341 protein-coding genes, 2 tRNA genes, 9 pseudogenes and 1 riboswitch (2 of these 353 only partly in view) are annotated in these 461373 nt (G+C 40.1%); of the genes and pseudogenes, 68 read left to right on the top strand and 284 right to left on the bottom strand.

The annotated features are described in order from the left end of the window. The 5 genes from SSAL8618_RS05890 to glmS form a co-directional block, all read right to left on the bottom strand. Positions 1-78 carry the 5' end (the start) of an amino acid ABC transporter substrate-binding protein gene (locus SSAL8618_RS05890; RefSeq protein ID WP_004182025.1) on the bottom strand. The gene continues 774 nt to the left of window position 1, outside the view, so the window shows 78 of its 852 coding nt (coding positions 1-78); it begins with the start codon at positions 76-78; the stop codon falls past the left edge of the window. 12 nt (positions 79-90) lie between these two features. Beyond that, a complete protein-coding gene (locus tag SSAL8618_RS05895; RefSeq protein ID WP_004182073.1) occupies positions 91-720 on the bottom strand; it encodes an amino acid ABC transporter ATP-binding protein in 630 nt (209 codons plus the stop codon). An 8-nt stretch (positions 721-728) separates the two neighbouring features. After that, positions 729-1370: an amino acid ABC transporter permease gene (locus tag SSAL8618_RS05900; protein WP_002891087.1), complete on the bottom strand. Its 642-nt coding sequence runs from the start codon at positions 1368-1370 to the stop codon at positions 729-731. Positions 1371-1571: 201 nt separating this feature from the next. Continuing rightward, positions 1572-1904 (bottom strand): zinc ribbon domain-containing protein YjdM, encoded by a 333-nt coding sequence (locus SSAL8618_RS05905; protein WP_004182104.1) that lies wholly within the window; start codon positions 1902-1904, stop codon positions 1572-1574. Between the two features lie 117 nt (positions 1905-2021). Then, complete coding sequence (gene glmS, locus SSAL8618_RS05910) at positions 2022-3830, bottom strand: glutamine--fructose-6-phosphate transaminase (isomerizing) (protein WP_002891089.1); 1809 nt, start codon at positions 3828-3830, stop codon at positions 2022-2024. A gap of 207 nt (positions 3831-4037) precedes the next feature. Here glmS and SSAL8618_RS05915 point away from each other — a divergent pair, with 207 nt between their 5' ends. Then, positions 4038-4946, top strand: a complete 909-nt coding sequence (locus tag SSAL8618_RS05915; RefSeq protein WP_038676149.1) for a LysR family transcriptional regulator — start codon at positions 4038-4040, stop codon at positions 4944-4946. Between the two features lie 95 nt (positions 4947-5041). On the opposite strand, the gene SSAL8618_RS05920 is transcribed toward SSAL8618_RS05915, so the two are convergent. Next, positions 5042-5755: a glycoside hydrolase family 73 protein gene (locus SSAL8618_RS05920; protein ID WP_022496673.1), complete on the bottom strand. Its 714-nt coding sequence runs from the start codon at positions 5753-5755 to the stop codon at positions 5042-5044. 172 nt (positions 5756-5927) lie between these two features. Between SSAL8618_RS05920 and SSAL8618_RS05925 the strand changes: the two genes are divergently transcribed. After that, positions 5928-6935: a YeiH family protein gene (locus SSAL8618_RS05925; protein ID WP_022496674.1), complete on the top strand. Its 1008-nt coding sequence runs from the start codon at positions 5928-5930 to the stop codon at positions 6933-6935. 55 nt (positions 6936-6990) lie between these two features. Here SSAL8618_RS05925 and SSAL8618_RS05930 read toward each other — a convergent pair whose 3' ends face one another. The 3 genes from SSAL8618_RS05930 to SSAL8618_RS05940 all read right to left on the bottom strand — a co-directional run bounded on the left by SSAL8618_RS05930 (position 6991) and on the right by SSAL8618_RS05940 (position 9609). Further along, positions 6991-7302: a hypothetical protein gene (locus tag SSAL8618_RS05930; protein ID WP_022496675.1), complete on the bottom strand. Its 312-nt coding sequence runs from the start codon at positions 7300-7302 to the stop codon at positions 6991-6993. A 145-nt stretch (positions 7303-7447) separates the two neighbouring features. Then, the gene (locus tag SSAL8618_RS05935) at positions 7448-7846 is read right to left on the bottom strand and encodes a hypothetical protein (RefSeq protein ID WP_004182057.1); all 399 of its coding nucleotides are present in this window, start codon (positions 7844-7846) and stop codon (positions 7448-7450) included. Positions 7847-8064: 218 nt separating this feature from the next. Further along, positions 8065-9609 carry a metal ABC transporter solute-binding protein, Zn/Mn family gene (locus tag SSAL8618_RS05940; RefSeq protein WP_038676152.1) on the bottom strand — a complete coding sequence of 515 codons (1545 nt, stop codon included), beginning with the start codon at positions 9607-9609 and terminating at the stop codon, positions 8065-8067. Between the two features lie 157 nt (positions 9610-9766). Between SSAL8618_RS05940 and SSAL8618_RS05945 the strand changes: the two genes are divergently transcribed. Then, positions 9767-10588, top strand: a complete 822-nt coding sequence (locus tag SSAL8618_RS05945) for a PrsW family glutamic-type intramembrane protease (RefSeq protein ID WP_038676154.1) — start codon at positions 9767-9769, stop codon at positions 10586-10588. Positions 10589-10642: 54 nt separating this feature from the next. On the opposite strand, the gene SSAL8618_RS05950 is transcribed toward SSAL8618_RS05945, so the two are convergent. The 16 genes from SSAL8618_RS05950 to SSAL8618_RS06025 all read right to left on the bottom strand — a co-directional run bounded on the left by SSAL8618_RS05950 (position 10643) and on the right by SSAL8618_RS06025 (position 27243). Further along, positions 10643-12040, bottom strand: coding sequence for a C69 family dipeptidase (locus tag SSAL8618_RS05950; protein ID WP_038676155.1), 1398 nt, complete (start codon positions 12038-12040; stop codon positions 10643-10645). 17 nt (positions 12041-12057) lie between these two features. Beyond that, positions 12058-12969 (bottom strand): DNA-binding protein WhiA, encoded by a 912-nt coding sequence (gene whiA / locus SSAL8618_RS05955; protein WP_038676157.1) that lies wholly within the window; start codon positions 12967-12969, stop codon positions 12058-12060. Further along, positions 12966-13940, bottom strand: coding sequence for a YvcK family protein (locus SSAL8618_RS05960; RefSeq protein WP_002891102.1), 975 nt, complete (start codon positions 13938-13940; stop codon positions 12966-12968). Before SSAL8618_RS05960 ends, whiA begins: the two co-directional genes overlap by 4 nt. After that, the gene (gene rapZ / locus SSAL8618_RS05965) at positions 13937-14827 is read right to left on the bottom strand and encodes an RNase adapter RapZ (RefSeq protein WP_037611380.1); all 891 of its coding nucleotides are present in this window, start codon (positions 14825-14827) and stop codon (positions 13937-13939) included. The genes SSAL8618_RS05960 and rapZ overlap by 4 nt, the downstream gene beginning before the upstream one ends. Beyond that, complete coding sequence (locus SSAL8618_RS05970; protein ID WP_022496681.1) at positions 14808-15578, bottom strand: DUF1003 domain-containing protein; 771 nt, start codon at positions 15576-15578, stop codon at positions 14808-14810. Before SSAL8618_RS05970 ends, rapZ begins: the two co-directional genes overlap by 20 nt. A 126-nt stretch (positions 15579-15704) precedes the next feature. After that, positions 15705-17774 carry a CAP domain-containing protein gene (locus tag SSAL8618_RS05975; RefSeq protein WP_038676159.1) on the bottom strand — a complete coding sequence of 690 codons (2070 nt, stop codon included), beginning with the start codon at positions 17772-17774 and terminating at the stop codon, positions 15705-15707. 256 nt (positions 17775-18030) lie between these two features. Then, positions 18031-18522 carry a preQ(1) synthase gene (queF, locus tag SSAL8618_RS05980; protein ID WP_037611386.1) on the bottom strand — a complete coding sequence of 164 codons (492 nt, stop codon included), beginning with the start codon at positions 18520-18522 and terminating at the stop codon, positions 18031-18033. Positions 18523-18644: 122 nt separating this feature from the next. Next, positions 18645-19361, bottom strand: a complete 717-nt coding sequence (gene queE, locus SSAL8618_RS05985) for a 7-carboxy-7-deazaguanine synthase QueE (protein WP_004182409.1) — start codon at positions 19359-19361, stop codon at positions 18645-18647. After that, entirely contained in the window at positions 19354-19797 is a 444-nt protein-coding gene (gene queD, locus SSAL8618_RS05990) for a 6-carboxytetrahydropterin synthase QueD (RefSeq protein ID WP_037611387.1), read from the bottom strand. The genes queE and queD overlap by 8 nt, the downstream gene beginning before the upstream one ends. After that, a complete protein-coding gene (gene queC, locus SSAL8618_RS05995; protein WP_037611388.1) occupies positions 19797-20450 on the bottom strand; it encodes a 7-cyano-7-deazaguanine synthase QueC in 654 nt (217 codons plus the stop codon). Before queC ends, queD begins: the two co-directional genes overlap by 1 nt. A 173-nt stretch (positions 20451-20623) precedes the next feature. Beyond that, positions 20624-21004: a RidA family protein gene (locus SSAL8618_RS06000; RefSeq protein WP_038676162.1), complete on the bottom strand. Its 381-nt coding sequence runs from the start codon at positions 21002-21004 to the stop codon at positions 20624-20626. A 108-nt stretch (positions 21005-21112) separates the two neighbouring features. Beyond that, a complete protein-coding gene (locus tag SSAL8618_RS06005) occupies positions 21113-21520 on the bottom strand; it encodes a hypothetical protein (RefSeq protein WP_022496685.1) in 408 nt (135 codons plus the stop codon). A 26-nt stretch (positions 21521-21546) separates the two neighbouring features. Continuing rightward, positions 21547-22893 carry an asparagine--tRNA ligase gene (gene asnS / locus SSAL8618_RS06010; RefSeq protein WP_038676164.1) on the bottom strand — a complete coding sequence of 449 codons (1347 nt, stop codon included), beginning with the start codon at positions 22891-22893 and terminating at the stop codon, positions 21547-21549. 36 nt (positions 22894-22929) lie between these two features. Continuing rightward, positions 22930-24111 carry a pyridoxal phosphate-dependent aminotransferase gene (locus SSAL8618_RS06015; protein WP_013990479.1) on the bottom strand — a complete coding sequence of 394 codons (1182 nt, stop codon included), beginning with the start codon at positions 24109-24111 and terminating at the stop codon, positions 22930-22932. 4 nt (positions 24112-24115) lie between these two features. Continuing rightward, the gene (locus tag SSAL8618_RS06020) at positions 24116-24598 is read right to left on the bottom strand and encodes a cell wall elongation regulator TseB-like domain-containing protein (RefSeq protein ID WP_004182029.1); all 483 of its coding nucleotides are present in this window, start codon (positions 24596-24598) and stop codon (positions 24116-24118) included. Between the two features lie 158 nt (positions 24599-24756). Continuing rightward, on the bottom strand, positions 24757-27243 hold the full coding sequence (locus SSAL8618_RS06025; protein WP_038676166.1) for a bifunctional DnaQ family exonuclease/ATP-dependent helicase: 2487 nt from the start codon (positions 27241-27243) through the stop codon (positions 24757-24759). A 95-nt stretch (positions 27244-27338) separates the two neighbouring features. Between SSAL8618_RS06025 and SSAL8618_RS06030 the strand changes: the two genes are divergently transcribed. Further along, positions 27339-27974, top strand: a complete 636-nt coding sequence (locus SSAL8618_RS06030) for an MBL fold metallo-hydrolase (protein ID WP_022496688.1) — start codon at positions 27339-27341, stop codon at positions 27972-27974. A gap of 92 nt (positions 27975-28066) precedes the next feature. Here the strand turns inward: SSAL8618_RS06030 and SSAL8618_RS06035 are convergent, their stop codons facing one another. The 8 genes from SSAL8618_RS06035 to SSAL8618_RS06070 form a co-directional block, all read right to left on the bottom strand. Beyond that, positions 28067-29023 (bottom strand): ABC transporter permease, encoded by a 957-nt coding sequence (locus SSAL8618_RS06035; RefSeq protein ID WP_037600844.1) that lies wholly within the window; start codon positions 29021-29023, stop codon positions 28067-28069. 1 nt (position 29024) lies between these two features. Continuing rightward, a complete protein-coding gene (locus SSAL8618_RS06040) occupies positions 29025-30092 on the bottom strand; it encodes an ABC transporter permease (protein WP_004182077.1) in 1068 nt (355 codons plus the stop codon). Further along, positions 30085-31623: an ABC transporter ATP-binding protein gene (locus SSAL8618_RS06045; RefSeq protein ID WP_004182049.1), complete on the bottom strand. Its 1539-nt coding sequence runs from the start codon at positions 31621-31623 to the stop codon at positions 30085-30087. Before SSAL8618_RS06045 ends, SSAL8618_RS06040 begins: the two co-directional genes overlap by 8 nt. Before the next feature lie 98 nt (positions 31624-31721). Continuing rightward, positions 31722-32786, bottom strand: a complete 1065-nt coding sequence (locus SSAL8618_RS06050) for a BMP family lipoprotein (protein ID WP_277619134.1) — start codon at positions 32784-32786, stop codon at positions 31722-31724. A gap of 67 nt (positions 32787-32853) precedes the next feature. Beyond that, a complete protein-coding gene (locus tag SSAL8618_RS06055) occupies positions 32854-33252 on the bottom strand; it encodes a cytidine deaminase (RefSeq protein ID WP_021144038.1) in 399 nt (132 codons plus the stop codon). Between the two features lie 4 nt (positions 33253-33256). After that, entirely contained in the window at positions 33257-33901 is a 645-nt protein-coding gene (deoC, locus tag SSAL8618_RS06060) for a deoxyribose-phosphate aldolase (protein WP_014634599.1), read from the bottom strand. A gap of 33 nt (positions 33902-33934) precedes the next feature. Continuing rightward, on the bottom strand, positions 33935-35212 hold the full coding sequence (locus tag SSAL8618_RS06065) for a pyrimidine-nucleoside phosphorylase (RefSeq protein ID WP_014634600.1): 1278 nt from the start codon (positions 35210-35212) through the stop codon (positions 33935-33937). Continuing rightward, positions 35209-35799: a class I SAM-dependent methyltransferase gene (locus SSAL8618_RS06070; protein ID WP_014633038.1), complete on the bottom strand. Its 591-nt coding sequence runs from the start codon at positions 35797-35799 to the stop codon at positions 35209-35211. Before SSAL8618_RS06070 ends, SSAL8618_RS06065 begins: the two co-directional genes overlap by 4 nt. 113 nt (positions 35800-35912) lie before the next feature. On the opposite strand from SSAL8618_RS06070, the gene coaA reads away from it, so the two are divergent. Together coaA and rpsT are read left to right on the top strand one after the other, a co-directional pair. After that, on the top strand, positions 35913-36833 hold the full coding sequence (coaA, locus tag SSAL8618_RS06075; protein ID WP_038676170.1) for a type I pantothenate kinase: 921 nt from the start codon (positions 35913-35915) through the stop codon (positions 36831-36833). A gap of 69 nt (positions 36834-36902) precedes the next feature. After that, positions 36903-37139 carry a 30S ribosomal protein S20 gene (rpsT, locus tag SSAL8618_RS06080; protein WP_004182129.1) on the top strand — a complete coding sequence of 79 codons (237 nt, stop codon included), beginning with the start codon at positions 36903-36905 and terminating at the stop codon, positions 37137-37139. Positions 37140-37216: 77 nt separating this feature from the next. Here the strand turns inward: rpsT and SSAL8618_RS06085 are convergent, their stop codons facing one another. The 3 genes from SSAL8618_RS06085 to SSAL8618_RS06095 form a co-directional block, all read right to left on the bottom strand. Further along, positions 37217-38632 (bottom strand): sensor histidine kinase, encoded by a 1416-nt coding sequence (locus SSAL8618_RS06085; protein WP_004182392.1) that lies wholly within the window; start codon positions 38630-38632, stop codon positions 37217-37219. Further along, complete coding sequence (locus SSAL8618_RS06090) at positions 38622-39296, bottom strand: response regulator transcription factor (RefSeq protein WP_002891134.1); 675 nt, start codon at positions 39294-39296, stop codon at positions 38622-38624. Before SSAL8618_RS06090 ends, SSAL8618_RS06085 begins: the two co-directional genes overlap by 11 nt. A gap of 197 nt (positions 39297-39493) precedes the next feature. Further along, positions 39494-41164 (bottom strand): formate--tetrahydrofolate ligase, encoded by a 1671-nt coding sequence (locus tag SSAL8618_RS06095; RefSeq protein ID WP_004182072.1) that lies wholly within the window; start codon positions 41162-41164, stop codon positions 39494-39496. A gap of 194 nt (positions 41165-41358) precedes the next feature. Between SSAL8618_RS06095 and SSAL8618_RS06100 the strand changes: the two genes are divergently transcribed. From SSAL8618_RS06100 to SSAL8618_RS06115, 4 genes are all read left to right on the top strand, one after another. After that, positions 41359-42042 (top strand): phosphopantothenate--cysteine ligase, encoded by a 684-nt coding sequence (locus SSAL8618_RS06100; RefSeq protein WP_022496696.1) that lies wholly within the window; start codon positions 41359-41361, stop codon positions 42040-42042. Further along, positions 42035-42580: a phosphopantothenoylcysteine decarboxylase gene (coaC, locus tag SSAL8618_RS06105; RefSeq protein WP_022496697.1), complete on the top strand. Its 546-nt coding sequence runs from the start codon at positions 42035-42037 to the stop codon at positions 42578-42580. Before SSAL8618_RS06100 ends, coaC begins: the two co-directional genes overlap by 8 nt. A gap of 28 nt (positions 42581-42608) precedes the next feature. Further along, positions 42609-43181 (top strand): ECF transporter S component, encoded by a 573-nt coding sequence (locus SSAL8618_RS06110; RefSeq protein WP_022496698.1) that lies wholly within the window; start codon positions 42609-42611, stop codon positions 43179-43181. Positions 43182-43262: 81 nt separating this feature from the next. After that, positions 43263-44981, top strand: coding sequence for a phospho-sugar mutase (locus tag SSAL8618_RS06115; RefSeq protein WP_037611391.1), 1719 nt, complete (start codon positions 43263-43265; stop codon positions 44979-44981). A 138-nt stretch (positions 44982-45119) separates the two neighbouring features. Here the strand turns inward: SSAL8618_RS06115 and metF are convergent, their stop codons facing one another. From metF to SSAL8618_RS06130, 3 genes are all read right to left on the bottom strand, one after another. Further along, complete coding sequence (metF, locus tag SSAL8618_RS06120; RefSeq protein ID WP_022496700.1) at positions 45120-45995, bottom strand: methylenetetrahydrofolate reductase [NAD(P)H]; 876 nt, start codon at positions 45993-45995, stop codon at positions 45120-45122. Between the two features lie 183 nt (positions 45996-46178). Then, the gene (gene metE / locus SSAL8618_RS06125; protein WP_038676172.1) at positions 46179-48428 is read right to left on the bottom strand and encodes a 5-methyltetrahydropteroyltriglutamate--homocysteine S-methyltransferase; all 2250 of its coding nucleotides are present in this window, start codon (positions 48426-48428) and stop codon (positions 46179-46181) included. Positions 48429-48680: 252 nt separating this feature from the next. After that, positions 48681-48977: a hypothetical protein gene (locus SSAL8618_RS06130; protein ID WP_052124402.1), complete on the bottom strand. Its 297-nt coding sequence runs from the start codon at positions 48975-48977 to the stop codon at positions 48681-48683. Between the two features lie 201 nt (positions 48978-49178). Between SSAL8618_RS06130 and pabB the strand changes: the two genes are divergently transcribed. Both pabB and SSAL8618_RS06140 read left to right on the top strand, forming a co-directional pair. Continuing rightward, complete coding sequence (pabB, locus tag SSAL8618_RS06135) at positions 49179-50897, top strand: aminodeoxychorismate synthase component I (protein WP_002885160.1); 1719 nt, start codon at positions 49179-49181, stop codon at positions 50895-50897. Between the two features lie 227 nt (positions 50898-51124). Continuing rightward, complete coding sequence (locus tag SSAL8618_RS06140; RefSeq protein ID WP_038676176.1) at positions 51125-53761, top strand: calcium-translocating P-type ATPase, PMCA-type; 2637 nt, start codon at positions 51125-51127, stop codon at positions 53759-53761. A gap of 148 nt (positions 53762-53909) precedes the next feature. On the opposite strand, the gene dltD is transcribed toward SSAL8618_RS06140, so the two are convergent. The 15 genes from dltD to add form a co-directional block, all read right to left on the bottom strand. Continuing rightward, positions 53910-55178, bottom strand: a complete 1269-nt coding sequence (gene dltD / locus SSAL8618_RS06145) for a D-alanyl-lipoteichoic acid biosynthesis protein DltD (protein WP_038676178.1) — start codon at positions 55176-55178, stop codon at positions 53910-53912. Next, on the bottom strand, positions 55171-55410 hold the full coding sequence (gene dltC / locus SSAL8618_RS06150; RefSeq protein ID WP_002891149.1) for a D-alanine--poly(phosphoribitol) ligase subunit DltC: 240 nt from the start codon (positions 55408-55410) through the stop codon (positions 55171-55173). The genes dltD and dltC overlap by 8 nt, the downstream gene beginning before the upstream one ends. Positions 55411-55427: 17 nt before the next feature. After that, positions 55428-56675, bottom strand: coding sequence for a D-alanyl-lipoteichoic acid biosynthesis protein DltB (dltB, locus tag SSAL8618_RS06155; RefSeq protein WP_022496705.1), 1248 nt, complete (start codon positions 56673-56675; stop codon positions 55428-55430). After that, positions 56672-58222, bottom strand: a complete 1551-nt coding sequence (gene dltA, locus SSAL8618_RS06160; protein ID WP_038676180.1) for a D-alanine--poly(phosphoribitol) ligase subunit DltA — start codon at positions 58220-58222, stop codon at positions 56672-56674. Before dltA ends, dltB begins: the two co-directional genes overlap by 4 nt. An 8-nt stretch (positions 58223-58230) precedes the next feature. Then, positions 58231-58362, bottom strand: coding sequence for a teichoic acid D-Ala incorporation-associated protein DltX (locus SSAL8618_RS06165; RefSeq protein ID WP_002885174.1), 132 nt, complete (start codon positions 58360-58362; stop codon positions 58231-58233). A gap of 179 nt (positions 58363-58541) precedes the next feature. Next, positions 58542-60290 carry an ABC transporter ATP-binding protein gene (locus SSAL8618_RS06170; protein WP_038676182.1) on the bottom strand — a complete coding sequence of 583 codons (1749 nt, stop codon included), beginning with the start codon at positions 60288-60290 and terminating at the stop codon, positions 58542-58544. Then, a complete protein-coding gene (locus tag SSAL8618_RS06175; RefSeq protein WP_038676183.1) occupies positions 60280-62019 on the bottom strand; it encodes an ABC transporter ATP-binding protein in 1740 nt (579 codons plus the stop codon). Before SSAL8618_RS06175 ends, SSAL8618_RS06170 begins: the two co-directional genes overlap by 11 nt. 30 nt (positions 62020-62049) lie before the next feature. Continuing rightward, positions 62050-62661 (bottom strand): lysozyme family protein, encoded by a 612-nt coding sequence (locus tag SSAL8618_RS06180; RefSeq protein ID WP_022496709.1) that lies wholly within the window; start codon positions 62659-62661, stop codon positions 62050-62052. 1 nt (position 62662) lies between these two features. After that, the gene (locus SSAL8618_RS06185; RefSeq protein ID WP_004182031.1) at positions 62663-63640 is read right to left on the bottom strand and encodes a nucleoid-associated protein; all 978 of its coding nucleotides are present in this window, start codon (positions 63638-63640) and stop codon (positions 62663-62665) included. A gap of 5 nt (positions 63641-63645) precedes the next feature. After that, the gene (glyA, locus tag SSAL8618_RS06190) at positions 63646-64896 is read right to left on the bottom strand and encodes a serine hydroxymethyltransferase (RefSeq protein ID WP_038676185.1); all 1251 of its coding nucleotides are present in this window, start codon (positions 64894-64896) and stop codon (positions 63646-63648) included. A 92-nt stretch (positions 64897-64988) separates the two neighbouring features. Next, positions 64989-65594, bottom strand: a complete 606-nt coding sequence (locus tag SSAL8618_RS06195) for an L-threonylcarbamoyladenylate synthase (RefSeq protein WP_004182037.1) — start codon at positions 65592-65594, stop codon at positions 64989-64991. Continuing rightward, a complete protein-coding gene (prmC, locus tag SSAL8618_RS06200; RefSeq protein ID WP_004182055.1) occupies positions 65581-66414 on the bottom strand; it encodes a peptide chain release factor N(5)-glutamine methyltransferase in 834 nt (277 codons plus the stop codon). Before prmC ends, SSAL8618_RS06195 begins: the two co-directional genes overlap by 14 nt. Beyond that, the gene (gene prfA, locus SSAL8618_RS06205) at positions 66411-67490 is read right to left on the bottom strand and encodes a peptide chain release factor 1 (RefSeq protein ID WP_002891161.1); all 1080 of its coding nucleotides are present in this window, start codon (positions 67488-67490) and stop codon (positions 66411-66413) included. Before prfA ends, prmC begins: the two co-directional genes overlap by 4 nt. Before the next feature lie 24 nt (positions 67491-67514). Next, positions 67515-68123 (bottom strand): thymidine kinase, encoded by a 609-nt coding sequence (locus tag SSAL8618_RS06210; protein WP_004182098.1) that lies wholly within the window; start codon positions 68121-68123, stop codon positions 67515-67517. 185 nt (positions 68124-68308) lie between these two features. Beyond that, on the bottom strand, positions 68309-69319 hold the full coding sequence (gene add, locus SSAL8618_RS06215; protein WP_004182124.1) for an adenosine deaminase: 1011 nt from the start codon (positions 69317-69319) through the stop codon (positions 68309-68311). A 175-nt stretch (positions 69320-69494) separates the two neighbouring features. Between add and yghU the strand changes: the two genes are divergently transcribed. The 4 genes from yghU (at position 69495) to SSAL8618_RS06235 (ending at position 72576) form a co-directional block, all read left to right on the top strand. Continuing rightward, positions 69495-70283 (top strand): glutathione-dependent disulfide-bond oxidoreductase, encoded by a 789-nt coding sequence (gene yghU / locus SSAL8618_RS06220; protein ID WP_004182115.1) that lies wholly within the window; start codon positions 69495-69497, stop codon positions 70281-70283. Positions 70284-70363: 80 nt separating this feature from the next. Beyond that, the gene (locus tag SSAL8618_RS06225; RefSeq protein ID WP_004182107.1) at positions 70364-71308 is read left to right on the top strand and encodes a DHH family phosphoesterase; all 945 of its coding nucleotides are present in this window, start codon (positions 70364-70366) and stop codon (positions 71306-71308) included. After that, positions 71295-72227, top strand: coding sequence for an FAD:protein FMN transferase (locus SSAL8618_RS06230; protein ID WP_037611409.1), 933 nt, complete (start codon positions 71295-71297; stop codon positions 72225-72227). Before SSAL8618_RS06225 ends, SSAL8618_RS06230 begins: the two co-directional genes overlap by 14 nt. 106 nt (positions 72228-72333) lie before the next feature. Beyond that, positions 72334-72576, top strand: a complete 243-nt coding sequence (locus SSAL8618_RS06235; protein WP_003093591.1) for a type B 50S ribosomal protein L31 — start codon at positions 72334-72336, stop codon at positions 72574-72576. Positions 72577-72702: 126 nt separating this feature from the next. Here SSAL8618_RS06235 and SSAL8618_RS06240 read toward each other — a convergent pair whose 3' ends face one another. From SSAL8618_RS06240 to gyrA, 5 genes are all read right to left on the bottom strand, one after another. Continuing rightward, positions 72703-73965 carry an NRAMP family divalent metal transporter gene (locus SSAL8618_RS06240; RefSeq protein ID WP_038676189.1) on the bottom strand — a complete coding sequence of 421 codons (1263 nt, stop codon included), beginning with the start codon at positions 73963-73965 and terminating at the stop codon, positions 72703-72705. Between the two features lie 139 nt (positions 73966-74104). After that, the gene (locus tag SSAL8618_RS06245) at positions 74105-75073 is read right to left on the bottom strand and encodes a DUF1002 domain-containing protein (protein WP_038676191.1); all 969 of its coding nucleotides are present in this window, start codon (positions 75071-75073) and stop codon (positions 74105-74107) included. Between the two features lie 114 nt (positions 75074-75187). Beyond that, positions 75188-75589, bottom strand: coding sequence for an SMU1112c/YaeR family gloxylase I-like metalloprotein (gloA2, locus tag SSAL8618_RS06250; RefSeq protein WP_038676193.1), 402 nt, complete (start codon positions 75587-75589; stop codon positions 75188-75190). Between the two features lie 37 nt (positions 75590-75626). Continuing rightward, positions 75627-76388 (bottom strand): class A sortase, encoded by a 762-nt coding sequence (locus SSAL8618_RS06255; RefSeq protein WP_038676197.1) that lies wholly within the window; start codon positions 76386-76388, stop codon positions 75627-75629. Further along, positions 76388-78856: a DNA gyrase subunit A gene (gene gyrA, locus SSAL8618_RS06260; RefSeq protein ID WP_038676199.1), complete on the bottom strand. Its 2469-nt coding sequence runs from the start codon at positions 78854-78856 to the stop codon at positions 76388-76390. Before gyrA ends, SSAL8618_RS06255 begins: the two co-directional genes overlap by 1 nt. 221 nt (positions 78857-79077) lie before the next feature. On the opposite strand from gyrA, the gene SSAL8618_RS06265 reads away from it, so the two are divergent. Then, entirely contained in the window at positions 79078-80064 is a 987-nt protein-coding gene (locus SSAL8618_RS06265) for an L-lactate dehydrogenase (RefSeq protein WP_038676201.1), read from the top strand. A gap of 92 nt (positions 80065-80156) precedes the next feature. Here SSAL8618_RS06265 and nox read toward each other — a convergent pair whose 3' ends face one another. The 6 genes from nox to SSAL8618_RS06295 form a co-directional block, all read right to left on the bottom strand. Then, on the bottom strand, positions 80157-81530 hold the full coding sequence (nox, locus tag SSAL8618_RS06270) for a H2O-forming NADH oxidase (RefSeq protein ID WP_038676203.1): 1374 nt from the start codon (positions 81528-81530) through the stop codon (positions 80157-80159). 288 nt (positions 81531-81818) lie between these two features. After that, entirely contained in the window at positions 81819-83357 is a 1539-nt protein-coding gene (locus tag SSAL8618_RS06275; protein WP_004182134.1) for an ABC-F family ATP-binding cassette domain-containing protein, read from the bottom strand. Between the two features lie 138 nt (positions 83358-83495). Continuing rightward, positions 83496-84026 carry an ECF transporter S component gene (locus tag SSAL8618_RS06280; protein ID WP_004182018.1) on the bottom strand — a complete coding sequence of 177 codons (531 nt, stop codon included), beginning with the start codon at positions 84024-84026 and terminating at the stop codon, positions 83496-83498. Next, complete coding sequence (locus tag SSAL8618_RS06285; RefSeq protein WP_004182033.1) at positions 84016-84873, bottom strand: pyridoxamine kinase; 858 nt, start codon at positions 84871-84873, stop codon at positions 84016-84018. Before SSAL8618_RS06285 ends, SSAL8618_RS06280 begins: the two co-directional genes overlap by 11 nt. Continuing rightward, positions 84874-85383 carry an ECF transporter S component gene (locus tag SSAL8618_RS06290; RefSeq protein ID WP_004182063.1) on the bottom strand — a complete coding sequence of 170 codons (510 nt, stop codon included), beginning with the start codon at positions 85381-85383 and terminating at the stop codon, positions 84874-84876. It lies immediately after the preceding gene. Between the two features lie 137 nt (positions 85384-85520). After that, positions 85521-86051 (bottom strand): DUF5067 domain-containing protein, encoded by a 531-nt coding sequence (locus SSAL8618_RS06295; protein ID WP_022496466.1) that lies wholly within the window; start codon positions 86049-86051, stop codon positions 85521-85523. Positions 86052-86210: 159 nt separating this feature from the next. On the opposite strand from SSAL8618_RS06295, the gene SSAL8618_RS06300 reads away from it, so the two are divergent. Then, a complete protein-coding gene (locus tag SSAL8618_RS06300; protein ID WP_038676205.1) occupies positions 86211-87476 on the top strand; it encodes an aminotransferase-like domain-containing protein in 1266 nt (421 codons plus the stop codon). 41 nt (positions 87477-87517) lie between these two features. Here the strand turns inward: SSAL8618_RS06300 and SSAL8618_RS06305 are convergent, their stop codons facing one another. The 5 genes from SSAL8618_RS06305 to pheS all read right to left on the bottom strand — a co-directional run bounded on the left by SSAL8618_RS06305 (position 87518) and on the right by pheS (position 92800). Next, positions 87518-87856 carry an ATP cone domain-containing protein gene (locus tag SSAL8618_RS06305; protein ID WP_002891184.1) on the bottom strand — a complete coding sequence of 113 codons (339 nt, stop codon included), beginning with the start codon at positions 87854-87856 and terminating at the stop codon, positions 87518-87520. A gap of 91 nt (positions 87857-87947) precedes the next feature. Then, positions 87948-88529 (bottom strand): hypothetical protein, encoded by a 582-nt coding sequence (locus tag SSAL8618_RS06310; RefSeq protein ID WP_022496467.1) that lies wholly within the window; start codon positions 88527-88529, stop codon positions 87948-87950. Between the two features lie 67 nt (positions 88530-88596). Next, complete coding sequence (pheT, locus tag SSAL8618_RS06315) at positions 88597-91005, bottom strand: phenylalanine--tRNA ligase subunit beta (protein WP_038676207.1); 2409 nt, start codon at positions 91003-91005, stop codon at positions 88597-88599. Positions 91006-91221: 216 nt separating this feature from the next. Continuing rightward, on the bottom strand, positions 91222-91740 hold the full coding sequence (locus SSAL8618_RS06320; protein WP_038676209.1) for a GNAT family N-acetyltransferase: 519 nt from the start codon (positions 91738-91740) through the stop codon (positions 91222-91224). A gap of 16 nt (positions 91741-91756) precedes the next feature. After that, positions 91757-92800 carry a phenylalanine--tRNA ligase subunit alpha gene (pheS, locus tag SSAL8618_RS06325; RefSeq protein ID WP_004182138.1) on the bottom strand — a complete coding sequence of 348 codons (1044 nt, stop codon included), beginning with the start codon at positions 92798-92800 and terminating at the stop codon, positions 91757-91759. Positions 92801-93239: 439 nt separating this feature from the next. Between pheS and SSAL8618_RS06330 the strand changes: the two genes are divergently transcribed. Next, positions 93240-93437, top strand: coding sequence for a helix-turn-helix transcriptional regulator (locus tag SSAL8618_RS06330; protein WP_037611417.1), 198 nt, complete (start codon positions 93240-93242; stop codon positions 93435-93437). Between the two features lie 26 nt (positions 93438-93463). Next, positions 93464-94009 carry a DUF3278 domain-containing protein gene (locus tag SSAL8618_RS06335; protein ID WP_038676212.1) on the top strand — a complete coding sequence of 182 codons (546 nt, stop codon included), beginning with the start codon at positions 93464-93466 and terminating at the stop codon, positions 94007-94009. Between the two features lie 391 nt (positions 94010-94400). Here SSAL8618_RS06335 and smc read toward each other — a convergent pair whose 3' ends face one another. From smc to cls (SSAL8618_RS06375), 8 genes are all read right to left on the bottom strand, one after another. Beyond that, a complete protein-coding gene (gene smc, locus SSAL8618_RS06340; RefSeq protein ID WP_038676214.1) occupies positions 94401-97934 on the bottom strand; it encodes a chromosome segregation protein SMC in 3534 nt (1177 codons plus the stop codon). A gap of 2 nt (positions 97935-97936) precedes the next feature. Continuing rightward, positions 97937-98626, bottom strand: a complete 690-nt coding sequence (gene rnc / locus SSAL8618_RS06345) for a ribonuclease III (RefSeq protein WP_038676215.1) — start codon at positions 98624-98626, stop codon at positions 97937-97939. Positions 98627-98783: 157 nt separating this feature from the next. After that, entirely contained in the window at positions 98784-99719 is a 936-nt protein-coding gene (gene dapA / locus SSAL8618_RS06350) for a 4-hydroxy-tetrahydrodipicolinate synthase (RefSeq protein ID WP_038676217.1), read from the bottom strand. A gap of 219 nt (positions 99720-99938) precedes the next feature. Then, a complete protein-coding gene (locus SSAL8618_RS06355) occupies positions 99939-101015 on the bottom strand; it encodes an aspartate-semialdehyde dehydrogenase (RefSeq protein WP_003093217.1) in 1077 nt (358 codons plus the stop codon). A gap of 294 nt (positions 101016-101309) precedes the next feature. After that, entirely contained in the window at positions 101310-101963 is a 654-nt protein-coding gene (locus SSAL8618_RS06360) for a DNA alkylation repair protein (RefSeq protein WP_038676220.1), read from the bottom strand. A 15-nt stretch (positions 101964-101978) separates the two neighbouring features. After that, positions 101979-103553, bottom strand: a complete 1575-nt coding sequence (cls, locus tag SSAL8618_RS06365) for a cardiolipin synthase (protein ID WP_038676223.1) — start codon at positions 103551-103553, stop codon at positions 101979-101981. A 129-nt stretch (positions 103554-103682) separates the two neighbouring features. Then, positions 103683-104195 (bottom strand): GNAT family N-acetyltransferase, encoded by a 513-nt coding sequence (locus SSAL8618_RS06370; protein WP_002885332.1) that lies wholly within the window; start codon positions 104193-104195, stop codon positions 103683-103685. Between the two features lie 80 nt (positions 104196-104275). Further along, positions 104276-105826: a cardiolipin synthase gene (gene cls / locus SSAL8618_RS06375; protein ID WP_171963658.1), complete on the bottom strand. Its 1551-nt coding sequence runs from the start codon at positions 105824-105826 to the stop codon at positions 104276-104278. Positions 105827-105975: 149 nt separating this feature from the next. Between cls (SSAL8618_RS06375) and SSAL8618_RS10990 the strand changes: the two are divergent. From SSAL8618_RS10990 to SSAL8618_RS10995, 4 genes and pseudogenes are all read left to right on the top strand, one after another. Further along, a pseudogene (locus SSAL8618_RS10990) lies at positions 105976-106284 on the top strand (hypothetical protein); the annotation flags it as partial. A gap of 134 nt (positions 106285-106418) precedes the next feature. After that, the gene (locus tag SSAL8618_RS06380) at positions 106419-107969 is read left to right on the top strand and encodes a BCCT family transporter (RefSeq protein ID WP_002885312.1); all 1551 of its coding nucleotides are present in this window, start codon (positions 106419-106421) and stop codon (positions 107967-107969) included. 173 nt (positions 107970-108142) lie between these two features. After that, a pseudogene (locus SSAL8618_RS10730) lies at positions 108143-108541 on the top strand (transposase family protein); the annotation flags it as partial. Next, a pseudogene (locus SSAL8618_RS10995) lies at positions 108539-108637 on the top strand (IS30 family transposase); the annotation flags it as partial. The pseudogenes SSAL8618_RS10730 and SSAL8618_RS10995, both read left to right, overlap by 3 nt. Positions 108638-108684: 47 nt before the next feature. Here the strand turns inward: SSAL8618_RS10995 and uvrC are convergent. Together uvrC and SSAL8618_RS06395 are read right to left on the bottom strand one after the other, a co-directional pair. Next, positions 108685-110469, bottom strand: a complete 1785-nt coding sequence (uvrC, locus tag SSAL8618_RS06390) for an excinuclease ABC subunit UvrC (RefSeq protein ID WP_038676225.1) — start codon at positions 110467-110469, stop codon at positions 108685-108687. Positions 110470-110541: 72 nt separating this feature from the next. Beyond that, positions 110542-111237 (bottom strand): YjjG family noncanonical pyrimidine nucleotidase, encoded by a 696-nt coding sequence (locus tag SSAL8618_RS06395; RefSeq protein WP_037600698.1) that lies wholly within the window; start codon positions 111235-111237, stop codon positions 110542-110544. Positions 111238-111514: 277 nt separating this feature from the next. Here SSAL8618_RS06395 and sdaAB point away from each other — a divergent pair, with 277 nt between their 5' ends. Then, a complete protein-coding gene (gene sdaAB, locus SSAL8618_RS06400; RefSeq protein WP_002885347.1) occupies positions 111515-112186 on the top strand; it encodes an L-serine ammonia-lyase, iron-sulfur-dependent subunit beta in 672 nt (223 codons plus the stop codon). A 12-nt stretch (positions 112187-112198) separates the two neighbouring features. Next, complete coding sequence (sdaAA, locus tag SSAL8618_RS06405; protein ID WP_014634647.1) at positions 112199-113068, top strand: L-serine ammonia-lyase, iron-sulfur-dependent, subunit alpha; 870 nt, start codon at positions 112199-112201, stop codon at positions 113066-113068. An 83-nt stretch (positions 113069-113151) separates the two neighbouring features. Here sdaAA and SSAL8618_RS06410 read toward each other — a convergent pair whose 3' ends face one another. From SSAL8618_RS06410 to SSAL8618_RS06590, 36 genes and pseudogenes are all read right to left on the bottom strand, one after another. Next, complete coding sequence (locus SSAL8618_RS06410; protein WP_038676228.1) at positions 113152-117051, bottom strand: GH32 C-terminal domain-containing protein; 3900 nt, start codon at positions 117049-117051, stop codon at positions 113152-113154. A gap of 254 nt (positions 117052-117305) precedes the next feature. Next, positions 117306-118226, bottom strand: a complete 921-nt coding sequence (locus tag SSAL8618_RS06415) for a DMT family transporter (RefSeq protein WP_038676230.1) — start codon at positions 118224-118226, stop codon at positions 117306-117308. 123 nt (positions 118227-118349) lie between these two features. Then, a complete protein-coding gene (locus SSAL8618_RS06420) occupies positions 118350-118871 on the bottom strand; it encodes an RDD family protein (protein ID WP_223896436.1) in 522 nt (173 codons plus the stop codon). Between the two features lie 195 nt (positions 118872-119066). Further along, positions 119067-119964 (bottom strand): annotated as a pseudogene (locus SSAL8618_RS11000) (hypothetical protein). Then, the gene (locus SSAL8618_RS06430; protein WP_038676233.1) at positions 119942-120847 is read right to left on the bottom strand and encodes a hypothetical protein; all 906 of its coding nucleotides are present in this window, start codon (positions 120845-120847) and stop codon (positions 119942-119944) included. Before SSAL8618_RS06430 ends, SSAL8618_RS11000 begins: the two are co-directional and overlap by 23 nt. A gap of 67 nt (positions 120848-120914) precedes the next feature. After that, positions 120915-122159 (bottom strand): hypothetical protein, encoded by a 1245-nt coding sequence (locus SSAL8618_RS06435; RefSeq protein WP_038676235.1) that lies wholly within the window; start codon positions 122157-122159, stop codon positions 120915-120917. A gap of 684 nt (positions 122160-122843) precedes the next feature. Further along, positions 122844-123305 carry a GNAT family N-acetyltransferase gene (locus SSAL8618_RS06440; RefSeq protein WP_038676237.1) on the bottom strand — a complete coding sequence of 154 codons (462 nt, stop codon included), beginning with the start codon at positions 123303-123305 and terminating at the stop codon, positions 122844-122846. A 38-nt stretch (positions 123306-123343) separates the two neighbouring features. Continuing rightward, a complete protein-coding gene (locus SSAL8618_RS06445; RefSeq protein WP_038676239.1) occupies positions 123344-124129 on the bottom strand; it encodes an ABC transporter permease in 786 nt (261 codons plus the stop codon). 1 nt (position 124130) lies between these two features. Continuing rightward, positions 124131-124949, bottom strand: a complete 819-nt coding sequence (locus tag SSAL8618_RS06450; RefSeq protein ID WP_038676241.1) for an ABC transporter permease — start codon at positions 124947-124949, stop codon at positions 124131-124133. Between the two features lies 1 nt (position 124950). Continuing rightward, entirely contained in the window at positions 124951-125943 is a 993-nt protein-coding gene (locus SSAL8618_RS06455; protein ID WP_038676243.1) for an ABC transporter ATP-binding protein, read from the bottom strand. Between the two features lie 239 nt (positions 125944-126182). Then, the gene (locus SSAL8618_RS06460) at positions 126183-126701 is read right to left on the bottom strand and encodes a DUF3592 domain-containing protein (protein WP_038676245.1); all 519 of its coding nucleotides are present in this window, start codon (positions 126699-126701) and stop codon (positions 126183-126185) included. A 355-nt stretch (positions 126702-127056) separates the two neighbouring features. Continuing rightward, positions 127057-127296, bottom strand: coding sequence for a hypothetical protein (locus SSAL8618_RS06465; protein WP_038676247.1), 240 nt, complete (start codon positions 127294-127296; stop codon positions 127057-127059). A gap of 117 nt (positions 127297-127413) precedes the next feature. Continuing rightward, entirely contained in the window at positions 127414-127683 is a 270-nt protein-coding gene (locus SSAL8618_RS06470) for a hypothetical protein (RefSeq protein ID WP_038676249.1), read from the bottom strand. Positions 127684-127895: 212 nt separating this feature from the next. Beyond that, positions 127896-128903: a helix-turn-helix transcriptional regulator gene (locus SSAL8618_RS06475; protein ID WP_038676251.1), complete on the bottom strand. Its 1008-nt coding sequence runs from the start codon at positions 128901-128903 to the stop codon at positions 127896-127898. A gap of 154 nt (positions 128904-129057) precedes the next feature. Continuing rightward, the gene (locus tag SSAL8618_RS06480; protein ID WP_038676253.1) at positions 129058-131145 is read right to left on the bottom strand and encodes a DUF262 domain-containing protein; all 2088 of its coding nucleotides are present in this window, start codon (positions 131143-131145) and stop codon (positions 129058-129060) included. A 2-nt stretch (positions 131146-131147) separates the two neighbouring features. Then, a complete protein-coding gene (locus tag SSAL8618_RS06485) occupies positions 131148-132686 on the bottom strand; it encodes a DUF262 domain-containing protein (protein ID WP_038676256.1) in 1539 nt (512 codons plus the stop codon). A gap of 183 nt (positions 132687-132869) precedes the next feature. Further along, positions 132870-133472: a response regulator transcription factor gene (locus SSAL8618_RS06490; RefSeq protein WP_038676257.1), complete on the bottom strand. Its 603-nt coding sequence runs from the start codon at positions 133470-133472 to the stop codon at positions 132870-132872. After that, positions 133469-134563: a sensor histidine kinase gene (locus SSAL8618_RS06495; protein ID WP_038676259.1), complete on the bottom strand. Its 1095-nt coding sequence runs from the start codon at positions 134561-134563 to the stop codon at positions 133469-133471. Before SSAL8618_RS06495 ends, SSAL8618_RS06490 begins: the two co-directional genes overlap by 4 nt. Then, entirely contained in the window at positions 134556-135293 is a 738-nt protein-coding gene (locus tag SSAL8618_RS06500; protein ID WP_014621744.1) for an ABC transporter permease, read from the bottom strand. Before SSAL8618_RS06500 ends, SSAL8618_RS06495 begins: the two co-directional genes overlap by 8 nt. Next, positions 135290-136090, bottom strand: coding sequence for an ABC transporter ATP-binding protein (locus tag SSAL8618_RS06505; protein ID WP_371212468.1), 801 nt, complete (start codon positions 136088-136090; stop codon positions 135290-135292). The genes SSAL8618_RS06500 and SSAL8618_RS06505 overlap by 4 nt, the downstream gene beginning before the upstream one ends. A 74-nt stretch (positions 136091-136164) precedes the next feature. Next, the gene (locus SSAL8618_RS06510; RefSeq protein ID WP_004182318.1) at positions 136165-136344 is read right to left on the bottom strand and encodes a hypothetical protein; all 180 of its coding nucleotides are present in this window, start codon (positions 136342-136344) and stop codon (positions 136165-136167) included. A 10-nt stretch (positions 136345-136354) separates the two neighbouring features. After that, entirely contained in the window at positions 136355-136564 is a 210-nt protein-coding gene (locus SSAL8618_RS06515) for a hypothetical protein (protein ID WP_004182317.1), read from the bottom strand. A 149-nt stretch (positions 136565-136713) separates the two neighbouring features. Further along, complete coding sequence (locus SSAL8618_RS06520) at positions 136714-137199, bottom strand: hypothetical protein (protein WP_038676262.1); 486 nt, start codon at positions 137197-137199, stop codon at positions 136714-136716. Between the two features lie 4 nt (positions 137200-137203). Then, positions 137204-138559 carry a J domain-containing protein gene (locus SSAL8618_RS06525; RefSeq protein WP_038676264.1) on the bottom strand — a complete coding sequence of 452 codons (1356 nt, stop codon included), beginning with the start codon at positions 138557-138559 and terminating at the stop codon, positions 137204-137206. 10 nt (positions 138560-138569) lie between these two features. Next, positions 138570-140339: an Hsp70 family protein gene (locus SSAL8618_RS06530; RefSeq protein WP_038676266.1), complete on the bottom strand. Its 1770-nt coding sequence runs from the start codon at positions 140337-140339 to the stop codon at positions 138570-138572. A gap of 347 nt (positions 140340-140686) precedes the next feature. Then, a complete protein-coding gene (locus SSAL8618_RS06540) occupies positions 140687-141622 on the bottom strand; it encodes a bile acid:sodium symporter family protein (RefSeq protein ID WP_038676270.1) in 936 nt (311 codons plus the stop codon). A gap of 140 nt (positions 141623-141762) precedes the next feature. Beyond that, a complete protein-coding gene (locus tag SSAL8618_RS06545) occupies positions 141763-142212 on the bottom strand; it encodes a cytidine deaminase family protein (protein ID WP_004182315.1) in 450 nt (149 codons plus the stop codon). A 10-nt stretch (positions 142213-142222) separates the two neighbouring features. Then, positions 142223-142960 (bottom strand): ABC transporter permease, encoded by a 738-nt coding sequence (locus tag SSAL8618_RS06550; protein WP_038676273.1) that lies wholly within the window; start codon positions 142958-142960, stop codon positions 142223-142225. Then, the gene (locus SSAL8618_RS06555) at positions 142957-143838 is read right to left on the bottom strand and encodes an ABC transporter ATP-binding protein (protein ID WP_038676274.1); all 882 of its coding nucleotides are present in this window, start codon (positions 143836-143838) and stop codon (positions 142957-142959) included. The genes SSAL8618_RS06550 and SSAL8618_RS06555 overlap by 4 nt, the downstream gene beginning before the upstream one ends. 66 nt (positions 143839-143904) lie before the next feature. Continuing rightward, a complete protein-coding gene (locus SSAL8618_RS06560; RefSeq protein WP_038676276.1) occupies positions 143905-144582 on the bottom strand; it encodes a hypothetical protein in 678 nt (225 codons plus the stop codon). A gap of 137 nt (positions 144583-144719) precedes the next feature. Next, a complete protein-coding gene (locus SSAL8618_RS06565) occupies positions 144720-145385 on the bottom strand; it encodes a hypothetical protein (RefSeq protein WP_038676278.1) in 666 nt (221 codons plus the stop codon). A gap of 12 nt (positions 145386-145397) precedes the next feature. Continuing rightward, the gene (locus SSAL8618_RS06570; protein WP_004182309.1) at positions 145398-145892 is read right to left on the bottom strand and encodes a YkgJ family cysteine cluster protein; all 495 of its coding nucleotides are present in this window, start codon (positions 145890-145892) and stop codon (positions 145398-145400) included. 84 nt (positions 145893-145976) lie between these two features. Next, positions 145977-147977: an ABC transporter permease gene (locus SSAL8618_RS06575; RefSeq protein WP_038676280.1), complete on the bottom strand. Its 2001-nt coding sequence runs from the start codon at positions 147975-147977 to the stop codon at positions 145977-145979. 1 nt (position 147978) lies between these two features. Beyond that, positions 147979-148737: an ABC transporter ATP-binding protein gene (locus SSAL8618_RS06580; RefSeq protein WP_038676282.1), complete on the bottom strand. Its 759-nt coding sequence runs from the start codon at positions 148735-148737 to the stop codon at positions 147979-147981. Between the two features lie 144 nt (positions 148738-148881). Further along, on the bottom strand, positions 148882-149856 hold the full coding sequence (locus tag SSAL8618_RS06585) for a sensor histidine kinase (RefSeq protein ID WP_038676285.1): 975 nt from the start codon (positions 149854-149856) through the stop codon (positions 148882-148884). Then, positions 149846-150526, bottom strand: coding sequence for a response regulator transcription factor (locus SSAL8618_RS06590; protein WP_004182305.1), 681 nt, complete (start codon positions 150524-150526; stop codon positions 149846-149848). The genes SSAL8618_RS06585 and SSAL8618_RS06590 overlap by 11 nt, the downstream gene beginning before the upstream one ends. Before the next feature lie 205 nt (positions 150527-150731). Continuing rightward, positions 150732-150827, top strand: a riboswitch (purine riboswitch). Between the two features lie 148 nt (positions 150828-150975). Between SSAL8618_RS06590 and SSAL8618_RS06595 the strand changes: the two genes are divergently transcribed. Then, positions 150976-151557: a xanthine phosphoribosyltransferase gene (locus SSAL8618_RS06595; RefSeq protein ID WP_014634692.1), complete on the top strand. Its 582-nt coding sequence runs from the start codon at positions 150976-150978 to the stop codon at positions 151555-151557. Then, on the top strand, positions 151557-152825 hold the full coding sequence (locus SSAL8618_RS06600; protein ID WP_038676287.1) for a nucleobase:cation symporter-2 family protein: 1269 nt from the start codon (positions 151557-151559) through the stop codon (positions 152823-152825). The genes SSAL8618_RS06595 and SSAL8618_RS06600 overlap by 1 nt, the downstream gene beginning before the upstream one ends. A gap of 122 nt (positions 152826-152947) precedes the next feature. Here SSAL8618_RS06600 and SSAL8618_RS06605 read toward each other — a convergent pair whose 3' ends face one another. Beyond that, on the bottom strand, positions 152948-154516 hold the full coding sequence (locus tag SSAL8618_RS06605) for an ATP-binding cassette domain-containing protein (RefSeq protein WP_052124403.1): 1569 nt from the start codon (positions 154514-154516) through the stop codon (positions 152948-152950). Positions 154517-154647: 131 nt separating this feature from the next. Here SSAL8618_RS06605 and SSAL8618_RS06610 point away from each other — a divergent pair, with 131 nt between their 5' ends. Both SSAL8618_RS06610 and SSAL8618_RS06615 read left to right on the top strand, forming a co-directional pair. Then, a complete protein-coding gene (locus SSAL8618_RS06610; RefSeq protein ID WP_038676289.1) occupies positions 154648-155481 on the top strand; it encodes a helix-turn-helix domain-containing protein in 834 nt (277 codons plus the stop codon). 63 nt (positions 155482-155544) lie between these two features. Beyond that, complete coding sequence (locus SSAL8618_RS06615) at positions 155545-156894, top strand: MATE family efflux transporter (RefSeq protein ID WP_038676291.1); 1350 nt, start codon at positions 155545-155547, stop codon at positions 156892-156894. Between the two features lie 888 nt (positions 156895-157782). On the opposite strand, the gene msrB is transcribed toward SSAL8618_RS06615, so the two are convergent. From msrB to SSAL8618_RS06690, 16 genes and pseudogenes are all read right to left on the bottom strand, one after another. Continuing rightward, positions 157783-158733: a peptide-methionine (R)-S-oxide reductase MsrB gene (gene msrB, locus SSAL8618_RS06625; RefSeq protein WP_038676293.1), complete on the bottom strand. Its 951-nt coding sequence runs from the start codon at positions 158731-158733 to the stop codon at positions 157783-157785. 153 nt (positions 158734-158886) lie between these two features. After that, positions 158887-159264 (bottom strand): DUF6985 domain-containing protein, encoded by a 378-nt coding sequence (locus tag SSAL8618_RS06630; RefSeq protein ID WP_038676295.1) that lies wholly within the window; start codon positions 159262-159264, stop codon positions 158887-158889. Further along, on the bottom strand, positions 159261-159854 hold the full coding sequence (locus tag SSAL8618_RS10225; RefSeq protein WP_052124404.1) for an HNH endonuclease: 594 nt from the start codon (positions 159852-159854) through the stop codon (positions 159261-159263). Before SSAL8618_RS10225 ends, SSAL8618_RS06630 begins: the two co-directional genes overlap by 4 nt. Further along, on the bottom strand, positions 159854-163270 hold the full coding sequence (locus SSAL8618_RS06640; RefSeq protein WP_038676297.1) for an ATP-binding protein: 3417 nt from the start codon (positions 163268-163270) through the stop codon (positions 159854-159856). Before SSAL8618_RS06640 ends, SSAL8618_RS10225 begins: the two co-directional genes overlap by 1 nt. Positions 163271-163290: 20 nt before the next feature. Continuing rightward, positions 163291-165765 carry a dynamin family protein gene (locus SSAL8618_RS06645; RefSeq protein WP_038676299.1) on the bottom strand — a complete coding sequence of 825 codons (2475 nt, stop codon included), beginning with the start codon at positions 165763-165765 and terminating at the stop codon, positions 163291-163293. 166 nt (positions 165766-165931) lie between these two features. Then, on the bottom strand, positions 165932-167260 hold the full coding sequence (gene brnQ, locus SSAL8618_RS06650; RefSeq protein WP_038676301.1) for a branched-chain amino acid transport system II carrier protein: 1329 nt from the start codon (positions 167258-167260) through the stop codon (positions 165932-165934). A 215-nt stretch (positions 167261-167475) separates the two neighbouring features. After that, positions 167476-168417 (bottom strand): mannose-6-phosphate isomerase, class I, encoded by a 942-nt coding sequence (manA, locus tag SSAL8618_RS06655; protein WP_038676303.1) that lies wholly within the window; start codon positions 168415-168417, stop codon positions 167476-167478. A 399-nt stretch (positions 168418-168816) separates the two neighbouring features. Next, positions 168817-169067: pseudogene (locus tag SSAL8618_RS10395) on the bottom strand (transposase); the annotation flags it as partial. 177 nt (positions 169068-169244) lie between these two features. Then, positions 169245-169604, bottom strand: coding sequence for a hypothetical protein (locus tag SSAL8618_RS06660; RefSeq protein ID WP_126405085.1), 360 nt, complete (start codon positions 169602-169604; stop codon positions 169245-169247). 15 nt (positions 169605-169619) lie between these two features. Next, positions 169620-170234: a hypothetical protein gene (locus tag SSAL8618_RS06665; RefSeq protein ID WP_038676306.1), complete on the bottom strand. Its 615-nt coding sequence runs from the start codon at positions 170232-170234 to the stop codon at positions 169620-169622. Further along, the gene (locus SSAL8618_RS06670; RefSeq protein ID WP_038676307.1) at positions 170197-171525 is read right to left on the bottom strand and encodes an FtsX-like permease family protein; all 1329 of its coding nucleotides are present in this window, start codon (positions 171523-171525) and stop codon (positions 170197-170199) included. Before SSAL8618_RS06670 ends, SSAL8618_RS06665 begins: the two co-directional genes overlap by 38 nt. Continuing rightward, complete coding sequence (locus SSAL8618_RS06675; protein ID WP_269465085.1) at positions 171512-172264, bottom strand: ABC transporter ATP-binding protein; 753 nt, start codon at positions 172262-172264, stop codon at positions 171512-171514. Before SSAL8618_RS06675 ends, SSAL8618_RS06670 begins: the two co-directional genes overlap by 14 nt. Positions 172265-172289: 25 nt before the next feature. After that, entirely contained in the window at positions 172290-173063 is a 774-nt protein-coding gene (locus SSAL8618_RS06680; protein WP_038676311.1) for a TraX family protein, read from the bottom strand. Positions 173064-173192: 129 nt separating this feature from the next. Then, entirely contained in the window at positions 173193-173684 is a 492-nt protein-coding gene (locus SSAL8618_RS10230; protein ID WP_052124405.1) for a sensor histidine kinase, read from the bottom strand. A gap of 67 nt (positions 173685-173751) precedes the next feature. Continuing rightward, on the bottom strand, positions 173752-174207 hold the full coding sequence (locus tag SSAL8618_RS10235; RefSeq protein WP_052124406.1) for a HAMP domain-containing histidine kinase: 456 nt from the start codon (positions 174205-174207) through the stop codon (positions 173752-173754). After that, complete coding sequence (locus SSAL8618_RS06690; RefSeq protein ID WP_038676313.1) at positions 174197-174895, bottom strand: response regulator transcription factor; 699 nt, start codon at positions 174893-174895, stop codon at positions 174197-174199. Before SSAL8618_RS06690 ends, SSAL8618_RS10235 begins: the two co-directional genes overlap by 11 nt. Positions 174896-174961: 66 nt before the next feature. On the opposite strand from SSAL8618_RS06690, the pseudogene SSAL8618_RS10400 reads away from it, so the two are divergent. After that, positions 174962-175398: pseudogene (locus SSAL8618_RS10400) on the top strand (Mbeg1-like protein); the annotation flags it as partial. 98 nt (positions 175399-175496) lie between these two features. Here the strand turns inward: SSAL8618_RS10400 and SSAL8618_RS06700 are convergent. Both SSAL8618_RS06700 and SSAL8618_RS06705 read right to left on the bottom strand, forming a co-directional pair. Continuing rightward, positions 175497-176516: a YdcF family protein gene (locus tag SSAL8618_RS06700; protein ID WP_038676316.1), complete on the bottom strand. Its 1020-nt coding sequence runs from the start codon at positions 176514-176516 to the stop codon at positions 175497-175499. Positions 176517-176743: 227 nt separating this feature from the next. Beyond that, positions 176744-177100, bottom strand: a pseudogene (locus SSAL8618_RS06705) (transposase); the annotation flags it as partial. 159 nt (positions 177101-177259) lie between these two features. Between SSAL8618_RS06705 and SSAL8618_RS06710 the strand changes: the two are divergent. The 3 genes from SSAL8618_RS06710 (at position 177260) to SSAL8618_RS06720 (ending at position 178605) form a co-directional block, all read left to right on the top strand. Beyond that, positions 177260-177712, top strand: coding sequence for a DUF3290 family protein (locus SSAL8618_RS06710; protein WP_021145095.1), 453 nt, complete (start codon positions 177260-177262; stop codon positions 177710-177712). After that, positions 177709-178341 (top strand): DUF421 domain-containing protein, encoded by a 633-nt coding sequence (locus SSAL8618_RS06715; protein WP_038676319.1) that lies wholly within the window; start codon positions 177709-177711, stop codon positions 178339-178341. Before SSAL8618_RS06710 ends, SSAL8618_RS06715 begins: the two co-directional genes overlap by 4 nt. 66 nt (positions 178342-178407) lie before the next feature. Then, entirely contained in the window at positions 178408-178605 is a 198-nt protein-coding gene (locus tag SSAL8618_RS06720; RefSeq protein ID WP_008534959.1) for a CsbD family protein, read from the top strand. Between the two features lie 71 nt (positions 178606-178676). On the opposite strand, the pseudogene SSAL8618_RS06725 reads toward SSAL8618_RS06720, so the two are convergent. The 3 genes and pseudogenes from SSAL8618_RS06725 to SSAL8618_RS06735 form a co-directional block, all read right to left on the bottom strand. Continuing rightward, a pseudogene (locus SSAL8618_RS06725) lies at positions 178677-181331 on the bottom strand (carbohydrate-binding domain-containing protein). 120 nt (positions 181332-181451) lie between these two features. Continuing rightward, the gene (locus SSAL8618_RS06730; protein ID WP_038676322.1) at positions 181452-181895 is read right to left on the bottom strand and encodes an ASCH domain-containing protein; all 444 of its coding nucleotides are present in this window, start codon (positions 181893-181895) and stop codon (positions 181452-181454) included. Between the two features lie 73 nt (positions 181896-181968). Continuing rightward, entirely contained in the window at positions 181969-183354 is a 1386-nt protein-coding gene (locus SSAL8618_RS06735) for an amino acid permease (protein ID WP_038676324.1), read from the bottom strand. A gap of 325 nt (positions 183355-183679) precedes the next feature. Here SSAL8618_RS06735 and SSAL8618_RS06740 point away from each other — a divergent pair, with 325 nt between their 5' ends. Continuing rightward, complete coding sequence (locus SSAL8618_RS06740; protein WP_038676326.1) at positions 183680-186826, top strand: KxYKxGKxW signal peptide domain-containing protein; 3147 nt, start codon at positions 183680-183682, stop codon at positions 186824-186826. 339 nt (positions 186827-187165) lie between these two features. Then, positions 187166-188296, top strand: coding sequence for a hypothetical protein (locus SSAL8618_RS10635; protein ID WP_038677021.1), 1131 nt, complete (start codon positions 187166-187168; stop codon positions 188294-188296). 70 nt (positions 188297-188366) lie between these two features. Here the strand turns inward: SSAL8618_RS10635 and SSAL8618_RS06750 are convergent, their stop codons facing one another. From SSAL8618_RS06750 to SSAL8618_RS06770, 5 genes are all read right to left on the bottom strand, one after another. Then, on the bottom strand, positions 188367-189131 hold the full coding sequence (locus tag SSAL8618_RS06750; protein ID WP_038676329.1) for an amino acid ABC transporter ATP-binding protein: 765 nt from the start codon (positions 189129-189131) through the stop codon (positions 188367-188369). A gap of 11 nt (positions 189132-189142) precedes the next feature. Continuing rightward, positions 189143-189829 carry an amino acid ABC transporter permease gene (locus SSAL8618_RS06755; protein ID WP_038676331.1) on the bottom strand — a complete coding sequence of 229 codons (687 nt, stop codon included), beginning with the start codon at positions 189827-189829 and terminating at the stop codon, positions 189143-189145. Positions 189830-189832: 3 nt separating this feature from the next. Continuing rightward, positions 189833-190525 carry an amino acid ABC transporter permease gene (locus tag SSAL8618_RS06760; RefSeq protein WP_038676333.1) on the bottom strand — a complete coding sequence of 231 codons (693 nt, stop codon included), beginning with the start codon at positions 190523-190525 and terminating at the stop codon, positions 189833-189835. 69 nt (positions 190526-190594) lie between these two features. After that, positions 190595-191461, bottom strand: coding sequence for a transporter substrate-binding domain-containing protein (locus tag SSAL8618_RS06765; protein ID WP_038676336.1), 867 nt, complete (start codon positions 191459-191461; stop codon positions 190595-190597). A gap of 18 nt (positions 191462-191479) precedes the next feature. Further along, positions 191480-192478, bottom strand: coding sequence for a uroporphyrinogen decarboxylase family protein (locus SSAL8618_RS06770; protein ID WP_038676338.1), 999 nt, complete (start codon positions 192476-192478; stop codon positions 191480-191482). A 382-nt stretch (positions 192479-192860) separates the two neighbouring features. Here SSAL8618_RS06770 and SSAL8618_RS06775 point away from each other — a divergent pair, with 382 nt between their 5' ends. After that, a complete protein-coding gene (locus tag SSAL8618_RS06775; protein ID WP_038676340.1) occupies positions 192861-193343 on the top strand; it encodes a glutathione peroxidase in 483 nt (160 codons plus the stop codon). A gap of 104 nt (positions 193344-193447) precedes the next feature. On the opposite strand, the gene SSAL8618_RS06780 is transcribed toward SSAL8618_RS06775, so the two are convergent. From SSAL8618_RS06780 to SSAL8618_RS06840, 13 genes and pseudogenes are all read right to left on the bottom strand, one after another. Continuing rightward, positions 193448-193708, bottom strand: coding sequence for a SemiSWEET family transporter (locus SSAL8618_RS06780; protein ID WP_002888017.1), 261 nt, complete (start codon positions 193706-193708; stop codon positions 193448-193450). A gap of 295 nt (positions 193709-194003) precedes the next feature. Next, the gene (locus tag SSAL8618_RS06785; protein WP_038676343.1) at positions 194004-195149 is read right to left on the bottom strand and encodes an FtsX-like permease family protein; all 1146 of its coding nucleotides are present in this window, start codon (positions 195147-195149) and stop codon (positions 194004-194006) included. A gap of 3 nt (positions 195150-195152) precedes the next feature. After that, positions 195153-195833: an ABC transporter ATP-binding protein gene (locus tag SSAL8618_RS06790; protein ID WP_004182281.1), complete on the bottom strand. Its 681-nt coding sequence runs from the start codon at positions 195831-195833 to the stop codon at positions 195153-195155. Next, positions 195830-196405, bottom strand: coding sequence for a TetR/AcrR family transcriptional regulator (locus SSAL8618_RS06795; RefSeq protein WP_038676346.1), 576 nt, complete (start codon positions 196403-196405; stop codon positions 195830-195832). Before SSAL8618_RS06795 ends, SSAL8618_RS06790 begins: the two co-directional genes overlap by 4 nt. A 148-nt stretch (positions 196406-196553) precedes the next feature. Then, complete coding sequence (locus tag SSAL8618_RS06800; protein WP_038676347.1) at positions 196554-197477, bottom strand: aldo/keto reductase; 924 nt, start codon at positions 197475-197477, stop codon at positions 196554-196556. Between the two features lie 265 nt (positions 197478-197742). After that, positions 197743-198547, bottom strand: a pseudogene (locus SSAL8618_RS06805) (DUF3169 family protein). Beyond that, positions 198544-198753, bottom strand: coding sequence for a helix-turn-helix transcriptional regulator (locus SSAL8618_RS06810; RefSeq protein WP_008534987.1), 210 nt, complete (start codon positions 198751-198753; stop codon positions 198544-198546). The pseudogene SSAL8618_RS06805 and the gene SSAL8618_RS06810 overlap by 4 nt, the downstream one beginning before the upstream one ends. Before the next feature lie 5 nt (positions 198754-198758). Beyond that, entirely contained in the window at positions 198759-199073 is a 315-nt protein-coding gene (locus tag SSAL8618_RS06815) for a FlxA-like family protein (RefSeq protein WP_038676348.1), read from the bottom strand. Between the two features lie 491 nt (positions 199074-199564). Next, complete coding sequence (locus SSAL8618_RS06820; RefSeq protein WP_021143929.1) at positions 199565-200167, bottom strand: nitroreductase family protein; 603 nt, start codon at positions 200165-200167, stop codon at positions 199565-199567. 129 nt (positions 200168-200296) lie between these two features. After that, positions 200297-201157 (bottom strand): VOC family protein, encoded by an 861-nt coding sequence (locus SSAL8618_RS06825; RefSeq protein ID WP_038676349.1) that lies wholly within the window; start codon positions 201155-201157, stop codon positions 200297-200299. 133 nt (positions 201158-201290) lie between these two features. Beyond that, entirely contained in the window at positions 201291-201740 is a 450-nt protein-coding gene (locus SSAL8618_RS06830; RefSeq protein WP_014632939.1) for an Rrf2 family transcriptional regulator, read from the bottom strand. Positions 201741-201924: 184 nt separating this feature from the next. Beyond that, positions 201925-202788 carry an alpha/beta hydrolase gene (locus SSAL8618_RS06835; RefSeq protein WP_038676350.1) on the bottom strand — a complete coding sequence of 288 codons (864 nt, stop codon included), beginning with the start codon at positions 202786-202788 and terminating at the stop codon, positions 201925-201927. Next, the gene (locus SSAL8618_RS06840) at positions 202775-204067 is read right to left on the bottom strand and encodes a PTS transporter subunit EIIC (protein ID WP_038676352.1); all 1293 of its coding nucleotides are present in this window, start codon (positions 204065-204067) and stop codon (positions 202775-202777) included. The genes SSAL8618_RS06835 and SSAL8618_RS06840 overlap by 14 nt, the downstream gene beginning before the upstream one ends. A gap of 248 nt (positions 204068-204315) precedes the next feature. Between SSAL8618_RS06840 and SSAL8618_RS06845 the strand changes: the two genes are divergently transcribed. After that, positions 204316-205236: an ABC transporter ATP-binding protein gene (locus tag SSAL8618_RS06845; RefSeq protein WP_038676354.1), complete on the top strand. Its 921-nt coding sequence runs from the start codon at positions 204316-204318 to the stop codon at positions 205234-205236. Positions 205237-205240: 4 nt separating this feature from the next. Then, positions 205241-205996, top strand: coding sequence for an ABC transporter permease (locus SSAL8618_RS06850; RefSeq protein ID WP_038676355.1), 756 nt, complete (start codon positions 205241-205243; stop codon positions 205994-205996). 51 nt (positions 205997-206047) lie between these two features. Here SSAL8618_RS06850 and SSAL8618_RS06855 read toward each other — a convergent pair whose 3' ends face one another. From SSAL8618_RS06855 to SSAL8618_RS06925, 16 genes are all read right to left on the bottom strand, one after another. Then, on the bottom strand, positions 206048-206497 hold the full coding sequence (locus SSAL8618_RS06855) for a DUF4352 domain-containing protein (protein WP_257001902.1): 450 nt from the start codon (positions 206495-206497) through the stop codon (positions 206048-206050). Then, positions 206463-206621: a hypothetical protein gene (locus SSAL8618_RS10560; protein WP_155274349.1), complete on the bottom strand. Its 159-nt coding sequence runs from the start codon at positions 206619-206621 to the stop codon at positions 206463-206465. Before SSAL8618_RS10560 ends, SSAL8618_RS06855 begins: the two co-directional genes overlap by 35 nt. 146 nt (positions 206622-206767) lie before the next feature. Beyond that, a complete protein-coding gene (locus tag SSAL8618_RS06860) occupies positions 206768-207643 on the bottom strand; it encodes a sensor histidine kinase (protein WP_038676357.1) in 876 nt (291 codons plus the stop codon). After that, positions 207643-208326, bottom strand: coding sequence for a response regulator transcription factor (locus SSAL8618_RS06865; RefSeq protein ID WP_014632931.1), 684 nt, complete (start codon positions 208324-208326; stop codon positions 207643-207645). Before SSAL8618_RS06865 ends, SSAL8618_RS06860 begins: the two co-directional genes overlap by 1 nt. Positions 208327-208489: 163 nt before the next feature. Next, a complete protein-coding gene (locus SSAL8618_RS06870) occupies positions 208490-209122 on the bottom strand; it encodes a nitroreductase family protein (protein WP_021143918.1) in 633 nt (210 codons plus the stop codon). 90 nt (positions 209123-209212) lie between these two features. Further along, positions 209213-209899, bottom strand: coding sequence for a YoaK family protein (locus SSAL8618_RS06875; RefSeq protein ID WP_038676360.1), 687 nt, complete (start codon positions 209897-209899; stop codon positions 209213-209215). 144 nt (positions 209900-210043) lie between these two features. Continuing rightward, on the bottom strand, positions 210044-210298 hold the full coding sequence (locus SSAL8618_RS06880) for a type II toxin-antitoxin system RelE family toxin (RefSeq protein ID WP_038676362.1): 255 nt from the start codon (positions 210296-210298) through the stop codon (positions 210044-210046). Continuing rightward, complete coding sequence (gene relB, locus SSAL8618_RS06885) at positions 210288-210503, bottom strand: type II toxin-antitoxin system RelB family antitoxin (protein WP_013990356.1); 216 nt, start codon at positions 210501-210503, stop codon at positions 210288-210290. Before relB ends, SSAL8618_RS06880 begins: the two co-directional genes overlap by 11 nt. Positions 210504-210633: 130 nt before the next feature. After that, positions 210634-211476 carry an aldo/keto reductase gene (locus tag SSAL8618_RS06890; protein WP_038676364.1) on the bottom strand — a complete coding sequence of 281 codons (843 nt, stop codon included), beginning with the start codon at positions 211474-211476 and terminating at the stop codon, positions 210634-210636. Positions 211477-211610: 134 nt separating this feature from the next. Next, on the bottom strand, positions 211611-212612 hold the full coding sequence (galE, locus tag SSAL8618_RS06895) for a UDP-glucose 4-epimerase GalE (RefSeq protein WP_038676367.1): 1002 nt from the start codon (positions 212610-212612) through the stop codon (positions 211611-211613). A 111-nt stretch (positions 212613-212723) separates the two neighbouring features. Next, entirely contained in the window at positions 212724-214334 is a 1611-nt protein-coding gene (dexB, locus tag SSAL8618_RS06900) for a glucan 1,6-alpha-glucosidase DexB (protein ID WP_038676369.1), read from the bottom strand. A 232-nt stretch (positions 214335-214566) separates the two neighbouring features. Further along, the gene (locus tag SSAL8618_RS06905; protein ID WP_038676371.1) at positions 214567-215871 is read right to left on the bottom strand and encodes a sensor histidine kinase; all 1305 of its coding nucleotides are present in this window, start codon (positions 215869-215871) and stop codon (positions 214567-214569) included. Further along, a complete protein-coding gene (locus tag SSAL8618_RS06910; protein WP_022496776.1) occupies positions 215868-216521 on the bottom strand; it encodes a response regulator transcription factor in 654 nt (217 codons plus the stop codon). The genes SSAL8618_RS06905 and SSAL8618_RS06910 overlap by 4 nt, the downstream gene beginning before the upstream one ends. A 71-nt stretch (positions 216522-216592) precedes the next feature. Continuing rightward, complete coding sequence (locus SSAL8618_RS06915; protein ID WP_022496777.1) at positions 216593-217969, bottom strand: ABC transporter permease; 1377 nt, start codon at positions 217967-217969, stop codon at positions 216593-216595. Positions 217970-217982: 13 nt separating this feature from the next. After that, positions 217983-218615, bottom strand: a complete 633-nt coding sequence (locus tag SSAL8618_RS06920; RefSeq protein WP_014632914.1) for an ABC transporter ATP-binding protein — start codon at positions 218613-218615, stop codon at positions 217983-217985. A 15-nt stretch (positions 218616-218630) separates the two neighbouring features. Further along, positions 218631-219890 carry an ABC transporter permease gene (locus tag SSAL8618_RS06925; protein WP_022496778.1) on the bottom strand — a complete coding sequence of 420 codons (1260 nt, stop codon included), beginning with the start codon at positions 219888-219890 and terminating at the stop codon, positions 218631-218633. A 221-nt stretch (positions 219891-220111) separates the two neighbouring features. On the opposite strand from SSAL8618_RS06925, the gene SSAL8618_RS06930 reads away from it, so the two are divergent. After that, positions 220112-221596, top strand: a complete 1485-nt coding sequence (locus tag SSAL8618_RS06930; RefSeq protein ID WP_022496779.1) for a DUF1846 domain-containing protein — start codon at positions 220112-220114, stop codon at positions 221594-221596. A 221-nt stretch (positions 221597-221817) separates the two neighbouring features. Here SSAL8618_RS06930 and SSAL8618_RS06935 read toward each other — a convergent pair whose 3' ends face one another. The 6 genes from SSAL8618_RS06935 to dhaK all read right to left on the bottom strand — a co-directional run bounded on the left by SSAL8618_RS06935 (position 221818) and on the right by dhaK (position 226672). After that, positions 221818-222162, bottom strand: coding sequence for a hypothetical protein (locus SSAL8618_RS06935; RefSeq protein WP_022496780.1), 345 nt, complete (start codon positions 222160-222162; stop codon positions 221818-221820). 302 nt (positions 222163-222464) lie between these two features. Continuing rightward, positions 222465-223556 (bottom strand): glycerol dehydrogenase, encoded by a 1092-nt coding sequence (locus tag SSAL8618_RS06940; RefSeq protein WP_021143902.1) that lies wholly within the window; start codon positions 223554-223556, stop codon positions 222465-222467. Between the two features lie 143 nt (positions 223557-223699). Continuing rightward, entirely contained in the window at positions 223700-224683 is a 984-nt protein-coding gene (locus SSAL8618_RS06945) for a Gfo/Idh/MocA family protein (RefSeq protein WP_022496781.1), read from the bottom strand. A 14-nt stretch (positions 224684-224697) separates the two neighbouring features. Then, the gene (gene dhaM / locus SSAL8618_RS06950; protein ID WP_013990335.1) at positions 224698-225072 is read right to left on the bottom strand and encodes a dihydroxyacetone kinase phosphoryl donor subunit DhaM; all 375 of its coding nucleotides are present in this window, start codon (positions 225070-225072) and stop codon (positions 224698-224700) included. Between the two features lie 3 nt (positions 225073-225075). Beyond that, positions 225076-225651, bottom strand: coding sequence for a dihydroxyacetone kinase subunit DhaL (gene dhaL, locus SSAL8618_RS06955; RefSeq protein WP_038676375.1), 576 nt, complete (start codon positions 225649-225651; stop codon positions 225076-225078). 31 nt (positions 225652-225682) lie between these two features. Next, a complete protein-coding gene (gene dhaK / locus SSAL8618_RS06960; RefSeq protein ID WP_022496782.1) occupies positions 225683-226672 on the bottom strand; it encodes a dihydroxyacetone kinase subunit DhaK in 990 nt (329 codons plus the stop codon). A 326-nt stretch (positions 226673-226998) separates the two neighbouring features. Between dhaK and SSAL8618_RS06965 the strand changes: the two genes are divergently transcribed. Beyond that, the gene (locus SSAL8618_RS06965; RefSeq protein ID WP_038676377.1) at positions 226999-228264 is read left to right on the top strand and encodes a threonine/serine exporter family protein; all 1266 of its coding nucleotides are present in this window, start codon (positions 226999-227001) and stop codon (positions 228262-228264) included. Positions 228265-228629: 365 nt separating this feature from the next. Beyond that, entirely contained in the window at positions 228630-232121 is a 3492-nt protein-coding gene (locus SSAL8618_RS06970; protein ID WP_038676378.1) for a KxYKxGKxW signal peptide domain-containing protein, read from the top strand. 238 nt (positions 232122-232359) lie between these two features. Here SSAL8618_RS06970 and SSAL8618_RS06980 read toward each other — a convergent pair whose 3' ends face one another. The 3 genes from SSAL8618_RS06980 to SSAL8618_RS06990 form a co-directional block, all read right to left on the bottom strand. Further along, on the bottom strand, positions 232360-232680 hold the full coding sequence (locus SSAL8618_RS06980) for a hypothetical protein (RefSeq protein ID WP_080730932.1): 321 nt from the start codon (positions 232678-232680) through the stop codon (positions 232360-232362). A 134-nt stretch (positions 232681-232814) separates the two neighbouring features. Further along, a complete protein-coding gene (locus tag SSAL8618_RS06985; RefSeq protein ID WP_038676382.1) occupies positions 232815-234830 on the bottom strand; it encodes a M13 family metallopeptidase in 2016 nt (671 codons plus the stop codon). Positions 234831-235077: 247 nt separating this feature from the next. Beyond that, positions 235078-235407: a bacteriocin immunity family protein gene (locus tag SSAL8618_RS06990; protein WP_038676384.1), complete on the bottom strand. Its 330-nt coding sequence runs from the start codon at positions 235405-235407 to the stop codon at positions 235078-235080. 331 nt (positions 235408-235738) lie between these two features. Between SSAL8618_RS06990 and SSAL8618_RS06995 the strand changes: the two genes are divergently transcribed. Next, positions 235739-236776, top strand: a complete 1038-nt coding sequence (locus SSAL8618_RS06995; RefSeq protein ID WP_038676386.1) for a S66 family peptidase — start codon at positions 235739-235741, stop codon at positions 236774-236776. A gap of 101 nt (positions 236777-236877) precedes the next feature. Here SSAL8618_RS06995 and SSAL8618_RS07000 read toward each other — a convergent pair whose 3' ends face one another. From SSAL8618_RS07000 to SSAL8618_RS07030, 6 genes are all read right to left on the bottom strand, one after another. Continuing rightward, positions 236878-237465 carry a DUF1648 domain-containing protein gene (locus SSAL8618_RS07000; RefSeq protein WP_038676388.1) on the bottom strand — a complete coding sequence of 196 codons (588 nt, stop codon included), beginning with the start codon at positions 237463-237465 and terminating at the stop codon, positions 236878-236880. Beyond that, positions 237455-237730 (bottom strand): autorepressor SdpR family transcription factor, encoded by a 276-nt coding sequence (locus SSAL8618_RS07005; protein WP_038676390.1) that lies wholly within the window; start codon positions 237728-237730, stop codon positions 237455-237457. Before SSAL8618_RS07005 ends, SSAL8618_RS07000 begins: the two co-directional genes overlap by 11 nt. Next, positions 237717-238436: a YhfC family glutamic-type intramembrane protease gene (locus SSAL8618_RS07010; protein WP_223896444.1), complete on the bottom strand. Its 720-nt coding sequence runs from the start codon at positions 238434-238436 to the stop codon at positions 237717-237719. The genes SSAL8618_RS07005 and SSAL8618_RS07010 overlap by 14 nt, the downstream gene beginning before the upstream one ends. Before the next feature lie 248 nt (positions 238437-238684). After that, positions 238685-243424, bottom strand: coding sequence for a glycoside hydrolase family 70 protein (locus SSAL8618_RS07015; protein ID WP_038676394.1), 4740 nt, complete (start codon positions 243422-243424; stop codon positions 238685-238687). An 888-nt stretch (positions 243425-244312) separates the two neighbouring features. After that, complete coding sequence (locus SSAL8618_RS07025; RefSeq protein ID WP_038676398.1) at positions 244313-246298, bottom strand: KxYKxGKxW signal peptide domain-containing protein; 1986 nt, start codon at positions 246296-246298, stop codon at positions 244313-244315. A 481-nt stretch (positions 246299-246779) separates the two neighbouring features. Continuing rightward, entirely contained in the window at positions 246780-251522 is a 4743-nt protein-coding gene (locus SSAL8618_RS07030) for a glycoside hydrolase family 70 protein (protein WP_038676400.1), read from the bottom strand. 532 nt (positions 251523-252054) lie between these two features. Here SSAL8618_RS07030 and SSAL8618_RS10840 point away from each other — a divergent pair. The 6 genes from SSAL8618_RS10840 to SSAL8618_RS07060 all read left to right on the top strand — a co-directional run bounded on the left by SSAL8618_RS10840 (position 252055) and on the right by SSAL8618_RS07060 (position 265576). Then, on the top strand, positions 252055-252912 hold the full coding sequence (locus SSAL8618_RS10840) for a hypothetical protein (RefSeq protein WP_038676402.1): 858 nt from the start codon (positions 252055-252057) through the stop codon (positions 252910-252912). 33 nt (positions 252913-252945) lie between these two features. Next, positions 252946-253854: a hypothetical protein gene (locus SSAL8618_RS11005; RefSeq protein WP_503328312.1), complete on the top strand. Its 909-nt coding sequence runs from the start codon at positions 252946-252948 to the stop codon at positions 253852-253854. A 218-nt stretch (positions 253855-254072) separates the two neighbouring features. Further along, positions 254073-257234 carry a hypothetical protein gene (locus tag SSAL8618_RS07045; RefSeq protein ID WP_038676406.1) on the top strand — a complete coding sequence of 1054 codons (3162 nt, stop codon included), beginning with the start codon at positions 254073-254075 and terminating at the stop codon, positions 257232-257234. 731 nt (positions 257235-257965) lie between these two features. After that, on the top strand, positions 257966-259831 hold the full coding sequence (locus SSAL8618_RS07050; protein ID WP_038676408.1) for a KxYKxGKxW signal peptide domain-containing protein: 1866 nt from the start codon (positions 257966-257968) through the stop codon (positions 259829-259831). A 57-nt stretch (positions 259832-259888) separates the two neighbouring features. After that, the gene (locus SSAL8618_RS07055) at positions 259889-262417 is read left to right on the top strand and encodes a KxYKxGKxW signal peptide domain-containing protein (protein WP_038676410.1); all 2529 of its coding nucleotides are present in this window, start codon (positions 259889-259891) and stop codon (positions 262415-262417) included. A 717-nt stretch (positions 262418-263134) separates the two neighbouring features. After that, positions 263135-265576 carry a glucosyl transferase gene (locus SSAL8618_RS07060; protein ID WP_174411752.1) on the top strand — a complete coding sequence of 814 codons (2442 nt, stop codon included), beginning with the start codon at positions 263135-263137 and terminating at the stop codon, positions 265574-265576. Positions 265577-265836: 260 nt separating this feature from the next. On the opposite strand, the gene pdxT is transcribed toward SSAL8618_RS07060, so the two are convergent. Both pdxT and pdxS read right to left on the bottom strand, forming a co-directional pair. Then, entirely contained in the window at positions 265837-266430 is a 594-nt protein-coding gene (pdxT, locus tag SSAL8618_RS07065) for a pyridoxal 5'-phosphate synthase glutaminase subunit PdxT (RefSeq protein WP_038676411.1), read from the bottom strand. Beyond that, positions 266431-267303 carry a pyridoxal 5'-phosphate synthase lyase subunit PdxS gene (gene pdxS / locus SSAL8618_RS07070; protein WP_021151642.1) on the bottom strand — a complete coding sequence of 291 codons (873 nt, stop codon included), beginning with the start codon at positions 267301-267303 and terminating at the stop codon, positions 266431-266433. It abuts the gene before it with no gap. Positions 267304-267633: 330 nt separating this feature from the next. Between pdxS and SSAL8618_RS07075 the strand changes: the two genes are divergently transcribed. The 6 genes from SSAL8618_RS07075 to SSAL8618_RS07100 all read left to right on the top strand — a co-directional run bounded on the left by SSAL8618_RS07075 (position 267634) and on the right by SSAL8618_RS07100 (position 285651). Further along, positions 267634-270441: a KxYKxGKxW signal peptide domain-containing protein gene (locus SSAL8618_RS07075; RefSeq protein WP_038676414.1), complete on the top strand. Its 2808-nt coding sequence runs from the start codon at positions 267634-267636 to the stop codon at positions 270439-270441. A gap of 282 nt (positions 270442-270723) precedes the next feature. Further along, positions 270724-273600: a glucosyl transferase gene (locus SSAL8618_RS07080; protein WP_038676415.1), complete on the top strand. Its 2877-nt coding sequence runs from the start codon at positions 270724-270726 to the stop codon at positions 273598-273600. Positions 273601-273959: 359 nt separating this feature from the next. Next, positions 273960-277052 carry a hypothetical protein gene (locus SSAL8618_RS07085; protein WP_038676417.1) on the top strand — a complete coding sequence of 1031 codons (3093 nt, stop codon included), beginning with the start codon at positions 273960-273962 and terminating at the stop codon, positions 277050-277052. Positions 277053-277350: 298 nt separating this feature from the next. Beyond that, the gene (locus SSAL8618_RS07090; protein WP_038676419.1) at positions 277351-279591 is read left to right on the top strand and encodes a glucosyl transferase; all 2241 of its coding nucleotides are present in this window, start codon (positions 277351-277353) and stop codon (positions 279589-279591) included. A 268-nt stretch (positions 279592-279859) separates the two neighbouring features. After that, the gene (locus SSAL8618_RS07095; protein WP_038676421.1) at positions 279860-282739 is read left to right on the top strand and encodes a glucosyl transferase; all 2880 of its coding nucleotides are present in this window, start codon (positions 279860-279862) and stop codon (positions 282737-282739) included. A 386-nt stretch (positions 282740-283125) separates the two neighbouring features. Then, entirely contained in the window at positions 283126-285651 is a 2526-nt protein-coding gene (locus tag SSAL8618_RS07100; RefSeq protein ID WP_038676424.1) for a glucosyl transferase, read from the top strand. Between the two features lie 109 nt (positions 285652-285760). Here SSAL8618_RS07100 and SSAL8618_RS07105 read toward each other — a convergent pair whose 3' ends face one another. The 8 genes from SSAL8618_RS07105 to SSAL8618_RS07140 all read right to left on the bottom strand — a co-directional run bounded on the left by SSAL8618_RS07105 (position 285761) and on the right by SSAL8618_RS07140 (position 300627). Next, on the bottom strand, positions 285761-286774 hold the full coding sequence (locus SSAL8618_RS07105) for a hypothetical protein (RefSeq protein ID WP_038677028.1): 1014 nt from the start codon (positions 286772-286774) through the stop codon (positions 285761-285763). 181 nt (positions 286775-286955) lie between these two features. Continuing rightward, the gene (locus SSAL8618_RS07110) at positions 286956-287714 is read right to left on the bottom strand and encodes a CPBP family intramembrane glutamic endopeptidase (RefSeq protein WP_038676426.1); all 759 of its coding nucleotides are present in this window, start codon (positions 287712-287714) and stop codon (positions 286956-286958) included. A gap of 166 nt (positions 287715-287880) precedes the next feature. Beyond that, positions 287881-289266: an MFS transporter gene (locus tag SSAL8618_RS07115; RefSeq protein ID WP_038676429.1), complete on the bottom strand. Its 1386-nt coding sequence runs from the start codon at positions 289264-289266 to the stop codon at positions 287881-287883. A 25-nt stretch (positions 289267-289291) separates the two neighbouring features. Then, positions 289292-289702 carry a MarR family winged helix-turn-helix transcriptional regulator gene (locus tag SSAL8618_RS07120; protein WP_021143866.1) on the bottom strand — a complete coding sequence of 137 codons (411 nt, stop codon included), beginning with the start codon at positions 289700-289702 and terminating at the stop codon, positions 289292-289294. Positions 289703-289824: 122 nt separating this feature from the next. Next, positions 289825-290388, bottom strand: a complete 564-nt coding sequence (locus SSAL8618_RS07125; protein ID WP_021143865.1) for a sugar O-acetyltransferase — start codon at positions 290386-290388, stop codon at positions 289825-289827. Positions 290389-290492: 104 nt separating this feature from the next. Next, positions 290493-291242 carry an MBL fold metallo-hydrolase gene (locus tag SSAL8618_RS07130; protein WP_038676432.1) on the bottom strand — a complete coding sequence of 250 codons (750 nt, stop codon included), beginning with the start codon at positions 291240-291242 and terminating at the stop codon, positions 290493-290495. 270 nt (positions 291243-291512) lie between these two features. Then, the gene (locus SSAL8618_RS07135; RefSeq protein WP_038676434.1) at positions 291513-295496 is read right to left on the bottom strand and encodes a mucin-binding protein; all 3984 of its coding nucleotides are present in this window, start codon (positions 295494-295496) and stop codon (positions 291513-291515) included. 778 nt (positions 295497-296274) lie between these two features. Next, a complete protein-coding gene (locus tag SSAL8618_RS07140; RefSeq protein WP_080730933.1) occupies positions 296275-300627 on the bottom strand; it encodes a glycoside hydrolase family 70 protein in 4353 nt (1450 codons plus the stop codon). Positions 300628-301244: 617 nt separating this feature from the next. On the opposite strand from SSAL8618_RS07140, the gene SSAL8618_RS07145 reads away from it, so the two are divergent. Further along, positions 301245-301688, top strand: a complete 444-nt coding sequence (locus tag SSAL8618_RS07145) for a hypothetical protein (protein ID WP_038676436.1) — start codon at positions 301245-301247, stop codon at positions 301686-301688. Between the two features lie 203 nt (positions 301689-301891). On the opposite strand, the gene SSAL8618_RS07150 is transcribed toward SSAL8618_RS07145, so the two are convergent. The 21 genes from SSAL8618_RS07150 to SSAL8618_RS07255 all read right to left on the bottom strand — a co-directional run bounded on the left by SSAL8618_RS07150 (position 301892) and on the right by SSAL8618_RS07255 (position 372860). After that, the gene (locus SSAL8618_RS07150; RefSeq protein ID WP_038676438.1) at positions 301892-309934 is read right to left on the bottom strand and encodes an accessory Sec-dependent serine-rich glycoprotein adhesin; all 8043 of its coding nucleotides are present in this window, start codon (positions 309932-309934) and stop codon (positions 301892-301894) included. Between the two features lie 273 nt (positions 309935-310207). Continuing rightward, a complete protein-coding gene (locus tag SSAL8618_RS07155) occupies positions 310208-316174 on the bottom strand; it encodes an accessory Sec-dependent serine-rich glycoprotein adhesin (RefSeq protein WP_038676440.1) in 5967 nt (1988 codons plus the stop codon). A 454-nt stretch (positions 316175-316628) separates the two neighbouring features. Further along, entirely contained in the window at positions 316629-322688 is a 6060-nt protein-coding gene (locus SSAL8618_RS10925) for an accessory Sec-dependent serine-rich glycoprotein adhesin (protein WP_080730934.1), read from the bottom strand. A gap of 494 nt (positions 322689-323182) precedes the next feature. Continuing rightward, positions 323183-324184 (bottom strand): sugar transferase, encoded by a 1002-nt coding sequence (locus SSAL8618_RS07170; RefSeq protein ID WP_038676442.1) that lies wholly within the window; start codon positions 324182-324184, stop codon positions 323183-323185. A gap of 38 nt (positions 324185-324222) precedes the next feature. Then, complete coding sequence (gene asp5 / locus SSAL8618_RS07175) at positions 324223-324447, bottom strand: accessory Sec system protein Asp5 (RefSeq protein WP_002883546.1); 225 nt, start codon at positions 324445-324447, stop codon at positions 324223-324225. 4 nt (positions 324448-324451) lie between these two features. Then, the gene (gene asp4, locus SSAL8618_RS07180) at positions 324452-324631 is read right to left on the bottom strand and encodes an accessory Sec system protein Asp4 (RefSeq protein ID WP_002883547.1); all 180 of its coding nucleotides are present in this window, start codon (positions 324629-324631) and stop codon (positions 324452-324454) included. Further along, a complete protein-coding gene (gene gtfB, locus SSAL8618_RS07185; protein ID WP_038676444.1) occupies positions 324624-325976 on the bottom strand; it encodes an accessory Sec system glycosylation chaperone GtfB in 1353 nt (450 codons plus the stop codon). The genes asp4 and gtfB overlap by 8 nt, the downstream gene beginning before the upstream one ends. Next, complete coding sequence (gtfA, locus tag SSAL8618_RS07190; RefSeq protein WP_038676446.1) at positions 325973-327481, bottom strand: accessory Sec system glycosyltransferase GtfA; 1509 nt, start codon at positions 327479-327481, stop codon at positions 325973-325975. Before gtfA ends, gtfB begins: the two co-directional genes overlap by 4 nt. A 12-nt stretch (positions 327482-327493) precedes the next feature. Beyond that, positions 327494-329869: an accessory Sec system translocase SecA2 gene (gene secA2 / locus SSAL8618_RS07195; protein WP_038676449.1), complete on the bottom strand. Its 2376-nt coding sequence runs from the start codon at positions 329867-329869 to the stop codon at positions 327494-327496. Further along, complete coding sequence (asp3, locus tag SSAL8618_RS07200; protein ID WP_014634783.1) at positions 329862-330308, bottom strand: accessory Sec system protein Asp3; 447 nt, start codon at positions 330306-330308, stop codon at positions 329862-329864. The genes secA2 and asp3 overlap by 8 nt, the downstream gene beginning before the upstream one ends. Before the next feature lie 2 nt (positions 330309-330310). Beyond that, complete coding sequence (gene asp2 / locus SSAL8618_RS07205; RefSeq protein ID WP_038676452.1) at positions 330311-331849, bottom strand: accessory Sec system protein Asp2; 1539 nt, start codon at positions 331847-331849, stop codon at positions 330311-330313. Next, a complete protein-coding gene (asp1, locus tag SSAL8618_RS07210) occupies positions 331836-333407 on the bottom strand; it encodes an accessory Sec system protein Asp1 (RefSeq protein WP_038676453.1) in 1572 nt (523 codons plus the stop codon). Before asp1 ends, asp2 begins: the two co-directional genes overlap by 14 nt. Before the next feature lie 100 nt (positions 333408-333507). Continuing rightward, positions 333508-334734 carry an accessory Sec system protein translocase subunit SecY2 gene (secY2, locus tag SSAL8618_RS07215; RefSeq protein WP_022496484.1) on the bottom strand — a complete coding sequence of 409 codons (1227 nt, stop codon included), beginning with the start codon at positions 334732-334734 and terminating at the stop codon, positions 333508-333510. A gap of 94 nt (positions 334735-334828) precedes the next feature. Next, positions 334829-336922 carry a glycosyltransferase gene (locus tag SSAL8618_RS07220; protein ID WP_038676456.1) on the bottom strand — a complete coding sequence of 698 codons (2094 nt, stop codon included), beginning with the start codon at positions 336920-336922 and terminating at the stop codon, positions 334829-334831. A 383-nt stretch (positions 336923-337305) separates the two neighbouring features. Then, positions 337306-340485: an SbcC/MukB-like Walker B domain-containing protein gene (locus SSAL8618_RS07225; protein ID WP_038676458.1), complete on the bottom strand. Its 3180-nt coding sequence runs from the start codon at positions 340483-340485 to the stop codon at positions 337306-337308. Then, positions 340482-341690 carry an exonuclease SbcCD subunit D gene (locus SSAL8618_RS07230; protein ID WP_038676460.1) on the bottom strand — a complete coding sequence of 403 codons (1209 nt, stop codon included), beginning with the start codon at positions 341688-341690 and terminating at the stop codon, positions 340482-340484. Before SSAL8618_RS07230 ends, SSAL8618_RS07225 begins: the two co-directional genes overlap by 4 nt. A gap of 182 nt (positions 341691-341872) precedes the next feature. Beyond that, positions 341873-345517: a mucin-binding protein gene (locus SSAL8618_RS07235; protein WP_038676462.1), complete on the bottom strand. Its 3645-nt coding sequence runs from the start codon at positions 345515-345517 to the stop codon at positions 341873-341875. A 457-nt stretch (positions 345518-345974) separates the two neighbouring features. Beyond that, positions 345975-352211 carry a ZmpA/ZmpB/ZmpC family metallo-endopeptidase gene (locus tag SSAL8618_RS07240; RefSeq protein ID WP_038676464.1) on the bottom strand — a complete coding sequence of 2079 codons (6237 nt, stop codon included), beginning with the start codon at positions 352209-352211 and terminating at the stop codon, positions 345975-345977. Positions 352212-352670: 459 nt separating this feature from the next. Continuing rightward, positions 352671-357866 carry a Rib/alpha-like domain-containing protein gene (locus SSAL8618_RS10930; RefSeq protein WP_080730935.1) on the bottom strand — a complete coding sequence of 1732 codons (5196 nt, stop codon included), beginning with the start codon at positions 357864-357866 and terminating at the stop codon, positions 352671-352673. A 416-nt stretch (positions 357867-358282) separates the two neighbouring features. Then, complete coding sequence (locus SSAL8618_RS07250; protein WP_371212471.1) at positions 358283-371206, bottom strand: streptococcal pilin isopeptide linkage domain-containing protein; 12924 nt, start codon at positions 371204-371206, stop codon at positions 358283-358285. A 565-nt stretch (positions 371207-371771) separates the two neighbouring features. Then, the gene (locus SSAL8618_RS07255) at positions 371772-372860 is read right to left on the bottom strand and encodes a hypothetical protein (protein WP_038676466.1); all 1089 of its coding nucleotides are present in this window, start codon (positions 372858-372860) and stop codon (positions 371772-371774) included. A 438-nt stretch (positions 372861-373298) separates the two neighbouring features. Between SSAL8618_RS07255 and SSAL8618_RS07260 the strand changes: the two genes are divergently transcribed. Beyond that, the gene (locus SSAL8618_RS07260) at positions 373299-374822 is read left to right on the top strand and encodes an ATP-binding cassette domain-containing protein (RefSeq protein WP_038676468.1); all 1524 of its coding nucleotides are present in this window, start codon (positions 373299-373301) and stop codon (positions 374820-374822) included. A 93-nt stretch (positions 374823-374915) separates the two neighbouring features. On the opposite strand, the gene SSAL8618_RS07265 is transcribed toward SSAL8618_RS07260, so the two are convergent. Further along, positions 374916-376784 carry an ABC transporter ATP-binding protein gene (locus tag SSAL8618_RS07265; protein WP_038676470.1) on the bottom strand — a complete coding sequence of 623 codons (1869 nt, stop codon included), beginning with the start codon at positions 376782-376784 and terminating at the stop codon, positions 374916-374918. Next, the gene (locus SSAL8618_RS07270) at positions 376774-378519 is read right to left on the bottom strand and encodes an ABC transporter ATP-binding protein (RefSeq protein WP_038676472.1); all 1746 of its coding nucleotides are present in this window, start codon (positions 378517-378519) and stop codon (positions 376774-376776) included. The genes SSAL8618_RS07265 and SSAL8618_RS07270 overlap by 11 nt, the downstream gene beginning before the upstream one ends. Before the next feature lie 811 nt (positions 378520-379330). Here SSAL8618_RS07270 and gshAB point away from each other — a divergent pair. Further along, the gene (gene gshAB, locus SSAL8618_RS07275; RefSeq protein ID WP_038676473.1) at positions 379331-381595 is read left to right on the top strand and encodes a bifunctional glutamate--cysteine ligase GshA/glutathione synthetase GshB; all 2265 of its coding nucleotides are present in this window, start codon (positions 379331-379333) and stop codon (positions 381593-381595) included. 61 nt (positions 381596-381656) lie between these two features. Here gshAB and SSAL8618_RS07280 read toward each other — a convergent pair whose 3' ends face one another. The 29 genes from SSAL8618_RS07280 to SSAL8618_RS07420 form a co-directional block, all read right to left on the bottom strand. Continuing rightward, positions 381657-382295, bottom strand: coding sequence for a hypothetical protein (locus SSAL8618_RS07280; protein WP_002884472.1), 639 nt, complete (start codon positions 382293-382295; stop codon positions 381657-381659). Continuing rightward, positions 382249-383763 (bottom strand): DUF1310 family protein, encoded by a 1515-nt coding sequence (locus SSAL8618_RS07285; protein ID WP_038676475.1) that lies wholly within the window; start codon positions 383761-383763, stop codon positions 382249-382251. Before SSAL8618_RS07285 ends, SSAL8618_RS07280 begins: the two co-directional genes overlap by 47 nt. Before the next feature lie 107 nt (positions 383764-383870). Beyond that, positions 383871-384431, bottom strand: a complete 561-nt coding sequence (locus SSAL8618_RS07290; RefSeq protein WP_002884295.1) for a GNAT family N-acetyltransferase — start codon at positions 384429-384431, stop codon at positions 383871-383873. Between the two features lie 211 nt (positions 384432-384642). After that, the gene (locus tag SSAL8618_RS07295) at positions 384643-387048 is read right to left on the bottom strand and encodes a glycogen/starch/alpha-glucan phosphorylase (protein WP_038676477.1); all 2406 of its coding nucleotides are present in this window, start codon (positions 387046-387048) and stop codon (positions 384643-384645) included. A gap of 319 nt (positions 387049-387367) precedes the next feature. Then, on the bottom strand, positions 387368-388798 hold the full coding sequence (glgA, locus tag SSAL8618_RS07300; protein ID WP_002884231.1) for a glycogen synthase GlgA: 1431 nt from the start codon (positions 388796-388798) through the stop codon (positions 387368-387370). Next, positions 388795-389931: a glucose-1-phosphate adenylyltransferase subunit GlgD gene (gene glgD, locus SSAL8618_RS07305; RefSeq protein ID WP_002884710.1), complete on the bottom strand. Its 1137-nt coding sequence runs from the start codon at positions 389929-389931 to the stop codon at positions 388795-388797. The genes glgA and glgD overlap by 4 nt, the downstream gene beginning before the upstream one ends. Next, complete coding sequence (locus SSAL8618_RS07310; RefSeq protein WP_038676480.1) at positions 389921-391063, bottom strand: glucose-1-phosphate adenylyltransferase; 1143 nt, start codon at positions 391061-391063, stop codon at positions 389921-389923. The genes glgD and SSAL8618_RS07310 overlap by 11 nt, the downstream gene beginning before the upstream one ends. A gap of 190 nt (positions 391064-391253) precedes the next feature. Continuing rightward, positions 391254-393134 carry a 1,4-alpha-glucan branching protein GlgB gene (gene glgB, locus SSAL8618_RS07315; protein WP_022496183.1) on the bottom strand — a complete coding sequence of 627 codons (1881 nt, stop codon included), beginning with the start codon at positions 393132-393134 and terminating at the stop codon, positions 391254-391256. Positions 393135-393303: 169 nt separating this feature from the next. After that, positions 393304-395499 carry a type I pullulanase gene (pulA, locus tag SSAL8618_RS07320; RefSeq protein WP_052124408.1) on the bottom strand — a complete coding sequence of 732 codons (2196 nt, stop codon included), beginning with the start codon at positions 395497-395499 and terminating at the stop codon, positions 393304-393306. Between the two features lie 214 nt (positions 395500-395713). Continuing rightward, positions 395714-398128: a DNA translocase FtsK gene (locus SSAL8618_RS07325; protein WP_038676483.1), complete on the bottom strand. Its 2415-nt coding sequence runs from the start codon at positions 398126-398128 to the stop codon at positions 395714-395716. A gap of 82 nt (positions 398129-398210) precedes the next feature. Further along, positions 398211-399209, bottom strand: coding sequence for an NAD(P)/FAD-dependent oxidoreductase (locus SSAL8618_RS07330; protein ID WP_002886866.1), 999 nt, complete (start codon positions 399207-399209; stop codon positions 398211-398213). A 1-nt stretch (position 399210) separates the two neighbouring features. After that, on the bottom strand, positions 399211-399930 hold the full coding sequence (gene trmD, locus SSAL8618_RS07335) for a tRNA (guanosine(37)-N1)-methyltransferase TrmD (protein WP_002886864.1): 720 nt from the start codon (positions 399928-399930) through the stop codon (positions 399211-399213). Then, on the bottom strand, positions 399920-400438 hold the full coding sequence (rimM, locus tag SSAL8618_RS07340; protein WP_002884411.1) for a ribosome maturation factor RimM: 519 nt from the start codon (positions 400436-400438) through the stop codon (positions 399920-399922). Before rimM ends, trmD begins: the two co-directional genes overlap by 11 nt. Before the next feature lie 220 nt (positions 400439-400658). Next, positions 400659-400730, bottom strand: a tRNA-Glu gene (locus tag SSAL8618_RS07345). Between the two features lie 29 nt (positions 400731-400759). After that, positions 400760-400831 (bottom strand) — tRNA-Gln (locus SSAL8618_RS07350). Positions 400832-401133: 302 nt separating this feature from the next. Then, positions 401134-401778, bottom strand: a complete 645-nt coding sequence (locus tag SSAL8618_RS07355; RefSeq protein ID WP_022496266.1) for a response regulator transcription factor — start codon at positions 401776-401778, stop codon at positions 401134-401136. Then, positions 401768-402778, bottom strand: coding sequence for an envelope stress sensor histidine kinase LiaS (locus SSAL8618_RS07360; RefSeq protein ID WP_038676486.1), 1011 nt, complete (start codon positions 402776-402778; stop codon positions 401768-401770). The genes SSAL8618_RS07355 and SSAL8618_RS07360 overlap by 11 nt, the downstream gene beginning before the upstream one ends. After that, positions 402775-403473, bottom strand: coding sequence for a cell wall-active antibiotics response protein LiaF (liaF, locus tag SSAL8618_RS07365; RefSeq protein ID WP_038676488.1), 699 nt, complete (start codon positions 403471-403473; stop codon positions 402775-402777). Before liaF ends, SSAL8618_RS07360 begins: the two co-directional genes overlap by 4 nt. A 163-nt stretch (positions 403474-403636) precedes the next feature. Next, complete coding sequence (locus tag SSAL8618_RS07370; protein WP_038676489.1) at positions 403637-404395, bottom strand: potassium channel family protein; 759 nt, start codon at positions 404393-404395, stop codon at positions 403637-403639. A gap of 147 nt (positions 404396-404542) precedes the next feature. Then, positions 404543-406417, bottom strand: coding sequence for a Stk1 family PASTA domain-containing Ser/Thr kinase (gene pknB, locus SSAL8618_RS07375; protein WP_038676492.1), 1875 nt, complete (start codon positions 406415-406417; stop codon positions 404543-404545). Further along, positions 406417-407154: a Stp1/IreP family PP2C-type Ser/Thr phosphatase gene (locus tag SSAL8618_RS07380; protein ID WP_038677041.1), complete on the bottom strand. Its 738-nt coding sequence runs from the start codon at positions 407152-407154 to the stop codon at positions 406417-406419. Before SSAL8618_RS07380 ends, pknB begins: the two co-directional genes overlap by 1 nt. Before the next feature lie 43 nt (positions 407155-407197). Then, entirely contained in the window at positions 407198-408520 is a 1323-nt protein-coding gene (gene rsmB / locus SSAL8618_RS07385) for a 16S rRNA (cytosine(967)-C(5))-methyltransferase RsmB (RefSeq protein WP_038677043.1), read from the bottom strand. Continuing rightward, positions 408510-409445: a methionyl-tRNA formyltransferase gene (fmt, locus tag SSAL8618_RS07390; protein WP_038676494.1), complete on the bottom strand. Its 936-nt coding sequence runs from the start codon at positions 409443-409445 to the stop codon at positions 408510-408512. Before fmt ends, rsmB begins: the two co-directional genes overlap by 11 nt. 17 nt (positions 409446-409462) lie before the next feature. Next, a complete protein-coding gene (locus SSAL8618_RS07395) occupies positions 409463-411859 on the bottom strand; it encodes a primosomal protein N' (RefSeq protein ID WP_038676496.1) in 2397 nt (798 codons plus the stop codon). 142 nt (positions 411860-412001) lie between these two features. Continuing rightward, positions 412002-412316: a DNA-directed RNA polymerase subunit omega gene (gene rpoZ / locus SSAL8618_RS07400; protein WP_002886855.1), complete on the bottom strand. Its 315-nt coding sequence runs from the start codon at positions 412314-412316 to the stop codon at positions 412002-412004. Between the two features lie 21 nt (positions 412317-412337). Then, positions 412338-412967, bottom strand: coding sequence for a guanylate kinase (gene gmk, locus SSAL8618_RS07405; protein WP_002884259.1), 630 nt, complete (start codon positions 412965-412967; stop codon positions 412338-412340). A 235-nt stretch (positions 412968-413202) separates the two neighbouring features. After that, entirely contained in the window at positions 413203-414600 is a 1398-nt protein-coding gene (gene ftsY, locus SSAL8618_RS07410) for a signal recognition particle-docking protein FtsY (protein WP_002884696.1), read from the bottom strand. Between the two features lie 10 nt (positions 414601-414610). Then, positions 414611-415429 carry a Cof-type HAD-IIB family hydrolase gene (locus SSAL8618_RS07415; RefSeq protein ID WP_038676498.1) on the bottom strand — a complete coding sequence of 273 codons (819 nt, stop codon included), beginning with the start codon at positions 415427-415429 and terminating at the stop codon, positions 414611-414613. Then, positions 415422-416216 (bottom strand): HAD family hydrolase, encoded by a 795-nt coding sequence (locus tag SSAL8618_RS07420; protein ID WP_038676501.1) that lies wholly within the window; start codon positions 416214-416216, stop codon positions 415422-415424. Before SSAL8618_RS07420 ends, SSAL8618_RS07415 begins: the two co-directional genes overlap by 8 nt. A gap of 181 nt (positions 416217-416397) precedes the next feature. Here SSAL8618_RS07420 and SSAL8618_RS07425 point away from each other — a divergent pair, with 181 nt between their 5' ends. The 3 genes from SSAL8618_RS07425 to SSAL8618_RS07435 are packed head-to-tail and all read left to right on the top strand — an operon-like array spanning position 416398 to position 418275. Continuing rightward, positions 416398-416775: a GntR family transcriptional regulator gene (locus SSAL8618_RS07425; RefSeq protein ID WP_022496273.1), complete on the top strand. Its 378-nt coding sequence runs from the start codon at positions 416398-416400 to the stop codon at positions 416773-416775. 4 nt (positions 416776-416779) lie between these two features. Next, positions 416780-417478: an ABC transporter ATP-binding protein gene (locus SSAL8618_RS07430; RefSeq protein ID WP_038676503.1), complete on the top strand. Its 699-nt coding sequence runs from the start codon at positions 416780-416782 to the stop codon at positions 417476-417478. A gap of 11 nt (positions 417479-417489) precedes the next feature. Then, positions 417490-418275: a hypothetical protein gene (locus tag SSAL8618_RS07435; RefSeq protein WP_021143813.1), complete on the top strand. Its 786-nt coding sequence runs from the start codon at positions 417490-417492 to the stop codon at positions 418273-418275. Positions 418276-418325: 50 nt separating this feature from the next. Here the strand turns inward: SSAL8618_RS07435 and SSAL8618_RS07440 are convergent, their stop codons facing one another. The 10 genes from SSAL8618_RS07440 to yjbM all read right to left on the bottom strand — a co-directional run bounded on the left by SSAL8618_RS07440 (position 418326) and on the right by yjbM (position 430556). Then, positions 418326-419255 carry an ATP-binding cassette domain-containing protein gene (locus SSAL8618_RS07440; protein WP_038676505.1) on the bottom strand — a complete coding sequence of 310 codons (930 nt, stop codon included), beginning with the start codon at positions 419253-419255 and terminating at the stop codon, positions 418326-418328. Further along, positions 419248-420333, bottom strand: a complete 1086-nt coding sequence (locus tag SSAL8618_RS07445) for an ABC transporter ATP-binding protein (RefSeq protein WP_038676507.1) — start codon at positions 420331-420333, stop codon at positions 419248-419250. The genes SSAL8618_RS07440 and SSAL8618_RS07445 overlap by 8 nt, the downstream gene beginning before the upstream one ends. A gap of 9 nt (positions 420334-420342) precedes the next feature. After that, positions 420343-421269 (bottom strand): oligopeptide ABC transporter permease OppC, encoded by a 927-nt coding sequence (gene oppC / locus SSAL8618_RS07450; RefSeq protein WP_038676509.1) that lies wholly within the window; start codon positions 421267-421269, stop codon positions 420343-420345. Further along, the gene (locus tag SSAL8618_RS07455; RefSeq protein ID WP_038676511.1) at positions 421269-422762 is read right to left on the bottom strand and encodes an ABC transporter permease; all 1494 of its coding nucleotides are present in this window, start codon (positions 422760-422762) and stop codon (positions 421269-421271) included. Before SSAL8618_RS07455 ends, oppC begins: the two co-directional genes overlap by 1 nt. A 60-nt stretch (positions 422763-422822) precedes the next feature. Continuing rightward, entirely contained in the window at positions 422823-424793 is a 1971-nt protein-coding gene (locus SSAL8618_RS07460; RefSeq protein WP_038676513.1) for a peptide ABC transporter substrate-binding protein, read from the bottom strand. Positions 424794-424974: 181 nt separating this feature from the next. Then, positions 424975-426945 carry a peptide ABC transporter substrate-binding protein gene (locus tag SSAL8618_RS07465; RefSeq protein WP_038676515.1) on the bottom strand — a complete coding sequence of 657 codons (1971 nt, stop codon included), beginning with the start codon at positions 426943-426945 and terminating at the stop codon, positions 424975-424977. A gap of 236 nt (positions 426946-427181) precedes the next feature. Continuing rightward, positions 427182-428165, bottom strand: coding sequence for a phosphate acetyltransferase (gene pta, locus SSAL8618_RS07470; RefSeq protein ID WP_038676516.1), 984 nt, complete (start codon positions 428163-428165; stop codon positions 427182-427184). Between the two features lie 15 nt (positions 428166-428180). Continuing rightward, positions 428181-429077, bottom strand: a complete 897-nt coding sequence (locus SSAL8618_RS07475) for an RluA family pseudouridine synthase (protein WP_038676518.1) — start codon at positions 429075-429077, stop codon at positions 428181-428183. Then, entirely contained in the window at positions 429074-429910 is an 837-nt protein-coding gene (locus SSAL8618_RS07480; protein ID WP_002884507.1) for an NAD kinase, read from the bottom strand. Before SSAL8618_RS07480 ends, SSAL8618_RS07475 begins: the two co-directional genes overlap by 4 nt. Then, a complete protein-coding gene (gene yjbM, locus SSAL8618_RS07485; RefSeq protein WP_014634828.1) occupies positions 429882-430556 on the bottom strand; it encodes a GTP diphosphokinase in 675 nt (224 codons plus the stop codon). Before yjbM ends, SSAL8618_RS07480 begins: the two co-directional genes overlap by 29 nt. Positions 430557-430651: 95 nt before the next feature. Here yjbM and SSAL8618_RS07490 point away from each other — a divergent pair, with 95 nt between their 5' ends. The 6 genes from SSAL8618_RS07490 to SSAL8618_RS07515 all read left to right on the top strand — a co-directional run bounded on the left by SSAL8618_RS07490 (position 430652) and on the right by SSAL8618_RS07515 (position 435429). Further along, positions 430652-431227, top strand: a complete 576-nt coding sequence (locus SSAL8618_RS07490; RefSeq protein WP_038676520.1) for a CYTH domain-containing protein — start codon at positions 430652-430654, stop codon at positions 431225-431227. A gap of 275 nt (positions 431228-431502) precedes the next feature. Continuing rightward, entirely contained in the window at positions 431503-432474 is a 972-nt protein-coding gene (locus SSAL8618_RS07495; protein ID WP_002884482.1) for a ribose-phosphate diphosphokinase, read from the top strand. A gap of 3 nt (positions 432475-432477) precedes the next feature. Next, positions 432478-433590: a cysteine desulfurase family protein gene (locus SSAL8618_RS07500; protein ID WP_038676522.1), complete on the top strand. Its 1113-nt coding sequence runs from the start codon at positions 432478-432480 to the stop codon at positions 433588-433590. 1 nt (position 433591) lies between these two features. Beyond that, the gene (locus SSAL8618_RS07505) at positions 433592-433939 is read left to right on the top strand and encodes a DUF1831 domain-containing protein (protein ID WP_002884733.1); all 348 of its coding nucleotides are present in this window, start codon (positions 433592-433594) and stop codon (positions 433937-433939) included. A 142-nt stretch (positions 433940-434081) separates the two neighbouring features. Beyond that, on the top strand, positions 434082-434741 hold the full coding sequence (locus SSAL8618_RS07510; protein ID WP_038676524.1) for a redox-sensing transcriptional repressor Rex: 660 nt from the start codon (positions 434082-434084) through the stop codon (positions 434739-434741). After that, the gene (locus tag SSAL8618_RS07515) at positions 434734-435429 is read left to right on the top strand and encodes a gamma-glutamyl-gamma-aminobutyrate hydrolase family protein (protein WP_038676526.1); all 696 of its coding nucleotides are present in this window, start codon (positions 434734-434736) and stop codon (positions 435427-435429) included. Before SSAL8618_RS07510 ends, SSAL8618_RS07515 begins: the two co-directional genes overlap by 8 nt. 57 nt (positions 435430-435486) lie before the next feature. Here the strand turns inward: SSAL8618_RS07515 and radC are convergent, their stop codons facing one another. The 17 genes from radC to dnaG form a co-directional block, all read right to left on the bottom strand. Further along, positions 435487-436173, bottom strand: coding sequence for a RadC family protein (gene radC / locus SSAL8618_RS07520; protein ID WP_038676528.1), 687 nt, complete (start codon positions 436171-436173; stop codon positions 435487-435489). A gap of 49 nt (positions 436174-436222) precedes the next feature. Continuing rightward, entirely contained in the window at positions 436223-438007 is a 1785-nt protein-coding gene (locus tag SSAL8618_RS07525; RefSeq protein ID WP_038676529.1) for a rhamnan synthesis F family protein, read from the bottom strand. Continuing rightward, positions 438004-439038: a glycosyltransferase family 2 protein gene (locus tag SSAL8618_RS07530; RefSeq protein ID WP_038676531.1), complete on the bottom strand. Its 1035-nt coding sequence runs from the start codon at positions 439036-439038 to the stop codon at positions 438004-438006. Before SSAL8618_RS07530 ends, SSAL8618_RS07525 begins: the two co-directional genes overlap by 4 nt. A 20-nt stretch (positions 439039-439058) precedes the next feature. Then, entirely contained in the window at positions 439059-440264 is a 1206-nt protein-coding gene (locus SSAL8618_RS07535) for an ABC transporter ATP-binding protein (RefSeq protein WP_037611840.1), read from the bottom strand. Next, positions 440264-441073: an ABC transporter permease gene (locus SSAL8618_RS07540; RefSeq protein WP_014634840.1), complete on the bottom strand. Its 810-nt coding sequence runs from the start codon at positions 441071-441073 to the stop codon at positions 440264-440266. The genes SSAL8618_RS07535 and SSAL8618_RS07540 overlap by 1 nt, the downstream gene beginning before the upstream one ends. Continuing rightward, the gene (locus tag SSAL8618_RS07545) at positions 441057-442013 is read right to left on the bottom strand and encodes a glycosyltransferase family 2 protein (RefSeq protein ID WP_038676534.1); all 957 of its coding nucleotides are present in this window, start codon (positions 442011-442013) and stop codon (positions 441057-441059) included. Before SSAL8618_RS07545 ends, SSAL8618_RS07540 begins: the two co-directional genes overlap by 17 nt. Then, complete coding sequence (gene cps2T / locus SSAL8618_RS07550) at positions 442010-443158, bottom strand: beta 1-4 rhamnosyltransferase Cps2T (protein ID WP_038676536.1); 1149 nt, start codon at positions 443156-443158, stop codon at positions 442010-442012. Before cps2T ends, SSAL8618_RS07545 begins: the two co-directional genes overlap by 4 nt. A 125-nt stretch (positions 443159-443283) precedes the next feature. Further along, positions 443284-444819, bottom strand: coding sequence for a DUF2142 domain-containing protein (locus SSAL8618_RS07555; protein WP_038676538.1), 1536 nt, complete (start codon positions 444817-444819; stop codon positions 443284-443286). A gap of 6 nt (positions 444820-444825) precedes the next feature. Beyond that, entirely contained in the window at positions 444826-445830 is a 1005-nt protein-coding gene (locus SSAL8618_RS07560) for a glycosyltransferase family 2 protein (protein ID WP_038676540.1), read from the bottom strand. Further along, positions 445827-447104, bottom strand: a complete 1278-nt coding sequence (locus SSAL8618_RS07565) for a lipopolysaccharide biosynthesis protein (RefSeq protein ID WP_038676542.1) — start codon at positions 447102-447104, stop codon at positions 445827-445829. The genes SSAL8618_RS07560 and SSAL8618_RS07565 overlap by 4 nt, the downstream gene beginning before the upstream one ends. Next, entirely contained in the window at positions 447097-447429 is a 333-nt protein-coding gene (locus SSAL8618_RS07570; protein WP_038676544.1) for a DUF2304 domain-containing protein, read from the bottom strand. Before SSAL8618_RS07570 ends, SSAL8618_RS07565 begins: the two co-directional genes overlap by 8 nt. A gap of 5 nt (positions 447430-447434) precedes the next feature. Continuing rightward, on the bottom strand, positions 447435-448130 hold the full coding sequence (locus tag SSAL8618_RS07575; protein ID WP_173018054.1) for a glycosyltransferase family 2 protein: 696 nt from the start codon (positions 448128-448130) through the stop codon (positions 447435-447437). A 74-nt stretch (positions 448131-448204) separates the two neighbouring features. Next, positions 448205-449056 carry a dTDP-4-dehydrorhamnose reductase gene (rfbD, locus tag SSAL8618_RS07580; RefSeq protein ID WP_038676546.1) on the bottom strand — a complete coding sequence of 284 codons (852 nt, stop codon included), beginning with the start codon at positions 449054-449056 and terminating at the stop codon, positions 448205-448207. Positions 449057-449117: 61 nt separating this feature from the next. Next, positions 449118-450044 carry a glycosyltransferase family 2 protein gene (locus tag SSAL8618_RS07585; protein ID WP_037611851.1) on the bottom strand — a complete coding sequence of 309 codons (927 nt, stop codon included), beginning with the start codon at positions 450042-450044 and terminating at the stop codon, positions 449118-449120. A 10-nt stretch (positions 450045-450054) separates the two neighbouring features. Beyond that, positions 450055-450390, bottom strand: a complete 336-nt coding sequence (locus SSAL8618_RS07590; RefSeq protein ID WP_002884757.1) for a metal-sulfur cluster assembly factor — start codon at positions 450388-450390, stop codon at positions 450055-450057. Positions 450391-450443: 53 nt separating this feature from the next. Next, positions 450444-451553: an RNA polymerase sigma factor RpoD gene (gene rpoD / locus SSAL8618_RS10565; RefSeq protein WP_002884252.1), complete on the bottom strand. Its 1110-nt coding sequence runs from the start codon at positions 451551-451553 to the stop codon at positions 450444-450446. Positions 451554-451556: 3 nt separating this feature from the next. After that, positions 451557-453368 carry a DNA primase gene (gene dnaG / locus SSAL8618_RS10570; RefSeq protein ID WP_038676548.1) on the bottom strand — a complete coding sequence of 604 codons (1812 nt, stop codon included), beginning with the start codon at positions 453366-453368 and terminating at the stop codon, positions 451557-451559. 162 nt (positions 453369-453530) lie between these two features. Here dnaG and mscL point away from each other — a divergent pair, with 162 nt between their 5' ends. After that, a complete protein-coding gene (mscL, locus tag SSAL8618_RS07605) occupies positions 453531-453911 on the top strand; it encodes a large conductance mechanosensitive channel protein MscL (RefSeq protein WP_002884705.1) in 381 nt (126 codons plus the stop codon). Positions 453912-454068: 157 nt separating this feature from the next. Here mscL and rpsU read toward each other — a convergent pair whose 3' ends face one another. The 8 genes from rpsU to SSAL8618_RS07650 all read right to left on the bottom strand — a co-directional run. Then, positions 454069-454245 (bottom strand): 30S ribosomal protein S21, encoded by a 177-nt coding sequence (rpsU, locus tag SSAL8618_RS07610; RefSeq protein ID WP_002884573.1) that lies wholly within the window; start codon positions 454243-454245, stop codon positions 454069-454071. A 193-nt stretch (positions 454246-454438) separates the two neighbouring features. After that, positions 454439-455233: an ABC transporter substrate-binding protein gene (locus tag SSAL8618_RS07615; RefSeq protein ID WP_002886806.1), complete on the bottom strand. Its 795-nt coding sequence runs from the start codon at positions 455231-455233 to the stop codon at positions 454439-454441. A gap of 61 nt (positions 455234-455294) precedes the next feature. After that, positions 455295-456404 carry an aminotransferase gene (locus SSAL8618_RS07620; protein ID WP_038676550.1) on the bottom strand — a complete coding sequence of 370 codons (1110 nt, stop codon included), beginning with the start codon at positions 456402-456404 and terminating at the stop codon, positions 455295-455297. A gap of 245 nt (positions 456405-456649) precedes the next feature. Continuing rightward, positions 456650-457447, bottom strand: coding sequence for a transporter substrate-binding domain-containing protein (locus SSAL8618_RS07625; RefSeq protein WP_038676552.1), 798 nt, complete (start codon positions 457445-457447; stop codon positions 456650-456652). Between the two features lie 11 nt (positions 457448-457458). Next, positions 457459-458271, bottom strand: coding sequence for a transporter substrate-binding domain-containing protein (locus SSAL8618_RS07630; RefSeq protein WP_038676554.1), 813 nt, complete (start codon positions 458269-458271; stop codon positions 457459-457461). Between the two features lie 215 nt (positions 458272-458486). Next, complete coding sequence (locus SSAL8618_RS07635; RefSeq protein ID WP_038676556.1) at positions 458487-458951, bottom strand: 8-oxo-dGTP diphosphatase; 465 nt, start codon at positions 458949-458951, stop codon at positions 458487-458489. Positions 458952-459278: 327 nt separating this feature from the next. Continuing rightward, positions 459279-461270, bottom strand: coding sequence for an excinuclease ABC subunit UvrB (gene uvrB, locus SSAL8618_RS07645; RefSeq protein ID WP_038676559.1), 1992 nt, complete (start codon positions 461268-461270; stop codon positions 459279-459281). Further along, positions 461260-461373 carry the 3' end of a hypothetical protein gene (locus SSAL8618_RS07650; protein ID WP_038676561.1) on the bottom strand. Its footprint extends 507 nt past the window's final position, so 114 of the gene's 621 nt are visible here — the last part of the coding sequence; the start codon falls outside the window, past its right edge; its stop codon occupies positions 461260-461262. The genes uvrB and SSAL8618_RS07650 overlap by 11 nt, the downstream gene beginning before the upstream one ends.

Raw genomic sequence — 461373 nt, forward strand, 5'->3', positions numbered from 1 at the left:
CGAGCTACAAGCTGATAGCGCAAACAAAGGCAAAATGACAAGACAGCCTAGCAAAATCGTTTTTACTATTTTTTTCATGGAAAATCCTCACTATTTTGGATTGATAGTGACAATCTCATCGGCGATGTGCTGTGCAAACTGCATATCGTGAGTGATAACGATTTGCGTAATCCCAGTCTCACGATTCTGCAAAATCAATTTCTCAACTTCTTGACGCAACTCAGGGTCAAGAGCTGATGTTGGTTCATCATAGCCGACAATTTTCGGATCAATCATCATAGCACGCGCAAATGCAACACGTTGTTTTTGTCCCCCAGAAAGAGAGTAAGGATAAGCATTTCCGTGAGCTCCAAGACCTAAACGGTCAAGTAGGGCTTGAGCTTTTTTCTGAGCATCTTCCTTAGACATTCCCATCGTCTTAATTGGTGAAAGCATTAGATTGTCTAAGACTGTCAAGTGCGGAAACAGTTGGAAATCTTGGAAGACAAAACCTAGCAAGTTACGACTTTCCATTTGATCCAAAGGAATCTCTTCATTTTCATAAATAATTTGTCCTGAATCAATGGTTTCAAGTCCTGCTAGCATACGCAAGAGAGTCGTTTTACCACCACCAGATGGTCCGACAATAGCTAAGATTTTCCCTTCTTCGACAGTTAGGTTATAGTTATCAAAGATTTTGTGTTGACCAAATTGCTTGGAAATATTTTTTAATTCTAACATAAGGTCTCCTATTTATAATAGTTGAATTTCTTTTCGATGTGTTTCGAAGCCACAGTCACCACACCCACAAGGATAAGATAGATAGCTCCAGCCACAAACATCGGTGCTAGGGTAGCATCACGGTTCGCAGCGGTACGACTTTCCAAAAGAAGGTCTCCAACCCCAAGCACATAAACCAATGATGAATCCTTAACCAAGTTAATAATCTCGTTAAAAATACTTGGCAAGACAATCTTGACCACCTGAGGAAGGATAATGTAGCGGATAGTTTGGAAAGGACTAAGTTTAAGCATTTTCGCTGCTTCATATTGTCCTTTCGGAATAGCCAAGATTCCTCCACGGAAAATCTCTGCGAAATAAGCTGCATAATTAAGCGTAAAAGCAAGAATAGCAGCTGGCAGACGGTCAAAGACAATCCCAACACTCGGAAGAACGTAATAAACAAAGATCAATTGTAAAAGGAGGGGGGTTCCACGCATAATCCAAACGTAAAGGGTTAGTAACCAATTTAAAGGTTTGAATTTAATCTGCATTAAGAAAGCAAGTACAATCCCTAATGGAATCGACAGTACGATAACAATGAAGAATACTTGAAGTGTGACTACCGCACCGTTCAAAAGGGCTGGTAATACTTCCAAAACGTATGACATATAAACTCCTATAATTATTTAGTATTGTTGAATATTATACCAAATTATTTAAAAAAAATGATATAAGATTTTGAAAATAGTAAAAAGGAGTGCGACTAGACCCATTTTTCAAAATGAGTTCATAGTCACACTCCTGAGAGACTTAAATAGTCTGTCCTGAGAAACAAACAATACTTAAGTCTAGCATCTCTAAAGCTTATTTTAGATTTTCTTAACAAATTCAGATTTAAGTTTCATAGCACCAAAACCATCAATCTTACAATCAATGTTGTGGTCACCTTCAACCAAACGAATATTTTTAACACGTGTGCCTTGTTTAATATCTTTGGGCGCACCTTTAACTTTCAAATCTTTGATAACTGTAACAGTGTCACCGTCAGCAAGACGTGTGCCATTGCTATCAAGAACCACAAGTCCTTCTTCTTCTGCAACTTCGTTTGGATTCCACTCATAGGCACATTCAGGACATACAAGCAAGATTCCATCTTCATAAACATACTCTGAGTTACATTTTGGACAATTTGGTAATGACATAATTCTCTCCTAAGATTGTGATATAGATACTATTCTACTTTAGATTTCCTAATTAAGCAAGGGTGAAAACGATAAAAACAAACAACATCCCTTACACTGTAAGAGATGTTGGTATTTTTATTCAACAGTAACTGATTTAGCCAAGTTACGTGGTTTATCGACGTCGAGTCCACGATGGAGTGTTGCAAAATAAGCAATCAATTGTGTCGGTACAACCATTGAAATTGGTGACAAGTAAGGGTGAACGTTATTAAGAACGATGTCATCACCTTCTTTAGCAACATTTTCCTCAGCAATAGTCAACACTTTCGCACCACGTGCTGCTACCTCTTGGATATTACCACGAGTGTGGCTAGCAAGAACAGCGTCAGACAAGAGGGCAATAACAGGTGTACCATCTTCGATCAAAGCGATTGTTCCGTGTTTCAACTCACCTGCTGCAAAACCTTCACATTGGATATATGAGATTTCTTTCAATTTAAGACTAGCTTCCATAGCAACGTAGTAATCTTGACCACGACCAATATAGAAAGCGTTACGTGTTTCTGCAAGGAGAGCTGCCACTTTCTCGTCAATGACTTCTTTTTCAGAGAGTGTTGATTCGATAGATTGTGCTACAAGTGACAATTCATGTACCAAGTCAAAAGCTTTAGCTTTTTCATTGCCATTAGCCTCACCAACTGCTTTAGCCAAGAAGGCAAGAGCTGCAATCTGAGCAGTATAAGCTTTAGTAGAAGCTACGGCAATTTCTGGGCCAGCATGAAGAAGCATTGTATGGTCAGCTTCACGAGAAAGAGTAGATCCCGGAACGTTTGTCACTGTCAAACTTGGAATACCCAACTCGTTAGCTTTAACAAGAACCTGACGGCTATCTGCTGTTTCACCTGATTGGCTAATAAAAACAAAGAGAGGTTTCTTGCTAAGGAGTGGCATACCATAACCCCACTCAGAAGAAATACCAAGCTCAACTGGTGTATCTGTCAACTCTTCGAGCATCTTCTTAGAAGCAAAACCAGCATGATATGATGTTCCTGCCGCAAGAATATAGATACGATCAGCCTCTTGAACAGCCTTGATAATATCAGCATCTACAGTCACTTGCCCCTTGTCATCTGTGTAGGCTTGGATAAGCTTACGCATCACTGTTGGTTGCTCATCGATTTCTTTGAGCATGTAGTAAGGGTAAGTGCCTTTACCAATATCAGATAGGTCAAGTTCAGCTGTATAGCTATCACGTTCTTTTACATTGCCATCATAATCTTGAACTTCAACACTATCAGCTTTCACGATAACTAACTCTTGATCGTGAATTTCCATGTATTGATTAGTTTCGCGAATCATAGCCATGGCATCTGAGCAGACCATGTTATAGCCATCACCAAGACCAATCAAAAGTGGTGATTTGTTTTTTGCAACGTAAATTGTTGAGGCATCTTCAGAATCCATGAGGGCAAAGGCATATGATCCACGGATAATGTGAAGAGCTTTCTTGAATGCTTCAAGAGTTGACAAACCATCTTCTTCAACGAATTTTCCAATCAAGTGAACTGCAATTTCAGTATCAGTTTGACCTTTGAAATGGTGACCAGCAAGGTATTCTTCCTTAATTTCAAGATAGTTTTCAATAACACCATTGTGAACCAAAACGAAACGTTCTGTTTCTGAGCGGTGTGGGTGAGCATTGTCCTCTGTTGGTTTACCGTGAGTTGCCCAACGAGTATGTCCAATACCGGCTGTGCCTTCTACTCCTTCAGTTTTAGCAGCAAGTTCCGCAATACGGCCAACAGCCTTAACCAATTGACTAGATGCATCGCCCGCTACAAAGATACCAGCTGAATCATAACCACGGTATTCTAGCTTTTCAAGTCCTTGAATCAAGATATCAGTTGCATTTGTGTTACCTACAACACCAACAATTCCACACATATTTTTAATAATAACCTCAGATCAAAGAGGTCATGTCTCCTTCATTTAAAATTGGTATAGTCAATAAGCTCTTTAAAAAGCTTAACGAGGACAGTATATTGCATATATTTGACATTGTCAAGTATAAAAATTGGTATAGTCCTAAAAAGACCTTTTACTTGCCTCTTATCCTAAGGAATAATCCTTAAAATATGCTATAATAAGGCTATGCGAATTCAACAATTACATTATATTATCAAAATCGTCGAAACCGGCTCAATGAATGAAGCTGCAAAACAACTTTTCATTACGCAACCAAGTCTTTCAAATGCTGTTCGTGACTTGGAAAGAGAAATGGGAATTGATATCTTTATCCGTAACCCTAAGGGAATCACCTTAACCAAGGATGGCGTTGAATTTCTCTCTTATGCCCGTCAGGTAGTGGAACAAACGAATCACTTGGAAGAACGCTACAAGAGTCACACAGAGACACGTGAATTGTTTAGTGTTTCCTCTCAACACTACGCTTTTGTTGTCAATGCCTTCGTCTCACTTCTCAAGAGAGCTGATATGACACGTTACGAGCTCTTCTTACGTGAAACACGTACTTACGAAATTATTGAGGACGTTAAAAACTTCCGTTCAGAAATTGGTGTTCTCTTCCTTAACAGCTATAACCGAGATGTCTTGACTAAGATGTTTGACGACAACCGTCTCACATATACCAGTCTCTTCAAAGCTAGACCACATATCTTTGTCAGCAAGTCAAATCCCTTGGCTAAGCATGAAGTTGTCTCTTTAGAAGATTTAGAAGACTTCCCATACCTTAGCTACGACCAAGGGATTCATAATTCCTTCTACTATTCTGAAGAAATTCTCTCTCAGATTCCCCATAAAAAATCCATCGTGGTTTCAGACCGCGCGACACTCTTCAACCTATTAATCGGTTTGGATGGTTATACCATTGCTACAGGTATTTTAAATAGTAATTTGAATGGTGATAACATTGTCTCTATCCCGCTTGATATTGATGATGAGATTGATATTGTTTACTTGAAGCATGAAAAGGCAACCCTCTCTAAAATGGGGGAAAAATTCCTAGATAACCTCGTTAAAGAAGTCACTTTTGACAACTAATAGATGTTAGTCCCCAGCATATAATGTTGGGGACTTTTTATCGCCCAAACTATTCAATTTTGGTGCACAAAAAAAGAGCCTTTCGACTCTCATCATTATTTATAATTTTTATAGCTTGCCCAAGCCTCATCTATAGATAAGGTCTCAGCATCTGTGTATGAGCCTCTATAGCTATTCCAAACAAGGCCACTTGTTGAAGCAGTTGCTTGAGTAACTGGAGCTTGATCGTAGGCAGTCAAACCATAGTATGCAATAATGCTATTTAATTTAGAAGCGTAAAGACTGTCAGTTGCATAAGTTCCTGTCAGTGCTTGAGTGGCATCTGCATAACTACTTGTATTTGATTTCCATGTACCAGCATAAGTTGATGACGTCATCAAAGCAGCATAATCGGCTAAAGAATCACTTAGACTTCCATAAGAACGGAAAGGTTCATCAATCTCATAAGTCTTCCCTGTACCATCGTCTTCCCAAGTACGCATGGTCACAGAATTCCCGTTATAAGAGCCCTTAATCCCGAAGAAGTTGTAATAAGGAGCTTGACTCAAACCTGACTGACCTGAATTTGATTCCAGAATGGCTTGAGCAATTAGAACAGAAGCATAGATATTGTAATCTTGACCAATCTGTCTAGCAGTCTCTCCGATACTATCAATAAAAGCCGTCGTAGTTTGATTGTAGGCAGCTTCAGCTTTAGCATTAACACTGTTATCATTTTTTCTATCTGTTGTGAAAGCTAGAACCAAAAAAAGTGAACACATAAAAGCTCCCACGATAAAAATCATATACTTCTTTAAATGACGATACATACAACCCTTCCTTCATAATATTTTCGATTATAATATTTTAATACTATTCTATCAGAAAAACTGACAAGTCGCAACTTTCAGACCTATTTTCCTTGATAAATAAAGCAAATGTCATCTTTACATCATATTTATAATAAGCTATAATATAGTCAAATTTTAAGGAGATAGATGAATGAAAATAAAAGAATTCTTACTCGGATTAAGTATTGCAATACTTATATCTCTCCTAGCATGGTTCCTTGGAAACTTGTTCCCTATCATTGGTGGACCTGTCCTTGGTTTATTTATAGGACTTCTGCTAGGAATAATTCTAAGAGATTCACAGAAACTTAAAGCAGGAATGCAATTCACTTCTAAAAAAGTATTACAATACGCTGTTATTCTTCTTGGATTTGGACTAAATCTTTCCCAAGTCTTTAAGGTTGGCGTAACATCACTTCCCATTATTCTAGTAACTATTACTACAGCACTGCTTACTGCTTATGTCGTCCATCGCGTGTTCAAGCTAGATAGTGAAATTGCTACTTTAGTAGGTGTTGGTTCTTCTATTTGTGGGGGATCTGCTATCGCTGCAACTGCTCCTGTAATCAAGGCTAAAGATGAATCTATTGCAACAGCAATCTCTGTAATTTTCTTTTTCAATATCTTAGCAGCTCTACTCTTCCCTCACTTGGGATCCTGGTTGGGACTTAGTAATCAAGGCTTTGCCATATTTGCTGGAACAGCTGTCAACGATACTTCTTCTGTAACTGCTACAGCCAGCTCTTGGGATAGCTTACATGGAACATCCATTCTAGAGCAGGCAACAATTGTTAAGTTGACTCGAACGCTTGCTATCATCCCTATAACTCTTGGGCTTTCTGTATGGCAGTCGCGAAAGGACAATACAAAGGAAGCATTCTCGCTAGCCAAAGCAGTGCCTAACTTTATCCTTTGGTTCCTTTTGGCCTCACTGATTACAACTGTTTCAATGTCACTCGGTGTAACACCTGCCGTCTTTTCACCTTTAAAAGACCTTTCGAAATTTATGATTGTTATGGCCATGGCAGCTATTGGTTTCCAAACAAATCTCAAACAACTAATCACTAAAGGAGGCTCAGCACTTCTAGTGGGAGGAGTTTGTTGGTTATTAATCAGTCTTGCTTCTCTTCTCATGCAAAAGCTATTAGGACTTTGGTAAAAGACATCTAAAAAAACTCACAATCTTGCTAAGTTTGTGAGTTTTTATTATAGAATCATTTTTTATACTCAAAGACATAGGTTTGAATAACCTTGTCCCCATCGTTTGTTACTTTCAAATCAACATTGTAACTCTTAGTTTCACCACTAATATCCTGAACCTTATAATCACCATCTTTTTTTACAGAAGAGGTGGTCTGCCCTGAATAATGCTTTACTTCAAGACTTGAAGTTCTGTCTAGAGAAAAAGGAATGAGCCCATTTAAAGAATATAGCCCATACAAAATAAGACATAAAAAGCTCAGTGACGCAAGGCTCACCAAATAATATTTAACAAAAGCCCCCAATTTCAACCCCTGTTTACTCACTTAGTTGTTATCTTCCTTTAACTTAACATTATTTTTATTAGAGTATTTTCAAATTTTATTTTACACACATTTGGGTATTTTGTCAAATTATTTGATATTTAAAACAGAACCTATATTTTTCTATATACTAAAAGCCGTTAGATGACTAACGGCTATTTTTTATTTCTGAAATAACGTATTCAAGACGGCTATAGAGACCAAGTAATAAGTCGTAACTTCGATTTTCATTTTCTTTCAAAACAGTGAAAACTGTTGTACTATAGGTAAATTCAAAGAAGTCATCTAATTCCTTGAGCCAGTCATCAATAACCCCTAAATTTTGATCAATGATTGCAAACAAACTTGGTTGATACCAGATTGTACCTTCGATATAAAGGTTTTTGTCAGATAATTTAGATAGGGATACTTTCAAGTCAGCAAGCTCTCGTTTAGCAAGATTTGGTTCAATCTTTAAATCAAAAAGCAAGCGTGCATCATGATTTAGAATATCGAGTTCTGCTTGAAGCAGTTGAATATAATGTATCGCTACTAAATACTGGTTCATGGGTCTCTCCTGGTCATCTGAAAATCGTACTATTATTGTACCACTAAAGAATGAAAAAATGTAGTAATTATTTAATTTTTTACAGGATTTTTTTAGAAAAAATACCATGCTTTAAATTTCTATTTAAAAATAATGACACTAGCGATTTTCTAAGAGTTTAAGAAATGAAAGATTTTTTAAAAAAAGAAAAACACTCACGAATGAGTGCATTTCTAGTATTAATGGCTGACCATTTCTTGTGCAATTTCAAAGCCACTAAGTTTTCCAGGATAGTAAGTTGGCCAATTATCCATTTCTTTTAGAATCTCATCTTGGCTACTATTTCCAAAGAAAATATGGAAATGTGCTGAAGTTGTTGGATCTATTTGATGATCTGAAAATTGGACATACTGGTAAGGGTTATCTGCTGCTTGACTATCAGTTGCTGTAAAGAGATAACGAACACCTTTTTTACCAGAAGCATAGGTCAAAATCTTATACCCATCATAACGATAAGTGTGTGTCACACTGCTTCCATCATTCTTTGTGAAAGTCATGGTCATCTTTTTACCATCAATAGCAATTTTAGAAACGTCTGTTTGATAGCCCTTAGTGTAGTATTCTTTGTACTCTTGTGCAGTTTTATCTTTATTTAATAGAGATTTGTATTCAAATACTTGATCTAAAGTACCATCTTGAAGATAAGGATAAACCGATTGCCACTCACCAGACCAATCCGAAAGTTCTCTATCTTTAACATCTTTGTCATCGAAGTAACCATTTTGAACCGTTTTATTGTCATCACTTCCCGTTTCAGGTTGGATAGCTTTACCTTCAACGTCCGTTGTTAAACGAAGATTTTTTAGGTTCTCAGTCATAACACTGACATAGTCTTCACCTTTTTTCAACTGTTCCTTAGTTAGTGATTCAATTGGATTTAAAACTGCTGTCTTAACTCCTACTTCGTTAGCTAAGGTTTTAGCAACACTACTTGAAGCATTTTCCTCAAAATAGATATAGTTAATATCATATTCTTTGACATACTTAGAAAGGCTAGCGATACGTTTTGCAGAAGGGTCGGACTCAGCTGAAACACCTAAAATTGGTACCTGTGTCAAACCGTAATCTAAAGCAAGGTAGGCAAAAGCTGCGTGCTGAGTAACAAAACTTTTCTGTTTTGCTTGACTAAAGGCTTCAGTATACTCCTTATCCAAAGTCTTTAATTTTTTAAGGTATTTCTCGGCATTGGTTGTAAAGACTGCTTTTTTATCTGGATGCTGAGCAATCAAACCGTCTCTAATAGTTTCAACTAATTTTTGAGAACGTTTAGGTGAGAGCCAAACATGGGGATCATATTCGTGGTGATGTTCTTCTCCACCATGATCATGATCTTCTTCCTCTGTTCCAGGTAAAAGAACCATGCCTTGACTTGCCTTAATGACTTTTGTATTTTTTGTGTTGATAGACTTTTCAACTTTTGGAACCCAGGTTTCCATATTTTCATTTAGGTAGACAAAAGTGTCTGCTTTTTCAATGTCAGCGACATTCTTAGTAGATGGTTGGAAATCGTGGGCTTCACTTCCAGCAGGAATGAGATAAGACACCTCTCCCTCATCTCCTACAACCTGCTTGGTAAATTCATAAACAGGGTAAAAGCTCGTCACAACTTTCAAATCACCATTTCCTTTTGAACCGTGGTGACTAGTCGTATAATAAATACCTGCACCAGCAGCTAAAACAACTGCTGCTAATCCTGCTAGGCCAAAAATGCGTTTCTTCTTCATGATATTCCTTTCAAAATACTTAACCAGTTAATAGTTTACTGGTTAAGTATATCACACTTCATTTATTTTGCAAGTCCTAAAATAAAAAAATTGAAATATTTCGACGAGAAAGAATTATTTGATATACTGGAAATATCATTTGGAAAGTAGGTTATACATGTTTCGAAAATTAATCCTATATCTTTTTTTATTGCTTTCAGCCATAGGCCTGACTTATGATACGCAATCATACACCTCAGGTGCCTTGTCTGGTTCAGCATACGGTATTATTGGACTATCAACACTAATTGCCTTATGTTATATCCTACCAGGAATATTTCTGATTCTGTACTTAGGCAAGAGATGGCAGGTGAAACCACTTGTTCTCATATTTGCTCTAATTGGTGGAGTCTTTATCACAGGATGGATAGCTGGTTATGCCAATACCATTTCTCACGACTGGGTGACTGCTCATCTTTCTTCAAAGAGCTTCTTCTACCGCTTTGAGGATGCCCTTATGGCTCCCCTAGTTGAAGAACCCCTAAAACTGGCAGCTTTTCTCTTTGCTATCTATATGGTACCAACGAAAAGTTACAAGGGGATCTTGCTTGTTGCTATTACGGCAGGTCTTGGCTTCCAGATTAGTGAAGACTTCTCCTATATTCTTTCAGATTTGCCTGATGGTTTTTCTTATACGATTTCAGGTATTCTTGGTCGAACTATTGGTGCCGTATCGTCTCACTGGCTTTACACATCCTTCCTTGCTATGGGGCTAGTCCTTATATGGCGTTCCCGTCAAAAACTCATTAATTCTAAATACAGTCTTATTGGTATACTTTATGCTTGCGGTGCTTTTGCTGCTCACTTTGCTTGGAATTCACCTCTTCGAAATTTAGAAAGCGATTTGCCATGGGCATCAGGCCTTCTCATTTCACTCAATCTTTTCTTCTTTATTACGCTTTATCAGCTCCTCTCGAAACTGGATAAAGAAAACAAGTAATGTTTACAATACTAAAAAACCTTTCCAATTTTATGGAAAGGCTTTTTTATGACTTTAATCACTCATAGAAAAACGATTGGTCATCAAATTACTTGCATCATCTAAGACTTTTGCCAATAGTTTATCTGTTTCTGACTGAATCTTATCACTAATTTTTTGATTTTCAGCTTCAAAATCAATACTCTCACCATTTGCTAAAGCAGTATCTACATGATTAATCATAGCATGGCCAAGAGCCATAGTTGTTTCTACATAAGCATCCAAATCAGCTTCATGCCGTTGGAAATGAGGATCACAGATAGCAGCAATCAAGCGATTACTCCAGTAGAAATTACCTGTATCCACTTTATCAGTTGTTTGACGGAAATAAGCAGGTGTTGTTCCGACTTGAGTCCAGAATGGCACCATTGTACCAAATGGCATTGATCCATAGGCTAACCACTGAATTCCTGTCGTTTCTGATGGTTTGTTAGGACGCATTTGCAAGAGAGCTGTTTGACTAGTACGGTTGATACCGATTGGACGGAATTGGCGTTGACTCACCGCATCTCCTTGAGGTCCATAAGGATCGTAAGGTGTATCTTGGTAATGAAGACTCAAAACGTATTTAACATCTTCAACTGTAATTTTGCGGTATGGTTTTTGGCACCATGGAATAAAGAATGATTTTGGATCATAGTCTTTTTCTGGGTTCAAAAATTTCTGCATAGCCCAGGCGCGTGGTGTATTATAATGACGATCCTTATCTCGTTGGCTACCAAAAGCATAACGTGGATTAAAGTGTTCATTAGAATAAGTCAAATCCAAGTGATGTTTATTAATAAAATTTCGAATGTCTGGTGAGGCAAGATAGTCGTCTGGATTTTCAAACTCATAGTGATCGATACCTAGTTGGTTTGGATTAGTAACATAGGCATCGTCTGGAACACGTCTTGCAATCCAATGGTGACCACCAATTGTTTCCAACCACCAAATTTCTTCAGTGTCTGAAAAAGCAATCCCATTAGACTCGTAAGTTCCGTAAGTTTCAAGGAGTTGTCCCAAACGAAGGACACCTTCACGCGCCGTCTTGATATATGGCAAGACCAAAGTCAACATATCCTCTTCTCCAAAACCATCTTTAACAAGAGGATCAGCGCCGAGAACACGCGCATTAGTCGTGATTGTTTCTGTTGCACTCATGGCAACATTAGCTGAGTTAATACCAGCTTCACCCCAAATACCGTCTTTCCCAAGCGCATCTGGGACAGAGGTATAACGTAGAGGATTATCTGGCAAATCAATTGAAAAATTGCTAAGCACAGACTGGTAATGACGCGGTTGGTCTTCTGGGGTCACGACGAGAAATTCTTTGGGCGTAAAAACGCCTGATTGAGAATCCTCAGTACGTGCAATCATGGTAGAGCCGTCATATGAGGCTTTCTTACCTACTAAAATCGTTGTACAAGCCATAAAAGCTTCCTTTCTACTTACAAATCGTCGGCAATCTTATTGATTTTTCTGAGACGATGGTTAACACCACTCTTGGTCAGAGGAGGTTCTATACTATCTGCGATCTGCTGGATAGAGTAATCTGGGTTGGCAATACGAAGTTGGGCAATTTGGCGTAGCTCTACCGGTAAAATCTCCAAGCCAACCGTATCCATAATCTTGATAATATTATTAATTGTTTTCATACTAGCACTAATCGTTCTAGCAATATTGGCTGTTTCCGCATTATTGGCACGATTCAGATCATTTCTGGTTTCTCGCATAATTTTGACCTCTTCGAAGGCATCTTTAGAGTTCATTGCGCCGATAACAAGGAGAAAATCCATAATGTCCTCAGCTTTTTGAAGATAGGTCACAAACCCATTTTTATGACTCAAAACCTTAGCATCGAGCATAAATTTTTTCATGAGAGAAGCTAAATCCTCTGCGTGGTCTTGGTAAACGGAAAAAATTTCTAATTGATAACGTCCCTTTTCAGGATCACGTACCGTTCCGGTTGCCAAAAAAGCGCCTCGTAAATAGGATCTTCCAGCTTCGTCATCTTCCATTACTGATGTTTCAATGCCTGTTTCAAAGCCAAAGAAAGAATCCGCCAATTGTAAATCGGACAAAATATCATTGACATGGTCAGCGACAAAAACCGTGTAAACACGATTTTTCTTGAGATTGGTCTTGTTGTGATGTCTCAATTCAGGATTACTCTGATAACGACTTTCCATTAATTGGTAGATATGTCGCGCAATCTTTGCATTTTCTGTTGAGATGGAAAGAGTCAAGCCTTGATTAGTCAATCCAACCGAACCAGACATCTTAATCAATGCTGACAACTCAGCCTTGTCTTTGCTTGAAGCAGCAATTATCTCTTCTTTAACCTTAATTGTGAAACTCATGACTTGTTCCTCACTAGATGCATGAGCTCATCCACTACCAAGTCACCATGGTGGAAGGCACCACCATTTTCAAGTCGCAAAAAATTAGAAGACACAACTGTTTTAGCTTCACGACGTAAGCCCTCAAAATCATGCTCAACCTGAACAAGGTATTCATCAAATTTATTACTAGCCATGTATTCCTTAGGCACTTTCTTGATGTTAACTAAGACATTGTCAATCACATCAGAGCCAAGATGACGATTAAGAACAGCCACATGGTCGGCATCTGAGAATTGTTCCGTTTCTCCGTACTGAGTCATAATATTACAAATGTAAGTCACATCAGCCTTGGTCTCAATAAGGGCCTGACGAATCTCTGGTATAACTAGGTTGGGCAAAATCGATGTATAAAGAGATCCAGGACCCAAAACAATCATATCACTATTCATAATAGCATCAACAACCTTACGACTGGCCTTAGGCTCTTCGTCATTATAGGTATTGGTCACATAAACGCGTTCAATCATGCCATCATACTGGGCAATACTACTCTCCCCTGCTACTTCATGACCATCTTGAAAAACGGCATGAAGCGTCAAAGCTGTCTCACTAGCAGGATAAATTTTTCCTGTAACGTGGAAGAACTTCGTCAGAAGCTGCATGGCATTATAGGTAGAGCCCTGCATTTCTGAAATTCCAGCGATGATTAGGTTTCCGAGTGGATGACCAGCCAAAGCACCATCGGTTTTATCAAAACGATATTGGAAAACTCTTTCATAAAGTTTAGGCATATCACTCATAGCTACCAAAACATTACGCAAATCCCCTGGAGGTGTCAGTTGCATGATATCACGCAAATCTCCCGAAGAACCGCCATCATCAGCTACAGTTACCACAGCAGTGATATCAACATCCTTATGACGCAAACTACGAAGAATGACTGGGATACCAGTTCCCCCACCTATTACTGTAATTCTTGGTTTTTTCATGAACGATTCACTGTCTCCTTACGTCGATCCTTATCACGATGTGTTTCATTGACTGTCCAATCATTTTTCAAATCTTGAGCCAAACGATGTGCAAAGGCTACACTACGGTGTTGACCACCTGTGCAGCCAACAGCAATGGTAAGAACAGACTTACCTTCTTTTTTGTAACCAGGTAAGATTGGTTTAATAAGCTGTGTCAAATGATTGTAAAAGTCTTCCGATTCCTTATGGTTCATGACGTAATCAAAAACCTCTTTATCCAAACCTGTGAGGTTACGAAGTGCAGGATCATAATAAGGGTTTGGCAAGAAACGGACATCAAAAACTAGATCTGCATCTAATGGCAATCCATATTTAAAACCAAAACTCAAAACTTCAATACGGAAAGAAGATTGGTCTTGTTCAGATGAGAACTGTTCAGAAATAGCCTTACGCAACTGGCGTGGAGTTAATTCTGTCGTATCAACCACGTTTTGACTTAAGCTCTTAAGCGGTGACAAAAGCTCACGCTCAAGCTTAATGCCATCCAAAACACGACCATCTGCCGCCAATGGGTGGCTACGACGTGTCTCTTTATAACGAGAAACCAATTCACCATCAGTGGCATCCAAGAATAGAATCTTGAAATTAAGTTCCTCATTACTTTCCAATTTATCCAGAATATCGTTAATCTCATCGAAAAACAAGCGACTACGCATGTCAACAACAAGAGCAATCTTGTCTGTCTCTTCACTATGTTTTACCAATTCGATAACCTTAGGTACCAAAGAGGGGGGCATATTATCAATGGTGAAGTATCCAATATCCTCAAAGGATTGAATTGCTACAGTCTTACCTGCACCACTCATCCCTGTTACAACAACTAAATTAATTTTTTTCGTTCCCATGAGACTCCCTTTCTAATCTTTCTTCTTTCAAGACACGAATAACGTCTGACATCTTCTCAACTTGTTGGCTAACCCCCATAATCATTTCTGTCTGCAATTTTTGAATTGTCAGAAGATCTGATTGGTCTTGTTGAACCAAGTGGTCTATTTTTTCATGCAAAAGTCGGATTTCTTCCTTAGACTGGGTATTGACATGATAGTCGTTACGCGCTTGTAAACGGTCGTAATCCGATGCTCGATTCTGACTCATCATAATCAAAGGTGCCTGAACAGCTGCTAGAGTAGACAAGGCCAGATTCAACAGAATAAATGGATACTTATCAAAGGCAATCCCAAAGGGTTGTACAACATTCAGCCCCATCCAAATAGCCATAAAAGCAACGAAAGACAAGATAAAAGTCCAAGATCCACCAAATCGGGCCACTTCATCCGCCACTTTTTGACCAAAAGTAATCCTACTATCCAACTGTTCCTGGATGTCTTGATCCTCGTACAATAAACTCTTGGTCACATCGTGAACGGTTTCCCGAACATGTTCGTTTTTCTCATTAGCATTAGCAATAACTTCATCTAGAAAAACTAACCTATAATCCAAAAGGCTGATATTACTAATAAAATCATGTCCTTGTAAATCAGGGTAATCTTTTTTCAAAAGCACCTGCAAACGACTATTTAGACGTTCGAAATAAGAGCCATCGGTTTCATCGAACCACTCTTTAGAGATATAATCCTGAACTCTCTTAACCTGTATATTTTCGCCTTCTTTCTAGGCTCTATTATACCATATTGAAAGCTTAAACGTTCAATAGATAAAGGAAAAGAGTCCAAGACTAACCTCAGACTCCTCAATTATTGGGACAATTAATTTAAACTCTTCTTATTGGTAATTTAAAGTCCAGTAGTAAGTACCGTCACCAGCGACAACACAAGCTACTGCTGCTTGAGTAGCATCTGGACTCATGAGAAGTTCACGAATACCACTACTCAACCATTTATTGGCTACAACTGAACCATCAGATTCACGACGGTAAACAATACCATCACTGTTGTAAGTGTGTGAAATATCTTTGGCATGTGGAAGGGTTGTGCTATTGTAAAGATCATCAGACCATGTAAGTGCTGGCAAACCAGCAGCTGTACGTTGCGCATTGATTTCATTAAAGGCAGCCTTAGCTGAGTCAACTTCAACATAATCAGAGTTTTCAGTTGGTTCTACATGATAAACAAATTTAACATAACCAAATTCAACATCACTATATTTTTTGTCGTCAACACCGCTCTTGAGATTAGCTGTAATAACATAGTCACGTGCCCAAGCACTGCCCTTAGAAGCGTTGAAGTTGTCAACATCTTCAATTTCCCAAGTTACATTACAATCCCAGCCAGCATTATCTAAGAATTTTGGAGCAAAATTCTTAATAACATAATCTTTGAATTCATCCACATTTTGGAATGGAAGAGCTTCACCAGCTTTACCAGTACCAACTACATTTTCAGAATACAACTTAACACTTGATGCATTATCATCGTACATGTATTCGTCGTTTCCTGCTGGTTTATGGAAATCTGGATCAAGCTCAGGGTCATCATTGGCAGTACCATTGTAGAGTTTCCATTTACCATCAACCCATTTGTAGTAACCATCGATACCACGCGCATTATCTTCATCTGTCAATGCCACACGGTAGTAATAGGTACCGTTGTCATCTACAAATCGTGGATCTGAATACATGCGATAATCTGTTGGTGGCAATGTTGGTTTTGGCAACTTGTCATAGTCAATGTTGGTTTCAGGTGCATATGGTGGTTTTTCAAGTTCAGGAGCTTCTGAACTTGTTTCTGATGTAGAACCTGTTTCTGAACTTGCAACTGAGTCTGAGGTGATTCCTGAAGTTGAATTACCTGTTGAAGCAGCATCTGAAGTTGTGGCTGAGGTTGAATTACCTGTTGATGGTGCTTCTGAAGTTGCTGATGACGTTGAATCTACAGTTGATGGTGCTTCTGAAGTTGCTGATGACGTTGAATCTACAGTTGATGGTGCTTCTGAAGTTGCTGATGACGTTGAATCAACCATCGATGGTGACTCTGAAGTTGCTGATGATGTTGAATCAACTGTTGATGGTGCTTCTGAAGTTGCTGATGACGTTGAATCTACAGTTGATGGTGCTTCTGAAGTTGCTGATGACGTTGAATCAACCATCGATGGTGACTCTGAAGTTGCAGACGAAGTTGAATCAACCATTGATGGTGCTTCTGAAGTTGCTGATGACGTTGAATCAACCATTGATGGTGCTTCTGAGCTTGCTGATGACGTTGAATCTACAGTTGAAGTTGTTGGAGCTTCAGAATCTGTGCTTGAAGCCTTAACAAGCACCCACTTACCATTTGAATAATAGTAATAATCGCCATTATCTTTCAAATAATAGTGAGTACCATTTTCATAACGGTAGTGAGGGTCATTTCTCAAAACCTCATAACCTGTCGTTGGTGTATTGTTAGAACCACTATTGTTGTTATTATAGTCACCACCACGAACCCAACGACCGTTATAGTTAACATAGTAGCTACCATCACTCAAAATGTAGTACAAATAACCATTGCTATAGCGGTAAGTACCTGATTCGTTGTAGTTGTTGTAACCAGGATTATAGTTGTTATAGCCATAATTATAGTTATAATTATAGCCATAGTTATAGTTTGGATAGTAATTATTGTAACCGTAGTTATAGCCATAATTGTAAGTATAGCCTGGATAATAGCCATTGTAGCCGTAGTTATAACCATAGTTTGGATAATAGTTGTTATACCATGAGTTATAACTATAGTTATTAGAATAACCACGTCCATAATAACTATCGGCCTGTGCATGATTGTTGCCAACTACCGTTGGTGCTAAAATAGCTGCCCCTAGGACAGCACATGAAAATAATCGTAAACTCTTTCTCATTGTCTTTTCCCCTTTTAAAAAAATATACCTTTTATAAGCAATCGCTTACATTTCCATTTACACTTTAATTGTAAGAAATAAAACTTCTATTGTCAAATTATTTTAATAATAGAAGTTTCTCAGACTAAACCAATAGAAGACTAACAAAGACCTAACTTTCTTTGTGAAAAACGGTTAGGCGGACCTCTTTTAGGGCTTAAAGGCAAGTGTTTAAACAAAAAAGCCCTCTATTTGTATAAGGACTTTTAGCGTAACATTAACGATTATCAATATTTTCTGGGTAAAGATCGTGATTAAAGAGACGTTGCTCGGCCATCTTCTCATACTTTGTTTCAGGACGACCGTAATTATAATAAGGGTCAATCGAAATACCACCACGAGGTGTAAATTTACCCCAAACTTCTAAGTAACGAGGGTTCAAAAGTTTCACTAAATCTTTACCAATGGTATTAATACAGTTTTCATGGAAGTCTCCGTGATTACGGTAACTAAAGAGATAAAGCTTTAGAGATTTAGACTCAACGCAGAGCTGGTCTGGAATATAAGAAATATAAATACTTGCAAAATCAGGTTGCCCAGTAATAGGACAAAGTGATGTAAATTCTGGACAGTTGAATTTGATAAAGTAATCATTATCAGTATGACGATTATCAAAAGACTCCAAGACTTGTGGAGAGTATTCAAAAATATAAGGTGTCTCCTTATTACCAAGGAGAGTGAGGTTTTTCATTTCTTCTTGTTGTGACATTTTTCTTCCTTTGTTGTTAATTTTTCTAGACCTTTATATGGTCAATTTTTAATCTAAATTTCTAATGTTAATCATTAAAAAAGTAAAAATACTATCAATTCTAAGCTTATAGAATGTGAAGATTAGACACCGCGCTCATTATCGTAGAGTAGGGTATGAAGCTGAGGGAGAACACGCACATTTCCCCACGAGTCATCAGCAGCTACTGTCTCCCAGAGCTCTTTGAGGCGATCTAATTGATGTTGGACAATATTACCTTCTGCTTTCGGTTCAGGATTACCAGCCGAAAGAAACATGACATCTGGCTGATAACGTTCCTGAATCATTTTAGCAAAGGCTAAATCATCATCGTCAAAAACAGGAACTTTGAAGGTAACTTTATCAGGATCAAGTTGTGAAACAATAAAGTCAAGGGTTTCCATATTGACTTCCATCTTGGATGATGGTGGTTTAGGACTTAAGGTTACTTGATCAATATCCTTGAGCCACTCCTGCCAGCGAGAACCCTGAGTTTCAACGGCCAAAGTCACTCCTCTAGCCTTGAGTTTTGAAACGAGTTCAGCCATATTTGCCGCTAAAAGAGCTGGGTTTCCTCCAGACAGAGTAACATAGTCATAAGTTCCTAGCGCATCTAAAGCCTCAATAACTTCATCAGCTGTCATACGTGTTGGCTTCTCTGACCCATCCCAAGTAAAGGCAGAATCACACCAATCACAATGGTAATCACATCCTGCTGTCCTTACAAACATGGTCTTTTGACCGATAGCTCGGCCTTCCCCTTGAAAAGTCGGTCCGAAAATTTCAAGCACTGGCAGTTTGAGTACACGTTCTCTAGTCATCCAACCACTCCCGTCTAAACTCTGCGAAGGCTGTTGGTGTTTCATAAAGACGCACATATTCCAAACGAAGTCCTCTCTCCTCTGGCAGATGTTGACTCGTCGTCTGGAAAATCCAGAAAACCATATTTTCCGCAGTTGTATTCATATAAGGCAGAGTCTCATTGAGATAACGGTGATCTAACTGAGGTTCCAAATGATCCTTATAAATGCGCTTAAGGTCACCAAAATCGTAGGTCATGCCACGCTCATCCAAGTAGCCACTAACTGCAATTTGAAGATGATAGGTATGGCCATGAAGTGACTTGCATTTTCCTTCGTAATTAAAGAGATGGTGGGCAGCATCAAAAGTAAACTCTTTAGAAACCATTGTACGGTGAGGATTATAAACCAAGGACTCACCTGTTTCTTTCTTGATTTCTTTCGGTGCAAAGAACATTAAGCTTCTCCTCTTTCTGCTAGATATTTTTCAAGACCTTTTTGACGCAAGTGACAGGCAGGGCATTCCCCGCAACCAGTTCCAATAATACCGTTATAGCAAGTTAGCGTTTTTTCACGAACATAGTCAAAAGCTCCAAGTTGGTCAGCCAAAGCCCAAGTCTCAGCCTTATCTAACCACATGAGAGGGGTTTGGATAACAAAATCATAGGCCATGGCAAGATTAAGTGTGACATTAAGCGATTTGACAAAAACATCACGACAGTCTGGATAACCAGAAAAGTCTGTCTCACAAACACCCGTAACAATATCAGTAATACCACGTTGCTTAGCTAGAATAGCTGCAAAAGAAAGGAAAAGATGATTACGCCCGTCCACAAAGGTATTAGGAACTTCACCTTCTTCTGCCTCAATCTCAATATCAGATGTTAACGCATTTTCAGTGATTTGACCAAGCAAAGACATATCCAAAACATGGTGTTTAAGCCCTTGCTCTTGCGCAATCTCTTTAGCTACTTCAATTTCCAAGCTATGACGTTGGCCATAAGCAAAAGTAACTAATTCAACTGTTTCATAATGTTTAAGAGCCCAAAATAGGCAAGTAGTAGAATCTTGACCGCCACTAAAGACGACCAAAGCTGATTGACGTTTCATAATATTCCTCTTTATTCGTGATGTCTGAGACACATAAAAAGGCCCCTTGGGGGAGCCAAAAAACGCCAGTAATGGTTTTTTTTAGCGATGGTGTCTCCCAAACATCGAAAATGATTTATCCTTAATAGTCTATCATAGTTGAGAAAAAAAGAAAAGAGCCAAGGCTCTCTTCATTAATCAATCTCAGCGATAACTTCGATTTCAATTTTAACATCTTTTGGCAAACGTGCCACTTCTACCGCAGAACGTGCAGGGAAATCAGATGTAAAGGCAGTTGCATACACTTCATTAAATGGAACGAAATCGTTAATGTCACTTAGGAAGCAAGTTGTTTTAACAACGTGATCAAAGTCTGTACCTGCTTCTGCCAAAATAGCACCAACATTTTTAAGAACTTGTTCTGTTTGTTCTTGAATTGTTTCACCAATGATTTTACCTGTTTCTGGTGACAATGGCACTTGACCAGAAGCAAACAAAAGATTGCCTACGATTTTACCTTGAACATAAGGTCCGATTGCTGCTGGTGCTTTATCAGTATGAATAGTTTTTGCCATGATAGTTCTCCTTTGACTAATATGTTGCTATTATAACAAAATATTCTGAAAATTGAAACATATAATTCTAAAAAGAAAAGAATCAGCGCTAGGCTAATTCTTCTCCTACTATTTCAGATACTTTTTGACATAGCTATAATAGTCTGGTTTGTCTTTTTTATTAAGTGCAAAGAGCATTTGACCCTTAATGGGTTCTTTCTCATCATTTGGTTGTAGAAAAAGAGCAACCTCTTTGGATTTAGTTGGGAAAAATAATGTATAAGACGTTTCTTTTCCCTGATCTTTTACTTTTAGCGAATAATAGGTAAAGTCATCTTTAGACTTGGGACCATCCACTGTATAGTTATAATCCTGCTCACCAATCTTGACCTTATCTTTCTTGAAGACAATCGTATAATCCTTCTTTAAGGCATCTTGTGCCTGCCATTCACCCTCTAGTGAGGGAGCAGACTTGCTGCAAGCTACCATTGAAACCATACAAAGCAAGACCAACAGACCAAGTAACCATCTTTTCATACTTTTGCACTCCTAAAGAATTTTTCTTATGGTTTGATACGGTGCAACATACGTGGGAATGGAATAGCTTCACGGATGTGTTTTGTTCCAGCTACGAAAGTAACCATACGTTCAATACCGATACCAAAACCACCGTGTGGTACTGAACCATATTTACGAAGGTCAAGGTAGAATTCGTATTCTGAACGGTCCATTCCGAGTTCATCCATTTTAGCTACAAGAGCATCGTAGTCATCTTCACGCATTGAACCACCGATGATTTCACCATAACCTTCTGGAGCCAAAAGGTCTGCACAAAGAACGCGCTCAGGATTACCAGGAACTGGTTTCATGTAGAAGGCCTTGAATCTTGCTGGATAATTAACAACGAATGTTGGAACACCAAAATAGTTTGAAATCCAAGTTTCGTGTGGAGAACCAAAGTCATCTCCATGTTCGAGGTGCTCGTAGTCTGTATCTTCATCATTTTCATGTGCTTGAAGAAGGTCGATAGCTTCATCATATGACACGCGCTTGAATGGCTCAGCAATGTATTTCTTAAGAAGATCTACATCACGTTCAAGGATTTCAAGAGCTTGTGGCGCACGATCAATAACACCTTGAATAAGAGCCTTAACATAAGCTTCTTGCAAATCAAGTGACTCATCATGTGACAAGAATGAATACTCAGCATCCATCATCCAGAACTCAGTCAAGTGACGGCGTGTTTTAGATTTTTCGGCACGGAAAACAGGACCAAAGTCAAATACACGACCAAGAGCCATAGCACCAGCTTCAAGGTAAAGCTGACCAGATTGGCTTAGGTAAGCAGGTGTACCAAAGTAATCCGTTTCAAACAATTCTGTTGAATCTTCAGCTGCATTTCCTGACAAAATTGGACTATCAAATTTGATGAAACCATTTTTATCAAAGAATTCGTATGTTGCGTAAATAATCGCATTACGAATTTGTTGAACAGCCATTTGTTTACGTGAACGCAACCAAAGGTGACGATTATCCATCAAGAAGTCAGTTCCGTGTTCTTTTGGTGTGATTGGGTAATCATGTGATTCACCGATGACTTCTACTGCTGTCACATCCAACTCGTAACCAAATTTTGAACGTTCGTCTTCTTTGACCACACCAGTCACATAAACTGATGTTTCTTGGCTAAGGCGTTTAACAGTATCAAATTTTTCAGTACCTTCTTCTTCACCGTATTTTTCGATGAAGTTAGGTTTGAAAGCTACCGCTTGGAAGAAGGCAGTTCCATCACGCAATTGAAGAAAGGCCAATTTCCCTTTACCTGATTTGTTAGCTACCCATGCACCGATAGTGATTTCTTCGCCCACGTGTTTAGGCACATCAATAATTGAAACTAATTGTTTAGACATGTAATTACTTCTCTTTTCTTTTGATCTATATTAATTCTATTTTTCCATAAAGGCTTTGATTCGGCGGACTGCTTCTTTCAAAGTATCCAAGTCTGTTGCATAGCTAAGTCGAATATTTTCAGGCGCGCCGAATCCTGCACCTGTTACCAAAGCGACTTCAGCCTCCTCAAGAATAGCGTTTGTAAAATCATTAACATTTGTGTAGCCTTTGATTTCCATCGCTTTTTTAACATTAGGGAAGAGGTAAAAGGCACCTTGAGGTTTGATGACTTCAAAGCCAGGCACTTCAGCTAGGAGTGGATAAATCGTATTCAAACGTTCCTCAAAGGCCTGACGCATTTCTTCGATAGAAGATTGATCACCTGTTAAGGCTTCAATAGCAGCATATTGAGAAACTGCTGTAAGATTTGATGTCGTTTGACTGATAATCTTAGCCATACCTGAAATAATTTCTGGATCTCCGACAGCAAAACCAACACGCCAACCTGTCATAGCATAGGTCTTGGAAACACCATTAATCACAATTGTTTGCTTACGAATGGCATCTGAAAGACTTGAAATTGGAGTAAAGGTATTGCCATTATAGACCAAACGGCCATAGATATCATCTGCTAAAATCAAAATATCGTGCTCAACCGCCCAGTCACCGATTGCTTGCAATTCTTCCTTGCTGTAAATCATTCCTGTTGGATTTGATGGAGAATTAAGCAAGACAACTTTAGTTTTTTCAGTGCGAGCAGCTTCAAGTTGTTCAACTGTTGCTTTAAAGTGATTAGCTTCAGTCGTTTGGAAAGTGACTGGAACACCCTCAACCATTTTAACTTGGTCTACATACGAAACCCAGCAGGGTGTTGGAATAATGACTTCATCACCAGGATTGATGACCGTAGCAAAGAAAGCATATAAGATAAACTTCGCACCAGTGCCGACAACAACCTCATTTGGTTTTACAGCATAGCCATAGAAGTTTTCCATGTAAGTGCTAATCGCATCCTTAAGTTCTGGAAGTCCAGAAGCTACGGTATAGAAACTTGCCTTACCATTTTCAATAGAGGCAATGGCAGCATCTTGAATGTTCTTAGGTGTTACAAAATCTGGTTCACCAAGTGTCAAACTCAAGATATCACGTCCTTGAGCTTTAAGAGCTTTAGCACGCGCACTGGCAGCTAAAGTAACACTTTCTTCCATTTGTAATACACGATTTGATAATTTTGTCATTTCATTATAGTCCTTCCACTTTAATAACCTGACCTGAGATAAAATCAACCAGATAATACTGGGTTCCTGACTTCACTTCCCAAATAGGAGTTTTGCCATACTTTCCTAGGTGGACATAGGATATATCCTTAGCACCATAGGCTTTAGCAGCTTTCTTAGCCACTGACTTACTAATACCATCCGATTGCTTGTAGATATCAACCTCACCTGAATCATGACTCACGATAACAGCCAGTTTCTCACCTTGACCAGACTTTCCAAGAAGTCCGTAATAGGTAGCCTCACCATGGTAGATATCAAATTCAGTAACAGTCTTAATATCTGCTTTGCTCTCTGCTATGGCAATAACCTTCTTTTCAGCGTCTACGTAAGGCTTAGTCGCTACAATAAGAATAGCAGTCAAAGAGGCAATTAAGGTCACAACGATTACAATTATTCCAAAAATGAACTGTTGCTTTTTGGTCCAGGGTGAACGTTGTTTACGCATAATGCCTCCTAAAAAAAGTTTCTGAATTTATTATATCAGAAAATGATAAATCTTTACATAGCAATATAGCTAGTATTGAGCAATTAAGTCTATCTTTTTTATAAGTCAGTAAAATTTATAAAACCTAAGTAATCTTAGAAAAGGTTGGTTTTAAAAAGTTAACTTTCTTGTTCTAAGAAATCCTGAATATCCTCTTTGACTTCCTCGAACTTAGCGGGCTTAAGCGCAACTTCTTGTGTCACTTCTTTTAGAAATAGTTTTCCATAACTCTTAACGAGCGGGCGATTATCCATAAGAAGAATAGCCGAGCGCTGTTCTGGACGTCTTTGAGCACGTCCAATAGCTTGTTTAAAACGTAAAACCGTCATGGGAAGACTGTAACTATCAAAGGTGCTCTTTCCTTGCTTAGAAAACCAAGATTCAATCTTTTGATAGAATGGATCCTTAGGATTGTCAAACGGCAGACGTGCAATAACCTCAATTACCCTATCTTGTTGGGCAAAGTCAACACCTTCCCAGAACGACCCCATACCAAGAAGGAGATTGGTCTCACCTCTATCAAAACGTTTTTTGACATTAAAAGCAGTCCCATTTTTCTCTTGAGTTAGGTGACGAACTTCCCTATGATCCAATAAATCTGAAACAGCCATCATACTCTTTCGAGACGTGAATAGTACTAAAATTGGATATTCCATTTCAGATAGCTTCTGGAGACGTTTTGCAAGAGCAACTTCATACTCTTCCTCAGAAGAAACACCAATCATAGGCATACTTTGATCAATCCAAATAGCTTGATTGGGTAAAGTGTCCATTGGGAGGCTAACCTTGCGTACCTGATCTAAGCCCAACAAATCAGCCACATCTACATCAGGTCCCACATCAATAGTTGCTGAAACAATTATCACTTTTTGGGCACTTGGTAGATAAGCAGAAAGCTCTAAGAGCTCTTTGCGTGACGCCTTTAAATAAGTCACACGATGTTCTTGATAATAATCTGTTTCAAGCCAGAAATGGCTGTAAAGCGGTGTCTTCAGTGGAGACAACATCTCCATAAAATCACTTTCACCTTCCAGTTCAGAAATGGTTTGTAGCAAACGATCTAATTGCTGGCGATTATACTGCTTCTGAGGAAATTGTTGATGTTCTTGGATTAGATGGCTAACTTCAAACTGCAGATTTTCGAGCAATCGTTGTTGAAGCAAGCTTTGACTACCACTATCAAGAATTCGATGAATATGTTGCAACAGGACAGTAAGATTGACTTGATGACGTGAAAATTGTTCCAAAGCCAGAACCATCTTTTGCCCCTCATCAATCACAAGAGTTTTTCCTCGAACAAAATCATGATCATCTTCCATACGCGTCAACAGATAAGCATGGTTGGTCACAACTACCCTAGCTTCCTGGGCTTTTTGGTAGGACTGTTGCCAAAAATCATATTCAGCAAAAAGACTATCAGCTTTTAACTTACCATCGTGCTTAATCTCATCAAAATAAGCCATATAGCGCTGTTTTTGTCTGATTTCGTCAAGATCCCCTGTCTCTGTTTCAGTCAACCACACCAAAAGTTGCATTTTGTAACGATTAATCAAACGGTTACTATCCTGACGAAGTAAGGTTTGGTAGAAGGCATCTAACTTGATATAATTCTGAGGTCCTTTGAGACTATGGAAGTTAATATTAAAGACATCCGATAAGGCTGTAGCTTCCTGATTCATAATCTGATTTTGAAGGAGCTTGGTCGGAACAGCCACTACCACTTTATCTACATCAGATTGCGCCAACAAAGGAAGCAAATAGCCATAAGTTTTTCCGATTCCAGTCTGCGCCTGAATCATGGAAATATCAGTATTATCAAGCTCCCTTCTTACTGCCTCAGCAAACTCTTTTTGTTTAGGCCTTGATTCCAAATCTAAGAGTGCAATATTGGTATCAAAATCTTGAGACAGTTTTCGTTCAGACTTATAAGTCAAAGGTCTACGAAGAACAATTCCAGATTCTTCAAGCATGACATATTCTTTTGAAAGGCCTAAATTTTGACCTCTTATAGCATCACGAATAACCAACTCAGTCTCAAAAAGAAGATTATCTGAAAAGGTCAAAAGCATCTCAATGGTCTGTCTAGGTAAGCTGGCAATCTTATCCATCAAATGAAATAAAAGCTGTCCGGTCGCTCTCGCATCTTCAATAGCGGTATGGGCCTGAGCTAGGTCAAGATTAAGAACCTTGGATAAATGGGAGAGTTTATATTGTTCCAGTGTCGGATAAAAGACCTGAGCCAATTCGACAGTATCCACACGAGGAGTCCTTAGTTCGAAGCCCTCCATGAAAAGTGCCTCTGCAAGCAAATTGGCATCAAATTTAACATTATGGGCAACAAAAATACAGTCCTCAATCAGTTCAAAAATGGTTCTAGCAATTTCTGAGAAATCTGGGGCTTGAGCCAACTGCTGATCAGTAATCCCTGTTAAATGAATAATGTGATCATCTAGTTCTTGGTGTGGGTTAACATCACTCGCAAATTCGTCAAACACCTGACCATTTTGCATGATGACAATTCCCACCTGTATAATACTAGCCGTTGACGAAGCGGAGGTCGCTTCCAAGTCAACAATAGCATATTTATTCGTGTTTTTTTCACTCATAGTGACCTTATTATAGCATATCCAAAGCCCCAAAAAAAGACAAAGCCATCATTCTGATATTGGAAAAAGCCTGAAATTCGTGCTACACTAGAGCTATGAAAATAAGACGAATTTTAAATCCTGTTGCCCAGGAAAACACCTATATTTTAGAAAACGATACAGCCTGTCTAGTCATTGATCCAGGAAGTGATACTTCTGCTATCTTAGCTGAGCTTAAAGCAAGTGATAAACCTGTTGCTGCTATCCTCTTGACACATACACACTACGATCACATTATGAGTGTTGAGGCAGTCCGTCAAGCTTATAATTACCCTCCTGTTTATGTTGCAGAGGCTGAAAAAGACTGGTTGATGAATCCTATTGATAATTTATCGGGACTTCCACGTCATGACGATATGGAAGACGTTATTGTCAATCCAGCAGAATACTACTTCGATTTCACTCAGGACTATAACATCGAGGATTTCCAGTTTAAAGTTGTTCCAACCCCAGGACATTCTATCGGGGGCATTTCTTTAATTTTCGATGAAGAAGAAATCGTCTTTTCTGGTGATGCCCTCTTTAAAGAAACAATTGGACGCTGGGACCTCCCAACAGGAAACCACGATCAGTTACTCACTAGTATTCGAGAGCAACTCTTCACCCTTCCTAACCACTACAAGGTATTCCCCGGACACGGTTGGGACACTACTATAGGCCACGAAAAAAACTTTAACCCACATTTTTCATAAGAATAAAAGCTCAGCAAACTATAAAGCTGGGCTTTTTACATGCATAAAAAAGAAGGTCTAAAGACCTTCTTACTTGAAATACTAGATTGTATTTATTTAGATTTGATATAGTTAACACCATCAGCTTTTGGTGCTACTGCTTTACCAAAGAATGCAGCCAAGACAATAATTGTCAAGACATATGGTGCAATTTGCAAGTAGACGTTTGGTACATGTGAAATAAGCGGAAGTTGTTTCCCGATAATTGCCAATGATTGTGACAAACCGAAGAATAAACTTGAGAGCATAGCTCCAACTGGATTCCAACGACCAAAAATCATAGCAGCCAAGGCGATGAAACCAGGACCTGCAATCGTCGTAATAGCAAAGTTGTTAGAGATGGATTGAGCATAAACTGCACCACCAACACCACCAAGGAATCCTGAAATCATGACACCATAGTAGCGCATACGGTAAACATTAATACCAAGTGTATCCGCTGCCTGTGGGTGCTCACCTACTGAGCGAAGACGCAAACCAAAGCGAGTCTTGAAGATAACCCACCAAGACACAACTGAAACCAAAATCGCTACATATGCAATCAAGGAAACGTTCGTAAAGAAGACTTTACCCAAGACTGGAATGTGGCTCAAAATTGGAAATGATACAGTTTTAAAGTTATGGCTAATAGCTGGTGTTTGGCCGGCACCAAAGATAACACGTGTCAGAAAGACTGCTAAAGATGGAGCAATCAAGTTCAATACCGTACCAGAGACAACATGATCCGCACGGAAATTAATGGTCGCAACCGCGTGGAGCAATGAGTAAACAAGACCAATAAGACCTGCTACAATTGCGGCAATCCAAGGAGTTGCATCACCAAAACTATCTGCAAAATTCAAGTTAAAGAGAACACCTGCGAAGGCTCCAATAACCATGATTCCCTCAAGACCGACATTTACGATACCGCCTCGTTCAGAGAAAGTACCACCGATACTTGTGAAAATCAATGGTGCTGAGTATTTTAGCATAGAGGCAACAATCAAGGCTAAAATTGTAATGAAGTCCATATTAGTTTTGTCCTCCTTTAGCTTTCACTGACTTTTGACGAGGGCGAACCCAATATCTAATAATATAGTTAGCACCGACAAAGAAGATAATCAAAGCAGATACAACGTCGATAACTTCAGGAGGCACACCAATCATACCACTCTTACCTACAGACAAGACACCATAAAGAAGGGCAGCAAACGGAATACCAATAGGTGAATTAGTAGCCAAAAGAGCAACCGCCATACCGTTCCAACCAATTGCCAATGAAGAGTTTTGAACAAAGGCATTTTGGAAGGTACCAAGTCCTTCTACTGTTCCTCCAAGTCCACAAAGGGCACCTGAAATAATCATAGACATGATAATAACACGTTTTGATGACATCCCTGCATATTCAGATGCATGAGGGTTAAGACCTACAGATGTAATTTCAAAACCAGTTGTTGTTTTCTTGAGCATGAACCAAACAAGGAAAACTGCTGCAAGAGCAAGGAAGAAACCAATATTAAAACGTGAGCCACCGGTTAGAGAGGATAAGAATTCTGTTTGATAGCTTGCAGAGGCTGCGACCTTATTAGATGCTTCTGATGAACGTAACATGTCGGCTGTAAAACCAAATCGAACAATATTGTTTGCTACATACAAAATGATGTAGTTCATCATGATGGTAACAATGACCTCACTAGTTCCCAAGTAAGCACGAAGAATACCCGGAATTGCACCAGCGATACCACCAGCTACTAGACCGATGATTACTGTACAGAAAACTGAAACTACTTTTGGTAATTCTGGAAATGATAATGCAAACCATACAGCCGAAGTCCAACCTGCTAAAGCCTGACCAGGCAAACCAACGTTAAAGAAACCAGCTTTAGATGCTACAGAAAATCCGAGTGCGATAAGAATCAAGGGACTCATGGCACGAAGAATTTCACCAATATTTTTCAAAGAACCGAAGGCTGTACTGAAGAGATCATAGTAAGCCCAGAATGGATCGTAACCAAAGATTAACATCAATACAGCCCCGATCAACATTCCCAAGAGGACAGCAATCAAAGGAACTGCCCAATTTTGTGTTTTCTTAGACATTTGCTTCCTCCTTATTCAATTGTCCACCAGCCATTAGGATACCAAGATCTTGCTTATTCGTTTCAGCAGGATCTAGGATACCTTGAATTGCACCATCGTAGATAACTGCAATTCTGTCTGACATATCAAGAATTTCATCCAATTCAAAGCTGACTACAATAACAGCCTTACCTTTATCACGCTCAGCGATAATACGTTTACGAATGTATTCAATGGCACCTACGTCAAGACCACGAGTTGGTTGACTGACAATAAGAAGCTCTGGGTCACGGTCAATTTCACGGGCGATAACAGCTTTTTGTTGGTTACCACCAGACAAGTCACCACCAGCAATCAACTCTCCAGCACCACGAACGTCAAATTCTTCCATCAATTCTCGAGCTTTAGCATTGATAACATTATAGTTCAAGATACCATTTTTCGAATTTGGCTCCTTGTAGTAGGTTTGAAGGGCAATATTTTCAGCTACTGTCATTTCAAGAACCATACCGTCACGGTGACGGTCTTCAGGAATATGACCAACACTCATCTCTGTAATCTGACGAGTTGTCTTATGAATAATAGATTCACCCTTGATAGTAATGTCACCAGACTTAACTTTACGTAGTCCAGTAATCGCTTGAACAAGCTCTGTTTGACCGTTACCATCAATACCGGCAATACCGATGATTTCACCCGCACGAACATCTAAAGATAAGTTCTTAACGGCAGGAACACCACGGTTCTCATTAACCACCAAATCTTTAATAGAAAGAACAACTTCTTTTGGATTTGAAGGAATTTTTTCTGTTTTAAAGGAGACATGACGACCAACCATCATTTCGGCCAAGTCAGCATTTGTTGATCCTTCAATTGTCACTGTATCAATTGATTTACCACGACGGATAACTGTGACACGGTCAGAAACCGCACGAATCTCATCCAATTTATGGGTGATAAGGATAATTGACTTGCCTTCTTTGACCAAGGTTTTCATGATGTTTAGAAGTTCAGTAATTTCAGACGGAGTCAATACCGCAGTCGGTTCATCGAAAATCAAAATATCAGCACCACGATACAGAGTCTTAAGGATTTCAACACGCTGTTGAGCACCAACAGAAATATCTGCCACCTTAGCTGTTGGATCTACCGCAAGACCATATCTTTCAGAGAGCTCAGTAATTTCCTTAATAGCCTTCTTCATATCAAGGACACCACCAGCTTTGGTTACCTCACTACCCAGGATGATATTCTCAGCAACTGTAAAAGCTTCAACCAACATAAAGTGTTGGTGAACCATCCCAATCCCCAATTTCGTTGCTTTCGAAGGTGAATCAATCGTCACCTCTTGTCCATTAACCTTAATAATCCCGCTTGTTGGCTGTAAAAGACCTGCAAGCATGTTCATTAAGGTTGACTTACCAGCACCATTTTCACCGAGGAGGGCATGGATTTCTCCTGGTCTCACATCAAGATTGATATGATCATTTGCCACAAATTCACCAAATTTTTTGGTAATATCGTGCATCTCAATGACATTTGGCTTCGTCATACAATCTCCTTTCAAGAATTATTTTTATATCAGCAAAGGGAAATATAAACTGCTTCCCTTTGCTGAGACAAAAATTGTCCCAGTTTAGATATTATGGATTATTTGCTAAGACCATCAGTTGGTTTCAATTCACCATTCTTGATTTGTTCTTTAGCTTTTTCTACTGCATCCTTGATATCAGAAGGAAGCTTAGATGTTACGATGTCAACACCACCATCTTTGATACCATAAGTCTTAGTAGAACCACCTTCAAATTTATCGCCTTTAAGTTGTCCGTTAGCGATATCTTTAACAACTGTACCAACTTTTTTGATTGTTGAAGTCAAAACAAAGTTAGATTTTTTCTTGTCTGAAGATGTATAGTTACCTTCTGCATTTTGGTCACGGTCAACACCGATTACCCAAACTTTCTTATCGCTGTCAGCATCAAGTTTTTCGTTAACTTCTTTAGCTGCTGTGAAGACACCAGTACCAGTACCACCAGCTGCTTGATAGATTACGTCAACGCCTGAAGCGTACATAGTTGAAGCAATTGTTGTACCTTTAGCAGCGTCTGAGAATGATTCAGCATATTGAACTTGTACATCGATGTCTGGTTTTACAGATTTAGCACCTGCTGTGAAACCAGCTTCAAAACGTGTAATTGTATCTGATGTTTGACCACCAATGAAACCAACTTTATTTGTTTTTGATTGCATTGCTGCTGCGATACCTGCAAGGTAAGCACCTTCGTTATCAGCAAACAAAACGCTCTCAACATTCTTTTGGTCTTTGATGACATCATCAATGATTACGTAGTTAACATCTTCATGTTCCTTAGCAGCATCTGAAACAGCATCATGAAGGGCAAAACCAACACCAAAGATGAGGTTGTAACCTTGGCTTTGAGCAGCTGACATATTGTTTGCAAAGTCAGACTCTGAGTTTGATTGGAAGTAAGTAAAGCCAGAATCTTTTTTAAGTTTGTTAGCTTTACCCCACTCTTGGAGTCCTTCCCATGCTGATTGGTTAAATGATTTATCATCTACCCCACCAGTATCTGTAACGATAGCAGCTTTAACTTTAGAATCAGCTGATGATCCACCGCGTCCGCCACGAGCACATGCTGCAAGACCAAGTGCTGCTACAGCAACAAGGCCAAGACCGATAATTTTCTTGTTCAATTTCATCTTGAACACTCCTCCTATAACTTGCAAGAAAACTTGCTTAATAAAGAATAAAACAACTAGACTATTGTAAGTCTGTAAAAGAGTATGGTAACAACTCTCCGACTGTCATCTCGACTGTCGATTTATCTTCAGCGATAAGAATCACTTTAGAATCGGATTTAAAAAACTCAGCCATCACTTGGCGACATGCACCGCATGGTGATATAGGCTCTTTGGTATCACCGTAAACAGCGAGACACTCAAAATCACGGTGTCCTTCAGATACCGCTTTAAAAATAGCCGTTCTTTCTGCACAATTGGTCAATCCAAAAGAGGCATTTTCTATATTGCAGCCTTGAAAGATTTCTCCATTTTTTGTAATCAAAGCCGCACCAACTCTAAACTTAGAGTAGGGAACATAGGCATTTTCTGCTGCCAATCGAGCTGCTTCTATCACTTTCTCTTTGTTAGTAACTGTCATGGCTTTATTGACCTTTCATAATGGCCACTCCTGACGAAGTACCAATACGGGTTGCACCAGCTTTGATAAAGGCTTTAGCCGCCTCAAGTGTACGTGCTCCACCAGATGCCTTGACTCCCATAATAGGACCAACAGCTTCTCGCATAAGTTCAATATCTTCAATGGTAGCACCACCAGTAGAAAACCCTGTAGATGTCTTCACAAAATCTGCACCTGCCAGTTTTGCTAATTGGCAAGCTTCGACCTTTTCTTCATCAGTCAATAGACAAGTTTCAATAATAACCTTCACAAGTTTTCTTCCACTAGCTTCAACAACAGCTTTAATATCGTCTTCAACTAATTTAAGATTTCTAGATTTAAGAGCACCGATATTGATTACCATATCAATTTCATCCGCCCCATTGGCAATAGCATCCTTGGCTTCAAAAGCCTTAACTGCAGAAGTCGATGCTCCCAAAGGAAAACCGATAACCGTACAAACTTTAACAGAACTATCTTTTAGCAATTCAGCTGCCGTTTTGACCCAAGTTGGATTAACACAGACGCTGGCAAACTCATACTTCTTAGCCTCATCAATTAAGGAAAGAATCTGTTCTTTATTAGCATCAGCTTTTAGTAAGGTATGGTCAATATAGCTATTAACAGACATAAACAAACTCCTTGATTAGGATTAAATTAAGTGTTAGCGAATTATTTTTAATATTTCTGTCGTTTCTTTACATTCACTACCCATAATAACATTTTTTTCGAATTCAGTCAGCATTTTTTCAGATAAAATTTCTTGGCTATAGACCTTGGCAATAAGGTCTCCCTGAGTCACAGAATCGCCAACTTTCTTTTCAAATACAATTCCTGTTTCATAATTAAGACTATCTGACTTCGTAGCTCGACCTGCTCCTAATTGCATAGCAAATTTTCCAAATGCCATTGCAGGTAACTCTTTAATGTAACCTGTTTCATGAGCATGAATATCTGTCACGACAGGAGCACTGCTATGACGATAAAGATCAGTCAAATCACCACCTTGAGCTTGAATGAGTTCTTCAAACTTAGCAAGGGCTTTTCCACCCACTAAGTGCTGACGAATCTCTTCCTGACTAGCTTCAACCTGAGCCAAATCTAATAGAATCTCAGCCAACTCACAGATAAAGTCAGTGATATCTTCACGTCCCTTACCTTGCATAATTTCAATAGCCTCTGTGATTTCTAAACGGTTACCAATAGCCTTACCTAGTGGCTGGCTCATATCTGTAATAACTGCAATCGTTTCACGATTGACCTCATGACCTAGTGCAACCATGGTTTCAGACAACTTCTCAGCGTCAGACATATTTTTCATAAAAGCGCCTTGACCAACAGTAACATCCAGTAAAATCTTATCAGCGCCTGCTGCAATCTTTTTGGACATAACAGAGCTTGCGATTAGAGGAATGGAATCTACTGTTGCAGTGACATCACGCAAGGCATAAAGAAGTTTATCAGCCTTAACCAAATGCTCAGACTGACCAATAAGGGAAATCCCAATGTCTTTAACTTGCTGAATGAATTCTTTCTTACTACGCTCAACCTGATAGCCTTTGATAGACTCTAATTTGTCAATCGTTCCACCTGTGTGTCCGAGACCACGACCACTCATCTTAGCCACTGGAACACCAAAGCTAGCTACAAGCGGCATCAGAATGATGGTTACCTTATCACCAACACCTCCGGTCGAATGTTTATCTACCTTAACACCTGGAATTTCTGACAAATCATATTGTTCACCTGAAGCAACCATATCAGTGGTCAAATCATGGATTTCACGAATAGACATACCTTGATAATAAATCGCCATCGCCAAAGCAGCTATCTGATAGTCTGGTATTTCCCCAGACACATAGCCATTAATGAGATATGAAATTTCCTCTGTGCTTAACTCGCCACCATCTCTTTTCTTTTCAATTAAATCAACTGTTCTCATAATTTCTCACTTCTAAGGATATAATATCCTTTAGCCTTTTTAACGACTTCAGCATTACCAAACACATCCTCCATCTTAGCCTTAGCTGACGGAGCACCTTGTTTTTTCTGAATAACAATAGTTAGGTTACCACCTTGATTGAGATAATCATATGCCTCCTCGATAACTTGATGAACCACCTTCTTGCCCGCACGGATAGGTGGATTAGAAATAATATAGTCAAAACTTCCAGTGACATTTTCATAGATATTTGATTGGAAGATAGTAGCTTCAACCTTATTTCGTTGAGCATTTTGTCTAGCTAAATCAATCGCCCTACTATTGATGTCGATCATAGTGACTTTAACTCCTTGGACCTTGGCTAAACTGATACCGAGAGGACCATAGCCACAACCCACATCTAAAAGCGTTTTGCCAGCTTCCAAATCCAATGCACTCAAAAGCACTTGACTCCCAAAATCAATCATTTTTTTAGAGAAAACCCCAGCATCTGTATAAAACTGAAAACTTTCTCCTAATAAATTAACCTTTAAATCATGAATATCATGAGCCGCATCTGGCGTCTCAGCATAATACATTTTTGACATTATTTTTTCCTTCTAGATAGTACTTTTTCTTTATCGTATCATAAATAGCAAAGTAAGGCTAGTGAAATGACAAGGCTTACATTCGACCTTTTTTTTCTGCTATAATATTATTTATGCTAAATGAATTTATCAATTTCGAAACGATATCACGCAAGGAATGGCAACGCCTTCATAAAGAGGACAATGCCCCATTGACTGCAGAAGAACTGGATTCCATTCGAAGCCTTAATGATAAGATTGATGTGCAAGAAGTTAGTGACATTTATCTTCCCCTTATCAATCTCATTCGTATCTATCAGAAAACTGCCAACGATCTAACCTTTTCTAAGAGTATCTTTTTACAAAAATCACAGACTAACCGTCCATTTATTATTGGGGTATCTGGTTCAGTTGCTGTTGGCAAATCCACTACCAGTCGTTTGCTTCAACTCTTGTTGCAGCGTACCTTTCCCCAATCTAATGTTGAACTTGTGACAACTGATGGCTTTCTCTATCCTAACCAAACCTTGAAAGAAAAAGGCATCCTTAATCGTAAGGGCTTCCCTGAGTCCTACGATATGCCACTTCTTCTCAACTTTTTAGATACTATAAAAAATGGTGGTGATGTCAATATTCCTGTTTACTCTCATGAAATTTATGATATTGTACCAGGACTTACCCAAGAAATCAGACAGCCTAATTTTTTAATTGTCGAAGGGATTAATGTTTTCCAGAACCCTATTAACCAACGGCTCTACATGAGTGACTATTTCGATTTTTCTCTCTTCATTGACGCTGAAGTTAATAATATCGAATCCTGGTATCTCGAACGTTTTCAAACCCTTCTTGAGCTCGCCAAAAAAGATGAAAACAACTACTACCATCGTTTCACTAAATTTAGTAAGGATGAAGCTTTATCTTTAGCACAAAAAACCTGGCGTGATATCAATTTGGTTAACCTGGAAAATTATATCGAACCTACACGAAGTCGAGCTGAACTGATTCTTCACAAGGGAGACAATCATAAAATCGACTTCATCCACTTAAAAAAATAGAAAAAGCTTGCCAAGGGGCCTAAAATAACGTATAATGACATAGTTAGATAAATTTTGGAGGTGAAAACATTGGCAAATATTAAATCAGCTATCAAACGCGCTGAACTTAACGTTAAACAAAACGAAAAAAACTCAGCTCAAAAATCAGCTTTGCGTACTGCTATTAAAGCATTCAACGCTAACCCAACTGAAGAAGCTTACCGTGCTGCATCAGCTAGCATCGATAAAGCCGCTTCTAAAGGTTTGATTCATAAAAACAAAGCAAGCCGCGATAAATCACGTCTTGCAGCTAAATTGGCTAACTAATTGAAAGCTCCATTTAGGAGTTTTTTTATTACCTAAAAAACCTGCTAGATTATCGTCTAGCAGGTTTTCTTTATTAATTAAACTCCGGTGATCTTAACTTCAAAAATCGTTCCCTTTGGTTGATTATCTTTAACAACAATTGTTCCTTTAAGGGCTAAAACAATTTGTTGCGCTAGGGATAAGCCAAGTCCAAACCCACCTTTTTGTCTGGTTCTAGCCTTATCTACGCGATAAAATCGATCAAAGATTTTTTTCTTATCACTATCTGATATTCCAGGACCATTATCAGCTACAGAAATATAAAGATGCCGGTCATTAGTGCGGACAGTAAAGGTAACATGTCCGTCATCTTCCGTATATTTAATCGCATTATCAAATAAGATGGTCATTAACTGTTTCAATAACGTTTTATCAGTCTGGATTGGACGACCAACTTGGTTTTGAGCCGTGAAACCTTTCTCATTTTCTTCTGCAATCATGGCATAGTTGGTAAAGACTGTATCAAAGAAAGCAGGTTCTAAGGTTTCGATTTCTGGTTTAATACCATCGTCACGACGAGCCAAGTTCAAAAGATTAGTCGTCAAAAGACGCATGTTGCGTACTTCATCAAGACTTGAAGCAATATTCTCTGAATTATCTAGAATGGTGCTCTCAGGCTTGCGGAAAAGAACTTCTAATCTGTTTTGAATCACAGCAAGCGGTGTCCGTAACTCATGGCTAGCATTCTCAACAAAAGCCTTCTGCTTCTCCAAGCTTTCCTGGATAGGACGTCTTGACCACTTAGCCAAATACATACTAGCCGCAACAGATAAAAGCCAGAAGAAACTCATCATGATGACAATTAGCTTAACATAACGTTCAGTGGCTTCTTCCAATTGAGTTGTATTAATCGCAATAACAAGGTACTTAGCATCAGGATAGAGGCTATTATCTACTTTTTCAGTAATCAGACGGTACTTTTCCGTTTGATCGAAATAATTCTGAGCACTTCCCTTGCTGATAACATCAATGTTATTTTTGTCTATTGGTAAATTGGATAAGCTTGAAAATTTATCAACAACATTAAGGACTTTTCCATTCTTATCAAGTACCAAGACACTAGTATTTGCCGCAACAGATAAATCGTGAGGGGTATCTTCAATTTTTGATTTCTTCTTAGGCTCTTTCTTAGAGCCACTCGAGTCAGGTGTTTCAGCTGTCGACTCTTTAGTATCATAGGCTTGGTAAATGGTTGTCGTATTATTTTGATCTACCTCAGAAGTCAGAAAAAGTTCCCGTTTTAGCATTTCCATTTCTAAATAAGAATTGGTTTTAGTGGCTGCCATTTTCAGACTAGAGTCCACATTGGAATAAACGCCGTAACTCAGAATCTGCAAAATCATGACAGTCATGATAAGGAAAATACCAGAAAAAGTGGCAAAGAAATGAATGAACGACTTAAATCCGTCTGACTTGATTCTCCTAAAGAGATAATTGAAAAATTTAGTCAGCATTCTTCAAAATATACCCCACACTTCTCAAGGTTTGGAGATTGGCAGCAAAGTCTGTTCCTTTAAGTTTCTTACGAATTTTAGAAACATAAACCTCAACAACTGATACTGTGGTATCACTATCAAATCCCCAAAGACGGTCAAAAATTTGTGACTTAGGCAAAATTACGTTTTGATTTTGTAAGAAGTAAACTAATAAATCAAACTCTTTACCAAGAAGTTCTACTTCTTTATCCCCCACAAAGGTTGAATTTGTAGCAAGATTGACACGAACATCACCAAAAGAAAGTGTGTTTTGGTCAAATTTACCAGATCGTTTCAAAAGTGCTTGAATACGCATCTTCAACTCTTCTAAATAGAAAGGTTTGGTTAGATAGTCGTCTGCACCCAGTTCAAAGCCATGACCCTTATCATCTAGACTTTCCTTAGCCGTCATGATAAGTACAGGAGTTGTTACACCTTTTTCACGTAATTCTCTAAGAACCGTGAAACCATCTTTTTCAGGTAACATAAGGTCTAAAAGAATCAAATCATAGACGCCACTTTCAGCTTCGTAGAGACCTTCATCTCCATCAAAGACTTGCATCACATCAGCAAAGTCATCTAAAAAATCAAAAACTGAGTTCGACAAACTCAAATCATCTTCTACTAGTAGTATTTTAATCATAGTTATCTCCCTTGTTAGGTGTCAAAGATACAAATAACACTTTGACTAAGTTTTATCATTATATCTAAAATAGACGTAATCATCTAGTGCTTTGATCTTATTTTATTTAGATTTAGTCTACTAAACTTTCCTTAAGTTTTTCATAACTCTAACAAAAAAACAGCACCAATAGGTACTGTTTATATCGATATTTCTTCTTAGAACAAACCAACAGCTGTTCCGTCTTCAGCTACGTCCATCTTGAGGGCTGCTGGTGCTTTTGGAAGACCAGGCATTGTCATGACGTCTCCTGTAAGAGCTACGATAAATCCAGCACCTGTTTTAGGAACAAATTCACGGATAGTGATATCAAAACCTTCTGGTGCTCCAAGTAAGAATTGGTTATCTGAGAAGCTATATTGTGTTTTAGCCATACATACTGGCAATTTATCCCAACCGAATTCTGCAAATTGTTTGAGTTGGTTCTTAGCTTTTTTCTCGAAGACAACTGATTTACCACCATAGATTTCAGTAACAATCTTAGTGATTTTTTCTTCCAAGCTATCATCATCAGAATAAAGACGTTTATAGTCGGCATTACCATTTTCAACAGCATCAACTACTGCGTTGGCAAGGTCAATACCACCATCAGCACCATTAGCCCAAACGCTAGCCAATTCAACAGGAACATCGATTTCTGCACAAAGTTCTTTAAGGGCTGCAATTTCAGCTTCTGTATCAGCAACAAACTCGTTAATAGCAACGACTGCTGGAAGACCAAATTTACGAACGTTTTCTACATGACGTTTCAAGTTTGCGAAGCCATCACGAACGGCCTGAACATTTTCTTCAGAGAGGTCAGTTTTGGCTACCCCACCGTGCATTTTGAGAGCACGAAGTGTTGCAACAATAACAACGGCATCAGGAGTTGTTGGGAGGTTTGGAGTCTTGATATCAAGGAATTTTTCAGCACCAAGGTCAGCACCGAAACCTGCTTCAGTAATCGTATAATCAGCCAAACGAAGAGCTGTAGCTGTAGCTAGAACTGAGTTACATCCGTGAGCGATGTTGGCAAATGGACCACCGTGTACCAAGGCTGGTGTCCCATAAATTGTCTGTACCAAGTTTGGTTTGATGGCATCTTTAAGAATAAGGGTAAGCGCACCTTCAATTTCAAGATCACGTACATAAACTGGTGTACGATCATAACGGTAGGCAACTACAATATTTGCCAAACGTTCTTTAAGGTCATTAATATCAGTAGCCAAGCAAAGAATCGCCATGATTTCAGACGCAACAGTAATATCAAAACCATCTTCACGTGGAATACCATTAAGTGGTCCGCCAAGACCAACGTTTACATGACGAAGCGCACGGTCATTAAGGTCAACCACACGTTTCCAAATGATACGGCGTTGGTCAATGCCGAGAGCATTTCCTTGATGAATATGGTTGTCAAGAAGGGCTGACAAAGCATTATTCGCTGTAGTAATAGCGTGCATATCCCCTGTGAAGTGGAGGTTGATATCTTCCATCGGAAGCACTTGAGCGTAACCACCACCTGCAGCACCACCTTTGATTCCCATAACCGGACCAAGTGATGGTTCACGAAGGGCAATCATTGTTTTCTTACCAATTTTGTTAAGAGCATCTGCAAGACCAATTGACATGGTTGATTTCCCTTCACCAGCTGGTGTTGGGTTGATAGCTGTCACCAAAATCAATTTTCCTGGCTTATTGTCTTTGACAGCATTGATTTTATCAAATGACAATTTTGCCTTATATTTTCCGTAGAGTTCCAAATCGTCAAAGCCGATTCCAACTTTTTCAACTACTTCTGTGATTGGTTTTAATTCTACACTTTGAGCAATTTCGATATCTGTTTTCATGAGACACTCCTCTATATTTTTCTAGAATCTATTATATCAGAGTTTGATAAAAAACGCATTATTTTTGGTTAATTACTTTTCAATGTTCGGTTTTTGTTTTGTTATAAATCGTTATAACTTTAATTTATAGGGGTACGCCTCAAAAATACTTACTTTTTATTTACTAAAGACCCAATTTTTAGTACAATACTACTATGAAAATTTTGATTACATCGGGTGGTACCACTGAAAAGATTGATGCTGTACGTGGAATCACAAACCATTCAACAGGTTATCTAGGAAAGGAAATCGCTGAACTTTTCTTGGCTAAGGGTCACCAAGTAACCTTAGTAACGACCAAGACAGCGGTTAAACCAGAACCGAAAGAAAATCTAAAGATTACAGAAATTACGAACGTAGAAAGTCTTCTCAAAAAGATGGAGCCACTCGTCAAAGAGCACGATGTTCTTATACATAGTATGGCAGTCTCTGATTATACTCCTATTTATATGACGGATTTTGCTGAACTGGAGGACACCGAAGATCTCGCTCAATTCTTGCATAAATCTAACACTGAAAGCAAGATATCATCGGCTTCTGATTATCAGGTTCTTTTTCTTAAAAAAACACCGAAGGTCATTAGCCTCGTCAAACAATGGAATCCTGATATTCAATTGATTGGCTTCAAACTTTTGGTTAATGTAAGTAAAGAAGAGCTTTTTGAGGTTGCTCGTGCAAGTCTGAAACACAACAAAGCTGATATTATTGTTGCCAACGACTTGAGTGACATTACTCCAAATCAGCATATTGCCTATCTTGTTGACGAAAAAAACGAGGAGAAAGTTACGACTAAATCTGCGATTGCTCGAGCCTTATTTGAAAGGATATGCCATGACTAAACGTATCATCCTTGCTGTTTCAGGATCAATATCTGCCTATAAAGCAGCTGATCTAACAAGTAGGTTAAAGAAAAAAGGTTATGACGTTCACGTCATTATGACTGAAGCTGCTCAAGCCTTTATCACCCCTCTGACACTTCAAGTCCTTTCGAAGAACCCTGTTCACACTGATGTCATGGAAGAAAAATTGGCTGAACGTATTAATCATATTGACTTAGGTAAAGAAGCTGACCTCTTTGTTGTAGCTCCAGCTTCAGCAAATACCATTGCCAAATTAGCATATGGTCTAGCCGATAATATGCTTACTGCTACTGCTTTAGCTTTACCTAGCACCACCCCAAAACTAATTGCCCCTGCAATGAATACGAAAATGTATGAAAATCCACTGACTAAGAAGAATCTAAATACTTTGCATGACCTTGGCTACCAAGAAATTCTTCCAAAATCAGGTTTACTGGCTTGTGGAGATACAGGACGTGGTGCCTTAGCTGATATTGATGACATTATTGAATCCATTGACAATGCTTTAACAAAATAGCCTTGCAGAGAATAAAAAGGAGTTTATGATGAATAAGAAAAATAAAGCAAACCAAACGGCTCAGTTATCCCTCTTGATAGCTACAATGGTTGTAATCGAAGTACTCAGTCAAACCATCTTTGCTGCTTTTGTACTTCCAATCAAACCAACCCTAACCCATATCCCAGTTATTATCGCTAGCATCGTCTACGGTCCTAAAATTGGAGCTTATTTGGGTGGCTTCATGGGAATTATGAGTATTATTCGAAACACTGTTATCTATACGGTTAGTAGCTATCTCTTTAGTCCTTTTGTTGAAGGGGGAACTTGGGCATCTGCAGTCATTGCCATCGTTCCTCGTATCCTGATCGGTATTTTCCCTTACTTTGTCTACAAATTACTTCAAAACCGTCTAGGTCTGATGCTATCTGGGGTTTTAGGTGCTTTCACAAATACATTTTTCGTACTTCTCGGCATCTATTTCCTAATCCCTAACTTCTACACAGCAGGTGGCAAAACACTGATGGCAACCATTTTCACAACAAATTCGATTGCTGAAATGATTATCGCCGGTCTGTTAACTCTAAGTATCACACCAGTGTTACTGCGATTGAAAAAATAAAGAAAAAACATGGTAATTACCATGTTTTTTTTCTTTAATTATGGTATAATGTAAGCGTTTAAAAATATAAAGGAGATTGCTATGTCTTACACTGAAAATTATCAAAAATGGCTCGACTTTGCTGAATTGCCTGCTTACCTTCGTGATGAGTTGGTCGCAATGGATGAAAAAACGAAAGAAGATGCCTTCTATACCAACCTTGAATTCGGTACAGCTGGTATGCGTGGATTGATTGGTGCCGGTACTAACCGCATTAACATTTACGTTGTTCGCCAAGCAACTGAAGGTTTGGCCCAATTGATTGACTCAAAAGGGGAAGAAGCTAAAAAACGTGGTGTTGCTATTGCTTACGATAGCCGTCACTTCTCTCCTGAGTTTGCTTTTGAATCTGCTCAAGTTTTGGCTGCTCATGGTATCAAATCTTATGTATTTGAAAGCCTACGTCCAACACCTGAATTGTCATTTGCTGTTCGTCATCTCCACACATTTGCTGGTATCATGGTAACAGCTAGCCACAACCCTGCTCCATTTAATGGTTACAAGGTATACGGTGAAGACGGTGGACAAATGCCACCTGCAGATGCCGATGCTTTGACAGATTACATCCGCGCTATCGAAAATCCATTCACTGTCCAATTGGCTGACCTTGAAGAAAGCAAAGCTAGCGGCTTGATTGAAGTTATCGGTGAAAACGTCGACGCTGAATACTTGAAAGAAGTCAAAGGCGTTAACATCAACCAAGACTTGATCAATGAATACGGTCGCGACATGAAGATTGTCTACACACCACTTCATGGTACCGGCGAAATGTTGGCTCGTCGTGCCCTTGCCCAAGCTGGATTTGAAGCAGTTCAAGTTGTTGAAGCTCAAGCCGTTCCAGATGCTGACTTCTCAACCGTTAAATCTCCAAACCCTGAAAGCCAAGCTGCCTTTGCTCTTGCTGAAGAACTTGGTCGCAAAGTAGACGCTGATGTATTGGTTGCAACTGACCCAGATGCTGACCGCCTTGGTGTTGAAATCCGCCAACCAGATGGTTCTTACCTCAACCTTTCTGGTAACCAAATCGGAGCTATCATTGCTAAATATATTCTTGAAGCTCACAAAACAGCTGGTACCCTTCCTGCCAATGCTGCCCTCTGTAAATCAATCGTATCAACTGAGTTGGTTACTAAGATTGCAGAAAGCTACGGCGCAACTATGTTTAACGTCTTGACTGGTTTCAAATTTATCGGTGAAAAAATTCATGAATTTGAAACACAACACAACCACACTTACATGCTTGGTTTCGAAGAAAGCTTCGGTTACCTCATCAAACCATTCGTACGTGACAAAGACGCTATCCAAGCTGTTCTTATCGTTGCTGAAATCGCTGCTTACTACCGTTCACGTGGCATGACTTTGGCAGACGGTATCGAAGAAATCTACAAACAATATGGTTACTTCGCAGAAAAAACTATCTCTGTTACCCTTTCAGGTGTTGACGGAGCTGCTGAAATCAAGAAAATCATGGATAAATTCCGTGACAATGCTCCTAAACAATTCAACAACACAGACATTGCTAAGACAGAAGACTTCTTGGAACAAACAGCTACTACTGCTGACGGCGTTGAAAAATTAACAACTCCTCCAAGTAACGTACTTAAATACATCTTGGCTGATGATTCATGGTTTGCCGTTCGTCCTTCAGGTACAGAACCAAAAATCAAATTCTACATTGCTACAGTTGGTGAATCTGAAGCAGATGCTAAAGAAAAAATTGCTAACATCGAAGCAGAAATCAATGCTTTCGTAGGCGAATAATACTTAAGACTTAGAGCTAAGCTCTAAGTCTTTTTTATACATGACAATACTAGGATTACGTAAGCAAGTCACCTTTTTCATACTAAAACTACGAAACCCCCTATAGATTGATCTATAGGGGGTATTTTTATGATTCAATTATAGAGCGCCAACTTGTGAATGATGCTTAAACAAGGAATGAGTAGCTTCATGAATATGACGAGCAGTTTCTGCATTATTCATGGTATAGAGGTGAACGCCTGCAACATCTTGAGTAACAAGGTCGACAATCTGGTCAATAGCATAGGCAAGACCTGCCGCTCTAAGTGACTCAGGATCATGTTCATACTTATCCAAAATGGCACGGAACTTACGTGGCAAATGGATATTTTCACAAGTCTTAAGCAAACGTAGAGCTTGGTTACGATTCAAGATAGGCATAATTCCAGCATGAATTGGTACGTCAATGCCAGCCAAGGTACATTTATCTTGAAAATCATAGAAACGCTCATTATCAAAGAAGAGTTGGGTTACAAGGCTAGAACAACCTGCATCAACCTTTTTCTTGAGGTTTTGGATATCAGAGATTTGATTTGCTGAATCGGGATGCCCTTCAGGATAGCAGGCACCGATGATATCAAATTGAGGAGCTTGGTCCTTGATAAACTCAATCAAATCAGTTGCATATCTAAAATCTTTAAGAGGTTCAACACCTGGGATAATATCGCCACGTAGGGCTAAGATACGGTGTACACCAACAGCATCCAAGTCACGTAAGGTATCAGCAACCTTTTCTTTACTCAAATAGATAGCTGGAAGGTGAGCAATCGTTGGGATAGCTAGGTCATTTTGAATATGATCTGCCAAAGGAACCGTCGTCTCTTTGATATTATATTTGTTATTACTAGCTGTCACACTGATAAAGTGTGGGGCCAATCCTTGCATATCCTCGAGGGCACGTAGAATTTTTTCATTACCCACTGCTGGGTTGGGTGGAAATACTTCAAAAGAGAGTGATGGTGTTTGGCTTGTCATATTTTATACCTTCTTCTTTTTAGATTTTTGTTAAGACAAAAGCAGTTTTAAGTGCCTACTGACTTCATAAGTAGCGTACACTTGTTAATCATAGCCTGCTTGCAAAAATCTTTAGAATATTATTAGCTATTGAAAACCTTCTACACTTAAGGAAGAAGGTCTTCAACGTATGATAACTTCTGCTTACAAGTTTTCGCGAGCTGCTTTTGCAGCTTCTACAAGCTTGATTAAGCTTTCTTTAGTTTCTTTGATTCCGCGAGTCTTCAAACCACAGTCAGGGTTAATCCAGACTTTACCACTTGGTACTTTAGCCAAGATTGCTTCGATAGTGTGGTCAATTTCACCGTCTTGTGGGACACGTGGTGAGTGGATATCGTAAACCCCAGGTCCAACTTCTGTTTGGAAGTTTTGTGCTTTAAGTTCATCCAAGATTTCAAGATTTGAACGACTAGCTTCAAATGAGATAACGTCAGCATCCAAGTTGTCGATGGCTGGAATGATATCTGTAAATTCTGAGTAACACATGTGAGTGTGGATTTGTGTGTCTGGTGCTACAGTTGAGTGTACCAAACGGAAAGCTGGAATTGCCCAGTCGAGGTAATCCTCATACCAGTCACTACGACGGAGTGGCAATTTTTCACGAAGAGCAGCTTCGTCAATTTGGATAATTTTCACGCCTGCAGCTTCAAGGTCAAGCACTTCGTCTTTGATTGCAAGAGCAATTTGAAGAGTTGAATCCTTAATAGAGATGTCCTCACGTGGGAATGACCAGTTAAGGATAGTTACAGGTCCAGTCAACATACCTTTAACAGGTTTGTCTGTACGGCTTTGTGCGTAGCTAGACCATTTAACAGTGATTGGGTTAAGACGAGTGACATCACCCCAAATGATTGGTGGTTTAACCCCACGCATACCGTATGATTGAACCCAACCATTTTTAGAGAAGAGGTAACCTGACAAGTTCTGACCGAAGTACTCAACCATGTCATTACGTTCAAACTCACCATGAACAAGAACGTCAAATCCAACTTCTTCTTGCCATTTAATCCATTCATCAGTGATTTCAGCAAGGAAAGCATCGTATTCTTCTTGTGACAATTCATTCTTACGGAAAGCCAAACGTTTAGCACGAACTTCCTTAGTTTGAGGGAATGAACCGATAGTTGTTGTTGGAAGCAATGGAAGTTTGAAAGCATCCTTTTGAATCGCTTCACGTTCTGCAAACGCTGGCAAACGAGTGTAATCAGCTTCAGTCAAACCTGCAATACGAGCACGAAGCTCAGCATTTTCACCAACACGCTCAGTCGCAAAGAGTTCTTTGTTAGCAGCAAGGGCTTCTGCACCTTGACCATTGCGGATGGCATCCAAGTCACGCAATTCACCCAATTTTTCAACCGCAAAGGCGAAGTGGTCCAAAATAGCTGGTTCAAAATCTTCATTAGCAGTTGTAAATGGTACATGGAGAAGTGAGCAAGAGGTTGTCAAAACAACATTTTCAGCTGGAACTTGTTCAAGAATTGCAAGGCTCTTCTCGTAGTTGTTACGCCAGATGTTTTTACCATTGACGATACCGGCATAGAGAATCTTATCAGCTGGGAAACCACCTTTAACCAATTCAAGAGTTTTCTTACCTTCAACAAAGTCAAGACCAATACCATCAACTGGCAAGTTCACAAGGTCATTGTAGATATCACGAACATCACCAAAGTAAGTTTGAATCAAAACTTCAAGGCCTTTCTTATCAGCCAAGAGCTTGTTGTAGAGGTTCAAGAAGAGAGCTTTTTCTTCAGATGTCAAATCTTTAACAAGAGCTGGCTCATCGAGTTGAATACGAGTAGCACCAAGCTCTGCCAATTTTGCAAAAACATCTTGGTATGCAGAAACAAAGCTATCTACGAAGTCTTCAGCTTTTACACCATCTTCAAAGTCAGACAATTGAAGGAATGTGAATGGTCCAACCACAACTGGACGTGTATTAAGACCCAATTCTTTTGCTTCTTGGTACTCATCAAAAATCTTGTGACCAGCAAGTTTAACTTCTGTTGTTTTTTCAAATTTAGGAACGATGTAATGGTAGTTAGTATTAAACCATTTTTTCATAGGAAGGGCACGTACATCCCCTTTTTCACCTTGGTAACCACGCGCCAAAGCGAAGTAACGTTCAAGATCAGACAAGTCCAAGTTTTGAACAGATTCAGGTACGACGTTGAAAAGGAAAGCTGCATCAAGGAAGTTATCGTAATGTGAAAAATCATTTGAAGGAATTTCAGTGATCCCCTTCTCTTTAACAATATTCCAGTGTTTTGCACGCAAGTCTTTGGCTGCTGCTAAAAGTTCATCTGCAGTAATTTCATTTCTAAAGTATTTTTCTGTTGTAAATTTTAATTCGCGGAATTCACCCAAACGTGGGAAACCAATGATAGTAGTTGACATCTTGTGTCCTCCTCTTTGTTGTTGAACTTATCTTACCAAAGAAATGGGTAGCTGTATAATTGCTATTAGTTTTCTCTATATATAGTTTTAGACTATAACCTATAAAACAATGGGTTTCCAGCTCCCGTTATCTCCTTTTGTTTAGATATTGTTATAGCTAATAACTATATATAAACCTGATAAATCCTTTTTTATAACAAAAAATCCCTAGACTTTTGTCTAGAGACTCTATTATTTACTAGGATTAGTATACTAAGCTCTATAGGTGCTCAGTACTTTCTCTTGAAGCCAAGATGATGTATAAGACATATTCTCACTATTGTAACTATTCCAGATAAAATAACCAAAAACTACCAATACTAATAAGAAACAAATTCCTAATACGGCTAACCAAATGATTTGTTTCTTTAAGCTATCATACTCACTCATATAGCCATTATGGATTTTAATGAGTTCATTTCTTCTTTTGTTACTTGACTCTTTAGCAATGGCAATTTCTAGCTCATACATTTGATGCTTCCATGAATTCTTAGAAGTGCCTTTTTTCATTTTATGGTTTGAAAGACTGCTGTTGCCTTTCTCAAAGTTATTTTTTTTCAGTCATATTTCCCTCTAAAATCTTCTTTTAGTCCCTATCATTATAACATATGTAAAACTATCTGAAAAGTTCATTTTTGGTTAGAATTTTGAGAAAGAGAATTAAAACATGAAAAAGAACCAGAGGGAAACTTCTTATGTTATACTCTAAGTATGCATAAGAAAACTGTTATTGATTTTAAGGAACTTGGTGTCAGACAAATCTTTACAGACGCCATTAAAGAACTAAAAACAAAGGACATTAAGGAAGTTAAGCATCTTTTAGCTGAAGTCGAAGCCTATCAAAATAAGGGCTATTATGCAGTAGGTTATCTTTCCTATGAAGCTGCCCCTGCCTTCGAGACAAAATTTCAGGTTATTGATGGTCCATTAATGTCAGAGTATCTCCTCTACTTCACTATTCATGAAACTGTTCAAACAGAGCCTATTCCACTTGCTTATGAGCCAATTACCTTACCAAAATCTTGGCTAGAGCTAACTTCTGCAGAGGAATACAAGGCTGCTATTGAGCAAATACACCACCATATTCGACAAGGTGATACTTATCAGGTCAATTATACTGTTCAACTTCAACAGAAGCTGACAGCTGATCCCTTTGCCATCTATAACCGATTGGTTGTTGAGCAAAATGCACATTACAATGCCTTTATTCAGCACGATGATGTTTCTATCATTTCCATAAGCCCAGAACTCTTCTTTAAAAAAGATGGTGATAGACTGACCACTCGTCCAATGAAAGGTACCACCAATCGTGGTTTGACAACTGAAACTGACCTCAAACAAGCCCAATGGCTAGCTCAGGATCAGAAAAATCGCTCTGAAAATATGATGATTGTCGATCTTCTTAGAAATGACATGAATCGTATTTCAAAAATAGGAAGTGAAGATGTCAAGAGTCTTTGCCAAGTTGAACAATACTCTACGGTTTGGCAAATGACTTCGACTATTGAGACGCAACTCCTACCAAATAGTAGTTTAAGCGATGTCTTCCAAGCCCTTTTTCCATGCGGCTCGATTACAGGTGCTCCCAAAATAGCAACCATGGAGATTATTAAGAAGGTTGAAAAACAGCCTCGAGGTGTCTATTGTGGAGCTATTGGTATCTTGGTGCCAAAGGGACCTAGTATTTTTAACGTGGCTATTCGGACACTACAAATGAAAGGAACCAAGGCTATCTATGGTGTCGGAGGAGGTATTACCTGGGACAGCAACTGGGAAGCTGAATATGAAGAAACCAAGCAAAAAGCTGCTGTTCTATACCGTCAGAACCCAAGATTTGATCTCATCTCAACTGGTCGTGTCCATCAAGGAAAACTGTTATTTCTTGAGGAGCATATGAAACGCTTGCAAGAGAGTAGTCGCTACTTTGACTATCCTTTCAATGTGGAAAAAGCACACTATCAAGTCGAAATTCTGTGCCAATCACTAGACTTTGACAAAGATTACCGTCTTAAAATGTCACTTGCAAAAGATGGTGAACTGCAGTTTGAACATACCCAATTAACAAACTTATCCAATGACTTCTGCCAAGCAAGGTTAGTTGAGCAAAGGCATCCGTTGGATAGCCCCTATACCTTCTTCAAAACAAGTTACCGTCCTCACCTTAGTATCGAACCTCACGAACAAATCTATTATAATCATGAGGGGCAACTCCTAGAAACCTCTATCGGTAACATTGTGCTTAAAATCGAGGACCAACTCTACACACCACCCGTTCACCTCGGCCTCTTAAATGGCATCTACAGACAAAGCCTAATTGCTGATAATAAGCTTAAAGAAAAAGTCTTGACCGTAAAAGATATGGAACAGGCTCAGGCCATCTACGGATGCAATGCGGTGAGAGGCTTGTATGAATTGAAGGTGGAAGGATAGAATTATATTTAACGAAAAAATACAAGTTTTTTGTTCTCCCCTACTCTTGCTAAAGACAAAAGAAACTTCAATATTCTATTGGTAAAAAATCAACAATTTAATAGTAAAATAAAGTATAATACTTACTGATAGTTATTCAGTTATCGTGACTGTAATGATAAGTTTTTTGGCTTATAATTTACTAGCCTTAAAATTCAGTAATAATTTAGAAAGGATACAAACCTTAAATGAAAAAATTTAAAGGCTTGACTTCTGCTGAAGTTCAAGCAAGTAAAAGCGCCCATGGCGATAATAGGCTCTCTAGTAAAGAGGCTAACTCGCTCCTCTCAATCTTTATCGAAGCCTTCCAAGATCAATGGATTCTTATCCTCTTAGCTGCCTTAGGATTAAAAATCATCTTCAACTTTGTTGGAATGATTTTCCCTGCTATTGGTGAAGCCAATTGGTATGAGGCTATCTCACTAATTTTCGCCATTTTGATGTCTACAGGATTCTCAGCAGTCTCACAATACCGAAATGAGCAAAAATTCAACACTCTTCAAGAAGAGGCTTCAAAAACTAATGCTAAGGTTTATCGTGATGGTAAACTTAAAGAAGTTCTTGTTGATGATATTGTAAAAGGTGATCAAATTCTCCTTCAATCAGGGGACAAGATCCCAGTTGATGGTATCATCTTGGAAGGTGAGTTAAAAGTAAACCAAGCTGTCCTTAATGGTGAAAGTGAAGATGCTAAAAAACTTCCACTTGGTGATCAAGCAGAGCCAGACTCTTCCGACCTCTTTACAGAGCTCAAAGTCTTCCGTGGTACAGTTGTTACTTCAGGTGAAGCCGTTATGGAAGCTACACAAATTGGTGATAATACCGTTCTAGGAAGCATCAATACTTCTCTTCAAGAAGATAGTAAAGATTCACCATCCAAAGAAAAACTCAACAAGCTTGCTGGAAACATCGGTGTCCTCGGTTATAGTGCAGGTGCTGCATATTCAGTAATCAACCTTGTTTTAGGCTTTATTGCCCTTAATAAGGCTAATAACCTCAATGGTGGTTCAATCTTCCTTCTTATCATTGAAACGATTCTCTTTGCGGTTACAATCATCATCATGGCCGTTCCAGAAGGTCTTCCAATGATGTTGGCACTCGTTTCTTCAATGAACTCAGGACGACTTTTAGCTCAAAATATCCTGGTTCGCCATCCTGATACCATTGAAACAGCCGGATACATGAATATCCTCTTCAGTGATAAGACTGGTACTATCACTGAAGGTAAACTATCTGTAGTTGACTTCTTCCTTGCTGATGGAACACTTTATGCAGCTACTGGTGAAACTGACGCTCCTGATTTTGACACAATGTCAGATAGCCTTAAAGCTGAAATGATTAATGGTATCGGTCTTAATAACGACGCCATGGTAGCTGATGGCAGTGCTGTTGGTAGTAACGCCACTGACCGTGCACTTCTTGATTTCCTTATCGGATGTTCTCAACTTGATTTTGATACAAATACAATTACTGAGAAACAACAATTCAACTCAGCAACAAAATTTGCAAGTGTAACGACTAATAATGGAAAAACCTACATCAAAGGTGCTCCAGAATTCATCCTAAATGACTGCTACTACTATCTTGATAAAGATGGTAATAAACAAAACTTTACAGATGATATTAAAGCTCGCTTCCAAGATTTATCATTGGAACAAGCTAACCGTTCAATGCGTTTGCTTGCTATCCTAAATACAGATGGTAATGATAAAGTCTTGATTGGTATCGTATGTATCCGTGATAACGTTCGTTCTTCAATTAAACAAACTGTTGAAACAATGAATTGTGCAGGTGTTCAAGTAGTTATGGTAACTGGTGACCGTAAAGAAACCGCTGTTGCTATCGCTAAAGAAGCCGGTATCGTTACTGGTCAAAATGACCTTGTCCTTACTCACGATGAACTCTCTGCCCTCTCAGATCAAGAACTTAAACAACAATTGCCTCACTTAAAAGTGGTCAGTCGTGCCCTTCCAATGGATAAAAAACGTCTTATTGAGGCAGCTCAAGACCTCGATATGGTCGCTGGTATGACAGGTGATGGGGTCAATGACTCACCTGCCCTTAAATCGGCTGATGTCGGATTCTCAATGGGTGATGGTACTGAAGTCGCACGTGAAGCCTCAGATATCGTTATCTTGAATAACTCATTGACTTCGATTGAGAAAGCCGTCCTCTATGGACGTACTATGAGTAAGTCAGTAAGTAAATTCATTATCTTCCAGTTAACCGTAAACGTGACTACAATTGCTATGTCACTTCTCTCACCACTCTTGGGCCTCAAAGAACCATTTACAATTATCCAAATTCTCTGGATTAACCTTATCATGGACACACTTGCTGCCCTTGCCTTTGGTGAAGAGCCTACCCTAGATCGTTACATGAATGAAAAGCCAGTTGCTAAGAAGGCAAATATTCTCACTGGTTATATGAAATCTGCTATCGGTGTAGCCAGCGTCTTCATTACTCTTGTATGTTTAGCTATTCTTAAAAATGTTGGTGGTATCCAAGACTTTATCACAAATGGAACTGGCAACTTTGAAATGGTAACAACATTCACCTTTACAGTATTTATCTATGCTGTCATTTTCAACTCACTTAATACACGTAGTAATGGATTCAATATTTTTGAACATATCGGCGAAAACAAGAAATTCTCAATTGTAATGATTTCTATTGCTGTCGTTCAAACCTTGATTATTCAATTCGGTGGAAAAGTATTTAGTACCGTTCCAATGGACGTTCAACACTATATCGTTGCTCTTCTTATCGCGGTTTTAATTATCCCTGCAGATTTAATTCGAAAAGCTCTAACTAAAAACAAATAACTATCTGTTTAACATATTATAAAACTTTACAAGGATAAAAAGGATTGGGAGTTATCCCAATCCTTTTTAATAATTTCCGAAGGTAATACCGTGGAAAGATCATAACATAAAAAGGCTTTAACAAGCCTTTTTGATTTATTAAGTAATGCTACTTAAACTGACTAGGAGCCCCTGTATAACCTGCCCAATCCTTACTATAAAAGCGGTCGTTCAAGTTATAGCTAGGTGCGGGTGTTGGATTACTTACAAATGGATCAACAGCCTTGTCAAAGGCCACCCAACCTTTCCATCCCATATGAATGGTATCTTGCATGAAGTAAGGTTGATCTCCATCTTTTGAGAAGTCAGCAATATTGGTGAAGCCTTGATTTTCCAATTGATAACGGATTTTAGAAACCGTAGCGTCATACATTTCTTGACTTAGTCCCGTATAAGCCATCCACTTGCTATTAACAGGTGGGATGACAAAGATAACGTTAGTATTTGACTTCGCAAATTGATTTAAGACTAACTGTAGGTCACCGTATTCTTGTGAAACTTCATACGAAAGATTCTTTTGGAAACCTTTAAGTTTACCAATCTTTTTAGCCAAACGTTTCTTATAGAAACGGTCATCGATACCAAAGTCGTTTGACTTGGTATGAGCTTCTGCATCTCTTACGGCAACCTGGTCAAGTGCCTCGTAAGAGAACTTGTCTGGCAACTCTTTAAGATAAGGAAGAACCTTCTTGTCGTAATTTGCATTATTTGATGCTGCAAAAGGACTGAACAAGGCATCTTCTCGCTTATTAAGCTCTGCCATAAATTGAATATAAGTCTTATCAAGAGAATTTAAATCTTGTCCATTAGCCACTTTAAAAAGTTGAGATTTCATAGTAATCTCAGGTTTCATCTCTAAGATACGCTGAGCAGCATATTGAGAATTTGCATCCGTCTGATTTTGACTTAAGAAACTACTAAGTTGGTCGTTATTGTAGAACTGCTGGAAAGCCGCAGAATTGTAACCTTTTTTAGTAAACCACTGTGGTGACAAGACGTAGACTGCTGTCCCATTTTTCAATTCAGGAATCATTTGTTGCATTCCCAAATATTGGTTTAGAGAGGCAGCCCCACGTTGTCCAATAAAATATGGGCGATAGTTACGGTCGTATTTTTCAGCTAAAACAGCTGGATGAAGGGCATCAAAACGCAACCACTCACTAGACCCAAAGAAAGGGACAAATCGATGATTCTTATCAGAAAGAGCTGTCGTCTTATTAATACGGCTCTTAAAGTTCTCAGTTGTCAAGGTTACTGCGTTACGTTTTTCAACCTCATAATTATGTTTTCTGCCTTGAGGGTAGGAAAAAATAACTACTACTACCAAGACTAAGGCACAGATTATAGGGCCAAAAATTTGCCATAAACGCTTAAGCATTGCGAAGCTCCGTTACCCCTTCAACAATCTTATTAGCTGTGTTCCAGTCATCACGACCAAATTCTGAAACTGGCACACGAATATCGAAACGTGATTCCAATTCAACGATAAGCTCAACTGTTCCCATAGAGTCGAGAACACCAGCATCGAAAAGGTCTTCATCCATCATGTCTGAAACATCTTCCATGAAGAGTTCATCAATAATTTCAATAACTTCTGATTTTACATCCATTTTTATAATTCCTTTACTTATTTTTTAGTGAACCAAAGGTCATTCAAGAATCCAGAGAAAATCAAGAATGACAACATAACAGTGTTAAATGTAATAAAGATTCCCAAAGCCTTCGTCCATTTATTTTCAGGAAGTGGCTCAAGACCAGCTTTCTTACGTTCTTTATTAATGGTCTTCTTCTTACGTAACCAGGCATCATTAATTCCTAGACCAATACCATGGAAAATACCATAAGCAATGTAGTACCAGGTAACTCCATGCCAGAATCCCATAACCATCATATTAATGACATAGGCAACATTTGATGTCGTGTTACGATTTTTAAAAACTTTGTTACGCATCAAAACCATAACCAAACGCATAAAGACAAAGTCACGGAACCAGAAAGACAAACTCATATGCCAACGATTCCAAAATTCTTTCAAGTCTCGTGAGATGAAAGGTTTGTCAAAGTTGATTGGGCTCTTGATCCCCATAAGGTTTGATGCTGCCAAGGCAAACATCGAGTAACCTGCAAAGTCAAAGAAGAGATCAAAACCGAAAACATACATGACACCAAGTGTTGGTAAATTAAAGATACCACCCTGAGCCAAAGCTTGCGCTTTCAGTGAAGGCAAGAGCATACTTCCGAAAATCTGAGCCAAAACAAACTTATAGAGGAAACCAAGCATGATATATTTTACAGCTTGCTCCAACATATTCATCAGCTCGTCTCGCTCAGGAATCGCTTGGTAATCTTCGTTAAAGCGTTTGAAGCGATCAATAGGACCACTCGTAAAGGTTGGCATAAAGAGCATGAATCGGAGGAATTCTCCAAGTGTAAACTCTTTTAAGACGCCATCCCGCATCTCGATAATCATACCAACTGACCGGAAGGTCAAGTAAGAAATACCAAGAAAGTTTAAGAGTGACTGAGTACCATTTATCGCAGGCTCTACCTTAACAAAAATCAAGGGAAGGACTACAAGAAATGAGTGTAAATAGAAAACCCATTTATTGTCCTTTTTACTGCGGTAATGTTTGTAGGAATAAACCCAGATGATTTGCCAAACAATATAGAAGAGTAAGGCTAGTAATTGGCTAGCATGTGTTCCTGTCAGAGCGAGAACAATAAAGGCTAGACTTACCAAACACTCATAAATCGCAAAACGCTTTTTAAAGAAGAGACCCACAAAGATTGGCAATAGAGCTAATCCAAGATAGATAAAATAGAAGGGGTTACCGTAGGCTTCTAAATGGGGTAGTTGTTTCAAGAAGTCAATCATCGGTTGTTAACCTCACTGATAAGACCCTTGATATCAATTTTCCCATTTGGTGTTAAAGGCAAGCTCTCACGATAGAGGAACTTAGTAGGCATCATGTAAGACATCATGATATCTTCTAAGTCAGCCTTAATCGCCTTGGTGATATCAATTTCACGTTCAAACTGCTCACGAACACCATCCTTAAGAATCACATAAGCCAAGAGGTTCTGAACCTTATGGTCTTTATTGTAACGTGGCACAGCTACTGCTGAATCAATATACTTAGACTTATTAAGGTTTTGTGAAACATCCTCTAACTCAATACGGAAACCATTAAATTTAATCTGGAAGTCCATACGACCACCGTAAAGAAGGAGACCTTCATCAGTCATCGTTCCTACATCACCAGTATGGTAAGCAGGAAGGTCATTAAACTCGAAGAAGGCTTCCGCAGTCTTTTCAGGATTGTTCATATATCCTTTTGAAACTGCTGGTCCTGAGACGATGATTTCACCTTGTTGACCATTTGGAAGGATATTGCCATCCTCATCGATAATATAAGTCGGTGAATCGTCCTTGGTATAACCAATCGGCAAACGCTTAAGGTTAGCCAGCATCTCATCAGTTACTGCTACTGCTGATAAGGCTACAGTTGCTTCAGTTGGTCCGTAAGCATTGATAATACGTGCTTCTGGGAAACGTTGGCGAAGCTTTTGAGCAGTCTTGACAGTCAACTCTTCTCCATCAAAATAGAAATGCGTAATTTCTGGCATCTTCTCTGCATTGAAGTCTTCAGACAACATTGCCATATCTGCAAAAGATGGTGTTGATGTCCAAATGGCAATTGGAAGTGAGAAGATCGTTTCAAAGAGCTTCTTGAAGTCCTGTGTAATGGCTGAAGGAAGAGCATAAAGTGTTCCTCCAAGTGCCAATGTAGGTGCCCAGTACATTACCGATAAGTCAAATGAATAAGGCGGTTGAGCCAGCATTTGTGGACGTGTTGGAGTCGCAAATTCCTTGTCCGTAATCATCCAGTTAGTGAAACTGAGGAGATTATTGTGTGAAATTTGTACCCCTTTAGGCTTACCTGTAGTTCCTGATGTAAAGATGATGTAATAAGTATCATCCCCCTTAACAGGATGAGTCACTTCATAGCTAGTCTTGCTTTCAAAAGCTGCTGTCACTTGGTCCAATGTTAGGATTGGAGCTTGGACATCCTCAAGTGGGAAGTCATTGATAGCAATAATCAGACTAGGCTCTGCTACTTCAACAATTGCCGTCACGCGCTCAAGAGCTGAGTGACTGTCAATTGGAATATAAGCGTGACCAGATTTAGTCAAAGCGACAAAAGTTGCCAACATTTCATACTCTTGACCGCCATAAACCACAACAGGTGATTTTTCTGAAATATCAAGACTATCAATCTTGGCAGCTAGGCTATCCGAGTCAGCTTTTAAGTCACCGTAAGTGTGAACTTCCCCTAAAATATTGTAAACAGGAAAGTCAGGTTGTGATTGAGCAAACTGCTCAATCGTTTCAATCATATCTTTAATTTTTGTATTCGTCATTATTCTTCCTAAAATTCGTTATAGATAAAATTACCTTGACCTTGTCCTAGGTAATTGTAGAGATAAATTAGGGCCATAAAAATGGCGAAATAAAGCAAGGTTTGTCCTAAAAACACTAGGACGTTTTTATGTTTTAACATTCTAATTTTCGATACCTTTTTTTTATATAATATCCTCTTTAGTTTACCATCTTATCGCCATTTTTTCCAATAAAAAAGAAAAAATAACTAAATTTCATTTCTTTTTCATCAATAGTTTTTAGTGATAAATGGTTAGCTAAAATGATAAAAGAAAACAGAGCTTAAAAGCTCTGTTGGATTTAACTATTTTGTGTCTTTTGGGCCGTCTGCATACGATAGTACATTCCCTTAGCTTGCATCAGTTGTTCATGGGTTCCGTGTTCAACGATATCCCCATTATTCATGACCAAAATAAGGTCCGCATTTTCGATGGTAGATAATCGATGGGCAATGATGAAACTTGTTCGACCTTTCATTAATTTAGCAAAAGCCTCTTGAATGAGAAGCTCTGTACGGGTATCGATACTAGAAGTGGCTTCATCCAAGATTAAGATTTTAGGCACATTGACAAATATGCGAGCAATGGTCAAAAGCTGACGTTGTCCCTGAGAAAGGGATTGTCCCGCATCATTCAAGTAGGTGTCATAACCTTGAGGCAACTGCTGAATAAAGAAATCTGCATTGGCAGCCTTGGCCGCTGCTATGACTTCTTCACGACTGGCTTCTGGATTAGCATAGGCAATATTATCATGAATAGTGCCGACCTCAAGCCAAGTTTCCTGCAAAACCATCCCAATCTGTTTCCGAAGACTCTCACGGGTATAATCTGTAATAGGTCTCCCGTCCAGTAGAATGTTCCCCTTGTCCAAATCATAGAAACGCATAAGTAGGTTAATCAAGGTAGATTTCCCCGCTCCTGTTGGACCAACAATGGCAACAGTACTTGCGGCAGGGATATCAATACTCAAATCCTTGATAAGAGGTTTATTAGGCAAATAGCCAAATTGGACATGGTCAAATTGAAAACGTCCCTGCACATCTGCTTCTTCCAAGACCGCCTTACCTGTTTCTGTTATTTCCTCTTCATCCAATATCATATAAAGGCGATCAGCACAGGCCAAAGCACTTTGAAGTTCAGATAGAACAGATGAGATATCATTAAAAGGTTTGGTATACTGGGTGACATAATTTAGGAAGGTAGTCAATTGTCCCACTGTAAAAGCGCCACCCGACATGATTCGATAAGCACCAACACCTGCAATGAGAGCATAGATCAGACTATTGACAAAACGTGTAGCTGGGTTAACTGCTGACGAATAAAAGATAGCACCCTGTGAATAATCAGCATACTTACCATTGACGTCTTTAAAACTCCTAACCATCTGGTCTTGAGCATTTAGACTCTGTACTAAAGCTTCTTGAGTCAGACTTTCCTCAATCAACTGAGTCTGCATGCCTCGCCATTTAGTTTGATTGCGATAGAGTTGATAGCTCTTCTTTGCGATAAAACGTGCCACAAGCATTGACAGAGGCGTCATCACTAGAACTAAGAGCATCATGAACCAGTCTAAGCGAGCCATGGTAATGATTATGACAAAGATAGTCAAAAGCCCAACGAAAAATTGGTTAAAGACCATGAGAAGTCCGTTGTTTAACTGATCGCTATCTGTAGTCACACGGCTAACCATGTCTCCAGTTCCTTGACGATCAAGATAACTAAGTGGCATAGCATGAATTTTCATCATGACTCGTTCACGTAAACTTTCGCTATATGAATAAATTAATCGATTATAAATCAAAGGGTTAAGCCACTGGATTGCACTATTAGCTAAGATAACTACAAGCATCTGCCAAATTAAACGTGACATCAATAGAACGGCGTTCATCTTAAGAACAGCGTCCACTGCATCACCAATTAAGATAGGTAAGTAAACCGTTAAGGCAACTTGAATAATGGTCCCAACAGTTGCTAAGGCAAAGAGGTAACGCTGACTTAAGATATCTCTACTTAAACGTTTAAGCGTTGATTTATTATTTCTAGCCTTCATCAGCGACCTCCTTTTGATGTTGAGAATAATGAATGTCTTGATAGAGTTTATTTGTGGCAAGCAATTCTTCATGATTACCTAAGCCAACTTGATGTCCCTTATCAAGCACCAAAATTTGATCAACAGCTTTTAGACTATTTGTTCTTTGCGAAATAATAATCAAACTCGTTGATTTAAGATTGTCTCTGATAGCCGCTAGTAGACGACTTTCAGTCAAGTAATCTAGGGCTGAAGTGGAGTCGTCCAAAATCAAGAATGGTGCTGGTCTCATCAGCGCACGCGCAATAGTCAAACGTTGACGTTGACCCCCCGAAAAATTACGGCCAAATGACTCAACTGGCTCATCTAAACCAAGATCTTTGTCTTTAACAAAATCAGCAGCCTGAGCCATGTCAAGAGCATGCCAGAGTTCTTGCTCACTCGGTTCGTGGTCAAGTCCTAATGACAAGTTTGAACGAATAGTTCCTCTAAATAGCTCAGCTTTTTGCGGGACGTAGGCAACCCAAGAACGCCACTCTTTAAGGTTTTTTGGTGATTTTTGATCTTTGAAAATAGCTAATGAACCAATCTGAGGCTGATATAAGTTCATGATTAAGTTCACCAATGTCGATTTACCCGAACCTGTACCACCAATAATACCTAGTGACTGACCTTGAGTAAGACTTACATGAATCTCTTGAAGTGATGGCTGACTAGCCGTAGGATAGGTAAAGGTCATCTGATCAATAGCTAGCACTGTGGAAGCCTGACTAGAAGTTCGGACTTCTAAAGGTGCTTCAATATCCTCATCTTGGAGTTCAAAAATAGCTTGTACCCGTTTCGCTGAAATAAAACTTTGATTCAGATTAGTCAACATCATGGCCAATTTAAGGAGCTCCGTCAAAATTTGCAAGAGATAATTGACCAGAGCAATCAGCATACCTTGGGACAAAAGACCAACTTGAATTTGCAGATTTCCTTGCCAAAGGATAGCAATCAAGGTCATATTAACAACCAAGAAAGTCAAAGGACTAATGAGACTTGCTATCACTCCTGTTTTGAGCTGCCACTTCTTCAAGTCTTTGTTGACGGCAGTAAAGTTATCTAATTCACGCTCACTTTGATCAAAAGCCCGAATAACCCTCATACCTTCAAGTTGTTGACGCGTATTGGTAACAATCGATTCATTAATCACTCGAATCTTGGCATATAAAGGATTGACGATGCGACTGGCTAGTACAATAATAAGAGTCAATACCAAGACCATGCCAAGAAACCATAGGGTCAAGCGTGGACTAATTCGGAATGCCATAATAATGGCTCCTGTCACGATAATTGGTGCCCTCAAAAAGAGCCTCAAAAATTGATTGATGCCCGTTTGGATTTGAAAGGTATCACCAGTCAAACGTGTCACCAAACTTGACGTTCCAATCTCATCCCGCTTTTCCTTTGATAAACGCATGATTTTCGCATACAAATCATTGGTTAAACCTCGGGCATAGCCAACGGCTGCTCTGGATGAAAAATACTGTGCTGAAATAGCAACAACAACCCCAATAACGGCAAGTCCGAACAAGAGAAAAATCATCATAAACAGATGATTTTGGTCTTTATTTGGAATAGTTGTGTCGACAATTCCAGCAATTACTAGAGGGACCAAGAGTTCGAAACTGGCTTCGATTAATTTAAAAACGGGTCCCAGGATACTGTCTTTGATGTATCCTCTAAAATACACTAATAATGCTTTCATTTGTCTTTCCTAAGTTTAACGTCCTTACTCTTAGAGGCGAGAGAACATACGCATCAAAAAGAGATTAAACTGTACTTCCTTAGCGTAGTAAATATTTCCGCCATTTGTATAAAGTTTTCCTCCACCATAGTACATGGCAACCGGTTGGTAATAGGTGTATGTTTGCCCGCTAGTGTTTCCTAGACTCGGAGCAACGACATTTTTAGAGTAAGCCTTTGCGAGTTCGACGGTGTTCACTCCACCATTATCAGCCACATAATCAATATAGGCCTTACCAAAATTATAGGCTTGTACTGCTGTCCAAGGATCCACCTTATGGTGGGCAGCTTCTTCCAGATTTTCCGACAGCACCGTCACCCCTTGACGAATACTTTCTTTTCGATCTGTTATGGAGTTGGTCACCCCTGTAGAACTTTCACTGGACTGCATCACGTCATCTGTCTTCCCCTTGGTTTCTGTGTAGATCATAGCCAGAACTAAATCGACATTGGTTGTATTTTCAATGTCGTCCTCAGCCAAAACCTCCTTAACCATGGATTCATAGGTTAAGACATGTTGAATATTGGCATGGATTCGATAGCATTGGATACCTATGATGAGGACTACGACAAAAACCGCCAGACGTCTTATCCATTTAAACATATTATTTATTGATGATATCCTCGATATTTTTGATGAGAATAGAGTAGGTACCATCAGGATTTTGAATAAACTCAACACTATCAGCATCCTGATACACATTATTAGGCACGATTAACTCAATTCCGTTCGATAACGATAATTTTTGATTCTCCAATTTCTTAATTTGACGTGAATGGTCAATATCTGATACCGAGATAGGCTCAGGTATGGCCTCTTTGAGCTCATCAACAAAGGTCAAACGAGCTGTCAAATTATTATCAAAGAGCTGGTCTGCCAATTTTTCAGGTGATAACTCTTGATCTTCTTCCAAATTATTGAAAATAGCAGATTTCATTTTTCCTTGGAAGTTAAAATCATCCTGATTAAAATTCTCAGCAATCTTCTGGGCAGTATCTTCAACCATCTTAATCGATTTTTTGACAGATTGTTCAGGCTGGACCTGCAACAGATTTTCAGAGAAATAATTGGCAAAGCTTCCATTATGCTTGATTCGCTTTTCAATCAAATAATACTGCTTACTACTACGATTGATTACCAAAGCTTCATCGGGTGTTTGGGCCGCAGAAGGCAAATTATTTTGTGACAATTGAATAGGATGTTGGCTATCTCCCAAAGAATGAATCAAACTATCCTTGAGAGCAATACGCAAGAAAGCAAAATACTCTTGCCCTTCTTTGTCAAACTGAATAAAGACCAAATCATTGGTCTTTTGGTCTTCAGAAATGACAAATTCTTCCTTCCAAAGTTGGGCAATCTTGACTGAGCTTTCCATCAAATCATCTCCTAAATGACTGATGAAAACATTCTCTGCATCGAAATAGCCACGTTTAGCCTCATCAGAGAAAACTTTAGAGAGTTTCTTTCGAAAATACTCATCTAAGCGTGGCGTTATTTCGAGGGGCCCTTCTGCTAAAACCAGCTCCGTATCATTTGGCGAAAACTGGTGAATGATAATGCGTTTAATATATAAATCTAACATAGTTTTTAATAGAGTGGGAAGGCATCTGTAAGAGCTTTAACTTCTCCACGAATGCGTTCCAAAACTTCAAGTTTATCGTGATTTTCCAAAGCTTCAACCATTAATTCAGCAATTTTACGGCTCTCAGCTTCACCCATACCACGACTTGTAATGGCTGGACTACCAACACGGATACCAGATGTCTTGAATGGAGACAATTGCTCGTAAGGAATACTATTCTTGTTCAAAGTAATATTAACTTCTTCAAGAACGTTTTGTGCAACTTTACCATTTTCAACAACTTTAGTCACATCAACCAAGAAGAGGTGATTGTTAGTTCCACCTGAGATAACACGGAAATCTGGATGTTGATTGAAAACATCAGCCATGGCAGCTGCGTTCTTGATAACATTTTCCCCATATTCCTTAAAGGCAGGGTCAAGTGCTTCTTTAAGAGCAACAGCCTTAGCAGCAATAACGTGTTCCAATGGACCACCTTGCAAACCAGGGAAGACCGCAGAATTCAATTTCTTAGCGATATCTTCATCATCAGTCAAAATCAAACCACCACGAGGACCACGAAGTGTCTTGTGAGTTGTTGTAGTGGTCACATGTGCATGAGGAACTGGACTTGGATGATGACCAGAGGCTACAAGACCAGCAATGTGAGCCATATCTACCATGAGGTATGCACCTACAGCATCAGCAATTTCACGGAATTTAGCAAAATCAATGATACGTGAGTAAGCTGAAGCCCCAGCCACGATGAGTTTTGGTTGTACTTCTTTAGCTTGAGCAAGAATAGCATCGTAATCAAGGAGTTCAGTTTCCTTATCAACGTTGTAAGCCACAAAGTTATAGGTCTTACCAGAGAAGCTAACTGGTGCACCATGTGTCAAGTGTCCACCCGCTGACAAATCCATCCCCATAACCGTATCACCTGGTTGGATTAAAGACATGTAAACAGCAGCATTGGCTTGGCTACCTGAGTGAGGTTGCACGTTGGCAAATTTAGCTCCAAAAAGTTCTTTGGCACGCTCAATAGCAAGAGACTCAACCACATCAATCACGTCTGTACCACCATAGTAACGTTTACCTGGATAGCCTTCTGCGTACTTGTTAGTCAAGAGTGTTCCTTGAGCAGCCATTACAGCTTTAGATACCACGTTCTCAGAGGCAATCAACTCAATATTGTTTTGCTGACGTTCTGCCTCAGCATCGATGGCGTTCCATAGTTCAGGGTCAAATGCTTTGTAATCTTCTTTATCAAAAATCATAGAGGTCTCCTTTGAGGTCTAATGGGGTTCAATCAACTCACCCACATACAGTCGGAAATTATCTCACACTTCCATAGGTCTCTGTTAGTCATTTATTCTATGGTCAACTCGGGTAGAGCCGCCAATAGGTCTTCTTTTGTAATCTTCCCTTGTCTGAGAATTTTAGCCGGTGAAACAGATAAATCCAAAATCGTCGAATCTACACCTAACAAGGCAGCGTCATCTTGATAGCCTGTCACCTGAAAATCAAATTGCGCTCTTATTTGGTCAAAATAACGACCACTAGCCTCCCCAGACTTATTGGCTGAGGGACCAATTAAAGGACCTTCCGCTTGGATCAGCTCTCTAGTGACAGGATGATTTGGCAAACGGAAGCCAACTGTCGCCAATCCTGAATTAATCCATCTGGGGACTTTATCATTAGCTTTTAAAATGATAGTCAAAGGTCCAGGCAAAAAAGCATCATACAATTGTTTCAAATACTTGGGTTGCTCTTTTGAGTAGGACAGGATATCTTCATAAGAAGCGACATTCAAATTCATAGCTTTATCTCTAGGACGATTTTTCAGCTCATAGACATGGTTTACAGCACTCTCATCCATAGCCTTAGCAAATAGACCATAGACAGTCTCTGTAGGAAGAACGACTGCACCACCGTCAGCCAAGATTTCTCTTAATACTTTCTTACTTTTCATCATCCATCACGACCATTCTATCTTGTCCAAATTGGTCCTTAAGGACACGCACTCGCTTATCTGGAAAATGTAGAGACAAGAGTCCCTTCAAATCCTGGCCCTGCTTATAGCCAATTTCAAAGTAGAGCTTTCCACTAGGAGTCAAATACTTATCTGCCTCCTCAATAATCTGTCTATAAATGGCAAGTCCCTCTTCATCAGCAAACAAGGCCATCTTTGGCTCGCTAGCCAAGACATTGATACCAACTTCGTTCTTATCATTTTCAGAAATATAGGGAGGATTTGACACAATGATATCAAAACTGCCAGAAATATTTTCGAAAACATCTGATTGAACAAAGCTGATGGCTACCTGATTTAGCTTAGCATTCTCCTGAGCAAGCTCTATCGCATCCACTGATAAGTCACTAGCTGTTACTTGCCAAAGGGGGCGACTCTTTTTCAGGGATACCGAAATAGCACCACTCCCAGTTCCGATATCAAGAACCTTAAGCTCTGTGCTTGGATTTTCCGCTAAAATCAAGTCCACTAGTTCTTCAGTTTCAGGACGTGGAATCAAGACACGTTCATCAACCTGAAAACGTAAACCATGAAAGTCTTCATAGCCCAAGATATACTGAGCAGGCTTGTGTTTCTTTAGTTGGCTAAATGCATGAGCTAATAGCTCAGCATCTTCCTCTGAAACTTCCTGACGCAATTGAAGAACAAAATGAGTCAAGTCCCACTGCTTCAAACCACGATAAACAAAGGAAAGGGCCTCTGGCTCTTCTCCAACTGCCTCAAGCTGCTTCTCATAGTCAGCCAGAACATCCGCTAGAATCATTTGTTAAGCTCTTCCAATTTTTGCGTTTGATCATAAAGAACCAAGGCATCCACAACTTCATCTAGTTTCCCAGCCAAAATCGTATCTAGTTTTTGAAGGGTCAAACCAATACGGTGATCCGTTACACGGTTTTGTGGGAAGTTGTAAGTACGGATACGCTCTGAACGATCTCCTGTACCAACAGTAGACTTACGCTCAGCATCTTGTTCATCTTGAGCGATTTGTGCAAAGTGGTCCGCAACACGCGCACGGATAATCTTCATGGCTTTATCACGGTTCTTCTGTTGTGTACGTTCTTCTTGCATCTCTACTTTGATTCCAGTAGGAATGTGAACCATACGAACCGCAGTCGCAACCTTATTGACGTTCTGACCACCAGCACCAGATGCGTGATAGATATCGACACGAAGGTCCTTAGGATCAATTTCGTACTCTACTTCTTCAACTTCTGGCATAACCAAAACAGTTGCTGTAGAGGTATGAACACGACCTTGGCTCTCAGTCACAGGCACACGTTGTACACGGTGTGCTCCTGATTCATATTTGAGTTTTGAGTAGACTGATTGTCCTGAAACCATGGCAACCACTTCTTTGATACCACCGACACCATTATAAGAAGCTTCCATGACCTCAAAGCGCCAACCTTGTGTTTCTGCGTATTTTTGGTACATAGCTAAAAGGTCACCTGCAAACAAGGCAGCTTCATCACCACCTGCGGCTCCACGGATTTCGAGGATGATATTCTTGTCATCATTAGGGTCTTTTGGCAAGAGAAGAATTTTCAAGCGTTCTTCGTACTCTTCTTTAGCGGCTTTGGATTCTTTGAGTTCTTCCTTAGCCATTTCTTCCAAGTCAGGATCACCACTTGCTTCCTTAATCATCTCTTCAGCGTCTGAGATACTTTGGATGACTTGCTTGTACTCACGGTATGCTGTCACAGTTTCACGAGTATTTGCCTCTTCACGCGACAACTCCATGAAGCGTTTAGTGTCTGAAACGACTTCAGGGTCACTAAGCAATTCACCCAATTCCTCATAACGGTCTTCAACCGCTTGTAACTGATCATAAATATTCATTTGTTATCTTTACTCCTTATATAACTAATAGTCGTTTTCAGCCTTATTCAAAGGGATTATGTTTTCTTGAGGTGGATTAAACCAGTGCTTTCGGCAAACGGAGATATAACTCTCGTGTCCTCCAATTTGAACTTGTGCTCCCTCATAAACTGGCTTACCATCTTCCATACGAAGAACCATGGTTGCCTTTCTCGAGCAATAATGACAAATAGTCTTGATTTCATCAATCTTATCAGACAAAAGCAAAAGATATTTAGAACCTTCAAAGAGATTGTTCTGAAAATCATTTTTGAGACCAAAAGCCATCACTGGGATATCTAACTCATCAACAATTCGTGCCAAATCATAGACATTCGCACGGGTCAAAAACTGAGCCTCATCAACTAAAACGCAGTAAGGTCGTGGATCCATATGAGCAATGTAACCAAAAATATCCGTATCATCACCAATAGGATAGGCCTTCCGTTTCATGCCAATACGACTAGAGATATAGCCGACCCCATCTCGATTATCCAAACGACTGGTCAACAATACTACTGGTTTCCCTTGTTCTTCGTAATTATAGGCAACCTTAAGAATTTCAATGGATTTCCCAGAATTCATGGTGCCGTAGCGAAAATAAAGTTGTGCCAAACCAGTCTCCTCTAAAATATGTATTGTACTTATTTTATCATAATTCCAAGCGTAAAAGGGAGGGAGACTGAACAATTTTTTGAAAAAAGTTCGCCTCTCTCCCTTATTTTTATGCTAGGTTTGACTGGTATTCCAAATGGCTCAATCTTATCTTCCTGATAAAGTTTTACCAGTCTAAAAGTTTCTTATGAATAGGCTTTAGCCAATTTTTCAAGAAGTTCTTCTTTCTCCTCATCGCTGGCAAATGAAGCTTCAATTGCCGTCTTATTATGAGCATAAAAGTCTTGAACTGAGCTATCAAAATGCTTGTGATAGAGTTCGTACTCTTTGGTCAGGTTTGTATCAGAAACGGTACGATTGTCCGTATTAATAGTAATATTAGCCCCTGCCGCTTTCATTTTTAGATAAGGAAAATCAGTAACTGTAACAGCTGCCTTGGTCTGGAGATTACTTGTTAAACATAACTCTCCTGTGACACCATTTTTGACAAACTCTTCCAAAAGCTCGGGTTCTTGAGCCAAAATCGTTGCATGGCCATTACGCTTAATTCCCATGGCAATCGACTCAGCCAAAAAGGCAGGGCAACCACACTCACCAGCATGAAAAGTCATCGGACGGTTGTAACTTTGGACTTGTTCAATCAAAGGTTTAATCGCTTTAGGTCCATAATGATGTTCATCTCCAGCAAAATCAAAACCAACAAAGTCACTATTTTCAACTTCATTTGCTTCATCAAGAATACGAGCCGTTAATTCTTGATCTGATTGGCGCATGCCACAAACTAGGGCCTTGGCTACAATACCAAATTCTTCTTGAGCTTGACGTAAGCCTTGACAAACAGCATCAATGGTCTCAGCGACAGTCAATCCCTTATCCATTGACAATTCTGGAGCAAAACGCACTTCAATATAGATGACATTTTCAAGAGCAGCCTGTTTTGCGACATCATAAGCCGCAATAGTCAAGGCTTCCTTTGTTTGAAGCAAAGGACGAATATAATCAAAAGCCTCAAGATAATCTAGGAGACTCTCACAGGTAGCCGGTGCTGTCACATGATGTTTGAGCTCCGCATCGTCCTCAGGTAACTCAATCTGTGCCAAGTCAGCTAGGTGACGAATGGTTTCCAATGATAGAGAACCATCCAAATGGCAGTGTAGTTCTGTTTTAGCCAACTTATGAAAATCAATAGCAGTCATTCTTTTCTTCCTCTCTAAACAATATGTTTTTTTATCAGATAAAAATTAATTTTTACTATCTTATCATTCTTATGGAAAAAGTCAAGGTGCCGCTCCTAATAGGACGTAGTAGATTCTTGAAATGCCATTAGCATTTTGTTAGGATGTAACTATCAAGAATACAAGGAGAAACTTTATGTCTGACTATATTTTACCAGAAGTTTGGGAAAACCCAACCTCTATGGGAGGTGCCTGGGGTGGCCTCAATCAACCTACAGCTGGTGCACGTTTTGAACAAACTTTACCTAAAGGTGACCAACCTTTCCAACTCTATACTCTTCCGACACCAAATGGTATCAAGGCAACTATCATGCTGGAAGAATTGAAAGAACTTGGTGTAACTCAAGCAGGTTATGACGCTTATCGTATTAAGATTGGTGACGGTGATCAATTCGGCTCAGACTTTGTTTCAATCAATCCAAACTCAAAGATTCCAGCCATGATGGATTACTCTGAAGACCAACCAGTTCGTGTCTTCGAATCAGCTAACATCCTCCTTTACTTGGCTGAAAAATTCGGCAAACTCATTCCAACTGATCACGGAAAACGTACGGAAGTTCTCAACTGGCTCTTTTGGCAAACAGGTGCTGCTCCTTTTCTAGGTGGTGGCTTTGGGCACTTCTTCCACTATGCACCTGAAAAAATCGAATATGCCATCAACCGTTTTGCCATGGAAGCCAAACGCCAACTCGACTTGCTCGATAAAGAATTAGCAACCAAACCTTATATTGCTGGCGATGAATATACTATCGCTGATATCGCTATCTGGTCTTGGTATGGCCGTCTTGCTCAAGATAAGATTTGGGATAAGGCTGGTATTTTCCTTGATGTTAAAGAATACAAGCATCTTCAAGCTTGGACTGAAAAAATTGCCGACCGTCCAGCAGTTAAACGAGGACTTGAAGTCGACTATAAAGAAATCTAATTTTTATAACGGTTTGCCTAGGCTAACCGTTTTTCTATTGTTTCATGATATAATAGAAGCAAAATCACAAGGAGACATTCATGACTGTATTTCAAGCTATTTTAGAAAAAATCAAAGCCTACGACACTATTATTATCCACCGCCACCAAAGACCTGACCCAGATGCCATTGGTAGTCAGGTAGGACTGAAGGAAATTTTAAAAACAAACTTTCCAGATAAAAAGGTTCTTGCGACAGGTGTCAATGAACCTACCTTATCTTGGATTGCTGAGATGGACGAGGTAGCTGATCAAGACTATGAAGGGGCACTTGTTATTGTTACCGATACTGCCAACACCCCTCGTATCGACGACGATCGTTATGATAAAGGTGACTTCCTTATCAAAATTGACCATCATCCTAACGATGATGCCTACGGTGACCTTCTACTTGTTGATACGACTGCTTCAAGCGCCAGCGAAATTGTGACAGACTGGGCCCTCAGCCTTGGCCTTTCCTTGTCAGATGCTGCTGCGCGTGTTCTCTACAATGGTATTGTTGGCGATACAGGTCGCTTCCTCTTTCCATCTACTACTCCTAAAACACTTCAAATCGCGGCTAAACTTCGTGAATACGACTTTGATTTTGCAGCAATGGCTCGTCGTATGGACAGTTTTCCTTTCAAAATTGCTAAACTACAAGGTTATGTTTTCGATAATCTAGAAGTCGATGAAAATGGTGCAGCTCGAGTTGTCTTGACACGAAAGATTTTGGATGAATTCAATGTCACTGATGCTGAAAGTTCTGCCATTGTTGGAACTCCAGGCCGTATTGATTGTGTCGAATCTTGGGCTATTTTCGTAGAGCAGCCTGAAGGACATTACCGTGTCCGTCTACGTAGTAAAAGCATTGTCATCAACGAGATTGCCAAACGCCATGATGGTGGCGGCCACCCACTAGCTAGTGGGGCAAATTCCTACAGCTTAGAAGAAAACGAACAAATCTATCAAGAAATCAAGGATACAGTTGCCCATGCAACTCACTAATCGTCGTGTACGTCTCATGGGAACTGTGATTGACGTCTCTATCTATCATAAAGAACCAGAACCCCTGCTAGACCAAGTTGAAGCACTTCTACATACCTACAATAAGCGCTTCTCAGCCAATGACGACAGTTCCGAACTCATGAAAATTAACAAGGCAGCAGGCTTACATCCAGTGACAGTTCACCCAGAGCTTTTTGAACTTATTTCTCTTGGAAAATGGCATAGCTGCCAACCTGGAAGTCACCTTAATATTGCTATCGGGCCTCTCATTCAGACTTGGCGCATTGGTTTTTCTGATGCTAAGCTGCCTCTTCCTGAAGAAATTCGTCCGCTCCTAGATATCATCAATCCCAACGCCATTCTTCTATCCGAGGAAAATCAAAGTGTTTTTCTCAAAGAAAAAGGGATGAAAATTGATCTTGGTGCTCTGGCAAAGGGATATATTGCAGATCGTATTGCAGATTTTCTTAAAGCTAAAAAAGTAACCAGCGCCCTAATCAATCTCGGAGGTAATGTCCTAACCTTTGGACCAGCTCTCCATAATCCTGACCAAAAATGGCGCATTGGTATTCAAAATCCTAAGGAGACAAGAAACACAAATCTTATGGTGCTTGCTATAAGAGACCAGTCTGTTGTCACTTCGGGAATCTATGAACGTACTTTTGAGATAGATGGCAAAACCTACCATCATATTTTTGATAGCCAAACTGGTTATCCAGTCTCCAGTGACCTAGCCAGCCTTACCATTATTTCATCCCTCTCAGTGGACGGTGAAATTTGGACAACCCGCTTATTTGGCTCTAGTCTCGAACACATATTCCAAGAAGTTAGTTCACAAGCTGAGCTTGAAGCAATCATCGTTGATAAAGACAATCACTGCTTTCAGACAGGTGGCATTTACAAAATGCGAATTTCCTAAAAAATAGTAAAAAAGACTTGTCAAGTAGACCACCTTTTGATAAACTAAAATAGTTAAAAAAAACTATGGTGCGGAAAGTACCATGGCAGAAAGGAAATATTTTAACATGAAAAAAGATATCCATCCAGATTACCGTCAAGTAGTATTCATGGACACAACTACTGGTTACCAATTCCTTAGCGGTTCAACTAAACACTCAAACGAAACAGTTGAATTCGAAGGTGAAACTTACCCACTTATCCGTGTAGAAATTTCATCAGATTCACACCCATTCTACACTGGCCGTCAAAAATTCACACAAGCAGACGGACGCGTGGATCGTTTCAACAAAAAATACGGTCTCAAATAAGCAACATCTTGTTGTTAAACCATTCCGATTGGAATGGTTTTTTTGTATGCTCTTGGGTATAAGCTCTCCTACTCCCATATTTATAAAATAAAAAAACAGCTTCCATATGGAAACCGTTTATTCCTATTAACCTGCTTTACCAATAGCCAAAGCCCAGATAAAGAAGAGGGCAAATCCGAACAAGAAGATCAAACCTGCAATGGCAAGTCCTTTCAACCAAGTTGGAAGGTCTTTCTTCTCTTTTGTAACAAGTACGTAATTCAAAAGCGCAAAGAAAGGTGTTGTAAGGAATGAACCAATCATGGCGAAACGAAGCATGGTTGCTACTTGACCTTGGAAGAAGAAAATAATGATGAGACCAAGAATAGCTGTCAAGGTCATCCAAACATTCAAAGGTGTTTGATTTTTTTCTTTTTGGTTAAACAAAAGACGAAGAGAAATTTCGTTAACACGTGAGTAACCATCAATAACGGTAATTACAGTACCAAAGATACACAAGAAAGCGATAAAGGTAATCAAATAGCGTGACCACTCACCAAGCACTGATGCGTACATACCAACAAACTGTGCAATATACTTAGCTGATGCTGCTTCTACTGGTTTACCAGTTGGGTACTGGATAAGAGCACCGAGTGCTACAAAGAATACCGCAAGAATAGCTGTTCCGATGTAACCAACGTTAAAGTCAAAGAGGGCATCATCAGTGTTGAAATCAACAGTTTTCTTTTTCTCAGCTGACCAAAGTGAGTTAATGGCTGAAATTTCAATTGGTGCTGGCATCCATCCAAGAAGTGAAACGATAAATGGAAGGGCTGCGAGCTGCCATGGTGTTTTTTCAACGAAGTCAGCACTGTACTCTGGATGTTTGATTGCCGCAATAATAACTGCTGCTACTGTTGCAATAGTCAAAGCTGACATAATCCATTTGGCCATACCATCAAGAAGTTTGTAACCACCAAAGAGTAACATCCCCCAGATAATGGCAACCAAAATGATTGACCATGTGGTAATAGTCAAACCAAGCATTGGAAAGGCACTAGCAATGATGGCTGAACAAAGAATAGAAACTCCCGCAGTATTAACCAAGGCTGAGAAGACATTCAAAATGAAGAATACCCAAAGATAGAACTTACCTTTCTCAGCATAACCTTCAACGAGGGTTTTACCCGTATCTGCGGTATACTCAGCACCAAAACGGAAAAATGGGTATTTAAAGAGGTTAGCAAGAATAACCAAGCCTAGCAAGGCCCATCCATAAGAACCACCCGCTTGGGTTGATGAAACAATGTGGGATCCACCTACGGCCGCTGAAGCCATTAGGATACCAGGTCCCATTGCTTTTATTTTACTACGCCAGGTAGACTGACTAGTTGCACTTGTTTGTGACATAAGAAAATCTCCTAAAACAAATTTTCAGAATAATCTGAATTGATGTTTACCATTTTACACAATTGTTGGAATAATTTCAATAGTATTTCACATTTTTCTGAAAAATAGAAAAAAGCCATCCAAACGGATAGCTCTTTTACTATTTAGACAGTCCTGTAAAGAAATCTACGATAGCTTGCCAGATTTGTGCAAAGATATTTTTGCTGTTCTCAACCGCTTTGTTGGCATTAAAGTTTAAGTTAATTCCAGAGAAAGTATTACCAGCTTTGGAAACGATAGAATCTTTAAGTGATCTCAAGCTTGACTTAAAGCTAGCACTGTCAATGATTGAAGACTTAGATAAATTCATAGCAAAATTCACTAGAAGGTTAATTTGCGTATCAGAAAGATCCAAGTTGTAATTATTGATAGTCTGCTGAACAATCGTTTTAGCTTGGTCTTCAGTCAACTTATCCCCTTTATCAGCAACTGCTGACTTAATATCAGTCATAGCTACATTAAGCTTGTCGGCATCATAGTCACTCTTGCCTGAATTTTCCTCATTAATTTGAGAAAGGGTTTTAAGTTCCTCCTGCGCAAGCTCTTTGCTTTCATCAGAAACCTTAGCCCCATTTTGCTCAAGCGAATAGTAAATACCAGCCAAGGCACTTTCTCCAGTAACTGCGATTGGTGCTGCTACCGTAATCTTGGCGTGTTCGATACCAAGTGTCGTTGCAGCATTACGGTACATATCTGGAGTGATTTTCGTGATATTTTGCGGTGTCACAATCTCTACACTCAAGGTTTCCTTAGCACCTAGCTTAGCAATCTTAACTGAAGAATATAGCTGAAGACTAGAATCGTCAGCAACGTTCATAATTTTTGCATAAGCTGATGTCGTAAGTGTCTTAACATTGGTATCCTTACTACTATCATATCCCAGTAAATTCAGGGTTTCATTACGCTGATCCTCTGACAAGGAATAGCCCATCACATAATCAGGCTGAACATAGGATTCATCAATAACCTTTTGGACTTGTGATGAGGTTGCTGCTTGAGCAACCGAAGTGAAAGCTGTTACTGAAGCCAATATAGCCATCCCAGTAACAAGAAGTTTTTTCAATTTCATGTGTGTTTCCTTTCGAAAATAGAATATTATTCCATAATCTCCTAAAGGACGACTGACTCTAGGCTCAGCCGTTCACCTATTATACCATGACTTAAATAATTAGGGTCAAAAAAACTACTCGTGCAGCTCCAAGGGGAGACCATCTGGATCAGCAAAGAAAGTCATCTTTTCACCGGTAAAAGTGTCCTTGCGGATGGGTTGGCAGGAAATACCCTTTTCTTCTAAACTCTTGACAACCTCTTCAATATTAGTCACTCTGAAAGCTAAATGACGTAAGCCACATGCCTCAGGATAAGACGGGCGTTTGGGTGGCTCCACATAGTTCGGATCACTTGTCTTATTGCCAAAGATTTCAAGTTCTATATCTCCACAACGTAGATCTAACTTATAATCATGGCGTTCCGGACGGTGATTTTCCCGAATAATCTCAAAACCAAGTTTATTAACATAAAAATCTCGAGACAAGTCATAATCAGAAACAATAATAGCAACATGGTGCACTGTATTTAAAAACATATTTTCCTCCATAGAAAAAGGCCCGAGGGCCCCTTTCTTAACTTTGAAATTGATTGTATGATTTATTAAAGGCTTCAATAATATCTGAACTTGCCTTGTCAAAATCTACCTGCGATTTCAATTCACCTTTGACTATTGTACGTTGGGTTGCTTCAGCATCCGTACAAGTTACCAAAGTAACTTCAGACTTGCCTGGTGTATCATCAACCACTGCTACTTCGGTTGGTTGGACGACCTTGACCTCACTAATGACATAAGTATAGACCTTATTTTTATCCGTAAGATAAATTTTCATGCCTTCCTTAGCCTTATCTAGCGGTGAAAATAGCATGTCAGATGCACCAGCAATACCAAAGACGTGGTGACTAGCTAGTGAATAGTTATTTTCACCACCCATGACTTGGTCTTCTTTCATAGTTCCAGCACCGTAGGTCAACTCAGTATTACCAAGTCCTTTGAAAATAGGAAGATTGATACCTACCTCTGGAATGGCAATACCACCAATGACAGGAAGTTCCTGAGCATCCATCTGTGCCTGCAAGACAGACTCTGTGCTAATTGATTTAACGGTATCAAAGTCAAAACTCGTCTTAGCTTCCTTGTTTTTCTCAATAGTCTTTTTAGAAACCTTGCTCACTTGATACTTATTTGTATTCCAAGCAATTACTGTGTTTCGAATAGACTTATTGAAAATCAAGGCTAAACCAACAACCAAGAGAACAACAATCAACACCCAGCGAAGAATATCCAGCCACTTAGGGCGTTTCTTTGTTGTTTTATTTTTCTTATCTTTGCTCATTAGTTGTCACCACTTTCTTGGTCTTCGGAAGCTTGTTCAACTTCTTCTGGCTCAACTAAAGCAAAGGTTACAATACGAGCAGAGTCATCCAAACGCATGACCTTAACCCCTTGAGTTGCACGACCAGTTTGAGAGATATTAGCAACGGCAGTACGGATGATAACACCTGTATCGGTGATGACCATGATATCCTCATCACCAGACACTGTGACAATACCTGCTAGGTTACCATTCTTCTCTGTGATATTAGCAGTCTTGATACCTTTACCACCACGTCCCTTCGTTGGGTACTCAGTAGCTGAGGTACGCTTACCGTAACCTTTTTCAGTGATAATCAAGACTTCTTGGTCTTCTGTAATGGCAGCTGCACCTACAACTTGGTCACCATCACGAAGAGTGACACCTTTAACACCGGCAGCCATACGGCTCATGCTTCGAATAGTGTCCTCTTTGAAGCGTACACTGTAACCAAATTTGGTACCAATGACAATTTCTTCATTACCAGTGGTCAAGAAGACATTGATTAGCTCATCACCTTCTCTAAGTTTCAAGGCAATCAAACCGTTTTGACGGATGTTCTTAAATTCTGCTTCTTTGGTACGTTTAACCAGACCTTGGCGAGTTACAAAGACAAGATGATTATTTTCAGAAGCTTCATCACTCTTAGCGTTAATGACAGTTTGAATGGTCTCACCTTCGTCCAACTTCAAGAGATTGACAATAGGTAAGCCTTTGGCTGTACGACCATACTCAGGTATTTCATAACCCTTGAGACGGTATACACGCCCCTTATTAGTCATGAAGTAAAGGTGATCATGAGTGCTTGTTGAGACAATATCTCGAACAAAGTCATCATCGTTAACACCAGTACCTTGGACTCCGCGACCTCCACGTTTTTGAGAGCGGAACTCGTCTTGAGCCAAACGTTTAATATACCCCTTGTTTGAAAGAGTGATAACGACATCTTCCTCTTCGATGAGATCTTCATCTTCAAGAGAAATGACTTCCCCGACCATCAGCTCGGTACGACGCGCATCCGCGAATTTACGCTTGCTTTCGTCCAATTCTTCCTTGATGATAGCAATGACACGTTCTGGTTTTGCCAAAATATCAGCTAAATCAGCAATCAAGGCAAGGAGATCATTGTACTCATTTTGAATCTTATCACGTTCCAAACCTGTCAAACGACGCAAACGCATATCAAGAATGGCTTGACTTTGACGTTCTGTGAGTTCGAAGCGATCCATCAACTCAGCCTGAGCCTCAGCATCAGTTTGACTATTACGGATAATCGTAATCACTTCATCCAAATGATCAAGAGCAATCAGCAAACCTTCTAAAATGTGGGCACGTGCTTCAGCCTTATCCTTGTCAAACTGTGTACGACGAACCACAACTTCTTGTTGGTGCGCAATATAGTCAGCCAAGATTTGACGCAAGGAAAGGATTTTAGGAACACCCTTTTCAATGGCCAACATGTTGAAGCTAAAGTTAGTCTGAAGTTGCGTTAATTTGAACAAATTGTTCAAGATAACATTGGCAGAAGCGTCACGACGCACTTCGATGACAAAGCGTACCCCTTCACGAGAAGACTCGTCACGGACTGCTGTAATCCCTTCAATACGTTTTTCTTGAGCTAAACGCACGATATGTTCATGAACCTTGGTCTTATTGACCATGTAAGGAAACTCAGTGACAACAATACGCTCACGACCTGATTTAGTTGTTTCAATCTCAGTACGTGAACGAAGGACAATAGAACCCTTACCAGTCTCGTATGCTCTGTGAATACCAGATTTCCCCATGACCAAGCCTCCAGTTGGGAAGTCTGGCCCAGGAAGAACTTCCATCAGTTCACGCGTTGTGACTTCAGGATTATCCATCATCAATTTGACAGCATCAATCGTTTCAGCCAAATTATGTGGTGGAATGTTAGTCGCCATACCAACGGCAATCCCTGTCGCACCATTGACAAGAAGGTTGGGAATACGTGACGGAAGAACGATTGGCTCACGTTCTGATCCATCATAGTTATCTTGGAAATCTACGGTATTCTTGTTGAGATCACGGAGCATCTCCAAAGCGATTTTAGACATACGCGCCTCAGTATAACGCTGAGCGGCAGCCCCATCGCCGTCCATAGAACCAAAGTTACCGTGACCATCAACCAACATGTAACGGTAGCTCCACCATTGCGCCATACGGACCATGGCTTCATAGATAGATGAGTCTCCGTGTGGGTGATATTTACCCATGACATCCCCGGTAATACGGGCAGATTTTTTATGTGGCTTATCAGGTGTCACCCCAAGCTCATTCATTCCATAAAGAATACGACGTTGTACCGGTTTTAAACCGTCACGAACATCTGGAAGAGCACGAGACACGATAACACTCATGGCATAATCGATAAAGCTCGTCTTCATCTCAGACGTCAAATTAACGTCAATTAAATTATTATCTTGCACTCTAAAAATGCCTCTTTTCTTTCATTCAAATCATTCCAAACTCTAATAAAAGAGTATAGAAAATTTCTATATTATTATACCATAAAACGCTTTATTTTTCATTTGTGTAAAACGCTTTCATCCAATAATTACTTATTATTTCGTGACATCTATCACTTAAAGTGGTAGAATAAGCAGTGTACGGGGTAACCCAATTAAAAAATAAGGAGATGTTTAGACCCATGACTGCAACTAAACAACACAAAAAAGTCATCCTCGTTGGTGACGGTGCCGTAGGTTCATCTTACGCTTTCGCACTTGTAAACCAAGGTATCGCTCAAGAACTTGGTATCATCGAAATTCCACAATTGTTCGAAAAAGCTGTTGGTGATGCGCTTGACCTTAGCCACGCGCTTGCTTTCACTTCACCTAAAAAAATCTATGCAGCTAAATACGAAGACTGTGCGGATGCTGACCTTGTAGTTATCACTGCTGGTGCTCCACAAAAACCAGGTGAAACTCGTCTTGATCTTGTTGGTAAAAACCTTGCAATCAACAAATCAATCGTTACTCAAGTTGTTGAATCAGGATTCAAAGGAATCTTCCTTGTAGCTGCTAACCCAGTTGACGTTTTGACTTACTCAACATGGAAATTCTCAGGCTTCCCTAAAGAACGTGTTATCGGTTCAGGTACTTCACTTGACTCAGCTCGTTTCCGTCAAGCACTTGCTGAAAAACTTGACGTTGACGCTCGTTCAGTTCACGCCTACATCATGGGTGAACACGGTGACTCAGAATTTGCCGTTTGGTCACACGCTAACATCGCCGGTGTAAACCTTGAAGAATTCCTTAAAGACACTCAAAACGTTCAAGAGTCTGAATTGGTTGAATTGTTCGAAGGTGTTCGTGATGCCGCTTACACAATCATCAACAAAAAAGGTGCTACTTACTATGGTATCGCCGTAGCTCTTGCACGTATCACTAAAGCTATTCTTGACGATGAAAATGCAGTACTTCCATTGTCTGTATTCCAAGAAGGTCAATATGGTGTAAGCAACGTCTTTATCGGTCAACCTGCTATCGTAGGTGCACACGGTATCGTACGTCCAGTAAACATCCCATTGAACGATGCTGAACAACAAAAAATGAAAGCTTCTGCTGATGAATTGCAAGCTATCATTGATGAAGCATGGAAAAACCCTGAATTCCAAGAAGCTTCAAAAAACTAATTTAAGATTAGTAAAATAAAAGTCTCCAATAGGAGGCTTTTTTAGTATTTTAAAGAAAAAACAGCTAATTCGGTTGAATTAGCTGTCTAAGATTATTTAGCTGAGATAGCTGCTTTAGCAATATAGCTAAGCGGTTGGTTAAAGTGTGGCAAGAAGAACAAATCAAGCAATTGAAGACGATCAATTGTAACTCCTTCTTGGATAGCTAATGAGAACATGTGGATTCCCATAGAGATATCCATACGTGATACCATTTGAGCTCCAAGAATTTTACGCGTGTCTTTGTCATAAACAATCTTGATTGTAACGTCTTCATTTTCATCTTCCATGAAGGCAGCTTTTTGAAGATCTGTTGATTCTACTACTGCTGGATTGAAGCCAAAGCGTTTTGCTTTTTCTTCTGTCAAACCAGTAGATACCATGTTCAAACCATAGATTGAGATACCATTTGATCCTTGAACACCGTTTGATTCAACATCGCCACCACCGGCATTATGACCACCGACAATACCTGAACGAACAGCGTTTGAAGCCAAGGCAATGTAGTTCACATCTTCAAGAGCATTGTCATAAACGGTAGCACAGTCACCAACTGCATAAACGTCTTTGATTGATGTTTCTTGTTTCTTATTAACAAGGTAAGCGCCATTACGGAATGTTTCCAATTTACCAGCACCAAGAGCTGTGTTAGGACGGAAACCTACTGCAAGGACAACCATGTCGACATCGTAAGCATTTTTATCAGTGACGATACGTTCAACTTTAGTATCTCCTTCAACTGCCTTAACAGTTTCACCAAATGCCAATTTAATACCGTGGCTTTCCATATTTTTAGCCATAAGTTCAGTCAAATCATGGTCATAATAACCAGCCAAACATGTATCAACAACGTCGATAAGGATAACTTCTTTTCCATGACGTTGGAAAGCTTCAGCCAATTCAACACCAATGTAACCAGCACCTACAACCGCTACACGTTTGATATCTTGAGATTTGTCGTTCAACTTATCAATAACTTCTTGAGCGTTTTGGAAAAGTTTAACAAATTGAAGATTTTCAAGTGTTGCTTCGAAAGTACGGCTACCTTCTTTGATTTCAGCACCTTCGATTGGAGGCAAGATTGGTTGTGAGCCAGTAGCCAAAATCAATTTATCATATGATTCAACATGCTCTTTACCATCGACAAGAGCTGTGACAGTTTTAGCATCAAAGTCAATTGACTCAACTGGTGAGTTCATGTAAACTTTAGCACCTTTGCTTTCAAGACCTTCTTTTGTTGCATAGAAGAGTCCGTCTGAACCAGAAATCTGATTACCGATCCAAAGAGCCATACCACAACCCAAGAATGAAATGTTAGAGTTTTGGTCGAAAACAACTACTTCATTTTGGTCTCCGTAATTATCGAGAATAGTATTAATACTAAAAGTACCAGCGTGGTTAGCACCAACAACTACGATTTTTGACATAAGTTTATCCAACTTTCTTTTGATAATAGTTTACTATTTTATTCTACCATAATCGGAAAACGGTTACACCTTTTATGCTCAGACTTTGTTACTTTTTGAACAAATTAAGTTTCTATGCTCAAAACCCAAGTAGATCATGTCAAAATAGGTAGAAAAACACTTTATGATGACGGTTACCTTTCTTAACACCATCACTGTCTTACCAAATCCTAGAAAGTTACTTTGCTTTAAAATATAAAAAAAGAGTGAGTAACTTTCTCTTTAGAGAATGTCAACACTCTTTTATCTCTATACTAACTCATTAAAATCCCAAACGTCTGTCCAACCTTCATAAAATTCTGGTTCGTGACATACCATAAGGATACTGCCCTTGAAGGCCTGAAGGGCACGCTTCAATTCATCCTTGGCGTCAACATCCAAGTGGTTGGTAGGTTCATCCAGAACAAGAACATTATTTTCACGATTCATAAGGAGACAGAAGCGAACTTTAGCCTGTTCTCCACCTGAAAGCACTTGAATTTGGCTTTCAATATGCTTAGAGGTTAATCCGCATTTGGCTAGAGCCGCACGGACCTCAGCTTGATTTAAGGCTGGGAAGGCATCCCAAACCGCTTCAAGAGGCGTCTGACGTGACCCTTCTGCTTCTTGCTCGAAGTAACCTAGGTCAATAAAGTCACCTGTTTCAACTTCTCCTTCTAGTGGTTGAATAATACCAAGCAGGCTCTTAAGCAAAGTAGTCTTACCGATACCATTGGCACCCACGATAGCTACTTTTTGATTACGTTCGAAGGTTAGATTCAAAGGAGCCTTGGTCAAAGGGCGGTCGTAACCAATAACGAGGTCTTTGGTTTGGAAAATAAAACGTCCAGGTGTACGGCTTTCCTTGAAATGGAATTCAGGTTTTGGCTTCTCAGCCTGCAATTCAATAATTTCCATCTTATCCAATTTCTTCTGACGAGACATGGCCATATTTCGCGTAGCAACACGCGCCTTGTTACGGTTAACAAAATCCTGAAGGTCTGCAATTTCTTTCTGCTGACGTTCATAGGCAGCTTCCAATTGTGCCTTTTTCATAGCATAGACAGATTGGAAATTATCATAATCACCTGCATAGCGAACCAAGTCTTGATTTTCAACATGATAGACAATGTTAATCACATCGTTTAGGAACGGAATATCATGCGAAATAAGAACAAAGGCATTTTCATACTCCTGAAGGTAACGTTTAAGCCAGGCAATGTGTTCTGCATCCAAATAGTTGGTTGGCTCGTCGAGAAGCAAGATATCTGGTTTTTCAAGTAGCAACTTGGCCAAGAGAATCTTGGTACGTTGACCACCTGAAAGGTCTGTTACATCTGTGTCCATACCAAAATCCATGACACCAAGAGCACGAGCAACCTCATCAATCTTAGCATCTAATGTATAGAAATCACGCGTTTCCAAGCGATCCTGAAGCTCTCCTACTTCTTCCATCAGAGCATCAACATCAGCACCCTCTTCAGCCATAGACATGTAAATTTCGTTGATGCGTTCTTCAGTTTTAAAAAGCTCATCAAAAGCCGTACGAAGGACATCACGAACTGTCATTCCCTTTTCAAGAACTGCATGCTGATCCAAGTAACCCGCTGTAACATACTTAGACCACTCTACCTTACCTTCATCTGGTTGCAATTTTCCAGTAACGATAGACATGAAGGTTGACTTTCCTTCACCGTTAGCACCGACAAGACCGATATGCTCACCTTTGAGCAAACGGAATGAGACATTTTCAAAAATAGCACGGTCACCAAATCCGTGACTAAGATTTTTGACTTCTAAAATAGACATAGTATATCTGGGCTAAACCTGCTTTCAGCCCTTTCCTTTCTTGACATTAACTTTACTATTTTACCATTTTTTAGTGAAAATATGGACCTCTGCTTCTGGAAAATTAAAAAGAAAAAGCAGGACAAACCTGCTAAATCCTTAATGTTTCTGTAAAATACGTTTGAAGACAGGATACAGGAGCGGAACTGCAATGATTGTCACTACTGATGTCCCAAAGGTCCCACCAATTTTAGTAAGTGCCAATGCCATGGCAGCATTTAGTGGTAAAGCCGCAACGACACTATTAATAATCGTATACTTAACAAAATTCAAAATAATTTTGGTTACTGCAGCTATCACGCCAACAATAATGATGTTCATCATTTTGTCATTTGATTTGAGTAGCTTTTCAAAAACAAGATAGAGAACAAAACAAACAATCAAAGATTCTAAAATAGTAATCCAAACCTCAGCAGCATAACCATTGAAAATATCAAATAAGCCTAGGCCCACTGTTGCGACTAGCGCACCTTTCCTAGCTCCGAAAATCAACACAGCAATCACAACCAGAGCATTTCCCAAATGGACAAATTGAGGTCCAAAAGGAATACGAATGAACTGTACACTAACAATAATTAGAGCTGCGTACAAACTCAATTCAACTAATTCACGTGTTTTATCACTTTTCATTTTTCTCCTCCAATAGGGCATTAAAACCACTAAATAAATAACCGATATGGGGCTCATAGCAGAGACCATATTTTAAAGGACGACCACTAGCTAGGGTTGAAGACAAGACCTGATCCATGAAATCTAAGGCAAGATTAGCTACTTTTAGTAAATTCAGATGATGAAAATAGCCTGATGCCAAGATAGCTGTTACAAGATCTCCACTGCCATAAAAGTGAGACTTATAGCTTTTCCTCATAAGATAAGTCGTTTTATTGGTCTCTTTATCAAAATAAGCCAAACCAATTTTGCCTTCCTCGAATGAAATACCTGTTAAGACAACCTTCCGAGGTCCAAGCTTAGTCAAATCTCGCAGAAGCTTATCAACAGTGGCCTTATCATAGGAACCTACTTCTAGATAGGGAGAATCCGTTAACAAAGAGGCTTCTGTCAGATTGGGAATGATAGCATCTGCCTGCTGACAAAAATCTTTCATAGCTTCTACATATTCCATATCAAAACCTTGATAGAGACGACCATTGTCACCCATAATAGGGTCAACAAAGAGAGCTATCCGTTTATCACGAGCCAATTGACCTACAATTTTTAGTTCTTCTCTTGACTTAAAATAACCACTTACTAAGCCATCTACTGTAAAATCCAAGTGCTCCCACTGCTTATAGAATCCCTTCAGGTCATCCGTAAGATCCCGCATATAGATATTCTCAAACTCCCCTGTATGCGAAGATAAAAGAACTGTTGGTAAAGGAAGGACTTCAGTTTGACAGGCTGACATGATAGGGAGGCTACTAGTCAAAGCAACCTTACCCACCCCAACAAGGTCATTAGCAACAATCACTGTAGCCATCTATTTTTCGTCCCAAACTTTTTTAAACTGTTTAACAAATCCGGTATGGAAATAAATATAATAGGCCAAGCCCAAACCAATTATCGCAGCAATTACATCAAAAGGAATTTTCATAATAGCAACTGCTGGTGTTCCATAGATAAAGGCTCTTCCCAAACCATAACCAACTAAATCAATAATAGCCCCGAGCAAGAGACCAAGAGCAGCCCTAGATTTACTCAATTTACCTAAACGACCACCAACGACAAGTGCAATAGCAAGAACTTGAAGGCTATGGGTCACTAGAGTTACCCACATAGGAAGAGGGTAAAAGAGAAAATCTCCGATGAAGGAACCTATACCTGCAATAATCACTGCTTCTGTAGGTGGGAAAATTAAACCAACTAGGAAAATAACAATCCCATTAAAATAGAAATGACCACCCGGTACAGGGATGGATAAGAGACTAGAACTCAAAATAATCACAAGTGCCATGAAAAAAGCAGAGAGGGTTAAACGTTTTGCTGACATACCTAAAACTCCTTGATAAATAAATATAGTCTAAGTTTATGAAAATTCTGACGATTAAACAAGATAGTATTTTAGCTACTGTCCGGGTACAGATTTTAGACAACAAAAAACACCACACAAGTATGTGGTGATAAATCTTATTGAGCTTTCTTATCAAAATATTTTACAGGTGCCTTCTCAAGATTTTGGAGTGAAAGTTTAGCAGTCGCATTCGCTTCTGTACCGTAGTCTGAGAAATCAATAACCAAATCATGATCAAAGTCTTCAACGGCATAGTCAACAACGACTTCTTTGACTTCCTTAGGTGCAATCTTGGTCTTATTAGCCATCTTATCTCGGTCATCATCCTGAGAAAAGACCATTGTAGCAACCTTTACTTCTTCCTTTTCTTGTTTCACATCAAGGACAACTTTCATCAAAAGAGTGTAGGCATTCATTGTTTCTTTACTTGAGTTGCTAAGTTTATAGTGAACGCGTACAGCTTTTTGACCTTCAGGTGATTCGATTTTATTTGCAGAAAGAACTTGTACGCTAGCATCTTGTCCCGTAAATAGCATTTTGTTTTTATCGTAGGTCCAAGTAGGTTCCTTCTCAGGTGTGCAAGCTGACAAACCGATGATTGTTAAGCAAGCAAGAGCGAGAAGTCCTAAGATTTTCTTTAAAGTCATTCTTATAATCTCCTTAAACTTGTTTGAAAGGGGAATTTAGTTTTACCTTACAACCTTTTTATTATGTCAAAATCTAATAATCTTGTCAAATCCCCCTAGCTCACTTGCTCAGAGAAGATAAGTAGGGTACAATAATAAAAAATCTGTGAGGGGTCAGTTATGAGTGTTTACCAAGATATTGTCGCGTCTATTATTAAGGATATTAAAAATGGGAGCTTAGAAAAAGGAAGTAAGTTACCTTCTATCCGACAGCTTAGCCAGACCTATGTCTGTAGTAAGGATACGGCACAAAGAGCACTCCTGGACCTAAAATATCAGAACTATATTTATGCCGTTCCTAAAAGTGGCTATTATGTTCTCGAAGGGTATAACGAGACAGACGATAAAGCCCTCCTCAACCTTAACGACTACAATCAATTGGCCTACGAAGATTTTAAGCTTTGTCTCGATGAAAGTTTAGCAGGTCATCAGGACTACCTCTTTAACTATTACCATGAACAAGCTGGACTTAAAGAATTGGTAAAAGCCTTACAGAACCGACTTGCAGCTGACGATATTTACGTCAATTCAGATCAGATTGTCATTACATCAGGAAGCCAACAAGCCCTCTACATTCTGTCGCAAATAGATTTTGGTAATGGTGGATATAAAATTCTCATCGAGCAACCTACCTATCACCGCATGAACCAACTAATCAACCGCCAAAATTTACCTTATGAAACCATTACGCGTAATTTTGATGGTCTGGATTTTGATAAACTGGAAGAGCACTTTAAGTCTGGACAGATTAAGTTCTTTTATACAATTAGTCGTTACTCAAACCCTCTTGGACTAAGCTATACCGCTAAAGAAAAAGAAAAGCTGGCACAACTGGCCAGTCTGTACGATGTTTATATTATCGAGGACGACTATATGGGTGACTTTAGTGATACCAAAAATCTACCAATTCACTACTATGACACTCAGAATCGAGTCATTTATATCAAATCATTTTCCATGGCCCTTTTTCCAGGTCTGCGCCTAGGTAGTGTCGTCTTACCACCTAATCTCAAAGCAACTTTCTTAGCCCATAAGGGACTCATTGATTATGATACCAACCTTATCATGCAAAGGGCTCTTTCAGTATATCTAGATAATGGCATGTTTCAAAAAAATATTAAGAAACTTCGGGACCTCTTTCAGCAAACTATGGAAAAAAGTCGAGAAAGCATTGAGAATGCCAAGATTTCTACTCCTTATCAGATTTCTCCTAGACATATTACCTGGCAGCTTCCTAAAGGACTCTCTCTAGAAAAATTCAAGGCAAAAAAACAGATTCGCTTTTTGGAATCCTCCTTTATCAGCCCTACTTCTGAAACCTATCTACAGATAGGCCATGGGAAAGAACTCAATTACTTTCTGAAACTCCTGAAAAAGACTGAGTAAAAATTGACTACACAAAAAGCCATCGCTGGATGGCTTTTTTCTTATTTTGTCTGTTCAAAGCGTAGATGTACGATTACCTTATCTCCATAACCGTTACGTTCCAAATCACGTTGCAAACGGTATGAAATATAATGTTCAGCAATATTGATAAATCCGGCTTCCATGAGACGATTTTCAACCAATGACTGAATCATGTTGATGGTTGGGCGTTCCACCTGAGCATCTTGAAGATCAAGCACTACTTTTTTAGTGACTTGAGCAAGGTTTTGGCGCCAAGTATCATCAAGAACATACACAGTCTGTGCTGCTTTTAAGATGGCTTGGTAGATTTTATCAGGATCAAATTCAGCAACTTGACCATTACGTTTAATAATTTGCATGGCTACCCTCTTTTCATGGCTTTTTCTTTTATTATGCAGAGAATTTACATATTTGTCAAGTGCGAATCCCTGAAAGAGCTATCCAGACTGCTTATTCCCAGAATTTAGAAATGTAAACTGGTTTGCCATCTTTATCAAAGGAAAGGGTTGCCGTGTAGGACTCTGACTTATGATGGCGCATATAATTAGCGATTCTCTTATCACCGTTTATCAGGTGAATGTCATAAGTCTGCCCGTCAGAGCTTACAAAGTGAGCACTGATACTAGCACTACTCGTTTTTGTCCCAACATGACTAATATCTATTTTTTCCACTTGACCATCAATGGTTTTAGCTATAGGGCCTCTATAGTCTTTGTAAATAGTGACGGTAGCCAAAACATCTTCAACTAAGACATAGGTCATTCCGAAAACGAACAGATAAACTATTGGGACGACAATGAAAGATAATTTACTTTTGCGGAACGTCTCTTTATGCCAAGCCCAAATATCCTGAGGTGACATTTTCTTAAACTTTTTCAAGTATCGATGAATAAATAACCAATAGGCTAGTACTAAAAATGTCAGTTGACCCAAGGGATAAGCAAAACTGGGTAAACCATCAATCAGAACATTGACTTTATCAGATTCAAAAGTGTAATGTCCTAATATCCCATCAAAAAACTCTAAAAACAAATTAACTCCTTTTTGTAATATAGTCTAGTCACTTAAAAATCCATCTTCTCAGATGGATTTTTAACTATTAACGTACTTCTGCTTCGACTTTCTCAGTAAGGGCTTTGGTGATTTTTTCCATGTATTTGGCAACTTCTTCATCTGTAAGGTTGTCATTTGGATTTTGGAAGGTAAGGCTATAAGCCATTGATTTCATACCAGTACCAAGTTTTTCACCTGCGTAAACGTCAAAGAGTTTAACAGCAACCAAGCGTTTGACTCCTGCAGAGTAGATAGCATCAAGAACTTCTTGATGTGTGATTTCTGCCTTAAGAAGAAGGGCGATATCACGTGATACTGCAGGGAATTTTGTGATTTCAACAAATGGTTGAGCCGGTTGCAAGGCTGCTTCTACAGCACTAAGGTTAATTTCAGCCACATAAGTTTCTGGAATACCGTAGTTTTTAGCAGTTTGTGGGTGAACTTGACCAAGGAATCCAATCGTTTGACCATCAAGGACAATAGCAGCTGTACGACCTGGGTGCATGCTTGCTAGATCTTTTGTCGGTACATAGTCAACTGAAACTTCAAGTTTATCAAAGAGAGCTTCAACAATCCCTTTGGCATAGAAGAAATCAACTGGTGTTGCTTTGGTTTGGAAGTCTTTTTCAGCTACAAGACCTGAAATAGCGAAGGCAAAGGTATTGATTTCATTTGGCAATTCCTCTTTTGGATTACCATTTTGTTCAAAGACCTTACCGATTTCGTAAATAGCAACGTTACTATTCTTACGGTTAACATTGTAAGCAACAGTATCAAGCATACCAGAGACCATGTTCTGACGGAGGGCTGAACGGTCAACAGTCATTGGCCACATCAACTCAGTCAAGTTAGTAGGTGTCACAGCAAATTCCACAGCTTTTTCAGGTGTTGTCAAAGCATATGAGATGATTTCAGTCAATCCAGCACCTTCAGCAATGGTACGAACCTTGCGACGAAGCGCTTGTGTTTCAGTCAATTCACCAGCTGTTCCTGCTGCCTCTGGAAGTGTCGTAGGCAATTTTTCATAGCCGTAGATACGTGCGATTTCCTCAACCAAGTCTGCTTGGATGCTGATATCCCAACGACGACGTGGTACAGAAACTGTAAATTTATCTGCATCACCTGTCAAACCGAAACCAAGTTTTGCAAAGACATCTTCAATATCCGCAAAAGTCAATTCTGTACCAAGGCGAACATTCACGTAGTCAAGGCTTGTAGAAACTTGAACTGGCTCTGTGTCAACAGATCCCGCTTGAACATGGCCTGCAAGCACCGTTCCATTTGCCAATTCTTGCAACATAGCTGCAGCAAAATCAAGTGCTTCAAGGACAGTATCGTTATTGATACCTTTTTCAAAACGTGATGATGATTCTGAACGAAGGTTGAGACGGCTACTTGTCTTACGAACTGATTTTCCATCAAAAACAGCAGCTTCGAGAACGACATTTTTAGAATTGTTGTCAATTTCAGTTGAAGCGCCACCCATAACACCTGCGAGAGCAACTGGTTTGTCAGCAACTGTAATAACAATATCTTCAGCAGTCAATTCACGTTCTTCACCATCGAGAGTGACTAATTTTTCCCCATCACGGGCATCACGGGCAACGATACGTGAATCTTCAAATTTATCCAAATCGAAGGCATGCATTGGTTGTCCAAAGTAAAGAAGAACATAGTTTGTCACATCAACCACGTTATTGATTGGACGGATACCAGCATTCATAAGAAGGTTTTGCAACCATTGTGGACTTGGTTGAACAGTGACATTCTCAACCACACGACTAGCATAAGTAGCCACTTTATCACTTTCGATGGCTACTGAAATCTTATCAGAAGCTGGCTTGCTGTCTTCAGTAACCGTTTTTTCAGGGAAGTGAACTGATTTTCCATAGATTGCAGCGACTTCATGTGCCACACCACGCATAGATAGAGCATCCGCACGGTTAGGTGTGATTGACAATTCGATGATTTCATCATCAAGGTCAAGATATGGGAAAATGCTATCGCCAGGAACGGCATCTTCTGGCAAAATTTGGATACCATCCGCAAATTCCTTAGGAATAATGCTATCTGGAAGTCCAAGCTCTGCCAAAGAACAGATCATCCCGAGTGATTCCATGCCGCGAATCTTACCTTTTTTGATTTTGTAGTTGTCCGCAATGCGGGCACCAGGAATGGCAACAATTACCTTGATTCCAGCAGTGACATTTGGAGCACCACAAACAATTTGACGTGGACCTTCAGCATCTCCTGTATCTACTTGACACAAGTGCAAGTGTGTGTCAGGCACATCTTCACATGACAAGACATGACCAACAACCAATTTTGACAAGCCCTCAGCAGGTGTCTCAACACCTTCCACTTCAATACCTGTCGTCGACATTTTTTCAGCGAGTTCAGCAGTGGTAACATCCACATCAACCAACTCTTTTAACCATTTATAACTAACTAGCATAATTATGATACCAAGCCCGTTAATAGCTCTCCGCAAAAATAGGAAAGGCAACGTTGGTGCATCAGCACCTAGGCGACTTTATCTTTTTTGCCCAGAGCTTAGGGCGGGTTCAAATCCTTTCTGTAATTTAGGAATATGTATATCTGATATAAGAGGAAGACGAACTAACACGTTTAATCGCCTTTTAAACTCCTCTCTATCAACTTAATAATAGGTTTATAGTTTTAATTTAAGCAACCAGTCGCGGTCAACTTTACCATCACCAACTGGAAAATCGTGTTCTGCGAACTTTTCGAAGCCATATTTATCGTAAAATATCTGTGCTTTGAAATTCCTTTCCCAAACACCCAACCAGGCCCAATCACAACCTAGATCACGAGCTTCTTGTAGGGCGAATTCAAAAAGTTGCTTACCCAAGCCCATGCCTTGGAAGGCCTGACTGATATAAATACGTTGAATTTCAAAGGCATTATCCAAATGCTGCTCTGTTTGAGCAGAACCTACATTAGTCTTTAGAAAACCTGCCTTTTCACCATCAACGAGAATGAAAAAGTAACGCGATTCTTCATGAGTGATTTCATCTAAGAGGACTTCCTCAGAAAGTGCAGTGTCAAAGTAACCTTGCAACTGGGCTTCGGTATTATCATGAGCAAAAGTCTCTCTAAAGGTATCTTCGGAGATAACTTTTAATTCTGCTACTTCTTCCGGAAGAACCTTACGAATAACGACTGACATGACAACCTCCTAAACCTTATTTAAACTGTTCTGAGAAGCGAACATCCCCTTGGTAGAAACCACGAATATCGTTGATACCATAACGAAGCATGGCAATACGTTCTTGACCAAGACCGAAGGCGAAACCTGAGTATTCTTCAGAATCAACGCCTGACATCTCAAGCACTTGTGGGTGAACCATACCAGCACCGAGGATCTCGATCCAACCTGTCTTCTTACATACGTTACATCCTTTACCACCACACTTAAAGCATGACACGTCAACTTCAACTGAAGGCTCAGTGAATGGGAAGTAAGATGGACGCAAACGGATTTGACGTTCTGCACCAAACATTTTTTGGATAATCATTTCAAGCGTTCCCTTAAGATCACCCATTGAGATGTTTTTACCAACGACCAAACCTTCGATTTGGTGGAACTGGTGACTGTGAGTCGCATCATCTGTATCACGACGGAAAACACGTCCTGGTGAGATCATCTTAAGTGGACCTTTAGAAAAATCGTGTTTATCAAGTGTACGAGCTTGGACAGGACTTGTGTGTGTACGAAGCAAAATTTCTTCCGTAATATAGAAGGTATCTTGCATGTCACGGGCTGGGTGATCCTTAGGCAAGTTCATACGTTCAAAGTTATAATAGTCAGTCTCAACTTCAAAACCATCAACGATTTGGAAGCCCATCCCCAAGAAAATGTCTTCGATTTCTTCAGCTGTTTGGCTAAGAATATGACGATTACCGAGTTTGACTTGGCGTCCAGGAAGGGTTACGTCAAGACTTTCAGAGTCAAGTTGTGCTTGAATTTTAGCAGCTTCAACAACTTTAGCGGCTTCGTCAAAAGCTTCAGTCAAAACGTCACGAACTTCGTTGACCATTTTACCAACTTTAGGGCGTTCTTCATTAGGAAGGTCTTTAAGCCCCTTCAAAAGATCCGTCAAAGAGCCTTTTTTACCCAAAACTGCAACACGCAATTCTTGTAATTCTTTAGAGTGTTCACCACGCATTTCAGCCAATTTAGCCTGCGTTGATGTTTTCAACTCTTGCAATTGTGTTTGTAAATCCATGAGATTCCTTTCTGATGTAACAATTTCGAATCGCAAACAAAAAACCACATGCCAAAACTCCAACCCGGAGCGTTGACACGCGGTACCATCCGTTTTTTATCTGGTTACCCAGACCTTGATTCGTCAGTCGTTTTCATGAGTGAATTCGCCGAACTTCCCTTGAGGAGGCTTCCAGTCCATGACCTCCAATCCCTGTCAATTTCCATAAGGTTACTAGTCTCTACGACTTCTATTCAATTACTATCAATTTTACCAAAAAAACAAAAAGCTTTCAAGAGCTGACAAAGAATCCTTTAGTTAATGCCAAAATGGAAAATATGTCTAAGATAATTGACATACCTATATAAATTTGCTACAATTATGTCAGATATAGTTGACATAATTGATAAATTGCGACTTACAGCAACACATTAGCTTGTCTTTCAGAAGGAGGCCCATTATGAATCATGTCAGGGAATTTAGAAAGAATTTAGGGCTTTCGCAATTAGAACTTGCAAAGTCTATTGGTGTTTCCCGACAGACCATTAACATGATTGAGAATAACAAGTATAACCCAACACTTGAGCTCTGTCTTAATCTAGCTAAAGCACTAGATACTGATCTTAACAGTCTCTTTTGGGATGGAAATTGCGAATAGAAATATAAGATAGAAAGAGGTAAATTATGGTTAAAGAAACTTTCACTGATAAACTAATCAAACGTTTTTACGGTATTACTGGACCTTTAGATGAACAAAAGCGCCAACAGGTTGATCGAATGGGTAACATGGCTTTCGTTGTTCTCTTCTATATTTTAATTTTTGGTAATTGTATTGCCTTTCTTCTAAGCTCTAAGTATCCCGAACTTGTGGCTCGTATTTATCCTGTTCTACTTTTGATTATCATTCTGGTAGTTAGTAGCATCCTTACTTATAAGTTTAAGATGAGTGCTGTTAACGCTATTGACGAGGAAGAACTGACTGAGAAAGAGAAAAAACAACTTAAGCACGTGGGGCTTAAGTCAGGTTTATTCTTTGGCGTTTTTATGTTCTTAGGCATGCCCCTGATTCAATTACTAGTTAATCATAAAGACTATTTGACAGAATTATTCTCAGTCCGAAATATCCTGTCAGGCATTTTTGAGGCTATCCTTTTTGGGGCTATCATGCAACGCTTTGTAAATGCTCGTATCAAACAAGCCAAATCTCAAGCTGATAAAGATGACCAATAAACTCAAAAAGACAAAGAAAAAATCCAGGTTTCCCAGCCTGGATTTTTTGCTTGAAAGAAGACTTCTTAGACTTGTATACGCGAAGCCTAAATGTGTCCAGAAAATCGTATCTTAACACATACACTATAACTAACTTCAAAAAACACCATATCCCCATATGACATTTCCTTAAATATTGTAACATGTCAGTGCAAAATGACAAGTCACCCTCTCTCTCATAAACCCTAAAATCCTAATCATAGCCCTTGTTATGCCATTTTACGCAATCGATTGCGTAATTTTGAAAGCGCAAACTTAATTATTTTCTGAAAGTCCTTACAAATTTTTTGAGACTATGAAAAAAGATAGTGATAAAGCTATCAACTATCTTTCATGAAAATATAATCTATTTTTAGTCTAAATCAAGGTCTTTTAGTTTGACCGAAACGATTTTCGAGACACCTGATTCCTGCATAGTTACCCCATAAATAGAGTCTGCTGCAGACATCGTTCCCTTACGATGGGTAACTACAATAAATTGACTAGACTTGTCAAAACGATTAAGGTAGTCACCGAAGCGTTTAACATTGGCTTCATCCAAAGCCGCTTCTACTTCGTCTAGGATAACAAATGGAATGGTTTTAACACGAATGATGGCAAAGAGAAGGGCCAGAGCTGACAAGGCCTTCTCACCACCAGACATAAGGTTAAGCGATTGAATTTTCTTACCTGGTGGCTGCACAGAAATTTCTACCCCAGCCTCTAGGAGATTGTCTGAGGTCAAAATCAAGTCTGCTGAACCTCCACCAAACATCTGGGTAAAGGTCTGTTTAAAGCTTTCTCGGATAGCCTCAAAGGTTGCTTTAAAGCGTGATTTCACTTCATCATCCATGTCATTTATGGTATTCAGAAGGAGGCTCTTAGCTTCGAGCAAATCATCCTTTTGTCCGTTCAAGAAATCAAGACGTTGCTTAACCTCTTCAAACTGGGCAATAGCATCTACATTGACCGGACCCAAAGCTTTAATCGAACGCTCAAGACCTTGCAAATTCTGGCGTGTTTGTTCGACATTGTCAAGAGGACTAGCCTGACCTTTGGCGACTTCAAGTGTCATCTGATAATCTTCAGCCAACTGAGTCGCAAACTTACGAAGCGATTGACTAATCTGACTTTCACGTTCTTCCAAGCGAGTCTGCTGACGAATCAAGTCCTCGTTACGATTGCCAGCTTTAGCCAAACGCTCCTCCAAGTCTTCCAACTGACCTTCGTAATCTTGCACCTGAATCTTGGCACGGACAAGAGCTTGCTCCAAATCGTCCTTACGTTGGACAGCTTCTTTATGCTGTGCTTGCAAATGCGGAAGGCGGTCAGTTTGGTCATCATTGACCTGATTATTAAGGAGCGCTTTAAGACTATCCGATTCCTTCATTAACTCAGACAAGTCGGCTTGAAGACGATTGCTCTCTGTCTTAGCAAAACGCAATTCTGCTTGCAAATCACGTTCCTTCAACTGAAGTTCAGATTGCTTGTCTAAGAGAACCTGTTTTTGTTGGCCAAGTGCATCTTTGTCTTCCTTAATAGCTTCAATACGGTCGTTAATGACCTCACGCTTGGATGCAATTTGTGCTAACTCTGCTTTAAGTTGTTCAGCCTTGTCTTGAAGATTTGCTCCATCAGTTCCCTGAGAATCCTGTTTGAAACTATCCACTAGGGTTTGATTTTTCTCCACCTCTGACAAGGCTTGTTGGTGTTCTAAGTCTAGTTTTTGCTCCTGAAGACGAGCATTTTCACCATCTACCTTAAGGTCTTCTAACTCTTTCTGTAGAGCCTTACGTTTGATCTTGAGGGCTTCAACTTTAGCTTCACTATCACTTAATTGAGCCTTAATCTGGTTAATTTCAGTAGTTAATGCATCCAGTTCAGGCTTGATAAAGAGATTATTGTTTTGTTTGTTGGTACCACCAGCGAAGGCACCACCGGGACGAATCTCAGACCCGTCAAGAGTAACCATACGAACTTGGAAACGAACCGCTCGAGCTGCCTTATTAGCATTGTCAATGGTATCAAAGATTGCCGTTACCCCTAGGAGGTTTTGGAAAATGTTAGATAAGCGGTCCTCATAGGTAACCAAATCGGAAGCCATACCAATAAAGCCAGGTGCATTGGCTAGACTTTGGGCAAATTGTCCGTTAAGTTGACGTGGTTTAATAGTGGTCAACGGCAAGAATGTCGCACGACCCTGACGATTGCGCTTCAAGTAGTCAATCGAACGCTTAGCAGCCGCTTCGTCCTCCACAATAATATTTTGCCCACTAGCTCCCATTGCGATTTCAAGAGCCGTCTGATAGCGCGTATCAAAGGTCAAGTGTTCACTAACTGCACCAATAATTCCTTGAATGGATTGGGCATTTTGAAGGACAGCCTTAACCCCTGCATAGAAATTACTATGATTTTTTTGGATAGACTCTAAACTTTGACGACGAGCATCTTTACTCTTAAGGTGATCCATGAGGTCAAACATCTGCTTTTGAGCCTCTTGATAGTCCTTATCAAGAGCCTGATAAGCCTGGGCCTTTTCTTTGTAGCTAGCTAAGAGGCTTTGAAGACTCTCTTTGGCTGCTTGATAAGCTTTTTGGGTTTCGCTAGCCACTTCCTGAGCGGAAAGCAAATCTGCCTGAGCTTGTTTATATTCTTCAGCTTGAGCTTCTAATGCTTGTGTCTGACTGTCCATGTCGTGAGTGACCTGAGTCAAACTGTTAGAAACCTTGGCTTCCTCCTGCATCAGACCAACATAGTCCTCACGTAAACGTTCAATAAGCGTATCTGGGTCATCAGAAAATTGCTCTAGTTCTTTTTGAATAGCAATCAGCTCCTGGGCAAGGCTATCCAACTCAGCATTCAATTCAACTTGGCCTTGATTAACCTTATTGAGTGCTGTCTGAGCTTCTTCTTTCAAATGCTCTAACTCACTGAGACGAGCTTCAGTTTCTTCTTTTTTCTCTGAACGCTGCTGACTCTCCATAGTATAAAGATCAATTTGACGCTCAAAGTCACTAATAAGACGTGTGACATCCACCAAGGTTTGTTGGTCAGAAGAAATTTGTTCTGAAATTTGATGTCGTTTCTGTTTGAGCTCCTGGTTCTCAGTCTCTAGACGATGACGTTCCTCATAATAGCTGGTTAATTTTTCCTTGACCGCTGCCAAATCCTCTTGGGTCTGGCTCAACTCAGATTTACCAACTTCAATATCGTGGACCAAAAGGTTAAGCTGAGTCTGTCTACGCTCTTCATCTAATTCCAAGTAACGTTTGGCAGTCGCAGCTTGCTTTTCAAGCGGTTTAACCTGACCGTCCAGCTCGTAGATGATATCTTCCAAACGATCAAGATTATCCTGAGTTTGATTAAGCTTGCTTTCCGTTTCTTTCTTACGTGTCTTATATTTGAGAACCCCTGCTGCTTCTTCGAAAATAGCGCGGCGTTCTTCAGGTTTGGCATTAAAAATAGCCTCAACACGACCTTGGGAAATAATGGAAAAAGAATCACGCCCCAGGCCTGTATCCATAAAGAGGTCATGAATATCACGCAGACGAACCTTACGACCATCAATCAAGTAATCATTGTCACCGTTTCGATAAATGTGACGCTCCACACGAATGGTTTCACCAGCACCCGCGATAAAGCCATCACTGTTATCAAGAGTGACTGCCACTTCCGCATAGTTGAGAGCCTTACGAACCTCTGTCCCTGCAAAAATAACGTCAGGCATCTTGCCTCCACGCAAACTCTTGGCAGATGATTCACCCAATGCCCAGCGTAGACTTTCTGTAATATTTGATTTTCCCGATCCATTTGGACCTACAACGGCTGTCACTCCCTTGTCAAAGACGACTTGCGTCTTGTCCGCAAAGGATTTAAAGCCCTGCATTTCAATTGATTTCAAATACATGCTTAATTTCCTAGTTGTTCAAGGGCAGCCTTAGCCGCTGCCTGTTCAGCTAATTTCTTAGATTTTCCAAGACCTGTGCTGAGCTCCTTACCATCAACAGCTACCTGCATAGTAAATTCTTTGGCATGAGCTGGTCCAGACTCATCAATAACGGTATAAGTAATATCAACCGTACCATTGACCTGAAGACGCTCTTGCAAGGCTGTCTTATAGTCTGTTACGCGGTCAAAGTTCCCCTTTTCAACCTGAGGAATCATGACCTGATTCAAGAATTTCTCAACTGCAGGCAAACCTTGATCCAAATAAAGAGCACCGAGGAAGGCCTCCCAGAGGTCACCAAGGATAGTGGCACGTTCACGTCCACCAGATTTTTCTTCCCCTTTACCAAGACGGATATACTGCTCGAAACCACAGGCCTTGGTAAAACCTGCCAAGCTCTCTTCACGAACGATAGTACTGCGCATCTTAGACATTTCCCCCTCTGGCTTGTTAGGGTAGCGTTTGTAAAGATAAACAGAAATGACTAATTGCAGAGCCGCGTCTCCTAAAAATTCCAAACGTTCATTATGTGAAATGTTTAGGAGGCGGTGCTCATTGGCATATGAGGTATGGGTAAATGCTGTTTCTAAGAGCTCTTTTTGGCTAAAAACAATACCAAAATCCTGCTCAAGTTTTTGTTCAAGTTGATTCATAAAACTTCCTTTCTTTTTAAGCACACTAACTCTAATTATATCAAAAAAAGCAAATTTTCATGATAGAAAACTGCTTTTAGAGCCTATATCCCTGATTTTTGTGAGATTTAACCTATTCGACTAAAAAAAGCTGAGCAAGCTGCTCAACTTCATTTTCTTAATAATCTGGACGAACAACACCTGTAACTGTCTCACGTGTTGCTTCGACATCTTCTTCAAGGACAACCTTGATGATACGCTTGGCTTCTTCTGAAGTACATGCAACCAATGGCAAACGAAGTGGTCCAACTTCGAAACCAAGATGGTTAAGAACAGCCTTAACAGGTGCAGGGCTTGGTACTGAGAAGAGAGCGTTAACTTTAGGAATGAATTTACGTTGGATAGCTGCTGCTGTCTTGAGGTCACTATTTTCAATAGCTTCAAGCATGGCATGCATCTCATCACCGTTTGTATGAGAGGCTACTGAGATGACACCGTTAGCACCAAGGTTCATAGCGTGGAAGGCATCCCCATCTTCACCGGTATAAACCAAGAAATCTTCAGGTTTGTGCTCGATAAGGTAGGCCATATTAGCAAGGCTGGTACATTCTTTAACACCAATGATATTTGGATGTTCAGCCAAACGAAGCATGGTATCAGGAGCCATTTCAACAACCACACGACCAGGGATGTTGTAGATGATAATTGGCAAATCAGAAGCATCCGCAATGGCTTTGAAGTGTTGGTACATACCTTCTTGTGATGGCTTGTTGTAGTAAGGCACGATAGCAAGACCAGCTGCGAAACCACCAAATTTGGCAACTTCTTTAGCAAACTCGATTGAGTCGCGTGTATCGTTGGTACCGACACCAGCAATCAATGGCACACGTCCATTAACAATTTTCTGAACAGCCGCAAAGAGTTCCAACTCCTCATCGTGAGTAAGTGTTGGACTTTCAGCCGTTGTTCCCGCCAAAAGAAGAGCTTCTGTATGGTGAGCCAAAAGATGCTCAATCAATTCTGGAAGGACATCATAATTGATTGATCCATCTTCGTGGAAAGGTGTAATAAGGGCTGTGATCAGTTTGACATCTCTTAATTGATCAATTGACATAATATTCTCCTTCAACCGTTTTCTAATCCTTTCCATTTTACCATAATTTTGACCAGACAGACAGATAAGTTGACAATTTTCTGAAAACATGAGGACTGACTGTTTCAATTGATGGCCAATAAACAAAAAACAGAGAGAAGTCTCTCTGCTTTATAGGATTCAGCATGATTTTAGTATTCAAGTACAACACTAAATCCTTACTGATTTCTGTTTCGCTCCCTATTTCAATTCAAATTTCAATTCTGAAGTTGAGCGAACCAAACCACGTTCGTGAAGTGTTTCTGCGATTTGGACTGAGTTCCAAGCGGCACCTTTAAGGAGGTTATCTGAAACAACCCACATGTGGATACCTTTTTCAGCATCCAAGTCTTTACGGATACGTCCGACGAATGTATCACGTGAACCTACAGCATTAACGGCTTGTGGGTAGACTTGGTTAGCAACGTCGTCTTCAAGGACTGCACCTGGGAATTCTGCAATAGCAGCTTTCACTTCGTCAATTGGTGCCACTTCTTTTGTTTCAATGTAGACTGACTCTGAGTGAGCTGACAAGACTGGAATACGCACACATGTTGCTGATACAGCAATGCTATCGTCTTCCATGATTTTCTTAGTTTCGTTTGTCATCTTCATTTCTTCGTAAGTGTAGTCATTTTCAGTGAAGACGTCGATTTGAGCCAAGGCGTTAAAGGCGATTGGATAGTGTTTCTTATCACCACCACATGGCAAGATTTCAGCTTTGACATCACGTGGGTTAACGCCATCATTCAAAACTTCTTTCAACTCACGTTGTGTTTCAAGGATTGCTCCCATACCAGCACCTGATACGGCTTGGTAAGTTGACACGATGATACGGTCCAGGCCCCATTTTTGACGAACTGGCTCAAGGGCAACCATCATTTGAATAGTTGAACAGTTAGGGCAAGCAATAATACCGTTGTGAGCATCAAGCGCATGTGCATTGACCTCAGGTACAACCAATGGTACATCTGGGTTTTGACGGAAGTATGATGTATTATCAACGACTACTGCACCAGCTTTAACGGCGTATGGTGCATATTTAGCAGAGGTAGATCCACCAGCTGAGAAAAGTGCAATATCTACACCTTCAAATGCGTCTTCAGTCGTTTCTTCGATGGTCACGTCTTGGCCTTTAAATTGCAAGACTTTGCCTGCAGAACGAGCAGACGCAAGGTAGCGAATGTTATCGATTGGAAGTGTTGATTCTTCCAACATTTTAATCATTTGAGCACCGACGGCACCTGTAGCACCGACAACAGCAACTGTGTATCCCATAGTAAAACCTCTTTCGGAATTTTCTATCAATTTAGTTTAGTGAATCTATTATACTACGTTTAAGCCCAGTTGAAAAGGGTTAAAAGGCCAAGAATAAAGAAAAGCCCCTACCAAATGGTAAGGGATAGGAGGCATCTTTCGATGAGAGTAGCAGGTTCACACAACTACTCAAGGTCCGCTCCTGCGTTACAATCTAATGTAGACCTCCTCAGCGCAAAAGGCTCCAAAGAGCCAATCGACTCATCGCATGTTTCTATTCTAGCATATTGAACGACAGAGTCAAGCTCTTGATTTCTATAAATACTTACTTGCCTCACGAATGCTAAGAGATGCCATTTGACTAGCATGTTGATCAATAAAAGCCCGAACCCAATCAGGATTTACCTTTGAGTAATTGCGCAAACTCCAACCGATAGCCTTATTAATGAAAAACTCTGTCTGCCCAAAGTTGTTACAGATAACCTCTGCTAGGAGAGCAGTATCTGTCAAATCTTTACGCATAAGCTGGTGGTCAATGGCAATACGTCTCAACCAAAAATCCTCATCAAGACTCCATTGGCGCATGATATTCTTGGTTTCTGGATAGTGAAAAGTAACCTCTCCGATGATAAGGTCCAATTGATCTATACTGTCCCACCATGATTTGGTTTGAGCCAATTCCTTTAGCTTTGGAAAATCTTCAGGTCTAAGCTCCTTCTTCTTTTTATCCAGATAATCCATAGCAATATATTGAAACTCACGGTAAGGTTGCTGCCAACACTCTTCCACAAAAGTCCAATCAATTGGATTTTTTATGAAAGGCTTAAAAAACTCTCTTTCAATCTTTTTGAGAATTGGTTTTTGAACGCCAAGAAAGCTGAATTTATTTTTCATATAAGCTTCCATTGCTGGGACTTTCGTTGAATCAGCTTGGTCTTCTAACAATTTCAAAAGAATGTTTGTATCCATATGATTTCTTCTTTTTTACATCAATGGTCCAATCAGAGAAAAGAGATAGCCACCTAGACGATGAGCCATAGGCATTTTCGACAAACTTTCCAGAGTAACTTCCTCTGAGAGAGCCTGGGTTTTCTCAAAATCTTGTTCAATCTTAATCACTTCCAGATTTTTATAAAGATAAATACCATCTTCAAAATTTTGATAGAGGCTTCGGTAGTCTGTGTTAATAGTGCCTACCACAGCTTGTTTGGCATCAGAAACATAAACTTTTGCATGGACAAAGCCTGGGGTATAACGGAAAATACGGACGCCAGCCTCCAAGAGGGCTTTAAAATAGGTAGTCGCAATATCAAAGGCATACTGTTTATCCGGAATTCCTGGCATAATGATACGAACATCAACACCTCGTCTGGCCGCAAAGGTCATGGCTCGAACCAATTCGTCATCCAAAATCAGATAAGGCGTCATGATATAGACATAATTAGTTGATGTATTTAGAAGATGTAAATAAACATTTTCGGCAACCTTGTGGTAGGTCAGCGGTGAATTGCCATAAGGGAGTACAAAGCCTTGACTCTTTCTTTGTTGAGGTTTTTCTTGTAGATAGTACTCCACATCCGTTTTATCCTCTATTCCAGTCACTGTCCACATGGTCAAAAAGAGAGCTTTTAGCGTTTGAACTGCTGAACCATCTAAACGAAGGGCTGTGTCCTTCCAATGACCAAAGCGTTCTCGTTTATTAACATACTCGTCAGCGATATTAACGCCACCAGTATAAGCAACTTGACCATCAATCACTGTAATCTTTCGATGGTCTCGGTAATTGTAATAGGTTGATAGAACGGGTTTGACTGGTGAGAAGGCCTGGGCTTTAATGCCAACCTTGTGTAGTCGCTCAATATAATCGTAGGACAAGGTAGTCATCTCATTCATCCCATCAAACATGACACGAACGTCCAGACCTGCCTTGGCCTTCTCCTCTAAAATTGTTAAAATCTCGCCCCACATGATTCCTTCGTCAATGATGAAATATTCCATGAAGATATAACTCTCCGCCTTTTTCAAATCCTCCAACAAGGCTGGAAGCATGTCATCTCCAAGTGGAAAATAGGTAACCTCTGTGTTTCTGTAGATAGGAAACTGTGCTGGACTATGCTCCAAAAAATAAGCTAATTTCTGTAATTGGCGATCACTTTGGGATAAATAATCAGCAACTTCTGGATTGGTGCTTAAATGGTCGGATGCCTGCACTGTAGCATCCTCAAGCCGTTTCTTCAAGCGTCTGACACCCAAATCAGCCAGTGAAAAGTAAAGCAGAGCCGTCCCAAAAATTGGAAAGAGGGCAATGATAATCATCCAGGACAGTTTGGAACGAGAATCCATGGAACGATTGAGCAAGTAAAAGAAGGTAAAGACACTCAACAAGTGTTCCCATAAGATAATGGATGGGAAATGCTCTTGTAGGCTGAGATATGAAAAGACAAGAAAGGCCAATTCCAGTAAGAAGAACAGGAGGATGGGAACCTTTCGGTTAAGTAGAATTTTGCCCCATCTGGAGGGCTTTTGGGGTAACAGTCTAGCACTTTGTTCTTGAGTCATATAGGCTCCTTTCGTGTAGGGGAGACCATTACAACTTTCCGGTCTCCTTCAGTAATTTTATTAGTATCGTTTTAGCCTATGAAAAAGGCAGGAATAATTAGCTATTGCAATTTAGAATTGGCGTGGTTTCTACTGTATTTTCCTGACAGGGCCATCTATGGTCTTTTGCATCCAGACGATATCATGCCATTTGTTAAACTTATAGCCAATCTTTGGGAAATGAGCCACTTGAACATAGCCCCGCTTTTCATGCATGGAAATGCTCGCTTCGTTCGGAACAGCGATACAAGCCAGAAAGCGTAAGTAGCCTCGTGCTTGCAACTCCTCTTCTAAGGCCGTATAAAGGGCCGATCCAATCCCTTGTCCACGCGCCTCTTTGGCTACATAAATAGACAATTCAGTGGTCCAATCATAGGCTGTACGAGCATAATAGGTTGAGGCATAAGCATAGCCTAGCACTTGGCCATTCTCTTCCGCTACTAAATAGGGGTATTTTTCAAGCGTCTTGCAAATGCGTTTTTCAAACTCTTGAACACTGGGAACCTCATATTCAAAGGTAAAAGCTGTCTTCTCGACATAGGGTGTATAGATGGCCTGGATAGCTTGTGCATCTGACAAGCTGGCTGGACGAATGGTTAACATCATTTTCTCCTTCGACTTCATTATCTTTATTTTAAACTATAAAAAAAGAGGGCTCAACCCTCTTATAACAAGTCTTGTCACTACATCAATGGCGCAACTAATCTGGTCAATAAGCCCAAGCACTTCTGGTGAAATGGTCGATTTTTAACATCAGTCATGCTGACTCGATGACACTTGGCCATTGTCGCTTGGAAATCTTCCTCAATACCAACCACTGATGACGTCCTGTAAAGATAGGTCGCACACTCAAAGTGGTGATAAAGACTGCGGTAATCCAAATTAATCGTTCCGACAACAGCCCTACTATTGTCACTCACAAATACCTTTGCATGAACAAATCCAGGAGTGTACTCATAGATTTTTACGCCGGATGCCAAAAGTGTTGGGTAGTAAGTCTTAGCGAGGTAGTAAGCTGACTTTTTATCAGGAATACCAGGCATGATGATACTGACGTCTACCCCACGCTCGGCCGCAAATTTCAAAGCATGTAGTAACTCACCATCTAAAATAAGATAAGGCGTCATGATGTGAACAAAATCACGCGCATGGTTAAGGATGTCAATATAGACATTCTCACCAACTTTATCCTTGTCCAATGGAATATCTCCATAAGGAACAACAAAGCCAGGGGTATCAAAGACCTTATGTTCAACCATATACGGCGTAACATCTAAGGTTTCGTTAGAATAGGTCCACATCTGAAGAAAGAGAACTAAAAAAGTATCAACCGCTGGGCCCTCCAGCATCAAGGCAGTATCTTTCCAATGACCGAAACGCTCAATCTTGTTGATATACTCGTCAGCTAAATTAACCCCGCCTGTGAAAGCAACCTTACCATCAATCAGCAAGATTTTTCTATGGTCACGGTAATTGTAATAGGTTGACAGGAAAGGGGTTACCGAGGCAAAAACTCGAGATTGAATGCCAATTTTTTCCAATCGTTTCTTATAGTCAAAACTCAAAGTTGAAAATTCATTCATACCGTCATACAGGACTCGAACTTCCACCCCTTCTTGAACCTTTTGTTTCAAGATTGCTAGGATTTCACCCCACATTTCACCTTCACCAATGATGAAATATTCCAAGAAAATGTACTTCTCTGCTTTAAGGAGCTGTTTCTTCATTTCCTCAAACTTGGCTTCACCACTTGGGAAATAGGTCGTCTTCGTGTGACGATAAACTGGAAAGGAACCGTTCACATTTTCAAGATATTGGACCAAGTTATAGTTGCTGGTGTGACGCTGTTTAAGCTCTTCGAGGGCCTGATTATCTTGTTTCAGAATACCAGAACTGCGGTCAATATTGCTCTGAATAGCACGCTTCATCCCTGTGTAACCTATATCAAGTTTCGTATAAGCCAAGAGCAAGGTTCCGATAATTGGAAAAGGCAAGACTATCAGGAGCCAAGTATTGACGGCTGTTGATTCCATATCACTTTGAAAGAGATAAATAATGGCCAGAATACGAAGGACTACTTCTGTAACTTGCAGGTGTATCCTATATTGATGCAACCAGAGGTAAGACATGGCCACAACAACAAGCTGCAGTAAGATGATCAAGAAGATAATCGTAGCACGACTAAAGATTCCACGAAGAAAGCCGCGACGACTCTTATCATAAAGACGTTCAATTTTAGCTTCGTTTTTGATAGCATGACTCCTTTCCCTTTTTAATTAATCTTATTATAACCAAATTTGTAAAATTAAGCTAGACAGAAAAAGCCATCTAGGCTAGTCTCAGATAAACACCACATTTATCTGAAAGGAACTAACATATAGGACGAAATGGATTACCGAAACAAATGGATTTTACGAATGTTTCTCAAAATTATGAGGCTGGGACAAAAGTCCTAGCCTCTCAATTTGTCTTTGGATTGTCGAGAAAGACGCAGTGGTTGAGTGGGCTCTACTACGCTGATTTCATCAGCTTTTACAGCCCTACTCAACTGTGCGGAGGTGGGACGACGAAATCGAATTCTAACGAATTACCGATTTCTGTCCCACTCTCAAGAAATAGAATTCCTAGGAAATCATTGAATTATCAATCACCCTACCAAGTTTTTCTGAGTTACTTGAAAAGTCTAACTTAATTTGACAATTTAGGTTCTTAAACGTCTCTAGTTAATCAACTAAAAATTATAACTAGCTGGGTGTTATCTAATCTCCCCTCATTTTTAAGTTATTATCATTTTTGATATAATGGTAGAGAATGAAAGGAGATTTTATGTCAACTAAAAATTTAACGCCGGTCTTAAAAACCTCTTTTGTGCTACTGGCTATCCTGGTCCTTCTTGGTATTGTTATGCCTGACGGCTACCAAGTTTGGTCAGAACAACTAAGGGAAGTTATTTCAGATAAACTTGGCTGGTTTTACTTATTACTGGTCACGTCAATCGTTCTACTTTGTGGCTTTTTCCTGGTTAGTCCCGTTGGGCAAATCAAACTGGGGGAACCCAATTCGGTGCCTGAACACTCTACTATCTCTTGGATTGCCATGATATTTTCTGCTGGAATGGGAATCGGCCTTGTCTTCTACGGTGCCGCAGAGCCCTTATCCCATTATGCCATTTCAACGGTACGAGCTACCCCAGGGTCGCAGGAAGCCTTAGCCGATGCTTTCCGTTACACTTTCTTTCACTGGGGCATCCATGCCTGGGCAATATATGCTTTAATCGCCCTGGCCCTCGCCTACTTTGGTTTCCGAAAAAAAGAGAAATATCTTTTATCGGTTACCTTAAAGCCCTTGTTTGGTAAAAAAACAAACGGTAGCCTTGGTAAGATTGTAGATACGATTACAGTGGTCGCTACTGTTATCGGGGTGGCAACCACTCTTGGTTTTGGGGCAGCCCAAATCAATGGGGGACTCAACTACCTCTTTGGTATTCCAAACAATGCCCTTGTGCAAGTTATTATCATAATTATCACAACCATCCTCTTTACCATTTCAGCCCTTTCTGGTCTTGGAAAAGGGGTAAAAATCTTATCAAACACCAATCTTATTTTAGCGGTTGGACTACTCGCCATCACCATAATCATCGGTCCCACAGTCCAGATTTTTAATACCTTGACCGATAGTATCGGACTGTATATTTCCAATTTCTTCCGTATGAGTTTCAGTGCTGGTTCCTTTGGTCAATACAATCGTGACTGGATCAATACTTGGACGATTTTCTATTGGGCTTGGTGGATTTCTTGGTCACCATTCGTGGGAGTTTTTATTGCCAGAATTTCTAAAGGACGTAGTATCAGACAATTTCTATCCATCGTCTTATTAGCACCGACTGTATTAAGCTTTTTATGGTTTTCTACCTTTGGAACACTTTCAACGCATGTTCAATCACTTGGAAATGTAGATTTAACACAGTTTCCAAGTGAGCAGACCTTGTTTGCAACCTTCAGTCAACTGCCATTTGGTTTTATTGCCTCCGTTGTTGCCATCATCCTGATCATTACCTTCTTTATCACGTCAGCAGACTCTGCGACCTATGTGCTAGCTATGCTCTCTGATGATGGGAATCTCAAACCAAAGAATAACCTTAAAATCTTCTGGGGCGTACTCCTTGCGACTATTGCCATCGTCTTACTTCTTTCAGGGGGCTTAGTAGCCTTGCAAAATACGCTGATTATCGTAGCCTTTCCATTTTCACTCATCATGGTACTGATTATGGTTTCCCTAGTCATTGAATTGCTACACGAAAAAGACAAGATGGGACTGTCAATCACACCGACACGATACCCTAAAAAAGATCAACCCTTCAAATCTTATGAAGAATAAATAACCCAATTTGTAAAATTAAGCTAGACAGAAAAAGCCATCTATGTTAGGCGGCTCTATAATTTCTGTAGTGGGTAAAACCACTGTAGAGATTATAGAGCTTTTTGAATGCAGACAAAAAGTCCCATAAGAACTATAATGAAAAGCAACCAAACCATCATTAGGAAGAACTTATGAGACTTATTAAGAATACCACAGAATTAATCGGAATTAAAGACCCAAATATCATTATTTCTCTTGTTTTTGAAAAAGATACCTACATTGAGGTTCAAGCAACACTTGATTATACTGCACCATCATGTCCTGACTGCCAAGGAAAAATGATCAAATATGACTTTCAAAAGCCTTCTAAAATTCCTCTCCTTGAACAAGTTGGAACACCTACACTATTACGTCTTAAAAAGCGTCGTTTCCAGTGTAAAAGTTGTAGGAGAGTCACGGTAGCTAAGACATCAATCGTTGAGAAAAACTGCCAAATCTCCAATCTAGTCCGGCAAAAAGTTGCATAGCTCCTTACTGAAAAGGTGTCACTAACAGATATTGCCAGAAGACTTCGTGTGTCGACGTCCACAGCTATAGCTGATAAAAGAAATAGAATTCCTAGGAAATCATTGAATTATCAATCTCCCTACCAAGTTTTTCTGAGTTACTTGAAAAGTCTAACTTAATTTGACAATTTAGGTAACAAAAAATGAACTTAATTCATTACGTTTCTTTAATTGTTATCATTTAATTTATCTAACAGAGCCTCTGCTACTTTTTCTGGAATGCCAAGGGCATGGATATCCTCAACAGTAGCTTTTTGGATAGCTGTCATAGACTTGAAGTATTTGAGGAGTTTTTGTTTGCGCTTAGGTCCTAACCCCTCCACGCCATCAAGTTTAGAACTGAAACTATTCTTACTACGGACTTGACGATGGAAGGTGATGGCAAAGCGGTGTACTTCATCCTGAATACGGTGAAGGAGGAAAAATTCCTCGGATTGACGTGGCAAATCAATGACTCGCAAAGGATCTCCAAAAAGCAATTCATTGGTTTGGTGCTTGTCATTTTTCTGAAGACCTGCAACTGGGATAGATAGATTGAGTTCCTTGCGAAGCACATCCTTGGCTACATTGACCTGACCTTGACCACCATCCATGATAATGAGGTCTGGTGGCGTTAGACCATCACGTTTGACACGACTATAGCGACGACGAATGACCTCACGCATACTGGCATAATCGTCAGGGCCTTCAACAGTCTTAATCTTGTATTTGCGGTACTCTTTTTTATTAGGTTTACCATTTTCAAAGACAACCATGGCAGAGACAGGGCTAGTTCCCATGATATTAGAGTTATCGAAAGACTCGATACGGACCGGTGTCGGAATCCCCATGAGTTTGCCTAGATTTTCAATAGCTCCTTGGGTCTTAGCCAAGTCTTTTTCGAGGAGATCAAATTTTTGGGTCAAACTGACGCGGGCATTTTTCGTCGCCAGATTAACCAACTGCTTCTTCTCTCCACGTTGAGGTTTAAAGACCTTGACCTCATCTCCAACTAGAGCCTCAACAGACTCTTGATCAATGTCTCCTGGAATGAAAATCTCCTTAGGCTTGAGATGACGACTATCCAGATAAAACTGACCCATATAGGTTAGGAAATCTTCCTCAGCATCATTATAATAAGGGAACATATTGACATCACGCTGAATGAGTTTCCCTTGGCGAACAAAGAAAACCTGAACACACATCCACCCCTTATCCACGTAGTAACCGAAGATATCACGGTCCTGCATGTCTTGACGGATAACCCTTTGCTTGGTCCTAAGCGTCGAAACCGCCTCAATCAAATCGCGATACTCCGCAGCACGCTCAAACTCCATCTGGTCAGACATATCCTTCATCTTGGCCTTAAGCTGATTAACGATTTTATCATCATGACCGTTTAGGAAATTCTTGACATCTTCAACCAAACCTTGCCAATAGTCCTCAGTGGTGTGACAGATGGTGTGGGCATTACATTGGCCAATATGGTAATAGAAACAGACCTTATTGGCCGGATTTTTACATTTCTTAAAGGGGAAAATACGGTCCAAAAGCTTCTTGATTTCATTGGCCGCACCAGAGTCTGGGTAAGGACCAAAATAGAGACCGCCATCCTTCTTAACCTGGCGGGTAATCAAGAGCCTTGGATAGAGCTCCTTAGTAATCTTGATAAATGGATAAGACTTGTCATCCTTGAGGCGGATGTTGAATTTAGGCATATTCTCTTGGATAAGATTAATTTCCAAAAGCAGGGCCTCAATATTGGACTCGGTTACGATAAATTCAAAGTCTGCAATCTCAGATACCAAAAGCTCCGTCTTAGTATCATGACTTCCACGAAAATAGCTACGCACACGATTTTTTAGATTTTTAGCCTTACCGACATAGATAATATTGCCGAATTTGTCCTTGTGGAGATAGCACCCCGGGTTGTTTGGGAGCAATTCCAGCTTATGTTTAATCAGATTATTCATGCTTTCATTGTAGCAAAAAAAAGAGCTGAAAAGCTCTTAATAGTCATGGGTAAATACAATTTGAAAAGAGGTCTATTTGCTCAAAATCGTCAAAATTTCTTGGTAGTTTTTGACTTGATAGGTTGGAACAGCTGGAGTCTCATTAACCAAACCTTTTGGATTAAACCAAATGCTGTCAATTCCTGCATTATTACCACCTTGAATATCAGCAGTTAGACTATCACCAATCATGAGGGCCGAATCGGGATGAAAGTCATTCACCTGATCCGCAATTTTTTCAAAAAAGTCCGTAGACGGTTTGTGGGCACCCACTTCATCTGAAATGAAAATATCGTCGAAGAAAGGCAAGATGCTTGAGGCTTGCAGACGACCACGTTGGATGTAGCTAACACCATTAGTTGCTGCATAAATCTTGTGACCGCGATTTTTAACGTTCGATAAGAAAGCATGGGCCTGAGGCAACTCCTGCCCCTGTTGGCTCAAGAAATGCTGGTAACGGCCAGCTAAGTGACTGCCATCAACCTCCTGTCCAAAATGCTCAAAAAGACGAGAAAAGCGAGTGCGAAGCAATTCCGGCTTAGTGATTAAACCATGATTGAGATCTTCCCACATGGAACGATTCATGGGGATATAGTGATCCTTGTAAACTTTAAGATCTCGTGAAGCCACCCCAGCCCCTTCAAGAAGGTAGGTCAAAGCCAAATCTTCAGCACGGTCAAAATCTAGGAGGGTGTGGTCAAGGTCGAAAAGTAAATGCGTGTAGGTCATGGTATATCCTTTCTAACTGGAAATCTTTAGGCTCTATTTTACCACAATCCAGCTACATATAATTAAAGAAACACAAAAGGGCGACCCACAGGCCACCCTCTCAGATTTATGAAAAATAAGTATTGCTTACTTAATAGACTGCTATTATATCCATTGAAGCTTAAAGAAAGCTTAAAGTAGGTTATTTTTTTTTGATTCTATAGATTTTTACTTAAACAGCGAATCTCTTTAATTCGTGGTATACTGAAAATACAAGATTAATCAAACGAGGCGTGTTATGAAAAATTTAAAATTTCAATCCGTTTTTGACATCATCGGACCTGTCATGGTCGGGCCTTCCTCTAGTCATACTGCAGGAGCTGTTCGTATTGGCAAGATTGTTTCTGCCATCTTTGGTGAGACACCGACTGAGGTAGAATTTCAACTTTTTAATTCCTTTGCCAAAACCTATCGAGGTCACGGGACAGATGTGGCTCTAGTGGCTGGTATTTTAGGTATGGAAACGGACGACCCTGACATCCCACGCGCTCTGGATATCGCATACGAAAAAGGCATTAAGGTCTACTGGAAAATTAACAAGGATAGTAATGCGCCACACCCCAATACGACTCGTATCACCTTAAAAAATGCTACAAAAACCATTTCTGCCACAGGCGTTTCTATCGGTGGAGGAAATATCCAAGTAACTGAACTCAATGGTTTTGCGGTCAATCTCAAGATGAATACACCGACTCTCATCATTGTCCACCAAGACGTTCCAGGAATGATTGCCCTTGTCACAGATATTTTGTCGCGTTATGGCATCAATATCGCCCAAATGACTGTTACTCGGGAAAACGCCGGTGAAAAGGCCATTATGATTATCGAAATTGACTCGCACCAGTGTGATGAGGCCGTCACTGAAATCGCTAGAATTCCTCATCTACATAATGTCAACTTTTTCAGCTAAGAGGGGGATTGCATGTTTTACACTATTGAAGAATTAGTTCAACAAGCTGACCGAGATTACCAAGGTAATATCGCCGAACTCATGATTGCTACAGAGACAGAGCTAACTGGACGGGAACGTCCTGAAATCCTAGCTCTGATGGCTCGAAATCTTGAAGTGATGAAGGAGTCTGTTCAGGCTGGTTTGTCTCCTGAGAAATCACCAACTGGCTTAACCGGGGGAGACGCTGCCAAACTGGATGCCTATATCAAAAATGGAAAGACCTTGGCTGATTCTGCCGTCTTAGGTGCTGCTAGAAATGCCATGGCAGTCAATGAATCTAACGCCAAGATGGGCTTGGTTTGTGCCACACCAACTGCTGGATCAGCTGGTTGTCTACCTGCTGTTCTTACAACTGCTATCGAAAAACTGGGCTTAACCGAATCACAACAATTGGATTTTCTCTTTACTGCTGGTGCATTTGGCTTAGTCATCGCAAATAATGCCTCGATATCTGGTGCCGAGGGAGGCTGCCAAGCTGAAGTCGGTTCCGCCTCTGCTATGGCTGCTGCCGCTATTACAATGGCTGCTGGTGGAACACCTTTCCAAGCCAGCCAGGCCATCTGCTTTGTGCTTAAGAATATGTTGGGACTCATTTGCGACCCTGTAGCCGGATTGGTTGAGGTCCCATGTGTCAAACGTAATGCTATGGGGGCAAGCTTTGCCCTAGTAGCTGCGGACATGGCCTTGGCAGGCATCACATCAGCCATTCCAGTCGACCAGGTCGTTGATGCTATGTATCAGGTTGGTTCAGCTATGCCAACTGCCTTCCGTGAAACTGCTGAAGGTGGCTTAGCAGCAACTCCGAAAGGAAAAGCACTCGCAAAAGAAATTTTTGGATAATTTTTAGTAGAAACAAAAAAACTTAGAAGCACTCATACTTCTAAGTTTTTTTCTTCTTACATAGCCTTTTCAACGTTTTGATTTTAGCTGAATAGCCATTTTGTCAAAAAGTGCCATGTTTCTTTGGCAATACTTGCAAGGAAGGTTGAGAGACTAAATGCGTTGAATTTTTTGAGGAGGTTCTCAACAAGTGAGGCGACAGTCTTAGGTATTTCCACTGGAGTGTTACTTTCTTCTTTCTTACCAGTATTATCCTGAGATGGATCTGGCACTGTGTTTGTACTATCGTGACCATTATTTTGCCCAGTTGGTTCAGGCTCTGGAGCAAGCTCAGGTTCAACCGGTTTATTTTCCGGATTTGGCTCTGGACTAGGTTCTAGCTGAGGATCAGGTTTAATTGGTTCGTCAGTAGTGTCACTGCTTGTGTTTGTCATTTTTTCAGTAACGAAGAAGTTTTGGAATTCTACTGAGCCATCCCAAAGACCAACACCTACATGGGCTTGATTGAAGTAATTATCCACAGCATCAAATTGATGATGAAGCACTTCCTTGCCATCGACATAGACTGTCATGGTGTCTACGCCTTTCTCAACCTTGACGTGGTGGTACTGGCCGTCATTGATAGCCTTATCCAAGTGAGCTTCAGCGATGGTTTCACCACCAAAACGGAAGAGACGAACAGTATCGTTATCAGCAAATTGGACAGAGTAGGCACGACCTGGTTCTTCACGTTCCGCAGCTACAAAGAGGTTGACCAAGCCATGTTGGTATTTGACATCGATATCATAGTCAAATTGCTTGAAGCCATTACTTTCATAGGCCATGAAGAAGTCATTGGCACTAACATTGCTATCGTAAAGGGTATCGTCATCAATATACCAATCACCAGTGACAGCTTTCAAGCCTTTAAGGTTGGTCGCAAAATTATTGAGCGTAATGTCAATATTAAAGGTCTTGGTCAATGATGGGTTTTCAACTGAAGTTGCTGTGACAGTGAGATGACCCTTGTGAAGGGCTTTGAGAGAAAGTTTATTGTCATGTTCAGTATAGGACACCAAACTTGGATCACTTACTGTCCATGTCACATCCTGCTCTTCAGAAGCTGGTGCGAGGTAAACTTGCAAATCCTTACTTTGACCAACTTCAAGAGCCAAATGACCTGCAACTGTGGTGTTCATGGCAACAGCCTTAGTGACTTCCTTCTTGTCAGTCCAAGTACTCTTAATTGGGTAGATAGCAATATTTGCTTTGGCTGGACCACCTTCAACCAAGACGCTCGCTCCAACGGCTCTTGGGCTTGGGAAAATCTGATTAGCACCAGCTACCGTATTCCCCTTAGCAAAGACTTCCACACTCGCACGGTCCACATAAAGATGCAAATCAATTGAACCATCTTCATTGCGAGTCACTTGTTGACTATTAACCTTAGCAAAAGCATCTGAAAGGATAGTACCAGATTGGCTACGGTCAATAGACAAAGTTTCCTTAGTTAAATCGTAAATGACCTTAGTAGCTTGACCATCACCGACGCGAAGGTTAAATCCAACTGCTGTCGTGTCCTTGCCTGGTACAAAGTGAGAAACCACTTCATACGTGTCACCTTTGAAATCTTTAAGCAATTCATTATCAGAAGCTACTATGACATTTTCAAAATACTGAGCGTTGTCTGTGTCACGAAGGCTTTCATAGGCCTTAACAGGGGTTTGGGTTAAAAGGTAACGATCGCCTGATTTAACCAAACCAAGGTCAAGGTTAAGGTTAAAGGTACCATTAAATTTTTGACCTACAGTATCTGCAACCAGATTGCAATAATCTTCCCAAGTGTTCATCCAGTTAATTTCAGTCAATTGTGGGATGTTTGGATGGTCAGCTGTTCCAAAATCATGAACATAATAAGTCATAGCAGCATAGGAATCCTTACCAAAATTCATGGTTTCGTCATGGTCTTGGTAAACATCATCAGCTACAAAGGCCCACTTGCCATCCACTTGTTTAAAATCACCAACCTTGTAAGAACGACCGCCACGTGAGAGGACCCACTTGAGTGCGCCATCATTGGCTACAATCGGATAAAGGTCAGGACATTCCGTATGCAAATCCTTGTAGGTTGTTTCCACTTGCCAGTTCTTCAAGTCTGGTGAAGAATAAATGCGAAGTGGACCACCTGCAAGGACCATAAACCATTGGTTATCCCAGCGGAAGACCTTAGGGTCACGGAAATCTTGGTTTTGAAGGGGGTCCTGAGACCAGTCGGCAACTACCTTGTCATATTTTTGCCAAGTTCTACCCTCGTCCTCACTATAGGCAATTTCAATCCGTTGCCCATTACCATTTGAAGTGATAATAGCTACCAGGCCACCTTCCGGAGATTTGAAGAGGCCTGAACTATTGGTACTATCAACCACGACAGAGCCTGAGAACATGTGACCTGTCGCATCTGGATAGAAGGCTATCGGCTCTTCATCCCAATGTAGCAAGTCTCGGCTTGTCGCATGGGCCCAGTGCATTGGCCCCCATTTGGTATCATCGTAAAATTGATAGAAGAGATGGTAACGTCCCTTGTAGAAAACCAAACCATTAGGGTCATTAGCCCAGCCATCCTTGACAGAATAATGATACTGATCACGATAAAGCTCGTTGTAATACACATCATCACTCTGTCTGCGGTGGATATTAACACGATAAGTCAAGGTCACAGGACGGCCTAGTGAATCAGTCATACTACTTTCAATAATAAAGTAATTGGCACCTACAGCCACTGGCAATTGTGAAATATCTGTGTAAACATTTCCCTTGGCATCTTCTACCTTGATAACAGCATTTGGATTATGCTTAGTGATGTCAAAGCCTACTGTCTCTGCATTGTGTCCCACATATTGGATATGGAGTGGTTCTTCAGAGAAGAATTGGGCTTGTTTTTCAACAGATCCTGTTTTTGAGGTCACAACAAGATTGTCAATCAAAGGAAGACTGGCATCATCAAGATTAACATAGCGGGTGTTTTTGAAAATGACATTGGCATTCCAATTAAGAAGTCCAAAGTAACCTTCTGGAAGGACTTGAGGTTGACCCTTATCACTTTTTTGAAGAACAGCGTCGCCTGTACTTGCGACAAGCACATCATTGACATAGTAAGAAAGCCACTGATTAGCCGCAACTACTCTAAGATTGTAGGTTTCATCGGCAGTTGGTGTTACATCTTTTTCATCTACAAGTTGAATATCATGATTATTGACCCAACGCCAAAACTTAACCTTATGGTTACCAGAGTCTACGTTGACCCCGTACATATTTTTATCGCTACTATCATTGTTACCACGGAAAATGAGGGCAGCAGCACCACCAGCTTCCTTGAAGGTCACATCTGTTGAATAGATAAAATTCTTGCCCTCGGATTGAGAATAAAGGAAAGAGTCTCCCTTGTCTTTAGCTTCTGAATGAATACCGTCAGCCTGCATTTCCCAGTGACCATTTTGGTCTGCGGTCATCCCTTCTAGATTGGTAACCGCTTCATTATTAGGCAAATCCGTTTTTTCCGCTGTCACATGAACAGGACTGGTGCTATTCGTTACAACTGGAGATTGTTCTTGATTGGTCTGATTCAAATCGGCTTCTTGCGTTTGGTTAGTCACTTTCTCAGCCTCGCTAGCCTGTGTTTGTACTTCTTTTGACTGGTCAGGGCTAGGCTGAGTGGGATTCTCTTGAGCTGTTTGAGCAGATTCGGAAACAAGAGACGGGCTCGGCTCTACCACTTGGGGGACTTCCTTGGTCGTGCTAGGAGCAAGCTCCGCTTGAGGGGCAACTTGATGGTCAGTTTGAGCTACCACTTCTTGAGGTGTTGGGCTCACAGTTGCCTGTTCCACTTGGTCCGCATAGACAGGACCAGCCAGGGCCAAACCTGCAAAGCTTACCAAGGCACAGCCATAGACCCAAGCTTTCCCACTTTTACGCATAAACCAATTTTTACAAACAGTATCATTCATGACTCTTCTCCTTCTTTAGAGTAACATTAAATGTTAACTCATTTTTCATGAAAATTCAAAGTCAATACATTTGCCTTTATTAATAAGCCTATCAAAGTTTCCGGAAATATCTCTAGGATTTACATTAAAACGGTAAACGCTTACTTTTAATATCATTATATCACTATAATCTAAAAATACCATCTTTTTCTGTAATATTTTTCATATAAATGAAAAACTTCCGAATTTGCCATTCGAAAGTCCCTTACTTATGTTTAATCTGAGCCTGTTAGCAGGCTATTTCCAATAATACCAATGGTTACAATAGCAATCCCAAAGAATCCCAAAAGGCTAGGTAGACTATCTCCGAGGAAGAGGCAACCACCCAAGAGGGTAAAGAGAACTTCACCAGCCTGAGTGGCTTCAACCACTGCCAGTTGCTTATGGTTATGCTTAACTAGATTAGTCGCCTCGAAGAAAAGCAAGGTTGCGACAACCCCAGAAAAGACAGCCACAATTAAAGACTGTAAAATCTGTCCACCTGATGGAAGCCCAGCATCTGCTACAGCAAAAACTGACAAAAGCAACCAAAAAGGCGTACTCATCAAGGTCATCCCAAACACGCGCTGCGTCGTTGAAAGCTGATCCTGCTTGCAGTGGACCATCATCTTACGATTGCCCAAAGGATAGGCAAAAGCAGCCAGTAAAATCAAGAGACTAGCACGGACCACACCGCTACCAAGACCACTACCAAAGTAAGGAATCTGGATGAGAATAATACCTAAAAGGATGACCAATGTCATAAGCAGTTGCTTACCAGGTACCTTATGCCCAAAGAGAGGGGTCAAGAGCAGACCAGCTAGAATCGTAATCTGCCAAGTAGCCGCCACAAACCATGACTCGCCATAAATGGACGCTAGAGACAGTGGCCCATAAAAAAGCCCAAAACCAACCGTACTCCAGACCAACCAGGTCAAGGGGGCTTTCTTAATGGCAGACAATACACCTGCCAGCTCACCCTTACGCCAGACCAAAACAGCCAGCATAGGCAAACTAAACAAGTAACGTAGACTAGCACTCCACATCCAGGACCCACCTGAAAGGTTCATACTACGATTAAAAATAAAAGTAAAAGCAAAAAAGAGGGCACCAAGAATACCATACCAAAGCGCCCTCGCAAATTGAGATTGTTTCATAATTGTAAACTCCTGTAATTATTCTATTGTACAGTATTTAGAGCAATAAAAAAAGGAGGTCATCATAATGACTTCCTTTAATCGTATACAGTTTCCTTAAGAATCAAGTAAGCAACCTGTATCTTAGTCACCTCTTAGCTGTACTTGTGTACGGGCTAGTAGGTCTCCTAGATGCCTCTTATCTTTCCTAAATATCGTCATTGCCAGTAGCAAAACTGCAAGTAGAGTCGCCGAATTAGAAAGGATAATGGATACCACATCAAAATCACTATATAAGCCATGAATCGTGCCCATATGACCGAGTTGCCAAGGTAAAAATTTGATGACATTTCTAATCAAGCTAGCCTGCACTGTTTTTTTCTGGTAGACCAGTTCAAGTCCCGCTTTTACCTTCCCAAAACTGCCATCATTTTTATAATCCAAGAATGTGAAAAGGAGCGTGATTGGCAAAACAGAGGTGAAAAATACAAGCCACTGCGACTGAATTTCTGTAAACTCTGGGACACCATTAAAAAAGATGATATAAATAAGCATCGAACTTAAAAACAGAAGAACTAAATAAGCTAGAATGAAAAGATAATCAAAGAGAAATTCAATCATTCTTTTTTTAAACGGAATAGGGTTTATTGCTATAATTTTCATCATCGTCTCCCCCTTTCTCATCTCCTATTATAACATTTTTAATATTCTAAATAATATTTGAGAAGAAAATCTGCTGGCTATTGAGCTCGCAAATTGAGATTGTTTCATAATTGTAAACACCTGTAATGACTCTATTGTACAGTATTTGGAGCAATAAAAAAAAGGAGGTCATCATAATGACTTCCCTAGTTTAGGTTTTCACTTAAACATCCCCTTATGCTTCTTCAGATACTTCTTCCCATACCATTCTTCTGCTGACTTGCCTTCCCAGTCCCGGTATTCTTCTGGATATTTCCATTTGTAGTAGCCCTGTAACATGTAGGGGAACATGAAGTAAATTTCAAAGGCAGCAATCAATATATTGAACATTAAGAATAAAAATAGAACGCTTAATCCTCCAACCAAACTATCTGCATTTCTTATTGAATCCGAAAATATCGTACGAAAAATTATCCAGAGTGCTACGACTATTCCACCATACTTGACAATAAATCTAAATACTCTATTAAACAATCTATCAGTTGGACTCTCTATTTCAGTACCACCATATAATAACTTAAGCAATGAGGTAGTCTTATCACGAATCAGGTAAATGATTGAAAAAAGAATCAGTCCTTCAAAAGCGGCCATTCCCAAATATCCAACTAGACCTTAAAGTAAATTTAATAGTAGAAGATTTAACTCAATTAGAAGCCATATTATAAAGGAAACCATAAAATGAAACTGTCCTCTATAGATTAAAATGAACTGTTGGTTGAATCGCTTTCCTAATATAATCAACGAAATCCATATTGCTAGCCCCATCCAAAATACCGAGTATGGAAGAAAATTGATTTCGGACAAGCCTACTGTTAAATCTTTAGGATTAGCATGATAAAATAAATAATTATTTAAAGCTACAATCAACCAATTGGGACCCATTATAAATAAGATTGTCAAGATTACTAACCAAATATACGACTTCAAGGTCCCTCTATATTTTTCTTTTTTTTAAAGCATCCTGATAGTTATCCTGTGCAAATTTTCCTGAGACACTATCATCTAATAGATTTAAACTCTCTTCAAAATTTGCACTAAAGATTGATTTTTTCTTCATTTTTAGCTTTCAACAACTCCTTGTGTTTTTTCACATACCGCTTGCCATACCAATCTTCCAGTGATTTTCCTTCCCAGTCTCGGTATTCTTCAGGGTATTTCCATTTGTAGTAACCTTCTAAAAAGAAAGGAAACTCCATGAAGATAACCATCGCCAAAAATCCAATATCTATGATTAGCCATGTCAAAAACAAGCCTAACAAGGTCAAGCTTTGTGAAACTGCTACTCCCGAATGCGACAGGATTATTTTGATGATTACAGCAAGACCTAGAACTCCAGAACCATAGGTGGCGATTAGGCCTGCTATTCTATCAACAAGAGTTTTTCTCGCCTCTTCACCGAAAAAACAAGAGCTTAAACTTCTTTTCTCCATACGGAGAAATATTAGGGCAATGATAAACAAGAGAATGTAAATGAACCAAATTCCTAATGAGGTTAGGGTCGGGAGGGCTATAGTTATTCCCAAGAGATTGAATTCAAGACAGAACCAAAATAAAAAGGTCTCGATATGAAAGCGATATCTGTATGGTCGAAGAAATGGTTTTCGCACAAATTTTCCAATAAGAACGAGTGATAGCCAAATAAAACAACAAATAAGGAATAATTCAGGGGTCAACAGGGACGGCTTATGAACTGGCAGAGTTAAATCCTTAGGCTCTGCAACATCCAAAGAAGAGGCAAATAAGGCAAGGAGAAAGTTCCCTCCAAAAACAAACAAAACACTGTAGAGAATACTTTTTATTCTAAAACCAATACTTGGCTTTCCATTATTTAAGCCTTTTCCAAGTTTTTCGTAATAGTCTTTTTTTATATACTGAAGCGAAGCATCGTCTAATAAATTTAAACTCTCTTCAAAACTTGCCTTAAAAATTGATTTTTTCATTTATTATCTGTCACTCCGCTCTATTACTATACTCAAGCCTTCTATTTGCCTGTCCTTCCGGTTTAAGCTATTTCTCTATTTTGACTTTTCCCTGCTCATAACCTGAATACCAACTACTTTCAGGGCTGACATACTCTGCTTGTTCATTCTCTGAACCATCACTTACAAGAAGTAGGCTACCGTTATGTAACATAGAAGTGTAAGTCTTCGAATCTTTGGTGAATTCATTGTTTTGGGAGTCATAGTGATAGGTATGCTCTCCCTCCACATCCTTTAGAGTAATCTGCTCACCGTCTATTTTTATCCAAAAATTTTTATCAATTGTAGCTGTTTTTGTTGATCGATTTTTAACGATGAGATAGTAAATACCATCATCTGATTTTTCCTCATCAATAGTGGTATTAATAATCCCCAGAAGCATTAGAGCTGGTATAATCAAGAGCAACCATAACCATTTTTTCTTGTTCTTTTTAGGTGTCTCAAGTTCTAGACTTGGCAAATCGACAGTTAGAGGCTCGATTTTCTCTAACCCCTGTTCTAAATTTTTGGTAACTCCTTCACCTTTATTGCCCAACCACTGTCTTGCCATTCGTACAAAGTACAGGCGCTCATCTTCTTGTGCAATCTCTTCAAACAAGTTTTGGGATTGAGTCTTATTTCCTTTTATTAGCTCATTTAAGGCTTTAAAATACTGAAGTTCAAGTCGTTCAAAGGCTTGTGGAGCAGTTGCTTGATTAAAGAAATCATTTGGTTTCCTCTCCACAAGGATATCGTACATAGCAAGAAATTCCCTCTGTTCGACTTCTTTTGCTTTCTCGTCTTTAAAGTTTAGATAATGGAGTGATTTTAAGAGGTCATCTTTGCTGATTATTTTTCCAGAAAGTAAGGATGCTTTCAGGGAAATAAACCATAGAAAATCAAGGTAAGGCTTCCTAATACCTGCAAATTGTAATTCCTCTGCTTGGCTGATGACCGATGGGAAGTCGCCAATCATGTAAGCATAGGTAATAGATGCAATCCTAGCATTGATCTGATTCTTTTTACGACGAGACTTACCATACCGTTGAATCGAATCATACCAGAAATCCAAACCCATCGTTCCTTTAAGGATCTTTTGAGTTTCCCCTACAAGTAAGCTATTTAAGTAATTTTTTAATATAAGGACTAGACCAACGACGCTTACTAAAGCGATCAACTGTATAGTGGAATTTTCTAAAAAGAGCCATCTAAGGAAAAATAACAAAATAATAAGTAATACAGTAGTGATACGTAAAATAAGGGTATATTTTTTCCAAATCCTCTTATAATCCATCAATTTATCTCCTATATTCATTTTTGAAATAGACTTACTTTTCATTATATCTGATTATTTAGCATTCGCAAGTTCACCGATAAGCTGAAAAAGAAAACACCCAAAGGGGTGAATACTTCAATAAAAATAGCTTAGTAGGGTTTCTCTTCCTTCTCCAAGATTTTCAAATATTTGGTTTTCTTAAATTGCCCTGATAATGCCAAAATAATAAATAAGTACCACATCACAAAACTTAGAAATAATAGTAAAAAACTACCTAAAATAAGATATAAGAACGATAGCCCTAAAGTTAGACAGAAAAAATCTAACTTTTAGGAATCAGTACAGTTTTTTCAGGCACTTCCAATTAATCTCTATTCGATTGGTTAAATCATAAAGATCTAGACAGACCTTTTTAGTTTTCTCAGCTAGTGTAGAGTCTGTGATGGTCAATCCATTTAACTGAGCTTCTAGCTCTTCTCTGGAGAAATTAGGATCCGTCAGCACGATCGAACGAATAAGATAACTTTCAAAAAAGTTCTTATATTTCTACGGTAGTTCTGTCTGACTGATTGTTTCTCTAGCATCCTTTATGACAACATCAAAATCTCCTGACCTAGGCGATACGAGTGCCTTCTCTACCAACTGAGCTAAATTGGCTAACACTTTTATAGTATAGCACTCTCAATTTTTTGTTAGCAAGTTTTAAACGATTTTCTTTATCAAAATCTGACAAGGATTTTGGGGATTCCATAGTTGAGGAAAAATCTCTAATCTTTTAAAACCAACACTGCGATAAAAGACATTTGTTCGATCATAATCTTTATTAGAGCCTTCTGCTACTGTTTTCACTTGTAGATAATCAACGTTTTTGCGTGCTTCACTTTCTAAAGTAGCAAGCAATTGACTCCCAATTCCTCTACCTTGATAAGCTTTTTTTACGCCGAGACAATCAATCTCTCCACACTCTTCACTAGAATAGGACAAGCTCACAAAGCCAAGCAAATCACTCTCCTGAAAGGCGGCCCAAACTTGCAAGTCCTTGGCTCCTTCGATGTAGGCTTGCGTGCTTTCTGGTATCCCAAACCATTCTGGCAAATCCTTTAAAACCTCAGCGACAACTGCCATTTTTTGATCTTCATCCTTGACTTCTTCAATTGTAAACATCATAAGTTCCTTTCTTGATTTTAGTTTTACTTTCCCCCTTACGAGCCAGCACTTTCGTAGGCATCCAAACCCCTATCCCAGAGTTTGAGGGAAATGAAAAAGAAGACAAGGGAAATCAGAATCAAACCACCGATGTTAAAGAGCCCATTCTTACCCTGCAAGAAATAGTTAGCTGGATAATAAGCCGTAAAGGCGAAAGGCACGATAAAACTGATCAACCAACGAAGGAGCGAATTGTAAATAGAAATAGGATATTTGGCAAAATCGTTGAACATATAGAAAATGTAAATCATGGCGCCTGACTGCTTGGTCCAAAATGCGATGCTGGCTGTCGCAATTTTCAAGGAAGTATAAATCAAGGTCGCAAAAGGAATACAAACTAGAAAAAGTAGGAATTTGGGAAGCGTCCAAGCAATGCTTGACACTGTTGTTCCCAATAGAATGCAACCGACCAAAAGTTCGCCCAAGGCATCAATCTGAAAGGTCTCAACGAGGATATGAAAGAGAGGATTGATAGGACGAGTCAGATACTTGTCAAACTCCCCTTTTCGAACTAGTCGTTGACCTAAAGCCCAGAGGTTGTCAAAAAAGAGATGGTCCAAGCCCTTGGGAATCAAGGAAAATCCATAGATAAAGGCAATTTCTTGAAAGGTCCAACCTTCTAGGGATGGGATGTGTTGAAAGATAACATTGAGAAACAAGAGGTTCAGCCCTTGAGTCAGAAAAACTCCCAAGACACCTACTACAAAATCCACCTTGTATTCCATGATTTGCTTGATGTATTGTCTGATGAAAATCAGATGCATGCGTTGAAATTTTTTCATACTAACCTCCTTGAATAGTGATAAATGACTGGACTCGTTTCCAAATCAACTGAGACAAGCCCACCATCACTATAAGCCAGAAGAACTGGAGCAAAAGCGCTTGAAGAATCTGACTGGCATCGTATTTCCCAACAATGATCATAACCGGAGTATAAATCAAGGATGAAAAAGGCAAGAAGGAGAGAATAGCTGAAACCACCTTTGGAAAGAAAGCCAAGGGAATCAAACTTCCAGACATAAAAGCCACTATTGAAGTCTTGAGTAGATTGGAACCCCAAAGATTTTTAAACACAAAGGCTGAAAATCCAAAGCAGATATTAAAGAAAAAGTTAATCAGATAGGCGAGCGTTAAGCTAATGAGATATATAACCAACAATCCCAGCACTTCTACAATGCCTTTTCCAGACAGGATTTTCATCATAACTATGACACTTAAAAATGGCAGTCCAACAGTGATAAAAATCAACCACTTGGAACCAAGTTCGGTAAAGAGATAAGAGGCCGCAAAATGCACTGGTCGCAACAAACGCATGATAATGGAACCATCCTTGACCTCTTCCCCAATCATAAAGGAGCTATCAGATCTGGTCAAAAGATTGGTCACAAAACTCATGATGATGTAGAGGGTGATGTCTGCCATGCTGAAGCCCTGAATCAAAGGCTCCTGTGACGAATCAAAGACTGCCTTCCAGAGATAAAAGGCCACAAAAGCCCCCATGACATCTCCAATCCGATAGAGAATAAAGTTGACACGATAGGTAATCAACTCCTGAATCCCTGCATTGATAAAGGGTTTGTACCGTCTCCACAATTTGACCATCTTAGAGCTCCTTTCGGTAGAAGCGACGGATAATATCCTCAATATCCGTATCCACCATCTTCAAATCACGGACTTCAAAATCAGACAGAGTTTGCTTGATAATATCAGCTGACTGGTAGCGAGAACTATCGAATTCAATAGTCAGGCTATTTCCTTGCCTATCAATGGTCATATCAGGCAAGCCTTCATAATGAGAGACTAAATGACTTTGACCTGGTATCAGATCGAAGGAGAGAGTCTTCATCTTGCCAAAGGTTTCCTTGAGCTGGCTCACCGTTCCATCAAAAATCTCTTGCCCCTTATCAATCATAAGAATCCGATCACAGAGTTGCTCAATATCACTCAGGTCGTGAGTGGTCAAGAGAATAGTGGTCTCTTCCTCCTGATTGATCTGAGTGATAGCCCGACGAATGTTATCCTTGACCGACACATCCAAACCAATAGTCGGCTCATCTAAAAAGAGAACCTTGGGATTGTGAAGTAAGGAAGCCGCAATGTCCGCCCGCATCCGTTGACCTAGTGAAAGAGTCCGCACAGGATCCTTGATAAAGTCCTTCAAATCCAAAACTTCATTCAAAAAGTCCATGCGCTTATGGAAAAGCGAGTCCGGTACATCATAGATCTCTTTCAAAACCGTGTAGGTCTCTTGCAGGGCCAAATCCCACCATAGCTGGGTGCGTTGTCCGAAAACGACTCCAATATCCTTGACATAATCCTGGCGATTATCCTGTGGAATCTTGCCATTAATCCGACAAAAACCAGATGTCGGTTTTAAAATTCCTGTCAGCATTTTAATGGTAGTCGACTTCCCAGCACCATTTGCCCCGATAAAACCTAGAATCTGTCCCTTGGGCACCTCAAAGGTCAAATCCTTGACCGCTTCAAAGGTCTGCTTTTCAGGATGAATAAAGGAACGCAAAGATCCCTTCAACCCCGGTTCCTTGACTGTCTTCACAAAATTTTTCTGAAGATGTTCCACTTCTATCATTGCCATATCTATCTCCTACAGTAAAAAATCAACAAACCGTGTCCTTTAAACACAAAAAGCCAATTTCTCATCTCCTAAAATCTGCTTTCTTTATCACAGCAGAAGGCCTCAGTATTACTCTATTATAAAGCAGTTAAAAAAGGAAACCAAGTGTTATTCTCGCAAAAGAGAAAATAGTTTTGATACTTGAAAAAACAAAAAAATCTGTCTAAAAAGACAGACTCAGAATGTATGATATAAAGCATTTATCGGATTGCCATAGTCAAACAAATAATCGTGATGATAACAAGCGTCAAAACCAATAGCCAATAAGTCAATTTATAAACTTTCACAGCTCCACAAAAACGTTCGACATAGGATTCTTTGGGATTATTTGGATTGTACCAAACTGTCAGGGGTGATCCCAAAGGAAAAAAATCCTTGGCGGTATATGGCACTGATGAATTGGTGTATAGAACAAGTCTTTTAGCCAACAAGTCTGGATTAGAGGTGGCTTTGGAACTCTTCCAAGGAAGTGAAACTGTCGTGACCCACTCATACTCCAGACTTCTTCTAAAAGCTTTACCATTGACGACATACTCTACAATCGGAGCAATGGCATCAGTATAGTATCTATAGCCAACTACGCTACCTTTTATGCTCTCTGTAGACCTCTTTTTACGATTAAGTTCTTTGAGATACAAATAGCGAAAAAGAAATATTGTAAATGACAAAACGACGAAGCCTATGGACCAAGCCCAAAATAGAATCTGCAACTTAGACATGATTTTCCTCCTCAAAGATGATTTTTCCCATTTGATTCTCCCACATTAGTCTTTGTATTTTGCTCACTGGAATAAGCACGACTCACTCCATTCTACCATGTCTGGACTTTGCTTGCTTGTGAATGTTTAGATAGATTATAAGCCACAAAAAAGCCACCATAGGGTGACTTAAAGATAGAAACTCTAAAATGTATTGGAAATAATTCCTTTTTTGAGTGCTGTAAGTATAAATCATAACTTTACACCATGGTAAAAATTCCTTTGCACAATTGCTTCAAGTAGTTGTAAGTTTTAATACTTAGCTTTACTACCAAGCTATGGAAAAGATGAACGTCTTCATCTAAAAATCGAAAAATTAATAAAATTCATTTATCACATCTAACAATAACTCTTTGTCATTCTTCATAATGTCTAACAATGCATCTTCGTCATCCTCCAGAATGGCCATGTATATCTTTCTTCGAGCTTTTAACTTTTCGATTTCTTTTTCAGACTCTTTAAGCCGTCGATTTTCTCTTAATTTCATATAAAGAAAGATTCCTGCGACCAAATAGTTTAATACTGAAAATATAGCAAATAATACAACAAGATTCATGATAATTACTCTCCCTATAAAATAAATTTTCTTAGTTCTCAACTATTGAATGTATTTCAACACTTCACACTAAAAAGATGTGTTTTCCCTGTCTATGTTCATTATCAGTGTTAACCATTAGCAAACATATGCTTTCGCAAACAAATACAAATCATCTAATTCATCATGTTCAGGTCTTGAGGTTGTATGAAATCCTGCACAATAATGACAATAATAAGTACGAATGGTTTGATCCTCACACAACATGACCGCACGAAGCGCTTTGGCATTAGTCTCATAAACTATTTTATTTTTTTTAGCTCCATGACAGTAAATACCTTTTGTTGAGTGTCTGTTCTCCATTAGTTTCATTTTGTTTCTATAAATAATCTTTCTAATTTTAGACATGTTGCTTTCCTCCTTTTGGTAATAAATGCTGTACTTTTGTTTTGCATTATTTATTTACAACTATATTTTACCACCAGAAATACACAATACAAGTACCTTAAACATATCATTGTCCATCTGTTTTATACTTTCAAACAATATAAAAAAAAAAAGTACGTATAAAACGTACTTCTGTTTTTTTGCGAAATGCTATTTAAAAAAAAGTGTCAATTTTACTTATTTATTTTTTCTAGTTCAAGTATAGTAAACACCCCATTAAATCGATCAATATAACGTTGAAAACTATCTCTGCCATAGGTTTCAATTTCATATATTACCCTAGGAACTGTACTCCTTGTATCTTTCTCAATAACTTTAAGTGCAGGGATATCATCTTCAAGTACTTCCCAAAACTGACCAACATATCTGAATCTAATCCGAAATTTTTCCGTATCTGAAAACATCAAGAAAGTATGATAACGAACATCACTATCTGACAAAATTTGAGTTAATTCCTCAGAACTTAATATTAATTCTGTATTATGCTTCGAACGATGAACAGTTTTAAAACGATCCAGTCGAAAATTACGCAGACTCCTTGTATCTATTTTTAATCTTCCATCCTTTTCTTCAACTTTATATGCCATACAATAAAAATAATGGTCATTAAACATAATCGAGACCGGTAACACATCATAATCGGCATCCTTACCTTGGTATTTCGTATACTTAAAAGAAAGAGGCTTCTGATTCTCAATAGCATCAAAAATAGCGGATAGATGAGGCAAGATTGATTTACTCTTATTGTCCCTGTAAATCGATAATTCCTTATACTCCTCTAGTTCCCGTTCCGTAAAGTTTCTAATACGCTGACGTTCCCTATCATCAACAGCTCTCTCTACAAAGGTATCAATGATTTCTCTAACTTCCTCAACACGTAGTGCTCTACTTTCTAAAAGAATCTTAGACAAGATGACAGCCTGGTTGTACTTTAAGTTACCATAACCATGGTTATATTCTGCCTCATAGGTTCCTGCAAGTCGAGAATACTTTATTTTCATGTCATCTCTAAGTATTTTTAGATTTTCCTTTAATTCCCTTAAATCATCTTTAAAGGTTCGCTCGGCGATATTAAAACGTTTAAGGTACTCAGTTTTATTAACCTTATTCCCCTTTTCCAATTCAGACATAAAATATAAGAGACGACTGGTTTTCCCTTGCAAATTATTTTCTTCTTTCATTAATCGACCTCATGCTTGATTATAACTTCTAGAATATAATATCATTATCCTCATTCTATTCGTAATTATCTCAAGTCTTTTTTATACTAGCTTACAATAAAAATTGAGATTTAATACACAAAGGCCAGTGTGAATTTCACTAGCCCTCTTGATATTAATAGTGTATTTTATTTTTCAATAATTGTGCTATTTCCAAAAATGATAACCTAGGATCAAAATGTTCTTCCTCTGCTTCTTCGCCACCTATTAAATTAAGGCTAAAATGATGTCCTCGAAATCTGACTTCATATACTTCATTTACATAAAGTATCCTATTGGTACTTTCAATACCTTTTTCTCTTTCATAATAAGATTGTATTCCTAATTCCTTTAGTTTTTCTTCTAGTGCTATCAAATGAATATCAAAATTTCTGGCACTAGAGCTCTTATTGGGAATTAACAACATCTCTTCTGCTCTATTAAGCCAGAACGGAGATTTCATTCTATATTGTGAAGATTCCATTTTACTAAACATGGTTTCATAATAAGAAATGAAAGCATAACGCCATTCCTGAGGGGGGAGATGACTTATATTGTCTTGAATAATACGACGATATTCAACCTCTAGTGGCTTGGTAATATCAAGTTCATCAAGTAGTTTTTTGACATACTCATTTCGAGATGAAAATAAACTTTTGAGGCTTGGTGCAGACCCAGAATTCCCATTTGGACTGTCCTGACACAGCGTTTTATAATTATTATGTATAGTCATTGTATAGTCTCCTAGAGCCAGCAAAGCTGCCCGCATTAATAGGCCTTCTTTAGGCTTTGTTTCACTAAACATTTTTGCTATTTTATTCCAATAAGTTGAAATAATATCAATCCTTCTGCTTGGTAAATCATTCTCTTTGAAGTAAAAGCAACTTCGAATCTGACCATCAAAATAGCGATGATTTTCAGCAACTTCAATAATCTCTCTATAGGAATCATCCGCTGTTATCAATTTAGCTTTTTCAATCTCTTCGTCAACTTGGTCAATACTGAAACCATTAATTCTATTTCCCTCGGCTAGATATTCTAGCAGGTCTGAAGTATGTTCGATTTGTTCATTAATCCCCTTGATTGCCCGTTCATATGAATCTTGAGAATCTATAACTGAGTTATTAATCAAGTTCCTAAAGATACGGTACCAGTTTTTATAGCTAGTATCTAATGTAGCACCGTGCTGTTCAAGGAATGTTGAAATAACATGAAAATAAACCCTATCCTTCAGATATTTATTGACTATTGAACGTTCTAAAATAGATGAAACATCAGTCACTTTATTCTGAGAGAGGAAATCAAGAACAGATATAATTATTTTTACATGACTAATTTCTACAGTTTCAAAGTCGATTTCAAGAGTCCAATTATCACGTTTAGAATAATCAAGGCTATCTAAATTATTGATAAGTACAATTTCAAATAAATTTAAAAAGTTGGTGTCAAAGGCATTTTTATCAATATTCCAAATAACATCAGTCCACTTCGTATCAATATTTTGAGAAAATTCCCTTTCTAAACGACCATCTATTTTCTTTATTCTATCAATAAATCTTGCTTTGAAATTTTCAAAGTCAGTTAACGGGCGCCCCCTAGAATTCAGTTTGATATAGAGCTCATCTTCTGAACCAAGTTTATCTATATCGAGGAAATTGAACACAAGTTTTTGGTTATTAGCATCTGATAAAACTGAAACATAATCAAACTCATAATCAAAAGAATCAGAAATATCATCTAGTGTTTTCAAAGCACCTTGTACAGTTGGATCTAACTGCCATGAATCTGCAAACCACGGCTCATCTTTTATGATTTCGGAAGGACTTTTTGTTTTTGTAAAAATAATTCTTCTATTCTCAACTAGACTCTCGAAAAATTTTGTCGAAGAATTTCTAGTTTTATAAGAGAAATTACCCAAAAAGTCACACTCATCATTATCTCTATAAGCAAAAAGATAAACCAAGAATAAAGTTGTCAGACGTTGTTGCCCATCTAATGGAATAAACTTCCCATTAGTTGATTTTCCATAAATAAAATTCAAATCGAGTGGTTCGACATTTTTGTCAAGTAAGGCAGTATTAATATCTTGGAGTAATACTTTTCGAACTTCGGTGGTTCTTTTATCCTTTCTACCTTGTGCATAGTCTCTCTGAATCAACGGAATTACGACTCGATAATTTTCTAACAATGATTTTAAGTTATATTTTGCGTTAATCTCTTGCATGACTACTCCTCATCATCTCCAAAAAATTGGTTGAATTCCTGTTTTATCGCTTGAATATAACCGTCTTTATCCTTATCAGTCCAGTCGTCAAATCCATCTACCTCATTGCTGTAGACTTTCAAGAACACATTGCGCGTACAAACAGGTACAAATTTTCCTTCCGCATCAACCTCAATGATAATTCTACGCTTTTGGTCAAATGGGCTATTTCCATAAGAGCGATTCGTATTAGAGTCTAGCAAGGTTAAATTAGCTAGACTATCATCAGCTTCAGCAGTCTCATCGGCCGTAGCATGAATATGCTCGATATCCCATTTCTCTTTCTTATAAATATCAAAAGGAAATCGATATTGTTTTTCACTCTTATTAATCAAAGTAACGAGATTAAACAGTAAAAGAAAAGATCTGATTTCTTTATTTTTATTGCCATAGGAAAGTTCTTCTATAGATGCTATATCACTCGGAAGAGTTTTATAAGCAAGGTCTTTTAATTTAGAAAAAGCTTCTGACTTTTTCTTCTCTCTTGTAGCTTCACGGACTTTTTCGATCTTCTTATCGTCAACCGATAAGAGATAACCAATTAGATGATATCTATTTAAGTCCGTGTACCAGTTAGTTAATTCTTCAAATAATAAGTCGACATTATTCCAGTAGTCACTTATAAAAATCGATTTATTTTCGGCATTTTGATATTTTGCGTAGATTGAGTAGAAAGTTGAGTAAATATCATTTTGGGGTATTTCTAAAGTACCATGTTCAAGTAGGTTAAACAAAAGATCTATCCTAGTGACATAATTCTCACTATTTGTAAGAAACTTCCAAAATGATTCCTCTTGAAGTCGATGTTCAATATTATCCCAATCTATCCCCCTTTGTATCCTTTCACTATCATTTTCAGATTCATAATTAGTTTGATCTAACAATAGAGCCTTAATGAGCTCAGCATTAGTCAAAGGAATCTTACCTAAGTTAACTTTAGTAAATAGTTTTATAGGGTCTTCTGTCTCATCAATTTCATACCAAATAAAGAAAACAGCCTCTGTTAAGACTTGATAAATATCGTGTAGAGCATTATCCGAATTAATATCTTCTCGTTCCACCCATTTATCGATAGCAGCAAAAGCTTTACTGATATGATCTGCGTCAATATCATAATCTTCGATTTTTTGATAAGTATCAAAGTTTAATTCTTTTAAATACTTAGCACTCTGTTCTCTTGTTTCATAAACCAACTCAAAGTAATCATATTGATTACTTCTTCTACGACCACTACTAAATTCAGCAGACATAAATTTCAAAAAAATAAAGATTGTTGTTAGCCTCTGTTGACCATCAACGACATCATAAGTATTATCTGAAACTTTCTTAACAATCAAGGGCTGCAAACAGTACTTATAATCTCTGTTTTGTTTACTATGTGTATAGAGGTCTTCTAAAAGAGTTGTAACCTCATGTTCAGTCCAGCGATATCCCCTTTGATATGAAGGAACATTAAATTTTAACCCTTTTAAGTCTTCAATTCGTTTTTCAGAAACTACCATTTGATATCTCCTTTTCTTCCAAACGTTGTTATTAGAATTGACAAAATTATCATCTACAATTATAGCACTATTATAAAGCAAAATATTGGAAAAAATGCAAAATACTTTCTATATCGTGACGGCATGAAAAAAGCCACCATATGGTGACCTTTAATTAATAAAATTTCTTTTATAAACTTCTCCTCATCCCAACCAGTCTTTTTCTTTGGCAATGCGGACGGCTTCTGTTCGGTTGCCTGCATCAAGTTTGGTCAGGATAGCTGTCATGTAATTTCGGACGGTTCCGTTTGAGAGAAAGAGACTTTCTGCGATTTCTTGGTTGGTTGAACCTTGAGCCACCATGGCCAAGACTTCTTGTTCGCGTTGGCTGAGTGGATTATTGTCAAAGGCAACACCTTCAACTAGCTCTGGCGAGTACTCCTTTTGTCCTGCTAGGACGGTATGGATGGTCGCCATGAGGTCACTGATGGAACGTTCTTTGAGCACGTAGGCATCCACCTGGGCTGCAAGGGCTCGTTTAAAATAGCCTTTTCGTTTGAAGGTGGTCACAATAACAACCTTCGTTTCACTTTGATTGGCACGAATCCACTCCAGGACATCAAGTCCTGTCTTGATTGGCATTTCAATGTCTAAAATGGCTACGTCGACCTCTTCTTTTTCCAAGAGGGCAATGGCTTCTTGGCCATCACTGGCCGCATGGACCTCTTCAACATCGTCCTCCAGCATGAGGAGTTGGCAGAGGGCATCCCTCAACATTGACTGGTCTTCGGCAACTAATAATTTCATGCTTTTCCTCCCTCTTTCAAATGCACACGAATGATTGTTGGATGCGATTGAGACACAATTTCCAAGTCTCCATCTACCAAACTCAGGCGCTCTCTGATACTGTGTAGTTCTTGTCCAGTGACTTCCTCAAAGCCACAACCATCATCCTCAAACTCAAGGACAATACCACGATCACGTCTTAGACGAATCTGACAGCTATCAGCCTGGCTATGTTTGATGACATTATTGGCCAGTTCACGAAGCACCATGGACAAGGTCGACTGGCTAACAGGTGACAGGATGTCTAAGTCAAGGCTACTATCCACGGTCAAGACGATATCTGATAGGTCAAAGAGTCGCTCGAGTTCCAGTAACTCCTCTGCCACCGTTCGGTATTTGAGCTTATTGACAATCTCACGCACCTCGTACATGGAGTCTCGGCTAATCTGGTTCAATTCTTCCAGATTCTTTCTAGCAGCTTCATACTGCTCCTTGTCCATCTGTTTCAGAGCCAACTCGGTTTTAAGACTCATCATGGCAAAGGTATGTCCTAAGGTATCGTGCAAATCACGACCGATACGATTGCGCTCATTTTCAGCTGACAGGATATTAATGGTCCGATTCTGCTCCGCAAGGGCCTCTTCCATCTTTCTCTCCTGACGTATACGGTTTTGAAAATAGTACATTCCCAAAGAAAATAAGGTAATAGCCATAGACATGAGGTGGGTACTCAAATCGTCTGTCAATAGGAAGGATGATGACGTCAAAATCAAGAGGGTCACTAGAAAGGAAAAGAATCGATAAGATGATATGCTATCCTCAAAGCGCCAAACGAGAAGATTGACATTGAAAAAAACAAACCACATCATGCCCCCCTGGAAGGTCATGGACATAAAGATAATGTAAGCTAAAGTGTAAAACCACAGAAAGGGAATCCACTTGCTATAGGCTTGTTTCAAATACACCATAAGGAGATAAGCGATGGTAAACAATCCTGTCAAAACTAAGGTCCAAACTGGAAAATAGCCACCAAAAACTCCCAATACTGGGAAGACTAGGAAAATCAGACTAACAAAATAAGCGAAATCATTTTTCTGGTATGTTCTAAACATGGTCACTTTCTCTGTACGATTTGATAAAAAGGGCTAAGCCTGTAGCTATTGTAGCATAGACCAAGATAAAAATGAGAGATTTCCATGAAAATTCCCCTTTTTTCGCAAAATTGACTACCAATTGATTGATATGATAGATGGGTGTCCACTCAGAAATGTGCTGAACCCATTTTGGAAACATGGTTACTGGCATCCAAGAGCCACCGATAATAGCAAGTCCAAGAAAGACGATATTTCCGACGATAGCCATGATTTGTTGGGACTTAATTTGGGCTAGGAGTAAGCCAAAGGAGAGGAAAACTAGACTTGACAAGAGTAAAAGAGCACCTGAACCGAGCCAATGTGATAATGGCATCTTAACATCACGCACAAAAGCTCCCACACAGAAAGTTACGATGATAGCAACCATAAAGTTCATAAGAACTCGGAAGATTTTTGACAGGTAATAGGCCTGAATACTGATTTTTGAATGTTCGATGTAGGTTAGCCAGTGCTCGGTTTGGTCCTCTCTAAGCATGTAGGGGAAGGTAAAGAAACCAAAGCTAGACATGGAAAACCCAGTCATGGTCAACATATAGGACAAGATAAAGGCTTTTTGTGATTCAGGGTCAGGACTCATTTCCATACCTGAATACAAGAGGAAGAATCCGACGGGCATTCCGATGGACATGATGAAGACTGGCCAACTGCGCCATGTTTTTATCCATTCGATTTTAAGTAGTGCTTTCATGACTTGTCCTCCCTTGTGCTATCAAATAGGCTATCTAAAAGTGTCTTGTTTTGAATTTCAATGTCAGAAATGCGACAGCCTAGAGCTTGCAAACTACTCCAAATACTTTCAATATCTTTAGTCATAAAGGTTACTACATCACGTTTTTCAGTCACATCATAAATGGCTGCCAGTTTGTCAAGACTTGACGCAAAGCGACTTGCTAAGGTGACTTGCTTTTCCTTTTCTTCGCTACGCATAGCATGTGGCGTAGTATCCCTGATGAGTTTTCCCTGATGAAGAACCAAAATGCGGTCAGCTGTGTGCTCGACTTCTTCGATATAGTGGGACGAATAGAGAATGGTCACACCTGACTTTTTCAGATCATTGATGATTTCCCAAAAGCGTTGGCGTGTCGTAGTGTCCATCCCTGCTGTAGGTTCATCTAAAAACAGAATATCAGGCTTGCCAATAAGACAGAGGACAAAAGCAAGAAGACGTTTTTGTCCCCCTGAGAGTTTATCCGCGAACTGCTGATACTGGTCGTCTTTGAATTGTAAGAGTGCTTGTATCTCTTCTTTAGATAAGCCATTTTCAGAAATATCTTGGAAAAAAGCAATCAGTTCCTTTACTCTTAATTGTGAGGGAATGGTATTTTCTTGAAGGAGAACAGCAATTTGATCTTGCGCTTTTCCCTTTTTGCCCTTGATAAAAACTTGACCGCTACTGGCTTTCTTATCACCAAGAATGCAGGACATTAAGGTCGTTTTACCAGCACCGTTGGGCCCGATTAAGGCAAGACAGTCTCCTTGTCCCACCTCAAAGCTAATATGGTCTAAAATTGTTTTTCCTTTGATTTTTTTTTACAAGATTTGTGACTTGAAGGATTGCTTCACTCATGTGTGTGATTTCCTTTCTTTTGATAGAAGGCTAAAAAGACATAACAAGCTGCAACAGATACCCCCATGACACTGTAGAGAATATCACTACTGCCATGAAGTAGGACATAGGCAAAGAGGATGGTCCAAATTACCGCTAGGAGCATAATGCTTAGTATTTTCAATAGTTTCATACTGGGCCTCCTAGTTTTTCAATTCATTAATGACAAGATCGATAAAACTTTTAGCCATAGTGATAAGAATGTAAGCTGAGATAGACAAGCCAATAATCATGCCCAAATTTGAGAAGATAGCTTCAAAGTTCCCTTTTTCAAAGATATCAGTAAACATGCTAAGTCCAGCAAAGACAGTTCCGATTACAGCGTAGATAAGGTAAGATGTTTTGATTTTCATGAGATGACCTCTTTCGTTTTTTATTATTTCTAAGTTATGACTAAAGTATATCTTTTTGGTCATTCTCTTTTTAGCACCAGATGTCATGACATGACATGACATTTGTCATGTGACGTAAAAAAGCCGACCCAAGGTCAGCTCTCTATAGTCTAATATCTCTCATCAAGTTCGTAATAAGTGCGAACGACACGTCCTTTATAATGCACTCTGACTTTCCGTAGCCAAAGGCAATCACCTTTTTCAAGGGTATAGAAGTCATCTCGACTAACGAAGAAGTTACGTTTTGCCTCACCAACTTTAACGACTAGGAAATGATTGGTACTCGTTCTTGGTGCCTTAGCAATTCTCTTTCCAATGATGACACCTACAACCTTAGACCAGTCTTCGCTATAATAGCCCATCTTGGTTAAAATAAAGAGAAGAAATTTATCCGTTAGTACCCAAATGCCAGCAGAAAGAGCAAGTACAAAAAAGATAAATATTCCTGTCACCAAGCCCAGACTACCACTCTCACGTCCACTGTCAAACCAGAGATGCAAACCTTTCTCATTTCCAAAATACAGCAGGGCTAGAAAAATACCTGTAAGGAGGAGAGAGAAGACTCTTTCAATATTTCTCAAAATAAAATCCTTCATGTCTCTACTCCTTTTCTACCGTAGTGTAGCTACCATTTTCACTCTTGATAGCAATATCTGATGACATGGCAACTGATAAAGTAATTGGACCACGAACTTGGCCATCAGTATCTCTGAGTTCCCAATTGCTACCGTCGTTACTTGTGGCTATCCCCTTGTCTTCTTGACCATTTTCATAAACTGGCAGGACATAAACCTCTGTCACACCTGGTAGTTCTTGACGCTGTCCTGTCGAGCTATCCTCAATCACAAAGGTTGAACTAGCTTGGTCATAGACCACTTTCTTGGTATCAGAAATAGGCTTATCTGATTTTTTAGCCAAATCAGATATGGCTGAAGCTGCCTTATCTACCGTTCCCTGTGTAACCAACTCATTTCCTGAAAGCCCCGAAATAACTTGAATCTTCTTAGGCTGTGACTGGACCATTGCTCGTGTGAAAAAGCCATTGGCTAGGAAAAAAATACCACATACCATTACTAGAAAGGATAAGACAATCACCCCTCCACCTGTCCGTGTCTGCTCTGTCACTTCTGTCATTGGACGAAGAGGAGGTCCTTGCCAAGCGGTCTTTTTGTGTCTCATATCCAAGAGGTCACAAAGGTAGTCTTCCAACAATGCAAAATCATAATCCTTGGCTAGACTTTCAATTCCTTCCAAGGTCTCATAACTTAGACCACCTCTTTCAAGTATGGTGCCAATAGTCTTGGTAAAACGGTAGGCAAAATCCTGATCCTCCAACCAGCCCAAAGCAGCACACTCACTCATATAATCTTTGAGTTTAGAAATAGTCAGAGTATTATATAGGAAATATAGCTCAACAGTCTGAAGAAAACTATCCTGCTTTTCGATAGCTAAATCTTCTCTAAGAACAGAATCCTCGCGAGTCCTTGAATAAGGCTCACTATGATTGAACGTTTCATAAGTATCTGATGAAGTTAGCTCATCCAGTTGCTTCTGCTCTTCTTCAGCATCCACCTGCTGGACCTCATATTCAGTCACTTGCTCATCGTCGACTTTTCCAGTCGCATAATCTGTAAGCTCAAGTTCATCAATGCTTTCTTGCCCTTGACCAGACTTGCTAGCATCTGCAGCTTGTTTAAAGGAAGCGTCTAGCTGGGAGGCAGACACCATCCCAACAACGCTGCCATCAGCCTGTTTATGGCCTATGACAGCACTCACATCCTCATTTCCAGATTGCGATTTTTGCCAGGCAAGGGCCTCTTGATAAGCCTTTTGCAGGCGTTGGAAATTTTCAGGATCATCCTCAGGGTGGTAAACCTTACTCTGTTTGGCGTAGGCTCTCTTGATGTCCTTAAGATTATTGGTTGGTTGAATGCCTAAAATGGACCAAAAATTCATGCGTCACCTCCTATCTCCAGAAATTAGGGTCATCAGACCTATCAAAGGGCTCGCCATTCTCCCCGTGGTCGTCTTTTTCTTGACGGAAAATATCCAAATCATCTAGTGACATGATATTTTCAATGCTATCAAGATAAGCTTGATAGCGTTTCACGATTTCTTTTCGCTTCTTGATATTGTTAATAGCCAATTGATAGCCTTTTTCAAAATCTTCCATTTGCCACAAAAAATGTAATTGCATCTTATAAGGCATTTCCATAATTAAACGATAGGCCCGCTCAGTCTGCGTTTTAAAGTCGGCCTCAAAGGACAATTGATTAGAGACAAGCTTGATATTCTCCAGATGCTCACTCTTGTCAACCTCTTCGATTTTACTTTGACTACCAATACGATACGTTTTAGTCTCACCTGTTGACCCCAGTTTAACCTCTATATAGAGCATGGAATTAATATCGTAAGTAAAGGTAGTCTCAAAAAACTCTGTCTTAGTCGCAGTCCCAGGAACATCGATAATAAACTCATCCAAAAAGAGATTTGCCTCAGGATCGAGCGATTCTCCCTGATAAATCATAAAGCGACATTGTTTCTGTCCGCGACTGGCATAATAATATTTGCTGGCTGAGGTCGGAAGGACAGACAACTTATTAATAACCTTTGAAAAGATATTTTTATCAAAGTCAGAGTCATAGGCACTGATTCCCAATGAGAAAGGACAAATATCAGTAATTACCAAATCTTTGACCTTTTCCTGACGCTCTTTAACAGCTAAATAAGTCCCCAAACCACGCGCAACCAACTCATCCATATCCTTCAAACGCTTAATAGGAAGATTGAGAAGATTCATGATATAGGATTGAACCAAAGGCATCATGCTAGACCCACCGACCAAGATAAAGGCATCTAGCTCATGAGCCCTGTAGCCGCTATCACTCACCGCTCTACCAATGACTTTCTTAACACGATCAAGAACAGGTTGAATAATGGACTTAAGCTCAGCTTGAGTGTATTGTTTCATGTAATATTGGTCATCGTAGGTCAAGGAGACTGCAGCTAGTTTTTCCTTTTGTAGCTTGAGCTTGCAACGTTCTGAAGACAAGAGGAGACTAGACTTTTGCTTGGTGTCTAACTTCTCCAAATCAATCCCTTGAGACTGACAAAAATCTTCAGCGATAGCCTTATCAAAGTCGCTGCCACCCAAGAAATTATCACCTGCAATAGAAACAATTGAAATCACATTATCAAAACAATCAACCACAGAAACATCAAGCGTACCTCCTCCAAAGTCGAAGACGATGAAAGACTCGTCCTTGCCAATCTTGTGACAAGCAATGGCTGCCGCAGAAGGCTCGTTAATCAATCGTTCCACCTTAATGCCCAATCGTTGTCCGATAGCCTTGGTCGCAGAGCGTTGTTTCTCGTTAAAATAAGCCGGCACACTAATGAGCACCTCATCTACTTTTTCACCTAAGTAACTCTCCGCATCAGCTACTAATTGTTTAACCACCAAAGTTGACAAATCAGTTGCCGAGAAAACTTCCCCATCAAGGTAAAAGATTTCATTGGTTCCCATTGAACGTTTAAAGAGTTGGGCCGTATTCTCAGGATCAGTCACTAAGCGTTCCTTCGCAATTTTTCCAACCGTCAAGACATCGTCCGACACATGAACCACGCTAGGCGTCAAATATTCGCCAAAACCATTTGGAATCAGCTCAACCTCACCTTCACGATAGGTAACCGCTAGACTATTAGTCGTCCCCAAATCAATACCAATTGTTGCCATAACATTCTCCTAAACTGCTTTTGTCCTTCCATTATAACATAGTCAAAAACGTCCTTTTCAGGAAGTAAGTAAACTATTTCAAATGTGCCATGAACTAAGAAAGTCAGCAAAGAATGACAGATGATTCTCTTTGAGAACGAAGTGAGTATAACTAAGACTTTTCACTGTGATACCCCCCCTGAAGAACTTAAACTTCAGGGGTTCGGAAGTTTCGAGACCTTAGACTCGAAACTTAGGCATGGAACTTCTTTGACGTTCGCTGACGTTCGTCATCACCTAAGGAAAGTCTCGAAAAAGATTCTTTATTAAAATAAAAGCCGACCCAAGGTCAGCTTTTCATTATCTTATTAATTATTTTTTGAATGGTTCTTCCACCATGATGAGAGGATGGAACCTGAGATATTGTGCCAAATACTAAAGATAGTCGATGGAATCGCAGCTTGTGGCACGAAATATTTCATGGCAAGGGTTGCTCCAAGACTTGAGTCTTGCATCCCCACTTCGAAGGTAATGGCTTTTTGTTGTGGTTCTTCCAAACCAAGGATTTTTGAAAATCCAAAACCAAGGGCATAACCACAAAGGTTGTGGAGCATGACAACTGGGATGACAAGGGCTGTCGCTGCTGTGAAAATATTGGCATGGTTGGCAGAAACCACTGCTCCAACAATCAAGAGGATGGCAGCTTGAGAAATCAAAGGCATAATCTTGATGATGGCATCAATTTTCTTACCAAAGATTGAGTGAATGAGTACACCCAAGATGATAGGGACAACCACGATACGCAAGGTACTAAGGAAGAGGCTTTGGGCAGGGACACTCACGTACTGACCAGCCAAGAATGACAAGAGGGTTGGAATCATGAGTGGGGCCAAGAGAGTTGAGAGGGTTTCAATAGAGACATCCAAGGCAACATCCCCACCTGAAAGGAAGGCCATGACACTAGATGAAGTCCCACTTGGACAAGACCCAACAAGGATAACCCCTGCTGCTGTCGCACCTTTCAGATGGAAAATCATACAAAGTAACCAAGCCAAACCAGGCATGATGACATAATGGGCAACAGTCCCAAGAACAACTGGAATTGGACGCTTAGCAATACGTTTAAAATCTTCAGTGGTTAAGGTAAGTCCCATACCAAAGAGAATCAAACCAAGCAGATAAGCCGTATTGGGAATAACCCAACTACTAGTTACGGGAAGGGCATAGTTAAAGGTCGCCCAGAGGATAACAGCTACAGTAAACCATTTGCTGAGCCATTTACTAAAAGATACAAGTGACTCCATAATGAAACCTTCTTTCTATTTTCACAGAATAGTATAGCACTTTCATTTTGAATTTCAAGGTAAATTTCGAATTTTCTGAAATTAATTTCAAAACAATAACCCTCACATTTAGAATGCGAGGATTATTGATTTTATAAACCTTAAGACTTATCTTCTAACTTCTCTTCAAACTGTTGAGTCCGTTCTTCGCCCCACCATAGTGGCAATAATTCGCCCAAAGTAATGGTTTGACGTGTGTCGTAGTCAACCATAAACTCCAAGTTACGATTGTCAGGATGGAGTTCCATTAGAAATTCTCGACAAGCCCCACAAGGCATGCCAGATGGTCCACCATGAGGTGGCTGGTCACGAAAGGCGATAATACGCTTGACCTTAGTTTGACCAGTTTCTTGATACATATTGAAAAGGGCAGCTCTTTCGGCACATAGATGGAAAACACCACACGTTCCTTCCATACAAAAGCCCGTGAAAATTTGCCCATCTCCAGCCTCAACGGCAGCCACAACGTGTCTAGCATAGACAAAGTCTGAGACTTCCTGTGGCTGATACAAGGCTTGAGCCTTTTCATACATTTTCTGCCAAATATCCATTATTTCTCCCTTAACCGTGATCACTTTCCCTTTGAGACTTGATAAAGAGTGCAAGCCCTGTTGCTACTGCAGTATAAGCTACAATAAACAGGAGTGATTTCCATGAAAATTTCCCATTGATAGCAAAATTAACGACCAATTCATTGACATGATAGACAGGTGTCCACTCAGAGATGCTCTGAACCCACTTAGGGAACATGGAAATAGGAACCCATGAACCACTCACTATAGGCAAGACAAGGTAAATAATATTTGCCACAAGAGACATGAATTGTTGAGATTTAATCTGAGCGATAAGTAAACCAAAAGCTAGAAAGAGCAGACCGGACAAAAGTAAGAGAGCACCTGACCCTACCCATCTAAAGAATGGCATCTCTACATCTCGGAAAAAGGCACCTACACAAAAGGTCACAATGATGGCAACCATAAAGTTTAGAAGCACACGAAAGATTTTAGAAAGATAATAAGCTGCAATACTAACCTTTGAGTGCTCGATATAGGTCAACCAGTGTTCAATTCGGTCCTCTTGCAACATATAGGGAAAGGTAAACAAACCAAAACTAGACATGGAGAAGCCAGTCATGGTCAGCATATAAGACAGCAAAAACTCTTTTTGAGCTTCTGGAGTAGGTGCTGAGAAGATACTAGAAAAAAGGAGGAAAAATCCGACAGGTATCCCGATTCCCATGATAAAGACTGGCCAACTTCGCCACGTTTTAATCCATTCAATTTTTAGTAATGCTTTCATGCCTTGTCCTCCCTTGTTGAATCAAATAGGCTATCCAAGAGTGTTTTATTTTGAATTTCAATATCAGAAATTCCACAGCCCGAATTTTCAAGACTTTGCCATACCTTTTCGATATCTTTGGTCATGAAGCTGATGACATCTCTCTTTTCAGTAATCTCATAGATGTCTGAGAGTCCGTGAACAATGTTAACAAAGCTACTTGGAAGAGTGACCTGCTTCTCCTTCTCTTCGTGTCGCATAGCGTATGGCGTGGTATCTCTGATGAGTTTCCCTTGATGGAGGACTAAGATACGGTCAGCCGTGTGTTCCACTTCTTCGATATAGTGAGAGGAATAGAGGATAGTTGTCCCAGCTTTTTTCAAGTCATTGACAATCTCCCAGAAACGCTGACGAGTGGAGGTATCCATACCCGCTGTCGGTTCATCCAAAAAGAGGATTTTAGGTTTATCAATCAAACAAAGGACAAAAGCTAGAAGACGTCTTTGCCCACCAGAGAGTTTATCCGCAAACTGCTGGTACTGGTCTTCCTTGAATTGTAAGAGGTCTTGCACCTCTTGATTGGTCAAGGGATTATCAGAAATAGATTGGAAGAAAGCAATTAGCTCTTCCACTTTCAAACTATTTGGAATGGTATTTTCCTGAAGGAGAACTGCGATTTTATTTTTGGCCTTACCTGCCTTACCATCAATGAGGACCTGACCACTGCTTGGCTTTTTATCGCCAAGAATACAGGACATCAAGACAGTCTTACCTGCCCCATTAGGTCCAATCAAGGCCACACAATCGCCCCTGTTTATCTCAAAACTAATATCCTCTAAAATGGTCTTTCCCTTGATACGTTTTCCAAGAGAAGAAACCTGAATAACTGTCTCACCCATCAATGCTTTCCTTTCTTTTATATAGATGCCATGCTTGACAATATCGCTGACATCATTGGACTTCCCTTAATACTCCACTTCCAACTCGGTACAGAAGAGACTTCCGTTCAGATGAAGCCTAGTTTCAACTTTCTCGAAATCAGATTCAAAACGATCCACCTTCACAGATGATAGAGGATGTGAAATTCCAGTGCTATCCATGACACAGCCGTGAGGAAGTCGGATATGAACTTCACCAAACTTAGCATCAAGATGAACAGCTACCTGATCTGACGCAAAGCTGGCCTGACTCAAATCCAGCCAAAGCTCACCAAAAGCTAGATTCATATCAACCGTTTCGACTTCTTGAGAATAGATACGATACCTATCCTCAGCCATATAGGTCTTAACAGAAATATGAGGTCCCTCTTGGTCGTTCTTATTAACCTTGTAGTCTTTAGTAAGGCCTTTCTTTTGACTACGGCCATAAAAAAGCTCTAAGGCCAAGCCAATTAGAAAGATACCACTAAAGAGATTCCACTGAGCAAAATCGAGGTTTAACAAGTCATGAACATAGGGTGATAAGAAGGCCAAACCAAGAAAAATGAGGAGTGGTCGCCTATTCAAGATACCAAAACAAAAGAAGGCCACGAAGAAAACCAGATTATAATTGACCATGATCCAAAAATCTGGAATAAAGGCACTAGCGATAAAACAAGCTGCTAGTAAAAGCAATAAGAAGGCCCGAGCATTAAACCGTTGCATAAGAAGACTCCTTTCTAAAGAAATGATTGCAATTTTCCAATTATTTTCACTATCAGTATAGCACTATTTGTAAACGTATTCAATGTTATATTAAAAGGATTTGCAAGAAAAAAAGAGCTTTCGCTCTTTCATTATTTTCAATGTTTGACAGTTACCTGTCCAAAAGATACTGAACCTGTTAGAGCTACTGTCGTGCTAGACAAGTCTCGTTCTCCTAGACTATCGTAGCCTTTCACTCCTGCTAAGCTTGTATGAAGTCCGTGTGTATCCACTTGCCAATCCTTAGGAACTCGAATGATAACCTGAGAAAAATTTGCCTGAACCACAATCTGAGGTCGGTCCGTCATAAACTGAGCCTGACGCAAATCTAAAGTCAAACGTCCAAAATCGGCATTGGCATAGACAGTTTCGAGGTTTTGAGAAGTCACCACCTGAACAGACTCTGAAAATAATGTCTTAGCGAAAATCTCTCGCTCATGTTCTTTAGAAACCTTGTAAGAAAAGTTCTTCTTATAACTTGGCTTGCTCAAACGGTCCACCGCAATTCCCAAGATAAGAATCCCTACAAAGAGGGTCCATTCTGAATAGTCCAATCTAAAGAGGTCATGAATATAGGTTGATAGAAAAGCCATCCCCAAGAAAAAGAGAAATTTCCCCTTAGATTGCCAGCTCAAAAGCACAAATAGCAAGGCCAAAATCAACTTATAATTAAAGGCCAAATACAAATCTGGAATGAAAGCTGTCGCGATAAAATAGGCAGCAATAATAAGTAGGGTGATAACACCTGCATTAAAGCGTCTCATAACAGTTCCTTTCTAAATCCTATCCTTGAGTTTTTCCACAAAAAGGTAGGCAGCTGGACAGAAAAGCGTATTTTTAATAGTCAGATGATTGATCTGATAGATTTTCTTACGATCCGTGTGAGGAAAGGCTGCACAAGCCTTAGGACGGACATCATAGATATCACAGAGATTATCAGGCCCTAAGAAAGGACAAGGCATGGACTTGAAGACCTTGTCACCATCCTCATCAACCTGCAAGTACATCTCTTCGAAAGCAGGTAACTTCATGCGAAAATGCTTGGCAATACGAGTAATGTCCTGCTCTGTAAAGTCTGGGCCTAGCGTCTTACAACAATTGGCACACTGGACACAATCAATCTCCTGAAAGACTTCATTGTGTACCTGCTGAACAATCTTATCTAAATTTTTAGGGGCTTTCTTCTTGAGTTGTGCTAGAAATTTACGGTGCTCCCCCTGCTTTTGACGTGCCAATTCCTCGTAACGTTTGACATCAATGGTCTGTGACATGTGTTTTCTCCGATGATTTATAATTCTGTCATCTATTATAGCATAAAAAAATAGAGCCTAGTTTGAAGCTAGACTCTAGGTCAGTTACATTGATACGATTCTACGATATGAACGTGAAGTAAGGGCAAAAACCAAGACATAGGCTAGGAAGAAGACCCCACAAACAATGATAGTGACCACTAACATAAGACTTGGGTTGAAAACCCCAATAATACGCACAATCAAACTGAGCATATGATAGGCAAAGGCCAAGTGAATAAAGGCAAAAATCAAAGGGAGGAAGAAGACCGTAAGAACTTGCTTACGAATGGTTTGCTTGACTTGAAGGTCGTCCAACCCAATCTTTTGAAGAATAACAAAACGCTCACGATCCTCATAACCTTCAGAAATCTGTTTATAGTAAATTACAAGAACTGTGCCCAGCATAAAGATGATGGATAAAAAGATACCAATAAATAAGGTTCCACCAACAAAGCCATTTAGCATCCCTTCTGTATCATATTGGCTATTAGAAGTGAGGTAAGACTGAGAGACACCAGTAGTTTGTCCAGCTAACTGTTGTGTTTCTTTATCTGTCATTTGGTCTAGCAAATCTGAATTTTTCTTGGCATCATGTGTAGGATCTTTGACGTTAACACCAACATAGGTAGCTTGAGTGGTTGCTGTTCCTTTGACACTTTCTTTAAAATCATCCATATCAGGAACAACAAGATAGTTATACTCAGAAACTATGATTGTAAAGATATTGGGTACTTTACCCTTAATAAAGTCATTAATGTCATCCTGAATCTGGTAGGTTTGACCATTGAAAGACAAACTCTTTTGATCCTTTAATATTTTATTTTTAGTAAATAAACCAACTTGGTTTGAAGCCAAATTGAGGTCTTTACCTGTCAATTGTTTATAAGTAGCTTGTGAGAAGACAAGAAAAATTGATTTTGGCAGAACTTTTCTTTCATTCTCAGGAAAGATGGTTAGCTTATTTTTTTCTTGTTCTTTGATACCAAAGTAGAGGTAAGTTACTTCTGCTTTTTCATTTACCTGATTTCCTGACTGTGCTAAGAAATCATCCATAATCTTCTGTGTGCTTGTTAAATCTACATTCGACCCTGTAACTGAATAATCATGTGGAGCAACACTCGCTAGATAGTCTTTTTTACCAGCATAGATACTTGCAGCACCTACAAGCGTCACCAAAACCATGCTAGAGAGGATAGCAATAGTCGCCAGACCAACTGCATTTTTTTTCATCCGAAAGACAAGGTTGGAAATGGAAATCATATTATTAGGCTTGTAATAGTAGTTTTTCTTCTTTTTCAAGAGTTGCAGAACGACTGTTGTCCCGGCATTAAAGAGAAGATAAGTTCCTAGAATAACTAGTAAAACAGCCAAGAAAAAACTCATAATAGCCATTACTGGATCCTTAACAGAGAGAGCAAGGTAGTAACCATACCCCATAGCCCCGAGTCCCAAAAAGGTCTGAATAACTAGGAAACGTCCCTTTTTTTCACCCTTAAGGCCATCTTTGGTTAATTGTAAAGGATTAAGTCGTAGCAATCGGAAACCATTTACCAAAATCAACAAACTAAAAATACAAATAAAGATGACAAGAACAATAGGAATTGTCACTACTTGAAAGGTCGAAACTAAACCAGTACTTTCACCGATAAGCCTTTGAAGAAAAGCATAAATGAGTTTATCGAATAGTGCCCCCACACCAATACCTAGAAGCAGAGTCACAAAACCCAGAATCACTGTTTCTTTTAGAATCATACTAAAGAGGTGACGCTTCTCTAAGCCTAGTACACTATAGAGACCAAGCTCCTTTGAACGATTTTTCATAACAAAGCTGTTGGCATAGAGAACAATAATCCCAGAAGAGAGGGCGACAATTCCAAGTCCCATACCCAAAACCGCCTTGATAGAATCTGCCCCAGTTAAGTTATCCAGATGTGGATTAAGCGTTAAAGATGTAAAAATATAGGTAATGGCAATAGCCAGAATAGTTGCTAAAGCATATGGATAATAAAGCTTACGATTTTTTATGAGATTGGACAAAGCCAGTCTATTGGTCAGAAGAAACATATTAGTTCACCTCACTTGCCATTACTGTAAGTGTATCGGAAATTTCTTGGAACATTTGATGTTCAGACTTATCCCCTTTGAAGATTTGATTATATAGAATACCATCCTTAATGAATAGAACACGCTGTGCACGACTGGCAGCCGCTGTCGAGTGAGTTACCATAAGAATGGTCTGACCACTGGCATTGATCGCATCAAAGACATCCAAGAGAGCTGCTGAAGATTTGGAATCCAGGGCACCTGTTGGCTCGTCTGCTAAGAGGATTTCTGGTTTAGTGATGATTGCACGCGCAACCGCAACCCTTTGCTTTTGTCCACCTGAAATTTCATAAGGGTACTTCTCTAGCAAGGGATGAATCCCCAATTGACGACTTATAGCTTCTACTTGTGTCATCATTTGCTTAAGTGGGCGTCGAGAAAGGACCAAAGGTAGTAAGATATTATCTTTAACAGATAGGGTATCCAAAAGGTTGAAATCTTGGAAAACAAACCCTAATTTTTCACGACGAAAACTGGAAGCATCCTTATTTTTGATGGTTGCTGTGTCCATACCATTAAGATAAACACGCCCTGCTGTTGGTTTATCAAGCATGGCAAGGATGTTGAGCAGGGTTGATTTTCCTGAGCCAGACTCACCCATGATTGCAACATACTCACCCTTTTCAACCGTGAAATGGATATCTTTAAGGGCTTCAACCTGATTTCCTTTGAAACGTGTTTTATAGATTTTTTTAACATGTTGAACATCTAATAACGCCATAATAAGCTCCTTTATTTAATAGACTTGGAAGAGGTTTTAGGAACCTCTTACTTAACTTCTGATACCATTTTATAGAAAAAGCAAGGTCTCAACCATAACCCTTGCTTTCATTTGTGGTCATATTTCTTACACTTTTGTAAGTTATTAATCAATCGCCAACTTCTGCTTTTGAAAATGAATGGAAACAGTGGTTCCTTGGCCTACTTGTGAGCTAATACTAATATCATGTCCGAGCTGATTAGCAATTTTCTTAGAAAGATAGAGACCTAACCCAGAGGACTGCTGAGTCAGTCGGCCATTATAACCTGAAAAGCCACGCTCAAAAACCCGTAGAATATCACTATTTTTAATACCAATCCCAGAATCTTTAAGATGAAGCCCGTTATCTTTGAAGTAAATTTCAATACCACCACTTTTTGTGTACTTCAAACTATTTGACAAGACCTGCTCTATGATAACCAAGAGCCATTTTTCATCTGAAACGACCTTAACATCCAAGTCATGTAGATTAATAGTCAATCCTTTTTGAATAAAGAAAAGACTATGTTTTCTAACAACTTCTTTAACCAAGGGTTCTAATGTAACCTGCCTCAACTGCAAATCATCATGAAAACTCTCTAAACGCAAATACTGCAAAACCAAATTGGTGTAAGAATCAATCTTGAATACCTCTTGCTCCAAGAGAGCCCTCGTTTTACTATCCGTAACATCCTGAAGCAATAATTGACTGGCTGCTATTGGTGTCTTGATTTGATGCACCCAAAGCGTATAGTAGTCCATCAAATCTGTATAGCGCTTGCGCTCCTCCTCAGTCTGAGACATCTGGCTCTCCCTAGCACTTTCCAAAGCTTGGGCCAGGTAAAATTCTAAAGGACTTGATGGTGTGATTTCCTCATAGAGATAGGCTAAGTTATAAGAGTGATAGGACCTAACCAAGTCCCAAATAACCATGATGATAGTCACAAAGGTCATTATGGTCAAGGCATAATAAAGAATATCTACCGCCTCTTCAAATAAAAAGGCAAACAAGACCAATATGATTCCATTAAAGACAAACAAAAGATAAAAAGTCAGACGAGACCTAATATGGTATTTGATAAATTGACACTTACCCATCATGACGCAACCCGTAGCCAACACCTTTCTTGGTTTCAATAAAATCCTTCAAGCCCACTGCCTCTAACTTCTTACGTAAACGAGCTACATTTACAGACAAGGTATTATCATCAATAAAGAAGTCACTGTTCCAAAGCTCCTTCATCAGGTCTTCCCGACTAACGATATTTCCAGCATGATCGAAGAGAACTTGTAAAATCTGAAACTCATTCTTTGTCAAAGAAACGACCTCTCCCTGATAAACCAAATCCATGGCCTTAAGGTTCAGAATCACACCCATATATTCCAAGAGACTCTGATCCTTACCAAACTCATAAGAACGACGCAAAAGCCCTTGAATTTTTGCTAGGAGAACATTTTGGTCAAAAGGTTTAGTCACAAAGTCGTCCCCACCCATGTTGATTGCCATAACAATATCCATGGCCTGATCTCTGGAAGACAAGAACATAATAGGCACCTTGGAGACCTTACGAATTTCCTGACACCAATGATAACCGTTGAATAGAGGTAAACCAATATCCATAAGAACCAAGTGGGGCTCTACTTTTACAAAAATAGATAATACTTCCATGAAATCTTCAACAAGAACAACTTCGTAACCCCACTGTTCTAGCATTTTTTTGACTTGTTGACGGATAACCTCGTCGTCCTCCACTAATAAAATCTTATGCATAACTCTACCTCTTTCATTTCCCACTATTATAACAGAAATGCTATAAGAAACGACCATTCTCAGCAAATCTTACAATAATGTTAGATTGAATTTTCCAACTTTTAAAATAGTGCGTTTTCATAGGAAAAATCCTTTGAGTCTTCAAAGAAAATATAGTATTATAATAGAGTTGATGTTGGTTTATCATCAACCAACGACAGCTTCATCGAATAATGAGAACATTACTTATTTATGTCACGAATCGGCGTGACGTTTCTACAAGGTGCCGTAACACCTAACAATGAGTAAGTCATAAAGTCATAATAAGATTTTACCGTCTTTTTATGATTTTAAAGGCTTGCTTTGCAAGCCTTTTTCTATTATTCGATTGTTTTGATCTTTGTCAGGTTCTCAATAGAATCTGGGAAAAATCAAAATACACTTTAGTTATATTTTTTATAGGAGGTAATATGAAATTACTGGAAGACCGCATTCTCAATGATGGGAATGTCCTTGGGGAGAACATCCTCAAAGTTGACTCTTTCCTCACTCACCAAGTGGACTTTGACCTCATGCGTGAGATTGGAAAGGTCTTTGCTGAAAAGTTCAAGGATGCAGGCATCACCAAGGTGGTGACTATCGAGGCATCTGGTATTGCTCCAGCCCTCTATGCTGCTGAGGCCTTGGATGTCCCTATGATTTTTGCTAAGAAGGCTAAAAATATCACCATGAATGAAGGTATCCTCACTGCTGAGGTCTACTCCTTCACTAAGCAGGTGACTAGTACTGTCTCTATCGCAAGCAAGTTCCTCACTCCTGAAGATAAGGTCCTCATCGTTGATGACTTCCTAGCTAACGGTCAAGCTGCCAAAGGCTTGATTCAAATCATTGAAGAAGCTGGTGCACACGTTGAAGCGGTTGGTATCGTTATTGAGAAATCTTTCCAAGATGGTCGTGCCCTTCTGGAAGAAGCTGGCTATCCAGTCGTTTCACTTGCTCGTTTGGATCGTTTTGAAAATGGTCAGGTCGTATTTAAGGAGGCAGACATCTAATGCAAAACAAAGAGAAACACTCTCAGGCAGCGGTCCTAGGACTGCAACACCTACTTGCCATGTACTCGGGATCAATCCTGGTGCCAATCATGATTGCTGGAGCCTTGGGGTATTCAGCTCATGAATTAACCTACTTGATTTCAACCGATATTTTCATGTGTGGTGTAGCAACCTTCCTCCAACTTCAACTTAATAAATACTTCGGTATCGGTCTTCCAGTTGTTCTTGGGGTTGCCTTCCAGTCAGTGGCACCACTTATTATGATTGGTGAGAAACACGGTAGCGGTGCTATGTTTGGTGCCCTTATCGTTTCAGGGATTTATGTTATCCTCGTTTCTGGCGTCTTTTCAAAAGTAGCCAATCTCTTCCCTTCTATCGTTACAGGATCAGTTATCACAACTATTGGTTTGACCCTCATCCCTGTCGCTATCGGAAATATGGGAAACAATGTTAATAAACCAACTGGTCAAAGCCTCTTCCTTGCCGCTATCACCGTTCTTATCATCCTTGTAGTTAATATTTTCACTAAAGGATTTATCAAATCTATCTCAATCTTGATCGGTTTGATTGTCGGTACTGCTATCGCAGCAAGCATGGGCTTGGTTGACTTCTCACCAGTAGCTGCGGCACCTATTGTTCACGTGCCAACGCCATTCTACTTCGGGGTACCTAAATTTGAGTTGTCATCAATTATTATGATGTGTATTATCGCTACTGTGTCTATGGTTGAATCAACTGGGGTTTACTTGGCCCTCTCTGATATTACCAAAGAACCACTTGATAGCACTCGCCTTCGTAACGGTTACCGCGCTGAAGGTTTGGCTGTTCTCCTTGGTGGACTTTTCAACACCTTCCCATACACTGGTTTTTCACAAAACGTTGGTCTTGTGAAGTTGTCAGGTATCAAGACTCGCTTGCCAATCTACTATGCCGCTGGTTTCCTTGTTCTTCTTGGACTCCTTCCTAAGTTTGGTGCCTTGGCACAAATCATCCCAAGCCCAGTCCTTGGTGGTGCAATGCTTGTCATGTTCGGTTTTGTTTCTATCCAAGGGATGCAAATCTTGGCGCGTGTTGATTTCGCCAACAACGAACACAACTTCTTGATTGCTGCAGTATCAATCGCCGCAGGGGTTGGTCTTAACGGCAGCAACCTCTTCAACAGCCTACCAAATGCTTTCCAAATGTTCTTCTCAAACGGTATCGTAGTCGCAAGCTTGCTTGCCATCGTCCTCAATGCCATTTTGAACCATAACAAAAAAGAAAAATAACACAAGAACACCTGAGTCGCTTGACTTAGGTGTTTTCTTTGAAATTAAAATCTCCAAGTTTGTAAATCGAAAGAACAGACTAAGCAACTACTCTGTCTTGCTTTTACTGGAAGTAGCTCATGCTATTTAATTCTTACGATTGACTTATTTTCAATTCTATAGACAGCATCATAATCTTCCAGATTGTAATGATGGGCAATTTCAATAATGCTATTAGGTAATTGTTTCAAGACATTTCTAATTTCTCTCGAACTTGCTTCATCTAAAGACGCCATCATCTCATCCGCAAGTAAAACTTGCTTTCCTCTCAAAATAGCACGTGCAATCTCCAGTTTTATGATTTGACCACCTGAAAAGTTATCTCCAGTTAATTCATAGTCTAATTGGTGACAACAAGCCTCCCATAGTCCAACTTCTTTTAGTATTGAAATGAGCAATGAGTCAGAATAATCTTGATAAAGAGTTAGATTATGTCGCACACTTGTATGAAAGACATAGGGATTTTGATGAATAATTGCAATATTATCTAAATTTGGAGTCAGCTCCCTTCCATCAATGCTTTTAAAAATGATTTTCCCACTATATGCCTTATCTTGTCCTAATATTAACCTAAAAAGTGTTGTTTTTCCAATACCACTATCACCAACTATAAGATTATGCTGAGACAATGAAAAAGTAACCGTAACATCTCGAAAAATCTCTTGATTCTCATAAGATTTAGTGAGGTTTTTTAACTGAATTTCTTCTAAAGTATGTATGTGAAGCCCTTTTGAAGGAATTTCTGACTCACTTCCAAATATCAATAATTTATCTTTTATCACTTGACTTGATTGAATACTTGCAATAGCCTCCAGAATCTGTTGTAAGGGGTTAATAAGATATGTTGAAGCAGACATCATAGCAACAAGTGTAGTAATTGAATTTTGTTTCATGACAAGACCAATCACAAATGGTCCAATCAAGCCGACAGCTTTCAGAGGTCCTGTCCAAAACATAACTAAATTCTGAAGTGTATAATACTTAAATTGTGTCGTCTCCATCTCACTAAGGGTTATGAGAGTTTGCTTTACATTCTCTTTTTCTGCTTGGTTGCAAATAATCGTTTCAATCCCTTTACCAAAGTCTGTAATAGCTCTTAAATTTTTCTCTTTTGAGCTACTTAGTAATTCTCCTGACTCTTTCAATTTTCTCTTAAAAATAAACTGAGGCAAAATCATCAGAAAGGCACCTACAGTAAAAAGACTACCCACAATAAGATTTTGTTTGAGCAGATAAATTACAGATACTAGGACAGAGGCACCCCACACTGGCAAGATAAGAAAAGATTGAAGGAACTCCTGGTCTACAATTCCAAGATCTTGTGTCAAGAGTGAGCAAAGCTCAGAATCCGAGATGTTTTTAGGAAAGACAGCATGATTCTTTAAAATATTTTCTGACAGCCTTACATTAAACGCTCTAATAATAGAACGAAGCAGAATATTCTCTATATACATAAAAGCGTACACAGCCACCCAAAGAGAGAGACTCGAAAATGTAAAAACTATTAAATCCCGACTATCACTACTATCTATATGACCTGCCATCTGGATAATTACAGGTATTACAATGCCTTGACAGGAATAAAGAAGCGCAAAAATGATATAAAGTATAATGTTCTTTTTAGGAAGTAGCTTAAAAAGTTTAACCATCATTGTGATACAGCAACTGATTTATTTTTTTTTCAATAATCATTGCTTTTACCTCCTTCCATTTGATACTATTATTTTAGTTTATTAATAGTATCAACTATTGAAATTTCGGAAATCCGATAAGGAAATATTATATGGAACTAGGTCAAAAATTTAAACAGATTCGGAAACAGAGAAAATACACTATCCAGAGACTCGCTCAAGTAGCTGGATCTGTAGCGAGTCTTTCAGACTTTGAAAATAACAAAACATCACTCTCAAATGATACTCTTTTCAAACTTTTAAAACACCTAAAAGTCGAATATAATGAATTTTTCGGACAAGAATATCTTGTGGACGAAACCTACATAAAACTTGCTAATCAATACAATCAAGCTTCAAATAACCTAAATTTTGAAGAACTAAAGCAGGTCTCAGATAAGTTTCGCATTTTAGGAGAAGATAACTATAGTGACTATTTGATTAGTCTTTGTATTACCTGTCAGGTTTCAAAACTTCAAAACCAGTCAGTTAACCAAGATATTGCTACAGAACTTCAAAACTATTTCTTTTCGATTGATATTTGGACACTTCTGGATATTGATTTACTGGATATGGTAAAGGATATCTTCACAGAAGATGCACTAAAAATCTACATTAAAGAACTCCTCTCAATTCTCGGTAAAAATCCGAGAAATAATTTAGATAGAATCACTTTAGATGTTATTAGTCGTTGTATTTTCCAAATCATTCTTTACGGAAATCAAGAAGATAGTAATTACTATCTAAACGAACTAAAAACTATTCAATTACCAGATTATTTCATGTTACAAAAACTCTATCTTAAAGAACTAGAAGCCGCATTCCTTTATAAATTTATCGATAAGAACATGGGAAAGACTATACATAAAGAGGTTCTCCACTACTTGGCTTTTATGGGGGATGACGATAATTTGAGAGAATGGGACCAAATCTTCCATCAATTATAGACTTTATTGGATAACAGTTGTACAATGATTATATAATTTGAAAAATTTAGAAAGGAAAACAGAATGTACGAAACACATTCTCTCCGTGAGCGATTCCTTGTTTTCTTCAAGATTTTTGTGCCCATACTGATTTATCAGTTTGCCAACTTTTCGGCGGCCTTTGTGGACACTACCATGACTGGTCAATACGATACCCTACACTTGGCGGGGGTAGCCATGGCAACGAGTTTATGGAGTCCTTTTTTCACCTTTTTAACAGGTATCGTCTCTGCCTTGGTTCCTATTATCGGACACCATCTAGGGGCAGGTCGCAAGGACCGAGTGGCACCTGATTTCTATCAATTTCTTTATATGGCCTTGGGCCTATCACTTATCCTTTTTGCCCTCGTTTTTCTGGGGGCTCCCTTGGTTTTGAATCATTTAGGTTTAGAACCTTTGGTCAGAAAGGTAGCCCTTGGTTATTTACGCTTTTTGAGTCTTGGTATTATTCCCCTCCTACTCTTTAGCGTGGTTCGCTCCTTCCTTGATGCGCTTGGTCTCACGCGCCTTTCCATGTACCTCATGCTTCTGCTCCTACCTCTCAATGGTTTCTTCAATTTCCTCCTCATCTATGGCATTGCTGGTTTACCAGAGTTAGGGGGAGCTGGAGCTGGACTTGGAACTTCATTGGCTTACTGGGCCCTTCTCCTTATTTCCATCTCGGTTATCAGAAAGCATAAAAAGGTTAAACCCTACCACATTGAAAAGATTCAACCCCTTGATAAAGCAGCTCTGCTTGACGCCCTTAAACTAGGTCTCCCTATTGGTGGAACGGTCTTTGCGGAAGTCGCCATCTTCTCTGGTGTTGGTCTGGTTATGTCTAAGTATCCGTCACTAGTGATTGCTAGTCACCAGGCGGCCATGAATTTCTCAAATCTCATGTATGCCTTTCCTCTCAGCATTTCCAGTGCCATGGCTATCATTATTTCCTACGAATTTGGGGCCAGACGCATGGATGCCGTCAAGAGCTACAGCAAGCTGGGACGGTTGACAGCCCTAGGATTTTCTATCTTTACCTTGATTTTCCTCTACTTCTTGCGTTATGATTTGGCTGAACTTTATGGGCATGAGCCTGACTTTTTGAGAATGACGGCCATTTTCATGACCTATAGCCTCTTCTTCCAAGTGGCAGATGTCTTTGCGGCTCCGCTTCAAGGAATCCTGCGTGGCTATAAAGATACCAAGGTACCTTTTTATCTCGGTGTCCTAACCTACTGGGGCATCACCCTCCCAGTTGGCTTCCTGCTTGAAAAAGTCACTGGACTTGGTCCCTATAGTTACTGGATTGGCCTGATTGCCAGTCTTATCGTTAGTGGTCTCTGTTACCAATGGCGCTTAAATAGAATCGTCAAACGATACGAATCACAACAGTAACACACCTGAAGCAGTCTTTTCCGACTGCTTTTTCTATGTCCAAATCTCGATAATACAGAAAAAAAAAACTCCTGCATATTGAAAACAGATAAACTGTTATCAATACACAGAAAGCTTCTTTTGATGAGTGATTAATTAAATTCAGATTTTCCTGACCTATTACCAAACTGGATTCATTAATGAAAACATAGATGTTTAATATTGAAAAAAGTATCACAGAGACCAGCTGGATCAACCAGGGCACCATAAATCATGACTAAACCACATAGAGCTAGGAAATGATAAAAATAAACTACTTTCTCCCCTGTTTTAGGAAGTAAAAGAAAAGACCAGAACCACAAGACACAAATGGCTATTAATATGATTAGTTTATTCATCCATTCCATAATAATCTCCGTCAAAAAGGTTTAGCACAATAACATAGTCCTTAGGACTATCTGAATGTTATCACAAAATCTAACAAGCGCTGTCATTACTTCTTAAGGAAATATCTTAGTATTCTCTTGCTAGTCTTGTTTTGGTAAGTTAAGACATATAAAATCATATTGGGAGGTTGGGAAGACTCATTATTACGTAAAGTACAATAATGTTTACAGACGCCAAAACCAGCAAAAGCCAAGGAGAAGGACACATTTACACTTGTCAGATTTCTCACTATTATAGTGTACTATTTTTTCTATATACGAAGTAAAACAAATTGGATAAAATTGTAAAAAAATGTAATGAAAGGTCACTTTTTTATCCTGAACGGTTAGGTAACATGTTATGTTAGCTTTAAAGGGCTTTCAATAATTTCTTTTACAGGCAAAAGAGGCTGGTAGCAAGCAGTACCAACCTTTTATTTTATGATAAGCTTCTGCTAGAAAATCTCTTAATACTAGTGACTAATCAGTCTACTTGGTCAAGTAAGTAGGCGTAACCTTCTTTTTCCATATCGGCTTTAGGCACAAATCGTGTCGCTACGCCATTGATACAATAGCGTAAACCACCCTTGTCACTTGGACCATCTGGAAAGACATGGCCGAGATGAGAATCACCCACACGACTACGGACCTCAATACGTTCCATATTGTGAGAATGGTCTTCCTTGTAGTTGGCTACCTCAGGACTAATGGGACGAGAGAAACTTGGCCAGCCACAGGCTGAATCAAACTTGTCCTTGGATGAAAAGAGGGGTTCACCAGTCACCACATCCACATAGATCCCTGGTTCAAAATGATTCCAAAGCGGACTTGTAAAGGCCCTTTCCGTTCCATTTTCCTGGGTCACCGCATAGGCTTCTGGGCTCAGATTTACTTTAAGCTCCTCCTGACTTGGCTTGTGATAAGTACTTGAATCAATAATAGGATTAACGGCTTGATTAACATTAATATGGCAATAGCCATGAGGATTCTTCTTGAGATAATCTTGATGGTATTCTTCGGCAGGAATAAAGTGTTGCAACGGTAACAACTCAACTGCCAAAGGCTGACCGTATTGCTTAGCCATATCTTGGAAAACTTGCTCGATAATTGGCAAGTCATTTACATCAGTATAGTAAACACCCGTACGGTACTGGGTTCCCACATCATTCCCCTGTTTGTTTTTACTGAGGGGATTGATGATACGGAAAAAATGTAGCAGAATCTCTCGCAATGACACTTGGCTGGAATCATAAGTCACCTGAACAGTCTCAGCATGACCCGTCTGACCAATAAGTTCATAGCGAGTCGTCTCACTACGCCCATTAGCATAACCCGAAACAGCATTTAACACACCAGGAACACGTGAAAAGTATTCCTCCACGCCCCAGAAACAGCCACCAGCAAGATAAATAGTATGATTATTAGGATTTGACATTTTTAACTCTCCCTTCAATAGATACTTGCATCTCCACGCCTTAAGTGTAACGCTTTTGAGAAGATTTCGCACTTATGGTGACTTGGAGAGACACAAAAATCCCATCACAATTGTGATAGGATTCAAATAGATGACTTTATTACCTTGATAACTCTACAAATAAACGGATTGACAGGTAATCAATACCTCAGGTAACAACTGGACAACAATTCCTTCATCAGGATTTTCAGAATCATCAAATAGGAATGCTAGTTCTCCAGTTCTTTCGATGTACAATTCACTTAAACTAAATCTCTGTTTACTTTCAATACCAAATTCAGCTATCAACAAGGCTTGAAGCTTTTCTAACTGTTTATCTTTTTCCTCTAAAAACAGAGAGTATACCGATTCTTGTTGTTCTGTAATACCATCATTTTCATAATATGCAGAAAAATTCACTGGCACATTTTGAGACTGTGAAAACAGGTTCACTTCAATCTTGGTGTAGTACCCAAAATCAAATTCTAATTCACCGAATTTTGACTCTATCATGATTCATTACCTTTCTTCTCATTTAATTCTTTACATTTAGCAATTCCACCTTTATGTGGAATTGCACCGTGGGCATCTATAGGTACCAGATCTAAGGTTTTCATGTCACTTCTTTCATGATAGGTAAGCCTATGTTCTTTTCTATAAGCTTTCGCCTCTTCGGGACTGACTCCCATTTTGATAGCTAATTGTAAATCAGCTTGTTTAAAATTTTTATCCCTATTTTCTGTAAAGTTTTTTATTGTAAAGCTTTCTTTAGCTATAGGTGTAAAATCTGGTTCCCCATTCTTAAAGGTAATTCCATCAATACCATATGGTTGAAATATTTCCTTAATCGTTTTCTGTTCTGGATTAGTTTGTGTATTCTGCGGAACATAGTTTGGATCAGGAATCCATTTCGAATTTCCAGGCTCACCAGTCCAGTTACCATTTGTGCTAGGAATAAATTGCTTTTCAATATTATTGTCATTTATTTTAAAAAGCGATTTTGTAAAATTTTTAATGTCTTGTCCAGACAATTTATCCTCTGGGAGAATACTTTTAAAATTATCGGCAGTATTTTTTACAGCTTCAAGATTTTTTCCTTCCATTAGTATACTCCCCCTTCTTTTGTTTGAACTTCTACAAAACGTTTAAATAGATTTTCGTATGAGGAATCTCGAAACTGATGTTCTTCAATTACCAATGCCAAGATGATATTAATCGTTTCTTTAGGGTAAGATTCGATAGGTAGTTGGAAGTTATGTACAACAGTGTCAACCCAATCATGAATATCGTCTTCATTCTTTGATTTCTCGATTGCCCGATCAGCATCTAGCAATTCATACACAAGTTCTCTCAAACTCTTCAAATTAACGTCTCCACTTGCATCATTGATCTCAATAAAAAGCCTTTTAATCTTTGAGCTTATATTTGAATTTAATATCAATTCGCTCACACTAGAATAATCTATATGATTACCTTCGGACATCCAATTTGTTATAAGATAATCTAAAATAACCGATTTGACATTATTGACTTTGAAACTTTTAGGCGTAGCACTTCCTACAAACGTATTCTGAAATGTATTAGAATCATGCTCAACTTTTTCAACCTTACATAAAACTGGTTGAATCCATTCATTTTGATAGACTGCTGCAACTCCCTTTGGTAATTTGGCTAGTTCTACAATTTGATCATCGTTTAGATTAGCTGACTTACCTACTAGCTCACGATCTGAAAAATCAGGTAATCGCATGATAATCTTAGTATTGGTATTTCGAATAACTGATAAGTCCATTAATCCTGGAGCTTGATCGGCAATAATAAATCCTTCTCCATATGTTCGCATTTCAGCAATGGCATTTGCCAACATCTCCACACTCTTACCTAAAAGATTAGCTGATTCAGCCATTTGTTCTGTTGATGTGCGTTTTAGAAGGTTATGAGCTTCTTCAAGCACAGTGATGTGTTTTAATTCGGCATTCATATCTCCACTAGTCATGCGATACTCTTGCAATTTCAAAACCAAAATCCCCATTAGCAAAGATTTTGTCTCAGTGGAACCGACTCTACTAAGATCAACAATGACATTCGTATCAAATAGATGCTCATTGGTGAGTTCCTCATTTGAGAAGATAAGTCCATTAATACCGTTTGTAAGAGATTCGATTCGAGTTAGTAATGCTCCCTTGTAAGCACCTTTATTCTCATCATCATATTCACTGGAATCAATTATCGTCTTAATATTGTCTGCTATATCATTGAAATTTGGATACAGTCTACCATAAGGGTTGGTTGATTCAAGGAGATTCCATCCACAATCCTGATAAGATTGTTCTACAGCTTTTTTTAAAACCGCTGGCATAGCCGCATACATCGGCCAGCACACATTGAAAATTTCGACTAGCCTATCTAGATGCTCTAAGATATGAATTTCTTTAGGGAAACTAAAAGGATTCAACCTCAACAAAGGTGTTAACTGAGGATTCGTTCCATAAACTGAAACATCGTCGTGATTACCAAAGACATGCTTATATTCTCCTTTTGCAGGTTCAACAACTAGGAATTTCAAGCCATTCTTTCTACCTTCATTAAGAAGTTGATAAATCGTATTACTCTTACCAGAACCCGTACTTCCTGTTACAAAAACATGCGAAGCCAAAGAGTTTTGTCTAAGGTTAACAGGTACATCTTCCTTATGATACATATGGAAAATATCTCCTAAATGAAGCATCTTATTAGTAACATCTTCTTCATCAAATTTAGCAATATTTCGACCGAATTCTGCACACTCTAAAATCGGTAGTCCAGGAATAGATTTTCTAGGGAAGTTCAATGAAAAGGCTAATTCTTGACCAGTAAGAGGTACTGTTGGCGTAACAATAGAAGGATAGACATTAAAAGTTGGATCAGCTAATAGTAGATTAGGATTCAAACCAAATAAAGGATGGCGTAATTCTCTGAGATAAGTGACTATTTCTTCTGCATCACCACTGCTCTCACCCAAATCTCCCCTCCATAAATTAACTGAAGACTGACTCATAAATGACTCTTCACCTTGAGTCAAAGCTAAATAAGTGTGGGCAACATTATTAGCAATATTCTGGTCTTCACTGAGTACATAGGCAGCGAACTCCCACATACCCATAGCTGTTCCTTTTTCAAAACGCTTCATCTGTTCTTCAAGGACCTTAAGGGCGTGAGAAATATTATGATTGGTAAAGGACTGGGTAATGCCCTCATTCTTACCAACTGTCGCAGTCACATTTGAGGCACGCGCAAAATTAGCACCGATATTAGAACCTAAGTTAACACCACTTGAAGAGCCTAAGGTTTGTCCAACCGTTTGTGATAGGGCACGACTAGCAGTTTTAGCAAGGGCACGGCTAACAGTTTTTGTAGTCGATTGACCAATAGAATCTGCAGTACTTGTCCCTTGATTCCAAGTATGATGATGGTCTAATGTTGCCTTAAATAATTTTCCATCAGCTCCAATACTACCACCAAAACTATCTGATGATCCTTTATTTGTACCATCTGTATGGGAAGTATTTGTACCATCAGTCTGTCCAGACGAATCTGTTTGAGATTCACCGCTGGTTTGCGTATCACCAGTAGATTGGTTAACTGATTGATTCTTACCATGTTGGATACCAGCACTGGCTCCAACATTGACTCCAAAAGTAGCCATAGAGGTCGTTGCATCTGAAGCTGTGAAAGTATAGTTGGTTTGCCATTTTTCATATGGTGCTAAGGCTGAAAATAGCTCAGACAAACGCAACTTTCTATTTTCTATATCTTGGATAGGACTTGCTAAAAGGATTAAGGTATAGTTTTCGGATGGTTGTGACGGAATGATGCCATCAATCAATTTTTCAATAGTTTGACTAATAAATTTTTCTGATTTAGCAGTTGGTAAATTAGACACCGTTGCCACCGAATAAGGCTTAGAGTTTGCTAGACAAGGAATCCTACCAATTCCCTTTTCATTCTGAACTGTAGATCCAGGAAAGTTACCTTTAATGGCTTCTAACAATCTCTTACGATAATTTTCTACATTGACATTATCAGAATCATTCTTAGTATTTACTACAGCTAGAAAAACCTCTGTATTGGTTTTAGTTCGATTAAAGACGAGAGCAATATTACAGTCTTCGTTAGAAAGTACTTCATAAACATTAACCAGTTTTTCTAAACTATTTTCTTTTTTGTCAACGACCCATTTTGTGATATTGAAATACCTGATATTATATGATTCCTGAAAGTCTGTACCAAATTCTACCTTATTTTCGATAGGAACATAGAGTTCTTTTATTTGTTCCAAATACGAATTAAAAATTTCTACTCCACATGAAGCTAATAAGCGATTCGTTAATTCCTCATCGCTAATATTAGGTTGATCTGCCAGATACTTCTCTCTTTGCTCCTCAACTTCTTTGAGTTGCTCAGGGCTCAAAGCTGAAAGTTTAGCAACTTTATCTGCGGCCTTAGCTCCTGCCTTATTAATAATGTTTTTTATTCCCATAAGATTCACCTATAAAAAAACTATTTCCAAGTAATCATTCGCTTAATCTGGTTCGTATAATTTTCAATCTGTTGTTGTTGCTCCTCTAAACTTGCAACTTCATTTTTTGTTCTCTGAATTTTCGTATTCAAAGCACTTAATTCTGGACTAAATTCAATTATATTTTGAACAATTATACTTGTAAGATTTACTAGCCAAATTTTAAAAGCTTTCTCGTGTTCCGAACAAATACTTCCTGCAAATTCTGTCATCTTTGATTTAAATAAATCATTATAGGTCTTTTTAAGGCCAGATGCGTTAACTCTACTTGATTTCAAAGTAAAGTCTCCCAATCTAAATACATAACTAAGTTCTTCTTTACTAAACTTTTCAAGATTCAATTGAGTAAAATCTATCTCTTCATAAGATAGAATCAATTGAGAAAGCTTTTGACGTTTTTCTGGTTCAAGCCCCATATCACCTGAAATAATACGCTCAAAATGAGATTTTATCTCAGAAGCATGATTAGACCAAAAACTGCTAGAAATACGTTCAAATTCTATCCTTGCAAAATAAAGTTCTTCTACAAATTTATTTCTAAAATAGTCGACTGTTTGTGCAGAAGCTAGATTCTCTAAATTGATTTTCTTTGTCTTGTTCTCACGTGTAACACTGAGATAGTTACTAAACTCATTACTGATATTGCCTAACTTTAGATTACTAATATCTATTTGTTGATGCTCAGTTAAATTTAAAGTTGGATTTAATGAGAGTATCTCTTTGTGTATTTCATTATAACGGTCTAGAACATCCCCTTTTTCAATCTGTTTCATTAGACGTTCTTGGAAAATCTTCATTTCTTTTGGATACTTGATCAAAAGGTCATTTTTTTGGGATAACGAAGTAGATTTCAATCTTTCAACAATGACAGATTTTTGGCTATCAAGATTAGCCTCTAATTCTGCCTCTCTACTACGTAAATCTTCGTTTTTCTCTGTAATTACTGCATTTGTTCTCAATAGTAGTTTGTCTAATAAAGCTTTTGCCTGTTGACATTTGTCATAGTGTGAATAGCGGTCGACAAAGGTTTTAATCGTGTCCTCAATAGTCAATAAACCACTATTTGCATAAATAAGGTCGGAACTTTTTTCAGCAGTTGCTCGAACAGTATTAGACATTTGTCTTGGAAGAATATCAAACTCATACAACTTCTTATAGTATTTCGTTTCAGGATTTGAGTATTTTTCTCTATAAGTATCAAATTGCTCAGAATAGAATTCTCCCTCTAAATGCCCTTTTAACTTCGCTCCAAGTCCTAAAATTGATGAAACGTAATAAATGCCTTGAGCATATAATTCTCTTGGAATGGCTTGATTCATGATTCTATCTCTAAAAGAATCACTTTTAAGATTAGTCGAGCTTAAAGCCGCTGCCTCGGCCTTATTAACTACAATCATAGTAAACCGTTCATCTAAGCCTTCTACTGAAATAAGCTTTTCTTTTAAATTACTATTATCAGTGCTGTCTAAGGAACTACTATCAGTAACAAAGACTGGTAAGCCATTTGACATACCAGCCATGGCATTAGCAAGTACTTCTGAATGCTGACTATTGGTTGATGAATTAGAACCTGGAGTATCGAATATCGTAATTTTTGAACCTACATCTCCTAAAATACCTTTCGAAAATGGGACAAGTATTTCGATTAAATCTCCAATATCTTTATCAGTAGAATCATTGATAGCTTCTAATATTGCATATAGCTTTGAAATGATTGAATCAAAAGAAGTATTCAAGATACCATCGACTTTCTTACCAAATGAATCATTCATATTTAATCCATCATAAAACACTTGATCATCATAGAAACTGAGAAGAACTCTCTCGTCTTTATATACAAAAGAGATTTTAGCACGATCCTCATAAGTACTAGCCGTGATTTTATAGATTTTAGAGGTCACTGGAGTCTCAGCACTTGGAAGTAATTCCTGGCCAATCAAAGCATTAATAAAGGTCGATTTTCCTGCACTATAGGTTCCGAGAACACAGATAGGGACTGTATCTCCCGAAGCATCCGAAAAGCGTTTTAACTGTGTTTCAATTTCCTTGTTACTTTCCCCAATATTCTTTATGATTAGTGGCTCGAGATTCCTAAAAATACGATTGATTTCTGGCAGAACGTCACGTGCGTTCTCTAAATAGCTTGTAGATGATGATAAAATAATATTTGAAAAGCGCTCATCTTTTAATGCTTCTTCTAACTGTTGCTTCTCATCATTTGGCCCCTCAAAAATTAATTCAAGTTTTTCATCTGGAACAGAATACTCATTTTCAATTTCTTTTAAAATATCATATACCTTAAAAGGAAAAAAGCCACGCTGAAAAACGGCTGAAACTAACTTACTATTTGAGTTATTCTCACTATTTATTGTTATCCAACTTTCACTAGATAAGTCGTAACGGCTAAAAGTTACTATCTTCTCGTAAGGATTACTTACAACTTTAATTTTATTCATAATTACTCCGATTATTTAATAATACAAGTGTATTATATCACAGCAAACGGTTTTCTGTATGCGCTTTCTATAAAATCTAACTATTTTTATTTATCTAATGTTTAGCTCATTTTCCACCCCACACAAGAAAAATCCCACCACATATTATGTGATAGGATTAGTATTTTTATTCCATTTCGAAGCTTTCGCTCTTAATCTTATCAGGTAAGATCAGAGACAAAAGAATACACAAGATGGCTGGTATCAACCATGGCAGTGATGCTCCTGATAATGGTAAGAAGTTAATGAGGGCATTGAGTCCCGCAAGTTTAAACTGGCTTCCAATTACACTAAGCAAGGCAATCAGCGTGACTACTGCAACTGTCACTTGCATACCAGGTTTAGACAAGGCCACGAACTTGTTGGCAATCACAATCATGACAATCGTGATGGTAATTGGGTAGAGAATCAAAAGCACTGGCACTGAGAAAGCAATGATATTATTAAGTCCCAAGTTGGCAATCGCAAAGCCAATCAAGGTAAAGATAATGGCGTAAGCCTTGTAAGATACTTTCGGAAATGCCTTGTGGAAGAATTCCCCAGTCGCAACGATAAGTCCTGCGGTTGTTGTGAAGCAAGTCACTGTCACCATGATAGCTAGGAAAATCTGAGCCGCTGGTCCAAAGATGGCTTGTGTGGCTTGTGACAAGACACTTGCACCAATATTGGCATCTTTTGGTAATCCCGCCACTTGGAGTGGGAAATGATTCCCCAAAAAGGCTAATCCCAAATACAGAGCACCGAAGAGGATAGTCACTACGAAACCAACGACCCAAATCGTTGAGATATACTCTTTTTTAGACTTGAAGCCTAATTGGTTGAGTGTGACTACTGCTACTACACTGAAGGCCACAGAAGCCAAGGCATCCAAGGTGTTGTAGCCTTCCAAGAATCCTTTACCAAAAGCAGAAGCCTGATATGCTTGACTTGCATCCTGAGGATTGTAACCACCATATTTAAATGCTCCTGCCACGATAACGACAACAATCATGATGGCAAAGATAGGCGTCAATATACGTCCAATACTATCTAGAATTTTAGATGGATTCATGGCAATCCAAAGTGCTAGAACAAAGTAGATTACGGTAAAGACAAAGAGCCAAAGGCTAGTATGTCCACTTCCAATCAAAGGCGAGAAGCCAATTGAAAAAGCTGTCGCTGCTGTCCTTGGAATGGCAAAGAAAGGACCAATGGACAGATAAAGTACTGCCAAATAGACTAGGGCAAACTTAGGCGAGATTTTTTGAGAAATCTCATGAATGTAACCCTTAGGATTTAAAGTCCCGATAACCAGTGTTAGGATGGCAATACCAACACCTGATAGGACAAAGCCTGCGATGGCTGGCCAAAAATGACCTCCAGAATCAAAGCCTAACTGAGGGGGAAAGGTCAGATTTCCCGCTCCAAAGAACATACCAAACAACAATAAAGCTGTAAGGCTTCCCTTTTTTAACATAAGTTTCTCCAATCTAAAACAAACAAGATCTTATGCCCCAAATAGACACAACTTGTTTATTATAATTTTAGTCAACTTATTTAGTATGACATGATTAGTTTGGAACTTCAAGCTATTGAAACGTATTTACAAAGGTTTTTAAAATTGCAAATTTTCTGTATCCTTGTACGAAAAAACTAGACAAGATTCTCATCTCGTCTAGTTTGATATTTTGATTATGGGTGACTGACAATCAATTCAAGCTCTCCCTTAATTTGCCATGCTTCAACATCGCTAGGAAGAATAAAGTGGCTACCTTTGGCAATGTCGTAATCTTGCCCGTCTACTTTAAGGCTTCCTTGGCCATCAAGCACACTGAACAAACTGTAATCAGCGGTCTTTTCAAAATCAGCCTTACCTGAGATTTCCCATTTATATACGGCAAAGAAATCACTAGCTACTAAGAGCGTTGATTTGAGGTCATCTACTTTTGTTGTGACTGGGCGACTGTTGGCAGGTTCTCCGATAGTAAGCACATCGATAGATTTTTCCAGATGGAGCTCACGCAAGTTTCCTTGGTCATCTTTACGGTCAAAATCATAAACACGATAAGTCGTATCACTAGATTGTTGCGTTTCAAGAACCATGATACCTGCGCCAATAGCATGCATGGTACCACTTGGTACATAGAAGAAATCTCCTGCTTTAACTGGAACTTTGGTCAAGAGATTTTCCCAATCCTTACTTTCAATTTGCTGGCGCAATTCTTCTTTTGATTTAGCGTTGTGACCATAAATGATTTCTGCGCCTGGTTCAGCGGCAATGATATACCAACATTCTGTTTTACCAAGCTCACCTTCATGTTCAAGTCCATAAGCATCATCTGGGTGGACCTGAACTGAAAGCCAATCATTGGCATCCAAAATCTTTGTCAAAAGTGGGAAGACAGGTTCCTGACGATTGCCAAACAATTCTCGATGCTCTGCATAAAGAACATCTAAAGTTTGACCAGCATAACGACCATTCTTAATAGTCGATACACCATTTGGGTGAGCTGAGATAGCCCAGTACTCTCCAACATGGTCGCTTGGAATGTCGTAGCCAAAGACATCACGCAAATGCGTGCCACCCCAAATTTTCTCTTGCATGACAGATTGCAAAAATAAAGGTTCAGACATAATATTCTCCTTATTCTAGGAACGAGAGCCTCAGAGTCTCTGGGAAATTTTAGAAAAACGACCATCAGTGATAGAGTTGTAGATGGATAAATTCCAAATATGTCTGTAAATCACATGCAAGTCACTAGTCCTCTTATTTACCAAAATTTTAGGCAAGTTCTTATGATTGTTAAATCCATTATAAGCATAATTTGTGAGAAATTCAACAAGCCTTTATAGAACAAATTAAGAATTTAATTTCCCGGTCACTACCAGTAATTATTTGACAAAAAAATATTTTGTTAACCGTTTTCCTGAATCTATCTAGATACTGTCAATAATTATGTGTAAACACTTAAGTAGAGTTACGGAGTTTTAATCAAATAAGCTTTCAAGTTTGTCAGAACATTGGCCAAACCCTTTATGGATGCGTTGACTTTGAAGCTTGTCTAACAGAGTGGACCAAGAAGCATTGTTTTCATTTGGGGCGATTTCATATCCAAGAACAAGCTTCTGTCCTTCTGGCGTAATGCAAGTGCGATATGAATACATTCTTTACTAACGGTTCCACGTCTTAATGGAAGATAGGTTCCGTCAAGAAATAACACAGAGTAACTGGCTTCTAAGCTTCGCTCATGAAAAGCAGCGACATTCTCCTGAGTTGCTTTTGAGCTAGGAAGTTAAGTAGTTCTGTGCTAAACTGAGTCATAGGAATAAATCTCTTTCTAGTAATGTTTCGCAACTCTACTATAACGGATTTATTCCTTTTTGTGTTTACACAACTTTTTGTACACTACCGAATCACCTCGTAGTTTTGTTATTCTGATTTTCCAGTATTAACCACATCTTTATCCGATACTCGCAGAATTATTCAATACCTCTTTTGTCTGGGAATTGAAGGTCACTGTAAATTCATACACCTGACCTTTTTCAGGCGAACTGGTTTTCAGTGCTGTAACACTTACAATATTTTCATATGCTGCTCCCTGTTTCTGTTCGGAATCCAGCGGTACAAACTCATTTTCACTGATTTGTTTTCCAACACTATAAGAAAAATCGTCCTCATCAATGTCAACCGCATACTCGTTAGAAATCATCTGATTTGCCTCTTTAATAATCTGTTTTTCTTTTTCAGAATACGCACTATCCTTTGTTCCACATCCTGAAAGCGCCCCAATTACCAGTACTGTGGAAATCAGTATACTCAAAATCCTCTTCATCTTTTAAATCCTCTCATTACTCTGATATACTTTACGGAAAACTGCCTTTTTGTAGGAAACATTAATAATAAAATAAACTACGGTCTGCACTGCAAACAACACAATGGTACATCTGAAAGCGACAGGCACATTAGAAACGATTACATATCGCTCATTGATTACAATTCCAATCCACAGATATGCTACTGCGACAAGAAATGGTATCCACAAGATCAGGGATGTCACCTTATTCAGCGCAGTGGACAGTTCTTTTTTCGACAGGCCGATCTTGACAATGCCTTTGTACTTTTTGCACTCTGCTTCCAGTTCCGAATAGAGTCTGGAATAGATAAAGCTGGCGACAGCAAGAATGAATGTAAAGCACAGCATACTTCCAATGTATAAGGTCAGATTGTTCTGCAGCCGCGTAGAGTCATAATAACTGTATGCATCGATTACATTAGCATCTCTGGACTCAATCGTAGACTTCAACTTATTTTTTATCGTTTCCGGACTATAGCTGTTCGTTTCCCAATTATCATAGAGAAATGCCGTGATAGTTGTATTTTTCATCTGTGGCTGCAATGCTTCAAAAACAGCATCATTTAAAACACAAATACCGTTGGTAAACCCAGACAAAGTGATGACGGAATCCGTATTTCCCTCTACGGATAATGTCAGACCATTTTCTGCAAAAAAATGTCTGCATTGCAGATGGAATTGTTTTTATTGTTTCTCCTACATTTCCTGTAACGAGAAAAACTCCGTCTTTTGAAACTGCCACCGGTTCTCTGTCCAGAAACTCCATCATTTTATTATAGTCACTGGCAGAAATGATTGCTGTGAGAGACTGCTCCGATTTGCTGTACCACAGATCAAAGGTTGCCTCCTGATATCCTGGCAGGTTTTGCAGTTCCTTTTCAATCACAGCCAGATTGCCGGAAACATCCGCATTTTCTGTCCATGCATTGTAACTTATGGCATATGGCATGATCTTTTCCGTTTCTTCTTTCACGCTTGTTGACATGGAAAACAAAATAATGATGGCAAAAAATGAAATAGCATACAACACGGTTGAAATTGTCATTGCCTGTGTATTTGCCCTCATTTTCGCTTTCCTGTCACTGCTGTAGAGCAGACGCCCTTTTGCGTGACTGCCTTTGGTAAGAGCAAGGGCTATGCGCATTCCATATGCAAACAGCAGATATGTCCCGAGAACAACCGTAAGAAGCATGGCAAAAGGTGTAATAAAGTTTTCCTGTATGTCTTTCGCCATCTGTGTTTTCCCTACCAAAACACCTGTCAACAAGACCACTAAGATGAAAAAGATAATAAGGAAGGGCAATAACTTCTGAGGCTCTTCACCAGTCACCTCTGTTTTTAACAGCCGCACGACTTCTTTTTTGCGGATCAGCTTCGGTGTAAAAAAAGCAATAGATAGAAATACAAGCCCCAATGCGATTATGGTTACAACAATTGCCTGTATCGGAAAATAAAACGTAAAATCAGTTACACCGATGACCTTATTGGCAAAGTCGAGAAAGAATTTCGAAAACACCAGTCCCAGAATGATACCTGTTATGATGGATACAAATCCAACAACCATATTTTCCAAAAATATAAGCTTATTCAACTGCTTTTTAGATGCTCCCAAAATCGTGATCAAACCAAATTGTTTGCTTCTGCTTTTCAAAAAGCATGCTACAGAATAAGAAATAAAACAAATAGTAAATCCAATTGACAGAATCTCTCCTGATATAAGAATAAGTCCCATTGCGCTTTGTTTATCTACGACGCTCATAGCAGGATGGAAAGATAAAACCGTAAACAGGAAGAAAACAAATACAGAAAATACGCAATTTACAAAGTAAAATATATAATTTCTTCTGTCACGACTGATATTTTTACGGGCAAAATCAAATAATGTCACGTGGCTCACCTCCCAAAAGGCTCATGGCGTCAGCAATTTCCTGCTGAAAAGCTCTTCGATTTCCACCAGAGACAATCTCCTGATACAGCTGTCCGTCCTTGATGATCAGTACACGCTTACAATAGCTTGCCACAAAAGAATCGTGGGTTACCATCAGGATAGTCGCATTTTGCGTTTCATTCAGCATTTGGAAAAGTTCCATAACATCCTTTGTCGCCTTAGAATCCAGATTTCCAGTTGGTTCATCAGCTAACAGCAGTGATGGATTGGTTACAACTGCACGGGCAACAGCGGTTCGCTGTGCCTGACCTCCAGATATTTCAAAAGTCCGTTTCGAAAGAAGCTGCTCTATTCCCAGCATCTTAGCAACTTCCTCAGTGCGTTTTTTGATTTCAGGAACAGGAATCCCCTCCAATGTCAATGGTAACATGATATTCTCCCCAACTGTCAGTGTATGAATCAGATTAAAATCCTGGAATACAAAACCAAGCGTACTGCGTCTGAAATGTGCCAGTTCATCATCATTCATTTTATGAGGATCTTGTCCATCAATGCTTACATTACCACTGGTAGGATGATCAATCGTTGAAACTACATTCAAGAGGGTACTCTTACCACTTCCTGACGGTCCCATGATTGCCACAAACTCACCTTTTTCAATACTAAAATTAATATCACTCAAAGCCGTATATGGAACCTTTCCCTCATATATTTTTCCAAGATGTTCTGTTGTTAAAATAGACATTGTAAAACCTCCGTTATTGTTATGCAAAATAGCTTATAATCGCAATGATCCACAAATGGGCAGGATAAAAAACATAAAAGAAATATTTCGTAAATTTATTATTTTTGCCTCGTTCTCCATTGTAAAGATACATAAATGGAAGAACTGTAATAAATAACCAGTCCGAATTATATAATATCATATCCAGAGCAATCCAAGGATCGTCATAGCTAAATACGCCACTTATAGAAAATTTTGCAAGAATTAATGCATATATAATATATCCTAAATTTCGTTTTTTCGGCGATTTCCTAAACATATAAGTGATAAGCATAAATGGTATTACAATAATACCACCTTCGGCAAATGTGAATCCTACAATAAATACACAGATTGCCAACAACACTTTAAGCACTCTTGTTAAGAAATTTTTTACGAACCACTTTTTGGAATCTGCAATTATATTCAGAATCAACACCCCCAGTGCCAGTGTCAAAAAGATATTGTTATCAATATGAATATCTTTGCTTCTTAATAATACTTCCATCAAACCGTTTCCAGCCGCCATAAATGCAGCCCAGCCAAACAATCTCAGATTGTATCGGATCTGACTCCTTGTGTGCAGAAAACCTTCTACAGCATTAAATGCAAACCATACCCCTACGCAACGCGTTACTGCATGGAATATACCTACCAATAAAGGTGGCACCAGTCCTGGAATATGTGGCAAATGATCTAATACCATAAGCATTGCCATAAACATCTTAATTTGAAATGCATTAAATTGACATCGTTTATTATTTTGAACAGACATTAATATGTCCTCCTTAATCGTTCTGTAGTCAGTATACTAGAAAGATTCATAAATAAAAATCGAGAAAGATTACAGAACATGACAACTTTGTAATCTTTCTCGAAATGTTGAAACAAGTTATGATTGATCTTATTTGTGGTTGCTAAAATAGATTGTAAACGTACTTCCTTTTCCTAATTCTGACTGCACTTCAATGGTGTGTCCCAGATAATCTAAAATCTGCTTTACCATATACAAACCCAATCCACTGGATTCTCCGCGCTGTCTCCCATTCTGACCGGTGAAGAACAAATCATAAATCCGTCTGATATCACGGGGATCTATCCCACAGCCTTCATCCTGAATCTGCAAGACAGCGGAATCTCCCCTATTCTCAGCACAAATGACGATTTTTCCACCTTCATTGCTATACTTGAGTGCATTCGTCAAAAGCTGATACAAGACAAACCGCAGCCATTTGGTATCGCTATAAACCACAAGCTCCTCCGTCACTGCAAGCTTTGGAAAAATGCCCTTTGTGATGAACGAGCTTTTCAGCTCATTGATGCAGTCTTTGCAGACACTATTCAGATTGACCTTTTCCGAATGAAAATCATTTTTTATTTCATCCAGTTTATACATATTTAAAACCTGATCCAGGTCATATTGTATCTGCGATGCTGAATGTGCTATTTTAGAAAAATCAGAATCACCTTTTTTTGTTTTCTGAGATCAGACGGATTACAGACAGAGGTGTTTTAAGCTGATGCACCCACCGATAGATCATGACCTTGCTTTGCTTTTGCTGCTCCTCCAGACGAGTTATACGACTTAGATATATGCGGTGCTGCTGCTCAATCAATTCCCGATAATGCTGTTCCTCACGTCCTTTCGGTTCTCTGATCAGGAAATCTTCCATAGCCTTATCTTCATCACAAAGTATTTCATAAAAGTCCCATGTTGAATATAATCTGTAGAGCAGAAAGCAAAACAGAACAAATAAGGATAGTAATACATAATACCACCATGCTCCCTCGGGATTCTCATTGATCACCGTTAAATAAACAGTCATAATGAAAGTTGGCGCTGCAAGAAAAAGAAGGATTACCCATAAATGATCCAGAAAAAAACATTTTAAATGTCTTACAAAACGTTTATTTTTCATCTCCATCATCTCCCAAACGATATCCTATGCCTCTGACTGGTTTTATATTCAACGTAGAGCCGATACCGTCTAAGCGTTTACGGATCCTGCTGATGGTCACATTTAAAGTGTTTTCCTCCACAAAATTATCATTATCCCAAATTTCATTCAGAAGATCTTCGCGGCTTACGACATCCGGATAGTTCTGAAACATGATCCGTATTACGCCTGCTTCTGTCTTAGATAATTCCGTTTCTTTCCCATTGCACCGAAGTACCAGACGATTTTGTGAAAAGCTACAGTCTCCACAACTCAAATCATTCGTAACAGCTGTGACATATTCACCATAAGTACGGCGAAGAATGGCTGTAACCTTTGCTGTAAGCACATCCAGTGAAAACGGCTTTGTCACATAATCGTCTCCACCATTCATCATCGCATACACCTGATCCGAATCTGCATTACGGGAAGACATAAAAATAATCGGACAGGAACTTTTTTCTCTGATTTTTCCGCACCAATAAAATCCATCATAGGCAGGCAGATTAATATCCAACAGCACCAGATGTGGTTTTGCTTTTTCAAATTCTTTTAAAACATTATGGAACTCTATACATTTTTCAATAGTAAATCCAAATTTCTCCAAATGGCGTGAAACCAATTCTGCAATATCTGGATCATCCTCTACAATCATAATTTTATAATTCATACATCACCTGTATTCTAAATATCCTTTCTCCCCATCCATCTGGGACTTCACAAACACTTCATTCACATTAGGATAATGGATAGAACCAAGGTCTTCATTCCACAAGGTTCCATTATCGGTATGATGCTGGAAATTCCTGCCCACCAAATTATCGTTCAAAGTACTGCCTTGGGTGGTATCGCCCAGCACGATACCTTTAGTTGGCAGATATAGGACAAGCACTTCGTCCAACTGGAAAAGACCAACAGTGATAGCCAACAAGTAGACACAACCTTCAAGGAGTGGGTGGCCACAGTCCCTGATGAGGAACTCCAGCTCTACTTCGACCTCTTCTTTGGCACTATTCTTGATGCTGGTATTAGCTCCATCAATGACCTGTCTTCCTTCAAGGCTATTGAACCTATTCATCATCTCTTGTCCAAGCTCAATCCCTCACTCCAAAAGAAAGGGAAACCATGGGGTGCCTTACCCAATTATTGATTGATACCCGTTACCAGGCCTAGAAAAATAGATAGTACTCTTGAAAATCAAATATATACAAAACAAAAGACCTAGAATACATACTTTCATGTGCATTCTAGGTCTTTTAAAATGTACATTATTACCAAAGAATTCCCTTATAGGAAAATAGCAGGGATAAAAATAATAATCCGTATAAGAACATAAAGAGCCACTTTAATTTTACACACAAGGCTACATATTCACGGATAAAGGCTGATGGAATGTAGTAGCCCGCTGTCCGACAACCTAGACCATCACCTTTCATTTTTAGCTTGCGAGCATAGGTACTAGTTCTAAAGACATGATAATCATTTGTTACAAAGAGAAATTGTGGTTTAGCTACCAGTTTCTCGCCAAGTTCTTTAGAATAGAGGAGGTTTTCGTAGGTAGTAGTTGACTTATCTTCTAGGATGATTGCTTCTCTTGGCACATCTGTTTCTTCTAGTAAATAGTTAACAATCGCCTGTGCCTCAGAAATCTTTTCGTCCGCCCCTTGTCCACCGCTGGCTATGATTTTAATATGAGGATTCTTAGACTTGTGGTAAGCTTCTACTGCCTTATCGATCCTCCTCTTCAGCAAAGGTGTTACCTTTTCTCCACCTAACAAACCTGCACCATGAATGACAATAAAATCATAATGCTTCTTCTTAGGAATAAAGAGATACAAGATAGAGTACAACATAAAACCTGCAAAGGCAAAACCAAAAATAAAGTAAGAATAAGTGATAAATACAAATAGAATATTGATCAGATGGTTATTGAACAATAAATCGCCTCTATCTCCAAAGCGAAATAACATCAAGGCAAAAAATAGCAAAATGGCTATTCCAAAGAGCGTTGAGAGATAATTAGCCTTTGAACGTCCCTCTCGCTTCAGCAGGATAACGCCATTATAGATTAAAAAGATACCACTCAGAAAAATCAGCAAGGGGAGTAAAACAAAGGCAAAGCCAAATAAAGCATCCTGAACATTCTCATTCCCATTTTTATAAAAAAGGTCGGATAGATAAATATAACTTGAAATAAGAGATAATAAAAATAATACTGGATTCCACAAACTTCTATTATCCTTCCAAAATGACACTATAAAGGCTAATATAATTCCTATAACGAGATACATTTCTTCCTCCTTTAATGATTCTATTTTATCAAAATTATCCAAAGAAAAAAAGAGGGCATCTCTCCCTCTTAATCCTTCATTTGACTCTCTGCATCTGCCACGACTTGTTCTAGACTGGTTCTGACCAAGCTCCGCCTCCATAGCCAGGTGTATTCTCTCCAATTTTTGATCCAAGACATCATGAATATGAGCTCCAACTGGGCAATTTGGATTTGGATTGTCATGAAAACTAAAGAGTTGACCTGTCTTACCAAGACACTCAACCGCTTGATAACCATCTCTTCTAAGTGGTCATCTCGACGTCCATAAGAGGGGATCAAAGCTGGACTAAAGTTTCCATTACGATCTCTAGGAATGCTCAACTGAACAGTCCCATATTTGGTTTCAAATTTCCGTGAATACGTTCCATTACGACTATTACCATAAATATAGCCTACTTTATCGTAAGGCTCATACCCTAAAAAGGCTGACAATTCTGCTTGAAGTAGATCATTCATAGCCGTTTCAAGAGAAGTACGGAAAAATTCATCAATATCTTGCTTTTGGGCTAGGAAGTTAAGTAGTTCTGTGGTAAGCTGAGTCATAGGAATAAATCTCTTTCTGGTAATGTTTCGCAACTCTACTATAACGGATTTATTTCTTTTTGTGTTTACACAACTTATTGTATACTACCTCTACCTATTTGTACTAAGTAAATTTTTTAGCTATAATGATAGAAGTATTTTATGAAAGGAAATCTCTCAATGAAATTCTATTCCTACGACTATGTGCTAAGTCAGATTAGCCAACAAAACTGGGTTATGGTTGCCATTACTGCAGGACTTATTTTAGTGACCGGTGTATTTGCTTTTAAAGCCTTCAAAGAACGCCATGATACTAAGTTTCGTGAACTCTCTATTATTTCTATTCTAACCTTAGTTGCCGTGGTTCTAATTGCTATCAGTAATTTCCAAAGCAATCAATCAAACGATAACCAATTTAGAGCATCTCTTCACTTTATCGAGGTTGTCTCTAAAAATCTCGACGTTGATAAGAGCAAGGTTTATGTTAATACTTCTACCACTACAGATGGTGCTATTCTCAAAGTTGGAAACAAGTACTATCGTGCCATCTCAGGTTCAGAACCTGACAGCTACTTGCTAGAACAAATAAAACTTTACAAGTCTGATGTTGAACTCGTGGAGGTTAAAAAATGACATCTTTTTATCTTGCTGTTGCAATTAAACTAGCTTTGGGGCTTATTTCACTCGTCTTTGTTATCAATTTAACAGGTAAAGGAAACCTAGCACCTAGCTCAGCTACTGACCAAGTACAGAACTTTGTTCTTGGTGCAATCCTCGGTGGTACAATTTATAGTAGTACCGTTTCAATCCTCCAATATATCGTGATTTTGATTATTTGGACGATTTTGATTTTACTTCTAAAATGGCTAATTACCAATATTCTCTTTATCAAACATTTGATTGACGGTAAACCAACTGTCATCATCAAACATGGTCAACTAGATCCTGAAGCTTGTCGCTCTAAAGGACTTTCAGCCTCTGATGTCGCTTTAAAATTACGTTCCCAAGGAATTTTTCAACTTAAAGAGGTTAAACGTGCAGTTATTGAACAGAACGGCCAATTGATTGTGGTTCGTGCGGGTGATGAAAATCCGAAATACCCAATCGTTACTGATGGGGTCATTCAAACAGAAATTCTTGATACTATTGGTAAAACGGAAGATTGGTTAAATGAAGAGCTTCAAAAATTAGGATATGAAAACGTTTCGGATATCTTTATTGCTGAATACGATAAAGGAAACATTAATGTCGTTACTTATTAAACAAATCACTTGCATTACCGTTTAATATTGTCTACAATGGTCTCATCATAAAAAGGAGGTTCTACTATGGGAATCGAAGATAAATTGAATCAAGCTAAAGGCGCTCTTAAAGAGGGTGCTGGTAAACTGACTGGCGACAAAAAGACTGAAGTCGAAGGTGCTGTTGAAAAAGTGGTAGCAAAAGCAAAAGACGGTATCGAAGATGTTAAAGAAGGCGTTGAAGGTGCTGTTGAAGGCCTTAAAAATGCTTTTTCTAAAAAATAATAATAAATAAACAGAAGCTCTTTTCCTTTTTTGAAGAGGGCTTCTGTTTTTCTTTATGTTCTTAACTAGAATTACTTACGAGAATGCTTGCTTCCTTTAATTGCAAATGATGTTGTCATAAGTACAGCCCCTAATGCACCTAGTCCCAAACTGCTCACATCACCAGTATTTGGTAGACTTGATTTACTTGTTTGATTGCTTTGTGAACTTTTAGATGACTGATTAGCCTTAGAGCTTGTTTGGGTATTTTGTTTCTGAGCAAGATTAGTTTGTACGACTGAGCTTACATTTTCCTTTTGACTTGAAACTTCTCTTGTCTGACCTTTTGCTGCTTCAGAAGTTTGATTTTGAGTAAGAATCTTATTCAATTTCTCAGCAGTCTCTTGAGCTTGTTGTTGGGCACTGCTTGTCGCATTAGTCATTGTTTGTGTCGATTGCTCTTTTGTAGGCTGGTTAGCAAGAGAGGTATTTGATTTAAGCGATGCTCCTTCAGAGCTTGAAGGATTTGATGTTGGCGTATTTTGATTTGATAAAGCTGTGTTTGTCGCTGTCATTGCTGGATCATTGGTAGCTGGTTGATTAGCACTGCTGCTTGTCGTAGAGCTCATATTTATAGAGTTTGAGTTACTTGTTTGACTAGCAAAGTTTGGTGGGGTTGGATGTCCAGTATTAGCCGTCTGGCTTGTTGAACTTGTACTACTTGTGCTAGTTGTATTCTCAGAACTTGTCGAAGCAGATTGGCCCCATGGGGTATTGACGGTACCCGTATTTGTAGAGCTGCCACCATAGCTAGTTGGTCCGCCGTAGCCTCCGAAGTTATCAGACATTGAACTGTTACCAAAACCACCACCTGGGAAGCCGCCCATGCCACCAGCACCAGGACCATTGTTTGTGCCTTCTTCAGTAGCTGTTGCAGTCACACTAGCACCACTTGATGTCGTAATGGTATAGGTTTCACCCGAAGTTAGACTCTCGGTACTAAAGACCACATTTCCAAATGAAGTTGTTGCTGTTGTGGTCGCTACAACATTTCCAGAACTATCTGTAACTGTGATGGTATCTCCAGCACTACCAGAGATGTTGGCCATGATATAAGACTGGCTTGAACCCGTTGTAAAGGCCTGAGCCATTCCTTGGTTACCTATGGCCCAAACGGTACCGCCAGAAATAATACCTGTTCCATCGTAGTCGATAGCAGCATTATCTGCACTTGTCTGAGCGACATAGAGAGAACCACTTTTCACTGTCACATTGCCGTTACTGTCGATACCATCACCTTCTGCCAAGATAGTTACCGTTGCACCGTCAATATTGATGCCCACTTCATTTTCCAAATCAGAAGTCGAATTGGTTAAGCTTGAAGTATCAGCGCTGTCCTTGGTCGTCCACTCAGTGGCGTTAATACCATCATCACCAGCAGTGATATCAACGGTTCCACCTGTCAAATTGATATAACGCCCTTCAAGGCCTTCGTCACCTGCTACGACTGTTACTTTAGAATTGCCTTCGACAGTCAATTCATCCGTAACCGTAATACCTTTGTCAGTTGCATTAATGGTTACCGTTGAGTCGGTAATCGTCAAATCACCACTATTAACATCTGTTTCGTCTTCCACTTGGATACCGTCATCTGTTGCTGTAATATTGACTGTGGCATTTTTAATGGTTACAGCTGTCGTTGCATTGATGCCATCCTTGGCCTCAGAAGTCAAATCAAGTGTTACAGAGTCAATCGTTACACTGTCAGCCTTGATGGCATGCTTTTCAGTACTTGAAAGAGTCAGAGTACTTCCAGTACCACTTGTGATTGTCAAAGCCCCAGTCGCTTCAATTGCGTTATCAGAGGTTGATGAAATGGAACTATCTGAAAGAACATTCACCGTCAATTCTGCTGAAGAATTGGAAGTAATAGACTAATCCGTTAAAGTCACACCATCCAAGTAGATTGTAACTGGATCTGTCACGCTTCCCGCTACAATAATAGTATAGCTTGAACCATTTCCGGTCAAAGTGTATGATCCTGATTGATTAATGGTAACGGTAGTACCATCAACTGTTACTGTGCTACTATCACTCGTTACAACAGTTGTCCCATTAAAGGTAATCGTGGTCGTCGTGCTTTCTGAATCAGTGCCGTTAGACTCAGTTGTTGCCTCAGAAGCAGTATCAGAAGAATTGTTAGTTAGAACAGAAGCCGTTTCTGAGGCAGTCGCTTCAGTGGTATTTGTGCTTGTATTAGTGCTAGTGTTTTCTTCTGTAGTGGTCGTTGCTGTATCTGAAGTCTCTTCAGTTGTAGTTTCTGAAGTTTCTGAAGAACTTGTTGTTGAAGTTGTATCAGTTCCTGAACTGTCAGATGTTTCACTGCTTGTTGATGTAGCAGTCGTGTCCTCTGTCGTACTTGTTGTACTTATTGTTGACGAATCAGTGTCTGAAGTTGAAGCCGCAGTTGAAGTACTTGTAGCCGATTCTGTGCTTGTTTCAGTAGTGCTTGACGAATCTTCTGTCTGCACACTTTCTTCAATTAAATCAGCAGTGGTTTCACCCGTCGTAACCGTTGAGAGCGTTGAATCAGTGTTCGTCTCATCAGCTGAAGCCTTATTTTCATTTAAGACAACAGAGCTTCCAAAAATTAAGCTCGCTACTAGAACTGAACCTGCAGTTTTCCATTTTGATGATTTCTTAATGGCATAACGTTCTTGTGTTTGTTTGCTATGTTTGTATGTCATATGTTCTACCTCTTACTTACTTTTGTGATGACTCTATTAAACACGAGAAAGCTAAGACAAGGCTTAAAGAAAAGTTAATCTTTCCTTAAAGTAAAAAAGTCCTCAAGATATTGGGAACTTTCAATTTCTAGGATAGACCACTCTAAATTCTTCTAAAACAACTAGACTTTCCTGACTAAAATGTAATCCAACCTCTTCCAACCAATTGCTAAAGAGATTCTCATGAAGCTCTTTCCAATAGGTTAGCCCACGGTCTACTTCACCTTCCTTGTAGGCATGGTCTTTAGAAACCTCTTTAAATGGGATAATCTCAACTTTCGTCGTTTCAATAATACAAATAGCATTCTCCTTACTATCAAGAATGACGCTCAGTTCATTTTCCTTGGGCAATGGTTCATTCCCCACTGCATACAAGTCAAAAGCTGAACTGGTTGCTGTCTTTTGCCCCATCAATACGAGTTCTGCCAAATAATCTGCTTCCACGCCAAAGGCCCAGGCATCAATCTTATCTCCGATTGTCTGATTTAAAATCTTATAGGCTTGCCACATCTGGTCTGATTTCATCAATCTACTCCTGCTTTTACTTCCCTTCCATTATATCAAAAAACGCTAGATCATCAGACCTAACGTTTTCATCTTAATACTTAGAATGTTTGTAACCGTAAAAGGCATAGATAGCTGACCCAATTAGCACTGCCAAACCAAAGGCTAACCATGTCTGCCAACTGTACTGACTCATAAAGGAGAGGCAGACGATAATTGAAATAATGGGCAAGACAGGAACAAATGGAACCTTAAACTCTTCCTTCTGTGGCAAGCCCTTGTCCTTACGAAGAATAATGAGGGCAATAGCCAAGAGGACCAAATAAGCCAAGGTCGCAATGTTAACCAAGGACGCCATATTGGCCAAAGAGAAGATACCTGCTGAGATAGCTGACAAAGCACCTGTCAAAAGTGTCGCATGATGTGGAACCTTATTAGTCTTTGAAACCTTTTGGAAGGTTTGAGGAAGGAAACCATCACGCGCCAGGCTATAAACCATACGGCTAAGAGCATAGGCCATTGAAATACATACCGTAATTAAGGTCATAATAGCAACCACTGATACATAGTTGGCCGCCCAAGAAATACCGATATAGCGAAGGGCATAAGCCACGGCATCATCAACATTCAACTTGGTATAGTGAACCACTCCTGTCAAGACCAGCGAAACCACTGCATAAAGTGAAGCTACGATAATCAAGGCAAGAACGATACCTCGGGGAACGTTCTTTTGCGGCTCTTTAATCTCGTCTACTGTCATAGAGATAGACTCGAAACCAAGGAATCCAAAGAACATGAGGGAGGCACCTGCCATTATTCCTGTCTTTCCTCCATAAATTTGCCCAAAGCCAAATGGTGCAAAATCTGCCCAGTTGCTAGGATTCAAATGGAAGAGCCCCACTAAGATAAAGACCGTCAAGGCTGAAAATTTGAGCACTACCAAGAGGGAGTTCAAACGCAAAGCCTGCTTAGAATTCATGAGAAGAAGAGCCGTCACCAAGACCAAGACCAAGACTGGCAGGAGGTCAATGTAAGTGCCTTGACTGGGATTGAAAGGTCCACTGATGGCTTGAGGCAACTTAAGACCAAAGCTAGCTAGTAGCCCCTTGAGGTAGGCACCCCAACCAGAGGCAACACTGGATACGGCATTCATAAAGACAATCATGGTCAACCAGCCACCCATCCAGGCAGGATACTCCCCCCAGACAGCATAGAGATAACCATAAACACCACCGGCTGATGGATAACGTGAGGCAAACTCAGCAAAGAAAATCGCTGACATCCCAACACACACGGCTGAAATCAAGACCGAAATAATCAGGGCAGGACCAGCCAGAGTCGATGCTGCGGTACCAGTAATCGTAAAGATTCCTGTACCAACCATAGCACCGATTCCCAGAAGGACCACATCCCTAAGGGTCAGATGTCGTTTCATCTCAGTCTGAGCGAGACCAACATCCTTTTTACGAAAAACACTCATTTTTATACTCCATTTTTTGCGAAATACCTAACTATTATACCATATTTCTTGGTCTAAATGCGCCTTTTTCTGTATTTTTATACTTTTATTGTTGAATGCTATGCCGAAAATGAGAACTCCCATTTATTGCTTTTTAATTTTACATACATCTCGATTAAAAGGGGCTTGCTAAAGTGGTCCTTTAGCATTCTTTTTTGTTTCTCAAATCCTTCTCTCGAAAGAATTTTCAATTTTTAGAAAAAACATGAAAATCTTATGAATGCGTTTGATTCTTCTAATGAAAGATGTTAGAATTGGGTCATTAAAAAGGAAAAGGGGAACTTTTATGGAAAATAAAGTTCATTTTAAACTTCATAAAGTGAAAAAACAATGGGTTACCATTGCCGTATCTGGTTTGGCACTTGGTGCCTCATTGATTGGCGTTGGTGTCTCTGCCAACGAACAAGCTGCAAATCAAGTCACCTCAGCTAGCACACCTGAAAGTGTCAGCCAGGATCCTGATCTTGTCGTCACAGAAACAACTGTAGATACGACAAAAGCTGATCAAGTCGCAACCAATAATGCAGCTGATACAACTGCTACTGTTACAACGGAAAAGCAGCCAGTCCTTAAAGAAGACCAAGCAAGTAGCACTTACAATTTGTCTAGTGGCGAAACGAGAACTGCTACTTCAACTTCAGAAACAGCTAACACAGCTACTGACGTGAATAGCCAAGCACCGAAATCTGTTGAAACTACAGTCGTTTCTGGTGGTCAATTCAATAGTGATGCTGAGGGCAACTGGTACTACCTTAAAGACGGCAAAAATCTGACAGGTGCCCAAAACGTTGACCATTTCGACCTTTATTTCCACGAGGATGGCAAGCAAGCCAAAGGGGAGATTATCACTGAAAATGGACAATCTTTCTACTATGACAAAGCCAATGGACGTAAGGTAACCAATACCTCTATCAACATCAATGGTCAAGCCTACAATGCTGATGCCCAAGGTCGTTTGACAGCAGTTCTACCTGAAACGAACAAACGTAACCAGTTTATTGAAGACAACAACCACAACTGGTATTACCTCGGTAAAGATGGGAGACCCGTCACTGGTGCACAGAACATCGATGGCTTTAACCTCTACTTCCACGAAGATGGCCGACAAGCTAAAAACGAAATCGTCACTATTAATGGTGATAGCTACTATTTCGATAAAGACAATGGACGTCGTGTAACAGGTCGCCAATATCTTGATTATGCAAACCATAAATACTTTGGTTATTACTACTTTGACAAAGATGGCAAGATGGTAAAAGATGACTTCATCACTGAGAATGGCAATCTTTACTACTTAGATGCTACTGGTAATCAACCTGATTCTGTCTTTGTCTCAGATAAGTCGGGCAACTGGTACTACTTCGACAATTACAAGGCAACTAAAGGCTTCTCAGCCCCATTTGGTTTCCACACCGAATTCCTAGACCGTAGCCAAGTTGACTACAAGACAAGCGTTCAAAACCTGAACGGACAACAGTATTACTTTGATCCTAAGACTGGTATTATGGTAACCAATCGCTATGTTTCTGACGACAAGGGTAATTGGTATTACTTTGGTAAAGACGGTAAAGCGCTTCATGGCTTTCAAACGGTAGATGGTAGCCTTCACTACTTCAATGATAGTGGTCAACAAGTCAAAGGGGACTTCCTTTACTACGATAACGATATCTACTATTTCGACAAAGACAATGGAAATCCAGTAACCAACCAATTCGTTAATAGAGATAACTCTTGGTACTACTTCGGAGCTGATGATAAAGCCGTGTCTGGTTTCCAAACCATTAACGGACAGAACCTTTATTTCCACGAATATGGTGTCCAAGCCAAGGGACAACTGGTTACTATTGACGGCAAAACCTACTACTTCGATCCAAATACAGGTGACAAGTGGGTTAATCGCTCACTTACCTTAAACGGTACGGTCTATAACTTTGATAGCAATGGTGTGGCGACTCTTAAAACTGCTCAAACCTCAAATCGAAATCAATTTGTTAAAGGTAGCGATCAAGAATGGTACTACTACGACGCTAATGGTAAAAAGGTCACTGGTTTACAAACTATTAACAAGGACCTCTACTACTTTAACGATAAGGGCCAACAAGTCCGAGGTGCTTTCTTCACCATAGGTGATAAACACTACTTCGCCAGCAAAGACACCGGTGCTGTTCTTCGCAACGCCTTTTATCATGATACATCCACTGACCATTACGGTGACTTCTCTGAAACAATCTACTACGCAGGAAGTGATGGTGCCTTCAAGACAGGTTGGTTTGAAGTTGATGGCAACCGATACTACGGTAGCGACTATTCTGATAATGATACCTCTAAAGGAAGTCTCTACACAGGAGTTGTCAACTCTCAGCTCTTTAGCACAGATGGAAAACTCTTGACAAACGGTCTATATCCTGAGTTCAAGCGTACTGGTGAAAATGATTATGAACTTAAAGACGTCTATATCACAGATACTGATGGTAAAATCAAAGAAGGTCCTTATCAATATGATGGTAAGATTCTTGGATCTAAATATAGCAGTGTCCGACAATCACAATGGTCAACTATTGACCAATGGGACATTCTTAATGGGCACCTCTACCATTTCGACTCAACACCAATGACCTTCACAGCACCAAATGGCCAAAAAGTGACCACAAACGTGGCCATTGCAACAACTAACAAGGCCCTTACTTATCGTGGCGTAACCTTTAATTTTGATGCCAAGGGTATTGATGCGACAAAAGAAAAAGCCATCCACTTTGACCAATTGCAGACGGATCGTAGTGGCACAAGTTATCTCTATGAAAATGGTCAAAAAGTCACTGGCTTGAAGACCTTTGATGGCGTCAGTTACTATTTCTATGAAGATGGCCGTCAAGCCAAAGGAACAGAAGTCACAATTAACGGTAAAACTTACCAATTCGACCAACTGACTGGTATCATGACACGCAACGCCTTTTCAAAATCATACAATTATGAAGGTTCTCCACGCTATCCATACTACCCAACACGCTACTATGGCAACGATGGAGCTGCGCTTACCGGTTGGCAAACCATCGACGGCAAGAACTACTACTTCCGAGCTAGTGGAAACCTTGAAACAGGACGTTTTGTCATAGGAGACAGAGCCTACAATACCGATGACAATGGTGTAGTTGCTGACCGCAAGGGTGAACCTGCCTACCGCAATCGTATCGTCTACGATAAAGGTGACAACTATTACTACAATGACAAAGGTGAGAAAGTTACCGGCTTCCAAGAAGTTGACGGCAAAGTCCTTTACTTCGACGCTGATGGCAAACAAGTCCTTGGACGCTTTGTCACAGTTGATAACTACACCTACTATTTCGATCCTAGAACAGGGGAAAGATACACGAACCGCTCTGTCCTCATCGACGGTAAACTCTATACCTTCGATAAAGATGGACATGTGGTGTGATAAGATAATATGAGATGAAACCGAGACATACGTCTCGGTTTTTTTGATACTAAAATTATAGGCTAGGAGGACTCTAGCATCCTTTCTTATTTATTGATGTTTTCTGATTATAATATTTTTATTAAATAAAAATATTACTTTTATGAATCTCTACAAAATCATAAGTAGACCTAATTTTTAAATATAATAGTACATTAATACTCGTAATATACTATTGTTATCATGTTTTTAAATTATTTTAAGTATCAAACAAAATATTTTCATTTGCGTTCTTTAATTTTTTTGACTTTTATAATAACCTCTGTTATAATCATGATATATCAAGGAGGATTAATGAATATGAATAAGAAATTACATGCCACTATTGGTCTTAGTGCTGCAATTTTAGCACTTGGACTATCATCTACTGCGCTTGCAGATGAACAAGAAGTATCAGTAAGTCTTCCCGCTACAGAGGCTCTTGATAACACTTCTTTTGAAAACCTAGTTGTTGAAAACATCCCTGCTTCAGCCCTTGATGTCAATCTGGCTAACGAATCCGCAAGCACAGCTAATCCTGCAACTGAGGTTAACTCAGCGAGCACTGCTGTTCTTAGTGAGGAAGTAACTGCACCTAAACCAGCAATTGAAAATACAACTCCTGTAAATCTTGAAGAATCAAATTCAGTTGTAAACACACCAACAGTTGATGAACGCGTGTCAGAAGTTCGTATTCATCACATCCGTCGAACAACTGAAGCAAGTTACTCACAATTCAGCTCTCAAAAAGATGTGCTTTACGCAACGATTAAAACTCCTGCTTTTACTGAATACGACACAGCTACTTTTGCGCCAGCAACGGTTACCGATGAAAACGGAAAAACATGGTATTTTGCTAAATACGACGACATGGTACTTAACAATAAGAGTAATTACGGCGCACCTAAAAAAGGGATTGCTTCAAGTCCTATTATTGATGTTACCTACTTCTATGATGATGTTGACCTTGCGCCAACTGTCGCGCAACAAGCCCGTTTTATTGATGATAAAGGACAGGAAATTGCTCCAATCAAAGTCAACATGGTTAGACGCGATATTGATTTAGCTTACTACGCCTATTTCCCTACTGCTCCTAAAACAATCCAGGCAAATGGTAAAACATATGAGCTACAATTAATTGATGACCAAGAAATTAAGTCACACAAAATTCGTATCTCAAATACTGTGACAATCACTTATGTTTACAAGGAAATAAGTGAAGGAACAGCTGAAAAACCTGTAACACCAGTTACACCAACAAGTGCTAAAAAACTTCGTCTTCCTAAAGGTAATAACGGTGTGAAAACACGTATCCCTGTTAACTACAAACACCAAACAAATTCTTCAAACCAAGGAACTACAAAATTACGTCTCCCTAAAGGGAATAATGGTGTGAAAACGCGTGTACCGGCTAAAAAGAACACTCCTATTCTTTCAGTAGACTACCTATAAGCAATAAAAAAACAAAGACTAACTAAACTCGTCTTTGTTTTTTTCATTCCTATTTAATTCAGTAGATTTTTTAAATCATATATTCCAAATCATAACTAGCATCAGAAAGAATACGTGCCAAAAATTGTTGTGTACGTTTTTCTTTTGGTCTGTAAAAAATGTCTTTTGGACTCCCCTCTTCGATGACATGACCGCCATCCATGAAAACGACATGATTAGCTACATCTCGTGCAAACCCCATTTCATGAGTAACAACCACCATTGTTGTTCCTTCATGAGCAAGTTGTTTCATGACATCCAGAACATCCCCAACTAGTTCTGGATCAAGGGCCGATGTTGGTTCATCTAACAAGATAACCTCCGGCTTAACTGCTATAGCCCTGGCTAAACCAATACGTTGTTGTTGTCCACCTGAAAGTTGTGATGGGTAGTAATCTTTAAAATCCAGAAGACCAACTTTTTTAAGTGCTTCTTCAGCAATCTGGTGCGCTTCACTTTTAGGAACTTTCCTAGCAATCACTAAACCTTCCAAGATATTCTCGATGGCAGTCTTGTTTGCAAATAAATTGTAGTGTTGAAATACAAAAGCTGTCTTCTTTCGGATATCTAAAATATCTTTCTTTGATAACTTATCCAAAGAGTAGTCCTTACCCGAAATTGTTAATTGACCTCCATCTGCTTTCTCCAAATGATTAAGGCAACGTAAGAAAGTTGTTTTTCCTGAACCTGATGGTCCCAAGATGACAACCACATCTCCCTGTTTCACTTGTAGATTAACATCAACAAGAACCTGACGATCCCCAAATGTTTTTGATATATGTTTAGCTTCTAGCATAGTGACTCCCTCTATGTAAATTGCAATTTTCTTTCTCCAAGGTTAAAGAGAACTTGAATGATACCACAAATGATTAAATATAGAATGAAGATGACAAAATAAGATTCAAAATATTGATATCCATATGCTGCTTCAACTCGTGCAATTGCGGTAATATCTTTTATCGTCATAACAAAGACAAGTGACGTTCCTTTCACAATATTGATAACTAAGTTACACAAATTGGGAAGAGCAGACTTAAGTGCCTGAGGAAAAATGATTCTCAGATAAGCTTGTCTTGTTGTTAAACCTATGGCTTGTGCAGCTTCTAGTTGACCTTTATCAACAGTTTGTAATGCTGATCGAATGATTTCCGATAAACTTCCTGTCGTCATCAAGCTATAGATAATAAAAGCATAGTAAATCGGATTAACTTTGAAGACATCTATGTGACTCCCAATTCCCTTAAAAAATTGATTTAACAAACTAGGGAATAAACTATAAAAAAATAAAATTAACAGAATTGGAGGTGTTGCCCGAATAAATGCAAGATAAACAATTGAAAAAGTCTTGACACCTCTCAACTTATAAATCTGCCCTAAAGCGAGAAATAAAGCAGGTAGAAAACTCAATAAAATTGCTACAACCATGATTCCCAGAGTTACCGGAACACCATATAAAGCCTTGATAAAGGTATCTATAATAAAAGTAATATTCATTTTTTACCTCTCTTTTACACTCAATTGTTGTTCTGTTATCCTAGAAATCAACGATAGAATTAACGCTATTCCCCAATAAACAAGGGCAACAGTTGTATAAGTCTCCAAAGAATAGTTTCCTAAATGGCGACTAATCAAAAGATTCCCTTTGCCCATAACATCAATAAAACCAATTGTATAAGCCAAAGCTGCATCGCGCATAAGATTAAGTATAGCTGTTGTAATATTTGGTAAAGCAACCTTAAATGCTTGAGGGGCAATAATTCTTACAAAGGTTTGTTCAGAAGTAAGCCCAATACTAAGCCCAGCTTCTAATTGTCCTTTAGGAATTGCTTGATAAGCCGCTTTAAACACTTCTGATATCATTGCTGAGAATAGGAGAACCATGGTCACAAGAACGAATATCAATTTGGACCAATTATTAATATCTAATCCCAACCACCAATTAAGAAATTCTGGAACTCCGTAAAATACCAAGAATAATAGCACAATAGGTGGGGTACAGCGTAAGATAAAAACATATCCCTTAGCTAAATTCTCCAAAGCTTTATCCTTGGAAAGGCTTGCCCAAGCAATTAATCCTCCTAATAACGACCCAAGTAAAGTCGTTAATATGATAACCAATAATGTCATTGGTAAGCCCTTTATGACTTCAGGTAATGCTCCAAAAACTTTTGAAATGTCATAATTGACCATATTTTCTCCTAACTAAACTCACTTCAGAAGCTTATCAAAACATCATACTTTTACGACGTTACAATTTACTTATTTGTCTACGTATGAGAAGACATCCTCACCAAAGTATTTTTTAGATAACTTTTCAAGTGTACCGTCTTCTTTTAGTTCCTTGATAGCCTTAGTATATTCTTTTGAAAACTCTTCGTTCTTACTATCACGATGGAAGAGTGGGTAAGTCGGAATGCCTTTATATGGGAACCAAGTTAACTTGTCCGCATATTGATGATAAGCACCATCTTTATCTGTCACAGCCTTTTCAAAAGATAATTTAATATCAAAATAAGCATCATAACGATTTTCCAAAACCCAAGCATAGGCATCTGAAACTTGGAAAGATTCAGCAGACGTTAACTCGATTGGTTGATCTTTATGGTCTTCGTTGTAGTCTTTGATAACATTCCACTGAGCATTTTGTGGTGAGATTGGCACCAATCGACCATTTTGTTTTGCAAAATCAGAGATATTTTTATATTTATCTTTATCATCCTTACGAATGGTAAATCCAATAATACTTGCTCCAATTGGATCTTTAGGAATAATAAATTTTTTAGCACGTTCATCTGTGTACCACGCACCCTTAGTACCAATGTCATATTTACCTGACTCTAAACCAATCAAAAGATCATCATCACTTGTTCCAGTATATTCAAATTTGTACTGTGGAAGCTTTTTATCAATTTCCTTTAATACAGCTACCTCATAGCCATCAGAATTACCATCCTTATCAACAAAATCATAAGGAACATAGTTTTGAGTATGGGCAACTTTTAATGTTGTTACCTTTCCAGAATCTGATTTTGCTTTTTTATCTCCTGTTAAGCTACGTCCAATAACTGTAGCCCCAATAAGCGCTACAACAACAGCTCCACCAATAATCCATGTCTTTTTACTCATATTAATCTCTCCTTTTTCTTACAAAATTGCTGCTTCACGTACCCATTCAATACGCTCATGGTTAATATCACTTGGAATCGTGCAATCAGCACCAATGATTAATCCATGGGTTCCAGTATCAGCAATAATCTCCCTAACCTTTTCTTGAATAGCTTTTTTAGTTCCAGTATATAGAAGACCGTCTTTTCCATTTTCAAATCCTCCAAGAACAGTGCGACCTCTAAAAATGTTAAGACCTTTTGCCAAACTAATTCCTTCAGGACCGACCGCCCAATTAACTACCTGAGCAGGATAATCTTTAAAGAGTTCGATGTTATTACGGGCTCCTTCGTATCCGCAAATATGTAGAATATTATGTCCTTTAGCTCCATTAGCTGCTTCTAAAACCTTTAATTCACTTGGAGCAATAATTTCTTTATAAATTTCAGTGCTAACTCGCTCATCTTGAATACTTTGAACACTTAGGTAAATACCATCAGCACCTGCTTCTTCAATCACCCTCTGACTAAGACTCGCAATGTCTTCGCCAATAACATCTAAAACATGCTTCAAAGCTTTTCGGTTTTCCACAATGTAATCTGCGATAAGATTATCGCCACCTGAAACTTTTCCAACTAACCATTTTAAATAAGTGACCGGAGCGAAGATATTGTAAATTGCAACAATATCTTCAGGAAAATCAGCAATCAGACTTTTTACAAGTTCGACTTGTGCAGAAATCCAAGGATGATTTGCACCTAAAGGTTCAATCGTTTGCAAATCACTGATTGACTTAAAATCTTTAAAAGCAGGTTGTGGGTATGCGAAGAAACCATCACTCATCAATTTAACAAAATCAGGTTTAACTTCTTCAATAAATTTTTTATGACCAGCTTTATTTTTATCAATAATTTCTGGATTTTCAAAACCATGTAACCACTCGTCTTCAGTAGTAAAATGATGCCAAAATCCTACTGGGACACGATCAACACTTTCTCCACGAAATGCTTTCAAAACCAACTCTCTTTTTTCTGACATAAGAAACTCCTTTTCTTTTATCCTAAAATCAACAACTCAATGAATTCACCTAAAATACTATAATCTCTTATTATCATTGGTTGCTTCAAAACTGAATGACATTATCTTATCAGAGATTATCACATCCGAAAAATAAAGAAATGTTATCCCTAGCCATAAATAAAATTTATGATATAGTAATCTAAATTACGTTAAATCCTATTGTTACTTCCTTTAAGCATATATCCCTACATAGTATTATTACCATCAGTTATAAGTAATTCTTAACACCAAGATAGAGAATTACTATCACAAACATAATTTAGTCTCTAGTCTTCCTGGAGAATCACTTCTCTAACTAACTTTGCTATAATAGTCTCAAACAAATAAAAGGAGATTTTCTATGACATCCTTATACGATTTTACAGTTTCAGATCAAGCTGACCAACCCGTGTCTCTCCAGGACTATAAGGGCAAGGTCGTCTTAATCGTCAATACAGCAACAGGATGTGGTTTGACGCCACAATATCATGGCTTGCAGGAACTTTATGACAAATACAAAGACCAAGGATTCGAGATTCTTGATTTTCCTTGTAATCAGTTTATGGGGCAGGCACCTGGTAGTGCTGAGGAAATCAATAGCTTTTGCACCCTCAATTACCATACAACCTTCCCACGGTTTGCCAAAATCAAGGTCAATGGTAAGGAAGCAGAGCCACTTTTTGAGTGGCTTAAAAAAGAAAAATCCGGACCCCTTGGGGCTAGAATTGAATGGAACTTTGCTAAGTTTCTGATTAACCGTGAAGGTAAAGTCGTAGAACGCTTTTCTTCCAAAACTGATCCACTAAAAATGGAAGATGCTATCAAGCTTCTTCTTAATAGCTAAAAATAAAACGAGAGTAAAACTAGAACGACAATCACTGACTGTCGCTAGTTCTGCTCTCGTTTTCTGCGTTAAAAAAATAGTATAGAAAGAAATTTCGCTTTATTTTAGAACAAAGCTGTCAATGCTGTAATCAATCCAAAGATGATACCTGGCGCATTTGCAGCAGCAAGGGGAAGGTCACGTTCTTTTTTAAAGAGACCATAGTAAACCCAAAGGCTACAGTTGATAGCCGCTACCAATGGTTGGATAAAGTTTCCTTTATGACCAGACAAATTGTCCATGATTTGTGGTACGTATGATACATACATCATAACTGACATGAAGGTTGCCACCCAACCAAGGGTTTTCATTTGTTTATCTGACATTCGAGACTCCTCTTTCATAAAATTCTTTCTGCCTTGTACATCTAGAAATATTACAAGGCATGTTTTAATGCACTAAAATTAAAACAGTGTCTATCTTACGCTTTAACAATAGAGAATGCAAGAATTTCGGGACAATGTTAAGAAGATGTAAACTATCACAAGATTGTGATAGTGCATTTAGTCTCTTATGTAGCGTTTTCATAGTAGAAAAAGACCTCTTTAAGAGGTCTAAAGTCAATGAATCTTCTATTTTTTCTCATTAAAAAGCACTGATATTAAGGATTACTGTCATAAATCATTCAGCTAAGAGTACTTCTTTGATGGTTTGCTTTTGGAGTTTTCTGTTGGATAGATAAAAGAGGCTTTCGTAAACCACAGCAAAGCCAAGCGAGGTCCAGAAGCAAACATTCCAATCAAAGTTATGCTCAATCTTTTCAGGAACCGTATCTTTAATCACACCAATCAAAATTTCCATGATACCGTATTGATAAGCCGTCCCAAGAACAAATCCTAAATAGGCCCAAAAACGATAGGGAGCGAGAATATGATTTTGGCATTCACGATTGGTGTAGCCAAAAGCCTTCATCAAGGCTAAGGTTTCGCGACTTTCTGAGACGACAATCCCCAATGACAAAAAGAGAATCGAGAAAGAAAGAATTAAGCCAATCATAATCATCATGGTTTGGATGATGTCATCTGTGTAATCTCTTAAGCCAAAGGACAATTGAACCATGGCTGCAAAACACATGGAGCCAAAGACTACAAAGAACAAGATAGATTTTCTCCCCCAAATCAGTGACGAAGACAGCTCTTTTAAGAAGGATTTGTCTTTCTTGAAAGCCCTCTTTCTCCTTTTGACCTTGATCGGACTTGGGGACTTTTTCAATAAGCGAAGAGCCGGCGTTTGTAGTTGTCTTCTAGCATAACCAATCGCGAGAACCATAAAGAAGGTCGTTGGCAGGATCACCAAAGTAAGCAAGAGCTGCCAGTGAAAGTGAATGGTAATTTCTGGCAAAATCCCCTTCTCATTACGGAAGTCGTAAAAATGTCCCATCATGAAAAATGAAGCAAAATAGCCAAGAAGCGCTCCAGCTCCAAAACTAAGTCCAAAAGCCCAAAATCGTTTAGCCAACTGGCCATTGCTATAGCCCAAAGCCTTTAAAATCCCTAATTGTTCCTTGTGGTCATCGACAAATTGTTTGATATAAAAACACATGAGAAGGACCGACGTCAAGGACAAGACGACTCCACTGACCATGGCCACCATCCAGGAAAGCGCAACCTGGGCATCATAGTAGGTCTGAATCATGGGATTGGTTTTAGAAATCTCCAACTGCTCGATATCCAAGTAAAAATTCAAGAAGAGATTGGCCACAAAGACCGCACAGGCTCCAATGATACTGACGACAACTAATTTTCGAATATCTTTTACTGAAAACATGGCTTACCATCCAATCTCATAGGCAGTCTGAGGCTGATCATTGGTCACAACTTCGGTAATCTTGCCACTATTGACACGAATGATGGTTCTAGCCATATCCGCAATATTTTGGTTGTGCGTCACCATGATTAAAGTGAAGCCCAGTTTTTCCTTCAGTTTCCAGATATAGTCGAGAATCTTGCGTCCTGTTTCTTCATCAAGGGCTCCCGTAGGCTCATCTAAGAAAAGAATCTCTGGCTTTTTGGCCAAGGCCCGAGCAATGGAGACTCTCTGCTGTTCCCCACCAGACAATTCACTCGGATACTTGTCCAGCTTATCGCCAAGTCCCAAATCCTCGATAATCTGCAAAAAATCATGATTGTTTGCCAGGTCAGCTCCCATCTTTACATTTTGTCTAACCGTTAGATTAGGCAATAGATAATACTGCTGGAAAATAAAGGCAATCTTCTCCCGTCTAAAGGCTGTCAATTGAGCATCCGTGAGTTGTGATAAATCTTGTCCTTGAATAAGGATATGCCCCTCGTCTACCTTTTCTAAGCCTGACAGCACATTTAAGAGAGTTGATTTCCCCGATCCAGAAGGGCCGAGGATAACCACATCATCCTGGTCTTGAATCTGCAAATCAATCCCTTTTAAAACCTTGGTTTGGCCGTAACTTTTGTGCACATTTTCTAGTTGAATCATTTCTTTCCTACCATTTCTTTGATGAGAGATTGACAAACCTCTGTCAGTAATCCAATCACTTCTTCCATGCCGAACTGATAAATACCAGAAGCAACCATAGAGGCCATCCCGTGTGAGTAGATAAATAGATGCTGGTATAAGCGACCAGCCTCCTCTACAGTCAAAGGATAGTCTGCAACGATCGAATCCAGAATCAATTGGTAACTATGATCCTTCATGGGAAGAAAATCTTGAAAGCGACGAATCGGCTCTTTGCTAGGATTTTGGAAAAGCAATTGAAATAGTTGGGGCTCTTTTGAGGCGAAAAGGATATAAGCAACCCCGACAGATCGAAAAGGCTTTTCATCTTCTAAGGCCTTGCGAATATACTCCACCACGACCATCTCCGCAGCACCAATAACCTCTGCTTGTAACTCAGCCATATTAGCAAATTGCCCAAAAATGACTCTTGGTGTAGCTCCCAGTTTCTCCGCTAATGCTCTAGCTGTCAAACTAGACATGCCCTGTTCGCGTACCAATTGTAAAGCTGTCCCAATGATAGCCTCTTTACTAAATTTAACCTTGGGTGGCATAAGACTCCTTTCGCGCAACATTCGTTGCGCAACACTTGTTGCATAAAAGATATCATAAAAAGGAAAGGCTTGTCAAGAAAAAACTGAAGACCACAAAACAAAAAACCAGACTACCGATTAGAGTGGAATCTGGTTTGATAACAAGATTCTAAGGCAAATCATTTCCTGCAGCCAGGTAGATTTGGTACCATTCCTTGCGCGTCAAAGTGACTTCTGCTGCTTTCGCTGCTTCAAGGACATGCTGTGGCTTGGTTGTTCCGATGACCGCCTGCATCTTACCTGGATAACGAAGGACCCAAGCAAGGGCGATGGCTGTCGGTGTGACTTGGTATTTTTTCGCCAAGTCATTGAGGACGTGATTGAGGTCCGCAAACTCTTCATTGCCGACAAAATTTCCCTTGAAATAGCCATGCTGGAGGACAGACCAGGCCTGAATCACCGTATCGTTTAAGCGACAATACTCAAAAACACTGCCATCTCGCACAGCTGCTTTTGGCCCTTCCATATTGACATGAAAACCAGCATCAAAGCTCGGTGTAAAGGCAGCACTCAACTGCAACTGGTTGACCTTGAGAGGTTGTTTGACAGCCGTCTTAAGCAATTCCATCATCATAGGATTTTGATTGGACACCCCAAAATGACGGACCTTTCCCGCTTGCTCCAAGTGATTAAAAGCTGCCGCCACTTCTTCAGGCTCCATGAGGGCATCCGGTCGGTGAAGGAGAAGACTATCCAAGCGTTCAATCTGCAGACGCTCGAGGATGCCATCGACAGAGTCCAAAATATAGTCCTTCGAAAAATCAAAATAGGTAAAGCCATCTTTGCGAATCCCACACTTAGACTGAATCCACATCTGATCACGAAGATCAGGACGACGTTTGAGGACCTTACCAAGAAGCTGCTCACACTGTCCATTGCCATAAATATCCGCTAAATCAAAGGTGTTGATTCCAATCGACAAGGCTGCCTCCACCAAGGCCTCCACCTCATCTACACTCATCTGACTAATCCGCATCATCCCAAGGACAATGGTTGACAAGCGCTCATTTTTAGCAAAATCAATATACTTCATCTCTGTCTCCTTTTCTGTATCTCTATTGTAGTGAAAAGGGTTTCAAAAATCAATTGCGAAATAAAAGACCCTCAGTTTCAACTGAGGGCTTAGAGAATAAACGATAGCTAAGGGAAAGTTTGATAATCTCCCATAATACCTAAGATTAAAGACTGATAACACACCCATTGATTCTATCTAAGGAAATGAAAGATAAGATTTTCAATAAGAAGGACTCTCTATCACTTCCAAAAGCTTTTACAGATTTCTAACATGGATGATACCTTTATTCTTTATAATAACGTTTGGTAATCTTGTATTGTGAAATAAGTATATAAATATAGATGATGGATACAACACTCAAAGCCAAGAGGATATCTGTCTGGAAGGCAATCCCAATAATTAAGAGAACAAGGAGAAGGCTCGGCAAGATATAATTGCTTAACTTGACGACCACTTCGAAATTTTCTTCGTAGCTAATCTGCTTTTCTGCTTCAACCATCATACTCATCATAAATTCACGCACTTCCTTGGCATTGGCATTGCGGGGAATCGGTTTCCCGTAAACCAAGTTAAAGGTCTTTCGATAGAAGATACCCACTAGGAAAAATAGGACAATTAAGGCAAGAAAAAGATAGTGCATGGTAAAAGGTCCAAAGATCAAAGCCAAGTTCCTTGTGGCAGGTTTATCCATAGACATCAATTGACAATAAAAGATGATAACTAAAAAGTATGGCAAGATTATGATGCCTTTAAAAATGGTCGCTAAACCATACAGTTTATTCTTTTGAATTTCATAGTGATAGGCCTCATCTTCGTCATCTATTTGGAGCATTTTTTTGATGGACTTTTCTCGCATGAATCAGCAAGGCCATCGTGAGTATAAATACGATCAGGAATAAAACTGCAGAACCCAAATAGAATACTTCTTTACTAAAGAAAGATTGAATTTCAATTGGCTTTTCTGATCCGAACATCCCTGTCAAAACTCCAAGACCTCCTCCAATCAAGCCAGAAGCAGTCATCAAACCTATATTTCTCCAAAAACGGTAACGTGGAGATCTTTTTTGTGGTTGCTTTTTCATAATCATTCCTCTTCCTCTACTAGACTAAAAACATTTTCCACAGGCTCTTTGAAAATCTGGGCGATGGTGATGGCAATAATAACCGAAGGAGTATATTCCCCCCGTTCCAAGAGACTGATGGACTGACGCGAGACCCCTGCTAGCTTGGCTAGCTCAGATTGGTTGAGCCCATCACGCGCCCTCAACTCTTTCAGACGATTTTTTAATCTCATGATGACTACCTCAATTGCTGAATTAATTCAACATCTTCAATACGAACTAATTTTGTCACCCTATGTTGTTTAATACCCCCACGGCTTAATTTAACCCAATCTTCATCAAAATCAACAATTTTCCAATTACTTCCAAAACCATTTAGTCTAATACTGACCGTTTGCCCTTTCAATTCTTCTAAAAGTCTAGACATTTCTTTATTTCCTTTCAATTGTTTTTCCAACCCTTTGATACGTTTGTTCAATCTTTTTATCTTCTTCTCTGAGCCCGTATAAATCAGAAACAGAAGTGGAATAAAAGATAGCCAAATATATTTCATCGTAATTTCTCTCCTTCCTTCGTCTAAAACTATTGTAACGCTTCTTTTTATTTTTGACAAGCATCTTTGTCAAAAATAAAAAGAACATTGTCAAAATTATTGAAAATAAGATATAAGTAGCTCACCTTTTCAAACCTTTTAATGTATCTCTCCTTCGATAAACGACTTGGAAAAATTGATGTATAAGATGCTGTTAAGAAAGCACCCAAAACCAAATAATTTCAGATAATCAGAAGTTTGGAGAACTGTCTTAACCTGAGCCTAAAAATTAAAAATCGAGGACTCAAACTTTACTCATGGAACTTCGGAGAAAATCGCTGACATTTGCTATCACCTAAGGAAAGTTTCAAAATTCACGCTATACATTTTCTTGGGCATTACTAGTTTTGAAATAGAAAAAACTAGCAAGAATCTTCAATCCTGCTAGTCATTTGTCTTATCATTATAATTTTGTTCAGTCAGTACATAACCAACTGACTAAGTTAAGGTGATTATTTGTCTCCAAAAACTTTGAAACGGCCTTCTGTTTGGATGTCCTTATCTCCTGCTGGTGCGACGATTTGTCCAAATGGTGCTTGGGCACGGAGCTTCCAGTTAGCTGGGATATCATATTTTTCAGCCAATTGGGCATCAACAAGTGGGTTATAGTGTTGCACGTTCATGCCGATATTCTTCTCAGCCAAAGCCAACCATGTTGCATAAAGAGCGATTCCGTGACCTTGTTCTGACCAAATTGGGAAGTTATCTGCATAAAGTGGGAATTGCTCTTGAAGGCCTTTCACCACATCTTGATCTTCATAGAAGAGGATTGTTCCCTTAGCTTGGGCAAAACCTTTCAAACGTTCTTTTGTTCCCTCGAAGGCTTCTGCAGGTGTCACTTTTTCAAGCTCTGAATAAGCAATCTCATTCCAGAAGGCATCTGATTCTTCATCCAGCAAGATCACCACACGTGATGTTTGTGAGTTGAAAGCTGTTGGTGTGTTAAGGACAGCTCCTTGAATAGTATCAATCAATTCTTGATTTGAAAGTTCCACATCTTTTCCCAATGCATAGATAGAACGGCGTTTTGTTTGTAAATCTGTAAAGTTTGTCATCGTTATTTCCTCTTTATTTGTGATATATGTTAATTGTTAAAATTGTTAAGTTTATTTGTAATAACTTTGATTACAATAACCATTATAGACCTTTCAAATGTAATGTCAATGGTTACGACTAAAAAATCACTAATTATTAATATTTTTTCTTACCCGTGTCAAAATACCGTCATTATCCTCGAATGTTAAGGCATTAGAAGATAACCATTTGACCTCGGCTCCACGATTATTAGCACGCTCTGCAATAGCAATCAAATCTCCCTTGTCTTCTACTTCAAGGACGTAATAGGCAAGACCGGGCATATCTTCTTCACGTTTTGCCAAGTCCTTTCCACCCCATTCATTGACCGCCAAATGATGATGGTAATCGCCTGAAGCAATCCAACTAGCACTTGGAATAGTGAATTTATCTGCTAGCTCCAAAACTTCCTGATAGAAAGCTGAAGCTAGCTGACTATCCTTGACTGATAAATGAATATGTCCCATTCGGGTTTCCTCAGCAATGACAAAAGGTTCAACCTTGCGTCCCATCTCGTAAATTTCTTGGGCTGAGAGTTCTTCTGTTACCCCAACAATGCGACCGTCCTCACGAATATCCCACTCAGCGACTGGCTTATCTCGATAGAGCTCAATACCATTGCCCTCAAGGTCTTCCAAATAAAGAGCTTCACTATAACCATGGTCAGCTGCACCAACAAAAGGATAGTCCAGTTCAGCAATATGTTTGAAAACATCAGCCAGATCCTCGCGAGACGGCAACAAAATCGCCATATGGTAAAGACCGTAACTGGACTTGACCGCTTCTTCACGATTAGTTTGAATCAAGTGGACCAAAGGCTTGTTTCCAGATCCCAAGATAACCTCTTTTTCCGTTTGGGAGAGGACTTCAAGACCTATAATCTGTGTATAAAAGGCTGTCTGACCAGCCAAATCCTTAACATTTAGCACTGCCTCCGCTAAATAAATCTTACTATTATAATCGTATGTCATCTGATTTTCTCCTGTGTTGTAATCTTTTATATGACAATATTATACTTGGTTTAATTGTAATGTCAATTATTACAACTAAGAAATAAAAAAGAAACCGAATAACTTTCGATTTCCTCTATTTGCTGACTAAAAATCAAGCTCCGGCTTCTTTCCAGTTTGCCTTGGCATCTTTTAAAATACCAGCCAAGGTTTTCTTTTCAAGCTCTTTTTCCATTGCCATTTGAACGTCTTCTAGGCTTTGGTCCAAGATTCCATGAATATTTCGTCCTACTGGACAGGCTGGGTTAGGATTGTCATGGAAACTAAAGAGTTGACCACTTGGGCCGATGCTATCCACAGCACGATAAACCTGAAGAAGGTTGATTTCTTCTGGGTCCTTGAGCAAGCTAGCTCCACCTGTTCCCCTTTGAACTGAAATTAAGTCTGCTTTCTTTAGTTGCGACAAGGTTTTGCGGATAATAACAGGGTTAACTCCCACACTACCAGCCATAAAGTCACTGGTTAACTTAGTTTCATTTCCCTTATTTTGTGCTATAAGAGTCAAAATATGAACGGCAATGGTAAAGCGACTTGGAATTTGCATATTTGGGACCTCTCATTCTTCTTTGCTATTTTACTTGATTATAACAAAAAGAAAGTTGTAAAACAAGGAGTTACAACAACTTGAAGAGTCAATCTTATCACTAAAAAAGATAGAGCCATTATAGACTCTATCTGATTGTATTTGATGATAAACAACTAGAACTGATAAGCTATATTATTCTCACTTACTGAGGCTCTAGTTTGGTCTTTTGTTTCTTACGGACACCCTGCCCCTCAATATGCTGTTTGACCAGATCCACAACTTCATCATTGGTTGGCAAGTCCGAGTGCTGAGCATCTTCACCTGTAACCGTAATTTCAGTATAGCTCTTTGCTTGGTTCTGATAGATATATTTCCCAGCGGACACACTGGCATCAGGCACCAACTCGTCCGAATCATAAGTGATAGTTCCTGCTACCGAATAGACATGTAGGGTGGACGGAATATTCTTCTTGCCAGCTATGAAATCCGCAAGCATGACTGATTTATTTTTGATATTGGTTTCAGTGAAATTATAGGGCGTCCCGATAGTCATGAGTGAGTTTATCTTAACATCATAGTCACTCAGATAATTTTCAATAAAGGCTGTATAAATCAGACCACCATTGGAATGGGCCAGACCTTTAAAATTATTGAAATTGTATTTATTCTGCAAGGCTTCAAAGGCCTGATTCATCATCTTAGCCTGTTTCTTGATATTACTATAGCCATCTTTGTTATTTTCAAATCCGATAACAATGACTGGTTCGTTGTCCTTAGCCTTGATTTTGCCCTCAAAGGTAATACGACCATTGTTCCAAACCTTGACCTTGAGGAGGCTATGCTTAACCCCATGACGGTCTTGATTGAGCTTACGTACCAAGCCATCAAAACGATTTTCTGTAGCGGAGCTCCCTGGAATCATGATAATAGGAGACAATTTTGAATTATAGAAAGTCTCGATTTCCTTGACATTTTTCCTGGTCCAACTATAAGACGGAACAGCCAAACCAATGAGAAAGACCGCAACAAGGATAAAGGCCAATTTCGTTTTTTTACGGAACTTCATTGCTTTCTCCTTCCTCTTTCAAACCGTGTTGCACCTTATTAGACAGATGAACAAAGGGAATAAAGATTGCAACATCAATCGCAAAACAGAGCAGGCTAACAGCAAGTGCCCGCAGGCTACCACCAGTTCCAATAAAGGCGTAAAGAAGGCTCGGCGTGCCATCTGGTACAGGGTAAACTGCAGCAGGCATAAGACGAATAGCCAAAGCCACCGCAGCTATTCCCATATTAACCATAGGTGCTAGAAGAAAAGGAATCAGGTAGACCAGATTTAGTAAGACTGGTATCCCTACCATTAAGGGGGCCCCATTATTAAAAAGACTAGGGAAAACACTAAGAAGACTAACCTTCTTATCCTTAAAGCTGGTTGATTTTAAGAGTAGAGCTACCAAGAGAGCCAGACCTGATCCAATACCAGCCACCAAGCCATAACTATGATAAAGATTTGTTAGTGTGTAAAGGTGGGGGAGCCCAGTCGTCGTATGATGGGAAACAGCATAGGTCAAATTTTCCAAGGCAAAACTATCATCGGCAATTGAATTTAGGGCAAAAGCCTGACTATTTCCAATCCAAGCAGAAAAAGTGTTCAAAAGTCCCATCATAAAGGTTGAGAACAGGTGATTATCAGTTACAGTAAAGGTAGAGGTAACCTGCCTAATCGTCAGAAAAACATTATCTTGCTCTCCAATCACAAAGAGAATGTTAAGTCCAATAGCTAAAATGAGTGACAAAAAAATGGGACGGACGGTCTTTGGTTGATAAATATAGTCCTTGTCCACAATCTGATCATCACTAGCTCTTGAAAAGCGAAAAATCTGGCCAACCAGATAGCCCACAAAGATAGCCAACATAATGTTGATTGAAGCCGGTAAATTGATGCGAGTCAAAACACCATCGTTTAGCGGTGACAGCAACAGTTCCTGCGATCCTATAATTAAGCTAACCAAAAGGGATGTCACACCAGCTGTACCAGTACTTCTACCATAGTGACCAGCTGTGTATTTTCCTGCAAAGTAGGTTGATAAGGGCCCGGCTAAGCCACCAAGAAAGTTGGAAAGATTAATGAGCACCTGCCCAGTTATCTTAAAGGCCGGTAACCAGTCAGAAACTGAAAACAATTGGTTAATATAACCAAGCTCCGAAAAGACAGATAGTGAAATCACCCGAATAATTCCTGAAAATAGGAAAAAGGGAAAGAGCGAAACCAAGGTTTTCTGCGTAATTTGGACGAAGCCTCGCTCACGAAACCAGAGAAACCTTTGGACCAAATAGTTTGTCATAAAAGACTCCTAGTAAAAGGCAAAATAAACTTTACATTCAACGATTTTCTTCATTATAACACAAAGAGAGAGGCCTTACCTTAATCGTGGGTTAAAGCACACACTATCAGAATTTAGTCACCACCATTTTCATGATTTCTTGAAAAATTTAAGAAATATTTGAGAATTTCTTGATGTTTATTTAATGACTTTATACTACAATAAAGATGAAAAGAAAGCGGTATCAAATAAGCGAAAGGAGGCTTATCATGAAAAAGGTACTTGAGGTCAGACATCTGACTAAACGTTACGGCCAACACCTAGCACTCGACAATGTAAACCTGACCTTAGAAAAGGGTGAGGTCTATGGCCTTATCGGAAGAAACGGAGCAGGTAAGACAACACTGATTAAAGTCATCACTAAACTCATCCGCCCTAGCCAAGGCAGTATTTCCCTCTTCCACTCTACCTCCAAATCAGAGTGGACTCACGCACTGAAACGTGTTGGTTCTGTGATTGAAACACCAGTTGCCCTGAATCATCTCAATGCACGTCAAAACCTACGTTACTACTGCAAGATTCATCACGTTCCAAATCCTGACAAGGTCATTGATGAGATCCTTGATACAGTTGGACTTGGACACACTGGCAAGAAAAAATTTCGTAGTTTCTCACTGGGTATGAAGCAACGTCTAGGTATCGCTATTGCACTGATTGCAAAACCAGACCTACTTATTTTAGATGAACCGATTAATGGTCTCGACCCAGTTGCTATCAAAGAATTCCGCCAAATGATTAAAAAATTGAGCGAAGAGCAAGGTATGACAGTTCTCATCTCTAGCCATATCTTGTCTGAACTCTATCAAGTTTCAACCCGCTTTGGCATTATTGATCACGGTCACATCATCCGTGAAATCACTAAGGACGAATTCGAACATCTCAGCGAAGACTATATCGTTCTTAAAACTAACCAATTAGCCCTGGCTAGTCGCATTCTCCAAGACCAACTCCATCAACACTTCAAAGTGGTTAACAGCGACAATGAAATTCATATTTTTGACAAATCCCATGTTATAAAGGCAATTGTCAAAGAGCTGGTTAAACAAGAAGTTGACATCGATGAAATTTACTACAAACGTCAAGACTTAGAAAACTACTTCACACAACTAGTAGATTCAGAAAGGAGGTAGAGCCATGTTACACACTATTCACGCCGATTTCTATCGACTCTTCCGTTCTAAAGGATTTTGGATTTCTGAAATTATCCTAGCCCTAAACATTATTTCTGGTGTCCTATTGGGAGGCACAGGGCATGTAGGCGTAGAAACTGGGGCAAAACAAGCCGTTAAAAGCGCCTCTTCGTGGACCGGTGTCGGATCACTGATTAATTACTCTAGTAGTATCTCCATGACAGTCCTCTTCACTTTAATTGTGGTCTCTATCATTTTGGGTGTTGATTTAGCACAAAAATTGTACAAGAATAATCTCACCTCTGGCATTTCACGGAGCGGGTTCTTCTTCGCCAAGGCAACCGTCATTGTAGCTATCACTTTAGGACAACTCCTCCTGTCTTACGGCCTTGCCTTTGTTCTAGGTACTCTTTGCCACGGTCTTGGAACTGTACCTGATCACTTTGTTAGAAACTTTGCCTTAACTTTCCTTCTCCAATTCTTGTGTAATCTAGCTTGGGTAAGTCTGACCACGGTTGCCCTCTACCTCACACATTCTATCGTGACAACCTTTGTGACTTACACCCTTGGTTTAGTAGCTTTAACCGTACCAGCAGCAATCTTCCCTAAAGTAGAAATTTTGAAATACTTGTCACTCAACTTTAATTACGGCATGACTGCAGATAAAACTATCATTCAAAATACTGCGATAGTGGCAGTAGCATTTATCCTAGCATTCACAACACTCAGCTTGATTACTTTTGAAAAACAAGACTTATGAGAACAAAAATAACATCGTGCACGCACACGATGTTATTTTGATTTTTTGTTACTATTCGTTGATTGTCACAAATGCTTTATTTGAGTTTCCAAATCCAGCATCAACTTTTAATTTCAAATTAGTATCAGAGATTGTATCTGGATTCAAATCAAAAACAACATTACCAGTCACTTCATTTTCTGGATTAACACTGGTAAAGAAAAGATTTGCATCATCATTTGCATAGATTCCTGCGGTTGAATCAGTTTTATACTCTGTTTTATCTTTAACTAACTTAAAGTCAGAATCAGATACTGTAATAGCCTTAGTACCGTTATTTTTTACAGTTACGTTTAGAATAAGATATGAACCTTTTGCATTCATACCAAATTCGCCACCTACATTTTGTGCGACTTCTTTAGAATGAATTGTGTATTCTACATCTGCAATTTTAAAAGTTTCTGACATCTTATAAGTAGGAATGTCCTTACTTTTTTTTATTTTTAAATCCAAAAATAACATTGTTATATTGATAATCATTATCAGTTTTTGCAGAAGCACTTGTTTGGTTCATTAGAGAAATAACAACTGCACCGACTAAGAATCCTGATAGAACGATAAATTCTAAAAATTTTACTTTTTTCATTAATAATTACCTCCGTACATTAATTATATCAGATAAATTAAAATAATTATAGTAAAAATTAAATTATCTTTACATTGTAATTCTCTAATTTTTGTTTTTTCCTAAAAGTCACAAAAAAAGATTATAAAAACATAAACTTTATGTTTTCATAATCTCACAGTTAAATAGAACCATTCATTCTCATAGGCCAGATGCAACTCACCCCCTAAGACTTGGACTAAGTGTTCGGTGATATAAAGTCCAAGTCCAGAGGAATCCTCGGTGTCTGACAGGTTTTCAGAGTAAAAGCGGGTCGTTAGTTGGTCCAGATGCTGTATCGGCTGTTGTACCATATTACTAACTGACAAATAAATGTCATCTTCCACTTTCTCTAATGTCAGTTGAGCTTGAGTCTTACCGTGTTTTAGAACGTTACTGATAATATTCTGAAATAGGCGGTCAAAAATATCAGCATCCATTTCACATCGGATGTCAGGGGCTACTTGAATATCTAGTGTAATCCCTGTCTCCTGAAACATGTCATAGTAAGGCAGGATAGACTTAACCACAAGTTGAGAAAAGTCCAGGTCTTGAAATTGTGGTTGGATAGCACCCTCTGTTAATCGTCGATATTCCAACAAGGCTTCCAAACGCTTTGAAACAGTCATTAGATTTTTAGAGATCTTCTCCATAGCCATGTCATCTTCACTACTACTTCGAAGACTTTGCTGAGCATAGCCGCTGGCTACTGTCAGTGGCGTTCGTATATCATGGGCAATATTACTGATAGCCATGTCCATGGTTTTCTTTTCCTGAAGAGCGACAAGCTTAGTCTTTTCAATTTGGGTAAAGAGAGACTCAACCTGATTGGTTAGGGTGACTAAAGATTTTGGTTGGTTTTTAAGAGTAATCCGTCTATGACTTTCTTCAACTAGCTTTTCTTCAATCTGCTTTGAGAGAGATTTCACAGCCAAATAGTAACGAACTAGACAGGTAGTCGCTCCCAGAAGAAGTCCTATCAATACAATAAGCAGTCCTTCCATCAGTCTTCTCCTTTAAGTCGCACACCTAAGCCCCAAATCGTTTCGATATACTCCGTACCCGCATCCACTTGGGCTAGTTTCTTACGTAGATTACTCAACTGTGCATTCAATGTATTATCACCTGATAGATAAGGGGCTTCCCAAACCGTCTCATAAAGGTCCTCTTTAGTAAAAATTTTCTTTGGATTTTGAAGGAGTGTGTGGAAAATTTGAAACTCTTTCTTACCCAAACGAATGACTTTTCCCTGACAGGAGACTTCAAAACTGTCTGGGTTTATCGTGATATTTTTGACTTGATAGATGTTATCAGGCTTACTACTTCCCTTGCTGTGTTCACGTAGTTGAACCGAGACACGCGCATAAACTTCTTCAAGATCAAAGGGCTTAACGATATAATCATTTGCACCATCAAGTAAGTACTGGCTAATCAAGTGCTTGTCACCCAAGGCTGTCAGCATAATGACAGGAACAGAGCTTCTTTGCCTGATAAACTTAAGCACTTCTTCGCCACCCTTACCCGGTAACATGATATCTAGGAGAACCAAATCAATCTCTTGACTTTGAAACAAAAGCTCTCCTTCGGTCCCAGAGTAGGCTTGGATAATATCATGTTCTTCAGAAAACAAGTTAAAAAGAATATTCTGGATATCCTCATTGTCTTCAATCTGTAAAATACGTGCCATGTCTTAATCCTCCAATGATACTACCAATTGTATACGCTCACTTTTTCTTTCATCTTAACAAAAAGCCAAATTAATGACAAGGTGCATTATGAGTTATTGATAGCATAAAAGGAAAAATAAAAACCATAAGTCTCCACTTCCGAGACCTATGGTCGATTATTTATTAAGCAAAAGTTGTCACATCAGAGGCATCCAGACGAACAGACTCAAAGCCTTCTTCATTGGCTTTCCCAAGAGCAATGAGCAAAACTGGTACATGACGGTCTTCATCAAGGCCAAATGCTTTGGCAAGGCCCTCTTTTTTATAGCCACCGATGGCGTTGGTATCATAGCCGTATGAACGTGCAACCAACATCAACTGCATAGCAGCAAGGCTGGCATCGATATGGACAATTTCATTCATCATTTCTCGAGGAGCATTTTCATACATTGGCACAATGCTTGACAGTTGTTTTTCTTTGACCTCTTCAGGCATTTTTCCTTGAGCAACAGCCTTACCGTAGATATCTTCTGCTCTTTCTTGGCTCTTCAAATCGGCAAAAATAAGGACCATGGCTGATGATGTTTCATTTTGCACACCATTGTAGCTGACGAAAGGTTTCAATTTTTCTTTACCTTCTTCGCTATCAACGACCACAAAACGCCAAGGTTGCATGTTCACTGATGATGGTGCTGTAACAGTTTTATCCAAGATTTCCAACAATTCTTCTCGCGGAATCTTAACAGATGGATCAAAGTTACGAATGGAACGACGGTTATATACAATATCTGAAAAATCATTGCTTACTACAGGCATCTTATGTCTCCTTTTTTTGATTAAATGAAAATAATATAATCAAAATTATAACACAAGACAATTGTTATCAAAAATATTTGCTACAGACGACTAAAGATTAGTCTCCTTGAGTCCTAAGCGTTTCACTTCAGAGGAATAGTAAACCATGATGGTAATGAGACTGAGTGTGATTAGCCAGATTGACCAAATGTGGATAAAATGCATCAGAACGGCTGCGACAATAGCACCGACGACAAAGCTGCCTACAACAAAGCTATAATTGACAGCCTGACGACGATATTCTCTCTGATCACCACTTCCCTGAATGGCATAATAGAGGGCCGTTAACATCCTTCGATAATTTCCTGAGGTCATAAATATCACGAAGGGATGATTCTCAATCTGACTGCCAGTAAAAGTCTTCATCATGATACCTGCAGAAAAAGCGATAATCGGGAGCTCAATCAAGGCATTTGAAGGTAGAAAAGGCAGGATAGCTGTCATCACAAAAAGTGGAAGCAGACCATAAACTCGCCAATAGGCATTCTTACGCTGGTCTTTAAACCACATGCCAAAAAGAAAGCCTAAAGAAAAGAATAAGATTGAAAAGCAACGCAACAAGTTATAGTACATACTACTGTTCCGCCAGTCAGCGACCAAGAGAAGGATATTCCCAGTCTGTGTAGCAACCAAACTATGATAGTACATATGACAAAAGACATCCAAAGCCCCTCCCGAGAAACTCAACAAATTAGCCATCAGACGCGTATTTTGAGGAAGAAGGTTCCGCGATTCCATAGCATAACTTCCCTTCTAATAATAATTGATATGATAGCCTTATTATAGCAAATTCGGGCACACACAGTATAAAAAAGCAACCCTAACGAGTTGCTTCTATCCTATTAAAAATTAACGGCATAGGGGTCATCCTGAGTTTTGATGCTAATAGATATCACGTCTATGACCAACTTCGAGAGCAAGTATGATTAGTTCATTGTCCTGAATATTGACAATAACACGATAGGCACCTATACGATAGCGCCATTGTCCAGTTCGATTGGCAACCAATGCCTTACCCTTAGCTCTTGGATTATCTGTGATACGATTGAGATAAGACTTAATTTGTTTCCTGACAAAAGGATCCAACTTTTTAAAACTTTTGGCAAATTTAGGGGTTGGTACTATCTTATAGGTCATCCCAATTTAGCACCTCCCCACCGTTTTCAAGATAGTCTTCATATTCTGCTAAGGCCAAATCGGCTACTCTAGCATCGTATTCATCCTCAATGGCGTCTAAAGTCTTGGTACGAATTAATTCTGACAAGGATACGCCTTCAAATTTCGCAATTGCCTGCATGAACTTCTTATCTGCTTCTGAAACCTTCAATGTAATTGTTGTCATATCCTTAACCTCGTTCTCTTTTGTAACACCATTGTATTACCACTCCTTCTTTTTGTCAATTTTGATAATAGGTTCATACTCTTATTCGTAAAACAATAAAAAACAACCCTCACGAGTTGCTTCTATCCTATTAAAAGTTAACTGTGTCAGGATCATCCTGAGTCTTGATGCCTTGAATCTTATCCAAGACTGCCATATCTTCTTCTGACAAATCAAAGTCAAAGATATCTAAGTTGGCTTCAATATTTTTTGGTGTCACTGACTTAGGTAGTGGTAAGAAACCTTTTTGAAGGCTCCAACGAAGGGCGACTTGTGCAACAGATTTTCCGTTACGTTCAGCCACTGCTTCAACGTCTTCATTTCCAAAAATGCTACCAGTACCTAGTGGACTGTAGGCTTCAAGAAGAATATCACGCTCTTGGCAATAGGCAACCAAATCTTCTTGGGCACAACCTGGAGCCAGAAGAATTTGATTGACATGTGGCACAATTTCAGCCGTTTCAAGGAGAGCATCAAGGTGATGCTGCATAAAGTTAGACACACCGATAGCACGCACCTTACCATCTTTGTAGGCTTCTTCCATTGCCTTCCAAGCACCTGCATTGCCAACCTTCCAAGCATCATTCTCACGAAGAGCCTTTGGATTAGGCCAGTGGATGAGCAAAAGATCCAAATAATCCACACCTAATCTTTCGAGTGACTCGTCGATAGAGGCTTTAGCCAATTCGTAATCATGCTTGTCATTCCAAAGTTTTGTTGTGAGGAAAATATCCTCACGCGCCACATCACTATCAGCAATCGCCTTACCTACAGAAACCTCGTTACCATAGATTTGAGCTGTATCAATATGTGTGTAACCAACCTTAAGTGCGAAACTAACGCTGTTATAAGCTTCTTCCCCTTCTGGAATCTGCCAAGTCCCAAAACCAATTTTAGGAATCGTAACGCCATTTGAAAGTGTATATGTTTCCATCCTGTTCTCCTTTTCAATTTGTAACAGAATTATCTTAAAGGATATAAAATAAAAATGCAAAGATTTGCTACGATGTGTAGGAAAAAACTCCAAGTGGTAGTTTGTGACCAGATGGAGCTTTCTATCCCTTATAATTAATCTCTATCATCATAGCCTTTTGGATGACTTGAATGCCATGCCCAGGCACTTTCGATGATTTTTTCGATGTTGTCAAATTGTGGTTTCCAACCTAGTACCGTACGAGCCTTTTCAGAGGATGCAATCAATGTATCTGGGTCACCAGGACGACGATCAGCCTTTTCAGCTGGGATCTCCTTACCTGTTACCTTACGAGCTGCTTCAAGGATTTGGAGGTTTGAAAATCCAGTTGAAGAACCGAGGTTGAAGGCTGTAGATTCATTTCCTTTACGAAGATATTCAACAGCAAGGAGGTGAGCATCAGCCAAGTCAAATGGGTGAACATAGTCACGAACATTTGTACCATCTGGAGTGTTGTAGTCATCTCCAAAAATCATGATTTTCTCACGAACACCTTGAGCTACTTGAAGGATAATTGGAAGAAGGTGAGTTTCTGGACCATGATCCTCACCAATCGAACCATCAGGTTTGGCACCCGCCACATTAAAGTAACGAAGAGGAACATACTTGATGCCGTAGGCTTGGTCTGACCACTTCATGATGGTTTCCATCATAAGCTTACTTTCACCGTAAGGATTGATTGGGTTTTGTGGTGTGGTTTCAAGGATTGGAATTTCCTCAGGAATACCATAAGTCGCAGCTGTTGATGAGAAGACAATGTATTTGACACCACATTCGTTCATGACCTCAAGCAACTTCACCATACCAGCAGTGTTATTATCAAAATACTTAAGTGGCTTTTCCATAGACTCAGCCACAAGTGAGTAGGCCGCAAAATGAATAACCGCATCGATATCAGGATTTTCCTTGAAGACTTTACGCATAAAGTTCTGATCTGCCAAATCCCCCTCGTAGAATACAGCGTCTGCATGGACTGCCGAACGGTGACCCGTCACCAAGTTATCCACGACAACAACTTTTTCTTGGCCTGCTTCAACCAAACGGTCCACCATGTGAGAACCGATGTAACCAGCCCCACCTAAAACTAAGATTGCCATAAAATTTACCTTTTTCTTATTTTTCTATTATTATAACATAATTCTAGTCTATGAGACTAACTTGATTATAGATTAAAAAGAGGTCGTCAACCGTGGGTTGACAACCACTTTTTATCTCACCTTCACACAAAGGGCATCCCAGGCTTGGAGCTTGCTTTGTTCTGCAATTGATTTCAGTTCGGTATTTGCGATGATAACTTCAATACCATCAAAATCATAATAAAAGTCTTGTTCTTGGTCTGATAGATTAACTACAACTAGATAGCTGCTATCTTGAGTCTTACGGATATAGGCAAAGACCTTATCGGCAGTTTCCAAGAGTTCAAAGTTAGCATCAATCAACCAATCCTGTGTTTTGCGAAGCTCAACCAGTTTCTGATAGGTATAAAAAATTGAATCTGGATTTTCTAGAGCTGATTTAACATTTATGTCCTTATAGTTTGGATTAACAGGTAACCAAGTCTTATCCGCTGTGCTAAATCCAGCATTTTTAGACTCATCCCATTGCATTGGTGTTCGAGCATTATCACGACCCACCTGACAGATTTGGTCCATGATAACTTCTAGCGATACTCCTTTTTCGAGAGTTTCTTTGGCATAGTTGAGAGATTCAATGTCATTCAATTCTTCCAAAGTTCTAAAAGGATAATTGGTCATGCCGATTTCTTCACCTTGATAAATGTAAGGTGTGCCCCTCATGAGATGAAGGAGGATAGCTAAGGCCTTGGCTGACTTCTCACGATAGACACCAGTATCTCCCCACATTGAAAGAATACGAGGCAGATCATGATTATTCCAGAAAAGTGAGTTCCACCCTTGTCCCAACTCTAACTCGGTTTGCCACTTATTAAAAATAGTCTTAAGTGCTGAAACATCCAACTCTTTCTCATACTCCCATTTAGGACTATCTGGCTTATGCTGAAGTCCAATATGTTCAAACTGGAAAACCATGGAAAGTTCTTGATTATCTGGATTTGAATACTGTTTAGCAATTTCAGGGGTTGCTCCCCAGGTTTCTCCAACGGTTAAAAGATCATGCTTTCCAAAGCTCGCCTGGTTCATCTCCTTAATATAATCGTGAAGTTTTGGACCGTTTGTATCAATCAGTTGATCTGGAATCTTACCAATCATATCAATCACATCCATGCGAAAACCGCCGATTCCCTTATCAATCCAGAAATTCATCATATCATGAATTTTCTTGCGCAACTGTGGATTTTCCCAGTTGAGATCTGGCTGTTTCTTACTAAAGAAATGCAGATAATATTGACCTGAGGTCTCATCATATTCCCAAGCGGATCCACTAAAGATAGATACCAACTCATTAGGCTCGTCTCGCCAGATATAGAAATCTCGTTCAGGACTTTCTGGATTGTCACGCGCTTCGATAAACCAAGCATGCTCATCAGAAGTATGGTTCACCACCAGATCCATGATAATTTGAATATCACGCTTTTTGGCTTCCGCCAAAAGTTCATCCATGTCATTCATGTCTCCAAAAATATCCGCAATAGACTCATAGTTAGCAATGTCATAACCATTGTCATCCATAGGACTATCATAAACAGGGGAAAGCCAAAGAGCTGTAATCCCGAGTTTTTGAAGATAATCTAGTTTACTGGTAATCCCCTTGAGGTCACCGATTCCATCACCGTTGGAATCCATAAACGACTTGGGGTAAATTTGATAAATTGTAGCCTTGTGCCACCAATATTTTTGCATAATTCTACTCCTTGTTTTTATTATCATCATGAGTCTGATGGTTCTATTTTACGTTTTTCTAGAAGTAATGCAAGCGTTTTCTCTCGTTGTTTAAAACATTTCAATGAGCTATACTCCAGACTCCTTAAATTTTTGGTAATGTTGAAAAACAATAGAGTTGAAATGTAAGGTTAGCCTTTGATTATTTTAACAATACAAAAAAAACGATAGTTAATACCTTAACCATCGCTTTTTACTTTTTGGGCAAGACCATAACAAAGCGCCTCCCCGTAGAACTTTCCTCAAATCTATAGCTAAGTTCCTCATGCTCTAGAAGGTATTTAACCACAAAAAGGCCTAATCCTCCTTCTTTCTTAGACTGAACTTTAGTTGGAGTATTTTCTTTAGATACAATCGTATTTTCAATGACAAAATCAGTTCCTTCATTTTCTAAACCTATTCGAATTACTCCACCCTTATCAGAATGCTTGACGGCATTACTGATGATATTTGAGAGAACCAATTTCAAAATAGCTAAATTCATGAAAATACTAGTTGCTGGAAGATAATTTTCAATTGATAGGGAGCGAGTCTCAACCAACACTTGATTTTGATTGAGTATGCGATTTACCACATCATCTAACTGGATCCACTCCTTATCACCACCTAATTCTTGAACAGAAGACAGGGACAGGATTTCTAGGACGATCTGGTTCATCTCATCGACGATATCGAGGGAGACCGACAGGTAGCGGTCCCGATCCTTGTAGCGGCCGATCTTATCCCGCATATTTTCAAGGATAATCTTCAAGCTGGCTAGAGGCGTCTTGAGCTCATGTGAGGCTCCACGTAGGAATTCGACCTTCATCTGCTCCAACTTCAGATTTTCTTGTTTTTGCTGCTCTAGATTGTCGATCACTTCTAGAAGATGGTGATAGAGGTCGTTGATCTGTTGCTTAAGAACACCGATCTCATCCTGTGAATGAATGGGAAGACTAGCTGTCCGATCCAAGCGCTTCATCCGCTTGGTCATCTGCTTGATCTCAAGGATCGGAGCAGAAATCAGGCGGGCATAGAGATAAGAGGCAAGCAGTGACAGGACAAAGGAAGCCAGAAGACTATAGGGAAGGAAGCCCAAACTGATGTCCCGCGCTTCCTTTTGGGAATCGACAGTTGCTAAGAATTGCAAGGTCAAGTCCTTCCCCTCTTTGGTCTCAATCTTTCGCTCTTCAATGACCAAGGAATTGTTCTGGCTGTTAGGGTTCAGGAGCAAGTCATCCTTGACCTCTAGGGCATTTTGTTTTTCCTTGCCCTTAATTGAGACCTTGATATCATTGGTCTTGGAATAAAGGTCGATGACCGACTCAATGGTCCCTTCTTCCTGACCTTGGAAACTCTTAGCCAGGGCCTCGGATTTCTTCAAAATCGTCTGGCGCTGGGACTCGATATAGGTCGACGGGAAAATAAAGTAAACCGAAGCATGTAGAAGGATGACTAAGCCACTAAAAAGGGCAAAGGTGATCAGAAAGATCTTTGCAAAGATACTCCGTTTGGTCATGGTCTCTCCAATTTATAGCCGACATTGCGTACCGTAACGATACAGTCCAGCTCTAGTTTTTTTCGTAGTTCCTTGATATAGACATCGATCACCCGGTCAAAAGGTATCTCCTCCGTCTCCTTCCAGACGGCATCAAGGATCTGAGATCGGGTCCGGGCCTTGCCTTCATGCTGAAGCAGGTATTCCAAGATTTCCAACTCCTTGGCGTTCATGGAAATAGCCTGCCCAGCTAGGCTGGCGGTGTAACTCTCAAAATCCACCCGCACATCTCCATATGTGAAAACCCGGGAAGGTTGGAACTTTTTAAAAATAGCTTCGATACGGACTCTCAATAGAGACAAGGAGAAGGGCTTTTCCAGATACCCATCTGCCAACTCTCCAAAGGCTGTCAACTTATAGTCCTCGTCATGGAAGGCCGTCAGCATCAAAACAGGGACCGAGCTGGTCTTCCGGATGGTCTTGAGGACTTCCAGGCCATTGAGGATTGGGAGCTGGATATCCAGCAAGACAAGATCTGGCATCTCCCTGTAAAAGAGGCCCAGGGCCTCATGGCCATCACCTGCTTCAAAGACCTCATGGCCACATTCCATGAGATAGTCGCTCATCCCTTCGCGAATCAGGACTTCATCTTCTACGATTAGTATCTTCATACATTATCCTTTTAATCTATATATGGTCTCTTTCTTCCATTATACCGTTTTTTATAGGTGCAGCAAACTTATCATTCAACATCAACTAAGAGGTCCTTGGGTTTCTTGTGAAGAAGCCAGCGAGAAGAAATCAAGGATACCAAGCTTAAAATAAATCCACCGACTAGAATGACTACCAAAAGTTGCTTAGGTTGGACTGTCATGTGAATCTGAGTCAGAGTCTTACTGAAGCTCTCTGCCTCAGCCCCTCCACCGAGATTTGCAGCTAGAGATTCTTTTGTCATTTGCTTATTGATACCTTCCGTAACATTGGAAAGGACTGTTTTACCAACTTTTTCGGCAAAGAAACTCGCTAAACCATATGATAAAAGAAAGGCTGGTAAGGCAATCATCAGTAATTCCATTAAAAATTGACCCGCAACCTGTGTCTTTTTAAGTCCCAAGGCCAAAAAGATACCAACTTCTCTACGACGAGCATTTAACCATAAAATCAACAAAAGGGTTAGCAATAAACTTGTAAAAATGAGACTTCCAATAAACATACGATTTGCCACACGATACATCCCAAGAATAGATTCCTGTAAAGCAGGGTAGTTTGATGAACTCTTAACAAGATCGTAGAGGGTCCAGTTAATGTCCAACTTTTGAATCTTTGCTATCAAGGAATCAAGATTTTGATCACCTTTAGCAAAGAAAGTGGCATCCTCATAAGTGGCAGTTTCTACCGTATTTCCATAGAGTTTTGCAGCTGTGTCTAGATCAGTGATGAGGGTGTTTTCATACAACTCCTGAGCGTAGGTAACGGCTGCTTGATTTTGACCAGAAAATAAACCTTTGATAGTCACTTCTACTGTTTCATCAGCCCTTTTTTCGTTATCAGCATCATAGAGATTAGATTTAAGCTTTACTTTATCTCCTACATTAAGACCATTCTTTTTAGCTAAACCTTCGTGCATCAAGATTTGATTATGGTCCTTATCGGTTAGATGTTCTCCTTCAACTAGTTTATAAGCACCTGAAACAAATTTATCTTCTTTTGATGAGTCATTGACTCCTGTCAACATCAAGGTAGACTTAAAATTTTTAGCACGTTCTGGCGATTGATTTTGTAGCGTTTGCTCTGTTTCAATAATCTCATAATCTAGTAAATCACCAATACCATTTATCCGTTTAATAGTCGAAACAATTCCTTTAGTCTCACTAATCTTTTTAATATCTTCTCCCTTAAGATTTCCAGCCCCTCGAGGAGTTCCAGGATTCGTGTTACGATTAATCTGCATTGAAAAACTATTGGTAATTGCCCCTAGACTCTTTGATGCAGCTTCTTGGGTTGCACTTCGCATAGCAAGTCCTAACAAACTAAGAGTACTCATCAAAAGAATAATAGTTAACAGTAATAGTGACTTTGACCATTTTCGTGTAATATATGCAAAAGCGTTTCGAAACATAAGAGTCCTTTCTTTATTTTTTCTTTTCTATGAGTTGTTTCTTCTTCAACTCTAAAACAACATCAGATGCCTGAGCAACTTCCTTACTGTGCGTGACAACTATAACACATTTTTGGCGATCTAAGGCCATTCTTTTAAGGATAGCAATAATATCCTTGGCAGTTTCGTCGTCTAGATTTCCTGTCGGTTCATCTGCTAAGATAATCGGAGCCTCTGAAACCAAAGCCCGTGCAATAGCTACGCGTTGTTGTTGCCCACCTGAAAGTTGTAGGACATTTCGATTAATTTGTTTTTCATCTAATCCCAATTCAGAAAGTATCTTCTTATCAGCATTTTTATTAACAAGTCGTACATTTTCTAAAGGTGTAAGATAATCAATGAGATTGTAATTTTGAAAAACAAGCGCAACATGGTGTCTACGATGATAACTAGAGCTTTTTTTCTTGATATTTTCTCCGTTAAACAAGACCTGCCCCTTCTTGGGATAATCAAGACCTGCCAAAAGGGAAAGTAAGGTCGTTTTTCCCGCTCCAGATTGCCCAATAATACTATAAAATTTACCTTTCTCGAAACGATAATTCACCTTCGAGAAGATAGCTTCACTTTTATTTTGATAACTATACGTAACATCTTTGAGTTCTAACATAGTGTTCCTTTCTCCTTAACTCATATTAGATAAGATTTCTTTTGGAGTTTTGCGCCAAATGAGACCTGTTGTCACACCGAGCGATAATATTACCAAGACTAGAAGACATAGATAAGATAGCCCTAAAGGTAGTCCCTGAGGAATTTGATCTAATAACTGAAGAGCCTGCTGCTGTCCTTGCTGTCCTATAAATTCTTGCAAAAACAGTCGACTTAGTAGTCGTCCAATAGCAAGGGCTGGTAGCAAAGACATAAGGGACACCAACAATATCTCCATAAGAAATTGAGCAAAAATGCGTCCCTTGCTCTTCCCAATTGCTAAAAGAATACCTATCTCATGATTTCTCTCACGCGTCCATAGTGCCATTAAAAACGAGAGGATACCTGCTCCTGTAACAATTAAACTAATCATCATCGTTCTGACGATTCCTTGTAGCGCTTGAGACGATTCCTTCAAGGAGTCAAAAGCTTTTCGGTCCTCGTCCAAACGTAGACGATACCAATCGATATCTAATTGTTTCACTTGTTTAATGACTTGGTCGATTCTATCTGGATTCTTAATACCAAAGGATAATTTTGTCACTAACTTATCAGTCAAATTAAGCAACTGGCTAGAGTCCTCATAATGGAGGAAGACTTGATTTTCACTTAAATCTGAGGACATTCCAGTAAATGTCTCCTCCTTCTTGCCAGAAAAAATACCAACGATATCAAAGCTCATTTTCTTAGCTCTATTTTCAGTCACCTGAAAATTGGACAAGGTCAGCTTGTCTCCGACGCTTAGCTTATTTTTTCTAGCAAGCGATTCATGAATCATAATTTGACCTTTAGCAGATAAGTACTTTCCCTTAAGGAGTTGAAAAGCACCACTCCTAAAATCAACACTTTGCCCTGTTCCCTTAGTGAAAGTGGCTCCCAAGGCTTGATTAGCCTCATTATCAAGGTCATCACGTTTCACCGTTTGTTTTCCTGTAACAACCTTCTTATCGATTAGTCGTACTGGGCTTATATATTCAGGTATCGTTGTCATCACATCAGATAGATGACTAATCTTTTCCCCCTCTTTCCAGGAAAATGCACTGCCTCTTTCTTTACTTACCAGAGCAAAACTTGCCCCACTTGACTTCCTGATTTGTGCTTTCATTCCTCCACCAACTTGCATAAGAGAAAAACAAAAATACAAGCAAGATAATATCAAAAATAAAATGAGAAAAAGGATAAAATTCCGAGTTTTTTTGCGAAAAATATAAGCAGTTGCCTGTTGTAAGAGAACCATCTTCCACCTCCATTTAAGACATTAGCCCTCAGCTATACCAAAGATAAGTGAGGATGCTTTAATTTCTTATTCTAATTATAGACGACAAATGTGAAACCTTTATGAAATTAAATATTCTAATCATGATTGACTTTAAACTCTTTTTCTCCAATAAATCGACTTTCGCTAATAGCATTTACCTTCGGCATTTGATATAATTTTTCTCAGAGGTATTTTTATTTATGAAGAAACAAGCTTTTAGTTCTGAACAGTATTTGAATCTGCAACGCGACCATATTTTGGAGCGTATTAACCAGTTTGACGGGAAACTCTACTTGGAGTTTGGTGGTAAAATGTTGGAGGATTTCCACGCTGCTCGTGTCCTTCCTGGTTATGAGCCTGACAATAAAATCAAGCTCCTTCAAGAGCTTAAAGATCAGGTTGAAGTGGTTATCGCCATCAATGCTAGCAATATCGAGCACTCTAAGGCTCGTGGTGACCTTGGAATTTCTTACGATCAAGAGGTCCTTCGTCTGATTGATAAATTCAACGAGCTCAATATCTATGTGGGTTCTGTTGTTATTACGCAGTATTCAGGTCAACCTGCGGCTGATGCCTTCCGTAACCAACTGGAAAAAAATGGCATCACGTCTTACATCCACTACCCTATCAAGGGCTATCCAACGGATATGAACCATATCATTTCTCCTGAAGGTATGGGAAAAAATGACTATATCAAGACCAGCCGAAACCTTATCGTTGTTACTGCTCCTGGTCCTGGTTCTGGTAAATTGGCGACATGTATGTCTAACATGTACCACGACCAAATCAATGGCATCAAATCAGGTTATGCAAAATTTGAAACCTTCCCAGTTTGGAATTTGCCACTTCATCACCCAGTCAACTTGGCCTATGAAGCTGCCACTGCCGACCTTGATGATGTCAATATGATTGACCCCTTCCACTTGGAAACTTATGGCAAAACTACGGTAAACTACAACCGTGACATCGAGATTTTCCCAGTCCTTAAACGTATGCTTGAACGCATCCTTGGTGAGTCACCTTACGCTTCACCTACAGATATGGGTGTTAACATGGTTGGTTTTGCCATTACGGATGATGAGGCAGCCAAAGAAGCTTCTAAACAAGAGATTATCCGTCGCTACTATCAAACCGTCCTTGATTTCAAAAATGAACGTGTTCCTGAGACTGCTGTCAAGAAGATTGAGTTGCTCATGAATGATCTTGGTATTACTCCTGAAGATCGCCAAGTGGTCGTTGCAGCACGCGCTAAGGCTGAAGAAACAGGTGGTTCTGCTCTTGCCCTCGAATTGCCAAATGGTCAAATCGTCACTGGTAAGAATTCAGAACTCTTTGGTCCAACTGCAGCTGCTTTGATTAATGCTATCAAGACTTCTGCAGGTATTGATAAGGATACTAAACTTATCGAGCCTGAAGTGGTTAAACCTATCCAAGGTCTGAAAATTGACCATCTGGGTAGCCGTAATCCTCGTCTCCACTCCAACGAAATCCTTATCGCCTTGGCCATTACAGCTGCCAACAATGCGGATGCGGCGCGTGCCATGGAGGAACTTGGTAACCTCAAAGGTTCTGAAGCTCACTCAACAATCATTCTTACCGATGAAGACAAAAATGTTCTTCGTAAGCTCGGTATCAATGTGACCTTCGATCCTTACTATCAATACGACAAATTGTACCGTAAGTAATTCATGATTTAAAACAAGAAAGACCTCAGTTTTACCAACTGGGGTCTTTTAGAAATGACTTTAGATTGAGAAAGAAAAAAGGGAAACTCTATCGAGTTCCCTTTTTGATAACCCACTCTTTCGTCTCGACCCGTTCCCAATGAAAAGGGAGTGGCCTAGCATTATTATGAAAAAGTGAGTTAAAGGTATCAAACAGAGGGCTAAGCCACTCCCGATTCTAATCAGCCTACGATTTCTAACTTGAGAAAAGGTAAGCTAAAAAGCAAAATTATAGTAGATAGGACAGCAACAAGTGGGAGGTAACGACCTCCAACAAGATAAAGTAACAATGGCGCTATCGCTATAAAGCGATTTAGAAAATTGCTAGTAACACGGACAATTTGCCCGTCCTCCACCGTAATGGTGTTAGACTTGTAACCCAATTTTCCGACACTCAAACGAGCTTTTGACGATGGTAGGGAAACGCTCACGTCTTCCACTCCAGAAACGGTCCCCACAAGACTAGTGTCTACGCGAATAGGACTCTTTCTAGCTACCTTGCTCGCTTCAATTGTTATACTAGCCACTAGCCATCTCCTTTTCCTATCTTTCTACTTATAGTATACACTTTTTGAAACGCTTACACAAGGGAAATGACTGTTAAATCAAGATTTCTTGAAAATGTTTTATGTTTTCAAAAGTTCTTAAACCGCTTTGAGGGACTTTGGAAATATTGGTTTTTAAATAGTAAAAAGGGCTCAGTCCTATCTAATACAGAACTGAACCCTTTCCTATAACAATTTGTCTATCATGTAGGGATAAGTGCTTGAGGGGGATAATATTCCTATACGGGAATGGTGGCACTTTCCCTACAAAAGACCAAATTTACTTAGGCTAATCCATGAACATAAGCATCTACAGCAACGATGGCTTGCGCAATATCAGAGGCTTTCACTTCAAATGGCATTTGATGGATAGTTTCTCCTTCAATAGTCGCTTGTTGACCAACCTTGAGAAGATCTTCATAGCTTGCATTTTCAAGATGCATTTCTTTAAGAGTAGTTGGCATGCCAATTTGTTGATAGAAGCGAATGTATTTATCCAAAACTTCTTTTGGACGATTTTCTAAGAACAATTGCACAAGAGTTCCGTAGGCTACTTTTTCACCATGAGTCAAATGGTGAATATCGCCAGTGAGAGCTGTGAAACCATTATGGATGGCATGAGCAGCAGCCAAACCACCACTTTCAAATCCAATACCACTAAGAAGGGTATTAGCTTCAATAATATTTTCCAGGGCAGGCGTTACCACTTTAGCTTCACAAGCGGCCATGGCTTGTAGACCATCTGCAAAAAGAATCTCTTCACAGCGTTCAGCAATGGCAACCCCTGCTAGAGTTTGGTGTTTACCTAGCATAGTTTTTCCGTTGGCTTGCATAACTGCTCGAGCTTCTACCCAAGTTGCTAAGCCATCTGCAATACCAGATGCTAACAAACGTTTTGGTGCTTGAGAGATCACTTTACTATCCACCAAAACCAACTCTGGGTTCTTAGAATAGAAGATATAGCGCTCAAAGGCACCCTCGTCAGTATAGATAACAGACAAAGCTGAAACTGGAGCATCTGTAGATGCGATAGTTGGGGCAATAACAACTGACGATTGTAGAAGGTCTGCAATAGCTTTAGCACTATCGATAGTCTTACCACCACCGAGTCCAATAACTAAATCACAGTCTTCTTCTTTGGCTAGGCTGACCACACGATTAATTTCATTATCCGATGCTTCTCCATTAAAGAAGACTGGTACAACTGTGAGTCCATTTTGAACAAGGTATTCTTCGAAACGTTTACCTACAATATCATAAACTACTGAGTCACATAGTAAAACAGGATGAGTTCCCAATTCTGAAATGGCTTTTGCATTTTCAAATAAGGCATTTTCACCTTGAATGTAACGTGACGGACTTGCAAAATTTCTCATGTCTTTCTCCTTTGACATAAATGTATTTATATAGAATCGGTTAAATGGACCTATTCCTATCTTATGCAGGGCTATATCCTTTTAAGAGACTGTCTATCTTTTGTAGTCAGTACATTATACTGGTCTTGTTTATCATCTAATCGCTACTCTTCTTCTGGGTAGACCAAGCCCCAATCTTTGCGGAGTTGAGTCATAAGTTCCATGACATCTCGGCTATAGTTCAGATAAAGATGATTTTCCCTTCCTGAGACGGCTGCTTCCATGTCTAGGACTTCATACTGGAGGGCTTTGGCGGTTTCTCCGGCCTCGATGACTTCTTGTGAGCCATCTTCTGTATAGGTGATGACTGCCTTTTGCCCACGTGGGTATTCGTAAAGCTCGATATAGCCCTTGTCATAAGCGATGGTGCCACGTTTAGGTTGTTTAGCATGAAGACTTAGCGTCACCGTCGCCATCTCCCCTTCTGCATTGGTAAGAAGAATGCCCGCTTGCTCATCAACGCCAGTCGGAGCTAATTTGACCTGTGAAACTATCTCTGTCGGTTGTGAGGTCATAAACCAACGCACGAAGGATAGGGCATAGACACCGATATCAAGTAGGGCACCACCAGCTAGATTACGATTGAAAAAGCGGTTGGTCATGTCATATTCTTTGTAAGAACCGAAGTTCATCTGGATGACCTTGAGAGGCCCTAGCTTACCACTTTCCACGATTTCAGATAGTTTTCGATAGATAGGCATATGGAAAATAGTCATGGCTTCTGCCAGTTTGACATGATTTTCTTCGGCGAGCTGGATAGCTTCTGCCAATTCCTCACTATTTAAGGTGATAGATTTTTCACAGAGGACGTGTTTACCTGCTGCAAGTGCCTTGCGAAGAAAATTGATATGCGTATTGTGAGGCGTTGAAATGTAGATAATATCCACTTCAGGATCTTTAAACACTTCATCAATCTCTTTATAAACCTTTTCAATACCATATGTCTCAGCAAAGGCCACCCCCTTATCATAGGTACGATTTGCAACGGAATAGAGTTTACCACCTAGAGCCTCTAAAGCCTGTGCCAATTCGTTGGCAATAACGCCAGTTCCAAGACTAGCCCATTTATACTTAATTTGATTTGTCATAGTTTTCCTTTATTCTATTTTTGAATGGTTAATTCATTTATCTGTGATAAGATTTCAACTTCACTCGCTCCTGCCTGAAGCAAGGCTGATGCCGCATAGGCCCCCTCAATGAGAGGTACCTGCTGAATAAGGATTTCCTTGTCTGAAAATTCTTCAACCATCTCCAAATTCATGCGAGCACTGCCCAGATCATAAAAGGCCAAGAGACGGTTAGCAGGCTGACTATCCACTGCTACTTGAACATGGTCAAAACTAGAACCCAAGCCACCATCTTCAAGACCACCTGTAGCCGTCAGAGGAATATCTGGCGCAACTTCACGAATCAGACTCACCAAACCTTTAGCAATATCAGCGGAGTGGGATACAATCACAATTCCAAGTTCTGGCATATCCTAGCCCTCCGCTTCTAGCAAGGCCTTGAAGAGTAGGCCAGATGAATAGGAACCTGGGTCGATGTGACCAATTGAACGCTCACCGACATAAGAGGCACGCCCCTTTGTAGCCGCAACTTCCTTGGTTGAAAGAACAGCTTGATCAATGACATCAATGGTGAGTTGGCCTTGTTTGACAGCTTCAACAACTGGATGCCAAACATCCACCATGGTCTTTTCACCGGCTTCTACATGGCCACGTTTTTTAATCATCTCGAGACCTGCCTCAAGCACACCTGCCAAATCCTGACCAGCTTGTTCAGCCTTCATCATGCCCATAAAGGCAGACCCATAAAGCGGACCTGAGGCACCACCAACCTTACTAATCAAGGCCATTGACACCGCCTTAAAAACCTCTGCTGCACTTTTTGGTTCAGTAGTGTTAATAGCCTCAATAGCTGCCGCCATACCACGCGCCAAGTTAGAACCATGATCACCATCTCCAATAGGACTATCTAATTCAGACAAGTGGTCTTTTTCTGCTTCAACTTTTTGGTCAAAGTCTTGCATCCATTTTACTGCAACTGTTTTATCCATAATATACCTAATTTCTAGTTCTCACGTCAGACTACCAAGCAATAGTCTTAACTGGACTCTCCAAAGCCTTAAGCCAAGCCTCATCTTCAATCTTCATGAGCGTCAATGAGAGACCTGACATATCAATAGATGTCATGTAATTACCTAACTTTTTATATGCTATATCTAGTCCGGCATCTCCAAGAATACTTGCTACATCATTAGCAAAGACATACTGCTCCATGAGTGGTGTCGCACCCATACCATTGATGAGAAGGGCATAGCGTTCGCCTGACTTAGCCTCAAAGGCTTCAAGGAGCTTCCCTGTCAATTCTTCAGCTAACTGTCGAGAAGGTTGCATAGACTCCTTGCGATAGCCTGGTTCACCATGGATACCAATACCGTACTCTATTTCATCCTCTGCTAGGACAAAACCAGGCTTGCCGACCTCAGGAACTGTCGCACCGCTGAGGGCCAAACCAATAGTGTGGATATTAGGAACAATCTTGTCAGCCAAGTCTTTGATTTCAGCCAGAGACTTACCTTCGCGAGCCGCATGACCTAGGATCTTATGCACGAAAATGGTACCTGCAACCCCACGACGACCTTGAGTATAGAGGCTATCTTCCACAGCAATATCGTCGTCCACAACGACACTGGCAACCTCGATACCTTCCATTTCAGCCAATTCTTGAGCCATCTCAAAATTCATGATGTCCCCAGAATAATTTTTAACAACCATGAAGACACCAGCCCCTTGATCTGCTTCCTTGATAGCTTCCAAAATTTGATCAGGCGTTGGTGACGTAAATACTGCACCTGCGATGGCTGCTGAAAGCATACCATCACCTACAAAACCAGCGTGAGCTGGCTCATGACCACTTCCACCACCAGAAATGAGACCGACCTGACCAGCAGCCTGCTCATTTCTAGCGATGATGTCAAAGCCGTCAACACGATGCACCAAATCACTGTGAACATAAGCCAAACCATCTAGCATCTCTGTCACAACATTTTCAGGTTTATTGATAATTTTTTTCATGGAATTGTCTCCTTTTCAAAGGTATCATCTATTTGCACTTACATTTGTTCCCTTCTTTAATTGCTAAGACCCCTATAAATAAAGGACTTAAACGCTTTTTGAGAAAGGTAGCGTAAAAATATGTAAACGCATACATTTTATAATTTAATTGTAGCATTTGCCTCTACCAATGGCAAGGCAAAAGGCAAGCCCTCCATTTTCCTGCCCCCTATCATTAAGTAGAAGAAAAATCTCATAGAAAGTCCTATTTTAGTCGTCAAAGCTATTGAAAAACCTCCATTCAAGCCTTATAATGGAATGACGAATTAAGCGATAAGGAGGTTCAAATGACCATCGATTTTCCAAGAGAGACAGAAACAGAAACTAAAAACGAAATGGATGCCGTCCTTCAGGCTGGCCGTGTCCTTATGGAGAGCGGTGCTGAGATTTACCGTATTGAAGACACTATGGGACACATGGCCAAGTCTCTTGGTATCAGAGACTTTTCCACTTACGTGGTCAATCGAGGGGTTATGATCTCCGGACTCAACCGCTCAGGTCTTAAGGAGTCTCGTGTCCTAGCTACCTCAGCTCCTTCTATCCATCTGGGAAAACTCGAGGAAGTGAACCGCCTGTCTCGCGAACTGGCAGAGCAGCCAAATCAACCTGTCTCTAGCATTTTCCAAAAGCTGAAAACCATTGAGCAGAAGACTTTCTATCGTCCTTTAGAGGACATTATAGCCTGTGTCATTGGTGCTGGGAGCTTCTCGCTAGCTCTGGGAAGTAGCTGGATTGATGGGACTGCTGCGGCTATATCTGGACTTTTTGTAGGGATTGGTATGCAGCTCTTTTCACGTTTTATTCATACCAGTTTCTTGCAGATTATCCTCTCTAGTGCCATCGCAGCTTTATCAGCCAATGTTCTCTACTATCTAGGAATTGGCCAGCACCGTAGCGTGATTATCCTGGGAACCTTGATGATTTTGATTCCTGGGGCCTACTTTGTTAATGCCATTCGTGAATTCACCCAGAACAACTACTACAGTGGACTGGCCCTAATGCTGTCAGGGGTCTCCACCTGTCTGTCTATCTCTGTCGGTGTTCTTGCCATGATTTCACTTCTACCCTTTGCGGAACAATTATCAGGCATGTTCTCAACACCATCTACCTCATGGCAGGAGGTCTTGATTCAGACCTTCATGGCCGGGCTGGGGACAGCAGCCTTCTCCGTGCTTTACCGAGTACCAAAGAAATACTTCTTAGACCTCGGAACCCTAGGTGCAGGCTCATGGCTCCTCTACCTCTTGATTTGGAACAATACCCATCACGAGGTCTTAGCCATCCTCTTCCCTGCCCTACTGGTCACATTCACCTCACGCTTTTTGGCCCACTACCGTAGATGTCCAGCTACAGTCTTCCTAGCCTCAAGCATGTTCCCACTCATCCCCGGGATGAGCTTCTACCGTGCGGTCTACTTCCTCTTGATTGGAAATTCAGACCTAGGACTCAGCTTCCTACGGGCTTGTTTCCTAGCTTCATTTACCATCGCCATCGCCGTCAGTTTGACACAACAAATCCCTAGCCGCTATTTTGTACTAGGGAAGAAGAAATAAATTGTTAAAAGCCATTGGTTTTGTATGCCAGTGGCTTTTTTGGTGGCGTTCTAAAATCAGTGGATAGCATATTATGAATATCAAAAATACCCTACTCAAGGATCTATCCGCTGCTAACTTAAAGCAAATACATCATTAACTCTCTTTAATGAAAGTTTATCATTCATATACTATCAGTTTTGTTTAGAGTAGAGTTGGAAAGAGTTTATACAAAAATAAAAACGCTTACACAATTCTTTGATTTTATTAAAATGTGATGATAAACTTGATATGTAAGTAATAGAACCATAATACTAACTTAATTTTACTCATGAGTTAACCATATCCTTGCTACTATTATTTAGTTTTATGAAAGGAGCATTATCATGGAAAAGAAAGTATACTTTAAACTTCACAAAGTAAAAAAGCAATGGGTAACCATTGCAGTAACTGGTCTAGCTCTAGGACTTAGTTTTGCAAGCTTGGGCTATGTGTCCGCAGCTGAACAGACTCACTCCACCTCAGAACCAACGGTTGAAAACAGCATAGAAGAAAATGCAATCGATGTCATAAGCCCGTCAACTAATGAAGTCACTACTAAACCAGAGGAAAACAAATCTTTAGTCACAACAAATTCAAGTGAAATCATCACTGAAACTACTTCTACTGAATCTAAACAAAGTGTCACTGATGCAGCTACTTCAGACATAGGTACTTCTGAAATTAACTCTCAACAAGCTCTTCGTTCGGAAGTCTCTACTGTTACTAGCAGTGAAGTCGTAAGCTCTGAAACATCACATTCTGAAACAAATGCAGCCCATGAAGTAGAAGAAAGTCCCGTAATATCCGGCGGTCATTACACTAGCGATGATCAGGGCAACTGGTACTATATTAAGGATGGGAAAGCACTTACTGGTATGCAAAATATTGATAATGTGAATGTCTACTTCGATGCCGATGGTAAGCAAGTCAAAGGAGACACCCGTCACGTTAATGGATCAACATATCACTTTGAGAAAGATAGTGGACAACTTACCCGTAGTGCTTTTGCATCTGATAAGAATGGAAATTGGTACTATTTAGGCCAAGATGGGAAAGCACTTATCGGTAAACAAGTTATTGACAATATACCACTCTACTTTTACCCTAATGGTGTCCAAGCTAAAGATGCCTTTGTCGTACTAGATGGAAATTCCTATTATTTTCAAAAAGATACTGGCCAATTGGTTCGTGACCGTTTTTGGTCGGATGACGACGGCAACTGGTACTATAGTGATAAAGAAGGGAAACTTCTAACAGGCGAACAGACTATAGATGGCTTCGACATGTATTTCTACCCAGACGGTGTTCAGGCCAAGGGTGAAATCGTTACAATAGGTATCGAACCCTATTACTTTGATAAGGATAGTGGTCATAAGGTTATAAATACCGACATCACTATTAATGGAAAAACTTACCACGCAGAAGCTAATGGTCTTTTGATTGAAACTGAACAGAAACTTCCTCAACGTCCACTTGTTTCTGGTGGCCATTTCCAAGAAGATTCCTCAGGCAACTGGTACTATTACACCGCAACAGGAGAGAAACTAAAAGGATGGCAAAATGTAGATGGAGTAACTCTTTACTTTGACGAAGAAGGTCGTCAAGCGAAAGATGGGGAAAGAATCATTGACGGCTCCCATTACTATTTTAGTCACTATTCAGGTGCTGTAAAAACCAACTATTGGCATACTTGGTCTATTGAAATCAGAAGACAGGAACCATTTGCTAAAACGTATTACGAATATTATGGTTCTGATGGTCGACGTTACTATGGATGGCATCGAGTTGGCGATCAACTTTATTATTTTGATCATACTGGTCGAGTTGAAAATGGTCTTACTATCTTCAAAGGACAAAACTACCTCTTTGATAATCATGGAAAATTGGTAAAAGATGCCTTTTATATTCAGTCATTACGTGTCTTTGTTGGAACTTTAAATACTAGCTATCGCTCCAATAAATTTGGCCAAGTACTAACCGGAGAACATCATATTAATGGTGATGACTACTATTTTTCAAATTCTGGTTCACCAGTCACTGATATAGTCGAAAAAGGAGGCAAGGACTATTACTATTTTGAAGGCAAACTTCTAAAAAACTATCTCGGACCTTTACTCAAACGTCAGGAACTGGATTATGATGCATACTACTCTGGCATCGTAGGTACAGATAAGGATGGGGTTTTACTTACAGGTGTTAGCACTGCAAATAATGGTAAACTCTATTATTTTGAAAATAATAGAAATATCCCCAAAATGTTTACAGTTACAACACCTACTTGGAAAACGATTGATGGTAAGCTATACCACTTAGAGCCTAGCATAAATAGAACTTACAAGCATGGTGGAAGAAGTTATACCGCTACCGTCAGGGAAGAAGTAGACATTATTGACCACGGAGTACGAACAAAGACCGATAAGATTAAACGTATTATTGGTGATGATTTTAGTAATCTATACTATCTTGATGAAAACAATGATTTTTACATCGGACATCTACTTCCAGAAAACACAGATTTAACTAAAATTGAAGAAACTGTAATTCAAAGTGATAATAAATTCTATGCTTTCAATAGAACAAGTTCGCTTTCCGAAACTTCCCCTCTCACAGTTTCCAAAACCTTAGTTTACAATAAAAAAGCCTACCTCATTGATGATAAAGGAGTAGCGACCGAAACTAAACTAACAAATCGTTTCGAACACGATGATGCATGGAATTGGTACTACTTTGATAACGAGGGAAAAGCTGTCACAGGACTCCATTCAATAGATAATGTCACTCTATACTTTGATAAAGAGGGCAAACAAGCTAAGGGAAGACTTGTCGAAATTGACGGTCAAACACATTATTTCGATAGAGACAGCGGAGCAATGTGGACTAACCGAACACTTGAACTTAATGGTATTCGTTATGTCATTGACCAAAATGGTTATGTAACTATGAATAAACCTGGACAATTTATTCAAGATAGAGATGGTGATTGGGCTTATATTAAAGAAAATGGACAGTTAGCCACTGGACTTCAAATTATTAATCATCAAAAATACTACTTTGATCCAACTGGAAAACAAGCCAAAGGAAAACGACTTCTGCTTGATGGAAAGTACTATTTCTTCGATAACGATACTGGTGCTATGTTCGTAAATAAATTCCATGAAACAGGCGATTACTTTTCTAAAAAATATACTTATTTTGGCGAGGATGGAAGCCAGATATTTGGTTGGGCAACTATTGAAGGTAAACGTGTTTATTTTAAAGAAGATGGCTACCAAGTTCGAAATGATAGACACAAGATAGGTGATTTCGATTATTTCTTCAAAAAAGACGGTAGTATGCTTTCTAATGATATTGACGGCAACTACAAATACTATTATGCTGATAAGGACGGTCATCTACAGTTCGGGTGGGTTAATCACAATAATGAAACCTACTACATTAGCCCACCATGGGGAGCTGAAAACCGAACATATCTACAAAATATCAATGAAAAGACCTATCTTTTGGGTCCTAAAGGACGACTTCTAAGGAATACAGCTACAGACACCTCGACCTCTTGGAATGGTTTCTGTATCTCTGATGAAAATGGAGTTGTAAAAACAGGTGTCATTCGGTTAGAAGATAATAGACTTTATTATTTCAACCCTGAAATTTATATGACTACTCCTTTTAGTGGCGAATGGGCAGAGTTTGATGGTAAACTTTATCATTTTGAAAAGCCGATATCAGTTAGTCCAGAGTCAAAAGGTTCTCCAATTACCACTAACACTACGCTTGAAAAAGATGGAAAAACCTATATTATTGACGAAAATGGCGTAGCTACAGAGAAAAAGGATTAATATCAAACTAACAACTGTAAGTATTTGAAAAATACCTCATTTTTGCCAAAATGTATTCAAAAACACCAGAAATCATTTTTTCTGGTGTTTTCTTTTTGTTTTCTAAAACCTAGTAAGGCTACCGGCAAAATCTCTATCATCAATCTACTTCAAGTCAAAATATTTCTTGACATCTTTAGCATAGCCATACTGTTGATTTAAAGTCTCTAATAAGGCTTTGTTATAATCTGGATAATTGTCATTCCTCACCATCACCCTCATACAAACATGCCACCAAGCGTTCAAAGGGCTCTATATACTCCCAGTACTCTAAAGGGAGATTGGAAATCTTACTTAGATCATTATCATCAAAATGATACACAAGATGGCGTAGTATTTGATTTTCAATATAATGGATATCTCTCAATTGCTCGAAACTGATTGTATCCAGTTCTATGATGTAGTGACACAAATCATCAAGTGCCTTTACGTCAAATTTTTTCTCCTCGTGTAGGAAGTAGAGAAAGCTCTGATTCTCACCTCTTTTATTATCTTCTATCAGATTCCTTTTATGCATCATTCTTGAATCCTTTCCTTAATAGCACCATTATAACACTAGAAAATGATTCCCCAAAGCTACAACATAAAAAGAGAATCTGGGATGATTCCATTCCAAATTCTCTTCTTCTTGATTAGCAAAGTAGCAGGACTTTTTTACCACAAACTAATGCGCTTGCTTGGTGCTAAATACATGGCGTCTCCTTCCTTAATCTGAGGATAGGCCTCATAAAACTCAGGAAGGTTTTTAAGTTGTTGGTTAACACGCAACTCATTTGGTGCGTGGACGTCTTGCACCATGGTATATTTATTGTACTGCAGGCTAGCCTTTTGTTTCCAGATATTTGCGTAGTTTTCAAAGTAGTCCTTAAGATTAGGTTTTGTCACATCTGTTTTGAGCACTTGGAGTGTAGATGATAGACCTCCAGCATCTGCAACATTCTCAGTAACTGTGAGTTTTCCATTTACCTTAGTCCCGTAAATTTCTAAACCATTCCACTGGTCTTCAAAGGCTTTGATTCTCTTGTCGAAAGCTTTAGTATCTGCTTTTGTCCACCAGTTATGCATGTCGCCATTCTCATCATAATCGGCACCATTGGAGTCAAAGGCATGGGTAATTTCATGTCCAATCACGACACCGATACCACCATAGTTCTTTTCAACACTTTGGTTCTTGTCGTAAAACGGAGCTTGCAAAATACCAGCTGGGAAGTTGATACTGTTACTTTCTGGGTTGTAATAAGCATTGATATCAAAAGCAGAACCAGACCATTTATTCTTATCAATAGGATCATCAAAATGATCAATGGTATAACGTTTTCCGAACTGGGCAATGTCTTCTGACAATTCAAAGAAGGACTTGTTAGGGTCAAGATGTAGTTCCTTAGTACCAGGATCGACATCTTCCTGATAACCTACGAAAACCTTCATTTTATCCAACTTTTCGATGGCCTTGTTGCGTGTATCTTCCGTCAACCAATCATTCTGTTGGAGACGGCCACGATAGACATTTTTGATTTTATCAATCATACCTGTCACATCAGTCTTGGCTTCTTCACCAAAGTATTTACGTCCATAATAGACACTCATGACATCGCTAAACAGATTGACACTCATCTCATAGACTGTATCTTCTTTAGAAAGTGGCTTTTGTGTGCCCATAATAGCCATGCTAATCGATGCAAAATTCAAACGGTAATCTTCTGTCAAAGAATTTGACGCTGCCATAGCTTCTTGCACTAATATCCATGATTTTATTTTAGAAAAATTGTCCTGATTAACGATCTTACTATAGTTCTCAAAATACTTGGTATTAGGGACGTTGATGGTTTCTAAATCACGTCCCATAATGCCTTTAATGACATCATATAATTTGAAGGAACCCGAGTAGGCATTAATCTCTTCTGCTGTTTTAGGGTGAACCAAATTCTTACTTTCAGACATCTCTTCGTTACTGAGACTGTACTTAGCAATGATTTCGTCGAACTCCAGTGCTTCTTTGACAATCCGTTTACTATTTTTTTCGCTATATCCAAGCATTTCCAAGGCTTTTTGCGTGGCTGTTTCAATTGGAGTCAAATATTGTTTCTTGCTGGCCTCATCTTTATAAATAGACACATCTGGCAATAAGATACTTGGGGGACTCAATTGGATTTGTTTTTGGCTGGTATTCTCTGCGTTAGTTCCTACGTCATAACCAAATGGAAGAGGAATCCCTTTATCAGTCAAGCTAGCAGATTTACTGGCCAAATCATTTACATCCTTGATATCCTCAATCTCTTTTAGATAAGGTTTGAGAGGTTCAAGGCCATCTTTCTCACGTTGCTTGTAATCACTAGCAGCCTTGTAGAAGGTGATAAACTCAGACATCCCCGTAATATCTGACGTCTCCTTACCCTCCCCTAAATTTTTGATATCCTTCTTAAGCTTTCCTTTGATATCTTCCCCTAAAGTATAAAAATTATCAATGCTTGGAGAATCAGCGGGAATTTTGGCTTTTAGGAGCCAGTCCTTGTTAACAGCTTGATAAAAATTAGAAGCTACCGTAGCATTCTTATCAATTGGCGTTTCTTGCGGAACAAAGGTTTTATAAGCCCAAAAACCGCCTCCAGCAAGAGCTAAGGCCAAAGCTCCCGTTATGGAGCCAAGAATAATTTTCTTACGCTTTTTCATAAATACTCCTCATAAAATTAAATTAATATATTTGTATTATATCATTAGAACACTTATTTTAGCAAGCTGTTTTTGGGAGACAAAAAGAAGTAATCAGACGATTACTTCTCTTTATTTTCTTAAATAGCGAAAATTAGGTATTATGACACTCAAGATAAGAACAATAAAAGCTCAACTAAACCCAACTTAGCAGGTTGAATTCAGTTGAGCTTTTTGGTCATTTTACTAATCATCACAAGCAGATAAATCATTTAAAAGACAAACTGCCGAGTGATGTTAATCCTCTTGCTAGATTAATGTTACGCTCTGATTTTTCTTGGAATTCTGTGAGAGTCTTACTCAAGTCACTCACTCCAGAACTCAGTGATTTCCCTTTAGAAAGATTGCTGACTGCTAGAACTTGAATAGCTCTCCTTAATTCTGCAAGAAGTTCGTCATTATCCTTCTTCCCAACTTCTATTTCATTTTTAAACGTTACGAGCAACTCTCTCTCATTTTCAGTTGTTTCTGGATTTATAATAAGATTATAGATATTGTTTAAGATATCCGTAATTTGGTTGTTGTTACTTTTTGTCATCTAGATTTCCTCCTATAACCTGTAGCAAGATTAGGTCGAGCAAGTGAATTAAATTGGTTAATTGTTTGTGTTGTAATGAGCAACGACCTCTTTCAATAGTTCGCTGTGACATCATTATACACATCTAACATAGCAAATTCAAGAATAATAATATCCTTCTGCCACAAATGGTCCAAATTTAGCACAAACAGATAAAAAGAAGTAAGCACTTCGAGCGGTTATTTTTCTATTGCTTTATTGACACAAAATCGTATGTCTAACGCTATTCCTTATATTTTTCTATCATTCTTTATGATACAATAGCATCAATTTATTTCTAGGAGGATAATATATGGCTTCTACTATTGGTATTGTAAGTTTATCTAGTGGGGTTATCGGAGAGGACTTTGTCAAGCACGAAGTGGACTTGGGGGTCCAACGACTCAAAGACCTGGGACTCAATCCTATTTTTTTACCTCATTCACTAAAAGGCTTAGACTTTATCAAAGAACATCCCGAAGCTCGTGCGGAGGATTTGATTCAGTCATTTTCTGATGATAGTATCGATATGATCCTATGCGCCATCGGTGGAAACGATACCTATCGCTTGCTACCTTATCTTTTTGAAAATGACCAACTACAAAAGGTTATCAAACAAAAGATTTTTCTTGGCTTCTCGGATACGACCATGAACCATCTCATGTTGCAAAAACTAGGAATCAAGACTTTTTACGGCCAATCATTTCTAGCAGACATTTGTGAGTTAGACAAAGAAATGTTGCCATATAGCCGCCACTACTTTAAAGAATTAATTGAGACTGGTAGAATCTCAGAAATCCACCCTAGTAACGTTTGGTATGAGGAACGGACTGATTATAGTCCCAAAGCCTTGGGAACACCTCGTGTCAGCCATGCAAATACAGGTTTTGACTTGTTACAAGGCAATGCTCAGTTTGAGGGAGAAATCCTCGGTGGTTGCCTCGAGTCTCTCTATGATATTTTTGACAACTCTCTACACGCAGATAGCACAGACCTCTGCCAAAGATACAAACTTTTCCCTGACTTGTCAGACTGGGAAGGAAAAATCCTCTTGCTAGAAACAAGCGAAGAAAAGCCTAAGCCTGAAGACTTCAAAAAGATGTTGCGAACTTTAAAGGACACGGGCATATTCGCGGTCATCAGTGGACTCTTGGTCGGAAAACCTATGGATGAAACCTTCTATGACGACTATAAAGAAGCACTATTGGATATCATTGATAGCAATATCCCGATTGTCTATAATCTGAATGTCGGCCATGCCACACCAAGAGCGATTGTTCCCTTTGGAGTCCACGCGTATGTAGATGCAACGGAGCAAGTCATTCGCTTTGACTATCACAAAGAAAGCTGAGATGAATTTCTCAGTACAGATTGAAGATAAAGTCCTTGGAACACAAGTTTCCAAGGACTTTGTTTTCAATCTGAAAGAAGTAATCAGACGATTACTTCTCTTTAATTTCTTAAATAGCGAAAATTGGGTAACAAGATACTCAAGATTAGAACTACAAAAACACCTAAAATAATAATTGTAGTATAGGGGTTAAAGCATAGGCTGATTAACAAGGCAAGACTCATTGCAACCATTAGGTAACCTAACTTTCTCGCTACTGAGTTACTGCTCTCACTGTGATTTTTAGTAGCTAGACCAATACTTTTAGGAAGATAATTTCCGATTACTAGAAAAATGAGTGCCACTAACCAAATGACAGTCAATCGAACTTGGACATGTCCGCCCATGGCAACAGTCAATACGAGACCTTGAATGATAACTGCAGAAATCGGAATAAGCCATAACATAAACTCTTTTAAGAATGAAATGGTTATTTGTTTAAAATATGAAAATAAGAGATTATAAATGGCAAGAGCAATAAAAGGAAGGACAACTATTGCTAGATTGCGATTCATAAAACCATTGGCTTGTTCTTCCACATTAAAGTGGATAGCCACCCGATTTGGGAGTTGCTGGTAAAGGGTTAAGCCGACAATAACCGGTGTGAGTATTACTAGATTGCCAATGACTCTTTGCATATTATTTTTCATCTTCTGTTCCTCCAAGTGACTGAATCCACGTTAAAATTTCTTCAAAAACGGTTAAGTTCAAACTATAGTAGATAAAATTCTTCTGCTTTTCTTCTTCAATAAGTCCCGCTTTTCTCAAGGTAGACAAATGATGGGAAACTGTTGCGGGAGCTAAGTCAAACTGCTGGCTGATTTCACCAGCGGACTTTGGTCCAGACTTTAGATAGTCTAAAATTTCTCTCCTCACAGGGGCAGAGATGGCTTTTAAGGTTTCAGATAAGCCCATGAGTTCCCTCCTTTCTCCAAATCCGACGTGTCAGAAGTCCAATACCTAACACATAAATAGCTAAAATAAGTTCGATTAGTAAGAGATTGCTGACTAGCCCTAGTTGATAAGCACCTGCCAAAAAATCAATGGCAGCATGGAGTATAATCGCCCAGAAATAGAATGAAAGCTTTTGCTTAGTGACTGCTAGAAAATCCCAAGCTGTAAGCAAGACTTGTAACACCAAGGCAACTAGTCTTTCAAAGAGAGACATAAGCACAGTAAATCCCGTTAATTGGTTGACCTGACTCACAAGAGTTGAAGGTAACTCACTGGCCTGCCCTGAATGGATGGCCTGCAAAACAATGATGTTAGTGAGTAAGCCCATCACTCCAAGGAAGATAAATTCACTAAGACCATGTCCAAAACCGTAGGCTACAATATCAGACGTCATCAAACTTCTTTTCTTTGCAAGTACCTTAAAAACCAAATAGCGAGTTGTTTCTTCAACAAGGCCAGCCATAAGCCCTCCATAAATAATGGTGAACCATTTAGAAGAGTGACCAAAGCTTGAAAGAACTAGGGCATTGATAGGTCCTTCAATCATCATGACAGGTAAGGCAAAACCAATCAGACCGACTAAAAAGAGCTTGATTGAAAATTGCCATCTTTTCTTCAGAACGATAAAACTAATGACGGCGATAACCAACATGGTAAGAATTGCCATAAAAAGGAATGTTTCCATTTGATTTATCCTTTCATTGAAACGGAGCATCAATACGACTTAGGTCAGAATACCTATTTCTATACTTTTCGAAATAGATTCTACGCTTTTCATAGACTACTGTCAATACTATTTCGAAAAAAATCGAAATAGGGATACAAAAAAAGACCGTTTTCACGATCTTTCTTCTTGAGAATTTTCCCTCATTCTCGGCTGTGTGTTCTCTAGTCAATTACATGGGCTACTACTGCTTATCTTCCTGGGACATATTCGCCAGTGTTGGCATCGTAGTAACGACGTTGGCCATTGACTGTGACGTAGGCACCTTTAACTTGGCGACCTGATTGGTCAAAGTAAAGGTGTTGGCCATTGATGACTTGTTCCCTTGTCACGGCATAGCCATCTGCTCCGAAATAAGCCCAGACGTTAGGCTCGATTTGAGCGAAGCGGTTGGTTACAGGTTGACCATCGTTTTCGTCATAGTACTTGTAACGACTACCGACCTTAACTGCTTTGCCCTTGTATTGGATACCATTTTGGTCAAAGTAGTATTCCTTGCCATTGATAGTCCACTTGCCTTTAAGGGCTTGGCCATCAGTATTGAAGTAAGACCATTGGTTTGGTGCAATCTCAGCAAAGCTGCTTGTTACAAGAGCTCCACTGTGGGCATCATAGTAATAAGTCTTACCATCTTCAACAATGGTTTTACCCTTGACTTGGATACCATTTTTATCAAAGTACTTAAGGTATCCATGATCAGCACGAACTTGACCGATTGCCAGTGAACCGTCTTGTTTGAAGTACATCCACTGATCATCACCAACTTGGAGGTAGCGTCCGCTAGCAAGAATACCTGATTCTGGCTCATAGTAATACTTAATGCCATTTTCTTCGATAATTTCACCCTTAGCTTGGCTACCATCTTCCTTGAAGTAATAGAGGTGACCATCAATGTATTGACGTCCAGTGACACGGTTACCTTCTTTATCAAAGTAGTTCCATGCCTTAGTTGCTGGGTTGTAGACAAAGATGCTGCGTCCAATTTCGCCTGCTGGTGTGATATAACGCGCCTTACCATTTTCAAAGATAATAGAATCAGCTCGGTTGCTGTAGGCCGTACCGACACTACCATCTTGGTTAAAGTAATAAGTCTTACCGTCAATGACGCGTGAGCCTGTCACAGTGTTACCATCAGCGTCAAAGTAATAACGTTTACCTGTGCTGCTATCAGTCGCAAAGACATTGCGTCCCATATCACCGGTTCCAGCAACATAGTAATGCAATTTACCATCATCGGTACGGACAATGCGATCCTTAGCCTGAAGACCAGTTTCACGGTCAAAGTAGAAATGGTGACCACTCCAATGAAGGTTACCCACTACCATGGTTCCTTGTGTTGTAAAGGCACGGACTTGCTTACGTTTATCATCAAAATCAACGAAGGCATTCTTAACCATGGCACCGTCTAGACCGTAATAGTAGGTATAGCCGTTGCTAGCACGACGAAGGGCATTACGCAATTGAACACCATTATCAAAGAAATAGTAATCCTTGCTATTGATGTTTTGGGCACCCTTGGTCATCTTACCGTCAGCACCGAAGTAATACCAGTTACCGTTACCGTCTTGAACAAATTCATTCTTGATGACTTGATTATCACGAAGGAAGTAAACATCTTGTCCACGACGTTGGAAGACTTGAGTGCTTGTGATGGCACCTGTATCACGAAGTGGTGTTGGCAAGAGTTGGCCGTTGGCTGAAGTATTAAAGTACTGGTTGGTCTTGTCATCACGAAGGACAAAGTTGATGCCTCGTCCAAGGATGTTAGTTCCGTTGAAGTACTTAGCAGACCATTTGGTAATCTTTTCATTCGTAGGCAATTGCTTACCATTTGAGATTTGCACACGGTTGAAAATAGATGGGTACTTAGCTTTCAGCTCATCAAGGAAGGCACCACCGTACTTGCCTTGATAGTCTGTGCCATCTGTGCGGGTATTTGCCACATAGGCTTGGTCCACAATTTGATAACCTTGTTGGTGATAACCGTAGCCGTTAACACGTGTGGCATTAACTACTTCTTTTCCTGGAAGGTTATAAATTTGGTCTGGCACCCAGTCAGCAATGGCTTGAATACCATCTTTGTGGAGGGCACGAAGGACATTAAGGAGGTCATCAAGTGAGCCATACTTGTTATTTTGACTCAAGGCCATATCATAACGGTCGTCAAAGGCATAACCATTGTCAATTGTTGAATCAAGGAAGGTACCATCCTTACTTGAAACGTACTGTGGTGGAAGTCCAACAGACGTAACACCCCAAGCTTTGAGCAAATTAGTGTTCTTAGCCAAGACACGGTTCATGTAAAGTTCTGGCTGATCGTCCGCAAAAGCTTGGAAGTTTGAGAAGGCTTCATACATGACTTGCGAATCAAGGGCTGCTGAAGACTTGTAAACTTGACCATCGCTATTGGCACGGTTACTTGGCTGTGTACGTGCGTCTTGGTTAGCCTTAGCCCCGACTGGTACCCAGACACCGAGGTAACCTGATACTTGCACATTTTCCACACCAAAAATATCATTGGCATTGAAGGTCAAGTTCCCATTCCAGTCGGTACGTTTAAGAAGGTTTGAAGGTACATCAGAATCGTTGAGGTAGGTTGCTAGACCATCCTTAGTCGTCAAAAGCAATGGACGGTAAAGCTGATTACGGTGGGCTCTACCCATATTCATCGTTACAGTTTCATTGCTACCCAATCGGAAATCATAGTTGTTGGTCATGATGACACCCATCCCTTGCGTACGGGTTTCAGCAGTTCCCCAATCAGTTCTGTTATTGGCACCTTTACCATAACGAACTGATGTCAAGAGGCCGTCATTTCCGACTTTCTTCACTTCCATGTCTTGACCACCAGCTACATACTTGATACGGGCACGCAAAAGGGTATCGATGGCATCAAAGTAAGGCGTCTTCTTGGCCATGTAGTGACCATCCTCACGGTAGAGGTCTCCATAATAAACACGTGTTACAGAGTCCTTGTTGGTCAACATGAGGGCATAGACAGATGGCAAGTTGTAAGACGCATAAGTCTTGTGAGCTGTATTGATATCCGCATTGTAAATCTCGAAGGCCTTCTTGATTTCATCACGGGTGAAATTGTAACCAAACAGATTTGGATTGATACGATCACGGATGATACGTTGGATAATGGTTTGCGCTTCAGTATCGTGGGCACGGGTGAAAATATAGTTGGCCATACGCTCACCGTTTTTATCGTTAGCACCACGTGGATTCAAACTACTATTCATAAAAGCAGTCATGTCCCCAAGCTGCATACGTGTATTTTTATCACGCATCAAAAGGTTGGTAAGAGCATTACGAAGGGCATTATCAATCGGCAGTTGTGCCCCTTTAGTATCCTTGTTGTAATATGGGTCGTTAGCAGACCACGCTTCCAAGTATGACAAGTGTTTGATCGCATTAGCTTCGGACTTGTCAACACCATAGGCTGCTTTGAAGTAATCTGAAGCGATTTGGAGAAGGTCAGCATCCACATTGTCCAAAGCATCGACACGCAAACCGTCAAAGTTAGCAGTTGGGTCATTGGCCATGATACTTCCGATATTCATCATAAAGTGGAGCCAGTTAAGTTGCTCCGCCTGAACAGCTGGGTTTGAGTTATCAATATCGTTGGCAAGCAAGAACTCAAGACCACCGATAGAATTGTCCTTGAAGTACTTACGTGTACCCGTCTGATTAGTCGGTGTGCGGTTAAGTAGACGATAATCAGAGTTGGCGTAGCTAGTACGGTTACCAGTATCACCCTTACTGTTGTTAAAGAGCAACTGTCCACCTTGCAAGTGGTCGTATGAACTATTTTCAGTGCTACTATTCCAACCTGGCTGAGTCTTGATGAACTGGTCGATACTTGTACGCAACCAGTTGGTATTGCCTTCACGCGCAATACGTTCTTCAATCTTAGTCTGAACAGCTTTAGCAGCTAGATTTAGACTTTCCTGGCTAGAGTTGGTTGAAAATGATCCCGCACCAAGACCTTGATTTTGCATGTAGTTTAGGTAGTTAACCTGAGTTGATTTGTCAGGCCACCAAACCATCAAGAGTGGACGTTTGTCCGCTTCAGTTGAAGCTGTCCAAGTCTTACCATCCTTAAGAATACTCTTTGGACGGTACCAAGCATCTGCTGTGATGAAGGTGTCGAGTTGGTCCAAAGATTTGTTATCGTTTTTGTAGAGCTGATTTCCAGATGAAAAATCCACAGTTGCCTTGATAGGTTCTGTTGAAAATTCATCCTGTGACTTGGTCGCAAGAGCCCCTGTTTCAGCATCAAAGTAATATGACTTCCCATCTTGCTCAAAGACGAAGTTCTTACGCACACTACCGTCACTATTGACATAGTATTGTTTGCCGTTAATCCATTGGATACCAGTCGCTGTATTGGTATTGGCTTCACGAGTTTCTGCCAAGGCACGACGACTACGTGTACGAGCTTCTGTATTTGCCGTCTCAGTTGTTGCTGCACGGTCTGTAGTAGCTGTTGCAGTCGCATTATTTGTATCTTTCGTTGTAGCACTCGTATCAGCTGCAGCTGCTTGCACATTTGTACTTGGTGCAGCTTGACCTGAGTTAGTATCAACTGTCGCTGCAGTTGTAGTAGGTGCCGCTGCCCTATCTGTAACATCGGTTGTCGTGCTAGTCGCATCTGCGACAGGAATAGCCACGCTCGCAGTATTAGCATCTGCTGAAATAGTTGGTGCTACTGTAGTTGCTGCATCATTAGTTGTGGCAGGCGCTTCTCGAAGCAAATCTTGACTGCTATCACCCGACTGATTCGCAGGATTTTGCTCATCGGCCTGAACCTGTTGATCCGCCAACAAAGTTCCACCAGCAACAGTAACCATTGAGAGTGCTGTCACCCCAATAGTCACCCAATTCTTCTTCACTTTATGCATTTTAAAGCGTACTTTTTGTTCCATAATATTTACCTTTTTCCCTTATATTACTTCTATCATAAGCTATTTGACAAGGGAATACAATTACACAACTGTAATATCAGTTTAATGTATCTACCTTCGTTTTCTCAGAAAACGTCCTTTAATAATCTGCCTAATAAATACACCTTGTGAACAAATGCACTAAGGATAACATAAAACCAGCTAAAATCGTTAGGACTAAGACTTTTTTAGACGATAGAATCATCCAACAATATTAATTTATTTTTAAATAAAAAAACCTTCATTTCTAAGATGAAATAAAGGCTTGGTTACGGGGACTAGCAAAATCCTGCTAAAGTATGCGTGGTTTATGGGTTAGGAGGTCGCGATGCTTTCCATATTTAGTAGTCCACAAAACGCTTGATTGCTATTTTTTACTCATTTTCCATGTACTACCACCTAGTGAAAAAGGCACCTATGGTTTCAATAATGGCATAGAGTAATGGGGATTTTCGTGGTCTGAAGTCTGTTTTATAAAAGTAATAATTCGAAATGAAGATAAATAATATGACAATGATACTCCAAGCCAAGATAACCATGATTTTTCTCCTTTAAGAAGTCAGTTACACCTCGAGCTTAACGAAGATGGTTCCCCATAACTACCTCTAACTCTCTTTTCCTACATGCAAATATAATACCCATTATAACACGGCTATAGCTCCTCCTTGCGAATATGAGAGGGACAAAATTATTAGGATTTAAGCATGAAAAAGCATCTGGGTGTACACTGACAGTTTCTCTAAAACAACTCAAAAACCAGCTAATGCTGGCTTTTTCGTCTATTTATTCATCTAGAGTTATGATAGGAAAATAATAATAATTTAGATAGGAAAAGGAAAAATTCGCTCTAGATTTTAAAGTACATAGTAATTAACGACGCTGTCTCAATTCACCAGTTTTGGCATCGCAGAAGAGGCGTTTACCACCAACATAAACATAACGTCCTTTAACTTGACGACCTGAACCGTCAAAGTAAAGCTGTTTGCCATTGATGACATGTTTTCCAGTCACTGCTTGGCCAGCTGAGTTAAAGTAATACCAGCAACCACGTCCAGCTTCGACAAAGCGGTTTACCACTTGCTCACCAGTGTGGGCATCAAAGTAACATTTCTTACCTTGGACAGTGAGCAATTTACCTTTGACTTGAGCACCATTGCTACCAAAGTAGTAAACTTTATTGTTAATATTTTGAAGACCTGTAACTTTGTGACCATCTTGGTTTAGGTACGCCCATTGGTTAGCCGCAATTTGAATGAATTGGTTGATGACTGCTTGACCAGTGACGGCATCATAGTAACGGCCTTCAGCCCAGCCACCTTTTAATTGGCTGTGGTCTTTGTTGAAGTAATAGAGTTTACCATCAATCACTTTTGCACCTTGAACGAGACAACCAAAAGCATCCGCATAATACCAGTTGTTGTTTTCAAAGATAAAGCGTGACACAGCCATTTCACCTGTTTGGGCAGAAATGTAGTATTGCTTGTTGCCTTGTTGCATCATCTGACCTTTGATTTGACGGCCTTCTGAGTCAAAACAGTATTCTTTACCATTGATGATACGTTTTCCTGTCACAGCGTAACCATGTTCATCAAGGTAGTACCAAGCTTGGTTTTCTTTATTTTGAACAAAGGTATTTACAGCCATATTACCAGTATCAGGGATAAAGTAACGGATACGGCCATCTGAGAAGCGAATAAATTTGTCTTTAGCTTGGATACCTGTTTGTGTATCAAAGTAGAAGGTTGTGCTACCCATTTCAAGGAGACCAGTAGCCATGTGACCATAACAATCGAAATAGCGTACATCCTTACGATAACCTGCAAAATCGTAGAAGCCGTTGATAGCTTTCACACCATTTTTATCGTAGTAATAAGTGTAACCATCGCTACCTTTAACAAGTGAGTCACGAGCTTGAAGACCATTTTCAAGGAAGTAATAAGCCTTACCATCGATAACCTTCTCACCTTTGACCTTTTGACCATATTGATCGTAATAATACCATTGATTTTCACCTACACGGACAAATGAAGACTTGGCATTGTTTGAATCAACACTTGGTTTAGTCTCACCTGTGATGATTTGGTAACCTGAGTTATTTTGCTGGTTACCTTGTGAAATGATAGTGACATTAGCATTTGAACCATTCGAATGCCCTACTGATATGTTTGGAAACAGTTTATTAGAATTCGAAACGATAGTAACATTCGGCGTAGTTCCTGAGGCTGTGATGGTGATTGTCGTGTTTCGACCACCATTCCAATGAATGCCGTTTGAGTCAGACGAACTCGTCGTAATTGTCGCAAAACCGCTAGCTGACGATGATGATGACCATGATGATGACGACGAATAAGAATACCAAGCTGAGCTTGATGAGCTTGAAGAACTTGACGCACTAGCACTTACTGATGCCGAGCTGCTACTTGATTGGTAAGCAGAACCCGTTTGTGATGAATTAGAGTTTTGTGTTCCTACGACTTGAGAAGATTGTGACGAACTGACTTGACTAGATCCACCACCTACCACAGTCTGTGATGAGCCTCCTGTTGAGGCAGATGATGAAGACTCGTAGCCTGAGCTTGTTTGACTGCCATAGTTAGATGACACCGCTGACAAATGGCCAGCATCTTCTGTCAAGGTTGGTGAATAGCTTTCATTAATCAATGATGCACTTGATTCAATGCCTGAATCTGTTTGTTCAAAACCATCACCATTAGGAAGTGACACTTCATCTGCTTGTGCCGATTGGTCTGCCAAAAGGGCTCCACCCGCAAGTGCAACCATCGACAGCGTACTAACTCCAATAGTCACCCAGTTTTTCTTGACCTTGTGCAACTTAAATCCAACTTTCTTTTCCATAACATACACCTTTCAATATAACTTTATTTCTCTATTCTATGTTAAGGGATTTTGGAAACGAATACAATTACAGATGCATAACTCTAGTCTCATAAGACTAACCTTCTACCCATAATCCATTTGAAAAAACAAGCCTAAGATATATAGCTATAGCTTTTATATGTTAGAAACCGTTTCCAAAAAACGTTCAGATTTTCTTAAATTCACACAGAAACTCCGACTTTTAGCACTTTCACCACCTTCTTCATTAGAATGACTGAGTATAATTTAAAGCTAAAGTAAGCAGTCTATTGACGATTCTCTTAATCAAACTCATTTTTTGCTTACAATCTGCTTGGCATATCAAGAGATAGTAATAAAAGAAAAGCACTTGAAACAAAATGTTTCAAGTGCTTAAAAGCGGTGAGACTGGGAAGGTACCTACTGAATTTTAATCTAAAAGCATCTAGGATAGTCCCAAAATCACATTTTCTTCTGCCCTTTATCGTTTTCTGACCCAAGCTCCAGTATTGGCGTCATAGTAACGACGTTGGCCTTTAACCCAAACGTAACGGCCTTTGACCTGACGGCCAGAAGCGTCAAAGTAGAGGTGTTGACCGTTGATGACTTGTTCTCCTGTTACAGCTTGGCCTGAGGCGTTAAAGTAATACCAAACACCACGAGAAACTTGGATAAAGCGATTGGTTACGGCTTCACCACTATTGGCATCAAAGTAGTATTTCTTGCCTCTGTATGTCAGAAGTTTCCCTTTAGCTTGGACACCGTTACCTTCAAAGTAGTAAAGTTTACCATTGATATGTTGAAGACCAACTACCTTTTGACCATTTTGGTTGAGATAAGCCCATTTGTTGGCACCAACTTGGACAAAGCGGTTGCTTACGGCCTGACCTGAGTCACCATCATAGTAACGGCCGTTGGCCCAGGCACCCTTGACTTGGCTATAATCATTGTTGAAATAGTAGTGATTACCATTGATGACCTGAGCACCTTTAACCAGTTTACCATTGCCATCGACATAGTACCACTTGTTGTTTTCCGTCACAAAGCGTGAGCGAGCAATTTCACCGCTATCGCCATCAAGGAAGTAACGTTGGTTATTGATAGTGACAAAGTGTCCCTTAACCTGACGGCCTTCATTGTCAAAGTAATACTGCTTACCGTTAATGGTTTGGAGTCCTGTCACGGCATAACCGTTACTATCGAGGTAATACCAAGCCTTGTTCTCAGGATTTTGCGCAAATCGGTTGACTGCGAGATTTCCTGTATCTGGGATGAAGTAACGCGTGCGTCCGTCCGCAAAACGGATGAACTTGTCTTTGGCTTGAATACCAGTCTTCTCATCAAAATAGAAGGTTGTGCCATACATGTCGTGGAGGCCACGATACATTTGACCGTTGCCATCGAAATAGCGAACGTCTTGGCGAGGACCCGCAAAGTCATAGAATCCGTTAAAGGCCTGAACCCCTTTAGGATCGTAGTAATAGACGTGACCATCACTACCTTGGCGAAGGACATGACGTAGCTGGAGACCATTGTCTAGGAAGAAGTATTTCTTGCCATCAATGACCTGTTCACCTGTGACCATGTTGCCATTCTTATCAAAGTAATACCACTGGTTGGCACCGACTTGAATGAAGGTATTCTTGGCAAGGTAACCACTCGTTGAGAAGTATTGGACCTTATCTCCCACCCTACGGAAACCAGTTGCTGTGATTTCAGTCATTTGTTTAGGAAGGAAGGTTTGACCTGCTTTAAGGCTGAAGTATTGATTTGTAGCATTATCTTGCAAGACATAGCGAGCCCCAGTACCTTGGATATTGCTTCCATTGAAATACTTGGCTGACCATTGCGTGATTTTCTCATTGGTAGTCAATTTACGGCCGTTTGAAATCTGCACGCGCTCAAAGATTGCTGGGTATTTTGCCTTCAATTCATCAAGGAAGGCACCACCGTACTTGCCTTGGAAGTCATTTCCAAAGGTACGTGTTTTAGCTGCGTAGAGGCTATTGTAGATTTCAGCATTTGGACGTGGTGTACCGTAACTGTTAGTACGTGAGGCTGTTACCACTTCTTTTCCAGGAAGATTGTAAATTTGGTCTGGAACCCAGTCAGCAATGGCTGAGATACCTTCAGCGTGAAGGGCACGAAGGGCATCCATGAGGTCTTTGAGCGAACCGTATTTGTTGTTCTTACTCATGGCAATATCGTAACGGTCTTCGAAGGCATAGCCATTTTCAATGATAGAATCCAAGAAAGTGCCGTCCTGACTAGACACGTATTGTGGCGCAAATTCAAAGGAAGTAATTCCCCACTCTTTGAAGAGTTTGGCGTTTTGTGCAATAACATGGTTAGTGTATTGACTTGGGGTCTTAACGAAGTCTTGGAAGTTTGAGAAGCCTTCATAGATGACCTGTGAGTCGAGAGCTGCTGATGATTCAAAGACCTGCTCACCCTTCTTAGTCGTCGAAGCCTTGGTGCGGGCATCTTGGTTTTCTGAAGCACCTACTGGCACCCAAACCGCTAAATAGCCTGAAACTTCAACAGTTGAATGACCAGCAATATCGTCTGCCGTGAAGGTCAAGTTTCCTTGATTGTCCGTATAGCGAACCAATCCAGCTGGCACATCAGCATCCTTGAGGTAGGTTGCAAGCCCTGTCGATTTGCTGAGAAGTAATGGACGATAGGCTTGATTTTTATGGGCAGCTCCCATATTGACCACCAGACGGTCATTTGCTCCCAACTTCATATCTGGACGGTTGGCTGTTAGGACTAGCATTCCTTGGTTACGTGTTTCAGCAGTACCAAGTTGATTAGCTTCTTCTGCACCCTTACCATAACGCACAGATGACATGATTTCATAGCCATTGAGCTTAGTGACCTTCATGTCTTGACCACCTGCTACATATTTAATACGAGCACGGAGCAGGGCATCGATGGCATTATAGTATGGTGATTTTTGAGCCATGTATTGGCCATCGTCGGTAAAGAGATCACCGTAGTAAACACGAGTGATACTGTCTTTATTGGTCAACATTGTGGCATAGGCAGCTGGGATATTGTACTGAGTGTACTGTTTATCAGCCTTGCGCATGTCCGCATTGTAGATTTCGAAGGCCTGTTTGAGCTCATCCATGGTGAAAGTGAAACCATCCGTCTTTGGATTAATCTGCTTACTGATGATATTAGCCAAAACAGCTTGCACTTCACTATCATGAGCACGCACGAAAATGTAGTTGGCATCACGAGGCGTGTGTTTCTGCTCACTTGAACGGTTGTTAAGAGAGTTAGTAATGACACGTTCCAAGCTACCACGGTAATTGCTCTTACGCAAGAAAGTCGTCAAAAGCGTTTCACGTAGGGGATTGTCAATGGACAACTGGGCACCCTTGGTATCCTTGTTGTATTGGTGGTCGTTGTATGACCAAGCTTCAAGGATAGACAAGTGGGCAATGGCATTAGCTTCATTATCAGCCACACGGTATTTTTCCTTGAAGTAATCAGAAGCAATCTGCAAGAGGTCCGCATCCACATTGTCCACCGCATCGATACGGACACCGTCAAAGTTGGCACTTGGATCATTGCCAAGGATAGAACCAATGTTCATGATGTAGTGGAGCCAGTTTAGTTGCTCGGCCTGAACAGTTGGGTTAGAGTTGTCGATATCGTTTGCCAAGAGCAACTCGTAACCACCATTTGAACGGTCGATATGGTATTTGCGTGTCCCCGTTTGGTTAGTCGGTGTGCGGTTCATGAGACGGAAATCTGAATTGGCATGACTTGTCGTACTATTATTGAGGAAGGTCAGAGCGCCTCCTTGCAAGTGGTCCTTACCAACTAAAAGATTGTCCTCACTCTCAGAGTTCCAGCCGGGCTGTGTTTTGATGAAGTCTGACATCAATTGACGAAGCCAAGTGGTATTGCCCTCACGACCGATACGTTCCTCGATTTTAACTTGAATCAAGTCAGCAGCAGATGCTAAGTCGTAACTCATCATATCTGTCGTATAGGTCTTATCACTAAAGCCTTGTTGACTCATATAGTTGAGGTAGTTGACCTGTGTCACCTTGTCTGGCCACCAAGTCATCAAAAGGGGACGATAATCTTTCTCAGTTGAAGCTGTCCAATTTTTCCCGTCCCTCAAGATCTGTTTTGGACGGTACCAGCTATCAGCCGTCAAGAAATTGTCCAAGTGTTCAAAACTCTTGCTTGACGTATCATAGGCCTGGTTATAAACCGCATAGATAGAGTTATTTGGAATGGCATCGGCACGATACAAAGGTTTACTTTGATCTACCATCGCCCCAGTTTCATCGAAATAATAAAGACGACCATCAAGTTCAATCGCTGTGTTCTTTTTCACAACGCCATTTTCAACATAATACTGCTTGCCATCAATCGTCTTCAAATTTGAAGCTACTGGTTTATAGTCAAGACTTGGCTGACTTGGTTGGACTGGCTTGTTAGGTTGAAACGGCTGGGACGGTTGACTCGGTTGAACAGGTTTGTTTGGTTGATTTGGCTGCGTTACAATGGTCACATTTGGTCTTGTGCCATTTGGACTTGTCACTGTCACGTTTGGCTTAGGAGTGTTTGGCCCTGTGATAATGGTTACATTTGGTGTCGTACCGCTGGCCGTAATCGTGATGTTAGTGTTTCGGTTAGCATTGATACGAATAGTACTATCAGCAGCGCGTGTGGCAATTGATGGCGCTGCATTGGTCAAGACTCTAGGTCTTGCTTGTTCTGTCACACTAGGAGTAGACTGAGCACTTGTTTGCCCAGCTACTTGAGTCGTAGCGTGACCTTGTGAGGCCTGTTCCGTAGTCTGTGTTTCTTGGGCATTAGCTTGAGTTTGCGAAGAAACTGCCACTTCTTGACCGCTAACTTGACTACTTTGCGCTTGAGCAGTTGCCTCTTTAGTGACTGCACTTGTCGCCGCCTGAGGGCTTGTTTCGTGACTTACGCTGGCTGTTTCTACTGCTGACACACTTGCTTGCGCACTAGCTTGCTCAGTAACAGTTGTTGTCGTCACTAGACTGGCAGTGCTATCCTCACTCAGTTGTTGCATGCCATCTCCATTTGGCATACTTGTCTCATCGGCCTCTACTTTTCCTTGAGCTAGAAGGCTTCCACCTGCCAAGGCAACCATTGAGAGAGTGGTCACCCCGATAGTTACCCAGTTTTTCTTAACCTTGTGTAGTTTAAAACGTACCTTATTTTCCATCTATATCAATCATCCTTTTTCTGTTGTTGACTCTACTCTATGATATATTCAGACAAATTACAAATAGGAAAAAGTCATCTTCTTTTCATAAATCTCTGCCACAAGCTTAGTTATATTAACTTTGATCACTGAAAATGAGACCTTACACTTCATGTAAGGTCTTAAATAGAGTTTTTTTGCTTCTCAAACTCCTTCAAGTGCTTATCTTCAAAGGCTTTTGAAGATTAAAGCAAGCTTCAATTAACCTTAAGAGATAGCAAAACTATGAGAGAAGCAGCCCCTAAAAAGACAATTCTGAAAAGAAAATTTTAGATAGAAAGACTCTATTTTTTCATCTGACTAAGATCGTGTCCGGTCTATAATGGAAAAAGATTAAAGCACAGAGAGATTATTTGAGAGGAACCTACTCCATCCTCTAGATTTCTGAAAGAATCTTCTAAATTTTCTTGCATTTTGGCGTAAGCTGGCAGAAAAACCTAGGAAAGTCAGTCCCTTTCAGATATAATAAAACTTAGGAAAAAGGAGGAAAATTATGAAAGTACATTCTAATTTTGCTGGACAGACGTCCAAACATCGTCTTCTTGCGCTCTCATGCGCAACTGCTCTTGCTAGTTTTGCCTTTATTGCTAAGCCTGCCCTTGCCGAGGAAGCAACAGCTGACAGCACTGCCAACCTCGACACTAGAGCTACGACAACCGCCAATGTCGAAACAACAGCTGATCTAGTTGAGACAAAAGTTGTCGATGCCAAGCCAGCGACAGAAGCGACTGCTAACACTTCAGAAGAGGCAGCAAGTGTAAACACTGACGCAGGCACTAATCTCACTACAGTGACTGTTAGCCAAGAACAGACACCTGATCAACCTGCTATAGCAACAAACGCAGTTGAGGCCCAAGCCACCAATACTGAGTCAAGCGCTTCAACTGGTCACTACTACAGTGATGACAAAGGTAATTGGTACTATAAAGACGCCAATGGTGAAAACCTCAAAGGCGCACAAACCATTGATGGTCAAAACGTTTACTTTGAAAACAATGGGCGACAAGTCAAGGGAGATTTCGCCGAAGACGGTTATTATTATGATGGTAACTCGGGTCAGCGTGTTACTAATAGTTATGTTAGACGAGGAGCAAGTCTATGGTTCTACGTAGATGCAGAGGGTAGAAAACTCTTTGGAGAACAGACCATTAATAATCAAGACGTTTACTTTGATCAAAATTACGGTACTCAAGTAAAAGGCAACTTTGCAAGTAATGGTTATTACTATGATGAGGATTCAGGTGCTCGTGTTGACTTTGGAAAAAATCAGTTTGTTAAAGTGGATAATAACTGGTACTACGTAGATAACCAAGGAAAGATTGTAAAAGGTGCTCAAACCATTGACGGATGAGAGCTTTATTTTAATCAACGTACTGGTCGACAAATTAAAGGTAACACCGACCCTAACAGTCTATACTACAGTGACTTAACTGGTGATCTCGTCAAAAACCAATTCTATAAGCTTGGTGATAGTTGGTATTATGCTGGGACAGATGGAAAGAGACTAAAGGGAGCCCAGACTGTTTACGGGAACCAAAAGGTCTTCTTCGAATATGATGGTAGACAAGTCAAAGGGGAATTCGCATCAGATGGCAATTACTATGACAAGGACAATGGACATCTCGTTGATCTACCTCGTAACCAGTTTATCTACCTTAACAAAAGATGGTACTACATCAACTCTGAAGGCAAACGCCTATTTGGTGCGCAAACAATCGATGGGAAAAGTCTTTTTTTCCATCCTTACCACGGCTTCCAAATCAAGGGTGATTTTGCCTACTACTCAGAAGGATCTTTTGGTGGGGACTTCTACGATGGTAAAACTGGTGAGAAAGTTACTCACAAAGGTTTTGTTAAACGTAATTCAGGAGACTGGTTCTACCTTGATGACAACGGTAACAGACTCATGGGACTTCAAAACATTGACGGAAAGCTCTACTATTTCATTGCTAGCGGAGCTTCCAAATATATCCAATACGGGAAACAAGTAAAAGGAGAAATAGTTGACTTCGTTGCTAATTCAAACATAGCACCTGTTTATTCTATGTGGAACAAGTTTGAAATAACTAGACGTTACTACTTTGATGAAAACACTGGTGAAGCTGTTATTGATGGTCAAGTGGTTTACCTCTACGAGTCTGGTAAACAGGCCAAAGGTGAGCTTATCGAAGTCAACGGTGTCCCACACTACTACGATGCTAATACTGGAGCCCGTGTGTCAAACGCCATTCTCACGATTAAAGGCAAGACCTACCAATTCGACGCTGATGGTAACGGAAAACTTGTCGGATAATTAAGAAATATAAAGATGAAAGGAAGTCGGGTTATCGACTTCTTTTTTCGTTTTTGAAATAAGAACTCATGAACTATTTGATCAAATTCATTTTGTTTTTTCTCCCTTTAAAACATTAAAAATGTAAAGGTATTCATTCTTTTTATCTAAATCTTTTATAATCTCTTGATTAAAAAATGATAACATTTATAATAATAGTTAAGAAAAGGAGGAAGGTTATGAAAGTGAATTCTAATTTCTTTAGATTGGCGTCTAAAAAGCGTCTTGTTTCCCTATCTTGTGCAACTGCTTTAGCTAGTTTTGCTTTAATTGCAAGACCTGTCTTTGCTGAAGAGCTCACCACAGATAAGCCTACAAATCTCGATACGACAACAGTTACGACTGCGACTGTCGAAACGACTGCTGATTTGGTCGAGACTCATTCTTCAAGTGCTGTAGGCCTATCAGAAACAAGTGCTGCTTCTACGACTGAAAATGTCTCATCAAACAGTACAGAAACAGCAAATCCTCTTCTTGCGACTTCTGAAGCGACTAGTGACTCAGCCTCACAAGCAGGGAGTCAGAGTCAAGCTGCTAGCGAAAGCCCAAACACTGCAAGCACTACTGCTTCAACATCAACTGTCACTTCTACAGCGACAAGTGAAGCTAATTCGAATACTCCGGCTACATCCAGTGAAACCAATATTACTGGTGGAGAATACTATCTTGGAGACTACGGACTCTGGCACTATAGAGATGCTAACGGAAAGGACCTCGTAGGCCCTCAGACTGTTGATGGTATTAAGGTCTACTTCTATAAAACTGGTGCCCAAGCCCGAGGTGAATTTGCCGGGGATAGAAAATATTATGATAATGAAAAAGGAGCCTTGGTCACAAATAGCTATGTCACCTACAAAGATGACACCTACTATATTGATGAAAATGGCTACGCTCTAAAAGGCCCTCACGTTATTAATGGTGTCCATGTATATTTCAATGATAATTGGCAGCCAGGCAGTACGGGGGCTATGCTCAAAAATGCCTTTGGGAGAGACAACCGATACTATAATGAGAAAGGTGAACAGGTAGATTTCGGCACAAATAACTACTTCCAAATTGGAGAGGATTGGTACTATGCTGGAAGTGATGGAGCTATCGTCAAGGGTCCTCAGATCATAGATGGAAAGCAAGTCTATTTTGAAAAAGAGAGCGGTAAGCAGGTTCGAAACCATTTTGTAAAAGATGCTTCTAATCCTAAGAAGTTATATTACTATGGTGACGACAATGGTGCTTTAGTCACAAACCAATACCTTGTAGCCTACAATAAGCAAACTCAAAGAAAAGAGCGTTATTACCTTAACGCTGAAGGCACGCCTAGCTTAGGAGAACAAACTATCGAAGGCAAACAAGTCTACTTCGACCCTCAAGACGGTCGACAACTGTTTGATGTTTTTTCAAGTACTGGCCACTACTATGATCAAGATGGTATCCTAAAAGATTTTGGTACTAACCACTACGTCAATATAAAAGGAAATTGGTACTATGTTGGTAGCGACGGAGCTTTTGTCAAAGGTCGAAAAGTTATTAATGGCGCTCAAGTCTACTTCGACAAGGATGGTAAGCAAGTCAAAGGTGACTTTGATGACGATAATAATTTCCATGACATCAACGATGGAGACCTCGTCACTAATCGTTTGGTAACAGTAGGTGATAAGAGCTACTATATTGGAACCTACAACAAAGCTATCAAAGGTGCTACCGTTATTGATGGTATAGAGTACTATTTTGACGATACTACAGGCGTCCAAGTTAAGGGAGACTTTGCATCTAATGGCAAATATTATGATGCTAGAAGCGGAGCGCCCGTAACTAACAGCTATGTCCAAGTCGGTCAAGATTGGTATTATGTTGATAAAGAAGGAAAAGCCGTAACAGGTGAACATACTATCAACGGTGACCATGTTTACTTCGAAGATTATCGTGGTAAACAGGTTAAGGGTAACTTTGCTGAGAATGGCCGTTATTACGACCAACATACCGGTGCCTTAACAGATTTGGGTACAAATCGTTATGTTCAAGTGAATGATGACTGGTACTATATTGGATCAACAGGAACCATTCTCAAAGGGCAACAAACTATTGATGGTGTTGAGGTCTATTTTGATACAACCACTGGAAAACAAGCCAAGGGAGTTTTCATCAACGAATACGGTAGTGCAGAAAATCCAAATTATGGGCTAAGCACTGTTAAATTCTATGACAAAGATAATGGTGCCCTCCTTAAACAGCAATACTTTAATTTTAATGATAATTGGTACTATGCTGATGCTGATGGAACCATTCTCAAAGGGGCGCACACTATTGATGGTGTCGATGTCTACTTTGATAAGTCAAACGGTAAGCAAGTCAAAGGGAAGTTTGTTACTGAGTCAGGAGATGTAAGTGATAGTGGGATTCACTACTATGACAAAGATAATGGCGCCCTCATCAAAGGGGGTTACTTCACTGACGGTGGCCATTGGTATTATGCTGACGATCAAGGCAATCTTCTTTCAGGTGAACACACCATCAATAGGATTAAGGTTTACTTTAATCCAAAAACTCACCGACAAGCCAGAAATACAATTGTCAATGGCTACTATTATGACAAAGAGACCGGTGCACCACATGCAGTCCCTCGAAATCAGTTTATAGACCTTGATGATGATTTGTACTATTTTGATAGCGAGGGCAAGCCTCTAACTGGTAAACAAATCATAGATGGGAAGGAATATTATTTCAGAGAAAATGGTTCAGCTCGAAGAGGGGACTTTAATTTCTTTGGTACAGGGCCATATTATGACAAGAAAACAGGGGCTGCAGTCTATAAAGCTGGTCTCGTCGAAGTTGGTAACGGACAATGGTGTTACATTAACGACAAGAGCGAAAAGCTTCTCTATCTCCAAAATATTGATGGCAAACTCTACTATTTTGAAAATTTTAGAGCCATCTATTACACTTCAGGGTATCTCGCTAAAGACAGAGTACTTAGTCCTGAGGCTGAAGACTATGATCGAAACTGGACAGCAAATACTACTGAAGTTGTTAAGTCAGAACCTTACGCTTATTATTACTTTGATGCCGACACAGGAGCTGCTGTAACCAATCAATTCATCAATTGGCGGGGGAATACCTACTACTTTGGTGCTGACGGCAAAGCACTCGTCTTTGATCAAATCATAGATGGCAAACACTACTACTTTGATGAACAAGGTAAACAAGTCAAAGGGCAATTTATTTTAGATTACAATGGCAATCTCTATTTTGATGATAATACTGGGGAACTCCTAACTAATACCATTCGAACAATTAATGGTAAGACTTATTCCTTTGATAAAAATGGTAAATCTACAGAGATTTAATTCTCCGTTTAAGATATGGAATTCCAGATAATCATTTCGCATTGACTAAGTATCAACCCTTTCAATGGTTATTGAAAGGGTTTTTGTTGCTTCTATTTTTTCCTATACACCCTTAAACTCTGACACTAGCTCTGAAAAATCCTTATTTGAAATAAAATGATGTCAATATTTTAGCATTTTGGGTATTTCTGTTAGTTTCTATTGTTTATTCTTAAAAAAGGATTATAATGAAGCTAGGTGAACATGTAAGCGTTTTAATCTTACTTTAAAGGACACTTGGGGATTATCTAAAAGATTGACATTAGTTGCCTAATGCCTAAATAAGAATCATAGTAGGATGACCATTCCTGAGTCACTTTGAACCATCAAACTAGGGCTCATTTCTAAAAATACAGCATCATTTCAAACTAGAGCTCTAGAGGGACGCCTCATACTAGTAAGCTCTAGTTTTTTGTGTCTTAGAAACCCAAAATAAACGAGATCTTCCGTGCTTAGAAAGGAGGAAAATTCCGAACGACTCTCGTTTTTCTAGAATCATTTCGTTAGGACTCATGTTTGCCTTGAACAGTCTCACAATACCGAAATTGAGGAGACATGGAGAAATAAGGATTGTCATTAAGAAAATTGACCCACAGCCTTAGGGACTCTACCCAATGCTCACTATTCATAAAATCTCATGACAGCCCTTATTTTGTGATATGTAAAAAGTTTAAAATGAAAGGAGAATTATCATGGAAAAGAAAGTACATTTTAAACTTCACAAAGTTAAAAAACATTGGGTAACTATTGCAGTGACAGGACTCACTTTAGGATTGAGTTTTGCAGGCCTTAACTACGCTTCAGCTGAAGAACAGCCTACCCCTGTTAATGAAGCGACTGTTGAAGCCATCATCAAAGAAGGTGCTATCGACGTCGAGGCTCCAGCAAGTAATGAAGCCACAGCTAAACCTGAAGAAAACACAACTACTACCGCTTCGAGTGAAGCTGCCACAGCATCAGAAGCGCCAGTGGCCAGCTCTGAAGTTGCTTCAACAGAAATTGTTTCTGAAAAACCAAGCTCTGAAGTCACAAGCACAGCTAGTTCGGAAGCAGCCAGCCCGGAAACTGTGCATTCTGAGGTAGGTGCTAGCCCTGAAGTAGTCGAAAAAACAGTGGTTACAGGCGGTCAATACACTAGCGATGACCAAGGTAACTGGTACTATGTTAAGGATGGCAAGGTGCTTACTGGTCTACAAACTATTGACTATGTAGACGTTTACTTTGATGCTGATGGTAAACAAGTCAAAGACGACACCCGTCAGATTGATGGTAGTACCTATCATTTTGCTAAGGATAGTGGTCAAATCACGCGCAATGCCTTTGCCTCTGACAAAATGGGTAATTGGTACTACTTTGGTCAAGATGGTAAAGCACTTACTGGTAAACAAATTGTTGACAACTTCACACTCTACTTCTACCCTAATGGGGTTCAAGCCAAGGATGCCTTTGTCATTCTTGATGGCAATACCTATTATTTCCAAAAAGACAGTGGTCAACTGGTTTGCAATCGTTATTGGTCTGATGACGAAGGCAACTGGTACTACAGCGATAAAGATGGTCGCCTCTTAATCGGTGCTCAAACTGTTGATTTTGTAAATGTCTACTTCTATGATGATGGTGTCCAAGTTAAAGGTGACTTTGCGCCAAACGGCCATTATTATGATAAAGATAGTGGAGCCCTCGTTACCAACCGTTATGTCGAAAAAGATGGCAAGTGGTACTATGTCAATGATAAGGGCGATAAATTAATTGGTGCTCAAACTATAGACGGTGTAGAGGTCTATTTTGATAAAGACGGTGTCCAAGCCAAAGGTATTTTTGCCAATGCTGATCATTTTTATGACAAAGACACTGGTGCTGCTGTCCGAGACCAAATCGTCGAAGTCGATGGCAAACGCTATTATGTTGGCCCAGAGGGTAGAAAAGTTTACTCAGGAACACATATTGTTCATGGTGAAGAAGTGAATCTTATCGTTGGAGATGGTCATCAGGCCTTCGGAGAATTCACAGGCCACGGAGATAGTGGAGACTATATCGGATTTGATGGTAAAAAGGTCACAAAAGCTGGTTTCGTCAGAACCAAAGATAATCACTGGTACTATCTAGACGGTAAGGGAGGCAAATTAGTCTCAGTTCAAGTTATCGATGGCGAACTCTACTATTTTGGACTCCCTACTCGTAAATACTACTACGGAATGCAAAGTAGAGGTGAGCTCATCTATGCGCATTACAGTGATACTATCCCTGACAGTAGTCACATCTACTATCTGGATGAAGCAACAGGCGCTGCTCTTAAAAATCAGTACCATGAATGGGAAGGTAGTTGGTATTACTTTGGTCCAAACTGGTACGCCTTGACTGGTGAGCAAACCATTGACAACGTCCCAGTCTACTTCCATAGCAACGGTAAACAAGCCAAAGGTGAACTAGTCACCGTTGATGGTAAAATCCACTACTACGATGCTAACTCAGGTGCCCGTTTGTCAAATATTGACATTACTATTAAAGGGCAAACCTATCACTTTGATGCGGATGGAAACGGAACACCAATTAGTTAATGAAGTTATAAATACTCCTTCTTAAAATGACAGATTTAAAATGAAAGGAGAATTATCATGGAAAAGAAAGTACATTTTAAACTTCACAAAGTTAAAAAACATTGGGTAACTATTGCAGTGACGGGACTTGCTTTGGGATTGAGTTTTGCAGGTCTCAACTATGCTTCAGCTGAAGAACAACCTACCCCCGTTAATGAAGCAACCGTTGAAGCCATCATCAAAGAAGGTGCTGTTGACGTTGAAGCTCCTGCAACTAGTGAAGCCACAGCTAAACCTGCAGAAAACACAGCTACTACCGCTTTGAGTGAAGCTACCGCAGTGTCAGAAACACCAACAGCTAGCTCTGAAATGGCTTCGACAGAAACTATTTCTGAAAAACCAAGCTCTGAAGTCACAAGCACAGCTAGTTCGGAAGGAGCTAGTTCTGAAACTGCACATTCCGAGGTAAGTGCAACGACTAGTGAGAGTGTTACAGCTGAGAATGTGTCATCTGTTGGTGATATCCCAAACGAAAATACCACGAGAGGAACTGACCGTTCTGCCTTTACTGAAAAAAGAAATGGATTTGTCACCGAACAAGAAGAACGCATCGAAACAGTTAACTATGTAGGTAGTCTTATTACCTTAAGACATCCTTATTACGTTACTTATTACTACGATAATAACGGTAATAAGCTTATGGGATGGCAAGATATTAATGGAGAACGCTATTATTTCAAAAAAGAGCGAGAACATCCTGGTTTCGAAACCATTGATGGAAAACTCTATTACTTTACAGATAGTGCACGTATGCTCCATGATGAATTTGTTGAAGAAAATGGTCAAACTTACTATCTAGGTAGCGATGGGGTGCGAGTTTCTGGCTTACAAGATATCAAAGGACAAACCTATTACTTTAATCCCGATAGAAACGACCAACTTAGCTACGGCTTGAACGTGGTTGGTGACAAACTCTATCTTTTTGGAGATGCTGGCAAAGAAAATCCGGGGCAATTAATTAAAGACACTCATCTCAAGAATGGTGACTTCCAACTAAATATTGATGCTAGTGGCGTCGTAACATTAGCTAATAACCATCCAGCTTTTCTACAAGATAATTCTGGGCATTGGTATTATATGAATACAGATGGAAAGCTAGTTACTGGACCACAAACTATTGACGGCTTAACCTATTACTTTGACTCAGATGGTAGACAGGTCAAGGGTGAACGCCGTAAGGTCAATGGCAAATCATATTTCTACGACCCAGATAACGGCGCCCTTGTGACGAACCGTCTCGTCACATTCAAAGCTGGACGATTCATTCCTGAAGAAAACTATGCTAAAGAAATAAGATTTAACTCTGCTCCTTATGCAAATTATGACAACAACGAACATCCTGAACTCGAACGGTATTATTTTGGTGCCGATGGCCTACCAGTCACAGGATGGCAAACCATCAATGGTAATAAGTACTATTTCCAAGATGATGGAAATATGGTCGTACACAGATTTTTCAACAACTATTACTTCTACAGTGATGGTACCATTGCTAGAAATATACGATTGAATGTTCCTACGCACTATATTATGAGAGAATTTCCAAATATCTATGAATTTGATAATGATGGGGTTGGTAAATTCATTTCTAGTGATTTTAAGGACCTTCGACCTAAGAGCGCTTATTTTGTCCAAGATAATGATGGGTATTGGCATTACTACGACGAAATTGGATGGCCAGTGAAAGGTTCAACAACTGTTGATGGCTATGACATGTATTTCCATTTAGGAACTGGTCGCCAAGCAAAAGGAGAGTTAGTTGATATCAAAGGCAAGGTTTACTATTTTGATAAAGATAACGGTCGAAAAGTCAAAGATACAACTTTTGATTTTGATGGTAAGACCTATGTGGCAGACCAAACTGGTGTCCTCAGCATTAAAAGTCAATCAACTGAACGAAACCGCTATATTAGTGATTCCGAAGGAAACTGGTACTATGTCAATGACAAGGGTTACCTCCTCCTTGGTGCTCAAACCATTGATAACGTCAACGTTTATTTCGGAACCAATGGTGTCCAATACAAAGGCCATTTTGCTCCTGATAATCACTATTACGATAAAGATAACGGTGCTTTAGTAACAGATAGATTAGTTGAGGATGGCGGCAAAGAGTTTTATGTTGATGAAAAAGGAAATAAGTTTGACGGTACTAAATACTTGGACGGAATTCAGTACTACTTTAGCTACGGTGAAAAAGTGAAAGGTGAGTTTAAATATTCAAACGGTGGTAATCATTATTATGACAAAGAGACTGGTGCCCTTGTAACTGGAAAATACTTTGAACATAAGAATAACTGGTATTATGCAAATAGTAAGGGAAATATTCTGACTGGTAGAAGAGTCATCGATGGCAAGCATGTCTACTTCTACGATGATGATTATGGACAATATAAGGGCATACAAGCTAAAGATAAACTCATCATTTTAGGTGGTAAGACTTACTATTATCTTCCTGGCTCTGGTAATCGTGCTGATAATGTAACCTTGACAATCAATCACGTCACTTATTACTTTGATAATGACGGGGTTGGCCATATCCTTCGATAGTCATTTACAAGTGACTATGGATTTCAATTACTCAACACAAAAGGAAGTCGACCAACTGTCAACTTCCTTTTTCATATAATCAATCACTGTCATTCAAACAGAACCCAATTATGACATTTTTTAACATTTACGATTATCTTGTAAAAAAACTTGTTTGTAATTAAAAAAGTATTATAATAAAGGTAGGTGAGCATGTAAGCGTTTTACTAAAACGTTGAAAGTGTACTACAGAGGGATTAGGATTAGGAACTTGGCTTTAGACTTCTAACGTCAAAATAATTTTTTATGCATGAAAACTGGTCCTTAGGCACTTTGGCATGATAATCTAAGGCTCTTTTCATACACACATCAGTCTATAATATAAAACTAGAGCTTTAGAGAGAATGCTTCAAACTAAGAGCTCTAGTTTTTTGTATTTGAAGACATATGCCATAGGTTGGATTCAATAATTAAACGAAAGGAGAGAAATAAAAGTATTAGGATAAATAAGTAAAATCACTTGTTTCTAGATAGAAATTACACAGCATAAGCATATTCTCCTTGCCACACATTTGACGTGCTCGCCTATAAAATCGTCTTATGGCCATGCCCTGAGAGATTTAGATATGGGGCTCAGTCGTTTTAATAGATTTGCTCACTTTTAACATTCTTCTAACGGCCCAGCTCTTTTATGTTACACACCTAAACATCGGTGTTCATTTTTGAAGGGAGTCTATTATGAATACTGAAATGAATTATCATTGGCAAATATCCAAGAAACACCTTGTAGCACTTTCCTGCGCAACTGCTCTAGCTACTTTTACTTTAGTCGCACGCCCTACATTTGCGGATGAAGTAAAAATACCTGAAGCTACAGGTCAACCAACTGAGATTCTTGCACCTGCACAAGAAACTGCAGTAACTAATGTTGAGGTCAAAGCATCTACTACAAATCCTATCCCAACTAATACTGAGCTGCCTTCTAGTACAAGTACGGTTCTTAGTGAAGCTCCTAGCAGTGAAGTCGCATCATCTGAATTAGCAAGCGAATCACCAGTAGAAATTACTTCTGAACAAGGTAATAGCAATCAAGATAATGAGGCCAATAAAACTATACCTATCAAAACCGCAACTTCAGAAGCCTCTGCCACAAAGACTTCGTCAGAAAAAGTCAATGAACCTATTACTGTCGAAGAAACAAAAACACCTACAAAAAACAGTGAACAACCTGTCCCAATCGAAGACAATGAAAAGCCAGTCTCACCTTCTGTAACACTTGAAAATGCACCTCATATTTCTGGTGGACATTATTATAGTGATGATAATGGTAACTGGTATTACAAGGATGCAAATGGCAAAAATCTTGTTGGGCTGAACTATGTGGATAATGTTCCTGTTTACTTTAGCCAAGATGGTATTCAAATCAAAGGTGGTTTTGCAGAGGATGGCCGATACTATGACAAAGATTCTGGTGCGCTTGTAACCAAGGCCTTTAAAGAACTCTTAACTTATATTGGTCGTGATGATATCAACGGTCAAAACATTTATACTACTGATTGGTACTACCTCGATGCCGATGGAAGACCTCTTAAAGGTCCTCAAAATCTTGGTGGAACAAACATGTACTTCTTCCCTAACGGAGCACAAGTTAAGGGACGTTTCGCACCTGACGGACATTACTATGATAAGGACTCTGGTGCGCTTGTAACTAACAGCTCTGTCCATGTCTACAACTGGAATTTACAAAATCAAGACGGAAATCGTGTGAATCACTTTGTCATCACTATTCCAAATAATTCAGTCGTTGGACCTAACGGTGAAAACCAATTTTTGGATATGAGTCATTACCCACTTTCTAGCAATGATTTGAATCGCGAAGATTTCTACTATTACGTAGATGACAAGGGGGATAAACTGACAGGACCTCAAACCCTAAACGGCGTCCATGTCTATTTCGACCAAAATGGTAGACAACTTAGAGGTGAGTTTGAATTTGACGAAGATGGTACTGTTCATTACTATGATGCGAAAAAAGGTGCCCGCGCTGAAAATACCATTGTTAGAACAAATACTGGTGCTTTCAAATTCGATGCAAATGGTAATGGACATTTGATGGGACCTGGCGAAGAAATGGATACACCTGTTACTCCTACAGTCTCCCTAGACAAGGCACCACGAGTTTTTGGTGGTCACTATTATAGTGATAACGAAGGCAACTGGTACTACAAGGATACAAACGGTAAAAACCTCATCGGTCTCAACTTCGTTGACAACATTCCAGTCTACTTTGACAAGGATGGCAAACAAGTCAAAGGACGTTTTGCAGAGGATGGTCGCTATTACGATAAAAACTCTGGTGCACTTGTAACAAAACGCTATCTTGAAACTGAAGATGGCAACTGGGTTTACGTCAATGATAAAGGTGATAAACTCAAGGGAGAACAAACTATCGATGGTGTTAAAGTCTACTTTGATGATTTCACTGGTACACAAGTCAAGGGACATTTTGCACCAAATGGTAAATACTATGACAAAGATTCTGGTGCTCTCGTAACCAATGCTTTTAAAGAAATCTTGACTTATATTGGTCGTGATGATATCAACAATCAAAATGTTTATACTACTGCCTGGTACTATGTCGATGCTGATGGTAAGCCATTAACAGGACCTCAAACCTTTGGAAATAGTCGCTTTTACTTCCTTCCTAATGGGGCACAAGTCAAGGGACGCTTCGCCCCTGATGGACACTATTATGATAAAGACTCTGGTGCTCTCGTAACTGATAGCTTTGTTCATGTCTACAACTGGAATTACCGAAATCTCGATGGTGATCGCATCTTCCACTTCACTATTACCATTCCTGGAAATGATATCGTAGATCAGGATGGACAGTACCCAAGAGAAAGCAAAGATTTAGATCGTGAAGATTTCTACTACTATGTTGATGCTAAAGGGGATAAACTGACAGGACCTCAAACCTTAAACGGCATCCATGTTTACTTCGACCAAAATGGTAGACAACTTAGAGGTGAATTCAAATTTGACGATGACGGCACTGTCCACTATTACGACGCTAAGAATGGAGCATGCGCTGAAAATACCATTGTTAGAACAAACACTGGTGCCTTCAAGTTCGATGCTGATGGTAATGGACATTTGATGGGACCTGGTGAAGTATAAGAATATAATTCAAATAACAACTATTGATATCGCATAATTACTTTGATTTAGTAATCGTTAAAAAGGAAGTCGACCAACTGTCAACTTCCTTTTTTATCTCCACAGATAATTATTTTCACCCACTTTAAGAAAACTTTAGGCTTTGCTTTATATACTATAACCATCCTAAAACTTTTCTTTTTCATAATCTCCTAAATCCAGGGCTCGGGTCCTGGATTTTTTTGCGTGAACGAGAAGTAAATGAATTTATGAAATTTGAATCAAAGCTTTTCTTCTTTTGCCTGATTAATCATATCTAGGAAATAAGCATGTACCCTTTCGTCACCCGTTAATTCTGGATGAAAAGATGTCACTAACATCTGCTTTTCTCTAGCTGCCACGATAGCCCCATTGACTTGAGCTAAAATCTCCACTTCTGGTCCAACAGCTTCAATAATTGGCCCACGAATAAAGACCATTGGGATCTCCCCTATTCCCTTAAATTCAGCATCTGTGACAAAACTGCCCAATTGGCGACCATAGGCATTTCTGGCTACATTGATGTCCATACTTGCCAAATGTTTTGTTTGGTCCCCCACTATGGTTTTGGCCAACAAAATCAGACCCGCACAAGTTCCAAATACAGGTAGTCCTGCATCAATTTTCGCCTTTATCAAGTCAAACAAGTCTAAATCATGCAAGAGTTTCCCCATGACTGTCGACTCTCCCCCTGGTAGAATGAGCCCGTCCAAATCAGCGTGGGCTTCCCAATCTTGTCGATTTCTGATTTGAACCGTTTCAACCCCAAGTGCTTTCAAGACCTGCTCATGTTCTGCAAAAGCACCTTGCAAAGCCAGTATTCCGATTTTTGTCATTTATTTTCCTCGCTCTGCCATTAGGATGTCAATTTCATCCTTGTTGATACCAACCATGGCTTCACCCAAATCTTCTGACACTTGCGCCAAAATATCTGGACGATTATAGTTAGTCACTGCTTTGACGATGGCTTCCGCACGTTTTTTCGGATCTCCTGATTTGAAAATCCCTGAACCAACAAAGACACCTTCAGCACCCAACTGCATCATAAGCGCAGCATCCGCTGGCGTCGCTACACCACCTGCCGCAAAATTGACAACAGGCAACTTGCCATGTTCGTGGACATAACGGACCAAATCAATTGGAACCTGCAAGTCTTTAGCAGTAATATAAAGCTCATCGTCTCTAAGATTTTGGATGCGACGAATCTCTTGATTCATGAGTCGTAAGTGGTGAACTGCTTGCACAATATCACCAGTCCCAGGTTCGCCCTTAGTACGAATCATTGAGGCCCCTTCAGAGATACGGCGGAGCGCCTCACCAAGGTCCTTGGCCCCACAGACGAAAGGAACATCAAACTTGGTTTTATCCACATGAATAAGGTCGTCAGCAGGCGTCAATACCTCACTCTCATCGATATAATCAATCTCAATCGCTTGCAAAATCTGTGCTTCCACGAAATGACCAATACGCACCTTGGCCATAACTGGAATACTAACAGCGTCCTGAATTTCCTTAATCATCTTAGGATCACTCATACGTGACACACCACCCACAGCACGAATATCAGCCGGAATGCGTTCCAAGGCCATGACAGCAGCCGCTCCCGCCGCCTCGGCGATACGTGCCTGCTCAGGGTTTTGAACGTCCATGATGACGCCCCCCTTAAGCATCTGTGCCAAATTTTTATTTAAGTCGTAACGATTTGTCATTGCAATCACCTCTCATGTTTTTATGCCCTTTATTTTACACAGGATGATTTTTGAAAAAAAGAGTCTTTTTCTCAAACTGTATGGGGACAATTACTCTTTCAATCATATCTATAGACGAAAAAATAAATAAATTAGGAAAACTCTTTTATAGACTATAACTATCACAAATATGAGCAACTTTTTATAAGAGTATGGCGTTTTTGTATCCGTTTTCTATTGAAGTTATTAGAATATAAGATTAAAATATAATTGTAAATTAATTTTTGGTATTCATGTTGTTTTTATTATCACAGCATGAATTAACCAAGTCACCATAAAAGGGGAAAAATTATGGAAAACAAAGTTCGTTTCAAACTTCATAAAGTTAAGAAACATTGGATCACAATCACTGCCTCAAGTTTGGCTATTGGAGCTTCACTGATTGGCCTGGGGCAAGTCGGAGCTGATGAAGTCAAGCCTGAAACGACTACTATTTACAGTCCTGAAAATGTCGTCTCTGACAGCAATCTTGAGACAAGTGCCAGCCTCATTACAAGAACCGAAGTAGCTCCAGCAAGCACTACTGTTGAGAAAGCTTCTAGTGAAGCAGTCTCAACTGATACTGCATCTACTAATGTTGCTACTCAACCTACAGAAACTATTACTACACAGCCTACCAGTGAAACTAATCAAAAGGTTGAGGTAGCTCCAGTTAATGAAACAACTACTGCCGATAGGAGTGTTGAAACCTCATCCGAAACAAGCGACAACGCAACTACTGCTCAGGAATTACCTTCCCAAGGTGGCAAGTTCACCTCAGATGATCAAGGTAACTGGTATTACCTAGACAGCGAGGGCCACAAACTAACGGGTCCACAAACCATCGACAGCTTCAGCCTCTACTTCCATGACAATGGTATCCAGGCAAAAGGTGAAAAGATTACCATTGATGGCAAGGATTACTACTACGATAAAGATAATGGACGCAAGGTAACTGATACAAGCATTGAAGTAGACGGTAAAACCTATCTAGCAGATGCTGATGGCATCCTAACCGAAAAAACACAACTACCTACTCAGGTCGTGACTGGTGGCCATTTCCAATCTGATAACCAACAAGACTGGTATTACTACACTGCTAATGGTGAAAAATTGACTGATTGGCAAAATGTTGATGGTGTCATCCTTTATTTTGATAAAGATGGCAAACAAGTCAAAGGACAAAAACAAGAAATCGACGGCAAGCACTACTATTTTGCCTATCATAATGGTGCCTTAATGACTAATCAATGGTATGAACATATCATCTTTAATAGTTACAGAACCAACCCAATGTATACGCACCTCTTTGAATATCTAGGAGAGGACGGTGCTCCCGTTACAGGTTGGCATACAATCGATAACAAACGCTACTACTTCCAATCAGACGGCCTGAGAGCTCAAAATGATGTCGTAACCATTGATGGGAAAGAATATTTGTTTGATTATGACGGTCAATTGGTTAAGAACACGTATGGCATCGTTGAAAGACCTTCTATGTTTTTCTCTAGTAAAACAACTTACCACACTGATGCTGACGGCGTCATCCAAACCGGTAGACATATAATTGATGGTAAGGAATACATTTTTACTGAAAATGGGGTTGTCCTAAACGGTATTATCACTTTTGAAAATAAAGATTATTTTGTCATTAATAGTGAAGTCCAAAAAAATAGCCTTAAAGCCTACTTTGCACCCGTTGTCTATCACAATGAAGGTATTTTTCATGGAATCTATGGCACTGATGAAAACGGGGTTGCCTTAAAAGGATTCCAACGAGGTATTGATGGTCAACTCCACTACTTCCAACCAGCAGTAAAAAGTGTCACTAAGCCTTCATGGGAGGAAATCAATGGGCAACGTTACCGATTGACAGATGGAGATTACGTCGAACCTACTGCTGGTATGCGTCCTACAATTATTGTCTCTAATACAACTTTGAAAGTTGATGACAAAGTCTATTCCTTTGATGACATGGGAATCTCAACTGAAGTTACACCTAAAAATCAATTTATTCGCGACGATTTTTGGAACTGGTACTACTACGATGCTGATGGCAAGCTCCTAACTGGTCGTCAAACCATTGATGGTATTCAGCTCTACTTTGATAAAAATGGTAAGCAAGCCAAAGGAACTTTGGTTGACATCGATGGGGATACCTACTACTTCGATAAAGATAGCGGAGCTTTATGGACCAATCGTACCATTGAACTTGGTGGCGTAACCTATACTATTGATGAAGAAGGACATGTCACATCATCTCTACGCAACACCTTTGTTCAGGACAAGGATGGCGATTGGACTTATCTCAAAGATAAGGGACAATTAGCTACTGGATGGCAAACCATTAATGGTGTCCAACTCTACTTTGACGGCAGTGGTAAGCAAATAAAAGGTAAGCGTATCCTTATAGATGGGAAGTACTACTATTTCTCTGAAAACAATGGTGAACTCCTCCGTAATGCATTCTATCCGTACAATTACTATTCTAAGCTCTACTTTGGCAATGATGGAGCTCAAGTTTTTGGTTGGTACACACTAGATGGTCACCGTGTTTACTTTAAGGAAGATGGTCTTCAAGCTAAAGAAGAGTTGCTTCTAATTGACGGAAATTATTATTACTTCAATCAAGATGGCCAACTTCTAGTTGATGGTCCAGCTAAATCATTTAGTATAATATATCTTGCAGATTCAGAAGGAAAACTATTAACCGGGTGGAGAGAAATTGACGGTAAGACCTATTACCTAGATCCAAGCAACCAATATCGCTATGTCAATACAACAAAAACCATAGATGGCAAGACCTATCTTTTCGGTTCTTATACGGAATTATTGCGTAATGACACTAGTTACTCATACGCTTCGGATGAAAATGGAATCGTTCGAACAGGATTCTACCGCACTGATGAAGGCTACCTCTGCTATCTTGAGCCTCAGGTAATCTCTTCCTACCAACCAACTTGGAAGGAAATTGACGGTAAGCTCTATCACTTCGAAAAATCAACTTCGTTAGGGAAACATCTTTACAGTTCTCCAATCACAACCAATGCAACACTAGAAAAAGATGGCAAAACTTATGTCATTGATGAAAATGGTGTAGCAACTAAAAAAGTGAATTAAAGTGGAAAACAAGATATTTCTTACTTTAAGAAAACTTTAGGCTTTGCCTTATATACTATAACCATCCTAAAAATTTTCTTTTTCATAATCTCCTAAAATCCAGGGCATAGGTCCTGGATTTTTTTGTATTTTTAACTCTTGAGACTGCTAAAATTGTGATATTTGCCTTGTTAGTCACTTTACAATGTAATCGTTTTCTTATTTTTATCTAAATTTCTTATATTTCCTTGAAACTCTCTAAAATAGCGCTATAATAGGACTTAGGAAAAAGGAGGAAAAATTATGAAAGCACATTCTAATTTTACTGGACCTAAGTCCAAAAAACATCTGATTGCATTCTCATGTGCAACTGCCCTTGCTAGCTTTGCTTTTATCGCAAGGCCTACATTTGCGGAGGAAGTTAAAGTTGACAACTCATCAAACCTTGATACGACTGCTGCTACCACTGCCAATGTGGAAACCACAGCAGATCTTGTCGAAACTAAGGTTGTTGAAGCTCCTGCTACTACTGAAAATGTCGCTAGCACTGAAAGCACTACAAATGTTTCAGAACAAGCCACAACTTCTACAGCAAGCTCTGAAACTGCCAGTGAGACTGCTTCAACAACTGCAAGCGAAAGTCAAGCACCTGCAGAATCAGCTACAGGCCAAACACGCGAAACTGTAACTACAGACCGGGCTGCCAGTGAGACAGCAACAGCAACCGCAGATACCAATAGTGAAACCAATGTTACCGGTGGTCAATACTATAGTGATAAGTATGGCTACTGGCATTACAAAGATGCTAGTGGTAAAGACCTGACTGGACCACAAACTATTGATGGCGTTAAGGTCTACTTCAATCCAGGCGGTGTTCAGGTTAAAGGGGAATTTGCCTGGGACGGTCACTATTATGACAAAAATTCTGGTGCTCTTGTTACTAATAAATTCGTTGAGAGTTACGGTAGCACCTATTACCTAGATGAAAATGGCAATAAAGTAATCGGTCCCAAAGAAATTAATGGGGAATGGAATTATTTTGACGACTACGGTGAACAAGTTAGGAATAGATTTGCTTCTGATGGCCGTTATTACGACAAGGACGGAAAACAAGTTGATTTCGGGACAAACCGTTATTTTCAACTTGGTGATTATTGGTTTTACGCCGGTAAGGACGGTGCTATCTTAAAAGGTGAGCAAACTATTGATGGCGTTAAGGTTTACTTTTATCAAAGCGGCGTTCAAGTCAAAGGGTATTTTGTTAGAAATGATACTGACAATAAAGAACATTATTACGACAAAGATTCTGGTGCACTAGTCACTAACAACTACGTTATTGCCTACGATAACTATACCCACCAAAATGAACGCTACTATGTGGATGATCAGGGTGTTCGTGTAAAAGGTGCTAAAACTATAAATGGTAAACAGGTTTACTTTACATATGATGGAAGACAGGTCTTCGACAATTTTGGTGACGATGGCTACTTCTATGGGCAAGATGGTAACCGAGTCGACCTAGGCACAAACCATTATGTTCAAATCAAAGGCAACTGGTACTACATCGGTAACGATGGAAAAATCTTGACAGATGAACAAACTATTGATGGCGCTCATGTCTACTTTGGCTATAAAGGTATCCAAGTGAAAGGAGATTTTGACTACAACAAACAATTTCATGATAAAGACTCTGGAAATCTAGTTACTAATCGTTTCGTAACAGTTAAAGACAAAACCTACTTTATTGGAGCTGATAGTAAGGCTATCAAAGGGGCAACAGTCATCGACAACATTGAATACTTCTTTGATAAAGAAACTGGTGCTCAAGTTAAAGGAAATTTCGCAAGAAACGATAAATACTACGATGGGGTCACTGGTGCTCTCGTAACCAATAGCTATGTCCAAGTTGATAAAGACTGGTACTATGTAGGCAATGACGGTAAAAGACTTAAAGGTTCTCAAACCATTAACAATGTTCCTGTATACTTTGATCCTTATGGGGGTAAACAAGTAAAAGGAGAGTTTGGTGATAATGGTTACTATTACGACCAAAATTCTGGTGCCAAAGTAGATTTGGGAACAAGTCGCTATGTCCAAGTTAACGATAATTGGTACTACGTCAATGCTGAGGGTAAGATTCTCAAAGGCGAACAGACCATCGATGGGGTTCAAGTCCATTTTGATACTAAAACAGGGCAACAAATTAAAGGGGGCTTTACTGACAAAGATGGTAAATTAGTCATAAAAGAAAAATATTATCTATCTGGTACTCCTATGAGATATTATGATAAAGACTCCGGTGCTCTTGTAAAAAATCAATACTTCAACCATAATGGTAAATGGTACTATGCAGATGCAGAAGGTAATATCCTTAAAGGCTCACAAACCATCGATGGGGTACATGTTTACTTTGACTATAATGGTGTACAAGCTAAAGATACTGTTCTTGATGGTTACTACTACGATAAAGATACTGGCGCACGGAAAGAGCTCCCTCGTGATCAGTTTATTAAAATTGGTGACGATTTATACTATTTTAGCAGTAATGGACGAACTGGAAGTATAAGTGTTAACGGTAAGGATTACTATGTTGAGCAAAACGGAAGGGTCCTTCGTGGTTCCTTTAACATATATCAAAATCCACCTTACTATGATGATGAAACTGGCGAAGCTGTAGAAAAAACTGGTTTTGTTAAATCTCGCGGTAGTTGGTTCTACCTAGAAAATGGTAAAAAAGTCGCAGGTTTCAAAAAAATTGATGGGAAACTTTACTATTTCTCTGCCAATCCAATGAACAAATACGAAACAAACGAACAAGTTCGTGGAAAATTAGTTGGACCTAAGTTTTATATTTCTTTTCTTAGCAGAGCAGAAGACAACCCAACTTACTACTTCGACGCTGAAACAGGTGCTGCTGTAACCAACCAATTCGTCTATGCAGATGGACACTGGTACTACTTCGGTAACGATGGAAAGGCTCTTCTATTTGATCAAGTCATCAATGGTCAACACCTCTACTTTGATTATCAAGGTAAGCAAATTAAAGGCAATTTCGTTACAGACTACAAGGGGACTCGTTACTACGATGAAAACTCTGGGGAGCTCGTAACCAACCAAACACGTACCATCAATGGTGTGACTTATCACTTTGATGAAAATGGACGTGCAAATCAATTGTAAATTAAGTCCGAAAATCGACTAAAATTATTCTTATAAGACATCTATACTAAGGAAGTTGATTAATTTCAACTTCCTTTTAAAAATCCAAGAAAATAATTTTTGTCTACTTTAAGAAAACTTTAGGCTTTGCTTTATATACTAAAACCATCCTAAAACTTTTCTTTTTCATAATCTCCTAAATCCAGGGCATAGGTCCTGGATTTTTTTGTTTTTAGAAAAGTCTGTAGCAACTAAAATCATTCCCTCTCTCACTCGCATCACAATGTAATCGTTTTCTTATTTTTGTCTAAATTTCTTATTTTTTCTTGAAAGTCTCTAAAATAGCGCTATAATAGGACTTAGGAAATGGAGGAAAAAGTATGAAAGTACATTCTAATTTTACTGGACCTAAGTCCAAAAAACGTCTGATTGCATTCTCATGTGCAACTGCTCTTGCAAGTTTTGCCTTTATCGCAAAACCTGCCTTCGCTGAGGAAGCTAAGGCTGACAATGCATCTAACCTTGATACGACTGCTGCTACCACTGCCAATGTAGAAACTACCGCAGACCTCGTCGAAACAAAGGTTGTCGAAGCACCTGTTACTACTGAAAATGTGGCTAGCACAGAAAACACCACAAATGTCTCAGAACAAGCCTCAACTTCTACAGCAAGTTCTGAAACTGCCAGTGAAACAGCTTCAACAACTACAAGCGAAAGTCAAGCACCTGCAGAATCGGTCTCAGGCCAAACACGCGAAGCTGTAACTACAGACCGGGCTGCCAGTGAGGCTGCAACACCAACCGCAGATACCAATAGTGAAACCAATGTTACCGGTGGTCAATATTATAGTGATAGCCTTGGTAACTGGTATTATAAGGATGCTAGTGGTAAGAACCTAACTGGTGCACAAAAAATCGATGGGATCAACGTTTATTTCGATGAAAATGGCATACAAGTCAAGGGAAACTTTTCAAAAAATAAACAATACTATGATGCAGATTCTGGTGCTCTTGTAACGGATTGTTATATTAATCATCTTGGTGGTGTTTACTATGTCGATAAAAATGGTGAACCATTAAAAGGCGCACAAACCATTCAAGGAAAACAAGTTTATTTCAATGATTACAACGGCCTTCAAGTTCGAGACGGATTTGCTAGCAATGAACACTTCTACGATAAAGATGGTAACCTTGTAACAGATAGCTATGTTTTTAGCACTAAATACAACTATAACAACACTATCTATCCTTTCTATGTTGATAAAAATGGCGACAAATTAAAAGGTGAACAAATCATCAATGGAAAATCTGTCTATTTCGATAAGTATGATGGAGCACAGGTGCGTAATAGCGTTGCTGACAATGGGCGTTTCTATGATCAAGATGGTAATTTAGTTGATCTAGGGAAAAAACACTACGTGTTCATCGATAACCATTGGTTCTATGTTGATGAAGATGGAAAGATACTTAAAGGTGAACAAGTCATTGATGGTGTGAAAGTTTACTTTACCCCTTATTACGGATATCAAATTAAAGGGGATTTTAATTCTGACGGCCAATTCTATGACAAGGATACTGGCGAGCTCGTGACAAACCGTTATATTCAATTAACACGCTACGAATCGAACGGCTCTATGGCTCCAACTCTAGAGACCCATTGGTATTATCTTGGGGCAGACGGAAAAGTGGTAACAGGTCCACAAGTTATTGACGGCGTTCGTGTCTACTTTAACTATAGAGGACACCAAGCAAAAGGAGACTTTGGCTACGATGGTTATTATTATGATAAAGACACTGGAGCACTCGTCAAAAATAGCTTTGTCTCCTTAGAGCAACCATCAGGAACCCTTATTTATTACCTCGATAACGAAGGCAATACAATTAAGGGAGAACAAATTATTAATGGTAAGCATCTCAACTTCGGTGAATACGGTATCCAAGTTAAGGGAAATTTCGCACCTAATGGACTTTTTTATGATGCAATTACAGGGGAACCTGTTACTAATCGTTATGTTCAAATCAATGACCAGAGTAACTCATATAATACCCTTGAAAATAAAGATAAATGGTTCTATATCGGTTCAGACTCTAAAGCTCTTAAAGGAGAGCAAGTCATTAATGGCGTAACCGTATTCTTTGACAAAGATGGGGTTCAAGCTAAAGGGATTTTCGCAGATGACGGTTTCTATTATGATAAAGATTCTGGAGCACGCGTTAATCTTGGCAACAATCAGTTTGTTCAAGTGAACGGTAACTGGTACTATCTTAATAACGAAGGTAAAATTGTAAAAGGTGAACAAGTCATTAATGGCAACAATTTTTACTTTGATAAAGATGGCAAGCAAGTTAAAGGGAACTTTGCTGAAAATGGAGCGTACTATGATGAAAATTCAGGAGTACAAGTAACCAATCGTTATGTTAACTTCAATAACAATTGGTATAGAATCGGTGCTAAAGGTACTCCTCTTAAAGGTGCCCATGTCGTTGATGGTCATAATGTTTTCTTTGACCAAGACGGTAAACAGATTAAGGGCGACTTCGCTTCGGATGGCTACTATTACAGTAAAAATTCAGGAGACCGAGTAGACTTAGGACAAAATCATTATCAAAACATAAACAATAATTGGTATTATATTGGTAATGACGGCAAACGCCTTACTGGTGAACAAGTTATTGATGGTGTCGAGGTCTACTTCGATAGTACTGGTAAGCAGGTTAAAGGAAACTTTGCTGAAAACGATTCATTTTACGATAAAGATAGTGGTGCCCGCCTTAAGGAACAATTTGTCGATTTGAATGGAAAGACTTATTATGTTGATGCTAAAGGCAAAAGACTTAGAGAAGGGGGAGTTCGAACTATCAATGGTAAAGAGTATACCTTTACGGGCGGTGCAGATCCCCACCTTGCTAGAGAAGAATTTCTATATCCTTACGGCTACTCTTCATTCTACGATTTGAATAACAAAGAAGTCAAAGGGCCTCAATTCGTTAAGGCCAAAAACGGTAATAGATATTACATTACCGCTTCTGGTCACGTCCCATTAGGGCTTCACATTATCAACGGAGAACTTTATATGTTTGATGCTCCGACAAATAAATATGCTGATGGTAGGGTTAGGGCGAATGGCTTGACTAAAGACTATTTCCCATCACTTATTCCTAATGGTAGCCATATCTATTACTTTGATAAGGAAACAGCTACTGCTATAAAAAATCAATATAAAGAGGTTAATGGTAACTGGTATTACTTTGGACCTAATTGGTATGCACTAACCGGTGAACAAACTATTGATGGGGCTCATGTCTATTTCCATAGAGATGGCAAACAAGCTAAAGGGGAACTAGTCACTGTAAATGATAAACTTCATTATTATGATCCTAACAGTGGTGCACGTACTGAGAACACTACCCTCACTATCGAAGGTAAGACCTACCATTTTGATGCTGAGGGAAATGGAAAACTCCTCAATTAGTGTAAGTGAGCAGTAAGCATTATGAAAAAGTAATTCCATCTTCCACTTTAAGAAAACTTTAGGCTTTGCTTTATATACTATAACCATCCTAAAACTTTTCTTTTTCATAATCTCCTAAATCCAGGGCATAGGTCCTGGATTTTTTTGTTTTTAGAAAAGTCTGTAGCAACTAAAATCATCCCCTCTCTCACTCGCATCACAATGTAATCGTTTTCTTATTTTTGTCTAAATTTCTTATTTTTTCTTGAAAGTCTCTAAAATAGCGCTATAATAGGACTTAGGAAATGGAGGAAAAAGTATGAAAGTACATTCTAATTTTACTGGACCTAAGTCCAAAAAACGTCTGATTGCATTCTCATGTGCAACTGCTCTTGCAAGTCTTGCCTTTATCGCAAGACCTGCCTTCGCTGAGGAAGCTAAAGCTGATAACTCATCAAACCTTGATGTGACTGCTGCTACCACTGCCAATGTGGAAACCACAGCAGACCTCGTAGAAACAAAGGTTGTCGAAGCTCCTGCTACTACTGAAAATGTGGCTAGCACAGAAAACACCACAAATGTCTCAGAACAAGCCTCAACTTCTACAGCAAGTTCTGAAACTGCCAGTGAAACAGCTTCAACAACTGCAAGCGAAAGTCAAGCACCTGCGGAATCAGCCACAGGCCAAACACGTGATGCTGTAACTACAGACCGAGCTGCCAATGAGACAGCTTCAGTACCTAATGAAACAAACGTCACTGGTGGTCAATACTATAGTGATGACCAAGGCAACTGGTATTATAAAGATGCCAGTGGTAAAAACCTCGTAGGCGAACAGACTATCGATGGCCAAAATGTTTATTTCCGCAGTAATGGGCAACAAGTTAAGGGGCCTTTACTCGATAGGAATAATAATCTATTTCGTTACTACGATGTTGATACTGGGCAACTATGGACGAATCGATACCTTGAATCCCAAGGTAATTGGTACTATTTAGGTAAAGATGGCTATCCACTCACTGGAGAACAAACTATCAATGGTCAAGAAGTCTACTTCGATTATAAAGGTGTTCAAATCAAAGGTGACTTTAGCGGAGAGGACTATAGCTATCCAGATCAAACTTTCTATTACGACTCTAACTCTGGTGCAAGGGTCCGAAAAGAAGGTCTAGTTCAGAATAAAAAAGGCCAAACCTTTTACATCAAGAACGATGGTTCTAAATTTACAGGAATACGTGAAATTGATGGTAATATCTACTATTTTAAAGCACGTGAAGCTGCCTCTCCTGTTGATACCGGCGTCCTACAAAAAGGAATCAGCATTTTACTAGAAGAAGGGCAAAATTCACCACGTACTTATGGTTTTGGTACCCCTACTAATATTACCCGTCGCTACTATTTTGACTCAGTTACTGGTCAAGCCGTTAAAAATCGCTATGTCCAAGAAAATGATGGCTGGTACTATTATGGTGCAGATGGAAATGCTATTCGTCCTCAAGATGGTGAAGTCAATATAGACGGTCAAATCGTTTACCTATATGCTAATGGTCGTCAAGCTAAGGGAGAGCTTGTTCTCGACAATGGTGTTCTTCGCTACTATGATCCTAATTCTGGAGCACGCGTCTCTAACACCACTCTAACAATTAATGGTATGACCTATCGATTTGATGAAAACGGCGTAGGTATGGATGCTCCTAACCCAAATGGTTATTATAGCGACGATAATGGAAACTGGTATTATAAGAACGCAAATGGAGACAACCTCACTGGTGCTCAAATCATTAACGGTCAAAAGTTATTTTTCCGCGACAATGGTCAACAGGTTAAAGGTGCTTATGGTGATTCCTACGGTGATTTATACGCATTCTACGATATTAATTCTGGAAATCTTGTAACCAATCGTTATGTTGAATACATGGGTAATTGGTTCTATGTAGGTAAAGACGGTAAGCCAGTCAAGGGAGCTCGAAATATCGATGGACAAGATGTCTTCTTCAACTATCGAGGGGTACAAGCTAAAGGAGGATTTGGTCAAGATGGCGTCTATATGCCTGAGTACTATTACGATAAAGATAATGGTCGCAAAGTAACCAAAGCTGGGTTTGTTAAAGATAACAGAGGCTTAACTTACTATCTTGACGAGAAAGGTAACAAAGTCCTTGGACTTCATGAAATCAATGGTGATTTATATTACTTCCGTCGAGGAGGTGCCTATAAGTACACCCAACTGGGTGACATGTGGCAAGACAGTATTAATTACATCGATGGTAAAATCTACTACTTCGGTCATGACGGTAGAGCAATTAAAAATCGTTTCTATCAATGGGGTAATTACTGGTACTACTTCTATGCGGATGGTTCAGCAGCTACTGGTGCCGTTCAGATTAATGGACAACAACTTTACTTCGATAAAAATCATGGTAGACAAGTTAAAGGCGCTTTTGCACCAGATGGTCACTACTACGATGAAAACTCTGGTGAACTCGTCACTAACCAAACACGTACTATCAAAGGTGTAACTTATCATTTTGATGAAAATGGTAACGCGACTAAAGTTTAAGCTATTCCTTACTTTAAGAAAACTTTAGGCTATGCTCTATATACTACAACTATCCTAAAACTTTTCTTTTTCATAATCTCCTAAATCCAGGGCTCAGGTCCTGGATTTTTTGTTTTTTTTACTCTTATGACTGCTAAAATTGTGACATTTACCTTGTTAGTCACTTTATAATGTAATCGTTTTCTTATTTTTGTCTAAATTTCTTATATTTCCTTGAAAGTCTCTAAAATAGCGCTATAATAAGACTTAGGAAAAAGGAGGAAAAAGTATGAAAGTACATTCTAATTTTACTGGACCTAGGTCCAAAAAACGTCTGATTGCATTCTCATGTGCAACTGCTCTTGCAAGTTTTGCCTTTATCGCAAAACCTGCCTTCGCTGAGGAAGCTAAAACTGACAACGCATCAAACCTTGATGCAACTGCTGCTACCACTGCCAATCTGGAAACCACAGCAGACCTCGTTGAAACAAAGGTTGTCGAAGCACCTGCTACTGCTGAAAATGTGACTAGCACTGAAAGCACTACAAATGTCTCAGAACAAGCCACACCTTCTGCTGCAAGTTCGGAAAACGCTAGTGAAATAGCCTCAACAACTGCAAGTGAAAGCCAAGCTTCAACAGAATCAGCCACAGGCCAAACACGTGAGGCTGTAACTACAGACCGAGTTGCCGGTGAAACGGCAACAGCAACCGCAGATACCAATAGTGAAACCAATGTCACTGGTGGTCAATACTATAGAGACGAACATGGCTACTGGCATTATAAAGATGCTAGCGGTAAAGACCTGACTGGACCACAAACTATTGATGGCGTTAAGGTCTACTTCAATCCAAGCGGTGTTCAGGTTAAAGGGAACTTTGGCTGGGACGGTCACTATTATGACAAAGACTCTGGTGCTCTTGTTACTAATAAATTCGTTGAAGAATATGGTAGAACCTATTACGTTGATGAAAATGGTAATAAGACAATTGGTTCCAAAGAAGTTAATGGAGCGTGGTATTATTTTGAGCAGTATGGTGAACTAATTAAAAACAATTTTGCTCCTGATGGCCGTTATTATGACAAATATGGTAAACAAGTGGATTTCGGAACAAACCGCTATTTCGAATTAAACGGTGAATGGTACTATGCTGGAAATGATGGTGCTATTTTAAAGGGACCACAAATCATTGATGGCATTAAGGTTTACTTTCGATCATACGGAGCTCAAGTCAAAGGTTATTTTGTCAAAGATGAGGGAGATAATAAATCTCGATACTACGATAAGGATACTGGTGCTCTTGCCACCAATCAATACGTTATCGCTTATAATCCTTACAAACATCGAAATGAACGTTATTATGTTAACGACCAAGGAATTCGGTTAACTGGTCCTCAAACAATTGACGGTAAACAAGTCTACTTCGATACCTACGAGGGAAGCCAGGTTTTCGACAATTTTGCTGACGATGGCTATTTTTACGATCAAGACGGTAATCGTGTCAACCTTGGTATCAATCGTTATGTTCAGGTCAAAGGCAACTGGTACTATGTCGGTGAAGATGGAAAAATCTTGAGAGGTGAGCAAACTATTGACGGCGCTCACGTTTATTTTGAATATGGTGGTAAACAGGTTAAAGGAGATTTTGACTACAACAAACAATTTCACGATAAAGACTCTGGAAATTTAGTTACTAATCGTTTCGTAACAGTCAAAGACAAAACCTACTTTATCGGTTCCGATAGCAAAGCCATCAAAGGAGCAACAGTCATTGACAACACTGAGTACTTCTTTGACGAGAAAACTGGAGCCCAAGTTAAGGGAGATTTTGCTAGTAACGATAAATACTATGATGGAATTACTGGTGCACTTGTAACCAATAGTTATGTCCAAGTTGGCAAAGACTGGTATTATGTAGACAATGACGGAAAACCACTTAAAGGCTCTCAAACTATTAACAATGTTCCTGTATACTTTGATCCTTATGGGGGTAGACAAGCCAAAGGTGTCTTTGGTAACGATGGCTACTTCTACGACAAAGATTCTGGTGCTAAAGTATATTTAGGGACAAATCGCTATGTCCAAGTTAATGATAATTGGTACTACGTCAATGCTGAAGGCAAGATTCTAAAAGGGGACCAAATCATTGATGGAGTTCAAGTCAATTTTAATCCATATAACGGTATTCAAACTAAGGGGGAATTAGTTGATTCTAATGGTCGAGTAATCAGTGAAGATAACTACAATACTTATGAAACACCTAGTAAGTTCTATGATAAAAATTCTGGAGCTCTTGTAAAAGGTCAATACTTCAGCCATGATGGTAAATGGTACTATGCAGATGCGGAAGGAAATATCCTTAAAGGCTCACAAACCATTGATGGGGTACACGTTTACTTTGATGATGATGGTGTTCAAGCTAAGGATGCTGTTCTTAATGGTTACTACTACGATAAAGATAGTGGTGCAGGGAAAGAACTCCCTCATGATCAGTTTATAAAGATTGGTAATGATTTATACTACCTTAGCAGTAATGGACGAACTGGGAATATAAGTATTGATGGTAAGGATTACTATATTGAGCAAAACGGAAGGGTCCTTCGTGGTTCCTTTAACATATATCAAAATCCACCTTACTATGATGATGAAACTGGCGAAGCTGTAGAAAAAACTGGTTTTGTTAAATCTCGCGGTAGTTGGTTCTACCTAGAAAATGGTAAAAAAGTCGCAGGTTTCAAAAAAATTGATGGAAAACTTTACTATTTCTCTGCCAATCCAATGAACAAATACGAAACGCACGAACAAGTTCGTGGACAATTAGCTAGACCTTACTTTTATATTTCCTTCCCAAATAGAGCAGAAGACAATCCAACTTACTACTTCGACGCTGAAACTGGAGCTGCGGTAACTAACCAATTCGTCTACGCAGATGGACACTGGTACTACTTTGGTAAGGATGGTAAGGCTCTCCTCTTCGATCAAGTCGTTAATGGTCAACACCTCTACTTCGATTATGAAGGTAAACAAGTTAAGGGCGATTTCGTTACAGACTACAAGGGAACTCGTTATTATGATGAAAACTCTGGTGAGCTCGTAACCAACCAAACACGTACCATCAATGGTGTGACTTATCACTTTGATGAAAATGGACGTGCGAAGCAATTATAAGGATTTTAGTAAAATAGACTAAGTTTTTCTCACAGATATCTATACTAGAGGAAGTTGATTAATTTCAACTTCCTTTTTAAAATCCACGAAAATTAATTTTGTCCACTTTAAGAAAACTTTAGGCTTTGCTTTATATACTATAAGCATCCTAAAACTTTTCTTTTTCATAATCTCCTAAATCCAGGGCGCAGGTCCTGGATTTTTTTTGTTTTTTGATAATTGTTTGAATTACTAAGAACTGGAAAAATCTCACCTAATAGCCAGAAAAATAGATGTTATTCTCTTTTATCAATCTCTTCACATTAAAAGAAAGCCTTTTTATTTTTAATATTGAAAAGGCTTTCTTATTGCATTATAATATAAATTAAAAAGGGGAGGTATTTGTTATGGAAACAAATAATAAGGTCAAACATCAAATATCTAAAAAGTATCTTATTGCATTTTCATGTGCATCAGCTCTTGCAAGTTTTGCGCTTATTGCAGGAGCTGCTTTTGCGGATGAAGTAACTACTGGTGAAACACACAAGATTGACACAACAACAAGTGTTACAGCCAATGTTGAAACAACAGCAGACTTAGTTGAAACAAAGGGTATTGAAGCAATATCTTCTGCTGAAAGTTCAACAAGTGCTCCAGAGTTAGCAAGTTCGGAAAATACTAGAGGAACAACTTCTGCAACCACTAATAAAAGTCAAGCACCTACTGAAACAACAACCGTTGAAGCACACGCAGCTTCAACAAGAGACAGTGTAACTAGTGAAACAACTACAACAACTCCTGTTATTAATGAGAACGTAAACATTACAGGTGGTCAATATTACAGTGACCAAAACGGTAAATGGCATTACCGAGATGCCAATGGTAATGACCTGACTGGACCACAAACTATTGATGGGGTTCAAGTCTATTTCGATAAAGAAAATGGCGTGCAAGCTAAAGGCGTTTTTGCAAAGGATCCTAATAATGCTAAAAAACTAAATTTCTATGACAAAGATTCTGGTGCCCTTCTCAAAAGTCAATTTATCGTAGCCTACAGCAACGATACGAAACAATATGAACGTTACTATCTAGATGATAATGGGAACCCCGTGAAAGGTGAGTATCGAATTAATCGTAGATCAGTATACTTTGATGATAAATCCGGTACTCAAATCATTGACCGCTTTGCTCCTAATGGACACTTTTACGATCAGGATGGTGTTTTCGTTAATTTAGGAACCAATCGTTTTGTTGAAATCAAAGGAAAATGGTATTATCTCAATAATAGCGGACAAATCATAAAGGGTAGCCATATCATCAATGGGGCTCAGGTCTATTTCGATGAAAATGGTATTCAAATAAAAGGTGATTTCGATAAGGAAAACCGCTATTATGATGAACACACTGGTAAGCTAGTAACTAACCGATTCGTAACAGTTAAAGACAAAAACTACTTTATTGGCGCAAAAGGTACCCCCGTGAAAGGTGCTACTCTTATTGATGGTAAAGAGTACTATTTCGATAATAAGACCGGTGCTCAAGTGAAAGGTGACTTTGGAGGTAATGGTAAATACTATGATACCTCAACTGGTGCACTCGTGACCAACCGTTATGTCAATGTAGACAAATATTGGTACTATGTGGATGCTGAAGGAAAACCATTAAAAGGTTCACAAACCATAAATAATGTTCCTGTCTACTTTGATTCTTATTATGGCCGACAAATTAAAGGTGATTTTGGAGACGACGGTTACTACTATGATAAAGACTCTGGTGCGAGAATCACACTCGAAAAAAATCGTTACCATAATATTAATAACCATTGGTATTATGTCGGTTCAAATGGAAAAATCCTTAAAGGGGACCACGTCATCAATGGCGTTCAGGTGCATTTCGACAAGGTATTTGGAATACAAGCTAAAGATGACTTTGTAGATGAAGATGGCATTAATGTTCTCTATGATAACTTTGTTGTCTTCGGTACCCCAGTTAAGTATTACGACAAGGATACTGGTGAACTTGTTAAGGGTCGTTACTTTACAACTCGAGGTAAGTGGTTCTATGCAGATAAACAAGGTAATATTCTAAAAGGTGCTCATACCATTGATGGTGTCCCTGTCTACTTTGACGACCACCTCGGAACACAATTCAAAAACGTGGTTAAAAACGGCCACTACTATGATAAGGATACCGGTGAACAGAAGGAAGTCCCACGGAACCAATTTGTTCATGTTGATAATGGTCTCTTCTATTATGATAAAGATGGAAAACCACTTTCTGATTCTCAAACCATTAATGGTGTAACCTATTCGTTCTATGAAGATGGACAAGCCCGTCGAGGAACTTTTGGACCTTACGGTTCTGGACCTTTCTATGATAAAGTTACTGGAGCCGCAGTCAGAGAAAAAGGATTCCATCAAGTAGGCCCTCAATGGTACTATACTGATGAAAATGGTAACAAACTTTTAGGTCTTCAAGAAATAGATGGCAAACTCTATTACCTTGATAATACCTGGTCAGTTAGCTCAGTTACTGGTTTTCTCGCAAAAGATGAAGTGCTTAGTCCTGAGCAAAAAGAATCATCTAGATATCCTCATACATCTAGCAGTACTATCATCAAACCTAAACTCTATAGTTACTACTACTTCGATGCTGAGACTGGAGCTGCTGTAACCAATCAATTCGTTAATTGGAAAGGCAACTGGTACTACTTCGGTAACGATGGTAAGGCTCTCCTCTTCGATCAAGTCGTCAATGGTCAACACCTCTACTTTGATTATGAAGGTAAACAAGTGAAGGGTGATTTCGTTACAGACTACAAGGGAACTCGTTATTATGACGAAAACTCTGGTGAGCTTGTAACCAACCAAACACGTACCATCAATGGTGTGACTTATCACTTTGATGAAAATGGACGTGCGAAGCAATTGTAAAATAAGTGTGAAAATCGACTAAAATTATTCTTACTAGTCATACAGATAAAAAAACAAACAAAAAGCCAAAATCAGCATTCTGATTTTGGCTTTTTGTTAGGTAAAGAATTTATTGCTCCTTTTTCAGTCTTTTTAGGTGTTTATAGAGACCGAAGGCACGATCCAGTTGCATGGATTCGATAGGACGTTTGCCCTTAATATAGAGATTTCCATTGGTCGCATTCATCAACCCTGTCTTAGCAATGGCATAACCAGTAATCATACCGCTATAAAGGAAGCTTTCCAGTTCCTTGACATCTAAAACTCGACTTGAAGGTTCAAGGGGACCATATTCCGCTTCATAAATATCTACAAGTCTTTTAAACTTATAGGCCGTTTTTATGGGCATATCTCCGATAGTTCCTTTTGAATAATAATGATAAAGATTCTGTGGGCTTAAGTCTGCAGAGGCTGCCTCTTGACCGTTGGGCGAGTAAGGTTGTGATTTAATGAAAGTATTGAGCTTGCCAATATCGATGTGGTAGTCGCTAACATTTTCCTTAGGAACAGGGAAATCATCCCTATCAATAATCTCCCTTCGTCTGATGGTAGCCAACAATTCATAAGGCTCAACTCTAAGTCTTTTTGAAAATTTTTCCAAAGTATCAAGGGAAACTGTTCCGCTTTGATTGATCAGGTTATAGTTGGTTTGAGCCATACCAGATGAGACTACAAATGCTGTCATACGTTCTCTGACTTCTCCCTCATCCATATCTTCCGTGATTTCCAGCTTCTTGCGAATATTGTGCCACAAGTTTTGGGTGACTTGATCAGGATCTCTTGGAAACTCAAAAACTTCATACTGATTGTCTCGAGCCAAGAGCTTTCCAAGTGTAATGTTTTTCCCAGTCACCTTGGCCAGACCGTTAGTAATGGTTACAATCTTTGGGATATTTCCCTTAGGCTTGTTCATAAAAAGCATCCGAAGGCTTCCTGATGGAATCCCCGTGGCTTCTGAGAGCTCTCTGTAACTCTTTTTGTCTTTCCAAAATTCCCCCATACGAGCTTTTTCTGCATTTTCCCAGAAAAGCTCCTTAAGGGGTTTGGGGGCATTCGGCTCATCCGAAAATAGTCGTTTTGACATCATTGTCTCCCTCTAAAATTGCTGTTTTAAAATTAGTCCAAATCTATTATCTCATATTTTTAATAAAAATCAAATCTTTTCCTAATCAATAATCATTACAATCAGCTAGTCGTTTAGAGTTTTTCTTGGGTTAATTGAGCACAAAAATTCCCCTCGTACTTAAACGAAGGGAGTTGTTTGACTAATAATTCCAGTTTACCAAGAGATAAATTAAGCTCGAGCCAAACATATCTGCTAAGGCATGAACGAGGAAAAATGGAAGCAAGTTTTTAACCTTGTATTTATAAAGGAAATAATAGAGGAGACCAAAGGCCACACCGATAACCAGAGCCCATAGCATACCCTGATAGGTATGGAAGGACACACGAACAACGGTTGAAAAGAGCAAGACCAACCACTTATACTTATCCTTAACCGAGGTCAAGAGTCCTAGGAAGAAAAATTCTTCGTAGAAACCGTTGAGCAAACCATAAGCAATCGCCATAGGTGACAATGCCATAAACTTATCAATCACAGCCATAGGGCTAATAAAAGCTAGAACCTGAGGACTAAAATAATTATATTGTCCTGACAAAGTACTTACCATATCAGCAAATAAGCCCATGATAGCGAAAATAAAGGGTACCCAAAAGAGAACAGACCACTTTAGACGGATTGGCAATTGTTTAAAGTCAAAATGACGTATCCAGAGATAAATAATCGCTAAGGCTAGGAGGATAATCTGCAAGGTGAAATTGCTAGAGTAAGCTGCTCCTTCACTGGCTGTATTTGTTGATGTCTCACTGATTGCGGTAGAAAGGCTTGGAGACAAACTGGCCAAATACATCTGTGTCGAACGAACAATAAACTGACCAAACATAATCAGCGTAACAATACCGATATCAAACCATCTCAGTTCCTTGAGCGGCTGGTCAGGATGAATTTTCTTAAGTAAAGACATGGGCCTTCCCTTCCTTCTAGTATCTTCATCGAAGACTGGTTAATTCTTTAAGGTTATTATAAGTCATAAACCTTAAAGCAACACTAAAATTTGCAGTAAGATTAGTATTTCATTTAAGAAAAGAAAAAGCAAGGGAAAGCATGTTTCCTTTGCTTCAAACTTGTTATTAATCATTCTTTTTGACTACGCTAACTAAGACAAGGAGTTGGAAAATGGCTAGAGCAAATAAGACCATAAAGCCATTTCGACTACCTTGAGCCGTTGCTTGTGCAAAGTCAACCTTGTGATTAGCTTGACTCATAGCAACAATTAGAGATGCTAGGGTTGTTCCCACTGCTCCTGCAAATTGTTGGAGCGTATTAAAAATGGCATTGGCATCAGCGCGTTGATCAAGTGACAGTTGTTTCTGTCCATTGGTCATGACATTACCAAAGGAAACGCCAAGCCCCGTCATGAAAATCATGTAAAAGACGAGGATCAACGTATTGGAAAGAGAGAGACCAAACAAGCTAAATAACAACTGTGCAAGTACGATAAGGATTGCTCCAATCAGAATCGGTTTACGTGCTCCCATCTTATCTAAAATGATACCTGAGAACGGAGCGAATCCTGCACCGATAATAGCACCTGGAAGCAACATTAAGGCTGCAGAAGTTGTATTCGAGTGGTTAACCAATTGCACATAGTTTGGCAAGAGAAAACTCATCGCAAGGGACCCCAATTGGAAAGAGAAGAAAGCGATGATATGACCTGTCAGTTTACGATTTTTCAAAATAGAGAGGTTGATAATAGGCTTGTCCAATGTTGTTGAACGCCAAATCAAAAGGACAAGACCTAAGATACCAATCAAAAGCCAACCAAGAACTGAGAAACTAACGAAAGCATGGTCAGCAACCCCATGAAGGCCTAAAATCAAGCCCAAGAAAAGAAAGATAGTAGCTAGTAGACTGAGAAAATCCAAAGATTCACGTTGCACCTCACTCTTTTGCTCAATTGAGCGAATCCCTGCAATCAGTGAAGCCAATAGAATAGGAAACTGGACGAGGAAGATAGAACGCCAACCAAAGTGTGCTGTCAAGAGACCACCAACAGTCGGGCCAATGGCTGGAGCAACGGCTGTAATCAGTGTTCCAACTCCCATCATGAGACCAATCTTACGACTTGGCACCTGCTCCAAAATGATGTTAAACATGAGAGGTAGGGCAAAACCAACACCCATCCCTTGAACCAATCGTCCCAAAACAACAAAGCTAAAACTAGGCGCTATAAAGTCGATGAGAACACCTAAAATAGACAAGAGGTTTGCGACCAGAAAGATGGTTTTCATCTTAAACGAGCGCTTGAGATAGGCAGATAAGGGAACCACACAAGCGACCACTAGGAGATAAATGGTTGTAACCCACTGTACGGTTGACGTATTGACTGAGAATGCCTTCATCAATACAGGAAAGGTGATGTTCATAGCTGTTTCACCAGCTACTCCACAAAATGAAAGGATTCCTGTCGCAAAGATGGCACACAGGACCTTGGTGGAGATTTTTTCGTCTGACATAAGTATTTGTTCCTCCTAGATAAACTTAAATATTACGGTAGTGTTGTAAGATTTTGAGAAAGACTTCTCTCTCTTTAGCTGAAAATTGCTGGGCAAACTCTTCTTCCTCTTTTCGAAGATAAGATTGACAGGCAGAAGCGATATTAAGGGCTTTATCCGTGAGAACAACTGCCTTTTGCCTAGCATCTTTTGAAGATGTGTGGCGTTCGATCAGGCCTTTCTTCTCCATTCGCTGTAAGAGCACTGTCGTTGTCGAACGCTGAATTTCAAATTCGTGCTCAATGTCACGTTGAAAGACTTCTTGATCCGCATAATTGGTTATAAAATCAATGACAGCCATCTGATTTCCAGTCAAGTCATACTGCCTAGCAAACTGGTCAAAATGACGCATCATATTATTATTGGCTTGTTTTAACAAGCGTCCAAAATGGTCCAAAAAAATGACTCCTTAACTATATTGTTAGCTAACTAGCAGTATAGAAGAATTATTAGCTCAAGTCAATAGATTCTTTCAAAAAATAGAAAACTCAAGGACCTAGAATCCTTGAGTTGCTATATTTAGTCTTTCTTTACAGGAATTTCCTTAATTACACGCGCCGGATTCCCACCTAGAACCACATTGTCACCGAAGGACTTGGTTACCACGGCTCCTGCTCCAGCAACTACATTATCCCCTAAGGTCACTCCTGGGAGGATAGTCACGCCTCCACCGGCCCAGAAATTATCACCGATCGTAATTGGAGCACCATATTCAATGCCTGAATTACGCTCGGTTGGATCAAGCGGATGCAAGGGCGTCAAAAACTGACAATTAGGGCCAATCATGGCATTGTCACCAATCGTGATAGGACAGATATCCAGCATAGTCAAATTCCAGTTGGAATAGAAATTTTCACCAATATGGATATTAACACCGTAATCCGTAACGAACTGAGGATTCATGGCAACATTTTCACCAGTCGAACCAAACCAAGATTTGACAATCTCTGCCCTCTTGAGGCGGTCATGTTCAGCATTGAAGGCCCATTGTTTTTCTCTTGAGCTGGCCGCTAGAGCACGTAACTCAGGATCGCTTGGTTTATAAAAGTCACCCGCTATCATCTTTTCATATTCAGTTGGCATGGCATACTCCTTTTATGATTGTTTTCCTATATTGTAGTATAGAAGTGATGTTACCACAAGTGAGACTCCCATACAAAAGTATGTAAAGTCTTTATTCTACTTAATTATATATCGATGGTCTCACCTACAGCTAAAACCTTATAGCCTGCTGCTTCAACTTCTTTTTTAGTTGTCTTGTAATGACTATAATCATCTATATGAATGGGATAAATCCTTTTAGGTTGAAGGAGATCTTTCATTCGATTTAACATCTTCAAGTCCATGGTAAATGGTCCACCAAATGAACCTGATTTTACAGCGCCTAAATTAGCAAATATAGCATCTATATTTTGAGGAACATTTTTTGTTAAACCTGGGTACAAAACAGTATCACCGGTAAAATAAATGACTTTAGTTTCTGACGAACTTGTAATTGATATTTGATAACCATTCACTTTACCAACAATCTTTCGTATGATGTAGTTGCTGGCATGATAAGCCGGTAGTGCTTTAATGGTGATACAATAGTCAGCGACTTGAAATGATTGTTCTTCTCCCCATTTTAAAACAAAGTTATTTAAGCCAGATAACCCATTTAAGATTTTCTTATTAGGAGAAATGACTGTTTTACCCTTCAAATAATCTTTCCCTACATCATCCAAATGATCTTGATGCCCATGAGTAATTAGCCATACATCAACTTTACTAAGAAGAGACTTATCCTTATGAACATCAGTTTGTTTCTCGGAGACAAATCCTTTAAAAGGGACCAAAGTTCCCTTAGGTGATAAGTCAGGATCAATTCCGATATGAAATTGATTATCAATGGAGATGACGCCACATGCAACGCCACAATAAGTAAACGAAATAGACATAGTACCTCTTTTTATAACGACCATGAATTGAAAAACCAGTCATTAACAATAATGGAATGAGCATTTATGTGCATAGCTCTTGTAACTAGATTATAGTTTTTATCATCAATTTAATCAATGTCTGTTTATGTTTTGACGCCTTCTTTTACGTTTATAATACTTAGTTTCCACAGACCTCAGTTAGGTAATCCACAAAAAAATCCCAAGTGCACTAAGCAACTTGAGATTTTCTTTCTGTCTGGGCATGCCTGAGTCATTCAGGGCTTTATATTATTTGTCCTTTTGATCTTTGTGATCTTTTTTATTTTTCTTTTTACGTCCGTTGCGGCCAAGTCCTAGACCTGTTACCGATACGGTGAAGCCTGCGATATTGATGGTTTCTTCAATCTTACCTTTGCTTGCTTCTTCCTCATTTGAGAGATTAATTGGCATCTTGTGTTTAGAGCCTTTACCCTCAGCTTGACTTGAAACAGGTGCTTCAAAGTCATCGCCTGGTCCATAAGTGACTGGTCCATCATGAGCTTCCACTTGCTCTTCGACTTGGTCGAGAACTTCTAGGTCTTGGATTTCTTCAACAACGATATCGTCTGCCTTGTCTTCCTTAGGTTTACCGTTAATATCGCCTGTAAGCGGGATATAAACAACGGTTTCTTCAAGGTTACGTTGACCTACTGTCTTACCTTCAACCTTGTCCTTATCAGCACTGTAACCTTCTACTTCAGGAGTGATGACTGTTTCAAACTGACCTTTATTTGAAGTCCAGTAGCTTGAACCAAGCTCTTCACCTGTAACCTTATCAATAGTCAAGCTACGTGTCCATTGAGCAGTTTGGATGTTATTGGCAGGAAGTTCTGCTTGTCCATCGCTAGATGTGTAGAGAACTGTGAAGGTTACGTCTTTGATGTAGCTTTCGCGTTCTGGCCATTTGGCACCATCTGGATTTGCTGGGTTGATTGGTGTACCAGCTTCTTGGATGTTATCTGGACCTACTTGAACGGTACCATGACGAAGGGTAACCATGAAGTTTTGGTCAACATGAGAATCGCCATCAAAGATAACGCCGTTTGTGAAGCCATCAGCAAGAAGAGTATAACCACGGTCGCTATAGTACTTGATACGTTCGATTGTTGAGTATTCAATCACTTCGCCTGATTTACCAAGCAAGTCAACCACTTCAAGTTTCTTACGAGTTGTACCGTCAACATAAGTGACTGTAGCTTTCTGAGCATCCTTGAGGTAAGTAACCACTTCCATGATTTCAGGAGTTTCCACAGAAACATCTGTCATTTCAGCGACTTCTATACGGTCTGGTGTAAATCCGACAACCTCTGGTGAAGGAACAGCTGAGAAGCCAGCTTGAGTACTTGACCATGCTTCATAATTGATAGCACCTGTCACAAGGTTTACATTAGCCAAACGTTTGAAATCAAGAACTTCAACGTAGTCGTCGCTAGCCAAGCCACCTTCTTCGAAGACATACTGGATGGTACGTGTCACATCGGCACGGTTTTCAAGCATTTCTACGCTATTTGGCCAAACTGGGCTATTCACATCATTTGGATCTACGACTTCACCTGCAACTGGTGCTGGCATATCTGGGTCGATAAGAACCAAACGTTCACGAAGAACCACTTCGAAGACTTGATCAAAGTCAGAATCACCGTTGTAAGTGTGGTCAAAGGCTTCTGCATAACCATCGTTGACAAGTTCATAACCTTGTTTGAGCAAGTTTGCGATTTGTTCATCAGTAGAGTAGTCAATCTTCTCACCTGAGCTTCCGACAACAACATCACGAGTCAATTCTGACTTATCAAGCTCATTCATGTAAAGGATAATAGCTTTTTGCTCATCCTTAGCATAAACCACGTTGGTATCTTGACCTGGGTGTTCTGGAGTAATAAAGGCCTTTTCAGAAATGTAACCAAGAACATCTGGAACGACTGTTTCCATAGCCATGGTTGGATCTTCAGGATCGTTGTTGTAGCTTGGAGTAGGTGCATTTTCGATTGGTGTACCATAATCATCTACTGGAATAATCTTACCAAGTTCTGTGTAAGTAACAGTATCTTCCACTTCTGGAAGGTCTGGGCGAACTTCAAGACCACCAGCTTGACGTTTATCTGCATAGAAGCCTTCAACTACTGGAACTTCTACAACATCATAAGTGAAGCTTTCTTGATCCCAAGTGCTTGTTTGTTCCACTTGGTTAAACTTACCGTGGAAGCTGAAGCTATCTTGAATGTTGATAACTGGATCTTTGTAGCCTGCACCTTGGAAGGTAACCGTTTGTTTCGTATCTTGTGTGATATCATCCAAGATTGGTTCGTAAACCAAGGTTTGGTCCATGCTGAGGTCAATTGGCAATACCAATTCACTTTCAGCCTGGTAGCCGGCAACTTGTGGTGCTGGTGTTTCAATAACTTGCGTAGCATCTTGAGGATCATTAGCATAATGAACTGGTTCTGCATCCGCGATTGGATTACCAAAGGTATCAACAGGGATAATCTTACCGAGTTCTTTATAGACAACACTGTCTGTAGCTTCTGGTTTATCAGGTGTAACAATCTGCATACCAGCCACTGCCTTGTCCGCATAGTAACCTTCGATAACTGGGACATTAACCTTAGCAAAGGTATAGCTGTCTTGATCCCAAGTGTAAGTGTCTTCTGCTTGATTGTACTTACCAGTGAAAGTAAAGTCAGACTGGATATTAACAGACGGTGTTGCTTCGCCAGCTCCTTTGAAGAAGACCGTTTGCAAGGTTGGTTGCGTTACATCTTCAAGGATTGGAGCGTACTCAACAAGAATATCGTCTGTCAAGCTCTCAGGCATGACACTTTGTTGCATTGGACGGTAACCCGGAATGTGAGGAACAAGTGTCTCACTAACCTTAGTTGGGTTATTGGCATCGTTGTTGAAGGTTGGCGTTGGAACGTTTGGAATCAAGCGTCCATTTGCATCAATAGGAATGATTTTACCAAGTGGAACGTAGGTAATGGTTTCTTCGATGTTATCTTCAGTAACTTCTCTACCTTTAACTTCTACTCTATCTGCAAAATAGCCTAAAACAACTGGTGCATAGATGTCATAATACTTGGTCTTGTTTGGTGACCATTCTGTCTCGTCAACAAGCTCACCTGTGACCTTGTCAAAGGTAAGGGTACGGACCCAATAGGCCTTTTGCACATCGGCATCTGGTAAATCCGCATTGCCGTCTGTACTCTTGTAAAAGACTGTGAAGCTTACTTCTTTTTCGTAAGCATACTTAGATGGCCACTTAGGTCCATCTGGATTATTAGGATTGATTGGAGTATCTGGGACTTGCTCATGGTCAGGCCCTACCTTGGCAACATCGTGTTGCAAGAGGACAAACCACTCTTGATCATCAATATCCTTATCATCAAAAATGGCATCTTTAGGGAATTCGTCCTGAATCAAGTCATATCCCATGTCCTTGAAAGTCTTGATACGTGTTGCTGTTCCGTATTCAATCGCTTCACCCAATTCCCCGGTCAACTGGTCACTAACCAAGTAAGCACCGGTAGTTTCATCAATATAAGTGATGCTGGCTTTCTTGAAAATTTTACGATACACAACCGGAGTATCCCCTCCTGGTTTGTTCGGTACTACACTTTTAATATCTGTCATATAATCTTGAACAGCTGGTGTTGCTGTCTCACCCGCCTTTCGTGGATCTTTTTTGTTATTGTTATATTGCTTAGTCAAAGCACCTGGAATATATTCCCCATCTTCTGTCACAGGGATAATGCGTCCCAATTTCCTATAGGTCACATGTTCCGTTACCGTTGGCACATAGGGTGTGACAACGTTAAAACCCGCTTCTTTTTGGTCAGCGAAATAGCCCTGGACAACTGGTACCGATATCTTAGGATAGGTATAACTGTCCTTGTCCCATTCGATTAAGCCAGTCTTCCTATCTCTAGTCCCCGTAAAAACATGATTTTCCATGACTTCAGGGTCTGGAGTTTTAGAATCCGCTCCTTGAAAAATAATCTCTTGCTTTGATGGAATCCTCACGGTTTCCGATTGGGCATGATTATCAAAGAGGGCTTCGTCAGCTCTAGCAAAATCTAATGGAGAGGGGGCACTGTGGTCAGAGCGACTTTTTGGGTTAGTCAATAATTTAGAAAGATCTATAGTATCAACCAAATCAGAGTCCGCTGATTTATGTGCAATATGCTTTTCAGCAGTTCTTGCTGCTGCTTCAGTCGCATCTTCCCTATAGGCTCTCAAAAATACTCCCCCTTTCTTCTTTTTATGAGAAATAAAATCCTATACTTGCTAAGTTCTCATGGAAATCTTTTCTATTAAGATTTCATTTTCCCTCGGAGAAGCTAACAAGTTCTTATCAAAGATTAAAATTTTTGATATCTCTTATATATACTATAATACGAGAATCGAATTTTTACAAGTAAGGTGTAAGAACTTTAATCATTTTAACCCCTAAGTGAAAAAATAGTGCTTTAATGTGCAATATCTATCAAGTAGTTTATGAAAGTGACATCAAAATGAGATTAGCCCGATAACTTAAATGATGAGTCTTTAATGGAGTTTTCTCTCCCTAAAGACACTCTCGTAAGAAATACACTATAAACTATCACAACTACTTCTCATCTTTGAATGGCTAGAGCCTTACTGTATTTATTAAAGAAATGGCCTATTAGGAATGACACAGGCCAAGCCTGCGACTAGTCCTCGACTAGGGATGCCAATAAATAACTGGTATTACTCCTAGTATAGATTGACTTTGACGCTTCGTCAATAGATTGGAACCATTTAATGAAAATCCCTAATTTTAAAGCTTTCTCGTATTAAATTGTGCATTAATAATAGTCATTGGGATTAGGCTATTTTGCTGTCATTCTGGGCACCAAATAGTCATAGGTATTTCACAACTCAGCCAAGAAAAGGGTTAAATGACTATTCACAGTCCACATCTCAGTCTTTACGGAAACCCAGTTATGCCATAAAAACCGAGACTACTGTCTCGGTTCATACAGTTTGGAAACGATTAGATTTGTCCTCGGCCTTGAGCATCAAAGTAAACCCACCATCCTGGACTCACTTCAACCCAACGGTTAACAGCCATCTCACCTGAATTTGGATCATAGTAACGAACAACGCCGTTCACACGAACCAAATGACCTTTGATTTGTTTACCATTGTTATCAAAGAGGAGGTTTTGTCCGTTGATAGTAACCATGCCTTTGACAGCATTACCATTACCATCGAAGTAATACCAGCTACCATCAATTTCGTGGAATTGATTACGGTAAAGCTCACCTGAATTTACATCATAGTAACGAAGGTTGCCATCAACATTAGCCAAAGCACCTTTAACCTGACGACCATTTTGATCAAAGTAGAGGTTTTGACCATTGATATTTTGTGAACCTTTTACGGCTGCTCCATCATTATTGAAGTAAGCCCAAACACCTGGTTCAATTTCAGCAAAACGGTTGCGAGCCATTTCACCTGAGTTTGCATCATAGTAACGGATTGTTCCATTCTCGTTAACAGTACGCCCTTTAACCTGGACACCATTGTTATCGAAGAAGAGTTCTTGACCATTGATGTTTTGGTGACCTGTCACACGTTTACCATTACCATCGTAGTATGCCCAAACGTTATTACCAATTTGTACGAATTGGTTGTGGCCTGATGTATTGTTATTGTTGTTATCTGGTTTTGGATCTTGTTTACCATTTGCATTCAAGACACCGTTTTGGTCGTAGTAGAATACTTGACCTCTACGGTTTTGACGGTAACCATCACGCAATTGCACCCCATTAGCGAGGAAGAAGTATTGTTTACCATCGATAGTCTTTTCACCGATTGCCATACGGCCTGTATTATCAAAGTAGTAGACATTTCCGTCGTTATCTTTGATGAAGGCATTCTTAGCATATTGACCATTGTTATAACGGTATCTTACAGAGAAGAGATGTTTTTCAAACTTACCACTACCATCACCGTTTTGGTTATCACCATTAGTTGATTGGTTGCTTCCGACAACTTTTGGAAGGCTAACCTTACCACCATTTGTACCGTAGTAACCGTTGAGACCATTCTTAAGCACGTACTCTGAACCACGGTCAAGAATGTTAGTACCATTCATGTACTTCGCAGACCACTTCGTAATCTTCTCGTCAGTAGTCATGCGTTTACCGTTAGAGATTTGAACACGGTCAAAGATTTGTGGGTAGAGACGTTTCAATTCATCAAGGAAGGCACCACCATATTTACCTTGGTAGTCATTACCAAAGGTACGTGTTTTAGCGGCATAGAGGCTGTGGTTGATGATTGCGCCATCTTTAGTTTCACCATAGTTATTAACACGAGTTGCAGTAACTACTTCGTCACCTGGAAGGTTGTAGATTTGGTCTGGAACCCAGTCAGCAATCGCTGAGATACCTACAGCGTGGAGTGATTTAAGAGCTGCTTTCAAGTCAGCCAATGAACCGTACTTGTTGTCCTTACTCATACCAATATCATAACGGTCTGTAAAGGCATAACCATTTTGGATGACTGAGTCAAGGAAGCTACCGTCATCACTTGAAACGTACTGTGGTGCAAATTCGAATGATGTGATACCCCATGATTTGAAGAGGTTTGCATTTTCAGCAATCTTCTTATTAGTGTATTGTGATGGATTTTGGACGAAGTCTTGGAAGTTAGAGAAACCTTCGTAGATAACTTGTGAATCAAGGGCAGCATTTGATTCGTAAACCAAACCACTGCTGTTCTTTTCTTTACTTGGTGCTACACGCACGTCTTGATTTTCAGAAGCACCTACTGGTACCCAAACGGCAAGGTAACCATCAACTTGAGGGTTACGGATACCACGGATTTCGTTTGCATTAAATGTCAAATTACCATTACCATCAGTGTATTTGACAATGCCGTTAGCATCGCTATCATTCAAGTAAGTAGCCACACCATCGTTTGTTGTCAAAAGCAATGGACGATAAGCTTGGTTACGGTGAGCCGCACCCATGTTAATTGTCAAGTTGCTTGTCAAACGAAGGGCTGGTTGGTTTGAAACGATAACTGCCATACCTTGGTTGCGTGTTTCTGCTGTACCAGCATCAGAAGCACTGTTAGCCCCTGTACCATAACGTACAGATGTCAAGACACCTGCAGCATCCCAACCATTAGTATTACCATAACCGATGTAGTTAACCTTCATATCTTGACCACCGGCTGCATAGCGGATACGACCTTTCAAGAGGGTTTCAATAGCATCATAATATGGTGATTTTTTAGCCATATATTGACCATCATCTGTGTACATGTCTCCATAGTAAACACGTGGCACAGTGTCCTTATGCGTAAGCATCAAGGCATATGCTGATGGGATGTTATATTGTGTGTATTGCTTGTTAGCACTACGCATGTCTCTGTTGTAGATTTCAAAGGCTTTCTTCATTTCATCAAGAGTGAAGGTATTCCCTGTTGATTGAGGGTTGATTTCATTTTTGATGATTTGACCAATGATTGATTGTACCTCTGAATCGTGGGCACGAACAAATGAGTAGTTAGCCATACGTTTAGAGTTTTTACCACTTTCAGAACGGTCATTTAAACTATTTGAAATGAGTGGTTCAACTCCTGAACGGTTACCAATTGGACGCAAGAGTGAATATACCAATGCCAAGTGCATAGGGTCATCCATTGGCAATTGAGCACCTTTGGTGTCTTCATTGTAGTAGGCATCGTTGTGAGACCATGCTTCCAAGATAGACAAGTGCTTAATAGCTTGTTCTTGGCTTTGATCAGAACCATACTTAGCTTTGAAGTAATCTGAAGCAATTTGGAGAAGGTCAGCATTGACATTATCCACGGCATCGACACGAACACCATCAAAGTTTTCATCTTCAGAACCACCAGTGATAGTACCGATGTTCATGATGTAGTGGAGCCAGTTCAACTGCTCAGCCTGAACCGCTGGATTTGAGTTGTCAATATCATTTGCCAACAAGAATTCAAAACCACCGTTACTTGTATCCTTAGTATACTTAGGATTGCGTTTACCTGTTTGGCTAGTTGGTGTGCGGTTCAAGAGACGATAGTCAGAGTTAGCATGGCTTGTACGACTATCGTTGTTATAGAGAAGGGCACCACCTTGCAAGTGGTCACTATTATCAAGATTTTCAGAAGTTGAATTCCAACCTGGTTGGGTCTTCACGAAATTTTTGATAGTTGTACGCAACCAGTCAGTGTTACCTTCACGCGCAATACGTTCTTCAATACGCTTTTGAACTTCAAGCGCTGCTTGGTCCATCTGAGTTTGTGAGCTGAATGACGTATAGGTCTGATTGGTACCGAGACCTTGCTCCTTCATGTAGTTGAGGTAGCTCGCTTGGATAGCCTTGCTTGGCCACCAAACTGTAAGCAATGGACGTTTGTCATTTTCAGTTGAAGCAGTCCACTCTTTACCATCTTTCAAGATTTCTTTTGGACGGTACCATGTGTTGGCAGTGAAGTAACCATCAACAAGTTCGATATCTTTATCAGTTGTACCATAAAAGGCATTCTTGTCACCATTTACAGTAACGTTTGTGTTTGTGCTATCAGCTGATGAACCTGTTCCACCGTTCTTGTCGAAACGGTATTCTTTTTGATTAGACAATTCACCAGTTTCAGCGTTGAAGTATTGGCTTCCGCCGTTACGTTCAAGGACATAGTTCTTACGAATAGTGCCGTCATCTTCAACGTAGTATTGTTTTCCATCAATTGTTTTGATGTGACTTGGACCATCAGTTACGACATTGTTAGTTGCTGGAAGGTCGTTGTTTACTACTGTGACAGTATTGTTGGCATTGTTAGTATTGCCGTTAACTGGGGTAGCACGACGGCCTCCTGTAGGACCACGTCGAGCACCAGTCGCACGACGTTCACGTGTCGCTGCGCGATCAGTAACTGTTGTTGTGTCAGTTGTAGTGTTGTTATTTGTTGTATCAACAGCTGTATCATTGGTTGCTGTTGTATCTGTTGTAGTTGCCGCACGATCAGTACCGACTGTCGCTGCCGTATCAACAGCATTCGCTGCAACTGTATTTGTTGTATCAGTTGTCAAATCGAAAGTTGCTGTTGGAGCGGCTTGATCAGTTGCGACATCGTTTGTCGCTGCAACTGCTGTAGTTGGATCCTGAGCAGCCGTTGTATCGTTAGATACAGTACCCGTATCAACAGTAATATCGGGGATGGCTACAGTAGCATCCGTGTGTTCGTCGGCCTGAACGACACCGTCGTTAGTTCCTAAAGAAACCGCTGAGACTGCACCGAGTGACATCCCTGTAACTGCGATGGTTACCCATTGTTTCTTAACTTTGTGCATTTTATAATGTACTTTTTTGTCCATAATAAAAAGACTCCTTTTTCCCATTTATAGCTTCATTCTAAATCATTGAAAGCTTTTTTTCAATAAGATTCGATAAATTTTCATAATTTTTAGAAAAGTCCTTTTATTGCTTTAATAACATTAGTTTTAAATGAGTGTTTAGAATTATAAACATGCTCATTTTAGTTCGTTGAGAAACAGATAACTGACACTCTATGGCTATTTAGAATGATTATTGATAAGACCTCCTTTTAATGGGATTACAAGGAAATCTAATGAAAATTCACAAAATCCTTAAAGCACTTCTCTCAAAGCGACCAAAAATACTATCCTTACCAAACCATTAGGTCTGTTAGGATAGTATTTTTTTTAGACTATCTTCTCATACAAAAACTAAATTCTAACTATCTAAGCTATTCATTACTTACTGAGGTGTCAGAGGGTCAAGTTTGGTTACTCTAGTGCTAATTAAAAATACTCTTTCCCATCAAAAACAAAGGGAACAAAAACCAGATAATTCATCATAAAAAAATTGCCTCAAATGCCTATCTACCCTGCTGAAAACAAGGAAAACGGAGTATAATAAAGGTGAAAAGAGTTAAACTATTTAGCAACAAATAGAGGGGTCGGTGAGAAAGATGTCAGTACAACATACAAACTTCAACACAAGCCAAGATAAGGGTAAGACTGGTCAAGAGGTCAATAATCAAGAGCTCATTAAGAAGAAGTCTCCAGACAACAGTCTTGCTTCTATTTTCCTTGCAGTCGCCTTTTATTTAGCTATCGTTTATCTTGCCTTATTTTTGCTCTTAGGCCTGTCAAATCCTTGGGGAATAGTTATAATGATTTTCCTAGCACCTAATTTGATTAGTTTTATCATCGCAACTATCTTAACAGGAATAGGACGTAAAAAAGGGAATAAAAACTTTCTATACACCAGTATTATTTTTTACCTAGTTTCAATTTTTTTGGCCTATGACCCTGACTGGGGAGTTTTTCGAGTTGTACCGATTCTGTTAACTATTCTCGTAACAGTGGGAACAGTCATGTATAAACAAGATAATGAGCAAGACAACAAATAAGGGAACATGTTCAAGTGGTCTCGTATTTTTATGTAGTCATTAGTATTTCAAAAGGTCAGTTCCATTTTGAAACTACGACAACATCTCCAAATCAAAAAACACCTCCTAGCTAGAATGGTTATCTAACATGAAGGTGTTTTTTATTGTGCTTATCTGAGCATTGTAAAGACTTTTACAATCCTGAAATACGAATAGTCTTCGTCCTATTCTTCATTTTTCCTACGTTTGGCAAGAAATCCAAGACCAGTTGCAGTTGCCAAGGCACCCAAGGCCATACCTAATGATGAGTCTTCCTCACCAGTCTTAGGAAGCGCTTGGCTACCATGTTTGTGCATAGGATCCTTCACTTCAGAAGTTGATTCTGAAACACTTGTTGAAATACTTGTTGAAATACTTGTGCTTTCAGAGGCACTCAAGAATGCCGATGTAGAGACTGACTCTGATACTGAAACGCTTGATGAAGCAGTTTCTGAGGCAGACAATGATGCACTTGCACTTTGCGATTCGCTCAACGATACAGACTCACTTGTAGAAATCAAAGAACTTACTGAGGCTGATTGTGATTCAGACATAGACGCACTCGCTGAAACTGACACTGAGTTCGATACTGATTGTGACTCACTGATTGAAGCACTTACTGATGCACTTTCAGAATTTGAAACTGAAGCGCTCAATGAGGCTGACTCGGATACGCTGACTGATTCTGACTCTAACGCTGACAGTGACTCAGATACACTTGTTGAGACTGAAACGCTTGATGAAGCGGATTCTGAGGCAGATGCACTTGCACTCTGCGATTCGCTCAACGATACAGACTCACTTGTAGAAATTGAAGAACTTTCTGAAAGTGACTCACTCAGTGATACTGAGTTTGAAACAGATTCTGATTCAGACACTGATGCACTCGCTGAAACTGATTCTGAGTTCGATACTGATTGCGACTCGGAAATTGAGACACTTACTGAAGTCGATACTGAGGCAGAGACTGATGCGGATGCACTCGCTGAGGCTGAGACGCTGGATGAGACTGACGCAGAAACTGAGGTTGAAACAGACTGTGATTCTAATACAGACGCACTTGTTGATGCAGAGTCTGAAATTGAGGTACTTACAGAAGTTGACTCTGAGGCTAATGCTGAAGCGGACGCAGATAATGACTCAGACACACTTGTTGATGCTGAAAGACTTGCTGAGGTACTCAACAAAGTTGAAATACTTGTGCTTTCAGAGGCACTCAAGGATGCTGATGTAGAAGCTGACTCGGATACTGAAACGCTTGATGAAGCAGTTTCTGAGGCAGATGCACTTGCTGAGGCTGACGCAGAGACTGAGTTTGATCCAGACTGTGATTCTGAGACTGAGGCACTTGATGATGCTGACTCGGAATTAGAGACTAATTGTGATTCACTGATTGAAGCACTTACTGATGCACTTTCAGAATTAGAAACTGATTGTGACACTGAAACTGAAGCGCTCAATGACACCGACTCTGATGCGCTGACTGATTCTGACACTGAGGCTGACGCAGAGACTGATGCGGATGTGCTTGCTGATTCCGACACAGATTCAGAAACTGATGTGCTAACGGATTCTGATACAGACGCACTTGTTGATGCAGACTCGGAATTAGAGACTGATTGTGATTCTGAGATTGAAGCACTTACTGACGCTTTCTCGGAGTTTGAGACAGACTGTGATTCAGACACCGATGCACTCTCTGAGGCTGACTCGGAATTAGAGACTGATTGTGATTCTGAGATTGAAGCACTTACTGACGCTGACTCGGAGTTTGAGACAGACTGTGATTCAGACACCGATGCAATCTCTGACGCTGACTCGGAATTAGAAACTGATTGTGATCCTGAAACAGATGTACTCAATGACGCCGACTCACTCAATGATGCTGAGTTAGATGTCGAAAGCGACTCACTAGCTGAAATGAAGCTTGAAGCTGAGTTCGAAATAGATTCAACAGTTGAAATAATCGCAGAAATTGAAGCACTAAAGGCTTGAGACTGGCTTTCAAATGCAGAAGCACTCAATGAGCTTGACGTACTCAATGATTCTGACTCTGAAGTCGAGATTGAGGAACTTGTGCTCTGTGATTCACTCAATGATGCAGACTCACTAACTGAAATGGATTCACTTACTGACGCTGATTCGGAGTTTGAAGCAGACTGTGATTCTGAAACTAACGCACTATCTGAAGCGGATTCGGAGTTTGACACTGACTGTGACTCAGACACTGATGCACTTTCTGAAGCGGATTCGGAATTTGATACAGACTGTGACTCAGACACTGATGCACTTTCTGAAGCGGATTCGGAATTTGAAACAGACTGTGATTCAGAGACTGATTCACTTACTGATGCTGACTCGGAGTTTGACACTGACTGCGACTCAGACACTGATGCACTTTCTGAAGCGGATTCGGAGTTTGACACTGACTGCGACTCAGAAACTGATGCACTTTCTGAAGCGGATTCGGAATTTGATACAGACTGCGACTCAGAAATTGACGCACTTAATGAAGCGGATTCGGAATTTGAGACTGATTGTGATTCTGAGACTGATTCACTTACAGATACTGACTCGGAATTTGATTCAGACTGTGATACCGATGTTGATTCACTTACTGACGCTGACTCGGACGTTGAAGCGGATTGTGATTCTGAAATTGATTCACTTACTGACGCTGATTCTGAGTTAGACACTGACTGTGACTCAGACACTGATGCACTCTCTGAAGCGGATTCGGAATTTGAAACCGATTGTGATGTCGACGTTGATTCACTCTCTGAAGCTGACCCTGAATTAGACACTGACTGTGATTCTGAAACGGAAGCACTTACTGAAGCAGAGACTGAATTTGATTCGGATTGTGAAGCTGATGTCGACTCGCTCTCTGAGGCTGACTCGGAGTTAGATACTGATTGTGATTCTGAAATTGACGCACTTACTGACGCTGACTCTGAGGTTGAAACAGACTGTGATTCTGAAACTGACGCACTTTCTGACGCTGACTCGGAATTAGACACTGATTGTGATTCAGACACAGACGCACTCTCTGATGCTGATTCTGAATTAGATACAGACTGCGACTCAGACACTGACGCACTTGAAGATGCTGATTCGGAGTTAGACACTGATTGTGATTCTGAAACTGACGCACTTTCTGACGCTGATTCTGAATTAGATACTGATTGTGATTCTGAAACTGATGCACTTTCTGACGCTGATTCTGAGTTTGAGACAGACTGTGATTCTGAGATTGATTCACTTACTGACGCTGACTCTGACGTTGAAGTAGACTGCGATTCTGAAACTGATGCACTTTCTGAAGCAGAGACTGAATTTGATTCGGATTGTGAAGCTGATGTCGACTCGCTCTCTGAGGCTGACTCGGAGTTAGATACTGATTGTGATTCTGAAATTGACGCACTTACTGACGCTGATTCTGAGTTAGAAACTGATTGTGACTCAGAAATTGACGCACTTAATGAAGCTGATTCGGAATTGGATACTGATTGTGATTCAGAAACTGACGCACTCTCGGAAGATGACTCGGAATTGGATACTGATTGTGATTCAGAAACTGATTCACTTTCTGATGCTGATTCTGAATTAGACACAGACTGTGACTCTGAGATTGAAGCACTTACTGAGGCACTTTCAGAGTTAGAAACCGATTGTGATGCTGAAATTGACTCACTTACTGACGCTGACTCGGAGTTTGAGACTGACTGTGACTCAGACACTAATGCACTTTCTGAAGCGGATTTGGAATTAGATACAGACTGTGATTCTGAGATTGATTCACTTACTGACACTGACTCTGACGTTGAAGCAGATTGTGATTCGCTTACTGATGCACTCTCTGACGCTGATTCTGAGGTTGAAGCAGACTGTGATTCAGAAACTGATGCACTCTCTGATGCTGATTCTGAATTAGACACTGATTGTGATTCGCTTACTGATGCACTTACTGATGCTGACTCGGAGTTTGAGACTGACTGTGATTCTGAAACTGATGCACTTTCTGAAGCTGATTCGGAATTTGAGACTGATTGTGATTCTGAAACTGACTCACTTACTGACGCTGACTCTGAGGTTGAAGCAGACTGTGATTCAGAAACTGACGCACTTTCTGACGCTGATTCGGAATTTGAGACAGATTGCGATGCCGATGTTGACTCACTTACTGACGCTGATTCTGAGTTTGAAACAGACTGTGAGTCTGAGACAGACGCACTTGTTGATGCAGACTCTGAATTAGACACTGATTGTGATTCGCTTACTGATGCACTTTCTGAGGCTGATTCGGAGTTTGAGACTGATTGCGATTCTGAAACTGACGCACTTTCTGAGGCTGACTCTGAGTTTGAAACAGACTGTGATTCTGAAACTGACGCACTTTCTGACGCTGACTCGAAATTTGATACAGATTGTGATTCGCTTACTGATGCACTCTCTGACGCTGATTCTGAATTAGATACAGATTGTGATTCTGACACAGACGAGCTTGTTGAAGCGGACTCACTCAAGGAACTTGAAACACTCGCTGACTTAACGGTACTCAAAGACACACTCGTTGAAGCGGACTCACTTTGTGAGACACTTGTCTTCAAGGACTCACTCAAGGAACTTGAAACACTCGCTGATTTCTCGGTACTCAAAGAAGCACTCGTTGAGGCTGACTGACTTTGAGAAACGCTAGTCTTCAAAGACTCACTCAAGGAACTTGAGACACTCGCTGACTTCACAGTACTCAAAGACGCACTTGTTGAAGCGGATTCACTTTGTGAAACGCTGGTCTTCAAGGACTCACTCAAGGAACTTGAGATACTCGCTGACTTCACAGTACTCAAAGACGCACTTGTTGAAGCGGATTCACTTTGTGATACGCTGGTCTTCAAGGACTCACTTAATGAACTTGAAACGCTCGCCGATTTCTCAGCACTCAAAGATGCACTTGTTGATGCGGATTGACTTTGTGAGAGGCTTGTCTTCAAGGACTCACTCAAGGAACTTGAAACGCTCTCAGATTTCACGGTACTCAAAGACGCACTTGTTGATGCGGATTGACTTTGTGAGAGGCTTGTCTTCAAGGACTCACTCAAGGAACTTGAGACACTCGCTGATTTCACGGCACTCAAAGACACACTTGTTGAAACAGATTGACTTTGTGAGACGCTCGTCTTCAAAGACTCACTCAAGGAACTTGAAACACTCGCTGATTTCACGGTACTCAAAGACGCACTTGTTGAAGCAGACTGGCTTTGCGAAACGCTGGTTTTCAAGGACTCACTCAAGGAACTTGAAACGCTCGCTGACTTCACAGTACTCAAAGACGCACTCGTTGAGGCTGACTGACTTTGTGAAACGCTGGTCTTCAAGGATTCACTCAAGGAACTTGAGACACTCGTTGATTTCTCAGCACTCAAAGATGCACTCGTTGAAGCGGATTGACTTCGAGATTGGCTGGTCTTCAAAGATTCACTCAAAGAACTTGAGACACTTTTTGAGGCTACCGTACTCAATGAAAGGCTAGTCGATGCAGACTGCTTAGCAGACTCACTTCGACTTTGAGAAATCGATTCCTGCTTAGACTGACTGGCACTTTGCGACACTGACTGGCTGTAATCACTATCCGACAATTTCACCGTCACAACATTGGTCGTACTGTCTTTATAAGTAATCGTTACCGTACCATCACTATTAACCGTATAAGACTTAATACGGTTGGCGACCTCTGGATTCAAGGCAGACACGGCCGCAATAATCTTACTCTTATCTGCGTCTGTTAGGGCAGTCAGGCTGGTCACCTGAATAGTGCTTGTCGGCGCCACACCCGGTGTACGATCTGCCAAGCCCCCCTGAGTAATACGAATTTCACCCAAGCCATTTGGACGGTTCATATTTGATGAATTGTCAATAGCAGCAACATTACGTTGCCATGTGTTGCGGTATGAATGATAAAGATCATCCTTCAAATGAATGGTCGTTGTGATGGTTGCAGGATTATCAGTCGTAGCTGTGATATCTCCCGTAATCGGTGCAATATTACCAGTTCCGTACTGGCTACTACCAAAGAAATTGCCGTTCAAGGCATTGTCATTCAAATCGGCTCTTGCAACGACTTTCATTTCTTTAAGCTTGCCACTGTCATCTGTAGCCGTGAAAGTCAAAACAGCATCATCACCAGCATAGAGGGTATAGTTTTTCCCACCACCTTCGAGAGGCGTTGACTTAGGTTCCACACCATCAACAGTCAACTTGGCCATCACTTCAGGACGCGTTCCGTCCGTTACAGCCACGGAATTGCTAGCATCTGAATACACCGCATAATCACCATACATGATGCGAGCTTTGGCTGTTACACCACCTGTTTGTAACTTAACAGTCGGCGTCACAATCGCTTGACCCGAAGCATCTGCCACTGCTGTCCCAACTTCGTCGTCATTATTGTATAGAACAACCGTTGATCCTGGCTCAGCCCCTGTCACCGTTACAGGCGTCTGTGTATAACCCTTATCCAATAATCTCGTTTCAACGGTTGGTGCTGGTAGGCGCTTCACTGGAGCAGTGACATCATTAGTGGTGTTATCTTTATAAGTAATGGTTACCACACCAGATGATGAAACGGAATAAGATTTAAAGTCCTTTGAAGTGGCAATATTTGGGTTAGCAGTCTTAAAAGCCTCCCAAACCTTATCTTTTTCAGCCTGAGCGAGACTACTTGTGTCATTAACAAAAGTACTCGTTGTCACCGCCGTAATCGGATTACGAATACCATCATTTTGCGGCAAAACCTGAATACGAAGCGTGCGTGTCACTGACTGCTTAGCCGTATTAGTCACTACAAAAGAAACATTATAAATTTTCCCAGGCGTTACGACCTCTGTCTGCCCAACAGTCCCCACAATATTAAAGGCCACTGCACTATTTTTCAATGCAGAGGTCTGAGGCACGTTAATCCCATTCACACGATCACTACCAGAAGCGTAGCCAATGCTTTTAATACTATTTCGTGTAGGAACGGTTTCAACAACATTATAAGCCTGATTGATATAGTCAGAGTTATAAACAGAAATCAAGGCATTGTTAGCTAGCCCTAAATTATACTGGGGTGCACGGAGGTTACTATTAGCATCAATTCGAGAACCATTACGAGGATCACGTTGACCAGATGTCGCGCGAAGAACCGCATTGGCAAGACTATTTCTCGCCTGACGAGCCTGAGCAATCGTAGGCGTCACATCACTGTCACGATCAGCCAGACTAACACGAATGGCATCCAGGGCTTTAGCTCCCTTGAGAATAGCAGCATCCGTATTTGGCAAATCAACAGCTTGAGCTTTATAGGTATAAATGTCTAAGGCTAAATCTTTGAGACGCTTTTCTTGCTCTAAACGCTCAGCATCAGCCACAACTGACGCAGCTAGCAAACCAGTCGCCGTATCTGACAATTGGCGATTCGTTTGAACTTCGGATGTCAAGGAAGCCTTTAATAAGGTTGACTCCGAGCTGACAAGAGCCATCCCCACTTTAGAGTCGCTACTACTATCACTTTTGCTAACTGACTGAACAGAGGCACTTGCGCTATGCTCTGAAGTTTTTCCAAGCGCACTCTCAGACTGACTGTGAGCAGAAGAATCCGTCTGACTTACTGATTCCGACTTAGAAGCTAATGAAGCTGACAAGGAAGCAGAAAGCGAGGCACTCAATGACAAGGATGTCGATTTAGAAGCTAATTCAGATGCAGACACCGATTGGCTGAGTGATAAAGACTCACTCAAAGAAGCCTCCGAAGTCTGTCTTGACGCAGTTTCAGATGACTCTTGACTATTTACTTGACTCTCTTGAACACTGGACACAGACTCCATATTTCCAAGAACAACGGAATCAGATGCAGCTAAGAGATCAGTCTTAGCTCCTGCTTCACTTTCCAAAATCGGCTGATCAGTCATTTCATCCGCATGAGCCACGTGAGTCGCAACTGAACCACCAAGCAAGGCCCCAGTTGCAAGCACTCCCTTAAGCACTGTCTGACCTGAAAAGGCAGGTGCTTCCACCTCTACCTGCTGGGCAGCAACAGACGGTGCATCCACACCCCCTCTAAGCACCTTGAAAAGACCAAAATTCGACGTCGCCGCGCGAAGCCAGTGCTTCCCTGACTTAACCAATTTAAACCGTGTCACACGATCGGTTTCACGATATTGACCTTCATTCCTTCTAAAAAACATATATACTCCATTTATATTTTGATTAAAACACTCCTTTCAATTTTATCATAAAATTAAGCAAAAAATCTCATTTCAAGATTGCTTTCTAGCGATTAATCCTTTCATTCATTTCCCAAAAAATACGATAATAATGCTAACCCTAAGACTTATTAAAACTATTTGTATTTTTAGAATATCAAACTAAAAAAATCCCCTACCAATTAGGAAATCACTCTAATCGATAGGGGATATTTGATTGTCTAGCTAGAAGCTAATGATTAAACTTACTAAAGCTTAGAAGTCTTCACTTTCTTCTTCATCTTTCTTACGTTTGGCAAGAAATCCAAGACCCGTTGCAGTTGCCAAAGCACCCAAGGCCATACCTAATGATGAGTTTTCCTCACCAGTCTTAGGAAGCGCTTGGCTACCACGTTTGTGGTTAGGATCCTTCACTTCAGAAGTTGATTCTGAGGCAGATACTGAAGCACTTGTTGATGCTGACGCTGAAAGACTTGCTGATGTACTCAATGAAGTTGAGATACTTGTTGAAGTGCTTGTGCTTTCAGAGGCACTTAAGAATGCCGATGTAGAGGCTGACTCTGATACTGAAACTGAAGCGGATGTGCTTACTGACTCAGATGTGCTTGCTGATTCTGACGCAGATGCTGAAGCTGAGGCGCTTGCTGATTCTGATGCAGAGACTGATGCAGATGTGCTTGCTGATTCTGACGCAGAGGCTGACTCAGAGGCACTTGCTGATTCTGACGCAGAGACTGAAACGGATGTGCTTGCTGATTCTGACGCAGATGTTGATGCTGACTCAGATGCGCTTGCTGATTCTGACGCAGAGACTGAAGCGGATGTGCTTGCTGAAGCGGATGCACTTGCTGATTCTGATGCAGATGCTGAAGCGGACGCACTTGCTGACTCTGAGGCAGATACTGAAGCGGATGTACTTGCTGAAGCTGACTCAGAGGCGCTTGCTGATTCTGATGCAGATACTGAAGCGGATGCGCTTGCTGATTCTGATGCAGATACTGAAGCCGATGTGCTTGCTGATTCTGACGCAGATGTTGAAGCCGATGTGCTTGCTGATTCTGACGCAGATGTTGATGCTGACGCAGATGCGCTTGCTGATTCTGACGCAGATACTGAAGCCGATGTGCTTGCTGATTCTGACGCAGATGTTGATGCTGACTCAGATGCGCTTGCTGATTCTGACGCAGATACTGAAGCCGATGTGCTTGCTGATTCTGACGCAGAGGCTGACTCAGATGCGCTTGCTGATTCTGAGGCAGATGTTGATGCTGACGCAGAAACTGAAGCGGATGTGCTTGCTGACTCTGATGCAGATACTGAAGCCGATGTACTTGCTGAAGCTGACTCAGATGCGCTTGCTGAAGCTGACGCTGAGACTGATGCAGATACTGAAGCCGACTCAGATGCTGAAGCGGATGTGCTTGCTGATTCTGATGCAGATACTGAAGCGGATGTGCTTGCTGATTCTGATGCAGATGCTGAAGCGGACGCACTTGCTGAGGCTGACGCAGATGCTGACTCTGATGCACTTACTGATTCTGATACAGATACTGACTCAGATGCGCTTGCTGATTCTGACGCTGAGACTGAAGCTGACTCTGATGCAGATACCGAAGCGGATGCACTCGCTGATTCCGATGCAGATGTGCTTGCTGAGACTGACGCAGAAACTGAGTTTGAAACAGACTGTGATTCTGAGACAGAGGCACTTGTTGATGCAGACTCTGAATTTGAAACTGATTGTGATTCACTGATTGAAGCACTTACAGATGTACTTTCAGAATTAGATACTGATTGTGAGCCTGAAACAGATGCACTCAATGACGCCGATTCACTCAATGATGCTGAGTTAGATGTTGAAATTGATTCACTAGCTGAAATGAAGCTTGAAGCCGAGTTCGAAATAGATTCTACAGTTGAAATGATTGCAGAAATTGAAGCACTGAAGGCTTGAGACTGGCTTTCAAATACAGAAGCACTCAATGAGCTTGATGTACTCAATGATTCTGATTCAGAAGCTGAAACTGACGCACTTGTACTTCGAGATTCACTCAATGATGCAGACTCACTAGCTGAAATTGACGCACTTACTGACGCTGACTCTGAGTTTGAGACTGACTGTGATTCGCTTACTGATGCACTTACTGATGCTGACTCTGAGTTTGAAACAGACTGTGATTCTGAAACTGATGCACTCTCTGATGCTGATTCTGAGTTAGACACTGATTGTGATTCTGATACAGAAGCACTTTCTGATGCTGACTCTGAGTTTGAAACAGATTGTGATTCTGAAACTGATTCACTTACTGACGCTGACTCTGAGTTAGACACTGATTGTGATTCTGATACAGATGCACTTTCTGATGCTGATTCTGAGTTTGACACTGACTGTGACTCAGACACTGACGCACTTTCTGATGCTGATTCGGAATTAGACACTGATTGTGATTCTGATACAGATGCACTTTCTGATGCTGATTCTGAGTTTGACACTGATTGTGATTCTGATACAGAAGCACTCTCTGAAGCGGATTCTGAGTTAGATACTGATTGTGATTCTGAGATTGATTCACTTACTGACGCTGACTCTGAGTTTGAAACAGACTGTGATTCAGAAACTGATGCACTCTCTGAAGCGGATTCTGAGTTTGAAACAGACTGTGATTCTGAAACTGAAGCACTTTCTGAAGCGGATTCAGAATTTGAGACAGACTGTGATTCTGAAACTGAAGCACTCTCTGACGCTGACTCTGAGTTAGACACTGATTGTGATTCTGATACAGAAGCACTTTCTGAAGCGGATTCAGAATTTGAGACAGATTGTGATTCTGAAACTGAAGCACTCTCTGAAGCGGATTCTGAGTTTGACACTGATTGTGATTCTGATACAGAAGCACTTTCTGAAGCGGATTCAGAATTTGAGACAGACTGTGATTCTGAAACTGACGCACTCTCTGATGCTGACTCAGAATTAGACACTGATTGTGATTCGCTTACTGATGCACTCTCTGATGCTGATTCGGAATTAGATACTGATTGTGATTCGCTTACTGATGCACTTTCTGAGGCTGATTCAGAATTTGAGACAGACTGTGATTCAGACACCGATGCACTCTCTGAAGATGATTCTGAGTTTGAAACAGACTGTGATTCAGAGACTGATGCACTTTCTGAAGCGGATTCTGAGTTAGACACTGATTGTGATTCTGATACAGAAGCACTTTCTGACGCTGATTCTGAATTAGATACAGACTGTGATTCTGAAACTGATGCACTTACTGACGCTGACTCTGAGTTTGAAGCAGACTGTGATTCTGAGATTGATTCACTTACTGACGCTGATTCAGAATTTGAGACAGATTGTGATTCTGAAACTGAAGCACTCTCTGAAGCGGATTCTGAGTTTGAAACAGACTGTGATTCTGAAACTGACGCACTCTCTGAAGCTGATTCTGAGTTTGACACTGATTGTGATTCTGATACAGAAGCACTTTCTGACGCTGATTCTGAATTAGACACTGATTGTGATTCGCTTACTGATGCACTTACTGATGCTGACTCTGAGTTTGAAGCAGATTGTGACTCAGACACTGATACACTCTCTGAAGCTGATTCTGAATTAGACACTGATTGTGATTCGCTTACTGATGCACTCTCTGAAGCGGATTCTGAGTTTGAGACAGACTGTGATTCTGAAACTGATGCACTTTCTGATGCTGATTCTGAGTTTGAGACAGACTGTGATTCTGAAACTGACGCACTTTCTGATGCTGACTCTGAGTTAGATACTGATTGTGATTCGCTTACTGATGCACTCTCTGACGCTGACTCTGAGTTAGATACTGATTGTGATTCTGAAATGGATTCACTTACTGACGCTGACTCTGAGTTTGAAGCGGATTGTGATTCTAAGACAGAAGCACTTTCTGACGCTGATTCTGAGTTAGACACTGATTGTGATTCAGAAACTGACGCACTTTCTGACGCTGACTCGGAATTAGACACTGATTGTGATTCGCTTACTGATGCACTCTCTGATGCTGATTCAGAATTAGACACTGATTGTGATTCAGAAACTGATGCACTCTCTGATGCTGATTCAGAATTAGATACTGACTGTGATTCTGAAACTGATGCGCTCTCTGAAGCTGACTCTGAGTTTGAAGCAGATTGTGATTCAGAAACTGACGCACTTTCTGATGTTGATTCTGAGTTTGAAGCAGATTGTGATTCAGATACAGAAGCACTTTCTGATGCTGATTCTGAGTTTGAAGCAGACTGTGATTCAGAAACTGACGCACTCTCTGATGCTGACTCTGAATTAGATACTGACTGTGATTCAGATACTGACTCACTTGTTGATGCTGACTCATAATTCGAGACTGATTGTGATGCTGAAGTTGACGCACTTACTGAGGCTGAAGTTGAGTTCGACTCAGACTGAGATGTTGAAGTTGATGCACTTTCTGAAGCTGAGACTGAATTTGACTCCAACTGTGATGCGCTCACTGAAGCACTTGTTGAGGCACTTTCAAGAAGACTTTCTGAAATACTCTCTGAAAGGGATGCTGATGCTTCCTCTGATTGAGAAAGAGAAGATGAGACAACCTCTGACTCAGATGCTGAAACCGATGCAGATTCTACCTTACTTGTTGATACAGATTGAGACTCTACTGTTGAAGCACTTTCTACGATGCTTTGAGATGTACTTAAAGATGCACTCGTTGTATCTGCTTCAGACTCTGACTCGATAACCTGACTACCATTAAAGAAATTAACGCTAATATTATCAGTCTTACCTGCAAAAGGTGAGAATGTGAAGGAAGTATCGTCACCAGTGATTTTAGCAGTCCAAGTTGTTGTCAGACCATAACTTTGTTTAGCCTGGTAACCATTCATTTGGATACCATTTGACCAACTAAAACCGTCTCCTTGATTTGTTACTGGTGTTGGATTAGCTTTAGGATTTGCAATTTGGTTACCATTTTTATCTGTAACATAAGACGTTGCAGTTGTTGGAGGAGTAAGTCCCTTACCTAAAGTAAACATCGTTTGTGTTGATGTCCCTGAATTATAGATAGAATATCCAGGACTCATCTTCGAAATATTTCCAAGAGTTGATGTTGCAGGATTAACATAAGTAACAGTATAGACAAAATTCAGATTTGTCCCGTCATTTGTCACTTTCAATGAATAATAAATTGGAACATTATAGTTTGAATCTGTTCCAGTTCCTGTGTAAACCTTAGATTCACCAGTCGCAAGGTTAAGATACGAACTAATAGCTGGAGTGCCATTTACTGTAGAGTTGCCATTGAAACCTGCATTTGTAATCTTGGTCATCATACCCTCAACAGCATTACCAAGACGCTCACGTTGTTCTGCGTAAGCAGCGTTTGTTGCTGATGCAGCGAGCAAGGTTGTTGATTTAGCAACTTCTTCTTGAACTGTTGCGATAGCTGTTTGGATTTCAGCTTTAGCAACTGTATCTGTCAACTTAGCTTGATAACTTTTAGCAATGTTAACGAGCAATTCTGCTTCTGAAACGTTTTGATCCAAGATTGTTTTTTCATCATCTTGAGTCGCCTTTTCAGAGGTAGCTGAACTTGTAGAAGTTGCTGATTCAGAAGCAGATTCTGAGTTTGAACCACTTGTGCTTTCAGTCTCTGACTGGCTATCAGAAGTTGAATTCTCTTTGCTGAGTGATGCAGATTCTGAAATAGCTTGTGACAATTCAGCAGAAATTGATTGAGATACTGATTGTGACACTGATACAGACGCTTCTGTGCTTGCCTGAGCATCAACTGAAGAGCTTGTAGACTCTTGGCTTGTTGAGGCTGCTACTGAGGCTTCAGAAGATGGTGCTGCACTCAATACAACTGACTCGGAGTTGGCTGCCACATCTTGATTAGCAGTTACTTGGCTTTCCAAAGCCGGAGTTGTCGTCTCTTCCGCTTGAGCAGTGTAAGTCGCTACTGCTCCTCCAGCTACTGCACCTGCCGCAGCAATCCCTTTAAGCAAGGCTTGCCCTGAGAGAACTGGTGTTTTCTCCTCGACACTCTGTGCTGAAACTGACGGTGCATCCGCACCACCCTTAACAACCTTGAAAAGTCCAAAGTTAGATGACGCAGCACGAAGCCATTGCTTACCTGATTTAATCAACTTAAAACGAGTCACGCGATCAGTTTCGCGGTATTTCCCTTCATTCCTTCTAAAAAACATATCTACTCCATTCTTGTTTTATGAATTAAAACTCTCCGATAAATTTTATCATAAAATTCTTGTAAGCTCTAATATAAACTCTTATTTCCCTCAAAAATATTGCAAACGCTTTATGCTGTATAAATACTAAAAATACTCATTTCATAGCATTTTCATCCATTTTACATTTTGCAATACGTATCTTAAAGTTGTCTTAAAATTCAAAGTATACTTCTTCCACATCTAAGATTTTAGCTTACTAAACTAAGCCTTTACTCTCTAATACTAAGCCTAAATGAGACTTAGACTAACGTTTAAGACTCCCTCTCTCATTTTCAAACACGACAAAAAGACACATCCCATATCGGAATGTGTCTTTTTTAGAACGAAGCTAATCGGCTTATTCTTACTTAAGAGTAGTTAGTTTTTATTAGGACTAGTCACTCATAAGTTTTAGGGGTAAGTCGAAGGAATATTATTCCTCAGTTTTTTTGCGTTTTGCCGCAAGAGCCAATCCAGATGCAGTTGCAAGCAATCCAAGAGCTGCTGTAGCTGCTACGTTAGACTCTTCACCAGTGTTTGGCAATTGTGCCATTTCTTGTGCAGGTTTAACTGGAGTAGCTTTAGCTGGAGCTTTAGGAGCTGGATCAACTGGTTTACCTGGAGTTGGTTGTTCAGGTTTACCTGGAGTTGGTGTTACTGGTTTTTCTGGAGTTGTATCGACAAGTTTGTAAACGTAAGTTACGTTCTTATCACCTTCGATAACTTTACCAGTCACTGGGTCAGTTGTTGTCAAGTGACCATCACCATCTACAGAACCTACTGGGTAGTTACCTTGTGGTACCAATTCGTAAACTTTACCATCAGCAGTAACAATTGTCTTAGGACGGTTATCAATTACTGTATCGTAATCTTTACCTACTGGTTGACCAAATTCATCTGTTACAGATTGTTTGATAGTGTTACCATTTTCATCTACATAGTGAACGTAAACATTACCCTTAGGTTGTGCTGGTTGTTCTTTGAGTTTGTAGATGTAAGTAACATCTTTACGTCCTTCGATAACTTTACCTGTTGTAGCATCTGATGACTCAAGGTGACCTTGTCCATCAACTTTACCTACTGGGTAGTTACCTGCTGGTACCAATTCGTAAACTTTACCATCAGTTGTTGTGATAGTCTTAGGACGATTGTCAACTACTGTATCGTAGTCTTTATCGACTGGTTGATCTTTTTCATCAACAACTGAAGTCTTGATTGTCTTACCTTCAGTATCTTTATAGTGAACGTGAACGTCACCCTTCACTTCTTTGTAGACGTAAGTGATGATTGAACGTGGTTTTTCAACTTTACCTTTAGTTGGGTCAGATGATTCAAGGTGTCCATCGCCATCAACTTTACCTACTGGGTAGTCACCTTTCGGTACGATCTTGTATGTCTTACCGTCTGGAGTCTTGATTGTCTTAGGTTTTTCACCTTCCTCAGTTGTGTTATATGGAGTATCATATGGTGAGTTTGGTGTGTCTTGACGAGGTTTCTTGATTTCTTTACCTTTTTCGTCTACGTAAGTGATGATTACGTCACCTTCTTTAGGTTTCGTTGGATCTTCTTTAAGTTTGTAGACGTAAGTTACGTTCTTGTCGCCTTCAACAACTTTACCTGTTGTAGCATCATCACCATTCCAGTGACCTTGTTCGTCAACTTTACCTACTGGGTAGTTACCAGCTGGTACCAATTCGTATGTCTTACCTTGGAATTCGATTTCTTTTGGACGGTTGTCAATAACTGTGTCATAGTCTTTATCAACTGGTTGATCTTTTTCATCAGTGACATCGTCTTTAATCTTGTTACCATTGACATCAACATAGTGTACGTAGACATTACCTTTCACTTCTTTATAAACGTAAGTGATTGTTGATTTAGGTTTATCAACTTTACCTTTAATTGGATCAGATGATTCAAGGTGTCCGTCACCGTCAACTTTACCTACTGGGTAATCACCTTTTGGTACGATCTTGTATGTCTTACCATCTGGAGTCTTGATTGTCTTAGGTTTTTCACCTTCCTCAGTTGTGTTATATGGAGTGTCATATGGTGAGTTTGGTGTATCTTGACGTGGTTTTTGGATTTCTTTACCATCATTCTCACGGATGTAAGTGATGATTACTTCACCAACTTTAGGAGTTTCACTTTCAGACATTGATTCTGAAATTGAAGCTGAAGTTGATTCAGAACTTGAAAGTGATTCTGAAACTGAAGTTGAAGTTGATGTAGATTCTGAAAGGCTAGCAGATGCAGAATAGGATTCTGAAGCTGATACTGATTCAGATACAGATGTTGATTCTGAAGAGCTTGCAGACTCTGATGCAGAAACTGAAGCTGATGTGCTTGCTGATTCTGATGCAGATGCTGACTCAGACGCACTTACTGATTCTGATGCAGACGCTGACTCAGACGCACTTACTGATTCTGATGCAGACGCTGACTCAGACGCACTTGCTGAAACTGAATCGCTCAATGAAGCTGATGCTGACTCAGATGACGAAGCTGATTCTGATTCAGAGTTATTTGTAACGATTGAAATTGATTCTGAAATAGAAGCTGAAACAGAGATAGATTCAGAAGTTGAAGTGCTCAACGATGCTGATTGGCTTGCTGATACTGAAGCTGATTCAGATGCTGATGTACTCAACGATGCTGATTGACTTGCTGATACTGAAGCTGATTCAGATGCTGATGTACTCAACGATGCTGATTGACTTGCTGACACTGAAGCTGATGCTGACGCTGACGTACTCAACGATGCTGATTGGCTCGCAGATACTGAAGCTGATGCAGATGCTGATGTACTCAACGATACTGATTGGCTAGCAGATACTGAAGCTGATGCAGATGCTGATGTACTCAACGACGCTGATTGACTTCCTGATACTGAAGCTGATTCAGAACCTGAAGTACTCAACGATGCTGATTGGCTAGCAGATACTGAAGCTGATGCAGAACCTGAAGTACTCAACGATGCTGATTGGCTTCCTGATACTGAAGCTGATGCTGACGCTGATGTACTCAACGATACTGATTGACTTCCTGACACTGAAGCTGATTCAGACGCCGAAGTTTTCAATGATTCTGATTGGCTTGCTGATACTGAAGCTGATTCAACAGCAGATTTGCTCAATGATGCTGAAAGTGATGCACTCAATGATGCTGATTCTGATGTTGATGAGGTTGAACCTGATGTTGAACCTGAAGCACTCAATGATGCTGATTCTGATGTTGATGAGGTTGAACCTGATGTTGAACCTGAAGCTGATTCAGATTTTGATTCTTCTTTAAGTTTGTAGACGTAAGTAACATTCTTATCACCTTCGATAACTTTACCAGTTGTAGCATCATCGCCTGTCCAGTGACCTTGTGAATCAACTTGACCTACTGGATAGTTACCTTCTGGCACCAATTCGTAAACTTTACCATCAGTTGTTGTGATAGTCTTTGGACGATTGTCTACTACTGTATCGTAGTCTTTATCGACTGGTTGTTTATCTTCATCAGTGACATCATCTTTAATCTTATTACCATTGACATCTACATAGTGAACATAAACATTACCTTTAGGTTGTTCTTTAAGTTTGTAGACGTAAGTAACGTTCTTATCACCTTCGATAACTTTACCTGTTGTAGCATCAGTAGACGTAAGGTGACCATCTGAGTCAACTTGACCTACTTTGTAGTTACCTGCTGGTACCAATTCGTATGTCTTACCGTCTTTTTCGATTGTTTGTGGACGGTTATCTACAACTGTATCGTAGTCCTTATCAACCGGTTGATTTTCTTCATCCGTTACAGAAGGCTTCAACTCATTACCTTCTGTATCTACATAGTGAACATAAACGTTACCTTTCACTTCTTTAAGTTTGTAAACATAAGTAACATGTTTATCGCCTTCGATAACTTTACCTGTTGTAGCATCAGTAGACTTAAGGTGACCTTGATCATCTACATCACCAACTGTGTAGTTACCTGCTGGTACCAATTCGTATGTCTTACCTTCGAATTCGATTTCTTGTGGACGATTATCGATTACTGTATCGTAGTCTTTACCAACTGGTTGTTCTTTTTCATCTGTTACAAATGCTTTGATTGTCTTACCTTCAGTATCTACATAGTGAACGTAAACATTACCTTCAGACTTGACAAAGTAATAGTTCACATCAGTTGATGGTTTAACTGCTGATGGAATTGAGTAGTTGTTTGAGAATGAAGAGTAACCTTTCAACTCTGTATAAGTAATGCTTCCATCTGGTTGAGTTACCTTAGATTTTGCAACAATATCAGCATTACGTCCTGCGATCAAGTTCCAAGCGTTGTTTCCTTTACCAGCAGGAGTCAATGAAGGATCTGGAGCACCTGTAAATGGTTTTGCAAATCCTTCAGCAACCTTGGTTTCATCGTGTACGAGGTTTACTTTCTCTGTTGTAGACTGCCAACCAGTAATGACAAGTGATTTGCTTCCAGCAGTTTCGTTAACATCAATATAGTAGTCACCATTTTTGCTGTTTACTCTTGTAACTTTAGTCTCATCAGCCTTCCACTCTTCACCAGCTTTGTTAACTTTACTTGTATAGATGAGTGTGTATTTCGATACATCTTCAGTACCAATATCTGATGTAGCAAAATTGTTCACTTGAGATGGATCAAGGGCGTAGTATTTCGTTACAGTTGAGCCATCAGTATCAACGATTTCAGAAATACGTTTCACATAGTAGTGGTTTGCTCCACCTTGAAGTTCGACAAGTTTTTGTCCAACAACACCCTTACCGATAATACCTGATGTTTTTTGAGTTATATCTGTTGTGGCAGCTACCGGTTTGTAACCGGCAACATCACGATTTCCTGAGGCTGTGAATTGTTGCCCTGCAAGACCTGTTTGAGTATAGCTTGCAAGAACTGTTTCATTTCCAGTTGGTGTGTATGTTTGTCCTTCTGTGTACTTGCTGCTGTCAACAACTCTATAGTAAGTTGTTTGATTAGCTTTAGCATAAGGAACAGAAGTTTGAACGTTTGGCTTGTCTTCACCTTGGTTACCTGGGTAGTTAGTATCACGGATTTGAAGTGTTTCATACTCAAGGTTAGCATTTACCAATGAGAAGGTTACGTTACCTGGATTAGTTCCGTTAGCAGGTGCGTATGTCAAAGTATTAGTTACATCAGAGTTGTTGTTTGTGATGTAGCTTGGAAGAGAGATATTGCTTTCTCCAGCTTTGATGGTACGAGTGTAAACTTCTGATCCATCAGATTTCTTCACAATACGCAAGTAAACATCAGGATTAGCTGAAAGGCTACCAGTGATAGCTGAACGGTCTACTGCAAGAGTAGCATAATAATCAAAGTTTGTTTTAGCTCCAGTAGCGTGGTCAGTTTTAAGGAATTGCCATACACCGAAAGTAAAGCGATCAGCATTTGGATCCAAAGCATAACCAGCTTCATTGAAGGCTGCATCTTCAATCGTTGCACCATTAGCATTTGAAATAACTGGGTTAGTATCTACACTACCAGTAGTGCTTGTTGAGATTGGTGCCAACTGTGCAGTAACTGCTGCAACACCGTTAACTACTGAGTTACCTGTGAAGCCATTGTCAGTGATCTTAGTCATCATGTTGTCAACAGCGTTACCAAGGCGCTCACGTTGTTCTGCGTAAGCAGCGTTTGTTGCTGATGCAGCAAGTAATGTAGTTGATTTAGCAACTTCTTCTTGAACTGTTGCGATAGCAGTTTGGATTTCAGTTTTAGTAGCTGTATCAGTCAACTTAGCTTGGTAATCTTTAGCGATACCTACAAGCAATTCTGCTTCTGAAACGTTTTGATCCAAGATAGTTTTTTCATCTTCTTGAGTAGCTGTTTCTGATGCAGTTGCAGCTGTTGAAGTTGCTGATTCTGAAGCTGAAGTTGATTCTGAATGTGAACCACTGTTGCTTTCAGTGTGTGATTGGCTTTCAGATGTTGAGTTCACTTTGCTAAGTGAAACAGATTCTGAGATGGCTTGTGACAATTCTGCTGATACAGATTGTGATACTGAAACTGAAGCGTCTGTGCTTGCTTGAGCGTCAACTGAAGAGCTTGTAGACTCTTGACTAGCTGATGCTGGAGCTTCTGAAGCTACTGTTTCAGATACTGGAGCAGCGCTCAAGGCAACTGAATCAGAGTTAGCAATGATGTCATGGTTTGTAGTTGCTTGGCTTTCCAAAGCTGATGCAGTTGTTTCTTCGGCTTGAGCAGTGTAAGTTGCTACTGCACCACCTGCCACAGCACCTGCTGCTGCAATCCCTTTAAGAAGGGCTGTACCTGAAAGAAGAGAAGATTTTTCTTCTACATTTTGAACTGTTACTGACGGAGCATCTGCGCCACCTTTAACAACTTTGAAAAGTCCAAAGTTAGATGTTGCAGCACGAAGCCAGTTTTTACCCGATTTGATAAGTTTGAAGCGAGTCACGCGATCAGTTTCACGGAATTCTCCTTCGTTACGTCTAAAAAACATATTTACCTCCTAAAAAATATGAGTTATTTCCTAATCTGGAAATTACATTTTATAATATAACACAAGTTGACTAAAAATTGTTCTTTTTTATCTCATTTTCTTCAAAAAAATGTAAGGTTTTCGCAATTCTGAATTTTCTGTTATTTATCAATAGTGTCTTCTTTGTTTATATGCAAACGGTTAAATTCCCTGATTTTATGCTGTTCGTTTCTATTTTTCTCATTTTTAAGCTGAAAATTCTGGGATTTAAAATTATCCAACAATTCCATTTTTGATAAATTGTCACACAATTACAATCAATTATTTTAGGCGAATTCTTTACATCTGTTAAGCTATTATTGGCTATTTTTTAACATTAATCCTAATTAGAGACAGCTCTTCCTTAAATCCTTAAGTCTAAAGTGAAAACGATTTGAATAATTTATAAAAAGTCAATTTATATGCTCAAAAGTCTACAAAAAAAGAATTACCTTCCGATAATTCTTTTTAGACTATTAACCAAGGGCCATTATAGCAGCAATAAAAAGCTTCTTGATGAAATAACCATTGCTAATGAGGTAGGCAGTGTATTGTGCGTTAGCAACCATCTGGGCATACTGCTCTTCTGTACATTCTTGTACACAACGGTCTGCTTCTTCCAGACTCGAAACGACAAAGCCTAGGCCATGTTCTCTGACATAGTCAGCATTTGAAAGATAGTCAGGCACCACAACTGGCAAGCCTGCAGCTAAATAGGTAGAGAGTTTATAGGAAATATTCAACTTATAGTAATCAAGCTCATCTTCAGATTTTTCTGAATTCCCCCAGACAAGACCAAAACCTCCTTTAGAAAGGTCAAACAAGAGCTCCTGTTTATTACGCCAGCCTTCAAGTTGAATTCTGGAATAATCCTTGTCTTCTTCTTTTTCCGCATAGACATGAAGAGGTGTCTCCTGCTGCCAGTTGAGAATGTGGGGGAAACGAGTTGGATTACCAGCAAAGATGAGCTTCTTTTGGAAGCTTGGTTTGTGCAAGTCAAGGTTATGAGGCAAATCCCAAAGTTCCTGGATAATAATCTTTTTGACCGTTAACCCTTCCTCAATGAGTCGATCACGCATTTGTTCTGATGGAACAACGACGACATCACAAAGATTGTACATCTCAATGTAGTTAGGCATGAGGAAATAATTACTAGGAAACATTATAGGTGGAACATCATGGATGAACATCACAAGTTTGGTTTGCACTGCCCTAAATTTATGAATGAGGCTAGTGTCCCAAGCGACACTATTCCACGACGGCGACTGGAAGAAGACAATATCGCCATAGCTCACTCCTGCCACAATACCATCAAGGCGGGAATTTAATTCACCACTTGACTCCTGGCTATTATCGTAGAAATAGATTGCTAATTCATTGGCACCAAGCTCCTTGGCAATCTTCATGGTATCATTTTGGGCAATCAAGGCCACACTACGTGGGGACTGCCCAAATAAATTCGTAAAATGTACACGCATACATACTTCTTTCTATTATATGGTAGGAAGTCCTCTACTTACTTATAAGAAACAATCATAAAAATAAGTAAGAGGATAAAGAGGGCTATGCTGATAGCCAAGGTCAACATTTTTCGAATCGGTTGGCTAGCCCAATAACTTGGTTTACCGATATTACTCGTGGCATCCGTTGAAAAAATCTGCGTTTGACGCGGTTGGATGGTCACTAGGACGATAAGGGCAACCGAAAGAATCACTGCTAGAACCATAAATACTAACATCATAAGACTACCTCAACAAACCAATAAGGGTGAAGATCAAACCGATGATGATAACAAGTCCGAGCATGATTGAAAAGCTCTTGTTAATCTTCTCTCCTCTGGTTTCTTTTTCTTTTGTGATAGGCTTTTGCTTGAGTTCTTCCATACGGCCTTCAACGTCACCGTAGAATAAATCTTTTTTAGACATGATTTCCTCCTAAAAGTGGTTGTAAACGGTCGGCCAACTCAGAGGCAGTCAAAGTGTTGGCTTGAGCTTTTTGAGCTTGCATGGCCTCTTGCATGGCTTGGTCATTGCCTAGGACCTGCTTAATCTTAGCAACCATGGCTGGATAGTTCTGACTAGCATAGATATGCTCTGGTGCTGTATAGACAGGTCCATGAGCTGTTTCTGAAAAGGCCAAAATCAACAATTGGTGTTCAAAGGCAGTCCGTGTCGCCTTATACAATTCATTATGATGGTTAATGTCCAAGTAGAGGTCAGACTCTTGATAGAGCTTGTCCAACTGCTTGTGACTAGCATTTGGATGGAGCACAACGTTTGAATAACGCATCATTGAAAGCAATCTTGGGGACATCTCAGTGACTGCTGCAATCTGGAAAGTCACATCTGGGAGTGACTCAACCAAGACTTCCAAACGCTCAATTTGGTCTGAATTGGTTGCGATAAAGGCATTACGAGGTTTACCATGATTTTCCTTGAAGTCATAGGCATAGCCAAGAGACAAGATTTTATGATGCTTGTCCTCTGGCGCCAAGGTCAAGGCCTTTTCATAAGTCGCCTTATCAGGAATGATGATGGCATTGGCTCTGGCTGAATTATCTTCCAAGATACCATTCATATTACCTGGAAGGACATCACCCAACGGCTCTTGCCAGACAAGGACATCAGTGGCACCTTGATTTTCCATAGTCCATGAGACGATGAAAGGTGTCGCCAAGCTATTAAAGATAATGTGGTCGATATCACCAAAGACCTGAGCTAGAAAGGCTTTGATAAATTCGGTACGGTTGGCAAAACGACGAAGGGCTTGTCCTGGTAAGGTCAAGAGAATATCACCGGTGAGATGATTTTCCAAGATACGTTCGTCGCCTTCTTTGGTTTGGTAGCTGGTAAAGAGTGCCTGACCATTCTCATCATGAGTGGTCTTGGCAAAGCAGAAACCGTACTTGTTATAGTGGTCCACTTGACGAATTTTACCTGACTTGTCCAACCATTCGACACTTTTGACGATACGAGCCTTGCTACCTTCAGGGAAGGTGATGCGAGCACGTTCTTCAGTGAGGTTAGACACACGCGCCATCTGATTGTTCCCTGAAATTTCCCAAAAGGCTGGCACAGGAACTTGGTTGAAAAAGCGTGGTTTGCCAGTTTCCTCTTCCGCTTCCACATAGTAGGTGAAAGGAGAGAGAGCTCCTTGAGGGAGGAATCCATCTGGATTGATGACAACTGTTGTGGCATCGTAGCCTGCTGCCTGAAGAGAGTAAGCCAAATCCTTACTGGCTTGATTGTAGTAATCACATAAGAATATCATGAGCGTACCTCCTCAAGTAACTGTTTCCAAGCTGCCTTGACTTGGCTAGTCAAGAAGCCTTTGGCAAGGTCATAAGATTTTTGGCGCATGGCCTCGATTTTACCTTCTTCATAGAGACGGACAATGGCATCCTTATAAGACTTGGTGATAACATCTACAACATGATTTTCAGCGACGGGGAGGAGATAACCGTTGGCCCCATCTTGGATAAAGGTTTGATTACCATAAGGAACGTCAAACCCAATCATCGGAAGACCTGAGCCAACCGCCTCCATAAGAGTAAGTCCAAAGCCTTCGCTGGTTGAAGCTGTCAGATAGACCTCGTACTGGCTATAAATGTCAGTTAAATCAGCGTGGCCCATGAGTCGGATATAGTCGCCAGCTTGAGCTTCGACAATAATCTCACGCAACTTGGCATCCATGCTACCACTACCGTAGATATCAAAAGTGATATCAGGCAGAGTCTTATGAACCTCAATCACCGCACGCACCAACCAGTCAATGTGTTTTTCCTGAGCCAAACGTGAGGCCGTAATCATTGAGAATGGCTTACGTGGCTTGTCTTGTCCAACCAATTCAGGCAAACTTCCAACCGGAATGGTGTAAATCTTTGGATTATGGTTGGTGTAGCGACGGAATTGTTCCTGTAAGATTTCCTTCTGACGATCAGTCGCCACGATAAAGAAATCAACCTTGTCCGCATTGGTAAATTGGTACTCGTAATAGTTATTCCAGAGAATGTAGTTGTCATCAGTTTGATTGACACTAAAATGCTCAGCGTGAACAACGACACCTAGGCGAGCAGCCTGTGCTTCTTCAAAGACCAACTGACCAATACCTGTTTCACGGTCCAAAATGACCACATCATCCTTGGTTAGGGCCAGACGTTTGAAGAAATAGCGAAGAAATTCTTGCTTACCATAGAGAACCTGATCTGGGAAACGATAGATATCCTGATTATTGTCTCCTACAATCATGTCATAGGCTGTAGACCCATCTTCGTTATAAAAACGACGTTGGTAAACCTTAGCTTGATTGTCCTTAGGCGCAGAATACTCACTACAATAACGAGTGTAAGAGTAAAAGTCCTTGCGCAAGAGTTTGTCATTGACAAAGTAGCTCACGGTTTCCACAGCATCTTCGTCCATCGCACGAAGGTTACATGCCACCACCATATCATCTTGTGGGTAATGGTAACGAATGAGGCAGCCAGCTACTTCCTTGCGCTCAGGATTGGCAGGTAAGATGGCCTCGATTTCCGCTAGGCTAATGCTCGATGGTGCTATCTTAACATCTGTAAAATAGCTATGGAGCCAGATGATTTCGTCGTCTGCAAAACCAATCTTGCTAGTCATATGCTCGATATTATCTCCAAGGATGAGATCCATAAAGACAAATTTTGCCTCTTGTCCCATTTCCCTGAAAATCTTGGCACGGTAGGCCTGGGCATATTCGACACCACTGCTGGCCCAACCTATGCCTAAATTAATGTTATATACTGTCATAATTTCCTTATTTTATGGGAAATGGCTGATGATATCTCCTTTTTTAGTGACTTGCACCTGACTAAGGAGAAGATTACGAACCATATCCTTTCTGATTTGACGTTTCATGGCTTCAAAGCCCTTGTAAGCCTCTTGGTAGTATTCAACAATCGGGTTCTTTTGACTGAGTTGTTGGCTACCAATAGCCATTTGAAGTTGTTGCAGATAGTCTACCTGCTCCACCCAGTTGTCATCCACAGCCTTAAGCATGGATAGGCGTTGGAAATACTCGTTTAGTTCCTTGGTTTTCAACTCTTGCTTTTTAGCATCAAGTTCACGATAGGCAAACTGGTAGATGAGTTCCAAGACTTGCTCACGATTGTTGAGGTCCAAATCCTTAGGGATTTCATTGATGCGGAAGCTGATATTACGCAAGATAAAGTGGTAAAGATTTTCCGCTTTTGAGAAATCTTCCTCAGCCATAGCCTGGTCGATAAAGTCATCAAGAACCTCGTCGATAACAGTGTCCAAGCCTTGATTGTGATAGATGAGGCGGTCACGTTGCGCATAGATCATCTCACGTTGGATGTTCATACTTTCTGCAAATTCAAGGGTTTGGCGACGTGAGGTACGACCAGAACTTTCACTGGCTTCTTGGGCTTTTTCAACCAATTTACGATACTTACGGCCTGTCAATTCTTTAGGCTCGATGTGATCACTAATGGCGTATTCTTTGTAAGTACGGTGAACCCAAGATGGACCGTATTTTTTAATCACATCATCTTCAAGTGAGACGAAGAATTTAGACATACCAGGGTCACCCTGACGTCCAGAACGGCCACGGATTTGCAGGTCAATACGCTGACTTTCCATACGTTCGGTACCGATAACGACCAAACCACCGAGTTCAGCCACACCCTTACCGAGCTTGATATCTGTTCCACGTCCAGCCATTGACGTCGCAACAGTCACGGCACCCATTTGTCCAGACTCAGCAATCATCTCAGCCTCACGGGGTGCATTATTGGCATTTAGGAGGTTATGAGCAATCCCTTCACGCAAAAGCAAAGAAGAATAAAGCTCTGACATTTCCACCGAACCAACGAAAATCAAGATTGGATTGCCTTTTTCATGATAATGTTTAACATACTCTAAAGAGGCAAAGACCTTCTCTGGTAGGGTCGCATAAATCTTATCTGGGTAATCGATACGTTGTTTCTTACGGTTGGTTGGGATTTGAATAACCTTCATACCGTAGGTATCGAGAAATTCTTTTTCCGCAACCTTACCAGTACCAGTCATCCCTGAAATTTTCTTGAATTTTTTAAAGAGACTTTGGTAGGTGATTGAAGCCATGGCTCTGGTTTCTTGTGACAAGGCCACTAATTCCTTGGCTTCGATGGCTTGGTGGAGGCCACCTTGGAGCTTAGTCAATTCCAAGAGACGACCTGTCGATTTATCAAGAAGTACCACTTCAGGTCCCTTCTTGCCATCACGAATGATATAATCCTTGTCCTTTTTATAGAGCAAGTGGGCACGAAGAGAAAAGAGCAGGTGACGGGCAAAAGTGCTATTTCCCTCATCGTAGAGGTTGCCGATACCAAGGTAATTTTCAGCAGCCTTAGCCCCTTTAGTAGTCAACCAGACTTCACCTTTTTCCTCTTTGAAGATATAGTCCTCACCCTCAACCAAGGTGGTCATAAGCGTATCCATCATCCCATAGTAGTTAGACTGAACACGGGGTGCACCAGAGATAATCAAAGGCGTCTGTGCACTGTCAAGGAGGACAGAATCCACCTCATCGACAATAGCATAGTTAAAGGGACGCATGTATTTTCCGTCTTGGTTAGAAGCAAGGTTATCAATCAAATAGTCAAAGCCTAAGCTAGAATTGGTCGTGTAAACGATGTCTGATTGATAGATAGCACGCTTTTCTGCCGGTTCCATCTCATTGCTGCCTTCCACACAGGGAACACCAATCGTCAAACCTAGGAACTCGTAGACCTGACCCATTTCCTCGGCGTCACGGATAGCCAAGTATTCATTGGTCGTAACCAGGATAGCCCCTTCACCTGACAAGGCATTAAGGTAAACTGGCATGGTAGCCGTCAAAGTCTTACCCTCACCGGTATTCATCTCGGCGATATGGCCTTGGTGCATGACAATGCCTCCCATGACCTGAACATCATAAGGGAACATGCCTAGCACACGCTTATCCGCTTCACGAACAACCGCAAAGGCTTCAGGCAGGAGGTCGTCCAAGCTTTCTCCTTGAGCCAAACGCTCCTTAAATTCCTGCGTTTTATTTTTCAACTCAAGGTTGCTCAAACCTGCCATTTCATCGGCTAGGCCGTTAATTTCCTTGAGTATCTCCTTAACAGGGAGAATAGGATTCAGTTGTTTAAACATGTTCTTCTCCTGTTTCTTCCAGTTTTAAGTTGTAGAAATCTAGCTCTTTGACCCCAGCACTCAAGAGGGAAATACGGTAGGTATAGGCCTCGTGAGGGTATACGAAGGTCATCTGGGTACTCTTTTCAATCAGCTGTTTGATTTCATTGTCATAACGGTCCAAAAAGCTGACTTTCAAAAAGACTGAGCCTGTTGGGACAGCTTCGAGATTGGCCGTCAAATCATAACTGTGCCCCTTTTTCAAAAGTGGGAGGGCAGGCTGAGTACGACCAGCTTGATAGTTTTGGATAGCCACCCAAGACTGGATTTCCGTTCCTGATGGCACCAAAGGATTGTAAAATTGCACAGAACCATCTTGGCGTTTAACAATTTTTGAGCCATACATGTAGGCTTTGTGGTTTAAGCCCCACAAGATTTCTGATTTCTTGTTTCTGAACATTCTTACTCCTTCCTTCCAAAATCATTTTCTAAAATCATACGGTAAAAATTAACAAACCAAGTTGTCGCCGTATAAGAATCATCGTTGTGTCGACCTGACGTTCCCTTGCTGAGAATCTTAGCCCCTGAGTAATAGAGAGACTTGGTAATGTCCTCGTAGGCCGTCGGATCCATATCCTCGTCTTTCATGTAGGAAAGACCAAAAGTTGTATTTGAGAAGTCTGCTTTTTCAAATTTATCCCAGAACTTCTGATTAAGGGCCTCGACACCTTCATTATCCAACCGTCCTGTCTGCAAATGCAAGACATCAATTCCTGTTGGGAAAACCTCTGGCGCCAAGAGTCTGGCACGATTACCGATAGTACCAACATTGGCTAGAGGCTTAGACATAATGATGGCATGAGGCTCAAAGTCCGCACCGTAGTACATAGATGGAAAGGTTCCCATGGACATTCCTGAGAGAATGAGCTGACTATTGTCAAAGCCTAGATAGTCCAAGTAATGTTGGATGGTGTCTTTGATGCTATTTTCAAGTTCTTCAGTTCCCATATAGAAGGCTCCCCCTTGGAGACGAGGGTCCGAAAAGAGCAAGAATGGCGTTCCCATCCCCTTCATCATTCCGAAACCTTCGAAACCTTCGGCAGGACGGAAACCTGAGAAGTAAACTGACAAAGGTGGTTTGAAGTCACCAGGATAAAAGAAATAGTTGATTTCCTGACGCTTGCTATCGTGGAGAATTCCACCACCAAGTACAAATTTCCCGAATTGGAAACGGGTCAAACGTTGGTGAAGCCCACCAATTGTAATCTGACCTTGGCCTTTCATCTCAAGACTAGCAGACAGGAGGAAGGTCGTGTCCTCATCGAGGACGATAGCTCCCTTGCGCATTTCTTCTTCTGAAACGATATAGGTCTTGAAAATACCTGCGACCGATCCTTCTGGCAAAAGATTAAGAATCAAGCGACACTCACAAGTCTCCTCTTTTTCAAACTCCAACCAAAGCTCGATAGGATTTTCCTTGCTGGCTCTGACATTATAGGTCCAGTCCAAGACAGGGCTGAAATCTTGACCATAATCACCATTTAAAATGACATTTTCATAACCATGGTAGGTCACTTGGCCAGTAAAATTGGGGTTAACCTGGGTCGTGAACGGAAACATCTTATCCCCGTATTGCCCTGAAAAGAGTGCTTTTGAAAGGGTAAAGAGCAACTGTCCTTGATTTGAAAAATCAGTCGGCACAGCACACATTTCCTTGATGAACTGAGCTAGAATCTCATCTGACACTTCAATCGTTTGATCAAAGAAAATAGTGTGAGGAATCAAATGCTCTTTAATAGCCATCAATTCCTCAAGACCTGCAAGACTGTCCACAATGACAGCTGTGAAAGTCTTGATTTCGTCTTCTTCGATGGTTTCTTGCAAGGTCTCAAGCTGACCAAGATTGCAATAATACCATTTCATATTTTCAGGAATTTCCTGAATTTCTGACCAGTTGGATGGTCCAACTTGTAGTATTTTCAGGCGATTATCCTTGGTCATTCTGCTCCTCCTTCAACCAATTTTCCCATTTTTGTACCAAACGGTCTCCTGTGTTTTCCTTGATTTTCTCAATTGAGTAGATAAGGGAACGGTTCCAGTTGTTCAACTGTCCCAAATAGTAGTAAGCCCCTTTTTCAAAATCGGACAAGTGCTTCAAGATATAACCATTTTCTTGGTGGGTCACATACTCAGATGCCACACGGTTAATTTGTGGAATACCAGCACTAATCCCTGCAATTTGTGTATAACGATTAGGCTCCTTGCTCAAGTCGACAATGAGTCGTGTAAACTGAAGGGCCTTAATAAGGGCAGTCTCGTCACGCAGGTCTTGGAAAGAAAATCGGCTTACGATTTCATTATTTTCTTCCAATTTATTTTCTGCACCACTACTTTCGACAACCTCTTCAAAGACTTCTGGACTCAATCGTTCTTCAATCATTCTTTCCACTTGATTTTGCAGGCTAGCAAGTTGCTCTGGATTGGCATTAAAAGCCCCAAACTCAACCTGTGTCTTAGGATACTTAGCCACAAAAGCCAAGACCTGATAAACCGCCTCTAAATCCAATTGGTCAAAGTCAACCTGATAAAAGATCTTAGATTCTTTGACACGTTGACTGGTTCCCAAAGCCAAGCGGGTATCGAAGGAAGCCATGTGTTTGAGTTTCTTAGCCTCTTCTGGATAGGCAACCTGAAGTTGTTCTAAGTAATCGTAACGGTCAGCAATCAACAAGTCCACTTGTGGCAGAAAGGCTGCATAGGTGTCAATACTATCGTCCTGATTACGTTCTGCGAACCAAGTCAAAATCTTAGTGTTGGCTGCTGGCAAGTGGTCAAAGAGGTGTTTGTTATGGCGTAAATCTGAGGCGATAACAAAGCGGTCATCCGCTTCTACCTTTTCTTCCAAGAATTTAGTCAAAAATTCCCAGATAACTTCTGAAAGGTCACCATAGTAACTCTTATTAAAACGACCTTCCGTACGAGGGTTGGCTACAATCCCACGACCATCAAAGAAATGACAAAGCTGCCAAACTCCCTTGGCATTGAGGTAGTTTCGATAGCTTGGTTGTCCGTCTTCATAATAAAGACTACTTGAAATAAAACCGCGGTCATCATAGATGTCTTCGCGAATGATTTGCTCATCCTTATAGTAGCGAATCATGCCAATAAAGCCTTCTGAACCGAACTCAATCTCGGCATAACGCTTGTGTTGGCATTGCACCACGATAGCAAATGGTGTGTGAACAAAGGTAGAGCCTTCTGGCCATTCCAAATCTGTCACCTGAAGGTTTTTCATTTCTTCATCAGTGATACCCTGAATCAAGTCAAAAATAGCCGTATAACCAACTTCCAAGACATCATGACGATGTAGGAAATAACGCAAATGCGGTTGGTAGGCCAAAAGCAAAAGCTGAGGAGCTAAATCCTCATCCTGAAAAATACGAACTTGGTGCAAGCTGTCATCAAATTCGATTTTTTGGCGGATACGGTACCAAGGATCAATGACCGTCTTCCAAAATTCGTCCGTCTGTCCATACCAAGCTGGAATAAAATAATACATGAGTTCTCCTTCATTGTCTTTTCATCACAATACTTGAGATTGAGGGGCAGACCGATCACGCATCACCAGCCTGCCTCTCAACCCCACGAGGGGTGAGAGTTTATACATTTTCAAAAAGTGGGGTGTAGGAAGTGTTAAGCTTCAAGGCTTTCATTTCCTCGTTAACATTGTAAATCATACCGCTAAAAATCAAGAAAGTCCCAGGAATCATACTCAGTTGCAGGTAATCTGGATTAACTAAGATAATCAGCATTGGAGCACCCGCCATAAAGAGCATGTAAAGGGCACCGATGAAACCAAGTCTAAGCACCAAATGGTTGATATAGGCACTGGTTTCTTGGCCTGGATAAACGCCATAAATGTACTCACCTGACTTGCGCATACGCTCAGAGATTTGCTCACCAGAGACATTAACAAAGGCAAAAGCTAACCCTAGAACGAAGAGCATGACCAGATAAACAACCAACCAAAGAGGTTGACCGACCGTCAAGGCCTTGATAGCACCACTGGTCCACTTGTTTTCAGGATGGATAAATTGAATCAGCATAAAGACGTACTGCGGAATGCTGACTAGGGACATGGCATACATGAAAGGCATCCCTCCGGCTGGATTCAACATAATATCCAAGTAAGAATACTGTTTGAAGCGGTTATGAATATTGATTTTATTGATTGAGATACGATATCTAGCCCTCTGCACAACCCCTGAAACATAGAGGAATACCAAACTGAACAGAATCAGAGGAAGCAAGACATTCCAACCAATACCTAATTTTTCAATACTATCCATGATTTGATAAGGCAGGTTGGCCATCATACTTGCCATCAAGATGACAATGGAGCCCCCAATCCCAAAGAGGGAGTTGAGGTCTGATAACCAAACCAAGAAAAAGGTCCCCGCAATCAATAAAATGGTATTCATGAAAATAGCGAGACTAGCATTAACCCCTGAAACGATAGGTAAATTCAAGGATACTGCCAAAGATTGAACAATGGCAATCCCCAGGGCTAAATACATGCGTCTACGGTCCTGAATCTCAATAGGGAGATTTTTCAAACCCATTTTCTTAGAGAAAGAAAACATCTGCCAGAGAATCATGGCCGACATCCAGGGCGACAAGCCCACTGAAAAAAGAGACATGGACCTGAGGTTTCCACCCATCATGGCACTAGAGAAAGCCAAGGAACCGATGGTTCCCCCAAAGATATTTGCATTTTTCAAATCTACAAACGGTAGAACCAATTGATTTCCCAAACAATAAATAAAGAGGAAAAAGAGGGTCCATAAGACACGTTTGGTGATTATCGATTGACTAATTTTTTTCACTATTACTCCTATTTCCTGCCCATAGACAGGCTGATGTTATTTCGATTGAAACGAGACAGAGACGCCATTTCAGCCTACTTATCCAAACAAATGATTACAGGCTCTTCTTACGCATTTGACGAATGGTCTCAGCCATCTCTTTCCAACGATCTCTTGAGTAGGTTTGTTGGTTATGCTTGGTTGACTTGAGGTCCTCAAACCCTAAAATTGGTTTATTTTCAAACCTAAAGGCATCAAGAATTTCTACTACCTTTCTTCCTGGATTGATATCCAAAAGCAAGTCGCTTGTTCGTACCAATTCCAAATCTAGCCCATTTAAACCTGCAATGGCTGAGTAAACCGTCACATTTGGATAGGTAATCAATTGGGCCAGTTTATCCGTCACATGCTGGCGAGAGACTATTTTAAACTGTACCTTAGGAAGAGCCGAGATAAGATCCGTCAAATGCGGGATTTCCGAAATGTTGGTGTAGACCAAACAAGTGAATGGACGGCCCTTAGGATAAATCATATCCTCTGAAAGTGGCAATAAAGCAGCATTCTCAGCGACCCCTGACCAATCCATTTGAGCATAGAACCACCAGACCTCACGATAGGCTTGGCAGGCTAAAGGCAACCAAGGCTTACGATGTGAGGCATAATGCAGAACTTTAGGATAATCTTGACCATTTGGCAAATGGAAGCCAGCTAGACTGGACTTGGTGACCGCATAATTGTTATCAAAAGACAAAGGCAACCAGTTGTTACGGAAGACCATATTTAGAATGGACTGCTCGGCAAATGGTACCTTGTCATGCCATTCGCTGGTCATGTCAATCAAGTGGCGTCTCATATTGTACTGTTTCCAATAAGCTGTATCAATCACCATGAAACCTGCATCAAACATTGCCTGACGGTCTTGAACCTGAATGGCATAATCACGCACAGCAGCCAAAGGGCGACCTTGTAAATCAAGGGTAAAGAGATCTTCTAGAGAACCTGTAACCACCATGTCACTATCCAAATAAAGGGCCCGTTCCTCAGACACAAAGTCCGCCACAAAATAGCGAAGATAGCTTGCATAGTTGCTATTAGTCTTGTATTGCTTGATATGACTACTATCCACACGACAGTTAATCACTTCACTACCAAAGGCAGCCAAATGACGGTTTAGTCCTCTAAACCACTCTTGAGAGAAATCATCGTTAATCAAGTAAAAACGAATGTTGCGATGATGGAAAACGATGGATTTGATGGTCGTAAGCACTTGGTCAACATAAGTATAGTTAGCCGCAAGAACAATAGCACGCTTTTTAGTCTCATAACGTTGAGGAGCTAAACTCAAGACCTGGAATTTCTCCTGAATGGAGCGGTAGGCATCAGAATCCGTGAGACCTTGCTCCTCCACATTTTTCAAGCAAGCCTCTAGCATCTGACGGTAGGTGACCATGTATTTCTCCAGAGGGAAACCATGACTAGCAACAATAGCCAAGCGTTCTTCCATGGCATAAACCAAGGTCATCATCCAGTCTTGCATCCAAGTCGCTGATGGCATCTCTGGACTCTCACGATATACATAAAGTCCCTTGTTGAGATATACCGTGCGCTCACTCATGAGATAGGCTTTAAGGTTGAAAAAGCCATCCTCCCCTGCATGCTCTTTTGGAAAAAGCAAGTCATTAAACAAAGAACGTTTGTAGAGTTTGCCTGTTGCAGAAATCAGAGCGATGTTAATGTTATTGGTTTCTTCAAAGAGACCATCAATAATCTGAGCCGGTGAATAAACCTGCTCATAATAATCTTCATCCTTGATATAAAAATAAAAGAGATCTTCCGATTCCTTATATACACTGTAATTGGCCACTGCGATATCCGCCTTGTGAGATTGAAGCGCCTTATAAAGCTCCTCTAGATAGGTTGGCTCTACCCAATCCTCAGCATCCACGTAGGTGACGTAAGCTCCCTTAGCCTGACGAATACCAATATGGCGAGCATCTGAAAGCCCTCCATTATCCTTTTTAAAATAGAGGATACGAGAATCCCTAGCAGCATAACTACGGCAAATGGCATCACTATTATCTATTGAGCCATAATTGATGAGAATAATTTCAAGATTTTGATAGGTCTGACCCAAAACACTGTCTAAACAGGTCTGGAGTTGATTTTCTACATTGTAAACGGGAATAATTACGGAAATTTTTTCTGTCATTTTTTATTTCTTATTTTTTCTAGCTAATACATTTTTTATTTTCCTGTCTCAAACTTTCATAAGATAGCAAGGAACAGTCTAAGAATCTGACAAGCATTTTACGGTCACAAGATATAAAGATCGTAAACACATTCTATACACTTTTTCCTTGATTTTATCGAGACTTAACCATATTAAATTATAACATAGTATCACTTAATTTTCTAATAGATTAACTTTTTTATGAGGAATTTTTTTCAAATAAATTTCCTTTTGTTTTCAGAAAAAACTGATAGTTAGGAAGATTGAAATAAGCGGATAGAAAAAGAGATAGCCCCGATGAGAAACTATCTCTTAGAATAATTAAAACGTTTTGACGAGAGTTCTTAACCCCTTGACTTCTCTTACCCTTTATCCACAATCTTAATACGGCTACTGCCATCATGTGACTTAATGATAGCTAGTTGCTGAGCGATACCTTCTTTCATGTCGTCCACGTGGCTGATGACACCGACCATGCGATTTTCACCGATTTGTTCTAGGACAGAGATAGCCTTGGTGAGGGCTTCCTTGTCTAGCGACCCGAAACCTTCGTCGATGAAGAGAGCTTCAACAACAGCACCCTTGCTGGTATTTTGCACCACCTCTGAGAGGGATAGGGCAATAGCCAGTGCAGCGATAAAGGTTTCTCCTCCAGACAAGGATTTGACGGAACGCTCGCTACCTGTCAGCTGGTCATAGACGTTGATGTCCAAACCAAAGTGATCACGCGCCCTACGCCCTTCTTCACTCAGAACAAAGGAATAGCGGTTATCTGTTAAGAGACCGATGTAGTTAGCATTGGCATAGTCCAAGATTTGTTGGAAATACTGACGGATAACATAGACTTCAAGATTGAGTCGCCCAGTGAGAGCCGTATTTTCTCCCTTAACCACCTTGACCAAATCACTGAGTTCTTGGTGAGCTTTAAAGGCCTCTTGATTACTGTCTTGAAGGGTTTTGGCCGCTTGGTAGGTAGCCGTCGCATCCTTAAGCCCCTGCTCCATGACAGAAACCTGAGCCAGTTGCTTATCATAGCTCTCCTGACTAGCCTCTACTGCTTGTGTTAGATTGCCAAGGTCCGGCTTTTCTTGGTCTTTGATAAGCTCTTGCCCCTTGACAATCTGCGCCTTCAACTCTTGTTTAAGAGTTTGGTAGCTTGTCAATTGAGCCTGGAGCTCAGGAATCGCTTGCTTGTTCACCTCAAGAAGCCAAAGCTGGATTTGCTCTAGGTCATTGGTGAGGGCCCCTTCAGCCATAAGACTTTGGTCTAGTTCAGCCGATAAACGCTTAGTTTCTTGGCTAGCATTTTCTTTAGACTTGGTTAAGCTCTCAAGTTGCCCCCTGATTCCTTGAATGTCGGCATGAAGTTGGTTGTAGGCTTCACTATTTTCCTTGACTTGCTTATTGTAGAGGTCCAACTCCTGCTTTGCTAGGGAAATACGTTCTTGATAAACTTCAACAGATTCAAGCTCTTGATGAGCTTCTTGTAACTCCTTAAGACGTTCCTTAGCTTGGTCAAGCGCCGCCTTAGCCTCTTGATAGGCTTTAGCCAAATCTATCGATTTTTCCTGAACCTTGGCTAACTCATCTTGATAATGGAGACGATCTGCCTCTTCCTTATCATAGCGTTTGTGTAGCTCTTGATAATACTGTTCAACCTTTCGGAGTATGGTTTGTCCACAGTCTGCTTCATAGTCCTCAGCAAAATCAAAATCAAATTGTCCCTTAACTTGCTCTTGGAGTTCTAGATAGTGTTTTTCAAGAGTTAACTTGACTTTAGCTACTTGGTCAAGCAAATCTTGACGTTTAGATTCAACCTCGCTCAAGGTAGCCTGACGATTTGACAAGGTAGCTACTTGCCTTTCTTTTTGAGCTTGAAGTTCCTCCACCTGATTCATGAGATCCTTCAAGGCCGCTTCATTCGCCTGTGTCCCATCGACCTTAGGATGGTCAATGGAACCACAAACCATACATGGCTGTCCATCCTCTAATTCTGCCTGCAACTGGGCAATCATAAGTTGACGACGTGAAGCTAAAGTGGTTGCTAACTGGTCTTCCAATTCCTTGAGACTTTCTTGAGCTTGGTCAATATCCAAAGATAACCCTTGTTGACGTTTTTCCGTCTTGGCCAACTCCTGCTTCAAGTCCTCTATTTCTTTCAGGTCCTGAGCCAGTTGATTATCCACACTGTAACCCACAGACTGGAGGAGTTTTTCGGCTTCATGCAAGCTATCTAAACTTAGGCGATTGGCCTCCAAATCTGACAAGGACTTGTTAAGAGTCTCAATCTTTTTCGACGCCTGTTGATAGGTTTCTTCCAACTGCTTGTAGTTAGTACGTGAATGTTTGATTTTCTCCTGCTCTCGGACGAGACTCTGAGCATAGATAATATCCTCTTTCCAAGTTTCAAGCTCCTCTTCTTTTTGAAGAGAGTCCTTAGATTGAGCTGCGAGTGCCTCTTTTTGAGCCTTAACTCCCTCAAAAGCCTGCTGCTTTTCACTCAATTCTTCCTGAGCGATTTCAAGATCTTGCTCTAATTGCAACAACTGTTTCTGATATTGTTTGAGGCTACTAATAGTTTCTTGCAACCCTTGGGCAAACTGCAATTCCTCCAGATGCGCTTTTGCCTCTGCCTGTTCCTGAGCACCTTCCTCAATTTCCAGACGGTAACGTTCCTTGGCTTGCTTCAATTCTTGGAAACTCTTTGACAAATCTTGGGCAGTTTGCAAGCTCTTCTGCAGTTTAACCAAATCCTCATGGGCATCCTTCAAGATGCTTTTTTGCTCCGTAAGACTTTCTTGACGCTGAGACAAAAGCTCTTCAAGGCGTGCCAATTTTTCAGAGGCTGGCGTTTGGGCCAAGACGGCTAATTCCTCCTCAGACCACACCTGACTAGCAAAATGGCCATCTAGCTGAGCTTGACGCTTATCCATATCCTTATTGCTCTGACGAAGACGCTCTTCCAAGCTCTTTTGAAAACGGTCAAAAATACCCGTTCCAAAGATTTTCTTTAAAATCTGAGTCTTGGTCTTGGAATCTTCTTTCAAGAAACGGCTAAAATCATTTTGCGGAAGGAGAATAATCTGTTTGAACTGCTCAGCATTGAGCCCCAAAATCTGCTCAATCTGGTCACTCACTTCCTTGATCTTATCCCCAAGCTTTTCAATTTCCTGACCACCAATCTTATCCACAATGACTAGAGAAGCCGTTGCCTTTTGCATGGTCGTGCCACCACCTCGCTTGGCTCTCTCCTGCTGGAGCACTCGCTCAATGCGATAAAGATGCTTGCCTTGTTGGAAATAAAAGGTTACCTTGGTCAAGTCATCCTCTGGACCAGCGAAGGTTGACCGCATCTCCTCAACATTGCGGTCGCCACTGGTTGTGGCAAACAAGGCAACCGTCATGGCATCAAAGAGGGTACTCTTACCAGCCCCCGTGTCCCCACCAATCAAAAAGAGGGGAGCGTGGTCAAACTGGGTGAAATTGATGACTTCCTTACGATAAGGTCCAAAATTGGTCAATTCTAACTGAACTGGTCTCATTGTCCACTCCTTCCAATCTCCTCAAAAATACTTTCCACAAGAGCAGTTTGTCTCTCAGACAAGACATCGCCCCCAGTCACTGTCTGGTAAAAATCAGAGACAATTTCCTGAGGCGACTGCATTTCCAAATCTTTTAAGTGCTGATCTACAGTCAAGCTTTCTTCCCTGACATCACCCAAACGACTGAAAGTGATTTCTACAATGTCTGTCCCATAAATCTCTTCCAGACGGGCACGCACATTGATTCCCTCTAATTCCTTACGACTGGACAATTGAATATCAAAGGCAAACCAAGCCTTTTGACAAGGCTGCTCCTTATAAAATTCAGGTAACATCAAGGTTTCAAAAGGCTCCTGCAAGGCCACAATCGGCCGTCTGACCTCTAAAGGATGGAAGGTCTGAGACAAGTCTCCAGTTGCATCCAATTCAAGAATATAGACACCCTTTTCTTCCTTACGCTTGGCTTCTTTGACGTTAAAGGCGACCGGACTGCCTGAATATTGCACGCGCTGGCTCGGACTGGCAAAACGCGTATGGATATGCCCTAAGGCCACATAATCGAAAGCCTTGAAAAGGTCACTGGTCACATTGGTAAGACCACCTACCGTATTGCTGGTTTCAGACAACATCAATTCCCGTAGACTTTGACCATCGCTATCATCCTTCTTAGAAACTGCAAAATGCGTCACCAAAATATGGGCCTTGTCAGGATCAAAAGCTTTTTCCATATCCTCGAGAATATAGGCCAAGGCATCACCAATCCCCTGAATTTCCTTATTCTCATCGTCCTTATAATAAATACGGGCATCAATAGGATCGATAAAGGGAAGCAGGAAAATCTGGCAAGCCTCCAACTCAATAGGCTCAAAAGCCTCCTCCAAACGTGTGCTCAAATGAAAGCCCTGAGGTTGAAAGAAGTCACGCCCAAAATGCAAACGTTCCGCACCATCGTGGTTGCCACTGATAGCATAGACAGGAATCTGCTCCTCCAAGACCAAACGCGCTAAAGTCTTATTAAAAAGTTTAATGGCATCCACAGGCGGCACCGCACGGTCATAGAGGTCTCCCGCAATGATGACCCCATCCACCTGTTCAGAAATAGCCAAATCCACTATCTGTTGAAAGGCCCACTCCTGCTCCTCCAACAAAGACCAGCCATTGAGGGTTCGCCCCACATGCCAATCTGACGTATGTAAAAACTTCATGACAGTCTCCTCATTCGTTTTGTCTTACTCTATTGTACCTTATCAAGCTAAATACTGCTTAAAAGATTCACAAACCTTGGGAGATTCCGTGAATTTTATCCACAAACCAAAAAATCTCTCCGAGCAATTCACTCGAGAGAGATTTTATTTTTGGAATTTATGAGAGATAAGGTTTGGAAATCTTAGTCTTGGTTTTTACGACGATTCATAGCCGCAAGTCCTGACATGAGTCCCATAACAACAACACCCATTGCTGCAAGGTTGTTATCTGACTCGCCTGTTACTGGCAATTGTTCATCGCCTTCTTTAGCTTTATCAGAGCCATCTGCCTTCTTACCATCTTTGTTTCCAGATTTCTTCTTATCTGAACCTTTACCATCTGATGCTCCATCAGCAGCTGAACCAGATCCAGAACCCTTAGATCCTTTAGAACCGTTTGAAGTTGCTTTGACAGCCTTAGATGTTGAACTTCCAGATTGACCACCGTTACCGTTTGATGGTGTTGAGCCATCTTCGACTTTACGGTAGATGTAAGTTACAACTGTTTGACCTTCTGTCATCTTGTCTGTGGATTTACCTTCTTGACGGATCAATTCATATTTCACACCGTTACGGTAGATGTAACGGTCACCATGAACATTAACTTCTGAACCAACAGAGTTAGTGATCACAAGTGGCATCTTGATTTGGTTACCATACTCGTCACGGTAGATAACAACGATAGTACCAACTTCTTTGTTAACTGTCGGTTTAGCAGGTTGTGCATTAACCACCTTGTAAACAACCTTTGTATCTTCACCAGGGTTGCTTGGTGTCACACCAGTCTTATCAGCCTTGTAACCTTTCACTTCAGGAACAAGAGTCATAGCAGCCTTAGTTGGATCGTTAGGATCATTTGTGTAAGTAACTGCTTCAACACCTGGGATTGGATTCCCTTTTTCGTCAACGGCAATAATCTTACCAAATTTCGTGTAAGTTACAGTCTCAACCTTGCTGTCCATAGTGACATCTTGAGAAGCCACACGGCCTTTATCGGCGAAGTAACCCTTAACCATTGGTGTAATCACGAGATCAAACTTAGTCTTATCTGCCTTCCATTCACCTGCAGTAAGAATATCACCTGTTACAGAGTCAAGCGTCAATGAACGTTTCCATTGTGCTTTTTGAACACTGTCTGCTGGCAATTTAGCATTGCTATCTTTGCTTGCATAGTGAACAGTGTATGTCACATCTTTAAGGTAAGCATCCTTAGCTGGCCATTTTGGACCGTTTGGTTGGTTAGGATAGATTGGTGTTCCTGGTTCGTGAGCATTGTCTGGATTAAAGTCAAGTGCTACACGTTTGAAGCTTACTGTCCAAGCTTGGTCAACTGTGCTATCCAAGTCAAAGCTTGCACCAGCTGGGTAACCATCTGTTACGAGGACATAACCAAGGCCTTGATAGTGTTTGATACGTTCAGCTGTTGAATAGTTAACCGCTTCACCAGACTTACCAGCCAAGGCAACTGTTTCAAGGGTTGAACCACTTGTTTCATCACGGTAAACAACACTTGCTTTTTGATCATTCTTAACGTAAACAACCTTAGTATTGCTAGACAAGTCACCTGGTGTTGCAGGTACTACCTTAGCAGTGTAACCTGGGATAGTTGGCAAGTTCTTGTCAACTGCAATCATCTTAGTTGGATCGTTAGGATCATTGATGTAGGCAGTATCTGACACACCTGGAATTGGGTTCCCATTTTCATCAACAATGACAAATTTACCAAAGGCCTTATAAGTTACGGTATCAGTTGCTTCTGGAGCATCTGGTGTTACTGTCTTACCACCTGCTACGGCTTTATTCGCAAAGTAGCCATTCACAACAGGAACCTTAACTGTACCGTAAGTGTGGCTAGTTTCATGCCAAGTCACCTTACCAGTCGCTTGGTTATCCTTACCTGCAAAGGTATAGTCAGATTTCACATCTGCAGCTGGAGTTTTATCGCCAGCACCTTGGAAGGTAACAGTTTGTTTAGTCGCCTTAGTCACATCGTTAACGATTGCTACGTAAACAACACGAGTATCTTCACCTGGATTTGATGGTGATGCAGGGATGACTTTAACAGTGTAGCCAGGAATGCTTGGAAGTGTCTTGTCGATGGCAATCATCTTAGTTGCATCATTTGGATCGTTCGTGTAGGCAGTTGTTGATACACCTGGAATTGGATTTCCATTTTCATCCACAGCGATAAATTTACCAAAGGCTTTGTATGTCACTGTGTCTGTTGCATTTGGTGCATCCGGAGTAACTGTCTTACCACCTGCTACAGCTTTATCGGCGTAGTAACCAATAACAACTGGAGTCTTAACTGTTCCATAAGTGTGAGTCGTTTCAGTCCAAGTTGTTGTATTAGTTGTAGGATCTTCTTTACCGTTGAAGCTAAAGTCATTTTGAGTGTTGGTAGCTGGTGTCTTCGCATCAGCACCAGTGTATGTCACTGTTTGACTTGTTGCTTTAGTAACATCTTTAGTGTCTTTTTCCACGATAATGTGGTAACGGTAACCTGGAGCTAGGTATTGACCACCACCATTGGCATCAATTGAAGCGTCCAAACCTTGTGAACCATTGGCAAATTGCACAAGGTCAACCACACGGCTTTGGTTACGGTCCCAAGCACGTTCTGAACGGATTGTTGCAATACCGTTGTTATAGTCGTATTGACGTTCTGACTTCAAGACATCTACGTAAGCATTAGCTTTAGATTTGTCAGCAGATGCATACTTGATGCGGTATCCTGCTGGTACTGGTGGAAGTTCTGTTACACCAGCATCGTAGATTTTATTGTAAGTCTTACCGTTTGCTGTGATTGTTTCAGTTGAGTTATTGATACGGTAGGTTGAAGATCCAGGGATCTTGTTTCCTGCCTCATCAACATAGTCAATAATACCAAGGTTAGCATAGTTTGGTGTAACAAAGAAATTACCGTTTACAATAAAGTCATAAGGCCTCAACCCCCCACGGTTATCACGACCGACTTTAAGATTGTTGATATAGTCAATATTTACAAAATATTGTTGCTTTTCTGGTAAGTAATCTAGCTTATAGCCAAGGTTTGTCAAGTCAGGGTTTGTTGAGCCTGCTCCAGCATTTGTCAAAACAGCAACCGCATCAGCTGTACGAAGGCTACGGTTTGAGACCGCAAGTCCCATAGCATTGATGAGATTTTCAGAGTTAAGACTTGCTTCAGCAGCATTCAATTCACTGCTTGTCACGGCCAACTCGCTAGTCGCTACTTTAAGGACGCTATTTACAGCGTTAGTTGTAGACTCTGCACTTGCAGTTTCTGCTGCAGTCGCAACTGAAGCAGCCGCACTTGTTTGTGCTGATACTTGACCAGCAGCTGGTGCTTCTGCTACAGCTGTTGAGTTAAGAGCTTGTGCACTAGTCGCTACAGATGAAGCAGTCGCTGCTGCAGACTCAGAGCTCGCTTGCGATGCAGCCTGAGAAGCTACTTCTGAACTAGCTGCTGTTTGACTAGTTGTTGAAGCCGCTTGGCTGTCTTGAGCTGCTGAGTGTGGTTGTTCACTAGCCAAGGCCACAGTAGAGACTGAACTTGGTGCATTTTCTGTTGTTGCTGGAGCTACTGATGCTGTTGTTGGCGTTGATTGCTCCACGACGACATCTGGCTCAGCAGTTGTTTCCATACCTGCGGTAGTTGGTGCTACCGTTTCATCAGCTTGGGCACCCTGTGCATTTGAGAAGATTGAAACTCCCAAAAGGACAGAGGCTACACCAAAGCTGTATTTCCTTAATGAAAAACGTTGGCGTTTATTAAACATATCTCTCATAATAATAAATTTCCTCAATATCCAAATTACTTTATATACAGTTTCCATTTTATACTATAATTATTAAATTGTCAAATATATGCTAATAATTGTGTAAAAGTTTAACTTTTATTAGAAAACATTAATTTAAAACTTTTATATAAGTCCTTTGAAACTTCAAAACGTTCGTGCTTTTATTTAGCACAATTCCTTATTTTGTCAGTTTTATAATTTTTAAAATACTTTTATATCAAACCATCTTTTATTAAAAACATTCGTCACTCTAACGCTATTTTTTAGTTTTGGTGATATTTATTAAAATACAAAATTCTCTCCCTTCAAAAAGAAAATGTTTTAATGGCTCAACCCACATCTCTCTCAATCCCTTGCCAATACTGACCTAGAGGCTCCTACTTCCCATATTCTCAACAGATTCAAAAATCCCTTTGGCGTTTACCAAAAGGGATTCTTTCACCTATTATTTGAAAATAGAACTTGTGAAACTATCTGTCTCTTGTAGGAGTTTCTTATAGACAGCTTCTTTGAGTTTTGTCGTATGGCTTGTAGATACAGATTTATTGCCATTATTATCTGTTTTAAGACTTGCAGCGTCTTTGGCGACTGCCGCTTTAAACAAGGCTAACAAATCATCGTAAGAGCTTACTGATGTACCGTCAATAGTAACGGTTGTCAAACCATGAGACGCTTTTTCTTTCACTTCTTTGAAGTAGGCCTTCTTGAAGTCTTCTAGGGTGTTGAACTGGCCATCAGAAATCTTGTTAATGATAAAGTCATCACCAAGGGTGTTCTTACCAGCCGCTTTTGCTTCTTGTTTATACTTGTTGGTCGCATAACCTAAGAAGCCTTTTTCATAGCCGTAGTAACCCCAGAGTCTGAAGGTATTGTGCTTGAAGGACATGGCACCTGGAGATCCCTCGCTGGTATTACCACCATAAATGGCAGACATCATTGGCACATTGACATAGGCAGAAGAGAAGTCCTCAGGTTTATAAACACCATTGCCAGGTCCACGATTGGTCATGAAGTTATTATCCACAAGGTCATCAATAGAGGTCAAGCTAATAGCCTTTTCGCTATCACTTAGAGCACGCACCTTGTCGTATTGGTTCTTACTATTGCCTCGTAGCTGTTTATCGACCTTCTTGAACCATGCGTTATTGAGCTCTTGCTTGCCTTGACTTAGGACTGCTTCTCCTTCCAGCGAATCAAGAAGCATGAGGGTGTCGTTGTAGCCCTTCATGTAACGGTCAATGGCTTCACGAGAGTTCAACTTGTTTGGATTGGTGTTGTACCACTGGTTACCATCGTTTTCTCTTTCAAAGGCCATGTTAAGTCCCAAGGCGCCGTATTCACCCTGGTGGCCCTGAGTCGCTGGTGATTGCAACATTCCTTGGGCATAGGCTTCAACGTCTGTTCCCTCACGACGACCAAAACCTCCAAAGTAGGCAATACGGTCATTGATATGAGTCGTTTCATGGGTAAAGGCTGAAGCACCGTACTCGCTAATCATGTTAGACATGACGAAGGTAACCTTGGCACGATTATCGTATGGATTGTCGTAGATGGCAGCATAGGCACCGGCCATGGCTCCGTTATCACCATAGTACTCACCGACTGGTCCATAGATTTCACGGATTGGCGCATAGACTTCTGTACTGTTCTTGAATTGGCCGTAGCGCTCTGGCCAACCTGGCCAACCATGGCCCCAGACATAGAAACCTTCCCAGACTGGATTGACAATGTCTTTGAACAATTTGTTTTTGACATTATCCGCAGCCAATCTTTGCCAGAAATCAAGATAGTTGATTTGACGTTGAGCGGCTAGATCAATCTCAGGTTTCAACTTCTCTAAGCTTGTATTGTACTTGTTAGCCGTACCATAAGACATGGTGTCATAGGTAGAAATCAAGAACATCTCTGTCTTATCAAGGTTCAACAATGGCAAAATCATCTTGCGGTGGAGACCACGACTAAGGTTATCATAAACACGATACTTGTGCTCACCGACACCTTCATTTTGAGATGCCTTCTCAACAACGTAGACCTTATCCTTAGCAGCATCGATGAACCAATCATTCATATTGTCGATAGTGGTAAAGAGTTTTCGATTGTAATTAAGGAAGTCGGTCAGATCACTAGAAAGGGTACTTTTGGCGAGAACTTCACCAAAAGCATCGTAGGTTCTTGAACCGCTGATATTATTTTCCTTAGAGCCAATCTCAATTAAACGGTCAAGGACATCCACATTTTTACCATAGAAATCTGGTTTGAAGAGCATAATTTCTTTGATATTAACATCATCAAACTTCACACCATAGTAGCGATTCAAGTAAGTCAAACCTAACAAGAGGGCCGCTTTATTTTTCTCAACCTTGTCAAGAATCATTTGTTGGGCAGCTGGTGATTGGTTAAGCTGGTGGTCTTCATTTTGAACCAGCTTAGTCACCAGGTTAGTTAAATTAGCCTTAACAGCGTCAAAACTTTCTTCCAAGAAGAGGTTCTTGATAGCATTGACCTTGTTTGGACCGGTACGACCCAGTTTTTGGTAAATCGGATCAGACTGCAACTCAATCGGCTTAAGAATATCAACAATACCATTGATAAGACTTGAGTGGTCTTTTTGAACGACATTTGGAGTGTACGCGATACCCAAATCAGCAACAGTGTACTCTTTAACATTGCTCAACCCTTCTGAACTCTCTGAAAGCTTGAAGTAGTCTTTGGTACCATCAGCATAATGAACAATAATTTTATTAGCGGCACTTAGGTCAGTGACAAAATTACTGTCATTCATTGGAGTTACTGAGAGCACATCTTTAGTGTTCAAGTTGTGATCCTTAGCCAGTTTGTTTGCTTGGTAAACAATATAATCCTTGTTATAGAATGGCTGGAATTTCTCAATATTCTTGTATGCCTGCTTGTATGCTGTATTATAGTCTTGAATATTGACAAAATCTGCTTGACTAGAAGCGTTGTTAAGGGTGTTCAACGCGTATGGCTCGCTGACAAATGTATCAGCTGTAATCTTGTAACCTTCAACACGCTTGTCAGCTTCTTCCTTAGTCAAATGTTTGAGTTTTTTAGGACTCTTGGTATCTTTACCAGTACCATCTTCAGCCGAGCTATAACCAACAACGCCAAAGAGATCTTTGATGTATGGACCACCATCTTCATCATTAACATCATTCGAAGCAAAGATTTCTTGGCCTTTGATAACCTTGGCATAGGTCACGTTATCTTGAACAGCACCGTATGGCCATGTCTTAGCGACAATACCACCGACATTTCGTGTGTTTTTGACATCAAGCACACCCTTGGCTACTGAATTGGTCACCTTGGCCTTAGTTCCTGACTTCCAACTGTTAAGCATGTAAGTGACAAATGGCACCAGCATACTTGCATTGGCATTTTGAGCTGTAATAGTCGCATCTACATAGGCTCTGTTGACAAATCCCATGTAGTTTGAACCAGCAATCCCACCAACTGTCGAGTTATTACCGATAGAGTCAATCTTACCGACAAAGGCGACATTCTCAATCTTGCCATCTTCATCAATCTTATTGACGATACCAGCCACGTCATTGTTACCAGTAACTGAACCAGTCACCTTAACATCTTCAATCAGACCTTTATTTTTAAGGTTAAATCCAACCGTCGCGATTTGATTTTGGCCAGGGCGATTGATATCTACATTTTCAAAGTTGATGTTTTTGATAGTTCCGCCATTGATAACATTAAACAATGGATGCTCTAAGTCATAGATGGCAAAGCGTTTGTCACCATCGCTGAGCAACTTACCAGTAAATTCTGTCGTAATGTATGATTTGCCGTTTGGAACGACGTGACGAGCACTCATGCTTTGACCAAGTCTAAATTCACCTGATGGATTTGCTTGAATGGCATTGACCAAGTCAGCAAAATCATAGTAGACATTGGCTTGGCTAGCCTTAGGTTTCTCAATGTAATAGCTATAGGTTTGGGCAAAATGGTTATGGGCATCACGTTGAACCAAATTGTCCGCTTCTGCAGTTACCTTATAAACCGCCTTGCCATCCACTGTTGTTTCTTCGATAGCTTTCACTGCCAAGTAAGTCGTCTTTTGATCCGCAGAAGTCAGTTTCAAGTAGTAATTCGTGAGATCCTGAGGCACAGCTGTCAGACGAGTCTCATCCACTTCTGTTTGATTGTCATACTTGATCAAATCTGTACGTGCAAAATCTTTAAGCTCAACCTTCTTGAAATCCAGTTGGAGAGTTTGGTCTGCCAAGACCTGACTCTCCTCACCATTGCCACGATCAAAGGTCATGGTTGTTGTGAGAGTATATGGCTTGTAATAGTCTAAGTTTGTTAAATCAGCAGTCAAGGTCGTGCTAGGAATATCAAGCGTTTGAACAACTTGCCCATCCTGCTTGAGGACCGCCTTAATAGTCGTGATAGCTGCTGAACCTGGATTAGTCAAGTTGTAGCTAAGTTTAGCACTGCGACCCAAATCATCCTTGCCAATCTGTGTCAGCGTAAGCACTGGTTTTTCAGATACCTTAGTTCCTTTGCGAACGATACGATCTTGGACAGGCACTAGCACTGTTTCAGTAACAGTTGGTTCTTCAACAGTCTTGTTTCCCTTATAGGTCTTATAAACCTTGGTGATTTTATTTTGGCCTTTTTGACCTTCTTGGACAACCTGCAAGGTACCCTTCTCAAGTGTGTCATCTTCTTGGACAATTTCTTTAAATGGAAGCTCTACAATAGATTCTTCGGTCGTTGTGCCATCTAGAGGCTTGCTGCCACGACGGATTTTTCTAGGTTGTGGCACCTCAATAACCTTACCTGACACAATAGTCGGCTCACCAACCTTAACACCATCAATGGTTTGGTAAATTTTCTGGATTTCTTGGCTACCTTTTTGCCCCTCTTGTTCGACAACTTCTTCATCCACATACTTGCTATCATCCGTAATCACTTCGATAGGATAATCGATGGCTTGCGTTTCAGTCTCTGTGATACTACCGACAACTGGGGTATGAACAGGATTCTCAGGTTGAACTAGAGCCTCACCTTCATGACCGGTTTCCTGTGTACCCTTGGCTTCCAGTTTACCTGTATAGTCTGGGTTAGCAGGTTGAACAGTTGCCTCGCCCTCATGACCGGTTTCTTGTGTACCTTTAGCTTCTAGTTTACCTGTATAGTCTGGATTGGCGGGTTGAACAGCTGCTTCTCCCTCATGACCAACTTCTTGAGTACCATTGGCACTAATTGGGCCGGTATACTCTGGATTCTCAGGTTGAACAAGGGCCTCACCTTCGTGGCCTGATTCTTGTGTCCCCTTGGCTTCCAGTTTGCCTGTATAGTCTGGGTTAGCAGGTTGAACAGCTGCCTCTCCTTCATGACCAACCTCTTGCGTGCCGTTAGCACTGATTGGGCCCGTATACTCTGGATTGGCAGGTTGAACCAATGCTTCTCCCTCATGGCCAACTTCTTGTGTGCCGTTAGCACTGATTGGGCCGGTATATTCTGGAGCCGCTGGTTGAACCCATGCTTCACCCTCATGACCAACTTCCTGAGTACCATTGGCACTTGTAGTATCGCTACTGATTGAACCAGTGTACTCTGGATTGGCGGGTTGAACTAGAGCCTCGCCTTCATGGCCAACTTCTTGTGTGCCGTTAGCACTGATTGGGCCGGTATACTCTGGATTGGCGGGTTGAACCAATGCTTCGCCTTCGTGACCGACTTCTTGAGTACCATTAGCACTGATAACACCAGTATATTCTGGATTGGCGGGTTGAACCAATGCTTCACCCTCATGGCCAACTTCTTGTGTGCCGTTAGCACTGATTGGGCCCGTATACTCTGGATTAGCAGGTTGAACAGCTGCTTCACCTTCATGACCTGATTCTTGCGTACCTTTAGCGCTAATTGGTCCAGTGTTCTCTGGGGTAGCAGGTTGAACTAGAGCTTCGCCCTCATGACCTGGCTCCTGAGTCCCTTTTTGCCAACTGATTCCCTTACTATCCTTATCAGCTGTCCCCTGACTAACTGTATTATCTTCTTTTATTGAAGACTCAAGTCCTTTGATAGTATTCTCCAAAGGTTGTTCAAGCTCTGGTTTTGCTGAGTAACGCAGATAACCAACATACTCATAACCATCGATTGCAATAACACCCTTGGCCAAATCTGCTTCAGTTGAAACAGCAAGAGTCTGATTATAGGCCTGTAACTCCTTGTTTTGCAAAGCAAGAACCTCTATGGGCACAAGTAGACTTTGCCCTGCGGCCCCAATCAAGACCAAACCAATAATTTTCTTTCGATGTTTTTTTGAAAAGAGCAGCACAGCCATAGTCGCTGTTGCCAGTCCCAAACCTGTTACTGCCCAGTCAGAGCTTCCTGTCTGTGGAAGAGTAGCTTGACTGTCTCCTTTGCGTTTATAGACCAGATAAAAAGTGTCATCATTTTGATATTCCTTGGGAATAGCATGTACCACTTGCTTCTGCTCTTCAGCTGTCAATTCATTTTCAGTGACATAGGCCATATGCACCGACGCATCTGTCGTAACCTGGTCCGCTGAAACCGGTTTAGACACGAAAAGACCACCTGCTAACAAGAATGTCCCGATAGCAACTGGCCCTACACCTACTGACAACTTACGAATGGCGTACTTTGTCACTTTTTCAAAAACATGATTTGCTTGTTTCATTCAAAATCTTCCTATATGTTAATCCTTGTACCCCAAGGCACGTCAAAAAAACGAAGACGTTATTGAAAAAACACGCACTCTATACATTTATTAACCTTCTTCCGAAGTCTATCATATCCTTTTTTTAATCTTTAGGCAAGCATTTTCTCTAATTTTTAATCAATATAAAAAACAAGTTGCGATGGGTAACTATGCTCTTATGAAAATCAACAAACCTTTTCATATAAGTATTTTCATGCCTATCGCTATTTATAGGAATCTTTCCCTAAAATCTAAGTCACTAATGTCTTTTTGAAGTATCCCCCCTCACCTTTCAATTTTTATCTAATTTTTTAATATAAATAAAAACAATCTCGAAACAGACACAAAAAAGACCCACCCCTATCGGGATGAGTCTCTTTTTTCGAAAACTGAAATAGTTTAACTAACTATGTTGAGGAATTTAACCTATGAACTATCTTAGTCTTCTTTTTTGCGTTTTCCTGCCAAACCAAGTCCAGCCATTGTCATCAAACCACCTAATAGAGTGGCCAATAATGATGTGTTTTCACCTGTCTCAGGCAAAGCTTGCTTAGTATCAGTTGCAGCTGGTGTTGCTTTTGAAGCGACACGAACTGTGTCTGATGCAGGAGCAGGTTTATGAACTGTTGGTGCTGGAGTTACTTTAGTTTCTTGATTGTCAACCGTTGGTGTGTTCTTATCGGCGTCGGTACGTGGGTCTTTGACGATAACCTTAACTGGTACTTCGTCCTTAGAACCGTCTGGATAAGTGACGATGACTGTTGCGTCTTTTTCGCCTTCTGTTGTTGTGTCAACCGGAGTCTTGTACTCGAAGGTAGTGCCTTCTGGAAGGTCGCCTACGTTGCCAATTGAATCCTTAGCGTTTGGTTGGTCGCCTGGTTTAACCGTTTGATCCTTAGCTGTTGGATCGTTCTTATCCGCATCGGTGCGTGGATCTTTAACGATGATCTTAACTGGAACTTCATCCTTAGAACCATCTGGGTAAGTCACAACCACTGTTGCGTCTTTGTCACCTTCTGTTGTTGTGTCAACTGGTGTCTTGTACTCGAACTTAGTACCTTCTGGAAGATCACCAACGTTGCCGATTGAATCCTTAGCGTTTGGTTGGTCGCCTGGTTTAACTGTTTGATCCTTAGCTACAGGGGTATTCTTATCGGCGTCGGTACGTGGATCTTTAACTGTTACCTTGACTGGGACTTCGTCCTTAGAGCCGTCTGGGTATGTAACAACAACTGTTGCGTCTTTGTCACCCTCAGTTGTTGTATCAACAGGTGTCTTGTATTCGAACTTAGTACCTTCTGGAAGGTCACCAACGTTGCCAATTGAATCCTTAGCGTTTGGTTGGTCGCCTGGTTTAACTGTTTGGTCCTTAGCTACAGGGGTATTCTTATCCGCATCCGTACGTGGATCTTTAACAGTTACTTTAACTGGAACTTCATCCTTAGAGCCATCTGGATAAGTGACGATGACTGTTGCATCTTTTTCGCCTTCTGTTGTTGTGTCAACTGGTGTCTTGTACTCGAAGGTAGTGCCTTCTGGAAGGTCACCAACGTTGCCAATTGAATCTTTGGCATTTGGTTGATCACCTGGTTTAACTGTTTGATCCTTAGCTACAGGGGTATTCTTATCCGCATCCGTACGTGGATCTTTAACGATTACCTTAACTGGAACTTCATCCTTAGAACCATCTGGGTAAGTGACAACAACTGTTGCGTCTTTGTCACCTTCAGTTGTAGTATCAACCGGTGTCTTGTACTCGAAGGTAGTGCCTTCTGGAAGGTCACCAACGTTGCCAATTGAATCTTTGGCATTTGGTTGATCACCTGGTTTAACTGTTTGATCCTTAGCTGTTGGCGTGTTCTTATCCGCATCCGTACGTGGATCTACGACTGTTACCTTAACTGGAACTTCATCCTTAGAACCATCTGGGTATGTTACGACAACAGTAGCGTCTTTGTCACCTTCACTTGTTGTGTCAACTGGTGTCTTGTACTCAAATGTAGTGCCACTTGGGAGATCATCTACGTTACCAATTGATTTCTTAGGATCTGGAGTTTCACCAACATTGACTGTTTGGTCCTTAGGTGTTGGCGTGTTCTTATCCGCATCCGTACGTGGATCTTTGACGATTACCTTAACTGGAACTTCGTCTTTAGAACCGTCTGGATAAGTGACAACAACTGTTGCGTCTTTTTCACCAACTGTTGTTGTATCAACTGGTGTCTTGTACTCAAATGTTGTGCCATTTGGTAGGTCTGAAACATTGCCGATTGAACCTTTAGCGTCTGGTGTTTCACCTACGTTAACGGTTTGATCCTTAGCTGTTGGTGTATTCTTATCTGCATCCGTACGTGGATCTTTAACAGTTACCTTAACTGGAACCTCATCCTTAGAGCCATCTGGGTAATTGACAACAACTGTTGCGTCTTTTTCACCAACTGTTGTTGTATCTACTGGTGTCTTGTACTCAAATGTTGTGCCGCTTGGTAGGTCTGAAACATTGTCGATTGAACCTTTAGCGTCTGGTGTTTCGCCGATGTTAACAGTTTGATCTTTAGCAGTCGGTATATTCTTATCCGCATCCGTACGTGGATCTTTAACAGTTACCTTAACTGGAACTTCGTCCTTAGAACCATCTGGGTATGTCACTACAACAGTGGCATCTTTCTCACCTGCTGTTGTTGTATCAACTGGTGTCTTGTACTCAAATGTTGTGCCATTTGGTAGGTCTGAAACATTGCCGATTGAACCTTTAGCGTCTGGTGTTTCGCCTACGTTAACAGTTTGATCCTTAGCAGTTGGTGTGTTCTTATCCGCATCCGTACGTGGATCAACTACTGTTACCTTAACTGGTACTTCGTCTTTAGAGCCATCTGGGTAAGTCACAACGACTGTTGCGTCCTTCTCACCTGCTGTTGTTGTATCTACTGGTGTCTTGTATTCAAATGTAGTGCCATTTGGAAGATCACCTACATTACCAATTGATTTCTTAGCATCTGGAGTTTCACCAAGATTGACAGTTTGATCCTTAGCTGTTGGCGTATTCTTATCCGCATCCGTACGTGGATCTTTAACAGTTACCTTAACTGGGACTTCATCCTTAGAGCCATCTGGATAAGTTACAACGACTGTTGCGTCCTTCTCACCAGCTGTTGTTGTATCTACTGGTGTCTTATACTCAAATGTAGTGCCATTTGGTAGATCTGATACATTGCCGATTGAACCTTTAGCATCTGGTGTTTCGCCGATGTTAACTGTTTGATCTTTAGCAGTCGGTTCATACTTATCAGCATCTGTTTGTTTAGCCTTGATTTCAATTGGGACATTGACTGTTTCAGTTGTTCCATCAGGATATGTCACAAGCATTGGCACATTTATCAAGCCAGGAGTCGCATTGGCAGAAGTCTTACTTGTGATAGCCCCTGTACTTTCATCAACAGAAACAGAGTCAATTCCAGCTGGAAGTGTGCCAGCTTTGAAAGTTGTACCAGAAGGCACAGATACTTCCTTACCTTCGACATCACGTACAAGTGGAATTTGTGGCTGAGTTGTGTCTCCAGCAGTGACTACTGATTTACTGTAAGTCACATCATAAGTTTGATTCTTAGGTGCATTAACAATCAATAGGTTAGTATCAAGGAAGGCATTTGCATATGACCCTTGATGAACCCCTTCGGTATTACCTTTCCAGCTACGTTGGATAGCATTCAAGTTTGGTTTAACACCACGTTCCATCCATTGCTCAAAGAGAAGCATGCCGTTATTTTTCTTGATTTCAGCATTCAATTTCTTAGCCAATTCAACTGAATCAACTGTGTCTTTAATCTTGTAAGAAATTGTATATGAACCAAGTTGCCCTGAGGCTGTACCTAAGATATTTTTGTCGATATAATTACGAACCTTATCAACATCACTTTGTGATGGGTTAGATTTTGTCGCAATACTAATGGCATCTGTCTTACGTGTATCAAGTTTCCCTGATGCATCCATGACAACCTTGGTTTTTTGAACACCACTTACAGCAGAGCCATCCGCATCAGATTTGTAAATATAAGTTTCATTCAAATCAAGATATGGCAAGAGACTCTTAGGCAATTCTTGTTCAATATAAGGCACAGATTGGAAGGTATTTGAACCTAAGTTCACAACACCCATAGCCGCAGATACTTTCATGGTATAAACCAATTCAATTGAATCTGCCTTACCATCGCTTGTAAAACGTGGAAGTACTTTTAGAGTTGGTTGTGTATTCACACCCTTACCAGGAGTTCCTGTGAAGGCGTTGGTCAAACCATTATCAGACGCAGTTTTCTTAGCGTTATCTGATGCAATAAACCATGAGTTGTCAATACTTTCACGAACCAGTTTATTAGGAATTACTCTACCGTAGTCCTTACCTGTAATCCATGCAGATGAGAATGACAATGGTGTGTTTGCAAGTCCAAGATCGTTTAAGGTCTTGCCATTTTTCAAGGTAATAGTAATTGGGTGGTCATAAGCTGCCCCAATACCACCAGAAGCTACAGTGTTGTTGGCAATTGGAACTGACCAAACTGAACCATCTTCATGAGGTGTAAAGCTTTGTGCACTTCCTGATGCCGTTGGTTTGATTGTGATTTTTTCAATATTTTCATAGAAGGTTGGATTTTGGAAGTTCAAAATCATATGAGCTCCAAGAGGGAAAGCTTTATCCTTAGCCCATCCACCCGCAAGACGCGTCCATGATGTCCCAGTAAGAGAGATGGTACCATCGTCATTGACTTTATTAAACTCAACACCAGCGTTCTTAACAACGTAAGGAGATTCCTTATCAGTTGTGATACCAGTAGTGTCAAATTTATTAGTAATTGTAAGTGATGAATCACTAGGTTTAATGACACCATTTACAGTACTTGGTGAGACAATTAACTGTTTCGTAGCATTTTTACCAGACGCATCTGTAGCTGTTGCTACGACAGTACCACCTGCTGATGGACGTTTGAAGGTATAAACACCATCTGCCCCGTTAATTGAGACTTCTTGACCATCTACCGTTACCTTAACAGTTGAAGCCGCATCTGTACGAATTGTAACATATTCGTCACCAGCTTCAATTGAAGTTGATACATTCTTAGTAGATGCTTCTGTTGCAGATGTAGATGCTGCAGCAGGAACCGCACGACGTGAACGAACGCGTGGTTTTTCAGCTTCAGAAGAATTACTTGCTTGAGCAGCCTCTGAAGTCGATGCTTGTGCAGTTTCAGAAGTTGGAGCTGCTGATGTGCTTGCTGGTGCTTCTGATGTTGCTGCAGCTTGTGATGTAGCGCTCTCCGTAGTTGTTGCAGGCGCTGTTGACGTCGCAGGCGTTGCGACAGTAGCTGGTGCTTCAGCACTTGTTGCAACTGTTGCACTTTCAACAGGATTTGTCGCTGCAGGCGTTGTCTCTGCGACTGTTCTAGTCTCGACTAAAGACGCCGTCGTTTCACCCGCTTCTGCTACTGGCGTAATCGGTGCAGCTGTCGTTTCAGTATTTTCATCCGCTTGTGCAGTCCCACCAATCATAATAAGTGTTCCTAGCAATACCGAACAAACACCAATATTTAATTTACGGAGAGAAAAACGACTTTTCTTCTCATTGAATAAATCTTTATCCATAGTTCTCCAAAACAATTGGAATTCTAACTATCCAATTGCCCTTCCTAAAAATTTATTCTAATCCCCTTTCCATTATGTTATCAAAAAAATGTAAATTTGCAATACAAAATGTCATAATTTTATTATTTTCTTTTTTTATAATCTTTTATAATATAAACATCTGCTCACTTAAGTTTAGCTATTACAATTTTTTTATAACCCGTTATAAATACTTTTTATAAGTTATCCCCTGATTTTAAAATAATTCTATAAGTTTATTCATACTTATCCCTATAACTAATTTAATAATCAGAAAAATATATTTGTCAGATTATTTTTAGACACAAAAGAGACTCACCCCTTATGGGATGAGTCTCTTTTTCGAAAACTGAAATAGTCTAACTAACTATGTTGAGGGATTTAACCTATGAACTATCTTAGTCTTCTTTTTTGCGTTTTCCTGCCAAACCAAGTCCAGCTGCCGCAAGGATTCCTCCGAGAGCCATAGCTGCCATAGACGCATCATCACCTGTTTCAGGGAGTGCTGGTCCTTTAGGAGCTTCTGGTGTAGTTGGTGGTGTCACTGGTGGAACCACTGGAGTTGGAGGAGTCGGTGGAGTTGGTGGAGTTGGTGGAGTTGGTGGAGTCGGTGGAGTTGGAGGAGTCGGTGGTGTCACAATATTGTTGAACTCAGTATCTTCTGGCAATTGAGAAGTTACTGTCAAGACTTTACCGTCTTTAGTTACTGAAACAACGACTGTAGCAACCATCTTATCGTAGGTAACAGTTGCATCGTTACCTTGTACTTCTTCTACTGTGTAGACGTGAGTACCTTCTTCACCACGTTTGTACTCAAGAGCTGAGAACTTGATCTTACCGTTAGCATCATTGCTTACAGTTTCAATCACATTACCCTTGCTGTCTTTAAGTACGAAGCTAAACTCACCAGCTTTAAGTTCACGACCTTCAAGTTTCTTAGTGAATTCAAACTCAACCTTAGTTGGGATATTGACTACACGTTTTTCTGTTGGTTTTTCTGGTTTTTCAACAGATTTCTTAGTTGGGTCGTATTGGTGAACGATTTGTGACGCAGTATTTTCGATGTCTACACCATCTTTAGCAGTGCCTTTGATAGTTGCAGGAATATCGAACTTGTAGTAGCGTCCGAATGCCAATTTAGCAGTATCGATCACTTGAGTATTTTCTGCATCACCGAGTGACTTAGTAAGGTCAGACTTAGATGTTGCAGTGATTACACCATTTTCAACCTTGATGTCGAACTTAGCTGTCACATCTTCTCCTGTTACAGAGTCGTATGCTTTAATATCAGCAACATTGATGTTCAAGTTTTCGCTGTCATATTTATCTGTAACACCTACAGATTGGATATTGTGAGCGTCAGTGAAGTTAGTTGTGTCGAGCCATACTTGGTAGACAAACTTATCACCTTTCTTGAGTGTCTTAGTATTGATATTTTCAGCTTCGTTGTTAGCTGTGTTGTCAGCATAAGGATCCTTGTTAGTATCGCCTACTTTATCTTTCAACTCAGCATCATCGTCAACAAGTTTCATACCAGTGATATCGAATTTCTCTTTAGAAACAACGTATTTCTCTGGTTGGAACTTAGGTTTTTCTGGTGGACGAACAGTGTTGTTAAATTCTTTGTCTGCTGGGTCGTTCACTTTAGTGATAAGAGCTTTCGCTTTACCATCATGTGATACTTCAACAGTGACAAGAGCTTTCATACCGTCGTATTGAACAGTACCGTCAGTACCTTTAACTTCTTCTACTGTGTACTTGTAAGTGCCTTCTTGGCCTTTCTTGTACTCAATAGGTGAGAATTTAACGTTACCTTTAGCGTCATTGCTTACAGTTTCAAGAGTCTTACCTTCTGAATCTTTAAGCACGAAGCTGAATTCGTTAGCTTTAAGCTCACGTCCTTCCAAACGTTTAGTGAAGTTGAATTCTACTGAAATTGGAACACTGTTAACACGTTTTTCAGTTGGTACGTTTGGTTTTTCAACTTTCTTAGTTGTTGGGTTGTAGTAGTTAACAACTTGGGCTGCTGTATTTTCGATATCCACACCGCCAGCGACGTCTGCTTTCACTGTTGCAGGAATATCAAATTTATAGTAGCGACCAAACTCGAACTTAGTAGTGTCGATAACTTGAGTGTTTTCAGCATCGCCAAGTGACTTAGTGAAGCCATCTTTAAGGTTAGCTGTAACAACACCATTTTCAACCTTAATGTCAAACTTAGAAGTTACATCCGCACCTGATACTGAATCGTAAGCCTTGATTGCTGATGCATCGACATCCAACTTAGTTTCATCGTAGTCATCAGTGATACCAACAGTTTGGATATGATCCTTGTTGTTAGCGTCAAATTGAGTTGTATCAAGCCATACTTGGTAGTAAAGTTTTTGACCAGGTTTAACTGACTTAGTATTCAAGTTTTCCAATTCGTTGTTTGATGCATCATCAGCGTAAGGGTTGGTATTTGTATCTGCAACCTTATTAGCCAATTCTTTATCATCATCAACAAGTTTAGTACCTGTTACGTCGAATTTCGCTTCAGAAACAACATATTTTTCTGGTTGGAACTTAGGTTTTTCTGGTGGACGAACAGCATTGTTGAATTCTTTATCAGCAATTTCACCAACAGTTGCTACAAGAGCTTTAGCAGTACCATCATGAGAAACAGTGATTGTTACATTCGCTTTCATTGTATCGTATGTAACAGTTGCATCAGTTCCTTTGACTTCTTCTACTGTGTACTTGTGAACGCCTTCTTGGCCTTTCTTGAATTCAAGTTTAGAGAATTTAACGTTACCAGCTGCATCATTCTTAACAGTTTCAACAACTTTACCTGCTGCATCCTTCAACTCGAATGTGAATTCGTTAGCTTTAAGCTCACGACCTTCCAAACGTTTAGTGAAGTTGAATCCGACTTCAACTGGAACACTGTTAACACGTTTTTCAGTTGGTACCTTAGGTGTTTCAACCTTCTTAGTTGTTGGGTTGTAGTAGTGAACAACTTGTCCAGCTGTATTTTCAATATCTACACCACCAGGAACAGAGTCTTTAACAGTGGTTGGGATATCGAATTTATAGTAACGACCAAAGGCAAACTTAGTTGTGTCGATGATTTGAGTATTTGCATCGTCTCCAAGTGACTTAGTGAAGCCATCTTTAAGGTTAGCAGTAATCATACCATTTTCAACTTTGATATCGAATTTAGCTGTTACATCTTCGCCTGTTACTGAATCGTAAGCTCTAATAGCTGAAGCATCAAGATCCAATTTAGTTTCATCGTAGTCATCAGAGATACCAACTGTTTGGATGTAATCTTTGTTGTTAGCGTCGAATTTAGTTGTATCGAGCCATACTTGGTAAACAAGTTTTTCACCACGTTTAACAGACTTAGTATTCATGTTTTCTTTTTCGTTGTTTGATGCATCATCAGCATATGGGTTCGCATTTGTATCTGCGTACTTGTCTGCCAATTCTTTATCATCATCAACGAGTGAGTTACCCTTGATGTCAAATTTCTCTTTGTTCACAACATATTTCTCTGGTTGGAACTTAGGTGTTTCTGGTGGGCGAACTTTGTTGTTGAACTCTTTGTCGTTAGCGCTTGAAGCGAATCCGCCTGTTGAAGCGTGGTTAACGACAGTTGTGAGAACTTTACCTTCCTTAGTGACTTCCACTGTTACAGTTGCTTTCATAGCATCGTAAGTGATTGAAGTATCTTTACCAGCTACTTCTTCAACTGTGTAAGTGAATGTCTTACCAAGATCAGCTTTGTTGAACAAGAGTTTTTCAAACTTGATGTGACCATCTTTATCGTTGGTTACTGTTTGAAGAACCTTGTTGTCTTTGTCTTTCAATACGAAGCTGAACTCACCTGCAGTCAACTCACGGCCTTCAAGTCGTTTAGTGAAGTTGAACTCGAGTGGAACTGGAACATTGTTTTCACGTGTTTGAGTTGGTTTTTCAGGAGTTGTAACTTTCTTATTGAATGGGTTGTATTGGTGAATTGTTTGGTTAGCTGTATTTTCAATATCTACACCGTCGTTAGCATCAATGTCTTTAACAACAGCTGGAATATCAAATTTATAGTAACGACCAAACTCGAATTTAGTTGTATCGATGACTGGAGTAGCATCTGTTGCACTAATAGCTTTAGTCAAGCTTGCTTTAGATGTACCGTAGAGAACACCATTTTCAACTTTAATATCGAACTTGTCTGTAACATCCTTACCAGTGATACCATCGTAAACCTTGATTTCAGAAGCGTCGATATCGAGCTTAGCTTCTTCGTAGTTATCTGTGATACCAACTGTTTGAAGGTTGCTTTCTGCAGTAAAGTCACGAGTATCAAGCCATACTTGATAGTAGATCTTTTGACCACGTTTGAGGGTCTTACCATTCAAGTTTTGGATTTCAACTTTATCAGCTGAATCGTCGTCATCAGCAAGTTTATTACCAATGATGTCGAAGCTTGGTTCTGAAACAACGTATTTCTCTGGTTTGAAGTTAGGAGTTACGTTGTTATCGAAGACACGATCGTCACCTCCATAAGCATCTCCACCTACTGTAGCGTAAGAGATAACTGTTGACAATTGATCTCCTACTGAAGGTTGGATAACTTGAACAGTAACATTGACTTTCATGTTATCGTAAGTAACAGTTGTATCAGTTCCTTTAACTTCTTCTACTGTGTAGTTGAATGTCTTACCAAGATCTGCTTTAGCATAGTTGATAGTAGAGAATTTAACTTTACCTTCGGCATCATTCTTAACTGTTTCAAGAACATTACCTTTTTCATCTTTCAATTCGAAAGTAAATTCTTTATCTTGCAACTTACGTCCGTTAAGTGTCTTACCGAAGATCAACTCGATAGCAGTTGGAACGTTGTTAACACGTTTTTCAGTTGGTTTGTTTGGTTTTTCAACAGTCTTAGTAGTTGGGTTGTAGTAGTTTACAACTTGAGCTGCTGTATTTTCAATTTCAGCACCATCGTAAGCACCGTCAGTAACCTTAGCTGGGATGACAAACTTGTAGTAACGTCCAAATTCGAACTTAGCAGTATCGATAATTTGAGTGTTTTCTGCATCGCCAAGTGACTTAGTGAAGCCAGCTTTAAGGTTAGCAGTAATCACGCCGTTAGCGATAGAGATGTCGAACTTGTCAGTAACATCAGCACCAGTCTTACCATCGTAAGCCTTGATATCTGATTGCTTAACTTCCAATTTAGCTTCATCATAATCATCAGTGATACCAACAGTTTGGATGTTATCCTTATTGTTTGCATCAAATTGATTTGTATCAAGCCATACTTGGTAGTTAATAGTGTCGCCACGTTTAACAGCTTTAGTATTGATGTTTTCTGCTTCGTTGTTATCAGCTTTATCCGCATATGGGTTCGCATTTGTTTCTGCGTACTTGTCAGCCAACTCTTTATCGTCATCAAGAAGTTTAGTACCAGTGATATCGAACTTACCGTTACCATCGCTAAGAACGTATTTCTCTGGTTGGAACTTAGGTTCTTCTGGAGGAGTCACACGGTTGTTAAATTCTTTATCCGCAATGTCGCCTACAGTCGCGATAAGAACTTTAGCTGTTCCATCGTGTTTAACTGTGACTGTTACATTCGCTTTCATTGTGTCGTATGTAACGGTTGCGTCTGAGCCTTTAACTTCTTCTACTGTGTAGTTGTGTACGCCTTCTTGGCCTTTCTTGAACTCAAGTTTAGAGAACTTAACGTTACCTGATGCATCATTGCTTACAGTTTCAAGAGTCTTACCTTCTGAATCTTTAAGCACGAAGCTGAATTCGTTAGCTTTAAGCTCACGGCCTTCCAAACGTTTAGTGAAGTTGAATTCCACTTCAACTGGTACGTTGTTAACACGTTTTTCAGTTGGTTTGTTTGGTTTTTCAACTTTCTTAGTTGTTGGGTTGTAGTAGTTTACTACTTGAGCCGCTGTATTTTCGATATCTACTCCGCCTTTAACATCAGCTTTAACTGTTGTTGGGATGTCGAACTTGTAGTAACGTCCGAAGGCGAATTTAGTTGTGTCGATAACTTGAGTGTTTTCTGCATCGCCAAGTGACTTAGTGAAGCCATCTTTAAGGGTTGCAGTGATCACACCGTTGTTCACAGTGATATCGAATTTATCAGTTACTTCTGCACCAGTTACTGAATCGTAAGCTTTGATCTTAGTAGAATCAAGATCCAACTTAGCTTCATCGTAGTCATCTGAGATTCCTACTGATTGGATGTTGTCCTTGTTAGCTGCGTCGAATTTAGTTGTATCCAACCATACTTGGTAAACCAACTTGTCGCCACGGTTAACAGTCTTGGTATTCAAGTTTTGTTTTTCGTTGTTTGAGGCATCGTCCGCATATGGGTTCGCATTTGTGTCTGCGTACTTGTCTGCCAACTCTTTATCATCATCAACGAGCTTGTCACCTGTGATATCGAATTTCTCTTCAGAAACAACGTATTTCTCTGGTTGGAACTTAGGTTCTTCTGGTGGAGTTACACGGTTGTTAAATTCTTTATCCGCAGGGTCTGTCACGTTTGTGATCAAGGCTTTCGCTGTCCCATCATGAGAAACAGTAACAGTTACAACAGCAGCCATTTCATCGTAAGTGACAGTTGCATCTGTACCCTTAACCTCTGTTACAGTGTACTTGTAAGTACCTTCTTGACCCTTCTGGTATTTAAGAGCTGTAACAGTTTTACCAGCTTTATTTGTGTACTCTACTGGAGAGAATTTAATCTTACCAGCTGCATCGTTGGTTGCAGTTGCAATCACAACATTGTCGCTATCTTTCAACTCGAATGTGAATTCGCCAGCTTTAAGGTCACGACCTTCCAATTTCTTAGTGAAGTTGAATTCTACTGAGATTGGAACACTGTTGACACGTTTTTCAGTTGGTTTTTCAGGTTTTTCAACTTTCTTAGTTGTTGGGTTGTAGTAGTTAACAACTTGAGCTGCTTTGTTTTCGATATCTGCACCAGCTACAACATCGTCTTTCACTGTTGCTGGGATATCAAATTTATAGTAGCGTCCAAATTCGAACTTAGTTGTATCAATGATTTGAGTGTTTTCAGCGTCGCCAAGTGACTTAGTGAAGCCTGCTTTAAGGTTAGCTGTAAGAACACCGTTGTTATCAGTGATATCGAACTTGTTAGTAACATCTGCACCAGTAACTGAGTCGTAAACCTTGATATCTGAAGCATTAACAGTCAATTTATCCTTGTCGTAGTTATCTGTGATTCCTACTGTTTGGATATTGTCTTTGTTAGCTGCATCAAATTTAGTTGTATCCAACCATACTTGGTAGTAAAGTTTAGATCCACGTTCAACTGACTTAGTATTTAAGTTTTCATCTTCGTTGTTGTTTGTATTATCAACATATGGGTTTGTATTTGTTTCACCATATTTATCTGTCAATTCAGAATCATCATCAACGAGTTTAGTACCAGTGATATCGAATTTCGCTTTAGAAACAACGTATTTCTCTGGTTGGAACTTAGGTTCTTCTGGTGGAGTTACTGTATTGTTGAACTCTTTATCTGCAGCATCTGTTACGTTGGCAACGATTGCTTTAGCTGTACCGTCGTGTGAAACAACAACTTTAACAGTGGCAACCATTGTGTCGTATTTGACAGTTGTATCTGTACCAGGAGTTTCTTCTACTGTGTAGTTGTATGTCTTACCAAGATCATCACGACCAAATTTAAGAGTCTTGAAGACAATCTTACCAGCAGCGTCGTTCTTCACGCGTTCAACTTCAACGCCGTCTTTCTTCAATACGAATTCGAATTCGTTAGCTTGTAGTTCACGACCTTCCAAACGTTTTGTGAAGTTCATTTCCACTGGAACTGGAACGCTGTTAACACGTTTTTGTGTTGGTTTTTCAGGTTTTTCAACTGTCTTGCTTACTGGGTTGTAAACGTGAACTGTTTGGTTGGCTGTATTTTCAATATCAGCACCAGCTTTAACAGATTCTTTAACAGTTGCTGGGATATCAAATTTATAGTAACGTCCAAAGGCGAACTTAGTAGTATCGATAACAGGGTTGTTTACTTTATCTTTGATGAATTCATCTTTAGAAGTTGCAGTGATTGTACCATTTTCAACTTTGATGTCGAATTTAGCAGTCACATCTGCACCAGTTACTGAATCGTAAGCTTTGATGTCAGCAGCGTTAACGTCCAATTTTTCTGCGTCGTATGTATCAGATACACCAACGTATTGGATGTTGTTAGCTTCTGTGAATTTAGTAGTATCAAGCCATACTTGGTATACCAATTTAGAACCGCGTTCAACAGTCTTAGTATTCAAGTTTTCTGGTTCGTTGTTTTTAACACCATCAACATATGGATTCTCATTTGTTGCTGTGTACTCGTTACCAGGTACATCATCGTCGTCATCCATCAACTTGTCACCAGTGATGTCATATTTCTCTTTAGAAACGACAAATTTTTCTGGTTGGAATTCAGGAGGCGTTGGAGGAGTGACTTTGTTGTTGAATTCTTTATCGGCAGTACCATCAGTAGCATTACCGTTGGCATCAACCCCACCAGTTGAAGATACGTTTGTAACTGTAGTCAATGAATGACCGTTCTTAGCAACTTCAACTGTAACAGTAGCTTTCATCTTATCATAAGTCATACCAAACTCTTTGTTGGCTGGGATAACTTCTTCTACTGTATAAGTGTGAGTACCTACTTTAGTGTTGTCGAATGACAAGTTAGAGAATGAAACATTACCAGCAGCATCATTCTTAACTGTTTCAACTACTGCACCTGTAGAATCTTTCAATACGAAGCTGAATTCACCTGCTTTAAGTTCACGACCTGCCAATTTCTTAGTAAAGTCAAACTTAGTCACAACTGGAGCAACAACATAGTTGTTGAACTCAGTGTCTTCAGGCATTGTAACAGCAGTACTCAAGAGACCTGTAGCGGCATCTTTAGTAACTTTAACTTTCACTACTGCGTTCATAGTATCGTAATCGATATTTGTATCGTTACCAGCTTTTTCACGCACAGTGTAAGTGTGTTCACCTTCAGCGCTGTATTCAATCGCATCAAATGTGATTGAACCATCTGCAGCATTTTTCTTAGTTTGGATTACATTGCCATTTTCAAGCAATTCGAATGTGAAGGCATCTGCTTCAAGTACTTTACCTTCAAGACGTTTAGTGAACTTGAATTGAGCTTGAGTAGGAGCTGATGTGAAGGTATTGTTGAACTCTGTATCTGCAGGAAGAGTATTTGTTGCTTTAAGTACGTGACCTTCTTTAGTAACAGTAATTGTTACTTCAGCTTTCATCGTATCATATTGCATTCCTGCTTCAGAACCTTGAACTTCTTCTACAGTGTACTTGTGAGTACCAACTTGTGTATTGTCAAAAGTCAAATCGTCAAAGGCTACAACACCTTCTTTAGTATTTGTCTTAGTTTGAAGAACTTTACCAGTTGAATCTTTCAATACGAAGCTGAATTCACCAGCTTTCAACTCACGACCCGCAAGAGCTTTGCCGAAGTCGAAACGAGTCTTAACTGGAGCTACTGCAAAGTTGTTGAACTCTGTATCTTCTGGCATTGTAACATTAGCAGTCAAGATACCAGATGCAGCATCTTTAGTAACGTTAACAGTTACTACTGCATTCATATCATCGTAATCGATGTTTGTATCTGTTCCAGCTACTTCACGTACAGTGTAAGTGTGAGAACCTTCTTTATCGTAAGAAATAGCGTCGAATTGGATTGTTCCGTCAGCCGCATTCTTCTTAGTTTGGATTACTTTACCATTTTCAAGTAATTCAAATGTAAAGGCATCCTTAGTAAGCTCTTTACCTTCAAGTTTCTTAGTAAACTTGAATTGTGCTTGTGTTGCAGCAGGTGTGAAAGTATTGTTGAATTCTGTATCTGAAGGAAGGGTATTTGTTGCTTTAAGTACGTGACCTTCCTTAGTAACAGTGATTGTTACTTCAGCCTTCATTGTATCGTAAGTCATACCAGCTTCTTTATTTTCTGGGATAACTTCTTCTACAGTGTACTTGTGAGTACCAACTTGAGTATTATCAAAGGTCAAATCATCAAAGGCTACAACACCTTCTTTAGTATTTGTCTTAGTTTGAAGAACTTTACCAGTTGAATCTTTCAATACAAAGCTAAATTCACCGGCTTTCAACTCACGACCTGCGAGAGCCTTGCTAAAGTCAAACTTAGTCTTAACTGGAGCTACAGCAAAGTTGTTGAACTCAGTATCAGCTGGCATTGTAACGGCAGCGTTCAAAAGACCTGTTTGAGCGTCTTTTGTGACATTTACAGTCACAACTGCGTTCATTGAATCGTAATCAATGTTTGTATCTGTTCCAGCTTTTTCACGTACAGTGTAAGTGTGTGTACCTACAGTTGCATATGAGATTGGGTCAAATTGAATTGAACCATCAGCCGCATTTTGTTTAGTTTGAATCACATTACCGTTTTCAAGCAATTCGAATGTGAAGGCATTAGCTTCAAGAGTCTTACCTTCCAAACGTTTTGTGAAGCGGAATTGTGCTTGTGTTGCAGCAGGTGTGAAAGTATTGTTGAATTCTGTATCTGTTGGAAGAGTGTTTGTTGCTTTAAGAACGTGACCTTCCTTAGTAACAGTGATTGTTACTTCAGCCTTCATTGTATCGTAAGTCATTCCAGCTTCTTTAGCTGCAGGGATAACTTCTTCTACAGTGTACTTGTGAGTACCAACTTGAGTATTGTCAAAGGTCAAATCATCAAAGGCTACAACACCTGCTTTAGTATTTGTTTTAGTTTGAAGAACTTTACCAGTTGAATCTTTCAATACGAAGCTAAATTCACCGGCTTTCAACTCACGACCTGCGAGAGCCTTGCTAAAGTCAAACTTAGTCTTAACTGGAGCTACAACGTAGTTGTTGAAGACTTTATCATCTGCACTTGAAGCAAATCCACCAGTACCACTGTATTTAACTGAAGCTTGCAAATCACCTTTAGAGTTCTCTGTAACAGTAACTGTCATAGTAACTGTCATTGCATCGTAATCAACGTTTGCATCTGAACCTGCAATCTCAGAGATTGTATATTTGTAGGTACCAACTTTATTGAAGCTTAATTTACTAAATGTAGCTTTACCGTTTTTGTTAGTTACAGTTTCTTCATATGAAGGAAGTGATTTGTTTTCATTGACTTCTTTGATCTTGAAGCTGAATTCACCATCAACAAGTACACGTCCTTCAAGTTGTTTTTCAACTTCTGGAGTAACTGTTACAGGTTCTTGTTTGACATAGTAGTAAATAGGTTGTTTGTACGGTGTCAAAGTGTTGAGCAAGTCAACGTTGGTACCGATACCTGTAACTCCACGCTCTAATTGCGCATTATCTGAACCGTGTCCAATTCCATCTCCTAAGAATGGCACGAATACAGAATGATATGGTTCATATCCAGAAGCTTTTTGGAAGTCAAATGGAACTTCTTTACCGTTAGGATATTGTGTGACTGCTCCAGTTTTTGGATTAGTTTCTGTATATGAAATTGTTCTAAGAGGTGTTTTCTTAACAACTAAATCCTGTGAATTCCATTCACCTGGTTTAATCGGCTTAGTTTCTGCTAGCAACATATAGCCATCGGTACTTAATGAACCATCAGAACGTTTGCTTTGTTGTCTTGGATCTAGCAAGTAAACACGAATAACGACTGAACCATCTTCTCCAACAACTTCTTTGATACGTTTGATACCGTAACGGTCCGCATCCATGAATTTCGTACCAACGGTGTAAGGACGACTTACAGTACCTGATTGATCATTTGCATCAGCTGCTTGATAAAGTTTGTATCCATCAAATTGACGTTCGCCAGATGCTGTGAAACGTTGTCCTTCTTCAGCTTTAAGAGTGTATGAAGCTAACTCAACTTCATTGCCATTTTCTTTATAATCTTGAACAGTTTTATCTGTTTTATTGGCGTTAAATGTCGGATTGTTTTTATCAACTACTTTATAGTAAGTTGTTTTATTAATTGTTACTGGTATTTTAGCGTTTGAATCAGTAATTGTACGACCATTGTAAGCTGGTTCAACAACGTTTAAAATATCTGTTGTAGTACGAGCGTTATAAACCGCAGTATAAAGTGCTTGCTCTGCAGGCGTAAGTTGGTGCCCACCAGCTACTAAGTCTGTGATACTCTTTCCAACTGCATAACCATTTTGAATAAATGGTTCTGCTTTTTTACCCTTTGGAGCAGTTCCAGCTTTATAATCTACTTGGAAAGTTAATTGGCTATTAGACGCTGCTGTAGTAGTCGTGAACTTTTGAACCCCACTAGAAGCGGTAATCGTTCTAGTTTCAACTACACTACCAGTATTTTTGTCGAGCAATTCAACCGTTGTATCGGTAGAGTCATCAAATCTCTTATAGGCACGCGCATAATATTTTGTACCATAACGTTCATTGAATTTAGTAAGATCCCAAATAGCATACGTATAGAAGTCGCCTTCTTTAGCTTGGTAACCAGCTGGTACGGTTTGAGATGCAACAGTTGCACCATTTGGATCCGTCATACCAGGTGTAGCAACTTCACCGTCTTTTAGGAAAGTTGCTACAGCAACCGGCTCGTTATTGTGGTCTGTAACAGCACGACGGCTACGACGGCTACGACTTGTTGCCAAAGCACCACCATTTGTCATATCAGTTGCAGCGCGATCAAGTGTTGCACTGCGATCTTCAGCAGCTGCTCTAACTGAGTAAGCACGTGCTGTAACGTTTGGCTTAACGCTTGTTGCTGCTGCCGCAGTTTCAGCTGCTGCTGTTTCTTCAGCTACTGGAGCGGCTGTTGCAGCAGTACGATTAGCCGCTGTTGCAGCTGGAGTTGCTGCAGCGGTTGTCGCTGAAGCTGTTGTTTCAACGTTGTTGCTAGCTGCATTTGTAGATGCCGCTGTAGCTGGTTTAGCTGTTTCTGTAGCAGCTTTTTCAGTTGGTTTTGCAGTCTCTGAAGCTGGTTTAGCTGCTTCAGGTTTTGCAGTTTCTGTAGCTTGTTTGTCAGTTGTCTCTGCGGCAGCCTTATCTGTTGTTGAAGCTTCTGGCGTCAAGTTAAATGTTGACGCAGTTGCCTCAGTTGAAGATACAGCTGCAGTAGGATCTGCTTGAGCTGTTGATGCTGTTGACGTCTCAACCAGGTCTGAAGAACTCTCGCCCTCAACTGATGAACCAGGGTTTGATGAAGAAGCATCAGGTGCTGTGACTTCATCAGCCTGTGCAGTATGAGCAGCAAAGAGTGCCGTTCCTAGCAAGACTGAAGCGACACCAAACGAATATTTACGCAATGAAAATCGTTGGCGTCTGTTAAAAATGTCTTACATTTCAAGTCTCCCTCTGTATGAAATAGTTAGTTATAGGTCACGAGTATACAAGAATCCTATACTTGAACTCATGATTCTATTACATTCTAACATTCTGACAATTCATGGTCAAGTGATTAAGTCAACTTTTTTTAAAAAAAATCAAGTTGTCTGACAATTCAACCAACAGCTTTTGCTCGTTTTTTATTCTTACAAGTGTAAAACCCTTGATTTTATTTGCTTTATACCGTTTTCAAATTTCTATTTTATTTTCTTTTCATTCCTAACTTTCTCATGATTTTCACGGAAGATGTTAGACTTATGAGAGGATTTAACTCATTTTATTGGCTGATTTCCTCACTTTGATTCTAATTTTTACCTTCTTATTACAAACCATCCGATTCTGTAACACCCTAGATAAACCATTGATATACAATTTAATAATTGCCTTTCACGACTATAGTCACCCACTACATTTTTTAAAAAAATAAAAAACCCAAGCATCACATACTTGGGTTAATCATCTTATTGGTTCCAGAAGTAACTTCCTCTATTTTTTTCTGATATGGTTGTCATTCCAAGACTGCAATTCTTGATAGGACTTGACTTTACCTTCTTCCTGAGTCGGCCTAAAAGCCCTAACGGGTAACTCGTAGGCATCCTGCCCTTCAGGTGCCATCCAATGGAGCAAGGTATTGAACCAGCTTTCGTTATTGATTTTACTTGGAAGCGTATAGATTCTAGCATGTTTGGTCTTAACAGCTTCATAAGCTTCCTTTTGCTCTTTGGCAAAGTTTGTACTATCCATATTGAGGCTCCTGTCTTTTTCAGAAATGTAATAAAGAGCAGGTAGACTCGCAATTGGTGTTCCAGACGGATTATCAAAATCCTTACCATTAGTTGCACCTGGCCACATCTCAAGACCAAAAGGCTCTAAAGTCTTACGCATATCAACATTAGCGTACTCCAATTCCGAGTCCAAAGTATTCGAGTTAGCTGAGATATTCATCTCCTCGATTTTTTGAGTTTTGAGATTGAGGTATTTTTTATTAGAAGCAAAATCAGCTGACGATGCACCAAAAGGCATTTGTAAGTAGGCTTGGTCATTAAGCATGAAAAGCCTTAGACCTGCCTGATTTAAATAATCTTCATCCCCAGCTTTTTTAGCCAATTTCAAAAGGTCAATTTGTTTAGGTTTCTGATTTGTTTTTTCCGTGTCATACACATAGATATTAAAGTAGTCATATTTATAAAGAGTTTCACCCTTGGCATTTTTCTTACCAGATACATCACCCTTGTACTCTTGAGTGACTAGGTATTGACCAGCTACCCCCACAATGTTAAACATGTTTCTATCATGACCAGGATTTGGTGTCACGAGTAGAAATTCCTTATTATCCCCGAAGGTTGTCAGGGTGATTTTAAACAAGGGATCTTCTGCATTGCTGCCGGAATAGACAGTTGTACTTGACTTGCTAGATGAGGCTGAGCCCTTGGTAGCCTTACTGCTACCACTCACAGCAAAAAAGATAGCCGTTCCTGCGATTACAAAAAGCAATGCCACTAAGAGACCTATAAAAACAATTTTTGTTGTCATATCCCCCTTAGGTGTTGGCTTCTTTACAAACTTATTTTCCATAATAATCTCCATTTTTCAGTATTACTTCTAGTATAGCATAGGTGGGGACTATTGATAAGGTGCATCGGCGGTCTAAGAGGGCTGGATTTTTTGATTTTCATTTGACAAAATCCGTTAGACAGCGTAAAATCGAGACAAGTAACATTCGGAGGTAAATGGAGACATGAACAACTAAGTCTATTCACAATAAACCTGCTTTATTTGATAGATTGTTTTCATGTCTTTTTTTGCGCTCTTTTTCTGTAGAAAACTTGTTGATGGTATCTGCGGTTTTTTTTTGCGTCCACTCCATCACTATCTCCTAGAGAGCTTTTTAGCTAGATTCAAGACAGTTCTATCTTATAAGGTAGGACTGTTTTTTGACCTTTAATATTGTTTGAAGTAAAAACCTACTTCCCATGAAACAATATCTACAAGCACTCAGACCTAGGAGGTCCTATGATACAGATTCAACATCTAACCATAACACATAACAAGGATTTGCGCGAACTCGTTCATGATCTAAATCTAACGATAGCTCTAGGCGAAAAAGTCGCCATTATTGGGGAGGAAGGCAATGGAAAATCTAGTCTCCTTGCCCTTCTAGTCAATCCTATAGCACATTTTGACCATCTGTCTTACGAGGGAACTATTAACAAAACAGATAGCCCACAGGTCTATATTCCCCAGCAAATTTCGGATAGCTTGCAATCTCTAACCCTTAACGACTACTTCTTCGCGGACACTTATGACCTAGACTATGCCACCCTCTATCGTCTGGCTGATGAACTTCATTTTGATAGTGAGCGTTTTGCTAGCAGTCAGCTTATCTCCACTCTATCAGGTGGTGAGAAACTCAAAATTCAACTCATCCGAGAATTAGCTCGTTCCCACGACATCATTTTTCTTGATGAGCCCACAAACGATATGGACTTGACTACTATGACTTGGTTAAAAGACTTTATCAAGCACTCTGATGAAACGATCGTCTACATCTCACATGACGAGGATCTGCTAAGTCAGACAGCTGATACCATTATCCATCTGGAACTCCTTAAACGTCGTCGACAGGCAAGGACCAGTGTGGAACACCTCGACTATGATAACTACAGCCAACATCGCACTGATAGCTACCAACAACAGATGCAGCAAGCCAAAACTGAGAAAAAAGCCTATGACAAAGCCATGGCCAAGCATCGCCGTATCAAACAAAATGTCCAAACCACCCTACGCAATACGCATGACAGCACGCAAGGACGATTGCTTGCTAAAAAGATGAAAGCAGTCCTCTCACAAGAAAAACGCTTCGACCGCCTTGCCCAAGATATGACACAGATGCCTGATAAAGAAGACAGCATTGAACTTTTCTTCTCTCATATCGACCCTCTACCTCAGGGAAAATATCTCTTAAATCTGGATGAAAAGCAGATAAACATTGCTCCTCACCTGACCATTGACCATCTCAAACTTTCTTTGAAAGGGCAAGAAAAAATTGGTATTGTTGGAGATAACGGCTGTGGGAAATCCACTCTCTTACACTATCTCTACCAAAAACTTAGCCAAAAGACAGACCTGACCATTGGCTACATGCCCCAACATTATGACACTATCTTGCCACTGGATTTGTCTCTAATAGCGTTTTTGAGTAAGACTGGCGACAAGTCTGAACGAGAGGTTATAAGCTCCCATCTCGCTAACCTCAACTTTAGTCATGATGAAATGAACCATGCAATCTCTGATTTATCTGGAGGACAGAAAGGAAAACTTCTCCTACTGCACCTGGTCTTAGAAAGCCCTCAGCTCCTTATCTTAGATGAACCAACCAGAAATTTTTCCCCCACCTCTCAACCCCAAGTCCGACAGCTCTTCGAGAACTATTCAGGGGCAATTCTGACAGTATCGCATGATGTCAACTACCTCAAACAAGTCTGCCAAAAGATCTATCGTCTAGACTCACAAGGTTTAGAAGAAGTTGAGATTTAGGATATCAAATCTATCGTTTTTACAAGAAAAGTCTCAAAAGAAACCTTTTCTTCAGATGCAAAAAAACTCAGGCAAAACCTGAGTTTTTTAGTCTTAATCAATTTCCAGACCACCGGTATAAAGTCGGTAGTAAGTACCACCTTGTTCCATAAGGCTGTCGTGGTCACCACGTTCAATGATTCGTCCGTGGTCCATAACCATGATAACGTCAGAGTTGACAATGGTTGAAAGACGGTGGGCAATAACGAAAACCGTACGTCCTTCCATAAGTCGGTCCATCCCCTCTTGCACCATTTTTTCGGTACGAGAGTCAATAGAGGATGTCGCCTCGTCAAGGATAAGAACCGGTGCATTGGCAAGGGCAGCACGCGCAATGGCGATAAGCTGACGTTGCCCATTGGACAAGCCTGCGCCGTCATCTGTAAGAACAGTGTCATACCCATTATCCAAGTGTTGTACAAAGGAATCCACGTTAGCAATACGGGCAGCTTCAAGAATTTCCTCACGTGTCGCATCGGCACGACCATAGGCAATATTATCAGCGATAGTTCCCGTGAAGAGATGGGTATCTTGAAGCACGATACCAAGTGAGCGACGAAGAGAATCTTTCTCAATCAGCTTGACATCAATACCATCATAAGTAATCACACCAGATTGGATATCGTAGAAACGGTTAATCAAGTTGGTAATCGTCGTCTTACCAGCACCTGTCGCACCCACAAAGGCTACCTTTTGCCCCTTGTCTGCATAGAGATTAACGTCATGAAGGATTTGTTTCTTACCATCGTAAGAGAAATCAACGTCTTGGAAGACCACATTTCCGACCAACTCGACCAATTCGTAGTCGCCATTTGGACGTGGGTGTTTCCAAGCCCAAAGATTGGTTTTCTTGTCTGTCACAACCATCTGACCATCTACCAATTCGTAGTTGACCAAAGTGACCTTACCTTGGTCTACTTCTTCTGGCTCATCCAAGAGGTCAAAGATACGGTCAGCACCAGCAAGTGCCATAAGAACAAAGTTCAGTTGTTGAGAGACCTGAGTAATAGGTCCGTTGAAGGAACGGTTCAATTGTAGGAAGGCCATGAGACCACCGATAGTCAAACCACCGACACCATTAAGGGCAAAGAGTCCACCAACCAAGGCGGTCAAAACAAAGGAAACATTTCCTAAGTTCCCAAGAATTGGCATGAGAACATTGGCATAGCGGTTGGCCAAGTAAGAAGATTCAAAGAGTTGCTCGTTAATCTTGTCAAAATCAGCCATGCTTTCTTCTTCGTGAACAAAGGCCTTGACCACTTTTTGACCTGACATCATTTCCTCGATGAAACCATTCTCAATCCCCAAATTCTTTTGTTGTTCACCGAAGTAACGGCCTGATTTGGCTGATACATTTTTGATGACCATAAACATGATACCTACCATGACTAGGACCACGATAAAGAGGAGAGGACTAACCGTAAGCATTGTCACTGTTACCCCGATAAGGGTAATAGCCGTTTGTAGCAACTGTGGAATGGATTGCTCAACAGCCTGACGGAGAGCATCGATGTCGTTGGTGTAGATAGACATGATGTCACCGTGTTGGTGAGTGTCAAAGTAGCGAACAGGAAGCTTTTGCATACGAGCAAAGAGCTGATTACGAAGGGAACGTAGAGAATCTTGCGAAATCGTCGCCATGAGGAGTGATGACACATAGTTGGCAATCACACCGATAAGACAGAAGACAGCCACTGAAGTCAAGAAATGTAAAAGCGGACCAAAGTCATGGCTACCAGATTTGAGCATGGGTTGAACGTAAACGTCAACCAAGGACTGAATAGAAGCCGTCAAATTGACCGTTGCCAAGGAAGCAACCACAATAAGGACAAAGGCGATAGAAAGCGAAAGTTTGTAGTCTTGCCACAAAAAGCGTAGAAGACGTGCTAGAGAGCCCCAATTAGCTTTTTTCTTATTCTGCATCTGCTACTCCTTTCCCTTGTGTTTGCATCTTGTAGACGTCACGATAAATGGCATTGTTAGCCACCAATTCATCGTGGGTACCAATAGCATCGATACGGCCATCATCCATAACAACGATGCGGTCTGCATCTTGGATGGATGAAATACGTTGACCAATGATAATCTTAGTGGTGTCCTTAAGACTTGATGCCAAACCTTGACGAATCAAACTATCTGTCTTAGTATCAACCGCTGACGTTGAATCATCCAGAATCAAGATTTTTGGATTCATGAGGAGGGCACGTGCGATACAGAGACGTTGACGTTGTCCCCCTGAGACATTGGCTCCACCACGTTCAATCTTGGTGTCATAGCCATCTTTAAACTCTTGAATAAATTCATCGGCTTGGGCAATCTTACAAGCTTCAATGATTTCTTCATCTGTCGCCTGTTTATTCCCCCAACGCATATTTTCCTTAATGGTTCCTGAGAAAAGAACGTTGGTTTGAAGCACCATGGCAACTTGCTTACGCAAGCTATCCAAATCATAGTCCTTAACATCGCGGCCAGCAACCCTAACCTGACCGGCTTCCACATCATAAAGACGAGGAATAAGCTGAACCAAGCTTGATTTCCCAGAACCTGTTCCACCAAGGATACCGATAACCTCACCAGACTTAATCTCAAGCGAAATATCTTTGAGGACATGGGTCTTGTCACCATTTTCATCAGTGTATGAGAAATCCACATGATCAAAGCTGATAGAACCATCTGTGACTTCTGTCAAGCCATTTTCAGGTGAAACAATAGTAGATTCAGTATTAAGCACTTCATTGATACGCTCTACAGAGGCCATAGAGATAGACAACATGACAAAGATCATCATGAACATCATGAGTGAGATGAGGATGGTCATGGTGTAACTGAACATGGAAGTCAATTCACCTGTAGATAGCTTGCCGACAACGATAAGATGAGCACCAAACCAAGAAATCATGAGGAAGGATGCGTACATAGACAACATCATGGCTGGGTTAGACATGACAACCACACGAATAGCACGCATGAACATCTTGTAAATACGACGTGAAGCCTTCTTGAATTTATCCGTCTCTTCCTGCTCTTTAACATAGGATTTAACCACACGCATGTTGGTGATATTTTCCTTGATACTATTGTTAAGGTTGTCATAAGCCTCAAACACTTGAGTAAAGAGAGGGTATACAATCTTGGTAATAATGGCCAAAACCAGACCAAGGAAGAGGGTTACACCAACGAAAATCCAAGCCATTTCACCATTGATAAGGAAACTTGCTGCAATGGCAAAAATCAGATTAAGTGGTGCACGTACACAGATGCGGATAATCATCTGGTAAGAGTTCTGCACGTTGGTAACATCAGTCATCATACGTGTTACCAAACCACCAGCTGAGAACTTATCGATATTTTCAAAAGAGAAGGTTTGAACCTTTTTGAAAATGGCCTGACGTAGATTCTTAGCAAATCCAGCAGAAGCAAAGGCCGCATAGCGTGCCGACTGCATACCGCAGAAAAGCGACAGGAAGGCACAGACCAACATGAGGCCACCATAGAGCCAAATGTTAGACATGTTAGATTGCTGGACACCTTTGTCCAAAAGATTGGCCATGACAAAGGGAATGGAAATCTCAAACATGACTTCTAGCGTCATGAAGAGAGACGCTAGGATTGAGGGTTTCTTGTATTCCTTTATCTGGGCGATCAGGGTTTGAAACATAATTACCTCCGTTTTTATTCTTTTTCTTTTTTTTCTTTTGATATTTTTCTTTTTTTGATGCTTTCTTAAGTGATGGCGGACGTCAGCGACCGACTCAGTCGTTCCATGACTAGTTATCGAGCCAAAGTCTCGATAACTCCGCTTCCTATAACTGCTTCTGCAGTTATAGGAATATCATCACGGCGAAAGCATCGTTATTGGGCAGAGCGAACTGTCGAATCGTGAGCAATTCGGACAAGTGCAAATAGATTCAGGATGAGCCCTACCACGACGAAAAATATCGTCTGCTCTGGGCAGAGCGTGTTTCATGCATTGATAGATATACACCATTTTTGTAATCTATCACGGCGAAAGCATCGCTGTTGGGCAGAGCGAACTGTCGAATTGTGAGCAATTTCGAGCAAGTGCAAATAGGTTCAGAATGGTCTCGACCACGGCGAAAAATATCGTCTACTCTAGGCATAGCAAAGCTTAAAACTAAGAGTCTTATGCTTATCATTTATCTATAAAAGAACGGTCATACCCTTTTGAGAGCATACAAAAGCCCCTGAGGGCAGACCCTAGGGATTTTTTCGTTCTCATATATATGTCATTAGTATAGGTTAAATTGAGTAAAATTGCAAGTACAATGTCATTTCACTAACATTTGTAAGCATTTTACGATGTTTGATAAAAAAATCGTTCTAAAACCTGCTCATTTTTCCCAAACTTATCATAAATGTTCGTAAATTATCGCCATACGTAGCAGAAATTTGTTTTCTGTTCCTATTTATAATAGACTAACACTAACATTAGATGAAAAGGTGACTCTATGACTATAAATCAACTGCTTCAAAAGCTGGAGCCTACCAGCCCTATCCTTCAAGCTAACTTTGGAATTGAACGCGAAAGTCTTCGTGTCGATAGACAGGGAAAATTAGCACATACGCCTCACCCTTCTTGCCTAGGAGCTCGAAGTTTCCACCCTTATATTCAAACAGATTTTTGTGAGTTTCAAATGGAGCTCATCACACCAGTTGCTAAATCTACCACTGAGGCCCGTCGTTTTCTTGGAGCCATTACCGATGTAGCTGGACGTTCCATCAGTAAAGATGAACTTCTCTGGCCCTTGTCCATGCCACCTCGTATCAAGGCCCAAGAAATCCAAGTTGCCCAACTGGAAAATGAATTCGAACGCCATTATCGTAACTACTTGGCTGAAAAATACGGAACTAAACTACAAGCTATCTCAGGTATCCACTATAATATGGAACTTGGGAAAGATTTGGTTGAGGCCCTATTCAAAGAAAGCAACCAGACTGATATGATTGCTTTCAAGAACGCCCTCTATCTCAAGCTGGCTCAGAACTATTTGCGCTACCGTTGGGTGATTACCTATCTCTTTGGTGCTGCACCTATTGCTGAGCAAGGTTTCTTCGACCAAGAAGTGCCAGAACCCGTTCGTTCCTTCCGTAACAGTGACCATGGTTATGTCAATAAGGAAGAAATCCAAGTATCTTTTGCAAGCCTAGAAGATTATGTCTCTGCCATCGAAAACTATATCGAACAAGGAGATTTGATTGCGGAGAAGGAATTTTACTCAGCTGTTCGTTTCCGTGGACAAAAAGTTAATCGCTCCTTCCTTGACAAGGGAATCACCTATCTGGAATTCCGTAACTTCGACCTCAACCCCTTTGAGCGTATCGGTATTAGCCAAACTACCATGGATACCGTACACCTGCTTCTCCTAGCCTTCCTCTGGATGGATGCCCCTGAAAATGTCGATCAGGCTCTGGCTCAAGGTCACGCGTTGAATGAAAAAATCGCCCTCTCTCATCCTTTAGAGCCTCTACCTTCTGAAGCTGAAACTCAGAACATTACGACGGCTCTGGACCAACTGGTGCAACATTTTGGACTAGGTGACTATCATCAAGGTTTGGTCAAACAAGTTAAAGATGCCTTTGCTGATCCTAGTCATACACTAGCAGCCCAACTCTTATCTTATATCAAAGACAAGTCTCTTGCTGACTTTGCCCTTGACAAGGCTCTTGCCTATCATGATTATGACTGGACTGCCCACTATGCTCTTAAGGGTTATGAGGAGATGGAACTTTCTACTCAGATGCTACTCTTTGATGCCATTCAAAAAGGAATCCATTTTGAAATCCTAGATGAGCAGGATCAATTCCTTAAACTCTGGCATAAAGATCATGTTGAGTACGTCAAAAATGGTAACATGACCTCAAAAGACAACTATGTAGTACCTCTTGCCATGGCTAATAAAACCGTGACCAAAAAAATCCTGGCTGACGCTGGTTTCCCTGTTCCTGCTGGCGACGAATTTACCAGTCTGGAGCAAGGTCTAGCCTACTATCCTCTTATCAAGGACAAGCAAATTGTAGTTAAACCAAAATCAACCAACTTTGGTCTGGGCATTTCCATTTTCCAAGAGCCTGCCAGCCTTGATAACTATAAGAAAGCCCTCGAGATTGCCTTTGCAGAAGATACAGCTGTTCTTGTTGAAGAATTTATCCCAGGAACCGAATACCGTTTCTTTATCTTGGATGGACGTTGTGAGGCTGTACTCCTTCGTGTCGCTGCCAATGTTGTCGGTGATGGCAAACACACCATTCGTGAATTGGTCGCTCAGAAAAATGCCAATCCATTGCGAGGACGTGATCACCGCTCACCACTTGAAATCATTGCGCTTGGAGACATTGAACAACTGATGTTAACGCAACAGGGTTATACCCCTGATGATATTCTCCCAGAAGGGAAAAAGGTCAATCTACGTCGTAACTCAAACATTTCTACGGGTGGTGACTCTATTGATGTCACTGAGACCATGGATTCCTCTTACCAAGAACTAGCTGCAGCTATGGCAACTAGTATGGGAGCTTGGGCTTGTGGGGTTGACCTCATTATTCCAGATGAAACCCAACCTGCTAGCAAAGAAAACCCTCATTGCACCTGCATCGAGCTCAACTTTAACCCTTCTATGTATATGCACACCTACTGTGCTGAAGGACCTGGACAGGCTATCACTTCAAAAATCTTAGACAAGCTTTTTCCAGAAGTTGCCACAAATCAAAACTAAAACTTAAATCTTAGGCGCAAACAAATCACCTTTATCTCGAGATAAAGGTGATTTTGCTTTATTAACCAAACTCTCCTGCTTCTTCCTCAGGATGAGTTTCCATGTACTGGATGTGTTGTATATAGGCATCTTGAGCCTGATTGAAGGCTTCCTGATCACTGTAAGGATAATCTATGTAAAAGAGGTCCCGCCAGCCATTCAAGGTTTGGCTATTGTAGAAACCTTGAATCTTTGTGGGAAGAAACTCTTTGTTGTAGCTGATCCGCAGCTTGAGTAGGGTCTTATCCTGAAACTGAGTGATGATACTGTTGGAGGTTTCTTGGCCTTCCAGACTAGTCCAAACTTTATTCAGAACAATGTCCTGACTATAGTGATTAGCCTTGATGCGATTTTTGTCCACTGGGAGCTTCTGGGTAGCCTCTAAAAGGTAGGACACCTCTCCTTGAAAATAAGCCTCAATGGTTAAATCCCCAAGACTGGAGCCATATAATAGGCCATCCTTAATAGCAATGTTTGATCCAAAAAGTCTTTGGCCAGCTACATCAAAGGACATCCCCTCATCCTGCCCGTAGAGCTTGATGGCATAGGCATCCCTTACACGATAGAAATTTTTAGCGACAAGAACACTATCAAGGGTTTCAGTCTTTTTTATCTCAACCTTGGGGCTTGTAGGTTTCTTGGTAAAAGCTGTCAAACCCATTAAGCACAAGATGAGAGCGAATATAATCAAGGTAAGCATTGTAGACCTGGAGCCGGTCTTCAGCTTTAACTTGTCTCCATGTTTCAAGGTCTTTCAAGCCTCCTTTTTTAACAATATCAGCATAGCGCCCACCGTTTAAGACATTCTTGGCATTTTTCCACTTCTTGACCATCTTGCGTCTAATCGCATTGTCAGCAGGATGACGAACGTCAAGATAGGTATGGCTATTATTGAGATAGGCTGGTAGGTCAGCATTCAAGCCCTTAGACAGCCCATAGTTAGCAGAATCAGTATCGGCAATGTCAGCACCGTCTTCAATCTTATAATGCTTAGGATTAGAGTCGATGCTACCGTCTTTCCTTTTCTTGTAGACATTCCACTCAGAGACAAATCTCCCCGTATCCATATTGACAATAAACTCAATAAAACGGGAATTGCTAACTCCGTATGGGCCCATGACACTGGTCTGAGGTAGCTGAATTTTCATGTTCTGCGGATAGGTAAAGTCTCCCAAGCTTCGATTATGGTAGGAAGCACCCGTAGTGTAATCCAAATGAATCTTCTTGTCCTTGCTGTAGGCCAGAAGTTTGTCTAAATCTGTCTTGCCCTTGTAGTTGGTCCTAATATAGTCCATGGACTGCTTATCAATCCAAGACCTAAAAAGATGGAGCTTGATACCTAAGTCATCCACCCCAAGCCCTAGATCCGTCTGATAGGTCTCCATAATAGCCTCACGGAAGTAACTATAAAAAGGACTGGTTGGCTCTAGCTTCTTGGAAAATTTATAACCTGACTTCCCTAACTGGAGGAACTGGTACTTGTCCACATAAACCTGCATGTGCTCCATAACCAAATTGAGCTTGTCATGATTAGGTAGTTGAGAAGCTTGGAAAAAGGCCGTATAGGTATCTGAGCCCACTTCCTTACTTTCTTGGTCAATATCCCGTAGAACCTTGTCTAGCTGGGTCAGAGAAGTCTTCTTCATCTTACTTCTCACCTGAGCCACATAAGCCGGCTTAATGCCCTGATCCCAGTGGTCACGAGCCATAATAGCATCTGCCTTTTGTGAAATCAAGGTCAAGCGTTTCTGATAAGACGCGTCCTCCAAGGCCAGCTTTAAAGCCTTTGATGGCGTCGCTTGAACCACAGATAAATCACCGTAGATATCAGACTTTATGACAAGATTTACCTGCATATCATAGGAATGATTGATATGGAGAACGAGGTAAATCTTCCCGTCTTCCTTCCTAACAGACAAAGCATCGAGTTGATAAGATTGGATAACCCCAGCCTGACTAAGTGCCAGTCTATCTATATTTTCCAAAGAATCCTGATAAATATAGGAAATCTCAGGGTCTTTGACCTTCTTTACCAAAGAGTGATTGCGCTGTCGATTGAAAACCACAAGACCAAGTATGAGGATTACAGCCAGGGCACTTGCCAGATACTGTAAAATTACTTTCTTCATAGTACTTCCATTATAGCATAGGAGGACAAAATATTCTGAAAAGGATTGGCAAACGTTGAAAACAAATGAAAAAAACAGGCCGACTAAGACCTGTTTGAATGAATTGTTTATAAATCGCTCAAGCGACGATGTTTGATACTAAAATCAAAATAAGCATTTTCCTGAAGTTTGTGGAATATGTCTCTGTAGGCTTTTTCGTCAAAGTGATCGCCACGATAGAGAATCTCAAAGCTCAAACCTTCGTATTCCAAGAAGGCATTAGAAGTCTTAAAACCATTACGCTTGTAGAAATCCCAACGCGCCACACGTTGCTCAGGATTGTCATTGGGTTCATCCAAGCGCTCTACTTCCAAGACCATAGAACGAGATGGTCCATAAAAGTCCACCAGTTTATCAATAATCTCACTTCCGTAGCCATGACTCCGCATTTGAGGTACGATGGCGAAGAAGCTCACATAAAAAACTTTGGCATTGTAGAGAACTGAGGCAAATCCAACAAAATCATCCTCGTCATAAAAGGCAAAGAAATGATAATCATCACGACCATCCAATTTTAAGAAGTCACTTAATGGAATACGTTCTTCTTCTGGAAAGGCCTCGTTGTTTAAGCGCTCTACCCTATCTAATTCTGGAAACTCTTTGGTAATCAATTGGCTGCGTAAAGCCATAAATTTCCCCCCTTTTTGATGCTTATACCTATAGGTCATTATAACATCTTGATAAGCAAGTGCAAGTTTCAAGGGCTAAGATAAGTCTACTGGTAAACTCCTACTGCCGTGTATAAATGCTGCTTGGCTGTCTACGACTCCTCTCTTCTTAAAAATAAAAGACAACGACCTTTTCTAGTCGTTATCTTTTTTGTGATTCATAAGCTATTGCCTATTTTTTCAATTCCCAAATTTCTTTAGCATACTCTGTGATCGTATCATCTGAAGTGAATTTGTGAGATTTAGCAATATTAGCTAAGCTCATACGTGCCCACTTGTCATGATCACGATAAAGCGCATCGATTTTCTCTTGAGCTTCTACATAAGCAGCGAAGTCTTCCAAGAGGAAGTACTCATCGTTGTGGGTGATGAGGGCTTCGTAAATTTCAGTACCTTCAGATTGAGCATTTGGAATCGTACCATTAACAAAGGTATCAACGACACGACGAATGACTGGGTTATTTTCATAAACTGCACGAGAGTAGTAATCGTGACGTGCATAGTGTTCATAAACTTCGTCCTTGTCCATACCGAAGATGACAACATTCTCATCGCCAACTTCATCCTTGATTTCAATGTTGGCACCATCAAGTGTTGCCAAGGTAATAGCACCAGTCATCATGAATTTCATGTTTGATGTACCAGATGCTTCTTTAGAAGCCAATGAGATTTGCTCAGAGACATCTGCTGCTGGGATGATAAGTTCCGCAAGGCTGACACGATAGTTTTCAAGGAAGACCACTTTAAGTTTTCCTTGAAGGCTTTCGTCATTGTTAACAAGATTGGCAACTTCGTTGATGAGTTTGATAACAGATTTAGCGAAGTGATAACCAGGGGCAGCTTTGGCACCAAAGATGAATACACGAGGTACCATGTCTTTATCTGGATTATCTTTCAGATCCCAATAAAGTTTGATGATGTGAAGAAGGTTAAGCAATTGACGTTTGTAAGCGTGAAGACGTTTCACTTGAACATCAAAGATAGCATCTATTGACACTTCTACGCCTGTTGTTTCTTTGATGTAGTCTGCCAAACGTTGTTTAGCAGTCTTCTTAACTTGATAGAACTGGTTCAAGACTTCCTTGTCATCCAAGTAAGTTGTAAGATTTTCAAGCTCATGGATATCGTTACGCCAACCGTCACCAATCACGTCATCAATTGCTGCTGAAAGTTCAGGAGCTGCAATTTGTGTCCAACGACGTTGAACGATACCATTTGTCTTGTTATTGAATTTTTCAGGATAAATTGTATAGAAATCGTGGAGGGTATCTTCTTTAAGAAGTTCTGTATGAAGCTTGGCAACCCCGTTGACTGAGTGACCACCAATGATAGCTAAGTTAGCCATGTGGACTTGGTTATCCTTAACAATACGTGTGCGTTCGATAACATCTGCAGCAATACCACGTCCAGCCATTTCAGCGATGTAACGGTTGTCGATTTCCAAGATGATTTGGTAAACACGTGGAAGGACACGTTTGAAGAGCTGTTGATCCCATTTTTCAAGGGCTTCTTGAAGAATAGTGTGGTTAGTGTAGCTCATAGTTTTAACAGTCGCATTCCAAGCATCTTCCCATGAAAGACCATATTCATCAAGGAGGAGACGCATGAATTCAGCTGGTGCAACCGCAGGGTGAGTATCATTGATGTGAACTGATATTTTTTCGTGGATATCTTTCAATGGCAAGCCCATCTTGAGGTAAGATTTAATGATGGTTTGGAGACCGGCACTTGTCATGAAGTACTCTTGAACCAAACGCAATTCTTTACCTTCAATTGTTGAATCATCTGGATAAAGAATAGCAGTAATATCTTTCACACGACGACGTGCATCAAGCGTAGGATAATCCAATTCGTATTCTTCAGGAATTTCTACATCCCAAAGACGAAGGTTGTTAATCACACCATTCTTATAACCAATTTGCGGCACATCATAAGGTACGGCACGAAGGACTTGAGCATTCTTATAAGTTGGGACAAAGCGACCATCTTCATTGCTTTCAAGAACCACATCACCAAAGAGTTTCACATAGACAATATCGTGGTCTTTACGTGTTTCCCAAACATTACCTGTAGAACCAAACCAACCATCTGGTAATTCCACTTGGTAACCATCCACAATACGTTGTTTGAAAAGTCCGTAACGGTAACGAAGACCGTTACCAAAACCTGGATAACCAGTAGTCGCAAGTGAATCCATGAAGGCAGCCGCCAAACGACCAAGACCACCATTACCAAGTGCCATGTCATGCTCAGCTTCTACAACTTCACGGAAGTCAATATCAAGTTCTGCGAATCCCTCTTTAACAGGGTCAAGAATACCAAGGTTGAGAAGGTTAGTTTCCAACATACGACCTGGAAGAAATTCAATCGAGAAGTAGTAAGCAATCTTTTCTTGATTGTCTGAAAGTGCATGGTTACGTTCAATCCATGTATTTGTGTAATATTTACGGATCAAACCAGCCAAGGCTGTAAAGATTTCTGTTGGTGTCGCCTTAGCAACTTTAATCAACTGCTCTTGATGGAGAGTATCTTTAAAGTCACGGATAAATTGTTCTTTTGTTAAATTTTCTAGTTGCATAGAATTCCTTTCTTACTACTTCTATACCTTGGATTCACCTCTAAAAGAGAATAATTAGGATAAGGGGGATTGGAAATTTTTAACTCCCAAACCTTGCCAGATAAGATTCAAAACAAAGGTTTCAAAATCTTTTTACAAAACTGCTAAAGCAGTTAAATTCATTATAACATGATTAGAGTTATTCTTCTATTCAGATTTTTAGATGTTATCTCCATAATTGCTTTCAAGCGAATCTTAAAGAACTAAATAAGTATAGAAGCATTTTCAAACTCTTTACATGAAGATAACTTTTCCCTCACGAGAAAAGTTATCTTTGGAACTATACTAATTGTTTGTACAAATCAACATATGCCAAACTTGCTGTATCCCATGAGAAGTCACGTGTCATCGCATTGTGTTGAAGTTGTTTCCAAGCTTCAGCATGATTTTCGTAGACATCGAGAGCTTTTTCAAGGGTTTGAACCATCCAGTAACCTGAGAAGTTACCAAATGAGAAGCCCGTACCTGAGCCTGTTACAGGGTTGTAAGGTTCAACAGTGTCACGAAGACCACCAACCTCACTAACCACTGGCAAGGTACCATAGCGCATAGACATCATTTGAGAGAGACCACATGGTTCGAAGGCTGAAGGCATAAGGAAAATGTCACAACCAGCATAAATTTGTTGAGCCAACTCTAGGTTGAAGGTAATGTTGGCAGACATTTTCTCTGGGTAGGCATGACCGAACCAAGAGAAAGAATTCTCATAGTCACTGTAACCAGTACCCAAAAGAACAATCTGAACATCATGTTGCAAGATATTGTGGAGCTCATTGACCACCAAATCGAAACCTTTTTGGTCTGTCAAACGAGACACCATACCAATGACTGGTACATCTTCACGGACTGGAAGACCAAGACGTTCTTGAAGCGCTGCCTTGTCTTTGGCTTTACCTGACAAATCATCCACTGAGAAGTGGTAAGGAATGTGAGTATCCGTTTCTGGATCAAGGAGGTCCGTATCGATACCATTAACAATACCAGATAACTTACCAGATTCCATGCGCATGATTTGATCAAGGCCTTTACCAAATTCAGGTGTTTGGATTTCTCCAGCATATGAAGGTGAAACTGTTGTGACACGGTCTGCGTAAAGAACAGCTGCTTTCATCCAGTTGAGGCAGTCATTCCAACGAAGGGTACCATCTGCATAACGCTCATAACCAACACCGAAGATTTCCCAAAGCATACCACTGTCAAATTGACCTTGGAACTCAATATTGTGGATAGTGAAGACTGTCTTAATACCTTGGTAAGCTTGAATCCAATGGTATTTTTCCTTAAGAAGGAATGGAATCATGCCTGTGTGGTAGTCATGAACGTGGAGAATATCTGGAATAAAGTCCACTTTTTCCATCAACTCAAGGGCAGCCATTTGGAAGAAGCCGAAACGCTCACCATCGTCCCACTCACCGTATACCGTACCACGGTTGAAATACTGCTCATTATCAATGAAGTAGAAAGTCACACCATCGCGAACGATTTTCTTGATGCCGACATATTGACGCCGCCAACCAACATTTGTATAGAAGAAGCCAAGGTCTTCAACTTGATCGCCAAACTTAGCCGAAACCACATCATAATAAGGGAGAATTACGGCAACTTCGTGACCATTTTTGACTAGAGATTTAGGGAGAGCACCGATAACGTCACCCAAACCGCCAGTCTTAGCGAAAGGTGCACCTTCAGCCGCTACAAATAAAATTTTCATCGTACAATATCCTCTGTTACAACGCTACCTTTTTTGATGACAACTGGGTTGTTTTCTGTACCGCGGATAGTAACGCCGTCAGCGATTTTAACACCTTTATCCACAATAGCATATTCAACGGTAGCATTCTTACCAACTTCAACACGTGGGAAGATGACTGCATGGTTTACAGTTGAACCTTCTGACAAGTCAACATTACGTGAAACAACAGAATGATCTACTTTACCACGGACAAGAGAACCTGAAGCAAACTGAGAAACTTTAACATCAGATGAAGCTGCATAGTATGTTGGCTCTTCATTTTTAACTTTTGTATAAACTTTTTGGTTTGGTGCAAAAAGTGAATAGAATTTTTGTGATTCCAACATATCCAAGTTAGCATCAAAGTACGCTTTCACTGAGTGGATATTTGAAAGGTAACCAGTGTACTCGTAAGCAAAAGCATTTTCAGCAACTGCCAAATCACGAAGTACATAACGAAGCTTACGTGGTTCTTCTTTAGCTGCTTCTTCTTCCAATTTTTCAATCAAGAATGGTGTATCCACAACAAAGATATCTGTAGACATATTGTAAACTTCTTTATCTCCACCCTGGAAGAGTTCATGGCCAAGCACTTTGTCAGATTCATCAATTTCCAAAATGCTGTTTACATCTGAAATGAGTTCTTTCGGAAGTTTTTTGTAGACAACAGTAATTTTTGGTTCTGCTGTATTGTGAAGGTGGAAAACTTGGTTAAGATCAATATTGACCAAAACATCACTGTTAAGCGCTACCGTTTGGTCTGACCCTGAACGTTTAAGGTAAGTCAAAATTTGACGATAGTATTCTTCATCAACAGTTGAACTTTCAACTGGAGTGTTATAAATACCAAGGTAGTAGTGGCTGAGGAGTGTTGATAAGCCCCACTCACGACCTGAACGAATGTGGTCGAAAACAGAACTGATATTTTCGTTTTGGAAGATACCAAAGACGCTACGGATACCAGCGTTAGCCAAGTTAGACAACGGGAAGTCGATGAGGCGATATTTTCCACCAAATGGTAGGCTGGCAATAGGACGGTGCTCAGTCAAGCCATCCATGTCATGGAATCCTACGGTATTTCCTAGAATTGCAGAATATTTATCAATCTTCATCTTTTGGTACCCCCACTACTTCATTGTATCCTACGACTTGCACTTCTTCTGTACCGTCAATTTCCACGCCATCAGAAATGTGTGCCCCTTCACCGATAATCGCACGTTTAATTTTTGCACCTTTACCGATAACTGCACCACTCATAATCACTGAATCTTCAACGACCGCACCTTCACGGATTTGGGCACTTGTTGAAAGCACTGAATGTTTAACAGTTCCATCAACCAAACAGCCATCAACAACGAGTGAGTCTTCAATTTCAGCATGTTCACCAAAGAAGTTTGGTGGAGCAATCATGTTACGTGAATAAATTTTCCATTGACGGTTACGGCTATCCAAAGCATTTTCAGGAGAAATATACTCCATATTTGCTTCCCAAAGGGATTCGATAGTACCTACGTCCTTCCAGTAGCCTTCAAATTCATAAGCATAGACGCTTTCACCTGTTTCAAGATAAGCAGGAATAACGTTCTTACCAAAGTCAGACATATCAACTGCACTCTTTTCAGCTGAAACCAACATATTGCGAAGACGTTTCCAGTCAAAGATGTAAATACCCATTGATGCCTTAGTAGATTTAGGATTTTCAGGTTTTTCTTCGAATTCGACGATACGGTTATTAGCGTCTGTGTTCATGATACCGAAACGGCTAGCTTCCTTAAGTGGCACATCAAGAACTGCTACAGTAAGACTCGCGTTGTTGTCTTTGTGTGCTTGGAGCATATCATCATAATCCATCTTGTAAATATGGTCACCAGACAAGATTAGAACGTATTCAGGATTGATGCTGTCGATATAGTCAATGTTTTGGTAAATAGCGTGGCTGGTACCTTCGAACCAACGATTACCTTCACTAGCTGAGTAAGGTTGAAGAATTGATACACCAGAGTTAACACCATCCAAGCCCCAACTTGAACCATTTCCGATATGGTTGTTCAAAGCAAGTGGTTGATACTGTGTAATGACACCAACATTGTTAATTCCTGAATTGGCACAGTTTGACAAACCAAAGTCAATGATACGGTAGCGTCCACCAAACTGAACAGCTGGTTTGGCAATACTTTGGATCAATTTTCCAAGACGAGTTCCTTGCCCACCAGCAAGGATCAAAGCCAACATTTCATTTTTCATGAATAGTCCCCCTCATGATTTTTAGTTTCATCCCAAAAAGGATGACGAGATAATCAGTCGAAACTGGTTATGACAATTAAAGTAAGTTTTTCACTAATGGTAACAGTTCGAAAATCAAAAGCATCTTAGAATTGTGATTTTCTATCTATCACCCCGAAAAACAAATCGTGTACACGTTTAAGTCTACCCTTTATTTCAAGCGACGTTTTACACGCCAGATACTTGCTCCTAGAGCAGGTAGGGTGAAGCTAAGGGTATTTTCATAGTCCTTCCACTTCGCCTTTTGGGTACGGGTTTCAGGATTTCCTTCTTTCCAGACACCACCGAACTCTTCCATCTCAGTGTTAAGCACTTCTTGGTAGATACCAGCTACTGGCAATCCAATTGTGAAGTTTTGTCGTTCCACTGGAGCTAGGTTGAAGACACAGACGAGGAAGTCACCCTTATCGCCTTTGTCATCCTTACGAATGAAGGAAAGAACACTTTCAGCGCGGTTATCCGCATCGATAATTTCAATACCATCGTAAGAATCATCAATTTGCCAGAGAGATTTATGGTCCTTGTAGAAAGCATTCATATGGCTAGTAAAGGCCTGCATCTTCTGGTTCATCTCATCTTCAAGATTACCCCATTCGAGTTGATAATCAAACTTCCACTCCAAGAATTGACCAAACTCAGAACCCATGAAGAGCAATTTCTTACCTGGGTGACAGAGTTGGTAAGCATAGAGGTTACGAAGACCAGCAAACTGATTATAGCGGTCACCCCACATCTTATGCATCATGCTCTTCTTACCATGAACCACTTCATCATGTGAGAAAGGTAGAACATAGTTTTCATTGAAGCAATACATGAAACTGAAGGTCATCAGATTGAAGTCATACTGACGGTAAACTGGATCTTCTGCGTAGAATTTGAGGATATCGTTCATCCAACCCATATTCCATTTGAAGTCGAAACCTAGACCACCTTCTTCAATCGGTTTGGTGATTGGCGTTGCTGCAGTTGATTCTTCCGCAACCATCATAACATCTGGATAGCGTTTTTTAATTTCACGATTGAGTTTTTGAAGGAAGCCGTAGCCTTCCAAGTTACGATTTCCACCGTCCTTGTTAGGCATCCATGGACCTTCATCATAGTCCAAATAGAGCATGTTAGATACTGCATCCACTCGGATACCATCGATATGATAATTTTCAATCCAGTAAAGAGCACTTGAAATAAGGAAAGACTGAACTTGATTTTTTCCTAAGTCAAAGTTAAGTGCGCCCCAACGATAGTTATGAGCTCGATCATGATCCTGATATTCGAAAGTTGGTGTACCATCGAAGTAGGCCAAAGCATCGTCATTCTGTGTATAGTGACCTGGGACCCAGTCCACCAAGACACCGATATTATTCTGGTGACATGCTTCTACGAAATCTTGAAATTCTTCTGGTGTGCCATAGGTATGCTCAAAAGCAAAGTAACCCATAAGCTGGTAACCCCAACTCATCCCAAGAGGATGAGCCATGAGTGGCATGAATTCCACGTGGGTATAGTTCATCTCAACCAAATATGGAATCAACTCTTCTTTCAATTCTTTGAAAGTATAAGGTTGACCATCCTCTTTTAATTTCCAAGATGATGCATGAGCTTCATAGATATTAACCGGACGTTTTTGGAAACCAAAGCGTTTACGACGACCCATCCAAAGGCCATCCTTCCACTTCTTAGTTTTCTTCTTACGAATCACAGCTCCTGTTCCAGGACGAGGCTCTAAGTAAGTCGCAAAAGGATCCATCTTTTCGACGACTTGACCTCCCTTACGTTTCACCAAGAACTTATAGAGTTGTCCTTCCTCTGGGAGAGCTGAAGTCGCCTCCCAAACACCGATATGGTTTTTGGTCATATCCAGAGGTTCATCAAACCAACCTGTGAAATCTCCAATTACCTGAATCTGCTCAGCATGAGGGGCCCACACACGGAAGATAAAACCTTCTTCTCCCTCTAATTCATGCACACCCAAATAATTCTGAAGGTGGAAGTTCTCACCTGTTCCAAATGTGTACATGGCTTCATCGAGATTCATACCATCACTCCTTTCTTAAACTAGCCTTGATAGTTCTAACTATCAAGAAATTAAAACATTGAAATATATGTAAATACACTAGAAAACCCTTCAGACCGATAGGGCTTACAAGTAAACAAAACCACTTATGTAAGCGTTTACTGTATTATAACATTTTTTGACATTCTTGTCAGTAAATCTCCAAATCTTTTTTCATATTGTTGAATACCAAAGTTTCACGTAATTTTCCTGAGATGTGCAATTCAACAATACCTGAATCGTACTCCGCTTTTGCGACATAGAGATTATCGTAAATATCTGCATAAGAACGATAAGAGAACTCCGGAACAGTTTGTTTACGCTCAATTAATTTGGCAACTTTAGCAACCAAGTCTTTCTTAAGAGTCACTTGATTCCAATCCACCTGATTAACAGCATCAGGGGCATTGTAGCTATTCATGGCACGCTTGACATCTGCTTCCGTGTAATTGCCATCTTCGCCTGTAGCAACCATCTTAGTGCGCTGGAATTCTTGTCCCAATTGCATGAAACACATCCCCTGCATACTTAGATTAAGAGCATTTGCCAAGTAGATACGTTTTTCAATATCCTCTGGCGAATCATGTGGATGCAAATGATGCATAAGGTCATTCAAATTGTAGTTGTCATGCGCTTCGATATAGTTGAGGACCTGACCTGGCATGAGGTAGTTTACAAAACCACGGCTTCCAAGCAGACTCTTGGCAATCTGGTCTTCCAATGGAGCTCCAGACACATAGCCATTACTGATGTATCCATAAACCTCTGCTCCCTTGACCGCGTCACGCGCATTGTCATTGAAAAATCCGATTCTAGGCATCAGAGCTGCATTATCCTTCTTAGCCTTTTGCTCAGCTGGAAGACCTGTTCCCATGTCCCATCCTTCACCGTAAAGGAGGATTCGAGGATCAATATCATCCATGGCTGAACGGATGGCTTTCATCGTTTCAATATCATGCAGACCCATGAGGTCAAATCGGAAACCATCTACGCCAAATTCTTCAGCCCAATAGGTTAAAGAATCAATCATGTATTTGCGATACATTTCCTTTTCACTGGCCGTTTCGTTTCCACAGCCTGACCCGTCTTGGAAAGCCCCATTGTCATGCATACGGTAATAATAAGCCGGTACAGACAGTTGGAAAGGAGAGCTGTAAGATGAGTAAGTATGGTTATAAACCACATCCATGATAACCCCTATTCCTGCCTCATGGTAGGCCTGAATCATTTTCTTAAGCTCTAAAATTGGTGCCACGGGATTCTTTTGATCAGCAGCAAACTGACGATCCGGAACATTGTAATTTTCAGGATCGTACCCCCAGTTGCAGAGAAGCTTCCCACCTTTATCGTAGGTTTTATGGTGATCAAAGACCGGTTGCAGTTGGACATAGTTGTAGCCCATACGTTTGAGGTAATCAAAACAAGTCACATCTCCATGGGCATTTCTAGTCCCTTTCTGACAAGCACCTAGATAGGTTCCTCTATAGGACTTCTTAACCCCAGACGTCTCTGAAATCGAGAAGTCACGGAGGTGCATTTCACAGATTACGGATGAGCAAGCATTTGCCTTACGCCAGCTCGCTTTTTGCTTAGTAACCTTTTCATACCCTCTTGGGACAAGTCTCTTAGGATTGACCACCAAACTTTTTTTATTATCTAAGCTAAGGGCGATACTGTAGGGGTCTCTTGTATCCTGATAGAAACTTTCCTCATGATATACACGAAACTGGTAGGCCACTCCATCCAAATCTTTTTTGACGGTGACAGACCATACACCGTGAGTATTCATCTCATGGTAATCCTTATTGACACTAGTTCCTCGACTCATCTTAACAATCTTAGGCTTCTTACTCCCTCTTTTAAAGAGAAGTAGCTGCACACGACGAGCTAGAGGTGACCAAAGGCGAAACTCTGTAGCCCCTTTTTGATACTTATAGCCTAACCAGCCTTGAAAGCCCCACTTTTGGTCAAATTCCTGTCTACGAAGAGCCATATCAAAGGCATGCTGGTCGCGACCTTCGAAACTATGGCTAGTCAAGGCTGCCTGTTTAGAATAATAAACCGTTGGATCACCTTCAACTATCCAAATAGCATTGGGAGCATCCCCTAGGAAGCGTCGAACGCGATAATCATGTGTTTGCCTCGACCAGTCTTCCGTTTTTACCAAAAGATTGACAGAATCAATAAAACGATTAGAGGGAGAAGTAACCTGACCAACAAGGCCAAAATCATCTTCACGTGAAAAATGGGCTTCTTCGCCCCAATAACCATCTAGCCACTTCCACATACTGTATCGGGAATAGTCGCCATGCATACTATGAAAATGAACGGTTAGTAAATTGTCCATTTTTAACTCCTTAGTTTTATTCACTCACTTTACTCCTTATTATAGCAAAAAATGTTCGTTTTGTAAGCGTTTTTGTGGAATGTTTTGCAATTTTTTGGTCTATTTTGAACATAAAAAAAGAATGAGAAAACAAATGGCAAAACACTCATTTTTCTCATTTCTTTTGTCTATTTTAATTCTTTTAAAAACCAAGCTTGAGACTCTTTCCAGTTCATTATTCTTGAGTCATCAAAACCTTACGTGGTTTGGTACCTTCAGCTGGTCCGATAACGCCTGCTTCTTCCAACTCTTCCATCAAACGAGTGGCACGGTTGAAACCAACTGACAGACGACGTTGAATCATGGAAGCACTTGCTTTTTGTGTTTCAAGGACCAAAGCCTTGGCCTCTTCAAAGAGTGGGTCACCTTCTGAGCTACCACCATTGGCAGAGGAACCTCCACCAAAATCATTTTCAGAAACTTCTCCAGGATCAAAGCTCTCATCATAGTCAGCTGAAGCCTGATCCTTGATAAAGGTCACAATACGTTCTACGTCATCATCAGAGATGAAGGAACCTTGTAGACGAACAGGGTGGTTCTCATCAATCGGTTTGAAAAGCATATCCCCACGTCCGAGTAGCTTTTCTGCCCCATTTTCATCTAAAATGGTACGACTATCTGTTCCCGAAGACACCGCAAAGGCCACACGAGATGGCACATTGGCCTTAATCAAACCAGAGATAACATCAACCGACGGACGTTGAGTGGCGAGAATCATGTGAATTCCCGCAGCACGCGCTTTTTGCCCCAAACGAATAATAGCATCTTCCACTTCCTTACTAGCTACCATCATCAAGTCAGCCAACTCATCAACGATAACCACAATTAAAGGCAAGGGAATCTGTTTTTCTTGCGACTGGGCATTCCAGTCTTCAACCTTGGCATTGTAGCCAGCAATGTTACGCACGCCAAACTTACTAAAGAGTTCGTAACGATTTTCCATCTCATCTACCACTTTTTGAAGAGCCTTGGCAGCCTTACGTGGGTTAGTCACAACAGGGATAAGGAGATGAGGAATATCATTGTAAACCGAAAGTTCAACCATCTTCGGATCGACCATGAGGAACTTCACCTGGTCAGGACGAGCCTTCATAAGAATACTAGAGATAATACCGTTTACCGCAACCGATTTACCAGAACCTGTTGATCCGGCCACCAGCAAGTGAGGCATCCGACCCAAATCAAAGCTACGAGCCGAACCATCAACTGCCTTACCGAGAGGAACTTCCAAGAGCTTATTAGGGTCCGTCTTGGACTGTTCCCATAGTTCTCGGAAAGAAACCGTCGCAATCTCTGAGTTAGGCACTTCGATACCAACCAAAGATTTTCCAGGAATAGGTGCCTCAATACGGACATCTTTCGCAGCTAGAGCCAGAGCTAAGTCATCAGCTAAATTTGAAATGCGATTGACACGGACCCCAACAGCAGGCTTGACCTCGTACTTGGTCACTGACGGCCCAATTTCAGCCCGCTCAACCTTAACGTCAATATTGAAACTCTTGAAGGTATCTTCTAAGATTCGAATATTCTTACGAACGATGTTCTTCTCTTTAGATTGACTCTTAGGCTTATCAGGTGCAAAGAGATCTATTTGAGGTAATTTATACTGCAGGAGTTCCTTAGGCGTGAAATCGACCTCAACTGGTGCGTCATCTCCCTCAACCACCATAGATGGGGGAAACTCCTCGCTTGGCACATCCTCTGGATAAGGTCCATAATCTTCTTGGAAATCCTCATAATCCTCTGGAGGCAGATTATCATAGTAGTCCTCAGAGGCATAATCACTGATTTCAGGTTCAGGTGCAAAAATCTCAGTTTCTTGTGGCAAGGCCTCTGCGACATCATCTAAGATTTCTCCCGTCTCCTCGTCGACAGTCAAATCAGCCAGACGCTCGGCTTCGGCACGTTCTTTTGCTTCACGTTCTTTCTGAGCCTGACGTTCTGCCTTCTTCTCCTGACGCTGAGCCGTCCGTTCCAAACGCTTCTCAGCCCCTTTTTGCCAAGCTTCCTTAGCATACTCCATGATATCCAAGACATCCCAAGGGCTAAGAATGAAAGCCCCTAAGAGAATAATCAATACCCCAATCATGAAGCTACCAATATTTGAAAAGAGGAAGGAAATCGGTTGGTACAGAAGAGCCCCCAACATACCACCACCCGCAAAACGAGCGACTTGCACACTCACAAGTTCCCCAAAAAGCAAGTCCTTGGTACCAGGGAAAATATCCAGACCGTTCATACGATCTAGACTAAAGAGATAGGCGTGAAACTCCAACAAGAGCCCCGCGAAGACCATCCAAAATCCTGTGACATAGTTACTGTGTTTACGTAACCATTTAAAGCCAAAGAGATAAACATAGATAGCAAATATTAAAGGGTAAGCCATACTCCCCACAAATACTCGAAAGATATTATAGAGGGTAACCCCAAAGAAACCCAATCGAAAGACTGGGAAAATTAAGACAAAGGCAAAAAAGAAGGTCCATAGCATTCGCTTAATCGCCTTCTGTCTGTCTAATTCTGCTTTTGTAAGACGCTTCTTACCGTTCTTAGAAGCCGCCCCTTTTTTCGTTTTTTTCGTTGTAGCCATAGGTGTATTATACCACGTTTTTAGACATGAAAAAAGAGAGACAAGTCTCTCCTTGGTTTGAAGACAAAGTCTTCTTTTGACATTATTCTTCAATTAACGATGTTGAGTGAACCGGACGATTCTTACCATCTGGATCAATATATTGAATAGCTTGGTTGATAGCGATAGGGGCTTCACCCATTCCCACAGCAATCAAGTCAATCTTACCTTCATATTCTGCTGCATCACCAATAGCATAAACACCCTCTTGTGAAGTTTCAAACTGAGCATTAACAGTAACGCTAGAGCGTTTGAAGTCAACATTCCAGTTACGAAGGTTTTTATTATTGGTTGAGAAGCCAAAGCTAACAATAAGGGCATCAAGCGGCAATTCCACAACTTCATCTGACTTCACTTTTTGAACAGTCAAACTTTGGGCAAGACCATTTTCACCCTTGATTTCAAGTGGCACATAAGGCGTCATTACATTAACTGACGATTGATGAAGAAGCTCTACACTATGCTCATGAGCACGAAAGGCATCACGGCGGTGAATCAAAGTCACGCTCTCAGCAATACCATCCAAGTGATTGGCCCAGTCAACAGCTGAATCCCCACCACCAGCAATCACAACTTTCTTGCCAGCAAACTGGTCCAGGCTATGCACATTATAGAACAAGTTATTATCCGCATAATCTTCTTCATTGTCCACACCTAAAGGACGTGGGGCGAAGGCACCATTTCCACAGGCAATGACGATAGCCTTAGACAAGTGTTGGCCCTTACTAGTAGTAATTGTGAAGATACCATCGGTCTTTTCAAAGGTTTGAACTTCCTCTTTCAAATGAATGCTGACACGGTCTTCAAAACGCTTAAGCTGAGTCAAGAGGTTTTCTGTCAATTCCGCACCTGTTGTTTGAGGAAAGGCAGGAATATCATAGATTTTCTTCTCAGGGTAGAGGATGGCAGGCTGTCCACCAAGTTCTGACAGACTCTCAATAATATTAACAGTCATGCCACGTAGTCCAGCATAAAAGGCAGCCCAAAGTCCTACTGGTCCACCACCAATAATGGTAATATCATAAATCTTTTCTTCTGACATTTTATTTTCCTTCTGCTTTTATCTCTTCTAAAATCTGACGTTCTTCATCCGTAAAATCATAGTTTTCCAAAAGATCTGGTCGACGCTCCCAGGTCTTACGCAAACTCTGCTCCATACGCCAACGTCGAATATTGACATGGTGACCTGACAAGAGCACATCTGGCACCTTCATGCCACGAAACTCAGCTGGGCGAGTATATTGTGGAAATTCCAAAAGCCCTGATGAGAAACTATCATCCTTATGACTAGCTTCCTTACCCAAAACCTCAGGAATTAAGCGGACAGTAGCATCTACAATAGTCATAGCAGCTAGCTCTCCCCCAGTCAAGACAAAGTCTCCCAAGGAAATCTCGTCTGTCACCAAAGTTTTGATGCGCTCATCATAGCCCTCATAATGGCCACAAATAAAGACCAATTCCTCTTCTTGCGCCAATTCTTCTGCATAGGCCTGATCAAAGGTACGACCAGCAGGATCTAAGAGAATAACGCGAGGCTTAGTGACATTTAGCTTGTCAAAGGTATCAAAAATTGGCTGGGCACGAAGCAACATGCCTTGTCCGCCACCGTAAGGTTCGTCATCTACATGACGAGCCTTCTCCGCATTTTCACGGAAATTGTGATAGTTGATTTCTAGAAGCCCCTTATCCTTTGCCTTACCGACAATGGAATGCTCTAAGGGAGCAAACATATCTGGAAATAGGGTCAAGATATCAATCTTCATCGTCCAATCCTTCCATGAGCTCAACCTCAATACGACCAGCTGCAACATCAACATCAAGAACTACAGGTGGGATATATGGCAAGAGCAAATCTTTCTTGCCTTTACGTTTTACTACCCAAACATCATTAGCACCCGGTTGGAGAATCTCTTTGACCTGACCAATCAAAGTATCACCTTCATAAACATCAAGGCCTATGATCTCATGGTAGTAAAATTCCCCGTCATCAAGGTCTGTTAGATTTTCCTCAGCAATCTTAAGGCTACAACCTTTATACTTCTCTACATCATTGATATGGTAAAGTCCTTTAAACTTAACGATATCAAAGTTTTTATGCTTACGGTGACTAGCAATTTCGACATCCATGATGTAATTATCTTTGTCATCAAAAAGGGCTAGGACACTCTTCTTCTTAAAACGCTCATCCGCAAAATCTGTTACAGACAAAACACGAAGTTCACCCTGCAAGCCCTGTGTATTTACAATCTTTCCAACGTTATAGTATGTCATTGCATTTCCTTATTATCTGTTTACTTCTTCAAATAAAACCACGACTCGACCAAGGGCTTATCATCATCTGACAGCCATCACAAAACAAAGTTTTTTCTTCGGGTCGAGGTCTCGTTATTTATGATTTTAAAGTGGTATAAAATGTCTGACCTAGGCCAGTCAACCCCTCTATTTTATCAAAAAGGACACAAAAAAACCAGCTTTCTCTAGCTGGTACTTATAGTCCGTACGGGATTCGAACCCGTGTTACCGCCGTGAAAAGGCGGTGTCTTAACCCCTTGACCAACGGACCATAATCTGTGTCTCTACCCTCAGGTAGAACTGGGGTAGCTGGATTCGAACCAACGCATGAGGGAGTCAAAGTCCCTTGCCTTACCGCTTGGCTATACCCCAAAAGACTCTTATTATTCTACAGAAAAACTAGTAGGCTGTCAACACTTTTTTTAAACTTTTTTCAAAAAAAGCAACCGGAAATACCGATTGCTAGGAGTTAGGAGATTTCATCATCTAAGCGAACTTAGATAGATGATATGAGGTCGCTTCAACCTCATATGAAAAAAGAAAAGTTTTAGGATGGTTTAATTATATGTTTTGCTAGAAATAAAGTCAAAGAATTTGACTCACAAAATCCGACTTAGGGGTAAGAGTTATGATAACCCTCTCTAGCCCCTAGATAACAAGCTTAGTTGATAGCTTTATTCATCATCCTGCGAAACCAAATGATGTCTAAAGGCATAAACAACAGCCTGAGTACGGTCATCAACATTGAGTTTTCCAAGGATATTAGACACGTGAGTTTTAACGGTTTTCAACGAAATAAATAGCTCATTAGCAATGGTTTGATTGTCATACCCCTTAGCCAAAAGGGCCAAGATATCACGTTCACGTGCCGTCAAGTCATCGTGTAAGTCCGGATGACTATCATGGTATTTAATCTTATTGTCCACCTCAGTTTCGATAGCTTCTTCACCACGGTAAACCTTACGGATACTATTGAGAATCTCTGCCGCACTACTAGTTTTAAGCATATAGCCTTTAGCACCAGCTTCAATGACTGGGTAAATTTTTTCATTGTCCAAATAGCTAGTCAAAACCAAAATCTTGGCTTCCGGCCATTCTTTGAGCAATTCCAAAGTCGCTTGAACACCATCTAATTCAGGCATGACAAGATCCATAACGACGACATCCGGACGCAGTTCCAAGGCAAGATCGACACCCTCTCGACCATTCCCTGCCTCTCCAACTACTTCTATATCTCCTTGGAGATTCAAGAAACTCTTAAGGCCCAAACGGACCATCTCATGGTCATCGACCAAAATCACATTAATCTTATTCGACATTGTCTTCTCCTCTTAATATCGGCACACGGACATCAATAGACGTCCCCTTACCTTTAGCAGATAGGAACTGCACAGTTCCTGCCATTTCATCGACACGCTCTTGGATATTTTTCAGGCCATAACTCATCTCGTCAGTCGAAGCATTTAAGTCATAACCAACACCATTATCCAACATTTTCAATTGAATTTCCTGACTATTTTGATAGAGGTAAACCTCTATCTGGCTAGCCTTGGCGTGTTTAAGGGTATTAGAGATAAACTCTTGGGCAATCCTAAAGAGATTATTTTCAATACGCTTGGGCACTTTCTTAACCATATCCTTGTAGACGACATGGATATTGGATTTATCGGTTAATTCCTTAAGAATCATCTGCAAACCTTCTTGCAAGGTCTTGTTCTCAAGCTCTGTCGGACGAAGATGCAAAAGCAAAACACGCATATCATTTTGAGCGTCCGTCAGCATGGCCTCAACCGCCTGGATCTGATTATGCAAATCTTCCGTACTTAGCTGGTCCGCCATCTGAGATACACCAGATAGGATCATACTAGCCGCAAAAAGCTCCTGACTAACGGTATCGTGAAGGTCACGAGCAATACGACCTCTCTCCTTCTTGATAATATCACGACTTTGTAGAGCTTGGGCATTCTCAGTTTTCTGCAAGTCCTTAGTCAATTTACGCATCTTATGAGACAGGCGCATCATATTCTTGTCTAACTCAATATCTCCCTGACGTTTGACTGGTTGATTATTGATAATGCGGCGCAAATCCTGATTGACTGAACGCATACTGTTATCATTGGCAATTGCCCAGAGAATATAAAGCAAAATGAGCAAACTCAGAACCACAAAAACCATGTTAAAAAGGAAGTGGAAGGCCTGAGACAGATTGCCGAAAACCAGTGAAAAGTTGAGGTTAAAGCTATCCATCACTACAAGGGTAACACCAACCAAAACTACAACCGAATAAATCAGGATTAAAAATAGGTACTGTTTCTTCATTTGCGACGTACCTCCACTGGTCCAGCTCCCACATTGAGAATCAATTTAACCGTCCGATGGGCATGCTCATACTCTGCCCCCTGCAAGGTCAAGCTTTCATAACGGAGATCGTATTCATCTTCATTAAAGAAGGTGACAGAGCTATAGATTGCCGATATGTTGAGTTTAACGGAAACATCAATTGGTACCAAGATAGTCGTCGGTCCATAGAGTTTCTGCAAAATCACGACATTATCTCGCCCCGAGATGATAACCTGGGTCAAATCAATCACATCTGTCCCAAAGAAACGGATGATATTGATATCATCAAAGTCATAACGATCACTGACAGGTTCCATTCGAGTCCCAATCCACTGGTTTCGCACAGCCTGAGGATCCAAGTCGTCTTCCTTGAATTGAATGAGAGCGTAACGATTCTTTTTCTTGACCTGTGAAAAATGGTTAATCATGACATAGGCTACCCCCACTAAGATGGCAAGCACCACATAGATATTCCACATGGAAACCAGAAAGAGTGAAATCAAACAGATGGTCAAGACAAAGTCACTCTTGGACTCCTTGTTAAAGAAGCGAACCGCCAACAAGGTCAAGACCAGTATGAAAATGAAACTGGTAATATCATTATTAAAGATGGTAATCAAGCCCAGAGTCAAAAGCAGGGCTTCCACCACTAAGAAAAAATTAAATTTGGTCATAAGGACCTCTCAAATAAAAGTATACAGGCTTCATTCTATCAAATTTTAAGGCAATTGACAAAAGGACCTAGTTCGAGAGTTGGCTAGCTATGACAGATAAGTGTGAGTAGAAAATAAAAAAGTGCCTCCATTACAGGAAGCACTATCTTTCTTTCAAAAAATCTTATTCGTCAGTTTTATCCATTTTGCTATTCATGAGTTGGACCGTCGTTCTGATTTCCTCCAGAATGACACGTTGCTCAGCCAGTTCCTTCTCAATCTCAGCTAATTTCCGTTCAGTCTGACGACCTGACCGCACAAAAATATTATTGAGTGAGCTGGTTAATAACCCTAGGGTGGCAATCCCACTAAACATCAGAACGACCGCAACGGCCTTACCTACCAATGTTCGAGGAACGATATCACCATAACCTACCGTAGTAACCGTTGCTACAGACCACCAAATAGCATCTATAAAATTATGGTGCTCTACTCGGGCAATAATAGCACTACTGATAAGGATGATAATGCTATTAACCGAAAGCAGAAAATAAAAGCCATTTCTGCGATTAATGCGATTGGAAATGTGCTTGAGCTTACTACTCAAACCAATTAAGCGAGAGAGTTTGGCCAAACGAGCAAAGCGTCCCACCCTTGAAAAACGGAGGAAGGTAAAGACTTCATTGTAGGGAATAATAGCCAACAAGTCTAATACATGCGTTTTAACAAAAATTCGCTTACGAGGTGCCAAGGAGAAACGAATCGCATAATCAATGGCAAAGATGAGCGTTATAGACTGATCTATCACTCTGAAAGGTCGCCTTCCAATTGAAATTAATCCAACCAAATCAAAGATAACCAAGCCAATGGAAATCAGGGCCAGGACCGTCATGACGATATCGTAGGTAATGATGTACCTTCTCAGTTTTCTACGGTTTCTCATAGCGTCTCTCCTATATGTGATGTCTTCATTATAAAAAAATCTCTGACCCCTGGCAAGCAGGCTTTTTAAGCTATCGACAAGAAGTCTAGATAACAAAAAAGAGAGATGAAATAACCTCTCTTTTTTTGTTATCTTAGTTATTTAAAACTACTGTAGCTCTGTGTGAGTAGCCTCTGTCGAGGTTTCAGTGCTTGAAGTTGTACTGTCAGTACTTGAGCTCGTCGATGACGAATGTGTCGTACTGCTTGAGCTTGACTGTAGACTTGAACTTGCTGTTGCAACTGAAACATAGAGAATCACTGTACCATCAACACTTGTACCAGCTTGTGGATCTTGATAAAGGACCTCTGTACTGCTAGGAACCTTATCCTTGTCTAACTTGGCACCAGTATTATAGTCATGATACTCGATACTACTACTTGAGATACTCTTACGATTCAAGGTTTGAACCGCTGTTGAAACCGTCAAACCAGTCACATCAGGCATGGTAACTGTCTTAGGAGTTGCCACACGGAACTTAATCTTGGCCTTACTATCCTTAGGATTGAAAGACTTGTTTTTCCCTGGACTTTGAGATAGGATTTCTCCCTCTTCAGCACTGTCGTCTTCGACATGCTGAATATCAATTTGGTCCTCAGAAACGCCATAATTCGAAGTTAAGTCCTCAATGGCATCTTTGTAGTTTTTACCTTTGTAGTCTTTCAACGCAAAACCTTTACTACCAGAAGAAACATAGACATCAATGCTTGATCCCTCTTTTCGTGTGGTTCCAGCTGTAGGATCAGTCTTGATGACCTTTCCTGTATCGACAGAGTCATCTTCCACTTCCTTAACTTCTCCTACCTTAAATCCAGCACCCTCAATGTTAGTCTGAGCTGCGGACAACTCTTGACCGACCACATTAGGCACCTGGACATTATCAGGATTGGTAAATACCAAATAGGCAAAGATGATAATACCAATAAAGACAAGTCCTAGGAAAACCTTGAGCAAGGTTGAGAAAAAGTTTTTCTTCTTTTTCTTCTTAGCTGGTGTCGTTTTTTTCCTTGGTTGTTTACTTGGAGCAGGTGTAGGCTCTGATGGCTCAGCAGCAACGGCTTTTTTCTCAAGACTTGCAGATGGAACTGGATCAACCTTTGGCAAGGTCTTGGTATCCGTCATATCATCAAAGACTACCTTGGCATCGCGTCGATGACTAGGATGCAAACTCGTTACCAAGTCACGGCTCATTTCCAAAGTACTATTATAACGATTCTCTAGTTTTTTGGCTGTTGCTCGAATAACCACGTTTTCCAAGGCTTGGGGAACATTACGGTTCTCTGCCAAAATAGATGGGAGTGGCTTTTGGAAATGTTGGAGTGCAATGGTTACTGCACTGTCACCATCATAAGGAATATGACCTGTCAACATTTCAAAAAGCATAATACCCATAGCATAGATGTCGCTTTGGATAGTTGCTTTCGATCCACGAGCCTGCTCTGGTGAGAGGTAGTGGACAGAACCCAACATAGAGTTAGTTTGAGTTAGACTAGTCTCTGCAAAGGCAACCGCAATTCCGAAGTCTGTGACCTTGGCTGTACCGTCCTTAGTTAAAAGAACGTTTTGTGGCTTAAGGTCACGGTGGATAATGCCCTTTTGGTGGGCAAGAGTCATGGCGGAAAGAACCTCCCCCATGATACGCACAACATCTTGGTTAGAAAGTGGCGCATGGTCTTGAATATATTTCTTCAAGTCCGAACCATCCACATACTCCATCACCAAAAACTGCTGGCCGTCTTCTTCGCCAATATCTCGGATAGCAACGATATTAGGATGACTGAGTTCTGCCATGGCACGCGCTTCACGCTGGAAACGCGCCACAGCCACCTGATCCGTTTGGTAATTGGTACGTAGCACCTTAATAGCTACTCTTTCATTATCCAGAATCAGGTCGTTAGCCAGATAAACATCCGCCATACCACCACGCCCGATAGACTTAAGGATTCGATAACGTCCAGCAAACAATTTGCCAACTTGGATCATTATCCTTCCTCACTTTCTATTTTGATGAGAGCAACGGTAATATTATCATGACCACCAGCCTCATTGGCTGCAGCTACCAAACGACTCGTTTTTTCTTCGACGAAACCAGGGCTGTTGACAATATGAACAATTTGTTCGACTGAAATCATATTGGTCAAACCATCTGAATTGGCCAAAATATAGTCTCCTGGTTCCAATTGTTGGACACCAAGGTCAGCCTCAATCGGAGCAGCTTGCCCAATAGATTGCGTAATGATATTACGTTGTGGGTGAACCGCTGCTTCTTCTTCAGTCAACTGACCAGCCCTGATAAGAGCATTGACCAAAGAGTGGTCATTCGTCAATTGCTTATACTCACCATTACGGATAAGGGCAATACGTGAATCCCCAACATGGGCGAAAATCACAGCATTATCAACAAAGGCAAGAACCTCGATAGTTGTTCCCATTCCCTTATATTCTTCGTTTTGGCCAAGTTCATAGATTTTACGATTTTCTGCATCAATAGCAGCAATCATCCAATCACGAATTTGACTCAACTCACGAAAATCAGTGTTAATCCAGTCACGACCAAGGTCAGTTACTGACATCTCACTGGCAATATTTCCAGCACGGTGTCCACCCATTCCGTCTGCAACAACGACAAGGGTAACACCAGCTTGGTTGACAAATTTATTAACAAAATCTTGGTTGTTTGACCGTTTTTGGCCAATGTCCGTTAATAATGATATTTCCATAGTTTTCTTTCTGACTTGCGTCAGCATTTCCTCCTCTGTAACCCTAAGCTTTTTTACGCAACTGTGCGATGAAAAAACCATCAGTTAGATACTGTTCGGGGGTAATTGCCAAACAGCCATTGACCACGATGTCTTTACATGGATGGTCTAAGGCAACTTGCTCAAAATCAGGATGGCTCTCAAGAAAGGCTTGAATCACCTCTTGATTTTCTTCTGCTATGATGGTGCAAGTACTATATGTTATTATACCACCTTTTCGTAGGGTTTGACAAACGCTGGATAGGATATCCAACTGCACAGCCTTAAGAGACTCAAAGTCTTGGAGGTCCTTGTTATATTTGATATCAGGTTTCCGACGAATGAGCCCAATCCCTGAACAAGGAGCATCCACTAAAATCTTGTCAAAACTATCAGCTGGAAAGACTTGATGTACCTGACTAGCATCCAGTTTCTGTGTCTTAACCTTATCAGCTAGGCCAAGACGTTGGGCATTTTCTTCGATAAGGGCAAGCTTATGATCATAGAGATCAAGCGCCGTCACATGTCCACTCGTCAAATAAGAGGCCATATGAACCGTCTTACCACCAGGTGCCGCACAGGCATCCAGGATTTCTTCTTCACCTTGAATCCCTAAAGTTGGCGCAACCAGTTGACTGGTCTCATCCTGAATGGTCAACAAGCCCTCTTTAAAATAATCTGTTCCAGCAAAGTAACCGGAAGACTTAACAAGCCCGACTGGTGATAGAACTGAACGCTCAGCCCCAGTGGCCTCCTCTATCTCTTCCAAACGTGACGCATCCGTTACACGCACACTAGCCTTATTTCTCACAAAGAGGCTTTGGAAAATAGCAAGGGCACGGTCTTCCCCGTACTGGTCGATAAGTTTTTTAACCAACCATACAGGTAGAGAATACTGAACGGAATAGCGTTTATTGACACGTTTAATCTGGCTTGGATTTGGCAAAGGCTGGCTAGATAGTTTACGAAGAACCGCATTTACCAGCTTCTCAGCACCCTTTTTATTGCCACGATTTTTGGCAATAGCAACAGCATCGTTAACTACTGCATGGGCTGGAATCTTATCTAAATAGGCTAGCTGATAGAGACTTAAGAGCAAGAGGTCATAAACCCAAGGTTCAAGCTTATCACGGTCCTCAATAACATGGGCTAGAATCCACTCCAAAGTAATCTTACGAGCTAAAGTCCCGTAAACAATTTCCGTCACCAAGGCCTTGTCTTTATCTGTTAGCTGCGACTTGCTCAGATGTGCATTGAGAGCAATATTTGAGTAGGCCCCTTCCTGGAAGACTTCTTCTAAGACTTCGAGTGCCTGTCCACGAGCTGTTTTTTTCCAATCATTGGCCAAATGCATCACCTACTTCAAGATTGCGTCCGACCCCATTAAGGAAATCAGCAATAGCCATACGAGGTTTTCCAGCAGGTTGAACTGTCTTAAGCGAAATAGCTCCTTGGCCAGTCGCAACTACCAAACTCTTCTTGGTTTTTTCAATAATATGACCAGCCTGTCCTTGACCTTCTGCCAAATTCGCTTCATAAATTTTGAAACGTTTGCCATCAAGCAAGGTATGGGCCACAGGCCATGGGTACATACCACGGATTTGATTGAAGATGTCACGAGCCGGCTTATTCCAATCAAGGCGCTCCTCTTCTGGGCTAATATTTGGCGAAAATGTTACCTGACTGGCATCTTGAGGAACAGGTTTGATTTCCCCAGCGATATAGGCAGGCAAGGTTTCAAGCAAGAGGTCACGCCCCAAGACTGCCAATTTTTCAAACATGGTACCAACATTATCCTCGTCAAGAATTGGCAAGGCCTTTTGGCTAACCATGTCACCAGCATCCATTTCCTTGACCATTTCCATAATCGTCACACCCGCTTCTGCATCACCATTGATAATGGCATAATGGATAGGTGCTCCACCACGGTATTTTGGCAGGAGTGAAGCGTGGACATTCACAGCAAAATCCATGCTATCAAGCAACTTACTTGGCAAGAATTGTCCATAAGCCGCAGTAACAATACCATCAGCACCAAGTGACATAAGTTGTGCCATTTCTTCAGATCCTGACAACTTTTCAGGTTGATAAATTGGCAAGTCATGCGCCAAGGCAACTTCCTTGACCGGTGTCATACGAATTTCTTTTTTACGGCCGACAGCGCGGTCTGGTTGCGTTACCACAGCGACAATATCATAACGCTCATCGGTCAAAAGTCCTTCCAGCACTGTCGCTGAAAAGGCAGGCGTTCCCATAAATACTAATTTTGTCATATTCTTCCTTTTCTAGATTAGGTAAAATTCTGAGGTTCGTGATCAATAATCAAACGCAGGTCCTTGTTCTCAGGCTCCTGGGTCATGTCAAGGACCCTATTAAGCGTTTCTTCCAAGTTATCCTCAAAACGGTATTTGATAATAATCTGATAGTGATAAAGGTTATGTGTTCGGGCAATTGGCTTAGGCGTAGGCCCTAGGAAGGTCACCTTGTCTGACAGGTGCTCTCTTAAATAAGCCATAACCTCATAGCTCTTGCGAACTACAAACTCTTCATCCTTGTGAGAAAGCGTAATTCCTACCGTATAGAAATAAGGGGGATAGGCCAACTGACGTCGAATCCCCATTTCATAGGCGTAGAAACCTTCATAATCCTGTTGCTGTGCAAACCGAATGGCATAATGACTAGGATTATAGGTTTGAATAATAACTTCCCCTTCCTTGTCAGCACGACCAGCACGACCAGCCACCTGAGTCAAGAGTTGGAAGGTACGCTCAGCTGAACGAAAATCTGGTAAATTTAGCGACGTATCTGCATTCAAGACCCCTACCAAGGTAACATTTGGAAAATCCAAGCCCTTGGCAATCATCTGAGTTCCAAGCAAAATGTCAGCCTTACCACTTCCAAAGGCCTCCAAGAGTTTCTCGTGAGCCCCTTTCTTGCGTGTCGTATCAACATCCATACGAATCACTTTGGCTTCTGGCAAAAGTTCCGTCAATTGGTCATAAGCCTTCTGTGTCCCAGTCCCATAATAGCGAATCTGACGGCTCTGACAGTTAGGGCAGACATGTGGTATTGCTTTTTGAAAATCACAATAGTGGCAATTCATGGTCTTGGTATCCATATGCAAGGTTAGGGAAATATCACAGTTGGGACAATCATCCACATAGCCACAGTCACGACACATGACAAAAGAGGAATAGCCACGACGGTTCAACATTAGCACGACTTGTTCCTTACGTCCCAAGCGTTCTCGGATTTTCTCTAAGAGAGGTGGCGTAAAATCACTAGCCTCTTGACGGCCCACAAAATCCTTAAAGTCCACCACTTCCACCTGAGGAATTTTGGCATTAGGATTAGCCCTCTGAGTCAACTCAAGAAAATGGTAAACCCCTTTCTGAGCTCTCGCCCGAGTCTCAATAGACGGTGTTGCTGAACCAAGAACAAGCACGGCTCCATGACTCTTAGCCCTAAGCAAGGCCACATCTCTAGCATGGTAGCGAGGATTGGATTCTTGTTTATAAGTAGCCTCATGTTCCTCATCGATAATGATAGCTCCGATATTGTCCAAGGGAGCAAAGATCGCCGAACGTGCTCCTACCACAACCTTGGCCTGGCCTGACCTAACCTTTCGCCACTCGTCAAATTTCTCACCGTCTGACAAGCCTGAATGCATGATGGCCACCAAGTCACCAAACCGTGAAATGAAACGATTGGTCATTTGGGGCGTCAGGGAAATCTCTGGTACCAAGACAATAGCCGTTTTCCCCATAGCCAAGGTCCTCTCGATAAGATGCAGATAGACCTCTGTCTTACCTGATCCCGTTACCCCTTCCAATAAGAATGGTTTGCCGCCTTGTCCAATTTGGCGCGTCATTTCTTCAACAGCATGTGCCTGTTGAGCATTAAGCTCAAGAAAATCCGTCTTCTCTACCTTTTCAAAGTAGCTATCGGCACGATTGACCTCAACTTCAGTGATGACCAAGGCACCAGCTTCGATGAAAAACTTAACCACATCTCGTGAAAAAAGTTTGTGGAGGTCTGCCACCTTCCCTGGCTCACTCTTCTCGAGCAAGAAGTCTCGCATCTCCAAACGCCTCTTAGCCCGCTGCGAAATAGCCAAAGTCTCAAGAATGCCCTTTTGAACACTATAGTGCTTCTCAGTCTTAATGTTCTGCTTATCCTTAGCAAGGTAATCAACCGTTACACGCCCAGACTGGACCAGACGAGGAATGGCTTGACGCTGCTCCTCTGACAACTGCGAGAAAAGAACATGATCCTGCCCCTGAAGAAAAGTCTGTTTATCTTCTTCACCTAGTTTATCAGTCGCCATGATAACCTTATCGTACTGAGAATTAAGGAGACCAGGTAGCATTGACTTCAAGATGGAAATCTTATAGGAAAAGACCGTATGTCGCATCTGATCAGCCAAGTCCAGTTGATCCTGATTAAGGACTGGCTCATAATCTAAAAGCTCAGCAATAGGTTTTAATTCAGGAAAGTCTCTTAAATCCTCCTGCTCCTCGAAGCCAATAACAAAGCCTTGCAATAGACGATTTCCTTTACCAAAAGGCACATGCACTCGCATACCAATGGCAATTTGACCTTGCATGGCTTCAGGGATAAGGTAACTATAAGGTCTGTCCGTCTGCATCAGAGGAACGTCTACAATAATTTGTGCTACTAAAACCATAAATTTCCTCCTGTCACTTCCTTAAGACCAGTATCTTTAAAGCTCAAGAAAAGCTGAGCTCTTGATTATCATCATAAAGAAGGAAGCTGAGACACTATGCCTCAGCTCCCCTCTCCTCATAAACCAAAGCTTGACTTTGATTTTAGATTTTATCGCCTTCTTCTTTTTCTTTAGCGATTTGTTCTTTGATTTTACGTTCTTCTTCCTCAGCAGCAAGTCGTGCTTGAATCACTTTCAAACGTGCCAATTCACGTTTAGATTCTGGATCTGGGTGAATAGTCACATTACCAGATTCAATTTCTTCAAGGGCTTGAAGGGTTGGTTTTACTGACGTAAACTCTTGAGTTGGTTCAGCACCAGCAGCCAATTCATGGGCACGTTTGGCTTGCAAAATAACCAATGAATATTTTGAAGGCACTTTATCCAAAAGTTTGTCAATAGAGGGTTTCAACATCATAATTCTATACCTATTTCTAATTTATTTATCTGATAATTTCTTTTCTGAAATCATATTACGATAGCGGCCAATCACACGGTCAACACGGAAGTGTTCTGCTTCAATAACACGTTTGACACGTTCAGCAGCCAGAGGCACTTCGTCATTAACAATGGCATAATCGTATTCGCTCATGAGAGCAATTTCTTCACGCGCACGCTCGATTCGTTGAGCAATAACTTCCTCAGAATCTGTTCCACGACCAACCAAACGTTCTTGAAGCTCGTTCAAATCTGGTGGCGTCAAAAAGATGAAGACAGCATCTGGAACCTTTTTCTTAACCTGAAGGGCCCCTTGAACTTCGATTTCAAGGAAAACATCAATACCTTTATCCAAGGTTTCATTGACATAAGTCAAAGGTGTTCCGTAGTAGTTACCTACATACTCAGCATATTCCAACATTTGACCATTACGAATAAGCTCTTCAAATTCCTCACGTGAACGGAAGAAATAATCCTTCCCATCAACTTCACCAGGACGCTGGGCACGTGTGGTCATTGACACTGAGTATTCAAATTTATGGTCAGGTGTTGAAAAAATCTCCTGACGAACAGTTCCTTTTCCGACACCAGAAGGCCCTGAAAAAACAATCAAAAGTCCACGTTCAGACATGTCTTCTCCTTAAACTAAGATTAAAAATCTTCTTATGACTCACCTTAAAAAAAGAGAAAGCAATCATCTCTTTTTTAAGGCTTAGGGGTTGTTCAGTGATTAAGTTACAGCTCACTTTTCAAAGCATGCGTTTTTCCTTACTATTTTACCAATAAAAGTGACTTTTTTCAAGGTGAGGACACCATTAAAAAGAGTGAATCCCTTTTCCCAGTACTCACTCTTTTTAAACACTCTTTTAAACCAAACCAGTCAAGAGACCTTGCATGAATTCTTCTGAATGGAACTCACCAATATCATCAATTTTCTCACCAAAACCAATTAACTTCACTGGAATATCCAACTCTTGGCGAATGGCTAGAACCACACCACCCTTGGCACTACCGTCCAACTTAGTCAAGACAAGGCCTGTAAGAGGTGTGATTTTTGAAAATTCCTTAGCCTGACTAAGGGCATTTTGACCTGTTGATGCATCCAAGGCCAAGAGGGTTTCATGAGGTGCTTCTGGAACCACACGTTTGATAATACGACCAATCTTTTCAAGCTCTGCCATAAGGTTGTCTTTATTTTGCAAACGACCCGCAGTATCAATCATAAGGACATCAACTCCTTCAGCAAGAGCCTTTTCCATACCGTCAAAGACCACTGAAGCTGGGTCAGCCTTCTCAGCACCAGTCACTACTGGCACATCAACACGACGTCCCCACTCAACCAACTGAGCGACAGCTCCCGCACGGAAGGTATCAGCAGCTACCAACATAACTTTTTTGCCTTCTTGTTTGTATTTATGCGCCAACTTACCGATAGACGTTGTCTTACCAACCCCGTTGACACCAACGAAAAGCATGACTGTCAAACCATCTTGGAAATTAATCTGCTCCTTGTAGACATCATCCTTCTCGTAGATGTCCACAAGTTTTTCGATAATCAAGCGTTGCAAATCTTCAGTCTTTTTGACATTTTCAAGGCGGGCTTCATAGCGCAAGTCTTCCGTTAATTGCGTTGCAACATTAACCCCAACATCGGAAAGAATCAGCATTTCTTCCAATTCTTCGAAGAACTCCTCATCAACTCGACGGAAATTCGCAAAGAATTCATTCAAGCGGGCAGCAAACCCTGTACGTGTCTTCTTAAGGGTACGATTATATTTCTCTTGTTCTGTTTCAGTTTTTGAGGCCTGAACTTCTTCAGGTTTTTCCTCAACTTTACGGGTTTGAACAGCCTCAAAAGTAACCGTTTCACCTTTTTCTGCAGCAGCAGCTACCTGAGCCTTTTTAGCATAGTAATCAGCCATGACATCTGCGAAGTGGTTATCCACAGCGACTTGGCTTTCTTCTGACTCTGATACGCCCTCTGCTTCACTTGACGCCTGATTATCAACAGATAGGTCCTCATCAGACGCTACTTCACTTTCTTCTGTCACTGTAGATTCGCTTTCTTCAACAGATTCTGTAGACGAAATCTCTTCTACTTGAGTCACTGACTCACTGAGCTGTTCTGCTTGCCTTTCACTTGTTCCTTCACTTGTTGACAAGTCTTGATTATCAAGAGCCTCAGTTTCTGAAATTTCCTGATTTGCTACAGTTTCCTGTGACTGGTTTTCCTCTTGTCCAAATAATCGATCAAATAGACCCATTTGGTTCTCCTTATTTCTCTAGAATATATTTGTGGATGGCCTCAGCCACTCCAGATTCCTCATTAGTTTTTGTCGTTACTGCCTTGGCAACAGCCTTGACCTTGGGAACAGCATTCGCCATAGCCACACCAAGACCAGCCCACTCCAGCATTGTCAAGTCGTTTTCCTCGTCTCCCATAGCCATGACCTGACTTTTATCCAGAGCAAGATAATCAGTCAAGAGTCTCAAACCTACAGCTTTATGAACACCCTTGGGCATAACCTCTAGGATAATTTCACGAGACTTAAAGACCTCAAACGCTTGGTATAGATGGTCAGGTAGTTTTTCAATTTGGGCATCCAAAAACGCTTCCTCACAGACCGTAACTACTTTATTATAGACGATATCTTGCGGAATGTCATCAATGCTATCCACATCAACAAAAGTCAAAGTAGGATTAGCCTGACGATAGAGCGAATGATTCCCTTTACTAGGCACCCCATAGACAATGCCATCACTAAGAACATCCATAGGGAGCCCTAGAGGTTCGAAGACAGCATAAATCTGCTTTAAATCTTCTCGACTCATCTCTTTCTTTATGAGAATATCCCCATTATTACGCTGAACCAAGCCACCATTGAAGGTCACACTATAGTGCTTATCATCCAACAAACCCAAATCTTCCAAGATATGAGTAATAGCTGGCAGAGGACGACCAGTCGTAATGACCACATGAACTCCCTTAGCTTCTGCCGCCTTCAGAGCAGCTCTATTTTCAGCTGTTACTTGCTTATCCTTAGTAAAGAGCGTCCCATCCAAATCCAAGGCCAACAATTTAATCTCAGACATCTGAACCTACCAAACCTTCCATGAAGTCAAAGACTGCACCATCTTTATGGTGACCAATAACTTCGTCAGCTACTGCCTTAATCTCATCGCGGGCATTTTCCGTAGCAACCGCATGCCCAGCAAAGGTCAACATCTCCATATCATTGAGATTATCACCAAAGGCTACAACATCTGAAGCTTGACGCCCCAACTCTTGACAAAGATGGTAAAGACCAAAGCCCTTGTCCACACCTTTAAGGATAATATCCATAGAATCAAAGCCAGTTGTCACAGCTGTCATATCCTCAAAAATCGTGTTGAGGTAGTCACCACGTTCCATAATGGTATCCCCTTGGAACTTAGCAGTTACCTTGAAAATGTCATCTGTAACCGCTTCAAGGTTCGTTACCATAACATTTTCATAGTAACGTTCCATGGCCTTAAGATAGGCTGGTTCTGCATCGTTTGGAGCATAGGCACCACGACGTCCCGACAAGAGAATTCCCTCACAAGTTGGCAAGGCTAAAGTCGTGTCTGCAATTTCTAAATAATCTTTAGGTTCTAGCTTGGACTCAAATAGGACTTCACCCTTGTACTGAACCAAGGCCCCATTCTCCGCAATAATAGCAATGCGGTCCACAAAACCATCAAAAAGCTCCTCCAAGGCCAAGAGAGCTCGGCCAGAAGCTACTGTAAAAACGTAATCTTTAGCTTCACACGCATCCAAAAGGTTTTCCAAACGTGCCTTATCATAGGCACCAAGATGGTCTAGAAAGGTACCATCCATATCTGTTGCTAAAATTTTCAAAATAATCTCCCTTCAGGTCGAATATACTTGCCCCTATTGTACCAAAAATAGGAATATAAGTTTGGGAAAAGCCAAAGAAATTAGAGAAAATATGGCATTTTACTTGCAAATTCAGTATTTTAGTTGTATTATTATGGTAGTACAAAAATAACGCTATTATACTTTTAGAAAGGAGTCTCTTATGGCTTGGACATTTGATGAAAAATCGCCAATTTATCTCCAAATCGCCTATCGCGTCAAACTGAAGATAGCTTCCAAGGAATTGAGTATGGGACAACAACTCCTACCCGTTAGAGAATTTGCTCAGGAAGCTGGGGTCAATCCTAACACTGTACAAAGAGCCTTCCAAGAACTTGAAAAAGAGGGGTTGGTCTACTCTGCCCGTACCTCTGGTCGCTTTGTTACCGAAGATGAAAAACTAATTGATCAAAAACGACACGAGATTGCCCAAAGTCTCATGAAAAACTTTGTCACTGAGATGACAGCCATTGGTTTTAGCTCACCTGAAATCAAATCTATCATCACTGACTACATTGAACAAACAGGAAAGGACTTGTAGACCGATGACTGATATTGTAACTCTAACAAATCTCACCAAGACCTATAATGGTATTCCAGCCCTTAGAGATGTGACCATGTCCATCCCTTCTGGTAAAATCATTGGTCTCTTAGGACCAAACGGTAGTGGTAAAACAACCCTAATCAAAATTTTGAACGGCCTCCTTCAACCGACTTCAGGTTTAGTGACCATTAATGGATTTCAGCCGTCACCTATCACTAAGGCGCAAGTGGCTTATTTGCCTGACACAACCTATTTAGATGAAAGTAAGACAATACAGTACTACTTGGATTTCTTCCAAGATTTTTACGCTGACTTCCGCTATTCTCTTGCCTTGCAACTCTTGCAGGATTTAATGCTCCAGCCTGATTTGCGCCTTAAAGACCTCTCAAAAGGTAACAAAGAAAAAGTTCAGTTGATTTTGGTTATGAGTCGTGAAGCTAAACTCTATCTCCTCGATGAACCTATCGGTGGAGTCGATCCTGCGTCACGTGACTACATTCTTAAAACCATCATCAACCAATACTCTGAAGATGCTTCTGTTATCATTTCAACCCATTTGATTGCAGATATTGAATCCGTCCTAGATGAAGTTGTCTTCTTAAAATACGGTCAGATTGAACTTCAGGGTGATGCTGATAATATCCGTCAAGCCCATGGCAAATCTATCGACAAACTCTTTAGAGAGATGTTCCACAACTAGGAGGTATGAGCATGTTTTGGAAATTAGTTAAGTATGAATTACAATCGGTCCGTAAATGGTATCTTGGCATCTATGGTATTGCCATCCTACTCTCTATCCCCTTGGGTTTAATGCTTCGAAAATCTATTTTTGTAACTGAACAGAGCCACCAAGAACCTAGTCTACTCTTCTTTGCTTTCTTCACACTGATGGTTTTTGCTACCATTATCGTATGGGGAACCATTTATATAGCGACAATAGTCCTCATTGTCAGACGCTTTGCAAAGACTGTCTTTGGGAGAGAAGGTTATCTAACCAATACGCTCCCAGTTTCTGCTCACCAATTAATCTTGTCTAAACTCTTGGTAGCCTTTATTTTAGATATCATTTCATCACTCGTTATACTCCTTTCGATTGGAATTATAGCTGCTTTCTGCCTTGATATGAAAGATATCCTACTAGCTACCAGCTACTTTGGCCAGATCCTAAAAGAGATAGGCGCTTTCTACCTCTTCATCCCTTCTACAATCTTGTCAATGATTGCTGGTATCCTTTTCTATTACCTCTGTATTAGTATCGGAAATCTCTTCAACACTAACAAAGTTCTTATGGGATTTGTCGCCTTTTTCGCCATTCAGGCTATCCTATTCTTTATTGGTTTCTTCTTTGGACTCGGTGCAGCCTTGACCGGAGATGCAACATATACTGCAATTAATAACTCGTCATATATCATTAGTCTAGTTCAGTCTCTCATTCTCATCGCAGCAAGTTACTTTGGTACCTACTATATCATGACCAAACGCTTAAATTTAGACTAAAGAAAAACCGTGTTCCACAAGGAACACGATTTTTTTTGCATTGAAAAGACTTATTTACTTTGTTCTTTACGATAAGTCTCGATTTCGGCCTTGTTACCCCAAACGAAGTGTCCTGGACGTAATTCAACCATTTCTGGTTTATCAACCGAATAGTCGTGTTGGTTTGGATCATAAACCTTCAAGACTTTCTGACGTTCCAAGATTGGGTCTGGAATAGGAACAGCAGACAAGAGTGACTTGGTGTAAGGGTGGATAGGATTGTTGTAGAGTTCTTCTGTCTCAGCAACTTCCACGATTGTCCCCTTGTAAATAACAGCGATACGGTCAGAAATGAAACGGACCACTGACAAGTCGTGAGCGATAAAGAGGTAGGTCAATCCCAACTCTTTTTGGAATTTCTTAAGCAAGTTCAAAACTTGGGCACGGACTGACACGTCAAGGGCTGAGATTGGTTCGTCAGCGATGACCAAGTCCGGTTGCATGACCAAGGAACGTGCAATCCCAATACGTTGACGTTGTCCCCCAGAAAATTCGTGAGGGTAACGTGTCAAGTGCTCCTCAAGAAGTCCCACTTCTTTGATGATTTTCTTGATTTTAGCTTTACGATCTTCCTCATCCTTATAGAGATGGAAGTTATGCAAGCCCTCAGACAAGATATAATCGACTGTTGCACGTTCATTCAAACTAGCCGCAGGGTCTTGGAAAATCATCTGGATACGACGGATAAGGTCGTTTTTCTCAGAGTGAGACAAGTGTCCATTGATTTTCTTATCGTCAAAAATAATCTCACCATTACTTGTATCATTTAAACCAATAATGGCACGACCGATAGTAGTTTTACCACTACCAGACTCACCAACGAGGGAAAAGGTTTCACCCTTGTTGATGAAAAAATTAGCATTGTGGACAGCAACGAATTTCTTGCTTCCTTCACCGAAGGAAATCTCCACATCTTTTACTTCAACTAACTTCTCAGGCATTGCCTTCCTCCTCATCTCCTAAATGTGCAAATCCCATATTAGCACGGATTTTTTCATGTAGATTTTGGATAACCGCAGGTTTTTCAACTTTTGGTGCATCCTCATGTAAGAGCCAGGTCTTAGCCCAGTGAGTATCTGAAACTTGGAATTGTGGCGCTTTTTCCTCGAAGTCAATCTGCATAGCATAGTCTGAACGCAAAGCAAAGGCATCCCCAACAACCGGTGTATAAAGTGATGGTGGTGTCCCTGGAATTGAGAAAAGCTCACCCTTATCATCGGCCAACTGTGGCAAGCTTGAAAGCAAGCTCCACGTGTATGGGTGACAAGGCTCATAGAAAATTTCCTCAACAGTTGCGTATTCAATGATTTCACCAGCATACATAACAGCAACCTTATCAGCGATACTTGCTACCACACCAAGGTCATGGGTAATGAAAATCACTGAGAAACCGTACTCCTCTTTGAGTGATTTCAAGAGGTCGATGATTTGAGCTTGAATGGTCACATCGAGGGCAGTTGTTGGTTCGTCACAGATAAGGACATCCGGATGACAAGCCAAGGCAATGGCAATAACGATACGTTGACGCATCCCACCAGAGTATTGGAAAGGATACTCATTGAAACGTTTTTCAGCATCAGGAATACCAACCTTGTCCATGTAATCAATGGCCATTTTTTTAGCTTCTTTGGCTGATTTTCCTTGGTGTTTGACAATAACTTCAACAATTTGGCTACCGATAGTCTTAATTGGGTCAAGACTGGTCATAGGATCTTGGAAGATAGTCGCAATCTTAGCCCCACGAATAGATGCCCAATCTTGGTGACTCTTAAGCTTAGTCAAATCTTGACCGCGATAATCAATCGAACCACTAGCGACACGACCATTTTCTTCAAGCATCCCTGTGAAAGTCTTAGTCAAAACTGATTTACCTGAACCAGACTCACCAACCAAGGCTAAAACTTCACCTTCAACCAAATCAAGGGAAACTCCTCGAATGGCTGTCAAAACACGGTCACGAACGGCAAATTCCACGACGATATCGCGAGCCGATAATATTACATTTTTATTTTCTGTCATATTGGACTCCTATCTATGCGTACGTGGGTCGCTGGCATCCGCCAAGTTTTGACCGACAATAAAGAGAGCAAGGGAAACGAGGATCAAGGTAGTCAATGGAATCCAGAAGAGATAAGCATTGACTGTAACGTTCTGTGCATAGTCTGAAATCAAACGACCAAGACTAGGCGTCGTAACAGGAGGCCCTAAACCAAAGTATGAAAGGAAGGCTTCGTAAGAGATAAATCCTGGCAAGAGCTGACTAGCCATAGTTACGATAACTGACACTAGTTGTGGCATGATGTTTTTAACCACAATCTTAGGAGTTGGTGTTCCCAGTGTACGAGAAGCCAAGTTATACTCCAAATCACGGTAACGCATGATTTGAATACGGATAGTATAGGCAATACCAATCCACCCTGTAACAGTCATGGCAAAGATCATATTCCAGAAACCAGCACCCAATGAGTAAGTCAAGACGATAACTACAAGGAGAGCAGGAATATTTGAGATGATGTTGTAGATTTCCATCATAATCATATCGAAGGTCTTAGAAATCCCCCAAACAGCACCTACAAGCAAACCAATAACAACGTTAAGGAAGGTAGCGATAACAGCAATAAGGATAGAATTACGAGCTCCAAACCAAACACTATCGAAGAGGGACTTACCATTACTGTCCGTACCGAACCAGTATTGAGCGTTTGGATGCACATAACGTACACTAAAGTCATTAACCTTAGACACATCATTAAAGTCAAATTTTGAAAACATCGGGTAGATAAAACTCATCAAAATGATAGCAATCAAGATTCCCAACATGACAGTTGTTGACTTCTTCTTGAAGAACTGACGCATCACCGATTTCCAGTATGAATAGGCCGGCGCATCAATTGTTTCAGAGGCAAAATCATCGCGCTTTACAAATTGGAACTTACTTTTATCAATTGAAGCCATTATTTACCTCCTTTAGATGTCAATTTGATACGTGGGTCAATCATAGTCATAAGGATATCACCCACAAGCAATGAGAAGATGGTGAGGGCTGTGAAAATAAATACAAGACCCACAACCATAGCGTTATTTGAAGCACGGACAGAGTCAATCAACATTTTACCCATACCAGGGAAGGCGAAGATTGTTTCTGTCAAGGTTGCCCCTGTGATAACACTAACGATAGATGCTGGGATTCCTGAAACCAAGGAAACCATAGCGTTTTTGAAAATGTGTTTATTCGAAATTTCTTGTTCTGACAACCCTTTGGCACGTGCAAAACGAACGAAGTCTTGTGATTGCAAGTCAATCATGTAACGACGAATCCAAATCGCAAGACCTGGTGTTGACAAGAGACCGAGAATAACAGATGGCAAGACGTATGAACGCCAGTCACCCGCACCCAAGATAGGGAAGGAATCTGGAAGACCAATCTCAGAACCAATCAAACGAATGATATAAACCAAGGCGATGGTTGGTAGTGAAAGTAAGAAAGTCAAGACACCTGTTGATACACTATCAAAGAGGGTATTTTTAAAGCGTGCCATGTATGATCCCAATGGAATTGCCAAAGCATAAGACAAGACCAAACCAATCAAACCTGCAATGGCAGAACTTGTCACCATTGATGGGTATTGGTAGCGACTCTTGGTCGCTGTGTATGGGTCATTTCCATAGTAAGAACGATCTCTAGCATCAGCCTGACTTGGTGATTTATAAGTACGAGAGTAGATATCTACTGAAGATACCTTCTTACCAGTAGGGAAGTTGACCTCAGAACTTTGTGTTTGTCCTTGACCTTGTGTAATAACATCAAGAACACCTTGCTCAGCATAAGTTGGGTAAGATGTACCAAGGTTCATCTTAACAAAGTTTTGGTGAACAAATGGGAACTGACCATTAAAGTAAAGCAAATATTTATGCTTAGTTCCTGAACCAACAACTGACCAACCGATAGCTGGGTCATTTTCAATACGGATGTAACGCTTCAAGTTTGGATTTGTTTTATCTTTAACCCATCCAGTATTGTCAAATTCAAAGAGGTGCGTATAGAAACCAAACACACGTTCAAGCACTGGCACATCACGTGTCGCATAGAATTGTTTACTTTGCTTGAACTGATGTAAACGCCAGCCATGTCCTAAACTATCCACATATTTTTGGTAGATAGCCTTATTTTCTTTTGTTGGCTTAGTGGTTACTGACTTATCAAGGGAGCTAGCTTTCTCCTGCAACTCCTTGGTATCATAGTAATCAATATAACCCATACGTTCATAGATTGTATTTTCATAGTTAGCCTTAGAATCAGCTGTCTTAGCAATCTTGTTGTAGTTAGGGTCCTGTCTGAAAATCAGACGCCTCGGCACCATGGTATAGATAATCGTGTAGGTCAAGGCCGTCACGACAAATATTGACAATAGAGAACGGAGGGTTCTCAATAAAATATATTTTTTCATGTCTCTTCCTTTAATTCCAAAAGAACTTTCCCAATCTAATGAGAAAGTTCCATCGTCCTTTTATTTAACGTGTTTCTCAAGGTCTTTTTGAGCTTTTTCGTTGGACTTAGACTTTTCTTTAAGCCAGCTTTCGCGAGCTTTATCATAGTTTTTCTTAGTGACAACATCTTTTTGAGGTTCAAGGTACTTGAAGTATCTGTCAGAACCCTTAGGTCCTACTTGAGAGTAAGCACCTGAGAATGGTGTCAAACGAGCTACCATTGGCGCAGCCCCCTTATTGACCATAAGTGGCATAAAGAGCGAGCTGTCTTCCAACCAAGCTTGTGCCTCAGCATAACGTTCATAACGTACATTGAGGTCGCTTGTTTCCTTAGCTGCATTATCAACCAAAGCATCAAAGTCTTTAAGACCTACTTGAGCTGCTGCTGCATTGTTAGGGTCGTCAAATCCCATGTAAGTTTTAGTGTTCTCACTAGCTGTTGTTTTGAAGATATCGAGGAATGTTGATGGATCTTCATAGTCAGGAGCCCAAGCTACTGAGATATTGATATCCCAGTCTTCTGCCGCTGCATTAGCTGCATACAATGTGCTATTTAGAAGATCATCTTGAGACATTTGATGAACATCTACCACGACATTTTCTTTACCAAGTGTCTTTTCAACAGATTGTTTCAAAGATTGTGCACGTGCAACCGTTGGTTTAGCTGCTTGGTCAACTGGAAGGTCCAAGTGAATTGGGAATTGAACACCTTCTCCTTGAAGAGCTTCCTTAGCTTTGTTAAATTCAGCCTTCGCTTTATCAGCGTTGAAGATACCATCTTGACTGTCTTTAAGGTTAACACCTGACCACTCATCACCATATGAAGCCATCTTTTCAGTTACCAAATCACCGAATGACTTGTCACCAGCATAAACAAAATCAGGTTTTACAAGAATGTTACGAACAGCAAGGGCTGCACCTTTTTCACCATTAAGTTGTGCTGAATAAGCTGTACGGTCAATAGCAAAGTTAACTGATTGACGGAAATCTTTGTTAAGAAGAGCTTTCTTAGTTGAATCTTTCTCAGCATCAGTCTTCTTAGATGTATGATTGTAAGACTGACGGTCAATATTAACACCAACCCCACCAATATCTGCAGATGGTTGTGTATAGAAGATATTATCTTTATATTGTTTTTCTACAGAATTAAAGTTTGAGCTTGTTGGATATAGACGTGCTTGACTATAAGCACCATCAGTGAAATTACGAACGAGTGATTCTTGGTCAGAAGCATCGTAGAAAGAAAGTTTAATGCCATCGAAGTGGACATTTTTCTTATCCCAGTAGTTTTCATTTTTAGCTAACTCAATAGATGATTTAGCTGTCAATGACTTAAGGATGTATGGACCATTATAAAGGATAGATGATGGATCTGTTGATTTACCAAAGCTATCCCCTTTTGACTTAAGGAACTCTTCATTAACAGGCCAGAAGAGAGAATAAGTCATCTTAGAATTCCAGTAAGGTTCTGGTTGTTTAAGTGTGTACTGAAGAGTGTAATCATCAAGAGCTTTAACGCCAACTTTAGAGAAGTCTTTATCAGTACCATTGAAATAATCAGCAAGACCTACTACAGAATCTTTTGCCAAGTAAATTGACTCTGTCTTTTTATCAGCAGCATGCTTAAGACCTGTTACGAAGTCTTTAGCTGTTACTTCTGCATACTCTTCACCATCTGAAGTGTACCATTTAACTCCCTTACGAAGTTTGTAAGTATAAGTCAAACCATCAGCTGAAACAGTCCAGTCCTTGGCAATAGAAGGTACCAAGTTACCATATTTATCGTTTTCCAAAAGGCCATCGACACCATTTGTCACAGCATCAGTCGTTGAACCTTTATTGGAAATAAGGTAGTCCAATGTTTCAGGATCGGCAGTATAAATATAGTTATAAGTATTTCTTGAAGTGTTTGATTTTGACGAACAAGCCACTAAAACCCCAACACTAAGAAGCGACACGCCCGCAAGGGCCAACCATTTACTTTTTTTCATAAGCATTCTCCAAAAAATCTTTTTTTATGTACCAACATTATACCATAAAAAATAAGATGAGTACAATTTTCAGAATATTTTGTCTTATGCTGGCTTTCTCACAATTATACTCCTTATGAACACTAGGAATTAGCCCTTTTTTGACAAAAGGAAAAGGCAAACTGCCTTTTCCTCAAGATTATTAATTAACGTGTTTCTCAAGATCTTTTTGAGCTTTTTCGTTAGATGCTTTCTTTTCTTTAAGCCATTTTTCACGACTTTGTTCATATTCTTTCTTAGTGACTACTTTTTCTTGTGGTTTCACATATTTGAAGTAGTCTGATGAGTTCTTATCACCCACCTGCATGCTAGCACCCGTAAATGGTGTCAAACGTGAGATAACTGGTGCTGCACCGTTACCAACAGTCAATGGAATGACAAGAGAGCTATCTTCCAACCAAGCTTGAGCTTGAGCATAACGGTCGTAACGAGCGTTGAGGTCTGTTGTTTCTGAAGCTGCTGAATCAAGCAAGGCATCATAATCTTTAAGACCTACTTGGGCTGCTGCTGCATTGTTTGGATCATCATATCCCATGAAAGTCTTGGTATTTTCACTTGATGTTGTTTTGAAGATATCAAGATAAGTTGATGGATCTTGATAGTCTGGACCCCAAACCACACCGTTAGAAATATCCCAGTCTTCTGCTGCAGCATTTGCCGCATTAAGAGTCGCATTTTGCATGTCATCAGATGACAATTGGTTAACATCGATAACCACATTATCGCTACCCAATGATTGTTCAATGGTTTGTTTCAAAGATTGGGCCTGAGCAACATGGATTTTAGAACTTTGGTCAACAGGAAGGTCCAAGTGAATTGGGAATTGTACCCCTTCTCCTTGAAGAGCCTCTTTGGCTTTGGCAAACTCAGTCTTAGCTTTTTCAGCATTGTAGAGGCCATCTTGACCATCAGTAAAGTTTACACCTGACCATTCATCACCATAAGAGGATATTTTCTCTGTTACAAGATCTCCAAAGGTCTTATCACCTGCACTGACAAAATCAGAAGGAACAAAGAGGTTACGTAGAGCTAGAGCTGCACCATCTTTACCATTCATTTGTGATTGATAAGCCGTACGATCAATTGCGAAGTTGATTGATTGACGGAAGTCTTTGTTTAGAAGAGCCTTCTTAGTTGATGTCTTTTCAGCATCCGTCTTCTTGGCTGAGAATTTATAGCTTTGGCGGTCAATATTAACACCAATGGCTGATGTAGACGCACCTGCTGCAGTGTAATAAATGTTATCTTTATATTTCTTCTCTACAGAAGAATAGTTAGAGCTCGTTGGGTAGACACGAGCCAAACTATAGGCACCATCCGTGAAACCACGTTCTAGAGCCTCTTGATCCGAACCGTCATAATATGACAATTTGATGGCATCAAAGTGTACATTCTTCTTGTCCCAATAATTTTCATTCTTAGTCAACTCAATAGATGATTTAGCTGTCAAAGATTTGAGAAGGAAAGGACCATTATAGAGGATAGATGTTGGGTCTGTTGACTTACCAAAATCTTTTCCTTTGTTCTTAAGAAAGTCTTCGTTAACTGGGAAGAGCAAGCCATAAGTTGTTTTAGAATTCCAGTATGGCTCAGGTTTTTTAAGTGTGTATTGCAATGTATAATCGTCGATTGCTTTAACGCCTACATTTGAGAAATCTTTATTGGCACCAGAGAGGTAGTCAGACAAGCCAGCAATAGAATCTTGCACCAAGTAAAGAGCTCCAGACTTGCCATCAGCCGCATGCTTAAGACCAGTCACAAAGTCCTTAGCAGTCACATCAGCATACTCTTCACCATCAGAAGTATACCATTTAACTCCCTTACGGATTTTATAAGTATAAGTCAGACCATCTTGAGAGACAGACCAATCTTCAGCTACTGAAGGGACAAGATTTCCATATTTATCTGCTTCCATAAGACCATCTACACCGTTTGTCACAGCTGTCTTAGTAGGTCCTGTATTTGAAGTGATGTAATCCAATGATTCTGGATCTGAATTATAAACATAACCATAAGTCGTTCCACTAGTACCTGACTTAGAAGAACAAGCCGCTAAGGCACCTACACTGAGGAGTGCCACACCCGCAAGGGCTAACCATTTGCTTTTTTTCATAAGATTTCTCCAAAAAATAAAATTTTACTCTTTCATTATAGCATAAATAATCAAGAAAAACAGTCGTTGTCAGACAATTTTGCACAAGCATTTTACATGATAAAACACGATAAACTCAATAATCCCTTGTATTTCCTAGATTTCTAGCCACTTCAATCAATTTATTTTTAATCACCAGTCATGCATAAAACAAAAAGGCCTAACCCCTTGGTTAAACCTCTGTTTCTAAGTTAAAATTAGCCATTAAGAGCTTGAGCAGCTGTGATAATAGCTAAATTATAAATGTCTTCAGCACTAGCACCACGAGAAAGATCGTTTACTGGTTTATTAAGACCTTGTAAGATTGGTCCGATAGCTTCGAACATTCCCAAACGTTGAGCAATCTTATATCCAATGTTACCTGCTTGCAAGCCAGGGAAAACAAAGACATTAGCATGTCCTGCTACGTCACTATCTGGAGCCTTAATAGCCGCTGTTGCTGGAACAAATGCTGCATCGAACTGCAACTCCCCATCAATAGCCAAGTCAGGACGCATTTCTTTAGCAATATTTGTTGCTTGAACAACCCTGTCAACTTTTGGCGATTTAGCAGAACCTTTTGTTGAGAAGCTAAGCATGGCCACTTTAGGATCAATACCAAAAACTTTAGCTGTTTCGGCAGTATTAATTGCAATTTCTGCCAATTCTTGAGCATTTGGTTCAATGTTGATGGCACAGTCAGCAAACATCAAGCGATGATCGGTATTTTCACGGTTCATAAGGAAGACACCTGATGTACGAGAAATACCAGGTTTTGTTTTGATAATTTGAAGGGCCGGACGTACCGTATCCGCTGTTGAGTGAATAGCACCTGAAACCATCCCATCAGCAAGACCAAGTTTAACTAGCATAACACCGAAATAGTTGACATCATGAAGCAACTTTTCCGCATCTTCCATTGTCGCTTTCCCTTTACGGATTTCAACAAATTTTTCCTTCATTTCCTCGAAATCTTCATAGGTTTCAGGATTAACAATTGTATAGTTAAAGTCTGCAAAACCAAGATCGTTCAAGATTTTGTGAACCTCTGCTGGGTCTCCCAAAATAATAGGATCAACCAATCCTTCAAATTTCAAACGGGCTGCTGCACGAACCACACGGTCGTCGTTACCCTCAGGGAAAACAATCTTAACACCTTTCCCTGAAATATGTTCACGAAGTTCACCAAATAGACTACGCATAAAAAAATTCCTCAATCAATCTTTTTTAGTTTGTAAATTCATGATAACGATTTCAAAATCATCTGTCAAGGAAGATGCATGGACCATCTCTTTTTTGGTGAAAGGATCAACAAATGCAAGACGGTGACAATGCAAGGCCTGGCGCTCAATACCATAGTCTAGAGAACCACCATAAAGATCATCTCCCAAAAGGGGAAGGCCTAAGTGGGCAAAGTGGACGCGAATCTGGTGAGTACGCCCAGTATGCAAATTGATATCAACCAGTTTAACCCTACCATAATCACCTACCAAACGATAACTAGTGTGGGCATATTTCCCCGACTTATGGACTCGACGTGTGATAATGGAATCCTCATCACGCGCAATCGGTGCAATTATTTCACCCTGCTTCTCAAGTTTGGTGTCACCTTCAACCAAGGCATAGTAATGTTTCTTGATAGACTTCTGTTGTAACTGTTTATCCATACGAGCATGGGCGTAACCATGCTTAGCAAACAGCATGAGACCAGAGGTGTCCTTATCCAAACGTGTCACAATATGCACACGCTGGTTGGGATAATTATTGCTGACAAAATGATGTTTGACAAAATTAGCCATGGTATTATCGTGGTTAACACTTGGAATACTAGCATAGCCATAGGGTTTATTAATCACCAAGAAGTTATCATCCTCATAGACGATATCCAAGTCAAAAGGAATTGGCTTCAAGGTTTCATGCGGTGCCTCGTCAGGGATTTCAATGGCAACCACATCTCCTTCATGGACAGGATAAGTCGCAAACTGCTCCTCGCCATTGACCCAAATATGACCACCTTCAAACTTAATCTTGGCCAGAAGTCCTTTTGAAATATCGTGCTCCTTCAAAAAGGTCTTGACACGACAAGAACGCCCTACTGTAAACTCATATCTCATTCTTCCATGTCTCCAATAAAGGAATCACGTACACGTTCCCAGAAACTTGTATGGCTGGCACTAGCCACAAAGGAAATCTTACGTTGGTCAATTGAGAATTCTACCTTTTTCACATTACGGTTGGTATAGGTTTTATTATCAACGGATAGAGTGTAGCTTCCCATTCGGGTAGGATAAACCGTAATCTTCTCATGTTTAGGCACAATAAGGGGACTGCCTAGCGTACGATACACACGATTATTAAGACTGGCAATCTCTGTCAGTTGCAAGGCTTCAATGGTAGGATGAAGGACCGCACCACCCAAAGATTTATTGTAGGCCGTTGATCCTGTAGGCGTTGACACCGACAACCCATCTCCACGAAAACTCTCAAACAAGACATCATTAAGGCAAACATCTGCTGCCATGGTTTTCTCATTACGCTTGATGGCTGCTTCATTAAGGGCAATCGACGTAAAAGAACGACCATCAGCCAGGGTCAATTTGACATTCAAAAGAGGGTAAGAAATCTTTGCACCACTATCTTTTCGAAGCGTCTCGATTAATTGATCCACTTCACTGTCCAAATAATCCGTATAAAAGCCTAAATGACCCGTGTGAATCCCTACAAAACGCACACGCGCAAGCTCTTTTTCATACATATGAAAGGCCGATAGCAACATGCCATCACCACCAATTGAGATGACCACATCTGGATTTTTCTTGGTCAAATAAAAATCAGGATCATCTCGAAAGGCATTAAAAAGTTTCGAGGCAACACGCCTACTTTGGGGTTTGCCATTGGCAATAATAGCTACCTTCATCTCATCCGAAGAGGTCTTCATCTGTGTCATCACTATTTCCTACACTATCCTTCAAAGTTCTATTAATTGGATCAAAGAGCAACTGGGCTTCTCTAATATCATCACGTATCTTCCGCATTTCTTCGTCAAGCTCATAAGCCATGCGGGCCGTAGTTTCCAAGCGAAGTTTAATCTCCTCAGGAAAATTCCCCTGATACTTGTAATTAAGGGAATGTTCAATGGTGGCCCAAAAGTTCATGGCCAAAGTCCTAATCTGAATCTCTGCAAGAATCTCCTTACGACCATCTATGGTATCAACGGGATAAGAGATAATAACATGATAAGAACGATAACCCGAATTTTTACGGTTTCTGATATAGTCTCGTTCTGAAACAATAGTCATATCACTACGATGACGAAGCAAAGCCAAAACCTCATCCACATCATCGACAAATTGGACCATGACTCGGAGACCAGCGATATCCTGCATATCTTGAGCTAAATTTTCAATCGAAAGGCCACGAAGGGCGATTTTCTCCTCAATGGAAGCCACTGACTTCACACGTCCGGTCACAAACTCAATAGGCGAGTGACGATTTTGCTTACGAAATTGTTTACGAATGCCTCGGAGCTTGATTTTGAGCTCACCTACGGCCTGAATATAGGGGTCTAGAAATTCTTCCCAATCCATGGTCAAGATAGGACTCCTCCTTGTCAAAAGCTTTAGTTTTTTATAAAATAAATACAATCTGTTATATTATACCACATTTGAAAGCACAAGGGAGGACACACATGAACCATTTAGAGATAGAGTACAAGACTCTACTCACCAAAGACGAGTACAATCGTTTAGCGATGCTTTTCTCCCATGTGACACCTGTTACGCAAACAAACTACTACATCGACACTCCTCAGAGTGACATGAGAAATAAAAAGTTGTCTTTGCGTATTAGGACACTTCCCACTCATGGTGAGCTGACCTTGAAAATCCCTGAAAAAGTCGGGAACATGGAGTACAACGTTACCATGGATTCTGCGGATGCTAAGGCTTTGACTAAGTCGCTGGACTTTCCTGATTGTCAAATCAAATCCATTCTTTTAGAACGTGGGGTTAAACTAGAGGACCTAACCATCCTCGGACATTTGACCACAACTCGTCGCGAATACCAGACCAACATCGGCCTCATGGCTCTTGATGTCAATGTCTATGCTGACAAGAAAGATTACGAGCTTGAACTAGAAGTTTCGGATGCTGAGAAAGGTAAAGACGACTTTGATGCCTTTCTTAAAGAAAATAATATTGACTTTAAGTATGCCAAGAGTAAGGTTGCACGCTTTGTAGCTACCCTCAAACGAGACAAAGACTAAAATTTAGACAAGGAGTTGGCTCCTTGTTTTTTTTTATTTTAAACACATGTAGCTTCAAATGCCACAAGTATTTAGAACTCCAGAGGGTAATAGATTTCTCTAAAAACGCATACAAAGGCGTTTTATCTAACAAAGGTTCGGTATTTTTCACTAATACCACACTTTGAAGGCTGAAATTTCTGCTTCTTTTTGCTAAAATAGAACTATCTGTAGTTTTATTACAATAGCCCTAACTGGGCTTAGCATCTTATTTTTTTAAAGGAGTCACCATCGTCATGGTACATCAAAAAGCAAACCCACAATTGAAATTGTTCTCGCTCAGCTCAAACCCAGAAATTGCTGAAAAAATTGCTGAGGCTACTGGATTGCCACTTGGTAAAGTATCTTCACGTCAATTTTCTGACGGTGAAATCATGATCAACATTGAAGAGTCTGTTCGTGGGGACGATATCTATATCATCCAATCTACTAGCAACCCTGTTAACGACCACCTTTGGGAATTGCTCATCATGATTGATGCCTGCAAACGTGCCAGTGCTAACTCTGTCAACGTTGTTATGCCTTACTTTGGTTATGCACGTCAAGACCGTATCGCTGCGTCACGTGAACCAATCACTGCTAAATTGATAGCCAATATGCTAGTTAAAGCTGGTGTCAATCGTGTCTTGACGCTTGACCTTCACGCTGTCCAAGTTCAAGGATTCTTCGATATCCCAGTAGATAACCTCTTCACAATGCCTTTGTTTGCTGAATACTACAACAAAAAAGGATTTACAGGAAGTGATGTTGTCGTTGTTAGCCCTAAAAACTCAGGTGTTAAACGTGCTCGTAGCTTGGCGGACTACCTTGATGCACCAATCGCTATCATTGACTACGCTCAAGATGATTCAGAACGTGAAGAAGGCTACATCATCGGTGAGGTTGAAGGAAAAACAGCAATCTTGGTTGATGATATCCTTAACACTGGTAAAACGTTTGCTGAAGCTGCTAAAATCCTTGAACGTGGTGGCGTTAAAGACATCTATGCAGTAGCTAGTCACGGTCTCTTTGCAGGAGGTGCTGCTGAAGTCCTCAACGCTGCTCCAATTAAAGAAATCTTGGTGACAGATTCAGTTGCAACTAAAGAAAAAGTTCCTACAAACGTTAAATACATTTCAGCAAGTAAGCTAATCGCTAACGCTACTACTCGTATTTTCGAACGTCAACCACTTAGCCCACTCTTTGCTTACACTGCAAACGAGGACTAAGCTATGGTTTATTTGGACAATGCAGCAACAACTCCTTTAAATACTGCTGCTATTTCAGCTATGACACATGTCATGACTGAAACCTTTGGGAATCCATCCAGCCTCCATGCTTACGGTCGACGGGCTTCTAAGGAACTTCGTGAAGCCCGTGAAGAAATGGCCAAATACTTTGAAGTCCCTGCTCGTAAGCTTATTTTCACTTCTGGGGGGACCGAAGGAAACAATACAGCTATCAAAGGTTACGCCCTAGCCAATCAAGCTAAAGGTAAGCACCTGATTACAACTGCTATTGAACACCACTCTGTCCTTCACACCATGGCCTACTTGGAAGAGCGTTTTGGTTTTGAAGTAACCTATATTCAACCAGAAAATCAAGTCATTACTGCTCAACAAATCGCTGATGCCTTGCGTGACGATACTATTCTAGTTTCTGTTATGTATGCCAATAACGAGACCGGCCAATTGCTTCCTATCAAGGAAATTGGTGACTTGCTTGCCAATCACCAAGCTGCCTTCCACGTTGATGCCGTTCAGGTAGCAGGAAAACTTCCTATTCACCCAGAGGAACTTGGAGCTGATTTTCTCTCTATTAGTGCCCATAAATTCCATGGACCTAAAGGTATCGGCCTGCTCTATCATAACGATTTGCATTTTGACAACCTACTCCATGGTGGTGAACAAGAGGAAAAACGTCGTGCCAGCACTGAAAATCTGGTCGGGATTGCAGGTATGACCGCTGCTTACAAACATGCTAGCGACCACTACCAAGACAATTACCAGCATGTTGAAAAGATTCGTCAGGCCTTTCTAGATACCCTTACCATTCCTTATGAAATTAATGGTGGAGGACCTAGCCTACCTCACGTCATCAACATCAGTTTTCCTGGTAAGGAAAATGGGCCTCTCTTAACCTTGTTAGACTTAGCTGGCTTTGCTGTTTCAACGGGTTCTGCTTGTACCGCTGGAACTGTTGACCCTAGCCACGTCATCCAAGCCCTCTATGGCAAGGAGTCTGACAAGTTAAAAACAGCTATCCGCATTAGTTTATCAGAGGAAAATACCGCTGAAGAACTCCAAGCTCTAGCAGAAAAACTTAATCAAATCATAGGAGACTAACATGGCATTTGAAAAAAGCATTCATTTGACTGACTGTAAATACCGTTACACCATCAGTCCTAATGTCAAAAAATTCACCCTACGTGATACGACTTTTGTGCAAAATAAAATCGGAAACTACGAGTTGCACCGCCTTCTCGAAAAAGTGCCTAACTCAGGCGAAGGTTTCCCACTCAAAATCACTATTAACAAAGACTTGACTGGTTTCAAATTGTCGATTACAGACAAATCTGGCCTTCGTAACGTTAATATCTTTAAAAATGAAGATCATCACATCTTGCAAGAGAAATTCTATTTCTTGATGCAGAGTTTGGTTGATCGTAACGTTTTCGAGCAAGAAGAAGTCTAAACTTCTTTCTTACTACATAGAAATAGCCTATCCTTGTGATAGGTTTTTTATATCGCCTCATCTACACTATTTTGTTGCAATCTTCACAAACTTTTCTTAAAATATAAGAGAATCATACTAATTGAAGAAAGGAAAGCGATCAATGACATTTGAGAAAAACATCCCAAACGCCACTGCCAAACGTCTCTCTCTCTACTATCGTATTTTCAAGCGATTCCATCGTGAAAATATTGACAAAGCAAGCTCTAAACAAATTGCTGAAGCGATTGGGATTGACCCAGCTACTGTTCGTCGAGACTTCTCTTATTTTGGTGAGCTAGGTCGTCGTGGCTTTGGTTATGACGTGAACAAACTAATGACATTTTTCGCGGAACTCCTTAATGACAATGCGACAACTAAGGTCCTCCTTGTAGGGGTGGGGAATGTCGGACGTGCCCTCCTCCACTACCGTTTTCAAGAGCGCAATCGCATGCAGCTAGTTATGGCTTTTGATACAGATGATAATGAATTAGTAGGGACACAAACCGAAGATAAGATCCCTATCTATGGTATCTCTCAAATCAAGGAGAAAATCGCTCAAGAAGATATCAAAACAGCCATCCTGACAGTGCCATCAATCAAGGCACAGGAAGTGGCTGATCTTTTGGTTGAGGCTGGTATTGAGGGCATCCTCTGCTTCTCTCCAGTCAACCTCAATCTTCCACGTCACGTTGTTGTCCAATACGTAGACTTGACTAGCGAACTACAAACCCTGCTCTATTTCATGAAAGAAGAAGAAAAATCAAGGAGAAAGAATGACTAAACCAATTATCGGAATCACAGCCAACGTCAGGCCTAATCCAGCCCATGAAGACATCAACTGGTCCTACGCCCCAACTGGCTTTGTAGAAGGAGTTCAAAGAGCCGGAGGCCTAGCAATCCTACTACCTGTATCCGATCCTTCGGAGGCTAAGACATATATCTCCATGATTGACAAGCTCATCCTCATCGGTGGGCAAAACGTTGACCCTAAATTTTACAATGAAGAAAACCATGCCAGTGAAGACGATTTCTTCCTTGAGCGTGATATCTTTGAAATGGCGCTCATCGAGGAAGCCACTAAGCAGAAGAAACCTATCTTTTCAATCTGTCGTGGTACCCAACTCATGAATGTCGCTCTAGGTGGTAGCCTCCACCAAGACATTGAGAATCACTGGCAAGACAAACCTTCTGATTACCTTTACCACGAAATGATTGTTGAAGAGGACAGTAAGTTGGCAGAAATTTACGGACGTGAAACGTCTATCAATTCCTTCCACCATCAAAGTATCAAACACTTGGCCTCTGACCTTCGTGTCATTGCGCGTGACCCTGAGGACAACACTGTTGAAGCTGTTGAGTCAAATACTCCAGACCTTCGCTTCCTTGGTGTACAGTGGCACCCAGAGCTTCTCCTGGACAAACGTGAAGAAGACCTCAAACTCTTTGAATACGTCGTTAACGAACTTTAAAAGCAACTGAGACTTCACTCAGTTGCTTTTCTCTTGTCTTTATCACATAGGCTCAATCTATAACTCAAAATCCTCCCTCTCCTCACGAAAAGAATAATAGGTCGATTTGCCAACAATCAGATGATCGAGGAGACAAATCCCCAAATCATCACAAGACCGCTTAATCTTTTGCGTAAAATCAATATCATTTCGACTCGGATAGGCCTCACCCGAAGGATGATTGTGAACTACAATCAGGGACGTTGCCATCAGATGACAGGCATAATGTAAAATCTCACGTGGTTCAGCTATCGAACGACGCACACCACCAATAAAGACTGTCTTTTGCTGGATAATACGGTTCTGCGTATCCAAGTAGATGGCCACCAGATGCTCCTGAGGCTTGTCACCAATATCCAACATCATACGACGGGCCACCTGCTGACTGGACATAATCTGCTCTGAGCGAGCCAGCTCAGCCTTCTCAATCCGCTTAGCCAACTCCACCATAGCCTTGAGCTCAATGGACTTCACACGCCCAATCCCAGGAATCTGCTGAAGCTCATTCAAGGACAAACGAGACAAATCCGCCAAACTCGTCATCCCTTTTAAAATACGATTAGCCATGGATAGAACCGACTCAGACTTAGTCCCTGTCCGCAGCACTATCGCCAGCAACTCCTGGTCCGATAAAACCTCTGCTCCCTTCTGCAAGAGTCGCTCACGAGGCAAAAGCCCTGCCTCCTCAGATACAATACTATACATAAGAAAAAACCTCCTACTTACCTATTCGTAAGTGGGAGGGGGATAATTACTATTTCATAGTATTTTTACTACTCTTGGATGTAAATCGACGTTTTATTCTTCTCAAAATATACTTCACAGCAGTTCCTGGACCTACAATAATATATTTGAGAGCACCTTTTATACCACCGATATTATCAAAATTAATATAGGTATTTGGTAAAGTATCAGGTCGGATATTCAATACAACATTATCTACAAAAGGCGTAATATAGATATCATTTTTTGCAATGGCATAATCATAACGTCTTGCCCATGCAAGGTAAACCAGAATACGCTCAATTGAATGCAAAATGGTATGTTGAGGAATTGGTTCTGCTGGGATTTCTTCATCTTGCAAATCAAGGTCAAACAATGGTTTTAAAGCATCGTACTTGAACCAAATAAATGTTCCATAACTCATGATAAAAGTATTCATCTTATCAAAGTCAATATCTCGACCAAGATTCATACGCTCCCATAAATCATTCATCCCCTCAGCAAAACGATTCTCATTCCAAGGATCCACAATTTTAGTATAACGGAAGAAACTTGGAATATCAGCAATCACTAGACCTAGTCTATCATCACGTTCTAAGTTCGCAATAATGTTATCAGCAGGTTGAATTAACATTGAGAAAAGTTCATTTCGCCATGAATCTCCAACCCAATAAGGGTATTCTGGTGATTTTTTCGTATGGAAATGTCCAATATAATCATAAGCAGAAAGTTCATCTTTCAACTTAAGCATTGGAATAACATCACGTCCACGATTCCCAGTAATAAAGATTCGAGCTACTTTTCCATTCTTATCAAGGATAGACTGAATCTCTTCCTTCTTCTCTTCAGAATCCGTTGTTAAGAAGAGGTCATAAGTAAAGTGAAAATTCTCAAATTGCTTCAAAAAGTCTTCGAGTAAGTCGACATAGTAGGTGTGAAGATGTACAGCAATTTTTTTAGTGTCTGAATATGTCTCTGAGCTTTCCTCAATGACTTTGCGATCAAGTAAATAAGGTGGAGTCGGTAAACTCATATCCGACATGTGTGACAAAATGAATTCTACCGGATAGTCCGTTCTATTCTCGATTTCCTTAAGCAAATAAGGTGCAAGGTGCTGGGTTAAATCAAATGTCTTAACCTTAATAAATGGAACCCCTGCATCAAGCAAAACATGAGGATAATGAATTGTAAAATTACTATGGAAAAACTTATCATTTAGTGGAATCGTATTAAGAATCGATTCATACTTAAATCCAGCATCCATAAACTTCTTGGTATAAAGAGTTTCATAATTATCGATTACCTTTTGAACATCTTCGAAACTCTCAACTGACTTCCAGAACTTTTGGAAAACACTAGATTCAACTAAACGTTTTTTAAATGAAATAAAGTAAGATTGCAAATGTTCATGAATATAAATATCACCAGCCTTGATTCCTTGATGATTAGTCATACCCCAAAAATCTACATTTGGGTTTGATTCATATTTATCATAGATTGGTGCCATATCCCATAGAGGACCAAAACAGGTATCATTCATAACAGTGACAGAATCATACTGTTTCAAGTTATCAAATCCAACAAATTCCATACCATCATGCCAAGCAGCAAAATCGTAACCCTTATTCTCACGTTGGATAAAATCATCAATCAAGTGTTTATCACGAAGCTTTTGTACTTCACTTTCACTAAGACGACTATTTGAAATAAAAACCAATTTATCAAACAAGGGTCTCATATGTTCAAGTTGATAAAATACATGTCGACTAATATGATCATATTTATTGAAATGAACATAAAGCAATAGACGTTTCATTTACTTCTCCTAAAGAAATTAATAATTTTAGTTGGTATTGTCCATCTTCTCGAAGTAACAACACTGTTATATTGGATTTGTAAGTCATCATATAAACTCTGTATACGATTCAACTCACTTTGAAAATCTTGATTTTCTTTCTTCAAGATTTCAATATACTCATTTTGGTCATGAGAAATCTGTGATACCTGATTTAGTTTCAAATTCAAGTCTTCTATCTGACGGTCTTTTTTAAAAACTAAGATATCCAAATCACGATCCTTAACGAGGGCCAAGTGTGAAATTCTTTGAATATCCTGATCTGGATACTTGTTGAGATATTTAATTTGAGAATCTAAGATACCAGTGAACCGCCTTTCAGCAGTCTCCAATGTCATAGGTTTTGAATCAGATCCCAAATTCATACGATATACAGTAGTGGAATCACTCAAAAAAGAAATTTTAGTGCGTTTGAATAATTCAAGTTGCAACTCAAATGTATCGTCTGCAGCTGTATCGCTAATTTGAGCAGATACATCTTGCATAAGAGCGGTATCAACCAACCAGGTTGAAGCCATTGTCATTCCTTTCATGACAAGCATCTCTTCGTAAGAATCAATCAAAGGAAGTGCCTTATTAGCAAAGGCATCTTTTTGGATAAGATTTCCGTCTAGGTCTACCATGTCAAATTCGGTATTTGACCATAGTGAATCCGTTGAAGCATCTAGCAAATCAACTTGCTTTTGAAGTTTTAATGGGTCCGTCCAAAAATCATCACTATCACATCTCGCGATGTATTGACCCTTAGCTTCTTGGCAAACTTTTTTCCATGTTCTAGTAATGCCAAGATTCACTTCATTACGAAAAGTTCTAACTTTTTCAGGAAACTTTTTTTGATACTCTTGAATAATCTCATACGAATGATCTGTTGAAGCATCATCAATGATAATAATCTCAAAATCAAAATTTGTTTTCTGATTGAGAAAGCTATCTATAGCCTCTCGTACCCAATCCCCCTTATTATAATTGGTACAAATAATCGATACTTTCATTCAAACTTCCCTTTTTTCTCTTAAGAAAAACTCCACTTCCCATTTCTTTGAATAATACCAGTTGCAGAATCTTTAGCTGACTCGTCATCTTCATCAATATCATCCCTATTTAGAACAATAACTGGAATCTCATCAGCTGGAAGAAAGGCTAGAACTTGGTTATTCGCATCCCTTACAGTAATTTCGAGTTTTAACTTAATATCGTTTAGCCCTGCCAGTGAACACTGATAGTTTACTTTAACATCACCCTTGCCACTTGTTAAATTATCCATCGTATTATCATTGTAAATCCAAATATTACGATCAATATCTGTAAATGAGATAGCAATATAAGTAGGCACATCTTCTAGCAGAGTATACATCAAATCAAATGAAATTGGTTCATTTGGTGTCGCTCTCTTAGAAGACAATAGTGATAACTTCAGATTTTCCACAACTGAACCACTTCTTTCAATTCCTGATTGTTCTGAAGTGATTACTTGTTCTGTATTGTCAAAACTATATTGATTGGCAACGTCTCTAGGCTCGCCTTTGGCTTTAATGTATCCGTCCTCAATCAAAATAGCCTTGTTACAGTACTTCTTAACAGCTCCCATATCATGGGTTACAAGAATTGTTGTTTTCCCTGATTTCTTACGTTCCATAAAGTAGTCATTACACTTACGTTGGAAGGCTTCATCACCTACTGCAAGAACCTCGTCAAGGATAAGAACATCACCCTGTGCCTTGATAGCCACAGAGAAAGCCAAACGGACCTGCATACCAGACGAGTAGTTCTTGAGTTTTTGGTTCATGAAATCTTCAAGCTCTGCGAACTCAACAATCTCATCATACATGGCATCAACTTCTGCCGTCGTAAAGCCAAGCATGGCTCCGTTCATATAAACATTCTCACGTCCAGTTAATTCAGGGTTGAAACCGACACCAAGTTCAATAAATGAAACCATTTTGCCATTTACGGTAACCGTCCCTTGTTCAGGAACATAAATTTGAGAAATAATCTTCAATAATGTTGATTTCCCTGAACCATTTCGTCCCACGATTCCGAAGAAATCACCTTCCTCAACTTCGAAGTCAATGTCTTTCAAGACATGTTGTTCTTTATAGCCTTTGATTCCTTTAAACCTATTTACTAGGGCAGTTCTAAGACTTTGAGTAGACTCAACCGGTAATTTGAAAAACTTACTTACATGGTCCACTTTAACTGCAATTTTCTTTTCTGTCATTAGAGAATCTCCGCGAATTTTTTAGCTTGATGATGGAAAATGTAGTAACCAATAGCAAAGATAACAAGTGGTAGGAAATACGGAATGATAGCAATAGCCTTATGTCCAATTAAATCCCAACCACGTAAGCTACCTGAGAAGACAATAAAATGTCGCAAGTCCTGAATAATTTGTGCTAAAGGATTCAACATCATCAGTTTTGCAATCTTAACTTGTCCACGTTGCAAAATAAATGTCAATGAATAGATAATGGGTGTCGCATACATACCAGCTTGCATAACTACTTCCCAAATCGGACCAATGTCACGGTACTTAACAAAGAGCGTTGCTAAGACAAAGGCAATACCAGCTGAGAAAAGAAAGAGTTCAGCAAACAATGGAATAACTGTCAACCAGCCTAATGAAAAATTAACACCATTTACCAAGGCAAAAACAAAGACAACAAGGAGGTTAATCACATAGTTAATTGAAGCTCCAACAACTGACGAAATAACAATAATTTCTTTTGAAAAATTTAGTTTTCGTAACAAGTCACCCCTTGATACAATTGACATCATCCCCATACTCGTCGCTTCCGAAAAGAAACTCCATGTAACCATACCGATTAAGAGGCCAATGGCATAGTGTGGTGTTCCATCATCAAAACGTAAGAAGCGAACAAATACCAGGTACATAATTGTAAAGAGCATAAGTGGTTTCAAAATAGACCACAAATGACCGATTAAACTACCTTGATAGCGCAATTTGAAATCGGTTTTAACCATTTCTCGTAACAAAATACGATTTTTCTGACTAAAAAAGTCTAACATCTTTCTCTCCTCTATATGCAAACTTTGTAAGAATCAATGTCGTAAACACAGTTGTGTGAAAAGCTCTATTTTTTCGATAACCGTATTTTCGGATACGTGCTAAACGTTCTCTAAATGGAGCATCCATAATTGTCACAAAGTTTTCAATGATTTCCTTATTCTGTGAACTTAACGGGAGTTCTAACAAATTTCTAGCCTGATCTTGACTAGCTTTGATAAGACTCCAATATTTGGCAAAAAGGATATGGGGTCTAACCCAATTTTTCATCCGCTTTCGCAAAGTTCGGGCACCAAGGACATTACTGCTATGCTGACGATAAAGCTCGGTTGGCTCATCAATATAGACTAAGTTACCAAAGGCAGAAGCTAGCAAACCCAGATACCAGTCATGCATCAGTAAATCATGCTTTTCCTCACCAGTCCATAGTTCTGCTAAAGCATGGTTTATCATAGCAACGCCACCAGTAACTGTATTTTCAGTCAACTCTTGAATCAGCTCAGTATTCGCATGGTCAGACTGAGTACGAATCATACTCTCATGCAGGACAGATAAATTTTCATCCACTACCTTTAAATCTGTGTAAATGAGTAAAGGTTTATCCTGAGAATACTTTTTGGCTTCTGCCACTTGAAGTGAGATTTTTTCAGGAAGCCAAAAATCATCCTGATCACTGAAACAGTATAGGTCTGCCTCCCCATGCTTAAGTAGGGCATGGAAACTTTTGATTACACCAACGTTTTCAACATGATTCTCATTGATAAAGTGAATACGTGAATCTCGTGCAGCCAGTTGTTTAATAATTTCAACTGTCCCATCAGATGAACCATCGTCACGTATGAGAAGTTTCCACTCTTGATAGGTTTGCTCTTGGATACTCTTCACTTGTTCTGCTAAATACTGCTCACCATTGTAGGTTGACAGTAAGATATTTACTTTCATGATAAAAATAACTCCTCGTACTCACCTACAATTTTTTTCCAAGTAAAGTTCTGTTCCATGTTCTCCTTAGCTAACTTACCTAGTTCAGAGTAATCTAAAACACCATCTACTTGATCAATCAAATAGGACAGATTGCCCTCATCTTTTTTCCAATAACAAGCTGTATCTTGAGCTACTGACCGGTTAAATGAGACGCCTAATACTAAATTCAAATCAGTTTGTGCCATAGCTTCCAGTAAGCCAGGGTTGGTTCCTCCAACTTCATGACCATGAATATAAGCAAAGGCTTCTTTGCGAATATATTTTAATAGGTCTTGATCATAAACTGTTCCAACAAACTTCACACGTGGATCCGTATCAAACTGTGTTTTAGAACGCAATTCCTCAAAATAAGCATTGCCCTCATGATTACAAATAATAATTAAATCACGTTTTGTTGAGGAACTCATAAACTCACGAATAGCCGTTTCATAGTTATTTTCTGGAACAAAACGACCAAGAATCAAATAATAGTTTTTCTCGTAAGTGTTCCACGTCTTGTAAATATCTCTAACTTTAGCATCCTGATTTGTAAGTCTTGTCGGTGATAAGTCTGTTCCATAAGCAATATAAGTTGTCTTAGACCACGGATAGGCATCTTGAATATAAGTTTCAATGCCTGGATTATCCGAGATAACTAAATCAGCATGTCTTGTCATTACTTTCTCAGAGTACTTTAGATAAGCTTGTACTGGCTTGGGCCACTTAGCTCTTTTCCACTCCAAACCATCTGGATTAATGTAGAATTTACCACCAATTTTATGAATCTTAGTAGCAAAGGGAGCCACAAAAGCACCTATAGTATTTCCTAGAACATAGAAAATCGGTTCTTCTATATTTTCCTCATGGATTATCTTCAAAGCGTAATTAATAGCCATCATATCATAGGCAATAACGCGAGCCGGTCCTAATTTCGGTGCCTTAATCGTGAAACAATCTACACCCTTATATTCGAAATGCTCATAGGCCTTTTGATCAGAAAGGCAGGCAACATGGTATTTAATTTGGGACGAAACTTGGTTGGAGACTAATTGATCTACAAATGTCTCAAAACCACCGTATTTTGCTGGAAGTCCACGACTTCCGATAATGAATACGTGTTGCATAAATCCCCTTTCTAACAAGTCTATAATCTAATCAATTATACCATTTTACAAGGCTTTTGCCTAATGCAAACAGAAAAGCAGCCACCATGGACTGCTTAAAAAACTATTTATAAATTGCTAGAAATTCAGTTCTTCACACCGTAATACTGAAGAATTGTCAACACTACTGACATCAATATAAATAGATTGGCAATAACATAAACAAAGTATTCTCGTCTATCGAGTGCCTCTCCGAAATCTATATTATTTTGAGGATAAAAGACACTAGAGAAGTTAGTGAATAACCCTAATAAGACCAAAACACCAGTGAAATAACGACCTTGTACACCTAAAAAACTGATATCAGCAGTTTGTCCCCACATAAGGTACGAAGTCATTAAAATACCAATTGAAATTCCAGTAGCGACAAGTCCTGTACCTATTTTACTAATTTTAGGTAAAGGAAGAGTTTGAGGTGTCATCAGAAGAATACAACTCAAAAAGATTAGATAGTATCTAGAAATATTACCTAGACCATAAGTTAGCCAACCAAAAGTAAATAATGAGTCTATTTTATTTGGAATCAAGTCAATCCATTCACGAAGAAAGGTCTTGAAAAAGACGTTAGCATGTGCAATAGTGAATTTTATCTTGTCCACTGGGTTTGCACCATGAGTTACCTTACTTGCATTAATATCACTCGATTGCTTCAACCATAAGAAACTTAAAATTGCCGTAACAAAAATTAATAGAGCTGCATAAAGATAGTTCTTCTTAATGGTCATCTTTTCCTTTGGTATAAACAGTAATAAGCCTACTAAAAGAACATATGGTAATTTCATCGTTGCTAAAACTAAGCTCAGTGTTGCAAAAATGATCATATCTCTTAAACTTACTTTTTGTTCCCTATTTATCAGATAACAGAACTGTGCTATCAAATAAAATGTTAATGCGTTAACCATTCCATCAGTACTGAAAGAAGCTGCTAAATAAACACACATTGGTAATAGAGCTATAGAACCAAAGAGAATTTCAAAACCTTTAGCTTTCTTTATAGCAAGACGAGTAATTAAGGCATAGCAAACTAAATTACAAAATCGACCTAAAATAACCAACCATAGGAGACTAAGTCCTAGGATTCTTGCTATCCAAATACCAATCACTTGAGGAATGTAAGGGATAAAAGATGATGCATTGGTAACAATAAAAAGTGAAGAATGTACCTTTTTAAAAGAAACTTTTATCTTATCTAAACCAGTTTGCTTTAAAGGCACCTTAAACTCTTTAGTAACCTTACTAACATCATCTGAGACTTTTAAATCCTTGTCTTTTTTCGGTAGATAAGCATGGAAATCTGCTACATATAAGGCACGAGCAAAATGTGCATTCTCATCTGGAATGTCAAGGTTAGGGGAAGAAACAACAAATAAACTTCCTGAAAGTACAATAGCAATGGCTATTTTGTTATAAAATTTCCCTGGCAATAAAATAATGATAGAAAAGAATATGCCTGTTACTAACAATAAACTTTTAGGAAGATTAACCAGACTTCCCCCTAAATATATATATGTTATTCCAATTGTAAGCCAAACCAGGATAACTTGCACCCAGTGTTTTCGTAAATTCTTCAAAAAATCGGAAGAAACTTCCTGCATTTTTGAAGCAATAAAATCTGTTTGCATTATTACTCAACTACCTTTCACTTTTTTGATGACTGGCCAAACACCAAAACCACCATATTTCAAAAACTTCAAAAAGAATGGAACAACGTAGGATAAGGATGAATTGATATTTACTTTTTGAACACCACGTTTAACATACTTATTTTTATCCCAATGTTTTCCAAAATATTTTTCCATAAAGATAACAATATCTTTAAAATCTTGTTTTGTAGCCTCAGGGTAATTCAACAAACGATACGTATGACCAACACATAAATGCTCAATTGCTAAATACTGTAGTTCATTCTTATACTCCTCAAAATGATTTCCAAATAAATTAAACAGATGAGTTAACGAGTCATAAATATCAAAGATATTAGATTTACTTGAATTCATAATTGACCCGGGAGTATTAATAACATAATTAATAAGTGGTTTCTGAATATAATGGATTTTCTCAGCTCTACTAGTTAAATAGGGCATAACTGCAAGGTCCTCGTATAACTTACCTTTTGGAAAAGTAATGTTATCGTATAGGTCGGTCCTACAAATCTTCGACCATGCAGCATGTTTCACAACCATGAAATCTTTTTTCTTATCATACTTATCAAATTTAGGATTAACAATTAATTCTTTTACCAGATTTCCTTCATAGTCGACTAAATTAATATCGAAAAATATTAAATCATAGTTACTTGATTTATATTTGTTAAACTCTGTTAAAAAAGATCTATCCCAAAAATCATCTGAATCAAGTGACACAGTATAAAGACTATCGTGGATAAACTGTAAGCCAGTATTTCTGACATCAGCTAACCCACCATTTTCTTTATTAAAAATCTCTATATAAGGATATTTCTCAACAAATTCTTCTATTATTTTTTGAGATCCATCAGTACTCCCATCATTTATACAAATTACCTTAAGGGAACACTTTTCAATATCATCTTGATTTACAATACTTTCTAAACATCTTCGTAGATATTTTTCAGTATTATATACTGGAATAATTACAGTCAAATCGTAAGTCATTGTCTTCTCTCTTTAATTCTTTCTCTAAAATAAATAATTGAAATACCAAACACATACACAATCATAACTACTAAAAATGCTAACGAAGCACCAAGCATCCCCCACGAATAGATAAATGTCTTAGTAATTAATAAAGTAACAACTAACATAGCAACATAAATAGCAATCAGTAGGTGTTGCTTTCGCATAATGGTAAGGATGTTTTCAAAAATAATCGCGACAGCGTACAAAACTCCAGCTAAAATCAAAATTGTAAATGGTACCTGATAAGATGCTAAATCTAATCCAAAGACTAGTCCTAATACTTGGACTCCTAGTAAATAAGCTAAACAAACTACTAGTAACCCACCACCTATGATATAAAGCAAAAGTTTTTTGATAATCGAATCAAACTTCTCGTATTCTTTATCCACATACAAAAAAGCAAGTTGTGTAATCAAAGGACGAACCATTAGAATAATAAGGCTCATGAAAAAGACAGGCATGAAGAGAATATTGAAATCTCTTTGCATTCCTGTTTGTAATACTCCCTCAGATAAACCTCGCTCAATGATTAATTTAGGCTCATTCAAAACATAAAGTAGTATGAAACCGTTCAAGAAAAGTGGAAAACACTCCTTAAGGATATCCAGAGACTCATGAATCTTCCTTAGGTCAAATACTCCTCTCCAATTAATTGATTCGAAGTGATGAACAAATCTAAACTCATACAAAAGGATAAAAAGTCCATTCCAAATGGTCAAAGCTAGCAAGGATACAATAAGGGATTTTGAAACAATCAAAGCAAGAAATAAGACCACCGTACTAGTCGAATAACGATAGAACATGGTCTTCCCTGCAATATCCATACGCTCACGTTGTTGAAACAACCCCTGAAAAAGATCAGAGACTGAATCCCAAGCTCGATATAAAATCATCAGAAACGCCATTAAAATAACAGATGAGGTATATCTATTACCTCCTATTATTTTTAAATAAGGTAACAGTGTTACTATCATGGCAAGTATCGTTAAAATACGGGCTTGAAAGTACGCTCTAAACGAATGCTTCTGCCTTACATCTGTTCCATGAAAATTTCGAACTTGAAAAAGACCGATAACTACCCAGAGAGTCCCGATAGACCAGACCAAACTAAATTGGTCCGCAAGAGATGCTGAAGTCAATCGAGTAACGATTAAGAGATATAAAACCGATACACCTGAAGCTGCTAAATTTCCCAGCAAATTCCAAAAATATATCGTTTTTGCATCTGGAAGCTGACTTTTTTTACTCATCTTTCCCTCTCAAGGCAATTGTTTGTACTAAGTTTTTGAACTTTGTATCAAGTTTAGACAAGCGAACTGTTAATTGATATTGATTAATCAGTAGAAGGAAAATGATAAAAAGAAAAATAAAGTTTACAGCTGAAACAATTCCTAACGCACTCGCAATAATCTCAGCTAATTTTGGAAAGACGCTAAATATAAGCAATACTACTGAGAAGAAAATCCAAAATAGTGAATCATTAATTTGTACTTGAGATTTTCTAATCCCTCTAAGAATGAAGGTAACTGTCGCTAGAGATACAATAATTAGAACAATTTGAAACCAAATAGTCATGGAGTCTAGCCTCTCTTTCTAAAGTTTTGAATGAGTAGAATTGACACAAACATATGTGTCATATATTTAATAGAACGAGAAAGAGTCAAATAACTTTCTCCCGCTTGTCTATCTTCCATTCTAACTTGCGCTTCCGCAACTTTTACACCATTACGGATGAGATAAGACACAGTATCTGGCTCTGGACCATAGTTAATATTGAGTGCAAACTCTTTAATTAAATCTTCTGAGAACATTCTCATTCCTGAAGTTGGGTCCTTAATTGTCTTACCAGTGGTAAGTTTAATAGCTGAACTAATTAAGATATTACCTAACATTCGTAAAGAATTTGGTCGTTTCTCTGTAACAAATCGAGAACCAATAACTAAATCAAAGCCATCATTGATTTTTTCTTCCAGACCTTGAATATATTCTGGTAAGTGTTGACCATCTGCATCAAATTGCACCGCTTTTTTATAACCATGCTCATATGCATATCTTAAGCCTGTTTGAAAAGCTCCTGCAAGACCGAGATTCACTGGCAAATCAACAATATTGTAATGATTCTCATGGCAAATTTGTGAAGTCTTATCACGAGAGCCATCATTGATAATGACGTAGTCATATTGAGGATAGTTCTTAATAATGTTGTTAACAACATTTTCAATCGAGCCTTCTTCGTTATAGGCTGGAATAATAATGAGTAAATCTGACATTTTTATACGTAGTTTCTCCTGAAAACTCTATTAAAAAGGTCAGTCAAATATATCCAAATCTATTTAACTGACCTTGATTCTTATTTCACTTCTTGTTTGTAAAACTCTTTCAAAGCATCTTGCCATGTTGGAATGACAAATCCTGTAGCCTTAGCCTTAGCCAAACTCATTGTTGAGTTAAGTGGGCGTTTAGCTTTAGCTGGGAATTGGCTTGAATCAACAGGTTTCACTTCAACATCAGTATCTTTGAGGATTTCAACCGCAAAGTCATACCAAGTTGTATCTTCTGCTGCATCATTTGACAAGTGATAGTAACCATATTCCTTACGGTTTTCAGCCAAATAAGTCATAAACTCTGCCAAAGTACGTGTCCAAGTTGGACGACCGTGTTGGTCATTAACAACTGTAAGTGTCTTGTGAGTCTTAGCAAGGTTTTGCATAGTGAAGACAAAGTTCTTACCATAGTTACCGAACACCCAAGCTGTACGGATAATGTAGTAGTTAGTCACATGTTTTTCAACTAGTTCTTCACCCATGCGTTTTGTACGACCATACTCTGTCTGTGGATCTGGTTTGTCATCAACTTCCCACTCTTGACCGACTGGTTTTTCACCATCAAAAACGTAGTCAGTTGAAATATAAACCAGCGTTGCACCATGTTTTTCAGCAGCCTTAGCGACATTTTCAGTACCTGTCACGTTGATAGCATAGTCAAGCTCTTTACCTTCATCTTCAGCAGCATCAACAGCTGTGTAAGCAGCACAGTGATAAACCAAGGTTGGTTTTACTTCCGCAAAAACTTCATCTACTTTAACAGCATCAGTGATGTCCATCTCTGCCACATCTACTGCTACATATTCTTCGTTACGTTCATCAAGTAGGTGACGAAGCTCAGTTCCAAGTTGACCATTTGCACCTGTTACTAGAATCATATTTTTCTCCTTGTAGTTTTCATTAATAGCACTTTAATTTTATCAAAAAAAGGGTGGAATTTCACCCTTTTTCTTTAATAACATACACCGGTCGTTTCTTGGTTTCTAGGAAAATCTTTGAAATATAGTTCCCGATGATTCCCAAGGCTAAGAGTTGGATTCCTCCGATAAAGAGGATGATTGAGACAAGGCTTGCCCAGCCTGCAACACTCCCACCTATAGTTAGTTTTCGGATAACAACAAAGAGAATTCCAACCAAAGAGATTAAGAATGAGAAGGTTCCCGCCCATGTGGCAAGCTTCAAGGGTACTTCTGAGAAGTTGATAAAGCCATCAAGTGAGTAACTCAATAGGCTCCAGAAAGACCATGAAGTCTCTCCCGCCACACGTTCACGATTTTCATAAGAGACGTAGGCCACATCAAAGCCGACCCATGAAAAGAGCCCTTTTGAAAAGCGATTCACTTCCTTAAGTTCAAGGATGGCATCAACGACTTGACGAGTCATCAAGCGGAAATCACGTGCCCCATCCACCATTTCAGTATCAGAAACTTTATTAATCAACCAATAGAAGGCCTTAGCAAAGAGTGAACGAATAGGTGGTTCACCCTTTCGGTCAGCACGTCGTGTCCCCACAACGTCGTAACCTTCTTGGATTTTGGCATACATTTCGATAAGAAGTTCAGGTGGATCTTGAAGATCGGCGTCCATAACTGTGACGTAGTCACCTTGGGCCGCTTCAAGTCCTGCGAGTAAGCCTGCTTCCTTCCCGAAATTACGAGAGAAAGAGAGATAGTGAACATTCTCAAATTGCTTTGAAACCTGTCTCAAAACTTCCAAGGTGCGATCTTTTGAACCGTCATTGACAAAGTAATAGTTGAAAGCCAGCTGATTGGCCATTTGTCGTTCAACTGCCTGACAAGCCTCTAAAAAAGGATGAATGGTCTCTTCCTCGTTATAACAAGGAACAACGATAGCCAGTGTTTTCATAAGATTTCTCCTAACGAATACCTAGGGCGATACGGGCATAACGACTCATCTTTTCGATAGTCCATGCTGGTGTCCAGACCAATTTAACCTCTGTCTTAGTGACTTCTGGCACTTCTTTCATAGCGTCATAAATTTGGTCTGTCAAAAGGTCTGCCAGTGGGCATCCCATAGTCGTCAAGGTCATATCGATTTCAGTATAGCCATCTTGCTGGAAACGGATATCGTAAATAAGGCCAAGGTTGACAATATCAATTCCCAACTCAGGGTCAATAACCATTTCTAAAGCTTCTAAGATACGGTCCTTGATTTTTTCAATTTCTGCTTCAGTGTATTTTACTTCAGACATAGCTTTTCCTCCAAAATCAGGGCCTAATAATCAGGCCCCTTCCATTTACTATCTTAGTCTTCAATAAAGTCTTTAAGTTGTTTACTACGGCTTGGGTGGCGCAATTTACGAAGGGCTTTAGCTTCAATCTGACGAATACGTTCACGAGTAACATTGAAGACTTTACCAACATCTTCCAAAGTACGCATCTTCCCATCATCAAGACCGAAACGGAGACGAAGAACATTCTCTTCACGGTCTGTAAGGGTATCAAGCACTTCATCCAATTGTTCACGAAGAACCACACGAGTTGTGTAATCTACTGGATTTTCAATAACTTCATCCTCGATAAAGTCACCCAAATGGCTATCATCTTCTTCACCGATAGGTGTTTCAAGAGAAACTGGCTCTTGAGCAATCTTAAGGATTTCACGAACCTTATCTGGAGTCATATCCATACGTTCAGCGATTTGCTCAGGTGTTGGGTCTTGTCCCAACTCTTGCAAGAGGTTACGTTGCTCACGCACCAATTTATTAATAGTTTCAACCATGTGAACTGGGATACGGATGGTACGCGCTTGGTCTGCGATAGCACGAGTGATTGCTTGACGGATCCACCATGTCGCATAAGTTGAGAATTTGAAACCTTTAGAGTAGTCAAATTTATCAACGGCTTTCATAAGCCCCATGTTACCTTCTTGAATCAAGTCCAAGAACTGCATACCACGTCCCACATAACGTTTAGCGATTGAGACTACCAAACGAAGGTTGGCTTCTGCCAAACGTTGTTTAGCTTCCAAGTCACCATTTTCAACAGCGATAGCCAATTCTTTTTCCTCTTCGTTACTCAAGAGAGGCACTACGCCAATCTCTTTGAGGTACATACGAACAGGGTCATTGACCTTAGCTGAGTTTGAACCAAGAAGCTCCTCGTCTGTCAACTCTTCTGGTTTTGGGGCTTCAACAACATATTTAGATGAAGGATTTCCGTCCTTGTCAGTGATAGAGATACCACCGTCTGTCAAACGTTCCAAAAGGTCATCAATCCCATCAGCATCAAGAACAAATGGGATAACTAGTTTTTCTGTGACTTCATCATCAATTGCTGTACCAGCTTTTTTGTGGTTACGAATGAAATCAGCGACTTGAACGTTAAATGCTGTATTTTGTTTTTTCTTTGCCATGTGTTACTCCATATCTCGTTTTTGGGCGATGAGCATCTGCAGGGCTTCCACCGCTGCATCCACATCACCGTGGTTACTTGATTCTCTTATTTGTTTACTTTGCTTACGAAAGTCCTGTTCCCTCAAAAAATGATTTCTACGCTCTTCGATAGCCTGAACTTCTTCAAGACTGGTTTCAGGTGGTAAAATCTCCTCTAAAACCTGATAATAGGCTGTTTGCACCTCTTGAGAAAGTAGAGATAAAGCTACGGTATCAATCTGACCATCTTGTTTCAGAATATGATAAAGCTCCTCTAACTCAGGCGTTTGGAAGAAAAACTCCTCTCTCATGCGATAGTCATTCAAAATCATAGGATGATTAAGCATACGATGGAAGAGTTGATTTTCTGCCCGACGAAGACCTGTAATCTTAGGTGTAGAAGGTAGTTTGACCGTCCCTCTAAATCCTGACACTGAAGACTCATAAGCACTATTACTAGCAGCCGATAATTGAGCCGTCTGCTGATTCCTAATGGTCAATCGTTCGTTATTGACCGCTTGCTCGACTTGGAAAAAATCAAAGTCAGGCAAAAGGTCGGCCACCTTAGAAATGTAGGAATTTTGTGCCGTCACAGAAGGTGACTTGGCAATAATCTTAGCAATCTGCTCAACATAGGCAATCTCTGCTTGAAGATTGTCTACATTAGCAGGTTTTAGCTGTCCTATCCAAAATTCTACATCTGAAATACGGGACTCGACCAAAAGTTTCCCCAAAGCCTCTTCGGATGTTTTCTGTAGATATTCATCAGGGTCCATATTATCTGGAATTTTAACAATATCGACTTGAAAATCCGATAAAAGCTCCAGAGACTTGGCGATAGCATTTTGCCCAGCCTTATCACCATCATAGGTCAGAACAATTTTCTTGGTGAGTTTACGCAGACGATTGACATGTTCAGGGGTCAACGCCGTCCCCATAGAAGCCACAGCATTAACATGCCCAGCCCTATAGGCAGCAATGACATCCATGAATCCCTCCATCAGATAGACCTCATGGGTCTTCTGAATCACTGGTTTAGCCTGATCGAGGTGATAAAGTTCATAAGACTTATTGAAAATACGGGTAGCCCTTGTATTTTTGTACTTGGCTTGCCCTTTTTCAATATCGTCCTTAGTCCAAACACGCCCTGAAAAACCGATGGTCTTTCCAAACTCATTCTTAAGCGGAAACATGATTCGATTTTTAAAAGTATCGAAAAGACGATTACTTTCAGAAAGATTAAAAAGACCTGATTCTGTCAGCACCTCTTCGTCATATTTTTTTGATACAGACTGATAGAGATAATCTGGTTCGTCAGGGGCTAGACCAATCTGGAAGGTCTTAAGTAAATCGTCAGTCATACCACGCTCATAGAGGTAGGCACGCGCTGCTTCTCCTATCTTGGTCGTCATCAGAACAGCGTGATAAAACTTCAGCGCATCCTCATGAAGATCATAGAAAGCTTGATTAGGAGAATTCTGCTGCTGAGCCTGTCTTGGTGCGTCTATCGTAACTGCAATACCTAAGCGGTCTGCCAGAACCTTGACACTTTCTTGGAAAGAAATCTGACGGTATTCCTCTAAAAATTTAAAGACATCCCCAGACTTTCCGCAACCAAAACAATGGTAAAACTGTCTGTCCTCAATAACATTAAATGAGGGGGTTTTCTCCTTATGGAAGGGGCAGAGACCTAGGTAATTGCGACCTGCACGATTAAGACTGACAACTTCGCCAATCACGTCGACGATGTTGGTACTGCTCTTAATATCTTCTATTAAAGCTTTATCAATCACCATCTAATCGCCCCCTATCTTACCATAATTGCATTACCCCTAATTATAACACGATGAAAAATGAAAGTAAAATAAAATCAATTTTTCATGAGCAAATCTCTTGTCAAGATTTACAAAATCGGATAAACTATTAAAAGTAAATAAAAGAAAGGATTTATTGTCAAAATGATTAAAGAACTTAAAGACTTTTTGTTCAAGGGTAACGTCCTTGATCTTGCTGTAGCCGTTGTTATGGGGGCTGCTTTCAACGCTATTATCACTTCACTTGTTGGTGATATCATCACACCACTTATCCTTAACCCAGTTGTTAAGGCCGCTAACGTTGAGAACCTTTCTAAATTGTCATGGAACGGTATCGCATACGGTAGCTTCTTGAGCGCAGTTATCAACTTCATCATCGTTGGTACTACTCTCTTCTTCGTTGTTAAAGCTGCTAGCAAAGCAACAGCTCTTAGCAAAAAAGAAGCTGAGGATGCTGCTGAAGCAGCAGGTCCATCACAAGAAGAATTGCTTGCTGAAATCCGCGATCTTCTTGCAAACAAATAATTTTTATTTGTTCAACTAAAGACATATGAAACTTAAGACGCCTGAACTATCAGACGTCTTATTTTTTATATCTCGCGAATACCAACTGTTTATCTATACTAGGAAAAAGAAAAAACTTGAGTAAACTCAAGCTTTTCTCTGTTAATTTCATTCTTAATTAGAATTTTTTACGTTTGCGAGCTGCCTCTGATTTACGTTTACGTTTTACAGAAGGTTTTTCGTAATGTTCACGTTTACGAGCCTCTTGAAGAGTACCAGCTTTAGTCACAGAACGTTTGAAACGACGAAGAGCGTCGTCAAGTGATTCGTTTTTACGTACTACTGTTTTTGACATTGAATTCACCTCCTCAAGATAATGTAACATTTTACACGTTCTACTCAAGTATACAAGACTGATCTTTTTCTGTCAAGAAATATCTTTTAAGTTTGAGTATTTTTGATGTCAACGCTATTTTCTAAGTACTATTGGAGATTATCAGGGGCTTTACCATACAAAAAACTAGAGGAATCATCCTCTAGTCTCTCTTTTATTCAACTGCTGTATATTTAGAAGCATCCTTGATGTACTCGTCGTAAGTACCATTGTCTTTCAATTTCTTGATAACCTTGTTTACTGCTTCTTTCAATTTGTCATTGCCTTTAGCCATAGCGACTGCTTTAGCATCACCATCGTCAACTTTGAGGGCAACACTTGCCAAAGCCAAATCTGGATTTTGTGCCACGTAACCTTCTGCTACTGGTTTTTCAAGGTCTACAGCATCAACTTGGCCAGACTTAACTTCGTTAATAGCTTCACCCATTGCTGTAAGTGATACGACTGTTGAGTCTTTCAACTGTTTCTTAGCAAGTCCTTCTTCGATAGTACCTTTTTGAACAGCTACTTTTTTACCTTTGAAAGCATCTAAGCTTGAGTAGGTAGATTCTTGATCTTTACGAACAATGATAGCATTTTGTGTTTCGTAGTAAGGATCTGAGAAATCGAAGGTTTTCTTACGTTCATCTGTTACTGAGATACCAGAGATAGCAATGTCAGCCTTACCAGCTTGAAGACTAGAAAGGACATTGTCAAAGCTCATAGTTGTCACTTCGAGTTTAACCCCAAGTTCATCAGCGATAGCTTGTGCCAACTTGATGTCTGAACCGACAACTTGGTCTTTACCGTCAACCAAAGTTTTGAACTCAAATGGTGCATAGTCTGGACTGACAGCTACGACAAGTTTTTTATTTTCTTTAATAGATTCGTAAGCGTCTTTTTTTGACCCACATGCCACCAAAGTAACAGCAGCAAGGAGAGCCATAGCTCCGAGGAATAGTTTTTTCATAAGAAACTCCTGTATAAATATAATTTTTGCTCGTTTATTTTACTTAAAATTAGTGGTATTGTCAACATTTATTAAGAAATTGCGACAGTTTTTCTAAGCCCATTTGAAGGACTTCCTTATCACAACAATAACCGATGCGGACATGGGACTCCTTGTCAAAACGGTTCCCCGGAACCACAAGCACACCGTAGTCCTGAAGAAGCTCTAAGGCAAAATCTTCGATAGGACGATTCACATCTAATTTGACGAAAGAGGTGGAAACACTAGCAGGCCTAACCCAAGACGCCTTAGGTTCTTTAGCAATCCAGGCATCCATAAGGGCTAGATTTTCCTCTACAATCTGACGGTTACGTTTCAAGATGGCCTCTTTATTTTCCAAGACAAGGGTAGCCACCATATCATCAAAGACACCCGCACAAATCATCGTGTAGTCGCGGTAGTCACGCAGAATGTCCGCTACCTCAGTGTTAGAAGCTACCCAACCCACACGAATACCAGGAATGGAATAGGTCTTTGACAGACTATTAACGGCAATACCCTTTTCATACAAATCCACAATAGAAGGCGCAGGCTGATCAAAACTGCGATAGACCTCATCTGAGAAGATATAGGCGTCTACTTCTTTAGCGATAGCCACTAGCTCCTCGAGGTATGCAGCGTCCATAAGGGCACCGGTAGGATTGTTGGCGTTGTTAATACAGATCATCTTGGTATTAGGGCGAATCAGACGACGGAGTTGATCCAAATCAGGCAACCAGCCCTTGTCCTCCTCAACCTCCCAGAGATCCACGTCTGCTCCTAGCGACTTAGGAATGTCATAGAGCTGTTGATAAGTTGGATACATGGAGATGACATGGTCCCCAGGCTCAATCAGAGCGTAAAGGGCTAGCATCGTCGCTCCCGTTGCCCCATTGGTTTGGAGGATATTATCAACCGGCATGTTCTTGTATAAGCTAGCCACCTGAGTCTTGAAATCTGGTGACCCTTCAATCCAGCCGTAATCCATCTTTTTCTTTAGTAGTTGGGCAAAAAAGGCGTCCTTATCAAGGCCTGATAGGTCAAATAATTCTTCCATTGTGAGGGCCTTAATTGAAACTCCTGCGATATCATATATGGCAGATTTTTCATGGACATTAAGCCATTCTTCAACACCAAAACGTGGTAGCTCCATAGTTTCTCCTTGCTTTTCTTAAGCACTCTATACGATGTCATTTGTCTATTTGAACAGACTTACCTACTTTGATAATAACTGTTTTTAGCAGAGAATTCAATAAAAAATGGGGTATTGCCCCATTTTAGATTTAAGAATTTTTAGAGACTCCCCTTAAGTGAATAAAGCGAGCACCAAACAAGACTTTTCACTGTTGATGAAAGCACCTGAAATTGACTCGTTTCAGGTGCTTGGGAGTTTTAAATTTACTTACTTTGTTTGTAGGTTGATGCTTCTTTCAACCATTGGTCAAATTTTCCAGAGTCCTTAGTCTCTTTGATGACGGCATTGATTTCTTTAAGCAAGTCATCCGAACCTTTACGTGTTGCGACGGCATAAGCATCTGTGCCATCTGACTTGAGATTAAAGTTGGCAAGGGTTAAATCATCATTTTGAGCGATATAACCTTCTGCAATGGCCTTCTCAAGTACAACTGCTTGAAGCTGCCCTGATTTGAGTTCGTTAATCATTTCACCATTTGAAGCCAGTGATACGACACTTGCCTTAGGGATTTGTTTCTTAGCAACTGTTTCTTGGACAGACCCTTTTTGAGTACCGACAGTTTGTTTTGCGAGACTATCAGTGCTTGTGTAGTCATTTACCTTGTCTTTTTTGACAATCACTACATTTTCTGACGTATAGTAGCTGTCTGAAAAATCATAAACCTTCTTACGTTCGTCTGTCACCGAAATCCCTGCAATGGCGATGTCAGCTTTACCACTTTGTACGTTAGCAAGAACATTATCAAAAGACATCACTGAAAATTCAACCTTTACACCGAGTTTTTCACCGATAGCTTTGGCCAACTCGATATCTGCTCCAACTAGCGTATCTTTGCCGTTAACCAACGATTTGAACTCAAAAGGCGCAAATTCAGATTCTGTTGCCACGACAATTTTCTTCTTTTCCTTAATCGTTTTGGGACTTACTCCCTGACTTCCGCTACAAGCAACTAGAAAGCAGGTAGCGACTAGAGCTGTAAGGATAAACCAATATTTCTTCATATAATAACCCCTTATTTAGTAGAACTCTTAAGTGAAAGAGTATAGGCATCTTGAACATAGCTGTCAATCTTACCTTCTTTTTTGAGTTTAGCGATAACCTTATTAACCTTTGCTTTTAGCTTATCGCTTCCTTTATGCATTGCGACGGCATAGGCATCTTTTGAATCAGACTTGAGCGTAATGTCTGACACAGCTAAGTCACTGTTTTGGTCTACATAACCTTGTGCAATGGCTTTTTCAAGAACCACTCCTTCAACTTGACCAGATTTCAATTCATTGATAGCTTCACCAGGTTGTGCCAAGGATACCACATTAGCATCTGACAAGTTGGCTTTGGCGATATTTTCTTGAATAGAACCTTTTTGAACGGCTACAGATTTTTTTGCAAAATCACCCGTTTGTTTGTAAGTTCCTGTTGCATCTTTTTTGACAACAAGAACCGTTTCAGACTCATAGTAGGTATCTGAGAAATCAAAGATTTTCTGACGTTCTTCAGTGGCTGAGATTCCGGAAATGGCGATGTCTGCCTTACCAGATTGAACATTGGCTAAGACATTATCAAAAGACATTTCAGAGAATTTGACTTTTACACCAAGCTCATCTGCAATAGCCTTAGCAATTTCGACATCTGCCCCAACAATCGTATCCTTACCATTTTGGATTGTCTTGAATTCAAAAGGAGCAAAGTGTGGATTAAGAGCAACTGTCAAAGTTCCTTTATCTTGTACCTTTTCCAAAGTGTCCTTCGACGAAGAACAAGCTGCTAAAGTCGTCAAAGCAAAGATCCCTGCAAATCCCAACAAAAGTTTTTTCCATGTTTTCATAATCAATCTCTTTTCTATATTTATTAACTTATATAAGTATAATAATGTATTATTATGCATTTGTCAATGAAAAAATGAACTTTTATTGATTAAAATTCTCATTTTTATTAATTTTATCGTCATTACAAAATCTAAAAAATGCTTATTTAAAGCTCTTCTTTCTGATTTTAACGACAAAAAAACTATTCATTCATTTGAATAAATAGTTCATATTCTTACCAAAATTCTCGGATAAAGTCATTTTCAAGACGCTCACGATAGAAAAGTTCAGAGAGTTGGTCCTCTTCAAACACGCGCAGGAGGTTGAGCATGTCATAGGCCAGCTCCATCTTAGGTACGTCCTCCCTGGCAACCCAACGGACTTCTCCCTCTTCTGTCGAATGAATGTCTCCTTCAAAGTCTGAAGTTCTATAGAGGAAAACGAGATAACGCTCGTCCTCTGTTGTGTACCAATGCTTCATACCAACCAATTTAGGATTTTTAATGGTCAATCCAGTTTCTTCCTTGACCTCACGAATAACTGACTCCACTAGCCCCTCGTGTGCTTCAATATGACCACCAGGTAGGGCAGCACCCGACCAAGAATAACGCTTGGGATCGCGAATTTGCATGACAATATTTCCATGACCATCTTCGATGAGACACATGTTGGTCAGAATAGTAGCTTGTGAACGTGACATAGATAGTCCTTTCTAGTAAGTAGTCAAGTAAAATCTTAACAATTAGTTTTTAATCGACTCTCGATGTCGCAAATGCAGATAAATAGAAGCATAGAAAGCCATAAACAATATATAACCAAACATTGGTATCCAAACAAGTTCTCTTTTTATAGTCCACATGGGCTCAAAAATAATTTGCGTATAATTCTCCCTCTCTCCCTCTCTTTCAATTTTTATACCTTCTATAGCATGCATCAGAAATACAAAAAGGTTAAAATTTAAAAAAATAAAAGCTGCAATTTTTCTCTGGCCCATCTTGTTAAAGTGTTAACCCAAGGCTCAGTGTTTCTAATCCATACTCTTCAATTCTAGCACCATATCACGGATTTGAGCCGCCAATTCAAAGTCAAGTAGTTCTGCTGCTTCATGCATTTGTTTTTGAAGTTTCTTGATAGCTTCTTGGCGTTCTTTCTTGTTCATAGCACTGTAGTCCACAGTATCCTCTGCCACTTCTGCTTCATTAGCCTTGGTAATCGAAATAAGGTCACGAATTTCTTTCTTAATGGTTTGTGGAACAATGCCATGCTCCTTATTATAGGCCATCTGGATTTCACGACGTCGAGCTGTTTCATCCATGGCTTTTTGCATAGACTCCGTAATCTTATCCGCATACATGATAACATGCCCTTCGCTATTTCGGGCAGCACGTCCAATCGTTTGGATAAGCCCACGTTCATTACGAAGGAAGCCTTCCTTATCAGCATCCAAAATAGCAACCAGACTAACCTCGGGAACATCAATCCCCTCACGAAGAAGGTTAATCCCAATAAGAACATCAAAGACACCCAAACGTAGGTCACGGATAATCTCAGTACGCTCCAAAGTCTTAATGTCAGAGTGCATGTATTTGACCTTGACACCCATTTCCTTGAGATAGTCAGTCAAGTCTTCAGCCATCTTCTTAGTCAAAGTGGTTACAAAGACACGCTCGCCTTTTTCAGTTCGGGCATTGATTTCACCAAGGAGGTCATCCATTTGTCCCATAGTTGGACGCACTTCGACTTCTGGATCAAGGAGCCCTGTCGGACGGATAATTTGCTCAACGACAGTCTCAGTTTGCTCCATCTCATAGTCACCTGGAGTGGCAGACACATAGACAATCTGATGAACATGACTCTCAAATTCTTCACGTCGAAGTGGACGGTTATCAAGCGCTGATGGCAAACGGAAACCGTAATCAACCAACATCTTCTTACGGGCCTGGTCCCCGTTATACATTCCCTTAATCTGACCCATGGTCATGTGACTTTCATCAATCATGATAAGGAAATCTTCTGGGAAGAAATCAAGCAAGGTGAAGGGGGGCTCGCCTTCTTTACGTCCATCCATGTGTCGTGAGTAGTTTTCAACACCATTGGTGTAACCCATCTCACGAAGCATTTCAACATCGTATTCTGTCCTTTGGCGGATACGTTGAGCCTCGATGAGCTTACCCTCAGCCTCAAATTGCTTAACCTGAGCTTCCATCTCTTCCATAATATTCTTGATGGCTTCTTCCATATGCTCTTCGTTGGTCATAAAGTGAGTCGCTGGGAAAAGAACAAGGTGCTCAACTTCACCGAGATTGCGTCCTGTCAAACTTTCAATCTCACAGATGCGGTCAATCTCATCACCGAAAAATTCGACACGAAAGGCGTGCTCATCACGGCTGGCAGGAAAGATTTCGACCACATCACCACGTACACGGAATTTCCCACGTTGGAAATCAATGTCATTTCGCTCAAACTGGATATCAACCAGGTCATTGAGCAACTTATCTCGAGAAATTTCTTGGCCTGGACGAAGACTAACCGCTGAATCGGCATATTCTTTGGGCGAACCCAAACCGTAAATACAAGAAACGGAAGCCACAACGATAATATCATTACGCTCAAGGAGGGCAGACGTTGCTGAGTGTCGTAGCTTATCAATTTCATCATTTACAGAGCTATCTTTTTCGATATAGGTATCCGATGACGGTACATAGGCCTCTGGCTGATAGAAATCATAGTAGGAAACGAAGTATTCTACAGCATTGTCTGGGAAAAACTCCTTGAACTCTCCATAAAGCTGACCTGCCAAAGTTTTATTGTGGGCGATAACCAAGGTTGGTTTATTGACGCGCTGGATGACCTGACTCATGGTATAAGTCTTACCTGTCCCTGTCGCCCCCTTTAGAATTTGAGCCTTCTCACCACCTTCAATATTATCCACCAAGGCTTCGATGGCCTGAGGTTGATCCCCAGAAGGTTCATATTTAGAAACCAAATGGAATTGGTTATCTTCTTTTCTATCTATCATTCTTTTTCCTTTCATTTATGTAATCATTCATCTCTTGGTCGGAGAAAAATTCTCCTTCTGCGATAGGAATGTAAATCATTCGTGTCTCAGCAACGTATTTTCT

The organism is Streptococcus salivarius, assembly GCF_000785515.1.
GTDB classification, from domain to species: domain Bacteria; phylum Bacillota; class Bacilli; order Lactobacillales; family Streptococcaceae; genus Streptococcus; species Streptococcus salivarius.

Excerpts from the sequence above, each read along its gene's own strand:
- SSAL8618_RS06915 (WP_022496777.1), bottom strand. The coding sequence starts at position 217,969 with ATGTTTCGAAACGCTTTTGCATATATTACACGAAAATGGTCAAAGTCA.
- SSAL8618_RS06740 (WP_038676326.1), top strand. The coding sequence starts at position 183,680 with ATGGAAAATAAAGTTCATTTTAAACTTCATAAAGTGAAAAAACAATGG.
- pta (WP_038676516.1), bottom strand. The coding sequence starts at position 428,165 with ATGCGTAGTCTATTTGGTGAACTTCGTGAACATATTTCAGGGAAAGGT.
- SSAL8618_RS05925 (WP_022496674.1), top strand. The coding sequence starts at position 5,928 with ATGAAAATAAAAGAATTCTTACTCGGATTAAGTATTGCAATACTTATA.
- SSAL8618_RS06855 (WP_257001902.1), bottom strand. The coding sequence starts at position 206,497 with ATGTTATTTTTGGATTTAAAAATAAAAAAAAGTAAGGACATTCCTACT.
- SSAL8618_RS06610 (WP_038676289.1), top strand. The coding sequence starts at position 154,648 with ATGGAACTAGGTCAAAAATTTAAACAGATTCGGAAACAGAGAAAATAC.
- sdaAB (WP_002885347.1), top strand. The coding sequence starts at position 111,515 with ATGAAAAATTTAAAATTTCAATCCGTTTTTGACATCATCGGACCTGTC.
- SSAL8618_RS06245 (WP_038676191.1), bottom strand. The coding sequence starts at position 75,073 with ATGAAATTGAAAAAACTTCTTGTTACTGGGATGGCTATATTGGCTTCA.
- SSAL8618_RS07285 (WP_038676475.1), bottom strand. The coding sequence starts at position 383,763 with ATGAAGAAAGTAATTTTACAGTATCTGGCAAGTGCCCTGGCTGTAATC.
- gmk (WP_002884259.1), bottom strand. The coding sequence starts at position 412,967 with ATGTCTGAACGTGGACTTTTGATTGTTTTTTCAGGGCCTTCTGGTGTC.
- SSAL8618_RS06475 (WP_038676251.1), bottom strand. The coding sequence starts at position 128,903 with ATGAAAGAAGAAAATAATTTGCAAGGGAAAACCAGTCGTCTCTTATAT.
- SSAL8618_RS07585 (WP_037611851.1), bottom strand. The coding sequence starts at position 450,044 with ATGAAAACACTGGCTATCGTTGTTCCTTGTTATAACGAGGAAGAGACC.
- SSAL8618_RS07270 (WP_038676472.1), bottom strand. The coding sequence starts at position 378,519 with ATGTTTCAAACCCTGATCGCCCAGATAAAGGAATACAAGAAACCCTCA.
- SSAL8618_RS06170 (WP_038676182.1), bottom strand. The coding sequence starts at position 60,290 with ATGAAGGCTAGAAATAATAAATCAACGCTTAAACGTTTAAGTAGAGAT.
- SSAL8618_RS07355 (WP_022496266.1), bottom strand. The coding sequence starts at position 401,778 with ATGTCGAATAAGATTAATGTGATTTTGGTCGATGACCATGAGATGGTC.
- SSAL8618_RS06290 (WP_004182063.1), bottom strand. The coding sequence starts at position 85,383 with ATGTCAGCAAAACGTTTAACCCTCTCTGCTTTTTTCATGGCACTTGTG.
- SSAL8618_RS05950 (WP_038676155.1), bottom strand. The coding sequence starts at position 12,040 with ATGGCTTGTACAACGATTTTAGTAGGTAAGAAAGCCTCATATGACGGC.
- SSAL8618_RS06925 (WP_022496778.1), bottom strand. The coding sequence starts at position 219,890 with ATGGTTCTCTTACAACAGGCAACTGCTTATATTTTTCGCAAAAAAACT.
- SSAL8618_RS06735 (WP_038676324.1), bottom strand. The coding sequence starts at position 183,354 with ATGAGTGTTTTTCGTAAAAAGGATGTTGGTCTCGCTCAGACTGAGATG.
- SSAL8618_RS07225 (WP_038676458.1), bottom strand. The coding sequence starts at position 340,485 with ATGAGACCAGTTCAGTTAGAATTGACCAATTTTGGACCTTATCGTAAG.
- asp4 (WP_002883547.1), bottom strand. The coding sequence starts at position 324,631 with ATGTCTAAAAAAGATTTATTCTACGGTGACGTTGAAGGCCGTATGGAA.
- yghU (WP_004182115.1), top strand. The coding sequence starts at position 69,495 with ATGTCTGACTATATTTTACCAGAAGTTTGGGAAAACCCAACCTCTATG.
- SSAL8618_RS06355 (WP_003093217.1), bottom strand. The coding sequence starts at position 101,015 with ATGGGATACACAGTTGCTGTTGTCGGTGCTACAGGTGCCGTCGGTGCT.
- prfA (WP_002891161.1), bottom strand. The coding sequence starts at position 67,490 with ATGAATATTTATGATCAGTTACAAGCGGTTGAAGACCGTTATGAGGAA.
- SSAL8618_RS07380 (WP_038677041.1), bottom strand. The coding sequence starts at position 407,154 with ATGGAAATATCATTATTAACGGACATTGGCCAAAAACGGTCAAACAAC.
- SSAL8618_RS06430 (WP_038676233.1), bottom strand. The coding sequence starts at position 120,847 with ATGAAAAAATCAATTTTTAAGGCAAGTTTTGAAGAGAGTTTAAATTTA.
- SSAL8618_RS07425 (WP_022496273.1), top strand. The coding sequence starts at position 416,398 with ATGGCTTGGACATTTGATGAAAAATCGCCAATTTATCTCCAAATCGCC.
- SSAL8618_RS06865 (WP_014632931.1), bottom strand. The coding sequence starts at position 208,326 with ATGGCACGTATTTTACAGATTGAAGACAATGAGGATATCCAGAATATT.
- SSAL8618_RS06555 (WP_038676274.1), bottom strand. The coding sequence starts at position 143,838 with ATGGGTGAGACAGTTATTCAGGTTTCTTCTCTTGGAAAACGTATCAAG.
- SSAL8618_RS07100 (WP_038676424.1), top strand. The coding sequence starts at position 283,126 with ATGGAAACAAATAATAAGGTCAAACATCAAATATCTAAAAAGTATCTT.
- SSAL8618_RS07310 (WP_038676480.1), bottom strand. The coding sequence starts at position 391,063 with ATGAAAAATGAAATGTTGGCTTTGATCCTTGCTGGTGGGCAAGGAACT.
- SSAL8618_RS07505 (WP_002884733.1), top strand. The coding sequence starts at position 433,592 with ATGGCATTTGAAAAAAGCATTCATTTGACTGACTGTAAATACCGTTAC.
- SSAL8618_RS07625 (WP_038676552.1), bottom strand. The coding sequence starts at position 457,447 with ATGAAGAAATATTGGTTTATCCTTACAGCTCTAGTCGCTACCTGCTTT.
- SSAL8618_RS07620 (WP_038676550.1), bottom strand. The coding sequence starts at position 456,404 with ATGGAGCTACCACGTTTTGGTGTTGAAGAATGGCTTAATGTCCATGAA.
- msrB (WP_038676293.1), bottom strand. The coding sequence starts at position 158,733 with ATGTCAAATCCTAATAATCATACTATTTATCTTGCTGGTGGCTGTTTC.
- SSAL8618_RS07030 (WP_038676400.1), bottom strand. The coding sequence starts at position 251,522 with ATGGAAAATAAGGTACGTTTTAAACTACACAAGGTTAAGAAAAACTGG.
- SSAL8618_RS06690 (WP_038676313.1), bottom strand. The coding sequence starts at position 174,895 with ATGAATTATAAAATTATGATTGTAGAGGATGATCCAGATATTGCAGAA.
- mscL (WP_002884705.1), top strand. The coding sequence starts at position 453,531 with ATGATTAAAGAACTTAAAGACTTTTTGTTCAAGGGTAACGTCCTTGAT.
- SSAL8618_RS07130 (WP_038676432.1), bottom strand. The coding sequence starts at position 291,242 with ATGTCTATTTCGTTTACTTATTGTGGCGTTGCATGTGGCGTCATCTCC.
- SSAL8618_RS07455 (WP_038676511.1), bottom strand. The coding sequence starts at position 422,762 with ATGAAAAAATATATTTTATTGAGAACCCTCCGTTCTCTATTGTCAATA.
- SSAL8618_RS07435 (WP_021143813.1), top strand. The coding sequence starts at position 417,490 with ATGTTTTGGAAATTAGTTAAGTATGAATTACAATCGGTCCGTAAATGG.
- SSAL8618_RS06760 (WP_038676333.1), bottom strand. The coding sequence starts at position 190,525 with ATGGTCAATTATGACATTTCAAAAGTTTTTGGAGCATTACCTGAAGTC.
- SSAL8618_RS06455 (WP_038676243.1), bottom strand. The coding sequence starts at position 125,943 with ATGGCAATGATAGAAGTGGAACATCTTCAGAAAAATTTTGTGAAGACA.
- pheS (WP_004182138.1), bottom strand. The coding sequence starts at position 92,800 with ATGGATTTACAAACACAATTGCAAGAGTTGAAAACATCAACGCAGGCT.
- SSAL8618_RS07010 (WP_223896444.1), bottom strand. The coding sequence starts at position 238,436 with ATGGCAATTCTTACCATGTTGGTTATCGCCGTCATTAGTTTTATCGTT.
- asnS (WP_038676164.1), bottom strand. The coding sequence starts at position 22,893 with ATGTCTAAACAATTAGTTTCAATTATTGATGTGCCTAAACACGTGGGC.
- dltD (WP_038676178.1), bottom strand. The coding sequence starts at position 55,178 with ATGCTTAAGCGTTTATGGCAAATTTTTGGCCCTATAATCTGTGCCTTA.
- SSAL8618_RS06835 (WP_038676350.1), bottom strand. The coding sequence starts at position 202,788 with ATGAAGTTCCGTAAAAAAACGAAATTGGCCTTTATCCTTGTTGCGGTC.
- SSAL8618_RS07515 (WP_038676526.1), top strand. The coding sequence starts at position 434,734 with ATGACTAAACCAATTATCGGAATCACAGCCAACGTCAGGCCTAATCCA.
- glmS (WP_002891089.1), bottom strand. The coding sequence starts at position 3,830 with ATGTGTGGAATTGTTGGTGTTGTAGGTAACACAAATGCAACTGATATC.
- pknB (WP_038676492.1), bottom strand. The coding sequence starts at position 406,417 with ATGATCCAAGTTGGCAAATTGTTTGCTGGACGTTATCGAATCCTTAAG.
- SSAL8618_RS05975 (WP_038676159.1), bottom strand. The coding sequence starts at position 17,774 with ATGAGAAAGAGTTTACGATTATTTTCATGTGCTGTCCTAGGGGCAGCT.
- SSAL8618_RS07220 (WP_038676456.1), bottom strand. The coding sequence starts at position 336,922 with ATGACAGAAAAAATTTCCGTAATTATTCCCGTTTACAATGTAGAAAAT.
- SSAL8618_RS06495 (WP_038676259.1), bottom strand. The coding sequence starts at position 134,563 with ATGTTTAGAACATACCAGAAAAATGATTTCGCTTATTTTGTTAGTCTG.
- SSAL8618_RS06920 (WP_014632914.1), bottom strand. The coding sequence starts at position 218,615 with ATGTTAGAACTCAAAGATGTTACGTATAGTTATCAAAATAAAAGTGAA.
- relB (WP_013990356.1), bottom strand. The coding sequence starts at position 210,503 with ATGACAACAATTACATTGAAGGTTTCAGAAGCAGATAAGAAGTTCATG.
- SSAL8618_RS07230 (WP_038676460.1), bottom strand. The coding sequence starts at position 341,690 with ATGAAGTTTTTACATACGTCAGATTGGCATGTGGGGCGAACCCTCAAT.
- whiA (WP_038676157.1), bottom strand. The coding sequence starts at position 12,969 with ATGAGTTTCACAATTAAGGTTAAAGAAGAGATAATTGCTGCTTCAAGC.
- dltA (WP_038676180.1), bottom strand. The coding sequence starts at position 58,222 with ATGACGAATACAAAAATTAAAGATATGATTGAAACGATTGAGCAGTTT.
- sdaAA (WP_014634647.1), top strand. The coding sequence starts at position 112,199 with ATGTTTTACACTATTGAAGAATTAGTTCAACAAGCTGACCGAGATTAC.
- SSAL8618_RS06830 (WP_014632939.1), bottom strand. The coding sequence starts at position 201,740 with ATGCAAATTCCAAGTCGCTTTACCATTGCCGTTCATATTTTGACTCTT.
- SSAL8618_RS07370 (WP_038676489.1), bottom strand. The coding sequence starts at position 404,395 with ATGAGAAACCGTAGAAAACTGAGAAGGTACATCATTACCTACGATATC.
- SSAL8618_RS06230 (WP_037611409.1), top strand. The coding sequence starts at position 71,295 with ATGCAACTCACTAATCGTCGTGTACGTCTCATGGGAACTGTGATTGAC.
- glyA (WP_038676185.1), bottom strand. The coding sequence starts at position 64,896 with ATGATTTTTGATAAAGAAGATTACAAAGCATTTGACCCTGAACTATGG.
- galE (WP_038676367.1), bottom strand. The coding sequence starts at position 212,612 with ATGGCAATCTTAGTTTTAGGTGGGGCTGGTTACATCGGTTCTCACATG.
- SSAL8618_RS07560 (WP_038676540.1), bottom strand. The coding sequence starts at position 445,830 with ATGACTTACGATTTGACTGTAATTATTCCAGTATATAATACTGAAAAA.
- asp1 (WP_038676453.1), bottom strand. The coding sequence starts at position 333,407 with ATGTATTATTTTATTCCAGCTTGGTATGGACAGACGGACGAATTTTGG.
- SSAL8618_RS07475 (WP_038676518.1), bottom strand. The coding sequence starts at position 429,077 with ATGAGATATGAGTTTACAGTAGGGCGTTCTTGTCGTGTCAAGACCTTT.
- SSAL8618_RS07260 (WP_038676468.1), top strand. The coding sequence starts at position 373,299 with ATGATACAGATTCAACATCTAACCATAACACATAACAAGGATTTGCGC.
- metF (WP_022496700.1), bottom strand. The coding sequence starts at position 45,995 with ATGACAAGCCAAACACCATCACTCTCTTTTGAAGTATTTCCACCCAAC.
- SSAL8618_RS06910 (WP_022496776.1), bottom strand. The coding sequence starts at position 216,521 with ATGAAGATACTAATCGTAGAAGATGAAGTCCTGATTCGCGAAGGGATG.
- SSAL8618_RS06870 (WP_021143918.1), bottom strand. The coding sequence starts at position 209,122 with ATGCCTGTAGTAAGCAATGATTTTTCAGATATTGTATATAACCGTCGT.
- gtfB (WP_038676444.1), bottom strand. The coding sequence starts at position 325,976 with ATGATATTCTTATGTGATTACTACAATCAAGCCAGTAAGGATTTGGCT.
- SSAL8618_RS07060 (WP_174411752.1), top strand. The coding sequence starts at position 263,135 with ATGAATACTGAAATGAATTATCATTGGCAAATATCCAAGAAACACCTT.
- SSAL8618_RS06335 (WP_038676212.1), top strand. The coding sequence starts at position 93,464 with ATGGTTAAAGAAACTTTCACTGATAAACTAATCAAACGTTTTTACGGT.
- SSAL8618_RS06020 (WP_004182029.1), bottom strand. The coding sequence starts at position 24,598 with ATGCGTAAACAACGTTCACCCTGGACCAAAAAGCAACAGTTCATTTTT.
- rfbD (WP_038676546.1), bottom strand. The coding sequence starts at position 449,056 with ATGATTCTAGTAACAGGTGCAAATGGTCAACTTGGAACTGAGCTTCGT.
- SSAL8618_RS06470 (WP_038676249.1), bottom strand. The coding sequence starts at position 127,683 with ATGTCTAAAATTAGAAAGATTATTTATAGAAACAAAATGAAACTAATG.
- SSAL8618_RS05960 (WP_002891102.1), bottom strand. The coding sequence starts at position 13,940 with ATGAAAAAACCAAGAATTACAGTAATAGGTGGGGGAACTGGTATCCCA.
- SSAL8618_RS10230 (WP_052124405.1), bottom strand. The coding sequence starts at position 173,684 with ATGTATAAACTGGATGAAATAAAAAATGATTTTCATTCGGAAAAGGTC.
- SSAL8618_RS06180 (WP_022496709.1), bottom strand. The coding sequence starts at position 62,661 with ATGTTTAAATGGATAAGACGTCTGGCGGTTTTTGTCGTAGTCCTCATC.
- SSAL8618_RS10235 (WP_052124406.1), bottom strand. The coding sequence starts at position 174,207 with ATGAAAAATAAACGTTTTGTAAGACATTTAAAATGTTTTTTTCTGGAT.
- SSAL8618_RS06255 (WP_038676197.1), bottom strand. The coding sequence starts at position 76,388 with ATGAGCAAAGATAAGAAAAATAAAACAACAAAGAAACGCCCTAAGTGG.
- SSAL8618_RS06580 (WP_038676282.1), bottom strand. The coding sequence starts at position 148,737 with ATGGCGTTATTAGATGTTCAACATGTTAAAAAAATCTATAAAACACGT.
- SSAL8618_RS06570 (WP_004182309.1), bottom strand. The coding sequence starts at position 145,892 with ATGTCACAGACCATTGATGTCAAACGTTACGAGGAATTGGCACGTCAA.
- SSAL8618_RS06410 (WP_038676228.1), bottom strand. The coding sequence starts at position 117,051 with ATGAATGATACTGTTTGTAAAAATTGGTTTATGCGTAAAAGTGGGAAA.
- SSAL8618_RS07125 (WP_021143865.1), bottom strand. The coding sequence starts at position 290,388 with ATGCCAACTGAATATGAAAAGATGATAGCGGGTGACTTTTATAAACCA.
- SSAL8618_RS06030 (WP_022496688.1), top strand. The coding sequence starts at position 27,339 with ATGAAAATAAGACGAATTTTAAATCCTGTTGCCCAGGAAAACACCTAT.
- ftsY (WP_002884696.1), bottom strand. The coding sequence starts at position 414,600 with ATGGGTCTATTTGATCGATTATTTGGACAAGAGGAAAACCAGTCACAG.
- SSAL8618_RS06550 (WP_038676273.1), bottom strand. The coding sequence starts at position 142,960 with ATGAAAGCATTACTAAAAATTGAATGGATTAAAACGTGGCGAAGTTGG.
- dexB (WP_038676369.1), bottom strand. The coding sequence starts at position 214,334 with ATGCAAAAATATTGGTGGCACAAGGCTACAATTTATCAAATTTACCCC.
- SSAL8618_RS06450 (WP_038676241.1), bottom strand. The coding sequence starts at position 124,949 with ATGGTCAAATTGTGGAGACGGTACAAACCCTTTATCAATGCAGGGATT.
- SSAL8618_RS06980 (WP_080730932.1), bottom strand. The coding sequence starts at position 232,680 with ATGATGCATAAAAGGAATCTGATAGAAGATAATAAAAGAGGTGAGAAT.
- SSAL8618_RS06790 (WP_004182281.1), bottom strand. The coding sequence starts at position 195,833 with ATGATTCAACTAGAAAATGTGCACAAAAGTTACGGCCAAACCAAGGTT.
- SSAL8618_RS06000 (WP_038676162.1), bottom strand. The coding sequence starts at position 21,004 with ATGGCAAAAACTATTCATACTGATAAAGCACCAGCAGCAATCGGACCT.
- SSAL8618_RS10225 (WP_052124404.1), bottom strand. The coding sequence starts at position 159,854 with ATGGAAGGAAAAAATCTTGAAGCTGTAAAAAATACTGCCGATAATTTT.
- prmC (WP_004182055.1), bottom strand. The coding sequence starts at position 66,414 with ATGATTCTAGCGGATGTTCTGGCTGACTATGAGAAGCAGCTTGAGGCA.
- SSAL8618_RS06015 (WP_013990479.1), bottom strand. The coding sequence starts at position 24,111 with ATGACAAAATTATCAAATCGTGTATTACAAATGGAAGAAAGTGTTACT.
- glgA (WP_002884231.1), bottom strand. The coding sequence starts at position 388,798 with ATGAAAATTTTATTTGTAGCGGCTGAAGGTGCACCTTTCGCTAAGACT.
- SSAL8618_RS07360 (WP_038676486.1), bottom strand. The coding sequence starts at position 402,778 with ATGAAGAAACAGTACCTATTTTTAATCCTGATTTATTCGGTTGTAGTT.
- SSAL8618_RS07570 (WP_038676544.1), bottom strand. The coding sequence starts at position 447,429 with ATGACTATTTGGTTTCAAATTGTTCTAATTATTGTATCTCTAGCGACA.
- dltC (WP_002891149.1), bottom strand. The coding sequence starts at position 55,410 with ATGGATGTAAAATCAGAAGTTATTGAAATTATTGATGAACTCTTCATG.
- SSAL8618_RS06065 (WP_014634600.1), bottom strand. The coding sequence starts at position 35,212 with ATGAGAACAGTTGATTTAATTGAAAAGAAAAGAGATGGTGGCGAGTTA.
- SSAL8618_RS07525 (WP_038676529.1), bottom strand. The coding sequence starts at position 438,007 with ATGAAACGTCTATTGCTTTATGTTCATTTCAATAAATATGATCATATT.
- SSAL8618_RS06815 (WP_038676348.1), bottom strand. The coding sequence starts at position 199,073 with ATGAAATATATTTGGCTATCTTTTATTCCACTTCTGTTTCTGATTTAT.
- cps2T (WP_038676536.1), bottom strand. The coding sequence starts at position 443,158 with ATGCAACACGTATTCATTATCGGAAGTCGTGGACTTCCAGCAAAATAC.
- SSAL8618_RS06775 (WP_038676340.1), top strand. The coding sequence starts at position 192,861 with ATGACATCCTTATACGATTTTACAGTTTCAGATCAAGCTGACCAACCC.
- SSAL8618_RS06005 (WP_022496685.1), bottom strand. The coding sequence starts at position 21,520 with ATGAAAAGATGGTTACTTGGTCTGTTGGTCTTGCTTTGTATGGTTTCA.
- SSAL8618_RS06520 (WP_038676262.1), bottom strand. The coding sequence starts at position 137,199 with ATGAAGGATTTTATTTTGAGAAATATTGAAAGAGTCTTCTCTCTCCTC.
- SSAL8618_RS06575 (WP_038676280.1), bottom strand. The coding sequence starts at position 147,977 with ATGTTTCTTCTGACCAATAGACTGGCTTTGTCCAATCTCATAAAAAAT.
- SSAL8618_RS07085 (WP_038676417.1), top strand. The coding sequence starts at position 273,960 with ATGAAAGTACATTCTAATTTTACTGGACCTAAGTCCAAAAAACGTCTG.
- SSAL8618_RS06130 (WP_052124402.1), bottom strand. The coding sequence starts at position 48,977 with ATGAAAAAAGGCACTTCTAAGAATTCATGGAAGCATCAAATGTATGAG.
- SSAL8618_RS06565 (WP_038676278.1), bottom strand. The coding sequence starts at position 145,385 with ATGAGACGCTTTAATGCAGGTGTTATCACCCTACTTATTATTGCTGCC.
- SSAL8618_RS06780 (WP_002888017.1), bottom strand. The coding sequence starts at position 193,708 with ATGTCAGATAAACAAATGAAAACCCTTGGTTGGGTGGCAACCTTCATG.
- SSAL8618_RS06500 (WP_014621744.1), bottom strand. The coding sequence starts at position 135,293 with ATGAAAGCACTACTTAAAATCGAATGGATAAAAACATGGCGCAGTTGG.
- SSAL8618_RS06985 (WP_038676382.1), bottom strand. The coding sequence starts at position 234,830 with ATGAAAAAGCGTAAGAAAATTATTCTTGGCTCCATAACGGGAGCTTTG.
- SSAL8618_RS06995 (WP_038676386.1), top strand. The coding sequence starts at position 235,739 with ATGGCTTCTACTATTGGTATTGTAAGTTTATCTAGTGGGGTTATCGGA.
- SSAL8618_RS07495 (WP_002884482.1), top strand. The coding sequence starts at position 431,503 with ATGGTACATCAAAAAGCAAACCCACAATTGAAATTGTTCTCGCTCAGC.
- SSAL8618_RS07545 (WP_038676534.1), bottom strand. The coding sequence starts at position 442,013 with ATGAAAGTAAATATCTTACTGTCAACCTACAATGGTGAGCAGTATTTA.
- uvrB (WP_038676559.1), bottom strand. The coding sequence starts at position 461,270 with ATGATAGATAGAAAAGAAGATAACCAATTCCATTTGGTTTCTAAATAT.
- SSAL8618_RS07415 (WP_038676498.1), bottom strand. The coding sequence starts at position 415,429 with ATGTCTGAGATTAAATTGTTGGCCTTGGATTTGGATGGGACGCTCTTT.
- SSAL8618_RS06600 (WP_038676287.1), top strand. The coding sequence starts at position 151,557 with ATGCAAAACAAAGAGAAACACTCTCAGGCAGCGGTCCTAGGACTGCAA.
- asp5 (WP_002883546.1), bottom strand. The coding sequence starts at position 324,447 with ATGATGTTAGTATTTATGGTTCTAGCAGTGATTCTTTCGGTTGCCCTT.
- SSAL8618_RS06040 (WP_004182077.1), bottom strand. The coding sequence starts at position 30,092 with ATGTCTAAGAAAACACAAAATTGGGCAGTTCCTTTGATTGCTGTCCTC.
- SSAL8618_RS07325 (WP_038676483.1), bottom strand. The coding sequence starts at position 398,128 with ATGGCTACAACGAAAAAAACGAAAAAAGGGGCGGCTTCTAAGAACGGT.
- nox (WP_038676203.1), bottom strand. The coding sequence starts at position 81,530 with ATGTCAAAAATCGTAGTTGTTGGTGCTAACCACGCTGGTACTTTTAGT.
- SSAL8618_RS07140 (WP_080730933.1), bottom strand. The coding sequence starts at position 300,627 with ATGGACAAAAAAGTACATTATAAAATGCACAAAGTTAAGAAACAATGG.
- SSAL8618_RS07395 (WP_038676496.1), bottom strand. The coding sequence starts at position 411,859 with ATGGTTTTAGTAGCACAAATTATTGTAGACGTTCCTCTGATGCAGACG.
- metE (WP_038676172.1), bottom strand. The coding sequence starts at position 48,428 with ATGTCAACTACTATCATTGGTTTCCCACGTTTGGGTGAATTCCGCGAA.
- gtfA (WP_038676446.1), bottom strand. The coding sequence starts at position 327,481 with ATGACAGTATATAACATTAATTTAGGCATAGGTTGGGCCAGCAGTGGT.
- coaA (WP_038676170.1), top strand. The coding sequence starts at position 35,913 with ATGCTAAATGAATTTATCAATTTCGAAACGATATCACGCAAGGAATGG.
- SSAL8618_RS07055 (WP_038676410.1), top strand. The coding sequence starts at position 259,889 with ATGGAAAAGAAAGTACATTTTAAACTTCACAAAGTTAAAAAACATTGG.
- SSAL8618_RS06990 (WP_038676384.1), bottom strand. The coding sequence starts at position 235,407 with ATGACAAAAAGTAACAACAACCAAATTACGGATATCTTAAACAATATC.
- SSAL8618_RS06485 (WP_038676256.1), bottom strand. The coding sequence starts at position 132,686 with ATGGTAGTTTCTGAAAAACGAATTGAAGACTTAAAAGGGTTAAAATTT.
- trmD (WP_002886864.1), bottom strand. The coding sequence starts at position 399,930 with ATGAAGATTGATATCTTGACCCTATTTCCAGATATGTTTGCTCCCTTA.
- SSAL8618_RS06435 (WP_038676235.1), bottom strand. The coding sequence starts at position 122,159 with ATGGATTATAAGAGGATTTGGAAAAAATATACCCTTATTTTACGTATC.
- SSAL8618_RS07540 (WP_014634840.1), bottom strand. The coding sequence starts at position 441,073 with ATGTTAGACTTTTTTAGTCAGAAAAATCGTATTTTGTTACGAGAAATG.
- SSAL8618_RS07290 (WP_002884295.1), bottom strand. The coding sequence starts at position 384,431 with ATGGCTTTACGCAGCCAATTGATTACCAAAGAGTTTCCAGAATTAGAT.
- SSAL8618_RS06840 (WP_038676352.1), bottom strand. The coding sequence starts at position 204,067 with ATGACAAACTATTTGGTCCAAAGGTTTCTCTGGTTTCGTGAGCGAGGC.
- SSAL8618_RS07280 (WP_002884472.1), bottom strand. The coding sequence starts at position 382,295 with ATGGGTTTGACAGCTTTTACCAAGAAACCTACAAGCCCCAAGGTTGAG.
- pabB (WP_002885160.1), top strand. The coding sequence starts at position 49,179 with ATGCATAAGAAAACTGTTATTGATTTTAAGGAACTTGGTGTCAGACAA.
- SSAL8618_RS06820 (WP_021143929.1), bottom strand. The coding sequence starts at position 200,167 with ATGACAAACTTTACAGATTTACAAACAAAACGCCGTTCTATCTATGCA.
- dhaM (WP_013990335.1), bottom strand. The coding sequence starts at position 225,072 with ATGCCAGAACTTGGAATTGTGATTGTATCCCACTCCGCTGATATTGCT.
- SSAL8618_RS07555 (WP_038676538.1), bottom strand. The coding sequence starts at position 444,819 with ATGCAAACAGATTTTATTGCTTCAAAAATGCAGGAAGTTTCTTCCGAT.
- SSAL8618_RS06940 (WP_021143902.1), bottom strand. The coding sequence starts at position 223,556 with ATGAGAAATTTTGCAAGTCCGTCACGTTACATTCAAGGTGAAAATGCC.
- asp2 (WP_038676452.1), bottom strand. The coding sequence starts at position 331,849 with ATGACCAAGGATAATCGCCTGAAAATACTACAAGTTGGACCATCCAAC.
- rpoZ (WP_002886855.1), bottom strand. The coding sequence starts at position 412,316 with ATGATGTTGAAACCCTCTATTGACAAACTTTTGGATAAAGTGCCTTCA.
- SSAL8618_RS07465 (WP_038676515.1), bottom strand. The coding sequence starts at position 426,945 with ATGAAAAAAAGCAAATGGTTAGCCCTTGCGGGTGTGGCACTCCTCAGT.
- SSAL8618_RS06320 (WP_038676209.1), bottom strand. The coding sequence starts at position 91,740 with ATGTCAGTCGTTATTCGTAAGGTTCTTCCGGAAGAAGTAGCAGAATTA.
- fmt (WP_038676494.1), bottom strand. The coding sequence starts at position 409,445 with ATGACAAAATTAGTATTTATGGGAACGCCTGCCTTTTCAGCGACAGTG.
- SSAL8618_RS05945 (WP_038676154.1), top strand. The coding sequence starts at position 9,767 with ATGTTTCGAAAATTAATCCTATATCTTTTTTTATTGCTTTCAGCCATA.
- SSAL8618_RS07090 (WP_038676419.1), top strand. The coding sequence starts at position 277,351 with ATGAAAGTACATTCTAATTTTACTGGACCTAAGTCCAAAAAACGTCTG.
- SSAL8618_RS07265 (WP_038676470.1), bottom strand. The coding sequence starts at position 376,784 with ATGCAGAATAAGAAAAAAGCTAATTGGGGCTCTCTAGCACGTCTTCTA.
- SSAL8618_RS06680 (WP_038676311.1), bottom strand. The coding sequence starts at position 173,063 with ATGTCTGTTCAAAATAATAAACGATGTCAATTTAATGCATTTCAAATT.
- SSAL8618_RS07535 (WP_037611840.1), bottom strand. The coding sequence starts at position 440,264 with ATGACAGAAAAGAAAATTGCAGTTAAAGTGGACCATGTAAGTAAGTTT.
- pdxT (WP_038676411.1), bottom strand. The coding sequence starts at position 266,430 with ATGACAAAAATCGGAATACTGGCTTTGCAAGGTGCTTTTGCAGAACAT.
- SSAL8618_RS07480 (WP_002884507.1), bottom strand. The coding sequence starts at position 429,910 with ATGACACAGATGAAGACCTCTTCGGATGAGATGAAGGTAGCTATTATT.
- SSAL8618_RS07095 (WP_038676421.1), top strand. The coding sequence starts at position 279,860 with ATGAAAGTACATTCTAATTTTACTGGACCTAGGTCCAAAAAACGTCTG.
- SSAL8618_RS07115 (WP_038676429.1), bottom strand. The coding sequence starts at position 289,266 with ATGTCAGACGAAAAAATCTCCACCAAGGTCCTGTGTGCCATCTTTGCG.
- SSAL8618_RS06185 (WP_004182031.1), bottom strand. The coding sequence starts at position 63,640 with ATGTTAGATTTATATATTAAACGCATTATCATTCACCAGTTTTCGCCA.
- SSAL8618_RS10635 (WP_038677021.1), top strand. The coding sequence starts at position 187,166 with ATGAATAAGAAATTACATGCCACTATTGGTCTTAGTGCTGCAATTTTA.
- SSAL8618_RS06800 (WP_038676347.1), bottom strand. The coding sequence starts at position 197,477 with ATGAAGTATATTGATTTTGCTAAAAATGAGCGCTTGTCAACCATTGTC.
- SSAL8618_RS06905 (WP_038676371.1), bottom strand. The coding sequence starts at position 215,871 with ATGACCAAACGGAGTATCTTTGCAAAGATCTTTCTGATCACCTTTGCC.
- SSAL8618_RS06225 (WP_004182107.1), top strand. The coding sequence starts at position 70,364 with ATGACTGTATTTCAAGCTATTTTAGAAAAAATCAAAGCCTACGACACT.
- SSAL8618_RS10560 (WP_155274349.1), bottom strand. The coding sequence starts at position 206,621 with ATGAAAAAAGTAAAATTTTTAGAATTTATCGTTCTATCAGGATTCTTA.
- SSAL8618_RS06510 (WP_004182318.1), bottom strand. The coding sequence starts at position 136,344 with ATGAAACTATTGAAAATACTAAGCATTATGCTCCTAGCGGTAATTTGG.
- SSAL8618_RS06875 (WP_038676360.1), bottom strand. The coding sequence starts at position 209,899 with ATGGAATCGCGGAACCTTCTTCCTCAAAATACGCGTCTGATGGCTAAT.
- SSAL8618_RS06795 (WP_038676346.1), bottom strand. The coding sequence starts at position 196,405 with ATGCCACCCAAGGTTAAATTTAGTAAAGAGGCTATCATTGGGACAGCT.
- SSAL8618_RS10925 (WP_080730934.1), bottom strand. The coding sequence starts at position 322,688 with ATGTTTTTTAGACGTAACGAAGGAGAATTCCGTGAAACTGATCGCGTG.
- SSAL8618_RS06115 (WP_037611391.1), top strand. The coding sequence starts at position 43,263 with ATGTCTTACACTGAAAATTATCAAAAATGGCTCGACTTTGCTGAATTG.
- SSAL8618_RS06195 (WP_004182037.1), bottom strand. The coding sequence starts at position 65,594 with ATGATGAAAAGTAAGAAAGTATTAAGAGAAATCTTGGCTGACGGTGGT.
- SSAL8618_RS07025 (WP_038676398.1), bottom strand. The coding sequence starts at position 246,298 with ATGGAAAAGAAAGTTGGATTTAAGTTGCACAAGGTCAAGAAAAACTGG.
- SSAL8618_RS07000 (WP_038676388.1), bottom strand. The coding sequence starts at position 237,465 with ATGAAAAATAATATGCAAAGAGTCATTGGCAATCTAGTAATACTCACA.
- SSAL8618_RS06720 (WP_008534959.1), top strand. The coding sequence starts at position 178,408 with ATGGGAATCGAAGATAAATTGAATCAAGCTAAAGGCGCTCTTAAAGAG.
- SSAL8618_RS07050 (WP_038676408.1), top strand. The coding sequence starts at position 257,966 with ATGGAAAAGAAAGTACATTTTAAACTTCACAAAGTTAAAAAACATTGG.
- SSAL8618_RS06275 (WP_004182134.1), bottom strand. The coding sequence starts at position 83,357 with ATGTCTATTTTAGAAGTCAAAAATCTTAGTCACGGATTTGGTGACCGT.
- SSAL8618_RS07490 (WP_038676520.1), top strand. The coding sequence starts at position 430,652 with ATGAACCATTTAGAGATAGAGTACAAGACTCTACTCACCAAAGACGAG.
- SSAL8618_RS06370 (WP_002885332.1), bottom strand. The coding sequence starts at position 104,195 with ATGTTAACCATTCGTCCAGCCAGCTTGTCAGATGCACAAGCTATCCAG.
- SSAL8618_RS06825 (WP_038676349.1), bottom strand. The coding sequence starts at position 201,157 with ATGACATACGATTATAATAGTAAGATTTATTTAGCGGAGGCAGTGCTA.
- SSAL8618_RS06070 (WP_014633038.1), bottom strand. The coding sequence starts at position 35,799 with ATGTCAAAAATGTATTATGCTGAGACGCCAGATGCGGCTCATGATATT.
- rpoD (WP_002884252.1), bottom strand. The coding sequence starts at position 451,553 with ATGGCAAAGAAAAAACAAAATACAGCATTTAACGTTCAAGTCGCTGAT.
- SSAL8618_RS06420 (WP_223896436.1), bottom strand. The coding sequence starts at position 118,871 with ATGATGAAAATTATAGCAATAAACCCTATTCCGTTTAAAAAAAGAATG.
- SSAL8618_RS07460 (WP_038676513.1), bottom strand. The coding sequence starts at position 424,793 with ATGAAAAAAAGTAAATGGTTGGCCCTTGCGGGCGTGTCGCTTCTTAGT.
- SSAL8618_RS07150 (WP_038676438.1), bottom strand. The coding sequence starts at position 309,934 with ATGTTTTTTAGAAGGAATGAAGGTCAATATCGTGAAACCGATCGTGTG.
- SSAL8618_RS06090 (WP_002891134.1), bottom strand. The coding sequence starts at position 39,296 with ATGATTAAAATACTACTAGTAGAAGATGATTTGAGTTTGTCGAACTCA.
- secA2 (WP_038676449.1), bottom strand. The coding sequence starts at position 329,869 with ATGTTTAAACAACTGAATCCTATTCTCCCTGTTAAGGAGATACTCAAG.
- SSAL8618_RS06770 (WP_038676338.1), bottom strand. The coding sequence starts at position 192,478 with ATGTCAGAAAAAAGAGAGTTGGTTTTGAAAGCATTTCGTGGAGAAAGT.
- SSAL8618_RS07110 (WP_038676426.1), bottom strand. The coding sequence starts at position 287,714 with ATGTCTTTACTTAAGAAAATTCATCCTGACCAGCCGCTCAAGGAACTG.
- smc (WP_038676214.1), bottom strand. The coding sequence starts at position 97,934 with ATGTATTTGAAATCAATTGAAATGCAGGGCTTTAAATCCTTTGCGGAC.
- SSAL8618_RS07080 (WP_038676415.1), top strand. The coding sequence starts at position 270,724 with ATGAAAGCACATTCTAATTTTACTGGACCTAAGTCCAAAAAACATCTG.
- SSAL8618_RS06440 (WP_038676237.1), bottom strand. The coding sequence starts at position 123,305 with ATGTTTACAATTGAAGAAGTCAAGGATGAAGATCAAAAAATGGCAGTT.
- gshAB (WP_038676473.1), top strand. The coding sequence starts at position 379,331 with ATGACTATAAATCAACTGCTTCAAAAGCTGGAGCCTACCAGCCCTATC.
- SSAL8618_RS05915 (WP_038676149.1), top strand. The coding sequence starts at position 4,038 with ATGCGAATTCAACAATTACATTATATTATCAAAATCGTCGAAACCGGC.
- SSAL8618_RS06630 (WP_038676295.1), bottom strand. The coding sequence starts at position 159,264 with ATGATAGAGTCAAAATTCGGTGAATTAGAATTTGATTTTGGGTACTAC.
- SSAL8618_RS07590 (WP_002884757.1), bottom strand. The coding sequence starts at position 450,390 with ATGTCTGAAGTAAAATACACTGAAGCAGAAATTGAAAAAATCAAGGAC.
- SSAL8618_RS06360 (WP_038676220.1), bottom strand. The coding sequence starts at position 101,963 with ATGGATACAAACATTCTTTTGAAATTGTTAGAAGACCAAGCTGATTCA.
- glgD (WP_002884710.1), bottom strand. The coding sequence starts at position 389,931 with ATGAAGATTGATAAATATTCTGCAATTCTAGGAAATACCGTAGGATTC.
- SSAL8618_RS06095 (WP_004182072.1), bottom strand. The coding sequence starts at position 41,164 with ATGAAAACAGATATCGAAATTGCTCAAAGTGTAGAATTAAAACCAATC.
- SSAL8618_RS06460 (WP_038676245.1), bottom strand. The coding sequence starts at position 126,701 with ATGTCTAAGTTGCAGATTCTATTTTGGGCTTGGTCCATAGGCTTCGTC.
- SSAL8618_RS06055 (WP_021144038.1), bottom strand. The coding sequence starts at position 33,252 with ATGACAGTTACTAACAAAGAGAAAGTGATAGAAGCAGCTCGATTGGCA.
- asp3 (WP_014634783.1), bottom strand. The coding sequence starts at position 330,308 with ATGTTCAGAAACAAGAAATCAGAAATCTTGTGGGGCTTAAACCACAAA.
- SSAL8618_RS06560 (WP_038676276.1), bottom strand. The coding sequence starts at position 144,582 with ATGCAACGGTTTAATGCTCGGGCCTTCTTATTGCTTTTACTAGCAGCT.
- SSAL8618_RS06615 (WP_038676291.1), top strand. The coding sequence starts at position 155,545 with ATGTACGAAACACATTCTCTCCGTGAGCGATTCCTTGTTTTCTTCAAG.
- SSAL8618_RS07105 (WP_038677028.1), bottom strand. The coding sequence starts at position 286,774 with ATGTCAAAACGACTATTTTCGGATGAGCCGAATGCCCCCAAACCCCTT.
- queC (WP_037611388.1), bottom strand. The coding sequence starts at position 20,450 with ATGAAACGTCAATCAGCTTTGGTCGTCTTTAGTGGCGGTCAAGATTCT.
- SSAL8618_RS06860 (WP_038676357.1), bottom strand. The coding sequence starts at position 207,643 with ATGGAAGGACTGCTTATTGTATTGATAGGACTTCTTCTGGGAGCGACT.
- oppC (WP_038676509.1), bottom strand. The coding sequence starts at position 421,269 with ATGGCTTCAATTGATAAAAGTAAGTTCCAATTTGTAAAGCGCGATGAT.
- radC (WP_038676528.1), bottom strand. The coding sequence starts at position 436,173 with ATGTATAGTATTGTATCTGAGGAGGCAGGGCTTTTGCCTCGTGAGCGA.
- SSAL8618_RS06530 (WP_038676266.1), bottom strand. The coding sequence starts at position 140,339 with ATGGCAACAATTGGTATTGATTTGGGGACGACTAATAGTCTAGCGGTT.
- SSAL8618_RS06715 (WP_038676319.1), top strand. The coding sequence starts at position 177,709 with ATGACATCTTTTTATCTTGCTGTTGCAATTAAACTAGCTTTGGGGCTT.
- rnc (WP_038676215.1), bottom strand. The coding sequence starts at position 98,626 with ATGAATCAACTTGAACAAAAACTTGAGCAGGATTTTGGTATTGTTTTT.
- SSAL8618_RS06285 (WP_004182033.1), bottom strand. The coding sequence starts at position 84,873 with ATGGCTACAGTGATTGTTGCTAATGACCTTGTTGGGGTGGGTAAGGTT.
- dnaG (WP_038676548.1), bottom strand. The coding sequence starts at position 453,368 with ATGGTGATTGATAAAGCTTTAATAGAAGATATTAAGAGCAGTACCAAC.
- SSAL8618_RS07155 (WP_038676440.1), bottom strand. The coding sequence starts at position 316,174 with ATGTTTTTTAGAAGGAATGAAGGGAAATACCGCGAAACTGATCGCGTG.
- queE (WP_004182409.1), bottom strand. The coding sequence starts at position 19,361 with ATGACTAGAGAACGTGTACTCAAACTGCCAGTGCTTGAAATTTTCGGA.
- SSAL8618_RS06240 (WP_038676189.1), bottom strand. The coding sequence starts at position 73,965 with ATGTCACAAACAAGTGCAACTAGTCAGTCTACCTGGCGTAGTAAAATA.
- SSAL8618_RS06605 (WP_052124403.1), bottom strand. The coding sequence starts at position 154,516 with ATGATGGTTAAACTTTTTAAGCTACTTCCTAAAAAGAACATTATACTT.
- pdxS (WP_021151642.1), bottom strand. The coding sequence starts at position 267,303 with ATGACAAATCGTTACGACTTAAATAAAAATTTGGCACAGATGCTTAAG.
- SSAL8618_RS06890 (WP_038676364.1), bottom strand. The coding sequence starts at position 211,476 with ATGGAAACATATACACTTTCAAATGGCGTTACGATTCCTAAAATTGGT.
- SSAL8618_RS06175 (WP_038676183.1), bottom strand. The coding sequence starts at position 62,019 with ATGAAAGCATTATTAGTGTATTTTAGAGGATACATCAAAGACAGTATC.
- SSAL8618_RS06025 (WP_038676166.1), bottom strand. The coding sequence starts at position 27,243 with ATGAGTGAAAAAAACACGAATAAATATGCTATTGTTGACTTGGAAGCG.
- SSAL8618_RS06295 (WP_022496466.1), bottom strand. The coding sequence starts at position 86,051 with ATGACTTTAAAGAAAATCTTAGGACTTCTCGCTCTTGCTTGCTTAACA.
- brnQ (WP_038676301.1), bottom strand. The coding sequence starts at position 167,260 with ATGTTAAAAAAGGGAAGCCTTACAGCTTTATTGTTGTTTGGTATGTTC.
- SSAL8618_RS06515 (WP_004182317.1), bottom strand. The coding sequence starts at position 136,564 with ATGAAAATCAAAACATCTTACCTTATCTACGCTGTAATCGGAACTGTC.
- SSAL8618_RS05920 (WP_022496673.1), bottom strand. The coding sequence starts at position 5,755 with ATGTATCGTCATTTAAAGAAGTATATGATTTTTATCGTGGGAGCTTTT.
- SSAL8618_RS06330 (WP_037611417.1), top strand. The coding sequence starts at position 93,240 with ATGAATCATGTCAGGGAATTTAGAAAGAATTTAGGGCTTTCGCAATTA.
- SSAL8618_RS06300 (WP_038676205.1), top strand. The coding sequence starts at position 86,211 with ATGAGTGTTTACCAAGATATTGTCGCGTCTATTATTAAGGATATTAAA.
- SSAL8618_RS06165 (WP_002885174.1), bottom strand. The coding sequence starts at position 58,362 with ATGTTAAAACATAAAAACGTCCTAGTGTTTTTAGGACAAACCTTGCTT.
- SSAL8618_RS07440 (WP_038676505.1), bottom strand. The coding sequence starts at position 419,255 with ATGCCTGAGAAGTTAGTTGAAGTAAAAGATGTGGAGATTTCCTTCGGT.
- SSAL8618_RS06395 (WP_037600698.1), bottom strand. The coding sequence starts at position 111,237 with ATGACCTACACGCATTTACTTTTCGACCTTGACCACACCCTCCTAGAT.
- deoC (WP_014634599.1), bottom strand. The coding sequence starts at position 33,901 with ATGTCTGTTAATAGCTATATTGACCATACCTTACTAAAAGCTGATGCT.
- liaF (WP_038676488.1), bottom strand. The coding sequence starts at position 403,473 with ATGACCAAATTTAATTTTTTCTTAGTGGTGGAAGCCCTGCTTTTGACT.
- SSAL8618_RS06140 (WP_038676176.1), top strand. The coding sequence starts at position 51,125 with ATGAAAAAATTTAAAGGCTTGACTTCTGCTGAAGTTCAAGCAAGTAAA.
- SSAL8618_RS05935 (WP_004182057.1), bottom strand. The coding sequence starts at position 7,846 with ATGAACCAGTATTTAGTAGCGATACATTATATTCAACTGCTTCAAGCA.
- SSAL8618_RS06235 (WP_003093591.1), top strand. The coding sequence starts at position 72,334 with ATGAAAAAAGATATCCATCCAGATTACCGTCAAGTAGTATTCATGGAC.
- SSAL8618_RS07015 (WP_038676394.1), bottom strand. The coding sequence starts at position 243,424 with ATGGAACAAAAAGTACGCTTTAAAATGCATAAAGTGAAGAAGAATTGG.
- SSAL8618_RS06380 (WP_002885312.1), top strand. The coding sequence starts at position 106,419 with ATGTCAACTAAAAATTTAACGCCGGTCTTAAAAACCTCTTTTGTGCTA.
- SSAL8618_RS06480 (WP_038676253.1), bottom strand. The coding sequence starts at position 131,145 with ATGCAAGAGATTAACGCAAAATATAACTTAAAATCATTGTTAGAAAAT.
- SSAL8618_RS06540 (WP_038676270.1), bottom strand. The coding sequence starts at position 141,622 with ATGGAGTCACTTGTATCTTTTAGTAAATGGCTCAGCAAATGGTTTACT.
- SSAL8618_RS07565 (WP_038676542.1), bottom strand. The coding sequence starts at position 447,104 with ATGAGTAAAAAAAGTCAGCTTCCAGATGCAAAAACGATATATTTTTGG.
- pulA (WP_052124408.1), bottom strand. The coding sequence starts at position 395,499 with ATGGACAATTTACTAACCGTTCATTTTCATAGTATGCATGGCGACTAT.
- dapA (WP_038676217.1), bottom strand. The coding sequence starts at position 99,719 with ATGTCAATTGATCAATTAAGAGATGTCAAACTGATCACAGCCCTTATT.
- SSAL8618_RS06045 (WP_004182049.1), bottom strand. The coding sequence starts at position 31,623 with ATGACGAAGCCAAATGTCATTGAGATGCACGATATTACCAAAAAATTT.
- SSAL8618_RS05940 (WP_038676152.1), bottom strand. The coding sequence starts at position 9,609 with ATGAAGAAGAAACGCATTTTTGGCCTAGCAGGATTAGCAGCAGTTGTT.
- manA (WP_038676303.1), bottom strand. The coding sequence starts at position 168,417 with ATGTCTGAACCTTTATTTTTGCAATCTGTCATGCAAGAGAAAATTTGG.
- SSAL8618_RS07635 (WP_038676556.1), bottom strand. The coding sequence starts at position 458,951 with ATGTCACGTTCACAAGCTACTATTCTGACCAACATGTGTCTCATCGAA.
- SSAL8618_RS06785 (WP_038676343.1), bottom strand. The coding sequence starts at position 195,149 with ATGTTTTCAGTAAAAGATATTCGAAAATTAGTTGTCGTCAGTATCATT.
- SSAL8618_RS06850 (WP_038676355.1), top strand. The coding sequence starts at position 205,241 with ATGTTACACACTATTCACGCCGATTTCTATCGACTCTTCCGTTCTAAA.
- queD (WP_037611387.1), bottom strand. The coding sequence starts at position 19,797 with ATGTTCTTTGCACCGAAAGAAATCAAGAAAGAAACAGGTGAGTCCTTG.
- SSAL8618_RS10930 (WP_080730935.1), bottom strand. The coding sequence starts at position 357,866 with ATGGATAAAGATTTATTCAATGAGAAGAAAAGTCGTTTTTCTCTCCGT.
- SSAL8618_RS05905 (WP_004182104.1), bottom strand. The coding sequence starts at position 1,904 with ATGTCATTACCAAATTGTCCAAAATGTAACTCAGAGTATGTTTATGAA.
- SSAL8618_RS10840 (WP_038676402.1), top strand. The coding sequence starts at position 252,055 with ATGAAAGTACATTCTAATTTTGCTGGACAGACGTCCAAACATCGTCTT.
- SSAL8618_RS06730 (WP_038676322.1), bottom strand. The coding sequence starts at position 181,895 with ATGAAATCAGACCAGATGTGGCAAGCCTATAAGATTTTAAATCAGACA.
- SSAL8618_RS07240 (WP_038676464.1), bottom strand. The coding sequence starts at position 352,211 with ATGAAACAAGCAAATCATGTTTTTGAAAAAGTGACAAAGTACGCCATT.
- SSAL8618_RS07630 (WP_038676554.1), bottom strand. The coding sequence starts at position 458,271 with ATGAAAACATGGAAAAAACTTTTGTTGGGATTTGCAGGGATCTTTGCT.
- add (WP_004182124.1), bottom strand. The coding sequence starts at position 69,319 with ATGACTGCTATTGATTTTCATAAGTTGGCTAAAACAGAACTACACTGC.
- SSAL8618_RS06700 (WP_038676316.1), bottom strand. The coding sequence starts at position 176,516 with ATGTATCTCGTTATAGGAATTATATTAGCCTTTATAGTGTCATTTTGG.
- SSAL8618_RS05895 (WP_004182073.1), bottom strand. The coding sequence starts at position 720 with ATGTTAGAATTAAAAAATATTTCCAAGCAATTTGGTCAACACAAAATC.
- SSAL8618_RS06100 (WP_022496696.1), top strand. The coding sequence starts at position 41,359 with ATGAAAATTTTGATTACATCGGGTGGTACCACTGAAAAGATTGATGCT.
- SSAL8618_RS06415 (WP_038676230.1), bottom strand. The coding sequence starts at position 118,226 with ATGAAACAATCTCAATTTGCGAGGGCGCTTTGGTATGGTATTCTTGGT.
- SSAL8618_RS06810 (WP_008534987.1), bottom strand. The coding sequence starts at position 198,753 with ATGAGATTAAAAAATCGTCTGAAAGAGTTGAGGGCGCGTGATGGGCTC.
- SSAL8618_RS07530 (WP_038676531.1), bottom strand. The coding sequence starts at position 439,038 with ATGAAAGTATCGATTATTTGTACCAATTATAATAAGGGGGATTGGGTA.
- SSAL8618_RS06305 (WP_002891184.1), bottom strand. The coding sequence starts at position 87,856 with ATGCAAATTATTAAACGTAATGGTCAAGTTGCTGAATTTGATCCTGAT.
- SSAL8618_RS07615 (WP_002886806.1), bottom strand. The coding sequence starts at position 455,233 with ATGAAAAAACTATTCCTCGGAGCTATGGCTCTCCTTGCTGCTGTTACT.
- SSAL8618_RS06595 (WP_014634692.1), top strand. The coding sequence starts at position 150,976 with ATGAAATTACTGGAAGACCGCATTCTCAATGATGGGAATGTCCTTGGG.
- SSAL8618_RS06265 (WP_038676201.1), top strand. The coding sequence starts at position 79,078 with ATGACTGCAACTAAACAACACAAAAAAGTCATCCTCGTTGGTGACGGT.
- SSAL8618_RS07445 (WP_038676507.1), bottom strand. The coding sequence starts at position 420,333 with ATGACAGAAAATAAAAATGTAATATTATCGGCTCGCGATATCGTCGTG.
- SSAL8618_RS06880 (WP_038676362.1), bottom strand. The coding sequence starts at position 210,298 with ATGACCTATAAGATAGTACCAACCCCTAAATTTGCCAAAAGTTTTAAA.
- dhaK (WP_022496782.1), bottom strand. The coding sequence starts at position 226,672 with ATGAAAAAAATTATCAATAAACCTGAAAATGTTGTGACAGAGATGCTA.
- rapZ (WP_037611380.1), bottom strand. The coding sequence starts at position 14,827 with ATGGGAACGAAAAAAATTAATTTAGTTGTTGTAACAGGGATGAGTGGT.
- SSAL8618_RS07255 (WP_038676466.1), bottom strand. The coding sequence starts at position 372,860 with ATGGAAAATAAGTTTGTAAAGAAGCCAACACCTAAGGGGGATATGACA.
- SSAL8618_RS07145 (WP_038676436.1), top strand. The coding sequence starts at position 301,245 with ATGTCAGTACAACATACAAACTTCAACACAAGCCAAGATAAGGGTAAG.
- SSAL8618_RS06930 (WP_022496779.1), top strand. The coding sequence starts at position 220,112 with ATGAAGAAACAAGCTTTTAGTTCTGAACAGTATTTGAATCTGCAACGC.
- SSAL8618_RS06845 (WP_038676354.1), top strand. The coding sequence starts at position 204,316 with ATGAAAAAGGTACTTGAGGTCAGACATCTGACTAAACGTTACGGCCAA.
- SSAL8618_RS06490 (WP_038676257.1), bottom strand. The coding sequence starts at position 133,472 with ATGAAATTATTAGTTGCCGAAGACCAGTCAATGTTGAGGGATGCCCTC.
- SSAL8618_RS06445 (WP_038676239.1), bottom strand. The coding sequence starts at position 124,129 with ATGAAAAAATTTCAACGCATGCATCTGATTTTCATCAGACAATACATC.
- SSAL8618_RS06545 (WP_004182315.1), bottom strand. The coding sequence starts at position 142,212 with ATGGATATTTGGCAGAAAATGTATGAAAAGGCTCAAGCCTTGTATCAG.
- SSAL8618_RS07330 (WP_002886866.1), bottom strand. The coding sequence starts at position 399,209 with ATGTCAGAAGAAAAGATTTATGATATTACCATTATTGGTGGTGGACCA.
- SSAL8618_RS06465 (WP_038676247.1), bottom strand. The coding sequence starts at position 127,296 with ATGAATCTTGTTGTATTATTTGCTATATTTTCAGTATTAAACTATTTG.
- SSAL8618_RS06750 (WP_038676329.1), bottom strand. The coding sequence starts at position 189,131 with ATGCTAGAAGCTAAACATATATCAAAAACATTTGGGGATCGTCAGGTT.
- SSAL8618_RS06585 (WP_038676285.1), bottom strand. The coding sequence starts at position 149,856 with ATGATGGGTAAGTGTCAATTTATCAAATACCATATTAGGTCTCGTCTG.
- SSAL8618_RS07005 (WP_038676390.1), bottom strand. The coding sequence starts at position 237,730 with ATGGGCTTATCTGAAACCTTAAAAGCCATCTCTGCCCCTGTGAGGAGA.
- SSAL8618_RS07510 (WP_038676524.1), top strand. The coding sequence starts at position 434,082 with ATGACATTTGAGAAAAACATCCCAAACGCCACTGCCAAACGTCTCTCT.
- coaC (WP_022496697.1), top strand. The coding sequence starts at position 42,035 with ATGACTAAACGTATCATCCTTGCTGTTTCAGGATCAATATCTGCCTAT.
- SSAL8618_RS06645 (WP_038676299.1), bottom strand. The coding sequence starts at position 165,765 with ATGAATAAAATTAAAGTTGTAAGTAATCCTTACGAGAAGATAGTAACT.
- queF (WP_037611386.1), bottom strand. The coding sequence starts at position 18,522 with ATGTCACAACAAGAAGAAATGAAAAACCTCACTCTCCTTGGTAATAAG.
- dltB (WP_022496705.1), bottom strand. The coding sequence starts at position 56,675 with ATGATTGACTTCTTGAAACAACTACCCCATTTAGAAGCCTACGGTAAC.
- SSAL8618_RS06765 (WP_038676336.1), bottom strand. The coding sequence starts at position 191,461 with ATGAGTAAAAAGACATGGATTATTGGTGGAGCTGTTGTTGTAGCGCTT.
- SSAL8618_RS06970 (WP_038676378.1), top strand. The coding sequence starts at position 228,630 with ATGGAAAAGAAAGTATACTTTAAACTTCACAAAGTAAAAAAGCAATGG.
- cls (WP_038676223.1), bottom strand. The coding sequence starts at position 103,553 with ATGACTCAAGAACAAAGTGCTAGACTGTTACCCCAAAAGCCCTCCAGA.
- SSAL8618_RS06280 (WP_004182018.1), bottom strand. The coding sequence starts at position 84,026 with ATGAAAAGTGATAAAACACGTGAATTAGTTGAATTGAGTTTGTACGCA.
- SSAL8618_RS06755 (WP_038676331.1), bottom strand. The coding sequence starts at position 189,829 with ATGAATATTACTTTTATTATAGATACCTTTATCAAGGCTTTATATGGT.
- SSAL8618_RS07075 (WP_038676414.1), top strand. The coding sequence starts at position 267,634 with ATGGAAAACAAAGTTCGTTTCAAACTTCATAAAGTTAAGAAACATTGG.
- SSAL8618_RS06965 (WP_038676377.1), top strand. The coding sequence starts at position 226,999 with ATGACCATCGATTTTCCAAGAGAGACAGAAACAGAAACTAAAAACGAA.
- SSAL8618_RS06710 (WP_021145095.1), top strand. The coding sequence starts at position 177,260 with ATGAAATTCTATTCCTACGACTATGTGCTAAGTCAGATTAGCCAACAA.
- dhaL (WP_038676375.1), bottom strand. The coding sequence starts at position 225,651 with ATGGATAAAACAGTTGCAGTAAAATGGATGCAAGACTTTGACCAAAAA.
- gloA2 (WP_038676193.1), bottom strand. The coding sequence starts at position 75,589 with ATGTTTTTAAATACAGTGCACCATGTTGCTATTATTGTTTCTGATTAT.
- rimM (WP_002884411.1), bottom strand. The coding sequence starts at position 400,438 with ATGACATACTATAACGTTGGAAAGATTGTAAATACACAGGGCTTGCAG.
- SSAL8618_RS07045 (WP_038676406.1), top strand. The coding sequence starts at position 254,073 with ATGAAAGTGAATTCTAATTTCTTTAGATTGGCGTCTAAAAAGCGTCTT.
- rpsU (WP_002884573.1), bottom strand. The coding sequence starts at position 454,245 with ATGTCAAAAACAGTAGTACGTAAAAACGAATCACTTGACGACGCTCTT.
- SSAL8618_RS06035 (WP_037600844.1), bottom strand. The coding sequence starts at position 29,023 with ATGGACTTCATTACAATTTTAGCCTTGATTGTTGCCTCTATGCTAAAA.
- pheT (WP_038676207.1), bottom strand. The coding sequence starts at position 91,005 with ATGCTAGTTAGTTATAAATGGTTAAAAGAGTTGGTTGATGTGGATGTT.
- SSAL8618_RS07430 (WP_038676503.1), top strand. The coding sequence starts at position 416,780 with ATGACTGATATTGTAACTCTAACAAATCTCACCAAGACCTATAATGGT.
- SSAL8618_RS06110 (WP_022496698.1), top strand. The coding sequence starts at position 42,609 with ATGAATAAGAAAAATAAAGCAAACCAAACGGCTCAGTTATCCCTCTTG.
- SSAL8618_RS07295 (WP_038676477.1), bottom strand. The coding sequence starts at position 387,048 with ATGCAACTAGAAAATTTAACAAAAGAACAATTTATCCGTGACTTTAAA.
- SSAL8618_RS06525 (WP_038676264.1), bottom strand. The coding sequence starts at position 138,559 with ATGAATTTTTGGTCCATTTTAGGCATTCAACCAACCAATAATCTTAAG.
- SSAL8618_RS06085 (WP_004182392.1), bottom strand. The coding sequence starts at position 38,632 with ATGCTGACTAAATTTTTCAATTATCTCTTTAGGAGAATCAAGTCAGAC.
- SSAL8618_RS07235 (WP_038676462.1), bottom strand. The coding sequence starts at position 345,517 with ATGAGAGATATGTTTAATAAACGCCAACGTTTTTCATTAAGGAAATAC.
- SSAL8618_RS06640 (WP_038676297.1), bottom strand. The coding sequence starts at position 163,270 with ATGGGAATAAAAAACATTATTAATAAGGCAGGAGCTAAGGCCGCAGAT.
- SSAL8618_RS06945 (WP_022496781.1), bottom strand. The coding sequence starts at position 224,683 with ATGACAAATCAAATTAAGTATAAATGGGCTAGTCTTGGAACTGGCGTT.
- SSAL8618_RS06590 (WP_004182305.1), bottom strand. The coding sequence starts at position 150,526 with ATGCATAAGATTTTATTAGTGGAGGACGACGAGGTTATCCGTCAACAA.
- SSAL8618_RS05900 (WP_002891087.1), bottom strand. The coding sequence starts at position 1,370 with ATGTCATACGTTTTGGAAGTATTACCAGCCCTTTTGAACGGTGCGGTA.
- SSAL8618_RS07500 (WP_038676522.1), top strand. The coding sequence starts at position 432,478 with ATGGTTTATTTGGACAATGCAGCAACAACTCCTTTAAATACTGCTGCT.
- glgB (WP_022496183.1), bottom strand. The coding sequence starts at position 393,134 with ATGAATCTCGATGAAGCCATGTACACATTTGGAACAGGTGAGAACTTC.
- SSAL8618_RS07170 (WP_038676442.1), bottom strand. The coding sequence starts at position 324,184 with ATGCGTGTACATTTTACGAATTTATTTGGGCAGTCCCCACGTAGTGTG.
- uvrC (WP_038676225.1), bottom strand. The coding sequence starts at position 110,469 with ATGAATAATCTGATTAAACATAAGCTGGAATTGCTCCCAAACAACCCG.